367 protein-coding genes, 5 tRNA genes and 2 pseudogenes (1 of these 374 only partly in view) are annotated in these 461373 nt (G+C 46.6%); 224 read left to right on the forward strand and 150 right to left on the reverse strand.

Annotated elements, in window-relative coordinates:
- Positions 1 to 1240 precede the first annotated feature (1240 nt).
- Positions 1241 to 3814: a thiopeptide-type bacteriocin biosynthesis protein gene (locus J0A67_RS04745; protein WP_206568114.1), complete on the reverse strand. Its 2574-nt coding sequence runs from the start codon at positions 3812 to 3814 to the stop codon at positions 1241 to 1243.
- A gap of 225 nt (positions 3815 to 4039) precedes the next feature.
- On the opposite strand from J0A67_RS04745, the gene J0A67_RS04750 reads away from it, so the two are divergent.
- Positions 4040 to 4402: a hypothetical protein gene (locus tag J0A67_RS04750; RefSeq protein WP_206568115.1), complete on the forward strand. Its 363-nt coding sequence runs from the start codon at positions 4040 to 4042 to the stop codon at positions 4400 to 4402.
- Between the two features lie 77 nt (positions 4403 to 4479).
- Here the strand turns inward: J0A67_RS04750 and J0A67_RS04755 are convergent, their stop codons facing one another.
- Positions 4480 to 4713 (reverse strand): hypothetical protein, encoded by a 234-nt coding sequence (locus tag J0A67_RS04755; RefSeq protein WP_206568116.1) that lies wholly within the window; start codon positions 4711 to 4713, stop codon positions 4480 to 4482.
- A gap of 859 nt (positions 4714 to 5572) precedes the next feature.
- On the opposite strand from J0A67_RS04755, the gene J0A67_RS04760 reads away from it, so the two are divergent.
- From J0A67_RS04760 to J0A67_RS04825, 14 genes are all read left to right on the forward strand, one after another.
- Positions 5573 to 6319 carry a hypothetical protein gene (locus J0A67_RS04760; RefSeq protein WP_206568117.1) on the forward strand — a complete coding sequence of 249 codons (747 nt, stop codon included), beginning with the start codon at positions 5573 to 5575 and terminating at the stop codon, positions 6317 to 6319.
- 2 nt (positions 6320 to 6321) lie between these two features.
- A complete protein-coding gene (locus tag J0A67_RS04765; RefSeq protein ID WP_206568118.1) occupies positions 6322 to 6768 on the forward strand; it encodes a DUF5675 family protein in 447 nt (148 codons plus the stop codon).
- Positions 6768 to 6986, forward strand: a complete 219-nt coding sequence (locus J0A67_RS04770; RefSeq protein ID WP_241265065.1) for a hypothetical protein — start codon at positions 6768 to 6770, stop codon at positions 6984 to 6986. The genes J0A67_RS04765 and J0A67_RS04770 overlap by 1 nt, the downstream gene beginning before the upstream one ends.
- Positions 6987 to 7077: 91 nt before the next feature.
- Positions 7078 to 7329: a hypothetical protein gene (locus tag J0A67_RS04775; protein WP_206568120.1), complete on the forward strand. Its 252-nt coding sequence runs from the start codon at positions 7078 to 7080 to the stop codon at positions 7327 to 7329.
- 180 nt (positions 7330 to 7509) lie between these two features.
- Complete coding sequence (locus J0A67_RS04780; protein ID WP_206568121.1) at positions 7510 to 8319, forward strand: sensor histidine kinase; 810 nt, start codon at positions 7510 to 7512, stop codon at positions 8317 to 8319.
- 4 nt (positions 8320 to 8323) lie between these two features.
- Positions 8324 to 9058, forward strand: coding sequence for a LytR/AlgR family response regulator transcription factor (locus J0A67_RS04785; protein ID WP_206568122.1), 735 nt, complete (start codon positions 8324 to 8326; stop codon positions 9056 to 9058).
- Between the two features lie 100 nt (positions 9059 to 9158).
- Positions 9159 to 9422, forward strand: a complete 264-nt coding sequence (locus J0A67_RS04790; RefSeq protein WP_206568123.1) for a hypothetical protein — start codon at positions 9159 to 9161, stop codon at positions 9420 to 9422.
- A gap of 12 nt (positions 9423 to 9434) precedes the next feature.
- The gene (locus J0A67_RS04795) at positions 9435 to 10136 is read left to right on the forward strand and encodes a hypothetical protein (RefSeq protein WP_206568124.1); all 702 of its coding nucleotides are present in this window, start codon (positions 9435 to 9437) and stop codon (positions 10134 to 10136) included.
- 23 nt (positions 10137 to 10159) lie between these two features.
- Positions 10160 to 10786, forward strand: a complete 627-nt coding sequence (locus J0A67_RS04800) for a hypothetical protein (RefSeq protein ID WP_206568125.1) — start codon at positions 10160 to 10162, stop codon at positions 10784 to 10786.
- 176 nt (positions 10787 to 10962) lie between these two features.
- On the forward strand, positions 10963 to 11619 hold the full coding sequence (locus J0A67_RS04805; protein WP_206568126.1) for a hypothetical protein: 657 nt from the start codon (positions 10963 to 10965) through the stop codon (positions 11617 to 11619).
- A 149-nt stretch (positions 11620 to 11768) separates the two neighbouring features.
- A complete protein-coding gene (locus tag J0A67_RS04810) occupies positions 11769 to 12722 on the forward strand; it encodes a hypothetical protein (protein ID WP_206568127.1) in 954 nt (317 codons plus the stop codon).
- Positions 12723 to 12803: 81 nt separating this feature from the next.
- Positions 12804 to 13565: a matrixin family metalloprotease gene (locus tag J0A67_RS04815; protein WP_206568128.1), complete on the forward strand. Its 762-nt coding sequence runs from the start codon at positions 12804 to 12806 to the stop codon at positions 13563 to 13565.
- A 195-nt stretch (positions 13566 to 13760) separates the two neighbouring features.
- Complete coding sequence (locus J0A67_RS04820) at positions 13761 to 15812, forward strand: gluzincin family metallopeptidase (protein ID WP_206568129.1); 2052 nt, start codon at positions 13761 to 13763, stop codon at positions 15810 to 15812.
- A 47-nt stretch (positions 15813 to 15859) separates the two neighbouring features.
- Positions 15860 to 17296, forward strand: a complete 1437-nt coding sequence (locus tag J0A67_RS04825) for an MBL fold metallo-hydrolase (RefSeq protein ID WP_262897486.1) — start codon at positions 15860 to 15862, stop codon at positions 17294 to 17296.
- Positions 17297 to 17438: 142 nt separating this feature from the next.
- On the opposite strand, the pseudogene J0A67_RS04830 reads toward J0A67_RS04825, so the two are convergent.
- Positions 17439 to 17705: pseudogene (locus J0A67_RS04830) on the reverse strand (hypothetical protein); the annotation flags it as partial.
- Positions 17706 to 20555: 2850 nt separating this feature from the next.
- On the opposite strand from J0A67_RS04830, the gene J0A67_RS04835 reads away from it, so the two are divergent.
- From J0A67_RS04835 to J0A67_RS04970, 28 genes are all read left to right on the forward strand, one after another.
- Positions 20556 to 21989: a hypothetical protein gene (locus J0A67_RS04835; protein ID WP_206568131.1), complete on the forward strand. Its 1434-nt coding sequence runs from the start codon at positions 20556 to 20558 to the stop codon at positions 21987 to 21989.
- A gap of 441 nt (positions 21990 to 22430) precedes the next feature.
- On the forward strand, positions 22431 to 23372 hold the full coding sequence (locus tag J0A67_RS04840; RefSeq protein WP_206568132.1) for an FkbM family methyltransferase: 942 nt from the start codon (positions 22431 to 22433) through the stop codon (positions 23370 to 23372).
- Positions 23373 to 23560: 188 nt separating this feature from the next.
- Positions 23561 to 24214: a class I SAM-dependent methyltransferase gene (locus J0A67_RS04845; RefSeq protein WP_206568133.1), complete on the forward strand. Its 654-nt coding sequence runs from the start codon at positions 23561 to 23563 to the stop codon at positions 24212 to 24214.
- The gene (locus J0A67_RS04850; RefSeq protein WP_206568134.1) at positions 24214 to 25992 is read left to right on the forward strand and encodes an ABC transporter ATP-binding protein; all 1779 of its coding nucleotides are present in this window, start codon (positions 24214 to 24216) and stop codon (positions 25990 to 25992) included. Before J0A67_RS04845 ends, J0A67_RS04850 begins: the two co-directional genes overlap by 1 nt.
- A 23-nt stretch (positions 25993 to 26015) precedes the next feature.
- A complete protein-coding gene (locus J0A67_RS04855; protein WP_317195045.1) occupies positions 26016 to 26927 on the forward strand; it encodes an FkbM family methyltransferase in 912 nt (303 codons plus the stop codon).
- Positions 26924 to 28186 (forward strand): glycosyltransferase family 4 protein, encoded by a 1263-nt coding sequence (locus tag J0A67_RS04860; protein WP_206568135.1) that lies wholly within the window; start codon positions 26924 to 26926, stop codon positions 28184 to 28186. Before J0A67_RS04855 ends, J0A67_RS04860 begins: the two co-directional genes overlap by 4 nt.
- Positions 28183 to 29052 carry a glycosyltransferase family 2 protein gene (locus tag J0A67_RS04865; RefSeq protein WP_206568136.1) on the forward strand — a complete coding sequence of 290 codons (870 nt, stop codon included), beginning with the start codon at positions 28183 to 28185 and terminating at the stop codon, positions 29050 to 29052. Before J0A67_RS04860 ends, J0A67_RS04865 begins: the two co-directional genes overlap by 4 nt.
- Positions 29049 to 29762: an O-methyltransferase gene (locus tag J0A67_RS04870; protein WP_206568137.1), complete on the forward strand. Its 714-nt coding sequence runs from the start codon at positions 29049 to 29051 to the stop codon at positions 29760 to 29762. Before J0A67_RS04865 ends, J0A67_RS04870 begins: the two co-directional genes overlap by 4 nt.
- Positions 29752 to 30579 carry a glycosyltransferase gene (locus J0A67_RS04875; RefSeq protein WP_206568138.1) on the forward strand — a complete coding sequence of 276 codons (828 nt, stop codon included), beginning with the start codon at positions 29752 to 29754 and terminating at the stop codon, positions 30577 to 30579. The genes J0A67_RS04870 and J0A67_RS04875 overlap by 11 nt, the downstream gene beginning before the upstream one ends.
- A 467-nt stretch (positions 30580 to 31046) precedes the next feature.
- Positions 31047 to 31847 carry an O-methyltransferase gene (locus tag J0A67_RS04880; protein ID WP_206568139.1) on the forward strand — a complete coding sequence of 267 codons (801 nt, stop codon included), beginning with the start codon at positions 31047 to 31049 and terminating at the stop codon, positions 31845 to 31847.
- A gap of 6 nt (positions 31848 to 31853) precedes the next feature.
- Positions 31854 to 32798, forward strand: a complete 945-nt coding sequence (locus J0A67_RS04885; RefSeq protein ID WP_206568140.1) for a glycosyltransferase family 2 protein — start codon at positions 31854 to 31856, stop codon at positions 32796 to 32798.
- Positions 32799 to 32842: 44 nt separating this feature from the next.
- A complete protein-coding gene (locus J0A67_RS04890; protein ID WP_206568141.1) occupies positions 32843 to 33982 on the forward strand; it encodes a glycosyltransferase in 1140 nt (379 codons plus the stop codon).
- Positions 33982 to 34920 (forward strand): glycosyltransferase family 2 protein, encoded by a 939-nt coding sequence (locus tag J0A67_RS04895; RefSeq protein ID WP_206568142.1) that lies wholly within the window; start codon positions 33982 to 33984, stop codon positions 34918 to 34920. The genes J0A67_RS04890 and J0A67_RS04895 overlap by 1 nt, the downstream gene beginning before the upstream one ends.
- On the forward strand, positions 34921 to 35796 hold the full coding sequence (locus J0A67_RS04900; protein WP_206568143.1) for a glycosyltransferase family A protein: 876 nt from the start codon (positions 34921 to 34923) through the stop codon (positions 35794 to 35796).
- 90 nt (positions 35797 to 35886) lie between these two features.
- The gene (locus tag J0A67_RS04905) at positions 35887 to 36462 is read left to right on the forward strand and encodes a class I SAM-dependent methyltransferase (protein ID WP_206568144.1); all 576 of its coding nucleotides are present in this window, start codon (positions 35887 to 35889) and stop codon (positions 36460 to 36462) included.
- Positions 36459 to 37553: a glycosyltransferase gene (locus J0A67_RS04910; RefSeq protein ID WP_206568145.1), complete on the forward strand. Its 1095-nt coding sequence runs from the start codon at positions 36459 to 36461 to the stop codon at positions 37551 to 37553. Before J0A67_RS04905 ends, J0A67_RS04910 begins: the two co-directional genes overlap by 4 nt.
- Complete coding sequence (locus J0A67_RS04915) at positions 37550 to 38506, forward strand: glycosyltransferase family 2 protein (protein WP_206568146.1); 957 nt, start codon at positions 37550 to 37552, stop codon at positions 38504 to 38506. The genes J0A67_RS04910 and J0A67_RS04915 overlap by 4 nt, the downstream gene beginning before the upstream one ends.
- Positions 38507 to 38515: 9 nt before the next feature.
- The gene (locus J0A67_RS04920; protein ID WP_206568147.1) at positions 38516 to 39457 is read left to right on the forward strand and encodes a glycosyltransferase family 2 protein; all 942 of its coding nucleotides are present in this window, start codon (positions 38516 to 38518) and stop codon (positions 39455 to 39457) included.
- Positions 39458 to 39547: 90 nt separating this feature from the next.
- Positions 39548 to 40609: a glycosyltransferase gene (locus J0A67_RS04925; RefSeq protein ID WP_206568148.1), complete on the forward strand. Its 1062-nt coding sequence runs from the start codon at positions 39548 to 39550 to the stop codon at positions 40607 to 40609.
- 1 nt (position 40610) lies between these two features.
- Positions 40611 to 41744: a glycosyltransferase family 4 protein gene (locus tag J0A67_RS04930; protein ID WP_206568149.1), complete on the forward strand. Its 1134-nt coding sequence runs from the start codon at positions 40611 to 40613 to the stop codon at positions 41742 to 41744.
- Positions 41745 to 42007: 263 nt separating this feature from the next.
- Complete coding sequence (locus tag J0A67_RS04935) at positions 42008 to 43042, forward strand: hypothetical protein (protein ID WP_241265068.1); 1035 nt, start codon at positions 42008 to 42010, stop codon at positions 43040 to 43042.
- A gap of 231 nt (positions 43043 to 43273) precedes the next feature.
- On the forward strand, positions 43274 to 43666 hold the full coding sequence (locus J0A67_RS04940; RefSeq protein WP_206568150.1) for a four helix bundle protein: 393 nt from the start codon (positions 43274 to 43276) through the stop codon (positions 43664 to 43666).
- Positions 43667 to 43827: 161 nt separating this feature from the next.
- Positions 43828 to 45009: a glycosyltransferase family 4 protein gene (locus J0A67_RS04945; protein ID WP_241265069.1), complete on the forward strand. Its 1182-nt coding sequence runs from the start codon at positions 43828 to 43830 to the stop codon at positions 45007 to 45009.
- Between the two features lie 470 nt (positions 45010 to 45479).
- Complete coding sequence (locus J0A67_RS04950; RefSeq protein ID WP_206568151.1) at positions 45480 to 46628, forward strand: glycosyltransferase family protein; 1149 nt, start codon at positions 45480 to 45482, stop codon at positions 46626 to 46628.
- A gap of 125 nt (positions 46629 to 46753) precedes the next feature.
- A complete protein-coding gene (locus J0A67_RS04955; RefSeq protein ID WP_206568152.1) occupies positions 46754 to 47797 on the forward strand; it encodes a hypothetical protein in 1044 nt (347 codons plus the stop codon).
- A gap of 84 nt (positions 47798 to 47881) precedes the next feature.
- Positions 47882 to 48820 (forward strand): polysaccharide deacetylase family protein, encoded by a 939-nt coding sequence (locus J0A67_RS04960; protein WP_206568153.1) that lies wholly within the window; start codon positions 47882 to 47884, stop codon positions 48818 to 48820.
- Position 48821: 1 nt separating this feature from the next.
- Complete coding sequence (locus J0A67_RS04965; RefSeq protein WP_206568154.1) at positions 48822 to 49634, forward strand: polysaccharide biosynthesis/export family protein; 813 nt, start codon at positions 48822 to 48824, stop codon at positions 49632 to 49634.
- Positions 49631 to 52084: a GumC family protein gene (locus tag J0A67_RS04970; RefSeq protein WP_206568155.1), complete on the forward strand. Its 2454-nt coding sequence runs from the start codon at positions 49631 to 49633 to the stop codon at positions 52082 to 52084. Before J0A67_RS04965 ends, J0A67_RS04970 begins: the two co-directional genes overlap by 4 nt.
- A gap of 258 nt (positions 52085 to 52342) precedes the next feature.
- Here the strand turns inward: J0A67_RS04970 and J0A67_RS04975 are convergent, their stop codons facing one another.
- Positions 52343 to 53605 (reverse strand): serine hydrolase domain-containing protein, encoded by a 1263-nt coding sequence (locus tag J0A67_RS04975; RefSeq protein ID WP_206568156.1) that lies wholly within the window; start codon positions 53603 to 53605, stop codon positions 52343 to 52345.
- Between the two features lie 230 nt (positions 53606 to 53835).
- Complete coding sequence (locus J0A67_RS04980) at positions 53836 to 54216, reverse strand: winged helix-turn-helix transcriptional regulator (RefSeq protein WP_206568157.1); 381 nt, start codon at positions 54214 to 54216, stop codon at positions 53836 to 53838.
- Between the two features lie 107 nt (positions 54217 to 54323).
- Between J0A67_RS04980 and J0A67_RS04985 the strand changes: the two genes are divergently transcribed.
- A complete protein-coding gene (locus tag J0A67_RS04985; RefSeq protein WP_206568158.1) occupies positions 54324 to 54704 on the forward strand; it encodes a DoxX family protein in 381 nt (126 codons plus the stop codon).
- 1586 nt (positions 54705 to 56290) lie between these two features.
- On the opposite strand, the gene J0A67_RS04990 is transcribed toward J0A67_RS04985, so the two are convergent.
- The gene (locus J0A67_RS04990; RefSeq protein WP_206568159.1) at positions 56291 to 57166 is read right to left on the reverse strand and encodes an aldose 1-epimerase family protein; all 876 of its coding nucleotides are present in this window, start codon (positions 57164 to 57166) and stop codon (positions 56291 to 56293) included.
- Positions 57167 to 57437: 271 nt separating this feature from the next.
- Here J0A67_RS04990 and J0A67_RS04995 point away from each other — a divergent pair, with 271 nt between their 5' ends.
- From J0A67_RS04995 to J0A67_RS05005, 3 genes are all read left to right on the forward strand, one after another.
- Positions 57438 to 58094 carry a 3-keto-disaccharide hydrolase gene (locus J0A67_RS04995; protein WP_206568160.1) on the forward strand — a complete coding sequence of 219 codons (657 nt, stop codon included), beginning with the start codon at positions 57438 to 57440 and terminating at the stop codon, positions 58092 to 58094.
- 1830 nt (positions 58095 to 59924) lie between these two features.
- A complete protein-coding gene (tnpA, locus tag J0A67_RS05000) occupies positions 59925 to 60386 on the forward strand; it encodes an IS200/IS605 family transposase (protein WP_206568161.1) in 462 nt (153 codons plus the stop codon).
- A 339-nt stretch (positions 60387 to 60725) separates the two neighbouring features.
- Entirely contained in the window at positions 60726 to 63482 is a 2757-nt protein-coding gene (locus J0A67_RS05005; protein ID WP_206568162.1) for a PVC-type heme-binding CxxCH protein, read from the forward strand.
- Positions 63483 to 63562: 80 nt separating this feature from the next.
- Here J0A67_RS05005 and J0A67_RS05010 read toward each other — a convergent pair whose 3' ends face one another.
- Positions 63563 to 64078, reverse strand: coding sequence for a DinB family protein (locus tag J0A67_RS05010; RefSeq protein WP_206568163.1), 516 nt, complete (start codon positions 64076 to 64078; stop codon positions 63563 to 63565).
- 197 nt (positions 64079 to 64275) lie between these two features.
- Here J0A67_RS05010 and J0A67_RS05015 point away from each other — a divergent pair, with 197 nt between their 5' ends.
- Positions 64276 to 65532, forward strand: a complete 1257-nt coding sequence (locus J0A67_RS05015) for a hypothetical protein (RefSeq protein ID WP_206568164.1) — start codon at positions 64276 to 64278, stop codon at positions 65530 to 65532.
- Positions 65533 to 65685: 153 nt separating this feature from the next.
- Entirely contained in the window at positions 65686 to 66282 is a 597-nt protein-coding gene (locus tag J0A67_RS05020; RefSeq protein WP_206568165.1) for a uracil-DNA glycosylase family protein, read from the forward strand.
- A 214-nt stretch (positions 66283 to 66496) separates the two neighbouring features.
- On the opposite strand, the gene J0A67_RS05025 is transcribed toward J0A67_RS05020, so the two are convergent.
- Together J0A67_RS05025 and J0A67_RS05030 are read right to left on the reverse strand one after the other, a co-directional pair.
- Entirely contained in the window at positions 66497 to 66748 is a 252-nt protein-coding gene (locus J0A67_RS05025; RefSeq protein ID WP_206568166.1) for a hypothetical protein, read from the reverse strand.
- Positions 66749 to 66914: 166 nt separating this feature from the next.
- Positions 66915 to 67370, reverse strand: coding sequence for an Hsp20/alpha crystallin family protein (locus J0A67_RS05030; RefSeq protein WP_206568167.1), 456 nt, complete (start codon positions 67368 to 67370; stop codon positions 66915 to 66917).
- A 632-nt stretch (positions 67371 to 68002) separates the two neighbouring features.
- Here J0A67_RS05030 and J0A67_RS05035 point away from each other — a divergent pair.
- The gene (locus J0A67_RS05035; RefSeq protein WP_206568168.1) at positions 68003 to 68188 is read left to right on the forward strand and encodes a CsbD family protein; all 186 of its coding nucleotides are present in this window, start codon (positions 68003 to 68005) and stop codon (positions 68186 to 68188) included.
- 273 nt (positions 68189 to 68461) lie between these two features.
- Here the strand turns inward: J0A67_RS05035 and J0A67_RS05040 are convergent, their stop codons facing one another.
- The 6 genes from J0A67_RS05040 to J0A67_RS05065 all read right to left on the reverse strand — a co-directional run bounded on the left by J0A67_RS05040 (position 68462) and on the right by J0A67_RS05065 (position 77535).
- On the reverse strand, positions 68462 to 73030 hold the full coding sequence (locus J0A67_RS05040) for a molybdopterin cofactor-binding domain-containing protein (RefSeq protein WP_206568169.1): 4569 nt from the start codon (positions 73028 to 73030) through the stop codon (positions 68462 to 68464).
- 251 nt (positions 73031 to 73281) lie between these two features.
- Positions 73282 to 74715, reverse strand: coding sequence for a hypothetical protein (locus tag J0A67_RS05045; protein ID WP_206568170.1), 1434 nt, complete (start codon positions 74713 to 74715; stop codon positions 73282 to 73284).
- A 225-nt stretch (positions 74716 to 74940) separates the two neighbouring features.
- Positions 74941 to 75696: a hypothetical protein gene (locus J0A67_RS05050; RefSeq protein WP_206568171.1), complete on the reverse strand. Its 756-nt coding sequence runs from the start codon at positions 75694 to 75696 to the stop codon at positions 74941 to 74943.
- Between the two features lie 65 nt (positions 75697 to 75761).
- Entirely contained in the window at positions 75762 to 76352 is a 591-nt protein-coding gene (locus tag J0A67_RS05055; RefSeq protein WP_206568172.1) for a hypothetical protein, read from the reverse strand.
- On the reverse strand, positions 76349 to 76969 hold the full coding sequence (locus tag J0A67_RS05060) for a hypothetical protein (RefSeq protein ID WP_206568173.1): 621 nt from the start codon (positions 76967 to 76969) through the stop codon (positions 76349 to 76351). The genes J0A67_RS05055 and J0A67_RS05060 overlap by 4 nt, the downstream gene beginning before the upstream one ends.
- Positions 76966 to 77535 (reverse strand): hypothetical protein, encoded by a 570-nt coding sequence (locus J0A67_RS05065; RefSeq protein ID WP_206568174.1) that lies wholly within the window; start codon positions 77533 to 77535, stop codon positions 76966 to 76968. Before J0A67_RS05065 ends, J0A67_RS05060 begins: the two co-directional genes overlap by 4 nt.
- Positions 77536 to 77862: 327 nt before the next feature.
- Here J0A67_RS05065 and J0A67_RS05070 point away from each other — a divergent pair, with 327 nt between their 5' ends.
- Together J0A67_RS05070 and J0A67_RS05075 are read left to right on the forward strand one after the other, a co-directional pair.
- Positions 77863 to 78603 carry a YoaK family protein gene (locus J0A67_RS05070; protein ID WP_206568175.1) on the forward strand — a complete coding sequence of 247 codons (741 nt, stop codon included), beginning with the start codon at positions 77863 to 77865 and terminating at the stop codon, positions 78601 to 78603.
- A gap of 198 nt (positions 78604 to 78801) precedes the next feature.
- The gene (locus J0A67_RS05075; protein ID WP_206568176.1) at positions 78802 to 80187 is read left to right on the forward strand and encodes a Gfo/Idh/MocA family protein; all 1386 of its coding nucleotides are present in this window, start codon (positions 78802 to 78804) and stop codon (positions 80185 to 80187) included.
- Positions 80188 to 80414: 227 nt separating this feature from the next.
- On the opposite strand, the gene J0A67_RS05080 is transcribed toward J0A67_RS05075, so the two are convergent.
- Complete coding sequence (locus J0A67_RS05080; RefSeq protein WP_206568177.1) at positions 80415 to 81332, reverse strand: AEC family transporter; 918 nt, start codon at positions 81330 to 81332, stop codon at positions 80415 to 80417.
- Positions 81316 to 82839: an FAD/NAD(P)-binding protein gene (locus J0A67_RS05085; protein WP_206568178.1), complete on the reverse strand. Its 1524-nt coding sequence runs from the start codon at positions 82837 to 82839 to the stop codon at positions 81316 to 81318. The genes J0A67_RS05080 and J0A67_RS05085 overlap by 17 nt, the downstream gene beginning before the upstream one ends.
- 538 nt (positions 82840 to 83377) lie before the next feature.
- On the opposite strand from J0A67_RS05085, the gene J0A67_RS05090 reads away from it, so the two are divergent.
- A complete protein-coding gene (locus J0A67_RS05090) occupies positions 83378 to 85339 on the forward strand; it encodes a zinc dependent phospholipase C family protein (protein WP_206568179.1) in 1962 nt (653 codons plus the stop codon).
- Between the two features lie 43 nt (positions 85340 to 85382).
- A complete protein-coding gene (locus tag J0A67_RS05095; RefSeq protein ID WP_206568180.1) occupies positions 85383 to 86519 on the forward strand; it encodes a hypothetical protein in 1137 nt (378 codons plus the stop codon).
- A 164-nt stretch (positions 86520 to 86683) separates the two neighbouring features.
- On the opposite strand, the gene J0A67_RS05100 is transcribed toward J0A67_RS05095, so the two are convergent.
- On the reverse strand, positions 86684 to 87685 hold the full coding sequence (locus tag J0A67_RS05100; RefSeq protein ID WP_206568181.1) for a LacI family DNA-binding transcriptional regulator: 1002 nt from the start codon (positions 87683 to 87685) through the stop codon (positions 86684 to 86686).
- Between the two features lie 208 nt (positions 87686 to 87893).
- On the opposite strand from J0A67_RS05100, the gene J0A67_RS05105 reads away from it, so the two are divergent.
- The 8 genes and pseudogenes from J0A67_RS05105 (at position 87894) to J0A67_RS05140 (ending at position 98174) form a co-directional block, all read left to right on the forward strand.
- A complete protein-coding gene (locus J0A67_RS05105; RefSeq protein WP_206568182.1) occupies positions 87894 to 88940 on the forward strand; it encodes an aldo/keto reductase in 1047 nt (348 codons plus the stop codon).
- On the forward strand, positions 88937 to 89947 hold the full coding sequence (locus J0A67_RS05110; RefSeq protein WP_206568183.1) for a zinc-binding alcohol dehydrogenase family protein: 1011 nt from the start codon (positions 88937 to 88939) through the stop codon (positions 89945 to 89947). The genes J0A67_RS05105 and J0A67_RS05110 overlap by 4 nt, the downstream gene beginning before the upstream one ends.
- Positions 89948 to 90211: 264 nt before the next feature.
- Positions 90212 to 92695, forward strand: a complete 2484-nt coding sequence (locus tag J0A67_RS05115) for a glycoside hydrolase family 95 protein (RefSeq protein WP_206568184.1) — start codon at positions 90212 to 90214, stop codon at positions 92693 to 92695.
- An 82-nt stretch (positions 92696 to 92777) separates the two neighbouring features.
- Positions 92778 to 93746, forward strand: coding sequence for a ThuA domain-containing protein (locus J0A67_RS05120; RefSeq protein WP_206568185.1), 969 nt, complete (start codon positions 92778 to 92780; stop codon positions 93744 to 93746).
- 84 nt (positions 93747 to 93830) lie between these two features.
- Entirely contained in the window at positions 93831 to 94643 is an 813-nt protein-coding gene (locus tag J0A67_RS05125) for a sialate O-acetylesterase (protein ID WP_206568186.1), read from the forward strand.
- 57 nt (positions 94644 to 94700) lie between these two features.
- Positions 94701 to 95585, forward strand: a pseudogene (locus J0A67_RS05130) (alpha/beta hydrolase); the annotation flags it as partial.
- A gap of 570 nt (positions 95586 to 96155) precedes the next feature.
- Positions 96156 to 97244: a helix-turn-helix domain-containing protein gene (locus J0A67_RS05135; protein WP_206568188.1), complete on the forward strand. Its 1089-nt coding sequence runs from the start codon at positions 96156 to 96158 to the stop codon at positions 97242 to 97244.
- A gap of 567 nt (positions 97245 to 97811) precedes the next feature.
- Positions 97812 to 98174 (forward strand): carboxypeptidase-like regulatory domain-containing protein, encoded by a 363-nt coding sequence (locus J0A67_RS05140; RefSeq protein ID WP_206568189.1) that lies wholly within the window; start codon positions 97812 to 97814, stop codon positions 98172 to 98174.
- 85 nt (positions 98175 to 98259) lie between these two features.
- Here the strand turns inward: J0A67_RS05140 and istB are convergent, their stop codons facing one another.
- Positions 98260 to 99003 carry an IS21-like element helper ATPase IstB gene (istB, locus tag J0A67_RS05145; protein WP_206568190.1) on the reverse strand — a complete coding sequence of 248 codons (744 nt, stop codon included), beginning with the start codon at positions 99001 to 99003 and terminating at the stop codon, positions 98260 to 98262.
- Positions 99004 to 99014: 11 nt separating this feature from the next.
- Positions 99015 to 100550 (reverse strand): IS21 family transposase, encoded by a 1536-nt coding sequence (gene istA / locus J0A67_RS05150; protein ID WP_241265070.1) that lies wholly within the window; start codon positions 100548 to 100550, stop codon positions 99015 to 99017.
- A 189-nt stretch (positions 100551 to 100739) separates the two neighbouring features.
- Between istA and J0A67_RS05155 the strand changes: the two genes are divergently transcribed.
- Positions 100740 to 101069 (forward strand): DUF4113 domain-containing protein, encoded by a 330-nt coding sequence (locus J0A67_RS05155; RefSeq protein WP_369075092.1) that lies wholly within the window; start codon positions 100740 to 100742, stop codon positions 101067 to 101069.
- A gap of 6 nt (positions 101070 to 101075) precedes the next feature.
- Here J0A67_RS05155 and J0A67_RS05160 read toward each other — a convergent pair whose 3' ends face one another.
- Complete coding sequence (locus J0A67_RS05160; RefSeq protein WP_206568193.1) at positions 101076 to 101693, reverse strand: SOS response-associated peptidase; 618 nt, start codon at positions 101691 to 101693, stop codon at positions 101076 to 101078.
- Between the two features lie 637 nt (positions 101694 to 102330).
- Here J0A67_RS05160 and J0A67_RS05165 point away from each other — a divergent pair.
- Together J0A67_RS05165 and J0A67_RS05170 are read left to right on the forward strand one after the other, a co-directional pair.
- On the forward strand, positions 102331 to 102807 hold the full coding sequence (locus J0A67_RS05165; RefSeq protein ID WP_206568194.1) for a hypothetical protein: 477 nt from the start codon (positions 102331 to 102333) through the stop codon (positions 102805 to 102807).
- A gap of 285 nt (positions 102808 to 103092) precedes the next feature.
- Positions 103093 to 103650 (forward strand): hypothetical protein, encoded by a 558-nt coding sequence (locus J0A67_RS05170; protein ID WP_206568195.1) that lies wholly within the window; start codon positions 103093 to 103095, stop codon positions 103648 to 103650.
- 481 nt (positions 103651 to 104131) lie between these two features.
- On the opposite strand, the gene J0A67_RS05175 is transcribed toward J0A67_RS05170, so the two are convergent.
- From J0A67_RS05175 to J0A67_RS05210, 8 genes are all read right to left on the reverse strand, one after another.
- Positions 104132 to 104401 carry a hypothetical protein gene (locus J0A67_RS05175; RefSeq protein WP_206568196.1) on the reverse strand — a complete coding sequence of 90 codons (270 nt, stop codon included), beginning with the start codon at positions 104399 to 104401 and terminating at the stop codon, positions 104132 to 104134.
- Positions 104402 to 104484: 83 nt separating this feature from the next.
- A complete protein-coding gene (locus tag J0A67_RS05180; protein WP_206568197.1) occupies positions 104485 to 106167 on the reverse strand; it encodes an FAD-dependent oxidoreductase in 1683 nt (560 codons plus the stop codon).
- Positions 106168 to 106270: 103 nt separating this feature from the next.
- Positions 106271 to 107932, reverse strand: a complete 1662-nt coding sequence (locus J0A67_RS05185) for an FAD-dependent oxidoreductase (RefSeq protein WP_206568198.1) — start codon at positions 107930 to 107932, stop codon at positions 106271 to 106273.
- Positions 107933 to 108042: 110 nt separating this feature from the next.
- Positions 108043 to 109722 (reverse strand): RagB/SusD family nutrient uptake outer membrane protein, encoded by a 1680-nt coding sequence (locus tag J0A67_RS05190; protein ID WP_206568199.1) that lies wholly within the window; start codon positions 109720 to 109722, stop codon positions 108043 to 108045.
- A gap of 11 nt (positions 109723 to 109733) precedes the next feature.
- Positions 109734 to 113057, reverse strand: coding sequence for a SusC/RagA family TonB-linked outer membrane protein (locus tag J0A67_RS05195; RefSeq protein WP_206568200.1), 3324 nt, complete (start codon positions 113055 to 113057; stop codon positions 109734 to 109736).
- Between the two features lie 167 nt (positions 113058 to 113224).
- Positions 113225 to 114265, reverse strand: coding sequence for a FecR family protein (locus J0A67_RS05200; RefSeq protein WP_206568201.1), 1041 nt, complete (start codon positions 114263 to 114265; stop codon positions 113225 to 113227).
- A gap of 140 nt (positions 114266 to 114405) precedes the next feature.
- A complete protein-coding gene (locus J0A67_RS05205) occupies positions 114406 to 115047 on the reverse strand; it encodes an RNA polymerase sigma factor (protein ID WP_206568202.1) in 642 nt (213 codons plus the stop codon).
- Positions 115048 to 115358: 311 nt separating this feature from the next.
- A complete protein-coding gene (locus tag J0A67_RS05210; RefSeq protein WP_206568203.1) occupies positions 115359 to 115511 on the reverse strand; it encodes a hypothetical protein in 153 nt (50 codons plus the stop codon).
- Positions 115512 to 116045: 534 nt separating this feature from the next.
- Here J0A67_RS05210 and J0A67_RS05215 point away from each other — a divergent pair.
- Positions 116046 to 116951 carry an ArdC family protein gene (locus J0A67_RS05215; RefSeq protein ID WP_206568204.1) on the forward strand — a complete coding sequence of 302 codons (906 nt, stop codon included), beginning with the start codon at positions 116046 to 116048 and terminating at the stop codon, positions 116949 to 116951.
- A 252-nt stretch (positions 116952 to 117203) separates the two neighbouring features.
- Here the strand turns inward: J0A67_RS05215 and J0A67_RS05220 are convergent, their stop codons facing one another.
- Positions 117204 to 117404: a hypothetical protein gene (locus J0A67_RS05220; RefSeq protein ID WP_206568205.1), complete on the reverse strand. Its 201-nt coding sequence runs from the start codon at positions 117402 to 117404 to the stop codon at positions 117204 to 117206.
- A 384-nt stretch (positions 117405 to 117788) separates the two neighbouring features.
- On the reverse strand, positions 117789 to 118658 hold the full coding sequence (locus J0A67_RS05225; RefSeq protein WP_206568206.1) for a helix-turn-helix domain-containing protein: 870 nt from the start codon (positions 118656 to 118658) through the stop codon (positions 117789 to 117791).
- A gap of 78 nt (positions 118659 to 118736) precedes the next feature.
- Here J0A67_RS05225 and J0A67_RS05230 point away from each other — a divergent pair, with 78 nt between their 5' ends.
- The 7 genes from J0A67_RS05230 to J0A67_RS05260 all read left to right on the forward strand — a co-directional run bounded on the left by J0A67_RS05230 (position 118737) and on the right by J0A67_RS05260 (position 124527).
- The gene (locus J0A67_RS05230) at positions 118737 to 119297 is read left to right on the forward strand and encodes a sugar O-acetyltransferase (RefSeq protein ID WP_206568207.1); all 561 of its coding nucleotides are present in this window, start codon (positions 118737 to 118739) and stop codon (positions 119295 to 119297) included.
- Positions 119298 to 119307: 10 nt separating this feature from the next.
- The gene (locus J0A67_RS05235; protein ID WP_206568208.1) at positions 119308 to 119799 is read left to right on the forward strand and encodes a cupin domain-containing protein; all 492 of its coding nucleotides are present in this window, start codon (positions 119308 to 119310) and stop codon (positions 119797 to 119799) included.
- 68 nt (positions 119800 to 119867) lie between these two features.
- Positions 119868 to 120863, forward strand: a complete 996-nt coding sequence (locus J0A67_RS05240) for an alpha/beta hydrolase family protein (protein ID WP_206568209.1) — start codon at positions 119868 to 119870, stop codon at positions 120861 to 120863.
- A gap of 109 nt (positions 120864 to 120972) precedes the next feature.
- On the forward strand, positions 120973 to 121383 hold the full coding sequence (locus J0A67_RS23045) for a (R)-mandelonitrile lyase (protein WP_206568210.1): 411 nt from the start codon (positions 120973 to 120975) through the stop codon (positions 121381 to 121383).
- A 73-nt stretch (positions 121384 to 121456) separates the two neighbouring features.
- Positions 121457 to 122620: an aldo/keto reductase gene (locus J0A67_RS05250; RefSeq protein ID WP_206568211.1), complete on the forward strand. Its 1164-nt coding sequence runs from the start codon at positions 121457 to 121459 to the stop codon at positions 122618 to 122620.
- A 128-nt stretch (positions 122621 to 122748) separates the two neighbouring features.
- Positions 122749 to 123495 (forward strand): SDR family oxidoreductase, encoded by a 747-nt coding sequence (locus J0A67_RS05255; RefSeq protein ID WP_206568212.1) that lies wholly within the window; start codon positions 122749 to 122751, stop codon positions 123493 to 123495.
- A gap of 42 nt (positions 123496 to 123537) precedes the next feature.
- Positions 123538 to 124527 (forward strand): aldo/keto reductase, encoded by a 990-nt coding sequence (locus J0A67_RS05260; RefSeq protein WP_206568213.1) that lies wholly within the window; start codon positions 123538 to 123540, stop codon positions 124525 to 124527.
- Between the two features lie 151 nt (positions 124528 to 124678).
- On the opposite strand, the gene J0A67_RS05265 is transcribed toward J0A67_RS05260, so the two are convergent.
- From J0A67_RS05265 to J0A67_RS05295, 7 genes are all read right to left on the reverse strand, one after another.
- Positions 124679 to 125368, reverse strand: a complete 690-nt coding sequence (locus J0A67_RS05265) for a dioxygenase family protein (RefSeq protein ID WP_206568214.1) — start codon at positions 125366 to 125368, stop codon at positions 124679 to 124681.
- Between the two features lie 55 nt (positions 125369 to 125423).
- Positions 125424 to 126611 carry an NAD(P)-dependent alcohol dehydrogenase gene (locus J0A67_RS05270; protein ID WP_206568215.1) on the reverse strand — a complete coding sequence of 396 codons (1188 nt, stop codon included), beginning with the start codon at positions 126609 to 126611 and terminating at the stop codon, positions 125424 to 125426.
- Positions 126612 to 126710: 99 nt separating this feature from the next.
- Positions 126711 to 127928 carry a PQQ-dependent sugar dehydrogenase gene (locus J0A67_RS05275; RefSeq protein ID WP_438839584.1) on the reverse strand — a complete coding sequence of 406 codons (1218 nt, stop codon included), beginning with the start codon at positions 127926 to 127928 and terminating at the stop codon, positions 126711 to 126713.
- Between the two features lie 82 nt (positions 127929 to 128010).
- Positions 128011 to 128664, reverse strand: a complete 654-nt coding sequence (locus tag J0A67_RS05280) for an MFS transporter (RefSeq protein WP_206568216.1) — start codon at positions 128662 to 128664, stop codon at positions 128011 to 128013.
- A 51-nt stretch (positions 128665 to 128715) separates the two neighbouring features.
- A complete protein-coding gene (locus J0A67_RS05285; protein WP_206568217.1) occupies positions 128716 to 129201 on the reverse strand; it encodes a cyclophilin-like fold protein in 486 nt (161 codons plus the stop codon).
- 372 nt (positions 129202 to 129573) lie between these two features.
- A complete protein-coding gene (locus tag J0A67_RS05290; protein ID WP_206568218.1) occupies positions 129574 to 130452 on the reverse strand; it encodes a helix-turn-helix domain-containing protein in 879 nt (292 codons plus the stop codon).
- A 103-nt stretch (positions 130453 to 130555) separates the two neighbouring features.
- Positions 130556 to 132214, reverse strand: a complete 1659-nt coding sequence (locus J0A67_RS05295) for a carboxylesterase/lipase family protein (protein ID WP_206568219.1) — start codon at positions 132212 to 132214, stop codon at positions 130556 to 130558.
- Between the two features lie 315 nt (positions 132215 to 132529).
- On the opposite strand from J0A67_RS05295, the gene J0A67_RS05300 reads away from it, so the two are divergent.
- The 4 genes from J0A67_RS05300 (at position 132530) to J0A67_RS05315 (ending at position 137604) form a co-directional block, all read left to right on the forward strand.
- The gene (locus J0A67_RS05300) at positions 132530 to 132988 is read left to right on the forward strand and encodes a (2Fe-2S)-binding protein (protein ID WP_206568220.1); all 459 of its coding nucleotides are present in this window, start codon (positions 132530 to 132532) and stop codon (positions 132986 to 132988) included.
- Positions 132989 to 132990: 2 nt separating this feature from the next.
- On the forward strand, positions 132991 to 135093 hold the full coding sequence (locus J0A67_RS05305; protein WP_206568221.1) for a xanthine dehydrogenase family protein molybdopterin-binding subunit: 2103 nt from the start codon (positions 132991 to 132993) through the stop codon (positions 135091 to 135093).
- A gap of 446 nt (positions 135094 to 135539) precedes the next feature.
- The gene (locus tag J0A67_RS05310; protein WP_317195046.1) at positions 135540 to 136280 is read left to right on the forward strand and encodes a helix-turn-helix domain-containing protein; all 741 of its coding nucleotides are present in this window, start codon (positions 135540 to 135542) and stop codon (positions 136278 to 136280) included.
- A gap of 709 nt (positions 136281 to 136989) precedes the next feature.
- The gene (locus tag J0A67_RS05315; RefSeq protein ID WP_206568223.1) at positions 136990 to 137604 is read left to right on the forward strand and encodes a hypothetical protein; all 615 of its coding nucleotides are present in this window, start codon (positions 136990 to 136992) and stop codon (positions 137602 to 137604) included.
- A 291-nt stretch (positions 137605 to 137895) separates the two neighbouring features.
- Here the strand turns inward: J0A67_RS05315 and J0A67_RS05320 are convergent.
- Positions 137896 to 137984: transfer RNA gene (locus J0A67_RS05320), tRNA-Ser, on the reverse strand.
- A 949-nt stretch (positions 137985 to 138933) separates the two neighbouring features.
- Here J0A67_RS05320 and J0A67_RS05325 point away from each other — a divergent pair.
- Complete coding sequence (locus tag J0A67_RS05325; protein ID WP_206568224.1) at positions 138934 to 140235, forward strand: nitrogen regulation protein NR(II); 1302 nt, start codon at positions 138934 to 138936, stop codon at positions 140233 to 140235.
- Positions 140236 to 140246: 11 nt separating this feature from the next.
- Here the strand turns inward: J0A67_RS05325 and J0A67_RS05330 are convergent, their stop codons facing one another.
- The 4 genes from J0A67_RS05330 to recQ form a co-directional block, all read right to left on the reverse strand.
- Positions 140247 to 140702, reverse strand: coding sequence for a gliding motility lipoprotein GldH (locus tag J0A67_RS05330; protein WP_206568225.1), 456 nt, complete (start codon positions 140700 to 140702; stop codon positions 140247 to 140249).
- Positions 140695 to 142098 (reverse strand): PSP1 domain-containing protein, encoded by a 1404-nt coding sequence (locus J0A67_RS05335; protein WP_241265106.1) that lies wholly within the window; start codon positions 142096 to 142098, stop codon positions 140695 to 140697. The genes J0A67_RS05330 and J0A67_RS05335 overlap by 8 nt, the downstream gene beginning before the upstream one ends.
- Positions 142099 to 142229: 131 nt before the next feature.
- Positions 142230 to 143519 (reverse strand): phosphoribosylamine--glycine ligase, encoded by a 1290-nt coding sequence (purD, locus tag J0A67_RS05340; RefSeq protein ID WP_206568227.1) that lies wholly within the window; start codon positions 143517 to 143519, stop codon positions 142230 to 142232.
- 15 nt (positions 143520 to 143534) lie between these two features.
- Entirely contained in the window at positions 143535 to 145712 is a 2178-nt protein-coding gene (gene recQ, locus J0A67_RS05345; RefSeq protein ID WP_206568228.1) for a DNA helicase RecQ, read from the reverse strand.
- A gap of 97 nt (positions 145713 to 145809) precedes the next feature.
- On the opposite strand from recQ, the gene J0A67_RS05350 reads away from it, so the two are divergent.
- Complete coding sequence (locus J0A67_RS05350; protein WP_206568229.1) at positions 145810 to 146778, forward strand: KpsF/GutQ family sugar-phosphate isomerase; 969 nt, start codon at positions 145810 to 145812, stop codon at positions 146776 to 146778.
- A 5-nt stretch (positions 146779 to 146783) separates the two neighbouring features.
- Positions 146784 to 147860 carry a mannose-1-phosphate guanylyltransferase gene (locus J0A67_RS05355; protein ID WP_206568230.1) on the forward strand — a complete coding sequence of 359 codons (1077 nt, stop codon included), beginning with the start codon at positions 146784 to 146786 and terminating at the stop codon, positions 147858 to 147860.
- 64 nt (positions 147861 to 147924) lie between these two features.
- Here J0A67_RS05355 and rlmB read toward each other — a convergent pair whose 3' ends face one another.
- Complete coding sequence (gene rlmB, locus J0A67_RS05360) at positions 147925 to 148701, reverse strand: 23S rRNA (guanosine(2251)-2'-O)-methyltransferase RlmB (protein ID WP_206568231.1); 777 nt, start codon at positions 148699 to 148701, stop codon at positions 147925 to 147927.
- Positions 148674 to 149909: a GWxTD domain-containing protein gene (locus J0A67_RS05365; protein WP_206568232.1), complete on the reverse strand. Its 1236-nt coding sequence runs from the start codon at positions 149907 to 149909 to the stop codon at positions 148674 to 148676. Before J0A67_RS05365 ends, rlmB begins: the two co-directional genes overlap by 28 nt.
- Positions 149910 to 149970: 61 nt before the next feature.
- On the opposite strand from J0A67_RS05365, the gene J0A67_RS05370 reads away from it, so the two are divergent.
- Positions 149971 to 150747: a class I SAM-dependent methyltransferase gene (locus J0A67_RS05370; RefSeq protein ID WP_206568233.1), complete on the forward strand. Its 777-nt coding sequence runs from the start codon at positions 149971 to 149973 to the stop codon at positions 150745 to 150747.
- Positions 150748 to 150832: 85 nt separating this feature from the next.
- Here J0A67_RS05370 and J0A67_RS05375 read toward each other — a convergent pair whose 3' ends face one another.
- Together J0A67_RS05375 and J0A67_RS05380 are read right to left on the reverse strand one after the other, a co-directional pair.
- Positions 150833 to 151303: a hypothetical protein gene (locus J0A67_RS05375; RefSeq protein WP_206568234.1), complete on the reverse strand. Its 471-nt coding sequence runs from the start codon at positions 151301 to 151303 to the stop codon at positions 150833 to 150835.
- A 130-nt stretch (positions 151304 to 151433) separates the two neighbouring features.
- A complete protein-coding gene (locus tag J0A67_RS05380; protein WP_206568235.1) occupies positions 151434 to 154418 on the reverse strand; it encodes a glycosyltransferase family 117 protein in 2985 nt (994 codons plus the stop codon).
- Between the two features lie 166 nt (positions 154419 to 154584).
- Between J0A67_RS05380 and trxA the strand changes: the two genes are divergently transcribed.
- The 4 genes from trxA (at position 154585) to J0A67_RS05400 (ending at position 157688) form a co-directional block, all read left to right on the forward strand.
- Complete coding sequence (gene trxA, locus J0A67_RS05385) at positions 154585 to 154905, forward strand: thioredoxin (RefSeq protein ID WP_206568236.1); 321 nt, start codon at positions 154585 to 154587, stop codon at positions 154903 to 154905.
- An 87-nt stretch (positions 154906 to 154992) separates the two neighbouring features.
- Positions 154993 to 156414 (forward strand): MBL fold metallo-hydrolase, encoded by a 1422-nt coding sequence (locus J0A67_RS05390; RefSeq protein ID WP_206568237.1) that lies wholly within the window; start codon positions 154993 to 154995, stop codon positions 156412 to 156414.
- A 184-nt stretch (positions 156415 to 156598) separates the two neighbouring features.
- Positions 156599 to 157180: a YeeE/YedE family protein gene (locus J0A67_RS05395; RefSeq protein WP_206568238.1), complete on the forward strand. Its 582-nt coding sequence runs from the start codon at positions 156599 to 156601 to the stop codon at positions 157178 to 157180.
- 13 nt (positions 157181 to 157193) lie between these two features.
- Positions 157194 to 157688: a DUF6691 family protein gene (locus tag J0A67_RS05400; protein WP_206568239.1), complete on the forward strand. Its 495-nt coding sequence runs from the start codon at positions 157194 to 157196 to the stop codon at positions 157686 to 157688.
- 262 nt (positions 157689 to 157950) lie between these two features.
- Here J0A67_RS05400 and J0A67_RS05405 read toward each other — a convergent pair whose 3' ends face one another.
- On the reverse strand, positions 157951 to 158592 hold the full coding sequence (locus tag J0A67_RS05405; RefSeq protein ID WP_206568240.1) for a DNA alkylation repair protein: 642 nt from the start codon (positions 158590 to 158592) through the stop codon (positions 157951 to 157953).
- An 857-nt stretch (positions 158593 to 159449) separates the two neighbouring features.
- Between J0A67_RS05405 and J0A67_RS05410 the strand changes: the two genes are divergently transcribed.
- The 8 genes from J0A67_RS05410 to J0A67_RS05445 all read left to right on the forward strand — a co-directional run bounded on the left by J0A67_RS05410 (position 159450) and on the right by J0A67_RS05445 (position 166946).
- A complete protein-coding gene (locus J0A67_RS05410; protein WP_206568241.1) occupies positions 159450 to 160622 on the forward strand; it encodes an MFS transporter in 1173 nt (390 codons plus the stop codon).
- Positions 160619 to 161332 carry an acyl-[acyl-carrier-protein] thioesterase gene (locus J0A67_RS05415; protein ID WP_206568242.1) on the forward strand — a complete coding sequence of 238 codons (714 nt, stop codon included), beginning with the start codon at positions 160619 to 160621 and terminating at the stop codon, positions 161330 to 161332. The genes J0A67_RS05410 and J0A67_RS05415 overlap by 4 nt, the downstream gene beginning before the upstream one ends.
- 141 nt (positions 161333 to 161473) lie before the next feature.
- A complete protein-coding gene (locus tag J0A67_RS05420; protein ID WP_206568243.1) occupies positions 161474 to 162523 on the forward strand; it encodes a c-type cytochrome in 1050 nt (349 codons plus the stop codon).
- Complete coding sequence (locus tag J0A67_RS05425) at positions 162520 to 163875, forward strand: hypothetical protein (RefSeq protein WP_206568244.1); 1356 nt, start codon at positions 162520 to 162522, stop codon at positions 163873 to 163875. Before J0A67_RS05420 ends, J0A67_RS05425 begins: the two co-directional genes overlap by 4 nt.
- A 422-nt stretch (positions 163876 to 164297) precedes the next feature.
- On the forward strand, positions 164298 to 165284 hold the full coding sequence (locus J0A67_RS05430; RefSeq protein WP_206568245.1) for a fatty acid desaturase family protein: 987 nt from the start codon (positions 164298 to 164300) through the stop codon (positions 165282 to 165284).
- 10 nt (positions 165285 to 165294) lie between these two features.
- Positions 165295 to 166488 (forward strand): DEAD/DEAH box helicase, encoded by a 1194-nt coding sequence (locus J0A67_RS05435; protein ID WP_206568246.1) that lies wholly within the window; start codon positions 165295 to 165297, stop codon positions 166486 to 166488.
- Positions 166489 to 166498: 10 nt separating this feature from the next.
- A complete protein-coding gene (locus tag J0A67_RS05440) occupies positions 166499 to 166759 on the forward strand; it encodes a cold-shock protein (protein WP_206568247.1) in 261 nt (86 codons plus the stop codon).
- Complete coding sequence (locus tag J0A67_RS05445; protein ID WP_077348399.1) at positions 166752 to 166946, forward strand: cold-shock protein; 195 nt, start codon at positions 166752 to 166754, stop codon at positions 166944 to 166946. The genes J0A67_RS05440 and J0A67_RS05445 overlap by 8 nt, the downstream gene beginning before the upstream one ends.
- Positions 166947 to 167060: 114 nt before the next feature.
- Here the strand turns inward: J0A67_RS05445 and J0A67_RS05450 are convergent, their stop codons facing one another.
- The gene (locus tag J0A67_RS05450) at positions 167061 to 168053 is read right to left on the reverse strand and encodes a 2-hydroxyacid dehydrogenase (protein ID WP_206568248.1); all 993 of its coding nucleotides are present in this window, start codon (positions 168051 to 168053) and stop codon (positions 167061 to 167063) included.
- Positions 168054 to 168152: 99 nt separating this feature from the next.
- Between J0A67_RS05450 and J0A67_RS05455 the strand changes: the two genes are divergently transcribed.
- The gene (locus J0A67_RS05455) at positions 168153 to 168587 is read left to right on the forward strand and encodes a Dabb family protein (RefSeq protein ID WP_206568249.1); all 435 of its coding nucleotides are present in this window, start codon (positions 168153 to 168155) and stop codon (positions 168585 to 168587) included.
- Here J0A67_RS05455 and J0A67_RS05460 read toward each other — a convergent pair whose 3' ends face one another.
- From J0A67_RS05460 to J0A67_RS05480, 5 genes are all read right to left on the reverse strand, one after another.
- Positions 168588 to 168995 carry a hypothetical protein gene (locus J0A67_RS05460; protein WP_206568250.1) on the reverse strand — a complete coding sequence of 136 codons (408 nt, stop codon included), beginning with the start codon at positions 168993 to 168995 and terminating at the stop codon, positions 168588 to 168590.
- Between the two features lie 162 nt (positions 168996 to 169157).
- On the reverse strand, positions 169158 to 170234 hold the full coding sequence (gene msrA / locus J0A67_RS05465) for a peptide-methionine (S)-S-oxide reductase MsrA (protein WP_241265071.1): 1077 nt from the start codon (positions 170232 to 170234) through the stop codon (positions 169158 to 169160).
- A 241-nt stretch (positions 170235 to 170475) separates the two neighbouring features.
- Entirely contained in the window at positions 170476 to 170988 is a 513-nt protein-coding gene (locus J0A67_RS05470) for a hypothetical protein (protein ID WP_206568251.1), read from the reverse strand.
- A gap of 80 nt (positions 170989 to 171068) precedes the next feature.
- A complete protein-coding gene (locus tag J0A67_RS05475) occupies positions 171069 to 172421 on the reverse strand; it encodes a sensor histidine kinase (protein WP_206568252.1) in 1353 nt (450 codons plus the stop codon).
- Positions 172411 to 173799 carry a sigma-54-dependent transcriptional regulator gene (locus J0A67_RS05480; protein ID WP_206568253.1) on the reverse strand — a complete coding sequence of 463 codons (1389 nt, stop codon included), beginning with the start codon at positions 173797 to 173799 and terminating at the stop codon, positions 172411 to 172413. Before J0A67_RS05480 ends, J0A67_RS05475 begins: the two co-directional genes overlap by 11 nt.
- Before the next feature lie 421 nt (positions 173800 to 174220).
- Here J0A67_RS05480 and J0A67_RS05485 point away from each other — a divergent pair, with 421 nt between their 5' ends.
- The 5 genes from J0A67_RS05485 to J0A67_RS05505 all read left to right on the forward strand — a co-directional run bounded on the left by J0A67_RS05485 (position 174221) and on the right by J0A67_RS05505 (position 181805).
- On the forward strand, positions 174221 to 175474 hold the full coding sequence (locus J0A67_RS05485; protein WP_206568254.1) for an efflux RND transporter periplasmic adaptor subunit: 1254 nt from the start codon (positions 174221 to 174223) through the stop codon (positions 175472 to 175474).
- Positions 175475 to 175619: 145 nt separating this feature from the next.
- Positions 175620 to 175952, forward strand: a complete 333-nt coding sequence (locus J0A67_RS05490) for a four helix bundle protein (protein WP_262897477.1) — start codon at positions 175620 to 175622, stop codon at positions 175950 to 175952.
- Between the two features lie 74 nt (positions 175953 to 176026).
- A complete protein-coding gene (locus tag J0A67_RS05495) occupies positions 176027 to 176725 on the forward strand; it encodes an ABC transporter ATP-binding protein (protein ID WP_206568256.1) in 699 nt (232 codons plus the stop codon).
- A gap of 195 nt (positions 176726 to 176920) precedes the next feature.
- Positions 176921 to 179374, forward strand: a complete 2454-nt coding sequence (locus J0A67_RS05500; RefSeq protein ID WP_206568257.1) for an ABC transporter permease — start codon at positions 176921 to 176923, stop codon at positions 179372 to 179374.
- Between the two features lie 67 nt (positions 179375 to 179441).
- Positions 179442 to 181805, forward strand: coding sequence for an ABC transporter permease (locus J0A67_RS05505; RefSeq protein ID WP_206568258.1), 2364 nt, complete (start codon positions 179442 to 179444; stop codon positions 181803 to 181805).
- 110 nt (positions 181806 to 181915) lie between these two features.
- Here J0A67_RS05505 and J0A67_RS05510 read toward each other — a convergent pair whose 3' ends face one another.
- A complete protein-coding gene (locus J0A67_RS05510) occupies positions 181916 to 182728 on the reverse strand; it encodes a hypothetical protein (protein ID WP_206568259.1) in 813 nt (270 codons plus the stop codon).
- 809 nt (positions 182729 to 183537) lie between these two features.
- Here J0A67_RS05510 and J0A67_RS05515 point away from each other — a divergent pair.
- The 5 genes from J0A67_RS05515 (at position 183538) to J0A67_RS05535 (ending at position 192883) form a co-directional block, all read left to right on the forward strand.
- The gene (locus J0A67_RS05515) at positions 183538 to 185961 is read left to right on the forward strand and encodes an ABC transporter permease (protein WP_206568260.1); all 2424 of its coding nucleotides are present in this window, start codon (positions 183538 to 183540) and stop codon (positions 185959 to 185961) included.
- 159 nt (positions 185962 to 186120) lie between these two features.
- Positions 186121 to 186813, forward strand: coding sequence for a head GIN domain-containing protein (locus J0A67_RS05520; RefSeq protein WP_206568261.1), 693 nt, complete (start codon positions 186121 to 186123; stop codon positions 186811 to 186813).
- Between the two features lie 163 nt (positions 186814 to 186976).
- Complete coding sequence (locus J0A67_RS05525; RefSeq protein WP_206568262.1) at positions 186977 to 189400, forward strand: ABC transporter permease; 2424 nt, start codon at positions 186977 to 186979, stop codon at positions 189398 to 189400.
- Positions 189401 to 189651: 251 nt separating this feature from the next.
- Positions 189652 to 192078: an ABC transporter permease gene (locus J0A67_RS05530; protein ID WP_206568263.1), complete on the forward strand. Its 2427-nt coding sequence runs from the start codon at positions 189652 to 189654 to the stop codon at positions 192076 to 192078.
- A gap of 103 nt (positions 192079 to 192181) precedes the next feature.
- Entirely contained in the window at positions 192182 to 192883 is a 702-nt protein-coding gene (locus J0A67_RS05535; protein ID WP_206568264.1) for a head GIN domain-containing protein, read from the forward strand.
- Between the two features lie 223 nt (positions 192884 to 193106).
- Here J0A67_RS05535 and J0A67_RS05540 read toward each other — a convergent pair whose 3' ends face one another.
- Together J0A67_RS05540 and J0A67_RS05545 are read right to left on the reverse strand one after the other, a co-directional pair.
- A complete protein-coding gene (locus J0A67_RS05540; RefSeq protein ID WP_206568265.1) occupies positions 193107 to 194093 on the reverse strand; it encodes a bestrophin family protein in 987 nt (328 codons plus the stop codon).
- Between the two features lie 512 nt (positions 194094 to 194605).
- Entirely contained in the window at positions 194606 to 195106 is a 501-nt protein-coding gene (locus tag J0A67_RS05545; protein ID WP_206568266.1) for an SRPBCC family protein, read from the reverse strand.
- A 1489-nt stretch (positions 195107 to 196595) separates the two neighbouring features.
- Here J0A67_RS05545 and J0A67_RS05550 point away from each other — a divergent pair.
- The 8 genes from J0A67_RS05550 (at position 196596) to J0A67_RS05585 (ending at position 201827) form a co-directional block, all read left to right on the forward strand.
- The gene (locus J0A67_RS05550; protein ID WP_206568267.1) at positions 196596 to 197171 is read left to right on the forward strand and encodes a Crp/Fnr family transcriptional regulator; all 576 of its coding nucleotides are present in this window, start codon (positions 196596 to 196598) and stop codon (positions 197169 to 197171) included.
- A gap of 110 nt (positions 197172 to 197281) precedes the next feature.
- Positions 197282 to 197818, forward strand: a complete 537-nt coding sequence (locus tag J0A67_RS05555) for a YceI family protein (protein WP_206568268.1) — start codon at positions 197282 to 197284, stop codon at positions 197816 to 197818.
- Positions 197819 to 197822: 4 nt separating this feature from the next.
- Entirely contained in the window at positions 197823 to 198041 is a 219-nt protein-coding gene (locus J0A67_RS05560) for a tautomerase family protein (RefSeq protein WP_206568269.1), read from the forward strand.
- A gap of 4 nt (positions 198042 to 198045) precedes the next feature.
- Positions 198046 to 198780, forward strand: a complete 735-nt coding sequence (locus tag J0A67_RS05565; RefSeq protein ID WP_206568270.1) for an SDR family NAD(P)-dependent oxidoreductase — start codon at positions 198046 to 198048, stop codon at positions 198778 to 198780.
- Positions 198781 to 198847: 67 nt separating this feature from the next.
- Entirely contained in the window at positions 198848 to 199606 is a 759-nt protein-coding gene (locus tag J0A67_RS05570; RefSeq protein ID WP_206568271.1) for a type 1 glutamine amidotransferase domain-containing protein, read from the forward strand.
- 79 nt (positions 199607 to 199685) lie between these two features.
- Positions 199686 to 200165: a cupin domain-containing protein gene (locus J0A67_RS05575; protein ID WP_206568272.1), complete on the forward strand. Its 480-nt coding sequence runs from the start codon at positions 199686 to 199688 to the stop codon at positions 200163 to 200165.
- Between the two features lie 184 nt (positions 200166 to 200349).
- The gene (locus J0A67_RS05580; RefSeq protein WP_206568273.1) at positions 200350 to 200730 is read left to right on the forward strand and encodes a nuclear transport factor 2 family protein; all 381 of its coding nucleotides are present in this window, start codon (positions 200350 to 200352) and stop codon (positions 200728 to 200730) included.
- Positions 200731 to 200741: 11 nt separating this feature from the next.
- Positions 200742 to 201827, forward strand: a complete 1086-nt coding sequence (locus J0A67_RS05585) for an NAD(P)H-dependent flavin oxidoreductase (protein ID WP_206568274.1) — start codon at positions 200742 to 200744, stop codon at positions 201825 to 201827.
- A 71-nt stretch (positions 201828 to 201898) separates the two neighbouring features.
- Here the strand turns inward: J0A67_RS05585 and J0A67_RS05590 are convergent, their stop codons facing one another.
- On the reverse strand, positions 201899 to 202714 hold the full coding sequence (locus tag J0A67_RS05590; protein WP_206568275.1) for an SDR family NAD(P)-dependent oxidoreductase: 816 nt from the start codon (positions 202712 to 202714) through the stop codon (positions 201899 to 201901).
- 80 nt (positions 202715 to 202794) lie between these two features.
- Positions 202795 to 203382, reverse strand: a complete 588-nt coding sequence (locus J0A67_RS05595; protein WP_206568276.1) for a TetR/AcrR family transcriptional regulator — start codon at positions 203380 to 203382, stop codon at positions 202795 to 202797.
- Positions 203383 to 203730: 348 nt separating this feature from the next.
- Here J0A67_RS05595 and J0A67_RS05600 point away from each other — a divergent pair, with 348 nt between their 5' ends.
- The 15 genes from J0A67_RS05600 to J0A67_RS05670 all read left to right on the forward strand — a co-directional run bounded on the left by J0A67_RS05600 (position 203731) and on the right by J0A67_RS05670 (position 233646).
- Complete coding sequence (locus tag J0A67_RS05600; RefSeq protein WP_206568277.1) at positions 203731 to 204939, forward strand: MFS transporter; 1209 nt, start codon at positions 203731 to 203733, stop codon at positions 204937 to 204939.
- A gap of 321 nt (positions 204940 to 205260) precedes the next feature.
- Positions 205261 to 205713, forward strand: coding sequence for an organic hydroperoxide resistance protein (locus J0A67_RS05605; RefSeq protein ID WP_206568278.1), 453 nt, complete (start codon positions 205261 to 205263; stop codon positions 205711 to 205713).
- Positions 205714 to 206286: 573 nt separating this feature from the next.
- Complete coding sequence (locus J0A67_RS05610) at positions 206287 to 207633, forward strand: cytochrome ubiquinol oxidase subunit I (RefSeq protein ID WP_206568279.1); 1347 nt, start codon at positions 206287 to 206289, stop codon at positions 207631 to 207633.
- 6 nt (positions 207634 to 207639) lie between these two features.
- Positions 207640 to 208650: a cytochrome d ubiquinol oxidase subunit II gene (locus tag J0A67_RS05615; protein WP_206568280.1), complete on the forward strand. Its 1011-nt coding sequence runs from the start codon at positions 207640 to 207642 to the stop codon at positions 208648 to 208650.
- A gap of 195 nt (positions 208651 to 208845) precedes the next feature.
- Positions 208846 to 211272: an ABC transporter permease gene (locus J0A67_RS05620; RefSeq protein WP_206568281.1), complete on the forward strand. Its 2427-nt coding sequence runs from the start codon at positions 208846 to 208848 to the stop codon at positions 211270 to 211272.
- Positions 211273 to 211443: 171 nt separating this feature from the next.
- A complete protein-coding gene (locus J0A67_RS05625; protein ID WP_206568282.1) occupies positions 211444 to 212376 on the forward strand; it encodes a DUF4097 family beta strand repeat-containing protein in 933 nt (310 codons plus the stop codon).
- A 118-nt stretch (positions 212377 to 212494) separates the two neighbouring features.
- The gene (locus J0A67_RS05630; protein WP_206568283.1) at positions 212495 to 214930 is read left to right on the forward strand and encodes an ABC transporter permease; all 2436 of its coding nucleotides are present in this window, start codon (positions 212495 to 212497) and stop codon (positions 214928 to 214930) included.
- 160 nt (positions 214931 to 215090) lie between these two features.
- The gene (locus J0A67_RS05635) at positions 215091 to 217517 is read left to right on the forward strand and encodes an ABC transporter permease (RefSeq protein WP_206568284.1); all 2427 of its coding nucleotides are present in this window, start codon (positions 215091 to 215093) and stop codon (positions 217515 to 217517) included.
- Between the two features lie 56 nt (positions 217518 to 217573).
- Positions 217574 to 220030 carry an ABC transporter permease gene (locus tag J0A67_RS05640; RefSeq protein WP_206568285.1) on the forward strand — a complete coding sequence of 819 codons (2457 nt, stop codon included), beginning with the start codon at positions 217574 to 217576 and terminating at the stop codon, positions 220028 to 220030.
- Positions 220031 to 220163: 133 nt separating this feature from the next.
- Entirely contained in the window at positions 220164 to 222605 is a 2442-nt protein-coding gene (locus J0A67_RS05645) for an ABC transporter permease (RefSeq protein ID WP_241265072.1), read from the forward strand.
- Between the two features lie 162 nt (positions 222606 to 222767).
- Entirely contained in the window at positions 222768 to 223703 is a 936-nt protein-coding gene (locus J0A67_RS05650) for a DUF4097 family beta strand repeat-containing protein (RefSeq protein WP_206568286.1), read from the forward strand.
- Positions 223704 to 223753: 50 nt separating this feature from the next.
- Positions 223754 to 226132 carry an ABC transporter permease gene (locus J0A67_RS05655; protein WP_206568287.1) on the forward strand — a complete coding sequence of 793 codons (2379 nt, stop codon included), beginning with the start codon at positions 223754 to 223756 and terminating at the stop codon, positions 226130 to 226132.
- Positions 226133 to 226255: 123 nt separating this feature from the next.
- Positions 226256 to 228679, forward strand: a complete 2424-nt coding sequence (locus J0A67_RS05660; protein ID WP_206568288.1) for an ABC transporter permease — start codon at positions 226256 to 226258, stop codon at positions 228677 to 228679.
- 43 nt (positions 228680 to 228722) lie between these two features.
- The gene (locus J0A67_RS05665; protein ID WP_206568289.1) at positions 228723 to 231083 is read left to right on the forward strand and encodes an ABC transporter permease; all 2361 of its coding nucleotides are present in this window, start codon (positions 228723 to 228725) and stop codon (positions 231081 to 231083) included.
- Positions 231084 to 231291: 208 nt separating this feature from the next.
- Positions 231292 to 233646 (forward strand): ABC transporter permease, encoded by a 2355-nt coding sequence (locus tag J0A67_RS05670; RefSeq protein ID WP_206568290.1) that lies wholly within the window; start codon positions 231292 to 231294, stop codon positions 233644 to 233646.
- A 56-nt stretch (positions 233647 to 233702) separates the two neighbouring features.
- On the opposite strand, the gene J0A67_RS05675 is transcribed toward J0A67_RS05670, so the two are convergent.
- Entirely contained in the window at positions 233703 to 234713 is a 1011-nt protein-coding gene (locus J0A67_RS05675; protein WP_206568291.1) for an alpha/beta hydrolase family protein, read from the reverse strand.
- Between the two features lie 407 nt (positions 234714 to 235120).
- Here J0A67_RS05675 and J0A67_RS05680 point away from each other — a divergent pair, with 407 nt between their 5' ends.
- Together J0A67_RS05680 and J0A67_RS05685 are read left to right on the forward strand one after the other, a co-directional pair.
- Positions 235121 to 237535 carry an ABC transporter permease gene (locus J0A67_RS05680; protein ID WP_206568292.1) on the forward strand — a complete coding sequence of 805 codons (2415 nt, stop codon included), beginning with the start codon at positions 235121 to 235123 and terminating at the stop codon, positions 237533 to 237535.
- A gap of 230 nt (positions 237536 to 237765) precedes the next feature.
- On the forward strand, positions 237766 to 237996 hold the full coding sequence (locus tag J0A67_RS05685; RefSeq protein WP_206568293.1) for an acyl carrier protein: 231 nt from the start codon (positions 237766 to 237768) through the stop codon (positions 237994 to 237996).
- A 23-nt stretch (positions 237997 to 238019) separates the two neighbouring features.
- On the opposite strand, the gene J0A67_RS05690 is transcribed toward J0A67_RS05685, so the two are convergent.
- Positions 238020 to 238484, reverse strand: a complete 465-nt coding sequence (locus J0A67_RS05690; RefSeq protein WP_206568294.1) for a DUF6644 family protein — start codon at positions 238482 to 238484, stop codon at positions 238020 to 238022.
- A gap of 2 nt (positions 238485 to 238486) precedes the next feature.
- The gene (locus J0A67_RS05695) at positions 238487 to 238840 is read right to left on the reverse strand and encodes a DUF6152 family protein (RefSeq protein WP_206568295.1); all 354 of its coding nucleotides are present in this window, start codon (positions 238838 to 238840) and stop codon (positions 238487 to 238489) included.
- A gap of 390 nt (positions 238841 to 239230) precedes the next feature.
- Between J0A67_RS05695 and J0A67_RS05700 the strand changes: the two genes are divergently transcribed.
- Both J0A67_RS05700 and J0A67_RS05705 read left to right on the forward strand, forming a co-directional pair.
- The gene (locus tag J0A67_RS05700; protein ID WP_206568296.1) at positions 239231 to 241636 is read left to right on the forward strand and encodes an ABC transporter permease; all 2406 of its coding nucleotides are present in this window, start codon (positions 239231 to 239233) and stop codon (positions 241634 to 241636) included.
- A gap of 103 nt (positions 241637 to 241739) precedes the next feature.
- Positions 241740 to 244211 (forward strand): ABC transporter permease, encoded by a 2472-nt coding sequence (locus J0A67_RS05705; protein WP_206568297.1) that lies wholly within the window; start codon positions 241740 to 241742, stop codon positions 244209 to 244211.
- Positions 244212 to 244274: 63 nt separating this feature from the next.
- On the opposite strand, the gene J0A67_RS05710 is transcribed toward J0A67_RS05705, so the two are convergent.
- The 7 genes from J0A67_RS05710 to J0A67_RS05740 form a co-directional block, all read right to left on the reverse strand.
- On the reverse strand, positions 244275 to 244790 hold the full coding sequence (locus J0A67_RS05710) for a hypothetical protein (RefSeq protein ID WP_206568298.1): 516 nt from the start codon (positions 244788 to 244790) through the stop codon (positions 244275 to 244277).
- Between the two features lie 69 nt (positions 244791 to 244859).
- Entirely contained in the window at positions 244860 to 246446 is a 1587-nt protein-coding gene (locus J0A67_RS05715; protein WP_438839585.1) for a glucoamylase family protein, read from the reverse strand.
- 35 nt (positions 246447 to 246481) lie between these two features.
- Entirely contained in the window at positions 246482 to 248437 is a 1956-nt protein-coding gene (locus J0A67_RS05720) for a glucoamylase family protein (RefSeq protein ID WP_206568299.1), read from the reverse strand.
- Between the two features lie 83 nt (positions 248438 to 248520).
- On the reverse strand, positions 248521 to 249615 hold the full coding sequence (locus J0A67_RS05725) for a LamG-like jellyroll fold domain-containing protein (RefSeq protein WP_206568300.1): 1095 nt from the start codon (positions 249613 to 249615) through the stop codon (positions 248521 to 248523).
- Positions 249616 to 249733: 118 nt separating this feature from the next.
- Complete coding sequence (locus J0A67_RS05730; RefSeq protein WP_206568301.1) at positions 249734 to 251266, reverse strand: RagB/SusD family nutrient uptake outer membrane protein; 1533 nt, start codon at positions 251264 to 251266, stop codon at positions 249734 to 249736.
- Positions 251267 to 251287: 21 nt separating this feature from the next.
- Positions 251288 to 254383 carry a SusC/RagA family TonB-linked outer membrane protein gene (locus J0A67_RS05735; protein WP_206568302.1) on the reverse strand — a complete coding sequence of 1032 codons (3096 nt, stop codon included), beginning with the start codon at positions 254381 to 254383 and terminating at the stop codon, positions 251288 to 251290.
- 300 nt (positions 254384 to 254683) lie between these two features.
- Positions 254684 to 256564, reverse strand: coding sequence for a 7TM diverse intracellular signaling domain-containing protein (locus J0A67_RS05740; RefSeq protein ID WP_206568303.1), 1881 nt, complete (start codon positions 256562 to 256564; stop codon positions 254684 to 254686).
- Between the two features lie 263 nt (positions 256565 to 256827).
- Between J0A67_RS05740 and J0A67_RS05745 the strand changes: the two genes are divergently transcribed.
- Together J0A67_RS05745 and J0A67_RS05750 are read left to right on the forward strand one after the other, a co-directional pair.
- Positions 256828 to 259248: an ABC transporter permease gene (locus J0A67_RS05745; RefSeq protein WP_206568304.1), complete on the forward strand. Its 2421-nt coding sequence runs from the start codon at positions 256828 to 256830 to the stop codon at positions 259246 to 259248.
- Between the two features lie 223 nt (positions 259249 to 259471).
- Positions 259472 to 260116 carry a DUF2306 domain-containing protein gene (locus tag J0A67_RS05750; RefSeq protein WP_206568305.1) on the forward strand — a complete coding sequence of 215 codons (645 nt, stop codon included), beginning with the start codon at positions 259472 to 259474 and terminating at the stop codon, positions 260114 to 260116.
- 60 nt (positions 260117 to 260176) lie between these two features.
- Here the strand turns inward: J0A67_RS05750 and J0A67_RS05755 are convergent, their stop codons facing one another.
- The gene (locus tag J0A67_RS05755) at positions 260177 to 260764 is read right to left on the reverse strand and encodes a hypothetical protein (RefSeq protein ID WP_206568306.1); all 588 of its coding nucleotides are present in this window, start codon (positions 260762 to 260764) and stop codon (positions 260177 to 260179) included.
- Between the two features lie 372 nt (positions 260765 to 261136).
- Positions 261137 to 262294 carry an FG-GAP repeat protein gene (locus J0A67_RS05760; RefSeq protein ID WP_206568307.1) on the reverse strand — a complete coding sequence of 386 codons (1158 nt, stop codon included), beginning with the start codon at positions 262292 to 262294 and terminating at the stop codon, positions 261137 to 261139.
- Between the two features lie 395 nt (positions 262295 to 262689).
- Here J0A67_RS05760 and J0A67_RS05765 point away from each other — a divergent pair, with 395 nt between their 5' ends.
- The 7 genes from J0A67_RS05765 (at position 262690) to J0A67_RS05795 (ending at position 274873) form a co-directional block, all read left to right on the forward strand.
- Positions 262690 to 265134, forward strand: coding sequence for an ABC transporter permease (locus tag J0A67_RS05765; RefSeq protein WP_206568308.1), 2445 nt, complete (start codon positions 262690 to 262692; stop codon positions 265132 to 265134).
- A 178-nt stretch (positions 265135 to 265312) separates the two neighbouring features.
- Positions 265313 to 267721, forward strand: coding sequence for an FtsX-like permease family protein (locus tag J0A67_RS05770; RefSeq protein WP_206568309.1), 2409 nt, complete (start codon positions 265313 to 265315; stop codon positions 267719 to 267721).
- A gap of 340 nt (positions 267722 to 268061) precedes the next feature.
- On the forward strand, positions 268062 to 268715 hold the full coding sequence (locus J0A67_RS05775; RefSeq protein WP_206568310.1) for a 3-keto-disaccharide hydrolase: 654 nt from the start codon (positions 268062 to 268064) through the stop codon (positions 268713 to 268715).
- Positions 268716 to 268842: 127 nt separating this feature from the next.
- Positions 268843 to 270192, forward strand: a complete 1350-nt coding sequence (locus J0A67_RS05780) for a Gfo/Idh/MocA family protein (RefSeq protein ID WP_206568311.1) — start codon at positions 268843 to 268845, stop codon at positions 270190 to 270192.
- A 252-nt stretch (positions 270193 to 270444) separates the two neighbouring features.
- A complete protein-coding gene (locus tag J0A67_RS05785; protein ID WP_206568312.1) occupies positions 270445 to 272844 on the forward strand; it encodes an ABC transporter permease in 2400 nt (799 codons plus the stop codon).
- Positions 272845 to 272862: 18 nt separating this feature from the next.
- On the forward strand, positions 272863 to 273543 hold the full coding sequence (locus J0A67_RS05790; protein WP_206568313.1) for an ABC transporter ATP-binding protein: 681 nt from the start codon (positions 272863 to 272865) through the stop codon (positions 273541 to 273543).
- The gene (locus J0A67_RS05795; protein ID WP_206568314.1) at positions 273524 to 274873 is read left to right on the forward strand and encodes a TolC family protein; all 1350 of its coding nucleotides are present in this window, start codon (positions 273524 to 273526) and stop codon (positions 274871 to 274873) included. The genes J0A67_RS05790 and J0A67_RS05795 overlap by 20 nt, the downstream gene beginning before the upstream one ends.
- A gap of 57 nt (positions 274874 to 274930) precedes the next feature.
- On the opposite strand, the gene J0A67_RS05800 is transcribed toward J0A67_RS05795, so the two are convergent.
- From J0A67_RS05800 to J0A67_RS05825, 6 genes are all read right to left on the reverse strand, one after another.
- Complete coding sequence (locus J0A67_RS05800) at positions 274931 to 275227, reverse strand: rhodanese-like domain-containing protein (protein ID WP_206568315.1); 297 nt, start codon at positions 275225 to 275227, stop codon at positions 274931 to 274933.
- A 1-nt stretch (position 275228) separates the two neighbouring features.
- Positions 275229 to 277070, reverse strand: coding sequence for a T9SS type A sorting domain-containing protein (locus J0A67_RS05805; RefSeq protein ID WP_206568316.1), 1842 nt, complete (start codon positions 277068 to 277070; stop codon positions 275229 to 275231).
- A 4-nt stretch (positions 277071 to 277074) separates the two neighbouring features.
- Complete coding sequence (locus tag J0A67_RS05810) at positions 277075 to 277830, reverse strand: PASTA domain-containing protein (RefSeq protein WP_206568317.1); 756 nt, start codon at positions 277828 to 277830, stop codon at positions 277075 to 277077.
- A gap of 123 nt (positions 277831 to 277953) precedes the next feature.
- Positions 277954 to 281022 carry a T9SS-dependent choice-of-anchor J family protein gene (locus J0A67_RS05815; protein WP_206568318.1) on the reverse strand — a complete coding sequence of 1023 codons (3069 nt, stop codon included), beginning with the start codon at positions 281020 to 281022 and terminating at the stop codon, positions 277954 to 277956.
- Between the two features lie 11 nt (positions 281023 to 281033).
- A complete protein-coding gene (locus tag J0A67_RS05820) occupies positions 281034 to 281282 on the reverse strand; it encodes a NifU family protein (RefSeq protein WP_206568319.1) in 249 nt (82 codons plus the stop codon).
- A gap of 6 nt (positions 281283 to 281288) precedes the next feature.
- Complete coding sequence (locus J0A67_RS05825) at positions 281289 to 282383, reverse strand: Mrp/NBP35 family ATP-binding protein (protein WP_206568320.1); 1095 nt, start codon at positions 282381 to 282383, stop codon at positions 281289 to 281291.
- A 160-nt stretch (positions 282384 to 282543) separates the two neighbouring features.
- Between J0A67_RS05825 and dnaG the strand changes: the two genes are divergently transcribed.
- The 6 genes from dnaG to J0A67_RS05855 all read left to right on the forward strand — a co-directional run bounded on the left by dnaG (position 282544) and on the right by J0A67_RS05855 (position 290274).
- Complete coding sequence (gene dnaG, locus J0A67_RS05830) at positions 282544 to 284481, forward strand: DNA primase (RefSeq protein ID WP_206568321.1); 1938 nt, start codon at positions 282544 to 282546, stop codon at positions 284479 to 284481.
- A gap of 63 nt (positions 284482 to 284544) precedes the next feature.
- Complete coding sequence (locus J0A67_RS05835; RefSeq protein ID WP_206568322.1) at positions 284545 to 285777, forward strand: bifunctional 3,4-dihydroxy-2-butanone-4-phosphate synthase/GTP cyclohydrolase II; 1233 nt, start codon at positions 284545 to 284547, stop codon at positions 285775 to 285777.
- 94 nt (positions 285778 to 285871) lie between these two features.
- Entirely contained in the window at positions 285872 to 286513 is a 642-nt protein-coding gene (locus J0A67_RS05840; protein ID WP_206568323.1) for a hypothetical protein, read from the forward strand.
- Between the two features lie 255 nt (positions 286514 to 286768).
- The gene (locus J0A67_RS05845; protein ID WP_206568324.1) at positions 286769 to 287416 is read left to right on the forward strand and encodes a hypothetical protein; all 648 of its coding nucleotides are present in this window, start codon (positions 286769 to 286771) and stop codon (positions 287414 to 287416) included.
- A 5-nt stretch (positions 287417 to 287421) separates the two neighbouring features.
- Entirely contained in the window at positions 287422 to 288201 is a 780-nt protein-coding gene (surE, locus tag J0A67_RS05850) for a 5'/3'-nucleotidase SurE (protein ID WP_206568325.1), read from the forward strand.
- A gap of 42 nt (positions 288202 to 288243) precedes the next feature.
- A complete protein-coding gene (locus J0A67_RS05855; RefSeq protein WP_206568326.1) occupies positions 288244 to 290274 on the forward strand; it encodes an ATP-binding protein in 2031 nt (676 codons plus the stop codon).
- Here J0A67_RS05855 and J0A67_RS05860 read toward each other — a convergent pair.
- The 4 genes from J0A67_RS05860 to J0A67_RS05875 all read right to left on the reverse strand — a co-directional run bounded on the left by J0A67_RS05860 (position 290224) and on the right by J0A67_RS05875 (position 296177).
- A complete protein-coding gene (locus J0A67_RS05860) occupies positions 290224 to 291096 on the reverse strand; it encodes an ABC transporter substrate-binding protein (RefSeq protein ID WP_206568327.1) in 873 nt (290 codons plus the stop codon). The genes J0A67_RS05855 and J0A67_RS05860 overlap by 51 nt on opposite strands.
- 72 nt (positions 291097 to 291168) lie before the next feature.
- Complete coding sequence (locus J0A67_RS05865) at positions 291169 to 292494, reverse strand: MFS transporter (RefSeq protein ID WP_241265073.1); 1326 nt, start codon at positions 292492 to 292494, stop codon at positions 291169 to 291171.
- Positions 292495 to 292529: 35 nt separating this feature from the next.
- Positions 292530 to 294968, reverse strand: coding sequence for a glycoside hydrolase family 31 protein (locus J0A67_RS05870; protein WP_206568328.1), 2439 nt, complete (start codon positions 294966 to 294968; stop codon positions 292530 to 292532).
- A 180-nt stretch (positions 294969 to 295148) separates the two neighbouring features.
- Positions 295149 to 296177, reverse strand: a complete 1029-nt coding sequence (locus tag J0A67_RS05875) for a LacI family DNA-binding transcriptional regulator (RefSeq protein ID WP_206568329.1) — start codon at positions 296175 to 296177, stop codon at positions 295149 to 295151.
- A gap of 306 nt (positions 296178 to 296483) precedes the next feature.
- On the opposite strand from J0A67_RS05875, the gene J0A67_RS05880 reads away from it, so the two are divergent.
- A complete protein-coding gene (locus J0A67_RS05880; RefSeq protein WP_206568330.1) occupies positions 296484 to 297800 on the forward strand; it encodes a DUF5723 family protein in 1317 nt (438 codons plus the stop codon).
- Positions 297801 to 298142: 342 nt separating this feature from the next.
- On the opposite strand, the gene J0A67_RS05885 is transcribed toward J0A67_RS05880, so the two are convergent.
- Both J0A67_RS05885 and J0A67_RS05890 read right to left on the reverse strand, forming a co-directional pair.
- Complete coding sequence (locus tag J0A67_RS05885) at positions 298143 to 298646, reverse strand: SRPBCC family protein (RefSeq protein WP_206568331.1); 504 nt, start codon at positions 298644 to 298646, stop codon at positions 298143 to 298145.
- A 135-nt stretch (positions 298647 to 298781) separates the two neighbouring features.
- Positions 298782 to 299882, reverse strand: a complete 1101-nt coding sequence (locus tag J0A67_RS05890; protein WP_206568332.1) for an alanine racemase — start codon at positions 299880 to 299882, stop codon at positions 298782 to 298784.
- Between the two features lie 291 nt (positions 299883 to 300173).
- Between J0A67_RS05890 and alaS the strand changes: the two genes are divergently transcribed.
- Genes alaS through J0A67_RS05905 form a run of 3 tightly spaced genes read left to right on the forward strand, consistent with a single transcriptional unit; the run spans position 300174 to position 305393 of the window.
- On the forward strand, positions 300174 to 302798 hold the full coding sequence (alaS, locus tag J0A67_RS05895) for an alanine--tRNA ligase (protein ID WP_206568333.1): 2625 nt from the start codon (positions 300174 to 300176) through the stop codon (positions 302796 to 302798).
- A 17-nt stretch (positions 302799 to 302815) separates the two neighbouring features.
- Positions 302816 to 304276, forward strand: coding sequence for an Asp-tRNA(Asn)/Glu-tRNA(Gln) amidotransferase subunit GatB (gene gatB, locus J0A67_RS05900; RefSeq protein WP_206568334.1), 1461 nt, complete (start codon positions 302816 to 302818; stop codon positions 304274 to 304276).
- A gap of 4 nt (positions 304277 to 304280) precedes the next feature.
- A complete protein-coding gene (locus J0A67_RS05905) occupies positions 304281 to 305393 on the forward strand; it encodes a redoxin domain-containing protein (RefSeq protein WP_206568335.1) in 1113 nt (370 codons plus the stop codon).
- 393 nt (positions 305394 to 305786) lie between these two features.
- Here the strand turns inward: J0A67_RS05905 and proC are convergent, their stop codons facing one another.
- Positions 305787 to 306587: a pyrroline-5-carboxylate reductase gene (gene proC, locus J0A67_RS05910; RefSeq protein WP_206568336.1), complete on the reverse strand. Its 801-nt coding sequence runs from the start codon at positions 306585 to 306587 to the stop codon at positions 305787 to 305789.
- 184 nt (positions 306588 to 306771) lie between these two features.
- Here proC and J0A67_RS05915 point away from each other — a divergent pair, with 184 nt between their 5' ends.
- The 5 genes from J0A67_RS05915 (at position 306772) to rfbB (ending at position 311017) form a co-directional block, all read left to right on the forward strand.
- Positions 306772 to 307194 (forward strand): hypothetical protein, encoded by a 423-nt coding sequence (locus J0A67_RS05915; protein WP_206568337.1) that lies wholly within the window; start codon positions 306772 to 306774, stop codon positions 307192 to 307194.
- 121 nt (positions 307195 to 307315) lie between these two features.
- Complete coding sequence (locus J0A67_RS05920; RefSeq protein WP_206568338.1) at positions 307316 to 307516, forward strand: helix-turn-helix transcriptional regulator; 201 nt, start codon at positions 307316 to 307318, stop codon at positions 307514 to 307516.
- A gap of 184 nt (positions 307517 to 307700) precedes the next feature.
- A complete protein-coding gene (locus J0A67_RS05925; RefSeq protein ID WP_206568339.1) occupies positions 307701 to 308867 on the forward strand; it encodes a glycosyltransferase family 4 protein in 1167 nt (388 codons plus the stop codon).
- 39 nt (positions 308868 to 308906) lie between these two features.
- On the forward strand, positions 308907 to 309965 hold the full coding sequence (locus J0A67_RS05930) for an NAD-dependent epimerase (RefSeq protein WP_206568340.1): 1059 nt from the start codon (positions 308907 to 308909) through the stop codon (positions 309963 to 309965).
- Positions 309962 to 311017, forward strand: coding sequence for a dTDP-glucose 4,6-dehydratase (gene rfbB, locus J0A67_RS05935; RefSeq protein ID WP_206568341.1), 1056 nt, complete (start codon positions 309962 to 309964; stop codon positions 311015 to 311017). Before J0A67_RS05930 ends, rfbB begins: the two co-directional genes overlap by 4 nt.
- A gap of 78 nt (positions 311018 to 311095) precedes the next feature.
- Here rfbB and J0A67_RS05940 read toward each other — a convergent pair whose 3' ends face one another.
- The 3 genes from J0A67_RS05940 to serA all read right to left on the reverse strand — a co-directional run bounded on the left by J0A67_RS05940 (position 311096) and on the right by serA (position 314937).
- Positions 311096 to 311620 carry a hypothetical protein gene (locus tag J0A67_RS05940; protein WP_206568342.1) on the reverse strand — a complete coding sequence of 175 codons (525 nt, stop codon included), beginning with the start codon at positions 311618 to 311620 and terminating at the stop codon, positions 311096 to 311098.
- Positions 311617 to 312882, reverse strand: coding sequence for a sulfite oxidase (locus J0A67_RS05945; protein WP_206568343.1), 1266 nt, complete (start codon positions 312880 to 312882; stop codon positions 311617 to 311619). Before J0A67_RS05945 ends, J0A67_RS05940 begins: the two co-directional genes overlap by 4 nt.
- Before the next feature lie 162 nt (positions 312883 to 313044).
- Positions 313045 to 314937 (reverse strand): phosphoglycerate dehydrogenase, encoded by a 1893-nt coding sequence (serA, locus tag J0A67_RS05950; RefSeq protein WP_206568344.1) that lies wholly within the window; start codon positions 314935 to 314937, stop codon positions 313045 to 313047.
- Between the two features lie 303 nt (positions 314938 to 315240).
- On the opposite strand from serA, the gene J0A67_RS05955 reads away from it, so the two are divergent.
- Both J0A67_RS05955 and J0A67_RS05960 read left to right on the forward strand, forming a co-directional pair.
- The gene (locus tag J0A67_RS05955) at positions 315241 to 315756 is read left to right on the forward strand and encodes a DUF4920 domain-containing protein (RefSeq protein ID WP_206568345.1); all 516 of its coding nucleotides are present in this window, start codon (positions 315241 to 315243) and stop codon (positions 315754 to 315756) included.
- Positions 315756 to 315959, forward strand: coding sequence for a hypothetical protein (locus J0A67_RS05960; protein WP_206568346.1), 204 nt, complete (start codon positions 315756 to 315758; stop codon positions 315957 to 315959). The genes J0A67_RS05955 and J0A67_RS05960 overlap by 1 nt, the downstream gene beginning before the upstream one ends.
- 42 nt (positions 315960 to 316001) lie before the next feature.
- On the opposite strand, the gene J0A67_RS05965 is transcribed toward J0A67_RS05960, so the two are convergent.
- A complete protein-coding gene (locus J0A67_RS05965) occupies positions 316002 to 316886 on the reverse strand; it encodes an HAEPLYID family protein (protein WP_206568347.1) in 885 nt (294 codons plus the stop codon).
- A 40-nt stretch (positions 316887 to 316926) separates the two neighbouring features.
- On the reverse strand, positions 316927 to 317325 hold the full coding sequence (locus J0A67_RS05970; RefSeq protein ID WP_206568348.1) for a hypothetical protein: 399 nt from the start codon (positions 317323 to 317325) through the stop codon (positions 316927 to 316929).
- A gap of 121 nt (positions 317326 to 317446) precedes the next feature.
- Here J0A67_RS05970 and J0A67_RS05975 point away from each other — a divergent pair, with 121 nt between their 5' ends.
- From J0A67_RS05975 to J0A67_RS06000, 6 genes are all read left to right on the forward strand, one after another.
- Entirely contained in the window at positions 317447 to 317818 is a 372-nt protein-coding gene (locus tag J0A67_RS05975; RefSeq protein WP_206568349.1) for a DUF983 domain-containing protein, read from the forward strand.
- 26 nt (positions 317819 to 317844) lie between these two features.
- The gene (locus J0A67_RS05980) at positions 317845 to 318204 is read left to right on the forward strand and encodes a DUF2237 family protein (protein WP_206568350.1); all 360 of its coding nucleotides are present in this window, start codon (positions 317845 to 317847) and stop codon (positions 318202 to 318204) included.
- Positions 318205 to 318308: 104 nt separating this feature from the next.
- Entirely contained in the window at positions 318309 to 318989 is a 681-nt protein-coding gene (locus tag J0A67_RS05985) for a TetR/AcrR family transcriptional regulator (protein WP_206568351.1), read from the forward strand.
- Positions 318979 to 320676: a peptidase domain-containing ABC transporter gene (locus tag J0A67_RS05990; RefSeq protein ID WP_206568352.1), complete on the forward strand. Its 1698-nt coding sequence runs from the start codon at positions 318979 to 318981 to the stop codon at positions 320674 to 320676. Before J0A67_RS05985 ends, J0A67_RS05990 begins: the two co-directional genes overlap by 11 nt.
- Positions 320677 to 320680: 4 nt before the next feature.
- Complete coding sequence (locus J0A67_RS05995) at positions 320681 to 322033, forward strand: HlyD family secretion protein (RefSeq protein ID WP_206568353.1); 1353 nt, start codon at positions 320681 to 320683, stop codon at positions 322031 to 322033.
- Positions 322030 to 323418: a TolC family protein gene (locus tag J0A67_RS06000; RefSeq protein WP_206568354.1), complete on the forward strand. Its 1389-nt coding sequence runs from the start codon at positions 322030 to 322032 to the stop codon at positions 323416 to 323418. The genes J0A67_RS05995 and J0A67_RS06000 overlap by 4 nt, the downstream gene beginning before the upstream one ends.
- A gap of 6 nt (positions 323419 to 323424) precedes the next feature.
- Here the strand turns inward: J0A67_RS06000 and J0A67_RS06005 are convergent, their stop codons facing one another.
- The gene (locus tag J0A67_RS06005; RefSeq protein WP_206568355.1) at positions 323425 to 324735 is read right to left on the reverse strand and encodes a tagaturonate reductase; all 1311 of its coding nucleotides are present in this window, start codon (positions 324733 to 324735) and stop codon (positions 323425 to 323427) included.
- Positions 324736 to 324779: 44 nt separating this feature from the next.
- Between J0A67_RS06005 and J0A67_RS06010 the strand changes: the two genes are divergently transcribed.
- Positions 324780 to 325061 (forward strand): DUF1330 domain-containing protein, encoded by a 282-nt coding sequence (locus J0A67_RS06010; protein ID WP_206568356.1) that lies wholly within the window; start codon positions 324780 to 324782, stop codon positions 325059 to 325061.
- Positions 325062 to 325182: 121 nt separating this feature from the next.
- Here the strand turns inward: J0A67_RS06010 and J0A67_RS06015 are convergent, their stop codons facing one another.
- Entirely contained in the window at positions 325183 to 326817 is a 1635-nt protein-coding gene (locus tag J0A67_RS06015; RefSeq protein ID WP_206568357.1) for a UxaA family hydrolase, read from the reverse strand.
- 49 nt (positions 326818 to 326866) lie between these two features.
- Between J0A67_RS06015 and J0A67_RS06020 the strand changes: the two genes are divergently transcribed.
- Both J0A67_RS06020 and J0A67_RS06025 read left to right on the forward strand, forming a co-directional pair.
- A complete protein-coding gene (locus J0A67_RS06020) occupies positions 326867 to 327859 on the forward strand; it encodes a sugar kinase (RefSeq protein WP_206568358.1) in 993 nt (330 codons plus the stop codon).
- Positions 327859 to 328527, forward strand: a complete 669-nt coding sequence (locus J0A67_RS06025; RefSeq protein ID WP_206568359.1) for a beta/alpha barrel domain-containing protein — start codon at positions 327859 to 327861, stop codon at positions 328525 to 328527. Before J0A67_RS06020 ends, J0A67_RS06025 begins: the two co-directional genes overlap by 1 nt.
- A 56-nt stretch (positions 328528 to 328583) precedes the next feature.
- Here the strand turns inward: J0A67_RS06025 and J0A67_RS06030 are convergent, their stop codons facing one another.
- Entirely contained in the window at positions 328584 to 329222 is a 639-nt protein-coding gene (locus J0A67_RS06030) for a peroxiredoxin (protein WP_206568360.1), read from the reverse strand.
- Between the two features lie 193 nt (positions 329223 to 329415).
- Between J0A67_RS06030 and J0A67_RS06035 the strand changes: the two genes are divergently transcribed.
- The 5 genes from J0A67_RS06035 to J0A67_RS06055 all read left to right on the forward strand — a co-directional run bounded on the left by J0A67_RS06035 (position 329416) and on the right by J0A67_RS06055 (position 333592).
- Positions 329416 to 329748 (forward strand): arsenosugar biosynthesis-associated peroxidase-like protein, encoded by a 333-nt coding sequence (locus J0A67_RS06035; RefSeq protein ID WP_206568361.1) that lies wholly within the window; start codon positions 329416 to 329418, stop codon positions 329746 to 329748.
- Positions 329748 to 330803, forward strand: a complete 1056-nt coding sequence (arsS, locus tag J0A67_RS06040; RefSeq protein ID WP_206568362.1) for an arsenosugar biosynthesis radical SAM (seleno)protein ArsS — start codon at positions 329748 to 329750, stop codon at positions 330801 to 330803. Before J0A67_RS06035 ends, arsS begins: the two co-directional genes overlap by 1 nt.
- A 1-nt stretch (position 330804) precedes the next feature.
- Complete coding sequence (locus tag J0A67_RS06045) at positions 330805 to 331410, forward strand: TIGR04282 family arsenosugar biosynthesis glycosyltransferase (protein WP_241265109.1); 606 nt, start codon at positions 330805 to 330807, stop codon at positions 331408 to 331410.
- A 38-nt stretch (positions 331411 to 331448) separates the two neighbouring features.
- Positions 331449 to 332099 (forward strand): DUF6134 family protein, encoded by a 651-nt coding sequence (locus J0A67_RS06050; RefSeq protein ID WP_317195047.1) that lies wholly within the window; start codon positions 331449 to 331451, stop codon positions 332097 to 332099.
- A gap of 422 nt (positions 332100 to 332521) precedes the next feature.
- Complete coding sequence (locus tag J0A67_RS06055) at positions 332522 to 333592, forward strand: VOC family protein (protein WP_206568365.1); 1071 nt, start codon at positions 332522 to 332524, stop codon at positions 333590 to 333592.
- Here the strand turns inward: J0A67_RS06055 and gap are convergent.
- Positions 333589 to 334602 carry a type I glyceraldehyde-3-phosphate dehydrogenase gene (gene gap / locus J0A67_RS06060; protein WP_206568366.1) on the reverse strand — a complete coding sequence of 338 codons (1014 nt, stop codon included), beginning with the start codon at positions 334600 to 334602 and terminating at the stop codon, positions 333589 to 333591. The genes J0A67_RS06055 and gap overlap by 4 nt on opposite strands.
- 185 nt (positions 334603 to 334787) lie before the next feature.
- Here gap and J0A67_RS06065 point away from each other — a divergent pair.
- The 4 genes from J0A67_RS06065 to J0A67_RS06080 all read left to right on the forward strand — a co-directional run bounded on the left by J0A67_RS06065 (position 334788) and on the right by J0A67_RS06080 (position 339432).
- Positions 334788 to 334859: transfer RNA gene (locus J0A67_RS06065), tRNA-Glu, on the forward strand.
- Between the two features lie 58 nt (positions 334860 to 334917).
- Positions 334918 to 334989 (forward strand) — tRNA-Glu (locus J0A67_RS06070).
- 178 nt (positions 334990 to 335167) lie between these two features.
- Positions 335168 to 338581, forward strand: coding sequence for a HEAT repeat domain-containing protein (locus J0A67_RS06075; RefSeq protein WP_206568367.1), 3414 nt, complete (start codon positions 335168 to 335170; stop codon positions 338579 to 338581).
- Positions 338578 to 339432 (forward strand): PIG-L deacetylase family protein, encoded by an 855-nt coding sequence (locus tag J0A67_RS06080; protein WP_206568368.1) that lies wholly within the window; start codon positions 338578 to 338580, stop codon positions 339430 to 339432. Before J0A67_RS06075 ends, J0A67_RS06080 begins: the two co-directional genes overlap by 4 nt.
- 101 nt (positions 339433 to 339533) lie before the next feature.
- Here the strand turns inward: J0A67_RS06080 and J0A67_RS06085 are convergent, their stop codons facing one another.
- Both J0A67_RS06085 and trpS read right to left on the reverse strand, forming a co-directional pair.
- Positions 339534 to 340211 carry an NAD(P)-dependent oxidoreductase gene (locus J0A67_RS06085; protein WP_241265074.1) on the reverse strand — a complete coding sequence of 226 codons (678 nt, stop codon included), beginning with the start codon at positions 340209 to 340211 and terminating at the stop codon, positions 339534 to 339536.
- 316 nt (positions 340212 to 340527) lie between these two features.
- Positions 340528 to 341502, reverse strand: coding sequence for a tryptophan--tRNA ligase (trpS, locus tag J0A67_RS06090; RefSeq protein ID WP_206568369.1), 975 nt, complete (start codon positions 341500 to 341502; stop codon positions 340528 to 340530).
- A 70-nt stretch (positions 341503 to 341572) separates the two neighbouring features.
- Here trpS and J0A67_RS06095 point away from each other — a divergent pair, with 70 nt between their 5' ends.
- The 3 genes from J0A67_RS06095 to J0A67_RS06105 all read left to right on the forward strand — a co-directional run bounded on the left by J0A67_RS06095 (position 341573) and on the right by J0A67_RS06105 (position 347321).
- Complete coding sequence (locus tag J0A67_RS06095; protein ID WP_206568370.1) at positions 341573 to 342670, forward strand: DUF1573 domain-containing protein; 1098 nt, start codon at positions 341573 to 341575, stop codon at positions 342668 to 342670.
- 223 nt (positions 342671 to 342893) lie between these two features.
- On the forward strand, positions 342894 to 346442 hold the full coding sequence (locus tag J0A67_RS06100; protein ID WP_206568371.1) for a T9SS type A sorting domain-containing protein: 3549 nt from the start codon (positions 342894 to 342896) through the stop codon (positions 346440 to 346442).
- A 9-nt stretch (positions 346443 to 346451) separates the two neighbouring features.
- Positions 346452 to 347321: a hypothetical protein gene (locus J0A67_RS06105; RefSeq protein WP_206568372.1), complete on the forward strand. Its 870-nt coding sequence runs from the start codon at positions 346452 to 346454 to the stop codon at positions 347319 to 347321.
- A 107-nt stretch (positions 347322 to 347428) separates the two neighbouring features.
- On the opposite strand, the gene J0A67_RS06110 is transcribed toward J0A67_RS06105, so the two are convergent.
- A complete protein-coding gene (locus J0A67_RS06110) occupies positions 347429 to 348634 on the reverse strand; it encodes an acyl-CoA dehydrogenase family protein (protein ID WP_206568373.1) in 1206 nt (401 codons plus the stop codon).
- A gap of 117 nt (positions 348635 to 348751) precedes the next feature.
- Between J0A67_RS06110 and J0A67_RS06115 the strand changes: the two genes are divergently transcribed.
- The 5 genes from J0A67_RS06115 to J0A67_RS06135 all read left to right on the forward strand — a co-directional run bounded on the left by J0A67_RS06115 (position 348752) and on the right by J0A67_RS06135 (position 353711).
- The gene (locus tag J0A67_RS06115; protein WP_206568374.1) at positions 348752 to 349723 is read left to right on the forward strand and encodes a tryptophan 2,3-dioxygenase family protein; all 972 of its coding nucleotides are present in this window, start codon (positions 348752 to 348754) and stop codon (positions 349721 to 349723) included.
- A gap of 6 nt (positions 349724 to 349729) precedes the next feature.
- On the forward strand, positions 349730 to 350551 hold the full coding sequence (locus J0A67_RS06120; RefSeq protein ID WP_206568375.1) for a LytR/AlgR family response regulator transcription factor: 822 nt from the start codon (positions 349730 to 349732) through the stop codon (positions 350549 to 350551).
- 100 nt (positions 350552 to 350651) lie between these two features.
- Entirely contained in the window at positions 350652 to 351260 is a 609-nt protein-coding gene (locus J0A67_RS06125; RefSeq protein WP_206568376.1) for a hypothetical protein, read from the forward strand.
- A 1-nt stretch (position 351261) separates the two neighbouring features.
- Complete coding sequence (locus tag J0A67_RS06130) at positions 351262 to 352431, forward strand: serine hydrolase domain-containing protein (RefSeq protein ID WP_206568377.1); 1170 nt, start codon at positions 351262 to 351264, stop codon at positions 352429 to 352431.
- Between the two features lie 116 nt (positions 352432 to 352547).
- Entirely contained in the window at positions 352548 to 353711 is a 1164-nt protein-coding gene (locus tag J0A67_RS06135) for a THUMP domain-containing class I SAM-dependent RNA methyltransferase (RefSeq protein WP_206568378.1), read from the forward strand.
- Between the two features lie 54 nt (positions 353712 to 353765).
- Here J0A67_RS06135 and J0A67_RS06140 read toward each other — a convergent pair whose 3' ends face one another.
- The 6 genes from J0A67_RS06140 to J0A67_RS06165 all read right to left on the reverse strand — a co-directional run bounded on the left by J0A67_RS06140 (position 353766) and on the right by J0A67_RS06165 (position 361448).
- On the reverse strand, positions 353766 to 354329 hold the full coding sequence (locus J0A67_RS06140) for a dihydrofolate reductase family protein (RefSeq protein ID WP_206568379.1): 564 nt from the start codon (positions 354327 to 354329) through the stop codon (positions 353766 to 353768).
- Positions 354330 to 354384: 55 nt separating this feature from the next.
- On the reverse strand, positions 354385 to 355581 hold the full coding sequence (locus J0A67_RS06145) for a ChbG/HpnK family deacetylase (RefSeq protein ID WP_206568380.1): 1197 nt from the start codon (positions 355579 to 355581) through the stop codon (positions 354385 to 354387).
- The gene (locus tag J0A67_RS06150) at positions 355581 to 356741 is read right to left on the reverse strand and encodes a hypothetical protein (RefSeq protein ID WP_206568381.1); all 1161 of its coding nucleotides are present in this window, start codon (positions 356739 to 356741) and stop codon (positions 355581 to 355583) included. Before J0A67_RS06150 ends, J0A67_RS06145 begins: the two co-directional genes overlap by 1 nt.
- Positions 356742 to 357013: 272 nt before the next feature.
- On the reverse strand, positions 357014 to 359200 hold the full coding sequence (locus J0A67_RS06155; protein WP_206568382.1) for a hypothetical protein: 2187 nt from the start codon (positions 359198 to 359200) through the stop codon (positions 357014 to 357016).
- 10 nt (positions 359201 to 359210) lie between these two features.
- A complete protein-coding gene (locus tag J0A67_RS06160) occupies positions 359211 to 360605 on the reverse strand; it encodes an MBL fold metallo-hydrolase (protein ID WP_206568383.1) in 1395 nt (464 codons plus the stop codon).
- A gap of 12 nt (positions 360606 to 360617) precedes the next feature.
- The gene (locus J0A67_RS06165; protein ID WP_206568384.1) at positions 360618 to 361448 is read right to left on the reverse strand and encodes an LOG family protein; all 831 of its coding nucleotides are present in this window, start codon (positions 361446 to 361448) and stop codon (positions 360618 to 360620) included.
- Between the two features lie 199 nt (positions 361449 to 361647).
- Between J0A67_RS06165 and J0A67_RS06170 the strand changes: the two genes are divergently transcribed.
- Both J0A67_RS06170 and J0A67_RS06175 read left to right on the forward strand, forming a co-directional pair.
- A complete protein-coding gene (locus J0A67_RS06170; RefSeq protein WP_206568385.1) occupies positions 361648 to 363216 on the forward strand; it encodes a S8 family serine peptidase in 1569 nt (522 codons plus the stop codon).
- Between the two features lie 63 nt (positions 363217 to 363279).
- Positions 363280 to 364212: a DUF3667 domain-containing protein gene (locus J0A67_RS06175; RefSeq protein ID WP_206568386.1), complete on the forward strand. Its 933-nt coding sequence runs from the start codon at positions 363280 to 363282 to the stop codon at positions 364210 to 364212.
- A gap of 84 nt (positions 364213 to 364296) precedes the next feature.
- On the opposite strand, the gene J0A67_RS06180 is transcribed toward J0A67_RS06175, so the two are convergent.
- Positions 364297 to 364488 carry a hypothetical protein gene (locus J0A67_RS06180; protein ID WP_206568387.1) on the reverse strand — a complete coding sequence of 64 codons (192 nt, stop codon included), beginning with the start codon at positions 364486 to 364488 and terminating at the stop codon, positions 364297 to 364299.
- 251 nt (positions 364489 to 364739) lie between these two features.
- Here J0A67_RS06180 and J0A67_RS06185 point away from each other — a divergent pair, with 251 nt between their 5' ends.
- Positions 364740 to 367499, forward strand: a complete 2760-nt coding sequence (locus J0A67_RS06185) for a carboxypeptidase-like regulatory domain-containing protein (protein ID WP_206568388.1) — start codon at positions 364740 to 364742, stop codon at positions 367497 to 367499.
- 59 nt (positions 367500 to 367558) lie between these two features.
- Here the strand turns inward: J0A67_RS06185 and J0A67_RS06190 are convergent, their stop codons facing one another.
- From J0A67_RS06190 to J0A67_RS06205, 4 genes are all read right to left on the reverse strand, one after another.
- Positions 367559 to 369667, reverse strand: coding sequence for a M28 family peptidase (locus J0A67_RS06190; protein ID WP_206568389.1), 2109 nt, complete (start codon positions 369665 to 369667; stop codon positions 367559 to 367561).
- A 141-nt stretch (positions 369668 to 369808) separates the two neighbouring features.
- Complete coding sequence (locus J0A67_RS06195; protein WP_206568390.1) at positions 369809 to 371110, reverse strand: amidohydrolase family protein; 1302 nt, start codon at positions 371108 to 371110, stop codon at positions 369809 to 369811.
- 24 nt (positions 371111 to 371134) lie between these two features.
- A complete protein-coding gene (locus tag J0A67_RS06200; RefSeq protein WP_206568391.1) occupies positions 371135 to 372523 on the reverse strand; it encodes an amidohydrolase in 1389 nt (462 codons plus the stop codon).
- 4 nt (positions 372524 to 372527) lie between these two features.
- Positions 372528 to 374222: an amidohydrolase family protein gene (locus tag J0A67_RS06205; protein ID WP_206568392.1), complete on the reverse strand. Its 1695-nt coding sequence runs from the start codon at positions 374220 to 374222 to the stop codon at positions 372528 to 372530.
- A gap of 228 nt (positions 374223 to 374450) precedes the next feature.
- On the opposite strand from J0A67_RS06205, the gene J0A67_RS06210 reads away from it, so the two are divergent.
- The 5 genes from J0A67_RS06210 to J0A67_RS06230 are packed head-to-tail and all read left to right on the forward strand — an operon-like array spanning position 374451 to position 380234.
- Positions 374451 to 374810, forward strand: a complete 360-nt coding sequence (locus tag J0A67_RS06210) for a response regulator transcription factor (RefSeq protein ID WP_206568393.1) — start codon at positions 374451 to 374453, stop codon at positions 374808 to 374810.
- Between the two features lie 6 nt (positions 374811 to 374816).
- Entirely contained in the window at positions 374817 to 376382 is a 1566-nt protein-coding gene (locus J0A67_RS06215; protein ID WP_206568394.1) for a hypothetical protein, read from the forward strand.
- Entirely contained in the window at positions 376375 to 377838 is a 1464-nt protein-coding gene (locus tag J0A67_RS06220; RefSeq protein WP_206568395.1) for a glycosyltransferase family 2 protein, read from the forward strand. Before J0A67_RS06215 ends, J0A67_RS06220 begins: the two co-directional genes overlap by 8 nt.
- A complete protein-coding gene (locus J0A67_RS06225) occupies positions 377835 to 379058 on the forward strand; it encodes a YaiO family outer membrane beta-barrel protein (protein ID WP_206568396.1) in 1224 nt (407 codons plus the stop codon). Before J0A67_RS06220 ends, J0A67_RS06225 begins: the two co-directional genes overlap by 4 nt.
- Positions 379059 to 379070: 12 nt before the next feature.
- On the forward strand, positions 379071 to 380234 hold the full coding sequence (locus J0A67_RS06230) for a hypothetical protein (protein ID WP_206568397.1): 1164 nt from the start codon (positions 379071 to 379073) through the stop codon (positions 380232 to 380234).
- Between the two features lie 98 nt (positions 380235 to 380332).
- Here the strand turns inward: J0A67_RS06230 and J0A67_RS06235 are convergent, their stop codons facing one another.
- The 3 genes from J0A67_RS06235 to J0A67_RS06245 all read right to left on the reverse strand — a co-directional run bounded on the left by J0A67_RS06235 (position 380333) and on the right by J0A67_RS06245 (position 386423).
- Positions 380333 to 383344, reverse strand: a complete 3012-nt coding sequence (locus J0A67_RS06235) for a hypothetical protein (RefSeq protein WP_206568398.1) — start codon at positions 383342 to 383344, stop codon at positions 380333 to 380335.
- Positions 383345 to 383829: 485 nt separating this feature from the next.
- Positions 383830 to 384042 (reverse strand): hypothetical protein, encoded by a 213-nt coding sequence (locus J0A67_RS06240; RefSeq protein WP_206568399.1) that lies wholly within the window; start codon positions 384040 to 384042, stop codon positions 383830 to 383832.
- A 374-nt stretch (positions 384043 to 384416) separates the two neighbouring features.
- Positions 384417 to 386423 (reverse strand): LTA synthase family protein, encoded by a 2007-nt coding sequence (locus tag J0A67_RS06245; protein ID WP_206568400.1) that lies wholly within the window; start codon positions 386421 to 386423, stop codon positions 384417 to 384419.
- Between the two features lie 77 nt (positions 386424 to 386500).
- Between J0A67_RS06245 and J0A67_RS06250 the strand changes: the two genes are divergently transcribed.
- From J0A67_RS06250 to J0A67_RS06270, 5 genes are all read left to right on the forward strand, one after another.
- Entirely contained in the window at positions 386501 to 387043 is a 543-nt protein-coding gene (locus J0A67_RS06250; protein WP_206568401.1) for a class I SAM-dependent methyltransferase, read from the forward strand.
- A gap of 12 nt (positions 387044 to 387055) precedes the next feature.
- The gene (locus tag J0A67_RS06255; RefSeq protein ID WP_206568402.1) at positions 387056 to 387304 is read left to right on the forward strand and encodes a hypothetical protein; all 249 of its coding nucleotides are present in this window, start codon (positions 387056 to 387058) and stop codon (positions 387302 to 387304) included.
- A gap of 32 nt (positions 387305 to 387336) precedes the next feature.
- Positions 387337 to 387924 (forward strand): peptide-methionine (S)-S-oxide reductase MsrA, encoded by a 588-nt coding sequence (gene msrA, locus J0A67_RS06260; RefSeq protein WP_206568403.1) that lies wholly within the window; start codon positions 387337 to 387339, stop codon positions 387922 to 387924.
- Positions 387925 to 388003: 79 nt separating this feature from the next.
- Entirely contained in the window at positions 388004 to 388591 is a 588-nt protein-coding gene (locus tag J0A67_RS06265) for a hypothetical protein (RefSeq protein ID WP_206568404.1), read from the forward strand.
- 118 nt (positions 388592 to 388709) lie between these two features.
- Positions 388710 to 390377, forward strand: a complete 1668-nt coding sequence (locus J0A67_RS06270; RefSeq protein WP_206568405.1) for a DUF6909 family protein — start codon at positions 388710 to 388712, stop codon at positions 390375 to 390377.
- Positions 390378 to 390411: 34 nt separating this feature from the next.
- On the opposite strand, the gene J0A67_RS06275 is transcribed toward J0A67_RS06270, so the two are convergent.
- A complete protein-coding gene (locus tag J0A67_RS06275) occupies positions 390412 to 390711 on the reverse strand; it encodes a cupin domain-containing protein (RefSeq protein WP_206568406.1) in 300 nt (99 codons plus the stop codon).
- 289 nt (positions 390712 to 391000) lie between these two features.
- Here J0A67_RS06275 and J0A67_RS06280 point away from each other — a divergent pair, with 289 nt between their 5' ends.
- Positions 391001 to 393001 (forward strand): PAS domain-containing protein, encoded by a 2001-nt coding sequence (locus J0A67_RS06280; RefSeq protein WP_206568407.1) that lies wholly within the window; start codon positions 391001 to 391003, stop codon positions 392999 to 393001.
- Positions 393002 to 393087: 86 nt separating this feature from the next.
- Here J0A67_RS06280 and J0A67_RS06285 read toward each other — a convergent pair whose 3' ends face one another.
- Positions 393088 to 394539 carry an amidohydrolase gene (locus J0A67_RS06285; RefSeq protein WP_206568408.1) on the reverse strand — a complete coding sequence of 484 codons (1452 nt, stop codon included), beginning with the start codon at positions 394537 to 394539 and terminating at the stop codon, positions 393088 to 393090.
- Positions 394540 to 394724: 185 nt separating this feature from the next.
- Here J0A67_RS06285 and J0A67_RS06290 point away from each other — a divergent pair, with 185 nt between their 5' ends.
- Entirely contained in the window at positions 394725 to 395435 is a 711-nt protein-coding gene (locus tag J0A67_RS06290) for a 6-phosphogluconolactonase (RefSeq protein WP_206568409.1), read from the forward strand.
- A 34-nt stretch (positions 395436 to 395469) separates the two neighbouring features.
- Here the strand turns inward: J0A67_RS06290 and J0A67_RS06295 are convergent, their stop codons facing one another.
- From J0A67_RS06295 to J0A67_RS06305, 3 genes are all read right to left on the reverse strand, one after another.
- The gene (locus tag J0A67_RS06295) at positions 395470 to 398475 is read right to left on the reverse strand and encodes an AsmA family protein (RefSeq protein WP_206568410.1); all 3006 of its coding nucleotides are present in this window, start codon (positions 398473 to 398475) and stop codon (positions 395470 to 395472) included.
- A 200-nt stretch (positions 398476 to 398675) separates the two neighbouring features.
- Positions 398676 to 398749, reverse strand: a tRNA-Asp gene (locus J0A67_RS06300).
- Between the two features lie 27 nt (positions 398750 to 398776).
- Positions 398777 to 398850: transfer RNA gene (locus tag J0A67_RS06305), tRNA-Asp, on the reverse strand.
- Between the two features lie 207 nt (positions 398851 to 399057).
- Here J0A67_RS06305 and J0A67_RS06310 point away from each other — a divergent pair.
- The 4 genes from J0A67_RS06310 to J0A67_RS06325 all read left to right on the forward strand — a co-directional run bounded on the left by J0A67_RS06310 (position 399058) and on the right by J0A67_RS06325 (position 402273).
- Positions 399058 to 400005, forward strand: coding sequence for an acetyl-CoA carboxylase carboxyltransferase subunit alpha (locus J0A67_RS06310; protein ID WP_206568411.1), 948 nt, complete (start codon positions 399058 to 399060; stop codon positions 400003 to 400005).
- A gap of 78 nt (positions 400006 to 400083) precedes the next feature.
- Entirely contained in the window at positions 400084 to 400923 is an 840-nt protein-coding gene (locus J0A67_RS06315) for an MBL fold metallo-hydrolase (RefSeq protein WP_206568412.1), read from the forward strand.
- On the forward strand, positions 400913 to 401716 hold the full coding sequence (locus J0A67_RS06320; RefSeq protein WP_206568413.1) for a patatin-like phospholipase family protein: 804 nt from the start codon (positions 400913 to 400915) through the stop codon (positions 401714 to 401716). Before J0A67_RS06315 ends, J0A67_RS06320 begins: the two co-directional genes overlap by 11 nt.
- Positions 401713 to 402273, forward strand: coding sequence for a 1-acyl-sn-glycerol-3-phosphate acyltransferase (locus tag J0A67_RS06325; protein ID WP_206568414.1), 561 nt, complete (start codon positions 401713 to 401715; stop codon positions 402271 to 402273). The genes J0A67_RS06320 and J0A67_RS06325 overlap by 4 nt, the downstream gene beginning before the upstream one ends.
- A 110-nt stretch (positions 402274 to 402383) precedes the next feature.
- Here J0A67_RS06325 and msrB read toward each other — a convergent pair whose 3' ends face one another.
- The 3 genes from msrB to J0A67_RS06340 are packed head-to-tail and all read right to left on the reverse strand — an operon-like array spanning position 402384 to position 404951.
- The gene (gene msrB / locus J0A67_RS06330) at positions 402384 to 402800 is read right to left on the reverse strand and encodes a peptide-methionine (R)-S-oxide reductase MsrB (RefSeq protein ID WP_206568415.1); all 417 of its coding nucleotides are present in this window, start codon (positions 402798 to 402800) and stop codon (positions 402384 to 402386) included.
- 56 nt (positions 402801 to 402856) lie between these two features.
- Complete coding sequence (locus J0A67_RS06335; RefSeq protein ID WP_206568416.1) at positions 402857 to 404038, reverse strand: aspartate aminotransferase family protein; 1182 nt, start codon at positions 404036 to 404038, stop codon at positions 402857 to 402859.
- Positions 404039 to 404054: 16 nt separating this feature from the next.
- Entirely contained in the window at positions 404055 to 404951 is an 897-nt protein-coding gene (locus J0A67_RS06340) for a class I SAM-dependent methyltransferase (protein ID WP_206568417.1), read from the reverse strand.
- A 244-nt stretch (positions 404952 to 405195) separates the two neighbouring features.
- Between J0A67_RS06340 and glsA the strand changes: the two genes are divergently transcribed.
- From glsA to ppk1, 5 genes are all read left to right on the forward strand, one after another.
- Positions 405196 to 406017, forward strand: coding sequence for a lyso-glycine lipid O-acyltransferase GlsA (gene glsA / locus J0A67_RS06345; protein ID WP_206568418.1), 822 nt, complete (start codon positions 405196 to 405198; stop codon positions 406015 to 406017).
- Positions 406010 to 406981 carry a glycine N(alpha)-acyltransferase GlsB gene (gene glsB / locus J0A67_RS06350; protein ID WP_241265075.1) on the forward strand — a complete coding sequence of 324 codons (972 nt, stop codon included), beginning with the start codon at positions 406010 to 406012 and terminating at the stop codon, positions 406979 to 406981. Before glsA ends, glsB begins: the two co-directional genes overlap by 8 nt.
- Entirely contained in the window at positions 406978 to 407343 is a 366-nt protein-coding gene (locus J0A67_RS06355) for a CoA-binding protein (RefSeq protein WP_206568419.1), read from the forward strand. The genes glsB and J0A67_RS06355 overlap by 4 nt, the downstream gene beginning before the upstream one ends.
- 161 nt (positions 407344 to 407504) lie before the next feature.
- On the forward strand, positions 407505 to 409460 hold the full coding sequence (gene gyrB / locus J0A67_RS06360; RefSeq protein WP_206568420.1) for a DNA topoisomerase (ATP-hydrolyzing) subunit B: 1956 nt from the start codon (positions 407505 to 407507) through the stop codon (positions 409458 to 409460).
- An 83-nt stretch (positions 409461 to 409543) separates the two neighbouring features.
- Entirely contained in the window at positions 409544 to 411688 is a 2145-nt protein-coding gene (gene ppk1, locus J0A67_RS06365; protein WP_206568421.1) for a polyphosphate kinase 1, read from the forward strand.
- A 137-nt stretch (positions 411689 to 411825) separates the two neighbouring features.
- On the opposite strand, the gene J0A67_RS06370 is transcribed toward ppk1, so the two are convergent.
- Complete coding sequence (locus J0A67_RS06370; RefSeq protein ID WP_206568422.1) at positions 411826 to 412368, reverse strand: ferritin; 543 nt, start codon at positions 412366 to 412368, stop codon at positions 411826 to 411828.
- A gap of 107 nt (positions 412369 to 412475) precedes the next feature.
- Positions 412476 to 413822 carry a M20/M25/M40 family metallo-hydrolase gene (locus tag J0A67_RS06375; RefSeq protein ID WP_206568423.1) on the reverse strand — a complete coding sequence of 449 codons (1347 nt, stop codon included), beginning with the start codon at positions 413820 to 413822 and terminating at the stop codon, positions 412476 to 412478.
- A gap of 65 nt (positions 413823 to 413887) precedes the next feature.
- Between J0A67_RS06375 and J0A67_RS06380 the strand changes: the two genes are divergently transcribed.
- The 5 genes from J0A67_RS06380 (at position 413888) to J0A67_RS06400 (ending at position 419896) form a co-directional block, all read left to right on the forward strand.
- On the forward strand, positions 413888 to 414403 hold the full coding sequence (locus J0A67_RS06380) for a DinB family protein (protein WP_206568424.1): 516 nt from the start codon (positions 413888 to 413890) through the stop codon (positions 414401 to 414403).
- Between the two features lie 3 nt (positions 414404 to 414406).
- The gene (locus J0A67_RS06385; RefSeq protein WP_206568425.1) at positions 414407 to 415204 is read left to right on the forward strand and encodes a PhzF family phenazine biosynthesis protein; all 798 of its coding nucleotides are present in this window, start codon (positions 414407 to 414409) and stop codon (positions 415202 to 415204) included.
- Between the two features lie 38 nt (positions 415205 to 415242).
- Positions 415243 to 415938 carry a potassium channel family protein gene (locus J0A67_RS06390; protein ID WP_317195048.1) on the forward strand — a complete coding sequence of 232 codons (696 nt, stop codon included), beginning with the start codon at positions 415243 to 415245 and terminating at the stop codon, positions 415936 to 415938.
- Between the two features lie 80 nt (positions 415939 to 416018).
- Positions 416019 to 417500 carry a S10 family peptidase gene (locus tag J0A67_RS06395; RefSeq protein WP_206568427.1) on the forward strand — a complete coding sequence of 494 codons (1482 nt, stop codon included), beginning with the start codon at positions 416019 to 416021 and terminating at the stop codon, positions 417498 to 417500.
- 233 nt (positions 417501 to 417733) lie between these two features.
- Complete coding sequence (locus J0A67_RS06400) at positions 417734 to 419896, forward strand: S9 family peptidase (RefSeq protein ID WP_206568428.1); 2163 nt, start codon at positions 417734 to 417736, stop codon at positions 419894 to 419896.
- Between the two features lie 88 nt (positions 419897 to 419984).
- Here the strand turns inward: J0A67_RS06400 and J0A67_RS06405 are convergent, their stop codons facing one another.
- Positions 419985 to 420863: a glutamate--tRNA ligase family protein gene (locus J0A67_RS06405; RefSeq protein WP_206568429.1), complete on the reverse strand. Its 879-nt coding sequence runs from the start codon at positions 420861 to 420863 to the stop codon at positions 419985 to 419987.
- Positions 420864 to 420979: 116 nt separating this feature from the next.
- Between J0A67_RS06405 and J0A67_RS06410 the strand changes: the two genes are divergently transcribed.
- Positions 420980 to 421714 (forward strand): hypothetical protein, encoded by a 735-nt coding sequence (locus J0A67_RS06410; protein ID WP_206568430.1) that lies wholly within the window; start codon positions 420980 to 420982, stop codon positions 421712 to 421714.
- Here J0A67_RS06410 and J0A67_RS06415 read toward each other — a convergent pair.
- On the reverse strand, positions 421711 to 422217 hold the full coding sequence (locus tag J0A67_RS06415; protein ID WP_206568431.1) for a DUF4442 domain-containing protein: 507 nt from the start codon (positions 422215 to 422217) through the stop codon (positions 421711 to 421713). The two genes, J0A67_RS06410 and J0A67_RS06415, sit on opposite strands and share 4 nt — an antisense overlap.
- Before the next feature lie 91 nt (positions 422218 to 422308).
- On the opposite strand from J0A67_RS06415, the gene J0A67_RS06420 reads away from it, so the two are divergent.
- Entirely contained in the window at positions 422309 to 423097 is a 789-nt protein-coding gene (locus J0A67_RS06420; RefSeq protein ID WP_206568432.1) for a M48 family metallopeptidase, read from the forward strand.
- A 69-nt stretch (positions 423098 to 423166) separates the two neighbouring features.
- On the opposite strand, the gene J0A67_RS06425 is transcribed toward J0A67_RS06420, so the two are convergent.
- Both J0A67_RS06425 and J0A67_RS06430 read right to left on the reverse strand, forming a co-directional pair.
- Positions 423167 to 423973: a 3'-5' exonuclease gene (locus J0A67_RS06425; RefSeq protein WP_206568433.1), complete on the reverse strand. Its 807-nt coding sequence runs from the start codon at positions 423971 to 423973 to the stop codon at positions 423167 to 423169.
- The gene (locus J0A67_RS06430) at positions 423963 to 425330 is read right to left on the reverse strand and encodes a UDP-N-acetylmuramate--L-alanine ligase (RefSeq protein WP_206568434.1); all 1368 of its coding nucleotides are present in this window, start codon (positions 425328 to 425330) and stop codon (positions 423963 to 423965) included. The genes J0A67_RS06425 and J0A67_RS06430 overlap by 11 nt, the downstream gene beginning before the upstream one ends.
- Before the next feature lie 138 nt (positions 425331 to 425468).
- On the opposite strand from J0A67_RS06430, the gene J0A67_RS06435 reads away from it, so the two are divergent.
- The 3 genes from J0A67_RS06435 to J0A67_RS06445 all read left to right on the forward strand — a co-directional run bounded on the left by J0A67_RS06435 (position 425469) and on the right by J0A67_RS06445 (position 428921).
- A complete protein-coding gene (locus J0A67_RS06435; RefSeq protein WP_206568435.1) occupies positions 425469 to 426164 on the forward strand; it encodes a lycopene cyclase domain-containing protein in 696 nt (231 codons plus the stop codon).
- Between the two features lie 87 nt (positions 426165 to 426251).
- A complete protein-coding gene (gene dnaB, locus J0A67_RS06440; protein WP_206568436.1) occupies positions 426252 to 427835 on the forward strand; it encodes a replicative DNA helicase in 1584 nt (527 codons plus the stop codon).
- 87 nt (positions 427836 to 427922) lie between these two features.
- Positions 427923 to 428921, forward strand: coding sequence for a zinc-binding dehydrogenase (locus J0A67_RS06445; protein ID WP_206568437.1), 999 nt, complete (start codon positions 427923 to 427925; stop codon positions 428919 to 428921).
- Here the strand turns inward: J0A67_RS06445 and J0A67_RS06450 are convergent.
- Together J0A67_RS06450 and J0A67_RS06455 are read right to left on the reverse strand one after the other, a co-directional pair.
- Entirely contained in the window at positions 428911 to 429402 is a 492-nt protein-coding gene (locus J0A67_RS06450; protein WP_206568438.1) for a hypothetical protein, read from the reverse strand. The two genes, J0A67_RS06445 and J0A67_RS06450, sit on opposite strands and share 11 nt — an antisense overlap.
- A 95-nt stretch (positions 429403 to 429497) precedes the next feature.
- A complete protein-coding gene (locus J0A67_RS06455) occupies positions 429498 to 429830 on the reverse strand; it encodes a tetratricopeptide repeat protein (protein ID WP_206568439.1) in 333 nt (110 codons plus the stop codon).
- Between the two features lie 71 nt (positions 429831 to 429901).
- Between J0A67_RS06455 and J0A67_RS06460 the strand changes: the two genes are divergently transcribed.
- From J0A67_RS06460 to J0A67_RS06475, 4 genes are all read left to right on the forward strand, one after another.
- On the forward strand, positions 429902 to 430639 hold the full coding sequence (locus J0A67_RS06460; RefSeq protein WP_206568440.1) for an electron transfer flavoprotein subunit beta/FixA family protein: 738 nt from the start codon (positions 429902 to 429904) through the stop codon (positions 430637 to 430639).
- A gap of 35 nt (positions 430640 to 430674) precedes the next feature.
- Positions 430675 to 431643, forward strand: a complete 969-nt coding sequence (locus tag J0A67_RS06465) for an electron transfer flavoprotein subunit alpha/FixB family protein (protein WP_206568441.1) — start codon at positions 430675 to 430677, stop codon at positions 431641 to 431643.
- Positions 431644 to 431647: 4 nt separating this feature from the next.
- Positions 431648 to 432247, forward strand: coding sequence for a bifunctional nuclease domain-containing protein (locus J0A67_RS06470; RefSeq protein ID WP_206568442.1), 600 nt, complete (start codon positions 431648 to 431650; stop codon positions 432245 to 432247).
- A gap of 83 nt (positions 432248 to 432330) precedes the next feature.
- Positions 432331 to 433614 (forward strand): NupC/NupG family nucleoside CNT transporter, encoded by a 1284-nt coding sequence (locus J0A67_RS06475; RefSeq protein ID WP_206568443.1) that lies wholly within the window; start codon positions 432331 to 432333, stop codon positions 433612 to 433614.
- A 73-nt stretch (positions 433615 to 433687) separates the two neighbouring features.
- On the opposite strand, the gene J0A67_RS06480 is transcribed toward J0A67_RS06475, so the two are convergent.
- From J0A67_RS06480 to mnmA, 4 genes are all read right to left on the reverse strand, one after another.
- Positions 433688 to 433984, reverse strand: a complete 297-nt coding sequence (locus tag J0A67_RS06480) for a hypothetical protein (RefSeq protein WP_206568444.1) — start codon at positions 433982 to 433984, stop codon at positions 433688 to 433690.
- 194 nt (positions 433985 to 434178) lie between these two features.
- Positions 434179 to 435639, reverse strand: a complete 1461-nt coding sequence (locus tag J0A67_RS06485; protein WP_206568445.1) for a M28 family peptidase — start codon at positions 435637 to 435639, stop codon at positions 434179 to 434181.
- Positions 435640 to 435696: 57 nt separating this feature from the next.
- Positions 435697 to 436398: a pseudouridine synthase gene (locus J0A67_RS06490; protein WP_206568446.1), complete on the reverse strand. Its 702-nt coding sequence runs from the start codon at positions 436396 to 436398 to the stop codon at positions 435697 to 435699.
- Positions 436399 to 436401: 3 nt separating this feature from the next.
- Positions 436402 to 437613, reverse strand: a complete 1212-nt coding sequence (gene mnmA, locus J0A67_RS06495; RefSeq protein ID WP_206568447.1) for a tRNA 2-thiouridine(34) synthase MnmA — start codon at positions 437611 to 437613, stop codon at positions 436402 to 436404.
- A gap of 171 nt (positions 437614 to 437784) precedes the next feature.
- Between mnmA and arfB the strand changes: the two genes are divergently transcribed.
- Positions 437785 to 438204 (forward strand): alternative ribosome rescue aminoacyl-tRNA hydrolase ArfB, encoded by a 420-nt coding sequence (gene arfB / locus J0A67_RS06500; RefSeq protein WP_206568448.1) that lies wholly within the window; start codon positions 437785 to 437787, stop codon positions 438202 to 438204.
- Here the strand turns inward: arfB and J0A67_RS06505 are convergent.
- From J0A67_RS06505 to J0A67_RS06540, 8 genes are all read right to left on the reverse strand, one after another.
- Positions 438201 to 439082, reverse strand: coding sequence for a hypothetical protein (locus J0A67_RS06505; protein WP_206568449.1), 882 nt, complete (start codon positions 439080 to 439082; stop codon positions 438201 to 438203). The two genes, arfB and J0A67_RS06505, sit on opposite strands and share 4 nt — an antisense overlap.
- A gap of 50 nt (positions 439083 to 439132) precedes the next feature.
- On the reverse strand, positions 439133 to 439822 hold the full coding sequence (locus J0A67_RS06510) for a PepSY domain-containing protein (RefSeq protein ID WP_206568450.1): 690 nt from the start codon (positions 439820 to 439822) through the stop codon (positions 439133 to 439135).
- 82 nt (positions 439823 to 439904) lie between these two features.
- Positions 439905 to 440336, reverse strand: coding sequence for a CHY zinc finger protein (locus J0A67_RS06515; protein WP_206568451.1), 432 nt, complete (start codon positions 440334 to 440336; stop codon positions 439905 to 439907).
- Positions 440337 to 440391: 55 nt separating this feature from the next.
- Entirely contained in the window at positions 440392 to 440949 is a 558-nt protein-coding gene (locus tag J0A67_RS06520) for a DUF3347 domain-containing protein (RefSeq protein WP_206568452.1), read from the reverse strand.
- A gap of 77 nt (positions 440950 to 441026) precedes the next feature.
- Positions 441027 to 442796: an efflux RND transporter periplasmic adaptor subunit gene (locus J0A67_RS06525; protein WP_206568453.1), complete on the reverse strand. Its 1770-nt coding sequence runs from the start codon at positions 442794 to 442796 to the stop codon at positions 441027 to 441029.
- A 5-nt stretch (positions 442797 to 442801) separates the two neighbouring features.
- Positions 442802 to 444295, reverse strand: a complete 1494-nt coding sequence (locus J0A67_RS06530; protein ID WP_206568454.1) for a TolC family protein — start codon at positions 444293 to 444295, stop codon at positions 442802 to 442804.
- 4 nt (positions 444296 to 444299) lie between these two features.
- Positions 444300 to 448130 carry an efflux RND transporter permease subunit gene (locus J0A67_RS06535; RefSeq protein WP_206568455.1) on the reverse strand — a complete coding sequence of 1277 codons (3831 nt, stop codon included), beginning with the start codon at positions 448128 to 448130 and terminating at the stop codon, positions 444300 to 444302.
- A gap of 87 nt (positions 448131 to 448217) precedes the next feature.
- Positions 448218 to 448628 carry an HYC_CC_PP family protein gene (locus J0A67_RS06540; RefSeq protein WP_206568456.1) on the reverse strand — a complete coding sequence of 137 codons (411 nt, stop codon included), beginning with the start codon at positions 448626 to 448628 and terminating at the stop codon, positions 448218 to 448220.
- 104 nt (positions 448629 to 448732) lie between these two features.
- Here J0A67_RS06540 and tnpA (J0A67_RS06545) point away from each other — a divergent pair, with 104 nt between their 5' ends.
- On the forward strand, positions 448733 to 449194 hold the full coding sequence (gene tnpA, locus J0A67_RS06545) for an IS200/IS605 family transposase (RefSeq protein WP_206568457.1): 462 nt from the start codon (positions 448733 to 448735) through the stop codon (positions 449192 to 449194).
- Positions 449195 to 449422: 228 nt separating this feature from the next.
- On the opposite strand, the gene J0A67_RS06550 is transcribed toward tnpA (J0A67_RS06545), so the two are convergent.
- Positions 449423 to 449629, reverse strand: a complete 207-nt coding sequence (locus J0A67_RS06550) for a heavy-metal-associated domain-containing protein (protein WP_206568458.1) — start codon at positions 449627 to 449629, stop codon at positions 449423 to 449425.
- A 40-nt stretch (positions 449630 to 449669) separates the two neighbouring features.
- Positions 449670 to 451922: a heavy metal translocating P-type ATPase gene (locus J0A67_RS06555; RefSeq protein ID WP_206568459.1), complete on the reverse strand. Its 2253-nt coding sequence runs from the start codon at positions 451920 to 451922 to the stop codon at positions 449670 to 449672.
- Positions 451923 to 452069: 147 nt separating this feature from the next.
- Here J0A67_RS06555 and J0A67_RS06560 point away from each other — a divergent pair, with 147 nt between their 5' ends.
- The gene (locus J0A67_RS06560) at positions 452070 to 452516 is read left to right on the forward strand and encodes a DinB family protein (protein WP_206568460.1); all 447 of its coding nucleotides are present in this window, start codon (positions 452070 to 452072) and stop codon (positions 452514 to 452516) included.
- Between the two features lie 54 nt (positions 452517 to 452570).
- Here J0A67_RS06560 and J0A67_RS06565 read toward each other — a convergent pair whose 3' ends face one another.
- From J0A67_RS06565 to madM, 10 genes are all read right to left on the reverse strand, one after another.
- Positions 452571 to 452981, reverse strand: a complete 411-nt coding sequence (locus tag J0A67_RS06565) for a nuclear transport factor 2 family protein (protein WP_206568461.1) — start codon at positions 452979 to 452981, stop codon at positions 452571 to 452573.
- A gap of 241 nt (positions 452982 to 453222) precedes the next feature.
- The gene (locus J0A67_RS06570) at positions 453223 to 453498 is read right to left on the reverse strand and encodes an FUSC family protein (protein ID WP_206568462.1); all 276 of its coding nucleotides are present in this window, start codon (positions 453496 to 453498) and stop codon (positions 453223 to 453225) included.
- A gap of 240 nt (positions 453499 to 453738) precedes the next feature.
- Positions 453739 to 454512 carry a LamG domain-containing protein gene (locus J0A67_RS06575; protein ID WP_206568463.1) on the reverse strand — a complete coding sequence of 258 codons (774 nt, stop codon included), beginning with the start codon at positions 454510 to 454512 and terminating at the stop codon, positions 453739 to 453741.
- Between the two features lie 22 nt (positions 454513 to 454534).
- The gene (locus J0A67_RS06580) at positions 454535 to 455278 is read right to left on the reverse strand and encodes an NADPH-dependent F420 reductase (protein WP_317195052.1); all 744 of its coding nucleotides are present in this window, start codon (positions 455276 to 455278) and stop codon (positions 454535 to 454537) included.
- 9 nt (positions 455279 to 455287) lie between these two features.
- Positions 455288 to 455854, reverse strand: a complete 567-nt coding sequence (locus J0A67_RS06585; protein ID WP_241265077.1) for a Crp/Fnr family transcriptional regulator — start codon at positions 455852 to 455854, stop codon at positions 455288 to 455290.
- Positions 455855 to 456322: 468 nt separating this feature from the next.
- Positions 456323 to 456724: a hypothetical protein gene (locus J0A67_RS06590; RefSeq protein WP_206568466.1), complete on the reverse strand. Its 402-nt coding sequence runs from the start codon at positions 456722 to 456724 to the stop codon at positions 456323 to 456325.
- 76 nt (positions 456725 to 456800) lie between these two features.
- A complete protein-coding gene (locus tag J0A67_RS06595; RefSeq protein WP_206568467.1) occupies positions 456801 to 457364 on the reverse strand; it encodes an AraC family transcriptional regulator in 564 nt (187 codons plus the stop codon).
- A 28-nt stretch (positions 457365 to 457392) separates the two neighbouring features.
- On the reverse strand, positions 457393 to 458172 hold the full coding sequence (locus tag J0A67_RS06600) for a TMEM175 family protein (RefSeq protein ID WP_206568468.1): 780 nt from the start codon (positions 458170 to 458172) through the stop codon (positions 457393 to 457395).
- A 123-nt stretch (positions 458173 to 458295) separates the two neighbouring features.
- Complete coding sequence (locus tag J0A67_RS06605) at positions 458296 to 460758, reverse strand: TonB-dependent receptor domain-containing protein (RefSeq protein WP_206568469.1); 2463 nt, start codon at positions 460756 to 460758, stop codon at positions 458296 to 458298.
- A 51-nt stretch (positions 460759 to 460809) separates the two neighbouring features.
- Positions 460810 to 461373, reverse strand: partial view of a malonate transporter subunit MadM gene (gene madM / locus J0A67_RS06610; protein ID WP_206568470.1) — the 3' portion only. 198 nt of this gene lie beyond the right edge of the window; only the last 564 of its 762 coding nucleotides appear in the window; its start codon lies off the right edge, out of view; the stop codon is at positions 460810 to 460812.

A 461373-nucleotide genomic window follows, 5' to 3' on the forward strand; every position in this document is an offset into this window, starting at 1 on the left:
CAAAATCATTCCTCCGCAACTCCCCCTTTTATCTCAAATTAACGAAAAGAGCTAAAATTCTTGACAAAGGGGGTAGGGGGATTTTTCCTTACAGTGAATCGCTATTTCCCACTGCCTACTGAACACTGCCTACTGCACACAGAACACTGCATACTGCATACTGCACACTGAACACTGAACACTGCCGACTGCCCCGCTGGGGAGAATTTGCAATCCGACCCAATTATTTTTAGGGATTCGCAATCCCAATTCGTGCCCACTGGCACTGTATGTACCAAAAAGAGAGCGGTTACGAAATAAGGCATTATCCTCTATGCCTAATCGTGACGCAGTGGCCTTTGATACAGGCGGTTTTTTGAGCCGAAAGTGAGGCGTAAAAAATTCGGCTAGCTCGTGAGCCACGAGCGAGATCCGCCGAATTTTAGCCGAGATAAGGCTCAAAAAATCAAACTGAGACGAAAACATAGAATGTACCCCGCAATCCACCAGTTTGAAGCCTGGATCACGGCCACAAGTTTTTTGGTTACTTTTTGGCTTTCAAAAAGTGACAAAGGAAAAAATCTGCGAGTTCGGTCAATTGGGGAATCGAGGTTCACTTACCCTCAACCACCCCTCCCTCAAAAGTCTATTCAAGCCAAACCTACTCTAGGTTCGGAACACTTGATTCAGGTGCACCTCATAAAGCTATACAGTTCATCAATTAAACAATTAATCAATCACAATCCCTCTTCCCAAAAATCCTTCTCCCCAATTATTTTTAGGGATTCGCAATCCCAATTCGTGCCCACTGGCACTGTATGTACCAAAAAGAGAGCGGTTACGAAATAAGGCATTATCCTCTATGCCTAATCGTGACGCAGTGGCCTTTGATACAGGCGGTTTTTTGAGCCGAAAGTGAGGCGTAAAAAATTCGGCTAGCTCGTGAGCCACGAGCGAGATCCGCCGAATTTTAGCCGAGATAAGGCTCAAAAAATCAAACTGAGACGAAAACATAGAATGTACCCCGCAATCCACCAGTTTGAAGCCTGGATCACGGCCACAAGTTTTTTGGTTACTTTTTGGCTTTCAAAAAGTGACAAAGGAAAAAATCTGCGAGTTCGGTCAATTGGGGAATCGAGGTTCACTTACCCTCAACCACCCCTCCCTCAAAAGTCTATTCAAGCCAAACCTACTCTAGGTTCGGAAAACTTGATTCAGGTGCACCTCATAAAGCTATACAGTTCATCAATTAAACAATTAATCAATCACAATCCCTCTTCCCAAAAATCCTTCTCCCCATTTCCTTATACAACAAAAAATAAAGCCAGTCCTCCATGAATTTTCTGTCCAAAGAATAAAATCGGTTTACCTGCATATGGAGATGATTACTGATGATCTGCCATTTCATGCGCTCTTCCTTCCAATGATTTAAATGAGTCATCAACTTTTCCTTATAATCCTTTTTCCAGGCCAATGGCAGTCTTCTGCAACGGTTTTTTTCATTCGATTCTGCAGAAAATCGCCGCTTTGACTCATATGAAATTCTTTTAACCCGAATTCTAAGCATCTTAAATCCATGGGATTCCATTCCGGAGGAAAAGATCAAATCTGACCAGAACTGACTCAGACACTCGATGGAAATAGTACTCGACCCGCTTAGTCGAACCGTTTTTCGGATAATTTCACTGACCAAGGAGGACTCCATCCAAAACAATTTCTCGGAAATCAGATAGGTAATATTGCCGTATTTTTTTACCTCTGGGTAATAAGGACGTAGCTCAAATCGCAGTCGATGAAGGTTATTGACTAGGCGACAAAGTATCTCTTCTCTTTCTTCGGTTGAATTGGGACAAAACCTCAGTCTTACCTGTATCTGCTCCCGGTCCGGATAAACCAAAAAATACCAAAGAACCCGTTTCCTTTTAAGCAAATCGATCAGATAGAATGAGAAAAGTAAAAGCATGGAGTCCTCAAAATCCTCCTCAGAAACCCAAAATACCAAATAAAGCCACTTTGGATCTTCATGGTCGATCGAATTCAAAAATCCGATCCACGGCTTTTCTTCTATCGTTTTTCGATGACTTAGCACAAGTTGTGGATAGATTGATTTTCCATTACGAGAAGTATAAGGACTTTTGTCTTTCCAAATAACTTCGCTGAGTACACACTTGGAGTATTTCCTTAATTCAAGCCATAGAATCTCAAACCCTTCCTCACTTTCCCAGTTGACAAGCAATTCCCGGTCATAGATACCCACCAGAATTGTAAAAGGTAAGGCCTCCTCAATCAGCCATCGTTTTAACTCTTCTTGCAATTCAAATTGGTGGGAATTAATCATCCATCTCCTTGATTGCAGGACGATTTTACCCCAGCAAAGTCTTGGAGAATAGGTTTTTGATGAAAAAATTGGGGCTTGGTAGTGAACCAAATTGAATGACTTTTGATGATCAAGCTCCCAAAGAAGTCGGATCAAAGGATGGCTTATTTCTTTGCCATTCAATGGATGGGTAATTACTGGAATAATTCTTTTCCCTGACTTATTGTGAACAAGTAAAAATTCACTGTCACGTAATCCCATCTCAATCTCATCGAAAGGAATACAATCAGGGTCCCCTTGATTGAAGGGAGTAATATAATTTTCAAAAACCGGGCGGGTAGCACAAATCCCCTGGACTACATGCGTTTCAAAAACACGAACCTCAGTATAGAGTAGGTCATCATTTGGAAAGACTGATGACTTGATTTCTTTTTCAAATGCATAGATCTCTTCATTTCTGTTAAACCTGCCTATAAAAACAAAAGGCCGGTTACAAAGTGCATTGTCCACGACAATCCTGTCATCATCTAGGGCCTTAATTACCAGATCTATATGGTAAATCTGAGACGGCAGAGGAGCTTCCTTTATAACCCCTTTTAAATCCACCTCCTCACACCCCCAAAGAGAATCAGGAATTTCCAAGGATCCCAGTTGACTTACCCCATTTGGAGCTAACTCCAGAAAATCTGAATTGGTGAACTCCTGATAGTTCAGCAGTAAGGGTAAAGGGATAAATCGATCATCGAATTTAACGTGAAACCATTTTTTGAGTCCCTCTAGGTAGTCCGAAGATAGCTCCCCAAAAAGATTGCCTGCGGTTTGAAAAAAATCATCGACCATTTGCTCGATCTCATTTTTGATTCCCAATTGATCTTTGACAACAACGTCCGTATAGACAGAAGGAGTTATTTGGGTTTTTAGCCAGTCCTCGCTGTGATACAAAATCCCCATCTTGATTAATTGCCTCCAAATCTCTTCAATAGGATCTTGGCTCCCTTCCTTAAACCACGATCGAAACTCTGCAAATCGTATCCTCAAATGAGCTTTACAATGATTCTCCAATAGACTGATTACCTTGTTATATGGAATACTTAGTAGAGCCCAACGTTCTTCCTTGACTAGATAACTTAAAAATACCTTGCGGTGAAACTGGCTAAAACTACTGACACTCAGGTGCCAATCCGCGTAGTGGGATTCCGGATTTTCTATAGTGCAATCTGATATAAGCTCGTCTACTTGACTTAGATCAACCGAGAATTTTTGTTGCATATACGTGCCCAAACCAACGGCGGCAAATTTGCCAAAAGGAGTAGACCGGTATCGGCCTCTTAGAATGTACTTTTTTACCTTTAGCCTAACTGGCTTGGCTAAATCCTCATATCCCTTATTTCGGATTTCATGTGCAAGACTTGGGGAGGAAATTGAGATGGCTTCAAGGATTTTTACCCAGTTTTCTCGGATTTCAGATTCATTGTCGGGATCAAAATCAAACAGCGGCGTTCGAAACAAAAACTTCATGTCTTTTTGTTTCGATTCTAAATCACCGAGGGTTAAAGGTCAAAAAAAAGCCACATAAGTACCTTTTTAGGGTACGTACACCTGCTTTTGAGGTACAACCTCGGTTTCTTAATGGTGACGACGCAATAACCTGACAACCTCCGGCTGTTCGACATCCGCGACAACTGACGGGAGCGACTCCCGTGGCCTGTGCCTGCCTCGCCGCTAGGCGGGTCCTCACAGTCCATGGCTTTCAATCCCTTGGTCTGTGTCCTCACAGACCATGCTGTTTCTGCCGTCCTTTCACTGAACTGGGACATACCGTCTCCGTCCTTCGGCATTTTTTCTTCTGCTGTCACAATGTTTCCTGCGCCGGAGGCAATGGATTGGGTTTGTCTGATGCCAGGGGTTGCGCTACGCTGCACCCCTGCCCGCCCGCAGTGGCGGGGCTACAAAGATTCCGCTCCTACGGAGCTGCTTTCCTTCTGGGTCATGACTTCGAACCCCGGCCTTTGGCGGGCACAAATCCCAATTCGGATAGGCGCGTGGGCCGACGCAAACCTGTCCGCCGCAGGAGGAAGCGGGCCGGCGTTTGGCCCTGTGCGGTAGGAGCTTTTTTGCGTCTTGACCTTTTGGTCCTTTTGGGTCAAGCCAAAAGGACGAAGAGAAAGAAACCATTGAGGTTCCTAAGTTCTCACCCAAGCCTCGTCCTGCTTCTCCGCAAGCCGACCATCTCGGTACCTCGCCATTTTCCGTCTGCTTCTCAATTCCACTCCACCAGTCAGTGCCTGCCTCGCCGCTAGGCGGGTCCCCAATCCCTTGGTCTGTGTCCTCACAGACCATGTTGTTTCAGCCGTGCTATCACTTACCTGGGACATACCGTCTCCGTCCTCCGGCATTTTTTCTTCTGCTGTCACCATGTTTCCTGCGCCGGAGGCTATGGCCTTTATGCATTGTTACCCCGGATTCCGCTGCGCTTCACCCGGGGCTACAAAGATGTCGCTCCTACGGAGCTTTGACTTCGCTACGTTGTTCGGCATTTGCAATGGCCAACCAATGGGTATTTCTAATTTTTGAATTGCGATTTACGACCGCCTCGCCAGTACCGAGCTGACTTTGCAACCTTGCGACCTTCCCACTGCATGACTTCAGTTTCATCAAACATCCGACATCCGACATCCAACATCAACCCGTCTCCGTCCTCCGGCATTTTTTCTTCTGCTGCCACAATGCTTCCTGCGCTGAGGCAATGGATTGGTTTTGTCTGATGCCAGGGGTTCCGCTGCGCTGCACCCCTGCCTACTCGCCGTGGCGGGGCTACAAAGATTCCGCTCCTACGGAGCTGCTTTCCTTCCGCGTCAGGTCTGTCGAAGCACTAGTGCTAAGCTTGTCGAAGAATCCGAAATTTCCCATTCCCCAACACCCGTGGTGAGCGGAGCTGAACCATCCAACACCGGACATCCAACTTCCGGCATCCGACACTCGCACTGAGCTTGCCGAAGTGTCCGACATACAACAACCATCCTCCCTAGACAAAGGCAGGATAAAGGCATGATACCCCCTAGACTAAGGCATGATAAAGGCATGATACCCCGTAGATAAAGGCATCTTACTTGGGGTTTTGTCCTTATTTTCCATATAATCCACATATTCCACAAAGTCCACGGAATCCACAGTTTCTCTAGAATCCACAGAATCCATAGATTCCACTTTCGTTTTGATATCCAGATAGATACATCCAGATTTCTGCCATGTTTCACATTTAAAACAACTGAACATATGGCAAAACAAGCTGGTTATATCAAACTCGAGGGCACGATCGGAGATCTGTCCTTCTATAAAAACCGGGACGGGAATTTCATCGCCCGGCGCAAAGGCGGAGTCACCAAGAAAAGGCTCCTCACGGACCCCAAATTCCAGAGAACAAGGGAGAACATGCAGGAATTTTCGCGGGCGGCCACCGCTGCCAAATTCCTCAAAAACGCTTTCCGAGAAATCGAGATCAAATCCAATGGAGGCAGGCTCCACAACCGGCTCTATTCCCAGTCCATGAAGGTGATCAAGTCCGATCCCACCAGCGCAAGAGGGGAAAGAAAGTTCGAGCTGGGAGATATGTCAATCCTCAGGGGATTCCAGTTTTCCGAAAAAGCGGTATTCGACCAGGTCTTCAAAAAGCAGTTGACTATCGTCGATGATCCCGCGTCTGTGACAGTCACCGTTCCCGAGATGGTGCCTTCCAAGTACTTGGTCTATGCCCAGGGGACGACCCACTACCGCTTCTCACTGATCCGGGCGGCGGTGAATGCAGTCGACGGAACTTTCTACACCGAGATCAATGCCTCTGAAAATTTGGTGGTCAATTCCCAAACCCATCCGGAATTGGTCTTGACCCTGCCCAAACCGGCGATAGCTGGAGAAAACTACTTCTTCGCAGTGTCGCTGGAGTTTCTCATGGAGGTCAACGGAGGTCAATACGATTCCTTTGACGTCTCCATGAATCCGGCAGTCATCCTGGCTGTGGTCTGACGATGAACTTCCTGCTCACACGGGAATACTGGCCCGGTGGCACCAACGGATCCCTTGTCCATGAGGGCAACATCCTATGCGCCACCGTCGAACTGCCCTCAGCATGCTTCAAACCTCCCCTTTCCTGCCTGCCAGAAGGGAAGTACGAGCTTCGGGTGACATCAAGTTCTCAGGAACCTGTCATCGGGATATTTCGGCTCCCTTTTCCAGTCGTCGGGGAGCAGGAGGCTAAAGCGGAACTGGGAGCCAGGCAACTGCACCGAAACATCGTCCTGGTGTCTGAAATTACAGGGGAGGGGAGAGGCGTTCCCAGTAGGGAAACCGCCCAAAATCTCGCTTTCCTGATAGGTCAGGCATCCGAAAAAGGGGAAAGGGCATATCTGGAGATAAGGAGCTATCCAGAAGCCGCCCTGAACCTGACTTACCATCAAATCCGATGGATGGACTGATGTTTCAGGCAGTTACGGGAGGAGTCATAGCACTCCTCCTTTCTACCATCGCTTACTTCTTGAAGCTCCTCGTCCAGGATTTGAGACAGATGGGTAAAGAATTGGGAAAGTTGAAGGAAGTCGTGGTTCGGCTACAAACCGAACAAGCCCTGGTCAAATCGCTCTTGCAAAAAGCCGATCTGGTCAACAAAAGCCGAAAATCCCGGCCCTGTGCCTAACTCCTTCAAACTAGCAGATCATTGAACACTGGCCACTGCCAACTGCTCACTAACCATTTCCCAAATAATCCAGACACGTAAATTACTAACTATGAACCTACTAAATGAAGTAAAATTCCGGGCTACCGCCCCAACCCCGCCCTTCTTCCAGTTTCTGAAAAAGGCGGGATTGCTCATCGCCGCGATTGGCACAGCCATGCTGACCGCTCCGGGCGAGGTACCTGACATCCTCCTGGCCTATGCGGGCCATGCGGTCACCGCAGGCACCATCCTGGTAAGCATCTGCCAGCTAACGGTCGATGAATCCAAGCTGGAGGAAAAGCTGCTACAGGCGGTGAAGTAAATATCGAAATCAGTTCAATGTCAAAGCCGGGCGGGATTCCTGTCCGGATTTTTTGGCTTTTTAGGTTTGAACTATTTTTTTTGCTAAATGCATGGTCGTTGATTGGTAATCTCTTTTAAACCAACTACATTAAAGTGATTTTTGAGCTATGATTTTTGACTCTTGACCTTGCCCATTTTGTTGGAAACCCTACAAATCCAATCCTTGGAATTGGTGTCGCCCGGTACCGATGCACAGGTTAATAGGGCTTTACTCTTTTTCCTCCTTCCTGTCGTGATCGCATTCACCTTTATTGTGTTTGTGATTTATCGTTCGAAACGAGAGTCCCACTTCAAACAGAAAGAAATACAGCTAAGGCTAAGCATAGCTGAGGGAGAGCTAAAGGCCCTGAGGGCACAAATCAACCCCCATTTTATCTTCAATTGCCTCAACTCCATCCACCATTATATCCAAACTAACAATTCCCAGCTGGCCGGTACTTATTTGATCAAATTTTCACAGCTGGTGCGATATGTTTTGGAGAGCTCTGCCAAGGCAATCGTGGAGCTCCAGGATGAAATTATCCACAACAAGATTTATTTGGAGCTGGAGCAGATGAGGGTCAATTCCACTTTTCAATTTGTGTTTGAAATGGAGCCTGAATTGGATGGGAAACAAATAGGAATTCCTCCCATGTTTATTCAACCTTTTCTTGAAAACGCCGTCTGGCATGGACTATCCCAAGGAAGCATGCTGCATGTACATTTTTCATTTCATGATGCGGATCACCTGTGTTGTAGAATAAGGGATGGCGGAAAGGACAAAAAAGAGGCAGATGATTATGACTTGGGCAAGTTCGTCAAAAAAAACTCTATGGGCGTTCAGCTGATGAGGGAGCGCTTCGACTATTACAATCAGCTTCACCACACCGCAGCGTCCTTCACGTTCCACGAAAACCCAGAACAGCTTGGTGGGAGGGAAGTGCGCATTCTGATTCCTTTTGAAGAATAGGGCTATGGCTTACAAGACAATTGTCATCGAAGATGAAAAACATGCTCAGGAAAATCTGATCAGTCTGTTAAAACAATATCCTGAATTTGAGTTGGTAGGCCTGGCGGATTCCGTGGACTCAGCGGAGAAATTGGTAGAACAGACAAGTCCGGATTTGGCCATCTGCGATGTGATGCTGAAAGATGGCACTTCTTTCGATTGGCTTGGTCGAAGATCCAAGATCGATTTTGCCTTGATTTTCAGTACCTCTTTTGAGGAATACGCGGTCAGGGCCTTTCGGATGGCGGCGGTGGACTACCTGGTCAAACCCATAGACCCAATGGCCTTTGCCGAAGCCTTGGAAAGGTTTAAGTCCAAAAAAGGGACTGGGGTGGAACATATCCAACAGCTGCTAAGCAATCTCTCCAGAAATTCCGAACGGCCAAAAGTCGCGCTTCCGAGTTTTACGGGGTACACCTTCGTCCATGTGGCAGATATCGTCAGATGCGAGTCTGACAATACCTACACCACGTTTTTTCTAAAGGATAAAAGACAGATCATCGTTTCCCGCACGCTAAAAGACTGTGAGGATATGCTGGAAGGCTATCGATTCTATCGCATACACAATTCCCACTTGATCAATCTGGACTACCTAGCGGAATACATCAAAGGGGAAGGGGGGCAAGTCAAGCTGATCGATGGGACAGTATTGGATGTATCCCGCAGGAGAAAAGAAGGTTTTTTGAGTGCTTGTCGCTAAATGTAGAGCCTATACTCCAAAATCTAGAAGAGAGGCACCGAATTCTAGTGCTGACTAGGAATAGGATGATGATAAGTTGAGCTTGGTCAAAGATTTAAACATGGTCAAGCTAGTAGTATCCACATTTGCATTACATGGTAAGATTTGGCTTTTCTTGGACGAGGAGCTCATCTCTACCGGCAGCTCGACAAGAGAGCTGGAATTGAAGATCGGCGAAAGCTATGTTTTGCATTGGGTGATCAAAGGGAATCCTGGCAGCACCTATTCGATCAGTGTCTCTTCCCCCCGGGAAGCACAGTATTTATTGACCAGAGTAATAGGAGTGGGGGAAAAGGAATTTGGAGGATATAAATTTTCAACTTAACTATTTAATAATATGAGCTACACGATTTCATTAAATAAGGCAGCTAATCTAGTTTTGGCGTTTCTAAAAGAGCCGGCATTAAAAGAATTGGCAGTTACTGAGGCAATTGGAGGCACGGTTTCAAAAGATGCCATAAAGAAGTACGCACTTGTATTTAAAGGATCTATGGGTTGGTACTGCCGCAATCTTACGGGAGATACAGCCTTTCCCAAGTTATTTATGGCCTTTGAGGATGGTGAATACGAAGTGGCAAAAGTGCCCAGCTCGCCAAAGAAGGAAGAGTTGACTTGTCCGGAAAATACATTTGTCTTTGAACGTGGTCATGACTTAGCATCTGTAAAAGAAATGTTGCTAACAGATGTTCACGCTCCGGTTGTTGATAAAAGTATAACTCGAGCCGAAGTGAATCAATTTACGAATCTGATGCCACTGGATAGTGCAAAAAAGAAGTATAATGTTTTTCCCTGCAGCTTTTTTGAAAACAGGGTTAATCAAGATATGGACGCTTTTTTTGCCGACCCTAATGTCCATGGGGTGAGATATTATTTTGGGTATGATAATAGTCCCACTTACCAAGAGTCGAATAGAATTCGAGTTATATTCGTTGGTGTGGACGAAGCTGGTAGGAATATCCTATCTGTCGATGACCCTGATACGAAGACGGCTCAGCTTTTACAAAACTCTTGGCCGCCGCCGCCGCCGCCATATACATAAGTCACTACCTGGCCGTTTCGGATATGGTTACAATTCAAGAGATTTCATCCTTTGCGATTTTGATTCCATTGGCGATTGCAGGAGCGAAACTAAAAACAGGCGATTTAAAACTTCGCCTGTTTTTTCTGTTTCTGCTTTTTGGGGCCTTGGTGGATGGGATAGGTTTTGCAGCTTATAAGACAAATTCGGTATGGAGAATACACGGATATCTGCTGGTCGTTTACCTCGTCTATGAGGCATATTTTTTTCTTTGGCTCACTAGCTCCAACTTACAGTCGGGCATTAGAAGCAGTATTCGAATCCGCATTGGAGCTGCCTTTCTACTCTGCTTTCTCGTAAAGTTTTATTTTGATTTTATTGGGGTGGATTTGCTCTACTCCTCGGTAATACAAATGTTCATTCTTGTTACGATTGCATTTCTCTCGGGATTTTCACTCCTGCGCATGGCCGAGCAGCATGATGATCTTTTGTCTTATCCATGGTTTTGGATTGTGTCCGGAATATTTCTATATACTTTCGGTACCTTTTTTATCGACGCACTGCTCTATTCCCAAATCATCAACAAGATCTGGTACACGAGAAACCTGATCAACATCATCCAATACGGATTTTTTGTGGTTGGCTTGTTGTTGATTCCTTCGTCCAAGTAGAGCCTTTCCAGTTGCTGTCTGGAGCATGAATAATGGGTTTTCCGATTTTTGGGCATTTGCCTCCGGCTACTAGCCAGGCCCCTCCATCTTCTGATTTTGGATATTTTTCAGGCGTTAGCCTATCTACCTTTTCGCATAAATAAACAGAACGGGCTGTTTGTTAAATGCTTAAGGTTATGAGAGTTGTTTTGTTTATCCTGCTGATTTTATTGTCTTTCCAAGGTTTCGCACAAGAAGCAGATTCGCTGGAAGGGCAAAAGGCCGAGAAATCTGTTCAAATACCAGGCGAAACTGACAGTAAAGATGCAGAGACAGCAGAAGACCAAGAGCCTAAAAAAGAAGATGAGTCGGATCTGAATTTTGGTTTTTGGCTATACATATTGATGCCGGTAATCCTCACCTTCTCGTCTGCATTCTATTTTATCGGATGGCTGAAGAAAGAGGGTTTTAGAATCAGCAATGCCCTATCAGATGATGTACCTGAGGAGCGCCTTCAGCAAGCCCAGACCGTACAGGCTAGGCTAGTTCAGGCTAGGGCTAACATGATAGCAGCCAATGCCGCCGATCCGGGCCAGGCCCAACCAGTTCCTCCGATGCCTTCTCCTGAGCAGAGTACGATTCCGATGAACCGAAGCAGTAGTCGTCTGATCGCTTTTTTGAGTTCGATGAGTGCCTCCATCCTGGCGATCTGTATCTTTTCCTACTACATGTATTTCGCGATTAGGGGTATGACGGTTCCCGAGTTCGAAGATCTCTGGCCTATTTTGACCGCCCTGGGCTTAGGTATTGTGCCTTATGGTACTAAGGTGGTGAGTGGGAAGTCTGCTACTTAGGGTTATTCAAGACCAGCGCTTTGTGAAGGTGTCTGGTCTCTAAGTGGAGGATTAGTCCCTGATAGTTTATGAGTGATATTCTATTGCCTTCTGGACCAATAGTCTATTAATTATGAAATTATTTTAATGTATAGTTTAAAGACAACAACATGAAAAATATTTTAGCAGTTTTGTTGGTGGTAATCATAGTTTCTGGAGCATATGGCCAAAACGATGATGGTAAGAAAGTTGAATTGCAATTCAAGAAAAGAACCTCTTTCTTTTCCGTAACTGATAGATATGAGTTGATTGGAGACACTATATATCATGCAGATGATGGCTTTAGAGTGTTTTCAGGCTATGATACTGAAATAGCTCAAAACGGAATCGAATACGTAATATTTCGATATCCGAAATGGAGAGAAAATATGCAAGACCGTGAAGTGATAGAAGGCCAAGAGAATACATTTGATTTTCTGTATTTATCAGATAAAATAGGAGACCTATATCAGAACGACCCAGCGAAAGCTGAAATTTATAAGGAAATTTTAGATTCTCTAGATGTACTTGCAAAAGCCGAATTAGCTCAAAAGCCAATACATGTTGATATCATAGGGAGAAATGGAATAAAATTGGCTTTGCTCAAGTCGGATTTTGAAAAGATGACAGATAAAGATATGGTTGAAGACGTCTATTCACTCAAATGGAAACATTCTACAAGAATGGCTTCTGGGTTTATGACAGTTCCTTTCAAACTCAGGCCGACCCAAGATTCTGTAAATTTCAATATGACAACTGATATTACTTTGGGTGCTTATATAGGTGTAAAAAAGCGAATTTCAAGGCAAGGGAATAATTTTATTGTTATGCCTGTAACACTTGGTTTGTCTTATATAAATGTTGGAAATAGTGAAACGTCTAATGTAAATGTAGATAATAATTCTAGCGTTGTGCCAGGTTGGACTTGGAGTACTGGTTTAGTGTTTGATTTGAATGGTTTTAATGTTGGAATTGTATTAGGGCAAGACTTTGCAAGTGGAGTTGGGGATGACTGGCTCTATAACAAGAAGATATGGTACTCTTTTTCTATTGGTTACTCTTTCTTTAGTAATAAGGATAAATAGCGTTTTGGACTGAGCGAAAAAAGAACAGAAATTTAGCAATTATTAATGATTAATCAGTTGTAACAATTAAACATTGGCCCAATGGTACGAGGATATTTAGACAAAGATTTTTTTCTTTCAATTGACGGAGAAGATCTATTTGAAATGAAAGCTCCAGAGAAGATCAAACATCGATGTGTGACTGATGAGGCGGTAGTGATAGAGAATGGAAATGTTCCAAGCTCTTCTGATAAAGGAGGCAGGCCTTTTGAGCTTGTCGTTGGATTGGGAAATCATATTCCTTTGTGGGAACAGAATGTAACTTTAAAATGGAGGCTAAATTCTTTGTTTGACACCTATACTAACTCTGATAATGTAAAAGACTATATTAGAGAATTAGTGAAAGATGCATTGTCACAATGGGGAGATGCGTCACCGGTAAAATTTGAAGAGTCATCAGCTGATTGTGATTTTGAGGTCATTATGAGGCCTGATGACTGTGATATTAATGGTTGTACTTTAGCAAGTGCTTTCTTTCCTAATTCGAATCTAAATATATTGACATTATATCCTAAGATGTTTACTCAAAGTAAGTTTGAGCAAGTTGAGACTCTGATTCATGAGATCGGTCATATTTTTGGCCTTAGACACTATTTTGCAAAAGACAGAGAGAGTTCATGGCGAAGCGAAATTTTTGGACATCATTACCCGTTGACAATTATGAACTATGGGCATCAATCAACAATAACAGAACAAGATAGAATTGATCTTAAGAGACTCTATTCATCGGTTTGGAGTGGCAAATTAAGTGAGATTAATGGGCTGAAAATTGAGCTGTTTAAATCTTTGACGTTGAAAACCTGAATATTATATCAAAGACGCTGTTGAGAAGTCTTGAATAGCATTGCGAAACCATGCGTGCACCAATTATCTGATAGTGCCCAATTCATTTTATATACATTATTTCCTTCTGATTTTAATTAGTCTATATTTTCATCCATGGGTACCGTTCTTATAATTGTTAGTATAATGTATGTATAATACTTTAATTTAATTACAATGGAGAAAAGTGAGTTTCATTTTTACCCGAATCCTAAATTCAGAAGACTTAGAGGCTATGCTTTTGATCCCAGTATTTCTTTAAAATTAGATACGTCTTCGGTTAATTTGGTTGAGTACAAAATCAAATGGGAAAAAATTGAGGTGGGTCCGGTAGGAGAATATATAGAAGTCATTGATTTTGATCCTACGATAGGTCAATTTTACAAAGCTGTTGATTTGGACCACCCAAATGTTTTAAGTCAGCATGGGTTGGATCCAAGTGAAAGCAATCCGCTTTTTCATCAGCAAATGGTTTATGCGGTCTCCATGACAACTATTGAAAGATTTGAGAAAGCGTTGGGCAGAAAGATCCTCTGGTCGTCAAGACTTTTAAACAGGGATAAAGGTAATCCGGAGTATGCGCAGTACGTAAAATGTCTAAGGATATACCCGCACGCCATAAGGGATGCAAATGCCTACTATAGTCCTCAGAAAAAAGCCATCTTATTTGGATATTTTTTGGCAAATCCAATAGAAGATAGCATCATGATGCCTGGATCTATGGTCTTCACATGCCTAAGTCATGATATTATTGCACACGAAGTTACCCATGCGATTTTGGATGGAATGCACCGGTCTTATAGTGAAGCAACGAATCCCGATGTATTAGCCTTCCATGAAGCTTTTGCAGACATAGTTGCTTTATTCCAACACTTCACATTTCCTGATGTATTGGCACATCAGATTTCCAAAACAAGGGGGGATTTATTGAATGAAAATCTCTTGGCTCAATTAGCAAACCAATTTGGGGATGCAATTGGCTTTTATGGTAGTCTAAGGGATGCTATTGGTAAAGTCAATGTAAAAACAAAAAAATGGGAAGCCCATCAGCCTTCTCCCATGGACTATCTTACAGTCTTCGAACCGCACAAGAGGGGCAGTATTTTGGTAGCCGCGATTTTTGAAGCTTTCAATAATATTTACAGGCTTCGAGTCGCTGATTTATTGAGAATTGCATCAAATGGGTCGGGAATTCTTCCTCTGGGGGAGATTCATCCGGATTTGGTGAAAAGGCTTTCTATTGAGGCTTCTAAAACAGCTAGTCACATTATGAATATGTGCATCAGAGCCTTGGATTACTGTCCCCCAGTCGATATTACTTTTGGAGATTATTTAAGGGCGATTATAACGGCAGATCTCGAATTAGTTCCTGAGGATCCTTACAACTATAGACTGTCTTTTATTGATGCCTTTAGAAGACGAGGGATTTATCCCAATGGTATTAAGAATTTGAGTAATGAGAGTTTAAGACATCCAATTCATGAAAATTTAGGTAAATCCGGCCAGGGAATAGATAGTGATTCAGATGATTTGTTTAGAATTATCGCTGAATTTCTTACAGACTATGCCGATGCAATAAAATATACAAGTAATCGAAAAGAAATTTATGAGATCACTAAGGATTATATCTCAGGAAAATATGAAGATGAGGATGGAATAGATCTAGAAAGTAAGAAGAGAATTCTTGGCCTGCATAGAAGAATCGAAGTAAAGTTCAATAAGTCTCCGGAATTCTCAAAATTAACCGGTTTGGTATTTGGTTCTGACTATCATCTACTTGGAATCAAAACCTCGAAAAAAGGGAATTATAAAGGTGCTGCATTCCAAATCCAGAATTTGCGATTGGTCAGCAGAACGGGTCCAGATGGAAATCAACTTAATCAGGTTGTGTTTTCAATAATACAAACCTCCAGATACAAGATTGTTGACGGGAGTTTTTTGCCGATTCCGAGTGACGAGTCTGAAAGTAAAAATCATTCTCTTTTCAGAGGAGGATGTACGCTTATTTTTGATCTGGATTCTAAGAAATTAAAGTATGCTATCTCAAAACCGCTGATAGGTTTTGGTGAGATTTTTTCAGACAATTATAAAATTGATGAAAAAAGGCTAAAGGCCGAATATGATTTTCAGTCGGATATGGTCGAAAAGGTCGAGTCTGAATATTCTAGATATTTTGGTTCTAAAGAAGCAAAATTAAATGAGCCATTTTCATTTTTACATCAGCATTAAAAGTTATGTCTTCTCCAAAACAAAAAATAAGTCACGTCGAAGTTCGGATGTTTAAATTAGGCACCGGAGACTGTTTCGTTATCAAGTTCTTTTCAGGACAATCCACTAGTTTCAAACTGATGATCGACGCAGGATGTTGGAGTGGAGATTCTGACAAAATCAGTCCCTATATTATGGCATTGAAAGAGTATGTGCAAAACCAAATAGACCTTTTGGTGATTACCCATGAACACAAAGATCATGTTCATGCATTCGATGTTTGCCAAAAGTTGTTCACAAAAGATTTTACCATTAATGAAATCTGGATGGGATGGTCTGAAAATGATGATGACCCAAGAGTTAGCGATTGGAAACGTGAATTTGGGGAAAAGAAAAAGGCTTTATTTAAAATTACCAAAAAACTTAAATCGATAAATGAAGATCCCGAAACAAGAAGCCAACTTAGTTTTGAAAAAGGCGGTGATGAATTGTTCTCAATCAAGGAGAATTTCTTGGCGAGTCTTTCGGCATTTTCAAATTTACATTTTGATGATGATCCTGTTGGATACAAAGGGTTGCTGAAAGGAATGGAGGTTGTTAAAAAATTAGGTAAGAGCGGAGGGGTAATCAATTTTAGGACTCCTGGTGAGATTATCGAAAAAAAGGTGAATCTACCCGGTGTGAGATTCTATATTTTGGGTCCGCCATCTGTGTGGGAAGAAGTAAAAAAAGAAAAAGGAAAAAAAGGAGAAAGCTATGAACATAATAATGATCTTCCAATCAATGAAGGATTTTCAGCCGCCGCTTTGGCTTTAGACAGCCTTGATAAAAGTAATTTGTGTCCATTTAATCCAAAATATGCTGCTGATAATAAGGTAGAAAGCTATAAAAATCAAGATAATTACTGGAGAAATATCGATAATGATTGGTTGAATAGTTCTGGAATGTTGGCCTTGCGGATCAATAGTAAAACAAATAATTTGAGTCTTGCCATCGCCATTGAGTTTGAAGAAAGTGGAAAAGTACTTCTTTTCCCTGGAGATGCAGAATTTGGAAGTTGGGAAAGTTGGCATAAAATAAATTGGGGAGTGAAAAGTAGGACATGTAAGGGATATTTAACCACTGAAGAATTGCTTAACAGAACCGTTCTTTATAAAGTAGCGCATCACTTAAGTCATAATGGAACTGCGAAAAAAATTGGATTGGATATGATGACCAACAGTGAATTGGTGGCAATGGCGACTTTGGATTACCACAATATAAGTTCACATTGGAAATCAACTATGCCTAATATGGCGATCATTGATGATCTTTTGGGAAAAACTAAAGGACGGCTTTTAGTCTTGAATGAGAGAGATGTTCCGTATGATCGAAAGAAAAATATTCAATTGACAGATGAAATAATTAGACACAGATTAACAATGTCTGAGGATGAGAGGAATTCCTTTATTGAAAATTTAAACTCTGATAATCCTCTTTTTATTCAGTTTCGAATCGAGGTTTAATTTATTTTATACATTGCTCATTTTTGAGCTGAGGAGTATATTTGAATCGAGGTTTGATTCATTTGGAAGGATTAAAGAATTGTTCGTAGTTAGAAATCCTAACGAGAAATCATCTATTCTGCATTTACTCCTCGCAAGGCAGTCAAGCCAGCTCCCTCAGATCCACCGGCATCACCCTCGACTCCCCAGGTTCGATCATGGTAGTGCCATAGATGATATAGGTGCTGGCCATGGTGCGCTTGTTGTGCGTGATGATGACAAACTGTAACTTGACGCTGAACTTCTGGATGATCTGGTTGATCTTGTCGATGTTGGCGTCGTCCAGCGGGGCGTCCACTTCATCGAAGATACAGAAGGGGGCGGGCTTCAGCAGGTAGAAGGAGAAGGATTTGGCGGTCAGGGATTTTTGGGTTTTTTACCCACACTTTGGTTTGTCTCCCCACAGACCACGGGTTACCTGACCACGAATATGTTGACTTTTCTTAAAGATCACTGACCTGCAATTTGGCGTCTCCGTCCTCCGGCAGGTTTTTTTTTGTGCCCTCCCAACGGTTTCTACGCCGGAGGCCATGGCCTGTTGGTCTTGTCAACCCGGGGTTTCGTCCTATCGGACTTTACCCCGGGCTATTCACCTTTGACCCCTTCAGGGTCAGGTTTCGATATGCGTTACACCGTAGCCCCAAAGCCCAACCTGACATGACTTCGGTCTCCGGTCTTCCGTCTTCCGTCCCGCTGCTATTCGGCATTTGCAATGGCGAACCATTGGGTATTTCTGGTTTTTGAATTGCGATTTTCGGCCGCCCCGCCAGCACCGAGCTGACTTTGCAACCTTGCGACCTTCCCACTGCATTACTTCGGTTTCATCCAACATATAACATCCGACATCCGACAACCAACATCAACCCCTCTCCGTCCTCCGGCAGGTTTTTTTTGCCCTCACGATGGTTTCTGCGCCGGAGGCAATGGATTAGGTTTGTCTGATGCCAGGGGTTCCGCTGCGCTGCACCCCTGCCTGCCCGCCGTGGTGGGGCTACAAAGATTCCGCTCCTACGGAGCTGCTTACATTCTGGTTCATGACTTCAACCTCGGCCTTTGGCGGACACAAATCCCATTTCGGATAGGCGCGGGGGCCGACGTGGCAGCGGGCCAGCGTCCGGCCAAGTGCGGTTAGGACTGAGCGTGTAGGATTAGCCCGCCGCGGCGGGCTAATCTAGCGAGAGCCTGTCCCGATCGCGCAGCGTATCGGGAGGCCAGCTTGCAGGGCGGGCCACGTCTTGACCTTTTGGTCCTTTTGGGTCAAGCCAAAAGGACGTGAAAGAAAACAACCGTCGAGGTTCCTGAGGCTTCACCAAAGCTCTGTTGCTTGAATGCTGGATTGTTTACCAAATCAACCGCCTTTTCCAATCCATATCCCTGTGCTGAGGTTGAAACTTTTGATCCATTTTACCTAGTGTTAAAACCCCAGGCTACGGTACCGGCCGTACCTACGGCACGCATTCACCTATTCTGGGTCCTGACTTCGGATCCCGGCCTTTGGCGGACACAAATCCTCCTCGCACGGCCTGTGCCTGCCTCGCCGCTAGGCGGGTCCCCACGGACCACTGAACCATTTGGCGTCACCGCTCCGCCCTCCGGCATTTTTTCTTCTGCTGTTACAATGTTTCCTGCGCCGGAGGCAAAGGATTAGGTTTGTCTGATGCCAGAGGTTCCGCTACGCTTCACCCGGGGCTACAAAGATGGCGCTCCTACGGAGCTTTTGATGCATGACTTCGGCTTCATCAAACATCCAACATCCGACATCCAACATCAACCCCTCTCCGTCCTCCGGCAGTTTTTTTGTGCCCTCACGACGGTTTCTGTGCCGGAGGCAATGGCCTTTCCGCATTGTTACCCCGGATTCCGCTGCGCTTCACCCGGGGCTACAAAGATTCCGCTCCTACGGAGCTGCTTATATTCTGGTTCATGACTTCAACCTCGGCCTTTGGCGGACACAAATCCCATTTCGGATAGGCGCGGGGGCCGACGTGGCAGCGGGCCAGCGTCCGGCCAAGTGCGGTTGGAGCTTTGCCACGTCTTGATTTTTTCGTTCTTTTTTATCAAGAAAAAAGAACATAAAGAAATCAACGATGGAGGTTCCAGAGCGCCTGCCTCAACGGTTTTTTTACTTCTCCCACACGGCTTGTGCCTGCCTCGCCGATATGCGGGTTCCCACAGACCCCTGGACCACTTGGCGTCTCCGTCCTCCGGCAGGTTTTTTGTGCCCTCACGATGGTTTCTGCGCCGGAGGGAATGGCCTTTCTGCATTGCTACCCGGATTCCGCTACGCTTCACCCGGGGCTACAAAGATGTCGCTCCTACGGAGCTTTTGATGCATGACTTCGGTTTCATCCAACATCCGACATCAACCCGTCTCCGTCCTCCGGCAGGTTTTTTGTGCCCTCACGACGGTTTCTGCGCCGGAGGCCATGGCCTGTTGGTCTTGTCAACCCGGGGTTTCGTCCTATCGGACTTTACCCCGGGCTATTCACCTTTGACCCCTTCAGGGTCAGGTTTCGATATGCGTTACACCGTAGCCCCAAAGCCCAACCTGACATGACTTCGGTCTCCGGTCTTCCGTCTTCCGTCCCGCTGCTATTCGGCATTTGCAATGGCGAACCATTGGGTATTTCTGGTTTTTGAATTGCGATTTTCGGCCGCCCCGCCAGCACCGAGCTGACTTTGCAACCTTGCGACCTTCCCACTGCATGACTTCGGTTTCATCCAACATCCGGCATCCGACATCCGACATCCAACATCCACCCGTTTCCGTCGTCCTGTACGTTTCTCTGCCCGCACTAGGGGCCCTGAGCCTGTCGAAGGGTGGCTTTTTACCCTTGGCTCAAACACCTCAAAACAAAAGACTTAGGCATGTCCTGCCCAAATCTGATTGCTCCTCTCTTGCAAATCCCAAATGACCGAGTAATTTTATTACTCAGTCAACCGTAGGTTCCGATGGGACTCAAAGGGCGAAGCTGTGTGCGGTGATCAAATGGCCCAAACTTTCTTCAACTTTGCGGCTTTTGTTGCTTAGGCCTCGACTCCGCTCAGCCTGACACAAATGCCAACTACCCCCTGCAAACTGCCAACTGCCCACTGCCCACTGCAAACTGCGACTGCCAACTGCAAACTGCCCACTGTAAACTGCCCACTGCAAACTGCACACTGAAGACTGCAAACTGAAGACTAAAGACTGCCCAAACACTAAACCCCATCAACCTTTTTGAAACTAGTTGTACTCATCGCCCTTCTTGCCTTAATTGCTTACCTTCAAATCAACGGAGAGCGCATACCAGTCCATGAAGGTGCCTATGGTGACGGGGTATTCTACCGGGATGTAGGCAGGTTTTTCCTGGACGATATCGAAACCTCCAGTTATAATCTCGTACAGCTCACCCGCATACTTCCCTTTGCATTACTTAACCTGTCCTTCTCTGCCTTCCATATCGTCAAAGACGATGAGGGACTTGGTAACGGCATGCTGATCTGGCAGTTGATCTACCTGGCGCTTGCCGTTTATTGGTATGTGAAGATCACCAGAAAGCTAAGGTTAAAGGCCGCTCCGGCGACCTTGGGTTTTGTTCTCTTTTTCTTCAATTTCGCCTGGCTCAAGTCCGTGTGGTTTCATCCCTTCTCTCCGGATTTGTTGGCCTTTGCCTTGGGGATGGGCCAGATGAATTATTATCTCCGCTACGAAAAGTTTAAGCTGGGCATGGTCTCCATACTCGGAACATTTGTCTCTCCATTGCTTCTAGTATCGGGTTTGCTGATGCTTTTTTTGCCGGGAGACAAGCTGCCTGTATATGAGGAGGAGCGGCCAAAGTCCCTCCTTCCCGTGCAGGTATCTTTTTTTTCAGTGATCATCCTAGCGGTTTTAGGATGGGTGTTCTGGGGATGGAGTGAACTGCCCCTGCTGCAGCAAAGTGTCCATGCCCTAGCCCTGCTCGCCTTGCCCTGCTTGATCATTTATGTGGCGATCAACAACCCCATACATTGGGATCATGCCATTTCCCAGATAAGAAAGAAGACCCGATCGGCCCGACTCAGCCGGGGAATCATGGGCTTCACCGGAATTCTGCTTATTCTGGTCATGCTCTCCGGCAACAACCAGTCTTTAGGCATCCTGCGATTCCTCACCGATCTAGGCATAGGCGTGTTCCGCTTTCCCATGGATTTTGTGCTAAGTACCACCCTGCACTGGGGGATCATCTGTCTCTTAACACTGGTCTTCATCAAACGTTTCCTTCAGGAGTTGGGCAACCTAGGCGGGGCAATCGTGCTGGTTTTGCTGATGGGAGCTGTCTTCCTTCCTTTCTTTAAGGCGCCGGCCATGGCGGCATGGATCCCGATCTGGGGTGTAGTACTGCTCAAAGCCCTAAAGCGCTACCGCTGGACGGAGCGTGAACAATACGGCTATGCCGCCTTGGCGCTTCTGCTATCTCTCTGCTGGCTTCCGCTCAACTCAAATGCCTTGACCGAATTTCTAAACGGGGGCAGCTCCCAACTCTTGGATACCTGGGCGGTTCAAAAATGGGCCATACACCATCCCCAATACACCTCCCTGCCCAGCTACGCCCTTGTATTTATCCTCCTTGCGGCAACCACCTATTGGATCTACCGAAGAAGGAAAAAATACGTAAAAATGTTGACGAATTAAGAAAGCTTGTTTATCAGTGTGGATGTCAATTATTCTTTTGTTGAAAAAAGATGCAGAATATTATCTAATTAGAATTTTTGGCCTTGATAAATCAAATATTATCCAAGCCAATAGAGGTTAAAAGCTAGGTGATTTTCAACAACTTTGGAGATATAAGGATTTGCTTTGTTTCCTTACCGTTCGTCGCATTGGGCCGCTAATCCTCTTAGGAATAGGCTGTGCGATTGTTCAACCAGTCTTTACTACACTGTGGCCTTGGAATTATTTTTTCGGTACTACGAAAGAATCGACTAATAGATCATTGGGAAAGATTCCATTTTTCCCAAAATATGAATTAGAAATCAAATAATCTTATGTTCGGGTTCTCTGGTAACTTAGGGTATGTAGGATGGAGTGACGGTGATGGTATTGAAAGGAAATGAAAATGGATTTGTAAAATAAATGATGCGATTTTTTGAATTTGTTCTTAAACTTAATGGTAAGTTTCCTAGGATAAGAAAAATATCACAATCATATGTAAAAAAAACTATTTTGAATCCTGATAAGAGGAGAAAACTCAACAACCTTTATCACAAACTTTCCTATTACGAGAAATCAATTTTTCATGGACTATTTTCAAGAATATTTAGAGATGGTAAATCTCATGAAATTGATGGTGAGTGGATATTGAAATTTGCAGGTCAGGAAGTAAGAATTCCGCTAACAAAAGAATCTCTTGGACTGGATTGGGAAACAGCTGTTTCTGTGCTAGGTCATGACTACGAAATAAAATCATTTTATGAAGAACGAATATCTTCCAAATGTGCCCCCAAATGTTTTTTGGACATAGGAGCAAATTACGGAACTCATTCCCTGCTCTTTTTGATATCAGGGATTCGCACAGTTTCCATAGAACCAAATCCGGAATGTAAACCCTATTTTGAAAAATTAGCTATTCACAATAAAGTAAAAGACGAGTGGGTTGGGATTGCTTTGGGAGAGGAAGATGGGAAAGCTCAGATTCAATTTCCTGATGGAGAGACTTGGTTGGGATCGTTAGTGAAAACTGATTTCAGCAAACGAAAAGAGAGAATTAAATCCTATCCTATTGAGGTAAAAACATTAGATGGGTTCTTGAAAAAAAATCAGATAAAGCCTGATTTAATTAAAATTGATACAGAGGGGTTTGAGGAAGGGGTTATTAAAGGCGGTCAAAAATTTCTAATCTGTAATTTAACAAATGTTGTTTTTGAAGCCAACTCCCAAAATGAGCTTGTTTTGATGATGAAAATATTCCATGCTTTGAATTATCGAATTCTAAGCTTAAAAAAATTTCATGAAGTCAATGGAGATAACTTCTCAAGCTTCAAAAAGGAAAATAATTTTTTAGCTATGAGAAAATAAATAAAATAATCTATTTATCAGTTTTTTGATATAATAGATTATATAGGTTGAATTTAAATTTAATATTGATGCTATTCTAATAAATAAGTACTATGTCAATATTAACATATCTAGTTTATTATTTAAAATGTTTAATGTGATTCTTTTAAGTTTTTACAATTCTTTAAAAAATTCTGAATTAGAACGAGATGAAAGTGAATAGAAGATATGTGTATAGTTTGGTTCATCGAATTGTGTCAAAGGTACAATCTAAAGTTGATTCAACAATACCAAAGTTTGACCTTCAAAAGAAGCACTTAGCCAATGTTAAACTTCTTCCGAATAGAACAGTTTTGCTTGAGAGTTTACCCAAAAACGGATTTATTGCCGAATTGGGAGTAAATCGAGGTGAATTCAGTCAGCAGATCATGCAGATTTGCAATCCTTCAGAATTGCATTTGGTCGATGCCTGGAGTTCAGAACGCTACCATTCAGGTCTCAAAGATGGTGTAGAGTCAGTCTTTAGGAAAGAACTTGATCTGGGTAAAGTATTCATTCACCAAGGGTACTCTACTGTAATGGCAGTGGGATTCGAGGATAGATTTTTTGATTGGATTTACATCGATACTGATCATTCCTATTCAGTAACCAAAGCTGAGCTCTATGCCTATAGAAATAAAATCAAGCCCGGAGGAATTATAGCAGGTCATGATTACATCCAAGGCAATTGGCCAAAGTTACTCCGATACGGCGTAGTTGAAGCTGTGCATGAATTCTGTGTGGATGAAGATTGGGAGTTGCTGTATTTGACTACTGAACTAACCAATAGTCCCAGCTTTGCTATTAGGAAAATTATATCCTGATGTACAATAAGTACTTTAGACACTTTTCATTTTTCTACAATTACCTACACCACAGGATATTTGTTAATATGGGGCTTAATGTCGCTGTAGGTCTTTTGGATGGATTTGGGATAGTCATGTTTTTGCCATTGCTGAAGATGGTGGATGGAAGTAGCCAAGTCAGTAGTGAAGAGTTGAGTAGTCTTGGTTTTGTTATTCAGGGCATAGAAGGAATGGGGCTTAGTTTAAATTTGAAAACGGTTCTACTTTTCATGCTGTTTTTTTTCACCCTCAAGGGAATTGCTAGGTTTTTCGAGTCCTATTATCGAACAAGTGTACAATATTTTTTTGTTAAGAATCTTCGCATGGAGGGGATTTACAGTTTGAAGGATTACTCGTACAAGCATTTTGTCAATTCCGACTCTGGGAAGATACAAAACACCCTTTCTGGAGAAATTAATAGGGTAGCGGCTGCTTCTAGTTCATATTTTATGGCCTTACAGTGTGCTGTGATGGCAACAGTATACGGTATTTTGGCATTTATGGCTAATGCTCAGTTTGCGATAATGGTCATGGTGGGTGGACTTATTTCAAACCAATTGTTTAAAGTCATCAATCGAAAAACGCTAGAGGCTTCTCGAAAAATCACATGGGAAGGCCATGAATATCAGGGTCTTTTGATCCAAAAGGTTGGTTTTTTTAAATATTTAAAGGCCACGGCGCTTATCGATGCCTACACTGAAAAGATGACGAAGTTGGTCGAACGGATTGAGACCAATGGTAAAAAGATTGGGTTTTACGGAACTATCCTGTATGCCAGTAAGGAGCCGGTTATTATGGCGGTAGTTATTTCCGTGATTTTTATTCAGACTAGTGTGATGAGTCAAAGTCTTGGACTGATCATACTGAGTTTGTTGTTTTTTTATCGTGCATTGACTTACCTGATGAGCTTGCAGACCTTTTATAATGGTTTTTTGACAAATTCCGGTGCCTTGGAAAACATGCGTGAGTTTCTGGATGAACTGAAAGCGAATGCAGAACCTACCCAAAACGGTGAACAGGTACGGTTGAATAGAGAGATCCGTTTGACTGACCTATCTTTTGCTTATGGCGAGAGAACCATTCTGAAAAACATTAGTTTGGAAATCCCGAAAAACCAGTCGATTGCTTTTGTCGGAGAGAGTGGGAGTGGCAAGACAACCTTGGTAAATATTCTAAGCGGATTAATCCCCAAACAGAAAGGCAAATTTGAGATAGACAATATTTCTATAGATAGTATAGATCTTAAGTATTATCAATCCAAAATTGGATATATCACTCAAGAACCAGTGATTTTTTCTGACTCGGTATTCAATAACGTTACATTTTGGGCTGAAAAAAGCGAAGATATTATCAGGCGTTTTTGGGCGTCTTTGGAGCGAGCCCACATTGCGGATTTTATCAGGCAACTTCCAGAAGGTGAAAATACGCTTCTAGGAACCAATGGAATTCTAGTTAGTGGTGGGCAAAAGCAGCGGATATCAATAGCTCGTGAACTTTTTAAAGATATAGATATCTTAATAATGGATGAGGCGACTTCCGCACTTGATTCGGAGTCTGAGAAAAGCATTCAAGAAAATATTGACCAGTTGAGAGGAACCATTACCCTTATCATCGTCGCACACCGCCTGGCGACCATTAAAAACGTAGATCGAATTGTGCTTTTGTCCGAAGGTAAAATAATTGGTTCGGACGGATTCGGAGAGCTTTTGGAACATTCTGCCGTATTCAAGCGGATGGTTGACTTACAAACCTTTTAAATTTTTCAGTTAGATAAGTTATTGTGAGCTTTAGCCACCACCTTCATAAAATCAAATCCTACCTTATTGACCGGCGCCCGTTTGGTCATGGACGGATTCTGAAGTTGATAGATCGGGTATTTTTCGATAAAATCCCGAGCGGTGAAATTCTCACCAAAACCCTTTACGGATTTCCACTTTTTATTCAGCCATCCGTAGATAGAGGTTTAGAAAAGAAAATTTTCTTTACCGGGACTTATGAGAAGGGACTACTCCATGTTTTGGATTGTTTACTTACCCGAGGAGACACAGTTGTTGATGCGGGGGCGAATATTGGCCTGATATCAGTGTTTTGTGGTTTACGTGTTGGCAAGGATGGCATGGTCATGGCATTTGAGCCTCACCCGGAAACCATTCCAATTCTCAGGCGAAACATAGAAGTCAATGGATTAAGCCAAGTGGCGATTTATGAGTGTGCACTGGGTCGTTCTTCAGGCACTGCCAAGATTTACTCTAACCTCCAAATCAATCGAGGTGCAGCTTCAATGGTCGATTTTGTCAAAGGCGCTCCATCATTTGATATTCGAGTGGCTGTCTTGGATAATATTTTGTCAGAACTAGGACCGAAACGTGTCAGGCTGTTGAAAGTCGACGTAGAGGGTTTTGAGATGGAAGTGCTGAAGGGAGCCAAAATGCTTCTTTCTTGTGCTGACGGGCCAATTTTGGTGATAGAGTGTTCCTTGACGAGGCTAAATTTCCAGTACTCTATTGGAGACCTCTTTTGGTTTCTAACGGAAGTTCACCACTATAAAGTATTTAGATTTTCAATTTCAAAGGAACGCATATCGCGTCTGGTACCCGTTCATTCTGCTGACGATCTACCCCACCATGACAACATTTTCGCCTTCAAACAGGCCCATTTGTCCACCTTGCACAACAAAAACGCAATTTTTTGAAGCCGGAAAAGATTGCTTTTTTGCTCAATGAATTCCCAACTCTGACGGAAACATTCATCCTCAACCAGATTATTTTTCTAATCCGACAAGGAGTTGATGTAAGAATTTTTGCACTCTACCCTGGTGATTTCGATAGGCTGCACCATCAGTATCATGGATATGGACTCGAACATAGGCTCACGACGGTCGCTGTTTTACCAAAAAGTTACTCTGGAAGGCTCGCAGAAGCGTGGAGATTCTTTAGATCTAATGGATTTTTACGTACTCTCCCAGGCTTCCTTAAATCAATAAATCCCTTCAATTTTGGGTCTTCGGGTTTGAAATTGACTCATTTTTTGCATTTTACTCGCCTCAGTACGATTGAGTCTTGTGAGTTGATCCATGTACATTTTGGCCAGGTGGGCGTATTTTTGTCAGCATTTACTGAGATAGGTTTGCTTAATTCAATTCCAATTATTGTGAGTTTTCATGGATATGATTTGGTACCAAACCAATACCTAATTAATCGGAAGCTATATCGTCCAATGTTTAGGGTTGCCAAGGCGCTAACAGTCAACTCCCAATACACTGGAAATTTACTTAACCAAGTAAACCCCGAGGTAAAGTCCAAGGTTTGGCTCTTGCCCGAGAGCCTCGATACCAAGCTTTTTGACCGATCAAAGGATGAAGTTAGTAGGGTATCGGATCGAAATTTCCACTTAGTTTTTATTGGGAGGCTCGTGGACTGGAAAGGTCCTGACACTGCGGTTATGGTTATGCGACATATAGTCAAGGAGATTAGATTTTCGAATGTTAGATTGACTGTTATTGGAAAAGGTCCCATGGATTTCCAACTCAAAGCCATGGTTCAAAACTTGGGGCTTTCAGAGTATGTTAAATTATTGGGAGGCCAAGAGCAATCAGTAGTGAGGTCTGTTTTGGCTTCGGCTGATTTGTTTGTTTACACTGGGCGGGAGCAAAAAGATACCAAACGTGCAGAAAACCAAGGTTTAGTATTGATGGAGGCGCAGGCAATGGGAATACCCGTTGTTGCATTTGATGTGGGGGGGGTTGGCGAGGGAGTAAAAGATGGCGTTACAGGTTATTTGCTGCCTCCCGGAAGTGTTCATGAATTTGCCTATCAAATAGTAAATCTTCTCCGGAATGAAGAAAGGCTTAAGGAGATGGGGCATGCATCAAAATCATACGTTAAGAAAAATTATGACATAGATGTGCTAGGTGAAAGGCTACTCTCATTGTATAAACAGGTGGTAGTATGATCCTTATATCCGTTATTATTCCAGTGTTTAACAGTGTCACTACGCTTGAGCGGGCAGTGCGCTCGGTAATTGATTCTGCCTCTGTCTTGGAAGTAATAATCGTGGATGATGGGTCATCGGATGGCTCGATCGAACTGGCTCAGGACTTGTCGCGCAGATTTGAACAAGTAATGCTTGTGCAACATCCCAACGGTAGAAATCGAGGTGGGTGTGCTTCTAGAAACCTTGGATTGGCCTGTTCCAAAGGTTCTTGGATCCAATTTTTAGACGCTGATGACGAGATTTTGGTTGACAAAATTGCAGGTCAAATCGAGCTTGTTTCGGAGCATAGTCCGTTTGTGGTCGGCAACAGCATCCACGTTTTTCCGGATGGTCGCAGGCATTTTAGAAAAGCCGACCGAGACGTTTGGAAAGGGCTCATTCGCGGAAAGCTGGGAGACACATGCGCCAACCTCTGGAACAGGTGTAGCTTGGTCGAAGTCGGTGGTTGGGACGAAAGTCTTTCTAGCAGCCAAGAGTATGATTTAATGTTTCGTTTGGTCTGCATTAACCCAAATGTCATATTTGATAGTAGATTCATGACTTTGATACATAAGACTCTGAATTCAGTAAGTACAAACTTGGAAAATGCGAAATTTCGGAATTTCAATTGGTTGAGCCTGAGGGAGCGCATCAGACTTTACCTTGTGGACCAAGGAATTTTTGATTTGAGGAAAAAGTATTTTTGGTCTGGTGCGGTTGGAAACTTTTGTCGAGAACAGGGTGCTGTTCTTCCAGAAAAAGTCAATTTTTTCTTCTGTAAAATCTATTACATAGAATTGCAACTTCGGAGAAAAGCCTATCAAATTATCTCGTCAAGTCGGTGAAAAAAATATTCCAGCATTCCCTGCTTCATATACATTTATGGTTTTTCAAGGAAACTATCCGTGCGATTATCGCAGGTACATCAGTTCACAAGATTTTGCCCTTTTACAGTAAGTATATTGAATCGAATCGGGATCGTAGCAAAACACCTTTAGATCTTGGAATGCCCTGGATTACATACGGAGCAATTAAGAAACTGGAGAACATCCTGCATAAAAATATGAGGGTTTTTGAGTATGGCAGCGGTGGTTCAACAAGGTTTTTTGCTGAGCGTGCGTCGGAAGTTTATAGCGTGGAGCATTATCACTCCTGGTACTTGAAAGTAAAGGAGGAGTTGGCCGAGTTTTCCAACCTGCACCTTTCTTGGAAGCCTGGGGTCCAATTATCAGGTTCTTTTGAAAGAGCAGTATTGGATGAGGCAAAAGATGGCATCGATTATCATGAATATGTAAATAGTATTTTAGAGTTTCCCGCAAGCCATTTCGATCTTATCCTAATAGATGGGCGGGCGCGTAATGCTTGTATACAAAATGCTATCGGGAAACTAAAGCCTGGAGGTTTTCTCGTACTTGACAATTCGAATCGGAGGTCTTATACGCCTAGCTTGAATTTGTTGGAGCCATGGTTTTACGAATGTACACTGGGACCTTCTCATGGTTCCAAGAAATTCACCCAAACAAGCATCTATAAAAAACCAGATCATGGACTTTAAGCATATACTGTTCACCAGATTCAATATCTACTACAAAACAAAAATGGCCCAGAAGGGCTTTGATCCTGAGTTCTGGCTTCTAGAAAGGTTTGAAATATTTCGCAAATACTGTTTTCCGTCGGTCGTTAAGCAGTCCAATTTGAATTTCACTTGGATGATATATGTGGATAGTGAGACTACGCCAGCAGTTTATAACTCCTTAAAGGAATTGATTACCCCGTACCCATTTATTCTTCTTGTCAAGCGTAAGTTTTCCCACTTTAGCCTCAAATTGGTAATAAATGAGGACATTCATCAGTACTTCGGTCAGGAATTTGGCTATCTGATTTCCAGCAGAGTGGATACTGATGACATGCTCCACTGGGACTATATCCAAAGTGTGCAGCAGCGGTTCAATTTCCAGGATTATGAGGCCTTAAATTTCAATAAAGGATTGGTTTATGATATCGAAACTGGGGTATCTTCCACGAAATATCATTTTTACAACGCATTCATTTCGTTGGTTGAAAAACGTAAAACAGACGGGTTTTTGACTGTTTTTTACAAACTGCACATCAACTACAGCGATGACCCCAAAAAAACGGAGATCAAGAATCAAATCCCGATGTGGTGCGTAACCGTACATGGTCTAAATGTCAGCACAAGTTTTTACGGAGAGGTTTTCAAGTTTAGCCAACCTGATCTGAAGGCTTTATTTGGCTTTGAATTTCAAAAAAAACCGAAGCAGATTAATGTCCTGAAATTCACAATCAGGTCTTTTAGGCGAACATTTGAAAAGGTTAAAGTGAGGATTTTTGGTCCAAAATTGATTGAATGAGTTTAGGTTAACCTTAGGTGTTAATTAATCATTAGCCATGCCTAAATTACATGTAATAACAAACTGTGCTAGAGATTTTGTATAAGCATGCTGTACAATAAAACTTATGTAATTACAATTAAATTTAATAATTTAATCAATTTTGTACTCTATCATTTTTTCTTGGCATCTTAAATTTAAACTCCAGCCTTGCTAAAGTGCAGATAAGGAAAGAGATTTTCAAACTTGTCATTTTAGTCAACTTTGATAGAGCCTTTCTCTCAAACTTTCGGACATTTGATGTATTTAGGTTCCGTAGTCAAACACCTAGGCTACAAAAGATTATTGGTATGGCTTAGAAAAGATATAAATGTTATAGAGATAGACAGCAGGATTGCCTTTCATATTGGTAAATCAAGAAATTGTCGCATCCATCCAACGGATGTTTCGAAGTGTGTCTGCTGGTAAAAATCTACGTTTCTAAGATCATGGCGTATACATTCAAAGAAAGACTAAATTCCACATTTAATATCATTGATTCGATGATTCTTTATTCATTAAAAAAAATAAGAAATAAGATTTTTGGAATTAACGAACTAAATAGGGTTATTCGAGAAAGTAATGATAGTTTAGCCAGAGTTTTCGAGTTTCGACAGAGGGAAACCAAAGCAATATTGCTTTTGAAGGAATACTTCCCCGAAAAGTTTGTTCCTGACACATCTTTTTCGATGTCTTATCAGGCTATCCAGCATATTTTAAATGATATTTTGGTAAGTAAGCCAAAAAGAATTTTGGAATTTGGGACTGGTATTTCTACAGTCATCATAAGTAATTTTTTAAGAAAGAACTCTTTAGACACATCCTTTATTAGTGTAGATAATGATTTGAATTGGGTTAACCTCATAGAGAACCATATTTCTGATTCGAAAAAAGGGATAATTTTTCCTTTTGAATTAAAGATAAACAGTGAGTTTTCTCTGGGAAATTCCGGGACCTGGTATGATATTCCGGATGATCACTTGATTACCCAAGAAGGTTTCGATTTGATAATCGTTGATGGGCCATTCGGTGGTATTTGCAAGCATTCTAGATATGGCGCACTTAAGTTTTTGAAAAAGTTTGACCTAATTAACCAAAAAACAATTGTCTTCGTCGATGATACGAATCGGCCGGATGAGCTATTCTTGATTGATTCGCTTTTTAGTGAACTTGGATTTACGGAAAGAAAGGATTTTATGCGTTACTCAAGGTTGTCTTTTGGAGACCATTGTTTTACAAATCCTTCTTAATTATTAATGCACAAGGTCTCAATTCTTATTCCCAACTTTAATAAATCAAAATATTTAATTGAGACCTTGACTTCCATCCGATGTCAATCCTACATTGATTGGGAATGTATCATAGTTGATGATTGGAGTACAGATGATTCGTGGAACATTATTTCACTCTTTTCAAGGTTGGATTCTAGATTTAAGACTTTCAAAAGACCCGATAGCGTCCCAAAGGGTGGCAACTCTTGTAGAAATTTTGCACTGCAAATGTCCTCTGGGGACCTAGTCAACTGGTTTGATTCAGATGATTTGATGGATATAGATATGATTAAATACAAGGTTGAGGCTTTTTCCATAAATCAAAATGCTGATATCGTATTTGGGGATTGCCGTCTATTAAATACCAATAATAATGAATCATATATCGACTCATCCCACTACCTGGAACTTGATCTAAAAAAGTATATTTCCCTTATAGGGAAAATCTGGATTCCTACCCCTGTTCCGATGTTCAGAAGGGATTTCCTTAACGCCAATGATCTGGATTTTGACGAGACATTAAAAAAGGGACAGGAATCTGAGTTCTTTAACAGAGTTTTACTTTGTTCGCCAAAGGTTATATTCGAGAAAACATCTCTATTTTTCTGGAGGCTTGATGACAATGCTTCCTTAACAAATAGGTTCAAAGGTCTGAGCAAATCAACGAAGTATAAGGAAATGCTTCCATACTATTTTAAGATTTACTCAAACTTCAGAGGCCATGCTCTTTTGGTGGAGAGTGTCAAAACATATTTTCGGAACGAATTTTACAGGGCCCTAGTTTATATCGATATCCGTTCTTCAAGTTTTTGGTTGGTATTGGCTTTTGTCTTTCGGAATGGACTTTCCCCTGGTATTCTTTCACTTTTTAAGATAGTTCCTCTCAAAGTCCACTATTTGATTAAAAATAACCAATCAAAAAAGCACTGAAGATTCTAATTATACCGTCTTGGTACCCCACTCCAACCAGACCTTTGCATGGATCCTATTTCCAAGAGCAGGCACAATTTCTCAATGGGAAACCGGGATTAGAAATACAATTGCTTTATGGAGAGAAGAAATCCCAGCCCCTACTTGTTTGGATTTGGATTTATATCGAGTCATGGTTCAGGTCTACCTGGCCGTTATCTTCAGAGATAGTCGAGCAAAACCCTCCGGCTTTCGGATTTAGGTTTCCGGCCAATAGGCGTGTTCCAGATTTCTTGCAGATCGGTTTGGAACGGAGGTTATTTTGGAAAGCCTACCAAAGCCTGATTCGGATAGGATGGAAAACGGACCTGATCCATGCCCAAAGTGGGATGGATGCTGGGATATATGCATGTTATATCAGCGGACTCGCCAAGATACCTTTTGTTATCTTGGAGCACCAGGTTTTTGTGTTCCACTATTACTCCAAACTGCGCTCTACCCTTATCATGGATGCTTTTAAGGCAGCGAAAAAAACTGCCGCCGTCAGCTACGATGAGCGGAGACAGGTGATGATGAATCAGCCAGCATGCAATCCCGAAGTGATTTGGAATCTAGTGGATGAGGGTAACTACAGAATTGACCTCGAAAGAAGGAACAATACATTCACCGTTGCTACCATTCTCAATTCCCTGCCCATCAAAGGCGCTGTAGAATTCTTAGAATCAATGGCACTGGTGGTTCAACATAGTCCAAGTGTCAGGTTTATTATGATCGGAAAGGGTGCGGATGCAAAATCAACAAATGCGTCCGAAAACCTATTTGTGAAAAAAAGCCGAGAGTTAGGTATCTATGAAAATGGGGACTTTTTTCCTTTGATTACTCGAGAAAAGGTTTCAGATGTGCTTAATCAAGCCCATATATTTGTTTCACCTAGCATCCAAGAACCTCATGGTATCGCCCTGAGGGAGGCGATGATGTGTGGGCTTCCAGTAGTCAGCACAGCCAACGGAGGTGTAGAGGATACCATCAACTCCCAAACGGGTTTAGTCGTGCCGGTGCGGGATGCGGAGGCCATGGCTGAAGCAATTCTTCATTTGAAGGATAACTATCATAATTATGACCCAGGTGTCATTAGGGATATGGCGGTTGAACAATGTGGGCGGAAGGCTTTTCTCGATTCCATGTTCAAATTTTATCGAGTCTAATGGAGAATCAAACGATGGTCAAGCCTAAGTTAAGTGTTTGCATGATTGCTTATAATGTAGGAAGATTCATTGGCGATGCAATTGACGGGGTATTGAATCAAAAGGCTGATTTTAATATTGAATTGGTGATTTCCAACGATTGTTCGTCAGACAATACGGAGGAAGTTGTCTTGAAGTTTGCTCAAGACCATCCGCAAGGAAATTGGATCAAATACAAACGACAGGAAAAAAACCTAGGCTCAACGCTGAACTATTTGTGGGCTTTGGACAACTGTACGGGCGACTTTATTGCAATTTGTGACGGGGATGATTATTGGACGGATGCCTTTAAGGTTCAAAAACAAGTTGATTTTTTGGAATCCCATCCACAGTACATTGGTTCATTCCATAACCGCCACAAATGCGACATTAATGGCAAGATAATTTCTAGTTCTATCCAAAAACACGAAAAACGAAATTGGAGGTTAGATGATTTTATTTCTGAAAAACCTGAAATCCCATCAGCCTCAGTAATTTTTCGCAAACCTTTGATTTTTAAACTTCCTATGGAGTTTCAAAAAGTGGTAATCAATGGAGATACTTTCCTTTGGGTCTATACCTTAAAGTTTGGAGATTTTTATTTTGATGCAAACATTGGCCCGTCTGTATATCGAATCCACCCGCAGGGACTTTGGTCTTCTAAAAGCAGTTATAGGAAATCACAACTCTCGTTGAATACTTACCAACTGTTGGATGCTGCATTTCCAGGTAGAAACAGTGTCAAGTCACAGATTTTCAATATTCGTTTCCACCTGTTTTACTATGCGATGAAGGAAAAGGAATTGGCAGCTGGACTTAGCTATTATTTCTCGAATATTTTTGGCTTACTAGCCTATCCAAGGGGGTTTAAGGTTTTTTTGTCGTTCCATAAGTCAATCGTGTTCAAAGGCAGGAGATAAATGTTTATTTCGATTATTATTCCTCACTACAAAAATTTTGGCGGATTACTGCTCGTTCTTCGATCAATGGAATCCCAAACACTACCGTCGGATAATTGGGAGGTAATTGTAGTCAATAACGATCCCGATTTACCCTTGCTTTTGCCTGAAGGCCTGTCCCTCAGATATAGCTTGACGGTTTTTGAAGAACCCAACCCCGGTTCCTACGCAGCTAGAAATAAGGGAATTGCAGCAGCCAAAGGAAATATTGTTGCTTTTACCGATTCGGATTGTCTACCGGATATAGAATGGCTGAAGCACGCTTGGGAAGTTTTTTCCCTGGATTTCAAGAAGGAGATCGGGATTTTGACGGGCCCGGTTTCCATTTTTTTTAAGGATCCAACCAAGCTGAGCGATGCAGAGGTTTACGAGAAATATACTGGATTTACTACCAAGGTTTATGCTTCCGAGGGGCACGCAATTACCGCCAATTGGTTTTCCTATAAATCCGTTATGGATGAGTTTGGACGGTTCAACAGTACTCTTAAATCCAACGGAGATTCAGAACTCTCGGGAAAGATCAATACGAAGTATCCTATTGTTTACCGGGAAAATATATTGGTAAAGCATCCAGCGAGGTATCGTACAGAAGACTTGGTCAATAAATACCGTCGTTTGCTTGGGGGTACTTTTACTAGGAAATATCAAAGAACCCCCAAAAAGTTTAAATGGCATATTTTGGATTTTATCGTCAGGAGATATCGTTTTGCCGTCAAGAGATTTTTGTCCGTTTCTCCAAAGGAATCTTTGGCTATTTGGAGGGTTTGCCATTCCATTAATAAAGGGGCTGTTAAGGAGTATTTTGATTTGAGGAGCGGGGTTGAAACAAAAAGATAAAAGCAAACTATGTTAAACCGAATTAAACAGAAGTTTTTTCAATACTATACGAAGAGGCACCGGTTGATCCAAAAGCCTCGATTTGAATCCATGCCCATTCCAGAAATTGGATATCAGCATGTTCAGCATGCAAGCCTGTTGGCAACAAGAGAACAAATGCTGTCTTTACTCCCCAAAAATGGCGTTGTAGCCGAATTGGGGGTAGACTATGGTGACTTTAGCCAAAAGATTTTGAATATCAATAAGCCTTCCAAGCTGCATTTGGTGGATTTATGGCATAGCGATCGCTACCCGGAGAAACTTTTTCACGAGGTCAGTCAACGATTCCAGCCAGAGATCAAATCTGGAAAAGTCGAAATTAATCGAGGTCTATCAACAGAAGTGGTGAAGCAGTTTCCCGACAATTATTTTGACTGGATTTATATAGATACAGTGCATGATTTCAAGATCACGCGACGAGAACTTGATCTGTATTTACCTAAGGTGAAGCCGAGAGGTATTATTTCAGGGCATGACTTTATCGTGGGCGAGATCGAGGTGCCTTGGAAGTATGGAGTGATCGAGGCAGTGTATGAATTCTGTACTTTACATGATTGGGAAATCATCTATTTGACTATGGAAATGAGAATTTCTCCAAGTTTTGCTTTAAGAAAAATCGATTCTTGAAAATTGCGCGTGTCGTTTTTGAATTGGATTTTGGTGGGGTAGAGAAGGTAACTGAACTGATTTTGAAGGGTTTCCGATCTATTCCTACTATGAGTATTCAGACGATATCATTGGGAAAAGGGGGAAGAATATCTGAAAAATTGACAGGTGAAGGATATTTGGTTTTTGTGCTCAACCAAAAAGCCAAAATCCCGGATTTTTTTTTGATCTATCAGTTGGCTAAGCTTTTTCGCAAAGAGGGTTTCGATGTGGTACATACGGTCGGGGCAGAGGCTAATTTTCATGGACTTTTGGCCGCAGCGATTGCCGGAGTACCTCTGCGCATAGGAGAGGAGATAGGGTTCCCTAAACATCATTTTTTATACCGATGGATATTTAGTTTCACTTATCGCTTAGCACATCGGGTTATTTGCGTTTCTGAAGCAGTTAGGAGGCAACTTTTTCAAATAGGAGAACTACCCCTGCAAAGATCCCAAGTAGTCTATAATCCTATCGAACTGCCTGAAGTAAAACAAAAACTAGTTCAGGAGGGGGAGGCTATTGAATTTATTACTATTTCGAGATTAACGGAGATCAAAAATATTTCATCGGTGATTCAGGCTTTGGCAGCTATTGTTCATGAAACTGATTTCCGCCCGCACCTTAGGATTGTAGGAGATGGGGAGGAACGTAAAAGTTTGAAAAAATTGGTCCAAGAGCTTCAGGTTGACAGATATGTCACGTTTCATGGGTACCAGGCAGAAGTTTTTGATCTCCTCACAGAGGCGGATGTATTTGTTTTGCCCTCTTTCACGGAGGGGTCTTCTTTAGCCTTGGCAGAAGCCATGCATGCAGGTTTACCTTCCGTAGTGACAAGAGTTGGAGGGGCATCAGAGATCTTGGGGGATTCAGGTTCGGGGGTATTAATTGATCCAACTAGTTTAGATGAATTAAAAAAAGCAATGCTTTTCTTTAAGGATCTTGATCTTTCAGTTCGTCAGGAAATGGGAATGAAGGCCAAAAAGCAAGCGGCTAGATTTTCAGTTGATCATTACTGTCAAGAATTGTTTAAGCTGTATTCTGATGAACTTTCCTTAGAAAATAGGTCATGAATCATCCCTTGGTATCCATTATCATCCCTGTGTATAATAAAGCTGACATTGTCCGCGAAACCCTTGAATCGGCTTTGGCACAGACCTATTCCAATACAGAGATCGTGTTGGTGAATGATGGTTCTACAGATGGATCTTTAGATATTCTGAAAACCTATGCTAGAGACTTTCCCGAAAAAATTCAGTTAGTTACCCAAAAAAATTCAGGCGTTTCCCAAGCAACCAATAAAGGTATTCAAGTGGCCAAGGGCGAGTTTATTCAATTTTTGGACGCTGATGACTTATTGTTCCCAGAAAAGATTGAAAATCAAGTTGGGTTGTTGATAGGAAAAAGTTCGGGTGCAATTGCGACCTGTGAGTGGGTTACATTTTCAGATATGCCGGAACAGAGTCAAAGATGGAGTTTAAATGTTTTTAAAGATTATCCAGATTCAATTGATATGTGCCTAGATTTTTTCAACCATTCAGAAATGATGGCAGACTCTTCCTATTTGGTACCAAGAGATTTGATCGAAAAAGCTGGTCCATGGAATGAAGCTATTACGGTAAATCAAGATGGGGAATTTTTCTTACGTGTATTGGTTCACGCCAAAGCCGTACTTTTTGAACCTTCAGGAAGAGTGTTTTATAGAAAGCCTGGTCAATCCAATGTTTCCCAGCAAAAATCCTATCAGGCATCCCAATCACTCTTGGAGAGTTACCGTTGCTATGAGCGAGAGCTACTCAAAAGAGAAAATTCTAATCGGGTGATAGAAGCTCTTGCGAAAAATTACTTAAGGTTTATATACGTTACCCATCCTAAGTATCCGGATTTGATCCGGGAGGCAGAAAAGGAGATCGAAAAATTTGCCTTTTCCAATCCAGTTCTTATCGGCGGACCCAGATTTCAGCAAATCTCAAAATGGATAGGATTTAAGAATGCTGTGCGGTTAAAGAGAATTCTGAATTCATAATTAAAAAGTATGTTCTCCATCATCATCCCCCTATATAACAAGTCCAAATACATCAAGAGAGCGCTTGACTCGGTGATGGAGCAAACTTTTCAGAATTATGAAGTCATCGTGGTCAATGATGGTTCTACAGATGGCGGAGAGAAAATTGTATTCGAATACGGAGAAAGAGTCAAATTAATTTCTCAAGAAAATCGAGGGGTTTCTGAAGCCAGGAACCGGGGAATCCAAGAATCTAGGCATCCTTGGATTGCGTTTTTGGATGCAGATGACTTTTGGCGGACTGACTATCTGGAAAACATGCAACGCGGGATTGAGAAATTTCCCACATCAGGTATTTTCGGATGCAGCTATGCCCAAAAAATGGCAGAATTTGGCAAGCTGCATCCTGAAGCTTGGTTTCAAATGGATGATTATTTCAAACGCGCCATTATCAATACCTTATTTTTTACTTCTGCTACTGTAATCAGGAAATCTTTTTTTCTTCATAATCCTGGATTTGACAAAAGTTTGGCAAGAGGTGAAGATTTGGATGTTTGGTTTCGTGCGGTTTTGTTTTTTGAAAGACCTGTTTACAACTTTTCCAAATTGGTGTTCTATAGCCATGAGGATGCTGGACAGGCTACTAATAGGGTATTTCCATTGAGAAGATCTCTTTCTTACAAAATCCTTAGGAATAAACTCTATTCGGGATATGGGGACAACTTCCCGGCGGATTTTGAGGTGTTCCGGAATCGGTATGTTTATTTTAATCTTTTCCCATACCTTATAGATGCCCAAAATAATGATGATGCAAAAGAGCTCCTAAAGAACTTAAAAAGGGAGGATGGATTACTACGAATTCCTTACTGTCCACCTTTTGGCCTTTTACGAAACTTCATGAAATTTTCCGGGGGGAGGGATCTGATTAGGAATTACCTGAAATTTTGTCTTCGATATATTTATAAGGAATGAAATCGAGCATTTCGGCGGCAACAAACAGGGAAATAATTATTTGCCAAGCGAGATTCAATCTGGCCAATTAAATAAACAAAATATAAACAGATGAAAATCATCCGACTGTGCACTCTTCTGGATTTTGGAGGATTGGAACAAAGACTAGCGACTATTTCCAAAGTGGATGATTCCAATGAATGGGTTTTTTGTGCCTTGGGAACAGGAGGTGACGCTGCAAAGCAAATTGAGAAAAATGGGAAAAGAGTGGTATTACTGGAAACGAGTTACACAATCCCAAGTCTTCAGGCAATTTTTGAGTTGTTGCGATTTTTTAAAAATGAGCGGCCTGACATGGTACATACGTCTGGTGCTGAGGCTAATTTTCATGGCATAATTGCAGCCAAAATTACAGGAGTAAAGAAGCTGATCTCAGAAGAAATCGGAATTCCCAACCAAAAATTTTTCCATAGATTCGCATTCCGACTTCTTTATAAATTTCCATCCCACATTTTGGGCAATGCCTTTCCGGTCGGAAAGTATTTGAGTGAAGTTAACGGAGTCCCTTCCGATAAGCTTAAAATCATTCCCAATCCCGTAGATTTTTCTTCCATTAAAGACATTGAAAGATCAGAGTCCTCAGAATTTCATATCCTTACGGTGTCAAGACTGAAAGCCGTTAAAAATATTGAGGGAGTTTTGCGGGTAATCGCATGTTTGAAAAAAGATGGGAAGGCTGTGCGATTCACGGTTGTAGGGGAAGGGGATCATTTCCCTGTTTTGAGAAACTTGGTCAATGAATTGGACCTTAAAGAGCAGGTAGATTTTAAAGGGTATTTACCAAAGCCTTTTTCTGTAATTGAGTGCGCTGATATTTTTGTTCTCAATTCCTTTACGGAAGGGTTTTCAAATGCCTTGGCTGAAGCGATGGCTGCGGGGATACCATCCTTGGCTGCAGATGTAGGAGCGGCTAGAGACCTGATTACTGAAAGTGAAACTGGTTGGCTGGTGAGTGCGGGAGATGACGATGGCCTGTATGGGAAGTTGAATTTTATAATGTCTCTTGAAAAGAGTCGTCGGGAAAATGTTGGCAAAACTGGCAGGATATCCATAAGGGAGAAATTTTCACTGGAACGACACATGGATCAGTTGATGGAGCTCTATCATAACTGAAATGGATAAAATCAGAGTCCTTCAATGCATTGAAACCATTTCTTCCGGGGGAGTTGAACAGACTCGCTTAACCTTGGCGAAAAATCTGTCCAAGGTGCGCTTTGAAATCAAGATGACTTGTTCCTTTGCTTCTGGTCCTATTGCGGAGGCACTTCAAGCGGAAGGTGTGGAGTTGATTCCTTTGGGTTCAATGAAGCATCCTTTTGATTGGAATATTCATCGACAAGTGCAGGCGATCATCCGTGAATTCAATCCGCACATCATGCATGGAGGTGTATTTGAAGGTAATAGTTTGACAGCACTTTCGGGAACTAGGATGCGGGTTCCGATAAGGATTATGGAGGAAACCTCCGATCCACAAAATCGATCGCGCAAGGCAAACTGGTTGCTTCGACAGTACAGTAGGATGGTGGATAAAGTGACGGCAATCTCTCCGAATGTGGAACGCTACTTACTGGAGACTGCTTGCATAGCCAGAAAAAAAGTGCTGCTGATCAATAATGGAGTGCCTATCCCAGGATTTATTTCTGAGACGGAAAAAACCGCACTTCAACATGAACTGGGTATCGACACGGATACAGTTGTAGTAGGTTTTGTGGGTAGGTTTTTCAATGACCATAAGCGGATGACAGATTTGTTGGATGCGATCAGTTTTCTCAAAAAATACAGTTTCAAGGTGTTGATGGTGGGAGATGGAAGAGACCGCCTTTTAGTAGAGCGAAAAATAAAAGAATTAGGAATTTCTGACAGAGTAGCCTTGGTAGGATACCAACCTAATACTGACCGATTTTACTCCGTAATGGATATTTTTTGTGTACCATCAATTAGAGAAGGATTCGGACTGGTGGCTGCGGAAGCCATGCTTCAGGGGTTGCCGGTAATTGCATCAAGAGTGGGGGGCTTGCAGGATATTGTCTTGGACCGAGAAACCGGCTATTTGATACCTCCTATATCACCGGAATCTCTAGCAGAAAAAATTCGGATCTTAATTGAACAGCCCGAACTTCGTCAAGAGATGGGAGAAAAGGGAAGGGAGCGAGCTTTAGCCCATTTTAGTGCAGAGCGATATTGCATGGAAGTAGAGAATCTTTACCTGGAGTTATTGGAGAAGAAGGGAATAGGTAAAAGAGAGTAGGGATTAGGTAAATCTTGAATAACTAGGCTCGCCTTAAAAGGAATAATTGAATGCTTGATATACTAGTTATCCTATTGGTAATTCTCGCCCTTGTCAACTCTAATGCGAGTATGTCGAAGCGGTTTGGCTTGCCAAAGAAGTATGAGTTACAATTACAATACCTTTTGGCCTACCACCTGTTTTTTAGTCTCTTTTTTACCTGGTATATATTGAATTTTGGAGGAGATTCCCAAGGATACTGGAGATTTGGAATGGAACAGGTATTGATCAAAGGAGAGAAAACCTGGTTTTCCTATTTTGGCGAGGGGACAACCTTTATTTTATGGATCTGCTATATTCCAAGCCAATTGTTGGGTTTGTCATATGTGACAGGGAATATAATTTTTGGGGCTTTGGGCTTTATTGGGATTCGATACATTTTTATAATGACTGCCGACTTATTTCCTACCAATTATGAGGTCTTGGGTGTACCGCTTTTTCCTACGGTATTTTACTTTCTAAACCTTCACTTTTGGTCGGCTGGAGTGGGAAAGGATGCCATTTGCTTTTGGGGAATAGCTTGGTTTTTGTTTGCGATACAAAAATACAGTAGCCGATGGTGGCAAGCTGTAATCGCATTATTTTTTGTCTATTTGGCAAGACCACATATTGGACAGGCCTTGATTTCAGGGGCTGGTATTGCAATTTTATTAGGATCTGAAGTTAAGATCGGATATAAGATTGCATTGAGTGGTCTTGCTGTTGTAGGAGCAATTTTTCTTTTGCCAAGTACCCTAGAGGCTTTAAGGTTGGAAGATCTTTCATTGCAGTCTATGGAATCTTTAACCAATGCTACTGTAGGAAATTTAAGTTCTACACATGTAGGATCAAGGGTAGACATTAGTAGCTATTCTTGGCCTATAAAACTATTTACCTATATGTTCCGGCCTTTGTTTTTTGATGCGCACAATTTTGTGTCTTTTTTCAGTTCATTCGAAAACATACTATATCTCTACTTGAGCTTTTTTATCTATCGTAACTGGACTCCAGAAGCATTGAGGGACATGCCTTTGTTTTTAAAGGCAGGCATTATTACTTGGATTCCGGTGACCTTGGCCTTTATGAATGCCCTTAGTAATCTCGGCGTGGTGATGCGCATGAAAAATATGACCATGATCTATTTTCTGCTCTTTTGTTTTTTTCTGATTGCCTACAACAAAAAGCTAAGAATCCAGAAAGCGATGGAGCGAGTGAAAGACCTGAAGCTGAGAGAGGAGATTAGAAGGAGAAAAGGAGTTGTTGGGAGAGCTAGAGGGTAGGAGAATGGGAAATGGAGACTGGGAGAGCAAATAATATTAAAATAAATGGGTTTCGTCCTGAGCTCGCCGAAGCGAGACTGTTCAATTGGCTGTCTCAAAATTTAATGTTTTGAATTTTGAATATGAAAGAAGACAAAGAAGAGTATGAATTCAAGGCTTTTGCCAAGTAAACGGGTGGGACTGTCGAGTGTCTCAATCTCCCAATCACTCAATCACTCAATCCCATATCAAATGAAAACATCGGAAAGCTTTGAAGATTTGGTCTGCTGGCAGAAGGCGTATCAATTTAAACAACGGATAAGGCTGGAGGTGATGCCTCAACTACCTCCAAAAGAACAGTTTGAACTCAAATTCCAAATTATGCGGGCAGCACGTTCCGCTACTGCCAATGTTGCCGAAGGATGGGGTAGATTTCACTTTCTCGATTCCAGCAGATTCTACTATAATTCACGGGGTTCTCTTGCAGAGATCATTGACCATTTCATCGAGGCGAAGGATAAGGGATATAGTTCCGTTGATCTGTATGAAGGCCTCAAATCCCAAGTACTGGAATCGATCAAGGTGCTAAACGGCTTTATCTTCTACCTGAAAAGGGAACATCTTAAGACAAATGCCAAGAATTAATCCAGCTCCCAATCATTGATCCCCCCTGCATTCTGTCCCCAAGCTAAAAATGTCCACTGGACAAATTATTTACGCTCGGTCCTTCCCAATCTTCCAATGACCCAATCTCTTAATCACTTAATCACCCAATCACTCAATATCTAATATTTATTCCCCATTTTTTGAAAAGCAAGCAAGCGAAATCCAATATCCTCTTCCTGCCCAAGTACCCGCGTATGGGCGCTTCCAGCCGTCTACGCACCTACCAGTACTTGGATCTTTGGAAAGAGGCAGGCTTTGGGACAATGGTTTCTCCCTTTTTTAATGAGGCCTATCTCAAGCAAGTATATAGCCATCAAAAACCGGCTCTATGGAATGTATTGCAGTGCTACTTCCGAAGATTTTTCGTGCTTTTTTCTGCTTTCCGATACGACTTTATATGGGTGGAAAAGGAGCTCTTTCCCTTTCTTCCTGCCTGGGGAGAGCGCTTTCTCAGGGCAGCGGGACTGCGCCTGCTGCTGGATTATGACGATGCCGTCTTTCACAATTACGACCAAAGCCCCAGACCCTTGGTCCGGGCCCTGCTCTCTAACAAGATAGACCAGGCGATGAGGGCCGCAGCCTGCGTCTTCGTGGGCAACGAGTATTTGGCCGAACGTGCACGGAAAGCTGGGGCTCAACGAATCAGCTTCCTGAGAACAGTGGTAGACCAAGAAAAGTACAGCTGGAGTCCTCGGCAACAGGAGGCTCCAGTAGCAAAGGCTGGCATAGTCCGAGGAGCTGAAGACGACAGTCTTCCAAGGCAAAAGGATCTGCCGACTATCGGTTGGATAGGCTCTCCTAGCACCCTGAAGTATCTCTCATTGATGTCCAAAGCCTTGGCAGATGTATATCAAAAAGTACCCTTTCGTTTCGTTTTGGTCAATAGCGAAACTGCCAAATACAGAAATCTCCTGCACTTGCCTGAGGGAGTAGTCGAGCACCTAGTCTGGTCAGAGGATGAGGAGGTATCACAGCTTCACCGCATGGATATCGGGATAATGCCTCTGCCTGATGATCCCTGGGAACGTGGCAAATGTGCCTATAAACTTATCCAATACATGGCCTGCGGACTTCCGGTGGTGGCCTCTCCCGTGGGGATGAACAAGGAGCTCGTTTGTCATGGGCGGAATGGCTTTTTGGCACAGTCAGACAAAGACTGGGAGGAGAGCCTCCTACAACTTCTCGAAAATCCCGAAATTCGCCAAGCCATGGGAAAGGAGGGGAAGGGTCTGATAGCAAGGGATTATACCTTGACAGGGAATTTTCAGAGGATTAAAAAAGAGCTAGAGGAATTGGAGTTTTTGATTCCAGGTGATCAGTAAACAGCCGGAGTAGGTATTGGCGTTTTATAGTGGGCAGTTGCAGTAGGCAGTGACCAGTCACAGTCGCCCCGAGTCTTGAATATTCGGTTCCATACAATGGTATGACGAAATTCCTGTCACCTTGAGCGTCTCCGCAGTGAGTCGAAGGTATTGTCACCGGGAGCGAAGAGACGGGAGTCACGGATATCGAAGTGTCAGTATGACGCAAGCGACTCCAATCAGCCCGATACGAAATACCTTGTTCAGCTCGATACAGATAGCTATTTCTGGAGCAGCTTTCACTCGCACCTAATGCTTAGCCCTCGAAGTTGAAATATAATATACCGTCCTCCTTGACCAGCTCGCGGGCCTTAATCTCACCTCCAAACCTCCCAACTTCCAACCTACCAACTTCCAACCTACCAACCACCACAGTCATAGCAACTAAAAAACTACTCTTTATCACCTGGGATTCCGATAAAAGCAATTATTTGGAAACCCTGTTTTTCCCAATCCTGGCGGGTCTGCAGGCCCGGGGAGAGATCGTTGCCTACGTCTTTCAGTTTTCTTGGGCAGACCGGGAGGAGGTTCGAAGACTGGAGGCCCTTGCGGCAGGACAGGGAATCGCCTACCAGCACTTGCATATCCCTCGCAAGCCCCATCCGACTTTGGGTAGTCTATGGGCAGTCGGGAGGGCGCTGAAACCATTAGAAACCCTCATTGATGAACAGAAAATCGAGGTTCTTATGCCAAGGAGTACCATGCCTGCCTGGGTCGTACTCCGCATGGTCTCTCGGCTGCGGCATTTGCCGGAAATCATATTCGATGCAGACGGACTCCCCATACAGGAGAGGCTTGACTTTGCTGGAATGAAAGTGGGCGGACTGATGCACCGCCTTCTCAAGGGGATCGAAGACAGGATATTGGAAAAGGCCGATAAGGTCTTGGTCCGGAGCAATCGGGCCACAGCCATCCACTTAGAAGGAAATGCACGTCTCTGGGCCAGAAAGTTTTACAAAGTCATCAACGGAAGACCTGAATTGCTTTTTTTTTCATCGTCCTCCACCCGCTCGGCCACTCGGGTGCGGCTAGGGTTCGGCGAGGATGAACTACTCCTTGTCCATGCGGGATCTCTGGGCGGCGGCTATGAAACCGAGCGGATGTTTGAACTGCTGCAAAGTTTGGATGAATATGGACTTCCCGCTAGACTTCTGTTGATGAGCAGAAATGAAGAAAAGGCACATGCCATGGTACCGATGTCTCTCAAATCTATCGTATCAGTAATTTCCTGTGAGTTTGAAGCCGTGCCGGAGATTCTACGCGCGGCAGATATCGGGATCTGTCTCCGGAAAAAGGCCAAGTCCATCGCGGGCATTGCACCTATCAAACTCGGGGAATACCTGATGTGCGGTCTTCCTGTGGTTTTCAGCCAGGGAATTGGTGACCTGGACGAAATGCTGTCCGGTTTGCCCTTTGCGCTGAGAATAGATGGGGAATACAGTGCCCAGGGATTTCTGCGCTGGGCGCGTCGCATACCTCAAATGGAAAGGTCGGAAATTGCGGAGTTCGGTAGAAGATACTTTTCCTTAGAGTCGTCTTTAGAATCGTATACTAAGGCACTGAAGGAAGGATGGAACTAGGTGATGGAGCGATCGTCCTTGCCAGCTTACTTGGGGGGGGCACCTGGGTATACTGCAGAACTCGACGATTCCAGGGCCTGTTGCCAAGATTGGGCTACCTTGTCATTTACCTCTTACATCTCGGGATGGGACTTTATTTTTACAACTATATCTCCCGGCATGGCGGTGACTCCCTGTTTTATTGGCAACTACCCAGCTATTTCGACTCGGATTTGCCGACTTGGATATCCGCTTACCGATACGGCGACCACTTTCTCCAATCCCTCAATTCTCCATGGGTTTGGGGAGGAGTAGGGTACATGGGGGGGACTTTCCTGTACAACTTTCTTTCTATGCTTGGAATCGGGTTGATCTATGAGAAGGTGTATGATAGTTTTGGCGGCAGCGAAGTCCCTGGGTGGCTGTTAGCGCTATGTGCGCTTTTGGTATGCCTGTCTCCCGGTTTGCATTTTTGGACCGGAGGCGTGTCAAAGGAGTCTTTGTTGGTATTGGCGCTGGCCTTGGTGTTCAGGTATTTTGAAGCAGTGGATGCCAAGTCTTTACTGTTGGTTTTCTTGGGCTTTTTTCTCGCACTCCACACCCGATTGGTAGTTGGGATAATCTTGGCTATTCCCTGCTTTCTGCCGGTGTTTTCATGCACTTCCGTCTCACGAAGGCTGCGGCTTATTGTTTCTGGGATTGCAGGGTTGATGCTCTTGCAGGGATTTATATTCTTACGTTTTGCGCTTTTTGGGGAGGACGATGTAAGTATAGGTGCCATCAGGGAAGTCAGTGAGCAGCAGCTCGAGTTTTTGGGAGGTTTTGGCGCAGCATCGCAAATCGATTTTTCAGGAATGGGTTTTTTCGGACGTCTTTCCACCATCCTTTTTAGGCCCTTTCCTTGGGAAACCGCTGACATTCACAGCTTGGTCTATTCTTTGGAAAATACATTTCTGGTATTCGTACTTGTCGCTGGAGGAATTGTTTTGGTTTTGCTCGAAAGTAGGCCTCCAAGGACAGCCTTGGCCTTTTTTGCCATTTCCTTGGCGATGGTGATCATTTACACCTTCACTCTTAATAATTACGGGATCGTATATAGGATGAAGTCTATTTTTTCGCCTTTTTTGTCCTTGCCTTTCATTTGGGCGATCTGTCGTGAAATTGCTGATAGAGGTAAGTTTAGTGCATAGGATTTGACAGCAGCTAGAATTATTATTTCTCTGGATTTTGAACTTCATTGGGGGAGGTTTGACAAGTACGGTCTTACGCCAAACATGAAGTATTATCAAAACACCTTGAATACGATCCCAAGGATTCTTTCGACGTTTGCAAAAAATGGCATACACGCCACTTGGGCCACTGTAGGCAGCTTGATGGCCGAAAGTCGGGAAGAATGGGAGGAATATTGCCCCGGTCAGATTCCCGAATTCAAAAACAAAAAATACTCAGGCGTTCACTGGTACCGCAGTAGTGGGCAACAGGACCGAACTGGGCTTTTTGCCCCTCACTTGGTCAGTGAGATACTTGATTCTCCCAATCAAGAGTTGGGGTCCCATACCTTTACCCACTATTACACCGCTGTGGCGGGCGCTGATGTCGACAGTTTTGCCCATGAGCTTCTGTCTTCAAAAAGAATCGCCAAGGATAAGTTCGGTGTGGATTTGAAGTCCCTTGTGTTTCCAAGAAACCAGTACAGTCCGCGCTACCTGACCACTGCCTATGACGCTGGATTTGAAGTTGCAAGAATCAATCCTGTCGATTGGTTTTGGAAGGCCTCGGCTACAGATTCTTTTCTGAAGCGTATTTTTCGAACCGGCGACACGCTGATTCCCATCGGTCACAAAACGAGCTTTGGGCCTACCCAAGCCCGTGAGGGGGAAATTGTGGAGATCCCAGCATCGCGACTGCTCAGGCCATATCGGGAACATTCAGTGTTTAACGAGCAGAGAATTGCGAGGATCAAAACCGAGATTGACCACGCCTGTGCCCATGGGGAGGTGTACCACCTGTGGTGGCATCCGCATAATTTCGGGCATTTGCCGGAAGAAAATATAAAGGTATTGGGAAATTTGCTAAACTTCGTTCGGAACAAAATCGAATCAGGACGGCTAGTCAGTCAAACGATGTATGAATTTGCAAACTCATTGGACAAAATTTCATCTCAAAGCAGGGAGGGAGCCTATTTTGGCGAGACCAATAACAAAAGAGCCTAGGATGAAACCGGCGTTGTTAGTGGTAGTCTTGGTGGTGCTCTCTGCCAGTTCCTGTATCAGCAACAAGCGTATCACTTATCTCCAAAACCTACCTGGCAACCCCGAAATCGGCTTGAATGAATATATACCCTTTGCACAGGTCGATTACCAATATATCCTTCAGCCCTTTGACATCGTGGATATTGATTTTGCCTCCTCTGACGAGGAATTGACCCAGGCCTTCGAATTTCAAGGCTCGAGGTCCATGCGCCAAGGTGGCGGAGGAGGAGGGGTCAGCGACCTGTTCTACTTTACTGGATATTCTATTGATCAAATGGGATTTGTGGAGATCCCCAAATTGGGCAAGCTCAAGCTGGCCGGGCTGACGGAAGTGGAAGCCCAAAATGTGGTACAAGCGGAAATCAACAAGTTTTTCAAGGAGGAAGTATACGTCAAGCTAAGGATAGGAGGCATTAGGTTCACCGCACTCGGAGAATTTTCTAATACTGGCACCCAGATCATACTCAAGAACAGGGCGACAATTTTTGATGCGCTATCCGTTGCGGGGGAGTCCAACATCCTGGCCAAAAAAAACAAGTTGTTCATCATCCGGCAGTATGACAAGGGGACCAAAATACACCAAATCAACCTCAATGACCGTCAGCTGCTGGCTTCCCCCTACTATTTTATCCAACCCAACGATATCCTTTACCTCGAGCCTATGGCGATACGCCAGTTTGGAAATGCGGAAAATCTGACCTCATCTCTAGGCTTGATTATCTCGGTGACTACGTCCATTATCCTTATTGTAGCATTAGTGACAGACAACCTATGATAGACGGGAAGCAGGATTTTTCGAAGTTTCAGGATGAAGTCAAGCCGGTAGACATCAAGTACTACCTGATCAAGTATTCCAGGTATTGGCCTCTATATGTGACCAGCATATTCTTGGGACTCATCCTCACTTTCCTTTTTCACAGATATGCCGTGGAAAAGTATGAGGTTCAAGGCTCCATCTTGATCAAGCAAAACTCTAGTCCAGAAATGAAGATTTTGGACCGGTCAAATATTTTTTCCGGGATGTACAATTTAGAAAACGACATCCTCTTGCTGACGTCCAGAAACCTGGCGGAAGCTGCATTGAGCAAACTGCACTTCAACGTCACCTACTATGCATCCACCAATATCAAGGAGGTGGAGATGTACGACCAGTCGCCCATCTATGTCGAGGTAGACCCCGACTTCCCGCAGATGGAAATGGGGGAGGTGACCTTTACCATGCTTTCGGATACCGAATTTATCCTTACTCAGGAGGAGTCGGGATTTTTTGACTTTCTCAGCGCCAAGCCATCCGGCCCTGTTGATAGGGCTATTTTAAACCGGGCTTACAAATTTGACGAGCCAATCTCCTCCGAGAACAGTCGCTTTACCATACGGAAAACCAAGCATCTCAAGGCAGGAGACAAACTTTCCTTCGTCATCCACAATCCGGTACAGATCGCAGATAGTTACGCCGCGGCGCTTATGGTGAGACCGGTTACTTCCTACGGTACGGTATTACAAATATCCATGGTGACCACCGTAGTGGACAAGGGTAGGGACTACGTCAATGCCTTGATGGATTCCTACATCGAGTATAACCTGAAGGAAAAAAACCAGATGACCGAAAACACGATCGCTTTCTTGAAGAAGCAATTGTTTGTCGTGGAAGACTCGCTCAAGTCAGTGGAAAGGAAGATGCTCAACTTCAAGGTGAACAACAAACTCCTCGATATCAATTCGGAATTTGGTGGAGTCTTAGGCAATATTCAAAACCTGGAAGCCCAGATTCAGGTGGTGGACTTTCAGTTAAACTACTATCGGTCGCTGAAAAAATATCTGGAGGAGAAGGGCAGGGACTATTCGGATATTCTCGCTCCCTCTCTCGTAGGCATAGAGGATGGCACGCTCAATAGCCTCATCGGCTCGCTCATTGATATCTCCCTTCAGCGCAGAAGACTGCTTGCGGTGGTCAATGAAAACCATCCCAATGTGGCTGAGCTGGATGAGCAAATCGCAAAACTGAGGGAGAATATCTTTGAAAATATCAAAAATCTCGTAGAGAACACGGAAAATAGAAAGGCCCAGGCATTGGCCAAGCTGGAGGATGAGGGGCTGGAATTTTCCAAACTTCCTCAGGCGGAATCAGACTTTATGAGCCTGAACAGGGAGTTTAAGCTGCGGGAAAACCTCTACAATTATCTTTTGGAAAAGCAGGCAGAGGCCGAGATCGCCAAAGCGTCGAATATCTCGGACAATTCCATTCTTGACCGTGCAAGAAGGGGAAGCCAGATCTTTCCAAAAAAATCGCAGAACTATGGAATGGCCTTTGGCTTGGGGCTGGCCGTTCCCCTGGTCTTATTGCTGCTCTATCACTATTTGAACAACAAAATCGTTGACCAAGTCCAACTAAAAAACGTTCTCCGGATACCTTTGCTGGGTACAATAGGGTTCAGCACCAAAGACACCAACCTACTGGTGCAAGAGCATCCCAAGTCCATGGTTTCCGAATCCTTCAGATCGCTGAGATCGGCCCTCTATTATATTTCCAGTGAGAAGGCCTGCAAAAAGATCCTCGTGACGTCCTCGGTTTCGGGTGAGGGAAAGACATTTGTCAGTATCAACTTGGCTTCCGCGATAGCGATGAGTGGGAAAAAGACTGTGTTGATAGGCTTGGATTTGAGACGCCCAAAAATCTCGGAATATCTGGGTGTGGAAAACACCGTCGGACTTTCTAACTATTTGGTAGGTAAGGCCGAGCGTGAGGACATCGTTGTCAAAACTGGATTCGACCAATTGTATATCGTTCCCTCCGGTACCGTTCCCCCCAATCCAGCTGAGCTCCTGCTCAAAGATAAAATGGACGAATTCATCAAATCTCTCGAGTCGGAGTTTGAAGTAGTGATCATGGATACCCCGCCTATAGGCTTGGTATCCGAGACCATGGATTTGATGCGGTTTTCGGACGTTAACCTGTATATCATCCGTCAGGATTTTACACACAAGAGATACCTTTTGATGATCAACGACCTATTTGTCAACGATCAGGTGGACAATATCTATGCGGTATTCAACGGGATGAAGGCAGGTTTGGACGTTTACGATTTTGGCGGATACAACTATGGATACGGCTACAATTACTCCTATATGCGAAAGAGTGAGTACTCGGGCTCTTACTATAATACCGAAGAAGGCGAAAGACCGAGCGGATGGCTAAGCCGACTGCTATCACGCTTTCGGGTTTAGACTTTTTATTCAGTATTAGATCTTTATTTATGGGATCCGCCATCCTGTTTTGTTTTTGGCGAAGCTTTTAGAACTTTTTTTGAGTTGAAAATTGCTGTTACGAGGTAATTCCCACTTGATTCTCGAGGTACATCCTGGATCCTTAATAGTAAATTCTCAACAAAGTGCTAGACGAGCTCAGCATTGCCTTTCTGAGTTTGTGGAAAGAGCTTGAAGTTTAGGCTTGGTAATGGTTTGCTTGTAATGAAGTAATAGTATCTAGTCCTCCCGATACGACCCATATACCGCATCCCGGAATCTTTTATGTACTTGGCCGGCAAAGGGCATGACCTGGACAAATAACACAGCTGTCAGTTCATTCTCTGGGTCCACCCAAAAGAGGGTGCTGGCCGCTCCATCCCAGAAAAACTCACCCACGACACCCATATTTTCCTCAGGCGAAGCCGGCTCCCGAAGGCGTACCGCAAAGTCAATCCCAAACCCTACTTGGCCCTTGCTGGGGAGCCACATCCTTTCGGTGATGTTTTCATCGAGCTGACTGGTTGCCATCAGCTTCACCGTCTCTGGCTTGAGTATGGTCGTGCCCTTATACGTTCCCCCATTTACCAGCATTTGGGCAAACTTCATGTAATCATCCACGGTGGAGGTCAACCCAAATCCTCCAGGAGTAAGGGGCCACTCTTGGGTATTAAAGGAGTGGGCTAGTGAGTCTGGCACTTGGCTGAGGCTACCATCCTGCTCTTTTCTGTAGACCGCAGAAATCCTGTCCCGGTCTCCTTCAGGCACAAAATACCTACTCTCTTTCATACCCAGTGGATCCAACACATTTTCCCTCACATACTCCCCATAGGGTTTACCCGAGATCCTTTCCACCAAAAATGCCTGTACGTCAACGGACGGCCCATAGGCCCACTGAGTGCCCGGCTGAAACATGAGAGGTACTTTTCCCATTTTCTCAGCCATCTGGACTAGCGTATTATTTCTGTTGCCCGCATCCGCTGCCTTTACTAATTCTCCCAAACCCGGCTGATTGGGGTCAATGGCAAAGCCCGCGGTATGGCGGGTGATATCGCGGATAGTGATGGGCCGAGCCAGTGGTTCAAGCTTGATCTCTCCTGTAATTGAGTCCACGCCGGCAAAGACCTGCATGTCCGCAAATTCGGGGGCGTACTTTTCCAGGGGATCGTCCAGTTGGAAAGCCCCCTTTTCATACAGGGTCATCAAGGCTACTCCGGTTACCGGCTTGGTCATGGAATAGATGATGGCAATGGTATTGCGATCCATGGGGTTCTGTGCTTCACGGTCTGCGAATCCTTCGGCCTTGAAATAAACCTCCTCACCCTTTTCATAGATCAGGGCTGAGACTCCAGCCACCATGCCGCTTTCCACCATGTCTGTCAGCGCAGAGTCCAATCGGGATTTAGCGGCGTCTGTGACTATTCCGGTTTCTTGTTTTACCGGCGCGCTACACGCCAGGACACATGCCGATAGGAGGAAGATCAAGAAGTTTGGGGATTTCATAATGGAGCTGAGGTCAATGGGTTTGAAATAAGCGTATTGCTGTAGCTTAAATATAGAAAAGTCAAGGTCAACTATTCAAAAAAGGGCTCGGAGATTGAGTGGGAATTGCTTAGTAATCCATTGAAAATGAAAGCGTGTCGCGCCTGTAGATGATTGGCAATTTAGGTGGAAATGTATGGTTGGCAGGCTCCAAAATACCCGCTTTGCCTTAGCTGGATTCTTTTGTCTGCCTATTTTTCAACCAGCTCTTTTTCCGCTTTGAATATTCGCTCCCGATGCTGAATTCCCCATTCTGCGAGTGCTTTGAATACCGGATCCAGGGAATGGCCGTAGTCGGTCAGGGAATATTCCACAGTCACGGGGAAGGTGTCATGGATTGTGCGCTTGACTAGTTTGTTGGCTTCCAATTCCCGAAGTTCCTTGGAGAGCATGCGGTCGGTGATCTTCGGGATCTCCTTGGCTATCTGCCCGAACCGTTTGTTTCCAAATTGGAGGGAGATCAAAATGGGCAACTTCCACTTTCCATTCAGGACATAGAGGGCATCGGTGACCGGCTGTATCAAGCGCATACAGTTGGCGTGTGTCTTGGGTAGATCGAGTGGGTTTTCCATGGGATTGTGATTTACTATACTCAAGTATAGTACTATACAAGGGTATAGTACTTACAAATGTATAGCAAAAATACCGAGGTTTGAGCGGTAATCAAAACAAAAATCCCATGAATAAGAACAAGATTATTTTCTGGACCACCACTGCCATCGTATCGGGGATGATGCTATTTAGCGGATTCCTTTACCTGACAAGCCCTGATTTGAAGGCTGCATTTGTCCATCTGGGCTTTCCGGACTATTTCCGCATCGAATTGGGCTTGGCCAAACTCATTGGAGCCTTGACTCTCCTCATCCCCGTCACGCCCTACATCCTGAGGCTGTTTGCCTACTTCGGGTTTGGCTTGACATTTATCTCGGCTATAGTTGCCCACTTCGCATCTGGAGATCCGCTTAGTGTAGTAATTCCACCCTTTATTTTCTTGGCGCTACTGCTAGTCTCCTATACTTATTGGGGAAAAACTGAGGAAAAGAAAGCGGTGTTTGCTTAAGCAGTAAGAGCTTGTCTCGAAGGTCTAATTTCTGTCTGCTTGAGTCTTCAATATTAGGATAGATGAAAATTAGCTGTGAAAGGGTTCTGTTCGCTGGCAAACCATCAAATCGATAAATTACCTTGGAGGTTTGCCAGCGAAATACCAAATAAAATAAGTGCGGTTTGGGCCAGCGTCCAGCCCCGTGCGGTAGGAGCTTTGGCAAATCTTGATTTTTTGGTCCTTTTGGATCAAGCCAAAAGGACATAGAAAAAGAATCGACGAAGATTTCTCGACGGGTTAATAGATAAGGTTACAAGTCTGGCCTAATTTTCAATGATGCTGACATCAGGGATGAATCTCCACATCATGATTCTACGCCAGCGCTTAAATTCTTGTATTGTTTCTCCTACCAGGGGTTAAAACCCATGGCTGTCGACCTTCGATCCATACTGGTTCAGATACTGATTCAGACCTCAACAAGATCCCTAAATGCTAGCTTCCCACCGTCACGGTCAGAGCTCCAAAAGCCTACAAGGCCGATTACCGCGTTTAACCCAATTAAACGCCTCAGAAAGATCTGCAACAGAAGAGTTTCCAACTTGGCACAAAATTCAAAAGGGATAGGCGCGAGGGGAGGATTTGCCAGCGGGCCAGCGTCCAGCCCCGTGCGGTAGGAGCTTTGGCAAATCTTGATTTTTTGGTCCTTTTGGATCAAGCCAAAAGGACATAGAAAAAGAATCGACGAAGATTTCTCAGACGGGTTAATAGATAAGGTTACAAGTCTGGCCTAATTTTCAATGATGCTGACATCAGGGATGAATCTCCACATCATGATTCTACGCCAGCGCTTAAATTCTTGTATTGTTTCTCCTACCAGGGGTTAAAACCCATGGCTATCGACCTTCGATCCATACTGGTTCAGATACTGATTCAGACCTTAACAAGATCCCTAAATACTAGCTTCCCACCGTCACGGTCAGAGCTCCAAAAGCCTACAAGGCCGATTACCGCGTTTAACTCAAATAAACGCGTCAGAAAGATCTGCAACTGAAGAGTTGCCAACTTGGCACAAAATTCAAAAGGGAAAGGCGCGAGGGGAGGATTTGCCAGCGGGCCAGCGTCCAGCCCCGTGCGGTAGGAGCTTTGGCAAATCTTGATTTTTTGGTCCTTTTGGATCAAGCCAAAAGGACATAGTAAAAGAATCGAAGAAGATTTCTCAGACGGGTTAATAGATAAGGTTACAAGCCTGGCCTAATTTTCCATGGTGCTGGCATCAGGGATGAATCTCCACATCATGATTCTACGCCAGCGCTTAAATTCTTGAATTGTTTCTCCTACCAGGGGTTAAAACCCATGGCTGTCGACCTTCGATCCATACTGGTTCAGATACTGATTCAGACCTTAACAAGATCCCTAAATACTAGCTTCCCACCGTCACGGTCAGAGCTCCAAAAGCCTACAAGGCCGATTACCGCGTTTAACTCAAATAAACGCGTCAGAAAGATCTGCAAACTGAAGAGTTTCCAACTTGGCACAAAATTTAAAAGGGATAGGCGCGGTGGCAGGATTTGCCAGCAAAATAGTGAGAGAAACAAATGGCCTTGTTAGAGTATCTCTATGCTGTATTTTTTGACCTCTGATTTCCCCGGTTCAAGCACCCGAATACCTTCCTTTTCGGCAAGTATTCCCGAATGGTCTACCGAGTCGGCGATACCCAGCCAAGGCTCAAGACACACAAAAGGGGCACCTGGCTTGGCCCAGATGCCGAGGTAGTCGAAGTCCCCAAACTCCATTTTAAGTATTGGACCCTTGTCCCTGTGGCTCAGGGATACTTCCCTTGATTTCAGCTTTTTGAAAATCAAGGCATCTTGGTCAAAGATGTGCGCGTGCAGGCGGATTGTCCGTGTATTGTCCAGTAGCCTTTCGCCCATCTCCCCAATGAGCCCCTGCGGGCTAATCATCCAGGTATGGTCCGTTTCCTTTTCAGTAAACTCGATTTGGTAGTCTTCCCATTTTTCCCCCGGAAGAAGAGGACAGTTGAAGGCAGGATGGCCGCCTAGTGAATAATAAAGGTCTTTGTCTCCACTGTTGAAGACTTGATGAGAAACCTCCAACCTGTTGCCCTCGAGGAGAAAGGTAACCTCAAAGCTGAAATCGAAAGGGTACACTTCCAATGTCTCTGCACTGGAATCGATTTGGAACACCAAGAGGTTTTCTTCTTGTCTGGCCAGTTTGGGCAGATCGGAGTTTCGGACAAAGCCATGCTTGGGAAGGGCATAATCTTTTCCCTCGTAGCTGGTTTTTCCATCTTTCAATGCGCCAATAATGGGGAAGAGCACAGGGGCCTGGCCGGTCCAAAATTGAGGATCTCCCTGCCAAAGGTACTCTTGGCCGCTGGCCTTGGATTGTATGGAGCTGAGTTCCATTCCCTTTAAGTTGACCTGGACGCGGAGCGATGTGGATTCAATGGTGTAGTGCATGGTGTTTTCAAAAAAAGATGCCGAAAGATAGGGGGAACCGGGCAGATGGTCTCGGCCGAAGAGTTCAAAAATCTGGTGTCTCGGCAAGAAGTTCGGCAAATATGGATAACTGGTATTTAATAGAGGCTAACAAACTTCCTCCCACGGCACGTAATGGGAAGAATTTTACTCAACCTTCAGCTTTTAGCTTTCAGAATTCAAACTTTGCTCTCTACCTCCGACCTCCCGACTTCCCATTTTTTTCAGTATTTTAGACCAAAGCCCAATAACCATGCGACCCCTACTATCCAGATTTGCCTTCCTTCTCTTTCTACTGCCTTTTCTATCCTTCCAGGGTAGAATTCCTTTGGAAAAAAGGGCCCTTTTTGACGGAATGACATTTCAAGGTTGGGAAGGCGACACGACTAAGACCTGGCGCATCGTAGATGGGATGCTTGTTGGCGGATCGCTGGAGGAAACGGTACCACACAATGACTTTTTGGTGACGGACAGAGAATATGGAGACTTTATTCTGACCCTGAAGATTAGGCTTCGTGGTCAAGAGGGATTTATCAATTCCGGCATTCAGTTTCATTCCCAGCGCTTGGCAGATCCAGCCTACGAGATGACGGGCTACCAAGCGGACTGGGGTGAAGGGTACTGGGCTAGCCTCTACGACGAATCCCGAAGAAACAAAACCCTGATCGCTCCTGACTCTACACAGGTTCTAAAGTGGATCAAAAAAGGGGAGTGGAATGACTATAAAATCCACGCTGAAAAGGGAAGAATCCAGCTTTTCATCAATGGACACCAGACTGTGGACTACAAGGAACCCGACTCCATGATCCCTCAAAGCGGACTCATAAGCCTGCAAATCCATGGCGGAGGAAAAGCTGAAGTCGCGATCAAGGACATTTTTATTGAAGAATTGAATCAAAAAAATAGATAAACATGTCGATGCGAAAGGGCACCGGAGGTTTAAATGGCATGGCTTTAGAGCGATCATGACAACAGGTTCCGCCCCGGATGGGGCTCTATTGTGGTAGCTTATCACTTTTTCTACAAAGTTCCCGCTCCTACGGAGCTGTGTATACATGGAACCGTTCTAGGCGACAAGGCCCAGAGGGCCGAAAGCTTTGTAGCCAACAAAAGCGTATTCACCAGGAGCCCCAGCGGGGCGACACCTTATTTCTAAAAAGATCCCTCTCCTCAGGATCTGTATCTGTAATCCACCGTTTTTTTCCGACAAGGCCCAGCGGGCCGGAATCTTGGTGGCCTCAAATGCGAAAGGGCACCGATGGTTCAAACCGCATGGCTTTAGAGCAAATCAAGACAACAGGTTCCGCCCCGGATGGGGCTCTGTTTTGGTATCTTATCCTTTTTTCTACAAAGTTCCCGCTCCTACGGAGCTGTGTATACATGGAACCGTTCTAGGCGACAAGGCCCAGCGGGCCGAAATCTTTGTAGCCCCAACAAGCGTTTTTACCGGGAGCCCCAGCGGGGCGACACCAATTTTAGAATGTCAGCCCCAAATAGTGTCCCTGCGGGATATTTTTTCATTTCTTCTGCAAAGATCCCGCTCCTACGGAGCTGTATATACATGGAACCGTTCTAGGCGACAAGGCCCAGCGGGCCGAAATCTTTGTAGCCCGAAATGCGTTAGGGCGTCGATAATACAAAAAGCTTGGCTCTGGATCAAACCTGGACGTCGATGCGTTCCGCCCCGATGGGTTTGGGTGGGATGTTTTAATCTTTCTCTCTACTAAAGATGCCGCTCCTACGGAGCTGTGCCTGTAGTTCATCGTTTTTCCGACAAGGCCCAGCGGGCCGAAATCTTTGTAGCCAGGAAAAAGCGTGTTCACTAGGAGCCCCAGCGGGGCGGCACTAATTTTAAGGTTGCAGCCCCGAATAGTGTCCCGGCGGGTTGTTTTGTTATTTTTCTACAAAGATCCCGCTCATTAAGAGCTGCGTCTATTATCCATCGTTTTTTCCGACAAGGCCCAGTGGGCCGAAATCTTTGTAGCCCGAAATGCGTTAGGGCGTCGATAATACAAAAAGCTTGGCTCTGGATCAAACCTGGACGTCGATGCGTTCCGCCCCGATGGGGCTTGGGTGGGATGTTTTCATCTTTCTCTCTACAAAGATGACGCTCCTACGGAGCTGTGCCTGTAGTTCATCGTTTTTTTTCGACAAGGCCCAGCGGGCCGAAATCTTTGTAGCCCGAAAAAAGCGTATTCACCAGGAGCCCCAGCGGGGCGGCACTAATTTTAAGATTGCAGCCCCGAATAGTGTCCCGGCGGGTTGTTTTGTCATTTTTCTACAAAGATCCCGCTCATCAAGAGCTGCGTCTATTATCCACCGTTTTTTTCCGACAAGGCCCAGCGGGCCGGGATCATTGTAGCCCGAAATGCGGTAGGGCGTCGGTAACACAAAAAGCTTGGCTCTGGATCAAACCTGGACGTCGACGCGTTCCGCCCCGATGGGGCTTGGGTGGGATGTTTTAATCTTTCTCTCTACAAAGATGACGCTCCTACGGAGCTGTGCCTGTAGTTCATCGTTTTTTCCGACAAGGCCCAGCGGGCCGGAATCTTTGTAGCCAGGAAAAAGCGTATTCACCAGGAGCCCCAGCGGGGCGGCATTATTTAAAAACGATTTTTTTAAAATATCTCAATGATAATCAATAAATTATTCGTTCTATAGATTTCCCCAAATCACAAGACTTTTTCAATTTCAATCCAACTTTTTACCTCGTTTCGCTACTGCAATATCTCCGCAAACCATGGCAAATACCTACACCCAACTTTTGATTCATTTTGTTTTTGCGGTCAAGGGACGGCAGAACCTGATTTTGGAAAAAAACCGCAATGCTGTTGAAAGATACATTTGCGGTATTGTTTCGAACATGAATTCAAAACCCCTTGCTATCTACTGCAATCCGGATCATTGCCATGTACTGATTGGGCTTCACCCTACTATATCCGTATCCAAAATTGCGGGGGATATGAAAGCCAATTCCTCTCGGTGGATCAACGAAAACCGCATGATTCCCGGGAAATTTGAGTGGCAGGAGGGTTTCGGAGCTTTTAGCTACGGCAGATCTCAGTTGGATGCAGTTGTGAAATACATTCTAAGCCAGCCTGAGCACCATATGAGATATTCGTTTCGGGACGAATACCTTGAATTTCTTGAGAAATTTCAAATTGATCACCACGGTGAATATTTGTTTGACTTTTTGGAATGATCCTCTTTCTCTGCGTAGGATAACTACTAAGGGTCGGAATGTTGAAATGGAAGAAGCACGACCGGGTGTCTAATGCTTAGGGCATTGCTCAATTCTGATGAACTGATTGTATTATAAAGTGGGCTTGTGGCAAAGAAGCTGATAATAATTACATCAGTTTTTGATTAAGCGCACTTGCGTTATGCTTTAAATTTTAATTAACGCGCTCCCAATTTCTTGTAAGGAGACCAAGGGATTAATATCTTAAACCTAATTTAATCTGGAGGTTTGCGTTCATGGTGGAAGAACGGAATTGCGACCGATAGCCATTGATATTCAGTTTTCGATAACCCAAAATACATGAAACCACACCACCTACCGATCCTGATCGCCCTTTTATTTTTTGCCTTTACTGCGAAAGGCCAAGATGCCCAGGCCGACAAAGAATTTCACCTTAAGGCTACCATGCTGGGATACTTTGCAGAAGACGGAACCAGAAATCCCACGCTGAGGGCAATGAAAGGACAGACCGTCCGCATCACCATCACCAACGGGGAGACCATGACCCACGACGTGGCGATGGAAAAACTCGGGGTCAAAAGTGAAACTATCTTTGACAAGGGCATGAGCACCAGCCTCACCTTCGTGGCGGTGGAGGATGACGTCTACTATTGCACCATCCCGGGCCATAGGCTTGCGGGCATGGTCGGCGATTTTGAGATCTTGGAAGAGGGAGAGACAGAGGAAGTGCCGGGAGGAATGCTACCCATGAAAGACGGTGTGCCTCTGAACTTCAATTTTGAAAAAGGCAGCTTGGAGAATTGGACCGCGGAAGGGGAAGCCTTCCAGGATCCGCTTATTCATTCTGATCCCTCACCCTTACATGGGGAGGAAGGACCCATCTTCTTCGAAGGGGAGAGTTTTCTAAGCAGCGGAGGTTTGAAAAACTACCAGTTGACCGGAACGCTGGTTTCCGAGCCTTTTGAAGTTACCGCGCCTTTTGCGGCCTTTCGGGTCTCTGGCGGCGCCTTGGTGGATACCCGGGTGGAGCTGGTCTTGGCCGGAACCGATGAGGTGATCTTCAAATCCACCGGACAGGGGAGGGCAACCCTTCAGCCTGTAGTAGCTGACTTGACTCCTTTTTTGGGCAAAGAAATCCAAATCAGAATAATTGACAACGAAACTGGCATTTCTCAAATCCCCTATATCCAAGATGATCTCTGGGCCCATATCAATTTCGATGACTTCCGCTTTTACCCATCCAGGCCCAATTTCCCCAACGAACTCGACCAAGAGGATATCATTGTACTGCCACCCCTCGACCCAGTATTGAACGCGGGGCTTTCCGGAGTGGAAGCTGCAAAAGCTATGACTCCTCCTCCCGGATTTAAGGTTGCCCTAGCTGCCTCCGAACCTGAAATTATCCGGCCGATCAGTTTCACGATCGATGCCCGAAACAGACTTTGGGTTGTGGAAGGACATACCTACCCGGTTCCCGCTCCGGAAGGAGAGGGCAGGGACCGAGTGCTGATTTTTGAAGACACGGATGGGGATGGTACGCTGGACAGCAGAAAAGTTTTCGCGGAGGGCCTCAACCTAGTCAGCGGCATAGAAGTGGGAATGGGCGGAGTATGGCTGGGAGCAGCTCCCTATTTGCTCTTCATTCCGATAGACTATGAGACCGACAAACCTGCGGGCCCAGCCCAAAAACTTCTGGATGGCTGGGGAACCCAAGACACCCACGAGGTTTTGAACAACCTGCGTTGGGGACCTGATGGATGGCTGTATGGTACTCACGGGGTCTTCACCCATTCGAATGTAGGCAAACCCGGGGCGTTGGATTCCGAGCGGACCAAGATCAACGCCGGGGTGTGGAGATACCATCCCACCCGACACGAGTTTGAGGTTTTTGCCGAAGGCAGCAGCAATCCCTGGGGCATTGATTTCAATAGCTATGGCCATTCCTTTATTACTGTCTGCGTGATTCCCCACCTCTACTATGTGGTGCAGGGGGCGAGATATCAGCGTCAGGCCGGTAAGCATTTTAACCCCTATACCTTTGACGACATCAAGACGATTGGGGACCATGTGCATTGGCTCGGAGACCGCGGGCCACATGCGGGGAATTTCCGATCTGCCGCTGCAGGTGGTGGACATGCCCACGCCGGGGCGATGATTTACCTGGGTGGGGAAAATTGGCCGGAGGAGTACCGCAATGCCATTTTCATGAACAACATCAATGGAGCGAGACTCAATATCGACCTCTTGGAAAAATCGGGTTCGGGCTATATAGGCGGACACCACGAGGACTTTATGGCCATGAACGATTCCTGGTCCCAGTGGCTCAATTTCAAATACGACGCCAGCGGGTCGGTTTTTGCGATCGATTGGTATGACAAAAACCAATGCCACAGCCCCAACCCCGAGGTTCACGACAAATCCCTGGGCAGGATTTTCAAGATCAGCCACGAAAATGACCAGATCGTCCAAGCAAACCTTTACGACGCCTCTGACCTAGAGCTGGCCCACTACCAAACCCACGACAACGAATGGTATGCCCGCCAATCCCGTATGATCCTGCAGGAGCGGGGGGCAAGCCGCAAGTCCCGTAAAGCCCTAAAGGCCATTTTAGCCGATGATCCAGATATCACGCACCAACTGCGTGCGCTGTGGACGCTGCATGCCGTGGAAGGTTTGGATGAAGAGGAAATGGTGGAGCTACTTTCCAACTCCAACGAGTACATCAGCAGCTGGGCCATACAGCTATTGGCGGAGGAAAAGTCTGTTTCTTCGCAGACCTTGGCCAAGTTTGCCGAAATGGCAAAGGGAGACCAATCGGCTATGGTGAGGCTTTATCTGGTGTCTGCCATGCTTCGGCTGGAGCCAAGCCAACGCTGGGAGGTCTTGTCGGCATTGTCCCAGCGGGCTGAGGATGCGACTGACCACAACCTGCCGCTTATGCTTTGGTATGCTCTCGAACCGATGACCGACTTGGACGCGGCACGAGCCTTAGCATTGGCGGAAAATTCTAAGATCCCTATCCTCCTGCAATACACCATGGATAAGCTGGGGGAAAAGAATGTCTCAGCGGCGGAATCAGGCACGGTTCACCATTGATTCGCTTTCCCAAACATTTGTGCGACTGTGCTGCTTTTCCGAAAGCAGCACAGTCGCATTAGGAAGCCGCTATTCATTTGCTATGGTCTTTTATTCGCTCCGATCATTTTCACCGTCACCAGCAGTTGTCCCAAGTGGCGCTGGGCATGCTCTGCTGCGTGAAACAGCAAACCTCCTACCGTTGAGGGTAACTTTGCCCTCCCAACCGGGCGAAAATCCGCCAAAGTGCTGGGGTCGATCTGCGTCACGATGCGCACAAAGTGTTCAATCTGGCCATCCAGATTTTCGAGGAGGATGCTTGTAGTCAGGTGCTCCTGTCTGAGCCCTTCCCGCTTTAGCGCGTCAAATTGTTTTTCGCTTAGAATCTGGCTCTGCGCGTAGCTGGCCATGCGATCCATGACTCCGGCAATATGCTGGAGGTGGAAAGCTGGACAGGCAACACCGGCGGGCTTTTCCCACAGCATCTCTGAGGGAAAGTCTTTCATCAGTTCATGGATTTCTTCCTGCGCTTGCCTGATGGAATGTACCACCGGCTGCAAAAGGGGAGACAAGCCGGCAATCGGGCCTCGTAGCCATACTTCGGGTTGTTTGGTCATGGTAGAAAGTTAGGGGTTTGAAGAATTATAAAGCAATCGTTCTGTCGCCGCTGCCTAGCTGAAGCACAGATTAGATTTGCAACTGATCACCTTTCGTAGGATTCAAATTTGATTAAAGCCAATAGTTGATTTTTTATGCTAGACGGAGTTGGGAGTGATTGAATTAATTAGTTATTTATCGGCATAATAACTGACAAATGAAATCACTATTCCGATGCCTGGTTATGGGCATTTTGTTTTTTTCCTGTGTGGGAAATGAAAGTCCCGACAAACAAGTCGAACAAGACGGTAAACTCACGATCAGCCTTGTTCCCGGCTATCCTGCTTCTGCACTTGACTTTTGGGTAATCGTCCATGACTTGGATGGCAATCCCATTGCCCACCAGCAAATTTCGTCTGGCGGAGCTATGACCGTGGAACTAGATGACTCCAAGCGTTACCATCTTACTACCTACATGAAAACTGAAAACGTGGGTTATCAAACGGAATTGTTTGAAACCTACGCCGACCTTTCCGTTGTCGAGGACATTACGCTAGGATTGGTTCCTATACCAAGCCCAAATCCCACAGTAAACGGTACTTTTCAAGTAGATTTTTTAGAAAATGAACTTCCCTTTGGCGCTTATTTGACAAGCAGTTCTGGAGGCTATAATTCAGAGGCAAATCATTTGGGTACTCGCTTGGAAATGACGATGAACAGGTTTGAAGGAGTGAGTGATTATTTGCTGGTTGCCAAACTAAATACCGGGGAAACACGCTACAAAAAGCTAAAGATCACTGAGCAGGGAATGAAGCTTGCCTATAAGTTCTCTGATTTGGTCGACTTTGACCAAGTATTCAAGTTTAAGAAAAGCGATTTTAGCCAGTTCTATTTTACCTCGACAGCGCTAAACAAGGTCGACGGAGATTTTAGACCTAGCTATATCGTCAATAGCAATAAGATCGGAAATAGCTTTGATCCCCAGTCGGAGCACGAGATGGGGTTCCTCAATGGTATAGAGTATTTTGATATTCAAATTTCGGGGCGTCGATCCGCCAATTCCAAGACCTCTTTTTTCTATTGGAGGATCGGAACATTGCCGAATTCCATCACTCCGCCCGTAGAGACAAGCATTCAGGTTCAAAGTCAAACCATCGCTGATTTTCGATTTAATGCCCCAGTGGGTATAACGAATTGGTCAGCGGTTTGGGACCATTCAGACCCCTTTACTGGAGAGCCTTTTAAATCCCTGCGTTGGTTTGTCAATGGAAGTGAGACATCTCTAAAGCTCTCTTTGCCAGAGGAGATTGTCGCGCTCAATCCAAAACTGCAGAACCTGGACGACTTCAGGCTGGAATCTACCGAGATAATCACCCATAGTATGTCCTACGATGAGCAGATGAGGGTCAAGTTGGTAGAACCGGCTAAGCCCCAAGCCATGGAGCGTAGTTCAATCTGGCAGAGTTTTCGATAGGTTTGGAAAAATGGGGAATCTAAGGAGTTACCCTTCAGATTCTCCAATAATGTTTCGGTTGGATTTTCTCAGAAAGCTCGGAGGATCGTCCACTATTCGAGTTTTATCCTATCCGTTCTGGAGCAACAATGGCAAAATCCTGATATTGACACCATGTCGGAAACTTTGGAATCACTCATTCAACGGGTGCAGCAATGTAGGATCTGTGAAAAGCATCTTCCCCTAGGGCCAAGGCCGGTGCTTTCGGCCCATCCGGACAGCAAAGTCCTAATCATCGGTCAGGCTCCAGGCACGCGGGTGCATGCAACCGGCATTCCCTGGAACGATCCCAGCGGAGACGAGCTCAGGCGCTGGCTGGCGGTGGATAGGGATACCTTTTACGATCCGAAGATCTTTGGAATCATCCCCATGGGCTTTTGCTACCTGGGTAGGGGAAAGGGCGGGGATCTCCCGCCGAGGAAGGAATGTGCACCAGCTTGGCACGAGCCGCTCCGCCAGCACCTGCCCAAGCTTAAGCTGACCTTGCTTATCGGCAGCTATGCCCAAGCCTATTATTTGGGAGTTCAGCGGAAATCCACACTCACGGAGACGGTCCTGAATTTCGAAAGCTATCTGCCCCAGTTTCTCCCATTGGTTCATCCCTCGCCGAGAAACAGGCTGTGGATGCGTAGAAATCCATGGTTTGAGGAGACGGTAGTTCCTCGGCTCAGACAGCTCGTGTGGGAGTTGATTGGGAGAAAAGAAGAATGAGGCTCTTTTTACCTAGGCGGTAAATTGGTCCCTTGTTTTTCATTTCCGTCATGCCCTCAGGATTTACAGCAATGGAGTTCTAGTTGTGGAGAGTCTACAGTAGCAGTCTGGGAGCTAGCTTGCGGGGAATATTACCCTTTTCAAAAACGAAGACCCCAAGCTTTTGCCCTGGGGTCTCCTGATATTGAATGTACTGACTGCGATTCTGGTTTTGCTAAGCCGTAGCCAGAGTTTGTGAGATGGAAGGATTCTCCTTTCCGCGCAATTTAATCTGGTGTTCTTTTGGTCGAGCGTGCGACAGACAAGTTGCCAAGCCCGCGCGCTTCACCCAATCGTCTAGCTCCTTCCTTTCTGATTCTTGAAGCAGCTCCTTGGCCTTTCCATATTCTTTTGCAACAAGGCGGCTGTCGAAGCTCACCTTTTCGAGCACGGTTTTGTAGTAATCCAGAAATGAGTTTTTTGCCATCGTCAAAATATTTTTTGGTTTTATATCGCCATGCTTTCATGGCATAAGTGGCCTTCCTCATGAAAGGTGTTAAGGGGAGGTGGAGTTTTCCCTCGGCCCGATAGAACCCCTTGCGTTTGGAGGAAAAAGTAAACAGCCAGCCAATGGCTTGGCAGGCTGTGTTGATTTATGAAATTTCTATGGTTTTTGGAGGTTTTTGCCTCGCTTCCTCCCGCTTCGGTATCACGAGTTTCAAAATACCATCCACATAAGTGGCTTCGATTCTGTCACTGTCGACCGTGTTGGGGAGGTCAAAGGAGCGTCGGAATGCGGAATAGCTGAACTCCTTTCGGGTATACGTTCCGACTTCCCCGCTTTCAAACTCCTGGCGATCTTCCGTCTGGATGATCAGGGTTCCATTGTCGATTTCCACCCTGAAGTCGTCCTTCTTCATGCCGGGTACAGCCATCTCCACCCTGTAGTCGGCTCCCGTTTCCACAATGTTCACCCTTGGAAGAGTGACGCTTTCGGAGGATCTCCCGATCCTCATGTCGTCCAGCCAGTCAAAAATGTTTTTGCCGGGGAAATCGTCAAACAAGCTTGGATAGGCAGCTTTGCCATTCCTTTTCATCAGTGTGTTCATTGTTCTGTCAATTTAATGGTTAAACAACTAAACAATCTCGGTCTGGGGCAATGAAGGTCTACGCCACTGCACGCAAGACCAAGAAACCGAATGAATCGCGATTCTTCGCAAGGCCAAAAACAAGGAAAATGCCAAGCCCGTTGGGTGTTGTTTTTGGCAGATTTTTTCTGAAAAATTGTCAGCGTCAACTTTGTTGTCGATCTCTGTTCCCGTTTTTCTGACGCTATTGGGACTTCCGCTTGGCAGTCTTGGCAGAAAGTTATTCTGCGCACTCAAGGCCTCTCTTTTTTGACACTTCTAAACTAGACGAAAACCTAACTGAGCTCCTCCGAAGATATCGGACTTTCGCGGTGAAAAGGCAAGGATGCCGGAAACAGGAACGTACTATCCTGTCAGGGCGGCGTAGTCGGTAGGACTTTGCCTTGTTTCCAGAGAGGGATTTCCAGAGAGGGACCGTGCACAGGGCTGGTTTCTTGGAGAAACGGGAACACAATGGGGATTCTTTTTCCCTGCAAATTAGGGCGGAAAGCGGCAGCCATCGTAAAAAAACAGCGATTAACGCATAAGAATGGGGTTTTGGGGCATTGGTACGGGGTTTGGGTAAAGTTGGATGAACTAAACCAATTATAACCATGGAAAGTACAAAAAATAAGATCAAAGGAAACTGGAACATTATCAAAGGCAAGCTCAAGCAGGAGTATGCCGAATTGACCGATGATGATCTGACTTATGTAGAGGGACAGGAAGATGAACTCCTAGGACGAATCCAAAAGAAAACCGGGAAGACCCAGGCGGAACTTGAAAGATTCTTTGATTAAGGATGATCCATCTGAAAAAGGTAAGAGGTGCTTCGCGGCACCTCTTTTTTTTGCGATTGGGTTTGGAAAGTGTGTAGGGATCCATGCCAGTGTACAGGTTCCTTGCCCACAACTATCAGAGAGAAAGCCCAATGCCCTCTGAGCATTCAAACTTTGTTGATCGTCCATTGAGCTTTTTTTCCAATTTCAATCAAAGCTAAGCTAAGTCAACTTTGGGGGCGAGGGCTTTGTTTTGCAATAGCTTCCAACTCAAAGTCCCGCGCCACTGGCACTCTAGGTTTTACTCGCATAGTCCTTTGGGTTCACCTCCAAAACCCGGCTGACTTCCTGTACGGTGGCCGGAGCATCGAGCTTGAACAATCCCGGAAGCCCCCGTTCCAATCTGGAAGCCCGAATTGCGGACTTGATGGCAAAGAAAACAGAGCTGGCCAATACCAGCGGCGGCTCACCGACTTCCTTTGAGGAAAACAAGTCGTTGGGGTTTTCCGGCACTTCCGAGGAGTTGTTTCTGGGATATAGGTAGGTATTCATTTCCAAGGGAATGGTGGTTGTTGCCGGTGGTTTGTACCGCCAGGTATTCAGGGTGTTAAGTCTCCCTTTTTCTTCTCCCTCCGGTTCAAACACGAGTTTCTCAGTCAAGACGTAACCGATACCCTGCACAAATGCACCTTCGACCTGACCGATGTCTATGGCCGGATTCAGACTCCAGCCCATATCATAGACAATGTCCGACCGGAGAATCTTGACCTCGCCGGTGAGCACGTCTACTTCTACTTCCGAACAGGCAGCGGAAAATGTAAATCCGATAAAGGAGTCCACTGCGCCGGCCGTAGATACGTCATCGGCGATGGAAATACCGGGAATAGCCTTGTTCTCTTCCAGAGATTTGAAGGTCATGGCTGGTATCGGAGTGGTGCCGCCGGGGATGGGTGCGGTAAAAGACGCAATCAAATCCACCCGGTACTGATAGGCCAGGGCAACCAAATTTTGCCAGATAAGCTTGGGATGCACATCAATAGGCCTTTTGACGGCAGCTGACCAGCCTGCTTTGCCGTAGTTCCAAAAATCGATTCCCTGCTCTTTGCACCATTCTTCTCCATTGTCTTTCAGGAGTTTGTATCCAAACTCATTTATCCTGCTGCGCATTTTTTCGCAGGCTTGCTTGACCGCTTCCCCATTGTAGGCGGTGCCGGTCGAGCCTCCGGTGCTAGTTGGATTTGGGATCACGCGGGTGCTTGGCCCATGAATCTGGATCAGATCCATGGGAACATTGAGAACATAGGACGCAATTTGTTCCACCTTGGTCATCATTCCCTGCCCCATATCCACACCTCCCTGGTTGATGGAGATGCTGCCGTCTCCGGAATAGACCGAAACGATGGCTGCAGCCTGCTCGATCATGACCAGGTTGTAGCCGGATCCATACTTGACCGGGAGCATGTAAATACCTCTTTTCTTCCACTTATTGGCTCTGTTGAAGGCATCAACATCTTTGACCCGATTTCTATAGTTGCTCTTTTCCTCCACATAGTCCCAGACATCCCTCATGTAGCAATAAGAAAGGGCCTGACCGAAAGGCGTGACGTCTCCCCGTCGGTACATGTTTTTCATTCGCAATTCCGCGGGATCCATGCCGATGGAAAACGCCGCATCATCGATGGCATTTTCCAAGATCAATTTGCCCTGAATGTCTCCAAAGGCCCGCATAGCGGTATTGGGAGCTTTGTTGGTTCGGCAGACATCCAATTGGCTTTCAAAATTCTGGATCTTATAGGCATTGTCGATCCGCAGCTGTACGCAGTTGCTGACGATATAGGAGCAGTCATAGAAAGCACCTCCATCTGCCCACATTCTGACAAAAAAACCGCGTATGATTCCGCGGTCCTCGGGTCGGATATCTCCCTGGTCAACAGCGATTTGATATTGTCCATAGTAACCATGTCTTTTTCCGATCATTGCGGTATCATGTTCACGCTTCATTGCCAGGCGGATGGGAAGGTTTAGCTTCTGCACAGCTACCACCACAGGCGCGACCACAAATTTTGCCTGCTCGGTCTTGCCACCGTATCCACCCCCCAATTGCCGGATTTCAACGTTTATTTTGTTGTGCTCTGCGGCAAGCGTGCTGGCAACCGTCTGGTGCATCTCCAGCGGGCTTTGGGAGGACGGATGAACGAGAATCTGATTGTCATCCTGGGGAAAAGCCACACAGGCTTGTGTTTCCATATAAAAGTGAACCTGCTCTCCGGATATCTGGGTATTTTCAACAAGCAGGCAACTTGCCCCATCAATCTTGGATTTCCTGAGATTTGGCTTTTTGTCCAGCGGGTCTTTGGATTGATCCGCCCAGTACAATTCAGTGCCGGGACGTGTGATCTTCCAGATGTGGGTCACAAAAGGCGCGGTGCTGGGGCAATCCGGAAAGATGCTGCCTATGCGTATGGCATCGTCAATGCTGATGATCGGTTTCTGCCATTCCGAACTGAAGTTTTCTCCTCCCGTAGACCAGACGATGGGAGAGTAGGCCACGCAGAATTCGGAAGCATATTCTCCGATTTCGATGGCGTTTTTTTCCGTGTTAGCGATTACCATGGCGATCACCTGACCCGGATAAAGAACTTGGTCTTTCGCTAAAATCGGTTGATCCGAGCCCATTCCCTGGAGCTGAAGCCCGCCAGCCGGGATGTCTCTATAGGTGATGAGCTTGTAAAATGCTGGGAATTTTGTGGCTAAAACCCCTTCCAATTCGTCGATATCCAGTTGTTTTGCCGTATCGGGATGGATGAAATGGAAATTGGCCAGGGACCGCTTGGATTGGATGAACGCGCCGTTTTTTCCCATCGGGGGGATCTTGATCTCATGGGTGTAGTGAACCTGACCCATGGCTTGATGAAAGGCCATTAGTTTGATGTAAGGCTGAGATACCGGAGCTTTCCAGTCCTGATTGACATAGTGTTGGGTGCCGTTGCTGAGACCCCAGTTTCCCCAGTTGATTTCCGCCGCAGATTGCAATTCTTTCGGTACCATGCTTTTGTCCTTTTCGACCAGGGCCCTGATGACCGCCTTATACAAAAATGAGCAGGCCAAATTGATCCTATAAGCATCGGTAAATCCCTCAGAGGGGAGGGTTTTAGACCTTTCCCGTGCTAACCAATAGGCTAATTCTTTGCTGAGTTCCCGTCTGAGAATTCCGATTAGTCTGGGCAGCAGATCCAAACTCAGTTGCTTTCCAACAAGCCACTGCTCGCAGTTGGACGCATGCCAGGTAATCGGGGCGATACCGCCATAGACAATGCTCGCCTCGGTGATTTTCAGGTCCTTTTCGACTTTTATTCTGGTGCAGTTGTTTACAATGGAATGGGAGTTCACCTCGCGAAGCGCTACTTTTTGTGAAAGTACCACTTCGTCTTTTTCTCCAAACGGCAGAAAATACCCCAATACAATCAGATCTGACGCTATCTCCGGACGCTTAAGCAGTTGACTGACCAGTGTAGAGATCTTTACTTCGGAGGTTTTTCCGGACTTGATTCGGATGATTCGGATCATCGCGTCACTGCCGTCCAAGGCCGTGAAAAGATCGGATGGAAACGGTTCGCCTTGGATGATGTGCTTCAACACCAACATGGTATTTCCGCCCAGAGAGGCAGCGTTTCTGACGATCATGCCCGCGGTACGATGGCACATAAATTCCAGCGCGCCGATTCTGGAAACTGGTGACAAGCTTTTGGAGGCCATTAGACCGTCCAAAAAATCCAACAATTCGGAATAGGTGACTGACGCGCCGACTTCCAACCCTGACTCCGTAGCCTGGATTCCGTAAAGGTCTTGAACCAGCTTGATGTCGATAAATAACTCGACATCAGGAAACTCGTCTGCGTAAATGCCAAAAGAGGTGTTTCCAAATACCATCCTTGATTTGTCCCCCGGATTTTTCCGGAGAATGCTTTTCAGTTCTTCCAGACTTTGGGGTGTGACCCATTTTTGGCGGGTGTTAAGGACCCTCACTGGGGGAAGCGGAGCTTTGGCACCCTCAGGGAACGGGATGTGAATGGCATCGTGCACCATGACTTCATTGCATTTTTCCTCCGTGATGCACTTCATGCGGTTGGCTTCGTCCGCCTTGGTCCAGTCCGAGGCAAAAGTTTTCATGCCTGTCAGGATGGACCTGTAGCCAGTACATCTGCAGATATTGCCGTCGAAGATCTCCTCAATCTGGTTTTTGGTAGGCGAGGGGTTTTCTGCAAGAAAAGCGGTCATATTCATCACGAAGCCAACGGTACAATAGCCGCATTGTGTCCCATTGTTGATTGCCAGACGGTGTGCTACCGGGTTCATGCCCTCATGGGTATCGCGGTGCTCATCTTCAGAAAGGGATTTGACAGAAATACCATCCGAGAGATCGGCGTTAAGGCTTTTTAAGGCCGTTGAGATTTTTTTCTCCTGATGTCTCAGGAGCTTGCTTTTGGCTTCATTCCATGCGGGAGGTGGAGCGGAAAGCGCAGGAGCTCCTCCCCTCGATGCGGAGGGGGTGAAGGTCAGGTGTTTGTTTTCAGGCCGCTCTACTCCGCCAGTACCTTCAACTGTAGTTATGCTCATTCCTCCCAAGGCACAGACGGGGCGGAGGCAGGAGTTGATGGATTTGTGGTCTGCCTTCTGATTTTCTCCATCCCAAGTGGAGAGGATTACCGTACAGGCGCCGCAGCCGCCCTGTCCACATCCCTTTTTGGCACCGATCAAACCGACAGATTCGGATCTCAGATAATCCAGTAGATGAAGGTCAGGAGCAGGGTTTTTTAGGGTGACTTGTTTACCGTTTAGAAAAAATGAAACTGTATTTTCCATAATGTTTAGCTGAAAATTGGGCTTGTATGGCAGATCGTCTGCCGGGATTTATGTTCTAAAAACTCTTTTTGAACGACAATTGGGATTGTCCATCAAAAGCCTTTTTTGGTCACGTTTGCGACCCACATCAATTTTGGCAAGGTTCGGTGCATGTCAGTGTACTCGACTACCGCCAATCTGTGCAAAAGCATCAGATCTACAACTTTCTGATTTTCGGGTCAGTGATCTTCTTTGATCGGGAAGATGCCGCCTTATTGCTGTGGTGGAGAAGCTTGTATTTTTGGCGATCCGTCCCTGTTCATCGGGGTTGGCAATCGCTCATATTCCGAGTACCAATACCCGGCTACATTTTCGTCCTTCCATTCCGTGATATAGCCCAGTGCCAGAGAGACCTGAAGGGAAAAATCGCAGGACGTCGCATCCGCGGTATAGGGAGTGGCGCATTCGAGATTTTCAAAATACTTTTTGAATTCAGCGGCTTGGGTCTCAGTTAATTTGGTCAACTGGCCTAAGGCATTGGTGTCACCAATAAAGGCCTGCTTTGGAACCAAAGGGGCGATCTGGGGGAATTCAGCGGTTGCATGGCAGGACATACAGGAGGACGTATTCAGATCAACAGGACCATCCAGTCTTCCTCCCCAGCCCAAGTGCTGTGGAGGCAGGCGGGTTGAATCAGGGTTGATCTTGGTCTGCTTAAGGTTGGGATTAATGATGGTTCGTGAGACAGGATAGGGGTTGATGAAGTTGGTGGTGTCCTGGGGATCATTGCCAAACTGTATTCCAACCGGGACCAGATTTTCGGCGCGGTAGGCCCCCTCCTTCCCGTCATTCAGCTTTCCATTGTAGCAAAAGGTGCCAAACACCCAGCCGGTGCCGTATTTATCGGCTCTGGAGTCCCTCACCATCACGTCCATCTGGATGAGGTGCATGGGCTTCACCACTCTTCCAGTATCCAGGCCATTGTTCCAGGAAGGCGTAATGTACGCATTCCAAGTCATCGGGTTTACCAGATAGTCTGCGTCTGTTTCGTCTGCATCGGTAAACAAAAGCTTAAAGATCACGGTCCCCACGGGAAAACCATGGGGTTTTTGGGTTGCGTAAGGATCTGGGTTGTCCCCGTCTTTCCACATTTGCGCCAAGGTGTAGCCTGCAAACTCATTGTAAAAGCCCAGGGCATAGGTTTGATGTGGCTCTGTCTGTTTGGGTCCAAGTTGATAGGGGCCAATCTCCGCTTCCTTGGCCAAACCATGAAAGCCCTCAGAACCCTGGGGGCCCCAGTGCATCCAGGGCATGTGGTACCATTTCCGTGTTTTGGACTCCTGAGCGACAAAATTTACGTCGATCATGCCTTCGAAAGAATAGTCACGGACGGCGTTGATGTATTCCATCCAACGCTCATCTTCGTCAAAGGGGATGTTTAGAAATTCTGGGAGTTGGTCTTCACCGGGCATCTCCAGGGGATAGTCTTGGCTGAGTTGAAAGACTTTCTCTCCGGGATACATGCTGTGAAAATCGGCCGGACTGATCATCCTTCCGAAGTCTGGAAAATTGTTGTTGACCGTATTGCCGTGAGCAGTTTCTTTTCCATTTTCATCAGGTTCTGGACTGCCGCATGATGCAAACAGGGAAATCATTAGAATGGGGACGGCGAATTTCAGCCTCTTTTTGGATAGGGTAGGAGTCATGATAAAAAGGATTGGTGTTGGAAAAAATAATCTTAAAACGTATCCTTAATTTATCAATTTAATTACTTGAAAATTAGATATTTACTACTTTTTTATTAAATGCTTTTTTTAAGTGATCAACTGAAGATTTATATATTTTTTATCGGCTGGTGAGTACTGTGGTCGGTGAATTCCGGGCTGCACGGAAGTCACTTCACTAGTTCGACAAAAGGTCTATGGCAGGTGTTAGAATCTGATAATCATGGTAGGATTGTCGTCCTTGTAGATTCTGACGGTGCCGACATTGGCCAATTCATTTTGTGAGTCCCCTGTCTTTGCCAACATGACCATGCATTTGGTGACATTGGACAAAGAATTAGCTGCGTTCACTCCGTCGACCAATCGATAGGTTCCTGAGATGATCCACAACGCATCGTAGTTTGTTGTCCCATATTTTCCGTTTTCAACCTTTACAAACGACGTAAAATCATTTCCTGCTCCAGAGACATTGCCAACACCAAATCCGGTATCCAGACTATCCGGATATTGGGGGAAGGACTGATCCGCCAATGAGAAATACCCCAGAAAAGACCAGTAGGTGCCTTCTTCGTCTTTTTGTATCAAAAAATAATCTTCGTACCTGCCGAAAACGGAATCCCGGTAGCTGGGATAATTGCCGTCAAACACACAATCATGCTTGATATGGAATTTTTGGCCATCACGTAAACCAGTTTTGAAATCTATAATCCTGTAAATCTCAGGCGGACTATCGCCTTCATAGATCCTCATCCCGTTTTGTTGAATCAGATCCAGAAACGGCTCTAAACTTCCCGTTATCGCCAGAACTTCATTTGTGAAGATCTCTGAAGCGACCTCTTCAGGTAAATCATACTTGCCCAATGCGTTGGACGGTGGTTTGTCGTCCAGATCGCAGGAGATCAGGAAACATATCCTAGCAAAAAGGCCGATTGCTGTGTTCAAAGTTTGAAATGTCGTTTTCATAGCCGTTAATTTTTGATGGATGCTTGGCGAAGAGTTCCAATCATTCCCGGTCACTCGGCACCACGCTAAATTTCCTCGATCAGTTTCTTGGTGGACTTCCCATACTTGGTCATCAGGATTTCTATAAGGACAGAGATCAAGGCGACAAACAGAATGACGATCAGACAATACGAGGTGATCAATTTCATCCAGACCTTATTGATGGAATCTTGGGTCCATACTTTGTCTTTCTCATCTGGCGAGCCAAAACCTTCCCGGATCAGGTCCTCATCAGAATGGATATAGGGATTTTCCAGTTTAAAGGCTTTGGCTACGGGCGTATATTCAGTCCCCTTGATGTAGTAACTGACTTGGCCTTCAAAATCTTTGTAAGGAAACGTACCTTCCAGAAAATACCGGGTGTGGGTATATAAGATCAGAATCAGACCCGCAAACAGAAAGAGGCAAACGGCCTTTAAGGAGTATTTTACATGGGTGTTCCATCTGCCTTTTAACATGAAGGAAACCATCAGATTGACCACCAGCGCGATGATGCTGGCCAGCGCTGTATAGTAGAAGGTCAATTCTTCGATCTTTAAAAGGTGGGAAATCGCCCCGCCAAACAGTCCGAATATCACTGCGATCAAGGCTGCCCTATACTTGAGTAATGAAATCATGGGCTGATTCTCAAGGGTACTACGATCACTTGGTCTTCATTATAGAGCTGGGGCTTCGCAAATTCCTCCCTAAAATCAATCGTTGGATATTGGACATTCATGCGGTTCCCATTCATGTCTTCCACGACAAAGAACATCTTGGCTGGAGGAAATGCTGCCACAGCGTAAGTGGCTGGCGTTCTAATCGTGTGATAGGCATTTTCGAAATCCTTCAGGGCCGGCAATACATACCTTACGGTAAATTTCCCCTCTACTTTCGGCCCCTCGGTAATTAGTTCTCCGTTTTCTGAATACATATAGACTGCAAATGCAAAGTCCATGGTATTGCTCGGTGCCATAGTTTCAAACCGTAATAAAGAGAGTTCGACGGAGGGAAGATCAGTTTCATTCAGACGCGTAGACAGGTAGGTGGGATAGGGCTCTTCCAAGTCAGGAGCTGCCAAGGCCAACAAGCGATCTTTTTCCATCCTGAAAGTCAAGATTCCGGTTTCCGAAAGCAACTCCGAAAGGTTTGCTGCAATTCCCTCCAACAATGCGAGCTGCGTTGGTTCTATTCTCTTGGCAACGGTAATTTCCTGCAAAGTCTGATCGAATGCAGCAACAAGATCCTTTGTCAACAGCTTGGTAATCGTGTCTCAACTTTCGAAATGAGTGCCCGGATTTCTGCACTATTTGCCTCAGCTGCCAGATTTGGGTTTTGTGAGATCATCTGCTCAAAACCTCCTTTTGAGCGTTGAAACTGATCCATTTGAAGTTGTAGTTCGTCGGCAATACTTGATCCGCCTTCTGTCGCAAGATCTTTCGCAGCATCATGATCCAAGGAAGGGAAGCTCGGTAGGTTCAGCTTTTTACTACTTCGAATTACTTCGATGTTGTTTAGGGAGGGATTTAGCGCATACATCAGTTCAAGCGCATCCGGATTGGGCATGATCTGATGGGAGCGTAGGTAGTCAGGTAAATGACTGGCAACCGAGATTTTTGGGCTGCGGGACTTGATGTAAAAGTAGGATGCCGCCCCTATGGCCACCCCTCCGACGATGAACACTGCTGGACTGACACCATTGTCTTCCACAGGCGCTGCTCCTCCGGTAGGTGGGCGCTGGGCCAAAGCCTGATTCCCTTGGCACAAACAAAGATTTGTCACCATTACGATCAACAGCCCTCTCTTCACAAATCGGAACATTGTTTTTTTTGGGAGTCGTGACTAAAAAAATCTCCAAAAATACTGAATAGCTTTTCTGCCGCCAGGCTCCATGTTTTCTGGAAATTGGCGTTGGAGCCCTATCTATACTAAACATTAATGGTCTAAAATCCAATGATCTAGGGTTTTTTCTAGGTGCTGATACCCGATTTAAAAAAAGTTAAGTACAAAGCACTAATCTTGCGGATAGGCACACTTTCAATTCACGGGCGGCCAGCAAGATGTTTATGTAGGGTGGGCAAGATTAGGCTTGATAAATGCAAAAGCCATAGTTTCAGGTAGAATTTCTATAGCCAAACGAAAAATAGCATGTTTCGACATCAGGGCAAAAGTAGAACCCTCGTCCATAATCTCCGGATTGCAACGGTTCTGTCCTTTGTAGCCGGTTTGGTAAATGTGACCGGTTTTTTGGCTTTCCAACAGCTGACAACCAACGTGACAGGACATTTTGCGCTGTTTATCAATGATGTGGCCGATTTCGAGTTTTGGAGAGGCACGGTGTATTTCCTTTACATCTTTTCATTCTTATTCGGGTCATTTGTTGCCAGTTTCCTGATCGAGAAATTTAGGGAGAACAAGCGACTGAATGTATTTGTCTTGCCTACTCTGATCGAATGCCTAGTACTGTTGTCCATCGGAGTGCTGAGCAATATTGTCGAGCTAAAATCGCCTGATTTGATTGTTTGCCTGCTTCTTTTTGCAATGGGTCTCCAAAATTCTTTCGTCACGAAGATTTCAAATGCAGTGGTAAGGACTACTCACTTGACCGGTCTTTTTACGGATCTGGGGATTGAAATTTCTCAATTATTATTTCCGAAATCCCATCCAAACAGATCTAAACTGATGACCACGATTAAGCTCCGAACCAGCATCATACTTTTCTTTTTTATGGGCGGATTTGTCGGCGGATTCTTATATTCGAAAGTAGACCTCAAGTTAAACACGTTGATTTTCGGAGCTTTGACTTTGCTTGTTAGTTTATTCTACGATGATTTCAGGTATAATTTTATCAGAACCAAGAGAAGATACAAACAGCAGAAAGCGGCATAGGGTAAGGGGTAATGATCCTTGATGATGGTCATGTTGAGCAAATTCGAAATGTGGTTATGAATCTCTAGATATGGCCTTCGATATACGCTACACCCGTAGCCCAAGGGCGGGGGCATTTTGATCTATTGTCTAGGAGGCATATAATTAGTTTCAAGTAATCACAAATTCTATAGTTCTATTAACAACAACCCACAAGCTATGAAAAATCAACGCAGGGAATTTCTGAAAAAAGCGGGAAGCACGCTGGCTCTCGCCTCCGTGGGAACCGGGCTGGCGGGCTCGGCATCGGCCAATACCCTTCTTTTGAAACCCGGAATGAAATCCCAATCCAATGACAAAATCCGAATTGGACTAATCGGAGCGGGGATTATCGGACACTATGACACAGATGCTGCGTTGACCATCGATGGCGTAGAGTTGGCCGCTGCCTGTGACCTTTATACCGGAAGGCTGGAGTATGCGAAAGAAAAATGGGGCAAGGATCTCTTCACCACCAGGGACTACCGCGAGGTATTGGCCAAACCGGATATTGATGCAGTATTGATCTGTACACCTGATCACTGGCACCAACGGATAGCAATCGATGCGATGAAAGCAGGCAAACATGTCTATTGCGAGAAGCCCATGGTGCAGCGAATAGAAGATGGACAGGCGATCGTTGATACCCAAAAAGCAACCGGTAAAGTATTGCAGGTGGGTAGCCAAAGAGCCAGTTCCATTGCGGTGTTGGAAGCCAAGAAAGTGCTGCAATCCGGTGTGATTGGGGATTTGACCTTTGTGTCGGCCTATTGTGACCGAAGTGACACGATGGGAGCCTGGAATTATTCCATCCCGACAGATGCCAGTCCGGAAACAGTTGATTTTGACACGTTTTTGGGATATGCCCCCAAAGTACCCTTTGATGCAAAACGGTTTTTCAGATGGAGAAATTACAGCGACTACGGTACAGGCGCTGCGGGAGACTTGATTGTTCACCTCCTGACGACCGTTCACACGATCACTGACTCAAAGGGGCCAAATAAGATATTTGGAGCAGGAGATTTAAAATATTGGAAAGACGGACGCGATGCCTACGACGTCATCAATGCGCTCATGACTTATCCCAAGACCGAACAGCATGACTCATTTCAGGTGACTACCCGCGTCAATCTCTGTGACGGGGAAGGCAAAGGCGAATTCGGCTTGAAGCTGGTAGGCACCAACGGCGTAATTACCATTGGCTGGAATGACTTTACGGTTTCTACGCTGAAAAGGGGCAACGCGCCAGGATATGGCGGGTATGATTCCTACACCAGCTTTTCGGCGGAAGAAAAGAAGGACTTCCAAAAATGGTATACCGACACTTATGGGGCAGACATGGGCGGCATCGCCAAAGGCGAACCGATGAGATTTGAGGCACCTGAAGACTATGATGACCGAGTGGATCATCTGATGGTCTTCTTTAATGGGGTTCGAACTGGTTCTCCAATCCCCGAAGATGCCGAGTTTGGCTTCAGGGCCGCGGCTCCCTCTCTTGCTTGCAACTTAAGTATCGCCCAGGAAAAGCCGATTCTCTGGGATCCCGTAGGGATGAAGTTGCTATAGGCATTCCCGGAGGACAGCGAAGGGCTTTGAGGCATCCTTAGTTAGATTCAACCGATGCATCAGCGGCTAGGGTAATCGGGGGCATAAATCTCAAAAGAAAGTTGGTGTCCTCACTGGAGGTAGTTATGCCATTGGCTTGGAGATGGTGCAGGCCTCGTATTTGATCCCATGCGGTGACCGAACAAATTTTCCCCTGAGGAATATGAAAACCAACAGGATCCGAGATCTTAAGATGGGAAAAATTGTGCTACGGCTGGAACAAGGACAAAAGAAAGGATGATAGAAAGAAATACAAGCAATGAAAAGCGTTCCTCTTCCGTCTCCAGAAAAGAAGCGAATAGGGATATATTGGAAGCGACTGGCAAAAACGGAAGTAGAGCCAATATCAGATAATCGTCGGTTTGCAGATTTTCCCAAATCAAATACTCTCCTCCAATAATCAAAAGTGAAAGAAGGATTGCCGAAAGCGTCCTCAATCCCAGTAATTTTCCAAAATAGGGAACGGGGACTTTCTTGAGGTCAACGTCGCTCAGATGCACTCCGACGATCATCATTCCCAGGGAAGAAACCACCCAAGCCAACGCATCCATGATAGGGGCTGCCTCCTCCGGGATTTTTACTCCCCAAATCTTGATGATAATAGCAGCTATGAAAATATAGATAAAAGGCACCTTGAGGATTTCCTTCAGAGCATCCTTAGTGGAGAGCTTCGTCTTTGCCACTTGAAAATATCCAATGATATCACCATATACGGCCGTGCCCAGATACACACAAATCAGCACGCTGCTCGCTTCCCTTCCAAATAATGCCGACACAACTGGCAAACCAAAAAACAGGACATTAAAGAAGGTGAAGGAGCTCTTTAGCAGGTTGATGTCCTCCTGCTTGGCAATGGTTTTCTTCGCCAAAAGCGCAGGTAGGTTCATGGCTAAAGAAACCAAAAAAGCGAGGATAGGGATAAGAACTATTTTGGAAGTATCGGCCTCAGAGACATTGTAGACCACCAGCACAGGAATAAGCGCAAAAACCAGGGGAGTGGAAATGACGCTTGGATTTATTCTGAACCTTCTTTTAAAAAAATAGCCGACTCCAATAAAAGCCAATAAAGGCAACAGGTTTTTGGCTAGTTCAAGAAGAACCTCCATGTTGTATTTTTTTTGTGATGTGCTTGCAGAGCTTGGCAATGCACCTGACATTAAACCAAACGGCGTTTACGTCCAGCAAGATTCCATTGCAAATATGCCCCACAGCATAGAGATTCTTATGGGGATTTTTTTGGCTGATGACCTCCATCTGATCAGGGTCCACTAGGATTCCCCCAACCGGATAGTCTTCTACCACTCCGCTTTTCAACAGGTTTTGCATCAGGGTGGACCTCATTTTTTCGATTTTGGTCGCAGGACCTGTTGCGTTGATTAAGTAAGCACCTTCATGCCGCTGTCCATTGCCATATTCAAAAACGAATTTTTCCTTATCCCTGTCGTAGCGTACCTGATGCATGGGGGAGTTGACTTCCAGTCTTCCGCTTTTGAATAGCCCACTTAACCGTTCCGCATTGACCAAGGGCATGGCATGGCGCGTTACCGTCCAATAGGCGCCATGCCACTGTTTGAACCGTTGTTTCTCAGAAATAGAAAGCCAATCCCAAATCTGGGATGACTCGTAGCGAAGATCGTAAAGAATGTTGATGAAGGCATCGCCACCCGTTTTTGCAATTCGGATATCTTCCTCAAGAAGTCGATCGGCGGGAATTCCCTTTCTCCTCGTGTTCTTCCAATCTATGGAATGGCCAGCATAGTTTTCTACTTCCTGCTGAAACAAGCGGAACAATTCCTTGATTTTAGGCTGTCTCCATGCCGTGCGCCGAATTTGATGTATTCGGGATAGCGTCAAAAACTCCCTTTGATAGGAAGATTCATCTTTGGGCTGAACCCTCGGCAGCAATCCATCCAGCGAAAAAAGACGGATCTTACCGTGGTTGCCGCTATCCGTCAGCGTCATGATCGTGTCAATGGCGCTGAGACTCGAACCGAGCACACATACCTCCGCATCCTTGGGAATGCCGTTGATTATGGGCTCGCTTGGCCAAGGGAAGCCAAAATAGGAATTCAGTTCGTCAAATTCTGAAAAGTCTGTTGGCTTGGGCGTTCCGGGTGCCAAGATTACATGATCGACCTTTTTAGCTGGGCCACTTGTAAACTTAATCAGCCATCGGTCATTCTCAGAAATTAGATCAATTGCTTCGTCATGGACAATTGTCACCTCTAAGCCTATTTCTTTGGCTTCTTGTAGGTAGTGTTTGCCCTGTTCTTTTATGTAGTCCCCATAGAGACGACGTGTGGTGTAGGACTCATCGATAGGGTTTCCTCCTTTCACCTCGCTTTTGATCTCTTCCCCATGTTTTTTGAGCCATAGGGAAAAGTGGTTTGGCTCGAAGGAATGGATACCCATAAGATCAGCCTGCGTGTTTAGCAAGTGACCTGGTTGATCGGTACTGAAGGCCAATCCTTGCCCCAGCTCTTTCCTTTTCTCTATGAGTAGGATTTTTGTGGTTTTATGTTTGTCTGCGATTTTCAGCTGCACCATTAGCTCCGCCAGCACAGCAACGCCGCAAGCCCCTCCACCGATAATACCTACAGTGATGTCTCTCATTCTTCCGATTTAGTTATTCTTAACTGCCCATTTCGGCAATAAGTTTACCAAGCAAGTATTTTCATGGGGAATGCTCAGGCAGACCGGTATGAGCACGGCTTAGTATTAATTAGGTTGTGGCCAGATTGACCATTGAAGTCGTGGTTCAAATGGGATTCGTAAATCCCGCCTTTTTCTAAGGGGTTTGGGGATTCAAATATTCGAGCGGTTTTTTGCTTTTCTAAAAATAACCAAATAGCTTTCTATGGTAGTTATTCAGTTGGATACAGAATGTTTTGACTGAGGCTCGGAGTTTTTTTAAAAAAGGCGACAAGGATTTTAAGGTCGACTGGACCGAATCGGTCTTTTTTCTTCTGAATTGAGTTTCAGTTCCGTTTGGAGGTTTTTTTTAGTTAGCAAGCCTGTCCGGTTTAAAAGCAAGGTAAGTTGCTTTCCGTTTTCGGTAAATTGTAGTGAGTCAATCAAGACTTTTAAGTTTTTCGTCGTCCTATCGAGGATGTCAGTTGTTAATTTTTCGTCCATCAAAACCCAATTTATTATGCCAGGTCCAGCAATGCACCACATGATCGCCCAAGCGCTGAAACAAAAAATTCAGGCTGGAGGCGGATTAGGCAACAATGCCGACTATGCCAAGCTTCAGGCGCTATTGTCTGATAGCAAGAATTTCCCCTATCTGTTTTTAGGCTGCCAGGGGCCGGATTTTCTCTTTTTTAACACAAAGGATTGGAGTTCCCTGCCGATTGGGGACGCGGTAAAACTGTATTACGAAGTCTATGACTTCCTCGACGACTTCAAGGAATCCCTGAAGTCTCTAGTCCCCCAGCCCGTTATCGATGCCATTGAGGCCTTGGGAGCTGCAGCTGATGCGGTTGTGGAGAATTCTTCGACGCTGAGTGAACTTGAGGACTTGTTCAAGGATATGCAGGCGGTAGTTGATGCACTTTTGGCTAGCCTGATTGAGATGGTTAAGAAGTTCATTACCGACTTCAACGTTTTTGACGTCCTTGGGCATCCTTACCGGGATGGTCAGCCCAAGGGTGAGTGGTGGTGGTTTGATGCCATGCACTATCGAAAAACCGGACGGTTTGCAAAGGCATTACTCGAGAAGACAGATCCCGGCTCACCCCTTCACCTCTATGCGATCGGGTATCTAACCCATGTAAGTGCCGACACGGTAGGACATCCCTTTGTAAACATCAACGATGGAGGTGCATACCGCACTCAATCACAGCGGCATAAGACCGGGGAGAATTACCAGGATGTATTCAACCACAAGGCCCATGCCGCGGAGGACTGGAACCGATCCCAACTGCATGCCTTCTACAATTTCAACTTTGACGGAACTATTACCCCCATAGGGGAAGAGGATCCAGTACCGGATACCCACACGGTTCTTCCGGGTGACTTGGCCAACCTGATATCAAAGACCTTGAATGAGGTGTTCGAAACGGGAGCATCCAATGACAATGAGTACGGAAGGAAAATTTCGGCTGATGATGTAGACGCGGCTTACCGACTTTGGCACAGATGGCTGAGGAGCGCTACGGAAACGGGCACATTGCCTGATCCGGTTCCATACTCCCTGACTGCCGAGTTGGAGGAAGTCTGGGAAACCGCAATGGATAACTTGGGTGACATAGGGGACTTCCTCGAGGATGCGGCCGACATTGCGGGGGATTTTAACATTTTGGCAATCTTTATCATCCTGGCCGCCTTGGTCATCGCGGCTGTCGCTGCCGCGGCAGCCCTAATTGACGCCGTATTGGGTGCATTGACTACACTGACGACAGCTGGAATACGCTATGCCGCTAGCCTAATCTATGAACATTTGTATGGGGCATTCCAAAATTTCCGGTTGGGGGTTTCCCTGAACGGTTTGGCGTTTCCCATGGCCGAGCATCTGGATGAACCGCGATTCGAACAGTTTAAGAATACCTCATTTAACGATCCTTTTGGCTTCAATGCCGGTGACCTGAAAAATTCACTCCCGAAGCTGAAGGTGCTGTTGGATGGAGGAGGGCCTCTGGACCAATTGTTCCACAGGGAAAAACACCTGGCGTATCCCCCGGTGGATCCGGCCGCTTCCGAGCCGAATTTCGCGGTAGCGGGGCCTGATTCGTATTTTGCGCAGACCCCCTTGCATTATGCCTTTGACAATATTCCCCTTGATAAGGAGTTTTTGGAGTTTCTGGTCGATCTGGAAGGAGATGAATCCAAACTCAGCGACTACTTGGCGGAGGTTTTTAGGAAAAGGAAACAGATTCCAACTTTGGGGAATAGCCTCACACTGGCCGAGTGGCTTTATGCGAGAGTCCAGGAAAAGGGCAGGATACCCGATTTTAACCTGGATGCTGACCGGGGTTATGGATATGTTTGTTGGACCCAGAAGGATGCCGGGGGCTCAAATTCACTCGAGGAGCCCAAAGAGCTGATACAGCATAACCAGCAAAAGAACGGGTTGCCAATCACCCCGGTGCAGCTGGATTTTATAGGACACTAAAGGGGTCCGAAAGTATCATTTTTCAAATTTAAACCGCACGATAATGTCAAAGAATATAGAAGCAGCCCGAGAATTCATCCAAGGGCTCACAAAGGAAAAAACGGCATATCCCAAGGATATCGCCAAGCGCCTGATAAAAATTTATTCCGGCAAAAACGACAAAAGGCCACGGCCAGAAACCTTCAAGGAAAGCTCGTTTCTCTTTATCCGTTCCTATCACGGAGATATCGGCCTAAGGCCTTTTTCAAACATTGCCTTTTGGAATTCACCCGATATCAATATCAGTCCAATCAATAATATTGGGGCTTATACTACTTTGCTTGAAGGAGGGAAATCGTATAGTATCCGGTGTAATCTGCACAACCGGGGGGACTTGATGGTTCCCTATCCCAAGGTGGAGTTTTTCCTCACCGATCCAACACTTGGATTCAACACCTCCGTTGCCCAACAGCTGGGAGTTACCCAAATGACTGGCCTTTTGTTGCCTGCGAGCAATGGGGTTGCGGAATTTATATACCAAGTGCCAGCCAGCGAAGCGGGACACAAGTGCCTGTTTGCCCGAACATGGTCATTTAGTCCCCTTGATAAGCCTTTTGATCTTTTTGCCTTGGATCCACGCATTGACCGTCACATCGCACAAAAGAACTTGAATTTTGTTCCGCAAGCCAGCCCATATATGTTTAATGTGGTCCATCAGCCCAATGCCTTGGAAACCATCGAATTTAGGCCGATGACGGCAATGCAGGTAATGGCCTTGCAACATCCCGGGTTGTTGGATTTTAAGATTTTGGAACTTGGGAAGTCTGAAGCTTTGGCACAGATAAAATTGGAACTGGCCAATAAAGAGAGCGGGGAGTTTTCCCTGAAGGGAAGCAGGGGAATGTGGGAAATAAAGTCTGTTTCCAAAGAAGGGATGGATCTGGACAGGCAAGCAGGCATATTGAAGGAAATGGATGCCATTGTACACAGTGTCTATTCAGAAAAAAGCAGCTTTTCAGATCATAAAAAGTCACTGGAAATGTTTCGGTCAATGAACAAAACCGTAAAAAAGACAACACTTCAAATGACAATGCCTGGCTTTGGTCTTGAAAAAGGCCAGGCGGTTGGTTTTGAAATAGTAAACACCAATCAGGTAAATGGCCAAGTAAAAGGCGGAATTACGATTGTTGTAACCGGATAGTGGGAGCCGTTTTAATCAGTCTGTGTTGAAGCATCGAATTTATCCTATCATTCTACGGTACCGTAATGGAAGGGAAACACTTGATTTTTAAGTTTAGGGGGATGGTGTTTCTATCCCTCTTTGCTTTTTCGAAGCACGTTGGCACCTATTCTAGAACGACAAGTTCATCTTATCGATTTTCTAATTATCAATTCAGTCGGAAGACTGACGAATTCACGCGGTATTTCAGGATTCTCAATTTGATTTAGCAGAATCTGAGCAGCTTTCGCTCCCATTTCAAATGGTTGTTGGTTTACTGTACTCAACGTGGGTGTGATATACGTGGATATCGGTTCGTCTGCATAGCCGATCACAGCTAATTGGTCAGGAATATGGATTTTGAGTTGGCTTGCGACTTTGTAAATCTCAAAAGCCAGGTAATCACTGTATGCGAATGCTCCATCAACGAGGTTTGTCTCTAAACAGGATTTGATTTGTTCTTCCAAATCAGGATTACTTCCTTCAAGAACCAAATCTTCTTCCCATTCAATCTCATGTTTTCGAAGTGCCTCCTTGTAGCCCATAAGTCTATTAAATGTAGTGGAGAGGTTATCGGGGCCTTTGATGTGTACAATCTTTCTGCACCCAATCTGACATAAATGGTCTACCGCTGAAAATGCTCCCTGAAAATCATCGGAGATTACATAAGGAGCCTCGATTTCTTCCGAAAATCTATCAACCAAAACCAGTGGAGTATCGTTGTCCATCACTTCTTGCAGATGCCCAAACGTATCATTCACCTTGGAAATGGTGGCTATGACTCCATCTACCCGTGCGTCCAAGAGCGTATATATTGATTTGATTTCTTGACTTTGGTCCTCATTCGAGGTACATATCAGCAATTGGTATCCAGAATTTGAAGTGATGCTTTCTATTCCAGCCAACATGCGGCTATAAAAATGATGGGTGAATTCCGGAATGATAAGACCGATCGTATTGGTGCGGTTTTCCAAGAGACTTTTTGCTATCGGGTTGGGTCGGTACCCGAGTTTTTTAGCCAAAGAAATGATTTCCTGCTTTTTTTTCTCGCTGACTTTTCCGCCGCCATTCAGCGCTCGGGAAACCGTCGATGGAGTCACCTGTACCGCTTTGGCAATGTCTGAGATATTCGTTCTCTTCTTTTTCATTTTGGAAGCTAAGGCTAAACCTCAACTCTAATTTAGCAGAAAAGAATGTGCTCAGGATCTTGTTTGACGAGATCGGCTATCGTTAAGGTCAATCGTTTGACCAACATACTCTTCATCTTTTTCATAATATTGAATTATTGTTTTGAATTGGGTTTTTTATTCCAAATAATATTAGGTCTAATACGTGATAAAGTCCAAGAGTAGTAGCATGATATTAGGAAAAACGGGGATACAGTTAGGTTCCATGGTTGTTGGGACTAGTTCATTGGGAAATCTCTATGAAGCTAGATCTTATGTTCACAAGCTGGAATTAGTTCGAACAGCGACTGAATGTTTTCCAAATGGGGCAGTTTTCGATTCGGCGGGGAAATATGGTGCTGGATTGGCTCTGGAGACCTTGGGACAGGCGCTTTTCGATTTGCAAGTCCCAAAAGACAAGGTACTTATCAGCAACAAACTGGGATGGAAACGAGCTCCTTTAACTGGTCCTGAACCCACTTTTGAGCGGGATGTTTGGAAAGATTTGACTCATGACGCAGTTCAGGATATCAGTTACCAGGGGATCCTAACTTGTTTCGAGGAGGGAAATGAGCTGTTGAAAGGCTATGAAAGCCAGTTGGTTTCCATACATGATCCCGACGAGTATTTGGAGGGTGCGGATTCGCCAATAGAATATGACAAGAGATTTGCAGATATTCTGGAGGGCTATGAGGCTTTGGAGGAGTTGAAAACTGCGGGGAAAGTAAAGGCAATCGGAGTTGGGTCCAAAGATTGGAAGGTAATCCAGAAGATTTATCAGCATTTCCCACTCGACTGGGTGATGATAGCCAATAGTATGACGATTTACGATCATCCTGCGGAGCTGTTTGAATTTATGAGGTTACTGGAAAAGGATGGCGTGGGGATAGTCAACTCGGCGGTTTTTCATTCAGGATTCTTGGTGGGGGGAGATTACTTTGATTATCAAAAAATGAATTCCGATGCCGCCGCCTTCAATGAAAGATTGCTCTGGAGAAAGAGGTTCTATGCCATCTGCGAAGCCTATGCGGTAGATCCTGCCCACGCCTGTATCCAATTTGCCCTTCAGCTTCCAGGGGTCAATTCCCTGGCTCTTAACTCCACGTCAATGCATAGAATAAGGACTAATGCGGAGTTTTGTCAAACTACCATAAGGGATTCATTTTGGAATGCTTGTAAGGAAAAAGGCTTGATCGCCGGGTATTTGTCAGAATATAACTTGAACCAAACAAAATGAAACTATTAAGCTGCACCTCTCCAGGTCATTTTGAATATCAAGAAGGGGAAAAGCCACAGGTCTCCGAAGGACGAGCCATTGTCAAAATCAAGAGAGTAGGTATCTGCGGTACAGACTTGCATGCATTTGAGGGAACCCAACCCTTTTTCTCTTATCCAAGAATTCTGGGCCATGAGCTTGCGGGTGAAGTCTTGGAAATCGGGGAAAGTGAAGCCATTCGCAAAGGAGATCAGGTGACTGTGATTCCATACTTCAGTTGTGGAGACTGCGTGGCTTGTAGAAATGGAAAGCCCAATTGCTGCCAAAAAATCAGTGTATTTGGAGTTCATGAGGATGGCGGGATGCGGGAGTTTGTATCCTTGCCTGTTGCCTCCTTGGTGAAAAAAGAAGGTTTAAGCTTGGATCAACTTGCCTTGGCGGAACCATTTGCCATCGGGGCTCATGGGGTGCGCCGGGCAGGTGTGAAGCCGGGTCAATTTGTGTTGGTAGTCGGAGCTGGACCAATCGGGCTTGGTGTAATGGAATTTGCGAGGATCGCCGGAGCTACTGTGATCGCGATGGATATCTCTGAGAAGCGACTGGAGTTTTGCCGTGATGTTTGGAACATCCCACATGCAGTGAAAGCTGGAGCAAACGCTCAGAAAGAGATTCAAGAAATCACCAATGGGGACTATTGCGATGCAGTAATTGATGCTACGGGTAGCTTGGCAGCAATCAACCAGGGATTTCAATATATAGCCCACGGAGGATCTTATGTGTTGGTCGGCCTGCAAAAAGGAGAAATTGCTTTCACCCACCCCGAGTTTCATAAGAGGGAAGCGACGCTGATGAGTAGCAGAAATGCCACTAGGGAAGACTTCGATCAGGTGTTGGAAGCTATGGCAACTGGAAAATTGTCAGTGGAAAAGTATATCACTCATAAAGTGAAATTTGATCGGGTGAAGGATGATTTTCAGTCCTGGCTGGTTCCGGAAACCGGCGTGATCAAGGCTTTGGTGGAAATGTAGGGGAGGCGGTTTTCAGTGGTCAGTGGTCAGTTTTCAGTCGGGAGACAGGAGACGAGAGACGAGAGACAGGAGACAGGAGCAGCCTAAAATTCTGGGCGTCATCGGGATTATTTAAAAGCAAAATAAGATATGTTAAACTTAAGAATTGAGGCCACTTCGGTCTTCGGTCATCGGTCTTCCAACCTGAAAAGCAAAGAATCTAAGGTGACTGGCATCATTGCGGATAATCATAAAATAGAATTGAAAAATAGTAAAACACCCAAAATGCTTAATAGTAAAAATTGTTTAAAAAGCTTATTTGTAGTCCTCTTTGTGGCTTTTTCTCTAAATGTAAAAGCCCAGGAAAGCTCTCCTCTCACCCTGTGGTACAAACAGCCAGCAGCTGATGTATGGACAGATGCTTTACCGATCGGAAATGGCAGATTGGGAGCAATGATTTTTGGAAATGTGGAAAATGAGTTGATTCAGCTCAACGAGCATACCGTTTGGTCCGGTGGGCCAAATAGAAATGATAACCCAGATGCTTTGGCATCCTTGCCGGAAGTCAGACGATTGATTTTCGAAGGGAAGCAAAAAGAAGCGGAACAGTTGGCCGCCAAAACCATCCAAAGCAAGAAGTCCCATGGGCAAAAGTTTCAACCAGTTGGAGATCTGAAAATCGCATTTGAAGGGCATGGTACTTTTACAGATTATCGTCGGGAACTGGATATTTCGCAGGCAATTTCCAAAGTGAGTTATGTAGTCGACGGCGTGACCTATACCCGTGAAGCTATTGCTTCCTTCGCTGATAATGTCATTGCAATTCACCTGACAGCCAGCAAACCTGGTAAAATCTCCTTCATCGCTTCCATGGCTACTCCTCAGCCTAATGCTACAATTGCCCTCAATGCAGAAAAGGAATTGACTATCTCTGGTACTACGACTGATCATGAAGGCGTGAAAGGTCAAGTGAAATTCAAAAGTATTGCGAAAGTCAAAAACCAAGGTGGCGAGATCAGCTCATCAGAGAATTCAATAGAAGTAAAGAATGCTAACGAAGCTACGATCTATATTTCCATAGCCACCAATTTCAACAACTACCTTGATCTCACAGGTGATGAAAATGCAAGAGCCCAAGCTTTTATGGCAAAAGGTTCAACCAAATCTTTTGCTGACTTATTGAAGACAAATCGGGTAGATTATCAAAAATATTTCGACCGAGTGAGTTTGAATTTAGGAGAAACAGAAGCCTCCAAACTCCCAACAGATGAGCGCCTTAAAGGCTTTCGAGAAGGGGATGACCCCCAGTTGGTAACGCTCTATTACCAGTATGGACGATACTTGTTAATCTCATCTTCCCAGCCGGGAGGACAGCCGGCAAACCTACAAGGGATTTGGAATCAGCAGATGTCTCCGCCTTGGGATAGTAAATACACCATCAATATCAATGCTCAGATGAACTATTGGCCGGCTGAGAAAACCAACTTGGCTGAGCTTCATGAGCCTTTTCTGAAAATGGTGTCTGAAATGGCAGAGGCAGGGGAGGAAACAGCTAGGGTGATGTATGGAGCAAGAGGTTGGATGGCACATCATAACACAGATATCTGGAGAATTACCGGCCCAGTGGATGCGATTTTCTGGGGAATTTGGAGTGGAGGAGGAGCTTGGACTAGCCAGCATCTTTGGGATCATTTCCAATACAATGGAGATATGGATTATCTAAAATCTATCTATCCGATTTTGAAAGGCGCTGCGATGTTCTATGTTGATTTTTTGGTAGAGCATCCTGAGAATAAGTGGTTGGTAGTCAATCCAGGAACATCTCCTGAAAACGCTCCTGCTGCTCACGATGGTTCCTCCTTAGATGCAGGAACTACCATGGACAACCAATTGGTTTTTGATGCATTTAGTGCAGTGATTCAGGCATCTGAGATGCTGGATAAAGATCAAACTTTTGCGGATTCTCTTCGTGCGATGCGGGATAGACTTCCGCCAATGCAGATCGGAAGGCATGGGCAACTGCAGGAATGGCTGGATGATATTGATGATCCTAATGATCATCACCGTCATATTTCACATTTGTATGGCTTATTCCCATCCAACCAGATTTCCCCGTTGAGAACTCCAGAATTGTATTCTGCTTCCAAAAACACTTTGATTCAGCGTGGAGATGTATCCACTGGTTGGAGTATGGGTTGGAAAGTGAACTGGTGGGCAAGAATGCTCGATGGAAACCACGCTTATAAACTGATTCAAAACCAACTTTCTCCTGTAGGTTCCAACCGAGGAGGTGGTGGTTCTTATAACAACCTTTTTGACGCACATCCACCATTCCAGATTGATGGAAACTTTGGTTGTACTTCCGGGATTACCGAGATGCTTGTGCAAAGTGCTAATGGGGAGATCCATCTTTTACCGGCCTTGCCGGATGTTTGGAAAGAGGGAAGCATCACCGGAATACGTGCCAAAGGTGGCTTTGAAGTAGTGGAGCTGAAATGGAAAGACGGTAAGATTGAAAAAGCAGTAATTAAATCTACCATTGGAGGAAATCTGAGATTGAGAGTACCAAACACCTTGGATCTAGAAAAGGGTAAAGGACTGAAGGTAGCGAGTGGAGAAAATCCTAACCCATTCTATCAAGTGCCAGTCACTGCAGATCCAATCGTGTCGCCAGAGGCTGAGATTATTCCCGCGGATCTAAGTGATATGAAGTTGTTTGATATCAAAACGACTAAAGGAGAAGTAATTACATTGGTTGCAGGGAAATGATTTTGGCTGCAGATAGCATTTTATCTTGTAAAAGTTATTAATAGAATTGGGAAGGCAGTAGTATAGATATTATTGATCAAAAATGAATTTTAAGAAAAGATCTTATTCATCAAGACTTGGTTTGAGGCGGGTAGCTGTGCTGATCGCTTTTGGTTTGTGTCTTTTTATGAGCGAGAATCTTTCTGCCCAAACACAGCCAATTTACAGGGCTTTAATTGTGGATGGATTTAGTAACCACGATTGGAAGCAGACCACTGAAGTGATCAGATGGATTTTGGAGGGAAGTGGAAAGTTTAAAATTGATGTAAGCACGGTGCCTATTGACAGTGTTGAAAGGCAGAAATGGAATCCGGATTTTGATCCTTATGCTGTAGTCATTCAAAACACCAATAATATCCATGATTTGAAGTTAATGTGGCCTGAAGCTGCCCGGAAGAGTCTGGACGATTACGTGAGGCAAGGTGGCGGTCTGTACATTCTTCACTCAGCCAATAACGCATTTCCGGATTGGAAGGAATATGATGACATGATCGGGTTGGGTTGGCGCTCAGCTTATTCAGGTATAGCTCTAGAGGTGAGTGCTGAACGGCAATTGATCAAGCATCCCAAAGGTGAAGGAAAGGGAACGAGTCATGGTGATAGGTTTGATGCACTGATTCAAATTCTGAATCCTCACCCAATCAATGAAGGATATCCAACAACATGGAAGACAGTGAATACGGAAGTTTACAGCTATCCCCGTGGTGCCGCTGAGAATTTGACAGTGCTTTCCTATGCATTTGACAGTACAGACACCAAAAAAATGTGGCCAGTAGAGTGGGTGGTAAAGTATGGGAAGGGAAATGTTTATAATTCCAGTATGGGACATCTTTGGAGAGGAGAGACATACCCTCCAGCTTATAGATGTGCAGGATTTCAGACTACTGTGATCCGGGCGGCAGAGTGGTTGGCTAGTGGAAAGGTGACTTATCCTGTACCGGATGATTTTCCTACCCCTGAAAAATCCAGTTTGCGTCCAATGGAAGCAATGGGTTTGAATGAAAATGAATAAGGTCTTTTTAAGAATTATAAGATGATAAACCCTACAAATTCAGATAATACAAATTGTTGCAGAAGGCTCAAGTTTAAACTGTTAATGTTGAGTTTGTTGACTTGTATTTATTCAGCGAACAGCTTTGCCCAAGATCCCAATTTTTACATTTTCCTCAGTTTTGGCCAGTCCAATATGGAGGGGCATTCCAAACCTGAACCTCAGGACACGGTAGCAAATGAGCGGTTTAAAGTATTTCAGGCGGTGGATTGCCCGGATTTAAACCGGAAAAGAGGTAATTGGTATACAGCTGTTCCACCTCTTAGTAGATGTAATACCGGTATTACACCAGGAGATTATTTCGGAAAAACTTTGGCTGAAAGCCTACCTGATAGCATCAAAATCGGCATTATCAATGTGTCTGTAGGTGGTTGCAAAATCGAGCTTTTTCAAAAAGATAGTTACGAATCCTATGTGGAAACTGCTCCGGGATGGATGAAAGGAATGATCGCTCAGTACGATGGAAATCCATACGGGAATTTGGTGGAGCTCGCTAAGCTTGCCCAAAAAGACGGAGTAATCAAAGGGATATTACTTCACCAAGGTGAATCAAATACAGGAGACCAATCCTGGCCAAAGAAAGTGGAAGGAGTTTATGATAATCTATTAAGCGATTTAGGATTAGCTCCCGATTCCGTCCCGTTATTAGCTGGTGAATTGGTAAGCGCGGAGCAAGGAGGCAAGTGTGCCAGTATGAACCCGATCATTGCGACCCTTCCTGATGTGATCCCAAATTCATATGTGATTTCATCAGCAGATTGCGAGGCGATAGCCGATGGCTTGCATTTCTCCGCTGCAGGCTATCGATTACTTGGTTCACGCTACGGTGAGCAAATGGCTCAGTTACTAATGAAATAGTAAGCTTAAAGTCTCGTGCCCAATCAATTTATTTCAACCCAAAACAACCTATAACCTATGAACCGCTCAAAAAACCTATTACTCCTATTGTTCCTCTTTGTGGGGCAGCTTCAAGCACAGCAACTAGAAAAAGAAGCCCCAGCTGGTTTTGACCAAGCGAAAGATGGAATTTCCCATGGGAAAATTGATTCCATCAGCTATTCATCAAAGACAGTTGGCGCAACTCGGAAAGCTTTGGTTTATACACCTCCTGGCTATTCAAAAAGCAAGAAGTATCCAGTGCTTTACCTTCTGCATGGCATCGGAGGAGATGAAAAAGAATGGCTGAAAGGCGGTCATCCTGAGATCATTTTGGATAACCTCTATGCTCAAGGAAAGCTAGTGCCCATGATTGTGGTGATGCCAAATGGCAGAGCGATGAAAGATGATAGCGCAAGCGGAAATATCATGGCTCCTGATAAAGTGGCTGCTTTTGCCACCTTCGAACAGGATTTGTTGAATGACCTGATTCCCTATGTGGAAGAAAACTTCCCCGTGCTTACCGATAGAGAAAACCGTGCAATTGCGGGACTTTCCATGGGTGGAGGCCAATCTCTGAATTTTGGCTTGGGCAACTTGGATAAGTTTGCTTGGGTGGGAGGTTTTTCCTCAGCTCCAAATACCAAAGCACCTCAGGAGTTAATACCTGATCCTGCAAAAGCCAAGGAAATGTTAAAAGTACTTTGGATTTCCTGCGGAGATGCAGATGGATTGCTAAGATTCAGTTCTCGAACTCATGAGTATTTAGCAGAAAATGATGTGCCGCATATTTACTATTTGGAGAGTGGTGGACATGATTTCAAGGTTTGGAAAAATGGCTTGTACATGTTTTCCCAGTTGCTTTTCAAGCCTGTGGACGAATCCAAGTTTGGTTTATACAGTCCGCTAGATATCAATGCAGCCAAGTAAACTATAATCACCACGATTCCGTCCAATGGCGAGATACGCAATCAAATCATGAACTGAAGTTGGGAGATTACGTTCGGCAGAAACGTTCCATTTTGAGGATGGGTATAATCGTTTGGAAAGACAGCCCTTCGCCTACTCCATCGACCGGGATGCGAAGGTAGATGTATCTTTAGTCTGATTTGTTTCTTTGGATTGCTTCAAAAAGAAGAGCAAACCGAAGCTTTTTCCAGTATGAAGCGCTGGAAATACCGGTAATTGTGAAAATTTTTTGGGTTTAACCATAAAAAAGCCTGTACAACGTGAACGGTCTTGCAGTTCTTTTTGTCGAATTTTAATCTGTTTAGGCTATATCCGAATTGGGATGAATCGTTGGAACCCTGATTCGGCCTGAGTGTTTGGTTTCTGTCAAAAAAGCTTGGATAATATGCTTGGCTTTTTGCACGCAAACGGCAGACATTTAATTCCAAGGCTGGGTTAACACAATGCAAAAGTAACATTCTGGTAATTTTTGGATTCTAATTTTGTTGCAACTGGTCATTTGCCGGTCCTAACGGGATTTTGTTCATGGGGATTGTTCTTGCTGTCGTCACCCTTCAGGCGCTCACTACCGCTTTGTTGATATATTTCAACAAGCGATATAAGGGAGAAGATCTCTTTCTGAGCTTGCTATTTGGGGTGATTTTTATCCATCTGTCTTACAAAGGAGCCATCCTGTTGGTATTTGATAGTGAAGAGATTTTTGATCGCCTGCATGGCTCATTTTCATTGCTTTATGGGCCAATGCTGTTTTTTTACATTCAGTCGGTTTTAGGAAGAACTTTGACCTCCAGGGCATTTTTGTTGCATACCGCCCCATTTCTGATGGGATTGGGAGTCAATGTGTTGCTGACGATTTCTTTATTGATCGATGTCAATCTGGATTTATTTATGGATATGTACCATTATTTTATCCTGTATTCTCTGATGTTTTCTTCTTTTGGATATGGACTGTATCCGTTTTTTGCTTTTTCGGGAGAAAAGAAGGATCAGGTACTCAAATTGAAATCACTGATTGCCAAGTTTATCGGGGCGGCCTACCTGTTTCTTTTTGGCCTGATTATTTTCGGCTTTTTGATCGAAATTTTCCAACTGCCGATCAATCTCGGATCCAGATATACCTTTTATGGATTGATGCTGGTTTTGTTTTTTGCCGTCATCAATGTGAGGATGAGACTCCTGTCGATCAATCAGCAAGAGTCAGCTGGAAATACACTGAGTTTGGAGATTCACGAAAGGGAAAAGTATAAGACTTCCAGGTTGGAGACCGAGGAGATGAGATCGATCCTGGAGGCACTTGCCCTGTATTTCGCAAAGAAAAAGCCTTATTTAAATCCGGATTTTTCGCTGGATGATCTGGCTCAGGAATTGGAAGTGCCCCGCGTAAATATCACACAGGCTTTGAATCTGGAACTGGGGCAGAATTTTTACCAATATCTCAATACGGCGAGGGTGGAGGAGTCCAAAAAGCTGCTCCAACAAGTCGGTGAGGATAATCTCACGGTAGTGGGCTACGAGAGCGGATTCAAATCCAAATCGACTTTTTATAAGTATTTCAAGGACGCTACGGGCTGTAGTCCCAGCGACTATCGCAAAAACTGGGAGCTTTCCCACTAAAGTCCCGGCAGGATAGTTTTTCATTTTTTCTTTTTTCTGACTTTCTCTCCCGCATCCCGAAAAGCCATTCGGCTTTGTCGCTGGTATAGCCAAGATGATTTTTGCAGATTTCGGAGTGTTTTGTTTAGATCGCTTTTCTTGGAAAGCCCTTTTAAAAATCGATTTTGACTGCTTCTCTGTTATTCGAATCCTTGGGATGGTTTTTTAAAAAATGAAGATCCAGCTCATCGTCCTATCATTTAATTCAATGGATTTATTCTTTGGATCCTTCCGAATTGAATTTTAATTCAGGCCTGGAAAGAGAAAGAATGAAGCCCGATTTTTTTGATTTTCATTCAAGTCCAATTCCCTTCGCGTTTTGGGTTTTTTCCTTTTTCAACGATAGAAAACTCGACAAAAAGTACGGGATTATCGGCGGTTCATTTTTTGATAATTATTTGTTAATACGCTTTAATGTACTGTAAATCAGTGCAATGTATTTCATTCCGGCCTAAGAAGGTACGGATAAATTTATACGGACGACTGGAATAGGGGCCGGTAACTAGGTTTGTCGAAAATTTATTCGAAATGAAAAAACGGCTACATCTAATGTTAGTATTGATGCTCGGGTTTGTGACAGCATATGCACAAAACACCGCATCGATCACGGGAAAAGTATCGGACGCGACGGGATTTCTTCCCGGGGTGAATGTGTGGATTGATGAGTTGGGCAGAGGTGCCGCGACTGATTTGTACGGGAAATTTGAACTCTCTAATCTACCTCTTGGCAAAGCGACACTCCGCTTTAGCTATCTGGGTTACGAGACCATCTCTCAAGAGGTAAGCCTCGCAGCAGGCAGCAATTCTCTGGGGACAATTACACTTCAGGAGACTGCTGAAAACATGGAAGAATATGTGGTGCAAGGCACCATGATTGCATATGCCGATTAAATTGACCCCCTGTCGCCGCTGGAAATTGACCCCCTAGAGTTGTCTGGATTTTTGGGTCAGAAAAGTGGAATTCTGGAAGGCGAAGTTAGAGGTTGGCTTGGTTTATTTTTCGCTTTTTTCGTAGGGAGTCACCCTGTAGTTCCAGACGGTGTGCGTCATGGACAATCCTGTCGAGAATGGCATCTGCCAGCGTCTGATCTCCGATGACTTCATACCATGCGTTAACAGGAAGCTGTGAGGTGATGATGGTGGATTTTTTGCCGTGTCGGTCTTCGATGATTTCCATCAGCAGCATTCTGCCCTGTACGTCTAAAGGCTGGATTCCAAAGTCATCCAGAATAAGTACATCCTGCTTTTCGAGCTTGATCATTTCTTTGATCGAGGAGCCTTCTGCCTTTGCCATTTTCAGTTGGGTGAGCAATCGGTTGGTATTGGCGTAGAGGACTTTGTGTCCTTGGGCGCAGGCCTGATTTCCCAGTGCACAGGCGAGGTAACTTTTCCCGGTGCCCGTACTTCCCGTGAGCAGGATGTTTTCTCCCTTTTTGATGTAGCCGCCGTCTGCCAGACGAAGCAGCTGGTTTTTGTCCAGCATTCTATCAGGATGGAAGTCAAGTCCTTCCACAGTTGCTTTGTAGCGGAATCTGGCGTTTCTCAGGCTTCGCTCCATACTCCGGTTTTGGCGTTCGTCCCATTCGTTTTCCACCAGCAGGTGGATGAGCTCGTCGGCCGTGAGGCCGGCCATCGACTGGGTGTGGGTAGCATGTTTGAAGCTGCGGAGCATGCCGTAGAGCTTCATTTTTCTCATTTTCTCAAGCGTCTGTTCGATCATGTGTTTTGGTTTTAACTGTAATATTCCTTGCCCCGGATGTTATGGTGACGGGGTGTCAGTACGGTATCGTCCAGCTGCTCTTCAGATGGACTGAGTGTGTCAAGGTTCTTGGACAGAATATCCTCGATGATGGGATAAGTGTAGATTCCGTATTCAGAAGCCCGTTTGCAGGCTAATATCAGCCGTGAGTTCCCCACTTTCTTGGCCAGATGGAGGATCCCTGCACAGGACTTGTAGCCCTGTTCGGCATGGGGCTTGGTCTCCATCAGCGCAGCCAGGTAGTCACCGACTTCCCTGCTGATCTTGCTTCCTTCTCCCACAAAATAGTCATAGCTCCAACTGGACACATACCGCTGGCTTGCGGCCAGGTGATCGGCTGAAGTAGTGTACTTGTGTTTGCGGCGGTCTCTTTTGTGCTGGGCAATACGGTGGTATCGGTAAAAGATCTCCACCCGGTCGTCGTTGTAGAGCACTTTGACTTTCTTGCCGATGAACTGATGGGGAACGCTGTAGTAATGCTTGTCCACGGCCAGACAGATGTGTGTATTTTTCATTACCGTGGAGATCTTGACCTCCATCAGCTGGTAAGGCAGGGCGGGAAGGGGCTGCAGACTTTCCCGTTCGAGCTGTTCAAACTGTTCCCGACGGCTTTCTTCTCCCCTGAGAGTCCGGTCATTGTAGGATGCAAGAAGTGGCCTGATGGCCTCATTGAGTCCTTCCAGTGAAAAGAATACCTTGTTCTGAAGGTGAATATAGATCCGCTGGTAAACCAGTTTGACAGCTCCTTCCACCAGGGATTTTTCCCTGGGCTGGCGTGGCCGGGTGGGGAGAATGCTGGTGCCGTAATGCTCTGCAAAGGATTCAAAAGTCTCGTTGATTACCGGGGAATATTTGCTTCCCTTCTGTACCGCTGGCTTGAGATTGTCCGGTACAACAGCTCTTGGGACACCTCCATAGTACTCAAGCATTCTGCGGCAGCTTCCTGTAAAATCCTCCTGCTTTTGGGTCAGGGTTGCTTCCATGTAGGTGTATTGGCTGCAGCCCAGCACTCCCAAAAATACCTGTACGGGAATATGCTCGCCGGTCTCCGGATCGGTGATGTAAAGGGGCTTTCCGGCATAGTCAATGAATACTTTGTCGCCCGCTTTGTGCTCAAAATGCATGGTCAGACTCCTACGGTTCAGGTATTCGCTCAGGTAGGCTTTGAACTGGCTGCAGCGGTAACCCTGAGGGTGTTTGGCGATGTAATCTTCCCAGAGACGCTGCTGGGTCATGCCTTTGCGACGGAGTTCTTTGGAGATCGTAGGCAATAGCGCAGATAGGATTTCCTGTCGCTTATTCTGCTGTTGGGGGGCCGGAGGACCGAGAAACAGCTCAGAAAGCCCTTCATCGGACAACTGTTCTGCGTCCTGATAAGTAAGTCCAGTCTCTTTGAAACGCCTTAGATAGCCTTTGACTGTATTACGGGCTACCCCGGTAAGCTGGCTCAACTGTTTGGAGCCTCGGCCTTCAAAGTGGCCTCTCAAAATCTGTCGTATCTTATTCATGGTTAGGGGTCGGTTAGCCATCGGTTCAGGGTAGTTAATCCTGATCCAACAGCCTTCGAAAGCCCACTATTCCAATCCCAAAAAATATCCCCCCAAGGGGGTCAGTTTGCTCCGGCGGACGGGGGTCAATTTGCTCCGGCCGGAAGGGGTCAATTTACTTCGGCTAGCGGGGGTCAGTTTGACCGGTTTTTGCATTTTCCCACCAACTCTGGCATGGAACTGTCCAAGTTTGCCGTGGAAGCGCTGAAGCGGATTTTCCGTCCTGGATTCCACTATAAGAAAGCCGGTGTGATCGTGGAGAAGTTTACAGCGGAGAAAGAGCCACAACTGGATCTCTTCAAAAACCGGGATTCCCGGCAGATTCCCCTGATGAAAACGGTAGACCGATTGAATCTGCTCTATGGAAAAAAAGTCCGGCTGGCTTCCCAGGATCCGGGTAAGGTCTGGAAGATGAAGCAGGAGCGTCTGTCGCCTCGCTATTCCACCAATTTGGACGAGGTGATTCAGATTATTCTTTGAAAAAACCTACTCTGCTTTTTCAGCTTCCAGTTCAGGAGGCGTTGCTACGTCGATCTCACCCGCGAGCCACAGATCTCGCTCAGCCCGAGAGACGATCATCGGCATACGTAGCTTGGTATTATGGATTTCCCGCATGATTCCTTCTGCTTCACGGGTAACGATGGTGAAGGTCGGAATCAGTTCGCCCGTCTCCGGGTTTGCCCATTCGCTGTACAGTCCCGCGAATGTGAACCAGGGCTCTCCTTTTTCCCGGATGCGGTATTTCTGTTTCACTTTGCCCTTGGGGTCAAGCCACTGCCATTCCACAAAGCTCTCTGCGGGAATCAGGCAGCGATTGCCGGTGTAGGATCGGAAGCTGGGCTTTTCCTCCAAAGTCTCCAGGCGGGCATTTAGCGTATTTTTCTGGAAGGATTTGTCCTTGGCCCAGTGAGGCATAAGACCCCACTCCATCTGGATAATGGGATGTTCCGGATCGTTGGACAGGACATCCAGCTTGGGATGGGAGAAGCCAACCACATAGTGCTGCCCCTCGAAGGCGTCCATTTGCTTCACCCAAGGGGAATAAAGCTCATCTGTCGAAAGTTCAGCCAGCCATTGGCCATCGGAAAAGAAGTAGAAGCACATCTGCTTGGGGGCTTGTTGTGAAAGTTATCTTTTGGGAAAAGGTCAAAGAGGTTCGAGAGCACCTATCCATACTCCACTTGGATAAGTGCTTATTGCTAAAATCGCCCTAATCCGGAAGCTATGCAATTGGATTTTACAATAACTGACACCTGGATTTGGGATTTTTCCGAAAATACCCACTATAGGGTATTTTTTATTCAGATCTACTTTCGGAAATTTAAGTAACAATCTGACTTCCAATCCTTTTAGAGAACCTGATTTAGAAATTGTCGCTGTATTCCTTTTGTTTTAATCATTTTGATTTGTCGTGTTTAGTACAACAGGCAATTGTTTAGCTCAAAAGTGGAAAAAGCTATCACATTGTGTAGAATTGAGCGAAAGCAAGCGATATCCGACAACAAGTGCTTACAAATACTTAAAATCGGCAAAAGGCGATTGGAACAATTTCAGGCAGATTATATCGAACAAAGCATTGCATACATTGGAGAAATACACGCAACTATTGCGTATATATATTGTGCGTCATGCTTGACGACTTCACAATTTAAAAGTGACTTGCAAAATTTATCAAGAATGAAATACGGAGTAAGCCGAAAAATCCGACAAAGAGTAGGCATAAATTTTAGACTTAAATAAAATGAAAAAAGTAACAAAAATTTCTTGGCGTATCCAAACAGGTAATCAGTGGTGGAGTGGCACTGACACAGAAATTAAAATGGAAATCTATCGGGACGGAACTCTGCTGCAACGATTGAGATTAGAACCGGGTAGAACATCTAGATTAAACCGCAATGAAAATGCAACTTACTTTTGGGTATTCCAAAATAACTCAAACATTGGTGTAAGTTATTCTGGATTTACTCCTCCTTATTATGAAGAATTTCCCAATGGAATCTCTGGTCATCTTAAAGTAAAATTTATTGCAGTAGGTGATGATGCTTGGGAAAAGGTTTGGATATTTAGTGCTGTATTAAGCGGTGAAATGCGTCATGTGCCAGGAACTATTGACTCACTTTATTGGGAAGAATATAGGGATGAATTTGACTTTACTCGAGACATTGTTCTAAGTACTGATAGGAGCGAAGGCTTTACTTCTCTAACCTTAAATTACTAATCAAATGCTATAAATCCCAGTATTGATTTTGATGTCAGAACTGGCACGAACGCACAACACGTGGTTGACAAAAGTGGCGGTTCAGTGCTCCGCAGAAACATTTGTAATTCTATTGGGCATTTGTGCAAGTGTTGGGCTGACGTTTTTCAAATGCCCCACCATCGCCGATACGTGAACCGTTGTGCGTTATTCCGTCCAAAGAATACTAAGTTCCAATAAAGACTTTATGGAATACTTCTTATAGGTTATTGCAAATCTTTAATTTAATATTTAAACTTATAAAAAATGAAAGTGATTTCAACAAAAAGGGTCGTTCATTTAGCGCCTTTCTCAGTCATACTTTTCCTAGTCACATTCTGCAACGGCTGCAAAAATAAAATTGACTTCCCTCAGAGTGACGCAACTCCTCCAACGTATAAATGGGTTGTACAAGTTCAAAATAATAACAATGATCAATTCGAGTTTACCACGACAGGTCAACAGTTATCTTTAAATAAAAATTACAATTATAGAGTATTTTTTATAGCCTATGATTATAACGGAGGAGTAAAATCAGTTTCGCTTAAAGGAGAAGGACTTACCGCTTGTCCAAGAAGCAATGTCGCAAACATAGGATCAGTTTCTTATAATGACAATGCTGTTCTGTGGCCGGATGTAGACGGCCAAGTTCAAACTAGTGCTTTTCGGCTGGCTACTTTTGATATAAGTTGCCGTTACTTGCAAGGGTCTATTTTCCCTCAAGCTTTTACCGGACCTGGGGGTAAGGTCGTTCTAATGGGTAATGCTGAAAATTATCATGGTGGCCAAACGACGTCTATATTATCAATAATAAATATTCCGTGACTCAATTATGTTATTAAAGAAATTATTATGTGATTTTACATAGAACGAAAAATAGTCACAACGCAACAGGCGTTTGGCTCAATGGCGGGCGAAGTGGTTAATTGAACATTCTACCTCACATCAACTTTTGTGGTTAAATGAAAGTTTTGTACTCCGAATTCCGCTACTTAGCCAAGCGACAAACCGTTGGCCAGGAGGTAGTTGTCTGCCCGGACCTGCCAAATTTCCGCAAGCTTTTTCAACTGTTCTTCGAAGCTGTAATGCTTAGTCTTCTTGGTAAACTGTGAGTTACTGAATCTTTGGGCTTTCCTTCGGCCAGGCTATCCACTCCCAATCTTTCTTGATGTGAAAAGATTTCCGCTTCTATCCCTAAGCCTTTTTCCCCGCGCAAACCACTCTTCGACTTCCGCTCCGCTCGCACTATTTTTCAAATGACTGCTCGCTTTGCTTCCGTCTTGGATAGGTTTACTACTCCCCGCGATCACAGACTCACTTCATTTTCCTTTACCCATTCCCGACAGGTCTGGAAATGGGACGGTCGTTCAGATCGACAGTGATCCAATCCTACTATCTCCACCTCCAGCACTTTTCCTTTCCCTCCTAGCCTAGGTTCTTTCAAAGAGCTTTCGGCTCCCCAAGGCCACATGTTCAATTCGCTAAGATTTCTTTGAGCCAAAAAGGCGGCTTCCAAGAAATCCGCCCTTGGAATAAGTGGCTTTTCCTTTTTTGGGGGATGAATACTTTCCGACATTGGCTTTGGGCTTTGCATGGAAAAATGAAAACCCAATCTCCCGACTTATCGGGGATTGGGTTTTTGAACGAAACAGGATGGAGTTATTTGATCTGGTTTTCCATGGTCAAGACTTGGCCATCTGTCAGTAGCTGGCCTTTCAGCGTTTCGTAGGAAAGATCCTGCACAGGGATTCCTTTGTCCAAAGCCATCACCGCGGCGGTAGCGCCAGATTGCCCCAAGATCATAAATACGGGCTCCATCCGGATAGAACCGAACGCGATATGACTGGCTGACACCGCCACGGGAACGACCAGATTGGTGATTTCTTCCTTTTTCGGAATGATCGATCCGAAGGCAATTTCATAGGGTCCGGGCAGCCCGACGCCGATGTCACCTTCGTTTTGGACATGTCCATTTTCGTCGACATACCGTTGGATATTGTGGGAGTCGATGGTATAGGAACCCATGCCCACAGATTCCGGTGTGGGTCTTCTCCGGAGCAGTTCATTCTCTGTCATTACATAGTTGCCGACCATCCGTCGGGCTTCCCTGACATAGATCTGGTGTGGCCAGTTGCCGTTGTCTATGAATTCATCCTTGGCCAAGCCCCAGTTTTTGAACTCCTCCTGGGTCTTTTTTGGTACCCTCGGGTCGTTTGCCACGAAATACAAAAGGCCTTTTTGGTAATCCTCGTGCTCCTTGATGATTTCCTTTCTTCTTTCATAGCTCGCTTCGGGGTACTCGTAGTTCATCCCAATGTTGTCAGAGCTGAATGGCCCGTGGTTGTTGGTGTCGGTTTTCCTGTTCGGAATCATGTCAAATTTGTCGAACCATTCATCCCAACCCGCATCAAAGATTCGCACGAGTAGCTCGTATTGGGTAGAGTCGTAGTTGTCTGGTCTGGGGAAAGGGACGCGGTTGTCAGGATGGTTGGACATACAGGTACGAAAGCAATATGCCTGGATTTTACGGTCTCCTTCACCTTTTACCCCCGGGTCTTCTCCGCTGATTCTAGGCAAAAGTCCAGAGGATGGGTCACCGGGAATGACGTAGGGGTCGATCTGCTTGTCAAGTACCTGGAAATGGTGGCGGTGGTGAAATACACCTGTTTGGATGCCATTCCACTCTTCGTTGTACACGCTGGTGGCTTCCCTTCCCACATGGTAGCTGACTCCCGCAGCGGCCATCAAGTCCCCTTCATATGTAGCGTCAATGAACATTCTGCCCTTGAATTCCTTTCCGCCCAAGGTTCGGATAGCGGTGATTTTTCCGTCCTCGATGGTCACACCGCTTTCCCTGTCCAGCCACTCGTCCCGGTAGAGTTCGATTCCCAGTTCTTTGACCCATTCGTCAAACACTTCCTCTGCTATGTGTGGCTCGAAGATCCACATGGTGCGGAATGCCCCATCTATCGCCGGTGTCCCTTGGCCTTTGTTGCCAAAGTCCGCTTGATCTTCCCATTTCCAGGCTCCTTCCGCTTGGTATTTGTCGTAGACACGTTGGTAAAATTCCCTTGCGAGGCCGCCGATGACTTCTTTTTTGCCGGTGTCAGTCCATCCCAAGCCTCCTGCGGTCAATCCTCCCAAATGGACGTCGGGGGAAATGAGCACGACCGATTTTCCCATTTTTTTTGCCTGGATCGCGGCAGTGACCGCTCCGGATGTGCCACCGTAGACGACTACATCTATGCTATTGTCCTCTTCAGCGGCGGGTTTGCAGGAGCTGGAGAGATAGCCTATGGCCAAAGCCAATAGGCACAGTCTTATATGATTGCTGATTTTCATGAGCTGTTCGATTTTTGAAAGTAAAAATGGAAAGACGAAAGCACCCTCGCCGAAACCAGATGGGTTCGATGTGCATACTGGGGTGCTTTCGATAATTTTGTATCTATTCCAATCGTTGTTTGTTGGCTGTCAATTCTGACTTTAACCTTTCATAGGGTAAATCCTGCACAGAAACTCCCGCGTCAATAGCCAAAGAAGCCGCAATCGCAGAGGATTGACCCAATACCATGAAAACGGGCTCCATACGGATCGAGCCAAAGGCGATGTGGCTTGCGCTTAGGCATACCGGTACAAATAGATTCGTTGCTTCAGTCTTTTTAGGGATGATTGCGCGATAGCTGATCGGGTAGGGGCCATCGACATGTGCTTCTACATTTCCTTCGTTTTGGACATAGCCGTTATGATCGACATATCTCTGTATGTTGTGGGAGTCCATACCATAGGCCGCCAGACCGACGGCATCGTCGATGACTTCTATCCTTTCGCAGTGCTGTTGGGTCATCACCAGATCACTGACCATACGCCTTGCTTCACGGATGTAAAGCTGGTTTTGCCAGCCGTCGCCGCGCTCAAACTCGTCCTTGGAAGTTCCCCATTGGGAATAGACGTTTCGGACTTTCTCTGGAATCCGCGGATGGTTGGCAAGTGTCCACATCAAGCCCTGCTGGTAGGTACGGTGTGCCTCGACTATCTTTTCACGTTCCTCATAGCTGGCTTCCGGGTAGTCATGGTTTTGCCCCACAAAATCGGTCGAAAAACCCTGTCGGTTGTTTGTGTCCGTTTTTCGGTTCGGCATAGTTGAATTGATCCAGGGTAACACTGTTTCTCCGGCTTCAAAATTCCGGAAGAGCAGCTCGTAGTTTATCTCTTGGTATCCTTCCGGTTTTTGAAAAGGTATTCTGTTGTCAGGGTGATCGGTCAGGCACATACGAAATCCGTAGGCCTGGACTTTTTTGTCACCGGAACCGTCTATGCCCGGGCCGCCTTCGATGATGTAGGGGAGCAGGCCGCTTTCCGGGTTTCCCTTTTCTACGTAAGGGTCTACACCGGGTACAAAGTTGTGGTTTTTGGCGTTTCTAGAGGCTTTCCCTTTTAGGGTCACACTCCAATAGTTCGCTTGGACTCCGTTGAGTGATTCTTTGTACTGGGCATTGCTTTCTCTTCCCACGGTGTAGCTGACTCCGGCGGTCGCCATGAGGTCGCCTTCGTAAGTGGCATCCATGAACATCTTGCCTTTGAAGGTCTTTCCGCTCTCCATTGTAATGGATTGGATGGCTCCATTGGATTTTTTGACACCGGCTTCCGATCTCAGCAATCGCTCTCCATAGACGATGTCAATTTTCTCACCTTCGAGCATTTTGTGGTATACCTTCAGGGCGGCGGAGGGCTCAAAGGTCCACATGGCATCCTCTCCGGCTTGGGTTCGGGTCTGTCCACCATCCATATATTCGGACTTTTGCTGCCATTTCCAGTTTTCAGGCTGGTTGTAGTAGGCTTTGATTTCTTGATAGAACTCACGGGAAATGCCTCCTATGGCCTGCTTTTTGCCGATATCCGTTTGTCCGAGACCTCCAGTGGTTAGGCCGCCAAGCCTATGGGTAGGCTCGATCAGTACGACGGATTTATTCATTCGGGATGCTTGAATCGCCGCCGCAACTCCCGCTGAGGTGCCTCCATAGATCACGATGTCATAGGACTGGCCATGGCTGTGATGGGATAGAATGCCGGATATTAAAACACATAAAGTGACTAGTATTTTTTTCATTGTATCAGTGGTGAAATAGACGAAATAAAAATTGACAATTCTCCGCTTGCGAGGAACTCCTTAATATCATAGTAGGAGCTCCTTGCGCAAGGGAATGTCTATGTAGGAAATCAATAGCCAGGGTTTTGGGTTAGGGCCTTGTTAGTCTCGAGTTCGATCCGGGGGATTGGCCAGAGGTAGTCCCTGCTTGGGTTGAAAGCCCTGGTTTCGATGACTACCATTTCGGAGGCGTTGCTGATATGGTCATAGCTAGGCGTGCCCATAGGGTCAATGATAGGTGGCTCGTTTAGCCATCCTCCAGCGCCGTAGCGGTTAACCCTTCCCCTCACCGGGCCGGGGATCACATCTTCGGCGATTTTCCATCGCCGGATGTCAAAGTATCGGAACCCTTCCATGCCCAGTTCACTTCTTCGCTCTTTTCGGATGAGATTTCTGAGCTCATCTTGGGTTTTGCCTTCTGCTATCGGTGGCATATTCACGGATTCCCTGGTTCTGATGGAGTTAATTGCTTCATACACAGAAGCATCGATTTCGTTCATCTCTACCTTTGCCTCCGCATAGTTCAGCAAGACTTCCCCGAGCCTGAAAATCGTCAACGATTGTTCTGAAGCGCCGACATTGGTTGGATAGTCAGCCACATCCACATGTTTGCGAAAGAGGTAGCCGGTGAACGAGGCATAGGCATGTTGCGCCTCGATGTTGGGTACTCTTACTTTTTCATCTCCTCTAAACTCCCATGTAAGAGTACTGTCTCGATGGGTCTCAAAGATCCAGTTTACCAATCGGCTACCCGGAACTACCAGGGTATAGTTCATCCTCGGGTCTCTATTTTCGAAAGGATGTTGGGTATCATAGAGAGGGGACTTGTCAATTGGCAACCCGTCAATGCAGTCAAATGTGTCCACGAAGTCCTGTGGTGGCTTTTTGTTGGAGTGTCCCAGCGACATCCTGGACAGAAAATCCCTCGGAGTGTTGTGGGTGGTGACACCCCGGAGGTAGTTGATTCTCATGATCACCTCAGGGGATTGGTTTCCAGAAAAAGTGAACATTCCAGAGTAATTCGGGTCGATTTGGTAAGCACCGGAGTCCATGAGTTCCTTGGCGGCGTCAGCAGCCTCTTGCCACCTTTCATTCCAAAGTGCTACTCTTGAGATCAATGCCAGCACGGTGCCTTTGGTGACTTTTCCTTTGTCGTTCGCGTTCATCGGAAGATATTCCTTTACCTCATTCAATTCAGCAAGTACAAAGTCTATGACTTCGCTTTTTGGCGTACGGGGCGTCTGGGCTTCATCTAGACTGAGGGTCGTGATCACCAGCGGGACATCTCCGTACAGTTCTGCCAGATAGGCATAGAAATAGGCTCTAAGAAACCTCGCTTCGCCCACCAGCCGGTTGTATTTCTCGGGATCCATCTTTGCCTTTAGTTCCTCCGAGCCAGACGTGATGAAGTTTACCCGGTTGATCGCCCGGTAAAAGGCCGACCAGAATCCGTTGGTGTAGCCGTTGTCTGCGTTTTGTTCTCCTCTGCCCAAGGCCTGAAGCGCGCTGCCATTTCGATCCCAGCCATCATCTGAGGCAAAGTCAAACGATAGAAACCAGACCGCTCCCTGTGTGGAATACCAAAGACGGTTGTAAACCCCCGTGACGGCCATTTCGAGTTCTGTCTCGTTGGCAAAGAAGGTCTCGCTGGAGGGAGAGTCGAGCGGCAGTCGATCCAAATATTCATCGTTGCAAGCTTGGGTAAACAGCAACAATGAAACGGCACATATATATTTTATCAGCTTTTTCATCGGTTGGTTGTTTAGAAGTTGAGGTTTAATCCCATGGTATAGGTGGACATCTGAGGATACCATCCGCCATCACTGACAGGAGCCTCAGGGTCATACCCTTCATAAAAGTCGGTCACGGTAAACAGATTGCGACCACTGAGATAAACCCTCAAGTTTTGAACCTTGAGTTTTTTCAAAATAGGTTCTGGAAAAGCATAACCCAGCTGCACGCTTTGAAGGCGTAAGTAAGAAGCGTCGCTCATCCAGAAACTGGAGTTCTGCTGGTTGTTGGTCTGGTTCCAGGCCAGTCTGGGGTACCGGGCATTGGGAGTTTCTGGTGTCCAGCGGTCTTTGTGCTGCTCTTGGATCGTGCCTCCTAGGTAGAAGGGCATAATTCCCTGACCAAACAAATAGCCGTCTGCTTGTCCCACTCCCTGAAAGAATATAGAGAGGTCAAAACCCTTGTAGCCACCATTGAGTTTTAGACCATAGGTGTATCTGGGAATGGGACTCCCGATGATGGCCAGGTCTTGATCATTGATTTTTCCGTCTTCGTTGAGGTCTTTGTATTTGATGTCACCGGGCGCGATCATGCCGAATTGCGTAGCATGATTGTCCACTTCCTCCTGTGATTGGAAAAAGCCATCGGCAACGTAGCCAAAAAAAGATCCGATGGAGTGGCCTTCCCTGTTGACAGTCAATCCAGTGTTTTCTATACCCTTCAGATCGATGATCTCATTTTTCACATCGGAAAAATTGGCCATGATTCCGTAGCTGAACTCGCCTATTCTGTTCTGGTAGTTCAACATGATTTCGTAGCCCGTATTGAGTACTTCACCGGCATTTTGATAAGGCGCGGTCAGTCCCAGGGTGAGGGGAATGTTCAGTGTAAGCAAAATATCACTGGTTCGTCGCTGATAGTAGTCGAAGGTCACATCCAGCTTGCCCCACAGATTGGCATCTAACCCAAAATCGATGGTTTCCGAAGTCTCCCATTTGATGTCTTCGTTGGCCATATTGTTCAGCGCAGCCCCGGGCGATATCACCCCGTCGAAGGTGTAGTCCTGTGCAGTTCCCCCCAGCGAAATAAACGCTGCGTAGGGATACAGTCCGATGTTTTGGTTTCCGAGTCGCCCCCAGGAAGCCCTGAACTTCAGCTCATCGATCACATTGCTCGTTCCGGCCATAAAAGCCTCCTCGGACATTCTCCACCCGGCAGAGAAAGACGGAAATAAGCTGGCGCGATTGCCGTCCGCAAACCTCGAGGATGCATCTCTTCTGAGGTTTGCTTCAAACAGGTAGCGCTCGTCAAAATTGTAGGTAGCACGTCCAAAAACAGACTGAAGAGCCCAATGGGTTGCCGATCCACCTGTTTGTTCGTTGAGCCGGTTTCCGGCATTGATTTGCTGATAGTCCGGCAGAGGAAAGACTTCTCTGTAGGCTGAGATCCACTGGTTGGTTTGGTCTTCCTGCTGATAGCCACCGGTAAATCCTACCATGTGAACGTCATTGAAGGTCTTGTTGAAGTTGATAAGTGCTCGGAAGTTATTGTACCATTCTCGGGTGTATTGCTCGGTCAATGAATTGCGCTGAGGGACAAAGAATGTAGGGGTCTCACCGTCCCGGGCATAGGTCTGGGTGATATTCGAAAAGCTTTTGATGTGTGGGTTCCACAGTTTCGGAGCGTACATAACCTCTGCTGACAGCCAGTCAGTGAAGTTGTAGTTTGCCCGGAAGTTGAGGATAGCATCAAGATTTTCCTCGACCCGCAAACCGCCGTCCTGGGCTCTAGCTAGCGGATGGTCGCCATTCCACCCTTCTCCATAGCGGCCGTTTGATAGGACACCAACCTCATTTGCCGGGATTCTCCTCATCCAGTGAAAAACATAGGAAGTGCCGCTTGAGGGCTCTGTCTGGGTGGCTTTCCGCAAAAAGATGTCTGCAGACACCTTGAGCTTTTCTGTGACTTGAAGGTCAGAATTAAATCGTAAATTCAGTCGTTTAAAGCTGGTATTGGGGATGATACCATCTTGATCCAAATAGTTGAATGAACCCAGGATCTTGGCTTTTTCGCTTCCCGAATTGATACTGACATTGTGGCTTTGCATGAATGCGGAATTGGCCATAGTCAGCTCCTGCCAGTCGGTGTCCGGATATTGGTCGGAAGGCATCCCTGCTTGGTAGTCGGCCAGAAACTGCTCAGAATACTGCGGATCGTTGCCAATGTTTGTAAATGCCTCGTTAGCCAACAGCATGTGGTCCATTGCCCCGACGATTTCGGGCTGTCGGGTTGGCACTTGGACGCCTGCATACATGTTGTAGCTGACGCTTACTCCTTCTTTTGCTCTTTTTGTGGTAATTAGTACTACACCATTTGCAGCCCGAGAACCATAGATGGCTGCCGACGCTGCGTCCTTCAATACGGAGATGCTTTCGATTTCATTCGGGTCTACGTTGTTCATATTGGTTTCCACGCCATCGACCATAATGAGGGGATTCGAGTCTCCGAGCGTGCCGATTCCTCTGATTCGGATATTTCCGCCATCCTTTCCAGGTTGTCCGCTCCTCTGGGTGACGGTGACTCCCGGGGCTACCCCTTGGAGTACCATGGAGGACTGTCCGACAGGTTGGTTTACAATTTGGCCGGATGAAATAGCACTGACGGCGCCGGTCAGATTGACTTTCTTTTGGGTACCATATCCCACTACTACGACTTCTTCTAGCGCCGATAGATTCTCCAGCATCGTAACGTTGATCTCGCTTTGATTGCCGACTTCGATCACCTGTTGTTCGTAGCCTATAAAGGAGAAAACTAATACGCCGCCAACTGGCACATCCAGCGAATAGTTGCCGTCCACATCCGATACGGTCCCTTGGGTAGTGCCTTGGACGATAATCGTCACCCCTGGAATCGGAGCTCCAGATTGATCCTTGACCACCCCTGTTACTTGTATCCCGTCCTTCTGAGTAGAGACTGAAATAAAGGGTAGTTTCGGGTCTTCTTTTACATCTATGCCATTGTTTACCTGTCGGAATCTCAGGTTGGACTGGAGAGATACTTGTCGGAGAAAGTTTTCCACAGAGCCTGCCTTGCCCTGTAGATGGACTACTGTGGATGGATTGATGAGTGAGTTGTCGTACAAGAAACTGAAAGGAGTTTGCCTTTCGATGGATTTGAAGAACTGTCCTAAGGTGATGGACTCTTGTTCAATTTTCACTTGCACTTCCTCGATCGATCTGTACTGCCCGCTAGCACTTGTGGCTAACACGAAGTTTAGGGCCATCAGCTGTATTATGAAGCCATACAAGAAGTACTTGGACAACATGTATATTGTCTTTTGTAAGTTTAATTGCATAATTTTGAGTGGTTTATTGAAAATTTCATTAAACTAGGTCTGGTGGGTTTTTCCTATTCCCCAATAGATTATCCACCCCCAGACTGCAACTAAAGCCAACTGGTTTTCCAGTTGGCTTTTCTGTTAAGAATCATCTATGTAGCTAGAAGTCATGTGTAGATGGGTTATTAGTTGAAAATTAGTTTGACTGTCTTGTGGTCTATGCTATAGGTGAAGTTTTCGATATTGGACATGCTCTTCAATACATTGTCGAGCGTTTGGTTTTCAAACTTTCCGTTGAATTGCCACTCTCTGTCGGGACGACCCACCAGGGTGATCTCCACACCGTACCACCCTTCTAGGTCTTCCTTCACCTCGCCGAGGGTGGATCTGTTGAAAATCAATTTTCCAAACCGCCAACCCAATACCTGATCCTGAGAAAATGAAGTGACTTTGGATTCTCCGGTGGTTTTTTTATAAGTAAGCTCCTGCCCAGGATCGAGATACACGTACCTGCTATCCTGTGTGCCTATTACCGAGACTTTTCCGGTTACCAGTGCGACGTGGATTTCATTTCTGTGTGTGATGTTGATATTGAAAGTGGTGCCAAGAGCAGTGGTGATCAAATCGTCGGATAAAACCTGGAAGGGTTGCTCTGGATTTTCGCTGACCTCAAAAAATCCCTCTCCTTTTAGTTTTACCAATCGAACGGTAGAATCAAACGTCTCAGGGTATTCCAGACTGCTTCCTGAATTGAGCCAGACAATGGTCTGATCGGGAAGTCTGAAATTGAGCTTTTCGCCAGCGTTGGTGGATTTAGTCACCCAGCGAGCACTTGTCTGGGTGGGTTGTTCTTGATTTCTGGTGCCAACTTTTAGAAGAAGAGTGGAGAGCAGCGCTACGCCAACCAGTATTGCCGCAACGCGTGAAAACTGCCAAATACCTTTCGTGCCGGAGGATGACTCTGGCCGCAAACTGTGGGAAGCGATAAGCTTTTCGGCCTTTGTCTCCCGGAGAATGCTGTTTAGTACTTCTCTTTTGGTGGCCTCGGACGCAGATTTGGAGGGGAATTGCAAGCCTAGAATTGCCTCCCGAGCCAGCTTCACATCCCCAATCCGGCCTGGATTGGCTTCCATCCAGCTTTTCCAAAAGGTGGACAGTTCATGGTCGGGGTTTTTTACCCACCTGATGAATTCTAGATTTTCCAGCAGGTCGTTGATTTGACTCATTCAGACTAGTGTTAAAAATTGGCTACACTAGATAAAGGAGGAGAAGGTCAAAACAACGCCAAAAAATATTGACTATTTTTTATAAATGTCGAAATATTCAAGATGCTGGAGACTGGAAGGTGGCGGTAATTATGGTTAAGTCAATGAAAAGGCAGAATAAAAGCAGGTAGAAATCCCAAGGTGTCTCGAAGGCACTTTAGCCCTTTGTAGACCAAATCCCTCGCGGACTTGGCATCAGAGAGCTCCATCAACTCCGATACTTGCTGATAGGACATGCCCTCGTAAAAGACGTAGTAAATGGCTTCTCTTTTTCTTGGGGACAGCGTTCTGATCGCGGCGTTGATTTCTTCTGTTTTCTCCCGGTCAATCTGCTTGTCGATTAGCGTCTGCTCATGGGAAAATGTGATCTCAAAACTTTGCCGCATATCTAGGTTCTCCCTGAGATTTGCCCAGTTTTTAACCTCTCGAAAAATCCTTCTTTTTAGGCATTTGAATAGATAGAACTTAATGGAGTCGGTATCTCCCAGAGAACTACTGTTTTTTTTTAGATCCAAAAATATATCGTGAATGGCATCTTTGATCAGATCTTCGTCGCTGTTGATCCGCAGTCCATAGCTGTATAGACTGTCAAAGAATCTCTCATAGATGAGGATGAAAGCGGAGTTGTTGCCAGACTTGAATGCAGCCCACAAGTCTCTTTCCTCGGCAAGCGGTATTGCTTCCTGTTTTTCAACAATGTTAGTCTCCCGCGCTAGCGTGGGATTTGTCAGGTTATCAATCATTTGGGCCTCTTGTAGATTCAATAAAGGGATTTTTTTCCAATAAAATGCATGTTGAAAAGCTTTATGAAAATCAAACAGTATCCGTGAACTTGAATATTCAAATTTTCTTTAGACGTTTTCGCCAAGAGCTTTCAACTTCACACGGCCATACATTCAATCCGCTTTATTTTTCTGTTCTGCCGAGTCTAAAACAGTGCAAAACCACACCCGGATCGCGCTCCGTTCCTACCTTTTTCAAATGACAGCTTACTTTGCCGCAGTCTTGGATAGGTTTACTACTCCCCGCGATCACAGTCTCACTTTATTTTCCTTCACCCATTCCCGACAGATCTGGGAATGGGGCGGTCATTCAGCTCGACAGTGATCCAGTCCTCAATCCCCACCTCCAGCACTTTTCCCTTCCCTTCCCTTCTAGCGTTGGTGCGGTTAAAGAGCTTTCGGTTTCCCACGGCCACACATTCCATTCGCTAAAATTTCTTTAAGCCAAAACAGTGGCTCCAAAGAAATCCGCTCTTGGAAAAAGTGGCCCAATCCTCCTTTAGGGGGGCAAGCCATTTTTCGCTTTTCTGCTCCTTCCGTCTGGGAGCGTTTTTCTTCCAAGTGGGTTTTCTGATCCGTTCCGGTTTTTTTTTCTGGTGTCAATTCCGTCCAACCAAGCAAAGGTGAAAACCTGATGCTGGAATCGTCAAAAATCCGCTTCGCCCTTCCGCAAAATGACGGTTTCCTACGGACTGCCTCCGACATTTTTCTTCAGGTTTTTGCCATATCCATCTCCAGCTTTTCCAGAAAACGCTTGTCGGTCGGTACCTCAACACCAGTGGATTAAAAAAAATGTCACTACTCAGCCAAATATCCCCACTCTCCCAGAAAAACCAAGCTACCCTGACTCCAGGGAAAAGCTCTGGATTTGTCGGGTCGATGTTCCTTACATCCTTGGATATGATGGGGGATTCTTTGGCTCTAGCTGGCTCTTTTTCAACACTTAAAACACCATCAAAATGACAGCTTGGGAAAACTTTAACAAACTAGCGGAAACCGTCACCAACGAAATCATCGAAGGTATCCAAAATGAAAACCTCACATGGGAGCAAGTCTGGAATCCGAAAAATGTACCTAAGAACTTTGCATCAAACCGTCCTTATCTAGGCTTCAATGCGCTATGGCTTGCCTGGGTGACAATCTCCAAGAAATTCAGCCATCCCTACTTTCTTACCTTTAAACAAGCAAAACAGCTGGGAGGAAATGTCATCAAAGATCAAAAGGGGACAAAGGTAGTTTTCTGGAAGATCTCCAAATTCGTCAAAGGGCAAAATACCAACGAAGCCGGAGAAGACGAAGATGTCTACCGTCGGAAATTCACCCCTTTTATCTGGACGGTCTTCAATATCGACCAAATCGAAGGAATTGATTTTTCTTTCATAGAAACAGCAGAGCGGGTATTTTCACCCATCGAAAGCTGTGAACACATCATCTCAGGATTTAGCGATTGCCCAAAAATTGTCCACGAAGGTGACGATGCCTTTTACCATCCTGTCATGGACTATATCAATATGCCAAACAAAGAATCCTTCAAAGGAGACGAGCAGTACTATTCTGTTCTTTTTCATGAGGCAGTCCATTCAACTGGCCACACCAGCAGATTAGGTCGTTTTGCTGAAAGACCGGCTTTGGTAGGTTTTGGCTCAGTGGAATATTCAAAAGAAGAATTAATCGCGGAAATGGGAGCAAGTTTCCTAAATGCCTATACAGGAATCAAAGATACCAACTTCAAAAATTCTTTGGCCTACTTGAAAGGGTGGATGAAGCCATTAAAAGACGATCCAAAAATGCTGATCTATGCCGCCCAGAAAGCACATAAAGCAGCAAATTACATTCTAGGAATTGAATCAGAAGGGGAGGGGTAATTCCTCCTTTTTTTTGGCATCTAAGATTTCGTAAATTCAACATTGATAATCCTAAACCGTTAAGCCTAGAATGATAAACTCTTTGCTGACTGTAGCCTTTTTTCTTGGAGTTGGATTTTTACTTTCCCTGATCCAGGGTGCTCATTTGAAAAAGCCCTTCCTTTCGACAATGGGCTTTCGGCTGGTTAGTTTCGCTTCGTTCTGCTTTTTTCTGCTCGGATCTTTTGCTTCGTTGAAGTTCCTTTTCGGGTTCTAGAGTTTATCGAGGATTTCCCGAATCAGCCGCTCTTTGTCCAGTTCTTTTTTTCTTTTTGACCGCAAGCTTAGCACGTAAAGAATCCAAATCCCCCAAGCTACCGCAAAAAGAGGAAAAGGGTTTTCCGCACCCAACGCACCGATCATCGCAATGAAGCTTATGAACACGGTTCCCAAAAATTTGATTACTGACCACATATTCAGATGGTTTTGTGAATAACTAATATACTCATTAACGGGTAATAGCCGAAACCGTTGTCTTTTTAAAGAGTAAATAAGTAAAGATGTTTTTATATAAAAAATAGAATGTGTTTTAGATGAATGAAAAAGTTTGATGGTCTTAAAAATTTTGCTTTCTTAAGCTTCTATCAAAATCGAAAATCGTAATTCAATATCCAGAAACGTAAGAAGCTCAAATTAAAGCTGCAGTGTCATTTGGAAAAATTTGATTTGATTGAATTCATATTTGTTTATTAATATCTCATTCAAAATATACTTTTCCCATTTTTTCATGCTGCTTCTGTTCTATAAAGCTATAAGTTACAGTCAGTAGTTTGTTTTTCCTGCCTATAAAAATCTCTTCTACCCCAAACGATTTCGGTATTCAGTGGGAGTAAACCCCAATATTTTTTTTACATATCGAGTGAAAAAAGACCGGCTGGAAAATCCCATTTCATCAGAAATCTCTGCAATATTCAATTTTTCATTCTGCAGCATTCGGACAATTCGCTCTCGCGTAAACCTTTGAATCCATTCCGAAGCGGTGACACCAGAGTTTTGCTTGGAAATGGCATTCAGATATTTGGCGGTGATATTGAGCTGATTGGCATAAAACTGAACTTCTCGCTCTGTCATGCAATTATCCTCAATCAACTGCCTGAATCTTTCATAGAGCGTTCCGGTTTGTAAACTGCGTTTCCTGCGTTCATATTCATTGACGAATGTATGCCACATTTCGAAAATGAAAAGTCGCATTTGAAGTTTTAAAGCTTCTTCATAAAAGTGATGTCCCTTGTCCTGGAACTTAGCATTCAGCAATTGGAAATTGGTTAAAATGCGTTTCCGGTCCTTCTTATCATTCAGTGCTTTAACAGGGTATTGTCTGGAATGCAAGGCGGCATCAATCCCCCAGTTTTGGTCTGGGATATTAGAATTAAGAAAATGATTTTCTACGAGTAGAACCGTGGCATTGAACCTCTTTGAAAATTGTAAATCAGCCAAATTACTTCTTGCAAACCAAAATAAAAATTCACCTCCCTTGCAACTCTGATTTAAATCATTGAATTTAAAATCAACCCTACCCCGATGACAAAGTAAATGGGTATGGTAATTTAAGCCAAAGTCACTTGGAAGATCTTCTCTCTTATATACTTTTAGCATGATAATGCGCTGAGGTCTATCTACTTTTTGATTTCCCTGATTCATGGTCACAAGATAAGTGATATTTGACATTAGTCAGGTGATTCGTGTAACAAATGTATTTTGTAGACACTTTAAATTTGCAAGGTCAACCTAAAGCAACTCAAGAGCATGGAATCAAAAACTGTCTTTCAAAGATTAGTACACGGAGAAGCAATTTCACCCAACGATCCGGATGCCCCGAAATTGAGGGAAGCTTCATATAAAACAAAAGAGCTATTGCTCCAGATGAACAATACATCCGATCCTGCAGAAATCAGAAAATTTTTGAGCCGAATAACAAGTAGCGAAATTGATGAAAGTGTTACTGTCTTTACTCCGCTTTATATCAATTATGGGAAGAATATCAAAATAGGTAAAAACGTATTCATCAATTTTGATTGCACCTTTTTGGATTTGGGAGGGATAATCCTCGAAGACAATGTAATGCTAGCCCCTAAAGTATGTCTTCTTTCTGAAGCTCATCCTATCTCCCCAAAGGAGAGGCTAACACTCACATCTGGGAAAATCCATCTTAAGAAGAATGTTTGGATTGGCGCAAATGCTACGATTTTGCAAGGTGTGACCATTGGGGAAAATTCAGTTGTTGCAGCAGGTTCGGTTGTTTCCAAAGATGTACCGAACAATGTTGTAGTAGGTGGAATACCTGCAAAAGTTATCAAAGAAATTTAAAATGGATATAATGAAAACAATAAAAATACTCGCGGTTGCTGCCATACTTCTATTAAGTCATGCTTGCAATACACAAGTTGAGAAAAAAGAAAATACCAAATCATTAATTCCGGAAGAAGCAATTTTCCCAAAGGGTGAATTGGGACCTGCAACAAACTTTACAGGTAATGCTTACAACTTTGGCTTAGTAGAAAATGATTCTGTCTATAATACACTTGCAGGAAATGTCTATTTCGAAAAAGGTGCTAGATCTAATTGGCATGTACATCCAAGTGGGCAAATTCTAATTGTCCTTGATGGTGAAGGATATCACCAACTGGAAGGACAGCCAAAACAAACCATGAAAAAAGGAGATGTAGTTGAGTGTCCGCCTAATGTAAAGCACTGGCATGGAGCCACTGAGAATAACAGTCTTACTCAAATGTACATTTTACCGAAGACGGAAAATGGAATTGTAACCTGGTTAGAAGCTGTGACGGATGAACAATATATCTCCAACTAATTCATGTTTTCCTAAGTAATAATTCATTTCTGTCTATTAGGTGGAAAATATTTAAATCGTTTAAAAATATGTTTATAGAAATAACCAAAATTAGTAGGGCAACGGCAACGGTCTGTTTTGCTCTTATCTCCATGTTTTCTTCAGCACAAAACCTCAGAACAGTTGATGAGAAAAATGATGAATTTATTAATGGATTAGCAGAGTTGATGGCACATTCACTCCGCACACCAATTTTGCGGACGCCAGACCAATACGGAATGGAATACGAAGACATTTTTTTTCCCGCAATAGACGGAGTGGCTTTGGAAGGCTGGTTTATCCCTGCAAAAAATTCCAATAAGCTAATTATATGTAATCATCCAATGCCCGCCAACCGTTATGGTTATCCAGGTCATTTGGATCCTTGGAAAATGTTTGGAGGTTTTGAAGTTAATTTTTTACCCGAATATAAAATTCTCCACGATGCAGGTTACAATATTATTGCTTATGATTTTCGCAATCATGGACGCAGTGGAGAAGGTAATGGTGGTATTGTAGCACATGGTATCGTGGAATATCGTGACATAATCGGTTCATTGCAATATGCCAGGTCAAGACCAGATACAAAAGATATGCAAATAGCACTGTACAGCCGATGTGTGGGTGCGAATTCAACATTTGTAGCAATGGATAAATATCCGGAAGAATTTAAAAACATTACTTCAATGATTGCCTTGCAACCTTCGCCTCCTCGTGCCTTCGTAAAAACGGCAATGGACAATGCCAACATACCAAACGGATATGAATTGTTCGATGAGGCCTTAAAGAAGAAAACCGGCTATGTGTTGGATGATTTCAGACCGATGGAAAAATCCCAGGCTTCCACTATCCCTACAATGGTTGCCCAGGTAAAAGATGATTCTTCAATGCCATTTCATTACGTAGAGGAAATCTACAATAACATATCTGCAAAAGATAGAAAGCTCTTTTGGATTGAGGGAACTGACCAGCGTTTCCAAGGCTATAATTATTTTGGCCAAAATCCAAAGGTGATGTTGGAATGGTTCGATAAGCATTTTAAATAAAACTATTGTAAGTCACTGTAAATGAGTCTACTAAGTGACAGGAAACTGCTTTTTCAAAATGACTTGAATAGTTAGGAGATGAACAGTTCAATTGTAAATATTAATTCAAATGGAAATAAAAAGGTTAGGGTCTCAACCATCAGTAAAAGGTCCAGCAGATTGGTTCACTGGATCTGTTCGTATTAACCATTTATTTCAGCCAAATGGGTATAGACGCGCCGGTGCTGCCGAAGTAACATTTGAGGCAGGTTCACGAACGGCCTGGCACACTCATCCTCTTGGGCAAACCCTAATTGTGTTGTCGGGAATAGGGCTAGTTCAACGTGAGGGCGGACCAATTGAGGAAATCAGGCCTGGTGATGTCGTTTGGTTCGCTCCGGCTGAAAAACATTGGCATGGGGCATCGCCAACCATGGCAATGACACATATAGCCACGCAAGAGGAACTGAACGGAAAAGTCGTGGACTGGATGGAGAAAGTAACAGATGATGAATACGCGGTTCAGAAGCAGATGTCTTAGCATCACTTTGTTTAGAAGCTGTCGCAACAAGCCAAACCTACAAGTAATCAAACCTCTTAAGCGATAATCAACAATGGAAATAAATAGAAAGAACCAGCCAGAAAATAAAGCTGGAGATCCAACCGGAAGAAGAAGCTTTTTAACAACTGCCACCTTATTAGGGTTAGGAGCAATTGCGTCCGGGCCCGTTAAGGGCTCTGAAACATTTTCTCATCCAACTAGAAATATCAAAGCATTAGGTACAATCTTAACCAAAAAGCGCACTCTAGGGTCAAAGAAAAATCCGCTCAATGTTTCAGCCTTACAATTTGGATGCATGGGAATGACTACTGGACGTGGTCTGCATCCTGATTCCAATAGTATGATCAAATTAATCCGGGAGGCGGTAGATCGTGGTTGCGACTTTTTCGATACGGCAGAAGTTTATGGTCCATATGTAAATGAGGAATTGGTTGGAGAAGCACTTGATCCCATCAGAAATCAAGTGGCTATTTCTACTAAGTTTGGTTTTGATATTGGCGGTAAAAATGTATTCAACAGCAGACCTGAGCAGATTCGAAAAGTTGCGGATCAATCCCTAAAACGCCTAAAGACCGACCGTATTGACCTTTTCCTTCAGCATAGGGTTGATCCCAACGTGCCTATAGAGGATGTGGCAGGTACAGTAAAAGATCTTATTAAAGAAGGCAAGGTGCTCCATTTTGGACTATCAGAAGCAGGTGCTGAAACCATCAGAAAAGCACATGGGGTTTGTCCTATAACGGCTGTGCAAAGTGAATATTCCCTAATGACCAGGCTGCCGGAAGATTTTATCTTTTCCACCTTGGAGGAATTGGAGATAGGCTTTGTCGCATATAGCCCACTTTGCCGCGGTTTGTTAGGGGGGACTCTAACCGAATATTCCGATTTGAACACGAATGACATACGGGGCGCATGGCCACGTTTTCAACCGGCAGCAATCAAATCAAATATCCGGATAGTAGAAGTTTTGAATGAGTTTGGGAAGACAAGAGGCATGACTTCTTCTCAGATTTGCCTGAATTGGATGCTTTCAAAATATCCTTTCATCGTACCATTGTTTGGTACAACCAAGCTTTCGCATTTGGAAGAAGATTTACGAGCTGCTGACTTCGAATTATCCGTAGACGAAATTAATGAGATTGAAACCAAAATTGAGGAAATAGGTATTGTTGGTGATCGCTATGATGCGCTTCAACAATCAAGGGTTGAATACTAGACAGTCAGTAACAGCAATATTTATAAAAGATTAACTGAAATTCACCCCTTGACGGGGTGTTTTCTAATAAAGCCGCTATTGATATCTGATTAATATGGCGTAATACTAAACATATATAAAGACCAAAAATGGAAAGTAATATTGAAGGAAAAGTGATAGTAATTACAGGAGCAAGTAGTGGTATGGGCGAAGCTGCTGCAAAACACCTAGCAAATCTTGGAGCGGTAGTAGTATTGGGTGCCAGAAGATTCGAAAATATTGAGAAACTAGCGAAGGAGATTCGGGAAAATGGAGGCAAATCGCTTGCCATAGCTACAGACGTGACGCGGCGTGATCAAGTAAAAAAGCTCGTTGATTCAGCTGTTGAAACATTTGGTCGTGTGGATGTACTGCTCAATAATGCTGGTATTATGCCGCTGTCACCAATAGATCGTTTGAATATGGATGAGTGGGATCAAATGATAGATGTGAACATCAAAGGCGTGCTCAATGGAATCGCAGCCGTACTTCCCCATATGAAAAATCAGAAATCTGGTCATATTATCAACACTGCTTCTGTAGCTGGTCATAAAATATTCAGTGGCTCTGCGGTGTACTCAGCTACAAAATTTGCAGTAAGGGCATTGTCCGAAGGACTTCGAATGGAAGTAAAACCTTATAATATCCGTACTACCATAGTTTGTCCTGGGGCTGTGAAAACTGAATTGTTGGAGCACATTACTGAGGCGGATGTTCAAAAGGCCAACAAAGAATATGTAGGCGCTGTAGGGTTAAATCCAGAGAGTTTTGGTCGTGTGGTAGCCTTTGCAATAAGTCAACCTGAAGACATGGATATAAATGAAATCATCTTTCGTCCAACTGCTCAGGAGCTGTAAATAAGGATGAACTAAATCAACTATTTTTATCAAGATTTAAAAATGGAAAAACGTAAATTAGGAAACAGTGGGTTGGAAGTTTCAGCACTTGGATTGGGGTGTATGGGTATGAGCTTTGGCTATACCCCCATTCCAGATCGAAAGGAGATGATTGCTTTAATTCATAAAGCGGTTGAAATGGGGATTACCTTCTTTGACACGGCAGAAGTTTATGGACCGTTTACAAATGAAGAATTGGTAGGCGATTCACTGAAATCCTTCAGGGGGCAAGTAGCAATCGCGACAAAGTTTGGCTTTAAAGCTGCCCAAGACGGGAAGTGGTCTGAACTGGACAGTCGACCAGAAAATATCAGGCGGGTAGCGGAGTCGAGTCTCAAAAGATTAAAAACAGATGTAATTGATTTATTCTATCAGCATCGGGTAGATTTAAATGTGTCCATAGAAGATGTAGCAGGTACGGTAAAGGACTTGATTCAGGAAGGGAAGGTGAAGCACTTTGGCCTTTCGGAAGCAGGAGCTGAAACCATACGGAGGGCACATGCTGTCCATCCTGTAGCAGCATTGCAAAGCGAATATTCATTATGGCACAGAAAACCTGAACAGGAAATCATGACGACCCTTGAGGAATTAGGCATCGGATTCGTTCCATTTAGTCCATTAGGCAAAGGTTTCCTAACCGGCAAAATTGATGAAAGTACCCAGTTTGATAAAGCTGATTTTAGAAACACACTACCCCGGTTCCAGGAGGAAAATCGAAAGGCCAACCAAGCGATGGTAGATCTGGTTAAAGCAATTGCAATTCAGAAAAATGCGACGCCCGCGCAGGTAGCATTAGCCTGGCTTTTAGCGCAAAAGCCGTGGATCGTACCAATACCCGGCACGACTAAACTACATCGTTTGGAAGAAAACTTAGGAGGAGTGAATGTCGATTTGAATCTTCAAGATTTACACCAAATTAACGAGGCTTCATTACGAATCACAGTTCAAGGAGCCAGATATACTGAAGCTGGTGAAAACCTAACTGGTCGGTAATTGTAAAAAAAAAGGCCATTCTTTATTAAATGGAATGACCTTTTTAATGTTTCCAAAACACTACTTTTTATTTTTAGCACTTTTCCCAACAAAAAGGTAGCACATACATCATTTAATTTTTTTAAATAATAAGGTGAAGGATGGTTACTTTTTATTGAATCGAAATTGTTTTCAAAAGAGTATATCCATCAGTAGTATTTCCTGTAAGGCTGTCAGCCATATTGTGGTCTAAACTATCTGAAAATATTCCGTCTTGGGCATTTGACCTATCCGGAGGTCCATTGTATCCGGCGGTTTGGTAAATTGTTGTATAGTCAGAAACTGGGAAAGCGATTTGTGTTACCAAAAGTGAAATTCCTGTTTCAGATAATACCTCTACATGAACATGCGGTGCTCTACCTGGGTACCATCCCGGGAATATGCTAATGAAAGAAACATGCCCATTTGAATCGGTAGTTTGCCTTCCGCGAAGAAAATTCTGGGATCTGTAGTCTGTAGATTGAAGTTGATTTCCTCCATATTGAGAATAGTTACCTTCACGGTCACAATGCCAAATATCCACCAGAACTCCTTCTACAGGATTGCAATTATTACTTTGATCATTAATAATCAGGTTGATTAATAAAGGAATGCCAGTTCTGTTCCCAATGATATTCGCCTGCGCGAGTTGTGCCGGAGATTGAATAGGAAAAGGCCCTAAAGTTTCTGATGGAGAAACTTCACAGTTGGCCGAATCGAGGTTGTTTTCATCTTCATTTGAGCAGGAGAAAATTGCAGTAGGTAAAGCAACTATGGCTCCTAAACTCAGTGCCCCTGATTTAAGAAACTTCTTTCTTTTCATTAATACGAGATTGGATTCTGATTTTCAAATTGTGGATGGAAGCTAAACTATTAATTTAAATAGTAGCAGCATCGATAACGTATCTGTATCGAGCATCCTTATTTACAACTTTTTCCCACGCATCATTTATTTCTTCTGCTTTAATGATTTCTATTTGTGGATAAATTTTATTTTTAGCACAATAATCCATTACCTCCTGTGTCTCAGGTATTCCACCAATAAGTGAGCCGTTGAAATTTACACGATTGAAAATCATATTGAAATTGTTTATCGTCAATTCACCGTTCACCGGTTGGCCTACTTGTGTAAAAGAACCGTAAGGTTTTACACAATCAATATATGGGGACATTTCATAAGCATAAGGAACTGTAGAAATCATGTAATCAAGCATGCCTTTCATGGGCGTTAAATCTTTTGAGGAATTCACAACAATAACTTCTTTTGCCCCAAAACTTTTGATGTCTTCGATTTTTGATGGGGATGTAGTAAATGCATATACTTCAGCACCTTTTGAAACAGCTAATTTTATAGCCATATGACCTAATCCGCCAATGCCTACAACTCCTACCTTATCTCCCTTTTTGAAGTTAGCTTTCATCAATGGAGAATAGGTGGTAATCCCTGCACATAGCAATGGAGCTGCATATTTCAAGTCAATACTTTCGGGAATTTTTATTGCAAAATGCTCAGTTACCACAATATTGTTAGCATATCCACCCTGGGTAATGCCTGTAGGTGATGTTTCTTGAGGTACACCATAAGTGCCAACCATTCCTGTAGTTTCACAATGATGTTCTTCACCATTTTTACAGCTGTCACATTGCATGCAACTGTCTACCATACAGCCCACACCTGCTTTATCACCAACTTTAAACTTGGTTACATTTTTACCAACTGCGGATACAATACCTGCAATTTCATGTCCAGGAACCTGGGGATATTTCTGTGGTCCCCAATGCCCTTTGATGGTATGGATATCAGAATGACAAATTCCCGAAAATTTGATGTCGATTAAAATATCATTGTCACCTACTGATCTACGTTCGAAATTCCAGGAAACCATTGTTCCATTTACATCTTTTCCTGCGTATCCTTTGGAAGCTATTGTGTTGTCCATATTGGTTTTGGGTTGACTTGTTTGACCGAATAGAGATATGGAAGGGGCCATGAATAAACCTGCTCCTATTGCTGAAGATTGTTGAATAAACGTCCTACGTGCTGAAGTTTCGATTTTCTTTTTCATGTCTTTCTTTTTTGAAGTAGTTTAGCTAAGTATTTGAAAACACTTTTAGGTAAAATGAATAATTGAATTGTTGTTTTCACCAGATTAGTTTAGTTGGATTCAATCAATATCTATTTTGTAGAGTCTTCCTTGGTCAGTTATTGCGTATAAAGCAGCATCTGTTCCTTGGGTTATGTCCCTAAAGCGCTGGTTTTCTCCGCTGAGTAAGCGCTCTTCTCCTATTATTCTGTCATTTACGATAATCAGCCTTATGATATGCTGACCGGAAAGTGAACCGATAAACAAGTTGTTTTCCCATTCTGCAATTCGGTTTCCTTTGTAAAAAGTAATTCCACTTGGTGATACGACGGGATCCCAGTAATAAACAGGTTGCTCCATACCGTCTTGCTGCTGGATTCCTGCTCCTATTGTTTGTCCCCCGTATTCAATTCCGTAGGTGATAGTAGGCCAGCCATAATTCGCACCTGGCTTCACAAGATTAAGTTCATCTCCACCACGTGGGCCATGTTCAGTTTGCCATAACTCTTCGGTTACCGGATGAATTGCAAGTCCTTGCGGGTTTCTGTGCCCAATACTATACAATTCAGGGAGGGCGTCAGCATCACTAAACTGGGGATTGCCCGGAGCAGGCTGACCTTCAGTAGTAATGCGGATAATCTTACCTAAAGCAGCATCTACATCTTGGGACAAAGGACGAGTAGCTATTCCGGAACGTTCGCCAGTACTCACTAAAAGGTTTCCTGTTTGGTCAAAAAGGATTCGCCCTCCGTAATGCGCGGTGCTGTTAGCTGCTGGATTTGCGCGGTAAATAACTTCTGAATTTTCTATGGTTGTTTCTTCGGATGAAAGTCTACCCTTTGCGACTGTCGTTACAGTTCCCCCAGAAATATTTTCCGAGAATACCCAATAAACCATGCGGTTTGCAGAAAACTCGGGGTCAATACAAAGCCCCAAGAGACCGCCCTGTCCTCCGGAATTTACAACAGGAATGCCTGTAATTGGGCTTCCAGTTTCTCCTGTCTGGGAAACAATTCTCATAGTTCCAGCTTTTTCACTGATAAGAAGCCGTCCGTCAGGAAGGCTCGTTATTCCCCAAGGTGAATTTAAATTCGTAGTAAGGACAGTAGAGTTATAGGAAGCTGTAGTCCGAACGCCATTTGCGCGTGTTTGACCTGCAAATGCAGGTGAATAAGTTGTGTTTGGAGCATTAGTTTCCAAAGGAGAGACGGAGATTGGATTTATAGCTATTTGCCCATCACTGTCTCCACATGCAGTTAATGTCAAAATTAAACTTGCTATTATTATGAATTTCATCATTATGCTGATCAGTTGAATAGTTAGGTGCTTTGATTTTGTTGAAGATTTAAAAGAGAGCATACACTTAATAGTATACAAAAGATTAAGGCTGGTTATCTGATTTACTGTTATGTTTATCAAAAGCAATTAATCCCATGCCTCCCGTAATAAGAAAAACATATCGCCAACTCATATGAGCTCCTAAAAAACTCCCCATTGGTGCAGCTATTACTGTAGCAATGGACACTGCTCCAAAGATGATTGAAAGAGCTTTCGGTATTGACTCAGCAGGAACCAAGCGCATTGCCGTAGCTGCTGACATAGCCCAAAATCCTCCGATGCCTATGCCCAATAATACACGTCCAATTAACAAAAGGGGGAAGTTTGGAGAAAAATATACTATTAGGCATGAAACAATCTGAAGAACACAAAATGATAAAAGCACCCAACGTCTGTCCAGACGCCGGGTGATCGGGGTGATTAAGCAACTACTGATTAATGCAGCGTCGGCTGTGGCTGAAATGGTTTGCCCTGCTAGACCTTCAGTGATACCCAAATCATTGGCCAATGGTGTCAGTAGACTTACCGGAAGAAATTCTGCGATAATCAAACTAGCTACCCCCAAGGCAATTGCCCAAATAGCTTTCCAGAATGCTTTCATGGGTATTTCTTCCTCAATAGTATGGCTGATACCCGATATCATAATATTAATTTGATTAATTCTAAATCCGGATTTTAAAGGAAACTCTTGTTTCAACTCTTTTTATGAAGAGCATCTATGAGCTTTAATATTTCCAAGTATCCTATATTACTCCAATTCAAAAGTTACCAGTACGTTGCTTGAACCTAAAGCAGTCTCAAGTCCGGAGGGGTCATCTATACTGCCAAGTTTGGTGTAGCTGTAGGAAGTGGAAAAGGATTTGTAGAAAAGCACAAGCGTTCTTGATCCATAAAGCATCAGGTCTCCTGTCTTAATAGCTTCAGGACGTGATGCATCTGTGGGCAAACTGTCGGCAAAGTCAAAAAATTTTTCATTTCGATTCAACTCTGACATAGTTATGGTTAAAGGAAGCAGATCTAAAAATGCATGTACAGATTTATTATCAATTAAAGTTGCAGTGAATGTTTCCTGACCAATGATAATTTTTATCTGAGTAGAAATAGTATCTGCATCACTTGGATTTTGGACGTCAGTTCGATCTGTCATAGGTATAGTGTCTTCATTACAGCCGGCAAAAAGAGGTAAACTTATTAATGAAATGAGAATAATAATTAAATAGCTAGGTCTTTTCATTTTTCAATTGGTTGAATTTGAAAATTTATTACAGGGGAATCGCCTCCTTTATTTGGCAGGATTTAGTTTTTTATTTTCCAAAGTTTTGCTCCAATCCATGAAAGCTTTATTTAAAATGGAGCAAACCAAAACCTTGAGGATTAGATTTAACCCTAGTATTTAAGCCAATAAGTTTATTTTAGTGATCTCCCACTTAAAGCACATACAAATTGAAAAGCTGGATTTTTATTAAGCCCAACATGACATTTCCTTATTAGTTGTTGTAAGTATTTGCCTTAGAGGGATCCAATTATTTGACTTATTACCTTATTACAAAGGTCAATAAATCAAGTTGGGTCTAGCTAACGATAATCAAATCAAAAGATAAGAAATTCAAACTTCTAGGTTTCGAAATGCTTTTGGATTAGTTCCAGTTTGTTTTTTAAAAAAATTATTGAAATAAGTCGGATATTCAAAGCCTAGAGAGTAGGCAATTTCGCTGATGTTCCAGTTAGTGTGCTGTAGTAAAGCTCTTGATTCGCTTAAAATCCGCTCTGAAATATGAGTTGTGGTGGGTTTGCCAGTTACCTCCTTTATGGCTCTATTGAGATAATTCACATGGACTGATAGATGGTTTGCATAGTCCTGCGCAGTTCTCAATTGTAAGGGTTTGCCTGAAGTTTCGATTGGAAACTGACGTTCCAAGAGTTCCAAAAATACAGCGGTAAGTCTGGAAGCAGCATTTTTATGTTGATCATAATTTTCAGAAGGTTGCAACTTCATCGCTTCATGAAGTATCAACTGAATATAATTTCGTATCAAGTCATCTTTAAATGCATAATCAGATTGCTGTTCCTCAATCATCTTGGTAAAAATCCCATTTAAAAACTCCCTCTGGGTTTCATTGATTTTTAGGATAGGCGTTCCGCCAAGTTTAAATAGTGGTGACTGCTGCAGACTGTCAGATCTTTCCGATTGCTTTAAAAAATCTTCTGAAAAAAGGCAGGTATAACCTACATATTTGGTAGATAATGTTTCCCAAGAATAAGGTATATGCGGATTACCGAAGAATAGAATCGTGTCATGAGCCTCAAAACTTCGGTCAGCATAGTGAATGATGCTCTTCCCTGTAGTCAGACATATTTTATAGAAATCCTTACGGCTATAGATTTTCGTGGCATTTCCGTCTTTCTCAATTTGAAATACATTAAAGCCTTTCAGTTTTAATTCATTGTTGAATTCTGAAATGGGACGTTCTCTATTGTTAGTCATTATATGAAGTTAAGGTATTCAAACTTACTGTTTGTGATGTTTAGTAATCTTGGAAAAGTTTTCTATTGATTTTCCTTACACTTTTTTAGGCTATAAATTCCGATTATACTTTTCCAATTGCTCTCCAGGTAGCCAATTCCTCACTAAATCTATTTTCTATAACTTCGCAGGTAGCATCAATCCGCATTGTCGGTCTGGTTTGTAAATTATACGCCGGCCAGGAAGGAGCATTTGCTGAAGGTGTTCCGGTTTTGGCGAAATTTGTCCATAACTCAGCGAAATTACGGGATGCCTCAAAGCGGTCTACTTTGCTTCCCCCGAATCCCATCCGGGGAGTTTCACCATCCTTAGGTGGAACTTCATTGTTGAATTTGAATGAAATGTCCATCGCATGCGGAGTTCCCATCTCATAGTCCGTTCCTGGGATTTTCATGTTGGATTTATATCCGAAATTATATAGATATACTGGTGCAGCGCCTTCTTGAGCTTTCTTTTCTGCAATCTCAATCGAACCTAAGCCCATCATATTGATCGACGAAATAGCCACAAAAATATCAGGAGCGGTAGCTTCTGGTCGGGCATGTCTATAAGATTCGACCAGTTTCTTAGCATCTTCTCCGAATTGGCCAGAAAGCCTTTCAGTGATTTGGTCGAAATCCATACTGAATGGTGCTGTGTCTTTGCGCTCCCACGCAAAAAAGGTGTATTCATCCTCATTCCAGCCCACTAGCAAGGGTTTGTCTTTGGATATTTTGGCCGCAATTGGATCGAATGGATGAGTAGGTAGGATAACATCGTCCACAACCGGCCCAAATCCCAAAATAGGTGAATCAGACTGGTTTCCTTTTTCTTTGTTTTGAAAAGGAGGTACGAATGGAATTTTAGACTGGACTTCCAAAAGCTTACTTGCAGGTACTTCCAGAAGTTTTTTCCAGTCTTTTGGATCAATGTTCAATTCTTCCAGAACCAACGCTGTTGTTTTTGATGCTTGGGAGGTAGTCAGCATTCTTACCCCGGGTCCACTTTCAATAGAAGCTTTGTTAAAATAAGGAGCAGCTTCCGGCATAGCATATAATGCCGATGTTTTCCCGCCGCCACCAGACTCACCAAAAATCATGACATTGTTGGGATCTCCTCCGAAATTTGCAATGTTTTCATTTACCCATTTCAAACCTAAAGCAATATCGGCAACACCCATATTACCGGACCCTTCATATTCAGCTCCTGCGATTTCGTCCAAATAAAGAAATCCCATCAATCCCAAGCGATGATTGGTCTCTACTACAACCACATCAAAATTCCTTGCTAAGTTTGCTCCATCCTGCCCTCCGGATCCACCCGAACCGCCCACATATCCACCACCATGACTGTAAAACATAACAGCACGATTTGCGCTGTCATTTGCTGGAGTCCACACATTTAGGAACAAACAATCTTCCGAAGGTTCCGGCTCACCTCGTCTGGGGTTTTGGATTGCTGGTGCACCAAGTGTCAAGGTGTCTTTTACGCCATCCCAAGGTTGTAATGGAGCGGGTCTTTTAAATCTTCTGTCACCGGAAATTTTCCCACCATAAGGAACTCCCTTAAATGTGTTTACTCCATCTATGCGTTTTCCTCGGATTTTCCCGTAGACTGTATCTGTGTTGATGAACTCATCAGGCAAATTAATTTGGGAGAAGCTAAGCGTTGGGAAAGCACTTATGGCGGAGATCATACCGAGCCTTGCAATAAAATCTCTTCGGCTTTTGAGAGCGTGATTCATAATCGGGGAGGTTAGTTTTTGGGATGCAGATAAACAAGAATTTAAGATTGGAATTTAAAATCATTTATCATTTATGAAGTTTGATATTCTTAGGAATAAGTTTCAATTCATTAATAAATGCATCATTTTCTAGGAGAGATTTAATGTCCACATTATATCTCCTAACTAAGTAAGTTTCCATTCACGCTCAAAAAATTGAAAATTATAGCTTATGGTTTGAATATCTTAATTGGATTAATTAGTTAGATTCTAAATTTATTGTTTATCATCTTTTCCTGTTTCTAAAGTCAAGTTCCCACAAAAATCATATTCACAATGCCGAATTACTCTCTCTCTGTCAATGGCAAAACCATGTCAGTCGAAGCTGATGAAGATACCCCACTTCTGTGGGTGCTTCGCGACCATTTAAATCTTTTGGGAACAAAATTCGGCTGTGGTATAGCACAGTGTGGTGCCTGTACTGTGCATGTAAATGGCAGTGCGATGCGATCCTGTGTGTTTCCAGTATCGGCGGTTGCTGATAATGAGATCACCACGATAGAGGGTCTTAGTAATAAAGGGGATCATCCTCTTCAGGAGGCTTGGATCGAGCTTGATGTTTCACAATGTGGGTATTGTCAAGCGGGTCAAATAATGGCCGCATCATCCCTATTGAAAGATAATCCTAATCCCTCAGATGAAGAGATTGACGCTGTCATGACAAATATCTGTCGATGCGGAACGCATGTACGAATTCGAAAAGCCATTCATTTAGCCGCAGAAAAATCAGTCTAACTATGGAAACCACAATTTCAAGAAGAAACTTCCTAAAAGTATCTGCGCTTACAGGAGGCGGAATGCTACTTAGCTTTTCGATGTTTGCCGAGACTAAAGATCCAATGCGGGTGGTGGAGTCAATTTTCAATCCCAATGCTTACATCACCATTAACTCAGATGGGTCAATCATACTATTAGCTCCCAATCCAGAAATCGGACAGGGAGTAAAAACCTCTCTTCCAATGATAATAGCTGAGGAAATGGACGTTGACTGGAAGAAAGTAATCGTACAATTTGCTCCCACAGACAGCAAATTTGGCAGACAGACAGCGGGTGGTAGTGGGTCTATCCGAGGGAGATTTGAAGAACTGCGAAAGGTAGGTGCCACTGCTAGGGAAATGCTTGTCAATGCAGCTGCAGAGACTTGGAAAGTGTCTCCTTCAGAATGTTCAGTCTCCGATGGGATTGTGACTCATTCATCAACCGGCAAAAATCTTAGCTATGGTGAATTAGCTGCAAAAGCTGCTTTGCTGGACATTCCTTCAGAACCTATATTAAAAGATCCCAAGGATTTTAAGATTTTAGGCACGCGGGTAAAGGATGTAGATGCACTGAAAATAGTCACCGGAACCCCACTTTATGGCATCGACACTAGACGTGAAGGAATGCTCTTTGCCATGGTATCCCGTGCCCCTGCCTATGGAAAAACCCTGGAATCTGTGGATGATAGCGAAACACTCAAAGTAACAGGAGTTAGAAAAGTTGTGAAACTTTCCAATTCTGTGGCTGTATTGGCAACTTCTACCTGGGCTGCGAAAAAAGGTAGGGATGCCTTGAAGATTCAATGGAAAGCGACAGAGAAACTTGAGAATTCCTCCGAGCATTTTTCGACCTTTGAAGAGATGCTTGAGAAAGGAGCTACTTCCCCATCAAGAAATGACGGGGATGTTGACGCTGCTATCCAAAGATCCTCAAAATTGCTTGAAGCAAGTTACGAGATGCCAACTTTATCTCATGGACAAATGGAGCCGCTTAATTTCTTTGCGGATGTTCGGGCAGACAAGGCTGTACTTTTTGGTCCTACACAAGTTCCAGCGGCAGTACGGAAAGAGGTTTCCGAACAGCTAGGTATTCCAGAAGACAAAATTCAGATTGATTTACCACGTCAGGGAGGTGGATTTGGAAGAAAGCTGATGACAGATAATGGAGTCGAAGCCGCCTTGATTTCCGCTGCGGCACAGAGTCCAGTGCAGGTACAGTGGACACGTGAGGATGATATGCAAAATGATTTCTACAGACCTGCTGAAATGTACACCTATAAAGCGGCACTTTCAGAAGACAGTCTTCTTGCATGGCATCAATCTGCAGTAGGAATTGGTCGAGGGGTAAATGGGGACAGCTATGTAGCGGGTGCCTTGACAAATTACCGATCAGAAGGGCAAGGATTACACAGCAATACCCCTACAGGATGGTGGAGAGCCCCGGGAGCTTGTACAATGGCATTTGCGGCTGAAGCTTTTATGGATGAGGTTTGTACCGAACTAAAAAAAGACCCCGTACAGTTCCGTTTAGATATTTTTGAAAAAGCAAAACAACAGCCGGTTGGAAGGATTGGATACGATCCTGACAAATACAAAAGCGTGGTTGAGCTAGTTGCAAAGATGTGTGACTGGGGAAATACACCACTAGGTGTATTCAGAGGGATTTCAACTTGGTTCTCCTTCGGTTCTTATGCTGCTGAAGTGGTAGATGTCAAAATGGTGGATGGCAAACCACGCGTTATAAAAGTGTACTGTGCAGTTCATTGCGGTAGACTTATCAACCTAAGTGGAGCTGAAAACCAGGTTCAAGGCGCAATAGTAGATGGGATTTGCCATGCCATGTTCCCAAAAGTGACTTTCGTAGACGGAGCAGTTGTGGAGAAAAACTTTAACTCTTATAAGTTTCTCAAAATGGCTGACACTCCTTACGAAATAGAGGTAAAGTTTGTAGAATCAGGTGACGCACCGACTGGCTTGGGAGAGCCCGCCTTACCGCCTGTTGCAGCTGCACTAGCAAATGCAATCTTTGCAGCCACCGGAAAACGAATCCGAAAAATGCCTTTTGCAGAACAAATGGTTTAACATTTCATAAAAAGCTGAAAAAAATATTTTTATTTATTAAACTCCAATTTTAACTGACGCAAATCAGATATTTGATCGTTCTAGTTTGAAGTAATAATTGGAGATGTTTTTTTCAAACAAAACCTTACCCATTTGCGGCTGTTTTAGGTCTTCCCTTTTTTGAAATTTGGAATATTTGATTTTTATAAGGATTGGTTTGAATTGATAGCAGCGAAAGATTCTAAAATTTGATCTTTGTACATCATCATATTTCTACTAAAAGGAAACAACCCACAGATAGAGAGCGAATGGATAAGCCGGATACATTACGGGATTTCTATAAGAGGAAATTCATCTGGATCCCCAAGACCCTTAAAAATGACTTGGGGCATGTTCATGTTTTCCATCTAGAACCTCAAGTGGAAGGGAAAACAATTCCTTATAGGCGAAGGGATTTTTATAAAATTATGCTGGTCAGGGGTGCGAGTACTGTGCACTACGCTGATCGGATTTATGAGGTGAAAAAACAGGCTTTGATTTTTTCCAATCCATTGGTTCCGTATAAATGGGATCAGGCATGCGAGGAACTGAAGGGTGTCTATTGCATTTTCAATCCTAGCTTCATTTTGGACTTTGGGCAGATCCACGAGTATGAAGTATTTCAGCCCAATGGTACCCATATCTTTGAGCTGAGTGAAGAGGAGGCGGATGAGCTCCAAAAGTTATTCGACAAGATGGAGGCAGAATTCAATTCCGAATACAAATACAAGTATGATGTGCTGCGAAATCAGATTTTTGAACTGATTCACTTCGGTATGAAGCTACAGCCGACCTCACAGCAGCAGATCCAGCGTGGAAATGCCGCGCTACGGATCGCATCTATCTTTTTGGAACTGCTCGAAAGGCAGTTTCCCATCGACGAAAGCCATAGCTCAATCCAATTGCGGACTCCGACGCAGTTTGCAGATCAGCTGAATATGCATGTGAACCATCTGAATCGTGCGGTCAAAGAGATGACTGGAAAGACCACTTCCCAATTGATCTCCGAGCGGCTGTTACAAGAATCCAAGATTCTCTTGAAGCAGAGTGACTGGAATGTGTCAGAGATCGCCTATTCTTTGGCTTTTACTGAGGTGACGCATTTCAATAATTTTTTCAAAAAACATTCAACTATGAGCCCAACACAGTTTAGAAAATCAATGCATTAGACAGAACATAGATAGATTTGGTAACGAAAAATGCCAAGTCCTAGTGGGCTTGGTTTTTTTGTTCTTCGTACTGTATGAATTGTATGAGGTTAAAATTAGGATCTAAACCATTCAAATGGATACCAAAATGACTAAATACTTTCAATGGTAGTTTGCGCTAAATGGGTTTGAAGGGGAAAATTAAAGCCAGCAAAAGAAAAAAAGCATCTTCAAATCGTACCCCTCGTACGGCTCGTACCCCTCGTACCGTAGGAATGGTACGAGGCTGAAATGAGATTCGAAACCCTTCAAATGAATTCAATTCTGAAAAACGCGAAAACCTTCAAGTTTCCTGCAATGGTTCTGGGTCAATTTGGGTGTTAAGTTTATCATATAAAAATGGAACAGGTGAAATGTGACATCATTATAGAGAAAAGTGTAATAAATGGAGTTTAAGATATTCTAATTTTACATCGCGGTGAAAGTCAGTGGCTAATCACGTTTTTTAAGGGTCTGATGAAGTTTTGAAGGCGATTAGAGACCAAATGAAACTCTACCGAATCGGACAGTAAACCCTTTACTTTATGATCAAAAAGCTCTTCCTTTATTTTGCCCTGCATGTGTCAATTCTCAATGGGTTTTCCCAGGAAATGAAAAAAGACATAAGACAACGATCTCCGGGAAAGCATCTATAACCAACAATGGTATTTCTTTTATACCTAATTTTTCCTTGGAACAGCCAGCGGTAATCTTCAATCTTTCCTTGGAAAATGGACGATTCAGTTTTGAGCCTGAATTAACATTTTCTCTGGAAGAAGGCCGGGCTTGGTACCAGGTATATTGGTTTCGCTATAAAATTATCCAAGAAGGAAAATTCAACCTTCGAGCCGGGGGGCACTTGGGTTTGAACTTTGCAAAGACTTTGGACTCCAGAAACAATGAGGTAATACAAACCGAACGCTATTTGATCGGGGAAGTGGTCCCTACTTATCAAATTTCAGATAATGTGATGGTCGGAATGAACTATATGATTGGCAGGGGATATGATATCAATACAAATGAACTCCAGCACTTTATCTCATTTTTCGGTAATTTCCGAAACATTGAATTACACAAAGAGATTGGACTGGAGATCTCTCCGCAAGTATTTTATCTCTCCTCATTTAATTTCGGAGATGGTTACTATTTCGCTATTGAGTTCAAGATCTTAAGGAAAAATTTCCCTTTATCACTTTCCTCTGTTATGAACCAGAAGATTTCTAGTTCAATTCCTGGGAAAGACTTTCTGTGGAACATGACATTATCCTATTCCTTTGGAAAAGGGACAGTAAGTAATTCAAATTAATTAATAAAGCACTTTTGTTGAATCTAATTGAAGGCTGTGAAAGTAAGAGTATCAGTACCTAGGGAAAAATAAAATTGACAACAAAAGAAAAAGCAATCTCAAATTCGTACGCTTCGTACGGCTCGTAGCTATCGTACCGTACGAATTGTACGAGGCTAAAAAAACTTCGCCAGAAGTTGTAGGAGAAAGACCTCAATTCAAAAATCCGACGATTTCGCTACTATATTCGCTACTGATTTCAAAAAATAAACCCTAACTATCAATATTTCAGATAGTTAGGGTTTTGTCTTGCAGAGAGTGGGGGATTCGAACCCCCGGTACAGTTTAACCCGTACGACAGTTTAGCAAACTGTTGGTTTCAGCCACTCACCCAACTCTCTAATCCTGTTTAGCGTCTCCGCTAAAGTGTTGCAAATATAATCCAATTGGAAAGATTTAAACAAGTATCTGCAAACAATCGGCCTTAGTTTCCGATATTCTCAATTAAACCCTTGGAAATCAACTTGAATATTTCGGCGTATTCGATGCATTTCTGCATCATGGATTTGGATTATGAGCTAGAGTCTATTTTTGAGCAGATTCGAGAATATACAATTAGCCGAAAAGGCTTGTATGTTTCGGAAAAATCCATGTTGCAACTTGCAGCGTCGGTAGTTTTTGGATTAGATTCGCCAACTCTTGTGATATGAGCGTAAGTGTCGTGGGACTTTCCTCAAGGTTTGGCTTGATCATTTAAGGGATATATATTTGGTGGAGAAAATGGTCACATTTTTTGGCACCTAATTTGAAAAATACCCTGTACTGGGTATTTTTCAGTTCTTGCCGAAGCCTACTTTTATGGAAATTCTATCTCATTATGATTATTCAGACTTCTAAATGCGATTTTTTAATCGAAGAATGTGGCAGAAAGGATGGTTGTGTATTTATCTATTCCGAAAACTTGGAGGAAATACAGCGGCTGTTTGGTTCTTCTGAAACAGAGTACGCTTCAAAAGGGGATTGGAAATATAGGGTTTCAATTTGCAAACAGGACTTGGCTAATGCACTGATCTTGATGGTCAAGGAGGTAAACTATCAAGAATTTTGCCCCAAAAAATTTCAGCAGGCTTGATTTGAGCAGTTTAGCCCATATTAGGTTCAGAAATGCTTTTTAATCCATTTTGGGATGAAAAGCATTTTTTACTTTAGCTTCTTCTTTTTTGTGCTTGTTTTGAAATTTTATCCTGAATAAGACGAATTATTGGTATTAAATTTTATCATACGAATCTTTTTCGTGATAAAATTTTTCGTGATTTTTGAAGCCATCCCGCATAATACCTGAAATCAGTCTTGATTAGTACAAAGAATCTCGAAAATCTCATTCCGGATTTCCTAATGGAATCCGGTTTCTTTCACGTGGTGATCGTCGATGTCGAAGGGCGGGTACTGATGCATAATCGGGATTTTGCAAAAGTTGACGGATTGCCTGGTCAAACCCAATTTGCCGACATCTTGACACCAAATTCTGCGGCAGAATTCAATTATTCCTTAGAACTTTTGCTTTGCTCACCAAAGACTAAAAGAGATTTGATGCTGGAGCATTCTGTTGGAGGTGGGGGCAAGGCCTCCAGGGTGTGGTGGGAATTTTCGGTGATCACCAACCCGGAGATGGATTTGTCGGGAATTCTCGGCATCGGAGTTGGGATGCAGTTTTTGGAGCAGGAGATGCCGTGGGACAACCTTGTCGATGTCCTTGGGTTTGGCAAAATTGCGCTTGACAAAGACTTTCGGATTTTGAATTGGGATGATCGGATCCTGCAATGGTTTGATGCGGACGGAGAAAATTGGAAAGGAAACAAACTGATGGAAGCGCCCGCCTTCAAAGGATTGGCTCAACTCAATGAGATGCTTGGCCAAGTATCCAATGAGAAGAATCCAAAATGCTTGATGGTAGAATCTCACACTTCTCCCGTGCCGGCATTTGCAGCTCTTCTTACAGCGAGTACAGAAGGCTACCACTTGTTTTTAGTTCCAAAGGAAATCCAATCCCAAAAACAAACCGAAAAACCGGCTATCCCAACCAATGTTTTGGCTTGCCTGCCAGGAGCGGTTTTTGTTTTGAACAAAGCTGGCAAGCTTTCCCAAATAAACCAAGAAGGGAAGAACCTCGGCAGGATTTGGAAGGGCAGGGCCTATTCAGAGGGTTTTTCTCTCACTTTCCCATGCCAGCCCAATCGTTTTTCCAAGCTCCTAAGGGCGATAGATAGTGCGAACAACGGCTTGGCAACAGATTTGGAGTTGAAGATGCTGATGCCAGATCAGGAGTTTCAATTTTGGGATGCCTATGTCAGACCCATTCAGGGCGGAAGCGACTCGCCGGAGGGTGTATTGATACAGGTCTTCGATTCAAGCAAGATCAAAAAGCAGATATTCCAAGTAAACCGCGAAAATGACAGGCTGAGAGATTTGGCTTTAAGCCCCTCACATATATTAAGAGGCCCACTTTCCTCCATGATTGGTTTGTTGGAGCTGATCGATTCAAAACAGCTTGATAGGGAAAATCAAAAGCTTTTTAACTATCTGAAACCGCTATCCAAAGAACTGGATCAGGTCATCAGAGATCATGCAAAAAAAATGAGCACCTTTACCTGAGGTGCTCATTTTTACTTTAAGATTTTCAGTCCAACAGCTTCCAGTCCAGGGAGATTCTCTTGCCTCATGTATTGGATAAACCTAACTTCAGAGGTATTTCCCGATACCTCGAAAGGCAAGGTGTCATACATCGTAAACGTGTTTCCAAACCCTTTTCCCATCGGTTTTCCTGATTTTGAATCGAAAAGCGGGACGTTTATCAGTTTGTTATCCAGTTCCAGTCCGCTTGTATCACTGCTGATTACGCGGATGTAGCAATTGGAAAAGGGATATTCTTCGTTGTACCGGACTGCAATGAGCTTTTTGCCCGACATCGCCTTTACTTCTTTTAAATCAAAAGTCGCCGTATCCGCTTCGCTCCAAGAGTTTGATTCGAACGAGTAAAACTCCTCAAACACCCGATCGCCATCACAGGAAAAAAGAAAGGTCAGCAACAGGATTCCAAGCCAACTTTTCAAATTATTCATTGCCTCCATTGTTTGGGCCTTGATTTTTTCTTGGTGGAAACCGGCGTTTTCCATCTCCGGATTTGTTTCCCTGGTTTTCGGATTTTGGACTCGGGCCTTGGTTTTCCGTTTTGGGCCCTGCATTAGGATTTGGAGCTGGTTTGGGTCGGTTTCGGTTTTTGCTCTTTTTCCGTCTGGCCTCATTGCCTTCTTTTTGCTCCGCTCTGCCAGTCGCCTGGGTGTCTTGGGTCTTTGGCTGAAGAGGGGTGGTAGAGGGCTGATTCTGTCTGTTTTGAGGCTTTTGACCTTGGGGTTTTGCTCCTTGGGGTTTGGCAGCGGGAGTTCGTGGCTGTTGCGCTGGCTTGGCTGCAACTTCTGTGGTGGCTTGATCTCCCTGAGGTCTGTTTCTTGGTTTTTTCTTCTTTTTCTTTTTGGAAAACTTCTTGTCCAAAAGCTCAAGTTCACGTGTGGACTGCGCGGCTAAGTCTTCCAAATCAGTTGATTTGTCGACCTGAAGGTTGAATACCTTGATGCCTTTCTCGTTGAGTATCTGAATTTCCCGAACCCTGTCGCAGGTGATACTATGCCAGTCGTTGTCGTTATTGTAGCTGAACCACATCAGTCTTCGGAAGATGTCAGTCTTTTGGAGTTTAGCAGGCCCTGCTTCAGTTTGCAGCGGTTTGTCCACCTGGGGAATGTCTTTGATCGCATCCATATAGGTGTCCAATTCATAATTGAGGCAGCACTTCAGCCTCCCGCACTGCCCGCTGAGTTTGCCTGGGTTCAATGACAGATTTTGATAGCGAGCAGCAGAGGTTGTCACGTTTTTGAAATCTACCAACCATGTGGAACAGCATAGCTCCCGACCACACACGCCAATCCCGCCCAACCTACCTGCTTCCTGGCGGAGCGAGATCTGCCGCATTTCCACCCGGATCTTAAACTCTCCTGCCAAGGCTTTGATCAGTTCCCGGAAATCCACGCGGTCTTCGGCCGAGTAGTAGAAGGTTGCCTTTGAATTGTCTGCCTGATATTCTACATCCGACATTTTCATCTGAAGCTTGTATTCTTCCACGATCTGCTTGCAGCGGTAGAGAGTTGGGATTTCGCGGTTTCGGGCTTCTTCCCACTTTTCCAGATCCTTTTGATTTGCTACGCGGTAGATTCGGGTGATGTTGTCATCATCACGCACCTTGCGTTTTTGCATCTGAAGGCGCACCAGTTCGCCTTGGAGGGAGACATAGCCGATATGGTGGCCGTTTGGCACGTCTACGACTACCGGGTCTCCGGTATGAAGGGTCAAGTAGTCGACGTTTCGAAAGTATTCCTTTCGGCCTCCTTTAAACTTGACCTCTACAATATCAAAATTGTCGACCTGGGGAATCCCCATGTGGGAAAGCCAGTCGAAAGAGTTCATTTTATTGCAATCGCTCGTGCCGCAGCTGCCATTGTTTTGGCAGCCGCCGGTACCTCCTGAGGAGGTGGAGCAGGTAGTACATCCAGCCATAATATATTTACAGGGCTTTCGCCTCGGTTAGTTCTTTGGGTTTAATTCGTCAATTTCAGGATATCCTGACCGATATCCCTGCGATAATAAGCCTTGTTCCAACTTATTTTCCCAACGGTGTCAAAAGCGTTTTCCAGCGCTTCGTCGAGCCCTTTTCCAAAGCCCGTCACGGCGATTACCCTGCCCCCTTGGTTGACTATTTCTCCTTGGGAGTTTTTGGAGGTGCCTGCGTGGAAGATCACACTCTTTTCGATATTGTCGGGCAAAGAAATCGGGAAGCCTTTTTCATAGGATCCGGGATATCCCCCGCTTACCATGACCACCGTGGTGGCATATTCAGGTGAAATCTCCAGCTCGTATCGGTCCAGCGTACCAGTGGCGATTCCTTTGAGAAGGCCCACAAAATCGCTTTTGATTCGCGGCAGGACCGCTTCCGTCTCAGGGTCGCCCATGCGGACATTGTATTCGATGACCGATGGCTCGCCATCCTTGTTCATCAGGCCGATGAATAGGAAGCCTTTGTAGTCGATTTCTTCTTTCTCGAGTCCGGCAATGGTCGGCTTCACGATCTTTTCCTCGACTTTTTTGATGAAGTCCGCATTTGCGAAAACCACCGGGCTTACGGCACCCATTCCCCCGGTGTTCAATCCGGTATCGCCCTCGCCGATACGTTTGTAATCTTTTGCCTCCGGCAATATCTTGTAGCTCTTTCCATCGGTGGCAACGAATACGGAGAGTTCTATTCCAGAGAGAAATTCCTCGACCACGACTTTGGAGGAGGCATCACCAAACTTTGCCTCCAACAGCATTTCTTTCAGCGAGGTTTTAGCTTCTTCCAAGGTCTGGCAGATTAGCACGCCTTTTCCGGCAGCAAGCCCATCGGCTTTCAATACGATTGGAAGGTTTTGTCTTTCGAGATAAGCCAATCCCGCTTCTATCTCATTGGTGGAAAAGGTCTCATATGCCGCTGTAGGAACTCCGTTTCGCTGCATAAACCTCTTTGAAAAATCCTTGCTGCCTTCCAGTGTCGCTCCAAGCTGGGAAGGGCCAACAATAGGGAGTGTGGCGGTATCAGGCTGGGATTGAAGAAAGTCCACTAGTCCCTTGACAAGTGGTTCTTCAGGGCCGACCACGACTAGATCTACGGATTCGCTCATGACAAAGCCATGTATGGCCTCGAAGTCGTTAATCGAGAGAGGAACATTTTCGGCGATGTCGGCGGTACCGGCATTTCCCGGTGCCACGAAAAGCCTCGAGCATTCTGGGCTTTGTACGATCTTCCAAGCAAAGGCATGTTCTCTGCCTCCGCTTCCCAATAAGAGTATATTCATTGACTCGTTTCTTTTTTAGTTGGCATGTTCGGAGATGAACTTGATCCGGTAGACCCGCAGTTCGTCTTCTGCAAAGTCCTCGTCGCCAAGTTCTTCCAATGCCGATTTAATATGATCGCTTTCCGCATTCATGAAATAATCATGGAGAGTTTCTTCCCGCTCCTCGTCCATGATGTGCTGAATGTAGTAATCGATGTTTAGTTTGGTTCCGCTATAGATGATCTGCTCGATTTCCTGGAGCAGCTCACCCATTGAGATGTTGAGATTCTCGGCGATCTCATCCAGGTCGATCTTGCGGTCAATCTGCTGGATAATCGAAATCTTAACCTTGGATCGGGTTCCGGAGGTTTTTACGACTACTTCAGTGGCAGTCTCAATTTCGTTTTCCTCCACATAGGCAGTAATCAGCTTCAGGAACGGAGCCCCAAATTTGACAACTTTTCCCATACCTACACCATTTATCTGTGCAAGTTCTTCCCGGGTGGTCGGGTATACCGTTGCCATTTCTTCGAGGGACGGGTCCTGAAAGATGACATAAGGTGGGAGGTTCTTAGTTTTTGCGACGCGTTTTCGTTCAGCCTTTAGGAGCTCGAAGAGCTTCTCGTCATAGGCAGGGCCTGTGCTGACTTGGACCTCCACGGTTTCTGCATCCGTGAGTTTTTCATAGTCATGATCCTTATACAAATCCACGGAATACGGCGCATCCATAAACTCCAAGCCCTTTTTGGTGATCTTGAGAATGCCATAATTCTCGATGTCTTTTTCCAAAAGGGCCGTAATCATCGCCTGGCGTATGACCGAGGTCCAATGCTTTTCCGATTCGGCTTTTCCCTTCCCAAAGACTGGCAATTGGTCGTGCTGATAGCTCTTCACATAGTCGTCGGTCTCGCCACGGATTACCTTTACCAGATGCTCTAGGCTGAATCGCTCGTTGGTTTGTTTTACCGCTTCCAAGGCAATCAAAAGATCATCCATGCCTTCAAACGTCTCTCGGTTCCGCTTGCAGTTGTCACAAAAACCGCAGTCCTCGTCCAGTGTTTCCCCGAAGTAGTTCAGGATAAACTTGCGTCTGCAGACACCTGTCTCCGCATAGGCTGCCATCTCCTGTAAAAGGATTTTGGCATTTTCCCGCTCGGTGACCGCCTTGTCTTTGTTAAACTTGTCCAACTTGATGATGTCCTCGTATCGGTAAAACATCAAACAATGGCCTTCCAAGCCGTCCCGCCCGGCGCGGCCAGTCTCTTGGTAGTAGCCTTCCAGCGACTTTGGAACGTCGTAATGGATGACGTAGCGAACGTCCGGCTTGTCGATTCCCATTCCGAAAGCGATCGTGGCGACAATGACATCCAATTCTTCGTTTAGAAAGTCATCCTGGGTTTTGATGCGCACTGACGAATCCAGCCCCGCATGATAGGGGGCGGCATTGATCTGGTTGACTTTCAACAGCTCGGCGATCTCTTCGACCTTTTTTCTGCTGAGGCAATAGATGATTCCCGACTTTCCCTTGTGTTGCTTGATGAATTTGATGAGGGACTTTTTGGACTCATTTTTTACCTTCGGCCTTACCTCGTAGAAAAGGTTGGTTCTGTTGAAGGATGACTTGAACAAATCAGCCTCTTCCATCTGCAGGTTCCGCTGTATGTCCTGCTGGACTTTGGGCGTAGCTGTGGCGGTCAGTGCTATGATTGGTAGGTTTGGAGCGATTTGGCCGACTATGCTCTTGATTTTGCGGTATTCTGGACGGAAATCATGTCCCCATTCAGAGATACAGTGAGCTTCGTCTATCGCCACAAAGCTCAAGTGCGCCGACTTCAGAAAGGCGATATTGTCTTCCTTGGTGAGCGATTCAGGAGCAACGTAGAGCAGCTTGGTTTTTTTCTTCAGAACCTCGTTTTTCACCTTGGTCGCTTCTGACTTGGTGAGAGTTGAGTTGAGAAAATGGGCGTTGATCCCCACGGCGTTCAATTGGTCCACCTGGTTTTTCATCAGAGCGATCAGGGGCGAGATCACGATGGCAGTGCCCTCGGTCACTACAGCTGGCAGTTGGTAGCAGAGCGACTTGCCCGCACCGGTCGGCATGATCACGAAGGTGTTGCGATGGTTGAGCAGGTTGTCTACAATGAGCTCTTGGTTCCCACGGAACTGGCTAAATCCGAAGATTTTCTTAAGATCTGCTTTTACTTTTTCCTCCACGCGAAGAAGCGGCTTAGTGGGTGATAAATGCCTGTAAACAGGAATGAACGATTAGTTTTATACCTTTGTCCAAAATTAGTGATTAACGCAGGTAAAATTGAATTTAGCTAAAAATATTAGAAATACAGCCACCCGGGTTTTGCAAAATGAGGCAAACGCGGTCCTAAAATTGGTCGATTGTATAGATGGCGATTTTGAGGCTTGTGTGGAGAAAATATTGCGTTCCAAAGGCCGCGTCGTCATTACCGGTGTGGGCAAAAGCGCCATCGTCGCAAACAAGATTGTGGCTACCCTGAATTCCACGGGTACGCCGGCGCTTTTCATGCACGCTGCTGACGCCATCCACGGGGATCTGGGGATGATCCAGGAGGAGGATATCGTGATATGTATTTCAAAATCGGGAAATACTCCCGAAATCAAGGTGCTTGTGCCCTTGTTGAAAAAGCTGGGTTCTGTGTTGGTTGCCCTCGTTTCCAATAAAAATTCCTACCTCGCCGAGGAGGCGGATTTTGTCCTCGACGCGACTATAGGTGAGGAAGCCTGTCCGCACAACCTTGCGCCGACGACCAGCACCACTGCCCACATGGCTTTGGGGGATGCGCTCGCCGTCTGTCTCTTGGAGGCGAGGGGTTTTACTTCGGATGATTTCGCGAGATATCACCCTGGCGGATCGCTTGGAAAGCAGCTCTACCTAAAAGTCGGTGATGTGCTTTCAAAAGGGGTGGTGCCGGTCGTTTCGGAAGGCGCTGATGTCCGCGAGGTGATCATAGAGATCTCAGGAAAGAGACTCGGCGCTACCGCGGTAGAGGATGCTGAAGGCAGGCTCACCGGTATCATCACCGATGGGGATTTGCGGAGGATGTTGGAGAAAACCCTGGACATCCATAATCTCACCGCAAAGGACATCATGACGGTAAATCCCAAAACAATATCAAAAGACGAATTTGCCATTCGTGCCCTCAATCTGATGCGCAATCACAATATCACCCAATTAGTCGCTCTGGATGGGGGAAAAATCGGGGGTTTTGTCCATATTCATGACTTGATGAAAGAAGGCATAGTTTAACTCTCATGCAAGATAGACCCTATATCGTGATTATGGCTGGAGGAATCGGATCCAGATTTTGGCCATATAGCAGAAACAGCCGCCCCAAACAATTTTTGGATATCCTCGGGGTTGGCAGAAGTCTTCTGCAGATGACTTACGACAGATTTTTGGAGATTGCGCAGCCAGATCGTTTCTATGTGGTGACCAACCAGATGTACCACGATCTTGTAATGGAGCAATTGCCGGATCTGAAGCCGGAGCAGATTCTCACCGAACCACTACGACGAAATACTGCCGCCTGCGCAGCTTATGCGGCATATAAGATAAACGTCGTAGATCCGGAGGCGACGCTGATCGTTACGCCTGCGGACCAACTCATACTCCAGGAAAACAAGTTTATCGCCACCATCAAGAAAGCCGTGGAAGCCGCCAAGGTCAAGGGTCGATTGATCACCCTGGGCATCAGGCCCAACCGGCCGGATACAGGCTACGGATACATCCAATACCATGAAAATGAAGATGGCGACTGTGCGATGAAGGTCAAGACTTTCACCGAAAAGCCGAATATCAAGCTGGCAAAAACCTTTTTGGAAAGCGGTGATTTTGTGTGGAACTCGGGGATGTTTGTATGGAAGGTAGCCAGCCTTTTGGATGCCTTTCATGAGAACATGCCTGACGTGGCTGATGCTTTTGAGGAAGGCAGGCACCATTTTGGCCAGCCCACGGAGCAGGAGTTTATCTTCAGGGCCTATTCATTGGTGAAAAATGTGTCACTTGACCTCGGCATCATGGAGAAGTCCGACAACGTCTACGTGATTTTGGGAGACTATGGCTGGTCTGATGTAGGATCTTGGATTAGCCTCCACGGTTTGCGGGAAAAGGATGAAAACTCGAACGTCATCGAGGCAAATACCTTACTTTTTGATACAAAAAACTGTTTCATCAAAACCGACAGCGACAAGCTAGTGGTCGTAGAAGGCTTGGACAACTACCTGATCAACGAAACAGAAAATGTGCTTTTGATCTGTAAATTGGACGGCGAGAAAAAGTTTAGGGACTTCGTAGCAAACGCCAAGAAAAAAGGGGAGGACTTCATCTGAAATCCCCCCTTTGCTTTATGCAGCTAACAGTAAGCTTCGGCCTCCAACTTTGGGCCAAAACTTGCTATTTTTTTCGTTGTCTGATGGCTTCGTAGATTGCCACACCTGCTGACACTGAGACATTCAAACTTTCGATGTTTCCAGCCATAGGGATTTTGACTTTGTCGTCGACGATTCCCATGATTTCCTGTGAGATCCCATCTTCTTCAGATCCCATCACCATAGCTACGGGAGAGGAAAAGTCAGCTTCGTACATGGACTTTTCTGTTTTTTCGGTGATCGCCACCAGCGTAAGCCCCATTTTTTGCAAGTCCCTGCAGGCATAGAAAAGATTGCGAACGCGGGCTACAGGAAGGAAGTTCAGCGCTCCGGCTGAGGTTTTGACGGCATCGGAATTGATCTGCGCGCTGCCTTTCTCGGGGATCACTATGGCATCCACGCCAGCGCATTCCGCAGTACGGGCGATCGCACCAAAGTTTCTTACGTCCGTGATATGATCCAAAACAAGAACAAGAGGAGATTTCCCGATTGCAAAGCAGTTGTCGATCACGTTGTCCAAGGAAGCGTAGGCGATCGAGGACATCTGTGCGATCACACCTTGGTGATTCTTTCTGGTGATTCGGTTAAGCTTTGCGTCCGGTACACGGACGACTGGGATTTTCTCTGACTTGCATAGCTGCAGCAATTCCTTGATCAGGTCGTTGTTTAGTTCTTTTTGAACCAAAACCTTATCGATTTCTTTGCCAGCATGGATGGATTCCATCACCGCGCGGGTACCGAATATAAAATCTTTGTCAGTGGCTCCTTTTTCGATCAGAAAGCCATCCTTCCGCTTCTCCATTGGGAAATGTTTTTGAACCAAACGGGCTGATAGGCTCGGGATCGGTTCAGGGTGTAGAAATGTGGACTGAGTATGGTCTTAGCCCGCGCAAAGGTAAACCTAATTTTCGAGCTCGCGTCCATTCCGGCATAAGTCCACACTTCCCGGTCCAGGTAGAAGTTTACCTCCTGGGGAGGACCCATCACGATGTAGACCATTCCGCGGTCCGTTTTCCAGCCTTCCTTGAAGTCGGTGAAAAGGATGTTTGCAAATTCTACCATTCTAAAATAGTTGCGGATCAATTCTTTGGCAGTCTCCGGATTGCGCGTCAAGGAGATCCAATACTCATCCAGGGCCTTTTTTTTGTCCTCGGCCAAGATCAGTGCTTCATGCTCCTTTCTGGTCGATATATAGGTCACCATCTGAATCATTTCCTCCCAATCCTTGACTTTGGGAAAGGATTCATGGGTGGTCTTAAGGAGAATTCCTGATGAAGCTGCAGTATCGGTCTGGAAAAAATAGTATCCCTCCTCATTGAGTTGTTTTGGGATATTGGAAAGAAAGTCTCCCATTTTGATCACGTTCAGTTCCTTTGGAATGTCTGATGGGCGGGTTTCCATGGGGGGAAAGGGAACGTCGAAAGACATCGGATAAAAGAATGCGTGAATAGAGGGAGAACTCACAGTCTTGAACAGCAGGGATTCCTCTTTGTTCAGGTAGTTTTGGTCAAAAGGCACTTCGTTGGCATAGTAGGCACCGAAGTCCGGCTGGCCTAAGACATAGGCGCTCTTCAGATCGATATGGTAGACATATTCATCTCCTTGTCGTGTATCCACCACCGTCAGCATCGCAATGGCCGTCTCTTGGCTTGCAGGGATATCCACCTCTTGGTCAAAGATCCAATGCCTTTCGGTATCAGCCCTCAGATCGTCTTGGCCCAAAGTCTTGGTCTGCTCTGCTGTGATTTCCTTGTCGTAGGAGTCCAAGATGGCGTAACTGAAGGTGAAATCGGAGAAATTTGGATTTTCTTCGATTTTCTCGACTACAAATTGGACTTTGAACCGGTCAGGGGCGGTTTTTATTGGGATTACCTTTAGCCCCAAGCGGGAATAAAGGGAATACCTGAGTGCCTGGTCGGTTGAGGCAAGCGTTTTTTGAGCGTGTGAAGTTTGGTATATGGATAGAAAGCAAAGGAAAAAAAAGAGGTGTAGGGGGGTGATTCGATTCATTGGGTCTTAATCTCGGTTTTTAAAAATTAGACTTACTTTTGCCAAAATACTAAAATTCCGAATGGCTACCTACACTACGGAAATTGCTTCCGACAAGTTGATCAGCGACAATCCCATCCATCAAAGATTGCTCAAAGCCTACATCGCCGCGAAGCCATGGGTATCCGGCGACCTGCTCGAAGTCGGCTGCGGTGAGGGGCGCGGAGTTGAAGAACTCCTTCCCTTGGCAAAAAGCTATGTCGGTTTGGACAAGATCGGTGAAGTGATTTCCATGCTTCAGGCCAAGTTTCCCGGCGTGGATTTTCGCCAGGCCATCATTCCCCCGTTTGTAGGATTTGCGGATCGCTCGTTTGACACGATTGTCAGTTTTCAGGTAATCGAGCATATTGCCAATGACCGACTTTTTCTTCAGGAAATCTACCGTATGCTAAAGCCGGGCGGCAAAGCAATCATCTCTACCCCAAACATCAACCACACGCTTTCGAGAAATCCCTGGCATGAGAGGGAGTACACGCCACAGCAGCTGATCGATCTTGCTTCCTCGATCTTTGACCGAGTAGAGGCAATGGGAGTAGGCGGTAACCCAAAGGTATGGGACTACCACGAGGCAAACCGAAAGTCTGTCAATAAAATCATGCGCTTTGATATTTTTGATCTGCAACACAAGCTGCCCGCTTCAGTGTTGAGAATGCCCTATGAAATTCTTAACCGTTTCAATCGAAACAAGCTTCATAAACAGCAAGGCAACTCAGTGGTGGAGATCACACACGAGGACTTCCCGTTGGTAGATAATCCGGCTGAGGGATTGGATTTGTTTTATGTGCTTTGGAAGAAGTAAGGGGTCAAAAAATCTAGGGGCGAACACCTGAAGCTAAGTCACTGTGACAAATGGCTAGGCCAAAGTAGGAGGGCAAAGCTAGGTACTAGCGATTTTCTCTCCGGAATTTGCTTTCACCGATCAATGGTTGCGCCTTGTTGGAGACGTGGCTGAGAGATTCGGCCGGAACAGAAGTGGTCAGTGTGAGGACGGGTGAGCCATCATCATCCTTCAACAGGATCCTGATGCTGCTGAGATACCAAGTCCATTCCAAATCCGGACTTTTCCTCACTTGCTGATAAAATGAAACGACTTCATCGTCATTGTTCCTGGCCAACAGCCCAAATATTTTGGGGACATATTCAGCGGAGTCTTCCGAATTAAAAAACTTCGTATGGTATTCCTGTTTCATTGCGATCAATTCTTCCATGGTAACACCAAGGCCATCCAAAGCAAGCTGACTCATATAGCAAACGCTGGAATCTCGGATGTCATGGACCACCATCACTGTCGGAAAGTCTTTTTCCAAGGATTTGAGTTCAGCGATTTTCGAATCTATTCTTTCTTGTAGATTCATAGTTGACAAGTTAAGTGTCTGATAATTTAACATTTAAATCCTGTATAATAAGGAAGCTTTAGCCGGCTTACCAAACAAAAAAAGGCGAGAAAGTCAATTCTCGCCTTTCGGATACCCGCGGGTTTCAGAACTACCGCCTCTCTAGCATGCCAGGTGAAGCGCTCTCTGCGCCTATGAGGCTTTCCAGTCTTAGCTTGAGGTTTTGGGCTTCTTCCTGATAGCCCCTTTCCTCCAGAAGCGGTATGAAGTACTTTACCATTTCGATGGAAATCATCATCTCGCGATCGTATGCCCGGTCTTCCCGGGTGTAAAACTCTATCATGTCCAGAGATTTCTTGGAAATCTTGTCAATGATGTCCAGTGCTTTTTCATCTTCACCCACTTCGAAAAACAAAGGCACGGACTGTCCGCTGCTCAGGTCGTAAGGCACTGCTTCATTTGGAATGGTTTGCAGCCCATAGTTGAGTAGGGTGGCAGCCTGCTCCATTTTGTTTTCATCCAAAAGCGCCATCGCGATGCTGTTCAACGCGCTTCGGTGATTGGAGGTGAAGCGTCTGTATTCTTCGTCGTAGTAGGCATCGGGGTTGTCCATACCTCGGAAGGCAAATTTCTCCATGTAGTTTTTGTACGCGATGTCGGTATTGACCAACTCATCACGAACGTAGTCTGGCTTCCTGATCGGAAGAAGACGGTAGGTCATTCCCTCCATCACCACATGCTCTCCTATGTTTATCCCAATGGTAGACAAAGAAGTGTTGTTGAAATAGATCGGCCTGTCCCAGTTGTTGCTTACGATCAAGTCGATTAGCATCAGCGTTCCCTTGGTGACATATTGCCCTTTGATTTGCAGGTTCATTTGGGGAGCGAAGAACTCGCGGAACTGGGCTGGTACGATCTCCTCATTGGCAACGAAGCTGCTGTCCACCTCTAGGATCAGGTTGCGGGAAGGCACCATATTGACGACGCTTTTGCCACTGGTCTTCATCTTGAGGAGATCTGAGCCTGAATTGAGGAGTTTTAGGTATTCCCTGGCTGAAATGGCGTTGAGGTTTTCCTGCTCCATGACATAGAGAACATCATTGGTGCCCTTTTGGTAGCGCTCTTGGGGCAAGGAAAACGGAAGCGGATCGGATTCGTTGGCTTGGCTGGTCATCTGCTGCACATACCAGTCCGTGTCGAAGTAGCTAAGTACAATTACCCTCACATCGGTGCGGAAGCCCTCTACCTCCTGTACATACCAAAGCGGGAAGGTGTCGTTGTCCCCGCCGGTGAAGAGAATCGCGTTGGGTGCGCAGGAAGCCAGGAAGTTCCTTGCCGAATCTACGGAGAAGAACCTTCCTTTTCTGTTGTGGTCGTTCCAGTTTTGGGCGCCCATTAGTCCTGCTACAGGCAGCGTGAGAAGGGTGGCAATGATCCCGGCAGTCCCGAGGTTTTTTGTGACTTTGGTCAAGCCATGAGCGATGGCGAGTACGCCGAGTCCAGCCCAGATCGCAAAGGCATAGAAGCTACCGACATAGATGTAGTCCCTTTCCCTCGGCTCCACGGGGGGAGAGTTGAGATAGAGTACGAGCACCACGCCCATCATGAGGAAGAGCATCAGATTGACGTAGAAGTATCTGGGATCCTTTTTGGCTTGAAAGAAAATCCCAACGAGCCCGAGAATCAGGGGCAGCATCAGGTAGTTGTTGTGTCCCTTGTTTTCGGTGATGTACTCGGGATACTTGTCGCTGAAAGCGTCCGTAATCCCCATCCAAGGGGCATCGGTGAAGTCGCTTTCCCGGCCGGAAAAATTCCACATAAAGTACCTCCAATACATGTGCCCCAGCTGATGGGACAGCATGAAGTAGATGTTGTCTCCAAAGGTCGGCTCTTGTCCTTCGCGTAGCCCGAGCTTGGATCGGTAGATGCGCTTGTGGTTTTCCTGGGTGGAGTAGATTCGGGGTAGTATGGTGGTTTTGCTCGGATCGTAGGTGTTTTTCAGTTCGTAGTCCACGATCTCATACTTGTCTTTGCCCTTCATGTAGATCGGCGCACCTTCTTCCTGATCCACCAGCTGCGCAGTAAAATATTGCCCGTGAAGCAGTGGACGATAGCCATACTGCTCTCTCTTCAAGTAGGATACATAGCTGATGATGTCCTTTGGAGCGTTTTGGTTGATCACCGGATCCTGGTTGGCGCGCACGATGATCAGCGCGTAGCTCCCATAGCCGATCATGATAAAAGCAAGAGAAAGCAGAATGGTGTTGACCAGGGTTTTTTGCTGCTTGATGGAATAGCGGATTCCGTAGATCAGGGCACCCAGGAAAAGGATGAGGAATACGATAATCCCGGAGCCGAATGGCAGCCCGATGCTGTTGACGAAGAAGATTTCCATCGATCCGGCCAGGCTTGGCAGGCCGGGGATGATCAGGTTATTGATGATGACCAAGGCCACTCCTCCGAGAAACATCGCGTAGATGCCGCCTTTGAGACTTGGATTCGGGTACTTTTTGAAGTAGTAGACCAAGGCCAACGCGGGTAGTGTCACCAAGTTGAGCAAGTGGACCCCGATAGAAAGACCCACCAAATAGGCGATGAAGATCATCCATTGGTTTTCCAGCCTAGGGTCTTTGATCACGTCCCACTTCAGAAACGCCCAAATCACAATGGCGGTAAAGAAGGAAGACATGGAATACACCTCGGCTTCCACAGCCGAAAACCAAAAACTATCCGAGAAGGTATAGATCAGCGAGCCCACAATAGCAGACCCCATCAGCGCGATGGTTTGGCTTTTTGTCTCGTGGCCTTCTTGGATGGAGAAGATTCTCTTGCCAAAAAGCGTGATCGACCAAAACAGGAATAGGATCGTAAAGCCGGAGAACAAGGCACTGCCGATATTCATCCAATAAGCCACCTGCAGTCCGTCGCCCATCGCCAGAAACCCAAACATCCTATAGACCAAGAGAAAAAACGGAGCACCGGGAGGGTGGGGAACCTGAAGCTTATAGGAAGAAGCGATAAACTCACCCGGATCCCAAAAACTGGCGGTTTGTTCTACGGTCAGGATGTAGACCAGCGTGGCAACAGCAAAAATGACCCAGCCGGTGAGGTTGTTGATCTGCTTATAATTGAGCATTAAGAGGGTAAATTAGTCGGGGCGAAAATATGAAATTTTACTCCAAGTCCGGGTTTTTTAGCACTTTTTAAAAGCTTGGGGAGTTAGTCCCAATGCAGGTGTGACAAATATTACTGTGTCGGAGGGGAAGAGGTTTCTACCTTTGTATCATCCAAAACAAAAAACTATGAGTACGCAAGCCAAAACATTTCAAGAGTTGATCGATGGAGACACTCCCGTGTTGGTGGACTTCTTTGCGGTGTGGTGTGGGCCTTGCAAGATGATGCAGCCCATCCTCGAGGATACGAGCAAGCAATTGGGAGGACAAGTCAAAATCATCAAAGTCGATGTGGACAAAAACCCCCTGGCAGCGAGCAGATTTCAGGTAAGGGGAGTGCCCACCCTGATTTTATTCCACAAAGGAAAGCCTGTCTGGAGACAGTCAGGAGTAGTACCAGCCCACCAGTTGGTGCAGATCGTCAAATCCAATCTCGTAACTAACGCCTGAAGCCAATGTGACAAAAGTCGTTTTCAGCAATGAAGCGCTTGCCTAATTTTGACTTGAAATAGTGAAGAAACCTAAAAAGACAGCCATATGAAAATCGAACAAATCTATACCGGATGCCTCGCCCAAGGAGCCTACTACATCGAGTCCGATGGGGAGGCAGCAGTCATCGACCCTTTGAGAGAGGTGCAGCCCTACATCGAAAAAGCCGAGCGTAGAAATGCCAAAATCAAGTACGTTTTTGAGACGCACTTTCACGCGGACTTTGTGTCCGGGCATAAGGATCTGGCGGAAAAAACCGGTGCCAAAATCGTGTATGGTCCCACTGGAATGAAGATGGGTTTTGACGCCATCGTCGCCGAGGACAATCAAGAGTTTACATTGGGTAAAACCAAAATTCGCGTACTCCACACACCAGGCCATACCATGGAGTCGGTTTGTTACCTTTTGATCAACGAAGAAGGAAAAGAGGAAGCGATCTTTACCGGAGACACCTTGTTCATCGGTGATGTCGGTCGTCCCGATTTGGCCCAAAAGGTGGTGAAAGATCTGACCCAAGAAAAGTTGGCCGGGCACCTTTACGACTCCTTGCGTAACAAGATCATGTCCTTGTCAGATGATTTGATCGTCTATCCTGCCCATGGTGCGGGCTCTGCCTGCGGCAAAAACATGAGCAAAGAGACCTCGGATTCTTTGGGCAACCAGAAGAAAACCAACTACGCGCTCCAGCCCATGAGCAAGGAGGAATTCATCAAGCAGGTACTCACTGGCCTGACTCCACCGCCCGCTTACTTCCCCCAAAACGTCATGATGAATATCCAGGGATATGACAGCATCGACGAGGTGCTGGAAAGAGGGGAGAGACCCTTGTCACCGGAGGAATTCGAAGCCGCGGCCAACGAGACCGGTGCGCTGATCTTGGATACTCGGGATGCCCAGACCTTCGCGAAAGGCTTTGTCCCCAACTCCATCAACATCGGCATAGACGGAAGCTTTGCCGTGTGGGTAGGGGCGATGATTCCCGATCTAAAGCAGGAAATCCTCGTCGTAGCCGAAGAGGGAAGGGAAGAAGAAGTGATCACCCGACTGGCGCGAGTGGGTTATGACTACGCCATCGGATACCTGAAAGGTGGTTTCAAAGCTTGGGAGAAATCTGGAAAGGAAGTGGACTCCATTACTTCCATCACGGTGGAGGAACTTGCGAAAATCAAGGAAAACGATCCGGATATCCATATTCTGGACGTCAGAAAGAACTCTGAGTTTTTGTCCGAACACGTGGTCGATGCCGAAAATGCGGCTTTGGACTACATCAACGATAGCATGCTCCAAGTGGACAAGGACAAAACCTACTACGTGCACTGTGCGGGCGGATACAGATCCATGGTATTCAACTCCATCCTGAGGGCAAGAGGCTATGACAATCTGATCGACGTCTCAGGTGGATTCAAGGCCATCAAAGAATCCGGCAAGTTTGAGGTGTCAGACTATGTTTGTCCGACTACGCTGCTCTAAATCCAGCAGAAGTAGACCTGATAATTGGAAATGGTAGACCGGATGGTCTGCCATTTTTGGTTTTAGCCAATTCACTGTGACCAAAGTCACGGCTTTTGGGGAGGTTTTCTGACCAAATTTGTTGCTGAAAGTAGGCTGCACCTCTGGACGGCCAGAAAGTGATTCGAAAAACTTAAATTAAAATATGGAACAATTTATTGAATGGATTAAGCAGCCTTGGCCTTGGTATGTGGCCGGGCCAATGATCGGGCTTACCGTCCCGGCATTGCTGATTTTGGGAAATAAAACCTTTGGTATCTCCTCCTCCTTGAGGCACATCTGCGCGGCCTGTGTGCCAGCGGGAATTCCCTTTTTCACCTACAACTGGAAAAAGGAAGCGTGGAACCTGCTCTTCGTGCTGGGTGTGGGGATCGGCGGATTTCTGGCGACGAATTTCCTCGCCAACCCAGACACTATCGTGATCTCAGTCGATACCCAGAATGATTTGGCAACTTTGGGCATCACGGACTTTTCCGACCTGATGCCTGCTGAGATCTTCTCTTGGGAAAATCTATTCAGCGCCAAAGGATTGCTGTTTTTCGTCTTCGGAGGCTTTCTGGTTGGTTTCGGCACGCGCTACGCGGGAGGCTGTACTTCCGGGCATGCGATCATGGGGATCAGCTCCTTGCAGTGGCCTTCGGTCATCGCCACGATCTTCTTTATGATCGGTGGATTTCTGATGACTCATGTGCTGATGGAGCCATTGATGAAACTTGTAGGATTTTAAAAAACTGAACATCATGTCAAAAGTAGCAGTAAAAAATATAGTGGCTGAGGATCCGAATTGTGTGGCTCCCAATCTGCGGAAAGACCATGACAAAGGCCTGGAACTCTTAAAATACCTTGTTTTGGGAACGCTTTTCGGGATTGTATTCGTGAAGGCTGAGATCATTTCCTGGTTTAGGATTCAGGAGATGTTCCGCCTCCAATCCTTCCACATGTATGGGGTGATTGGTTCGGCGGTGGTGACGGGGATGATTTCCGTTCAGCTGATCAAGCGTCTGAACATCAAAACCATCCACGGCGAATCCATCGTCATTCCAGATAAAGTCTTCAAAAAAGGCCAAGTAATCGGAGGGTTTATCTTCGGATTGGGCTGGGCGATCACAGGCGCTTGTCCCGGACCACTCTTTGCCCAAATAGGCAGTGGTTACACGGTGATCTTGGTGACCCTGATCTCCGCTTTGGCTGGAACTTGGGTGTATGGCAAGTTTGCCGATAAATTGCCGAATTGATTAATCTATTGCGGTGAACTTTTCCAAAGTTTAGGTCTTTGGAAAAGGTTTGTCTAAGCGCCTGAGCGAGTGTCCCCACTCGCTTTTTTTGCTTTCAGTAGTCGCAAGTGAATTTACTTGCGGGGAGTAGACGAGGGGAGCTTTGGCCAAATGTATATTGGAAAGAGTAGGAGGGTGGATTTGCTCACGACGCTTGTCGAGGATTCCAGCCCGTACTAAACCAATATTTTACGCCTAGCAGTAGCCATTTTTGTTCTAAATATTATAAGTTCCTTTTGTTGCTCTCAATCGATATGAATTCCGGTAAATAATCGGGAGTACAGCCTTTTGAAACCATTTGTCCTTTATAAAGGCCCGTTTTTTCGCCAAGAGCTATGCAACGATTTCGGTATTTTTTCTCATACACGCCAATCCAACCTGTCGTAAAATTCATTGCCCATTGCACTTCTGGTTCTTCTTTTTCTATCCTATTTTCAATTTTAGAGAGTAGTATTTCGCTGTCGGGTGGCGTTTGTCCTATCCAGCGCAAACGTGCTTGATAATACCAAAAAGTTCGTCTTTTTAATGACGCTTGGTTGTCTTCCCAACTTTCTATCAAAGCAATTGTCTTTTTGTCTTTCATAAGTTGGTTTGCCATTAGCCAATCTATAAGCTGAAGTTTCTCATTATCAGTGTGTCGGTTAATGTCGCTTACTAAATCGTCAATCATTTCTTCCGAAAGGAGTTTTTTGTCCATTAGGAGAATTGACAACTGTCGGGCAAAAAAATGTTCAGTTTCCCAAAGTTCCATTGCCAAGTCGTGGTCCTTTTTAATGACCCTTGCTATGGCTCGTAAGTCCCCGAGTTTGGTTTTCGTTCCGCTGATTTGAGTCAATATTTTTTCGGCTTTTGTTGATATTTTCATTTTGTTCAGCGAGTTGTGTAACTGTTGCTTTTTCAGATATAGCTAACATCAATAAGCGCACTCTTGGGCCAATTTTCGTGTATTTCCATTTTAAAGGGATCTGATTTTCGGCTTGGGTCTAGTTCAAATGCCTTTGCCATCGCTTTCCAATCCGAGTCTTAATCTGCAGGAGTGGGGCTTCCACGCATCTCCCTAAAGATATTAGACTTCCTGAAAACGAAAACCTATTTTTTTTTCGAATAGATGAAGATTTTTGCTTGGCGATATAGCTTCGGAGGATACAGAGGTACCTTTTTTGGGTGGAGATATACCCCCGGAAGGTACTGCTGTACCTTCTTTGCCTACCGCTGTACCTTCTGAGGGTAGTCGGGTACCTTATTTTGGTACAGGTTGAGCTTATTTTGAGACAGCTGTACCTTTTTTTGGAACAGTTCGAGCCTTTTTGGGGACAGCTGTACCTTTATTGGGAACAAGTCGAGCTTATTTGCTGACAGTTCTACCTTTTTTGGGCACAGGACTAGCTTCTGAAGGTAGTTTTAGAGGCTCTAAATTTTTAAAATAGCCGAAGCCCACAACTTTCCCCTTTGGACCATTCTTCCGTCTTCTTTCTCACCCAATATCCAACATCCAACTTCCAAACCTCCCGACTTCCACTCCCTACCCAAAAACCTTCTTGATTATAAACCTGATCAGCAGAATGATGGTGATCAGAATGGTACCCACGATGACGAACTCCATTTCTTTTTTTGACAAAACTACAGTCTCTAGACAATAGTTTGGCCCGCTGCCGATTCTTTCCTGTTTTGCGGGTCAATTTGGCTATCTTCGCAGCGCCATCAAACCTACCCAGCTACCTCATGAATTATCTTTCCAAACGCCGTGTGGCCGTCGGAGCGATGTTTTTTTTCGTCGGCCTCTGCTTTTCCACTTGGGCTTCCCGTATTCCCGATATCCAGACCAAATTCGGCCTCTCTGAGGGACAACTGGGCACGCTGCTGCTCTTCCTGCCTATAGGATCCGTCATAGGTCTGCCCATTGCAGGCTGGGCGGTCCACAGATTTGGTAGCCGCGCGGTGATCCTGACCGGAGGTGTAGCCTATGCGCTCACCCTGCCACTGATCGGTTTGAGTCCCTCTACTTGGATACTGCTACCCGTACTGGTATGCTACGGCATGCTCGGCAATGTGATGAACATCTCCATGAACACTCAAGGGCTTGGGCTGGAAGACCAGATGGGAAAGAGCATCCTTGCTTCCTTCCATGGCCTCTGGAGTCTTGCGGGATTTACCGGAGCGGGACTGGGTGGGGCGCTTATCCTGCTTGGACTTAGCCCCGCGCAGCACTTTGGGGTGGTTTCGGTGATTTCCCTGCTGATCATTTTCTTTTCCAAAGGCCTCATCGTGAAGGAGGAAAAGTCCTCCGAGGGGAGTGGGCTGGTGCTGAAAAAGCCCGATGCTTTGTTGCTGCGTGTCAGCTTGATTGCCTTTCTCGGCATGATGAGCGAGGGCTGTATGTTTGACTGGAGCGGCGTGTATTTCAAGAAGGTCGTGCTGGCCGATCCCGAGCTCGTCGCGCTGGGCTATGTAGCCTTCATGGGCGCCATGGCCTCGGGTCGCTTTGTCACCGATAAGCTGGCAGCTCGCTATACCAAGGTGGCGGTCATCCAAGTGAGTGGCTTTCTGATCTTTGTGGGCTTGATGCTGTCGGTGATCTTCCCGACCGTGTGGGCTGCGACTGCGGGATTCCTGCTGGTGGGGCTGGGAGTGGCCTCGATCATACCGCTATCCTATGGCATTGCGGGCCGATCCAAACTCTACTCGCCGAGCGTGGCCCTGGCCTTGGTATCCACGATCTCCTTCTTTGGCTTTTTGCTGGGTCCTCCGCTGATCGGATTTGTCGCGGAATTATTTGACTTAAAAACTTCATTTGCCTTGGTGGCAATGTGTGGAATGGGTATTTTGGTGCTCTCAAGCTTTCGAAAGAAAGTGTTTTTGATCCCACCCAAGTTCCCAAAGAAAGCCGCCGTATGATCTTAACTGACAGCTTCCAGTTTACCAAATCATTTGAAGTAGGTTCATATCAAGTAAAACCCGAAGGAAATATCCGGCTAAGTTGCCTGGCCGATTTGTTTCAGGAGATCGCTTGGGCACATGCCGATTCGGCGGATTTTGGAAGAAATCTCAGCGAAATCAATTTGATGTGGGCCTTGGCGCGGTTGGAGATAGAGATTCTTGAGTTTCCCAAGTGGGGCGATTCGATCCGTTTGTTTACAGGTTCCAAGGGCGCTGACAAGCTTTTTGCTTTTCGGGACTTTATGGTGGCGGATCAAAATGACCGGATCCTGGTTCGTGGAATGTCCTCTTGGCTGCTGCTTGACACCTCGACCAAGCGCATCCAAAAAGCCGAATCCGTGCTGCCTGCGGCACTCTACGATCCCAATATGAAACCCGATCACCAACCCCAAAAGTTGGTCGCCAAGGGTGAAGTAGTGGCCAGGGAGCTGGTCAGGGTGCGCTTTTCCGACCTGGATCTCAACTACCATGTCAACAATACGAGCTACATCCGCTGGGTGGAGAACTTTCTGGCCGACCGGAAAATTTTCCCAAGTGAAATTGCAATCAATTACCAAGCGGAGTCCTTTGGGGGCGACCAGGTAGAACTGCGGCTCTATGAGGGTTCATCCAAAAGCTTCGTCGAAGGTAGAATAGGGGAAAGGCTGGTCTTCATCGTAGCTTTTTGAACAACAGCCTGCGATGATTACTTTTTTTATCTTCACCGATGTCTGATTTTTTGTTTTTGGACAAAGGGTGAGTGATCCTTGTCACAGTTTTCAACGGGGGTAAATCGGATTTTTGTACCTTAACTTGATGCTAGTATTGAGATGAAAGGTCCTTTTGTCAAACTGATTTCACTGTTGGCTGGATTGCTAGGGCTTACCGCAGTCATGACGGGAATAATCGGTGTCATAGTCTACCTGGCCTACTTCGGGATTGGGCTTCCAGAGAAAAACACAGAGCAGATAAAGGAGCCAATTCCCGTTCCCACCATTGTCTCAAAAGCCCTTTTGGATCCCCTGGGACTTTGGCATGCACCTGACTGGAACACCGTAGAGTCGGAGTCCAATGCTGCCGAGATCAAATACGGCAGAGAACTCGTGGCAAATACTTCGGAGTTTTTGGGCCCCAAGGGTAAGGTGAAGGCTATGTCAAACGGGATGAACTGCCAAAACTGCCACCTCAACGCGGGTACAGTCCCGCTCGGAAATAATTACGGATCTGTCTTTTCGACCTACCCCAAAATGCGGGCTCGTTCGGGGACCGAGGAAGATATCGAGAAGCGTATCAACGATTGCTTTGAGCGCAGCCTCAATGGCGAAGCTTTGGAACGGGACTCGAAGGAGATGAAAGCCATGGTCGCTTATATCAGCTGGGTAGGAAAGGAAGTTCCCAAAGGGCAATCGGCAAAGGGAGCTGGAATCTATGAGGTTCCCCTCTTGGACCGGGCGGCAGATCCCAAGAGAGGCAAGCTGGTGTATGACCAACATTGCATCAGCTGCCATCAGGCAGATGGGCAGGGAGTGGCCAAGCCGGACGAAACGGGCTACCTCTATCCACCGCTTTGGGGAGCGCGCAGCTATAATTCCGGGGCTGGTCTTTTCCGACTTTCTAGATTTGCTGGCTATGTCAAGGCAAATATGCCGCTTGGGGTAACTTTCGAAAATCCCATCTTGAGCGATGAGGAGGCGTGGGATGTGGCAGCTTTTGTGAACAGCCTGGATAGACCAAAGAAAGATTTGTCAAAAGACTGGCCGGACATTTCCAAGAAGCCCATGGATCATCCTTTTGGCCCATATTCAGACGGATTTACTGAAGAGCAGCACAAGTTTGGCCCGTTCAAATCAATTCAGGAAGCAAAAGCCAAGTCCAAATGAGTTTGAAGTGGCTTGGTTTCGTCGTTTTCCTTCTGGGGATTCAAATTCCTTTGTTTGCGCAGGAATCGGAGCCTAAACTGGAAGTTCGCCCCGATCTGCATTTCCGCAGTTTTTGGATGAGCACATCCTATCCAAGTGAGGATCTGAAGGACGACTATGCGCTGGGCATGAGCCTGAACTTGGGAATGAAGCTCACTTATCGACAGCATTGGAGATTTCACGTGGGCTACAGGACTTTCGCTAATGTCGCCAGCACCGATATTTGGAATCCCGACCCGACGACGGGCCAAGGCAACCGCTATGAGACGGGCTTGTTTGACTTGCGGAATCCGACAGATCGTCTTTTCGGAAAATTGGAGACCTTTTCCTTGGAGTACTTCGCCCAAAAAATCAGCATCAAAGCTGGAAGGATGGGGATCAATTCCGACTGGGTCAATGCACAGGATGGAAGGCTTTCACCTACGGCAATTGAAGGGTTCTATCTGAAATACCAGCCTGATTCCAAGTGGGACATCCAGACTTGGGTGATTGGGAAAATGAGCATTCGGGGAAGCAGCGAATGGCTTGGAATCGGAAATACGCTCGGCATTTTTCCCGTTGGAAGGAATGAATCGGGCACCGCATCAAAGTACTATGGAAATACGGATAGCGACTGGCTGGGAATTGTCGAGGTCGGTCGCTCCCTAGGCGATGAGGCTGGGCTCAGCTTTTCCCAGACGCTGGCGGACAATCTATTATCGACCACCAGTCTGGGATTTGAAACTACTCGCAGCCGTGGAGAGGAGAAATGGAATGTCGGTGTGACGGGAAGCCTGCAGGCGGGCGTAGGGGACGGCGGCAATTCAGATCCGCAATTGCGCTATAAGAATCCCGAAGACTTCAACTATGCCGTTTCCGGAAGGATTGGATGGGCAAATTCCCGCTGGACCACCCACTTTAACTATACCCATGTAGGCGGAGATGGCCGCTGGCTTAGTCCAAGAGAATGGGGTAAAGATGCTTGGTACACCTTCATCCCCCGAGAAAGAAACGAAGGATACGAGCAGGTAGATGCCTTGGTGTGGTATGGCGAATATAGGATGGACAAAGTAAACACGCTTGTCTATGCCCATTTTGGTTTGCATTGGCTTTCCGATGTTGCGGATGCTCCGGCCAACAAATACAATTTCCCCAGCTACCGTCAATTGAATCTAGGGATGAAATACCAGCCCAAGGTGATCAAGAGAGTGGACATCCATGTTTTGATGACGGCCAAGTGGCCGATTTCCTCTCAAGGCCTAGCGCCAATTCAGATCTACAATAAAGTTGACATGATGCATATCAACGGGATTTTGAACTGGAAATTGAACTAGACGATGCCGCGGCAATCGGCTAAATCCTCGGGGATTGAAAAAGCCAAGGTTTTAGCGGAATTAGGAATTGACGATTGAATTCGTCACCTTTGTCACGTCGAAGAAATGTTTTCGATACTTGACATCCAAGTTAGCATCGGTGATACGCCTGCCCAAGTAGCAAATCAAGAGTTCTCCAAAAAAAGGTTTTATTCTTCTTCTTCTACTTTTTTGATTCAGCAAATGGCCCGTCCATTTCAGGAATTGAAAACTGCAGTTAATAATCCTTTCGAGAATCCAAGATTTCCTTTTACTTAAAACAAGCCATTATCAAGACTATCCGGTTTTCGGAATCAGAACTTTCTGATTTCTCCCTCACTCTCAGAAGCAGAGTCAATTCTTATTTCAAATCTTCCCAAAAGTCAAAGTTTGCAAACCGCGAAATGTTCATCAAGACAGTCGTCATGATGAGCCTTTACCTCGTTCCCGTCATTATGGTGATCACCGGCGTGGTGGATCAGACCTGGCAGCTCTTTGCATGTTTTGTGCTTAGCGGTTTTGGCATGGCCGGGATCGGAATGGGAGTGATGCACGACGCGATTCACGGTACTTATTCCAAAAATCCTCTGGTCAACAAACTGCTGGGCTACACCTTGAACATGGTCGGCGCCAACGCGACGGTCTGGAGGATACAGCACAACGTCCTGCACCATTCCTACACCAACATCTCGGAAGCCGATGATGATATCAATGCGCCGTTCTTTCTGAGGTTTTCCCCCAATGCGGAGAAAAACGCGCTACATCCCTATCAGCATTGGTACACCTGGTTTTTCTATGGACTGTCGACCCTGTCGTGGGTTACTTCCAAGGATTTTATCCGCTTTAGACGCTATCACAAGATGGGCTTGTTTAAGGGGAAAAATATCTACAGAAACACGATTTTCAAGATATTGGCCTGGAAATTGGCGTATTATGCCTTTACCTTGGGAATGCCCATCGCATTTTCCCCATTTGGTCTGGGTGAGATTTTGCTGGCCTTTTTGGCGTTACACTTTGTCACAGGCTTGAGTATTTCCCTGGTTTTCCAGACTGCTCACATCATGCCTGAAGTCAATTTTCCGCAGGCAGATGAACACGGCATGGTGGAAGGCGAGCGCTTGCTGCACCAATTGGCCACCACATGCAACTATTCCGAGAAAAGCCGGGTTTTCTCCTGGATGATCGGCGGACTAAACTATCAAGTAGAGCACCACTTGTTTCCGGACATTTGCCACGTGCACTACCGGGAGATCGCCCCGATCGTAAAGGCTACGGCCGAAGAGTTCAATATTCCTTATCATTCAAAAAAGACATTTTTTAAAGCTTTACAGGCTCATTTCAAGATGCTGTATCTCCTGGGTAACGCAGAAATGGTCCCCGCTAAAGCCTAAACAACTTCCTATGAGTACACCTAGAAGAAATACCAAGCCTTCCAGTCCTGGCAGAAACGGGACTGTGGATAGAAGGCAAGTGAAAAAGAAAAAAGAATCCACCTTGGATCCGAGGCTTTTTGTGAAAAAGGCCAAGCCAAGTGGACAGGCGGGATTCCGCACAGAGAAGTCTTTTCAGGATATCAAGCTGGACGAGCGACTTCTTGCTAATATTCTGTCCAAAGGTTATCAGACGCTGACGACGATTCAAGATCAGTCCATTCTGCCCTTGTTGGACGGAAGGGACATGATGGCCATATCCAAGACTGGCTCCGGTAAGACTGCTGCTTTTTTGATTCCGATCATCGAGCATGCGCTGAAAGATCCCAGAAACTACACCGCTTTGGTGGTGACACCTACCCGCGAACTCGCCTTGCAGATCGAGGAAGAGTTCAAAAGCCTTACGGCTGGGTTGCATCTGTATTCTGCTACGTTCATCGGCGGCACCAATATCAATTCGGACTACAAGCAGCTGGAGCGAAAGCTTCAAGTAATCGTAGGTACTCCGGGAAGATTGCTCGATCTTTCGGATCGCAAGTTGTTGAAGCTGAACCAAGTGAATACGCTCGTCTTGGATGAGTTTGATCGTATGCTGGATATGGGATTTGTCAACGACGTGAAGAAGTTGGTCAACCTGATCGGAAGGCGTGAGCAGACGTTGCTGTTTTCGGCAACTCTTGAGCCAGGCCAAAAACAGTTGATCTCTTCGCTTTTGCACAATCCTATCGAAGTGATCGTGGAAAATGCTGGAGGTACCAATGAAAATATCGAACAGCAGACGGTCAAGGTGCCCGAAGGGGCCGAAAAGATCGATATGCTCGTGTCCATGCTGAAGAGCCCCGATATGGAAAAGGTCATACTCTTTACAGAAACAAAGCGGCTGGCCGACAGGCTGGCAAAAAAACTGAATCAGGCCGGCATCACCGCAGGGCAGATTCATGGTGATAAGTCCCAGAACTTCCGGGTCAAGATGATCGACGAGTTTAAGAAAGGGAATATTAGGGTGCTGGTAGCCACCGATGTTGCTGCCAGAGGAATCGACGTAGCTGATGTGACCCATGTGATCAACTATCAGCTACCGATGACCATGGATGCTTACATCCATCGTATCGGCAGGACTGGACGTGCCGGCAAAGTCGGCCACGCCATCACTTTTGTAAATTAAATCACGACAAATGTCTAAAAACCAAAACACGTTTATCAAAAAACAAAAGGCAGAACTGAAGAAGCGGAAGCAAAAAGAAAAACTCGAGAAAAAGCTGGAGCGCAAAGCCCAGCCGAAGGATGGAAGCCTCGACAATATGATCGCTTACATCGACGAGTTTGGAAATATCTCCGATACTCCTCCGGCGCCGCCGATTGAAAAAAAGACAAATTCAAATCAATCCAATCAAAACAGAGTAAAAACAAATCAAAATTTCAGAAATCATGAATGAAGGAACAGTAAAATTCTTTAACACCACCAAAGGTTTTGGATTCATCACTCCTGCTGACAACAGCGAAGACGTATTTGTACACCACAGCGGTCTAGTACACGAAATCCGTGAAAACGACAAAGTAAAGTACGACCTGGTACAAGGTAAGAAAGGCATCAATGCCGTGAACGTAAAGGTGGTTCGTTAATAGAAGCTCCTATAACATCAATCCCCGCGGGTTACCCGACGGGGATTTTTTTTTGATCTAGGATGAACAACGGATTCCTGCCTTTGGGCCATGTACTGAAACCTGTTGCGGGAACTATCCTTTTACCTCGTTCAGCAGCTCTTCGCCTTTTTCAAAGGCTGTGATATTGGCCAGGGTAGTTGCTGAGATCTGAGCCAAAGCTTCTTTCGTTAGAAAAGCCTGATGGCCGGTCACGAGCACGTTCGGGAAGGTCATCAATCTTGCGATCTGCTCGTCCTGCATGATTTCCTCAGAGAGGTTTTTGAAGAAAATATTCTCCTCCTGCTCATACACATCGATACCCAAAAAACCTATTTTCTTGGTTTTGAGCGCTTTGATTACTGCTTTGGTCTCCACCAAAGCACCTCGGCTGGTATTGATCAATGCTACGCCGTCTTGCATCTGTGCGATGGTCTCCGCGTTGATCAGGTGGTGGGTCTCCGGAGTCAGGGGACAGTGGAGCGAGATAATGTGGCTGTTGCCCAATACCTCGTCGATAGGCTGGTACGTGACTCCGAGCTTTTTCATTTCTTCGTTTTCTACCACATCATAGGCCAATACCTTACATCCGAAACCTTTCGCGATCCTGCAAAATGCCCGCCCGATCGCGCCTGTACCGATTACCCCGATAGTCTTGCCGTGGATGTTGACCCCAGTGAGCCCCTCGATGGAGAAATTGTTATCCCGCACGCGGTTGTAGGCTTTATGGGTTTTGCGCGCAAGGGTGAGGATTAGCGCAAAGGCATGTTCGGCGACTGCTTCGGGGCTGTAGGCGGGTACCCTCACAATCTTGATTCCGTTCTCGACGGCGGCTTTTAGGTCGATTTGGTTGTATCCAGCACAGCGCAGTGCAATCAAACCAATCCCCATTTTTGCCATCTTTTTCATCATGGCCGCGTCGATATGATCGTTGACAAAGGAGCAGATGGCTTGGTGCCCTTCTGCAAGCGACAGGGTATGGAAGTCGAGCTTGGCTTCGAAGTAGCTAAAACTATGGTCTGATTCGGGCAATAATCGGTCAAAACTACTCCTGTCGTATGATTTGGTGCTAAAGCAGGCGATTTTCATAGGCTTGAATTCAAATATATTGGGCTAAAATGAGGACCATCAATTAATAATTGGGGATTTAAAGTTGATTTCTTTTTAGTTTCAGGGAAAAATTTCTCTATGAAAAAGCTAATCTATCTCATTCCTATCGCGATTTTTTGGTCATGTAACGGACCAAAACCCGCCGAAGAAACCACTGAATCACTTTCTCAAACCCCACCAGCCCCAACCGAAGTCGCCATGCCAGATTCCGTACTCCGCCACGTAGTTTTATTCGGATTCAAAGAAACCACCTCACAAGAGGAGATTAACAAAATCGTAGACGCCTTCAAGGCACTTCCTTCGCAAATCACCGAAATCAAAAGCTTTGAATGGGGTACCAACAATAGCCCTGAAGGACTCAATCGGGGACTGACCCATGCCTTTACGTTGACCTTCCACTCAGAGGCTGACCGCGATGCTTACCTTCCCCATCCGGCGCACAAGGCATTCGGAGAGGTTTTGGGATCTAGCCTGGAAAACGTAACCGTGGTCGATTATTGGACTAAGCCCTGATCAGCGATCAATAGGAAGCGTTCCGCCGTCAGTTTCAGCGGATTCTTGAACGTTGATCACTTCGGTCACCACGAATTCGCTTGTCCCTCTCCAAGGCAGCATGCCGTTGAATTCCTGGTAGCGCAGCTCGAGGTGTTTGCCCGAATTGCGCTCCAGGACGGCGGCGACTTCCGGGTCGGTGACGCTGAATCGAAACTCGTTGCTTTGCAAGGCGCCGGATGTAGGGCTCTGGAAGCCCTCTTGGACCATCCTTCCTTCCCAGGTTTTGAACACCACGCCTTTTTTCACAAAATAGTTGAGGCTACCGGCTTTCACGCCTTCGCCAAAGACAAAATAGAATTTCCACCAAAAAAGGACTCCCAATACCAGGAATAAAATCAAACCGGCGATCCAAGCGAATTTTTTCATATTTCCACAAAATGTTTGATTAAATATAGGCAGTGGACAGCTTATAATTTATCTAGTGGATGAAAAAACAGACTGGAGACGATCCAAAAAAATAAGCGCCATCTGGCGCTTATTTTTTTGGATCGTTATTTCTTGATGTGTCAATTGCGAACAACTCCGCTTTTAATCCACAAGCCATAGATAGTCGCCATATCCGGCGGCTTCCATTTCGTTTTTGGGGATGAATTTCATTGCCGCTGAATTCATGCAATACCTCAAATTGGTGGGCTCTGGACCATCATAAAAGGAGTGTCCGAGGTGGCTTTTGCCATACTTGCTTCTGATCTCTACCCGAGTCATTCCCGCTGATCTATCAATTGGCTTTTCAAGTGCCCGGGCATCTATTGGCTTGGTAAAGCTAGGCCATCCGGAGCCCGACTCGTACTTGTCTTTGGAACTGAAAAGCGGTGCTCCTGAGACGATGCATACATAGATCCCTGATTCCTTATTGCCGTTGTATTCGTTTTGGAAGGCAAATTCAGTTGCGTCTTCCATGGTCACCTGGTACTGGAGGGGAGTGAGGGATTTTTTGAGCTCTCCCTTGGATTTTGCGGGATATACCCCTTCGCTAATCACCGGCCAGTTGGTCAGAATACATTCCTGGCGACCACTCCCAATTTTATAGGCCTTGTACTCGTCGGGATTCTTTTCGGAATAATCCTGATGATATTGTTCGGCGGGATAAAAATTGGAGTACTTGATAATCGGCGTGGCAATTGGCTTTTTGAACTTCCCTGACTTGTCGAGAAGGGATTTGCTTTCCTCCGCAACTTTACGTTGGGTATCGTTGTGGTAGAAAATCGCAGATTCATATTGTGTACCTCGGTCGAAGAAAGATCCACCTACATCTGTTGGATCAAAGGTTTGCCAAAAAATGTCTACCAACTCCGAGTACGAAATCACTTCAGGATCGAAGGTAATCTGCACCGACTCTCTATGGGATGTTTTACCCGAAGATACCTCTGCATAGGTAGGATCTTTTTCCTTGCCTCCCGAATAGCCTGAAACTACCGAGATCACCCCATCAATATCTTCAAATGGTGCCTCTACACACCAAAAACATCCTCCGGCAAAAGTCGCCTGCTGAGTTTTTGAGGAAAATGCTTCCTCGGTTTCAATCTCGCTTCCAAGATCTTTTGCTTCTTTTTCGGTGGGAGAACTGCTACAGGCCATCGCCAGGCCAACTATTAAACCGATCATAAGCGTGTGGATTTTTTTGGATAATTGCATGGTATTATAACTGCCGTGTAATAAAACTGTTTTTGTCTTTCTAATGGTACTTTGTGTTACGCCTTGCTTCTGTGTTGGTTGCAGGTACATTGTTAAATGCTGTTAGCACAATGTTGGCTAAAGTACGCAACAAGACGGAAATCGGATTGACTTTTGAAAAACGGAAAGGAAAAGACATTCGACTTAAGTTGGCCTATGAGAAAGGGGCAACTTAGACGAGGTGCTTTGAAAAGAACGCTTTCAGTTGTTTGGCTTCGTCGTCGTCTACCTTTTCGTCTTCCAGGACGCGATCTATCAGTTCGAATAGCTCATCAAACGGCGCTTGCGCTTTGAGTTCACTGTTCTTTTCCAGCCATTGTCTCAGCTTATAGATCTCGTAGGTATTAACGTCGCCACTGGCCAGCACTCCCTGGAAGAGGCCGTGTAGAAAGTGCAGGTTCGAACTGTCTGTCCGCCCACCAAACTGCTCCAGGAAGTTGCCCAGAATAAGGCGGATTTGCGTGAGTTCTTCGGAATTTACCTGTCCGTTATCAATGATGGGTTTGATCTCTGTGTAGAGCGTTTGGAAAGCTTCCATTTCGCAAAGCGGCTCGTAGTCACGGCACCAGTTTTTCAGGGCCTGAAACTCGTTGCGGTTGACTACTCCGTCGAGTGAGATGCCATAGATCAGTCCTGAAAGGTGATATGCCGCATTTTTTCCTTCGGTTATTGTTGGGGTTTTCATCTGGGTGTTTTTCCAGAATTTACGATCAATCTTTATAACATGCTCAAAATCAATGTATTTTTTTAATTCCTACCTGATGCCTATCGGAAGTTGAGTGAAAATACGGTCCGTTCGTTTGGTGTAGAAGTCACCTGAAGACTTCCCCGGTGCAGGTTCATGATTTGGCGCGAAATCGCCAAACCGATCCCGGATCCGGTCTTCTTGGTGGTATAGAAGGGCACAAAGATCCGCTCCAATGCTTCAGGAATGATACCCGCGCCATTGTCCTCTACCTGTATACTGGAGCCAAGGTCTCCCTGGCCAATTGCCCTGAGAATGATAATTCTGTCTGCCTGATTCTGCACAGACTCGCTGGCGTTCTTGACCAAGTTGATCAAGATCATGGTGATCTGGTCCTGATCACAAAGGATCTCCAGCTCGGGTGGTACGATATCGAGTTGAATGTCGATTTGATGGGATTTTAGGTCCTCCTTCATCAATCCGATCACGTTTTCAAAAAGAGATCTGACGGGAACGAGTTCCTTTTTCGGCTCGGGGATATTAGTGTAGTCCCGGTAGGCGTTCACAAAAGTCACCAAACCCTTGCTTCGGTTGGCGATAGTGTCGAGACCCTCTTGGATATCCTGAAAGCCGTCCTTTTTGATCAACATGCCTTCTTTTTGGACATAGCTGTCTTCATCCAAGATGGTACGAAGCGACTCCACCAGACTGGAAATCGGTGTGATCGAGTTCATGATTTCATGGCGTAGCACCTTGGTCAGGTTTTGCCAGGCCTCCAATTCATTGGATTGAAGTTCGGCGTTGATGTTTTGTAGGGAGAGCAGCGTCCAGCTTTGGCCTCCCATCTTGAGGTAGGCGGATTGGATGATGAGGTGAAGGCTGCTATTGACCCGAAAGGAAATCCGCTGTCCTGGCTTTAGCTCTACCACTTCTTTCAGCAGTTTGGGTGAGAGCCGTCCCAGATCGGTGATGTCGCGAAACTGCGGGATCTGGAGGAGATGTTTTGCCGCATTGTTGATGACTCCGATTTTGCCCTCTGAATTGAAGGAAATAATGCCGGTGGTGATATGCTGAATGATGACCTGAAGAAACAGCATCTGCTCTTCCTTTTCTGCTCTGGTTTGCTTGAAGACATCCATCACCTCATTGAAGGCTTTGTTCACCTCCCTAAAAGACCCGCCCATCTTGCTGTCAGAAGTGAAAGAAGAGGAAAAGTCCGTGAAACGGATGGAGTCCAAAAAGCGGGCGAGCTTATGGTTGATCGAGTTGACGTAGTAGACCATCTCGCCCGTGAGGGAGAAGACAATCAGCGCCAAAATACCGGGAGCAAGCCACAGTTCCTGGACGTAGTACAGCCAGATTCCCAAAAACATGCAAATGGCAATCAGGATGATGCGGATGGCTATTCCGACCGAAAACCTCCTATAGACCATATTTTTCCAGTCTTCGATAGAGCGAGGATCTAGTCAGTCCCAATTCATCCGCAGCTCTTGTAATGTGGCCATTGTGTTTTTGGAGTGCCTTCCTGATCAGGATGCGCTCGACATCTTCGATGTTGAGGTGCTCCAAGCTTACGGATTCTTCCTTTTGGTCTGGCTGGGCCATTTTTTGCAAAAAAAGATCCTCAGGCTGAAGCACGTTATGGTTGCTCATGATTACTGCGCGTTCGACGCTGTGCTGGAGTTCACGGATATTGCCGGGCCAGTGGTATTTCATCATCCGCTTGACGAGAGGCTCGGAGGCCTTCCGGATGTCCTTGTTGTATTTTTTGGAGTAGAAAGAAATGAAGTGATCCGCTAGGAGTGGAATGTCATCCACTCGTTCTCTTAAAGGAGGTAGTTGTATTTCTATCGTATTGATTCGGTAGAGAAGATCCTGGCGGAAGGTATTCTCATAGACCATGCTGTGGATGGGCATGTTGGTTGCTGAGATCAAGCGGATATTGACATCCACGGGGCGGTTGGCGCCGACGCGGGTGACCTGGCGATTTTGGAGGACGGCGAGAAGTTTTGCCTGTAGGGGAAGGGGAAGATTTCCGATTTCGTCCAGGAAAAGCGTACCCTTGTGAGCCTGTTCAAATCTTCCTGCCCGGTCGTCTTTTGCATCGGTAAAGGAGCCTTTTTTGTGGCCAAAGAGCTCTGATTCAAAAAGTGTTGTCGTGATCGATCCCAAGTCCACTCCGACAAATGCCTCTCGGCTTCGGCGGGAATGCCGGTGGATAGCTCTGGCTATGAGTTCTTTCCCCGTACCGTTTTCTCCCAGTATCAGGACGTTGGCATCGGTCGCCGCTACCCGTTCTATGGTTTCAAAAACTTTTTGCATCGTCGCGCTCTGTCCAATGATGTCTTTGAACTTGTTGTCGATGTCTTGCTGGAGCGTTTCTTTTTGGTCTTTGAGCAGATTGACCTCGAGTTTTTTCTGGCGGAGTTTCAGCGCCGAGTTAAGAGTCGCCAGGAGTCGCTCGTTTTCCCAAGGCTTCAAGACAAAGTCGGTGGCTCCCTCTTTGATTGCCTTGACGGCCAGGTTCACGTCTCCATAGGCGGTGATCAATACGACGACGGCGGAAGGGTCCAACTCCAGAATCCTGTCTAGCCAGTAAAAGCCCTCCTGACCGGAACTCACGTCTTTGGTAAAATTCATGTCGAGCATGATCACGTCATACTGCTCGTTGTGGGTGAGGATGGGAAGCAGGTCAGGGTTGGTTTCGGTATCAACCTGGGCAAAATGCCGCTTGAGAAAAATCTTGGCTGCCTTAAGAAGGTCCTCGTTGTCATCTACGATGAGAATCTTGCCGAATTTTTGATCGTTCATGGGTTTTTATTTTGAAGACGGGAGCCGGAAGACCTAAGACTGGGGAAACAAGTGCTTCTCACAAGACAGGGACGTAAGCTGTTGAAAGCTCGCTTCCCTCTTTGCTTTGAATCTGTCTACTGCCGGTGGTCTACTGCTTTACAGATGCTTTCCAAAAGTCTGCCGATTTTCGACTTTGGCCGAATTCGTTCCAAAAGGGCCGTTTTCGGACGAATTAGGCAGATTTTGACTTCAACTTTTTCTTGAAGAAGGTAATAAAAATAAGTCGCCTTTGATTCACTTTTGTTCGGTGGCGGACGAAAATGTTCGAGACTCGAAAAACGGATTCTCGGTAAATCGTGATTTGGAGTTCCCTGAGGCAATTTTTTGCATGGCACAGCCTTTGGCACAAGGAGGAAGCCAAGTAAGGCATTACCACACAATGGATAGAAAAATAGAAAAGAAAACCTGGACTCTCCGAAGGATCGCCGCAGTAGCCGGCGGAGTCATCCTGTTGGGGGGAATTGTCTACCAGATCGGTTTTGCAGACCACCGATCCACCATGAATGTCGAACAAGACCGACTTAGCATTGCGACGGTCAAAACCGGAGAGTTTACGGACTACATCCTTGTTTCGGGACAAATCGAACCTTCCCGTACCGTCTATCTAGACGCGATCGAGGGAGGCGTAGTCGATCAGGTCGTGCGTGAATCGGGTGCCTTGCTCAAGAAAGGTGACACCATTCTGGTACTTAGCAACTCCAATCTACAACTGGATGTGATGCAGCGCGAGACCATGCTATATGAACAGATCAACAATCTGCGCCAAACCAGACTATTGCTTGATCAAAACGACTTGAGCCAACAAGGTCAGCTCGCTGAGATCGACTACCAGATCAGCCTGCTGGAGCCCCAGTATGAAAGGTTCAAAGAACTCCACGAAAAGAAACTGGTGTCTGACCGGGAATTTGAGGAGGTCAAAGAACAATACGAGTATAATGTCAAGCGCAAGAAGCTTACTTACGCCTCTTACCGCAACGACTCCATCGCCCGCTCCATCCAACTGACCCAGCTAAGACTTTCTGAAAGTAGGATGAACGCTTCACTGACAGGTGTCGGAAACATTCTTGACAATTTGGTCATCACCGCACCAATCGGAGGGCAGTTGGCCACTCCAGAGCAGCTCGAAATTGGACAAGCGATCAATCCGGGCCAGCGTTATGGACAGATTGATATGCTGGACGAGTTTAAGGTACGCGTGCCAATCGACGAACTTTACCTTCCAAGGGTGAGCACCGGACTCAGAGGCAAGTTTACCCTGAGTGGCCAGGACCATGAACTGGAAATCATCAAAAGCTATCCCACAATCACCAACGGGCGGTTTGAGGTAGACATGGCCTTCACCGGTGATAGTCCCGAAGGTATTCGTAGAGGGCAGAGCGTGCGGATTCGTCTGGAACTTGGCCAAAGTGAGCAGAGCTTGCTGCTTCCAACGGGAGGCTTCTTCAAGGACACCGGCGGTAATTGGGTCTTTGTACTCAATCCAACCACCGGAGTAGCCGAAAAACGAAATATACGCTTGGGTAGAAAAAACCCAGAATACTATGAAGTCCTAGAAGGGCTGGTGGAAGGAGAAAAGGTCATCGTCAGCGGATATGAGAACTTCGGGACGAATGAAGTTCTTCAGCTCAAATAGTTAAAAGCAACCTTGTGAGTAGGATATGCATCTAATTAAGGGACAGAAGACGGGAGACAGAAGTTTTCGAAACAGACTCTAAAATTGAAATCAAGTTCTTGAGACTGAATATATGGAGTACGAATAAGGTTTCAAGTTTGAGACTTTGATCATTTGGCAAAAAGCAATGCTTCTCGGAGAAGAGGTGAATTTAAAGGTTCAACTATTTCCAAAAGAGGAATTGTATAATCTGTCTTCACAGATTCGTCGAGCGGTGGATTCTATCGCCTTGAATATTGCGGAGGGATCAATTGGTCAAAGCAACCCTGAACAAAGAAAATTTATTGGTTACGCACTAAGGTCCTTGGCAGAAGTAGTAACCTGCTTACACAAAGCAAAAAGGAGGAGTTATATCGACGAAGAAGCTTTTCAAAAGCTGTATTCGGATTCCTTCAACCTAATGAATATGATAGTCGCATTTCAGAAAAACATAAAATAATCACTGACACCGGTCATCGGGGAAAGAGGTCTTCGGTCTTCTGCCTTCGGTCTTCCGACTTAAAATTCAACTCTATGCAAAACGTCATCAAAACAGTAAACCTTCGCAAGCTCTACGCTACCGAAGAAGTGGAAACCACCGCATTGGATGGGATTCAGATCGAAATCAAAAAAGGTGAATTCGTCGCCATCATGGGGCCATCCGGCTGCGGCAAATCCACGCTGCTGAATATCCTCGGGCTGCTGGACAATCCGGATTCGGGCGAATACCACTTTTTGGACAAGGAGGTAGCCAAATTTTCGGAACGTCAGCGTTCTTCCCTGAGAAAAGGGAACATCGGGTTTGTATTCCAGAGCTTTAACTTGATCGATGAGTTGACTGTGTTTGAAAACGTGGAGCTGCCACTTTTGTATCTGAAGATCGCGTCAGACGAGCGCAAGAAAAGGGTAGAGGAAGTGCTCACCCGAATGAACATCATGCATAGAAGAAACCACTTTCCGCAACAGCTTTCCGGTGGTCAGCAGCAGCGTGTGGCCATTGCCCGTGCAATCGTCGCCAAGCCGTCCGTGATCCTCGCCGATGAACCTACAGGTAACTTGGACTCCACAAACGGGGAAGAAGTGATGAGGTTGCTGGAGGAACTCAACAACGAAGGAACCACCATCGTGATGGTGACCCACTCTCCTCATGATGCCAACTACGCCCACCGTGTGATCAACTTGTTTGACGGAAAAGTGGTGACCGAGAATATCCGGGAGCAGTTTCACGTCTGATAGTATCGCCCGCCAGCGAACAAAACGTCTAGCAGTCGTACAGTATATAAACCGTCGAAAAGGCCTGGGAGTCGTTCTCAGGCCATTTTTATGCTAAATGGCATATTGTATGCAACCAATGGATGAAAGCTTGCATCTAAAAATTGAAAGCTAAACCAACTCTTTACAGTTATCGGATCTCATTTTAACCTGATCATGCTAAAAAACCATCTACTCATCGCGATCAGAAATCTGAAAAAGCACAAGTTCTACTCGCTTATCAACATCCTTGGGCTGTCGGTGGGAGTGGCTGTTTGCATGATTATTTGCCTATTTGTGATCCACGAGCTCAGCTACGACAAGCATTTCAAGAATGCGGATCGGATCTACCGCGTCCATAGCGACATTGTCTTTGGGGGAAATCACTGGGATATGGTCTACGCTCCAGCTCCGATGGCGGCAGCCATGCCGGAGGAGTTTCCCGAGGTGGAATCTGCTGTACACTTCAGGCAACGGGGATCATATTTGGTCAAGAGAGAAGACCAAAACATCAAAGAGGATCATGTGATCTGGGCAGGAAAGGATTTTTTCAAAGTATTTGAGGTGCCACTGATTGCCGGAAACGCCGAAGGCGTACTCGCCGAGCCCAACACCATGGCGATCAGCCGTACCATTGCCGAGAAATACTTTCCTGGTGAAAATGCCATTGGGCAATCCCTGATTTTGGACAACCAGGACAATTTCCGGATCACGGGGATTTATGAGGATATTCCAGAAAACACCCATTTCCATTTCGATTTCCTGCTTTCGATGGAAGGACTGGAGGAAGCCAAAAGAACAACCTGGCTGAGCAATAATTTTCAAACATACATCAAGCTGAGAGAGGGGGCTGACCCCGAAGCCCTAAACGCGAAGTTTCCAGCTATGATCAAAACCCACATGGAGCCTGAACTCAGCCAGATATTTGGAGAAGGGGCCACGGTGGAGGCGATGACCAGCAATGGCGGCAAACTGGAGTTTGATGTTCAACCCCTGCTGGATATTCATTTGAAAAGTGACTACATGGGCGAGTTTGAGCCCAATTTCAACATTACCTACGTCTACCTTTTTGTCGCTATCGCACTGTTCATCCTGGTGATTGCCTGCATCAACTTCATGAATCTAAGCACTGCCCGGTCATCGAATCGGGCGAAGGAAGTGGGTATAAGAAAGGTGATGGGGTCGTATCGAGCGCACCTGATCCGTCAATTTTTGATGGAGTCGATTCTGCTCAGCTTGATTTCCTTTTTGATAGCCATTCCTCTGGTAGCATTGCTGTTGCCAATATTCAATGACTTGGCGGGAAGGTCTTTGGAAATTCCATTTTCCCAATGGGACTTCTATGGAATATTGATTTTAGGTGCCTTGGGCACTGGGATTTTGGCGGGGACTTATCCATCCTTCTTCCTGTCGGCATTTAAGCCTGTCAGTATCCTAAAAGGCCAAGTGGCATTGGGGATGAAGAGTGGCTTGATCAGAAGTTCACTGGTCGTCTTTCAGTTTGCCATTTCGATCATCCTGATCATTGCCACCATTGCCGTCTTCAATCAGCTCAACTATATCCAGTCCAAAAAAATTGGATTCAACAAGGAGCAAGTCATCACAGTTGAGGATATCTATGCCCTGGGTGAGCAGGCCGAGACCTTCAAAGCGGACGTCTTGGCAAACAGCATGATGGAAAGCGGAACCATTTCCGGCTACTTACCGGTGTCGGGCACTTGGAGAAGCGACACGCCTTGGTGGGCTGAGGGAAAAGACCCCAAGCAGACCGAAAACCTGGTCAGCATCCAAAACTGGCAGGTAGACTATGACTACATCAAGACGCTAGACATGAAGATCCTGCAGGGGAGGGATTTTTCCGTCGATTTCCCTTCGGACTCCAATGCGGTGATCCTCAACGAAACCGCCGTCAAAAACTTCAATTTCGTCGGAGATCCTATCGGACAGCGTATCCTGACCATGGCCGGAGATGGCGATGAACTCAATCTTGAAGACCAAATCGGAAGAACCGTGGTCGGTGTAGTCGAAAACTTCCATTTCGAATCCTTGAAGGAAAACATCGGTGCGGTCATGATCTTCTTGAGCGATAATCCTAGAGGGATTGCCTCCTTTCGATTCCATTCTGAAAACACGGACGAAGTAGTGGCTTTCATCGAGGCCAAGTGGAATCAGCTTGCCCCCGGGCAGCCTTTTACCTATTCCTTCTTGGATGACCGATTTGGGGAAATGTATGCGGCTGAAACCCGTCTAGGCAAGGTATTCGGGATCTTTGCCGGCTTTGCGATCCTAATCGCATGTTTGGGACTATTTGCGCTTACGGCATTTACCGCCGAGCAGCGAACCAAGGAGATAGGCATCAGAAAAGTGCTGGGATCCAGCATAGGCAGTATCATCGTACTGCTATCAAAGGAATTTGCCAAGTTGGTTTTGATTGCTTTTGCTATCGCCACCCCCGTTGCCTGGTGGGCGATGAACCGCTGGCTTGCCGACTATCAGTTCCGTCAGGATTTGGGCTGGCGGGTCTTCCTGGGAGCGGGAGCTTTCGCAGTACTCGTAGCACTGGTCACCACCAGTTATCAGTCCGTCAAAGCGGCAACCGCCAATCCTGTCAATTCCCTGAAAAGCGAGTAGGATAGAAATATTCACTACTCAGTATCCAGTCGCCGTAACAAGCTCCAACTAACCAACTTTCTGCTACATGATCAAAAACTATTTCAAAATCGCTCTTAGAGGCTTTGCCAAACATCGACTCACTTTTTTCATCAACCTTTTTGGACTGACCTTGGGGCTGTGGGCTGCCATCCTGATTGGTCTCTGGGTGGATTCAGAACTTAGGACGAACCGGGAATTTGCGGATTTGGATAGAATCTATCGGGTGATGGAGCATCAGAGCTATGGAGCGGATATTTTCACCACCAGCTCTACGCCGGGAGTCTTGGCTGAAAGCATGAAGGAAACGCTTTCAGAGGTCGAGTTTGCGTCTACTTACACCTGGAGCCAAACCCAGCTTTTCATCCAAGGAGACAAGAGGATTCGACTGGAAGGAATCTACGCCATGCCAGATCTTTTGAAAATCTATCAATATGAGGCAGTCCAGGGGAATTTGGACCACATGCTAACCGAAAACAACCACGTGGTTTTGACTGAAAAGGGAGCGTTTTCCCTGTTTGGAAGGACGGATGTGGTAGGAGAGGACGTGGAAATAAGACAAGGGACGGATTCCAAAAATTTCATCGTTCAAGGGGTCTTGAAGGATTTGCCTACCAGCTCTTCTCTTCAGTTGGACTACATCTTGCCCTATGCGCTCTTTTTCGCCGAAAATGACTGGCTCAGCGATTGGGGCAACAACGGTCCAAGCACGATTCTGAAACTCCGTGCTGGAACAAATGGAGAGGAGTTTTCCCAGAGTATCGTCAACTACATCGCGGATAGAAACGAGGAATCCAATGTGAAACTCTTCGCCTATCCTCTCGGAGATCTTTATTTGTATGGTCAGTGGAAAGACGGTCAGCTGATAGAAGGAAGGATCAAAAACGTCAAGCTCTTCGCCATGATCGGAATATTCGTATTGATCATCGCCTGCATCAACTTCATGAACCTCAGTACGGCAAAATCCCAGAAAAGAGCCAAGGAAGTTGGTGTGCGCAAAGTGGCTGGTGCCGACAAGCAATCGCTGATATTTCAGTTTTTGAGTGAATCAATATTGCTCAGCCTCTTTGCAGCTATTTTGGCTGTTTTGCTGGTCGCGCTGACATTACCGATCTTCAATAGCCTCACCGGCAAAGAAATGAGTGTACCGTTTTTATCCGGGATTTTCTGGCTTCAACTTGCTACGGTACTCCTGATTACAGGCCTTGTTGCTGGAAGCTATCCGGCTTTCTATCTGTCCGCAACCAAAGTAGTTTCAGTCTTCCGCTCTTTCACCAAAGCCGGAAAGGGAGTCGTAATGGCTAGGAAGACCTTGGTGCTTTTCCAGTTTATCTTGGCTACCATCCTGATCGTTTCCACGCTGGTGGTCTATCAGCAGATCAACTTTGCGATGAATCAGGATCTGGGTTATTCCAAAGACCAGTTGATTCAGGTGACACTTGAGGGAGAGCTCTTGGATCGCTTTGACATTTTCAAAGCAGAGCTGGAGAAAAACGAAGATATCCTAGCGGTAAGCCGATCCTCTTTTGGTTTTCTTGGCAGAAACTCCAACACAGGAGGGGTATCCTGGGAAGGGAAAGCACCGGACAATTCCGCTCTCTTCGAAATCATCCGAGTGGACTATGACTTTTTGGAAGCTTCGGGCTTGCAGTTGGTGAAAGGAAGAGGGTTTGACCGAGTGAACGGCGCGGATTCCGTTTCAGGAGCTATCCTCAACGAAACCGCCTACAAACTCATGGAGCAAGACCATGCCGGCAGCGAGTTTTTCAGGCTTTGGGACACGGAGCGGTCCATTACCGGCATAGTGAAAGACTTCCACTTCGAGAGCTTCCGACAAAACGTCGCTCCGGCAATCCTACTGTTGGACCCAAAAAACACCTGGCAGGGCTATGTGAAAGTCAACACCGGAAAGATCCGGGAAACCGTCGCCTTTCTGGAGTCCACTGCGCAAAGGCTAAACCCGGAATTCCCCTTTGACTACAGCTTCATGGATGAAAACTATGCAAGACTATATCAGGAGGACGTTCGCTTGAGGGACTTGGCGCAATACTTCAGCATCCTGACCATTTTGATTTCCTGTCTTGGACTCTTGGGATTATCCGCTCATATCGCGGAGCAGAAGACCAAGGAAATCGGCATACGAAAGGTCCTTGGCGCGTCCACGCTGTCCATACTTCAGGTGATCAACCGGGAGTTTATCCTGATTGTGATTTTGTCGGTGACGATAGGTTCGGGCATCGCCTTTTGGCTGATGCAGGATTGGCTGTCTGGCTACCAATACAAGATAGATTTTGAATGGTGGTTTATCCCAGCGGCGGCTATGCTTATCCTTGGCATCGCCTTGCTCACCGTCTGCCTACAATCCTTGGGCGCAGCTCGCTCCAATCCCGTTCAAGCGATCAAGTCGGAGTAGGACCTGCGTTTTCCTCGGGATTTGCAATCCCGAGAAACTATCGTAGGATTTCCAATCCGAAAAGTTGTTAGAGGTTGCAGGATTGCAAATCCCGAAGAGTGGAGAAATTCTTACTCTGCCATTTTCATGTAATCATTGAGCAACCCGACAGTCGCAGCCGCTACCAAAAATTCGGTGAAGGAATCAATCTCATCGGAAAGCCAAATAACAAGCTGCTTTTTGTTAGGCCCCAACTGAACGGCACCAATGGACTTGGCATTTTCAAATAATTCAAACCCTTTGTGCCAGGCATCGCCGCCCATCATCAGGTCGACCATGCTTTTTTTTCCTGGTTTCTGGTAGTTGTAAACTGCCTTAATGTCGATTCTTCGATTTCCATCAGTCATCCAGCCATAAAAATCAGCATCATTTTCAGCTCCATTTTTTTGGGTGACTACGAGACGCCATACACTTTCTGTCGGGCTGGTCTCTATCAATGCCACATAGTTGTCGTCTGTATCCAATACCTCTTGCTCCGATCCAATAGTCCAGTTGCCATGTGGGCCTTCGATCACAAAGCCCCGGGCCTCAAGTCCCTGATAGTCGAAGTTTCTGGTGAAATTTACCACTGCTGAGTCACCTGCTTGCGAGGCAATCACATAAGAGCCGTTCTGAGAAGTATTAATTGTTTCCAAACGGCTAAAAAGCTTGGAGTTGTACTTGGATTTGGTCCAGCCGGTCTTTCCGGATACTACTTGGAAAGTGTGGAATTGAAATTTGGGAAAAGTCGACATTCCTTTCCACGTCACCGGATAGGCAGTTCCATGACTTAAAAGGTTGTCGGAAACTGCCATCAGACCTTGTGCGAATCCGAAACTTGAAATAAAAAACAAATATATAATGGGCAGCAGATAGCCTAGGAAGATTTTGGGTTTTGTTTTCATGGCTTTGAAATTTGGGAAAGAATGCCTTATTGAACGATAACTACCTCGCTAAAAAGGTCATTTTTCAGCCGGATTTTCGCAATTGCCAATAATTGGTTGAATTGGTTTGGCAAAAAATAAGAAGGGAGATTGTGGAAATAAGGTAGGCCTGGACGGTTCCGTACAGGTTGGTCAAGTCAAACGATTTCCAACTTTTTTCACCGTTCCTCGGGATTTGTAATCCCCTGGATCTATCGTAGGATTTTCAATCCCGACTATGCGTTTGTCGGATTACAAATCCCAAAATACGGCTTCGGAATTGCAAGTTCCGAAGAGCGATTAAAAAAGGGTGACCCAGAATGGGTCAAATGTTTATAGCTGGAGCCGGTCGGGTGTAGGTACGACCCCATCGGGGTCGAATGTTCTTTGTCTTGATTTTTCTATTAACATCCAATCCCTTCGGGATTGTCCTAGGACAGTTCTTTTTTGCAGCTGCTAGAGGTTGAGCGCCGAAGCAGTACGGGATAGTCATCGGGAACAATATTCCCTAATATCCCGACCAATTTCTAGTTGTCTTTTGGTCTCACGAATTGCAAATTCGGATTAATAGAAAGACGTAGTTACGAACTACGCCTAGGTATACGGCAAATCATAAGAGTGGAGGAGCTCGCCATCCACCCTCAGGGTTTGGCTTAGCGTGACACTTCCCAACCTCCACTCTCCAACTTTTTCAAAAATCCCCTGCAACCTTTTTTCCTTGACTAGCATCTCATTTTCAGAAAGCTAAGCCAAATATTTTTCCTGAATCCTAAACCAACAACCCAGTAGCCATGTGGAAAAACTATCTGAAAATCGCCTGGCGCAATATTAAGCGCAACAAGGTCTATTCCTTCATCAACATCATCGGTCTTAGCCTTGGAATGGCGGCAAGCGTGATGATTTTTTTGTTTGTCTTGGATGAACTGAGCTACGATCGCTTTATCCCCAATTCGGATCGAATCTACCGCGTCAATGTATCTGGAAAACTCAACGGAAACGAGTTTACCTCGACCAACTCCGCCACTCCGGTTGGCCCCGCGATGAAGGCGGAAATTGCCCAAGTGGAAGATTTTGTGAGAATGGGCGTGATGCGCACCTATCCGCTGATAGAAGGGGAAAAGGCCTTTACCGAACCCATCGTCATGATTGCCGATTCGAATTTTTTGGACTTTTTCAGCTTTCAGTTACTCTTGGGAAAACCTGAAACTGCCCTGAGTGGCCCCGACAAGATCATTCTCACCGAGACCCTTGCCCAAAAGTATTTTGGAGACGATGACCCGATCGGAAAGACCATCTTCGGAGGTTCGGACAAGAAGCCGCTTGAGGTCACCGGGGTGATGGCAGATTTGCCCTCCAATACCCATTTGGATTTTGATGCGGTGATTTCTGGAGAGAATTGGTGGTATTTTGAGCAGGAAAACTGGACGAGCAATAATATCCTGACCTACTATCGCATCTCCGAAGGTGCTGATCCGGCAACGGTCCAAAATGCCCTGAACGGATTGGTTTTGAAGTATGTGGGTGCGGAAATTCTACAGTTTTTGGGGATTTCGATGGATACATTTTTGGAACAGGGCAATGCCTATGGGCTGATTTCTATCCCCATGCGGGATATTTATCTGGAGTCCCACAATTCGGATGAAATCAAGGCTCCAGGAAACGGGCAATACCTTTATCTCTTTTCCGGAATTGCCATTTTCATCCTATTAATCGCCTGCATCAACTTCATGAACCTGTCAACGGCTAGGTCTGCCAATCGCGCGAAAGAAGTAGGCGTGCGGAAATCCATTGGTGCGCAACGCCAGCGTCTGATGGGGCAGTTCCTTTCAGAATCCATGGTGTACGCCGGATTGGCCGGTATTCTCTCCTTTGTGCTTATTCTGATCTTTTTGGAGCCTTTCAACGTGCTTTCTGGAAAGACCTTGGAATTTGGGCTGCTGTTTCAGCCTCAGTTTTTGCTGGCATTTTTAGCCTTTCTAATAATAGTAGGCTTGCTTGCTGGTTCCTATCCTGCATTTTATCTGACTTCATTTTCTCCGGTGGCCGTGCTGAAAGGGGAAATACGCTCCGGAGTCAAGCGATCCACTTTGCGCAGCAGCTTGGTGATCTTCCAGTTTTTCATCTCCATTGCTTTGATGATCAGCAGCCTCGTGGTATACAAGCAGCTGAAGTTCATGCAGGAGAAAAACCTGGGCATCGACAAGGAAAATGTTCTGGCGCTGCTCCATGTTCGTTCTTTGGGCAACAACTCCCAAGCTTTCAAGCAGGAAGTTCTGGCCCAGTCGGGATTTACGGCGGCTGCTTTTAGCAATGTCCTGCCGCCGCGGATGGACTGGACTTCGGTGATGCGTACCAAGGACAAGCAACAGGACGTGCTTTGCTACCAAAACTATGTGGACGAGGACTATTTGGATGCCCTCGGATTCAAGCTTGCGGCTGGTCGCTTCTTTTCCAAGGAAATCCCCTCAGACACTGGAGCCTTATTGATCAATCAAACGGCTATGGCGCTGATGGGCTGGACCGAGCTCGACGGCACCCAAGAAGTCGGAGGCTTTTGGAACGAGGACGGAAGCGTCACCTATCGCAGGGTGATCGGGGTGATCGAGGATTTCAACTTCGAAAGCCTAAAGCAAAGTGTGAGGCCGCTCGTTGTCATGAATGGATCTGGAAACAACTTTTACGAAATGGCTATTCGGGTCAGCCCTGGGCAAGTCACGGAAAAAATCGGTCAGTTGGAAGCGATTTGGAAAAAGCACTCCGGTGGGGCTCCTTTTGAATTTTCTTTTTTGGATGAAGACTTTAACCTCCTTTTCCAAAAAGAGCAAAAAATGAGTCAAATCATTTTGATTTTCACAGTCTTGGCAATCGGAATTGCTTGCCTCGGACTGTTTGGCTTGGCGGCCTATACCACCGAGCAGCGATCCAAGGAAATCAGCATCCGCAAGGCCTTGGGAGCATCCATGGCCAATTTGGTTACCATCCTTTCCAAGGATTTTACCTTGCTGGTAGTGATCGCATTTGTGATTGCAGGCCCGCTGAGCTATTTCCTGTTGGAAAAATACTGGCTGCAAAACTTTGCCTATCGCACGGAGATCGACCTGATTTTAGTCTTTTTGGCTGGCCTATTCGCCATCGTGATCGCATGGCTAACAGTGAGCTATCAAAGCTTTAAGACGGCCGCATCCAATCCGGTAGATTATCTAAAAAACGAATAAAACAATATCACGCAGAATCGTCCGCCTTCGGTCAAAATGGACTTTTCTCGGACATTTATTACCAAGAAAAACCGCTTTTGAGGGTGTGAAGGTCTGTTTTAGCCTTGGCACAATCTCTGGCACTTAAATAAATCTGGAAACTATTACACACCAATTATCATGAAAACCATTAAAATTTTTGCCGCAGTTTTTGTCCTGTTTCTGAATGTATCTGTAGCAATGGCGCAGAGATCGGAAACTCGTACCCCAGGATCTTTCAACCAAATCGAAAACAGCGGAAGCTGGGATGTGGAGATCACCAAGGGTTCAAAAGATGAAATCAGGCTGGAGTCCAACGGCTTCGACCTCAGCAAAGTGATCACCGAGCTGGATGGAAAACGTCTGGAAATCAAGCTGGAAAAGGGGAATTACAGGAACGTCGATATCAAAGTATTCATTACCGTTCGCGAGCTGGAGTCTGTTGGCAACGGCGGCTCCGGGGATATGCGCATCAACTCCGATTTTGGTGCAGACTCCTTCAATATTGGCCTTTCCGGATCAGGAACCATCACTGCCAAAAACATCAACGCCGGCAAAATCAACATCGGTATGAGCGGCTCTGGTAAGATAGTCATCGAAGGTGGTAGAGCCGAGGATGCAAATATCGGGCAGTCTGGATCTGGCGACTTGGAAGCGATGAACTTCGTGGCGGAAAAAGTGAAAATCGGCAAATCCGGATCAGGAGACACCTCCATCACTGTGGTGGATTCCTTCACGGTCGGCTCCTCTGGATCGGGAAATGTGTACTACAAAGGAAATCCCGAAAAGCAGAGTATTGGAATCTCAGGCTCGTCGAAAGTGATCAAGCAGTAGCAAATGAATGGCGGTTGACTGCTAAAGTCGACCGCCATTTCTGGTTGTGGTGTCCTCTTGGTGGTGTTTCACCAAGCGAGTTTTCACCACTAACGATTTGAGTACTACATGGCAGTTTGGCGGGCCTGTAGCAGGTATTGATTTCTTATTTGACCTTACAGATATGTTTAAAAATTACCTCAAAATCGCCTATCGGAATCTGGTGAAAAACCGGATCTATACCGCCATTAATATATTTGGACTCACGCTCGGGCTGACGTGCTGCATACTTATTTTTTTGCAGGTCAAGGACGAACTGGGCTACGATAGATTTTGGAAAGATCATCAGCAGATCTATAGGGTGGCGCTGGAGCGCGTCTATCCAGATCATATCAACCTCTACGCGATCATTCCGGATGGCTTTGCGCAGGTTTTTAAAAATGAAATCCCTGAAGTGGAGGATGCGACGAGACTTTTTGGTGGGGGGAATTTTGCCAATACGGTTTTGGTCGGAGAGGATGTCTATGAGGAAAAACAAGTAGTATTCGCGGATTCCAATTTTTTCGAGCTCTTTCCGCTCCATCTTGTCGAGGGAGATGTCAATACTGCCTTGTATAAGACAAATGCCTTGGTTCTGAGTGAGAAAACGGCAAGAAAATACTTTGGGAATAACGAGGCTGTTGGAAAACAGATCAAGTTAAACGGTCAAGATGTGGAGGTGACTGGGGTGATGGATGACTTGCCGACCCATAGCCACATGAACTTCGAGATTCTCGCGACCACCGCGGGGCAGCCTTTCAACCGAAATCCCACCTATGCCTCTTTTTCGGCAATGACTTACTTGAAGCTTGGGTTGCAGGCCAAGCCTGAGGCGGTGGAAGCTGCTATTCCATCTTTGGTAAAGAAGTATGCCGCTGGGGAGATCGAGCGAAATACCGGAGTAAACTTTGACGACTATACCCAAGCTGGAAATGGTTACAAGTATTTCCTCCAGCCCTTGGCAGGCATTCACCTGAATTCCCAACTTCAGGCTGAAATGAAGACGAACGGCGACATCCGCTACGTCTATATTTTCATTTCCATCGCCTTCTTTATCCTGTTGATCGCTTCGGTGAATTTTATCAACCTAGCCACGGCGCGCTCGGCCGAACGGGCCAGAGAGGTGGGGGTGAGAAAGGCCATGGGCTCTGATCGTGGCCAGCTGATCGCCCAGTTCCTACTGGAGGCAATTGTGTTGGTGGTGATCAGCCTCGCACTTTCCTCAGTTTTAGTCGGATTGTCCTTGCCATATTTCAACGAAATGGCGCAAAAGAACCTAACGCTTTCTTTGGACAAGGCAATCGAACTTTTGCCATGGCTTTTGGGCATGGGAGTCTTCGTAGCTTTGGTCGCAGGCTACTATCCTGCCTTCCAGATTTCCAGCATGCGTTCGGTCGAAATCATGAAAGGCAAGCTCAATTCATCCAGAAAAGGGCAGATGCTAAGAAATGGTCTGGTAGTCTTCCAGTTTACCATTTCCATCATGTTGATCGCTGGGACCTTGATCATCGACCGCCAGATTGACTTCATCCATTCGAAAAATCTGGGTTTCCAGCGTGAGAATGTTTTGGTGGTGGAGCGTTTTGGACAGCTGGAGAACCCCAATACTTTCCGGGAAGAGGTGCTGAAGTTGCCAGGAGTACTAAATGCAGGTGCGGGTAGCCAGATGCCGGGGAATTCCTTTTTCGGAGTGCAGTTCACCGCCGAGGGCAACTCAGAAGTCATGACAGGCAAGGGGTTTTCCGCCGATGACTTTTTTCTGGAGGCTTTGAAAATCAAGATCACGGAGGGCCGGAGCTTCGGAGAGGAGTTTAACGACAGTACCTCTGTCATCCTCAATCAAGCCGCGGTACATGCTTTCGGTTTGGAGGACCCCGTAGGAAGCAAAATCTACAGCTCAGCCGATATTAATGGGGAGCGGGTCAACATTGCCTATACCGTCATAGGCTTGGCGGAGGATTTCCATTTTGAGAGCCTGCATCTACCGATCACTCCGTTGGCAATATTCAGCACGGAGTCCCCGGTTGGATTTCAGGCGTTTTTGGCTCTGAATATTTCAGGCGAAGACGCGCAAGCGACCGTCGCCGCAGTTGAGATCCTTTGGGATAAATTTGGTCAAAATCAGCCCTTTACCTTTTCGTTTTTGGAAAATGACTTGAATAGGCTCTACAAAAGCGAGCAGGTGTCGGGCAAGATCCTGACCTCCTTTTCCATCTTAGCTATCGTGATTGCCTGCATAGGTTTGTTTGGCTTGGCTGCCTATACGGCCTACCAAAAGACCAAGGAAATAGGCGTCAGGAAGGTCTTGGGCGCATCTACCTCCAACCTGGTCTGGATGCTGACGACCAACTTCAGTCTGCTGGTGATGTTGGCATTCCTGATCGGCGCGCCGATTTCCTATTGGGCGATGGGGCGCTGGCTTCAGTCCTTTGCCTACCAGACCGAGCTAAACCCCTTCTTGTTCCTGTTGGCCGGAGTGATTACCATGGTGATTGCCTTGCTGACGGTAAGCTACCAGGCGTTTTCGGCGGCTAGGGCAAACCCGGTGAAAAGTTTGAAAAGTGAATAAAGTATCAAGAAAAAAGACCTAAGTAAAAAGATGCCAGAAGCTAGAATAAAGAGCCAAGAATTTACACTTTACGATATCAGATTTACGAGGCTCAGTATGACATTGACTTCAAAACTGAATTTGATGGCTGGGGCGCCGGACCTTGCGACGTTGGCACTTAGCAATATTACAACTTAACGACACATCATTTCCAAACCTTCCCTTTGACAAGCTAAGGGGAAACAACTTCCCACTTCCAAACTTCCGACCCCATGTTCAAAAACTACTTCAAGATTGTCTTCCGGAATGCTAAAAAGCATCCGATGTATGTGCTGATCAACCTGGTTGGGCTCGCGATCGGGATGGCGGTGAGTATTGTGATTTTGCTTTATGTACAGTTTGAACTGAGCTATGACAAATACCATCCGGATGCGGATCGGATCTACCGGGTTTCCCGAGCATGGTACAATGCCGACGGGGAGGAAAGCCTGCACTTGGGGCATTTGGCGCCGCCTTTCGGGCCGCTGATGCAGTCTGATTTTCCCGAGGAAGTGGAGGTGATGGCCAGACTCTTCAACGTGAATGCCCTGATCAAAAACGGCAACAATGCCATGGAGGAAGAGCGCTTTTTCTTCGCGGATCCGGAAGCTTTTGATGTATTTTCATGGAAGATCATCGAGGGCGAAGCGCAGCAGGCACTCACCCAAGCGGATGGAGTCATCGTCACCGAGAGTACGGCCAAGCGCTATTTTGGCAACGAATCGGCCGTCGGCAAAGAGCTGCGAGCCAACCTTGCCGGGCAGGAGTTTACCTTCCAAGTGCGGGGCGTGATGGAAGACATGCCGGAAAACTCCCATTTCCATGTGGATTTTCTCGGCTCCATGATTCCCGTGGTCCAGTTTTACGGCGGACAGGAAGCCTTTATGTCCAACTTTGGCTCCAACAATTTCTCCACCTTCGTCAAGCTTGCCGAAGGCGTGGACTACAAGGCTTTCGAAGCCAAACTTCCCGCAATGATAGACCGCCGCATGGGCGAAAACCAAGCGGGTATTCCGATGTCCAAAGGAACCGCATTGACGCTTTGGCCGATTACCGACGTGCATCTTTATTCCAATCTGGCTTCGGAGATCGAGCCAAACGGCAACTTTGACTACGTGATCGTCTATTTGGCAGTAGCCCTGTTTATCCTTTTGATCGCCTGCATCAACTTCATGAACCTATCCACCGCTCGGTCTTCCCTGCGTTCCATGGAAGTGGGACTGCGCAAGGTGATGGGGGCAGACAAGTCGGTACTGGTTCGGCAGTTCATGGGCGAATCCTTCGTAATGACCTTTTTTGCCATGCTGCTGGCGATCGTGCTGGTTTATCTGTTTTTGCCGATCTTTTCTGATTTCACAGACAAGCCACTCAGCCTGAATTTCTTCCTTCATCCCGAGTATTTGTTGGCCATTTTTGGGCTGGCTGCATTCGTAGGCTTGATTTCGGGAAGTTATCCTGCTTTGTTTCTTTCCGGTTTCATGCCTGCGAAAGTGCTGAAGGGAGCATTTAAAGCTGGAAAAGGCCACGAGAATTTTCGGGCTTTTTTGGTCGTCGGCCAATTTGCGATCTCTGTGATGCTGATCGTTGCAGTCTTGGTAGTCGTCCGGCAGCTGGACTTTATGCAAAACAAGGATTTGGGCTTCCAAAAAGAAGATATTGTTGTCCTGCCAAACAGCGGACAGATCACGGAAAATTACCTGATTATCAAGGATCGTCTGGAAAACCATCCCGGAATCAAAGAGGTCAGCATATCAAGCCGGGTTCCTTCAGGCAGATTGCTGGACTCCCAAGGATCGACCGCTGAGGTTAATGGGGAATTGACCCAACTTAATGTGCGAATTGCCGACATTCACGTCGCGCACAACTTCCTGCACACCTACGGTATTCCTCTGAGTGCAGGAAGGGATTTTGACTTCCAGCGGGCAAGTGACTCCACGGAGGCCTTTATCCTCAACGAAGCCGCGATCCGTGCGGTGGGCTGGTCCAGTCCAGAGGAGGCTGTAGGCAAACAGTTTTTGTACGGGGGCAGGCGTGGATTTGTGACTGGTGTGATGAAGGACTTTCATTTCGAAAGTTTGCATCAGCCCATCGTTCCCATCGTCTTTATGATCTCCCAAGACAGAAATAACCAGGTTAGTATCAAGATCGATGCGGCACAGCGGGAGGAAGTGTTGGACTACCTGGAAGGAGAATGGAGCCAACTCAGACCCGATTATCCCTTTGAGCCGATCTTCGTAGACGAGGGCTTCAACCGACAGTATGAGGCAGAGGCTAAGGTCAAGACCATCTTTACCTTTTTCTCCGCACTAGCCATTCTGATTTCTATCCTCGGGTTGCTCGGATTGGTGACTTTCGCCACGGAGCAGCGTACCCGTGAAATCGGCATTCGAAAGGTGATGGGGGCGGAGACCGGCAATATTTTGCTGTTGCTTGGAAAAGATTTCCTGAAGCTTGTAGCCGTTGGTTTTGTCATCGCAGTTCCGATTTCCTGGTTTGGGATGAATAGCTGGCTGGAGGATTTCGCCTACAAAACCGGGATCACCTGGACGATATTCCTGTGGGCAGGACTGATCGCCGGGGTGATTGCTGCGGTCACTGTCACCTCCCAGACACTCAAGGCTGCTTGGGCTAATCCAGTGAAGAGCATCAAGAGTGAGTAGGAAGTTGGGAGGAGTCAGCCTGAGCGTAGTCGAAGGCTAGAAATTGCCACCTTCCAACCCAATTTTAGAATTCTAGAATATTCCAATATTTCAATAAAACACCATGAAAAACACGACAAAAATCTGGGCTTTCGGATTAGCCCTTTTCACCATGGTTTCTTGCTCCATCACGCAGGCACAGGAATCAGAAACGAGAACTCCCGGACCATTTACTAAGGTTCACTCAGGCGGAAGCTGGGACGTCATCTTGGTAGAGGGCAACAAGGAGGAAATCAGGATCGAAGCCAAAGGAGTGGAGCTGAGTAAAGTAAAGACGGAAATTGATGGCGACGTCTTGAAGCTTGGTCTGGAAAACGGAAATTACCGAAACGTGTCCCTGAAATTCTACGTGACCTATCGTAGCCTTGAAGGAATCAAATGTTCAGGTTCAGGCAAGATGACGGTGAAATCCGATGTCATTGCCGACGAGTTTTACATCGGCCTTTCGGGTTCGGGAGACATCATTATGCAGGATCTAAAAGCCGACGAATTGGAAGCTTCGATCTCTGGCTCTGCGAAGGTCACGATCGAATCGGGTGCTATTGGAGAAGCGGAAATCAACCAATCCGGCTCCGGAGACTTTGTGGCCGAAAACCTCGCTATCGAAGAGTTGGAAGTTTCTAAATCGGGTTCGGGAGGCACGTACGTAGGAGATTTGGGCGAAGTATCGCTTCATGCATCCGGATCAGGAGATGTCGTGTACTCCGGTTCTCCCCGAATGGGCGACATCAAAGTTTCGGGATCTGCCAGCATCAGGAAGAGATGATTTTATTGTCAACAGACGACGGACTACGGTCGACAGCATGGCATTAAGTGCTTGCTTCCAATGAATTAGCTTAGCCGACGAGCGTGTCTAAAATTTCAACTCTCCAAGGAAATAGAAAGCCTTGGAGAGTTTTTTTTGTTTCTAGGCCTTCGGTATCATCGAAGAAAATAGAGATTTGAAGGTCCTGTCGACTGATAACCGTAGACTGTTGACTAAATTTCTTCTACATCAAAAAGCCATTTTCCACTGGATAAGGCTTAGGAATATCCTTTTCCTCCAGCATTTCCAGCAGATCGATTTCTATAACTCTCGAAATGGAAGAAATAGGCACATCGTTGTAGGCAGCTTCGAAGGGGTTTTCGGAGTAGTCGCCTATGCGATCCACCAAAAAGAAAATCCAAATAATAATCGTGGAGAAAGGTACAGTTAGCCAATAGTGAAGGCTCTCGGATTGGGAAAATATATCCAACAAGCCAAAAGGAATCAGCGCGCAGAATATATAATTAATGAAAAGGCCGGTGGAGGCGTATTGACGGGGAAAGGGGAAGTTTTTAATCCGTTCGGACGCCCCTTGATTGTCTATCAATCTTGCCAGCAGTTGCTGTAGCCAAACATGCTTGTACTCGGTGATCCCGCCGCTTTCTTCAAGTTTTTGCAACGCCAAGCTTTGGTCTTTCAGGATTTGAATGGGAATGTTGTTATAAGACTTCAGCTTTTTGATCTCCTCCGAATTCAGATACTTTTCCAACTCCGCGTCCATGCCTTTTAGGCCTTCTTCTTTAAAATAAGGAGTAAAAACCAGTTTTTCGATCTGGGAGTTGTGTTCCCAGGATTTTCCCTTTCTCATGGTGTGCTTTAAGGCCATCACCCAGGCAATATGCCGGAAGACAAAATTCTTTTTCCATTCAAAGGGGACTTGGGCTGAAGGGAGGCTCAAAATTCCTACAGTCAGAGATCGGCTATCATTGACGATGGCGCCCCAGATCTTGCGAGCTTCCCAGCCGCGGTCGTAGGAGCTGTTGTTTTTGAAACCGAGGTAAAATGCCACCGCAATACCGATGACGGATATGGGTTGCCAAGGAAGGGAAAAGGGGATGTCCGTAATCTCATAAAGCACGATGATCGCCGCAGAGTAGAAAAGTGAATTTACGAGAGGTTTTCTGGACCAACGAACTGTGCTCCAGATGTGATAGTGCCGGTTTACGTACATGGTTGTTTGGTTTCCATTAAACTAAATAAATGCGCTGAAAAATAAAGGGTTTGTGGAAAAGAGATTTTGATTTTGGGGAAGTGGGATGCTTCGGCAAGCTCAGCAGGGAGGTAGGGAAGTTAGGGAGTTGGAAGACAGAGGAAGGAAGTAAGATGAGTGGAAGTTAGGAAGTTCGGAAGCTGGAAGACCGAAGCAAACTTACACTGTGAGGTATTACATCGAAGTTTTGCCAGCCTAGTTCCCGACATATTTCGGATGGGTGCGGGAGGGTCGACGCAGCAGCGAGCCTGCGTTCGGCCTCGTGCGGCCGAAGCTTTGCTGCGTCTTGATTTTTTCGTTCTTTTTTATCAAGAAAAAAGAACATAGAAAACAGGTGGCCGAAGCAAGCGTTGAAGCGGTGTTTTTTACACTGTATAAGTTTGACGTATATCCAGTTAGATTTCAAGGATTTCAAATCCTGCTATACCGCTTCGGAATTGCAAATTCCGAATAGCGAGAACAGAGCAAGAAATTCAATCCATATTCAACTCATTGTTTTTATTCCTAAGATCCAAACCTCCCAAAAGAATGGACTTTAAATTCAGCAGATAAAAAGTCCAACCGGTCTTGCAGCCTACATGGAAGTTTAGCTTTGCGTCTTCATCGATAGGAATTTGTTCCTGAGTGAGTTGTAGAATTGTTTCAGATCCTTTTTGGCTGGTTTTCACACTGACTATCCCGGCTTTTCCAAAAGTAAATCGAATGATCTCACCATTTTCAGGTTTCAGGATTTCCCCGTTTTCAACGATTTCATCAGACCATCCATGCCAGATCCATTTGTAATGATCGCCTATTTGAATAGACTCATTTCGATCACGAACCGTTCCCTCCGGAGAGCTGAATTCTGCCAATCTGAGAAACCAGCTTTCCAATCCATCCTGAGAGGTCCATGCATTGGAAATTGCATCACCAGGCATATTTATTGGCATGCTAACAATGAAGCTACTCCAGCTGTTTTTTTCTTCGATTTCCATAATAATTGAGGCTTTCAAGCAAGTCACTATTACTCATTTTCAAAACAAGTGTGACGAGAAAGGAATTGACTTTTATTTTCGCCTGTCCTCAATTTAAGCATTTTGGCTCGATCCGTTTCTTGGGATTTGCAATCCCAGATATCTATCCTCGGATTTCCAGTCTGTAACAATCAGGTTCTCGGATTTCAAATCCAGCTATACCCCTTCGGAATTCTAAATTCCGAAGAACAGAACCTACCTGTTTTCGATAAAATTCTGTTGCCCCAAATCCCCAATTCCATACCGCTTGAATTACCTGAAATGGTTCTGGGAAGTTTTGCCGTTTTTACGGTAGCCTTGCTGATGATCGGTTCTCAGGCGCTTAAAGTCGTCCGTACCAATCCTGCCAATGTTTTGAATCGGGAGTGAACGAAAAAGCTGACTTTCAGATAGCCTGTGGGTTTTTGGTTTGAAATATTAGGCGGCCGTGTCACCGGATTCAATGCTATTAGAAAAAATGCGTTTCTTGGCCAAGACGTCTGACGGAGCAAATCACCTCCGTTGGACGTATTTTTTTGGATTGGAATAGCGGCTTTTTTGAAGGCTGTTGGTTCAGGATTAACTCCCCTGAGCCGATGTTTAGCCGAATCCTAACCGTAATGAAAATACAAGTAATCTGAGAGACCATTTCGAAGGCCGAGACTCCAAACAATTGAGCCAACTCACCGGCGTAGCCCGTAAAACAGTAAAAATTTCCTGAGGCGTTTCAGAGTTACTAAACTTTCTTTTCAGGATGCGGAAAAGTTGTACCATGATAGCTTTATTTAGCCAATCCTTGGACGTCGTTTACCCTCCCTACAGATTGCTGTACGGGATTGGTGAGAATATCAGGGTGGAATTGCTAATTCCGCCCAGCATACAGCAAAACTTAGAAGGTGCTGAGACGGAACTACGCTGAGAGGGGATTCCGTCGCCTTTTAATCTGTCCTTATTTTGAGAAAGCTTACACCAGCTGTCCCTAGGGGCTTAGATAGTATTCAAAGAAGATAAATTTAAAATGAAGAAGACGGGTTATTTTCTAATTGACGGAATGAAATACTCTCAACTCAAAAGTGTGATGTTCGTTAAAAGGAAGGATTCCATGGTTTTCAGCTACACTCACAACTATCATAGATTTGAAAATGGGCCGCAAGGCAGGATAATGAAAAGGGGGTGAAAGGAGATTTGAAACGACTACAATTGACCATAGCTTTACTGTTGAAACTGTTAACTATGATAGATAAGAACTCCAGAAATCGCGAAAATTGTTATGAGAAGCTTAAGTAAGAGGCTTTAAAAGAAAATTTGTGTGTTTGTTTTAGTTGGGTGTCTACAACGTGATAATTGTAGAATTAGATGTTTTAAGCCAAATGTCGTGAAACCATTAGGAAAATGAAATAAGCACCTTTTTTTCTTCAGAAGTAATAAAAATGCCACTGATATTTGTTATTAATTACGTGTTATAAATAGTATGAATGCTAAAGAAGTTTTACTCCAACATATTATTAAAATTGTGCCATTATCCGATGAGCAGATTGATTATGTCTTTTCACATTTTAAACCGATGAATTTTAAGAAAGGTCAGGCTGTAATTAGTGAAGGAGATAAAGTTGATTATGAGTATTTTGTGGTTTCTGGATGCCTAAAAGCTTTTTATATTAATGATGAAATCAAAATGCACATACTTCAGTTTGCCATGCCTACTTGGTGGACTTCTGACTTTTGTGCTTTGTACAATAATACACGAGCTACAATTAATGTCGATTGTATAACTGATGCAGAGGTACTTTGTATTTCAAATGAGGATCGGGAGAAAATCTGTAGAGAAATTCATGAAGTAGAACACTTTTTTCGATGGCGGACCAATAGAGGATATATTGCTTCCCAAAAGAGACTACTCTCTTTAATGAATAATGACGCCAAAACACGTTATGAGGAACTTTTGGCTATGTATCCCCAGCTATACAACTTGGTTCCTAAACACTTAATTGCCGCCTACCTTGGAGTTACCCGCGAAACATTAAGCCGCCTCTACTCAGCACACTAGTCTACGTCATTTGCCCTAACTTCTGCAGTTCTGAAGAATGTGATGTACATCACGTAACGATCTTTGCATCCTGTTTTTTCTTTGTACCATCAATTTTAAACCAAAGAAAAATGGAAACTCAAAGATTTGAAATCGTACCTGCACAAAGTCAAATAGACTGGATTGGCAGAAAAGTGACTGGAGCTCATAACGGCACTATCAAAGTTAAACAAGGTTCAATAGTACTGACTGAAGGAAGCCTAACGGATGGAGAGGTCACCATTGACATGTCCACAATTAACATTTTAGATGTAACGGATTCTGCATTGAATGCACAATTTGCAGGGCATCTCGCATCTGATGATTTTTTCTCAATTGATAAATTTCCTACGGCTTCATTTGAAATAATTTCGGCACAAGAAGTAGGCAACAATCATTACCATATTGAGGGAAATCTGACTATTAAAGAGATTACTCATGCAGCTGGATTTGATGCTACTGTGAATTACTATGGAGATTCCTTGACCTTAGCCGGAAAACTAATTGTTGACCGTACTAAGTATGCTATCAGATTCCGTTCTGGCAACTTCTTTAAAAATTTGGGCGATAACTTAATCTACAATGATTTTGAAATTGGCATAAACGTAACCGCAAATCTTAAAAATTAAAGCCATGCCATTCGTAACCATTGAATTGACTCGTGAAGGGGTTACCCGCGAGCAAAAACAGGAATTGATCAAAGGTGTTACTGACCTTATTACAGAGGTTTTGAACAAGGATCCGCATCTCACTCATATTGCCATACATGAAATTGATACAGACAATTGGGGGTATGCAGGAGAACAGATATCTGTCTTACGTGAGAAAGGAATTACAGCCGATAAAAAATAAGACTATGAAAAAGCAAACGATAATTATCACAGGAGCAGCTTCTGGTATCGGAAAAGGGATTGCCAAATACTTTCTGGATAGAGGCGATAATGTGGTCATCAATTCATTGACAGCAACCGCATTGGAAAATGCTTATAACGAATTCGGTGGAGGAGATAACCTGGCTATGGTTTCTGGTGACGTTAGCAATAGGAAAGTCGGGGAGCAGTTGGTAGCTACAGCGATAGACAGATTCGGTACTGTGGATGTACTTGTAAACAATGCTGGCATCTTCGATAGTAAACCTTTCTTGGAAGTGGATGAAGCCTATCTTGATAAGTTTCTGACGACCAATCTCAAGGGGACTTACTTTACCACGCAAGCAGCCGTTTCTCAAATGCTTAAACAGAACAATGGTGTCATAATTAATATTGGAACACCATTAGTAAACCACGGTTTAGGAGGCTGGCCGGCATCAGCTCCTGTAGCTAGTAAGGGAGCTATACATGCCTTAACCATTCAGCTTGCCGCTGAATTTGGAAAACAAAACATCCGGGTCAATACGATTGCTCCGGGTGTTATCCGAACGCCAATGCACGGCGATAAAGTTGATTTGAATGCAGGCCTTCACCTTTTAAATAGAGTAGGTGAAATTGAAGACGTGGCCGAGATGGTTTATACCGTCGCTAAAAGCAATTTCATCACCGGTTCTATCATCAATGTGGATGGTGGAAAAGGATCCGGGCATAATCTAAATTAATTAAGCAGAAGTATTAATCGCTTTTTTACAGGGTAACCACAATGTAAAAAACATAAAACTAAACACAATGAAAAATACAGTTAAATCATTAATAGTTGTTCTAATTGCGATAGCAAGTTTTTCAACGTATGCACAAAAAGCACAAAAAGAAAAAGTGCTATTTGTTTTAACCTCGCACGACAAATTGGGGGACACAGGAGAGGCAACGGGTTCATGGATTGAAGAGTTTGCAACACCTTATTATTTCTTCATGGACAAAGGAATTGAAGTAGTCATTGCTACACCAAATGGCGGTCAGGCTCCTATTGATCCAAAGAGTAACGATCCATCATTTCAAACCCCTGCCACTAAGCGTTTTTATGCCGATAAAAATGCACAAGAGGCCTTGAGCACTACAGTGAAAATCACATCGGTTAATCAAAAGCATTTCAAAGCTGTATTCTATCCTGGAGGACACGGTCCAATGTGGGATTTAGCTAACGATACCAATTCAATCAGCCTTATTCAGGATTTTTACAATCATGGTAAACCAATTGCTTTCGTGTGTCATGCACCAGCGGCTTTGGTAAATGTTAAAGACAAAAAAGGGAACTATCTCATCGCTGGGAAAAAGGTAACTGGTTTCACTAATACTGAAGAAGCAGCGGTTGGATTAACCAAGGTGGTGCCTTTTTTATTGGAGGATAAGTTGAAAGAGCGCGGTGGGGAATATTCGCAAGGCTCAGATTGGAGTTCTCATGTGGTGGAAGATGGGCTATTGTTGACTGGCCAAAACCCGCAATCTTCAGAAGAAGTAGCCACTAAACTATTGTCAAAAATAAAATAAGCAATCTAAATTGTAATGAAAAGATTTGGTATGGTTTGAAAAACAGCTGTATCAAATCTTTTTTATTAAAGTAAACCTTATGAAAAAGAACGTTTTCTTAACACTGATCATGGTTTTCATTGGTCTACATCTAAGTGCTGCACAAGGATTATCTTCTAAAGAATTTAATTTTTTAAATTCTGAAAGTATTGTCTGGAGGTCATTTCCGGCTTTTCCTGAAAATGTGAAACTGGCAATTTTAGTAGGAGACCCAGCGAAATTCGAACCTTTTATTGTTCGGGTGAAAGTACCGTATGGAGAAAAAATTATGCCGCATATACATCCGGAAGACAGAATCTATACGGTGATCTCAGGCGTTTTTTATATCGGAATTGGGGACCAATATGATGAAACTGAATTACAAGCCTATCCCCCCGGTGCTGTAGTGGTATTGCCAGGAAACACACCGCATTTTCATTTTGCTAAATCAGGAGACTATATCACTCAAGTTTATGCCATTGGGCCTCTCGGATTAGAGTATGTAGACAAGCAGAATGACCCTAGGGTTAATTCCAAGTAAGAGTCTAATAAATGTGAGGTAGATCACATGGATGCTATATTGTTTTTTTTGAAATTTATTGTGTAAGCATAAGCTTCTAATAATAGAAACCACTAAGGTTAAGACCATTAGTGTCAAAAATATTTTTAACAACCGCTTTTATGCATTGGGATTTTTAGTGTATGAAAGCACAAATAGAACGATTATGAAAAATCAAAATTTAGACACAGCAGACATTACAAACGTATTGGAAAAGATATATTTTAAGGGGATCTATGAAGGCAATGTAGATTTGCTTGGAAGTGCTTTTCATTCCGGATCCTTGCTTTTTGGAGATGTCAAAGGTTTGCCCTATGCTAAGACATTAGAACTTTATCTTGAAGGTGTTAAAAACCGTCAAAGCCCTAAAGATTCAGGAAAGCCCTACAAAGGAGAAATACTATCTATTCATGCCGTTAACTCCATTGCTGTAGCCGAGGCCAAAGTGATCATGTATGATTTCATTTATCATGATATTTTATCATTGCACAAAATAAACGGCCAATGGCTAATTGTAAATAAAATGCTAACGGACACCAATTCTTAAACTGTAAAATTATGTGGTACGAAACAAAAGCATCAAAGATGATGGGGATTGATTTCCCAATACTGCAAGGACCTTTTGGTGGCAAACTGTCTTCCGTTGATTTAGTAGCTACAGTATCAAATTCTGGTGGGTTAGGGGGGTACGGTGCCTACACCTTAAGCCCGGAGGAAATTTTTGACGTGGATAAACAAATCAAAACAGCCACAGATAAACCGTATAATATCAACCTTTGGGTTTCAGATGGTGATGCTCCAAAAGAGGGAGTCACCGATGCCCTATATGAGCAAACTAAAGCCGTCTTTCAACCTTATTTTGATCGACTTGGAATTCCGGTTCCAGATAAACCGGCACCTTTTCAGTCACGTTTTGAAAACCAAGTGCAGGTAATATTGGACGTCAAGCCCAAAGTGTTCAGCTTTATGTTTGGTGTTCCATCTCGGGATATCCTGGAAGAATGCCGAAAGCGTGGTATAGTAACTGTTGGGGCAGCCACAACTTTGGATGAAGCCATTTTTTTGGATTCTGCAGGTGTAGATATGATCATAGCTTCGGGTTTTGAAGCAGGTGGACATCGTCCTTCCTTTTTAGACAAAGCAGAATCATCTACCACAGGTTCTTTTGTTTTACTCCAGCTAATTAAAGAGAAAGTAAAAGTGCCCATTATTGCTGCTGGAGGTATAGCCTCTGGGAAAGGTGTGGCTGCGGCATTGGCTTTGGGAGCTGACGCCGCACAGGTAGGTACCGCTTTTTTAGCAACCGACGAGTCAAATGCTTTGCCTATTCACCGACAAATTCTGTTTTCGGATGCCGCAAAATATACCACGCTTTCACGTGCATACACTGGAAGGTTGGGACGTGGGATTACCAGTACCATTGCAAAGGAAATGCTGGGACATGAAAGCGAGATTTTACCTTTTCCGTTGCAAACAACATTTATGTCATCTTTGCGAAAAGCAGCTATCGATCAAGAAAAATGGGATATGGTTTTGTTTTGGGGTGGGCAAATTGCTCCTGTCCTAAAACACACCAAAGCCAAAGAACTGATGACTTCCTTGATAGAAGAAGCAACTTCATATTTCGATAATTTAAAAGCTTGATTAAATTATAATCCATAAAAAAGCCTAATCAATGATTAGGCTTTTTTGTTTAGTACATTTTTACTTTTGTGTTAATTTCCGTGTGCAATTTCTGATACTTCTGCCCACTCTTCCCAAACCGACAATCGTTGAGCGTAATGATGTTTAACAAAAGGTAAACCTACTTTTCCTAAAAGTAGACGTAAGGGTGGATTTTCAGTCGCTACTAATTGCAAAATTGCATCGGCTGTAGCCTCTATATTGCCAAAGGAACCGCTGTTACCACTTTCAGAGTTGATTTTTTTAATCTCATCATAGGCAGCTATACCTTGGGAATGGGTTTCATTTTTCCAAATATCCGAAGCATAGCCATTAGGTTCCACTAGGGTGATATTGATTCCAAAGTCTTTAACTTCTGCGGCTAAAGTTTCGCTAAAACCTTCAAGCGCAAATTTAGAAGCATTGTATAGACCTAAGAAAGGCAAAGTAATTAAACCCAAAATACTTGAAGTCTGGATAATATGACCGCTTTTTTGAGCTCTCATAATAGGTAATACCGCTTGAGTCATCCATAATGCACCAAAGAAGTTAGTTTGGAATTGGTCCTTGGCTTCCTGCTCACTTGCCTCTTCAATAGCTCCAAATAGGGCATAACCGGCATTATTGATCAAGACGTCGATTTTTCCGAAATGATCATGCACTTTTTCTACCGCGGCAAACACGTCTTCACGGTTATTGACATTTAAAGGAAATGTCAGGAGAGAATCACCATATTTTGAAACCAATTCGGTTAATGGCTCGATGTTTCTTGCAGTAGCCGCTACCTGATAACCTTGCTGTAGAAATGCTTCTGTCCAAATTCTCCCGAATCCTTTTGAAGCACCTGTAATTAAAATTGTTTTTGACATTGCATTAGTGTTTAAATTAATAATTGGGACTGTTTTATATATTAATGTGACCGATCGGTCATTTATTGAAGAAAAAAAAACTACAGCATTTGTTCTGTAATCATTTTTTTCAGATTATCATTTATCACTTTCATTTTAGAATTGTCACCGGCCACTCTACAAATAAGTATACCGCCTTCCAGCATGGCAAACATTATGGTGGCAAATTCATTCGCATTCCAATCGGCCTTGAACTCACCATTGGTAATGCCTTGTTTGATGATATCGGACAATAATTTTTGACTTTTGTTGATTAAGTTATTGACTTTTAATTTTATTAATTCATTGGTGTCATCGGCTTCAGTGCCAAAATTTAACATCGGACAGCCTCCAATTACTATTGGTTTAGTAGTTTCAACAAAGAAATCCAAGTACCCAAAGAGTTTCTCCCTGGCTGTTTTGAACTGACTTAACTCGATTCTCAATTTGTTTGAAAGCTGTTCCATGTTGTAATCAACAGCACAGGAAGCTAGTAGGTCTTTGTTTTCGAAATGCACATATAGTGTGCCTTTTGAAAGCTTTGTGGCTTCCATAATATCGCTCATCGCTGTGGCCGCTATTCCCTTTGTATTGAATATAGGTGCCGCTTTCTCGATGATGTACTGCCTTGTTGCCTCTCCTTTTGACATGTGAATATATTACTGTGCAAATATATGACCGATCGGTCAAATAAAAAAAAAATGTCTGCAATTATTTTTTGGATTTTTTTTTCAGGCCTGATTTCACCCACTTTTCCTTCAGCTTAATAGGGGCTTGTTTTGTTGGCGACTTATAGAAATAGCTAGCGGTTCTATAAAATGTGATGTACATCACGCAATCCATTTTCGCTTCCTACTGAACTTTGATGTGTAATTTGAATATGAGGTTTAGAACACAAATCATATGAAGATATGATGAAAGAATCAATCATTTGGTTCGGCTACGATTCTTTAATCGATTGTAGATAATTCTTCTATTTTAATAATAAAGGAAAAGAAATGAGAACTTTGGAACAAAACCATCAAGGATTTAGTACACTGCTAGCCTTGGCATTTATCCCGCTTTCTGGCTTTGCTACGGACATCTATTTGCCATCACTGCCTTCTATGGCTAATGATTTACATGTTTCAGCAGGAGCCGTTCAGCTATCATTGGTGATATTTATGTTTAGTGTTGGTGTTAGCCAGTTTTTTATCGGGACCCTATTGGATAGTTTCGGGCGTTATAAAATTGGTCTTGGATCATTAGCCTTATTCACCATGACCAGTATTACTGTTGCAATAGTACCAAATATCCATGTAATTTATACTATGCGCATTATTCAGGGCATTACGATCGCTCTTATTGTAGTTGGAAAGAGGGCTTATTTTGTGGACCTTTTTTCTGGAGAACAACTTAGAAGTTATATTAGTTTGTTTTCTATTATTTGGGCTAGTGCACCTATTATCGCTCCGTTTTTAGGTGGCTATTTCCAGGACAGTTTTGGATGGAGGTCTAATTTTTATTTCTTGGGGGGATTATCTTTGGTTTTTCTAATTTTAGAGCTGTTTTATAGTGGTGAATCCTTAAAAGAATTCCATCCTTTTAAAGTAAAGCCAATTCTACAAAACTATACAGGAATGCTTAAAACTGCTGATTTTACTTTGGGACTGCTTATCATTGGAATTTGTTTTGGTATGGTTATCATTTATAGTTTGTCAAGTCCCTTTATCATTGAACGCGTTTTGGGCTATTCTGCTATCACTACTGGATATAGTTCTTTGCTTTCCGGTTTATCACTTATGACCGGTGGGATAATTGCTAAGAAATTGATTAGAAAACCGTTGGAGAGAAAGATATTTATAGCCTTTGGGATTCAATTTTTCCTGATAACACTTATGATTGTAACTTCCTATTTTGAAAATAGTATTTATACTTTAATCGGGTTTATAGTCGGAATTCATATTGCTGGAGGTTTTATATTTAATATTCTTTATGGCTATTGTCTCAGTCGTTTTTCAAATAATGCCGGAATAGCAAGTGGGCTTACCGGTGGAGTGATGTATATGGTCAGTTCCATTACTAGTTATGGATTCGCTAATTTGTTTAAAGTAAAAAGTCAATTGTTTCTTGGTGTTGCTGACCTTTCAATGCTTCTGATTGTCATTGTTCTTTTTGTGTTTTTTAATAAGTACAGAAGGATATATGTGACACTATCAAATTTATAAGAACTGCTGGAACGATGAACAGCATCTTCTTCCAATACTGCTCAATGGACCCATTCTTATTAGTGACATCTTTTGGAGGTCAGCCAATAATATAACACTGACTTTCATTCAGAAGTAAGACGATTCCAATAGAGTGCCGTATCCCGGTCCTTCAGCTCACACCGCTTAATTTTAAGGGAAATACACATGTAATACACACAACGCCCGCATTGGATACTATCAGCTTTAAGAAGAGGCAAAGGCCTTTGCAGTTGCCATTTTCGAAGCCATTTAATGAGCCTATAATGAATTTAATAGCATTAAACTTAAATTATTATTGTCATGCAAAAACAAATTGTATTAAAAACAGAAAATCAAATTAAAATCGGTAAGGTATTGTATACAGGAAACGTTAATACTATGGGTGGTCGGGAGGGATCTGCTAAAAGTGATGACGGAAAACTTAACCTCATTTTAACACCTCCTGGAAGTATTGGAAATGGGACGAATCCCGAACAATTGTTTGCAGCTGGTTGGTCTGCCTGTTTTATAGGAGCAATCCGACTTAATGCAGTACAGATGCGCGTGTCGCTACCAGAAGAATTATCGGTTGACACTGAAGTTGATTTAGCTTCAGGTCCGGATGGTTTTAATTTACAGGCACGTTTAACCATAAACCTTCCTGGGGTTTCCGTGGAGCATGCCACAGCGATTGTAAAGGCTGCGCACGAAACCTGTCCTTATTCCAAAGCTACACATGGAAATATCAATGTAACCCTTAGTATAACGGTATGATGATTCGCTATCCCGCAATTTGGTTTTATTGGTAAGCGAGCGGTAGCTATGAGTTTTAGTGCCGGTTTTCTAGCTTAGAGGAACGCACCTTTTGCCGAGAGATTTCGAGAAAAAGCTAGTTGTCCATTGAATAAGACTTGTAAATGTGACTAGGCTGCGTTGACAACCTTCTTATTTAAATACACCCAATACTGGCGGGCCGAGCGGAAATATTCTTTCCTGTAGGACTAAACTTGAAAGGTGCTGGGACGGAACTACGCTGAGAGGGGGTATGAGTGGAAGTAAGGGCGTCTTAATTCTGGAAGTTGGAGGCTTGGAAGCTGGAAGACAGCAGACCGCGGGCGGAAGTGGGATGCGTGGAAGTCTTAAGCCGGGAAGTTGGAAGAACGATATAGGATCTTGAAGACGTAAGATTCGTTCCTCTAGATTTCAAATCCAGCTATACCCCTTCGGAATTCCAAATTCCGAAGAACGGAATACTGGAGAAAAATAGTCTAAACTAGGGAACCAAGCAGCCTGCAAAAGCGTCAATGAAGTAGTCAGTTTTTTAGCACTTACCTTATTTTGCAATAAATGGAAGACCTACTCGCTGCCCGTTGGCAGATGGCCGTTTCACTTGGCTTTCATATCATTTTTGCCTGCATCGGGATGGTGATGCCTTTCTTTATGGCAACCTCCCATTACCAATACCTCAAGACAAAAAAGCAGCTGTACAAGGATTTGACCAAAGCCTGGAGTAAAGGAGTGGCAATTTTCTTCGTAACCGGCGCGGTCTCGGGCACGGTGCTTTCCTTTGAACTCGGCCTGCTTTGGCCCAAATTCATGCTTCACGCAGGGCCCATTTTCGGGATGCCTTTTTCACTAGAGGGCACAGCCTTCTTTATCGAAGCTATCGCTTTGGGCTTCTTCCTCTATGGCTGGAACAAATTCAATCCTTGGTTTCACTGGTTTACCGGAGTCATAGTTGGTATCAGCGGACTTGCATCTGGGATTCTGGTTGTCGCGGCCAATGGCTGGATGAACAGCCCCGCGGGATTTGACTTCGTAGATGGAGAATATCGGAACATCGATCCTATTGCAGCGATGTTTAATGACGCTTGGTTTACGCAGGCTTTGCATATGACCCTGGCGGCTTTTGTTTCCACGGGATTTGCTGTAGCAGGCATTCACGCGTACCTGATGCTCAAGGGAAAAAACATTGCCTTTCACCGCAGCGCTTTCACCATCGCCTTGGTGTTTGGGTCGGTAGCGGCACTCCTGCAGCCGATTTCCGGTGACCTTTCTGCCAAAGACATAGCCGTTCGTCAACCAGCCAAACTGGCTGCGATGGAAGCCCATTTCCAGACTGGCGAGTCCGTTCCCTTGATCATCGGGGGAATCCCGGATGTCGAGAAAAAAGAAGTGAACTATGCAATCGAGATTCCTGGAGCTTTGAGCTTTTTGGCCCATGGGGACTTCGAGGCTGAGGTGATTGGTTTGGATCAATTTCCAGAGGAAGACCATCCACCCGTGCTGATTACCCACATTGCTTTTCAGATCATGGTTGGCTTGGGCATGGCTTTGGTCGGTTTGAGTTTGCTGTTCCTTTTTTCTACTTGGAAAAAGAAGGTTTGGCTCGATGCACGTTGGTTCCTTTGGCTTTTTGTAATTGGGACGCCGCTGGGATTTATTGCTCTGGAGGCCGGTTGGACAGTGACAGAAGTAGGACGTCAACCCTGGATCATTTATGGGATCCTCCGTACCGAGGACGCCGTGAGTCCCATTCCCGGGATTCAGTATTCTTTTTACCTCTTTACAGCTGTTTATCTTTCCCTAGCGGTGGTGGTCACCTTCCTCTTGATGAGGCAGATCGGGGCAGTGCCAAGTTATCCTTCCCAAGACATCCCGTCTTCCGACACTTCCACCTCCTCAACCTTCTGATCAGCCATGCTCTACGTCGTCATCGTCTTTCTGATTCTTGCCGTCCTGATGTACATCCTTTTGGGAGGGGCGGATTTTGGTGCGGGAATCCTCGAATTGACCACCCCGAACCGGATGAAGTCTAAGATCCGCAAGCGTACCTACGAGACGATCGGTCCTATATGGGAAGCCAACCACATGTGGTTGATCATCACCATCGTCATCCTGTTTGTCGGGTTTCCTGCTATCTATTCCCTGCTGTCCATCCATTTGCACATTCCTCTTTTACTGATGCTGTTTGGGATCATCGGCCGTGGAACAGCCTTTGTCTTTCGGCACTACGATGCGGTGGAGGATGAGATGCAGAGGGTTTACAACTGGATTTTTGCCTATTCCAGCTTTGTGACCCCGTTTTTCTTGGGCTTGATTTTTGGCGCAGCTGTTGGTGGGAGCATAAATCCGGATGCCCCAGATTTCTTGGCTTCCTACATTTGGTCTTGGCTGAATGCATTCAGCGTAGCCGTAGGATTGTTTACGGTGATGATTTGTGGTTTTTTGACGGCGGTTTTTCTGGTAGGAGAGGCAAAGAATGATGCCGAGAGACGATTTTTTGTTACCCGCTCCCGGCTTTTTATCTTAGCGACCGTGTTGGCTGGTGGGATTGTGTTCCTCGCGGCAGAGCTCCAAAATGTCCCGCTCGTGGAGCTGCTGATCACCGAATGGGTTACCTTGGGGATACTCTTTTTGGCAACTCTCGCCATGATCTTGCTTTGGCTTAAACTGCCGACGGCCACCAAGTCATTTTCGCGTCTATTGGCTGGAGCGGTGGTGACGGCGATTCTATTGGCTTTTGGTTACCACTATTTTCCGGACATGGTGATTCTCCAGGGAGGAGAAAACTTGACGCTCTTCAACTCCGCTGCTTTAGGCAAACCCATTGAAACCCTTGCCTGGGCATTGCTAATCGGAAGTATTTTTATTTTGCCTTCGCTCGGGTACTTGCTGTATAGTTTTCAGAAGGAAAAGGCGGAGTATTGATTTAATATTGACCTAGGAAAAGGACCGCGGATTTTTGAAGGAGCAATGCGCGTGATTTTGCCCACAGACGGACAAAATTGTCCGAGGATTTAGCAAGTTTTATTTTGGAAATGCCGCTGAGCGCGCCATAGACGATGTTTTTGCTGGCACGGAAGTGGTTTTTTTTGCCTTGAAAAGATCCCAACCAAAAAGCCTATGCCACTCAGATTTCTCAAGATCGCATGGAGAAGTATTCTCCGCAACCGCTTTTTTTCCCTGATCAACGTCACCGGTCTCGCGCTGGGAACCGTCTGCTGTCTCTACATCATGATCTATGTCAACGACCAGTTTGGCTACGACCGCCATCATGCCCATGCTGACGAGCTATATCGGGTGACTACGCTCCTAAATGCACGCGGTAACGAGACATTCATGGCCTCCTGCTCGCCGCCGATCGGTCCGGCTCTGGAGCGGGACTTTGGTGAGGTAGTGTCCTTTGCCAGGGTGGTGAGAATGGAAAAGATGGGCATAGCCCAAAGCCTGATTTCCGCCGGCGAGACCAAGCTCTATGAAAAAGAGGCCGTACTGGCAGACTCTTCCTATTTCTCGCTTTTTGACTATCACTTTATAGAGGGAAATCCCCAAGAGGCACTCAAAAAGCCCTTTACGGTGGTTTTGGAGAAAGGCCTTGCCGACAAACTTTTTCCTCCCGGCGAGGCGAGGGGTCAAACGATCAAGATCGAAAACAACAACGGAATCAGCGAATATGAGGTGACTGGCGTGGTGGACAGAAGTCTCGGCAAATCGCATCTGGAAGCAAGTCTTTTCATCTCCATGAACAGCAATGGTCTCGGAGAATACGTCCTTCAAAACAATGTTTGGGCGGGAAACAATTTTACCTCGACCTATATCCAGCTTATGCCTGGGACAGATCCAACTGCTTTGGAAAGCAAATTGCCCGCTTTTCTGAATAAATATGGGGAGGAGGAATTGCGAAGCGTGGGGATGTCCAAGAATCTGATCTTACAGCGGGTAGATGCGATCCACACCTTCATGGGTTACGATGTGGAGATGGCCGAAGTGGTGAGTCCCACTTTCTTGTATGTCCTATTTTGCATTGCGGTGCTGATTCAGGTCGTCGCCTGCATCAACTTTATGAATTTGGCTACGGCCAAGGCTACGAAGCGCGGCAAAGAAGTTGGCGTGCGTAAGGTCATAGGAGCAAGCAAGGCCAATTTGGTCACACAATTTATGGCCGAATCCCTGCTTTTGGTATTGATCAGCTCCGCAGTGGCTGTGGTGCTTTTTGGTACCTTGTTGCCTTTTCTGAATAGACTCACTGATGCCACGATCAGCAACAGCATTTTTCTTGACTTCAGCAGCTGGCTCATCATAGCGGGGATCGTACTGGCTACGGGTTTGCTGGCAGGGCTTTATCCCGCCTTTTACCTGACCTCATTCAATACGGTGAAGATCATGAAAGGCGATTATTCCAATCGCATATCCGCCACTCGGATTCGCCAAGTGATGGTGGTGACCCAATTTGTTTTTTCTATCGTCCTCATATCGGGAGTCACAGTGATCCAACAGCAGATGAACTTCCTCAACGCAAAGGATCTTGGCTTTTCCAAAGATCAACGTTTGATATTCAGTTTCTATTCCACCGAATCCAAGGCTCAAATGGATGCTTTTGTCGATGCCGTGAGGCAGCTGCCGGAGGTGGAGCATGCGAGCAAGACCAATAATTATCCCAGCCAGTTTGTCTTCAACGATGTCGGAGTATATCTGGAAGGCGGAGATATGAACTCCGCCAAAAACGCTCAATTCATGGTCAGCGATCCATATTTTGTCCCGGTAAATGGGATCAGTTTACTCAGCGGCCGGGATTTGCGGGATGGGGACGAGGGTAAGGTGCTCATCAACGAAAGGCTGATGTCTGAACTCGGACTGGACGCGGAAAGCGCATTGGGAACCAAGCTGTACAGCAAGTATGGGGACGAAGCCACCTATGTGGAGGTCGCCGGAGTGATGAAGGATTTCCACTACAATTCCCTTCACCAGCAGATCCGACCCTTCATGATCCAATACACCGAAAATGCCGACCGCCTAAACCATCTAATCCTGTCCACCAACAGCGATGCGTACGGGGAGATTTTAGCCAAGCTGGAGTCGGCGTGGGACCGACTGATGCCGGAAACGCCATTTGACTATGCTTTTATGGACCAGGAAGTGGAGCGGCAATATGCTAAAGAACAACTGCTGTCAGGGGTGATTCGGACTTTTACACAGATGACGGTTTTCATTTCCTGCCTTGGGCTTCTGGGGCTGGCGGCATTCAGCGCTGAACAAAGAAGAAAGGAAATCGGTGTTCGGAAGGCTTTGGGAGCCTCTGTGGGAGACATCGTAGGACTACTATCGGGCGAGTTTGTCAAACTGGTATTGGTTGCCTTTGCGATTTCCATTCCCTTGGCCTGGTGGGCCATGGACCGTTGGCTGGATGACTTTGCCTACCAAATCACCGTGCAATGGTGGATGTTTGGGCTGGCTGGCTTGATCGCCCTAGTCGTTGCTTTGGTGACCGTGAGCTCACAAGCGTGGACGGCGGCTTTGGCAGATCCGGTAGAAAGCATCCGCAATGAGTGAAATAAGCTGGCCTTCACCTTAGTGTTAACGCTGACCGCTTGCGGACAAAATTGTTCGCGAGCGTCTCCGACATACTAATAGAATCCCCTTTCAGTGTGCAGAATCTAGCTTTTTACTGGCACAATAGTGGAAACAAGTGATTGCATCAACTCTCCAACAACGTGTTTAATCATGAAAAGCGTAAAAATATCCCTCGTCCTTGTGAGCTTGTCACTTTTGGTAACCCAGCTCCAGGTTTCTGCCGCGGAGTATAGAGCAGATCCCTATCTCACCAAGCAGTTTACACTCAGCGGTTCTGGCCAGCTCGAGGTGGAAACTTCCGGTTCCTCTGTCTCGGTGACCGGCGGCAGCAACAAGGAAGTCGTAGTCGATATGTTTGTGAAACTCAATGGACGTGAGATCTCTTCCGAAGACCCTGCGGTGGAGAAAGAACTCGAAAACTACGACCTCAACATCAGTCAAAGTGGAAATACCATTTCCCTGATCGTGAAAAGAAAGATGAACAGCGGCAGAAGCAAATTGAATCTTTCCTTCAAGATTAAAGCACCGAAAGAGATGTCCTCCAAATTTCAATCCAGTGGGGGTTCGATTGCCATAGATGGCCTGAACGGTACGCAAGAGGTTGCGACCAGTGGCGGAAGCATCCAAGTGCTTAACAGTAGCGGCATGGTGGATACTCGTAGTTCAGGAGGTTCATTCAGGCTGGAAAACTTCGAGGGTGATGTGGAGGTGCAGACCAGTGGCGGTTCTATCAAAGTAAACGGACTTACTGGAGATATCAGGGTAGGCTCTTCAGGAGGAAGTGTAAACCTCGAGGAAATCAACGGAAGGATAGATGTGAACACCAGTGGCGGATCGATCCGCGCTCAGCTTTCGGATTTGGAAAAGGAGCTGACCATGAAATCCAGCGGAGGAAGTATCACTGCTATCGTGCCCAAAGGTTTGGGCCTAGACCTGGATCTCAGCGGAGGACGGGTGAATTCCTCATTTTCCAATTTTGACGGAGAAATCAAGAAAGACCGAGTCTTGGGCAAGATCAACGGAGGAGGAATCCCTGTCACCATGCAGAGCTCGGGCGGCAGTATCAATCTGGAGTTTAATTAAAGTATCAAGTATCTAGTATCAAGATGCTAGACTTTGGAATCAAGAAAAAATAAGACGGAAGCAGGGAAGAAGCTCCTCTCTACCTCCAACCTCCTCTTCGACAAGCTCATAGACCGCTATGCTCAAAAACTACCTAAAAATCGCCTGGAGAAACCTCTTGAAGTCAAAGGGTTTTTCGCTGATCAATATCTCGGGTCTGAGTATCGGGATTGCCGCTTGTATTCTAATCGCCGTGTATATCCTCCACGAGACCAGCTATGACAAGTATGTCCCCAACTCGGAAAACATCTACCGGGTGGTGGGCCGCTTGGAGATGGATGGGACGACTGATTACACGACACATTTTTCAGCAAATCTTGCAAGGACGGTAGACGCTGATTTTGATGAAATAGAGCAGGCGGGCAGGATCATGGACAACGATCTTTTCTACGGAGCAGGCTCCAATGAAATCCAGATCGATGACGAGCCCATGCAGCATCATGAAGAAGGCTTTACGTATGCCGACCAGGCAATACTGGATATTTTCAGTATTCCCATGGTTTATGGCGATCGCCAAACCGCCTTGTCCGAACCGAAAACCATTGTGATTTCGGAGTCTGTTTCCAAGAAATTTTTCAAAGACCAAAACCCCATCGGGCATGTAATTTACCTCAATGGCAACCGGGAGGATCCCCGTAAGATCACTGGAGTGATGGAAGATTTTCCGACCAACTCACATCTGCACTATGACTATTTTTTGACCTTAACAGGGGTTGAGTTTGGTAAAGGCGAGCAGGATCGCTGGATCCAAAGCAACTATAAAAATTACGTATCTATCCGGCCTGGGACGAGCGTGGAGGTATTTGGCCAGACCCTCGGGTCGACTGTAGTCTCCAAATACCTGAAGCCAGCAATGGCAGCAGCTGGGCTGGCTATGGCTGAGACTATTGAGAAAAACGCCAAGATTTACCTGCAGCCCTTGGAGGAAATTCATCTGTATTCAGCGGCCATTGAGACTGAATCCCCATTTAGAAATGACATCAAAATCGTCTGGATCTTTGGCACAGTCGCTTTTTTCATCCTCCTGCTCGCCTCGATCAATTTCGTGAACCTGTCTACCGCCAAGTCTGCCAATCGGGCCAAGGAAGTCGGCTTGCGCAAAGTAGTGGGGTCGAGTCGTACGCATTTGGTATTTCAGTTTTTGTCTGAGTCAATGCTGATTACCGCGATTGCGTTTGTGATCGGACTTGTGCTGGCGCAGGTCTTTATGCCTGTATTTCAGGAGATGACCGGAATCGCCTTGGCCCTGCCTTGGGACTCTCCGATTTTTGTTCCCATCCTTTTACTCTCCGCTTTGGTGGTGGGAGGAATTGCCGGATTTTATCCCTCGGTTTACCTATCGGCTTTTTCTCCGATCAATGTGCTGAAAGGCAAACTTCGCCTAGGTAGCAGGTCAGGCGGTTTTCAAACCAGTTTGGTGGTCTTCCAATTCACCGTTTCGATCATCCTGATCATTGGCACACTCGTGATCAACGAGCAGTTGTCATTTATCCTCACTTCCAAAGTAGGATTTGAAAAGGATCAGGTGATTCAGCTCTATGGCACCAATATGCTGGGAGATAAAGACGAGATATTCAAAGCCGAACTTGAACGAATCAACGGGATCGAATCCGTCACGATCAGCGACTACCTGCCTTTGGAAAACACCAAACGAAACGGCAACTCCTTTGTCAACGAAGGACGAGAAAATATCGATCAAACCGTTTCCGGCCAGGTTTGGCAGATCGATGAAGACTATCTGGAGACATTGGGCATCGAGCTGATTGCCGGAAGGAACTTCGATAAGACCATCACCACCGATCGCGAGGGGATCATCGTGAATGAGAAGATGGTCAAGGAGCTGAATATTACAGATCCGATTGGCAAAAAAGTCTCCCGGTTTGGCCAACTGAATGAGATCATCGGAGTCGTGAAAGACTTCCGATTTGACAACATGAAAGAGCGTGTTGAGCCTCTTGCCATGTTCTTGGGAAAAAGTAACACCATCATTTCGGTCAAAACGAATACCGCAGATATGCCTGCATTGCTGGTAATCATAGAAGGCAAATGGGATCAATTTGCTCCAAACCTTGCCTTCAGATACGCTTTCATGGATGATACTTTCGCTCGGATGTATGACAATGTGCGAAGGATCAAAATCATCTTTACCAGCTTTGCCTTCCTTGCCATTTTGGTCGCTTGTCTGGGTTTGTTTGCGCTCTCGGCCTATATGGTAGAGCAGCGAAGCAAAGAAATGAGCATTCGAAAAGTCCTGGGAGCTTCCTTTAAGGGGATTTATGGAATGCTGACGCAAAAATTCATCTACATGATTCTGGGTTCTCTGATTTTGGCGAGCCCAATCGCTTACTATTTGCTAAATAATTGGCTCAAAGACTACGAATACAAAATCGATATAGGCTGGCAAAGCTTTGCATTGGCTGGAGTTCTTGCGGCCGTGATGGCAATCGGAACTGTCAGCTATCATGCGATCAAATCTGCGAGCATCAACCCCGCAAATACGCTGAAGGGGGAGTGAATTGGAGTACGATGTGCCTAGTAAAAAGTAGCAAGTCGCTAGATATAAGATATAATAAATAGTTGTCAGGAAGTATGGAAGTAGGAAGCAAGGAGGAAACGTCTTAAAACCTCCTGACCTTCCGAGTTCCAAACTTCCCGACCTCCTAACTTCCAATGCCATGCTCAGAAACTACCTCAAAATCGCCTGGAGAACGCTCAAAAAGAACAGGCTCTATACGCTGCTGAATGTCTTTGGATTGACTTTGGGGATTAGTGGATTCTTGATGATCCTGCTTTTCATCCAGGATGAGGTTAGTTATGATCGGCACTTCCAAGGTTCGGAATCTGTTTTTCGAGTTAGTTCACATTGGGGCAATTTCAGCTCGGCTGGATATGCTACAGCCCCTCCCGCTTTGGGGTCCAGAATGGAAGAGGATATCCCTGAGGTTGAAGCGGTCACCCGACTCCTCAAATGGAATGATTTTACCATTCAGCCAGCTTCAGGACCGAATCAGGATCAGGTTTTTCGCGAGTCAAAGGTCTTCTATGCAGAGCCCAACTTCTTCCAAGTTTTCAACCTAAACCTGAAAGCAGGAAGCAAGGAAGTGGCGCTCTCCAGTCCCAATCAGGTCGCGCTAACTGAATCCATGGCCAAAAAATACTTTGGAGATGTTCACGCTCAAGAGGTCATTGGAAAAGCCGTTCTGATCGGTAGTAATAATCCAACTCCGAGAGAAATCGCAGCCGTGATTGAGGATTTGCCAAGTCAAAGTCACTTGCATTTTGACATGCTCGTGTACGAGCCTGGAATGCATCAGGAGATTTTCCAGATGAATTCTTGGTCTTGGTCGATCTTATACACTTATGCAAAATTCCCTCAGGAAAAAGCATCCGTGGTCAAAGGGAAACTAGACCAAATCGTCGAGAATTACGCTGTTCCAAGCTTTACCACTGAAGAAGGAGGTTCTGATTACAACCTCCAGCTGATGCCGATTCGGGATATCCATCTGAATTCCCATTTGCTCCGAGAACTCGAAGCCAATAGCTACCAAAGTTATGTCTACATTTTCTCTCTGGTGGCGGTTTTTGTCCTGTTGCTTGCCTGCATCAATTTCATGAATTTGGCTACGGCCAAAGCCGGGCTCCGATCCATGGAAGTGGGGGTGAGAAAAGTGCTCGGTTCAGGAAAATCTCAGCTGGTAGCACAGTTTCTTACCGAAGCATTTTTGTTGGTTTTGCTGAGTCTCTTACTTTCTCTAGTGGTGGTTGAGCTTTGCAATGAGCCTTTCAATAAGATTTCCGGCAAAAACATTGACTTCAACCTGATCAAAAATCCACTGATTCTGGGGACAGTTCCAGCCTTACTGCTGATATTGACTTTGCTTTCTGGCTTTTATCCAGCATTCTATTTGTCATCTTTCCGTCCGATTCTGATTTTGAAAAAGCAGTTGAGCGTAGGAAAGAACTCCCATACTTTTAGAAATGGATTGGTGGTGTTTCAGTTTGCTACCTCGCTGACTTTGATTATTTGCACGCTCCTTGTACAGCGCCAGCTCAGCTTTATCCAAAATTCCAACCCGGGATTTGATCGGGACCAGCTCGTGATCATCCACAACGATGGGGAGATTCAAAACCATCAACGTGAGGACTTCAAATCCCGATTTGTGGGAAGCACCAAGGTTCAGTCAGCCAGCTTTTCCACGGGAATTCCCATGGCCGAGCAGTTTCAGATGCGCTCATTTGATTTACCTACTACCAATAACCAGCAGGGTATGAACTGGTACGAGGCGGATGCGGATTATTTGAACACTTATAAATTTGAACTTTTGGATGGAAGAAGCTTCTCTCCAGTGGCCGGAGCGGACAGTGCCAAAGTGATCCTCAATGAGGAAGCTGCGCGCCAGTTGGGGATTTTGGAAAATCCAGTCGGACAGTTGATTGTCAAAAACAAAGGAGCGAATGACGAAGCGACACTTGAAGTCGTCGGTTTGGTCAAGAACTTCAACTTCGAGACTTTTCGCCATGAGATCAAACCTCTTGTACTGGAGTACATGCATGAATATTATTTGCGAGATTATATCAGTGTGAGAATTCATGGCGGAGCCATAGAATCGACTATCGCTGAATTGGAAACTGCCTGGAAGGCCTATGAGCCTCGAGTCCCGATGAATTATACCTTCTTGGATGAGGATTTTGCTCGGGTTTATCGGGCGGATATGAAGATGGGCGATTTACTGAAAGTGCTGACGGTAATTTCCATTTTGATCGCTTGTTTGGGTTTGTTTGGGCTGACCTCCTACACTACCCATTTGCGAACCAAGGAGATTGGAATCCGAAAGGTTTTTGGAGCAAGCATGCCAGAGATTTTCCTAATGCTTTCCTCTTCCTACTTGAAACTATTGGGATTGTCGGCCTTGATTGCTATCCCGACGGCGATTTATTTTATGGATCAATGGCTCGAGGAATTTGCATTCAAAACAGGTATCGAATACTGGGTCATTGCCGTGTCCGCAGTGGTTTGTTTCGGTCTGGCGCTGGGCACTGTTTTCTTCCAGTCCTACAAAAGCATCAAAGCCAATCCGGTCAATAGCCTTCGAAGTGAGTAATGTCGAATGCGACAAAAAATGAAATAAGAACTAGCAACTTTCTACTACCTAACCTAATGTTTCAAACCTACTTGAAAATTGCCTGGAGAAATCTGAAAAAGAACAGACTGGTTTCTGGAATCAATATCCTCGGTTTAGCGATCGGAATAGGCACCTGTCTGGTGATTTCCTTGTATGTCTTTGATGAGCTGAGCTATGATCGTTACAGTGAACATTCGGATCGACTTTTTCGGGTAAATCTGGAAGCCAGTCTAGGAAAGGAATCGCTGAATGAAGCCAGTGTAATGGCTCCGGTGGCGAAGACTTTTGCCGACGAAGTGGCCGGAGTGGAAGATGCCACCCGCATCGGAAATGTCTTTTACAACACCAAACTCAAGGTCGCTGACCAGGAAATGAGGAAGGGGAAGACGGCTTTTGTCGATCCGAATTTCTTTGACCTTTTTACCCTAAATTTCCTTCAAGGCAATCCGAAGGCCGCCTTGGCCAAACCTAATTCTCTGGTGATTACTGTTGATCAGGCAAAGGCCCTTTTCGGAGAAAGAGACCCGATTAATCAAGTCATAGAGTTAAAGGAAATTGGTTACTATAACGAGGGTTACAAAAGCTTGGCGGGAGACTACACCATCACTGGCGTGATCGAAAACGTCCCATCCAATTCCCATTTTCACTTCGATATGTTTGCCTCTCTTCTGGGCAATCCCGACTCGGAAAATACAAGCTGGATGTCCGGAAGCTATTCGACTTATGTGCTGCTTGAAAAAGGTGTAAAAGCTGAGCAGGTTCAAGAAAACATTCCAGCGATTGTAAAGAAGTACATGGACGGGCAGATGAAAGAAAGCATGGGGATGAGCTACGATGAGTTTTTTGCAAAAGGCAATTTCGTCTACCTCAATCTACAGCCTGTGACCGAGATTCATCTCAGTACGCTTTTCAAAGGATCTGGACAGTTTGAGTCGGGAGGCGATCTCAATACCGTGATTATCTATTGCGTGATTGCGGTGTTTATGCTGCTGATCGCCTGCATCAATTTCATGAACCTGTCCACCGCTGGAGCATCTCAACGACTGAAGGAAATCGGAGTCAGAAAAGTAATGGGCTCTGACAAGCGGAATTTGATCTATCAGTTTTTGGCGGAATCCTTGGTTGCCATCGTAGTGGCAATGGCCCTCGGCTTGGTTTTTTGTGTCTTGGCTCTTCCATTTTTCAACGAGTTTTCCTTCAAATCACTTGAGGTTTCAAGTTTGTTTTCTCCTTTCTATTTGATTTCTCTTGGTGTGCTTTTGGGCTTGGTAACACTTTTGGCAGGAGGTTATCCGGCATTTTTCCTATCGGGATTTAAGCCCATTGATTCCCTGAAAAAGAAGGTGCTAGTTTCTAGGAAATCCGGTGTTAGAAGTGGGCTGGTAGTTTTTCAATTTGTGGTTTCCTCGGTCTTAATTGTGGGGACTATAGTGGTGGCCCAACAGATGAATTTTATCCAAAACAAGGAATTGGGCTACAAGCGGGATCAATTGATCGTGTTGAGGGATGCTGGCCGTGTGGGTGAGCATTTGGATGTTTTCAAAGAGAAAATCAAAAGTGATCCCCGCGTGGTGAGTGTGTCCACTTCAGCATATATTCCAGCTGGACCTACCGACACGAGTGTTCAGGCCTTATACCTGGATGACTCTCCGGCAAATTCCATCCGGCTGATGCGCTTTGGGATCGATGAAGAATATATTCCTACACTCGGAATGGAACTGGTCCAAGGGCGGAATTTCTCGCTGGAATTCGGAAATGAGACGAATAATATTATCATCAACGAGACCGCTGCCAAAGAAATGGGAATTGCCGATGATCCGATTGGCCAGACCTTCGATATGATGACGGACAATCAGGGCGGGAGGGAAGCTGTAAAAGTGATCGGAGTGGTGAAGGATTTCGTGGCGAGATCCCTTCGCGAGCCAGTCAGTCCGCTGATGATGGTCTATAATCCGTATTATAGCCTTATTGTAAAAGCACAGCCGGGCGATCTCAATGGTTTGCTTGCGGATATGGAAAAGACCTGGAACGAATTTGAGTCGGGTGAACCTTTTACCTATTCGTTTTTGGATGAATTGTACAACGAAACCTATGTTCAGGAATCTAGAATGGGTTCTTTCTTGAGCATTCTTGCCGTGCTCACCATCTTCGTCGCCTGTCTTGGATTGTTCGGTTTGGTGACTTATACCGCAGAGCAGCGCTTCAAAGAAATCGGCGTGAGAAAAGTTCTTGGATCGACCTCGGGACAAATCGTTGGCCTATTGACCAAGGACTTTGTGAAGCCTGTCGCGCTTTCATTTCTGTTGGCTTTTCCAATCGGTTATTTCGCCATGGATAAATGGCTCCAGCGTTTTGCCTACCGGGTCGATGTAGAATGGTGGGTTTTTGTAATTGCTGGTATCGTGACTTTGCTGATTGCCTTGGCGACAATTTGCTCCAGAAGTCTGAAAGCTGCCCTAATGAATCCAGTGGATAGTTTGAAAAGCGAATAAGAGTCGAAGAAATTGACAGTCAGCGGCTATGAAAGGCTCAGAGTAGATTCTGAGCCTTTCTTTTTTTTAAAAATATATACGTTTGGTTGTTAATTGTTTGTAACCTCTTGCTTCGATTATTCATCTAATCGATATGCTTAGAAATTATATCAAAATCGCTTGGAGAAATTTGATCCGGAATAAGTCATTTAGCCTGATCAATATTTTGGGTTTGGCCGTCAGCATGTCGGTCTGTTTACTGATTATCATGATTGGAGTGGATCAGTATAGTTTTGACTCCTATCATACCAAAGAGGATAGGGTCTATCGGATTCACACTACTCGATATCAGGAAAATAATGGTGAAGTGGCGAGTTCTGCTTTGCCCTTGGCAGAGAAGTTGAAGTCAGACTATCCGATTATCGAAGAGACCGCCGCTCTGAATAGTGAAATCGGAGGCGATGTGATTTATGAAGATCGCTTTGCGACCGGAGGCGGGTATTTCGCAGATGGGAATCTCTTTAAGATTCTGGATTTTTCTTTCAAGGAAGGAGATCCAAAAACTGCTTTGGAGAAGCCATTTTCTTTGGTGATCACGTCGGAGATGGCTGAGATTCTTTTTCATGGAGAGTCTGCTCTTGGGAAGACGGTGGCTTTTCATGACAAGGATATCCGCGCGGTAGACATTGAGGAGGGAAATTTCGAGACGGACTTTGGCTATTTTACGATTACGGGAGTCCTACACCCCAATCCGGGGAAAACCCACCTTCCCTTTAAGCTTTTGGCCTCCCTGAGCACCATGAAATCATTGCCAGAAGGAGCGGTACGATCCAGTATGGAAAATGACTGGGAAAATGTCTGGTCTAATTATACCTATGTGCTCCTGCAGGAGGGACGCGAGAAAGCTGAGCTGCAAGCGGCTTTGGATGAGGTGTCGGAAGGTATTTATTCTCAGAAATTTGAAAACAAGCATTCCTTCAAGGCGATGGCTTTGGGTGACATTACCCCCATGGAAATGATCGGCAATACCACTCACGTATCGATGCCGAAAGTGGTATTGATGATTTTGGCCGTCCTGTGTTTGATTGTGATGTTTTCGGCTTGTCTGAATTACACGAACATGTCAGTGGCTCGTGCCTTGACTCGGGTGAAAGAGGTAGGGATCCGAAAAGTCTCCGGAGCAGATAGGAAGCAGATTTTTGCACAATTTATCACCGAAGCGGTCGTGATTTCGCTGTGTTCGTTGGTGATAGCCTTTAGTCTCTTGCAGATTTTACAGAGTGGATTTGATCAGCTGACTTTCAATCAATATCTGAAAATTTCTTTCCGGCAAAGTTTGCCTGCCATGATTCTTTTTTTGGGCTTCAGTCTGATGGTTGGAGTCGTAGCGGGTTTGCTACCAGCTACCTATGTAGCCAAATTGAATCCCGTCAACCTATTCAACAAGCTTTCTGGGGTCAAGCTTTTCAAAAGCATGGGCATCCGAAATGTGTTGATGGTTCTACAGTTTACGATATCCTTGATCTTTATTATTTCGGTGGTTTTGATCCAGTCGCAGGCTAAGCATTTGCTAAATTTCAATTTTGGGTTTGACAAGGAAAATGTAGTGACGGTAAAGCTCCTCAAGACCGAAAATTACGATCGATTTGCTCAAGCGATTGCATCCAATCCGATGGTCTCCGAGGTGGGGGCAAGCTCCTTGATTCCCGCAGCAGGGTATAATTTCGGAACCGAAGTAGTCAATCCTGAAAACCCGCTGGATAGTATTTCTACCAACTATTTCGATATCAATTCAGGGACTCTTGGGGCATTGGGACTGGAATTAGTAGAAGGAAACAACTTCCCGGCTGAAGGCAGAGAGGACTTGGTGTTGATCAATGAAACCGCTGTGAGCAAGTTCAATCTTGGAACACCAGCAGATGCCATTGGTAAACCATTGGTGGTCTTGGATGGGGAAGAGTTTAGGAATGTTCAGGTGTCTGGGGTGGTGAAGGATTTTCATTTTCTCTCTCCTGATCAAGCGATTAGTAGTCTGGTTTTATTGAATCGAAAATCAACGTTTGGTTTTGCTTTGGTGAAAGTAAATGGTTCAAATTCCGCAGAGACCATTGCCTCTCTCGAAGCTGCCTGGAAAGAGGTAAATCCTATGTCCAAGTTTTCCTACAAATACTTGGATCAGGAGCTATTGTTTATCCATGAGGTGCTTGGCGATGTGTTTGCGGTGATCGGTCTTATTTCCTTTCTGGCAATTTTTGTTTCCTGTTTGGGTTTGTTGGGTATGGCCACCTATACTGCACAGACTCGAGTAAAGGAGATTGGGATTCGCAAGACTTTGGGGTCCAGCGTTCCCCAGATTATTTACTTGCTTTCGAGGGGATTTTTGAGATTGCTAGGAGTGGCCATTTTGGTGGCAGTTCCGGCAGCTTATTTTATCAATAACCTTTGGTTGGAATTCTTTGCATCCCGTGTCAGTATCGGAGTCATTCCTATCAGCATCGGAGTCGGATCGCTGATGCTGATCAGCTTGGGGATTATATTTTCCCAAGCCTATCGAGCGGCCATGGTCAATCCGATTGAGAGCCTAAAAAATGACTAAACTTCTGAAAAGGGAGTAGTAAGAGTACTATACTTTGACCGCGAGCGGACGAAAATGTCCGTAGCTCGAAGGTGTTGCTGAATGAAAAGCTCTAAATACGAGTGTATTAGGGTTTTATTTCATGGCACTATACTGGAATAAGGGATGGAAATCGACTCGACTATGAAATTCCATTCCTTATTCCTCATTGCTTTGGCTTTTTTTCAAGCAGGCTTGACAAATGCCTATGGCCAAGAAAACAAAACTCCGTATCAGACCAAAGAATTCAAGGTAAGTGGCCAAACCAACGTGAAGTCTGAGCTTTCGGGAGCTTCAGTTTCAATCAAAGGTGGGGCAGGAGATGCGCTGAAGGTTCAGATTTTTCTTAAAAAAGACGGGGTTTATCTAACCGAAACTTCCAAAGAAGCCCAAGACTTTCTGGAAGATTTTCAAGTAGAAGTCACTCAGACTGGCGAGACCGTGATGCTCATCGCCAAACAGAAATCTCCGGGTTCTATAAACTGGAAAAATCGACCTCAGGTGTCGTTTGAGATTTCCTCTCCCATGAATCTAAATACAGATATTCAAACCAGCGGCGGCTCTGTTTCCTTGGAAAGAATCGCAGGTACCCAAACTATACAAACCAGCGGTGGATCCATCCGGATTCAAGACAGCGAAGGTTTGGTGAACACCCAGTCTTCAGGAGGTAGCTTTAATCTCAATGGGTTTCAGGGAAATGTGGATGTACGAACTAGCGGTGGCTCGGTCAAAATCTATGGCCTGCAGGGTGATTTGGAAGCGCATACTTCGGGTGGAGGTATGACTTTGGAGAATATCAAAGGCAGTGTCGATGCTCAAAGCAGCGGAGGGTCGATTCGGGCCATCTTGTCTGAAGTAAATGAAGAGATGAATTTCAGCACCAGTGGGGGTAGCATCAGCGCAGTGATTCCCAAAGGACTGGGACTTGACCTTGAAATAAGCGGATCCAGAGTGAATTCGGCGCTGTCCAATTTTAGTGGAGAAATCAAGAAAGATCGTATTTCCGGTAAACTCAACGGGGGTGGAATTCCTTTGAAGATGCAAAGCTCCGGTGGTAGCATCAACCTTGAGTTTAATTGATTTTATCCTAGAATAATTTCTCCGAATAAATTCCTTTTGATTTTAATGGCATGTGGAAAAACTATCTAGTAATCGGCTGGAGAAACATAATCAGAAGTAAGGTTTTTTCTCTGATCAATATTGGTGGGCTGGCCTTGGGACTGACCTGCTGTATTTTGATCCTCCTATACGTCAAGGATGAGACAACCTTTGACCGCTTTCAGCAAAACGGAAATGAGCTGTATCGTATCAAGGTGACCATGACTTCATCCGAGGATGAGAAAGTCATCGCGAGTACCAATTCCATCCACGGGCCATCCTTTAAAGAAGGAATTCCCGAGATCAGGGATGTCATCCGAACCCAAAACCAACCTTTCGTAGTCAAAAAAGGAGAAGACTTTCTGAGTGCGAACGTGCTTTTTGCCGACCCTATTTTTTTCGAGGTTTTTTCCCTTCCATTGCTCCACGGTGATCCGAAGACAGTCCTTTCGGACATCGGTTCGATCGTGCTGACCGAGGAAATAGCGCAAAGCTATTTTGGAAGCACGGACGTTGTCGGCAAGGTCGTTGAGCTCAAAGTGAATGATCAATTCGTTCCGTTCACCGTTTCTGGAGTAGTCAAATCCATCCCGCAAAACTCCACCATTCAGTTTGATAGTATGATTTCTTTTGAATGGCAGGTGGCCAAGGGGTGGACCAATGACGAATGGCTGGGCTTTTACATGAACACGTTTGTCTTTCTGAACCCGGATGCAGATCCGGCCCAAGTTGGATCGAAAATGGATCAGATTTTTGAAATCAATGCAGCCAAAGAGCTTGCGAATTCACCCGGATTTAGGGAGAGGGTCAGTTTCAGCTTGCAGCCCTTCATGGACATCCACTTGGACAATGGGATGGATAACGACCGAAATGGAATCACCCGAACCAGCAATCCGGTTTATTCATACATCCTTGGAGGTATCGGGCTTTTCATTCTGATCATTGCATGCATCAATTTTGTTAATCTGGCAGTTGCCAGATCGTTGAACAGGGCCAAAGAAATCGGGATTCGCAAAGTCATCGGGGGGCAGAGAAAACAGCTGATTGTTCAGTTTTTGACGGAATCATTTCTACTCACTTTTTTCGCCTTTTTGCTGGCTTTCATGTTGGCACAGCTTGCACTTCCGCCTTTCAATGGGCTTGCAACCAAGAAATTGTCACTTTCTTATCTGCTGGACACAAACCTGATCCTCGTTTTCGCGGGCTTGTTTGTTTTGACTGGCTTGGTGGCGGGGTTGTATCCGGCGTTGGTGATTTCGGGTTTCAGCCCCACCAAAAGTCTCTACAAACGCGATAAGCTTGTGCAGCGAAACTTCCTGACCAAAGGCTTGGTCGTATTTCAGTTTACGCTTTCGATCTGTTTGGTCGTCGGTACGATACTGATTTTTTCCCAGTTCAACTTCCTGACTACGCTGAATTTGGGATACAATGACGAGCGGTTGATGAAATTGAATGGCATGCGGGGAAACCGTGCGGGAATGGAAGCCATCAAACAGGAACTTGCTAGCATGTCAGAGATAGCGGCTGTCGCAGGATATAATGGGAATTACAACGGAACTATCGCCAAGGTAAACGATGAAACAATTGAATTCGGGTACATCGGAGTAGATGACAATTTCTTGAATACGTTGGAAATCCAGCTGGTGGAAGGCCGAAACTTCTCTTCGGAATTTGCGACTGATCCGGAAGAATCCATCCTCGTCAATGAGGCTTTTCTCAAGGAAGTTGGCTGGACGGAAGGAGTGGGGAAGGAGGTCGACTTTGAGTGGAAAAACAAGAAAATGAAAGTGATTGGCGTCGTAAAAGACTACCATTTCGCTTCGCTGAAAGAGAAAATCGCCCCATTGGTATTGACCCAGGATCCCAAATACGGACTACAGACGCTCTTTATCAAACTCAATGAAGGCAACACGGCCGAGACGGTCAAGAAGATCGAAGCTGTATTTCGAAAACATGTACCCTTTATGCCATTTGATTACAGTTTCGAAGAGGAAAACAACCTGAAACGCTACGAAAGGGAAGCGCGCTGGAGGCAGATGATTACTGTCGGTGCCATGCTTTCCATCTTCGTATCCTGCATCGGCCTGTTTGGCTTGGCCGCCTTCAATGCGGAAAGCAGGGTAAAAGAGGTCGGCGTGCGAAAGGTAATGGGAGCTTCTGTGGGAAGCATTGTGACTTTGCTGTCTACAGACTTTGTGAAATTGATTCTGTTGGCAGTCCTGATAGCAGTTCCGATTTCCTACTATGGCGGCACGGTTTGGCTAAAGGAATTTGCCTATCAGATCAGAATCGAGTGGTGGTTTTTCGCCGTAGCTGGAGTATTTGGGATAGGCATCGCGATGCTTACAGTCGGCTTTGAGGCCTTCAAAGCAGCGATCAGAAATCCCGTAGAAACGCTGAAGAACGAGTAGAAAGTATCAAGTGCCAAGTATCAAGAGTCGGTAAGAGAGGAAGAAGAGCCTCGAAGCCTCCTGCTTCACGACCTGCGTGCTTACTATTTCAATTTTCCAATTTTACACTATTTCAATATCGCCATGTGGAAGAACTACTTTAAAATAGCCTACCGTAACCTTCTGAAAAAGAAGGTCTACTCCTTGATCAATGTTTTGGGGCTGGGCATTGGAATGGCTTGTTGCGTTTTGATTTTTTTGTTCGTACAGGACGAGCTCTCCTATGATAATTACCATGAAAAAGGCGACCGAATCTATCGTCTAATCCACGGTTCAAGATCCCCAGAAGGATTGACCGAGGGAGCTGAGGAAGCGCCGTTTTGGGTTTGGCACAATGCCCCGGTCGGGCCTGCATTAAAGGAGGAATTTCCCGAGATAGACAAAATCGTGCAGTTTTCCGGTAGGTCTGATTTGTTGCTGAGTTATGGGGAAACTACCCTGCAGGAAGATGGCGTGTTTTTCATGGACTCAACAGTTTTTGATGTGTTTTCATGGAAACTGCTTCGGGGAAATGCCAGAACTGCTTTGGTCGCACCCTTTAGCATCGTTTTGACTGAAAGCACGGCGAAGAAGTATTTCGGAGACGAGGATCCATTGGGCAAAACACTGAAGGGTAGCGAATCTGCCGGGAGGGCCGATGCGGGTGATTACACTGTCACAGGGGTGATGGCCGACGTGCCTTCCAACTCGCATTTTACGTTCAATGCCCTGCTTTCCCTGAGTACGTTTAAGCAGAGTCGCCCAGACGTCTTTGACGCTTGGGGATATGTGGATTTTTACACCTACTTCTTGGTCAACGAGGGCTTTGATCCTGTGGCTTTCGAAGCCAAACTCCCAGACTTTATTCAAAGAAGAAGGGGAGGAGGAGATGACAAATATGCCATCAAAGTAGAGGCGTTGAAGGACGTTTACCTTCGCACCACTGCTCAGCGTCTCCCCGGAGAGACAGGTTCATTGACCAATATCTATGTCTTCTCGATGATTGGAGTCTTTATCCTAGCCATCGCCATGATCAACTTTATGAACCTGTCCACGGCGCGATCCATGGAGCGAGCCAAGGAAGTGGGGATTAGGAAGTCGATTGGTGCGGATCGGGAGAGTTTGATCTATCAGTTTCTCGGGGAGTCACTGATCATCGTCATTCTGGCTGCGATGGTAGCTGTGGTTTTCGTGTCGGTGGCCTTGCCTTTGATGAATGACTTGACGGGAAAAGAGTTCTTGATCAATCAAGTCATCAACTGGCAGACAATACCATTTTTTGTGGGAATCATCTTGATTGTCGGCCTTTTGGCAGGCTCTTATCCGGCTTTCGTCCTTTCCAGTTTTCAACCGGTTTCTATCTTAAAAGGTCTTTCCAAGGCAAACCCAAAAGGCGCGCTTTTGAGAAAAGGCCTAGTCATATTCCAATTTAGCTTATCGATTGCGCTGATCGCTGGAACAATGATCGTCTACACCCAGATGGGACATTTGCTGGACAAAGACATGGGATTTGACAAGGAGCAGATGCTAGTCTTGGACTACAACTATGATGAGCAGGTTAACTTCATGTCTTCGGCTTTGAAAAGCGAGTTAGAGGCTTTGCCATCCGTGAATTCGGCAGCCTTCTCTCGTAGCGTACCGGGAAGCTATTTTCCAAATGCCTACACCACGATTGAAAATGCGGATGGGGAGATGTTTGGTCAAGCTCAGCCTGTTTTTCAAGTCGGGATTGATTTTGTAAACCATTACGGCCTGGAATTGGTGGCTGGCCGCTCGTATTCCCGTGACTACCCTTCAGATTCCAGTTCTGCTTTGGTGCTTAATGAAGCAGCGGCAAGACAATACGGATACGCCAACCCTGCGGATATTGTCGGGAAGAAGTTTGACCAATGGGGCAGGGCAGGGACTGTCATTGGAGTGGTGAAAGACTTCAACTACATCTCACTACACCGCACGATTGAGCCTTTGACTTTACCATTTGAAGCCTATGCTAGTAGGTATTTGTCCCTGAAGGTAAGCTCTGAGGACCTTCCAGCTACGATTGCCCAAGTGGAGCAGATTTGGGAAAAACTTGCGCCTCACCGGCCATTTCTGTACAGCTTTCTGGACGAGGATTTCAACAATCAATACCAGAGTGATTTCAGGTTTCGAAGAATATTTACCACGTTTTCGGTACTGGCAATTTTGATAGCCTGTCTTGGCTTGTTGGGCTTGGCTACCTATACCGCAGAGCAGCGCACCAAGGAAATTGGAGTGCGAAAAGTATTGGGCGCAAATGTGTCCAGCATCGTTGGATTGCTTTCCAAAGATTTTGTCAAGCTGGTTTTGGTTGCCATCGTAATTGCAACGCCGGTGTCTTGGTATGCGATGAACAAATGGCTGGAGGGCTTTGCCTACAAGGTCCCGGTACACTGGTGGACTTTCGCGATAGCGGGGATTTTGGCTGTCGTTGTGGCCTTGGTCACGATCAGTTTTCAATCCATCAAAGCCGCATTGATGAATCCAGTGAAGAGCCTGCGGAGTGAATAGTCCAAACTGATACCTAACAAACTGAATTTCAATCCTTCTGTATATGTTTAGAAATTACCTGAAAATCGCCCTAAGAAACCTGCTTAGAAACAAGGGATTTTCAATCACCAATATCCTCGGGCTTACGATTGGTTGCGCAAGTACCTTGTTTATTCTCCTTTGGGTTCATGATGAATTGACTTTCAATAAGTTTCATCAGAACTACGAGAATATCTATCAAGTAATGGCGAATCGCAATTACAACGAGGAGATCTTTACTGATCAAAATATGGTTCTTCCTTTGGCAAACGCCATCCAATCGGAGCTTCCCGAGGTCGAACAGGCGGTAACTGCCACTTTTTCTGAGTCCCATATTCTTGGTAATGGAGAAACTAAGGCGAGAAAAATTGGGATTACAGCCAGTGATAATTTTTTCAAAGTCCTCTCCTGGGAATTTCTGGAGGGAAATGAAGCAACTGCCCTGCCTGATGCAAGTTCCATTGTCTTAACTGAATCTACAGCAAAGTCGCTTTTTGGTACCGAAGATCCGATGCACAAAACAGTCAAACTTGATAATGCTACCGAATTGACTGTGACGGGTATTCTGAAGGATATCCCGTCCAACTCTACCTTCCAGTTTGACTACATCCACGCTTTCAACTATTCAGATGAAGGCTTGCTGCGTTCGCTGACCAACTGGACCAATTCGTCTTGGAATGTCTTCTTAAAAGTTCCGCCAGGGACAGACGAGAAGGAACTTTCTGAGAAAATCACCGCACTTAAGATCCGAAATAGTCCGAATGACAAAGGCATCAGTGAGTACTTCGCATTTCCGATGAGTAAGTGGAGACTCTATGCGGAGTTTAAGGAAGGCGTAAATACCGGAGGCATGATCCAATATGTGAAGATGTTTTCGATCATCGCAGTGATCATGTTGCTAGTCGCCTGCGTCAATTTCATGAATCTGTCCACCGCTAGGTCAGAGCGTAGAGCGAAGGAAGTCGGCATCCGAAAGACCTTGGGTTCAGACAAAAAGCAATTGATGTTGCAGTTCTTTTTTGAGTCTATGTTATTGACCCTGTCTGCATTTTTTCTTTCCCTCCTGGTAGTTCTTTTGTTAATGCCCTATTTCAATGAATTGGTAGTTAAAAAACTGACTCTTGATTTGAGCTCACCAATCTTCTGGATTATTTCCGGAGTCATCGTGGTATTCACAGGGATGGTGGCTGGAAGCTATCCAGCTTTATACCTTTCTTCTTTCAGTCCGGTGAAGGTTTTGAAAGGTACCTTTCTGGCCGGAGAAAAGGCTGTTTTGCCAAGAAATATCCTCGTGGTAGGCCAATTTGTCGCCTCGATACTACTAATATCCGGCACCCTGATCGTCTATCAACAGATCCAGTACATCAAAAACCGTGATATGGGCTACAACCCCAACAATCTCGTCATGGTATCAAGCTCAGATGATATCCAGAAAAACTTCTCGGTGATCAAGGATGAGCTACTCAAATCTGGGAAGATTCAAGGAGTGACGAGGACATTTTCCCCAATTACAAGCGTTTGGTGGAGAAGTCCGGCTCCAAGCTGGGAAGGAAAGCCAACAGACATGAATTTGCTGATGGCGGGACTTTACACCGACGTGGGTTTTTCGGAAACTATGGGCGTGAAGATGATTCAGGGAAACGATTTCACCGGGATGCCTTCAGATTCTACTTCATTAATTCTAAATCGTGCCGCGGTTGAGGCGATGGGATTGAAAGAGCCTGTTGGTACCCAAATGAGGTATAACGGAGAGACTTACAATGTCATTGGCGTAACGGAGAATGTGGTGATGGATTCTCCATTTAAGCCTGTTGAGCCCATGATGATATTCTTTTCCCCAGAAATCACCTATTCCATTAGCGTTCGATTTAAGGACGGTATACCGGTGCAAGACGGTCTGTTGGCGATGGAGGAAGTGTTCAAAACCTATAATCCTTCGGTTCCTTTTGAATACCAATTTGTGGATCAGGAATTTGGGAGAAAATTCGTGTCCGAGGAGCTCGTCAGTAAGCTCACCAATATTTTTGCCGCACTCACCATATTTGTTTGCTGCATTGGTTTGGCGGGGTTGGCTTCTTATACTATCGAAAAGAGATTCCGAGAAATCGGCATCCGGAAAGTACTGGGAGCATCTGTCCCCCAAGTGTTGTTGCTGATTTCTTCTGATTTCCTCAAGCTGGTTCTTATCGCATTTTGCATTGCAGCGCCCTTGGCTTACTGGAAAATGGGGGAATGGCTGGAAACCTATACCTATCATGTTACCATGAATTTTTGGCTATTTATCGGAGTGGGCGGGCTGGTTTTATTCTTAGCCTTAGCCGTAGTTACAGCCAATACCATGAAGGCTGCATTGGCTAATCCCGTGAAGAGTCTGAAAAGCGAGTAAAGTACCAAGTATCGAGTAACAATACGCTAGACATTAGACATAAGAATTTATGATTTGGGATTTTCGATTTAAGAGATCAAAGGATTGTTGATGTTGGAGTCTGAGGTTTGGCTTTTGTGGCCCTAAACCTTGCAACTTTTCCACCTGACAGCTTACCACCACTATCCCAAAATTTTCAAATCTTCCAATTTTCCAATCTTTCAATATCATGTGGAAAAACTACCTGAAAATCGCCTGGAGAAATATCCTTAGAAAAAAGGGCTTCGCAATGATCAACATCGGAGGACTTGCGGTCGGAATGGCTGCTTCTGTATTGATCGTCGTCTGGATCCAGTTTGAGCTTTCGGTAGACAGTACTTATGAAAAATCCGACCGGATTTACGCCGTATGGCGCACCAATGTAAATCAGGGTGAGGTGACGAGCTGGGATTATACTCCCACACCCTACGCCGAAGCTCTGAGGGAGCAATATCCCGAAGTGGAGGCGGTGACGCACGTGACGGAATGGGATCCAATGGTGCTTTCCGTAGGAGATTTGAGCTTCTATGAGCAGACCTCTTTTGTGGATCCAGGCTTCTTTGAGATGTTTAGCTTTAAAGTGCTGGAAGGAAACGCGATAGATGCCCTTGACTCACCGGACAACATTGTCCTCACCGAGTCGGTGGCTAAGAAACTGTTTGGAGAGGTATCGGCGATCGGCAAGTCTGTCAAGGTGGAGGCCGAACTGGACTTTGAAGTTAGGGCGGTGATCGAAGACCTGCCTGAGACCACTGCCTTCCGTTTTACGGCATTTTTGCCCTATAAAAAGCTCGAAGCAATGGGCTGGGTAGGTGATTACTGGGGAAACAATAACTGCCGGACTTTTGCGATGCTTGCCCCCGGAGTGGATCTGGGGACTTTCAATGAGAAACACAAAGATTTTTCCCTGCGAAACGCGGACATCAAAAATACCAGCGATTTCCTTTTTCCAATGTCCGATCTGCACTTGAGAAGCAAGTTTGAAAATGGAAAATCGGTAGGAGGAAGGATAGATTTGATTCGCATGTTTGGCTTGATAGGTATTGTGATTTTGCTGATCGCCTGTATCAACTTTGTCAATCTTTCAACCGCTCAAAGTGAAAAGAGAGCCAAAGAGGTTGGCATTCGAAAGGTTTCCGGAGCGAACCGCAGTATGCTGATCGGACAGTTTTTAGCTGAGTCGACATTGATCTCGCTAGCTGCCTATGGATTGGCGTTACTGCTGATTTCGATGACTTTTCCCAGCTTCAATGCCTTGATAGGAAAAGAGCTAATTTTGCCTTTTGACCAAAATTATTTCTGTTTTTTTTCCTTGGGGTATGTCTTGTTGACTGGGGTTTTGGCGGGTTTGTACCCAGCCTTTTTACTGAGTTCATTTAGACCTGTTCAGGTGTTGAAGGCCCGCGTGAACGTTGCCCGGAGCTGGTTTAAACCAAGGGAAGCGCTTGTTGTATTTCAGTTTGCGATAGTTGCGGTCTTGATTGCTAGCACTTGGATTATTCGTCAGCAGATGGATTTTGTACAAAACCGAGACATAGGCCTCCAGCCTGAAAACCTGATTTTCCACCCAATGGCAGGGCCACTCAAGGAGAACTTTTCCTCCCTTCGCTCTGAGGTGGAGGCGCTGCCAGGGGTCCTTTCCATATCAAGTACATTTTCTCCTTTCACTGAAGAGTACAGTGATACCAATTTGATCAATTGGCAAGGCAAAGACGAGGCATTCAAACCCAAGGTAAACCGGATGGGAGTGGATGCCCATGTGGTAAAGACGGCTGGACTGGAGTTGATTGCCGGTAGGGATATCGACGTATATACCTACCCAGCCGATAGCTCGGCCGTACTGATCAATGAGACAGCGAGGAATTTTATGGGCTTTCAGGATCCCTTGGGAGAAGTGGTGAAGGATGACGATCGGGAGTATCGAGTAGTTGGGGTTGTAAAGGATTTTATTATCGACTCTCCCTTCGAGAAGGCGGAAGGGATCATGATCTTTGGTCCAAAAATCCAGCAGAATTTCATCCATATCCGTCTTTCAGGCACGGATATGAGCGGGACCATGGCTCAGTTGGAAAAGATATTTGCAAAGTTTAATCCCGGGTCACCTTTTGAGTACCAGTTTGCGGACGAGGTTCACGCGCTCAAGTTTGCCAGTCAGCAGCAAACTGGAAGACTGACCGCAGTCTTTTCAGTCTTGGCGATCCTGATTTCCTGTCTGGGACTGTTTGGTTTGGCGGCTTACATTGCGGAGCAAAGAAGCAAGGAGATTTCAGTGAGAAAAGTGCTGGGAGCATCAGTTCAGGGTTTGGTAATGATGCTATCCGGGGAGTTTACCAAGTTGGTGTTAATTGCGATGCTAATCGCAGTGCCGGTTAGCTGGTATGCGATGGGGGAATGGCTCGCTGGATTCGACTATCGAATCGACATAGGCTGGAAGGTTTTCGCAGGCACGGCATTGATTGCTTTCCTGATCGCCTTTCTCACCGTTAGTTCCCAAGCGATCAAAGCTGCCCTGGTCAACCCCGCTAAGACGCTCAAGAGTGAGTAGGCTAGTTTATTAGGAATTTGACCAAGAGAATCGATTTTTACTGGCTGGACTATTTCCTAAAGCTTTGACAAAAGGCTGTCGATTCGTTCATTAAGCAGGGTGTTGCCGGAAGCTACGTTGCTGTGGTCTCTTTTTTCGTAGATGAAAAGCTCGAACGAATCCTGTTTACCCAGCCGTTGCATCTCTTCCTTCAGCAATTGCCCTTCTGAAACGGGCACTATGCGGTCATTTTCCGCCAAATGCATTTGGGTTTGGGGCAATTCATCGGCAAAGTATAGAGGAGAACTGGCGATCATTTTGCGTCTGGTTTCAGCGATGGTGCTTGTTCCATTGACTAATTCATTCAAAAACTGGCATTGGTAAGTAGGATCGTTTTCGTGTTTGGCAGTTAAGTTTAGAAGATCGACTGGGCCCGCAACAGCGAAAGCCATCTTCACACGCTTGTCTCGTTCAGCCACCAGCAAGGAAACCGTAGCACCCCGACTACCTCCTCGCACCGCCGTTCTGTTGATATTGACGCGATCTTCAGAGTTTTCTAGTAGGTTTAGAAGTCCGATGACGTCATCCGCGGCTCCGTCAAAAGCGTCGCAATGGACTCCATCAGAAACTGGCGTGACATAGGTTTTACCATCTAAAGTCACCCTCAAGGATTGTCCACGAAGTGCGGGAATTGCCAAAACCCCTTGAAAATCGGAGGCCGGAACAGCTGCGATAGCAACGGAATTTTCTGTTATGCCCAAACCAAATCCTCCAACATAAACCCTGACAGGAAGATTGTCGCCAGCCTTTGGAAGGATTAAAGCAGCATACTCACGAAGGCCGTCGATTCGGTAAGAGATGATTTTGAGGAGCATTTTTCCGTCCGAAAGCTCGACCGCTTCCTCCTCTTCATAGTCGGTTGGTGTGAGTTGTCGGGATTGCCAATCTGCCTTTATTACTTCCAGTTCTCTTTCGGTCGGGGCAGCAAAAAGTGTTTTCGAGTCATAATCTACCAAGAAATCATCCTCCTGCACACATGCTCCGCAAAAGACGAGGATTGCTGTAAGGAAGAAAAGGCCTGGCTTCATGGGGTCCTGAGTTGAGTTTAGCGGAAATGCCGATTTTTGATTTTCCGGGACAAAATTAGTTCGAAGGTCTTGTTTTTTGCTTAGCCGATAAGATGATTTAACTTTTGACCCGCATTTAAAGCGGTCCGTCTGATGGCCTAAGAGAGTTATCTCAAATAGAAAGTTGACAAGGACTTTCAGGTGAATACAGATGATTATGTAATATTTGTTCTTCTGCCGCTTTGCCCACCAGCGGACAATAATGTCCGTCCGATTTTTGTTCTTTTGCCTAAAATCCCCAAAACGGGCTGTTATTGGCGGATTTGCGTGGCATGAAAAATGGGATTGATTGGATAGCTGATAAAAGCCTAGCTTGATCTGTCGATCGAACAAGCCAACCGTCGTAAAAACCACTAATTACCCCTAAAATGTGGATCAACTTCCTCAAAATCTCGCTCAGAAACCTTCTCAAGTATAAGTCGCTGACCCTGATCAATGTCTCGGGAATGGCCGTAGCGCTTGCGGCCTGCATGCTGATCGGGTTGTATATCTACGATGAACTTCAAGTCGATCAGCGGATTCAGGATGGAGACCGGATTGTCCGCATTGCGACGAAAATGCCAGACATTACTTGGGTAGGAACTCCCGCTCCCGTATCCATGGCGATCAAACAGGATTTTGAAGAAGTAGAGGCTAGTGCCCGGCTGATGAAATTTCCCGAATTGGATCAGATGCTCCTTCGCTATGAGTCAGGTACTGAGGTGAGACAATTTTACGAATCCAAGGGCTACTACGCAGATTCGACGTTTTTCGACGTAGTATCTTTTCCGATGCTCAATGGCGATACTGACCGGGCATTGCGGACTCCCTCGGGAATTGTGCTTTCGGACAAACTGGCCAACAGGATTTTTGGAAGTGAGGAACCGTTAGGCAAAGTTGTTACAGTTGGCATGCCACTGGGGGATTTTGATTACACCGTCACGGGAGTGTTTGACGCCCAGGCCGCCAATTCCCATATAGATGCCAATTTCTTCCTGTCCATGGAAAACCAGGATTTTGGCAAAATAATACAGAACTGGACCAACTGGGCTTCCAACAATATTTTTTACACCTATGTGAAGTTGATGGATGGGGTGGTCCATGAGCTATTTGAGCAGAAAGTCAATCAATATTTTATTGAAAAGGCAGCCGAGGATATGAAAGCTATGGGGGTTCAGAAAGAGGTGGTTTTTCAACCTTTTCAGGACATCTATCTCAAATCTCATGGAGACTATGAACTCGGCAGAATTGGGAACCTGAGCAATCTCTACATTTTTGGAACGATTGCGCTTTTCATCCTTTTAATTGCTTGTATCAATTTCATGAATCTCACCACTGCTCGTTCAGAACGAAGGGCTAGGGAGGTCGGCATCCGTAAGCTTCTGGGAGCCAATCGACCTGCGTTGATGAGACAGTTTCTGGTTGAGTCGGTGATGGTAGCGCTAGTGGGATTTATAGTTGCGGCTGCTTTGGTGAGTTTCGTGTTGCCTTACTTTGGAGAGCTCATCGGCAGGAATATCACCGGGCACATCTCATGGGTGCCTTGGGTCGGGGCTTTGATGCTATGCTTCGCGGCGGGAATGTTGGCAGGGATTTACCCTGCATTTTTTCTATCCAACTTCAAGCCGATATCGGTATTGAAGGGCAGGTTTGTAGGACGGATTTCCGGTGTTTCGCTTCGCGAGGTTCTAGTGGTCGTTCAGTTTTGTATTTCTGCCTGTCTGATCCTGATGGTTTTTGTGATCAAAAGCCAGATGAATTTTGTGCAAACCAGAGACTTGGGCTTTGATAAAGACCAGCAGATCGTTGTTCCCTTGAGGAGCGAGAAGGCGATTGAAAGTTTTGATGCGATGAAAAATAGCCTCATGCAGGGATCCCAGTTCAAGTCCGTGACCATGGCTTCAACTTATCCTGGCGTGGAGTCTTTGGAGGATATGTTGTACTATACCGATGGCAAAAGCAGTGAAGAAGTCGTTCACATCCGACATTCGTATGTCGGAAATGATTTTATCGAAACACTGGGTTTTGAGCTGTTGGCTGGAAATACCTTTACGGAGGCTTTGACCACAGACCGTCCCCTGATCATCTTAAATGAATCAGCGGTTCGCGCGCTGGGATTTGAGGTTGACGACGCCGTGGGGAAAAATATCCATTATGATTGGCGTGGGGAAAAGATCACCTTGGAAATTTATGGCGTAGTGGGGGATTTTCACTTCGAGAGTTTACACAAGGAGATAGAGCCTTATGGTTTCCGAAATGGCGTAGGAGGGGGCTATCTGATCGCCAAGTTTTCCCCCGGGGCCACAAACGAAGTTTTGGCCACTGCCGAGAATGTATGGAAAGCCGCGGAAATCTCCGAACCTTTTACCTATTCTTTCCTCGACCAGGATTTCCAAAGAAACTATGAGCGCGAAGAGCGTACGGCCAAGATCATCATTTCCTTTGCGTTTTTGGCTCTCTTCATCGCCTGTTTGGGACTGTATGGGCTGACCGCGTTTATGACCGAATTGAAAACCAAGGAGATCGGTATCCGCAAGACGCTGGGAGCGAGTGACTGGAGTATCGTCAGTCTGCTGTCCAAAGACATCGGAAAAACTGTCCTGCTGGCAATCGCGATCTCCGTTCCTATCGGATTTTACCTATCCAAGAGCTGGCTTGCCAATTTCGCTTTTCAGATCGAAGTCGCTTGGTGGTATTACCTGCTGACTGGCTTGGCTGCACTGGGCATCGCAATGCTGACCGTCAGTTTTCAATCAGTGAAGGCTGCCATGATGAATCCGGTGGAGAGCCTAAAGAGTGAATAGCCTATTTAATAAATGGCATTCGTGATACTGAACCGCTGGGATTGCAAAAACAGATGGACCGGAAAAGCATCTCTAACAAGGAGATGCTTTTCTCGTTTTTGATAGATTTTTTGCGTCTTTTTTCACCTCAAATAGGGGTTCATTCTGTTTTGGTTGTCGTGAAGGTAGGTCCTGTTTCCCGGAATTTTGGAAAGGGACTGGCCAGAGAATAAGGAAAAAACTAAACCAACATGAACAAGTACGGCGAATTGAGAAAAATCTCCAGGGTCTTTAGGAATTATGGAATTGTACTCACTGGGGGCAGAAAGTATGACCATTTTGTTAGAGACCTACGCATGGATAGAATTTTTGTGTCCGGTTTGATCTTCGAGCTTGAGTATGAGCTCCAGAAGGAAATCGACGAAGAAAAACTCTTGGAAATCCAGGCTCCCGCCCAAGTGATTGCACTATTGGTGACCTAGGCTGTAGGAGATTTGGGATAGATCTAGTAGGCCAGTAAACGCCCGCAGGAAATCACTCCAGTCCAAAATAGGATGGAAATCAATGCGTGAATTTTGTACGTTGGAGGGAGACCTGAGCCGTTTTGCCGCAGAGATGAGAACTTGTGGAATAGGAACGCGTTCAGCCCGGCCAAAGTGAGTAATGCCATCTTTAGCCAAAAGATCGGATCAAATCCCAAGGCTCCCGCATTGGTGATAAACAGGAGCAGTCCCGAGGGAATTATCAGGATTAAACCGCGCCGGGACCAAGGCAAGAGGTAATGCGAAAGGGAGGCGATGGTTATTTTCTGGGAAAAGCCAAGGAGGCCTAGGTCAAACAGCCATGCCGAACCTACTAGAATGACGATTCCTAGAATATGTACTATCTCCAGCGCTGGATACAGCCAAAGGGATTGCCGTATTGAAGCTGCAAGTGTGCTTTGCTCAAGCCAGTCAAGGTATTCAGACACAGTTACCTAAGCTCGTACTTCTTGCCATCAACATAGATCCTTTCGGCCCTCATTTCTCCCTTTTCGGTCTTGTGCGGATAGGCGACCAGCCTCACCTTCGTGCCTTTTTTGATCATTTCGGCGGACAATCCACGATCTGTCATTCGGCTTGCCGGAGCCAGATAGACGGTCCAGGGCTCGTCCTGATAATTGACTTTGGCCATCGTATGGGGATTTCCAAAAGTTGATTCATCAATGGTGGTCTCAAAGTCCAGGACTTTGGTCTGGTCGTAGTTTGCCCAGCCATGGTGCAGTGGCCCAAAGGATACACAGAGCAGAAAAAGCAGGAGTAGGCAGGAGTTTTTCAGGTAAATCATAGCGGTTTTGTTTTTGGTACTAAGCCAATTTAAACAAATACTTTTAAAGCTGCTGGTATTCAGTTATTTAATAGTATGTATGGCGGGATTTGGATTTCGCGATGAAAAAAGAGCGAGATGCTCTCACTTAATTCTAGGTGTGCCTGAGCTGAATCAAAAAGCGCAGCTACTTTAAACTGACTAGCTATAGCCGTCCTGGAGGATTCAGACCATTCGACCGCCTACGGACAATGTTGTCCGCGGATGCTTTTGGCTAGAAGTGCGGATGCCTGTTTTTGAGACAATTGATGGCATTTTTAATGGCATAATAAGTGGAAAATCAAAATTGGGTGCCATCCGTCCCCACCAAACATTCTTTCTTTTTTGCAATTTGACTCTCCGCGCAGCACTATGTGGAAAAACTATCTGAAAACTGCACTTCGAAACCTGAGGAAAAACAAACTTTTCTCTGCATTGAACATCCTGGGTTTGGCTATAGGAATGGCCGTGTGTATCCTGATTCTACTCTTTGTGAACTACGAACGGGACTTTGATGCAATCCATACCAAAAATATTTATCGTCTGAACGAAGTCCAAAAGTGGGAGGGCATGGTCGCTCCTCAGAATGTGGCGCTGTCTATGTTTCCCATGGGGCCAACCTTGGAAGAAGAGTTTCCCGAAATCCTGAATTACGTTAGGGTGAGACCAAGCGGAGAGATGAAGTTTCGTATAAATGAATCCACCTATACTTTGGCGGAGACTGTCTGGGCAGATTCTTCTTTTTTTGAGATTTTCGACTTTAAGTTGGTGGAGGGAGATCCCAACACCGCCCTTGCCAAACCAAGAAGCCTAGTGCTAACCGAGTCTGGTGCTGCGCAACTCTTTGGTACCGAGTCGGCCATGGGAAAAGTACTCGAGGTGGCTGAGGAAGACAGCGCCTATTTTACCGTGACGGGCATCCTTGCCGATATCCCGGCAAATTCCCACTTGAAGTTTGAAGGCATCGCCTCTTTTAGCACCTTCGTGGGTCCAAGAAACATGGAAAACTGGGGAGGGAACTGGCTTACGACCTATCTCGAACTGGTGGATGGCACAGACATCTCCGCGCTGGAGGCCAAGTTTCCAGCCTACCTGCTTGGCCATATGCCCGAAGACCGCGCCAAAGGCTACGAGCTTTTTTTGCAGCCTCTGAACCAAGTCCATGCGGGCTCTACGGATATCACCCACGATTACCTCAACTATCAAAAGTTTGACGGAGCGTACACCAGGATATTTTTCTATATCGCCTTGATCGTGCTGTTTATCGCCGGGATCAATTTCGTGAACCTGTCTTCTGCCAAGTCCATCAGCCGGGCGATGGAGATAGGTGTGCGCAAGGCCTCCGGAGCGTCCCGAGGTCAGCTCTACTTCCAGTTTATCAGCGAATCGATCCTGATCAGCTTGATCGCCATGGCTCTTGCGGTGATGATCGTTTTCCTCACGCTTCCATTTCTCAACGAATTCAGTCAGCGGAAGCTGGAGTTTCCCTTGTTTTCCGATCCACTCTTTTTGGTTTCCATTGTTTTTGGAGCAATTGCTGTAGGGGTGGTTTCAGGGATCTATCCAGCGGTGTATTTATCAAGTTTTCAGCCGGTCAAAGTTCTTAAAGGTTCTGCCGAATCGGGAAAAAAGAAGTCCGATTTCAGGAATGTGCTGGTGGTTGTTCAGTTTAGCTGCGCCATATTCCTTATCATTTCCACCTTTTTTGCGACCCGGCAGGTGAAGTATATGCAGGAAAAAGACCTCGGTTTTTCGCATGAGCAGGTCGTCACCATTCCTATTGGCAGATATTCTGATCGATACGGGGTGCTCAAGGACAAGATGCTTGCCAGTACCTTGATCGAAAACGTCACGGCTTCGGGACAACGACTGGGCAACAACTTACACCAAACTTCGGTGACCTACCATGGGGAGGGCCCAGCGAGAAGCCTTGCTACTTCTCAGGTAGTGGTGGATGATGATTTTTTGGACGTCTATAAAATTGAATTGATAGCGGGGAGAAATTTTGAGGATACCGAGGCTGACTACGGTCGGGCCTATATCGTCAACGAATCGCTTGCCCATGAGCTGCTGAACGAGGAGGGAAGTGAGACGCCTTTGGAATCCCTAATTGGCCGCCAGTTTGGTTTCAGTGGGATGGATTCCGCCGCCCATATCGTGGGAGTAGTCCGGGACTTCAACTTCAATTCCCTGCATCACAAGATCGAGACGCTCACGCTTTTCAACCAAAAGGACTGGGGCTACGACGAGGTCTCCGTAAAAATCAGTGGAGAGCGGGTAAATGAGGCACTTGCCCATTTGGAGTCTGTCTGGAATGAAGTCGTGCCGGAGCGGGAGTTTGAATACGAGTTTTTGGATGACCACTTCACGGAACTCTACCGAGCCGACCGCACGGTAAACGCCATCGTAGGCATGTTGACGTTACTGTCCATCCTTGTTTCCTGCTTGGGGCTTTTTGGTTTGGCGACCTTCACGACCGAGCAGCGGGTCAAAGAAATAGGAATTCGAAAAGTGCTAGGCGCTTCGGTAGGCGGCGTAGTCGCCATTCTTTCCAGGGATTTCATCAAACTTGTTTTGGTGGCAATCGTGATCGCCGTCCCGGTATCTTGGTACGTGGTGGACAGGTGGATCGAGGATTTCGCCTATAGAATCGACATTGACTGGTGGGTGTTTGTCGTGTCCGGCTTCCTCGCGGTACTGATCGCTTTGGCGACCGTTAGTTCGCAGGCGGTAAAAGCAGCACTCATGAATCCGGTGAAAAGTCTGAAAAGCGAATAGCCAAACTGCGAAACACAAAACAAGAGAGTGCTGAGATATTTCGGCTTTTGATTTTGGAAACTTCACCAACTTAGGAACCCTATCATTTTTCATTTCTGAGATTATGCTGAAAAACTACCTGAAAATCGCCTGGAGAAACCTGATTCGCCAGAAGACCTTTTCTCTGATCAATGTCCTTGGGCTCTCGCTGGGCTTAGCGTGCTGCTTGATTCTGTTGGCTTTTGTAAAGTTTGAACAGTCCTTCGACAAGTTTCATCCAGAACCAGAACGCCTCTATCGCGTGGTTCAGCGAGTTAATTCCGACCAAAAATGGGCTTGGGCAGGTGGGGCGGTAGCACCCATGCTACGAAAGGAGTTCCCGGAGGAGCTTTCGGAAGTCGTAAGCGTCACGCAGATAAGCACGTACCTCCGTGCGCCTGAGGGAGCTGCGCCAGAGGAAAGCTACCGGGAAGACAGGTTTATTTTTTCAGACGCGGGCTTCGACAAAATTTTCGGATTTGAACTTAGCAAGGGCAGTTGGGCAGGCGTGCTGGAAAACACCTACCAAGTGATCATCACGGAGGAAATGGCCCAAAAGTATTTCGGCAATCAGGATCCTGTCGGGAAAACCTTGATTTCCACCGGTGACTTTGCTTTTGAAGTAAGAGGGGTGCTCAAACCACTCCCCAAAAACACCCACATGGCCTTCGATTTCATCGCGTCGATGAGCACCTTTAAGTCCTTCAATGACTTTCCCCTCACTGCGGATTTTGGAAGTTTTTGGTGGCCCCAGACCTACACTTATGTGAAGGTTGATCCGCAAACAGAGGCCGATAAGATTAGTAGCCAAATTCCGGAGGTCAACCCCAAGTACCGCAACGAACAAGAAGCAAAGTCCTATGTTCATTTCTTTCAGCCCATTGGCGATATTCATACGGACGCGGATTTCCAGGGAGATTGGACACCGCCTATGTCGCGACAGACGCTCTTTATTTTTCTTTCCATCGGAATTTTTGTGCTCGTACTTGCCTGTATCAACTTTATCAATCTTGCTACTGCCAGGGCGCTCAAGCGGATGAAGGAAATCGGGATCAGGAAGGTAAACGGAGCGAAGCGTGGACAGCTGCTTGGGCAATTTTTGTCTGAATCCTTCTTGATCAACGCGGTCTCGCTTGCCTTGGGGCTGCTCATCGTCTATCTCGTGACTCCGGTGATTTCGTCCCGCTTGGGATTTGTCATCCCACTGGATCTGACTGGGGATAGATCTTTGCAGACATTGCTACTTGTAGTTTGGGTGGGCTCGTCTTTGTTCGCGGGGATATTCCCAGCCTTCTATCTCTCCGGCTTACGTCCGGAGCTTATTCTGAAAAATGCTTCTTTGACCGGAGGCAAATCCATGCTTCGCAAAAGCCTAGTCGTTTTTCAATTTGTCCTGTCTGCATTGTTGGTGTTCTGCGCCTCTGTAGTTTATTACCAGCATGATTATCTGAGAAACACGTCCATGGGCTTTGATTCTGAAGGTCTAGTTTCGGTGAAAATGGGGAATCTCGCCAAAGAAAAAGGCGACATCCTCAAGCAGGAGTTGGTCAAAGTCCCCGGCGTCGTCTCGGTGAAATTCACTAGTGACAGACCCGGCATGGACACTGGCTGGAATCCTACGGTGGACTACCCTGGCATCAAGGAGGGAGAAACTAAGAACCTCAATGTCCAATACGTGGATGCTGGCTACTTCGAAAGTCTGGGTGTGTATATGGTGGCAGGTCGAGAATTTAGGGAGGAAAGTGCAGACAGAGGAGTTTCGAAGCTGATGAGAGGACGCTTTCCCGACTTGGAAAATGTTGCAATGATTGTCAATGAATCCGCGCTGGACTGGTTGGGAAAAAGTGCCCAGGAAGCAATTGGCTCTGATCTACGGGTGTTTACCGAAGAAAATGGCGAGCTTTTTTCCAATTATAAAGGGAACATTGTCGGGGTAGTGAAAGACTACCACACCCGTGACCTGCGCTATAGTCTTGCACCAACGGTGTATTTGCCTGCCAAGAATGCGGCTTTCGACGGGACTAGCTACACGCTTATTAAGGTGGATCAAGGTATCAGTCCTGAGCTCTTGACCCAGCTGAAAGAAACGTGGAAGTCGGTCAATCAGGGACTGCCTTTTGACTATAGGTTTTTGGACGAAGCGATTGCCATGCAATACGAGCAGCAAGCCAAAACAGGCTATCTGCTGGGCTTATTCGCGTTTTTGGCGCTGTTGATTTCCTGTTTGGGACTGTTGGGCCTATCGATTTTCACGGCCGAGTCCAAAAGGAAAGAGATCGGAATCCGAAGAGTGCTCGGAGCGTCTGCGATGGGAATTGTCCATAAGATAACCGCGGAGTTTATTGTAATGGTTTTCCTCTCTCTGCTGTTGGCGCTTCCGCTGGGCTATTGGCTGATGGATCAATGGCTGGAGCAATTTGCAAACAGAGTACCGATTTCGGTTGGATTTTTCCTGGTGACAATATTGGTCTCTGTGGTAGTGGCCTATGCGACCGTGTCTATACAATCTTTGAGATCTGCCCAGGCCAATCCGGTGGAGTCGATCAAAAGCGAGTAGCACTTCAACAAGCGCAATGACCGATAGCAGGCATGTAGTAATAGCAAAGTGATCTAGGAACTGCTACTTGAAGCAAAGCGAGTTGGGTAAGAGGGGTTGGCCGTTGATTACTAACTCGCATGCTGGTAAAAGTTTTCTCAATTGTGCCAGCTTTTCGACGATATTTTCGGGATCATCCTCTGAAAACATCAGCGTCTTGAGTTGAGCTTGGTCAGTGAGCTGAAGCAATCCATCTATCGTCACTCCACTGTATCGCAGATGGAGAAACTCCAGAGACTTAATTTGGTTGAGAAAAGGGACACAGCCGTCGTCAAGATTTTTGCAGCTTTTAGCCCGAATTTCCTTCACATATTCCATTCGGGGCAGCAAGGCTATGCTCTCGTTGCTGATGTCCGTTTCATTTAGGTCGAGCATGTTCACCCCTTTCACTTTTTCCATCAAATAGGCAAAAGCATCATCGTCGAAATCGTCGAAACGTCTAAAATCCAAGTGATGGTAATAGGGTTCCATACTCGCATACAGCTTTCCAAAGCGTTGCTGGAGTTTTTTCAGAAGTTTCGCTTGGGTTCGTTTGGCCATGTAGGCTAAAATAGAAATCCTCAAGACAAAAAAGGGTGGGAAGACGAGATTTTCAGCATTTAAGCCTCCTCACTTTTCGAATCCCAGTTTTTCCAGCCCAGCTTGGATTTCCGGAGCGCCCATGAAAAGCTTCCAGCCCAGTTCAGTTCGATGATTTTCGATCATTGCCACGATGGGGCCTTGGTCGATTGCCAGGTATCTTTGGGGGTAATAGTTTTCTTCAGGGCTCATCGCATCGTAGAATCCATAGCGTCCAAAGACTTTTTCCCCATAATTGTAATAGAGATTTTTGAGCACTTTCAGGCTTTCTTCGGGAGTGTAAGGCATGGAGGACAGGGCCGCGGTAGGAGAGATGACGCCCAAGTCTTCGCCCGGTCGGTGGGCTGCGTACCCCTTTACAGAGTAGCTGGCGGTCAGACCCCAAAGGTCTTCACCGTATCCCTTGTGGCCTTCTTTGTTTTCCACACACCAAGCCCGGTTGATGAGGGTATGGTTTCGGTTTTCTTCCCAGTAGTCCGCATAGCGATCTTTCAGGCCTTTGGGATTCAGTCCCAAATAGGAATAATGCGCCCAAAAAAGCGGGCCTCCCATCGCTTCAGATCCATTGTGCTTAAGTCTCAATTTGTGGCCAAAAGCTTCCACGTTAGTATTGATACCGCCGCTTCTTGCCCAGCCTTGGTGATACACTTCCGGTGAAATTGTATGGGTGGGCGATGCAGCCGCAAGGATGTAGGTGATCAGGCACTCGTTGTATCCCTCGAGGGCAAAGTTCATGACCCACTCCTTGTCCGGAGACCAATGCCAGTAGAGGACGTTTTTTCCCTGGGTATACCAATCCCACTCCATTTCTTTCCAAAGCTGATCGATCTTCGCGACGATCGCTTTTTCCTGTTCACTGCCATTTTTATAATATTCGCGCACGGCCAGCAATCCCTGCATCAAAAAGGCCGACTCTACCAGGTCACCTCCATTGTCATTTGGACTAAAGGCCTTCACCTTACCGCTGTCTCCATGCAGCCAATGTGGCCAAACCCCGTGGAATCGGTCTGCCTTTTCCAAAAAGTTGACCATCTTTTGGAAGTGGTCGGCCCCTTCCTGTCTTGTGATCCAGCCTCTTTCTATTCCCGCCAACAGGCCAAAGATTCCAAACCCGGTCCCTCCTGTAGTGACGACGCGCTGATCATTTTGCGGATAGTCTCCATCGATGTGGATGCGTTCCGGAGCCATGCCGGAATTGGGCTCAGCTCCTTGGTAGAAATAGCGGAAAGTATAGAATTCCACCATGTTGATGAGTTCCTCGTCACTAAAATCACGGGTAGTGGCCTGCACGACACCCAAGTCGGAAGAGCCTCCGGTAGGATCTATTCCGACGATTTTGTATTGGAGATTCAGATTTTTGCCCAAGTCATTCACAAAATCCATGTAAATCGTGTCTGCGACAGTGCCCCGTTTGGCAAACTTGTTGTTTTCTGTGCTGACCCAAACTTCGTAGGAGCTGATCCCTTTCTGCTTGGGCCATTGGAGTTCCACATGTCGGTCATAGCCTTTGGCTACGATGGGACTGGATTCCTGCTTTTTGGGAGCGCTGCAAGCCCAGATTAGGAGTATAAATATTCCGATTGGGAGTAGCGGCTTTTTCAGGTTTGTGTTCATCATTTGGTGGGGGGGTTAGCGTGGGTAACAAGGTGGGGCTATTGATAGGAAAAGCCTAGCCTATCCAAGCCAGCCTTTACCTCCGTATTTTTCATAAAGAGCTCCCAAAGCAAAGCGCTTCGGTGATTTTCGATCATCAGGATTATCGGACCTTGGTCGATGGCCAAATAAGAGTCCGCATACCAGCTATCGGTTAGGTTGTAGGCGTCATGAAAGCCATACTCACCCCAAATCCGATCACCCAGGGAATAATAGAAGAAGCGAAGGGCTGACAGAGATTCTACCGGCGTATAGGGGAAGGAAGATAAGGCAGCCGTTGGGGTGATAACTCCCAGGTCGTTGCTGGGCGAGTGGGCGCTGTAGCCCTGCTGATTATCACTGGCGGTAAATCCCCAATTAGCTTCCGAATACCCCACAAAGCTTTTTGGATTGGCGACAGCATGGGCTTGATTGATCAGGGAGTGCTGGACATTTTGCTCCCAATAATCGGCGTATTGGTCTCTGAGCTTGCGAGGATCAAGGCCGAGAAAAGAATAGTGGGAAAAGAACAAAGGGCCTCCATAGTCCACTCCTAGGGGTAGCGTCTTACCATAAAAGCTTTTTCCATTTTTGATTCCTCCGTTTTTCGCCCAGCCTTGATCATAGGTAGATTTTGCGATAGGATGGGTGGGTGAACTCGCGGCCAGGACGTACACGATCAGCGATTCGTTGTAGCCGCTGATGGGCAAATTCATTTCCCATCCAAAGTCAGGAGACCAGTGCCAATAGAGTACTCCGCTGTCGTTTTTGGTGTACCAATCCCACTCTACTTCTTGCCATAAAGTAGTGATTTTGTCGATCAGGGATTTTTCCGCTCCGACTGATGGGTCCAAATATGCTTGAACGGTAAGAAGTCCCTGAACCAAAAGTGCCGTTTCCACGAGGTCGCCTCCGTTGTCTTTGGCGCTGAAAGGAATGGTTTTGCCAGTTTCTCCATTTATCCAGTGGGGCCAGGCTCCGTGGAAGCGATCAGCCGTTTCCAAAAATCCGATGATCTGGGTCCATCGGGCTATGGCCTGCGCTCGGGTGATAAATCCCCGATCGACCCCGACAATCAAGGCCATCAGGCCGAAGCCACTACCGCCTGCCGTGACCGTATTTCCGGAGGTGATTCGCTCCCGAGCCATGCCACTGGCCGGGTGGGCAAAATCCCAGAAATACCGGAAGGTGTATTCCTGTACCTTGGTCAAAAGGGCTTCGTCGGAAAGAACAGGAAATTTCGGATCGGGATCCACAGCCGTGTAGAACTCCTGCTCCCAACCTGAAAACTTCTCTCCATTTGCTCCGGAAAGTGCCTCAGTAAGCTGCAGACGAAACTTGGAAAGGTCGAGAAGCGGAGTAGATGACCGGATGCGCAGTGTTTTTTGGTTTTCTAATAACTCAAAGGTGAGTACGGGGCTATCTGGTCCGGTTAGTTTGACGGCACTTTGTAGGTTGTTCGGATCAAGTGGGAAATTGAAATTCAGTTGGGCCTCAAAGGCCAAGTTGACGTTTTGAATTCTTCCGTTGGGAAGGGTTTCGCCTCCTGAAAAGGTCACGGATTCGACTGTCAGTGCGCCGCTTTGGGTGGAGAAGGAAAGTGTCTTGCCGACATAGCCAGTTCCGCGGGTGGATTTGAGGGAACTGAGTATTTCCAATTGATGTATTTGGCCGCTTTGCAGGCCGCCAAGTGCCTGCACGGCTATGGTTTGACCGGAGGCCAAGTTGGTGTTGATTTGGAGAGCCTGTCCTTCAGCCGACAGTCTAATCGAACCCGCCACGGTGGCTGGGTCGAGATTTTCGGAAAAACGAAGACTGATGGTCCGGTCTAGAGGGACTTGTTCGAGAACAGTTCCGTCCAAAGGGATTTCCAGATTGCCTACAGAGGCTTCCAGAAGCAATAGTTCTGGGTTTTCGTCCTCCCTACAAGCGGTAAAGAGGAACAAAAGTCCCAAACAAAAAAGTAATAGTTTCATTATGGGAAAGTCATGGAGCCGAAGCTGTCGGCAATGGTTTTCACGAGGAAAGCCAAAACCGGCAACTCCGGCTAATGAGGTGATTAAGGATTTTCTGCAAAAATGATAGCTTGAATTTCTTGCTCAGTTAAGGCTTTGTTGAATATCCTCAGCTCATCCATGAAGCCCGGATCTGAGACGTGGTCCCAACCTGTGAAACGAGGTGCTCCGGACATCACCGAGAGAATGTCGCAGCCTTCCCAGTCCACACCGGAGAACGATCCTTCTTTGACCACCTCACCATTGATGTACACGACTGCCTCGCTACCGGAGATTGTGAAAGCGATGTGGATCCAGTCTCCGTCAACACTAGGATTGATTGAGGCGGCCGCTCCGCCATCAAACCAGGAATCCGCTGTGCCGTTGCCGACGTTCAGCTTGAATGTCTGATTGGTCGCAGACCCTTCGCGGAATAGCCTAAAACCAGAGGTGCGGTTGTTAGGTGCGGATGGGGCTGCGGTATCCGGTGGGCCAATTACCAGGATGCCGGCACGAGTGGCGCTTACATTGATCTTGTACCAAAACACGGCACTGAATTCTTCGCTGAGCAGTCCTGCGGTCGGGAAAGTCAGATATGCCCCCGTTGCGCCGGAGTAGGCGTTGGTTCCGCCCACTCGGTCTTGGGTAAATCCAGGCGAGCCGACGACTTCGGCCTCGGTCAGGGTGACTAGTTCCAGATTTTCTCCATCAAAAGGAGCATAGAAAATCTCTCCGTCGTATTTAGGCTGGTAAGGTTCGGCTTTTTCGAAGTTGACCGTCTCCTCCGAGGTTTTTCCCGACAGATCCGTAGCGCTGACGGTGAGGATATGCGCTCCGTTGTCCAGCTGGTCGTAGGGCAGGGAGACCACCGCTCGGCGGTAATCTTTAAATTCGTCATAAGATCCTATCTCCGTACCGTCCATCTGAACTTTGATCGAGCCGATCTCGATGTCGTCCCTTACTTCAAATTTGATGTCGATCGAGGTGACATCCTCCGTCACCCGAATCATGGTTCCCTCTGAGGGAAAGGTCACCGTCACCTCAGGAGAGGCCTCGTCTGCGCCAGGCGCGACGGGGGTGATTTCGTCGATATAGTTATCCTTGCAGGCGAAACTCAGAAGCACCAGGGCTGCAAGTAGAAAATGTGAGTTGCGTTTCATCTGTTTGTAATTTTTATTAAGGGCAATTCGAATCGCGCAGGGCTGATTGCTTTCGCCAAGTGTGAAATTCTTCATCATGTGCGATTTCATTGCTTTTGGGTTTGACTGTTAGAGAAAATCATGGTTTAGAAACTTCCTTCAACTGTGGCAGGATGTCCACTTGCTCCAGCGGATACGGCAGGAAGCGATCCGCCTCGGTGTAGGTTCTTCCTTCATAGCTTAAAGGGGCGATTTTTCCATGACGGACTAAGTCGAAGAATCGAATACCCCACTCAGTGGCGAATTCGGCAAATTTTTCATCCAACACATCGTCCAAAGTCACGCCCGATAGCGCGTCCATACCCACTCGACTCCTCACCGCATTGACCGCCTCATCTGCACTCATCACGGAGCTGTTGGCTCCACTGGTCAGCGCTTCTGCGTGCATCAGGAGCACTTCCGAGTATCGGATGACGGAGAAGTTTTTGTTTTCTCCGTAGCTAAATCTTCCCGGAGTCAGCTGGGTGGAGGGGAGATAGAATTTCCCGCTCAGGAATTTGTACCTCGGGTGGTTGTTAAACACATCCCCGTCTTTGGACACGTTGGTAATCCAGGAAGGTAGGTTTGCATAAGCTGGATCGGATTTGATCTGAGCTATGCCGTCTGGGGTAAAGAGTACTGTAGCTTCCAATCTTTCACGCTCTCCGCGGTCCAACATGAATTTGACGTAGGTTGCGGATGGCTCCCAGAATCCCCATCCTCCTCCTGCACCCGCTACGCTAGGTGTCCAGCTGGCCGGGCCAAAGAAGTCCCAAAGGTATCTGTTCACCGTGCCGGTTGCAGTGCCGTAGTCGGAGTACTGGAGCTCCATCAGGCTTTCGCTGCTGAGCTTGCCCGGGATTTTGAACAGCTGATAGTAGTCGTCTTGCAGGGTAAAGTTCCCTTCCGCAATAATCTCTCCGGTGGCATCGGCGGCAGCTTGGTAGTTTCCGATTTCAAGATTTGCCATGGCTTTCACAGCCAACGCGGTAAACCGGGTGATCCCTCCAGGCACGTCGGTTCGTTGATTGGGACGAACCGCAGCCAGGTTTGGAATGGCCTCGTCCATCTGGGCCGAGATATGTTCCATGACTTCATTAAAGCTGGAAAGCTCGACGTTGTACAGATCTCTGGGCTGTGAGTTGGTGGGGATCAGAATGTCACTCCACAGCCTTGCGAGCTGAAGTAGTTCAAAAGCTCTCATCACTTTCATCTCGGCGATGTACTGATTAGTCAGAGCAGCGCTGGCGCCAGCTTCTTGGTACTTCATCAGCTCCTCCATCGCTCCATGCCAGTAGATGATGTCGGAGTAGAGATTGAGCCAGGTCGAATTATAAAGCCAGAAATTGCGATCGTAGACGAAAAGGTCGGTTTGGATAAGGGGCTGCTGATCTCCCGCGGGATTGACATCGTCTCCCCTCAATGCGATGGTAGGAAAGCTTTCCCACTGCAGGTCATTAAGCTGAGCGTAGGCCCCATAGACCAGCAGCATCATGTTTTCGGTCTGGGTATAATCCGTCTCTTCTACTTTCTGGACGTTTTCCAATGGATCGTCCAAGAGTCCGGTGCAGGCCATCGGCAGGAAAAATGCCGAAGACAGTGCCAGTATCGATAGTTTATTGAATAATCTCATGAGTTCTCGGTTGTTTTGGGATTAAAACTTGACGTTCAGGCCGAAGGTGTAGACAGCCGGGATAGGATAGGTCTGCCGATCGATGCCGTTAGCCACTTCTGGATTGAAGCCGTTGTAGTTGAAGACGGTCAGCGGACGTTCAGCGGTGAAAGTCAGCCTGGTAGCTGGAACTTTGCCTCCGAAGATATCCCGGATGGTATAGGCCAGCTGAACGTTTTGGATTCGGAAATAGGAACCGTCTTCGACAAAGTAATTGCTGAAGTTTTGGTTCCAGCCCTTTCTGAGCCCAGCTGCCGAAGGATACTTGTCAGATGTGCCTTCCCCTCTCCAGAGATTGGTAGCTAAGTCTGCATCGATGTTGGTATCGTTGGTAAAGATGATTTCTCCGCGCTTTCTGTTGAGAATCTTGTGGCCGTTTTGTCCTTGGATGAGGGTTGAAAACTCCAGGTCTTTCCAAGAGAATCCCAGATTGGCACCGTAGGTTAGCTTAGGCAGGAAAGAACCCAACACCACTCTGTCCTGGTCGTTGACCAAACCGTCACCGTTTTGATCCTTGAATATCAGGTCGCCTGGTACCAGGTTGTTCGTTTCGATAAATTCCTGGGTGTAGCCGCTGTTTTCGATCATGGCCTCGTTTTGGAAAACACCGAGGGTCTCATACCCAAAGAAGGCCTGGTACGGTTCTCCTATGATGGAGCGCTGTCTAAATTCTGCCGAGCCCGCATCCAGACTTGTGGGACCGCCGAGGCTTTGCACGGTGTTTTTCAGGGTGGCGAAGTTTGCCCCGATGAAATAGGAGAAGTCGTCGTTGATGTCATCAGCCCAGGATAGGTTTAGCTCAAAGCCTTGGTTTCTGATTTCTCCAACGCTCCTTCTTTCGGTAGAGCGGAATACCGGCGGAATGATGCTCACGGCCAGGTTTTTGGTGTCGCGGATGAAGTAGTCTGCGTCAATCGAAAGCCTGTTTTCCAAGAGCTTGGCATTTAGGCCAAAGTTTTTCTCCACGGTTGTTTCCCAGCGATCGATCAAGTCAAAGGTCGGATTGAGCCTTCTTCCGTTGTAGCGTACATCTCCAAGAGCGGTGTTTGTCTCCTGGAGCGTCGGCGCGCCGATTGAAGGACGGATACCGTCATTTCCTAGCTGGCCCCAAGAAGCTCTCAGCTTCAGGAAGTTGATGGATTCCATGCCAAAAAACTCCTCTTCAGTAATCACCCAACCAGCACCAATGGTGAAGAAGTCGCCCCATTTCTGCTGGAATTTGTTGTTGCCATCTCTTCGGTAAGTCCCGTAAAGAAGGTATCGCTCGTCATAGTTGTAAGCGACGCGCCCGAAGAAGGAGAGGTAGTTGAGCTGGGAATTGATGGTGTTGCCATTGGCGTCACCTATTCCGTCCAAGTCAAGGTTTTGTGCATTGGATAGGTACCAGAACTCCTCGTTTTCCCAGGTAGGACTGGGGCTTAGTCCCGTGCCGCGGGCAAACAGCACCTCAGCGTATTCGCTTCGGAAAGACTGCCCTGCCGTCACGGTCAGCATGTGGTCCCCCCAAATGTTGTTGTAGGTGAAGTAGTTATCGATGATCTGGTTGAATCCCGTTTCGTTTTGCCTTCTAAGGGCAGATTGGGATTCGGTGACTCCGTCGTTGTAAGCGAAGTTTACGTTCCTCGCATTAACCAAGGCAAGGCTGTAATTGTAGGAAGTCCTGAAGTCCAGGCGGTCGGGAATGATGTTCAGATCCGCATAGAGATTTCCTGTCACCTTGGCGACGTTATTTCGGTTGTCTGTGTAGAGTAGGGGATAAAATGGGTTTTGGCTTCCTCTATACCCGACTTGCTGGGCGTTGGAGAGCATCTCCGGCGTGGCGGCGGTATTAAGTGGATCATAAACCGGTATGGTAGGCACTGCAAAATAGGCTCTAAACCATGCTGCATCTTCTCCAACATATTGTCTTGCGACGGCAAAGTTGAAGTTTCCTCCCACGGTCAACCAATCCTTGACGTCCGTGTCCACTTTCGCGCGGAGGTTGATCCGCTTGTATTCGTTACGGATCTCATTCTGCAAGCCGTCTTGGGAAAAGTAGCTTCCGCCGATAGAATATCGCGTCTTGGCAGACCCCCCATTGAATGTCAGGCTGTGGTTTTGAATGGATGCTGGACTCATGATCTCCGAGTACCAGTCCGTATTCACGTCTGGGAGGCTGGGGTCGACACGGCTTCGGCCGTAGCGCTGGATGGCATTTTCCAAAAAGGCAATGTCAGGAGCTGATCCAGTCTCTCGGATATATTGGGCGAACTGCTGCGTGTTTGCCATCTTCAGCACGTTTTGGGGCACTTGCACGCCAAAGTAGCCATCGTACACAATCTCCGGAGCCTGCTCATAGGAGCCGGATTTGGTCGTGACCAAGATTACCCCGTTGGAAGCCCGAACTCCATAGATCGCTGATGCGGATGCATCTTTCAGCACGGAGATGTTTTCGATGTCGTTGGGGTTGAGGAAGTCGATGTTATCAAAAAACATCCCGTCCACGACATAGAGTGGAGCTGCATTGCCTTCAAAAGATCCCACCCCGCGAACGCGGACTGTAGGGGAAGCGCCGGGAGCTCCATTGCTGACGATCTGGACCCCGGCCACTCGGCCTTGTAGGGATTGCATGGCGTTTGTTGCTGGGGTTTTGGTGATGTCTTCCGGTTTGACCGTTACTATTGCGGACGTCAAGTCTTTTTCCTTTTGACTACCGTAACCGATGACCAATACCTCATCCAGTGCGCCTATAGCCTCTTGTAGGGTTAAGTCAATGGTGGTTTGATTGCCGACGAGGATCTCCTGCGTCTCGTAGCCGACGAATGAAAAGACCAATGTGGCTTGTGTCGAGCTGACGTTGATCGTGTAGTTACCGTCCACATCGCTGACGGTGCCGGTGTTAGTCCCTTTTTCAAGGACTGTGACTCCTGGAAGACCGAAACCGGTCGAGTCCAGGATTTTTCCGCTGACTTGCACGGATTGGGCAAATGCCGTAAGTGAAACGGCCAAAAACAACAGGGCCGTCATCATGGATAGTCTGGCCAGAGAACTAATCTCCGCCGTCCATGCCTCCTTACTCAAGGGTAAAGGCATCTTCATACGAAAGGGATTTTGGGTTATGACTAAAAGAGTTGTGGTAGTCGCCGGCGTTTCCGAAAACTATTTTCGAAAGCTAGAGAAGAGCGGAGAGTCCGGTATGAGTTGATGCGCTTTCTGCAACAAAAATCTTGGTTTCGCAGCAGTTTTTCTCCGGAAATTTCCCTATTCAGTTGCAGCCAAAATCACGCTGGATTGTAATAGAATGGGATTCGGGGAGCTTTTGTCCCGCGTGGATACTAAGTGCAAAAAAAGACTCCAAAGTCAGCTTATTTCGACGTTTCGAAGTACGGGCCTGAGTGTTTAATTGCTGGAGATTTCGTGGAGCGCAAGGAGATCGTTCCAGTTTGGATGTGAGATTTCTTCCTCTTTCAAACTGGCCAAGACTTTCTTGCGGAATGCCCAAATGGTATTTTTTCTGAGGTCCAGCAGCGTTGCCATCTGGTCCAGGGTCTGTTTTTCGTGCTTCGTAATCGAGTTGTAGGCGATGTAGAATGCTTTTTCTAAGGGGAACCTGACCCCGTGAAATATTGTGCCAGCCGTGACCGAGTCGATATGGCCGCAGCGGCTGCAACGTCTGGTGAAGAGTTTGGGCCCCTTGGAGCATTTGGCGTTGCCGCATTGACGACATTCAAAGCCTCGGCCCCACTTCACTTCCTCCAGATAGCGGAGGCAGGCTGACTGGTCTGGGAAGATTTTTCTAAACTCTTCGAAAGTCAGAAGCTTGTTGCTCAGCCTGGCTTGGAAAGATTCCCGTATGCTGCTTTTCAGCTTGTAGTTGTCGCGGTCGAGGAGTGAATTGATCCGCTTGATCTCCTCGTCTTTTTCGCTTACCTGTCGGGCAAACTCTTCGAGAAGACGGTTTTTCTGTTCCAGTTCGCTGGTCCGTTCTTTGACCTTTTGCTCGAGCTCGCGATTGACTTTCTCTTTGAGTTCTGCATTGGTTTCGATCTGTCGGATCGTACGCTTCATCGCCCGGTCGCGGTTGTCTTTAAGTATTCTCACCCGATCTGCCAAGGCGAATGTCAACAAGAGCATCTCCAAAAGGAAAGCGATGTGGAGGCTGTAGTAGAGCAGGGTCTGATGGGGAATGATCGCTGCGTTGACCAAGGTCTTGATGGTCACCCCAATAAACAGAACCCCGTAGGCGACCACAAAAAAACGGGCGACTTTATAGCCTTTGGTCCAGATATGGATGCTGGCGGCAAAGATGAAAAAGAAGGGGATCACATCGTAAAACCTGATTTCAAAGAGCTTTTGGTCCACCAGAAAACCACCTAGAAAAAGGGCCGTTTTCAAGACCAAAATTACCTGCAGGATCACATGGATCGTGTAGGATCGGTTTTTGGTATTTAGAAACTTGATGGAAAAGAGGATGGCCCAGAGGACGATGGAATAGCTGAAGATCCCGTTGGCAAACTGGTTTAGCCCAGGACTTCCGGGCCAAAGGTACTGAAAGGCGATTCCGTCCACGCACATGGCGTATATGCCGACGCTGGTGAGGTAGAAGGTATAAAAGAGGTATTTGACCTCACGGATAGCGGAGTAGATCAGCAGGTTGTACAGCCCGATGATCAGGATCATGCCATAGAAGATGCCATAGGCAAAATACTCGTTTAGCGCGTAGTACACGAAGCGGTTGACCGAGCGGACGGCGATGCGGATGTCCGCTTTTTGGGAAGACTGGATTTTGAAATAGTAGTTGGAAATCCCATCCGTTTCGTTGGCGATGACCAGTTCAAAGTTTTTGTGTTTGAAAGATCTATTGTCGAAGGGAAGAGCGTCCCCGAGCGGGATGGTGCGATATCCCCCCGTTTTCTCTGGCACAAAGGCCGTGAGCAGGTCTATGCTTTGGTCATAGAATTCGATCAGCCATTTCTTGGAGCTGTTGGGGTTGTTTTCTATGGAAAGCTTTACCCAATAGCTATGGTTGATGTCAAAGTTGCTCTTGTCAAAGTCGGGACGTATCCTGAAGTTATCCTGAAATCGCTGGAGGGCGATGTCCTGAAAATCCAAAAGATTACTGGTGTCTTCGAAAAATTCCAGTTGGTCGATGGCGAAAATTCTTTCTTCCAGATCATCCTCGATCCGAAAAGTAGAAGAACCGGAAATCCGCTGGGCCCGCGAGAACGTCGATGCGGAGAAAACAAAAAACAGGACAAGTGCCAAATATTTCCAGCTCATCGTTATTTGGGTTTGTTGGTTCAGTTGCCACTAAGTTACAAAAAGCGTCCTTAAGTAATTGACATTGCCACCGATTCCAAGTGGAGATTGAATAGTGGCAGTACCATTGGCGCCAGCTACCCTGATTTTGCCCACTGGCGGACGAAAGTGTCCGTTTGTTTTTTGGGTAATGGGAAGTAAGGGCCTTTTGACGCGTGTTCTAAGGCTATTTCATTGGCATATTTTTTAAGATTCAAGTCTCCCTAAATCCCAGATCCATTGCCATGTTGAAAAACTACTTTAAAATTGCCTGGAGAGGCCTAGTCCGACGCAAATCGGTAGGCATCATCAATATTTTTGGACTAACTGTCGGCATCACAGCGGCGCTTTTGCTTTTTGTCATCGTAGCCTATGAGCTGAGCTACGACAAGTTTCAATCCAACTATGACCTCGTCTACCGAATCTATACCCAGGACAAGATCGAAGATGGACTTGAATTCACACCGGGAGTTGCCAATCCTTTTCCCGACGCTTTGATGAGCGAAAAGCTGGCTTTTGACAAAGTGGTGCCGGTGATCGTCAACTCAGAAGTGCAAATCAATGTGCACGAAAACGGAGAAAGCGAAAGCCTGGAGAAATACAAAACAGAACACCTTTTCTACTCCAACTCGGAATACCCTAACCTTTTTGATTTGGAGTTTTTAAGCGGAAGTGCTGCAATTTTGGACGAACCCGGAAAGGTCGTGCTGACCAGGGCTGAGGGAGATAGGTTTTTTGGCAGCTGGGAAAATGCTTTGGGAAAAAGCATGGAACTGACTAATGGTGTCAAGTTGGAAGTGGGTGCAGTGGTGGAAAATACTCCGGACAACAGCAACTTTGACTTTAACATGATGATTGCCTATGAGACGGTTCGATCCCATCAAGAGGAGTTTGACTTTGATCTCAGCGAGTGGGGAAGCACCAGCAGCAATTTTCAGGTATATGTGCTGACCAATCCCAATACGGATATGGTTTCGGCCCAGGAGCAGCTGAATGCCTTTTCGAAAAAGCACTTCGAGGGAAGAGGCAACAGCGTCAAATCGCATCTGATGCAGCCCCTGGGCGACATCCACTTTGGTTCGGATCTCGAGCCGCTGAGTGGCAGGCTGGTTCGTAAGTCGACTATCCAGACGCTGATTCTAGTTGGGATTTTCATCCTGGTGATGGCCTCGATCAATTTTGTGAACCTCACCACATCCCAGGCAATCGGCAAAAGCAAGGAAATTGGAGTTCGGAAGGTCATGGGTAGCTCCAAGTGGCAGATCGTATTCCAGTCCCTTGGGGAGACCTTCCTGTCGGTGATCATTTCCTCCGCACTCGCTTTGCTGCTGGCCAACCTGCTTTTGCCTTATCTCGACAAGATTGCAAACGTACCTGCAGCAGTGAGCTTTTTTCAACCGTCGATCATCGGCTTCGTGTTGGCCTTGGTGATCGGACTTACCCTGCTTTCCGGTTTTTATCCAGCGCTGGTGGTCTCCAGATTTCGTCCTATCCAAGCGTTGAAAAATAAGTTTCAAGGCGCTGAAATCGGGGGAGTTCCAATCCGCAGAGGGCTAGTGGTTTTGCAATTTGCGATAGCGCAGATCCTGATGATCGGCACGCTGATCGCTGTTCGACAAATGAATTTGGTACAGGAGACTGACTTGGGATTTAACAAAGAAGCGATCTACTACATGGATGTGCCGTCCGATACCAGGGAGACCAACCGCATGGAAACCTTCAAGCAGGAACTGCTGCGCATCCCTGGAGTGATTGCTGCGACAAGGGCGTCCGATACCCCCTCCTCAGACAACAACTCAGCGACAAATTTTTACTTTGACCAAAACACCGAAGACATCCCGTTTCCGGCTTTTCTGAAGATCGCCGACGAGGATTATTTTGATCTCTATGAGATGGAATTTGTCGCGGGTACTGGCTATCCGGCCAGCGATACGCTAAGGTCTATGGTGATCAATGAGACGATGGCAAAAAAACTGCTGATTTCCAGTCCCGAAGAGGCTGTGGGCAAACTAATCCGAGTAGGAGGGAGAGGTAATTGGGTGCCGATCAGTGGCGTGGTCAAGGATTTTGCGGTAAATTCCCTGCGTGAGGAGATGAAGCAGTTGCTGATCTTTAGCGCCAAACCTATTTACCGACAGGTAGCTGTGAAGCTGGATCGGTCAGCCAACAAATCTACCCTCGGTGCTATCCAGGAGACCTTCGAAACGCATTATCCAGAACAGATCTTTACCGCCCAGTTTCTCGACGAATCCATCGCGGAATTTTACGAGTCTGAACAGAAGCTGGCCTTGGTTTATAAAATCTTTGCAGGCTTGGCTATCCTGATTTCCTGTATTGGTCTTTACGGGCTGGTCTCTTTCATGATAGGCCAGAAGATAAAGGAAATTGGCATCAGGAAGGTCTTGGGGGCCTCTGTTTCCCAGATCACGTTTATGCTTTCCCGCGAGTTTTTGATCATGGTGCTGCTGGCTTTTGGCTTTGCCATTCCTCTTGCCTATTACATGATGAAAGAGTGGTTGGCAACTTTTGCCTACCAGACGCAGATTTCTATCGGACTCTTCGTGCTGGTGATGCTGGCTTCCTTGGTACTGACCTTGCTAACCGTCGGATCCAAGGCCATCCGAGCAGCGCTGGCCAACCCGGTAGACAGTTTGAAGGACGAGTAGGTATTTTTATTAAAAGTGAATTATTAATGCCCGGACAGCTTCTGGTCCGGGCATTTCCTTTTTGCAGCGGAGAGAACATCGCTCGATGAAATAAGCTTTTTTTCGGTTTAGACTGATTTTTTCCACTCGTCGTACAGATTCAATCCAGGCTAGTTGCGGGATTAGATCGTGGGAAAAGCTTAAATTTCACTCTCGTTCATTTTATCACAAAAACCGATTTTCTGTGAGCGCAGCCACAAAAAAAATTGCATGGTGGATTTTTGCCATATCTGCCATTTTTATAGGGATTTATCCTGCCATTTACTTTAGGGCAGATCGTGTGATTGGGCTACTCCAATCCAAACCGGAGGCGCTGCTGCTCGATCCCATATGGAACATCGCCTTCTATATGCACATCCTGTGTGGAGGCGTGGCCTTGCTGATTGGCTGGGTTCAATTTGACAAAGGTCTGCGGGACAGGAGGCGAAAGCTTCACAAACGAATTGGGATGGCTTATGTAACTGCCGTCTTCTTCAGCAGTCTGGCCGGTATCTATCTTGGCCTGTTTGCGACCGGCGGGATGGCAACACTTTTGGGCTTTGTGAGCTTGGGAGTCATTTGGTTTTGCACGACGATGATGGGCTGGCTTACCGCCAAAAGGCACGATTACGGAGCCCACGAAGACTGGATGATTTTTAGCTACGCAGCTGCTTTTGCAGCGGTGACGCTTAGAATCTGGCTCCCGATTCTGATTGCATTGCATGGGGGAGAATTTTTGCCCGCCTACCAGATTGTGGCTTGGCTGTGCTGGGTTCCGAATATTCTGGTGGCTTTTTGGCTGGTGAATAGGAGGAGGAAATTGGATCCAGCACGAATCAAGACCGTCTAGCAACAAAAAAGCCCTGATCCGAGGAGCAGGGCTTGATGAGTGTTGGTTTAGTTTTGGGGATTAGAAAAACAGCGTCTTTGTTCTTCCTTTGACATCTGTCACTTTCATGTAAACTTCGTCTGACTGCACTCCAGCGAAGGAAAAGTTTTTGGTAAATCCTTCTGGCTGGTCGATCTGCTCTTCGTGGATCAATTTTCCTGTTTCAGAAGCGAAGATTTCTACCTGGACACCTGGCTCCAATAGGCCTACCACCGCCAGTCTCACGGTGTTGTCATCGAGACTTTTCCCGTAGGCCATCAGCGGCAATTCTGAAGCTGGAATCGGTTGATCCATAGTCTCTACGGTGTAGCGAATCTCCTCTTCATTGGTGACGATCCTTACCTGATACTCTCCGGCCGGCAGGTTGGTCAGGTTGTAAGGAACGACCAGATTTTCATCCTGCACGTTTACTTTTCGGCTGCTGAGCAGCTTGCCTTCTGGAGTGAGTACGGAGATTTTTGCTGCGCCAACGCCCTCTTTCAGCATGACGTTTACTTTTTTGTAGCTGGTGTTGACAGCGGAAAGTTCTTTTAAGTCGTCGCTTGCTTGAGCTGAGAATGCGCCAAAAGACAATGCGCTTGCTAGTGCTACCGTGAATAGGGATTTCATAATCGTTTGTTGGTTTAGAGTTATGCTTGTCTCATTGCGAAGCCCGTACCAATCGAAAAATGAGGAAGGGAAAGAATTTCGGGCTACGTGATATTTTTTAACTTTTTGAAAAGTCTGCGGAATTTCATTCTGAAAAGTTCATTTGATTTTAACGAAACCTGTATAATACTCGGTCATTGTGCCGTTCGATTGCTCTGATAGCGGACACTTTTCGAAGAATTTGCCGCAATCCTAGGTTGCGCCAAGTTTGGCTTGTTAAGAAAATTTAATCTTGAAAATTGCCAGAAAATTTGCGGAGCGATTTCAAGCCAAAACGATGGGCGTTCGGGAGCGTACACTTTTCGTCCGAAATAAATCAATTGGGTGTTTCGATTAGTTTTTGTTCCAGTACACCTTGATGTTTTTGGTAGCTCGGCCGGATGCAATGAGCTCTAGCTTGCCGTCTCCATTGAGGTCAGCGGCCTGGAGATCTTCGCAGGCTATGCCGCCTTTGTCTATCCAAAACTCCTCAAACACCGAAAATGACCCATCCTTTGGCACAAAAAGTTTCACTCCCAACTCTCCGGACTCATTGGGTAGTCTCCAACCGACGACAATCTGATCAAAACCAAGTCCGAGGAAATCTGCTACCGCAAGGGAATGCCCATCCTTGAGTTGGGAGTGAAGGATGATCCGCTTCGGACCGCGGGATTGGAGTTTTTGATCCAAAGATTCATAAACTGCCAATGTAGTACCATGCATGGGTTCGATGGTTGCCAAAAAATGCATTTCTCCACGGCTTTTGCCAAGGCGTAGCTCGCCAACTCCCATGTTTTCTGGCAAATAGACTTGCTCCTGCTGCCAAATTCCGCCAGCGTATTCTATTTTCCTCACTCCTTCTTTTCCGCCTAATAGGATGAATTCACCCTTGCCATCTCCAACTACGTCCAGATTGTGGGTTAGGTGCATGGATTCGTCGATGAGGGTGTAGGTCCATTCGGCTGCTGGATTTTTGGGGTACTCGTAGGCGATGACTTTCACTTCGGCGCCCGCTCCGTTGGCATTACCGCGGCCGTGGAGAGGTACGACGATAAGATGGGATGATTTATCGTTTTTCACCCATCGCATGCGGTGTGTAGTAGGCTCGTGGTGAAGTTGCTTTGGGATCCATTTTTGAGTAGGATCGACCGGTCGGATAAGGTAGAAAACAGCACCGGACTTGCTGGTGTCAGAAGTCTCTCCAGGGTTCCATTGGGCGCCGACGGCGATTTCGACTTTGCCGTCCCCATCGAGATCCCTCGCAGCGATGCATACATTGTCCGATATCGTAAGGTTTTCGACAATCAGGTGTTTTTTCCAATCGCCGTTTCGATACCAGACGATTTGTTTCTTGTCCGCGAGCAGGATGTCGTCCTTTCCGTCTCCGTCCACGTCGCCTATGGCGAGCCCATAGCCGATGGAGATGTCTGCGTCGATTTCTTGAGCTTCAAATGATGGGTTTGCGGCAAAAGCCCACATAAAAAAGAAAGGGAAAGAGATAAAAGTCAGCATGGCGGTCAAAATGGGTTATGCTTCAATATAGCCGTTTTCAACTGAAAAGGAATGCTGATCCCAGCCGATGCTGTAAAGCTACCTATAGCAAATTCAGCTGTTTTGATCCACTCGGCAAAATCATTTATCCGCTATCGCTCAAAGTGAGATTGTGCGCAGCCGAACAAAATTGTTCGCAAATACAAGTCAGTTTAGGAATAAGACCTCAATTTCTGCCGGAATGGCCATTTTTCATGGCATGAATCTGGAAAAACAAGGCTTGGCTAAAAGCCCCGGGCAACGGTGTTTTTGCCAGCCCTTTATTTGAATGCAATCAAACCAACTTAGCCCTCGGATTGGAATGGGGCTTTGTTTCCACCGAAGGATTTTACTCGACTTGTGAAAAAAGCTAGCGTATGATCAAAAACTATTTGAAAATAGCCTTTAGAAACCTCCTGAAGCACAAGCTTCATACGGGTATCAACTTGGTTGGCCTGTCACTTGGATTGGGAGTCAGCATCCTGATTTTCTTTTTTGTCCAGTTTGAGAGCAGCTTTGATGATTTTCATGAGAACAGCGATCTGATTTTTAGGGTAGAGCGTCACGAAAAGGGAGAGGAAGGCATGATTTCTAGTTTCTCCACTCCGATTATCACAGCCCCTACCTTTGCCGCGGAGTTTCCACAGGTGACCCATACGACCCGGTTGATCGGCAGCTCAGCACAGGCTTACCTGGATGAGTCGACTACTCAAACACAGCAGTTCTTGACAGTGAGTCCGGATTTTCTTGAGATTTTCAGCTTCAATCTTCTTGAGGGGAAGAAGGATCAAGCTTTGCAAGACAAGTTTGGCGTGGTGATCACAGAAGAGACCGCCAAAAAGTATTTTGGAAATGAAAATCCCATGGGAAAGTCCATCCGGATACAGATGGGAGATAATTATGAGGAGTACCAGGTCACTGGACTTCTGGAGGACCTGCCAGCGAATTCCAGTATTAAGTTTGAGATGCTGGTGAACGATGCAAACCTGGATTTCAGCGTGGCGAAGAGAAATCAGGAGTCTTGGTTTAATGTCTACGGAGATACCTACATCAAACTCAATGATGCTCAATCCAAAGCAACGATAGAAGCTGGGGTGGAGGCCATGATGAAGAAAGTGCTGGGCGAGGATTATAAAGAAGGTGAGTATTCGTTCACACTCCAGCCCATCTCTGAGATACATCTTACAGACAATCCCGACTCCGGCATGGCCGAGTCAACCCGCCCAACCTTGCTTTGGATATTAGCAGGGATTGCTTTTTTGATTTTGCTGATCGCCTGTATCAACTTCACAACGATGGCAATAGGGAGATCTACCACCCGGGCTAAGGAAGTGGGTGTCCGCAAAACCATGGGAGCGGAATTTGGTCAGCTGGTATTCCAGTTTCTGACCGAGGCATTTCTAATCACCATTGCTGCACTCGTGTTGGGAATGATCTTGTCTGAAGTGCTGCTTCCGACTTTCAACGAGCTGTTTGACAAAAAGCTGGACTTGGTGTATGGCTCCATGCAAATCCTGATTTTGTTTGGATTGGTTGTGGCTATCACCGCGATGGCAGGGGCTTATCCGGCATTTTTCATGTCCAGTCTGAGACCCATAAAGGTCCTGAAAGGCAACCTTTCGATCCGGTTTGGAAAGCAGGGACTTCGCAAAGGACTGGTAGCCTTTCAATTTTTCATTTCGTTCATGCTGATCGCATCGACCCTGATCATGGTCCATCAGATGAATGCGATCCGAAATTATGACCTTGGTTTTGATCAGGAGATGATTGTGTTGGTCGATGTGCCGGATGTTCCGGGCACCAATTTCAGGAAGACAATCAGTGCTAGTTTTGCACAGGCGGAGATTTACCGACAAGCACTGATGGGCAGGTCGGAAATTCTGTCTGCCGGCATCACCATTGCCACCTACGGAGATGACTCATTTTGGGACGGTGGGTTCCCGACGCCGGATGAAAAACAGTTTGATTTTCGTTTGAACTTTATCGGTGGAGAATATGTGAAAACGCTTGGGTTGGAACTTGCCCAAGGCCGTGATCTGAACCCGCAAGTAGGGGCTGACAGCAATGCGGTACTGATCAATGAGACCTTCGCCAAAGCGATGGGCTGGGATGATCCCTTGGGAGAAATGTTGCCCAGCAACAAAATCCAAAGCCATGAAATCGTGGGTGTGCTGAAGGACTTCAACCATAATTCGCTCTATAGAGAGATCGAACCCGTCATTCTGGCCAAAAGCCCCGATGTCATCTTCAGCGGAATCAATACGCTGATGATCCACTCCGCTACCAATCCCAAAGTGATGGTTAAAGGTGCAGGAACCGACTTTGAGGCTTTCAGGGCTTTGTTGGAAAGCGAATGGGAGCGGGTTTTTCCTATGGAAGCATTTAGCTACAATTTCCTAGATGAAACCGTCCAAAAGCAATACGTAGCCGACGAGCGTTTGGGTAAGATGGTTTTCTTGGCTGCTTGTATAGCCATTCTGATTGCTGCGATGGGCTTGTTTGCCATGGCGGCCTTAAGTATAGCCGGGAGAACCAAGGAGATCGGGATCAGAAAAGTATTGGGAGCCTCCAGCTGGAGCATCTCTTGGATGTTCAACAAGGAGTTTTTGGTTATCACGCTAGTCGGAGTAGTTGTCGCTTTGCCATTGAGTTTGTACTTTATGCAAGGTTGGCTGGAGCAGTTTGCGGTAAAAGAATGGCCATCGTGGGTCAATTTCCTGGTCTTGGCGACAGGAGGAGTTGCGTTTACCATTGCGGTGATCTCTGCCCAATCCTATCGCGCGACCCAAATGAATCCTGTAAAAACCCTGAAGGATGAGTAAGGCTGGGATCGGTACATCCGATTTAGGATAGAAATCCGCCAATAAATCAACCGGAGTGAGGGATGCTTTGAGCCGGCAAGCTACCGTTGAAATAGGTCAGATGTTGTATTTAAGGGGTGCATGTTGATTCTGCTTTCTTCGGAATTCGGATCATCAATTTTGAAACATTTCCAATCAAATGCTGAAAAACTACTTTAAAATCGCCTGGCGAAATCTTAGCCGCAACAAACTCAGAACTTTTATCCATGTGTTAGGGCTTTCGCTCGGGATTTCGATCTGCTTTTTGATCTTCAATCTGGTCTTTTACTCCTACAGCTTTGACCGCTTCCATCCTGATGGAGATCGGATCTTCAGGATAAATACATTGACCGAATGGGGAGACGGCAGTTTTCCCAACTCCGGAACTCCGGGACCCCTGGGCGAGGTGATCCAAGATGAGATCACCGCTGTGGAAGGCAAAGGAAGGCTTTATACTCTGAGCGAGACATTGGTGGCAAACCCAGCCGAAAACAAGGTCTATGGAAGGGTGAATACCGTCACTTTTGCCGATCCCGGATTTTTCAAGATTTTTCCAAGAACGTGGCTGGCGGGAAATCCAGAAACGGCGCTTGATGCACCCAACGCAGCGGTCATTTCGGTAGCCAGCCTGAACCGCTATTTTCCCGGAGTCGATGCCGGCACGGCACTGGGGAAGGAGCTCCTATGGGTTGATTCGGATACGATTATCGCCCAAGTGACTGGGGTGGTGGACGATTTTGGGGAGAAATCGGATTTTATCTTCACTGATTTTATCTCCTACCAAACCATCAAGCATAGCGAGATGGAGGAGTGGTACGGCCTGCATAGTTGGGATAACGTTAACTCTAGTTCCCAGCTGTTTGTCAAAGCTGGACTTGGTGTAGAAAAAGCCCAGTTGGATGAGTCGCTCAAGTCGATTGTGGACAAGAACTACAAAAAGGACGATGAAGGAAAGACGACTTTTTTTGTGGAGCCCCTGAGCGAAATGCATTTTAGCCAAAACTATTCGGATACCGCGGTTTCCAAAGTCTTTCTCCAAGGCCTGATCTACATTGGCTTGATTATTCTCTTCCTTGCGGCATTGAACTTCATCAATCTCGAAACCGCCCAAGCGATTGGAAGAGCCAAGGAGGTAGGGATACGCAAGACCCTAGGCGGAAGACGGGCTCAACTGATTCTTCAATTCCTGACCGAGACCTATCTGATTGTGCTCTTGGCTATGGCTATCGCAGTTGGTTTGGTCGAGGCGCTGAGGGCTTTGTTTTCGGATTATCTTCCTGCAGAGTTTAGAATCGACCAGCTCAGCGGGATCAACCTCGCTTTCTGTTTTGCCTTTCCCTTGATGATTACACTGGTTTCCGGCATTTATCCCTCATTGGTTTTGTCTGGCTACCAGCCGCAGCGGGCGCTCAAGGGGGAATCCTCCGGCTATAGGAGGTTTTCAATTGGGGTCTTCTTGAGAAAAAACCTGACAGTGTTGCAGTTTTCCGCCTCGATTGCCTTCGTTATCCTGGTTTTGGTCCTCAATCAGCAACTGCGGTATGTGTCTAGCCAACCCTTGGGCTTCGAAAAAGAGGAGGTCATGTACGCCTCTTTGCCTTTTCTTTCTCCTCCGGACAAGATGGTGCAGCTGCAAGACAGACTCAACCAAAAAAGCATGGTCAAGGGGGCAAGCCTCAGCGGCAACCTTGTGTCTTCCTCCAGTCTGTGGACCTCTGACGCTCACGTTCCTATGGATACCACAGAGAAGCAGCTGTATATCCAAGTAATGAACGTGGATTCGGCATTTGCCAAAGTAAACGGTGTGCCCATCCTGGCGGGAAGTCAAGGCAGTAATAGAGAAGACGAAATTCTGGTCAATGAAAATTTCCTCAAGGAAGCTGGTATTGATACAGCGGAGGAAGCGCTTGGGCTCAGCATCCGGTTTAATGGTGGTGAAAAGAAGATTGTTGGAGTGGTGGCAAATTTTCACTCCCGAACGCTAAGAGAGGAGATTCGCCCGCTGATTCTCACGGTCAATCCCCAATTTTTCCAATCAGTTACAGTAAAATTGGAAAAAGGCCAAAATCTTGCAATGGCAAAGCAGGAGCTTGAGGCGATTTACAAAGAAATCTATCCCTACGAGACAGCAGAATTTAAATTTTTGGATTTCCAGATTGAGCGCTTTTATCAAGAGGATATGCGAATCCGAAATGTACTTGGAGGTGCCTGTATCTTGGCCATTCTGATTTCTGCGATGGGACTGTTCGGACTTTCCTCCTATACCATTGCCCAAAGGACCAAGGAAATCAGTATCCGGAAGGTGCTCGGTGCATCGATTGTTCAGATTCTCGGCCTTATTTCTAAAGAATACGTGCTGCTTGTGCTGGTTTCTTTTGCGCTTGCCGTCTATCCAGCCTATTATTTTCTAAGTGATTGGCTGGACGGATTCACCTATAAAATCTCCATGCCTTATTCCCTCTTTGGGATTTCAGGCGTCGGAGTGCTGGCCATTTGCATGCTGATCGTGGGATTGCATTCCTATGTCGCTGCCCAAATTAACCCTGCAAAGGTGCTAAAGGACGAATAGAGGATTTCTGATTTAGGTTAGCCAACATCTGCAGGCGGGTACTGATCCGATCGTTTGACCTCAGGTAGAGGATGAAAGTCGGAGTTTTCGAGTCCATCACAACTCACAGCACGCAAAGAACAACGTTTCCAATATTTCCTCCTTAAAAGCAGACAGACGTTGGTAGATCGGCGCGCAACAATTCTTTCTGTCTCCGTAGAATAAGAGTTTTCTAAAAAAATGAATTAACGATCTGGAAGGTAAATAAAATTTTTTACGAAGTATTCTTAAGGAAATTTGCTGCGAAAGGTTAATTTGTCGGCTGAATACAGGGATTGCCCTTTTTTATTCTCCAGACGCCATGTTGAAATCTCTCTTTTTAGTCGCAACATTTTACACGTTTCTCGCCCTTTCGCCGTGCTTTGGGCAGGATAGCGAAGCAGGTTTTATTTTTTTGTTTGACGGCAAAAGCCTTGATGGCTGGGTAGGCAACAAAAACGCTTACCAAGCAAAAGACGGCATGATCGTAATTGATCCAAAGGGATCGGGCGGAGGGAATCTATTGACAGAAAGGGAATACGGAGATTTCGTCTTGAGATTTGAGTTTCAACTGACTCCTGGTGCAAACAACGGCCTCGGCATCCATACGCCGCTCTCTGGAGACGCAGCCTATGTAGGCAAGGAAATCCAGATTTTGGACAATACTGCCGACAAGTATAAGGACCTTCATGAGTATCAATTTCACGGATCGGTATATGGCGTGATCCCCGCAAAGCGTGGGTATCTCAAGCCCGTTGGCGAATGGAATGTAGAGGAAGTAATCGTGCAGCACCCCAAGATCAAGGTAATTCTCAACGGGGAGACCATCTTGGAAGGAGACTACTTGGAGGCAAGCAAAGATGGGACTCTGGATGGCAAGGAACATCCGGGTTTGCAGAGGAGCAGTGGGCACATCGGGTTTCTGGGACATGGCGACGTGGTCCGCTTTAGAAAAATCAGAATCAAGGAACTGTAAATCAAGAATCGAGTAGCTAGCCGCCGGTATTGAGACACCAAGGTGAAAACCTGAGCGCTACTGAATCTTCAATGACTCAATAATCAATAACCCATAATTAGTTAGCACCAATTAATAACTCATTTATATGAACAATAAGATCCAATTTATCGATCGTAGAGATTTCCTCAAGAAGACTGGCTTGGGAGTTTTGGGCCTATCTTTGGCGCCCACGCTTCTGGCTAAAGCCCAGGCAAATGGCAGATTGAGAACAGCGCACATCGGTCTTGGGGCTATGGGCATGGCGGACTTGGATGCGATCGCGTCTCACAATGCGGTCGATGTGGTGGCTCTTTGCGATGTAGACTCCACAATGCTCGAAAAGGCCAAAACACTTTTTCCCAACGCAAAAACCTATGCGGACTACCGTGAAATGCTAAAGGAGATGGAAGACGGTATCGATGCGGTAGTCGTGTCGACTCCAGACCATACCCATGCTCCAGCTTCCCTCATGGCGATGAAAATGGACAAGCCGGTTTATTGCCAAAAGCCACTTACCCACCATGTGTCTGAAGCGAGAGAGATGAAAAAAGTGGCGGAAAAGAAAGGCCTGGTCACCCAAATGGGTATCCAAGTTCACTCTTTCTACGACTACAAGCTTGCGACGCTTTTGATCCAAGATGGTATCATCGGCAAAGTACATACGGTACGCGCTTGGTCTCCAAAAAACTGGGGAACTGACAAGCCTGCACCAACTGGAAGCGATCCGGTGCCCGCCAATTTGGACTGGAATCTGTGGCTGGGTACGGCGCCAGAGCGCCCCTTTAAAGAGGGCGAGTACCACCCGGGCAACTGGAGAAAAGTGATGGACTTCGGCTGCGGCACCTTGGGAGATATGGGTGTGCATATCTTTGATACCCCATACAATGCCCTTCAACTTGATGTTCCCAGAACTATCGTCAATGAAACCCGCCAACCGACTGGTTTTGGCTTTCCGGAGCACAATGTCGTAACGTATGAGTTTCCGGCGACCCCCTATACTGCCGAGACTTTGAAGTGGGTATGGTATGACGGTCCTGGGGCGCCTGCCGATCATGAGGATCTGAAGTTGCCGAATGGGGATGAGTTGCCGGATCAGGGAGCGATGTTTATGGGAGAAAAAGGAAGACTTCTGCTTCCGCACTTCCAGCAACTTCCGCGATTGATCGTCGATGGAAAATATCAGGAAATGGATATCGAGAAGTTCAACCTAGGCAAGCCAGTGAAGGACTATGATGCCGAGAGTAAGAAGCATTACCACCAGTTTGTCGATGCATGCCTCGGCCAAGGTGAATGTACTGCGCCATTCTCCTATGCAGCAAGACTGACCGAAACCATTCTGCTGGGGGTGATCGCAGGTCGATTCCCAAATCAGACTTTGCACTGGGATAGCAAGAAAGCCAAGTTTGAGGAGAAAGAAGCTAACCAATACCTGAAGGGGAAGTATAGGAAATTCTAACGGACAAAGATGGACGGCTGAATTTTCAATTTGCTCATTTTATCCTTTTGAATTCAAAAGATTCGTCCGCTGGCGAACAAAAATGTTCGAGAAAACTATGTGGATAAATTCAAAAAAATGCCTCTGGAGTCAATTCAGGGGCTTTTTTTGTGGCATAATAGTAGGAAGTAGAGAGCCGAGGAGGAAGTATGCCTAAAGTTGGTAGGAAGCCTTACCACTTTTCAATTTTACGACCTCGCAACTTTTGTCGCCATGTGGAAAAATTACCTGAAAGTCTCATTTAGAAACCTGAAGAAACGCAAGCTCTACACTGGGATTAACCTGCTGGGGCTGACTATTGCACTAGTCAGTTTTTTTGTGATCTCTCTTTACATCTACCATGAGTGGAGCTATGACAGGATGTATACCGGGTCGGATCGTATTTATAAGTTCAACCAAGAGTTCGTGTCGGGTGGTGAGCGGCAGTTGGTCAGCACCACGCCGTCCCTTTTGGTGCCGACATTGATCGACGAGTACCCGGAAGTTGAGACAGGTACCCTGGTTTTTGACTTAAGTATTTTTTCGTCGGTCTTGGTCGATGCTGGCGAAGGGAATCAGGAGGAATCCCGATTCGCCTTTGTGGATGAGAACTTTTACAAGGTCTTTGATTTTGAGATCCTTGCTGGCCAAAAGGGAAGCCTCTTGAGTGAACCCAATCAGGTGGTCTTGACCGAGGAGACTGCCAATCGTTATTTTGGGTCAGCCCAGAATGCTGAGGGAAAAACACTCAAGATTGACAGCAAAGAATACCAAGTATCTGGTGTCATGGAAAATTTCCCCAGCAACAGTCATTTGGACTTTGACTTTTTGGCTTCGTTCAAGACCCATAGGCATGGAAAGAACCCCGAATGGTCCCCAAGCAACTACTACAGCTACGTCAAGCTGCGGGAGGATGCGGATCGAGCGGCGTTTGAAGCGAAATTGCCCCAGTTGGTGGAGAAATACTTGGGAGAGGAGCAAAAGGAGTATGGTTTCCAAACGGCCTTTTTTACACAGCCAGTGACCAATATCCACTTGGGCGATCAGACGCTTAGTTCGATCAAACCAGGGACGGACGTGAAATACCTCTACATCTTTGGCGTGGTGGCGATTTTGTTGATCGCAATCGGGATCATCAATTATGTAAATCTTGCCACGGCTGAAGCGACGGAGCGAAATCGGGAGGTGGGACTTCGAAAGGTGATGGGCGCAGACAGAATGCAGCTGTTTGGCCAGTTTGTTTCCGAGTCGTTGATTTTGACCTTTGGCGCAGCGATATTGAGTCTGCTGATTATTTATCTGATAGCGCCTCAATTTGTGAGGTTGGGAGGGGTGCCATTGGATTTAAGCCTACTTTTTTCGGCGAAGGGAATCCTGCTAATGGCCTTCTTGGTCGCTGCCGTAGGGCTCCTTGCGGGAATGTACCCTTCCGTAATCCTTTCCGGACTGAAGCCTATCAAAGCTTTGGGAAACCAAATCAAGATCGGCGGAGGGGCCTGGGTGAGAAAGTCCCTGGTGGTCTTCCAGTTTTTCGTCTCCATGGGATTGTTGATCTCAACCTTTATAGTCAAATCCCAACTCGACTACATGCAGGAAGTTAACCTAGGCTACCAGCGAGAGCAGGTGCTGGCTCTGCCGTACCATTACAATATGCGCAATTCGATAGAGTCGGTAAAGCAGGAGATGCTTCGATCCGGTTCAGCAGAATCCATCGCCCTGGCCGCGGACATGCCTATCCACATCAAGGCAGGCTATACCATCTTTCCCGGTGGAGACAACCAGAGGGAGTTTATGATTACCGGGTACTCTGTAGACAAAGATTTGGTGAATACAATCGGGCTGACCGTCCTAGCTGGGGAGAACTTCACGGACACCGACCTTTCAAGGAGTGTCGCCTATGACTCTGCGCTCGAGTTTCCGTTGATATTAAACGAGTCTGCGCTTAGCCAACTGGGCTGGACGCCGGAAGAGGCCATCGGCAGAAAACTCAACTATGGGGGATCTATGGCCTATGTCAAAGGCGTTGTTAACGATTTTTACTTCAATTCCCTGCATCACAAAATAGAACCTTTGGGAATATTCATCGATCCCGGCCAAGCAAATGTACTCTTGGTGAAAATGCCGGCTGGAAATCCAGCGACTCATCTCGCTACCCTTGAGGATACATGGAAGGCTTTGGTTCCGGACAGACCGTTCAACTACCGGTTTATAGACCAGGAATACGCCCAGCTCTATCGTTCTGAAGAGCGGGTTGGGGCTATCTTCGGCTTGTTTTCCGGGATTGCGATTTTCATTGCCTGCATGGGATTGTTTGGCTTGGTGTCTTATGTTGCCTTGAGGAGAACTCGTGAAATCAGTATCCGAAAGGTGCTGGGCGCTACGCAGGGGGATGTCTTGGCTGTGCTTTCTTCCGATTTTTTAAAGCTATTGGCACTGTCGGCGATCTTGGCGATAGGGTTTGGGATTTGGTTCTCAGGGACTTGGTTGGAGGCTTTTGCAAATAAAGCCCAGATCGGCATAGGGCCTTTCATAAGCTCTATCTTGGTGGTTTTGCTTTTAGCGCTGATAACCATAGGCTATCGAAGTTGGAAAGTCTACCGGGTCAATCCGTCCAAAACATTAAAGAGTGATTAATTATCTGATTTATATAAAATGATCCAACTTAAAGAAATTGATAAGTACATCGAATCGCGTTTTCAGCGTGTTTTCATTCTCAAGGGAATCAACCTCACCATCAACGAGGGAGAATTTATCACCCTGATGGGGCCTTCTGGCGCCGGTAAATCCACCTTGCTCAACATCCTCGGGCTACTCGACGAGGACTATGATGGGGATTACTTTTTCGGAGAAAGAAATATCCGACACATGAGGGACAAGGAGCGTTCAAACCTTCACAAGAGCGAGTTTGGCTACATCTTCCAAGCGTATCATCTGATCGATGAACTCACGGTCTATGAAAACATCGAGACACCGCTGCTTTACAGAAATGTGTCCTCGGGAGAACGCAAGAGTATCATTGCAGACTTGTTGGATAGATTTAACATGGTGGCGAAAAAGGACCTCTTTCCCGCCCAGTTGTCTGGCGGACAGCAGCAGCTCGTGGGTATTGCCAGGGCGATTGCCGGCAAGCCTAGGGTGTTGCTCGCAGATGAACCCACCGGAAACCTCCATTCGGCACAGGCCAAGGAAATCATGGAAATATTCAGGGAACTGCATGCGGAGGGAACGACCATCATCCAAGCCACCCATGCTCGGGAAAATGCCGACTACGGCACCCGATTGATCAATTTAGTAGACGGAAGAATAGAAACAGATGAAGCGATTGCCTCTTAATAAAAAACTGGTTGGAGTGTTGGGCGGATTGTTGCTTGCGGGCACTTTGCAGGCACAGGATACTATCCCGATGGATTTTCAAATGGCGGTGGATCTTGCACTGACCAAAAATTTGGAATACCGAATCCAAGAAAACAATTTGGCCATTCTTCAGAAAGAACGGCAGGTAGCGCTACTTTCCCATCTTCCCAACGTGGGTATTAGCTCCAACTTTAGCAGACAGTCGGGCCAACAGTTCCAGCAGATTGAAGGTGAAATCGTGGTAACGAACGTAACCAACGAGATCGTCAGCGGAAACTTAAATGTCAACATGCCCCTTTTCAATTCGGGTAGGAGGATACTCGATACCCAATCCGCCAAGCTGGCTCTGGAAGCTGGGGAGAAAGGGCTGAATCGCGCCAAACAACAAGTGATCTTCGACGTCTCAAGACGATATCTGCAGGTATTGTTGGATCAGGAACTTTACCGGATTGCTTCGGAAAACCTTGAAAACCAAAAACAGCAGTTGCTTCAGATTGAGGGTTTTGTGGATGCGGGTCTGCGGACTGTGTCCGATCTTTACAATCAGCAATCTGAGGTTGCAAGGCTTGAATCAGTCAAAGTTGATGCGGGAGTCCAGCTGGAAAATGATCTATGGCTACTCACGGAATATCTGCAGTTGGCACCTGGAGTCGTGCCCAAAATTGAACCTGTGGAGCCTATCCGCGAGAGCAGTTCGTTTGCAGGGATGAATGTGGCAGAGCTATATGAAATGGCAAAATCCAGTCGTGCGGATCTGGGTCAACAAAGCCTTCTTGCTACCTCATTTAAGAAGGACATGCAGGCCGTCAAGGCAATGTACTATCCCAGACTGAACGCGTTTTACAATTACAATACCTTCTTCACTTCTTTGGATGAGCGGACCTTGAGGGAGCAGTTTTTGAAAATTTACCCTCAAAATACGCTAGGAATCGGCTTGGCGATTCCCATCTTCACCAATTTTCAGACTCGATTGGATGTGACCAGAAGCAGGGCCGCATACGAAAATCAGTTGCTGCAAAAAGAGGCCACAGAGCGGAAGGTTTACCAAGAGGTGAAGCTTTCCTACCAAAATTACCTAGCCGCGCTACGGAAGGAGGAAAACTCGCAAGTTCAGGTATTGGCAGCAGAAGAGGCCGCCAAGGCTGTCAGTGAGAGATTCAGGCTGGGCCTATCCAGCTTTGTGGATATGTCTACTGCCAACCAGACCTTGGTACGAGCTCAGGCTGATCAGGCTCAAGCTGTATACACGTTGTATTTCCAGGAAGTCCTGATGAAGTTTGCTTTGGGAACTTTGGAAATCGAAGACTAAATAGCTGATGGGATTTTGTAGATAAAAAAAGCCGGAACTTAGATTCCGGCTAGTTTACTAAAGCGCTCTGTAGGCTAGTATCCCCCCGGGGACATTCCGCACTTGGCTAAAGCCCTTGCTTTCCAAAAACTTCTTGGCATTGCTGCTACGCGCGCCGGAGCGGCAGTGAACAACGATCTCTTCATCCTTGAACTTCTCCAGCTCGCTGATGCGGTGGGGCAGTTCACCCAGGGGGATGTTTTTGGCTCCAAGATTGTCCTCTTCAAATTCCCATTCTTCACGGACGTCTAGAAAGTGGAATTTCTCCCCCTTTTCCAAGCGCCCTTTCAATTCTGATACTGTGATATCTTCCATATTATCTGTTGACTAAAATTCGGAATGACTGCGGCCCGGATTCTGAAAATAGGTTGATAACGTAGATACCAGGCCGCTGTCCTTCAAAATTAATGATTTCTCCGGCACCGTTCTTTTCCCGCGGTAACAAAATCTGCCTTCCAAAGGAGTCGAAAACCAAGAGTTCGGCAAATTCCCCCTCAATATGTACGACGTCGACCGTAGGATTGGGGTAGATACGGAAGCTAGCTTTCGGAAGTTCGCTTTCTTCAAGTGGTGGTGCCAGAGAGACGTGTGGACGGATCATCAGCGAGCCTTTTACCTCCTCGTTTTGTATCCAGCCCCCACCCACATTGAAGAATATCTTTTCGCCATGGTCATTTACTTTGTCCAAGCCGACGTGGACAAAATCATTGGAAAACTGGGTAAAGCCCACATGGAATTGACCAGAAACCCGAAGGTTGGTATCCAGTTCATAATAGGAATAAGCCTGGCCCGGCTCCTTTACCGGAATCAGGGATTCTTTGACCAAGAGGGGGCTTTGCCCGAGCTCGTCCCAAACCACGATGTCCAGCGCCTGATTAGCCTGTGCAGCATTGGTAAAGTTGATGGAAATCCCTTTGAGGTAGACGGGCTGTGGGGTGTTAAACAGGACGGCTAATTGCCCGGAACGTTGGTTGATCCCCGCGGAATAGTCTGCTGATCCATTGTCGTAGGCAAAGAAATCACGAATGGGAAAGACGGTCTTTGCGGTATCGTTTTTCCGGAAATCCACCGACTCATATCGGATCGTGTCACCATTTTGTAGCTGGAACAAAAAACCATCCCCGGAAGTCAGTGCTGTGGTGATGACCAGATCGGTCTGTGAGGATGGAAGTGGGATATCTTCAAATTCTCGACTGAGAAAAGTCCGTCTCTCCAAGGCATTGGGCACGGGGTTGAATGGTGTGTCCTCATTGACGGATAGGATTGGACTACCTAGGCTATCCTTTAGGTCAATGGAGTATTCCATCGCCCGAAAGCGGTTTTCCAGGTTAAGAAATTCGTTTTGCACTTGGGTCCAAAGTCCGGTTTGCTCTTGTTGCAGCAATTCCAGTGGATAGGCACTATAATCTCCCAAGCTGAGCTGGTTGCGGCGGGTGAGCGCTCTGTCCCTGTGGAAAAGATCGGTTTCGCTTCGGTTATAGCCTAAATAGACATAGTCTATCAGCCAGCTGTCGAAGGGGCCGACTTGTCTTCCGTTGGAAAAGAAGCGGAATTGAAAGTCCGCATGCTGCCACTCCGGCTGGATTTTTACGATTTCTTGGGTGAAGTTTTCTCTGTCCAGGTCTTCACCTCCTGGCTGGACCCAAATGGTGTTCCAAGTGCCAGCGGCATCCAATATCTGCAGTGTCAGTCTGTCCCTAGTATCGGGGGCTTCAGCTTTTCCCCCAGCTTGCCAAAAAAAACTCAAATAAAGGCTTTCGCGCTGGGATGCTGTCAGCGCGCTGAGGTCAAACGCTTTGCTGCTCAGGAAGTCGCTCTCCCCTTGGTCGCGGATCTGCAGGGAATAGGGGCGGCCATTTTGATCTACGCCGTTGAATAGGATTTGGCCTAACGAAGGCGCATTCTGTCCGATAGTCTCGGTGTAAGATGCACCGGATACTGTCCACCGGAGCGTGTCGATGCCATCGGAAAAATCATCCCAAAAAGGCAATATATTATGCGACACAACTCGGGCTTTGGACTTGTTTCGGTTTTGATCCGAAAATCCATCCTGATGCACCGGGCCGAATTCCACAAACTGGGCTAAGCTTCTTTGACTTTGCAGCAGCAGCATCGCAAAGCAGAAAAAATATATCCAGCGTGCAAGCTTGTGTTTCAAATCCTTAATTTTTGGATATCCAGATATTGATCAAATCGCCAGTTCTGACTTCTGTTCCGGCTGGAGGAGCCTGTAAGAATATTTTTCCGGCAGCAACCGAGTCCGTCTCGCTAAAGTTCTTGTTCCCTAACCGCAAGCCATAGCCAAGGATGAGAAACTCGGCATCTTCCTCCTCCATACCCGTCAAATCCGGTACCAAGAGCAACTGATTGCCCATGCCATCTCCGACCGTCAGGTCGATTCTGGCTCCCTTTGGGATTTCAAATCCTTCTTTGACAGTCACTCCACGGTATCGCTGCTCCAATACTACATTGATGCCGATGTCGGGTACATAGACAATGTCGCCTCGTTCGAGCCCAATATTGGCCAAGATTTCTTGGACGTTCTTCAAAGGCATGTTGACCAAATTGGGCATCTTGATCAGGGGGGCATTGCGGGCATTCAGAGTGAGATAGATCTTTCTTCCGCTTTTCACTTGGGAGTTTGCCGCTGGGATCTGCTTGAGGATAGCCAAGGCAGGGAGCTCGGTGCTAAAGCCTGAATCAAGAGAGACCTCATATTGCAGTCCGGTGTTTTCGAGCAAGTTGCTCGCTTCTTGATACTCATAGCCTGACAAATCAGGTACGGAGACCGTTTCTCCGTGGTTGGTGTAGAGGGGCAGATATACTTTGAGAAAAAGAAATCCTAAGAGAATGCCGAGTGCGATGATGATCAGCAGGTTAATCAGGATTTTTTTGATCGAATAATTGAAGGAATTCATCGGGAAATAGTGTCAGTCTAAGATAGCTGGTTTTTTGGTCGGTTGAGGAACAAATTTGTCAAAAACAACCCAATCCCTCAGACAAAAAACAAGCCGAAGCGTGTTCCCTCGGCGTATTTTAGATTAATTAATAATCAGACGCTTCATTTCCACCAGAGAATTTCCGGAGATCCGAATTAGGTACACCCCAGTTCTGAAGAGTTCGGTGCTGAAGGTATAAGTCTGGTTTAGCGTGCCGGGATACACCACTTCATGGACAATGCTCCCATTGGACGAAATGATTTGTATGGTAACTTCATCTCTCGTGGGAAGGTTGAATGCGAGGCTGAAGCGATCTCTTGCGGGATTGGGATAAAGCGTGCTGCTACCTTCGGTCGGGATGACTGGCTCAGGATTAGCATTGAGGAAGAGCTCAATATTGTCCAAGTAGACGGGGGAGTTGGAACTGCCAGCTACTGTCAATACAAATGCAATTCGTGCCCTTTCGCTGCCAGATCCAGCGATGCTGCTGAGGTCAACATACTTTCGGGCATAGTCGCCTTCGGAGTTGGGATTGGCTTCACCTACGGTGACGGTTGATAGTTCCTGTCCCGCTGCAGACCAAACTTCGCTGTAAGTCATTCCACCGTCTCTGCTGGCTAGGAGTGAAAGCCTAGTGTCTGGATCTACCTGACCGGATGCAAGGTCAAAGAATACGCTGGCTTGGCTAGACAGGGTAAGATCAAAGGTAGGCGTACCGAGCCAATAGCTATTTCCGGCAATTCCGTTTTCCAGTACCGCAGCATTGTCAAAGCCGGTGTCAGAGCTTACCGATCTGGCCGTCCAAGCTGTCAAGTCATTTTCTGGGTTGATGGTAAGCCAAGTACCCAAGCCGTTGCTGTCGAATTTTTGTCTCCACGGTGCGGTGATGGAATCGACACTTTCCAGATGATACCTGCTGACTATAGCTGGTGAATCTCCATTTTGATCAAAGTTTGGCTCAGAAACCGAGAAACGCAGCCTGTTTTTTCCTTGCTGGGTCGAATTAGGCACTTCCACTTCTACTTCCTCCCCTGGAGCCATGTTCAATTCGGTAACTGCATAGGACTCTGGGACAGACACGTTGCTTGTCCTGTTGAAGACAAACTTGGATATGGTGAGATTTCCACTATTGCTAACCCGCACGATCTCGTCAGTGTGGCTTCCTGTATTGATTGGAGTAGGGATCAATACTTCTTCGATTGTCACGCCGTAGTTGAGCTCTTCGGTAGGTAGGATTCGGATATTTCGCAGGTAGATATTGTTGCCGTAGGCATTTTTGTTGACTATGGCAATGCGCACCTTACCCAAACCCTGAAAACTACTCAGGTTGAAGATTTCGGTTCGGAATTGATCTGTTGAGGTAGGGATGAATTCTTCAATGGTAGAAGGGGATGTCTCCAACCTGACTCCCGATTTTTGATACTTGACATCAACCAAATCAAAATTGGCGCTACAGTCCTCCGACACGGAAATCAGCAATTCGTCTTCGTAGCCGGCCTGGTCATAGGGGGCGTGGGCAACTTCGAAAACGAGTTGTGCATTGGGGTATCTGTCGAGATCGATGATGGGAGAGATGAAATAGTCGTATTGTCCCGGTGCCTCGTACTCGTAGTTGCGGAAGTACACCGCCTGTTGGTTTTGTCCATTCAGGGTAAGGCTTGTGTTCCGCCAAGTCATGCTTTGGTCGGGATTGGATACAACCCAGTCGCCGGGGAAGTTTTGTGGATCGAATGTATATGGAAGGCTGATTTCTCCCTGTAGAACAGGGCTGGAGCTCAGGGAGTTGTTTTCGGCGTTTTCGTCACCTTGGTCATTTACCTGGGTGATTTCAAACTGGACAAAATTATTGCTTGGCTGGAGTTGGTAGGAGCTGAAGGTAAGGATAGCTTGTTCGCCGGTTTCCAGGTTCACTGCAAAACGTCTGTTTTCGATCAACACTCCATTGTTTCTAAACTCCACTCTTGCTGAAGTTACTCGGCCTGTACCTGCATTTTGGACCACAACCTGCGGAACCACAGTGAGTTCACAGATGGCATCGACGGGCTGTAGGATCTGGGCCAAGGACAAGTCGCGTTCGGCCAAGACAGGCTCTTGGGTAGCCCGGTTATTGACTAGAGTAACTCTGCGGGGGCTGTTTTCCAAAACTACATTGAACCGTTCAATTTGGCCGTTGGTAAACAAATTCATGCAAGCGTCCGGTGTATAATCCATGAAGTTTTGGATCATGTTGCTTACTCCACAGGAAGTTTTGCTTGGATTGCTGTTGCACAGGTTGTTGGAAGCGTCTTGGATTGGCGTGTCAGTGACGAAATCGTCCACATCGCAGCCTCCATCGCCCCAAATGTGGCGTAGCCCAAAGTAATGGCCAACCTCGTGGGTGGCGGTTCTGCCTAGAGAAGCTGAAACCGCACTGCCTCCCGCTCCAAAGTACCGGTAGTCTATTGTGACGCCGTCGATGTTTGCTGGAGTGGGGGAGAAATTAAGCCCGGGGAGGTCGGATAGGGGAAAGGTAGCGTATCCTATGTAGGGGGAAACCAATGGGACCACCCAGATATTCATGTATTCGTCCGGATTCCACTGACTGGTTTGTCCGATCAGCGTGGCGTCTGAATTTGGGTCGTAAGTGCTTTTACTTCCTTGTACTCGCACGATTCCTGAGGTAGGAAGACCGTCCGGATCCTGCTTGGCAAGTACAAATTCTATGTTTGCGTCAGCTGCGACTGGAAGAAATTCAGCTGGGGTAAGGCTAGCATCTGCATTGAGTCGTCGGAAATCCTCATTCAAAATCCGGATTTGTTCCAAAATCTGTGAGTCTGGAATATTGGCTCCGGTGCCCACTGAGGTGCCATTGTGGATGACATGGACTACTACTGGTATGAGACGCGGGTCTTCCTGTAGGCGAGCAATCTGTGGAACCGTTTTCCGGATTTCGATTTTTTGGTCTATCCAATCTTCGAAGAATCCTTCCGAACCGAAGTACCCCATTTCTTTTTCAATTCTTGCTTGAATCAGCGTGTGGGCACATTTTTCGGAATGGGAATGGGCAATTGAAGTCCCGGGCACCGAAGAGGGATCCAGGGATGTGATCTTTTGTCCAAAGGAATCAGCCGACAGGAAAGTCAATCCCTTGATCAATAGGATTAAGCCAATAACCCGGAAACCTTTTTTCATTCAGAGGGAAATCAGGCTACAGTTAGATTGACGGCTTCCACCCGGGTGATTTCGGGGATTGCTCGTTTGATAGCCTCTTCCACTCCAGCTTTCAAGGTCATCGTTGACATGGGGCATGAACCACAATTACCCATCATTTCGATTTTCAAGACCAAATCGTCAGTGAGTTCAACGATGCGCACATTACCGCCGTCTGCCTCCAGATAGGGCCTGATCGTGTCTAGGGCGAATTCAATTTTTTCTCTCAGTCCAGCTTCCATTATTGCTTATGCTTTTACTTCTACAATTGACGTTTTTTCGATTGAAGCATTCCGAATTGCCACCTGGCGGGCAACAGACTCGGCCAACTCCATATACGCATCCTTGGTCTGGCCGTTTTTCAACACAGCAGGGTATCCTGTGTCGCCGCTTTCTCTGATGCTTTGCACGATGGGAATCTCACCTAGAAACGGTACCGCGTATTTCTCGGCCAGCTTTTTACCTCCCTCTTTGCCGAAGATGTAGTATTTGTTTTCGGGCAATTCCGCAGGCGTAAAGTAAGCCATATTTTCAACAACACCTAAGACAGGTACGTTAATTTGGGGCTGTCTGAACATAGAAAGGCCCTTGTTTGCGTCAGCTAAGGCTACTTTTTGGGGAGTGGTCACGATTACAGCACCGGTCACTGGGACAGTCTGAACCATCGTCAGGTGTATGTCCGAGGTACCCGGAGGTAGGTCAATCAGCAGATAGTCCAGTTCGCCCCATTCCACATCAGAGATAAATTGCCTCAAGGCGGAGCTTGCCATGGGGCCCCTCCAAACTACGGCACTGTCACTAGGGGTCAAAAATCCAATGGACATCAGTTTGACACCATATTGCGTGATGGGTACGATGATGTTTTTGTCTTTGACCTTTTTAACCGTAGGTTGTTCGCCTTCCACATTGAACATGGTCGGAATAGACGGACCCGAAATATCGGCATCGACAAGTCCCACTTTGGCGCCAAGCTCAGCTAGGGCAACGGCCAAATTTACGGCGGTGGTAGACTTTCCCACTCCGCCTTTCCCTGATGCGATCGCAATGATGTTTTTTACCTCGGGCAGTATAGGGGCGGCATCTCTGACCGTGGTGACTTGAGAAGTCATGGTAATGTCCCAATCCCACCCCTTGCCATGGTCCTCCTGAAGCGCTTCGATGCAATTGTTTTTGATTACTTCTTTTAAGGGGCAGGCAGGCGTGGTCAAGACAACCTTGAAGCTCACTTTTTTGTCCTCTATATGGATGCCCTGAATCATTCCCAACGTGACCAAATCCTTTTTAAGGTCTGGGTCCTGAACTCTGGAAAGCGATTTTCGGATGGATTCTGCAGTCAATTGCATTCGTAATTCTAAATTTTTGGCAAGTTACTCCAAGAATGTGGCTTTATGAAACCACTTTTGACTCCCGGTAAGGGACAACTCCAGCAAAGGGGAAATAGTTCTGCCGATTTCTCCCATTAATTCTACCTGCAGCCCTTAACTTTGTCTACTTTCGATTATCATGGGAATAAGTAAGCTGACAACAGACAAAGTAAAGGAACGGGCCGATATCGTCGAGGTGGTGGGTGACTATGTCCCTTTGAAAAAGAAAGGGCAGAACATGTGGGCTTGCTGTCCTTTCCATGGCGAAAAGTCGCCTTCATTCTCAGTTTCACCCTCCAAACAAATCTATAAATGCTTCGGCTGTAGCAAGGCTGGCGATCCAATCCAATTTATCATGGATATCGAGGGGGTTGGCTTTCAGGAAGCGATCCGGCATCTGGCAGGGAAATATGGGATAGAGGTCGAAGAAGACGAGACCCGTACTCCGGAACAAAACCAGGAGCAGAGTGAGCGGGAAAGCCTTTTTATTGCCCTGAATTTTGCAAAGGATTTTTTTGTAAAAAACCTTCAGACCGAAGAGGGACGATCCATTGGTTTGAGCTACTTCAAGGAGCGGGGTTTTACACCGCAGATCATCGAGAAGTTTGACCTTGGCTATGCGTTGGACGGTTGGGATCAATTGATGAAAGCCGCAAAAGCTGCCGGATTTCAGGAGGAAATTCTGCTCAAAGCAGGATTGATTCTCCAGCGGGAGGGAGATGCAAGCCGAACATACGACCGCTTCCGAGGTCGGGTGACCTTTACCATTCACAACATTAGTGGGAAGCCGATCGGGTTTGGCGCGCGGATTCTCACCAAGGACAAAAACCAACCCAAGTACATCAACTCTCCGGAGACACCGATCTATCACAAAAGTGACGTGCTCTATGGGATCTACCAGGCCAAAAAAGCCATCAGGGATCTGGACAACTGCTTCCTGGTAGAGGGCTACACTGACGTGATTTCAATGCATCTTTCTGGCATTGAAAACGTCGCGGCTTCCTCAGGTACTTCACTCACGGACGGGCAAATCAAGCTAATTAAGCGTTTTACCAATCAGGTTACCGTTTTGTACGATGGAGACCCGGCTGGGATTAAGGCTTCTATCCGTGGGATAGACTTGCTTCTGGAGGGAGGGCTCAATGTCAAGGCCGTGGTTTTCCCGGACGGGGAAGATCCCGACAGCTTTTCTCGGAAAGTCGGTTCCCAGGCTTTTCAGGATTACCTGAAAGAGAATAGCAGGGATTTCATTGGCTTCAAGATCGGCTTGTACAAGGATGAGTTTGCCAAGGATCCGATCCGAAAGGCTGAGGTGATCCGGGAGATTGTCCAAAGTATCGGGAAAATTCCCGATCCTATCGTCCGTTCGGTTTATGCAAAAGAAGCCTCCGGTTTGCTCCAAATTGAGGAAGAAATCATTCACGCAGAGCTGAATAAGTCTTTCATTAAGAATAGTAAGGAGAATTTTCAGAAGGCAAAGGAAGAAGCTGAAGCTGAGGAAATGCTCGAAGAGCTGATCCCGACCAATAGTCAAACCTCCGTTGAGGATACACTGAGACTTCAAGAGAAGGAAACGATCAGGCTGCTTCTCAATTATGGCTGGCAAAAGCTGGATCACGAGGAGCTGCACCTCTGCGAATATCTTCTTTCCGAGACTGGTGACATACAGTTTCATACTCCGATTTATCAGAAGATTTTGGATATCTATAGGGAATGTCTGGCCAAAGGCGAGATACCAAATACTGATTTTTTTGTGTCCCAGCGCGATTTGGAAGTCAGGCAGGTGACTATCGATTTGGTCACTCCACGGCATGAAGTATCGGTTCATTGGCATGAGCGCCACCAGATCTTCATCAATACTGAGTCGGACGACCTGGCGGGAACGGCTTTTAAGTCAATCCTGCGGCTGAAAAGAAGACTGGTCCACAAAATGATGGATGAAGCCAAGCAAAAAATCAAGACCGCCGAGCATGAGGCCGCTGAAGAGGGAAAAGTGTTGGAACTCCAGCAGGTTTATTTTGAGCTGAAGAAAGTTCAGCTCGAGATCGATAAGGAGCTCGGAATAGTGATTGGATAATACCAAACTTTCTTTGGCCATTCCCTGTTTTAAGATGAAAGCGACTAAATTGCGCCCCTATTCATGAATTCAAATCCTACCCAAGTGGAAACCTACCAGCTAGACCCGATAGAAGACGCCATCGAAGCCATCAAAAACGGCGAAGTAATCATTGTCGTGGATGACGAAGACCGCGAGAACGAAGGGGATTTTATCTGTGCCGCTGAGAAGATTACCCCAGAGATCATCAATTTCATGGCAACTCACGGCCGTGGCTTGATTTGTGCCCCATTGATTGAAGACCGTTGCGATCAGCTCGGTCTCGAGCTGATGGTTGGCAATAACACCGCAGCCTTTGAAACCCCCTTCACCGTGTCCGTAGACCTGATCGGCCACGGCTGCACGACGGGAATATCCGCCTCCGACCGCGCCAAGACGATCAAGGCTCTGATCGACGATTCTATCCACCCAAGTGAGCTGGGGAAGCCGGGTCATATTTTTCCCCTGAAAGCCAAGCGTGGTGGGGTCATCCGCAGAGCGGGGCATACCGAAGCGGCAATAGATTTTGCAAGGCTGGCAGGAATGGCTCCGGCTGGCGTTTTGGTGGAGATCATGAATGAAGACGGGAGCATGGCGCGACTTCCAGATCTGGTGAAAGTAGCCGAACGTTTCAATTTAAAGCTGGTGTCGATCAAAGACCTCATCGCCTACAGGTTGAGAAATGAGTCTCTGATCAAGCGTGAGATAGGAGTGGAGCTGCCCACAACTTGGGGAAACTTTGATCTTATTGCATTCAGACAGACCAATACCCAAGAGATACACATGGCCTTGATCAAAGGCACTTGGGAACCTAACGAGCCAATTTTGGTAAGAGTGCATTCTTCATGCGTGACTGGAGACATCTTTGGGAGCTGTCGATGTGATTGCGGGCCCCAGCTGCATTCCGCCATGGAAATGGTGGAAAAGGAAGGCAAAGGGGTCGTCCTCTATATGAACCAAGAAGGCCGTGGAATAGGACTCATCAATAAGCTGAAAGCCTACAAGCTCCAAGAGCAGGGCATGGATACCGTACAGGCAAATGTTGCCTTGGGACTTCCGATGGACGGCAGGGACTACGGAGTGGGTGCCCAGATCTTGCGTGATTTGGGAGTCAGCAAGATACGACTGATATCAAACAACCCCAAGAAGCGGGTAGGCCTCTTGGGATATGGATTGGAGATCGTCGAGCAGGTGCCCATAGAAATCGTGCCCAATCCCCACAATGAAAGATACCTAACCACCAAAAGGGACAAGATGGGCCACAACATTCTCAAATAGAAGAATGCCAGTGCCTCGTTTCCGAAAAACCCAAAAAAAACGAGCCTAAACCCCCGTTTGGTTTGGCACGTATTACCTAAGCAAGACGATTATCATGAAAAGGACTATTCTCACCCTAGGTTTCATGTTGCTGAGCTTGGTTTGTGTATTAGCTCAGAACAACCAATTTCCCTCCCAGATCTGGCACAAGGGGAATATTTATCTCAACGACGGCTCGACCGTTTCGGGCTTGATCAAGTACGACTTGGACAATAACCTGGTACAGCTCCAGACCGAGACAGTGGACACCTTCACTGCTTCCAATGTCTCGAATTTTGAGATTTATGATGAAATATTTGGAGGGGTACGGAAGTTTTACAGTCTTCCTTATGCGATCAACGGACAATACGAGACACCTACTTTTTTTGAAGTGCTGACGGAGGGAAATGACATTGCCTTACTGTGTAGGGAGTACATCGCCACAGATACCAGAGGGATGAACAATAGCTGGGGAGCATATGGAATGAACCCTTTTTGGGGACCGCAGACTTACTCGGGATACCGCTTGGCGTTCAATTATTATTTTTTCAAAAATGGGCGTTTGGAGCGCTATAGCCTTAAGCGCAAAGACCTCTTTGCCATGCTTCCGGGATATGATGATGAGATCAACCTCTACATGAAAAAAAACCGTTTGGAGCATGATAAGCGGGGTGATTTGCTTAGAATTACAGCGTATTACAATGATCTGCAGAATTAAATACCATTGAATGATAGTGGGATTACCGTTTGATATTCAATAATCCCCAAAAAAGAGTGGGCTCGATCGGATATCGATTGGAGCTTAGCGAACAAGTGCCGATCAAGATTCAGCCCAATCCTATCAATGAAGTTGCTTGAAAAAGAAAAGTGACAAAATGGGGTATAGCATGTTGAAATAGTTTCGTTTTAGAGATAATAAGAAAAATGAGCAGGGGAATTTTTACTCTACTTGTAAAAAAGAGCTAATTCAAGCATGAGAGAATCTTTGAAAAAAGCAGTATTTACCCTGAATTTGCTGTTTGTGGGTGCGCTCTCTTTGCTTGCGCAAAATCATTTTCCCTCCCAAATGTGGTACAAAGGCAATATCTATGGCACAGATGGGCAGACTTATGCAGGCTTGGTAAAATATGATCTGGAAAATAATTTGGTTCAGTTACAAACTGAGACCATTTCTACCTTTACAGCCTCCAATGTCAGTCATTTTGAAATTCATAACGAAACAAATGATGGGCTAAGAAGCTTTTATAGTCTTTCTTATAAACTAAATGGCGATAGTGAAACGCCGGTTTTCTTTGAGGTTCTCACTGAGGGCAGTGAAATCACGCTTTTGTGCAGGGAATATATTGAGACTAATTACAGAAATACGGGGACAAAGGGAGTGATTGGGATGAATCCTTCGAATGAGTCTAAGATTATTACAGGATATAGACTTACCTTCGATTATTACTTTTTCAAAGGCAATGAAATCCAATGGTATAGCCTCAATAAGAAAGATTTAATTGCCTTTTTTCCAGGCTACGAAGATGAGATCGACCTCTACATGAAAAAAAACAGATTGGATCATGATAAGCGGGGTGATTTGCTTAGAATTGCCGCCCATTACAACGAATTGCACAACTGATTTTTATGCCAAAGCCGCTTATCCTCGTCTCCAATGATGATGGAATCACCTCAAAAGGGATCCTCACTCTCGTTTCTGTAATGAAAAAACTCGGAGAAGTGGTCGTGGTAGCTCCAGATAGCCCACAATCAGGCATGGGGCATGCGATCACGATCGGAGAGACGCTGAGACTTTACGAAGAGGAGATTTTCGAAGACGTGACGGCTTACAAGTCCAGCGGTACTCCGGCGGATTGTGTGAAACTTGCCAAGCATTATGTGCTTAAAGACCGAACGCCAGACCTGGTCGTGAGCGGGATCAACCACGGGTCCAATACGTCCATTTCAGTGTTGTATTCGGGTACTATGTCAGCAGCAATAGAGGGAGCCTTGGAAGGCCTGCCATCCATCGGCTTTAGCCTGTGCGATTTCTCTTCCAAAGCGGATTTTTCCCACGTGGAAGAATGGGTCGAAAAGATTGCCCGTCAGGTCTTGGAAAGAGGTATCCCCAAGGGAGTCGCGCTGAATGTGAACTTTCCCCCAAAGCGCAACGAAGACATCAAGGGGATAAAAATCTGCCGCCAAGCAGATGCCAAATGGCAGGAGGAATTCGCGGAGCGTTACGACCCTACGGGCCGAAAGTATTTTTGGATGGCCGGCAATTTTGTCAATTTCGACAAAGGAGAGGACAACGACGAATGGGCAATTGCCAACAATTATGTGTCTATCGTGCCTTGCCAATACGACCTGACTGCCCACCATGCCATTACTCAGATCAACAAGGATTGGGATTGGGATAAACTTTAATATCGAGGCGTTTTTAGGCTGAAAAGTTCAGGACCGGTTTTTATGTTTCTGATTATCCTTATTTTGCAGCATAACCATATCAAATGCCGAATTGTGAGTCGTCCGATTCTACTCATTCTTGTTTTGCTGTTTGCCTTTCCAATCCTGGGCTCTACCCAAGGGGCAAATGTAGACAGCATCAAAGCGGTTTTGGCGACCAAGGAAGGGAAGGAGCGTCTTGACCTACTCAACCTGCTTGGGACTGAATTGAGAGAAATCTCCCAAAGTGAGGCTTTTTCCTATTCGATGGAGGCGGATTCACTAGCTGAAAAGATCGGTGATCCTTCAGGGCAAAGCCGTGCACTGGAAAATATCGGCTGGATCTACTACCGCAGGGGCCAATGGCGGCAATCCTTTGAGTTTTCTGAAAAGGCCTATGACATAGCCATTCAAAACAACGATAAGCTACAGGCTGCGCGACTGATGAACAACATGGGGGCGCTCTACTATGAGCAGCAGGACTACCAGATGGCCATCAATCAGTTTAAGAAAGGCTACGACTTGGCAACCCAAGTGCAGGATCTGTCTACCCGAATCAGAAGCCTAAACAACGTCGCGTTAAACTTTACCCAGATCGACCAACTTGACTCGGCACTGCTGTACGCTAGACGTTCAATCAAAATGAACGAAGAAGCTGGCTCGCCATATTTGACATCTTTTGCCCACCGGGTGATTGGCGACGTCTATTTGGCTAAGGGTAACTACGATTCTGCGCAGCTATTGTACGAGAACTCGCTGAAAATGGCTCGTGAGCAGAATGTGAAATCCTTCGAAGCGGGTGTGCTACATCGGCTCGGCAACGCCCTCCTCCTGGATGGGAAACTTAAAGAGGCAGAAGAGCTGCTGCTTTATTCGGTTGAGTTCTGCGAGAAAAACGTCTTTTTGGATGAGTTATCCAAAAGCCATCGCCATCTGACTAGCTTGTACGAGAAGCAAGGGGACATACAAAAGGCCTTCTTTCACCAGTCCCGTTACTTGGATCTCAACAATCAGCTGCAGAACCAGACTAACCGCGACCGGCTGGCTTTGCTGCAGAATATGTTTCAAAGCAATCTGAAGGAGTCGGAACTGGAATTGCTGAAGGCCCAAAACGAAAATCAGGCCTACCGACTTGAGACCTCCCGAAGGTATATTATCTTCTTCGCCATTACGGCGGCCTTGATTGGTGTTTTGGTGGTGCGCATGTACTTCCTAAACAAGAATGTACGCATGATCAATTCGGATCTTTTGGCTCAACAGCGTAGGATCGAAGAGCAAAATCTCGTTTTGGAAAACCAGTCCGTTCAGTTGAAGGAAATGAATAATACCAAAAACAAGCTCTTTTCGATCCTGGGACACGACATGCGGGGCCCCATAGCCCAAGTCAAGTCCGTGGTGGATATGTTTCTGGCTGGGCATTTGGAAAAGGAGGAATTCGAAGAACTGCTCCATGTGCTTAGTAGAGACATCGATTCCGTGAATTTCACCCTTAACAACACGTTGAAATGGTCCATGTCGCAGATGGAGGGGTTTCATGTCAATCCGGCTCTTTTTGACCTCAGGGAAGTAGTTGACAATGCGCTCCTGCTGCTGCAGGCATCTTTCAAAGAAAAAAAGCTTGCAGTTTTCAACCACATGGAGCAGAAAGTCGAGGTATACGCCGATCAGGATCTGATCGATGTCGTGGTTAGAAATATCCTGAACAACGCGGCGAAATTTTCAAATTTCGAAGACTCCGTGACAATTTTTTCCGAACGGGATCCGGAGTGGGTGTATTGGTGTGTGCAAGATCAAGGGCTGGGGATGACGGAGGAACAGATCAATCTGATCCTTTCGGACTCTTACTCCCTGACCCGATCCCGGCAGGGCACCAATAAGGAAAAAGGCTCGGGGCTTGGTCTTCAGCTCACCAAGGAGTTTATCAGAAAAAGCGGCGGTAAGATCTCCATCGAAAGCCATCCGGGCCATGGGACCAAGATCTGGGTCCAACTGCCGAGGACCGAGTCAAGCCTCGATTCTCAGGCCATCCGTGGCCAAGAAGAGGTCAATGCTTAGTGGTGTCTTCAGGATACCCAATTCCTGCATTGCCTCCATCGCGTTTTCCAGTTCGGATCTGGATACTTTGGCCGATGAACACCATCTGGTTTGATCCAGCCACTTTTCAACATCTGCTTGGTCGAGTTGATAAAATGAAGCCAGTGTATGGGACTTGTCCTTATTTTCCATCAATTCCGCGGAAAGTTCGTAGACACGATCCCTTAGTTGAAAAATCAGGCTTCCAAATTCCTCCAGCGCCTCGTCTGAAGCAACCATCACAAAGCAGGGCCAAGGGCTAGGGATTTCGCCTATCCGCTTCATCGTACCGTTCTTGACCATGGGTGCCGTGGTATATTTTTCCCACAGAAAAATTCCCTCGTGGCCGGCGTCCATCGCAGCTTTTGCTCCGTCCATGTTGCCGACGATTTCAAAAGAAAGCTCGTCAGGATTCCATCCTTCCCTTTTGGCTAGGGCCAAGCCCATCAGATGAGATCCAGAGCCTAATCGGCTGACTAGTAATTTTTTCTCACCAACATCAGCTAGCGTGTCTATAGAAGAGTTTGCTCGTACGTGGATTCCCCAAATCAGGGGGGTCGCGACGTGAAAGCCAATCATCTTGGAGGGATTTCCAGCCTCGAAATCTTTTAGGAAACTCTCCGTTAGAAGGATTGCGAGGTCGGATTCACCGTTTCTGAGCGCCAGGTTCATCTGCCCAGATCCCCTCGATTCGTCGGTCCATTCGATTTTTACACCTTGGTCAGCCAAGGGCTGTTCTTTTTCCAAAAGCCGAAAAGGGAAGTTAAAATGTTCTGGAACGCCTATGATGCGAAGAGTTTTCATTCTGTTGAGTTTGGGACAAAAATAGAAAAGCCGTACAAGATGTAGACGGCTTTTGTGGTTTCTTGGAGTTTATCAGTCGTGGGTGGCACGTCGATCTGTGATCAGGAGGTTGGAAAGCCCAGCCAGGATCAGTAGGGTTCCCGCAAGTAGCATCGTGTTGATCACTGCTTCGCCAAAGATTAGCTTGTAGAGGAAATTGACTCCGCCCAGCGCCGCCACGATTTGGGGCAGTACGATGAACATGTTGAATATTCCCATGTACACGCCCATTTTCTTCGGCTCGACCGAGCCCGAAAGCATGGCATAGGGCATCGATAATATACTCGCCCAAGCAATCCCAACGAGCCCAAAACAAAGGTGTAACATCCAAGTTTCCGTGATGAAATAGATCAAAATGAATCCGATTCCACCCGAAATTAAACTGACGAGATGAAGTAGTTTTCGGTTGATTTTGATCCTGGATGCCACAAAGGCAAGGATCAAGGCATAGAACATCGAGACCAGCCCGTAGGTGCCCAGGTAAGTGCCGACGCTGTCGGCGGCATCGTTATAGGCAGCGGAAGTGGTGTCTGTGGCGCCAAAGATGTGCGAGGTGATCGCCGGAGTGGCAAAACTCCACATGGTGAAAAAGGCGAACCAAGAAAAAAACTGTACCACTCCAAGCTGCTTCATCACCTTGGGCATTTCCGCGATATTCTTCAGGATTTCCCCAAATCCGGCTAGAAATCCCGTATTCAGTGATCTTTCTTTTTCAAATTCAGCCTGATCCTCCGGGGGATGTTCCTCGGTTGTCAATATGGTATAGAGTATGGAGGTGAAAAGGACAAACGCGCCGATTGCAAAGGCATACTTGACCGAATCTGGGACTACTCCGGGCTCCGCGGTGTTGGAAGCTCCAAGCCAGGTCATCAGCCAAGGGAGATTTGAGGCGACCCATGTTCCGATGCCGATGATCAGGGTCTGGACCACAAAGCCGTAGCTTCGCTGGGAATCGGGAAGTTTGTCAGCAACTAAAGCGCGGAAAGGCTCCATGGAGATATTGATCGAAGCATCCAAGATCCACAGGGCTCCGGCGGCCATCCAGAGCGCGGAGGAGTATGGAGCGAAAAAAAGCGCAATAGTACTCAGAACAGCACCAACAAAGAAGAATGGCTTCCGCCTGCCGAACCGCGGATGCCAAGTGCGATCGCTCAGATGTCCCACGATCGGCTGCACAAGAAGTCCCGTAAGTGGAGCGGCTATCCAGAGAAAGGGAATGGCGTCCTTGTCAGCTCCTAGCGTCTGAAAGATCCTTGACATGAACCCGCCTTGCAAAGCGAATCCGAACTGGATTCCGAGAAATCCGAAACTCATGTTCCAGATTTGCCAGAAACTCAGGTTTCTTTTAGGTTGTTTCATTTAGGTTTATTGGGTTGGAATTTTGGGAAAACGGCTTACTTGAGCCCCTTGACTTCAAATGACCCAGGCAAGTGGCCGAAGTCCAAGTAGGGTAGGTTCTTGATTTCGAAATAGGGGTGGTCCATTTCGGGAAGTGGGTCGAATTCGGTCAATTTTCCCAGAAAGGAGAAGTTTTCCTGCGAAAGCGCTACGCTTTTTCCTGCGAGTTCTACACTCCTGCATGCAAAACCATGGAGATAGAGTCGGATTTTTTTAAAGTCGCTGGGATAGCTTCCCTCTGAGGCTTCAAAATGTAGGGATTCGGTCGTAGGATTGTAGCTGATTTTTCTTCGAAAATATTTATCGGACTGATAGTCTAAGCCCTCACCCTCATCTTCGTAGTGGATATACGCGGAGGGAGAGCTTCCCTTGTAGAGGTGAATGCGAAGTGTGCCGTCGTGGGCCTGCCCGGTGTGTTCTACGTCGGACTGGGAGGTGAACAGCTGTCCGCCCTTGGCATAGACTGGCAGATAGTTGAGCGGGCAGTCTTGGTAGATGGTCTGGTTGCCAGAGTGAATTTCATCAGAATATAGGTAATACCATTCACCGTCTGGCAGGTACACTTTGGTGATGGATTTGGTGCTTTCCACTGGAGCTACCAGCAGGCAACCACAAAAGAGGTATTGGTTTTGGTAAGCCGAAAGGTAAACATTTGGGTCATTGGGATATCGCAGGGCCAGGCTTTCGCAAATCGGGAGACCGGAGATGCTGGCAAGGTAAAATTTGCTATAAAGTGTGGGGATTATCCTATATCTGATTTTCATATAGTTTCGGCTGATCTCCTCCACCTCCTCACCAAATGCCCAAGGCTCGGCATCGTTGCTGTTGATCATGGAATGCGCCCGATAGAAAGGGGCAAATGCGCCGATGCTCATCCATCTCGCAAAAAGCGATTTGCTCGCCTCCCCAGCAAAACCTCCCACGTCGTATCCAGCGAAAGCGACACCGCTCATACCTAAGCTATTGACTAGGCTGACTCCTGCGAGCATGTGTTCCTCGGAAGCTACGTTGTCTCCAGTCCAGGCTGCGGCATAGCGTTGGATTCCTGAAAAACCTGCTCGAGTAAGCACGAAAGGCCGTTTTTTGGGGTTTTGCAAATGAGCTCCCTCCTGTGCGCTGCGTGCCATCTGCATGCCGTAGATGTTTCGGGCTTTACGATGGGAGGATTTTTTACCGTCAAATTCAAACTCGATCAGGTTAGGCGTAAACTGCCCCCAAGAGGCGGGCTCGTTCATGTCGGTCCAAAACCCCTCCACGCCAGCATCGGTGTAAAACGCCATTTTTTCCGCCCACCAGCCTCTGGTTTCCGGTTTTGTAAAGTCAGGGAAGGCGCACCAGCCAGGCCAGACTTGAGCTTCATAAATCTCCCCGTCTGGATATTTTACAAAAAGATCGTTTTTTAATCCTTCCTCATAAGGGCCATATCCTTTTTGGGTTTTGATTCCAGGATCCATGATGACTACAACCTTGAACCCTTTTTCTTTCAGACGGGCGATCATTGCCTTTGGATCGCTGAATTTTTCCCCATCAAAGGTAAATACCTTGTAGCTTTCCATGTGATGGATGTCTAGATAGATCACATCCGCAGGCATATTTTTATCCCGAAAAGTCTGCGCAAGAGTAAATACCTCCGAGTCTGGATAGTAGGAATATCGACACTGTTGAAAGCCTAAGGCCCATTTGGGCGGAAGAGACATCCTTCCCGTCAACCACGTGTAAGACCCAATTATTTCTGGGACGGTTGGTTGGTGGATAAAATAATAATCCATGTCGCCATCCTCGGCGCTGAAATACACAAAGCGATTGGTAGAAGCGCCAAAGTTGAACACGGTCTTATGTGTGTTGTCAAAAAAGATCCCATACTGGCCTTTTTCGTGGATTCCCATGTAAAAAGGGATGCTCAGGTAGAGCGGATCATCGCCGACCCCGTAGGCAAAATAGTCCGTGTTCCAATTGGTAAAGGCTTTGCCAGATCGGTCCATATTGCCAGTTTTTTCGCCGAGCCCTATAAATTTCTCTTTGGGCTGAACCTGCTTGTAGGCAGTGACTTCGGTGCCTATCCAAGAGATACCCAGGGAATCGTCAGCATTGAGGAGATTGCCCGAAAGGTCAAAAAATGACATTGAAAGGGCCGTTAAGTCGATCTTCAGATGCAACTGTGCAGTGGTGAGTAGGATTTGGGATTCCTGCACTTCCAGCTTAAAGTCTGTATTCTCCGGCTGGGCAATGACCGAATAGGGGTTGGTTTCGAAGCCGTCGTGAAGTCCTGCTTGAACCCGGATTATCCCTGCATTATAGACCGTGATCCTGAAATGGGCGGAGCTGCCCTTGCCTGTGAGGCCATCTACGGTTTGGCTCCATTCGCTGACCGCTCCAAACCCACAATGTCGGGAAGAGTTGCGGGAAAATCTAGGGGAAGGGCTGGGTGGGGTCATTAGCGCGTAAAGTCAGAAGTTGCGATGGATCCGCACTAAATTAGAGAGGAAACTCGAAATAACGAGGGGCCGTAAATCCCCTTTCATCACCCCTTTTTCTTAGAAAATACCCTGTCTGCAGTATTTGGGCTATTCAAACGTTTGCAATGCCCAAGTGATTTTTTTGATTAAAAATGGATTTTAGCGTACAGAGGATTGCCGGGTGATTAACTCGGTGACTAATACAGAGGAAATTTCCGATTTTTCCGGATCAAACTTCTTTTCAATCCAGTCCAGCAATAGCTGTGTAGATTTTACCCCCATTTCAAAGCCGGGCTGATAAACAGAGGAGAGCGTAGGATCAACCATGGAACAGAACTGCCAATTGCTGAACCCGACGATGCCCACTTCTGACGGGACTTGTAGTCCCGCTTCCTTGCAAGCCATCATGGCCCCTACTGCGGACATGTCGTTGTGTGCGAAAAATGCATCCGGTTTCTTCTTTAGGGTATGTAGGAGCTTTGACACAACCTGCTGTGCCTCCGCATTCGTGCCCAAGGGACATGGAACGATCATGGCTGGGTCTGGGGTGATGCCAGATTCTCTAAGAGCAGCTTGGTAGCCCTCCGACCTTTCCCTGGAGATTTTCAAGTTTGGGGGACCGGCCAGGTGGACGATGTTGCGGTAGCCTTGTTCCACCAAATGCTTGGTGGCTTCGAAGGCTCCGCCAAAGTCGTCAACGGTGACGGTGATGGCTTTGGGGATTTCGGGAACGCGGTCAAAAAAAACGATGGGAAAGCCCTTGTCTATCAGATTGCTGAAATGTTCAAAATCGGTGGTTTCCTTGGAGTAGCTGATCAATACGCCGTCTATCTGGTTGGAAAGCATGGTATTGATGCTTGATTTTTCCCGGATGAGCTTTTCGTTGGTCTGGGTTAAGATCACATTGTACCCCCTCGAAAAGGCTTCTTCTTCGATTCCGCTAATGACTGTCGAGAAAAAAAAGTGGACGACCTCCGGGATGATCACTCCGATGGTAAAAGACCGACTATGGCGTAGTGAAAGCGCAATCGCATTTGGCCTATAGTTTAGCTTTTCGGCCATAGCCTTCACTTTGCGTTTGGTTTCACTGTTGATTCCCGGATAGTTTTTGAGTGCCCTGGATACAGTGGACGCAGAGAGGTTGAGCTCCCTGGCAATGTCTTTAATGGTAGCTTGCTCGAGCTTCATTTACGGCTAGTAGCTTATATGGCTTTGGGTTTAGAGGCTATAATTTCCGCGTTCGGATCATCGAACTAAGAAACTGAAGCTGAGAAAGATGGTCAAAGTTCGGCAAAGTAACAAGGCATAGAGGTGTCTCCGTAGATGGGAAATCCGACAAAACATCACTGGGGATGGGAAAACAAAGCGATTTTTTTGTCTCACTGACAGTGTATTTTCACGACTAATCCTTTGGCAATAGGTCGGGTTGGATTTATATTCCGAAGTTTAACCTACAATCGTCCAACCTTTAATCAATTTTCCTCCCTTTTGTTTATGAAAAAAACAATACTCCTCCTCTCAGGTGTGCTTTTTTCCTTGCCGGGCTTGGGCCAAAACTTCGTCGGAGCCCAGATTGACAGTCGGATGGGCGTGCAGTCCCTGACGCTTAATCCCGCACTGGGATCGCTATCCCGTACTAAACTGGACATCAATCTGATCTCTGCATCTTCCTTTGTAGGGAGTGACTATCTATCGATCGACTTGAGCGATCTAGGAAGCCTTGTAGAGGGTTTCGATGTGGACGAAGACCTAGATACAAATCCCCTCCCTGATAACAACTTTTTTGGAAACGTCGACGTGCTCGGTCCCTCTATGCTCATGAGACTTAACGAGATGAGTGTGGTTTCCCTTACCACCCGTGCCCGGGGTTTTTTCAACTTGAACAATGTAGATGGAGACTTTTATGAGCTGGTAACCAATCCGGAGACGGGATTGGTGGACTTCAATGCGGAGATGGAGGATCTGTCCGGAATTGGGCATGTCTGGGGGGAAATAGGCTTGGGCTATTCCCGCCTTTTGGTGGATAGAGCGACACACAGCTTCAGTGCCGGTGTAAATATGAAGCTCCTCTTGGGAGCTGGAGGAGTATTTGGCGACAGCCCTCTCCTTAGCGCGGACTTCAACTCTTCGAATGACATGGTGACTACTGGTGGTACCCTGGATTACGGCTACTCAGTAGGCTTTGACTCGGAGGACATCGGTTTTTCAGAGATTCAGCCGGGTTTTGCGGTAGACCTGGGATTCATCTACGAACTCAAGGGGAATACCGTAGGAGACGACTACAAGCTCAGGGCGGGAGTATCCGTTTTGGATATCGGCTCGGTGAAATATCATGACGGCTATCGTATCAACTATACTATGGACGCTACCATTACGGCCGATGAGTTTGAGGAAAAGGATTTTCAGGAGGTGCTGGAAGACAACTTCGCTGGGACTGAGAGGCCTTTCGAAGGGAAGCTGGGTTTGCCCACTTCTCTACAACTCTTTGTAGACTATGGGATAAACCATCGTTTATACCTAAGCGCACAGGCAGGGCTGGCCTTGAGTAAGGACGGCGGCATTCCTGTGAGCCGTGTGATCAACACCACCACCATCACTCCTCGATTGGAGATGCGCTGGCTGAGTATATACAGTCCGATCAGTTGGAGGCAGTATGACTCCACGCCTTCTTGGGGTCTGGGACTGAGAATGGGTCCAGTGCTCGTAGGTTCTGGCTCTATTTTAACCAATGCGATTTCCAAAAAATCCAGAACCACAGACGTCTATGCGGCAATCAAACTGCCTATCTACGGCAAGGACAAGGTTGACTAGGGAACATCCCAAAGCTGAACCTTGCAATGAAAAAAGCGAAAATGTGCTGTCTCGCAAGACAAGTTGATAGAGTTTTATTCCAAAGGCTTACTCCCTCCAATATGCTTCGAGAATACATATAAGATGCAAAATAACACCCGGAACAATCAGCAGAAAATAGCCGGCGATCACAACGACAAACCAGATCAATCCCTGTAGTTTATTGCCTCTGCGAAACTGACCCCAACCAGGAATCAGGAAACTTAAAAATGCAGCAGTACCCGGGTCGATTGTGGAGGCATGTGTCATCTGGCTCTTATCTATTGATGAGGATAACTTAAGTTAGGATTTTATGCGCAAATCTCAGCCTCCGAGTTCCAATAAATAGGCTTCAAGCTTCTCGAAGGTGCCTTTGAAGCCCTGTTTCATATTCCCATGATTTTGGAAAAAAAGTTCCTGGGAAGCCTCCGAAGCCTGATGTGGATAGGAGGTAAGCTTGAGTCGGCAGCCCTTTCCATCAGAGGTAAACGTATATTCGGTCCACATTTCCAGTGGCCAGTCGGCGCCAAAAGGAACTTCCGGTGCATTGATGGTCTCGCCTTCGGAATTGGAAAAGGCGTTCAACAAGACAATCCGATGCGGTTTTTCGATTTCGAGGTAAGTGAATTTGCCCCACATCTCGAAGCCATTGCCAGCCTTAAGCACATAATGGAATATTCCATCTGAACGGAAATCAAAGGTTTTGATCTCCATCTCCATGCCTTTGGGCCCCCACCAGTTGATCAGATGTTCTTTGGTGGAGAACATATCGAAAACCTGATCGGGTGATGAGTGAAGTGTTTGAGTGATTTCGAGGGCTGGATGCATGGGAGTTTTGGTTAAAGACTTTTCAAAAAACTAATGGTTTTGACCTGTTGTTAAACATCTCTTTAAAAGTTTCCGACTCTGCTCAGGGTGGCAGAGCGGTCGCCCTGAGCAGATTTCAAGGATGCATAAAACTGCTCATTGCCCCTCGCAGTGATCGATCTTTTTCCCATCCAAACTCAAATATTCCGCCATGCAGTCCGCCGTCATGCAGGAGTGGATGGGGAGAATGCCCAGCAGATCACCGACTTTCACACGTTCCAAAAGCGAATCGGAAGCCCTGATAATGCCATGTTCTTGGGAAATGCTTTTCAAGTAGGAGCGGTCGAAAGGGATGGTCCAGCCACTTTCATCCAAAAAAACCACTTCGCCAAAGTTCTTATTGCCCTCGCTGTCCACGAGTACGTCTTTGGCGAGATGAACGCCGCCTCCGTGAACGAGGATCTCTTTTCGTTCTCGGTTGATGTCCACGACCGGAACCGCTAGGCAGACCGAGATGTCGGCCTTTGTACAGCTTCCCAATTCTGCCTGCATGAGGTCAAAAAACACGAAGTTTCCTGGACCGATCTCATCCACATCACCAAAATCCTCCGTCACGGAACACCCAGGTGTATCCCCAACTCGCGTCACCAAATTCGGGAACTCAGACTGATATTTCATCTTCAGCATGTGGAGAGCCTGTCGGCTTTGTTCGTAGATCCCTGCTTTGTCCGGAGTGTAGTACGTATGTCCAGGATGGAGGTAGAAGCCTTTAAAGCGTAGCTTGTCAGACTGGGCAGCGATGCGAAGGATCTTCTCGATGGTGCCAAAGTCCGAGATATGCACGCCAGTCCTCCCATAGCCCGCATCGATTTCTATGAAAAAGCCTACCGGATTGCTGAGTCCGTCCACCAGTTTTTGCGTGGTGACCGGGTTGACAAGCTGTACAGAAAGAGACTGGGAAACGGCGAGGCGATTGAGCTTTGGAGTTTCGAGGGGATTGAAAGGGAAAGCGATATGTATATTGTCCCAGCCCTGTCCGCAGAGGTACTCTGCCATCTTGATCGAAGATGCGGTGACTTCCCGGATGCCGTACTCTTTAGCCCAGTTTCCGATTTCGCGGGATTGCGCCGTTTTCCAGTGTGGAACTAGTTTTTTGCCGTGGCGCTGGGCTTTGTCGGCCATTCGTTTGATGTTGGCTCGGGTGATGGGTTCGTTAATTAAAAGAGTAGGGGAAGTGATCTGATCAAGGTAGGACATGTCGGGTCTTTTTTTTTTTTCTAAAAGTAAAAAGTAAGTGTCAACTAGCAAGACGTAACTGTCAAGTGTCCTAAGCTACCTAGCTGCTTGATTTCAAAAAGTTCTTCTTTGTTTGAACAGGGAAGATTCTTCGGAAAAGCAATTCCGCAGCAGTCGGAATTTTCTTCAACTTTCCAAAATCCTGAAGCAGATGCGCGTAAGCCCGCCTTTTCTGTTAATTTTGTGACCCGATAAAAGCGCCTCTTTTGGCCAACAAACAACAATATTTCATTTCTGCCCCTCAGACCCTCCATGGAAGCAAAGAAAATCCGGAGTACCTTCATCGAGTTTTTCCAATCCAAACAGCACCAGTTTGTTCCCTCATCCCCAATAGTGGTCAAAAACGACCCTACGCTGATGTTTACCAATGCGGGGATGAACCAGTTCAAAGACGCATTTCTCGGAAATGAGATCGCGAAATACCCCAGAGTAGCCAACTCCCAAAAATGCCTTCGCGTCAGCGGTAAGCATAATGACTTGGAGGAAGTAGGTGTGGACACCTACCATCACACCATGTTTGAGATGTTGGGCAATTGGTCCTTTGGGGACTATTTCAAAAAGGAAGCGATAGCATGGGCTTGGGAGCTTTTGACGGAAGTGTATGGGCTGCCAAAAGATCGCCTTTATGTGTCAGTCTTCAAGGGCGATGCAGGAGACCAGCTCGCAATGGATCAGGAGGCCTATGACCTTTGGAAAAGTATCGTGCCGGAGGATAGGATCATCATGGGCTCCAAGAAGGACAACTTCTGGGAGATGGGCGATACGGGCCCCTGCGGACCTTGCTCGGAGATCCATATCGACCTCCGGCCAGACTCGGAGCGAAGTGAGATTCCGGGCCGGGAGCTCGTCAACAATGATCATCCCCAAGTAATCGAGATCTGGAACCTTGTTTTCATGCAGTTTAACCGCCTGGCGGATGGAAGCCTAAAAGAACTTCCAGCCAAGCACGTCGATACAGGGATGGGCTTTGAGCGATTAGTCCGTGCGATCCAAAACAAGTCCTCCAACTATGACACGGATTTGTTTAAGCCTTTTTTGGACGCCATCGCTGCCAAGTCAGGCAAGACCTATGGCCAAAATGAGCCGACCGATATCGCCTTTAGGGTGATCGTGGACCATATCCGTGCGATCGCCTTTACGATTGCTGACGGACAGATCCCTTCCAACAACAAGGCGGGCTACGTCATCCGCAGAATTCTCAGAAGAGCGGTGCGCTATGGCTATACCTTTCTGGGCCTGCAGCAGCCGTTTCTGTTTGAACTTGCTCCTTTGATTGCCGAGTATTTTGGGGATATTTTCCCCGAGGTGAGGCAGCAACAGGAGTTTATTGCCAAAGTGATCCAGGAGGAGGAAGCCTCTTTCCTCCGAACTTTGGACAACGGTCTAAAAATGCTGGAGTCGATCAAATCGGAATTGAACGCAAAGGGAGAGTCGTTGATTCCAGGCAAAACTGCCTTTGAACTTTACGATACTTTTGGGTTTCCCTTGGACCTGACTTCATTGATTTCCAGGGAGAATGGCTTCTCAGTAGATGAGGCTGGTTTTGCCGCTGAGATGGAAAAACAAAAGACCCGCTCAAGGGCTGTTTCCGAGCAGGAGACAGGAGATTGGGTACAGGTAAGCGAAGATGCTGGCGTGGAGTTCATCGGCTACGACTTTACCGAGGCCTATTCCCAAATCATCAAGTACAGGACGATTACGGACAAGAAGGGTGATAAATATCAGTTGGTGTTGGATAAAACACCTTTTTACGCCGAAAGTGGTGGCCAAGTCGGAGATACCGGATGGCTGGTTTCCGAGACCGAAAAAATCCGGGTGATCGATACCAAAAAGGAAAACGACCTAATTGTCCATTTCGTAGAAAAGCTCCCTGCCAGACCAGAAGCGAGGTTTTTCGCGGAGGTGGATCGTGAAAAGCGCGTGCTGACCATGAATAATCACACGGCGACCCACCTGCTGCAGTCTGCCTTGAAAGCCGTGCTGGGCGATCATATTCAGCAGCGGGGATCCTTGGTCAATGAACAGCTGCTTCGGTTTGATTTTTCCCACTTTGGGAAGATGACAGACGAAGAGATCGCACGTGTGGAAGACATCGTCAACGCAAAAGTGCGGGAAAATGTGCCCCTGCTGGAGCAACGAAATGTGCCGATCGAAGAGGCGAAGAAGATGGGGGCCACAGCGCTTTTCGGAGAGAAATACGGGGACTTTGTCCGCGTGATCACCTTTGGCAAAGACTTCTCCGTCGAACTTTGCGGAGGTACGCACGTTCCTTCTACTGGCCAGATCGGTTTGTTCAAGATTACTTCCGAAGGCTCGATATCTTCCGGAGTGCGTAGGATTGAGGCTATCACTTCCAAGGCTGCAGATGCCTACCTGCGCTTGCAGGAAGCTCTGGTAAAGGAAATCATGGATCTGTTGAAGAATCCAAAAGACGCGAAGAAGGCGATCGAATCCCTCATCCAGGAAAGGAACGAGCTGAGAAAAGAGGTTGAATCCCTTCAATTGGAGAAAGCCTCGGGATTGAAGGTGGAGCTGCTGAAAAAGTTTGAGGAAAAAGACGGAGCCAATATCCTGATTTCCCAAATCGAGCTTCCAAATGCCGATTCTCTGAAAAAATTGGCCTATGAATTGAAGAATGAGGTTTCTGATGCTTTGATCATATTGGCTGCACAGATTGAGGACAAACCCCAGCTTGCGGTAATATTGGATGAGTCGCTGATTTCCGCTAAAGGCCTCAATGCAGGCCAGATCGTGCGCGAGCTGGCTAAGGAAATCCAAGGCGGCGGGGGAGGCCAGCCTTTCTTTGCGACCGCGGGAGGAAAAGATCTATCCGGCCTGCAGAAAGCGGTTGCCAAGGCCAAGGAAATGTTTTTATAATCGCTGAAATACAAGAAATGCTAAGCGAAGAACTCAAGGAGAAATACCAGTTGGTGGTGGGGCTCGAAGTACACGCCCAGCTGCTGACTGAGAGTAAAATGTTTGCCGCAGATGCCAACCAGTACGGGCAGTCGCCCAACACCCTGATTTCGGCAATTACGCTGGGACACCCCGGCACCCTGCCCAAAGTGAATAAAAAGGCCGTGGAGTACGCTATCCGCATGGGCTTGGCCTGTGACTCCGAAATCACGAGGCACAATATTTTCTCCAGAAAAAACTATTTCTATCCCGACCTACCCAAGGGCTATCAGATCACCCAGGACAAGGGGCCGATCTGCGTTGGCGGGATAGTTCCGATCAAACTCTCTGACGGCACTGAGCGGGTCATCCGACTCAACCGCGTCCACATGGAAGAGGACGCGGGCAAGTCCATCCACTTGGCGGGCGAGCCGGACACCTTGGTGGACTTCAATCGTGCAGGTACTCCGCTCGTAGAGATCGTGACGGAGCCGGACATACGAAGTTCGGAGGAGGCCTATGTATTCCTGGGCGAAATCAAAAAACTCGTCAAATACCTGGATATCTGCGACGGCAATATGGAGGAAGGATCGCTTCGCTGTGATGCCAACGTCTCCGTGATGCTGAAAGGGGCAAAAGAATACGGCAAGAAAGTAGAGGTGAAGAACATGAACTCCTTCCGAAATGTCGCCAAAGCCATTGACCACGAGCATGAGCGGATTATTGGTCTTTTGGAAGCTGGGAAGGAAATCGTGTCCGAAACCAGGACCTTCGATGCCGATACCGGTACGACGGCTAGCATGCGGACCAAAGAAGACTTGAACGACTACCGTTATTTCCCAGAGCCGGATCTGAGTCCTGTGGTAATTTCGGAGGAGTGGCTACAATCGGTGAAAGGTTCCATGCCTGCCCTGCCCCGCGAGCTTTTCGCGAAATTTGTAGAGCAATATGGCTTACCTGAATACGATGCCGCATTTCTGACCGAAGTGAAAGGGGTTGCTTTGTGGTTTGACGCGCTTTGTTCCAAAACCGAAAATTATAAAGCCGCGTCCAATTGGATGATGGGACCGGTGAAGTCACACTTGAATGAGTCTGGCTTGGATATCGCCGAGTATCCGGTTAAGCCCGAGGCCTTGGCGGATCTGATTGCCTTGGTCGGTGGGGGCAAGGTGGCTTTTTCTACGGCATCCCAAAAAATCTATCCAGAGTTGGCCAAAGCCAGCGGTGAAAGTGCCCTCCAAATTGCCCAGCGCCTCAACCTGATCCAAGAGAGCGATGAAGACTCCCTAAAGCCAATTGTCCAAAGCGTTTTGGAGGAGAATGCGAAGAAGGTGGCAGAATACCGTTCTGGGAAAAAAGGATTGATGGGGATGTTTATGGGAGAGGTGATGAAAAAATCCAAGGGAAAGGCCGATCCAAAGGTCGCCACCCGACTGTTGACAGAACTGCTTGAAAACTAAAAATATGAAATATAAGATGGTAGGAGTTTGGATTGTGGTCGCCATGGCGTTGTTCTCCTGTGGAGGCAATGGCACGGGTACGGATGGTAAGGTACAATTGTCTGGAAAAGTGGAAAATGCACCCGATGGCGTGGTCGTTCTCTCCCAATTTACCGACAATCGTCCCAAGGTTCTCGACACCTTGGATTTGGGGAAGGACGGCAAGTTCTCCTATGAGCTTAGTGTCGATGCGCCGACATTTTATGAACTGAATTTCGACGGTGGGAAGGTAGTGCGATTGGCTTTGTTTAAGGAGGATGTTGACGTAACATATGACTTCTCGAACCCTGAGAGTCTGACGATAGAAGGCTCGAAAGACACCAAGGAACTCTTGAAGGTGGAGGAGCTAATGCAAACTTATCAGTCAGAGGTCAATAAACTGAATGAGGCTTATTACGAAGCGATGAGCAAGAACGACTCTGAGGGGATCAAAAAAATCCAGACCCAAGCCATGGAACTGGAGGCCATGCAAGCCGATCGGGTCAAGGAGATGATCAACAGCATGGGGGATTCATTTGCTTCCATGGCGGCAATAGGCCTTTTGAACCCCAAAACCGATTTTCAGTTTATCGACCAATTGGTTGCCAAGCTGAATGAAAATTATCCCGGAACAACATCTATTCTTCAGATGAAGCAGCAGTTGGATGAGATGCGTGTGCTTTCGGTAGGACAGCCTGCACCCGAAATCGAACTTCCCAATCCTGAGGGTGATTTGGTGAAGCTTTCCGATCTAAGGGGAAAATACGTTCTGATCGATTTTTGGGCGGCGTGGTGCAAACCCTGCCGTCAGGAAAACCCCAACGTCGTCAGGCTCTATAACCAATACAAAGACAAAGGATTTGAAGTATTCGGTGTGTCCTTGGATCGTTCGAAGGAAGACTGGGTCGAGGCGATCTCCAATGATGGCCTTACTTGGACCCAGGTTTCTGATCTGAAATATTTCAATTCTGCTGCAGCCGAGCTATATCAGATTGATGCTATCCCAGCGACCTACATGGTGGATCCCGAGGGTAAGATTATTGCAAAAGACCTTAGAGGGCCGAGCCTCGAAAACAAATTGGCAGAGTTGTTTGATTAGTGTCAGTCTCGTCAAACAAAATAGCCCCCGATCTGATTTAGATCGGGGGCTTTTTTTATGAGCAGTTTGGAATGAAAACAAAAAGGAAGGAGGAAAAAATTACCAAACAGTCCTTCCTTTAAAAATCGAGTCTCTTAAAAAGGAATAGCAAAAGTTGTTTATCACCCGAGACAAATCTAATGAAAACATTTAAAAGAAAAACAAACCAAAAATTATTCTTTTTTATGCTAGTATTAATATGTATGTAAAGAATGGTACTATTCTAAGTAAGTAAATCATGTATGCCGTTAAAATGCTGATTTAGTCAACCGAAATTTGAATATTCCAATCCAAAAAAAATCGAAAATAAAATCGCCCGATTTTTTCGATAGCTACGGTTCCGGGTAAATCAGTCTATTTTGCGATTTTGTCATAGCTGGCGATCACCCCTCTTACCATCGCAGAGCTAAATCCCCGATGTTCCATTTCGTTTAGTCCAACTATTGTGCAGCCCTTTGGAGTGGTGACTTTGTCGATGGCTGCTTCGGGGTGGATGTTTTTCTGAATCATCAGCTCCGCTGCACCCTTCACTGTCTGGTTCACGATTTTGCTTGCTGTAGCAGAGTCAAAGCCAATCTGGATTCCCCCCTGAATCATCGCGCGCATGAAGCGGAGCACATAGGCAATTCCGCAGGCTCCGAGCACGGTGGCGGCCTCCATAAGGCTTTCATCTATGGAAATGCTGAATCCTATGGAGTCAAACAGTTCTTTAACCTGCTCTACCTGGATCGGATTGGCTTGCTCGTGGCAGACACAGGTGATGGATTCCTGAATATCGGCAGCGATATTGGGCATCGCCCGGAAGGTGACCGTCGCAGGATCGAGCACGCCGTACATTTCCTTTAGGGTAATTCCCGTGGCTAGGGAAATCAGAATTTGTTTTTTTGGGTGCAAGACCGGTTTGATTTCCTCTAGGATGTTGGTGACGTTGAAAGGCTTCACGCCCAGGAGAATGAGGTCGGCGTATTTGGCCGCAGAGAGATTGTCTGAATGCACATGCACACCTTTGGCTTCAAACTCGGATAGGCTAGCGGTGTTTCTCTTGGTCAGGGTCAGGTTGTTTGGGTCGAAATCAGCTCTCATCAACAGTCCGTTTGCGATGGAGGTGCCTAGGTTGCCGCAACCTATGATGGCGATTTTCAGATTTGAAATCATGGAGATTCGGATTATTAACAGGTTTGAAGAGCCAAAGGTAAACAAAAGGAGGGCCTTATCGCCAGATACGAATAGCATCTATTGTCTTATCGAAGAAAAAAAGAATAAATTCTTAAATAAAAATGGAAAAATATTTTGACAAAATGTAAAGTATAATTTACATTTGGGAAAGATAACACGACATATGAAAAAGAACTCAATTCTGAACGTGCCACTGCTTCCGCCAGGATGGAAAAAGTTGGCGATGGTGTTTTTCCCGCTTCCAGTTTTGCTAGTGATAGGGTTAGCGGTGGTTTATCCCGATACCAACCCGGATGATGCTGCACAGATCATCTACGGGTTTTGGGCAATTGGCTTTGGTATCTTGAATCTTACCCGGGAAAAAGTGGAGGACGAGATGATCCGCGAATTTCGACAGCAGGCTTTCCAGACTGGTTTTTTTTGGCTGATATGGGGACTTGGTGCCTTGATGTTGATCAACTATATACGCTATCAGACCATCGCGTCAGAGATGTTTACTGCTTACCTTGTGCTCTTTTTGCTGAACGGCTATATCTACGCGGCTTTCCAATACCAGAAATACCTGGCATCCAAGGAAGACAATTAATCCTATGTTCTTATGTTAACCAATATCCTATTGCCCAATCGTTTCCAGGCGCTTGGCTGCCTGCTGCTTCTACCGTTTGCGCGGCAAAACAAATCCCTGCTGATCCTTTTACCCAAGTAAAATGAAAAACTCGATCAAAGTAGAGCGTGCCAAGAAAAACATGACCCAACAGGATTTGGCCGAGTTGGTACAGGTCTCGAGACAGACGATCAATTCAATAGAGGCGGGAAAATACGTGCCCTCGACGGTATTGGCTTTGAAAATTGCCCGGATTTTCGGGGTGGCGCTGGAGGAAATATTTGAGTTGGAAAATGAGGATTAACCTGCGATTTCGTGGCTTGCAGGTTTGGTATTGGAGATTGGAATCTAGGTCTTTATACACAAGCGAGAATCTAAGGAAGGATTAGAGAAATTATCTAGCTGCATTTTTTTGGCTTGGATTTCCAAATTTTAGAGCTCATGAAAGCGTTAAACTTTTACCTTTGCGCTTTTACAATCCCTTTTTGATGCCCAAGCTGATCCGAATTACCACAGTTCCACTTTCTCTCAAACTTTTGCTCACAGGGCAGATGAAATTCATGAAGGAGCAGGGCTGGGAGGTGATCATGGTCAGTGCCGAGGGTCGGGAAGTGGACCAAGTGGTCAAAAGCGAGGGAGTTCGTCACGAGGTAATTCCCTTCACCCGTAAAATCACCCCGTTTGCTGATCTTGTGTGCATCTGGCAGTTGGTGCAGCTTTTCAGGCGGGAGAAGCCGGACATTGTCCATACCCACACGCCTAAGGCAGGTCTCCTGGGAATGATCGCGGCCAACCTGGCTGGCGTAAAAATCCGCATCCATACACTTGCCGGCATACCTGCCATGGCCGCCGAGGGAAGTAAAAAAAGCCTATTGGAGAATGTGGAAAAATGGACTTATTCCAATGCTACCGAGATTTGGCCCAATTCCAATGGACTTAAAAAGTTTGTGGAGGAGAACGGACTTTGTCCCGGATCCAAACTCCGGATCGTCGGTAAAGGCTCATCCAATGGGGTTGATCTGGACAAGTTCAACAGGGAATCGCTAAAGGAAAACCACCTAGTGGCGGCGACCATGCGGATCCTGCCGGGAGAGGACGAGTTTATCATCCTGGCCGTGGGTCGATTGGTTAGGGACAAGGGGATTCAGGAGCTAGTGTCGGCCTTTTTGAATTCCAAAATCGTCAACCGATCTAAATTGGTGCTTTTGGGGGCGTTCGAGCAAGACTTGAATCCGCTTTCGCCAGAGACCATACAGACTATACAGGATCATCCTAAAATAATCCAGATCGACTGGACAGACCATGTTGCCCACTATTTGGCTTTGGCAGATGTGCTGGTACATCCCTCGCATAGGGAGGGATTTCCCAACGTCCTGCTGGAGGCTGGTGCGATGCATGTGCCAGTGATCTGTTCGGATATTATTGGCAATACCGACATCATCACCCAGCAGAAGACCGGCTTGATTTTTCCGGTAAAAGATGCCACTGTGCTGAAGGAAGCGCTGGAGTTTGCCTTTGTGAAGCGGGACAAAATGGCTGGCTATGCGGCAAAGCTCTACCAGGAGATAGCTGACAACTATGATCGAAAAATCGTCCAGCAGGAGATATATCGAAACTATCAGCGCCTCCTTAAAGCAGACGAGAATGCGAAATAGCTTATATTTGGGCTTGAATCACCAAGATTGTTTTTTCCTATGAAGTACCTCGTGACCGGCGCGGCTGGATTTATTGGATTTCATGTCGCACAAAAATTAATAGACCGGAGAGAGGAAGTAGTCGGGTTGGATGTCATCAATGACTACTATGATATCAGCCTGAAATATGCCCGGCTAGATCACCGGGGTATCAAAAAGGACTCCATCAAAAAAGGCAAACTGGCCCAGTCTGAGACTTTGGATAAGTATCGTTTTATCCAATTGGATTTGGTCGAAAAAGAAGCCTTGATGGCCCTATTCGAAAAGGAAAAATTCGATGTGGTGATCCATCTGGCTGCACAAGCTGGAGTGAGGTATTCTCTTTCCCACCCTGAGGTCTACATTCAGAGTAATATCACCGGTTTTTTGAATATCCTGGAGTGCTGCAGATTTCACCCCGTCAAGCATTTGGTGTACGCTTCGTCGAGTTCGGTCTATGGGGCTAACGAAAAAATGCCATTTTCCACCTCCGACTCGGTCGATCATCCCATTTCACTGTACGCAGCCTCCAAAAAATCCAACGAGCTCATGGCCCATACCTACAGCCATCTGTTTGGGATTCCGACGACTGGCTTGAGGTTTTTTACCGTTTATGGACCATGGGGAAGGCCCGACATGGCGCTGTTTCTGTTTACCGAAGCCATCCTCAAAGGAGAAAAGATCCAGGTGTTTAACTACGGGGAGATGAAGCGCGATTTTACCTACATCGATGATATCGTCGAGGGAGTGGTCAAAGTCGCCGACCGACCCGCTAGGGCAAACCCGGACTTTAACCCGCAAAATCCCGATCCCGGAAGCGGTCAGGCACCTTATAAGGTTTATAACATTGGTAATTCATCGCCCGTTTTGCTCATGGATTATATCCGGGCAGTAGAGAAAGGATTGGGAAAAGAAGCGGAAATGGAACTGCTTCCACTGCAGGCAGGAGATGTTCCGGCATCGCACGCCGATGTTCAGGATTTGGTGAGGGATACGGGCTACAAACCCAATACGTCCATAGAGACGGGGGTCAGGGCATTTACGGACTGGTATTTAGACTATTATAAAAATAAGATATGAGCAAAACTATCTTGATCACAGGAGGCGCGGGATTTATCGGCAGCCATGTCGTACAGCTTTTTGTGACGAAGTACCCAGAGTACAAAATCGTAAACTTGGACGCCCTGACCTATGCGGGCAATCTGGAAAACCTCAAAGCGGTAGAAGGTGCCGCAAATTATATTTTCGAAAAAGCGGACATCCAGGATGCTAATCTCATGGATACGATCTTTGCAAAGCACAAAATCACTGATGTAATCCATCTTGCGGCGGAGTCGCATGTGGATAGGTCGATCACAGATCCTTTGGCTTTTGTCAAGACCAATGTGTTTGGTACGGTAAACTTGCTCAATGCTGCAAAAAAAGCCTGGGAGGGAGAGCTGGACAAACACCTATTTTATCACGTGTCAACCGATGAGGTGTACGGGTCACTGCACGATGGTGGCTTCTTTTTGGAAACTACAGCCTATGATCCCCAGTCGCCTTATTCGGCGTCCAAGGCTGCATCAGACCACTTTGTACGCGCCTATTCCAACACTTACAAGATGCGTACAGTCGTGTCCAACTGCTCCAACAACTACGGACCTAACCATTTTCCCGAAAAGCTAATCCCGCTCTGCATCAACAACATCAAGAATATGCGTCCCTTACCAGTCTATGGAAAAGGCGAGAACGTTAGGGATTGGCTTTTTGTAAAAGACCATGCGCGGGCTATAGATACGGTTTTCCATAAAGGAAAAGCTGGGGAAACCTATAACATCGGGGGCTTCAACGAGTGGAAAAACATCGACATCGTACGACTGCTGTGCAAGAAAATGGATGAGAAGCTAGGTCGCGAAGCAGGCACTTCAGAGAAGCTGATCACTTTTGTCCAAGATCGGGCTGGTCATGATCTGCGCTATGCAATTGATGCGACCAAGATTCAGAGTGAATTGGGTTGGGAGCCAAGCCTCCAGTTTGAAGAAGGAATTGAGCTCACGATAGATTGGTATCTGGCTAACCAAGATTGGTTGGATCATGTGACCTCAGGTGCCTATCAGGAGTATTACTCCAATCTCTACGAAAACAGATAGCATTGGAAAGCCCCGAGTTGATCGGGGCTTTTTTCGTTTCGACATCGATTCTGGCTCCAGGCTGGCATCTGTGCTTTCTTAGTTCTTGAGTTCATACCATTGAATGTCTCTGAGCGGCACCCTTCTTCCTTTTGGAGGTTCCGGCGAATAGTGGGTGGCGAGGTAATCCAAGATCGCCGGTTCGTTTTCGCCTAAGTCCCAGAGGCCCTGGGTCTCCTGCATCCAGACGATCTTGGCCTTCCAGCCCTCTCTGGTAAAACGGTTTTGAAGGATGATGGCGCTGGAATGGCAGCCGGTGCAAGTGGTACGCACGAGTTCAAATCCATCGCCGACCACTAGACCGGTAGCGACATCCTTTCCATCTACCACTTCGCCATTGAAGGGTTCATTGTTCAGTTTTGATTCAATCGAAGAATCGCTAGCGACCGCTGTGCCTGGCTCCACTGAGCCGTCGTAAAAAGCGAAAAACATCACCGCAGCCAACAGGATCATTAGTACGGCCACGAGCCCGGCAACGCCGACTAGGAGCCCTTTGAAGAGCTGTTGCGTGTTCGGGTTGGAAAGAGGCTTATTCGTTTTTGGGTTTTTATCTTTCTCCTTCATCTTACTTTTACGGCGATTCGATGGCAGGCATTGTTGAGATAGCCCTTGGGATTCCAGCCGGGTATGACCATAGGTTGGGAGATTCCTTGGCTGTCGGTGGCTTTCGCCCAAATTTCATAATACCCAGGCTGGGAAAACATCAGGTCTGTACTCCACTGCTGCCAGGCAAGACGGTTTGCGGGTTTTTTCAACGCGCAGGTCTTCCAAGAAGCTCCAAAGTCCACCGATACCTGTACTTGTGCTACTTCGAATTCTCCAGCCCAGGCGTGGCCTCGGATAGCGAGTTTTTTTGACCTGTCAAACATCGCGCCCGATTTGGGAAAGGTAATGAGGGACTTCACGGGCATGGATTCGATGATAGCCATGTCTTCATCTGGGACCATGTCGCCTGGAGCTACGGGATATTTCGGCATTCGGTAGGAGTCCCCGGTCATTTTTTCCCCGTCGTGTTCCTTGTTGCGGACGACGAGCTTGTTGATCCACTTGCCTGAGGTAGAGGCCGGCCATCCCCCACAGACCATGCGTAGCGGAAAGCCATGGGCGAGCGGAATATCCTGTCCATTGAGCGACCAAGCTAGGAGTGTCTCATCCTGCATGGCCTTGGAGATGGGCACGCCTCTGGAAATAACCGGCTTGGAAGCATCGCCATTGAGATGTCTGTCTACTCCATAGTAGCCGATATATTCTGCATCCGGCTTGATTCCAACATCCTGCAGCAAATCCTTGAGACGGACTCCAGTCCATTCGGAGCAAAATACTGCCCCCTCTTCCCACTGATTGCCAGCAGTAGGAGGGTAGAAACCCGCGCGACCGTTTCCTCCACATTCCAGTACGAGGCGGTAAGTGTAGGGCTTAAAGTTGTTTTTGAGATCGGAAAGTCGGTAGGTTTTCTCCTGCTGCACGGATTCGCCGCTTATGGTTAGCGTCCAGTTGCTTGCATCAATGTCCTCTGGTATGAGCCCGTTGTTTCGGATGAAAATGTGTTCAAATGGTGTTACCGCATCATCGAGCTGGTGGGGCCTGGCCTCCACGTTCCATGGCCTGTCGCTGCGGATGATCATTTCCGGGTTTTTGCCCTTCATCGCATCAGGCTCTTGGGAAAGCACGACCGGTACATAGCCATCTGGCATGGTGGCGGCATGTACGATATCGGCACCCAACACTGCCGAAATAGTGGTCAGGATGCTTTTTCTCAGAAAATCTCGACGATTTTTCGGGCTTTGCTCGCGCTTGGTCAGCTGGTGTTTGCCAGGTTTTGCCATGGTTAGGATGGGGTTGTTCTAGGAATCTTTGCTTTCCAAAAATAGCCAAAACCCGCAAATCCAAGCCTGCTTTTCCCGTAATGGTTCTTCGGATTGAACCCAAAGAAAAATGCCAGCCTGATTTCCGGCTGGCATTTTATGTGTTTTTTCGATCCGATTAGATCAATAGAGCGTTCTGAAGCGAATCGTCCCTGGAATTTCCTTCAGTGCCTCGATGGCCGCCGTTTCGTAGGCTTTGTCGATGTCTGTGATCACATAGCCAATCTTTTCGTTGGTCTTAAGATATTGGCCTACGATGTTGATGTTGTAATTGGCCAAGACCTGGTTGATTTTCGCCAGCACGCCCGGCTCATTGAGATGGATGTGAATGAGACGATGGGCATCTTTCAGGAATGGCAACTGGATATTCGGGAAGTTGACGGAGTTGTAGGTGTTGCCGGTGTTGATGTATTCCATGATCTTGCCGGGTACAAATCGGGCAATGTTTTCCTGGGCTTCCAGGGTACTTCCGCCGATGTGAGGGGTAAGAATAGTGTTTGGCAGCCCTTTTAGCTCCGATTCAAAGGGTTCTTTGTTGTTTTTTGGCTCCTCGGGGAAAACATCCACCGCACATCCTGCCAATTGGCCGGAGAGGATAGCGTCTCTCAGCGCGGGGATTTCCACTACGTGGCCACGGCTGAGGTTGACGAGTATTGCGCCTTTTTTCATCTTGCCGATTTTCTCCCGGTCAATCAGGCACTTGTTGTCTTTTCTGCCGTCCACGTGCAGTGAAATCACATCACAAGTCGCCAGCAATTCGTCTAGGGAGTTGACTTTGGTGGCATTGCCGAGCGCGAGTTTTTCGATCACATCATAGTAGAAGACATTCATACCCATGTTTTCGGCTAGGACCGACAGTTGGGCGCCAATGTTGCCATAGCCTATGATACCGAGCTTTTTGCCCCGAATCTCAAAGGAGCCTGTGGCTGACTTGTCCCAGTTGCCCTGGTGCATTCCGACTGTCTTGTCCGCGAAGCGGCGCATCAGAAAGATGATCTCGGCAATCGCCATCTCAACGACAGAACGGGTATTCGAGAAAGGCGCGTTGAATACTGCGATGCCTTTTTCCTGGCAGGTTTCCAGGTCGATCTGGTTGGTGCCGATGCAGAAAGCACCCACGGCCAAAAGGCGGTTTGCGTTTTCCAGCACCTTTTTGGTCACGTTGGTCTTGGATCGGATACCTAGAATGGAGACGTTTTTGATTTTTTCGCAAAGCTCGTCCTCACTCATCGCCCCGGAAGCGACCTCGACTTGGTAGCCTTCGTCGGTGAGCAGCTGAACTGCGATCGGATGGACGTTTTCCAGCAGGAGTACCTTGATACGGCTTTTGGGATAGGAAAATTTCGTGTTCAACTTGTTGATATAAAGTATTTCGTCAAAACTAGGGGCAATGTGGTCGGCTTGGCTGACTACTCTAGGTCGGTGCACGTTTTCTACAAAAGCATAAAACTTGTTGGCCAGACCCGATGCCTTGATCTCGTAGTCGGTGTATCCATCCCCTATGACATAAATATCGCCGTCTAGGTTCACATTTTTGATCGTTTCGGCCTTGCCGTTGTTTTTGGAAAGCGGATTTTCCCGGTTGAAGTCTACGATTTCGCCGGACTCGTTGTACACAAAATCATTGGCGAAGACATTTTCCTTCAGAATGCCGTATTCGGACACGATGGGGATGATGAAGTCCTTGAAGCCATTGGAGATGATGTACACGTCCTGGGCATTGTCTTGGAACCACTCTTTGTTTCGCTCAAAGGACTTTGAGACTTTTTTGCGAAGGGCTGCGATAAGATCCGCGATTTGGGTTTTGCTGGCTTTGAGGATATCCAGGCGCTGTTCGAGACTTTCCCGAAAAGTAATGGATCCTTCCATTCCCTTGTCGGTAATGTCTTTGATAGCTTGGAGTTTTTGGGCCTTTTCAGGATCACTGGCCAGGCTGATCTCTCCGAGTATGTCAAGAGCTTCCACCTGGGTGAAGGTACTGTCGAAATCAATGATGAACTTCTTAGTTTTTGGCATGTGTACAGGGTCAATAGGTATAAGCGCAGGTAAAATTAAGGGATTGTTAAAAAAATCGAAGGTTTGTTGACAAAATTAATCGGAAAGTTTTTCATGTTTGAAAATTCACCAATCATTCGTTGGGAAATGTGGCTTTGCAATCGATTTAATGCCGAACACCTAATCAGATGGCTCAATGACAGGACTGGTAAAAAAAAATGGATACACATGTGGCTGGCGAGCTGTACGATAAATGCAATTGATTTGATGAGTGATTTTTCCAACTGGGCTTTTGGATTAATTTTGGAAAAAACTCAGCGCAGTATGAAAAAGTCGTTTTCAATTATCACACTGATGGCAGGGATGCTAGTTTTTTCCTGTCAGCAAAAGGCCGAAGTAGCAGAGACCACCACCTATGAGGTAGTGGGAGAGGTAGAGACTGTGCCCGGGAACTATGGGAATATCCTTCAGGGTGAAGAGATCTCAAGCACTGCGGAGATGATCTCCCAGGTGGAGTCCTCAGGAGAATTTTCCGGCAAGATCGCCGGTGAGATCAAGGAGGTCTGCACCAAAAAAGGCTGCTGGTTTTCCATGGACTTGCCCAATGGGGAGACTATGCGCGTGACCTTTAAAGACTACGGTTTTTTTCTTCCCACCAATTCCCAAGGCTTTCCCATCGTGATGGAGGGAGTCGCCACACTCACTGAGACTGACGTGGAGACGCTCCGGCACTACGCGGAAGACCAGGGCAAGAGCAAAGAGGAAGTGCAAGCGATCACCGAGCCTGAGCGGAAGATCAGTTTCGAGGCTACTGGCGTCAAGATCAAAGCAAAAGCCTGATGCCGATTGCATTGGATAACCTGCGGGTGGGCAGGAAATATCGCCTCGTCAACCAAGGGGAAATCCGGACCTTGGAGATCATCGCCCGACTCTCGGGAGACAACTTTAAGGTCAAAGACCTTGATACTTTGGAGTACTACACCATCCATGAGCTGCTGCAATGGGGCAGGGGCAAGGACTACGATTTGGAAGAGCATAATTAAAAAAAGGAGCCGAAAGGCTCCTTTTTCATTGGTCAGTTGTCCTTAATGGAGGGCCTTAAATCCGGGCTCATAGATGATTCTTAGAAAGGAGCCTAATCCTGCATCGGGTTGGGAAATCGGGATTGCTGACACGATACCGATCATCAGATTGTGCGCCAGCCCCACCCGCATTTGGGGTCGAAGGGTGGTGTTAGATCTTCCACCGTGGATCTCCTGATTGATCTCCATCCCGATAAAGTTGCGCGTACCACTGACCATGTAGTGGAGATTATAGTTGACTTCGAAACCAAAGTCTGCTTCTTCTCCGTAAGCCTTTTCGATTTTTGGGCCGGTATAGATCAACGTATGGTAGTTGCTGCCCCAGCGTTTGGCGACGACTAGAAAGGGATTGAAGATATTCCCTTTGAATACTCCATCCCCGCCCATCTTGTTGAGATCCACCAACTCAAACTCGTGAATGTAACCCAATGCCAGAGAGGTGCTTGTTTTCTCCGAAACCAAAAACGTGTACTGTGTGGCGACTTTTAGAGATTCCAGCCGGTTGGCTGGTGTGGTCGATTCCCGGCTTCCATCACGGAAAGAATAAAGACTTAGTGGCAGCTCTACTTCCATGCCGAGTCTGTCGACAGGAGCCCATTCGTATTCAATCAGGGCCTGAAACTCGTCGTACTTTCTCATGTCCTGCATTCCTACCGCAATATTCCATTCTTTTTCGCCTTTCCTTGCTCCCAAATCACGGATCAAGTCGATGTAGAGTGGTTCGGCGTGGAGCACTTTAGGCTTAAGGGAAACCTTGGGATTTTCAACTTCTTCGATAAAGAGGCTGTCAAGAACCTGTCTTTGGTTTCGAAGTGTATCGCTGTTTTCCTGAGCATACGCGCACAGGTGCGCCCAACCCGCGAGGGCCAGGAGTATCATTTTTTTCATGGTATGTTTGTTTGGATTCGTACTGATTTTTTATTGAAAATCAGGCGAAGTCCGGAGGCAGGCTTGGAGAGGAAAGATGTCCACAGCTGGTTTTTTGGGGGGTAGGTAGATCAGGCAGTGGCGTTTCCAAATGGAGAGTCATAAGCGTAAAGCCCGGAATATCCACGATTGCCAGTTTGATCTTTTCTCCCCCTTGGTCCTCCTGCTGGGTACCATTGTCCGGTATGAAATCCTCAGGCAAATCAAAAGCCCATTCCACCAAAAGCTCAGAAATGGTGTCCATTGGATCATCCAAGTCGATTTTATTCGAGACGAAAATGTCTCCCTCGTAAAAATTTGCTGAAAGGTTGATGAAATTGAGTGTCAGGATAAAAAGGAGCATCCTGCTCCATGTGCTGGATCTGAGCTGACTCGTCAATGTCTCTTTTTGTCTCTCCATTACCTCGATTCAAACGGTGTATAGCGGAGATGGGTTAGGGAAAAGCTTTAAATCCGACCAACGAAAGCGTAACTTTGGTCACCGATTGTGCAGATTTGCCAGGTTAAATTTCAACAAAAAAATGTCTAAGAGTTTGGGTATATCCATCGCAGGAGCCAGGTGTCCGCAGTGCCGAGAGGGGAATCTGTTTTCAGTCAGCTTGCTCAGCTACCAGAAACTGTCCGATGTAAATAAAACCTGTCCAGTATGCGGGGCCAACTTTCACCCGGAGCCGGATTTTTACTATGGTGCCATGTACATCAGCTACGCATTTTCGGTTGCCCTAGTGATTACCTCGCTTACAACGATCAACGTTCTCGTGTCAGCTCCCAAGCTTTGGATGTATTTGAGTATGGTGGTTTTCCTGAATGCCCTGCTGCTGCCTGCCATGCTTCGGTATTCCAAAGTGCTGTATCTCTACGGCCTGAGTAAACTGAAGTATCGGGGATATTGAAATCGTAAATTGAATTCCACAGGATCATGGCAAAAAATGTATTCGGAGAAGAGTTGACCCCCTGCAGCATGGTGCCGCTGACGGGTTTTTACAGAAATGGCTGCTGTGAAACCGGCGAGCAGGATGTCGGCGTGCATACAGTCTGCGCCGTGATGTCGGATGTTTTTTTGAGCTTCTCCGCAAGCCGGGGAAACGACCTGAGCACCCCACGTCCGGAGTTTGGGTTTCCTGGATTGCAGCCGGGTGATAAATGGTGTCTTTGCGCTTCCCGCTGGATGGAGGCCTATCGGGCCGGTTTCGCGCCATTGGTGTTTTTGGAAGCCACAGAGGAGGGGAGTTTGAACATTATCCCCATGGAGCTGTTGGTGTCTCATGCACTGAAGTAAGCAGGTTAAAAATCATCGCATTGTTAACATTACTAACAACAAGAAAAGTTTTACAAACTTTTTGGCGACTTGCGCGTTAGATCAGTTCGTATATCTTTTTGGTAATGGAATCGATCTTACGTAAAATCAAAGTGGAGGTCAGTCCGAAGCTTTACGCCAAGGAGCCCTTCAGTTCGGATTTGGGCATTTTGCTCGTCAAAGAAGGGGCGAAGTTACTCCGAGAGATGGGCTTGGAGCTGTTCACCTTCAAAAAACTGGCGCAAAAAATCGGCAGCACAGAAGCGGCGATCTACAGGTATTTTGAAAACAAGCATATGTTTTTGCTATACCTCTGCGCTTGGTATTGGGCTTGGATGGAGCACAACCTTGTTTTTTCCACCACCAATATCCCCGATCCTGCGGAGCGGCTGGAAATCGGCGTACGGCTGATGGTGGATGGGCCCTGCTTTTTGGAAAATGAGTTTCTCGATCCCAAGCTTCTCAGGGAGCTGATGATCAACGAATCGATTAAGGGCTACATGACCAAAACGGTAGACTCGGAGCACGAATCCGGGCTATTTGACCAAGTGTTAAAATTTGGAGACAGGCTTTCCCTCATCGTCAAGGAGCTGAATCCAGAATACGAGTTTCCAAAGACCTTAATTTCTACGGTGATGGAGGCCAGTATTCTGCAGTCATTCAATTCGATCCACTTACCCGAAATGACCGAAGCCACCAGTAAGGGCAGCGAACGCTATCGTTTTTTTCACCAACTCGTATTCAACGCAATTTCCAATGGCAAGTAATTCAGACTCTACCCCTTTGAAGCGGTTTTTCGGTCTGCTCAAGGAAGAGAAAAACCAAGTGTATGCGATCTACTTTTACGCCATCCTCAATGGCTTGATTGCCCTGTCGCTGCCCTTGGGGATACAAGCGATTCTCAACTTTATTTTAGGCGGTAGGATCAGCACTTCTTGGGTGGTGTTGGTGATCATCGTAGGTATTGGTGTCGGGTTTGGCGGATTTCTTCAGATCTCCCAGCTTCAGATCATGGAAAAGCTACAGCAAAGGATTTTTTCGAAGTCGGGCCTTTCCCTGGCGTATCGACTGCCCCGGATTAAGACTGAGATCATGCATGGCAGATACGGGCCAGAGATCGTCAACCGTTTTTTTGACACGGTCAACTTGCAAAAGGGTCTTTCGAAGATCCTGATCGATTTCTCCACTGCTATGCTTCAGGTGGTATTTGGCCTGCTTTTGCTCTCGATCTACCATCCAACGTTTATCTTCTTTTCATTGATCTTGGTTGCGATTCTCGGATTGATCTTTTATTTCTCCGGGCCACGCGGGATGGAGACGGCATTGAAGGAGTCTACTTATAAGTACGAAACCGCTTATTGGTTGGAGGAAGTGGGGCGCACGCTGAATTCCTTCAAATTGGCCGGAGGCACGAGACTGCCTATTCTGCGTGCGGACAAGCTGATCCAAAAATACGTGGAGTTTCGAACTCGCCATTTCTCCGTGCTGATTTTTCAGTTTAAAGTGATGGTCGCCTTCAAGGTCTTTACTGTGACAAGTTTGCTGATTGCGGGGAGTTTGCTGATGATCAATGATCAAATTTCGATTGGCCAGTTTGTAGCAGCGGAAGTGATTATCGTTATGGTTATCAACTCGGTCGAAAAGCTGATCCTCTCGCTCGAAACCGTCTACGACACTCTCGTGGCAACCGAAAAACTCGGCCAAGTGATGGACATGGAAATGGAACATCATAGTCCCGAGGAAAAAGTCATTGCCCCGAGCGCCGAGGGGCTAAAGTTTGCGATGGATAGGGTCGTTTTTCACCCAAAGGATACATTGGAACCGATCCTGAGGGATGTCAGTCTTGTTATCAAACCTGGAAAAAAGGTCGTCCTAACCGGAAAAAGCGGGAGCGGAAAAAGCGCGCTGATCGCACTTTTTTCAGGCTTATACGAGGAGTACGGAGGAACTATCTCCGTAAACGATCTGTCGTTAGAATACCTAAATCTGGAGAAATATAGAGCTATGGTGGGGGAGTTTTTGGAGTTGCAGGAGATCTTCCATGGCTCGATCAGAGAAAACATCCTGGTGGGAAGGGGATTTGACGAGGATCATTTGCAATACCTTTTGGAACTGGTAGATCTCAAGGACTACCTGTACCGCCTGCCAAATGGTCCGGATGCGATGCTGCAACCAAACGGGCGTGGACTTTCCAAGTCGATCGCAAACAAGATACTCCTTGCTCGGGGACTTGTGGGTCGGCCCAAGGCCTTGTTCATGGAAAATGATCTCGCCGAGCTTGAACCGGAGGTTCGTACCCGTGTGATTGACTACCTCTTCCAAGGGGATTGGACGCTGGTAATGGTGTCTTCCGATGAGTCTATCCTTAGCCGAGCCGATGAGGTGGTATGGATGAGCGCCGGCAAGCTCAACTACCAAGGAAGCTATTTGGGATATAAAGAACTAAACGCCTGAGCCCATGCTGAATATTTCATCAAACAAGATCAAAGAGTCGATTCCCTTCAGTGGCTCCAAAAGCCTGGTAATGACCCTGCCACTGAAGGAGAATCAGCGTCGCCTGAGGATACTTACAGCGATCGTGCTTTCAGCGTTTATCATACTTTTTGTGCCCTGGACGCAAAACGTGAGGTCAAAAGGATATGTCACCGCGCTCAGACCCGACCAGAGACCCCAGACAGTCCATTCCATCCTCGCAGGAAGGATAGAGGCCTGGTACGTGGCCGAGGGAGATTTTGTGTCCAAAGGGGACACCATCTTGAGGATTTCGGAAGTAAAAGACGAATATTTTGACTCCCTGCTTTTGCCTCGCACGCAGATGCAGGTAGACGCCAAGGCCCTCTCTGCAAAGTCCTATGCGGAAAAAGTGGCTGCTTTGGAAGCACAAATCGATGCTTTGCGAAAAAACAACGTGCTACGCCTACAGCAGGCGGAAAACAAACTTCGGATGGCCGAGCTAAAGGTTCAGTCTGACAGCATAGAGCTCGTTCAGGCCAAGGTCAACTTTGACATCGGAAAATACCAGCTGGAGCGTTCGGAAAACCTTTATGACGAGGGCTTGAGATCGCTTACCGATCTGGAAACCAGAAAGCTCAAATTTCAGGAGGTACAGGCCAAGTTGATTTCTTCTGAAAACAAGCTATTGAGTAGCAAGAATGAGCTAATCACCGCTAGGATAGACTTGGACGCGATTGACAATGATTTCAAAGACAAATTGGCAAAGGCTGAATCTGATATGTACACGGCGATGTCTTCGCAGTTTGATGCAGAAGCAAGTACGACCAAGCTGGAGAACCAATACTCTAACTATGCGCGCCGGTCCGACTACCGCCACATCTTAGCGCCTCAGGACGGATACATCGCCAAGGCTATCCAAGTCGGGATAGGCGAGACGATCAAGGAAGGGGACGAGATCGTGAACATTGTTCCGGCCGATGCGGATTTGGCAGTGGAAATGTTTGTCGCCCCGGTGGATTTGCCGCTGATAAAAGTGGGCAACAAGGTTCGGTTTATTTTTGACGGCTGGCCCGCCATCGTGTTTTCGGGCTGGCCGCAGATCTCAAACGGGACTTTCGGCGGCGTGGTCGTCGCCATCGATCAGTTTGCCGGTGCAAACAACCAATACCGGGTGTTGGTAGTCGAGGATCCCGAGGAAGAACCTTGGCCTGAACTGCTTCGCATGGGATCTGGTGCCGACGGCATCGCCATCCTTAACGATGTGCCAGTCTGGTATGAGATCTGGCGACAGCTCAACGGATTTCCTGCGGACTACTATACCCAAGAACAGAAGGACCAAGCTGCGGCAAAGAAATGAGAAGATTTACCCTACTTTTTCTGTTAGTTTCTTTTTGTTTGGCGGTCAGGGCCCAAGACTCGACTAGGCTTAGCTTCGAAGAATACATGGAATGGGTGCGCCTTTACCATCCCATTTCGGCTCAAGCCGACCTCAACCTCCGCATGGGACAGATGGAAGTAAGGCAGGCCCGTGGAGGCTTTGACCCACTGCTCTATGGAAATCTGGATAAGAAAGACTACAAAGAGACGACCTACTACGACAAGCGGGAGGCTGGGGTGAGCATACCGACATGGATGGGTGTGGAGTTGAATGGCTCCTTTGAGCAGAACACGGGCTATTACCTCAATCCCGAATCCACCGTGCCGTCAGGAGGACTGCTCTCCGCGGGTGCTTCGGTAAATCTGGGACAAGGTCTGATCTTGGACGAACGCCGTGCGGCACTGCGGAAAGCCCAGATCTACCAGCAATCCACCGAGGTGGAGCGTACCAAGCTTCTGAACGAACTCAAGCTCAGCGCGACTGAGATGTATTGGAAATGGGCCATGGCCTATGAAAATCTCAAGGTGCTGAGGGAGGGTGTCGAGCTGGCTGAATTTCGCTTTAGGGCGGTCAAAATCAGTTTTGAGCAGGGAGATGTCGCGGCGATTGACACCGTGGAGGCTTTCTCTCAGCTACTCAATCGGCAATACCGACTTCAAACTGCCGAAAACACCTATTTCGCGACGACCCAGGAACTGAATACCTATCTATGGGACGAATCGGGAAGTCCGATGCTGCTTGGGGATCAGATCGTTCCGGAGAGCTTGTTTGGACAGAGCCTTGGGAATCCCGATCCAGAAGAACTGAGGACTGCGGTGGCTTTCCATCCCGAGTTGAGGCTGACGGACTATGAGCTTGCCAGTTTGGACGTGGAAAAGAGACTCAAAAGCCAACAGATCATCCCAACGATAAAGCTGAAATACAACTTCCTAACGGAGTCTTTTTCCCAGTTTGAGGAGTCCCAGTTTTATGAAAACAATTACAAGTGGGGCCTTTCCGTCTACACGCCGCTACTCTGGCGCAAGTCGCGAGGTGCGGTCGGCCTGACCAAGGCGAAAATCGACTTTAAGCAAAACGCGAGGGATCTCAAGGAAATCCAACTTCGCAACAAGCTGGAAACCGAGCTGAACAACTGGCAGGTGCTCAACCAGCAACTGATCACTTTTTCGGCCAACGTGGAAAGTTTACAAGCCCTGCTCGCCGGAGAGGTTCGTAGGTTCGAAATAGGTGAGTCCAGCCTTTTCTTGGTCAATGCGCGCGAAGTCTCGGTATTTGACTCGCGGCTCACGCTCAACGAGCTGGCGTCCAAGCTGAGGATTTCCTATGCAAAGACCCGCTATGCGGCTGGACTCGGATTTGAATGATTGGCTTCAGTACTTGGAAACAGCAGAGTAGGCAGCATCCAAATCAGCGCTCCAATCCATCTGAAGCCACTCCGATACGGATAGCTTGAGATTTTCCGATTCACTTGCATTCGTTGACGCGTTCTCAAACCAGGCTTTCACCTCGGCTCCATCCCTTATTTTTCCTGGGTTTCTGATGTAAAACAGAATCATCGAAACAAGACATTCACTCAATTTGCAGGGGATTTCGCCTTTTTTCGATTGGTAGTCAAATATAATTGGGAGGAGGCGGCTTTTTAGCTTGGCGATGCTGTTGAGCGAAATGTCGCTCAGCTTGTGGGAAACGAAGTGATTTCTAAATCTGTCCAGCACTTCCTCGGCGTATTTTTCAAGAGAAGCAGGATCCAAGGCCATGGTCGGCGTGATTTCTTCGGCTATCATGGTTTTCAGATACTGTTCTCTCGCGGGATCGCCAATCCATTCGCCCACGGTCTCTATCCCGTGAAGCAGGCCATGGCCCGTCATGGCGGTATGGGAAGCGTTGAGGATGCGTACTTTGCGAAGCGCATAGCCCGTGATGTCCTCTGCCAAAATCACTTCAGAGCTGCTCTCTAGGAACGGCAGCTTGTCCGAAGCTGAGGAAGGCCCCTGGATAGCCCAAAGAGCATAGGGTTCGGCCTGGACAAGGAAAGGGTCTGTTTCTTTAAGCTTTAGATCAAGATGAGAAGGGAATCCAGGTACTATTCTGTCCACCAGTGAGTTAAAGAATGCTGTTTTTGCTTCAATCCATTCTGAAAAAGCTCCTTCCAGATTCCAAGCTTTAGCGTGCTCAAGCACGAATCCCTTGAGGAGATCTCCGTTGTTTGGCAGCAGTTCGCAGGGTAGGATTACGGTCTCCGCCTCGGGAAGGATTTGGAATCTTCTGTAGAGCCATTGGGTGAGTCGGGCCGGAAAGGATTCCGCAAATTTCTCGATTGGGCCTTCACTTTTCCAGACCATACCAGCCTCGGTGACGTTGGAAACGATCCATCGGACGCTTGCCGAGCTGGCGAAAGCAAAAAACTTTTCGGATTCATCGGGTAGCTTTAGGCCGTCTTTTACGCAGTCTATTTTTTGAATAGTTTCGACTTGCTGTCCGTCCTTGAAGCCCGCGACCAGCAGCTTGTACTCAAAGCCCTGTTTTGAGAGTCTGTCGATTCCACTTCCGTTGGTGGACTGTATGATACAGATATTCAGGTTTTTCTCAAGGTTTTTTAGATCTTGAACCATGGAGCCCAAAAAGGCCCGTAGAAAATTTCCGGTTCCAAATTGAAGAATTTGGATGTCAGAGTTTGCCATAGTTATTGTTTTGAGCAATTTGGTTTACTGTTAAAATCAACTCCATGTCCGCATACGTTTTGGTAGAAGTCGACATTCACGACGGCTCATTATACGAAGAATACAAGAAATTAACACCGGCCAGCATCGAGGCATACGGCGGCCGGTTCGTCGTCAGAGGCCTGTCCGTCCAAGTGATGGAGGGAGACTGGAAGCATGATCGCCTGGTCTTGCTGGAGTTCCCCAGCAAAGAGGTTGCCTTGTCATGGTACCATTCCGAGGCCTACCAACAGGCTAGGGCGATTCGAGAGAAGGCATCGAGCGCCAATTTTTTGATCATTGGTTGACAAATCGCTTTGGAATACAAGGCAACTACACCACCCGATAGGTTTTCGAAGAAATTGTAGTGGAAGCTTCCTTGGAACAAAAACGAAAAAGCGCCTCGGTTGTCCGAGACGCTTTGATGTTTTAAAGTGATACCCCTCGCTTCCAAGGGATGAAGTCGTAGTTCTTGTTTTTCTCGGCCTTAGTAGTGACTTCGCCGCTTGCTACTTGGATGACCAGATCCAGAAGCTTGTCGCCGGCCGATTCCAGATCGTCCTCACCCGAGATGATCGTACCAGCATTAAAGTCGATGATGTCAGGCATCCGGTTGGCCATTTTCGTGTTCGTTGACACCTTGATAACCGGACAGACGGGGTTGCCGGTAGGAGTACCTAGCCCTGTGGTAAAAAGGATGACGTTCGCCCCGCTTCCAGCCAATCCTGTCGTACTTTCTACGTCATTTCCAGGGGTGCAAAGTAGATTCAGTCCTGGATTTTTGAGGTATTCGGTGTAGTCGAGGATGTCGGCAATCGGCGCTGATCCGCCTTTTTTTGCCGCTCCGCAGGATTTGATCGCGTCAGTGAGAAGGCCGTCTTTGATATTTCCTGGGCTAGGGTTCATATCAAAACCGCTGCCTACACGCTTCGCAGCATCGTTGTAGGTTTCCATCAAATGGATAAACTTATCGGCCATTTGTTGGTCTGCACAGCGATTGATGAGGTTTTGTTCAGCTCCGCAAAGTTCAGGAAACTCAGAGAGAATCGCCGAACCTCCCAAAGCCACGACTAAGTCAGACACTCGGCCCAAGGTTGGATTGGCAGAGATCCCCGAAAAACCATCTGATCCACCGCATTCAAGTCCGATCACCAGTTTGCTCAGGGGCACGGGCTGGCGTTTGATTTTATTAGCTTCCACCAATCCTTCAAAGGTTTCGCGGATGGCTTTTTGGATCAGCACTTCGGTCGTTCCTTCTTGTTGTTGTTCGCAGATCACGAGTGGTTTTGCTTTGCCTTTTTGGATTTTGGCCAGCTTGTCGAGCATGATGCTGGTCTGGGCATTTTGGCACCCCAGGCTCAGCACGGTTGCGCCAGCTACGTTGGGATGGTTGATATACCCAGCGAGAAGGGCGCAGAGCGTCTCTGCATCATATCTGGTTCCACCACAACCCAGGTCGTGTGTCAAAAATCGAATTCCGTCAAGATTTTCAAAAATGCGATTCTCTTCTGCTACCGCAGTATCCGCAACCGTTTCCGTAATTTTTTTGCCCTGAACGCCAGAAATGAGGTTTTTGATCTGAACCTCGTATGGATTTGGGGTGGCAAAACCGAGCGCGTTTTCGAAAGCTTCTTTGAGTAAAAGCACGTTGGTGTTTTCACAAAAAACCATAGGAAGAACCAACCAATAATTGGCTGTACCTGCTTGATTATCAGATCTTAAATAACCGTTGAATGTCCTGTTTCTCCACTTGGAAACATCCGGTGCAGACCAGGCAAATTTGCCTGGGTCGGCGGTATATTCCCGTACCTTGTGGTGGATGTTTTGGAGCGTAATGGCGTGGCCAACTGGGATGGGCTGAGTGGCTTCTCCGACGATGGTTCCATACATCAGGATGTCTTCGCCAAGCTGAAAATCACGCATGGCGAATTTGTGTTTTGCGGCGACAAATTCCTGAATTTCAATCTCTACGCCGTTTAAAGATACTTTTTGGCCTGGTTCGAGGTCAGTGAGTGCGACTCCTACATTGTCCGATGGGTCGAGAAGGAGGGAGGTATTGTTCATGATTATTATTCCTTAACTTGGTCAAAACTAGAGAAAATTTCATTCTTCGATGAAGAAAATAATCACACTGGGCGAAGTCATGCTCAGACTTTCGCCTCCGGGAAACCAGCGTTTTTTCCAAACCCATTCCTATGATGTTGAATTTGGCGGCTCTGAGGCAAACGTCGGAGCGGCGATGGCTTATTGGGGCATGCATGTTGCACATTTGACGGCTTTCCCCGACAATGAAATCGGGTGGGCGGCATCCGGTCAGCTTCGCAAAAATGGCATCGACACGCAGTTTATCGCTCACATTCCTGGAAGAATGGGGATTTATTTTCTGGAGAATGGTGCCATGCAGCGCAGCTCCCAAGTCATCTACGATCGAGCGGGTTCTGCTTTTGCAGGATTTGATGGGAAAGAACTGAACTGGGACGCGATTTTTGACGGCGCAAGTTGGTTCCATTGGTCAGGAATCACTCCGGCTTTGTCCAAGGAATGTGCCGAGTTAACCCTAACCTGTCTGAAGCAAGCGAAGAAAAGGGGCATCATGGTCAGCGGGGATCTCAACTATCGCAGCAACCTTTGGAAGTTTGGGAAGGAACCCCACGAAATCATGACGAAGCTGATGGAGTATACAAACGTATTCATCGCAGGCACTCGGGACTTCAAGCAATGTCTCAATGAAGATTTCAAAAATTTCGAGCAGGCCAGGGAAATGGCTTTTGACCGATTCGAGAACTTGAAATATATTGTAAAGACGGATCGTGTATCCCATAGTTCGTCTCACAACTCGATTTCGGCTGTGCTCTATGAGAAAAAGAAATCACATTCATCTAAAACCTACGAATTGACGCACATTGTCGACCGTGTCGGCACTGGAGACGCATTTGCTGGTGGTTTGATCTACGGGTTGCTGCACTTGAAGCCAAAAGAGGCGATTGAATTTGCAATGGCCGCAGGTGCGATCAAACACTCCGTTCCAGGTGATATCCTGCTTTGTTCTCTTCAAGAAGTCCAAGAATTAGCCAGCGGCGAAGCTGTCGGAAAAATCAAACGATAATGAGAAATCCAACCCCATTTATCCAGCGCATGCATGCCGGTGGTATGATGCCAATTTTCTTTCATCCCGATGAACAGGTCTGCCTTGCCCTTTTGCACGCTGCCTACGAAGGTGGGGTGCGCGTGATCGAAATGGTCAATCGCGGCAAAGAGGCCAAGACTATTTTTCCCAAGATCCGTGAGGCGGCGGACAAGCTTCCCGGCATTTATCTCGGAGCGGGGACCATCTATCATTCGTTTGAAGCGGAGGAGTTCATCGACATGGGGGCGGAGTTTATCGTGGCTCCGGTGATGAATTCCAAGCTAGGCGAATACTGCGCAAAGGTAGAAGTGCCTTGGATCCCCGGTTGTGGCTCGGTGACAGAAGTTTTTCAGGCTCAAGAACTCGGCTCTGAACTGGTGAAAATCTATCCTGCAAATGTGCTGACGCCGGATTTTATCCCAGCGGTGCATGCTGTTTTGCCAAAAATCGAGCTTATTCCGACTGGTGGGGTGGAGCCGACCGCTGAGAATTTGAAAAAATGGTTTGATGCTGGAGTATTGTGCGTGGGAATGGGATCCCAACTTTTCCGAAAGGACCTTATCGCAAAACGTGCATTTGTAGAAATCCAGGAATCCGTAAGAAGAGCGATGGACATCATCAAATCCTTGCAAGAGGCCAAAGCCTAAACTGCTCGCACTCAAAAAACCGGAAGCCCCAAATTTTTAAATTTGGGGCTTTTCCATTAGTCGATATTCGGCTGTGGAGTTGTGCGGAGGTAAGGTTTAATGACCTTGTGTCCTTTTGGAAATTTTGCCGGGATGTCTTCCGTTTTGATGGAAGGTACGACGACCACATCTTCTCCATGCTTCCAATTGGCTGGTGTGGCTACCGAATGATAAGCGGTAAGCTGAAGAGAGTCGATCACACGAAGCAATTCGTCGAAATTTCTGCCAGTACTAGCCGGATAGGTGAATATCAGCTTGATCTTCTTGTCGGGTCCGATGACAAAGACCGAACGAACAGTTGCCTTTTCGCTCGAATTTGGATGGATCATGTCATAAAGATTAGACACTTTGAAGTCCTCATCCGCGATCAGAGGAAAATTGACCATCGTGTTTTGGGTTTCATTGATGTCACCGATCCAGTCCTTGTGGCTCTCTAGGCCGTCCACACTCAGTGCAATCACCTTGGTGTTTCTCTTGTTAAATTCATCTCTAAGTTTTGCTACTGCGCCAAGTTCGGTGGTGCAGACCGGCGTGTAATCGGCCGGATGGGAAAATAGGACACCCCATCCATCCCCAAGGTACTCGTGAAAGTGGATTGGTCCTTCGGTAGTTTCTGCGGTAAAGTCGGGAGCAATATCCCCTAGTCGTAATGTCATAATGTTTGGTTATTTAAAGTCTATAGATTTAATAGATTAAATTTAAGGCTAAAAATCGAAACAATCGGCTCGTTTGTTGTCCTATCTGGAGGGATTGGGAAAGAAATAAAGAAATTGGCGTAAAGCTTGTGACCGATCAATCCTTTTCCAGACATTCATACGTAGATATTCCCGTTAAATTTTAGCCACTTTTATGAAAACCTACTACAATCCTGAAGACCTTAAAAAATTTGGTACCATCGGTGAACTCCAAAAATCCATGGCGGACAAGTTTTTCGCTTACTACAGTGAAGTTTTCGCAGAAGGAGCCCTGACTGCGAGAGAAAAGTCCCTGATTGCACTTGCGGTGGCCCATGCGCTGCAGTGTCCCTATTGCATCGACGCATACACGACCGATACCTTAGAAAAAGGTTGCGATGAAGAACAGATGATGGAGGCGGTACATGTCGCAGCGGCAATCCGAGGTGGTGCATCACTGGTACACAGCACCCAGATGATGAGTAAAATCAAGGAAATATCCATGTAATGAAGTCACTCAAGGCGCAGCTACATAGTCTCTCCGATCCGAAGGTAGAGATCGATGTCTTGGAACAAAGGCATCCGGGAGGCTCCGAAAACGACTTTCAAAGCTACTTGGAGCGAATTGGATTGTTTCCCCTTCGGCCTACTTCACTGGAGATATTCCAGGTGAATGTGGGAAAAATGTGCAACCAAACCTGCAAGCATTGCCACGTGGATGCTGGCCCGGACCGGAAGGAAATCATGGATCGAGACACGATGGCTCTTTGCCTGGAGGTGATCCGCCGGGAGCAAACACTAAATTGCGTGGACATAACCGGTGGAGCACCTGAGATGAATCCTGATTTTCGGTGGTTTGTGACAGAGATCAGAACAATCAGGCCCGAGATCAAGCTGATAGTCCGGTGCAACCTGACCATCATCCTTGCCAATCCCAAATTTTATGATTTACCACAATTCTTCAAGGAGAATGGCGTAGAAGTGGTTTCATCCTTGCCTTATTTCACCGCTATCCGAACCGACTCCCAGCGAGGAGACGGGGTTTTTGGCAAATCCTTGGAAGCGCTCAAGATGCTGAATGCGGTGGGATATGGAGTTGAGGGTTCTGGTCTGATTTTGAATTTGGTCTACAATCCCTCAGGGGCGTTTTTGCCCGCTTCCCAGACGGGACTGGAAAATGAATTCAAAAAGAAGCTTTGGGAAAGGTTTAGGGTGATGTTTAATTCGCTTTTCACCATTACCAACATTCCCATTTCCAGATTCTTGGACTACCTGATCAACTCAGGCAACTACGAAAACTACATGGAAAAACTCCTCGCGAGCTTCAATCCAGCCGCGGCGGCAGGAGTCATGTGCCGCAATACCATCTCCGTCGGTTGGGACGGCTTCCTGTACGACTGTGATTTCAACCAGATGCTGGAACTGAAAGTAGCTGCCCCCAGTACCACCCATCTGAGGGTCTGGGATACTGATGGACTATCCAGTCGCCCTATCGTGATCAATAACCATTGCTTTGGCTGTACCGCCGGAGCAGGATCCAGCTGTGGAGGGGCTACTCTCTAGGATGGCTTGTTTGATTATTTTTCAAAAAAACGACATTCGGGGAAAGGTGAAAACCCGAATTGCCGCTACCGAGGGTGAAGAGACGGCCCTGGAGATTTACCGGTGGCTTACCGAATATACGCATCGTGTAGTCAGCGAAGTGAAGGTGGATAGGTTTCTGTTCTTTTCTGATTTTATTCCCGAGGAAGCAGAGCATGACTACCCCGGCTATCAGCTTGCGGTGCAAGAGGGAAGCGATCTAGGAGCCCGCATGAGCAATGCCTTTCAGTTGGTCTATTCCAAGGGCTACTCCAAGTCAGTGATTATCGGTACGGATTGTCCAGACTTGCTTACCTCTGACCTAAACAGCGCCTTCATGGCTCTAAGCCACAATGATTTGGTGATCGGCCCGGCGAGTGACGGAGGCTACTATCTTTTGGGAATGAAAAAGTTTTGTCCACAGCTTTTTGAAGGAGTGCCTTGGAGCAGCCCCAAGGTCCTTGAAAGAACCTTGGATATTGCAGACCACGAGGGGCTCGACTATGAGTTTTTGAAAATCCATTCCGACATCGATACTTACGAAGACTGGAGGAAATTTTCTTCGAGGAAGAAAGCCTCGCGGGCGTAAACTTTCCCCGTATTTTATATATTGGAGGAAAAGCACCCATGTATTCCATTCCATCGAGTCAGCTTACAAAGAGAAAAATCGAGACCTACTTTCCTCGGATTTTGGTGTTTTGTGTTTTTTTGTGCCTTTGCAGCCCTTCATTTTCCCAAGACAAAAGGGAGACCATTCAGTTTGAAATCCAAGTTTTGGGTTTGAAAATTGGCGATCTCAATGTGCAGAAATACCAGGCGGGGGATACCGTACACTACTTGGCGGAAAGCACGGTTCGGTTTTGGTTTTTTGGCAATGTGCAAGTAGAAATCTCCACCCATTCCAAATATGTTGACGGTTATTTTGTGAAGAGCTTCTCCGCTTCCAAAACCAATCGGGGCGACTTTACTTCCAAGATCTATTGGGATGGAAAAAAGTACGTGGTGGACGCTGAATCCTACAAATTTGAAAATCAACAACCGGTTATGGGTATGGTTCAATGGTGCTCCGCAAAGACCTTTTTTGAAGAGATGGAAAGCGAAAAAACCTTCATTTCGGAGGTTTATGGGCTTACCACCAAAATAGAGAAGGTAGAAATGGGAGTATATAGGACGATCATTTCCGGCAACGAGAACGAATATTCCTATGAGGCGGGCAAGCTTCGGAAAGTTCTGCTTGAAAACCCGATCAAGAACTTTCAATACAAGCGGGTAGACTAAGAAGTGGGCCATTTTCCATAATAAGCCGAGCCTTAGTTCAAGTTTTATTTTTTGCTCTAGGCGATATCTCTTGGCTTGTCAGGCCATCTGACTTTTTCCAAAGCCAATATTCTGGTTTACAGGATTCCGTGTTTTTTTTCCGCTCTGACAGACAGCCTTTGTTTATATCCCGTGATTTTTTCAATACATTGTAGGGAAGGAAATCCTTTTTTATTCATAATTGGGGCGATCTGATCCCAAAAATCGAAGGAAAGGTTTTTATTGCCATTTATCCGAATATCATACGAAGTTCAATGCAAGTTTCTGCGAAGTGTACCATTGCCAACCTCAGGATAGGGTGCAATTGGTGAATCCGTAGATGATTTCTTTGATTCTATGCTGCTACGGAAATGCTGACCACAACGTACTCAACAAAATATCTCATGGGGCAATTGCTTGAAAAGTCTTACCAAATAAACGGAATCCAACAAATAGGCATAGGTGTCAAAGACGTCCACAAATCCTGGTCTTGGTACCGAAGCGCGTTTTCGATGGATGTGCCAGTTTTTGAAGATGAGGCGACTGCAAATCTCATGACTCGATACACGAACGGAAAGGCAGAGTCCCGGCATGCCGTGTTAGCCATGAACATGCAGGGTGGGGGCGGATTTGAGATCTGGCAATTTACCAGCAGGACGCCAGACTCGACTGATTTTGAGATTCAGCCTGGAGACTTGGGGATCTATGCAGTCAAGATTAGGGTGAGAAATCTGGGCCGGGCGTTTGAGCACTTGAAGGCCTGCGGTGCGGTGATGCTCACCTCACCGACCAAATCACCCAATGGCATGGGGACTTTCTTCATTAAAGATCCTTTCGACAATGTCTTTCAGATCGTCGAGGATTCAAACTGGTTTTCTGACAATACCTCTCCGACCGGTGGCGTGCTTGGAGTAGTCATCGGGGTTTCCGATTTGGACAAATCCATTTCGCTCTATCAAGATATCTTGGGTTTTTCAGTTCTCCATTACAATGAAACCTCAGTGTTTAATGACATCCCCGGAGAAGAGTTGGTCTATAAAAGGGCATTGCTGTCTATGCCTTGTGAGGGAAATCCTGGCGCATTTGGCGCCTTGCTCTGTCCAGCACAGATCGAGTTGATTGAGGTGCAGGGACGAGAAGCCAAGCATATCTTCAAGGATAGGCTCTGGGGTGACTTGGGTTTTATACATTGTTGCCTGGACGTGAATGGAATGCGGAATCTGAAGAAAAAAGCAGGCGAGGCAGGTTTCCCCTTCACAGTGGATAGCGAAGACAGTTTTGATATGGGGAGTGCTTCCGGCCATTTTGGGTATTTGGAAGACAATGACCAAACGCTGATTGAATTTGTGGAAACCCACCGGGTACCGATTCTCCAAAAATGGAACCTTTATCTAAATCTGAAGAACCGGGACCACAAAAAGAACCTCCCCAAATTTTTGGTGAAGCTTTTGGCGCTAAACCGGGTGAAATCCTAGATGGAGGAAATTTTTTCTACCAGGTTGACCAGCCTATTTGCATAGCCAGACTCATTGTCATACCAGCCCACAACCTTGACCATGTTTCCTTTGGCGGAGGTCAATTCTTGGTCAATGATGCATGAATGTGTATTTCCCAAGATATCCATCGACACGATGGGATCTTTCTCCACGTGAAGAAAGCCCTTTAGTTTTCCTGATTCCGCTTCTTTATAAGCTAGGTTGACCTGCTCGGCAGTTACTTCCCGCTTTAGCTCGACGATCAAGTCGGTCAAAGACCCGTCTGGAACCGGCACTCGCATGGCAGATGCCTCAATTGCCCCTCTAAGTTCAGGCAAGATTCGATCAAGTGCCTTTCCTGCGTTGGTAGTTGTTGGAATGATGGAGTAGGCTGCTGCCCGGGCTCTGCGCAAATCGCGGTGAGGAGCGTCATGCAGGTTTTGATCGTTGGTGTAGGAATGAACCGTCGAGGCGTATCCTTTGACCACGCCAAAGTTTTCCTCCAGTACTTGAATCATCGGTGCAAGGCAGTTTGTCGTACAGGATGCATTGGACACGATGGTTTCTGATCCGTCCAATATATCATCATTTACTCCCATGACGACCATGGCGATAGTTTCATCCTGTACAGGCGCTGAGATGATTACTTTTTTCGCTCCTGCTTCCTGATGTTTTTCGGCCCCTTCCCTATGGGTAAATCTACCAGTGCATTCGATTACTACATCAATTCCCAGTTCTCTCCAAGGAAGATTTCCGGGATTGGCTTCCGAGTAAAGCCGGACGCTTTGTTCATTGACTCTTAGCACATCGCCGAGCAGCTCAACATTGCCATCAAATTTTCCATGGACGGAATCGTATTTTAGCAAATGGGCGATTGCGTTGGGGTCAGCCAAATCGTTTATCGCGACCAATTGCATCGAAGGGTGGGCGACGAGAAGCTTTGCAGTGTATCGGCCAATCCGGCCAAAACCGTTGATGGCAATTTTAATAATCGGAAGCTGTGGACTCATTGTGGTTTTTTCTATCCGCGAAATTAGATAAAGCCAGCGACTATTTTCCAATCAAAACTTTGCTCCTTTGGATCAGCTTTTTACCATTTTCCCAAAGAAATTTTTGCGCCGATTTTGGCTTTGTAAATCTAGCCAGCTATATTTGCACAACCTTTCGGAAAAGGACGTTTTTCAGGGGTTTTAATGGTCGGTTCGTCTAGGGGTTAGGACGTATCCCTTTCACGGATAAAACACGGGTTCGATTCCCGTACCGACTACTTAATGACTGGTTTTCAGTGACTTAAGACCAGTTTGTTGAAATTTTTAATTCTCTATGGTCGGTTCGTCTAGGGGTTAGGACGTATCCCTTTCACGGATAAAACACGGGTTCGATTCCCGTACCGACTACAAGACCCGAGGCTCAATCACCGAGTGTCTTAAATTATTTTTGTTTTATGGTTGTTAGTGGTTAAAGTGAACAAAATCCCGATCTGTGATCGGGATTTTTGTTTTTCGCGCCATTTATATCAGCGGCTATCAGTTTGTCTCCATTTTTCATACTTTGGGCGTCCAATTAGCCAAACCTATGCGCATTGCCCAAAACCAACCTATTCATCTTAGTATACTTCTTCTTGTAGGTCTTATTGTTTTTTCATCCTGCAAAAAAGAGGAACCTGTAGACCTCCGTATCAAGACTTTGTCCAAAGAGGAAATCTCTGTACAAGCCGAAGCCGCCAGAAAGTCCATCAGTCCCCAACTAGCCGAGGGCCTAAAGCTGGAGGTCTGGGCGGTGGATTCTCTGGTCCAAGACCCGATCGGAATACATGTCAATGACAAGGGCGAAGTATTTTATACCCGCTCTCCACGACGATCCAACTCGGAATTTGATATTCGTGGGCATCAGTCCTGGGAAATACGCTCGATCGCAATCCAAACCATCGAGGAGAAAAGTGCATTTCTCCGCTCAGAACTTTCGCCGGAGCGCTCTTCGGAAAATACCTGGCTTGCCGACCTGAATGGAGATGGTTCCCACGACTGGCGGGACATGACCGTGGAAGACAATGAGGTCATCAAACTCAAAGACACGGACGGTGATGGCCTTGCCGACTGGTCCCAGGTACAGGTAAAAGACTTCAAAGACGATGTCACGGACGTGGCCGGTAGTGTTTTGACTACCGAGGAGGCGATGTTTGTGGCTTCGGGTCCGGATATGTGGAGACTCGTCGACAAAAACGGCGATGGCATCATGGACGAAAAGACCTCCATGTCCCACGGCTATGGTGTCCATATCGGCTTTGGAGGCCACGGCATGTCAGGGGTAGAAATGGGGCCTGACGGTAGGATCTATTGGGGAATCGGTGATATCGGTTTCAACGGAAAGAGCGCCGATGGTACGGAATGGAAATATCCAAACCGTGGCGTGATCGCCCGAGCCAATCCAGACGGGAGTGATTTTGAAGTCTTCGCTATGGGAGTGCGTAATACCCATGAGTTTGTTTTTGACAACTATAATAACCTGATCTCCGAAGACAATGACGGAGACCACGCAGGGGAAAAAGAACGCCTAGTATACCTAACCAACGGTTCCGATTCGGGCTGGAGGATCAACTGGCAGTTTGGCAAGTACCGCGACCCTGACAATAATACCTATAAAGTTTGGATGGACGAGAAGCTGTACTTGCCGCGTTGGGAAGGTCAGGCCGCATTCATCACACCTTGTATCCAAAACTACGTGAGCGGTCCAACCGGAATGGTATTCAATCCGGGTGCAGGTCTCGGTGAACGGTGGAAAGACCATTTTCTTCTTGTGGAGTTTGTAGGGAGTGCAGCGAGCTCCGGGCTTCACGCCTTCCAGCTACAGCCCAAGGGAGCGACTTTTGAGATGACCAAGACCGAAAAAATCATCGGGGGCTTCCTGCCAACAGGGATAGACTTCGCTCCAGACGGTTCACTCTTCATGGGAGACTTTGTGAACGGCTGGGATGACAAATATTATGGCCGCATTTGGAGACTGACTGACGAGACTGCCGCCGGGTGGGATTTGCAAAAGCAGACCGAATCGGAGATCAAGGCGGACTACAAGAAGCTTTCGGAAGAGGAGCTGAAGCCAAAACTCGCCTTCGAAGACCAGCGCGTTAGAAGAAAAGCACAATTTGAATTGGCCAAAAGGGGCGAGGATGGAGCTGAAATATTCCAGGCTGTAATTGGTGACAAAACAAATCAGCTGGCGAGAATCCACGCAATCGTCGGATTGAGCCAATTGGCAAGACTCGAAGACATGAAATACGCGGATGAGCTTGTGCCATTGCTGAAGGATTCTGATCCCGAGATCAGGGCACAGGCGGCCAAGTGGTTGGGAGATATCCGGTATTCAAAAGCCGGAAACGACCTGATAGCCGGTTTGAAGGATGAAAATGCAAGGGTGCGCTTTTTTAGCGCGGAGGCTTTGGGACGAAGCAAAAATGCCGATGCCGTCCAGCCTCTGATTGCACTTTTGGAAGCCAATAACGATGAAGATGCCTACATCCGCCATGCCGCGACGCTTGCTTTGTCACGTATCGGCCAGGTACAGCCCATCGTCGCACTTTCGACCCATCAATCCAAGGCCGTGAGAATAGGAGCAGTCATTGCCCTGAGAAGACTGGAATCTCCCGAGTTAGCCAAGTTCCTCGCCGATTCCGATGAACTGATCGTGACCGAAACAGCCCGCGCAATTCATGATGATTTCTCGGTTCCTGCTGCGCTTCCTGCGCTTGGGGCGATTCTGAACAGCACGTCTTTCCAAAATGAAGCGCTTATCCGTAGAGTCATCAGCGCCAACCAGCGTGTTGGCAAGGATGAAAACTTGGAGCAATTGATTGCTTATTTGGAAAAAAGTGGCACTCCGGAAGCACTGAGACAAGAGGCAATCGCCACCATTGGGACTTGGGCTAAGCCTTCACTAGTGGATCGTGTTGACGGAAGGTATAGGGGGGAAGTCATTAGAGATGCCGCATCTATTAGCGGGAAAGTGAAGCCTGTTTTGGTGGCTCAGGCCAATGCAAAGGAAGAAATCATTCGCTTGGAGTCTCTGAAGGCGATCGGGAAACTAAGAATGACCGATACTGCGGATTTGCTCATGGCCAAGCTAAAATCTGATCCTTCGGAAATGGTAAAGGTTCAAGCGTTGAACTCCATTGTGGCAATGAACGCTCCCAATCTCGGGGACGCGATCACCGAAGCCATGAACAGCAATGCCCAGCAACTTAGAGTCGCCGGACTGGGGCTGCTGGCTGAGACATCGCTTGGAAGCGACCAGAAAGTAGCGTTGCTCACCGATATCATTCAGAAGCGCACCAATCCCGAAAAGCAGACTGCATTGTTGACCTTGGGGGCCCTGGAAGGAAGCAAGGATCTGCCGGTTTGGAAAACCATACTGGCGGATTTCGAAGCGGGAAAACTGCCCGATGCAACCTGGGTCGAGCTCGAAGAAGCCATCACTGCGACGGGTTCGCCCGATCTCAAAACTCAATTTGACGCGCTTTTGGAGAGCAAATCAGGAGGCGAGCGTTGGAAGAAGTTTGCCGGAGCTCTAGCAGAGGGAAGCGTAAGGCAGGGCAGGAGGATTTTCTTCGAAAACCAAACTGCCCAGTGTATCCGCTGTCATGCTTATGACGATATGGGGGGAAATGCCGGACCAGCCTTGGATAGGATAGGTACGACGCTTTCTAGAGAGGAGCTCCTGATAGCCTTGGTTGATCCGAGTAAGAGACTCTCTCCAGGATTTGGATTTGTTACAGTTGAACTCAACTCTGGCGACAAAATATCCGGCACCATGATGTCAGAAGATAGCAGCTCAATGATCGTGAAGGTAGGAACCGGAGACCAGGTCATCGCCAAGAAAGACGTCAAGTCTTCCCAAATGTCGCCATCCAGTATGCCAAACATGGGCGATCTTCTGAGCAAGCGGGAGATCAGGGACTTGGTGAGCTATTTGAGTACTTTGAGAAGATCGGAATGAAAAAGTTGTTGATTGTTTCGCTGGGTATCATCGGGTTTATCCTGTTGCTTTCTCCCTGGATCTTGATCCTTTTTGGGAAAAATCAACTCCATGACCATGATATACCCCAGCAGGAACAATTGGTGGAAGGACAGCCAAAACATCGTGTCTTGGTAGTCTTTCCACATCCCGACGACGAAGTGACGGTCGCCGGAACCTTGATGAAGTTAAAAGGGCAAGGGCACGAGATCCAAATGGTCTGCCTGACTCGTGGAGAAAAGGGGAATTCATCGGGAATAGCTGATGAAGTCCAATTGGCTAGACTCCGCACAGATGAGATGGAGAAAGCGGCGTCGCTGATTGGCGCAGACCAACTCCACATGAAAGACTATCCGGACAGCGGTTTGGAAGAGGTCGGATTGGATTCACTCAAGAAAACAGTCAGCGAACTTATCGAGGAAATCAGGCCAGATGTGCTGATTTCCTATGATTCCAAAGTTGGCCTGTATGGCCATCCCGACCATCGCCTGACCGGTCAGGCAGTGGAGGAGGTTTTTTTGGAGAACAAAGGAAAAGAGGGGTTTACTCCTGACGAGATGTATCAGGTGACGCTTTGCAAAAAGCAGGTCAAGCTAGCCTTGAAGCTTTCCTCAGGCTTTCAGAAGAATTATCCCGAGGATCCCAACCTCGGCTTACCTGAACCGGACTTTTCGGTGCGGACTCGGGAGTTTTTCCCTCGAACACTCGATGTAATGCAGGCCCACGCCACCCAGCAGGCGGTGCTAAGGGACCTGATGCCCTTCCATGAAAATGTACCGATATGGATCTATTCGAGGATCTTTGACCGGGAATATTTCAGACAGGTGAAATGAGCAGCTCGATGGTAGACTCCTGGGATAATTAAAGGGTAATCGAATGGGATGGTCGTAAAAAAGAACAGTGAATCAAATGTGACTCACTGTTTTTTCATTTTTTAAAGGTTCGCAATGAACGGCGACATCTTTATATAATTGTTGTCAGTCAACAGTTTGACGACAAAACTTGCTATACACCCAGCGCTTATCTTGCTTCCAAGACAATCATCCAGACTAATGACCGTTTCACCTTCTGTTTCTGTAAATTCTATGAAAGGAACCCTGACCAAGGTCCAATCCACATCGCTATTTGAGAGGATGGAATAGGTTTTTTGCCGATCCGCATGAATTGCAGGGTAGGTCATTTTCATCCATTCCGTGGCAGCTACCGTCTCCGGACCTTTGTTGTCAAAAGGAGTATCGACGTTTAACCCTGCCAACAAGACGTAGCGTTTGATTTTGAGTTCAGCCATGGCTTCGAGGATATTCAAGGTTGCCTGACTGGCGACAAGGGGTTCATCCTTGCGCTGGCCAACAGTACTGATAACCGATTGACATCCTTGAATTAGTGTTTTAACGGCTACTGGGTTAAGTGCGTCGCCCTCAACCACCTCAATTAAGGGGCTTTCGATTTGGTACTTTTGAGGATTTCTGAGGAGGCACTTAACTTGGTATCCTTGATTTATTAAATGGTATAGGACAAGCTTCCCGGTTCTTCCTCCTCCGCCCAATAATGCGATTCTATGGTTTTTCATTGAAATCATCTTTATAAAATATAAAATAGTTGAATTGAGCATGGCCATTTGGCAATGCTGTGGGGATTTTCAATATTTTTTATAAAGAGATTTTGATCGGGCTAAAATAGAAAATTCACTGTGACTGTCAGCTACTTTTCCAGTAGGTTGAAAAAAATTGTTTCGACGACAGACACCAAGAGACGATTGGCGTTGGCCAGTATTACCAAGATGAAGTGGGGTAAAAAGTCAAGAAGTATAAATGGGAAGCGGCCGGCTTGGAGTCCCAACCAGCCGCTTTGTTTGAAATGAATTTTGGTGTGTTTTAAGGTTTGTGGTTCACGTGTAATGGCCGGCTTCTTCGACTGAAAAACAATTTCTATCTAAATCCCAATTTTTTCCTTACCCGATTCAAGACATCCATCGCAATCGTTCTGGCTTTTTGTTCACCTTCGGCTAAACGTTTTTCGATTTCCTCCGGATTGGTCATGAAATAGCTAAAGGTTTCCCTTTCCTTGGAATACTTGTTCAAGATCAACTCGAGAAGTTCCTTTTTTGCATGACCGTAGCCATAGTTTCCCCCAAGATAGTTGCCTCTCATTTTCTCCGTTTGGTCCGCGCTTGCCAGCAAGCTATAAAGCTTAAAAACATGACAAGTGTCTGGATCCTTGGGCTCTTCCAGCGGGGTACTATCGGTGACGATGGAGTTGACGTTTTTCTTCAATTCCTTTTCCGGCAGGAAAATATCGATGTAGTTGTTGTAGGACTTGCTCATCTTTTGACCGTCAGTCCCGGGGATGATCATCACCTCTTCACTGATTCTCGCCTCAGGTATCACTAAGACTTCTTCCTCCATGATTCGGTTGAAGGTGGTAGCGATGTCTCGAGTCATCTCCAGATGTTGGAGCTGGTCTTTTCCGACGGGAACCAAATCGGCAGAGTAAAGCAATATGTCCGAAGCCATTAACACCGGATAGGTGAACAGCCCGGCATTTACGTCGGCGAGTCTTGCGGATTTGTCCTTGAAGCTGTGGGCGTTGGCCAGCATGGGGAAGGGCGTGAAGCAATTCAGGTACCAGGTAAGTTCTGCTACTTCGGGGATTCGAGACTGGCGATAGAACGTGGTTTTTTGAATGTCAAGACCAAAGGCAAGCCAAGCGGCCGCGACTGCAAGAGTATTTTGCTTTCGCAATTCTCCGTCCTTGCTAGACGTAAGGGAATGAAAGTCTGCTATAAAAATAAACGCCTCTTCCTGGTTTTGTCCGATCAGCTTGATTGCCGGTACGATAGCGCCAAGGATGTTGCCCAAGTGGGGGCGGCCGGAGCTTTGAATGCCCGTGAGTACTCTTGCCATTTGCTTAAATTTGGGGCAAATTACGTAAATCAACCTAAAATGAAGGTGAAATTATGCGTTAATTGCGGCCATGAATCGTATTGCTTTTGCCCTTTACCTAGTCGTTTGTACCGCACTTTCTCCGCTTCTTCTTCAAGCCCAGCAGAGTGAGGTGCCTAAGTTGATATGGAAAGTCAACCGGATCAATATTGGTACCGTGTTGGAGGAGCAGGGCTTACAGCAGACGGAATTTGAGTTTACCCACACACAGGACTCGCTTTTTTATATCGAAGATGTATGGCTGGAATGCGGATGTACGTCAGTCGAATACACCGAAGACACGCTAAACGTCGGAGAGTCGGGAACGATCAAGGTGTCCTTTGACCCGACGTCTTCGGCCGGTTTTTTTTCCAAACTGATTGTAGTCAAGGGCAACCTGGCCGGAATCCAAGACTCACTTTTTTTGGAGGGGATCTCTATCCCTTATCCCTCGGATATCGAGCGGGCTTACCCCATACTTCGGGGGCCGCTTGGGTTTCGACTTCGAAAGGTGAACATGGGCGATGTCTTTGACAATGAACCCAAGGTCAAATATGTCGAGTTTTTCAACCGAGGCGAAGAGCTTCTAGACAAAGGTGCGCTGCGGGCGGAAACGCCTCCATATATCCAAGTTTCTCAGGTTCAGCAGTTTGTCAGGCCGGAGGAAAGAGGTTTGCTGATGGTAAAATATGATGGGGCTTTGAAAAACGACCTGGGCTTTTTCGAGGATATAGTTCCGATGAGGTGGGAAAATGTGGATGGATCGGACTTGGAGCTGGAGATCATTGCCGACCTTTTCGAATACTTTGCACCCATACAAAAGAGCGACCTCAATCAAGTGCCGCAGCTAGTGATCGCCCAAAAGGAGGTTGACCTTCGAGAGATCAGCGCGAATGCTGTGGTAAGAAGGACGGTCACATTGACCAACCAGGGTCGGCAAACGCTCGAGATTAGAAAAGTGGAAGGCAACTGTGAATGCTTGGTAGTCGAGGCTCCAAAAGACAATCTACTGCCGGGAGAGAGCATGGAACTGAGTCTTACCTTTGACCCGAAAGGAAGGAAAGGAATTGATCAACGAAATATTTATATCTTTTCCAATGATCCTGTGAATCCTGTTCAACTGATCGTATTAAAAAGTAGAATAGAGTGAACGAAAAGTTGAATATTTGATCGAAAACATTTTCATTCAGGCTAATTTTCAAACAATGAGGTCGGCGATAAAATTAGTCTTTTTAGTGTTTTGCCTAACGTTTTGTCATGGCGCTAGGATCCAGGCCCAAAGCAACTTTCGTATTTTTCCTTATCTCCAAATAGCCGACCAAAATCTGGTTCAGATCAGGTGGTTTTCCGGTCAAGCACATCCATCTAGCATTTTGATAAGCGACTCGGAAGGAAAAACCCTTTTCTCTGCTGAGGTCCAAGGCAAAGAAATACCGGACCTTTATTACACCAATAGGGAACGAAACCAAACTATTGCGGGACTTGAGGGGGAAAGCTGGATCGGCCCGGACTCGTATTTCCGCTATGATTTTGCTTTCAGGGCGCCATTTGAAGAAGAAATCACCTACCAAGTGACGCTTGGAGGACAGCAATACAGGCGGAAATACAAGACAGCGCCTGCCATTGCGGAATGGAAAAGTATTCGTTTCATTGCCCTGTCTGATTCCGAGACTGAGCCAGCCGGAAGGATTATCCGCAGAGCTTGGTATCCGGGCCAGCCGCTTTTTCGGTCTTTTGCGATACCCGCTGCATGGGAGCAAAAATTTGGAACTACACTGGAGCAGGGTTTCGAACTTCCGAATTATTTTATGACAGAGACGGAGGGCTATTCGGCCAACTTGGAAATCATCAACGGACGGGAGCCGGATTTCATGTTGATGCCTGGTGATCTGGTGCAGGGTGGCGCTTATATGCCGGCTTGGGATGAGTTTTGGAGGCATAATTCGGGAGTGTACGCTGCGGGATTTTCCTCTTATCCCATCATCGCCGCGATTGGTAACTGGGAATCATACGGAGCCTACAATGGCGGATATGGAAGTAATGAAAAAGGGGAGTTCAACCCGCTCGTGGGGAGAAGCCGCTTTCATGCTTTTTTTGAAATCGACTTTAATGACCCGCTTCAAAAACACCGACAAAGCTACTACCGAACGGATTATGGCCCAATCACCATTCTGACGCTTGACTCATCCAACGGAACTCCTGATCAAAACAGATCTGATACTCCCGAGGACCAAAAGTTGAAAAACAAGGTGTACAATGGCCCTGGAACCGACACCCAGGAAAACTTTACCCAAGCCCAATATGAGGCCGCTGGAGGATCAGATCTTTCAGGCTTTGGACCGGGAACTCCTCAATATGCATGGCTCGAAGCCAATCTTAAACAGGCCAAAGCCGGTAAGCGTTTGATTTTCGTTCAGTTTCATCATATTCCTTTTAGTTCTGGCGAACATGGAACAACCATAAACCATGAATTGGCTACTGGGCAGGAGGGTACACCTATGCGGGTTCTACATCCGCTCTTTGAAGAATATGGAGTGATCGCCGTATTGGCGGGTCATGATGAGCTGTTTGAGCGAAGCTTTGTGGACCTGAACAATGACGGGAAAGGCGTACACTACTATGATGTTGGGGTCGCAGGTGACGGGATGAGAGGAGTGAAAAGGAACTGGATATCAAATCCCTTGACAACACTCAACTACAACGAGTTTTCACGGTGGACAGCAGACCAGAAATCTGTTGAACATTGGAATACTACAGGAGCCAACCCCGTGCTCGTCGATGGCGGAAAGCACTACGGTCACTTGGAAGTCAATCTCAAGAAAGTAAAAGACGGCGATAGGACTTTTGCCCAGATTGATTTTGAGCCCGTGTATGCGTTTCCTGTTTTGGATCAAAACTACAATCTACAGCGGGTGGAGCGGCGCGTGTACGATGACAAGATGAGGATCATGGTGGAGCTGGAGGCGATGCCTATCAATCCAGATTTTAAACCTGAGATTAACCTTCAGCTTGATCAAGAAGGAAAAGTTGGAACTACGCTGAAAGATTACCTCAAAAACGAAGTTCAGGCTGATTGGAAGGTGACTTTCTCGAGAAGTCCCGAGTATAGCTGCTCTGATCTGGGAGGCACCGAAAACGAGCTCAAGATCAGCGACTCCAAAGGCAACTCCTGGACAAAGCTGGTTCTGGTCAAAGTCGTAGATGCAAACCCGCCGACAGTCATACTCAAGCCTTTTGAACGTAAGTTTGACTTGTCCCGAGGTTTTTTGGAAATCAAAGCGGAAGATTTTGTGTCCTCAGTGACAGATAATTGCGCGGTGAAATCTCTAGCTATCAACAAAACCCGGATCTCTTGCACGGAGTATCAGCTGCCTGTGGAGGTGGTGCTGGAAGCGGTGGATCAATCCGGTAATCAAACCCGCGAAGTGGTCTTCCTCAATCTTACGGCTTTCGAATCCGAAAAAATTTCCATATTCCCCGAATCAGGAAAACAGTACACTGTCGGCCAAGCTGCCGAGATTCGATTGGGCAGCGAATTTGAATTTACCCTGGAGGGCTGGTATCGAAATGGCCAACGTCTGGAAGTCGAAAAGGGCAACGCGATTCTCACGAAGGAGCCGGGAACCTACTGGGCAAAGCTGTATCCGAAAGGTTCTGATTGCGCCGTGGAATCCATGAAGACAGAGATCAGCTTTTCGAATTTGCCTTTTGGCGGGATCAGGGAATTTATCCAGCTGGTCTTGGGTCCTGAGGGCAAAGCCGAGTTGCGGCCCCAGGATGTTTTTGGGGTTTGGCCTTTGTCTGACCCGAGTCTAGAAGTCACCTTGGACAAAACGCTTTTTTCCTGTGAAAACATCGGAGAAAACCTGGTGGTCATTTTGATCAAAAAGCCGGGTGGAGAGACTTGGGAAAGAAAAGCCACTGTGAAGGTGGTGGATCAGACCAAACCTACTTTGGTGCCAAAGAATAGCTTGATTGAGCTTGATGTGTACAAGGGAGTCGCCGAAATCACCACGCAAATGCTGTTGTCGGAGTATGGAGACAATTGCGGGATCAAGTCGCTTATGATCAGCAAGAATCGGTTTACCTGTGAGGATGCAGGGAAAGAGTTTTCAATAGCAATTCGAGCGGAAGACTACTCGGGAAATGTGTCCGAAGCCCTCGCGACGGTCTCCGTGGTAAGAACCGAGCCGGAAAAAATATTGATTTCGGGCAGAAAGGAGTTGTGTGAGGGAGAAAAGGGAGTTTTGGAATTGAGTTCATCTAAAGCATTCGAGGTCGTCAGATGGAGGAGAAATGGAATTGAAATCCAAGGCCAGACTGGAAAGTCCTTGGAGGTCTCGGAATCAGGAAGCTATCATGCAGTCATTCGCTACGCTGGAGACTGCCTCTCCGAAACTGAGTTTGTCGAGGTGAAAGTAAGCTCCAAGCCCAGTGGAGAGGTCACCGTTGATGGCAATATCCTTCGAGCACCTGAAGGGAATTTTACCTACCAATGGTTCCGAAATGGCGAGAAAATCAACGGGGCAACTACTCGGGCTTTTACTGCCGAAGAGACTGGAGAATATACGGTAGAATTAACGAATACGGCAGGCTGCTCGGCTAAACTAAAAGCTTTTAATCTGACCATTTCCGGTATTTTGGGAAGGCCGGTAAGCCAAGCCACAGCGCTGAAAATTTACCCTAATCCGGCCTTGGATCGTACCGTTGCAGAGTTTTCGGAAGGGGTTTTGGCAGGCGTCTTTGAGCTTCATGTCTATTCATCCGAAGGAAAAGAGGTAAGTTCGGCAGTTGCCGTGACAATTTTGGACGATTCAAAAATCGAAATTTCCCTAAACCGAATCGCAAAAGGATCGTACCTGATCTGGGTTGTAGGTGAAGACCAAAAGACCTATTTTGGAAAACTACTTGTTGCTAACTAACTCTGAAGAATGAAATTCCCTGTTTTTTTTCTGCTTCCTTTTATTTTATTCCCCGCAATCTCTTTCGCGCAAACCATCCCATACTCCAAGGGTCGGATCGTGATCAGTTCCGATGGCAATGAACACGATGAGGATGATTGGGCCGCCACGCCCATGAGCCTTGCTTTGCTGAGAGCTCGAGAACTCCAGGATCAGCTGGTGGTTTATGTATTCAGCGACCATACTTGGGGATCCAACAAGGAAAAGCCAGGGGCAGATGCCCAGATGCGGGAAAGTGCATTTATCGGAGCAAAGACCTTTGGGTATAAAAAAACCAAATTTATTGAGGCCGCCGCCGCGCCTAATTATGCGGTCATAGAAATCACCCTGCAGATCAACAAGAGCTCGGCAAAGGACCCCTTGACGATTGTTGCCGCCGGACCCATGGAGGTAGTTGGAAATGCGATCAATGAGGCCGATTCGACTAAGCTTAAGTATGTACGATTGATTTCGCATTCCACTTGGAACGATGAACATGCCGACAAGCCCTACGAGTGGGAAAAGCATTCAGGCTGGACGTGGGCAAAAATCCAGCAGGAATTTGCACCTCTAGGTTTACAAATGGATCATATCGCGGACCAAAACGGTGGCGATGACTACGAAGGGCTAAAGACAGATTTGGCCAGTTATGATTGGTTGAAAACTTCCGAGAAAAAGGATGGGAAACCATTCGAAAAAGGCTCATGGGAATGGCTCTATGGTAGACTCCAGTCTGCGCAAAAAGGCGAGGAGTTTGACCCTTCGGATGCGGGAATGGTGCTCTATCTCTTGACGGGTAAGCAAAAAAACAGTCCGCAGGATCTTAAGGAGGTATTGGAGAATCCTGGGAAGATGAAGTAAGCTGGAAGACCGAGGCCGCCAAAGGCTAAAATTGTCCCTCTTTTCTTACAATTGCGTCTTCCAGAATTTTTCCAGAGATCCAGCCAATTTCCAATCTATCGAATCCATCACTTAAACGCTGCAATCCCCGTAATCTCTTGGCCAAGGATGAGCAGGTGGATGTCCTGAGTTCCCTCGTAGGTTACTACCGACTCCAGATTCATCATGTGGCGCATGATGGGATACTCTCCCGTGATGCCCATGCCTCCGTGTATCTGACGGGCTTCGCGGGCGATGTTGAGCGCCATTTCGACATTGTTGCGCTTGGCCATGGAGATGTGGACTGTTTTTGCGGTGCCTTCATTCATCATCTTGCCGACCTTCCAGGCCAGAAGCTGGGCCTTAGTGATCTCGGTGAGCATCTCTGCGAGTTTTTTCTGAGTCAACTGAAATCCTCCGATGGGCTTACCAAACTGGATACGCTCGGCCGCATACTTGCGGGCGGATTCGTAGCAGTCCATAGCGGCACCAATCGCACCCCAGGCAATCCCAAAACGGGCAGAATCCAGACACATCATCGGTGCGCCGAGTCCTGACTTGCCGGGCAAGAGATTTTCCTTCGGCACTTTCACGTTGTCAAACACCAGCTCTCCGGTGCAGGAAGCGCGAAGCGACCACTTGCCGTGAGTCTCGGGGGTGGTGAAGCCCTCCATTCCCCGCTCTACTATCAGGCCGTGGATGCGGCCTTCTTCGCTCTTTGCCCAGACTACCGCGATATCCGCCTTGGGTGAGTTGGAGATCCACATCTTGGCACCGTTGAGGAGGTAGTGGTCGCCCATGTCCTTGAAGTTGGTCACCATCCCGCTGGGATTGGAGCCATGGTCGGGTTCGGTGAGGCCAAAGCATCCCAGGTACTCGCCCGAACCTAGCTTGGGAAGGTATTTCATGCGCTGCTCCTCTGTACCAAATTTGTAAATGGGATACATGACCAAAGAACCCTGGACGGATGCGGTCGAGCGCATACCAGAGTCTCCACGCTCAATCTCCTGCATGATCAACCCGTAGGAGATGTAATCCAAACCGCCGCCCCCATGCTGCATGGGAAGCTGTGGGCCAAATGCGCCGACATCGCCAAACTTTTTCACTATTTCGTAGGGAAAGTACGCCCTCTGTGTCCAGTCTTCGATATATGGGGAGATCTCTTTTTTTACAAAATCCCGCATCGAGGCCCGGATCAGCTTCTGCTCTTCGGTCAGCAGATCATCCAGATCCAGAAAATCAACTCCTTCAAAATTGTCCTGCTTGAGGGATTTTCGGATTTCGGTAGCCTCCATGATATATTTGGTTTATTTTTGGGAATCTTTCATTTTTGCCGCAGTAAAGTGCCGCTATTGCCCCGAAATTAAGGAGAAAGCCTTCGAAATTACTACCTTTTTGACTAAAAAATCCCCATGCGCCAGTCTCAGTTTGATCCGAAAGTCTTAGAGAAAATCTACCAGCTCGAGGAGAAATTCAAGTCATCGGGCCAAGATCTGCTATCCTATCTGGAGGGCTTGCTGCATGCGGATTATTTGACCTATTGGGACTATATCAATTTGGACGTATTGCTTTCCCTGCAGCAGCCTAAGACCAGCTTCAAGGACGAAAAGATCTTCATCATCTACCATCAGATTACGGAGTTGTATTTTAAGTTGATCATCTCCGAAATGGAGCAGATCGCAGACCAGCAGAAGCTGACTGAGACTTTTTTTAGAACTCGCCTGGAGCGGATACTGATGTATTTCGACCACTTGATCAGTTCCTTTGCGATGATGTGGAAAGGAATGGAGCGCGAGCAGTTTCTTAAGTTCAGAATGTCCCTTCTGCCTTCCTCAGGTTTCCAAAGCGCACAGTTTCGCGAGATCGAGCTGATGGCTACGGATGCATTCCACCTGATCGCATTGGAAAAGCGGGAGGAGTATGACTACCACAGCCCCGGCGATGATTTATTCGAAAATCTCTACTGGCAGCAAGGCGCCATTGAGCTGGCGACCGGGGAGAAGACCCTTACGCTGAAGAATTTTGAGGAGAAATACGGCAAAAACCTGATCGATCTCATCGAAGCTTATCGTCGCAAAAATCTGTGGCAAAAGTATATGGAACTGGAGTTTCCGACTGAAGTGCTTAGAGAGATGATGCGTCAGTTTGATTTGAAAGCCAACGTGTTCTGGCCTTTGGCCCACTACAAATCTGCTGTGCGATACCTTCAACGTGACCCTGTGGACATCGCCGCGACGGGAGGAACCAATTGGCAAAAGTACCTTCCTCCGCGTTTTCAGAAGGTGGTCTTTTTCCCGGAACTTTGGTCTGAGAAAGAAATAGAGGAATGGGGCAAAGGCTGGGTGGTGAAGGAGATTTTCGGGGAAGAAGTCCAAAAAGCCTAGGGCCTTATGGCACAGGATGCTGATCGCTCCATCGCAAAAAAATACAGGCCGGATATACTGATTTTTCTGGTGCTGATCCCTCTCATCAGTGCTTTCAACTACTACCTGACCTATTCCAACATCCGGTGGAATAGCTTTCTGCTGCTCACCTTCACCATCGATACCACGCAGGGATATCTGGCCTGGCTGATCGTCAGAAGAATCATCTTTCGCCTGGATCGCAGGATTCCTTTTGGGCCAAAACCCGTCACGAGGATTTTGATCCAATTGGCGCTGACGACTTTTTTTGGACTGGGATTCATCATCCTCACCACCGAGTTGGTCAGCTGGATAGCAAAAGGAAAACCAGCCATCCCAGAATTTTACACCATGGACGTGTTTATCATTGGCGTTTGGTTTTTGGTGATCAACGGCATTTACATCGGGCTTTATTATTACCACAGCCTGCAAGAGATGCAGGCTAAAAAGGCAATGTTTCAATCTGATTTTCGGGGAGTTCCAGTCAAGACGGGAAGTCAAAATCTTTTGATTGCCGGTTCTGAGATTGCCGCGATGAAAATAGACGAAGAGTACGTTCAGCTTATCACATTGATTGGAAAAAAATACCTCTTGGATGAAAGTCTGGATTATTGGGAAAAGGAGCTTCCTGAGATGGATTTTTTTAGGCTAAACCGACAAACCATTGTCCATCGCCAAATTGTCAAGGGCTTCACCAAGCTGGAACATGGGAAGCTCGAAGCGCAACTTGGAGCAGACTTGACGCTAGAATTGGGCATCAGCCGAGCCAAGGCACCTGCATTTCGCGCCTGGTTCATGCCAAATCTCTGACACTTCCCCGGGAATTTTGGTGCGCTTCGGCAAATCCAAGGCTTTTTTCGAGATCTAGGTCGGGGTTTGTGGGTAAAATTGTCCCATCAATTCGATAAACATGAAAACACGGATTTATCTCTTTTTTTCACTCCTTTCGCTTTTCTGCACGGGGTTGCAAGCACAAGATGTGACGCCCAGGGACTACCGGAATTTCCCGATCACCCTCACGTTACAGTTTCAGTCTTTTTCCCTTCCATTCAGGAATATGGGCTCCAATTTCAAAAACCTGGGAGTTGGATTGGGAACGGAAGTCAGTCATGGTGGAGACAGCCATGATTGGGTGCAGGAGTTTTCTGTTTTCTGGATCAGAAACAAGAACATGGGCAACGGCCTCTACCTGATGACCCAAACAGCTTGGAGACCTTATCTGGGCAAGCCTTTTTTCGGCGAAATAAAAGCCGGGATTGGCTATAAAATGGCCTTTAGGCCGAGTGAATCCTATGTCCAGCGAAATGGGGAGTGGATTTCCATCGGGAAGAAAGGGAAGGGAATGCTTGCCATTCCGTTGGGAATAGGCTTGGGAGTCCACGACTATTCCGAGGGTACTTACACCAGTCCTTTCGTCAATTATCAGGCTGTTTTTCTCAAAGGCTACAATCAAGATATCCCACTTGTTCCGGAGACCATTTTCCAATTCGGAATGCGCACTCACTTAAAGGACAACTGACATGAAACGGAATCTGACAGAAAAACTTCTCTTGCTGGTTTTCGTTTTTTTTGCTTTGAGTCTAGCCGGAAACGCCCAACAGGAAAACTGTGCGCCTGCAAATTCAGATGCGGCAAACCGGCGTTTTGAAAGCGTCAGGCGAAAAATGGATGAAGTGGTCAGCTTGGGGATCCCGGGTATGGTCGCCGGAGTCAAGACCCAAGATTTGGAATGGTATTTCGCTTCTGGTTTTTCCCGCTTGGAAAGCCAGACTCGAATGAATACTTGCAACCTCCAATACCTTCAGAGTATCTCCAAGACGTATTTGGCCACCAGCATCCTAATACTTAGTGAAAGAGACAAAGTAGACTTGGACCTACCGGTTTCGAATTATTTGCCTGATGACGTTGCCTCCTGGATCAGCAGATCCGACGAGATGACGGTTCGAATGCTCCTGAACCACAGCTCGGGAATCCCAGAGTACAATTACCTACCACAATACATCACAGTGCTACTTCAGGATCCCGATCATGATTTTCAGCCACGGGACTATATGAAGCTGATCCAAGGGAAAGACCTTGATTTTGAACCTGGGTCGAGATATTCTTACCGCAATTCCGGGTACGTGCTATTGGCTTTGATGATGGATCATTTGACAGGAGATCATGCGGCCTATATCCGGGAGAATATTTTCGAAAGGCTGGGGCTAAAGCATACCTTTTACCGAGATACGCCCAGCTACCTTGACAGACCAGAGTTGGTGAATGGGTACTGGGATAGGTACAGCAATGGCATTTTGGAAAACTCAAGCTTCCTGCAAGTCCAAAATGTGAAAAAGATGGTCGGTGATGACGGGATCATAACAAACCCTGCGGATGCGATACGTTTTTTGGAGGCTTTGATCGAAGGCAAGTTGGTAAGCAAAGCGTCCCTAGCTGAGATGAGAACCTGGATTAACGACTCCAATGGGGTGCCGCAGTATGGATTGGGTTTGGATCTGACTACTTTGGGAGGGAAAGAGGCGATCGGCCACAGTGGGGGAGGCTTGGGAGCCGGGAGCCAGCTCTATTATTTTCCGGAGAAAAATACCTTTGTCTTTTTGGCCATCAACTTAGCCACGGTTACCGGCAGCCCCATCCACTCCGAGGCGGAGAAAGTACTCAATGAGCTTTACTTTGAAATTCTGAGATAGCTTGTTAAGCTCCATTTCGCGATTGAGTCCAAGAATCTTTGGAATACAATTCATAGGTCGGCCAAATATTCTTCCTTTTCGCCCCCAAGTGACCTGCCGCTTGCTTACTTTTGCGCATGCTTGATTTTAACCAAAAAGGGAAAGTTTTCATCACTTGCAAGGATCGCTCGGTCAGCTATCTGGAACAGGAGGTCAGGGAATTGGGCTTTGTGCCGACTATTGTCATGCGGACCGGTCTGGAACTCCGCGCCAGCATGGAGGAGTGCATGGATCTAAACCTTCACCTGCGGACGGCCTCCCACGTGCTCTATGAGATCAAATCCTTCTACCTCCGCAACACCGAGGACATCTACCGCAAGTTCAAATCCATCCCATGGGAAGAATATTTAGACGTTGATGGCTACTTTTCGGTCAATTCGGTTGCGGAAAACGAGACTGTGACTACTCCGCTCATCGTCAACGTGAAGGTGAAGGACGCTATCGTCGATCGCTTCCGTGAGCAAAAGGGTCGAAGGCCGGACTCTGGTTCGGATTTTTCTGGACTGGTGATCCAAGTTTACTGGAAAGAAACCCAAGCGACCGTCTATTTCAATACTTCCGGCGAAACTCTAGCCAAGCATGGCTACCGTAAAATTCCGGGAAAGGCTCCGATGATGGAGGCCTTGGCGGCAGCGACTATCTACGCGACCGAATGGAATACGCGGGTACCTTTCATCAATCCCATGTGTGGTTCGGGGACGCTTGCCATCGAAGCAGCTTTGATGGCTACGAAGCGCTATCCGGGACTTTATCGAGATCATTATTCTTTCCAGCATATCTTGGGCTACAGCGAGGCAGCTTTTTTGGCTAAAAAGAAAAAGCTTGAAAATAAAATCGTCGAGGCAACGGAAGTAAAGATCATCGCCTCAGACATCTCCTTGCAGGCAATATCTTTTGCCAGGGAAAATGCCGCCTATGCTGGCGTGGATCACATGATCGATTTTCAGACTTGTGACTTTGCCGAGACAGAGATTCCCGAGCGGCCCAGAGGTGTGATCATGTTCAATCCAGAATATGGAGAACGCTTGGGGGAAAACGATGAGCTGGAAGTTACTTATAGACGGATGGGGGACTTCATGAAGCAGAAGTGCGCGGGCTATCGCGGATATATTTTTACAGGGAACTTGGAGTTGGCAAAAAAAGTTGGCTTAAAAGCCAGTCGAAGAATTGAGTTTTGGAATGGAACCATCGATTGCCGCTTGCTGAAGTATGAGCTGTTTGAGGGTTCGGGGAGAGGATGAGAAGTAGTCAGTCTCAGTGCTCAGTCGCAGAAGGCAGTGCAGGCAGCACCGGATCTATTTTTCAGTGCTTGGCTCGTAGTAATGCAGGACAGCTCCGGATGAGAAGATTTTTGTTTTTAAGAGCTTGAATTCTTTTCGGTCGTCGATTTGGTCAAAGAGTGGCAATCCCTTTCCCACCACCACGGGATGTATGCAGAGCTGAAGCTCATCGATCAGGTTTAGATTCAGCAGCTGGATGATCAGGCTTCGGCAGCCAACAAGGATGTCTTTTTCCCCATAGGTTTGGGCACGTTTTAGTTCTAGGACCGATTCTTTGAGGGATTTGTTTGCCAGGATGGCACTGTGCCAGTCGAGTTTTTTGAGGGTGTTTGAGAAGACCAATTTCGGTACCTTGTCCATGGCCAGAGCAAATTCGTCCATGGACTTTTCACCGGAGGGGTTCTCGACGAGCGTCCTCCAAAATTCCATCAGCTCATAGGTCGTTCTTCCGTAAAGAATAATTCCAGCTTGCCCAAGCAACACTCTGTAGTGCTCATGGATTTCTTTATCAGGGTTAATGGCTGTGTGGTCACAAAACCCGTCGACGGTCAAGTTGAATGCGGCGATGATGTTGGGCATGGTTTGTTTATTGTGATTAGAAAAACTTGCGGCTTTTTACTTCGAAACTAAAAGTCTAAACTCTCGGAAGCAAGCCCAAGCATCGATCACTATTCCAATGGCATCTTTTCTGGAGTGAAAGATATTCGGCTACACGCCCATCGAAGTATTTGATCTCTATCCCGGGATAAGAGCTCCGCAGCCAACGATACTGGCGAACGAAGTCCGATTGGTTTCGCAGTCCCGACTTCATCAAATGGATCACGATTTCCCTGCGCTTGTCCGTACTGACCAGAAAATCCCGCATCCATTTGTCCAGTGCCAATTGTTTGTTTGCGATGATGGTATCGTAGCAATTGATGCCAAAGGGAGGTATAGGGCCGTAGTGGTCGACAATTGTCCGCTGGGATCCGTCAAAGTCGAATGGCCCCTGACGCTCCTCCCAATCGTTCATTTTTTCAATGGACGGAAGGTCAACGTTCATCAGCGCAAGCGTGTCGTACCAAAAACGTTTGGAGCCAGGCAGGTAGCGGTGGTTTCGAAGTGGAATCCTGTGCTCGCGGGACCAGGCTTGTACAAATTCAAACAAATGCCGGTTGAAAGTCAGCACATCGTGGTGGGAGGTCAAGTGATCCGGTTCCCGCTCAAATATCTCCTTAAACAGCTGATACTGTGCAAAGAATTCAGTCTTGACTTGGGCTACATAGTCCTCCTTTTCGAAGTTCCGATTGAACTTGCGGAAATCCAAGAACTTGTTGTCACCGTCAACTAGGCTCCCTACAGCTTCGTGGCTGGAAATTGGACCGCCTGAGGTGATGGTAAAGTGCAGACCGATATGGGTGTTGTCGTAGAGAGACTGCTGGGGGTTGACTTGATGATTTTTTAGTTTTTGGCAAAAGGCTTTCAGATAACTCGAATCTGGATCATTCGGGCGGTTCACCAAGACAGCAATGGAATTGATCCATCCTTCGCGAAGCGCGATCAAAGCTCCGACGTCGATTTCGTCCACGATCCCGATGTCGTCGGCGGTAACCAACAGTTCTTTTTTCACAAAAGGAACCTCTGAAGTGGTGGTAATCGCTTTGCTCCAAACAAAGGCTTGGTTGCGTAGGACATACCAAATGTTGCTGTCCAAGTACTGCTCACCGACAATGGCATGGGAAATCTCCACCTCGGTGTTTGGATTGAGTGTCTTGAAAATTGGGGAATTGACTTCTGGTCGATCCCTCCTCAGATTGACTGGTAGAGTTGTGATTCCTGGGTAGCTGGCCATTATCCTACAGCTTTGACGTTGACAGATTCGGAAGAGGAATCGTCCGTGGAGGATTTTCCTTTCACCGGAATTTTGACCGAGTTGCGTACCTGCATGAGTTTGTTCAGCAGATCAAACCAAAATGGCGCTCCAAGCGAAATGGCATAGGCGGTGATCAGCCAGCCGAGGAATGTCCAAAATGTATAACCCTTGTCTTTGTTCGCTCCCAAGACATAGTTGTATTTGGCCATTCTTGCGTTCAGTGTGTCCAAGTAAACCCTTTGTTCTTTGAGCGAAATCGAATCGGGTTTTAAGGGATTTTCTGCCAGATAAGCGCTTGCGCTTTCGACGAGCATAGTGCGCATCTCGTCGTTGTTGACCAGCTCCGTGGTAAGGCTGATCGAGTCCACATTGAATAGGCCGGCGATTAGAAGACCGACTATGAAAGTCAGGAAAGTAAGTTTTCGCTTGTACCAGCCGGCGATTCTATCCATTTGGTCTTCATACCAGTTTTCGATCAGGACTCTGAACTTTTCCTTGTCATTGACTGCCTGCTCCCAGAGGTTCTTGAGCTGGTATTTGGTCTCGGAACCAATGGACAGACCTTCAATATCCCAGGGATTCTCCTTGTTGGTTCTTTGAAAAAGTTCCTTTTTCAGGTTGTCGAGTTTTTCTTGTGCTGCATCGATCTCGTTTTGATCAGGCTCATTCGATTGGCTCAGTTCATTGAGTTCGTTTTCTGCATCACGGACTTTGGATGCCAAAAGGCTGGAGTCGTACTCCGGTATGATCCCGAGGGTGGCGGATATGTTGGCCACGTCGTCGAGATAGGCACCTTTTCTCAGCAGGTCGATTAATGTACTTCCAAACCTGTTTTTGGCGATGTAGGAAGGTTTTGAATTGATGCCTTTTTGCCCAAGGTATTTGATAGAAGGGTGGGAGTAAAAGGCTTTTGTCAGCGGATTGGTGGTTTTTACCCAAAATAGGTTGACAACGGTATGGTTAAACCAATCGGACAGCTGGTCATCAGCCAGCAAGCGGTCTATGCCGGTGATCAGGTTTTTGGAGCGAGAGCTAAAGGCTGAAGTGATCGATTCGATGACCGTCATCGCCAATAGGCTATAGAGAAGATAGATGAATACAAGGCTGATAAAAACATCCAAGACAGCTAAGCCAGTCATAAGCAAGCAGGTTAAAAATGGGGGATGAGTCGGATAAACTCTAGATAAACAAATTAATCATTTTTCGGGGCTATTCAAGCTAAGTCGATAGAAGTAGGTTGGTGGGAAAGAGGACGTCTGCAGTGATGCGTTGGGAGATGTGTACAGAGACGCGAAAATGAATTTGGGCAAACAAGCCGAAGGTTGATCTTGTCCCCAGTCAGGGGCTTTAAACCAAAAATCCCAAAACATTGATTTCGGGATTTTTGAATACTAATGAGGTGAGAGTGGCATTACCTCCTTCGGCCTCCTCCCATGCGTGCCGCGCCACCATGATAGGATCCTCCGAGATTTCCAGCTCTATTGGATTGCTGAAATCCATGGTTTTGAGTGGCGCTTCGCTGTCGGTTTTGGTAGTCACGATTCATCTGTGCGGGTTGGTTGGTCGTGTTTTGCCAAGAATTGCCTTGGCGTTGACTCCAGTTTCCGTTGGCGTCGCGATTATAGACATTGCCGTTTCGGTCGGAATAGACGTCCCGAGTACCCGCACCGGCCATTGCACCACGGTTGGCAGGCTGCTGTCCAGTCGAAGGACGAGCGCTTGGGGTTCGGTTTCTATCGTTCGTAGAGACCCCGGGCTCGTTACTAGGTCGTTGGCCCGCCGTCGGTCTAGTGGAGGCATTTCCACGGTCGCCCCTTTGCACATCGCGGGTGGTGACGTCGTTTCGTTTGTTGTAGATGTTGTTGGACCGGTCAATATTGATGTCACCATTGTTGATGAAAACATTGTTCCCTCCACCGTAATACGGAGGCCTGTAGGCTCCGGGCCCCCAATATCCTCCTCCTCCGTAAAACCCAAAAGTGAAAAACCCATAGCTCATGCTGAAGCCCATACTCCAACCCGTCCAAGGGTTATAGTGCATGCTAAACCCAAAGGTCACTGGCCTAGGATAATAGTAGGGGCCATACCAAGGATTATAATAGTAGCCCGTGCCATACACGACGGTGGGACCATACACATAGCTGCCCATATAGCCGGGCGTGTAGCCCACGTAAACGACTTCGGGGGTGCTTTCATAGATGTAGACGTATTTTACATTGTAGGCCGGAGAGTTCGCGGGGATGTCTTCCACATCTTTGGGTCGTTCGTCGCTTACCTTCCAAGGTCCTGTTGCGTTGTCGGCTACAAACCAGACCCCGTTGTCCACCGCGTAATATTTTTTGCCTGATCTGAGTACGGTCGTTTTCGTGTTCATCGCCAAGTCAAGCTTAGTGCCTTCGATGGGTTCGAACTTAGGTTCCCCGTCATAGGTAACCTCCAATTTTGCCTTGGCTCGATCCACTTTTGCCGTTTGGGGGACTTGCGCATCGTGTATCGCGTCAAGGCTTGCTTTCGTCCCGGGTACGCTGGCGAGCACACCTCCTTTTGGCGATGATTCGGGGATTTTTGCAAATTCCGCAGGAAGATTGTCCGCAGGAAGGTAAGTCCACGGTCCTTCGAGTTTCGTGGAATTATACCATCTTCCCGAAAGAAGTAGATAGTATTTCTGATCGTCGATGTATCGAAATATGTTGTCCTCAGAATTGGACATGTACAAGAGGTCGGTGCCATCGATGTTTGCAAAATCCGCCTTGCCATCCGATTGGATAATCTCCGCGGGTGTGATGCTGGATATGACCTTTTTGGGAGCTTTGGCTTTGGTGTTCGGCTTCTCGGTTTGTTGGTCTTTGATCTGCTTGTCTACTTCACTGATGGATTTTGGGAGTTTTGAGGTAAGTACATAGCCTTCTTTTACCTGAGAAGAAATATACCAGCCCTGACCGGCAAAGAGATAGAATTTTTTGTCTTCCGCTTGTAGGATTAGGTAAGGTGTGTTGATCACCCGGTCCATCTTCAGGTCTTTGTCTTGCTCCAATTTGGGTTCCCCGTCAAAAAGCAAGAGCAAGGTAGGTTCCTCGGAATAGAAGATTTCCGGCGCATCATTGTTCAATCCTTCACTCGCATTGATCTGTTGCTCGCTATCGATGGTAGCATTAATCTCGTCGATGGTTGACGCTATTCCCCAAAGCGGAATTTCGGTTTCTAGTAAGGTTTTTAGATTGTTGATTTTTTCCCCGTCATCGACACCTGGAAGTTTGACATCGGTAATCTTTACGCTCTCCAAGCTCAGGGCGCGCGTATCCCTATCGGTGTTCATCATTGCCTCGTACCAAAATACCCCGAATATCAGTTCGCTATTTGGAGCCTCTTCGACGGAGAATGCAGAACGTCCCAGGATCTCGTTTCCATTGAGTGTCTCAGGCTGAGGTTGATAGACTGTGATCTTTGCTCCGTTTTTGGCGAATACATCCTTTGGCCAGTTATTTTGTCCAGGACTGAGCGAAGTGGAGAAGATGAGAACTGCTGCTGTGAGAGCCGCGCCGAGATAGCGCTTGGCGGGAGTAGGGAATGGATGGGTAGAATAGTTTTGGTTGTCCATTTTAGTGGGGTTAGATTTCGATTACATCTCCAATTTCCGGGAGTTCAGGGCGAATACCGAATTTTTCCTCAATCAGTTTTGCCAGTGCACTCCTCGCCTTGTCTTCGCCGTGTACCAGGGCCACACGTGGCTTGGCTTGGGCAAGGAAGGAAAACCACTCGAGTAGCTCGGACTGCCCAGCATGGGCGCTAAACCCATTTAGGGTGTGTACTTTGGCAACTACAGGAATCTCCTCGCCGAAAATCCGGACGATGGGATGCTTATCCACTAGCTTGCGACCTAAAGAACCCTGGGCCTGAAAGCCGACGATTACGACATGCGTGTCGGGGTCACGGAGGTTGTGTCGGAGGTGGTGGAGGATTCGGCCTCCGTTGCACATGCCGGCTCCGGCCAAGATCATGCACGGACCCTTCAATTCGTTGAGACTTTTTGAATTCTCCGGGGATTGGCTGGATATGAAATATCTTTCATCGACCGGAAATGCACCCTTTTGTTTCAAAAGCTGAAATTCCTCATCGAGTAGGTCTTGGTGATTTCGGTAAATATCAGTAGCCCGAATGGCCATAGGGCTATCCAAATAGATAGGGAAAGGCTTGATCGTAGTCGTGTTGTATAGCTCCGCCATGTGGTACATGAGCTGTTGGGCTCTGCCAATGGCAAAAGTGGGGATGAGGATTTTTCCTCCGATTTCACTTACCTCTCTGACTATTTTGAAAAAATCCTCAACCGTCTCTTCATAGGACTTGTGGTCCCTGTCCCCATAAGTAGATTCCATGAAGACCATATCCGCACTTTGGAAATGTTCAAACGGGCGTAGAAGTGGCAGGCTTAGCGGACCCAGGTCGCCCGAAAATGCGATGACTTTCTTCTTTCCTTCCTCTGTCACGGTCACTTCTATACTTCCCGAACCTAGCATGTGACCCGCTTCGACCCATCTCGCGGTGATGTCCACTGTAATTGGAACTATCTCCTCAAATTCTATGGGCCTGTTAAGCTCTCTCATCGCCTCCACATGCTCTGGCTCGTAGAGTGGTTCAAAAAGTGGTTCTCCCGGTTCCCAATATTTTCGGTTATGGCGTTCCGCATCTGCGTCTTGAAGGCGGGCGGAGTCTTCTAGAATTATTTGGGTGAGTTCCAGCGTAGGGCCTGTGCTGTATATCGGGCCGGAAAATCCATGCTTGATCAACAGGGGAATACGACCACTGTGGTCCAAGTGACCGTGGGTCAATAAAACAGCATCTATCTCCCCGGGCCTCGCACCTTGGGGAAGGAGGTTTTTCGCTTCGGAATCTTTTCCTCCCTGAAACATCCCGCAGTCTACCAAAATGGCTGATTTTTCGGTTTTGACGAGATAGCAAGATCCGGTCACCTCTCCTCCGGCCGCTCCAAACAATTTGATTTTCATTGAAAGTGGGGTCTAGGTTAGTCTGGGTTTCAGAAGGGTTTTCTCACGCTCGAGTATGTGCTTCATGTCTTGGGGGAGGCTTTTGAGAACCAGCTCCACCGCCTCTTGGGGACTGTCGACAATCTTGGAAAAGCCAATCTCCTCAGGGGTAAAGACACCATTATGGGCCAAATAGCTGATGTAGTTTCGCAGCCCTTTCCAAAATTCCTTTCCGACGAGTATCAGCGGAAAGGGACCGATTTTTCCGCATTGGATCAGGGTGGCTGCTTCGAATAGCTCATCCAAGGTGCCCAGACCACCAGGCAAGACGACAAAGGCGCAACTGTACTTCACCAGCATAGTCTTTCTTACGAAAAAGTAATCGAAGTTAATCGTGTCGTCCACGTAGGGATTGGGGGCTTGCTCATGTGGGAGAATGATGTTGAGCCCGTAGGATTTCCCTCCTGCTTCGAACGCACCCCGGTTGGCAGCTTCCATCGCGCCAGGCCCGCCTCCGGTGAGTACCGAGAAGCCTGCTCTGGCAAAAGCATTTCCCGTCTTTCTAGACAACTCGTAAAACGGCTCCCCTGGCTTGAATCTTGCCGAACCGAAGATGGTCACGGCAGGGCCGATGTGCTGCATTTTTTTGATTGCTTCACGGAATTCGGAATGAACCTTTTCCAGCCGCTCCATTTCCTTTTCGAAGGTTCTGGAGTGTTGCAAAAAGTCCCGCTCCTCCGGAACTGCCGCTTCAATTTCAGTAGGGAGCTCATAGTTCATCTGTGATTTCTTCCAGTGCTCCTGCCATGATTTTTCCCAGGCTTCGGGGCTGATTGAGTTTGTTTCTTCAAGCTTGATTTTCATGTCTTTGGAGAGAAAATGCAAAAAGGTCTTCTGCAATCTATTTAATGTGGTGGGGAGAATCCATGACTTTTATCAGTCGCGATGTGAGGAAAGCCTCGCTGGTGATGCGAACCTCTATTTTTAATTTAGAATAGCCTGGATAATACGTTATTCTATATTGTAACTTACAGATGTTCAACTTTTAACATTCTTTTTAGCTATGTTTTTGAGATCCAAAATCAACCTTCCCCAACTTATTGGGGCTCTTCTGGTTTTTTCCTGTGGGCAGGAAGAAACGCCATCGGTCTCCCTTTTGGAGCAAAATCCTACAAACTTGGACTTGATCACTTCAAATGAAATTGACCAGCTTATCCTCAACTCAATCCAAGAAACTGGCGACTTTGTCTGGATGGAGCAAAGCGACCAGCTTTTGTTTAGTGCATTGATGCTTGGAGATTCTATCTTGACAATCGGCTATAAGCCTGTCGATCTCGCACAGCCAAACAGCCGAATCGGTCTGGAAGATTTGCAGGGAGAAAAATGGAAAGCATCAGCTGCGAAGATTGTCAACATGATCACCGAAACGGTCGCCGATGGAGGAGGCCCAGCCTATCGATTGAGGGATAAGACGGCGGTAATCCATGAGAAGTTACCCTACTTGGAGGTGAAAATCTCCACTATAGAAGTCCTACATAACCTGAGGAAAATGGAGGAAGTAAGGTATTTCGAACCGCTTGGCTATCAATTCAACTACGAATTGCTCAATGGTGACAATCCGTATGCCCGGCTCACAAGTGATTCGGGATGCTCTAATGACCCACAGTCAAATCTTGCTCCTTCCGACTACTCTGTCCTCAGTCCTGGTGCCAAAGCTTCATGGAACTATCCGCAAATGGGAATCACGCAAGCTTGGGCGCTAAGCACCGGATCGGGGATCACCGTGGGAGTAATCGACACTGGCTTGTCACAAGATCAAATGTTACTTGGCTCTGGGTTCAACTCTGGAGAATCTTCAGGAAGGACGGTGCAAAAATTTGGGACTTACAAGACTGGATTTTTTATCTGGAAGAATTATGATGGGCCGAACGACCAATGCGGACATGGTACAGCAATGGCCGGCGTCGTTGCATCCCCTCGCAATACAACCGGTGCGGCAGTCGGTGTTGCCTACAACTCCAACTTGGTGTCGGTCAGAGGAACTAGTGACGTGATATTTAACTCCAGTGATGAAAAAAACGGCGTGGCAGAGGCCCTGGTCTTGTTGGGGAATAGGACTGATGTGAAGATCATCAGCATGTCGATAGGTGATGTGTTTTCCAATTCAAAAGTCGCGGATGCGATCCGATATGCCTATAACCGCGGTAAATTGATTTTTGCAGCTGCAGGTACCTCAACGACTTTCACCAATTGGTATGGAGTAATATTTCCTGCAACCATGTCGGAGACAGTCGCTGTCACTGGGGTGAAGGAGGGCAGCGGCTACCAGCGCTGCGGCACCTGTCATTCGGGCTCGAAGGTTGAATTTACTGTAGTAATGGAAAGAGCAGGCTCGAATACCAAACCAATAACCCTTGCCAGCAGTGGGGACAGCCCTTCAACTGTCGGGGGATCTTCGGTGGCAACTTCCACAGCGTCCGGTATTGCCGCGCTAGTCTGGGCCAAAAATCCAAGCTGGACTCGAACACAGGTTTTGAACCAATTGAGGACTACTGCGGACCTCTATCCCAACAGAAATTCCCAATATGGTTATGGCAACATGGATGCAGCAGCTGCAGTTGGCGTGTACTGAAAAAAATGAATGGATCGAACCCGGGAGAAATTCCGGGTTTTCTTATTTGCCCTTTTGAAAAAGATGACTAAGTCCTTGAGCTGTCCAAACTGCGAAACATCCCTTGGAAAAGACGACCTATTTTGCCCGCACTGTGGCCAGTCGCTGAAGCCTACCAAGCTTCCGTTTTTGGTGTACTTGCGAGAGCTGCTGGAGAGCTTTTCGAATTTTGACAGCAAGTTTTTGACTACGTTGCGCAAGCTTGCCTTTGCTCCCGGCCTGGTGGTCAAAGAATACAACGAAAGCAAACGGGCGCGATATGTCCCGCCTTTGAGACTCTATCTTTTCCTCAGCTTTTTCTTTTTTATTCTGGTTTCTGGCGGGGTAAATGAAGATGTGGAATCGGTCAGAGGTACGATCATCGACTTGGACCAGTCTGAGGTCAAAGCATTGAGGGTGACCTTGTTTTCCGATACGCAGATTCCTTTGGCGTTGGCGCAAAGGCTCTTTGAAACCGAAAATATATCCGAGCAGGAGGTCAGGGAGATATTTGAAAAAGAAGATATCGCCAGTGATGCGATCAATGACAAAATCGTGGTGAGGATGGTCCGACTTCAAAGGGGGGAAATCAGCTCTGAACAGATCGCTACCGAATTCCTCTCTGCTACCTCGTTTCTGGTGTTTGTTCTGATGCCACTATTTGCTCTGATACTTAAGGTTTGCCTGGGATTTAGCACAACCTACTACTCCGAAACCTTGGTTTTTTCGCTCTATTTCCACTCTTTGGGAGCCTTGGTGTACTTGCTTGGGCTGGGCTTATCGAGGCTGTTTGATTCATCCCTTATCTCAGTTTTCACTGCGACGGTGACATTCGTCTACCTGATTGGCTATGTGCAAAAAGCGTTTAGCAGATCTTTAGGGAAAGCCATTCTGATTTCTTTTGTCACAGCGATTCTCTATGCTATAGTTTTTTTGACGGCATTTTTATTGGCGACAGTCTACAGCATCGTGCTCTGAGTCTCTCCACCAAGTTGAAAAAGACTGCCTGAATACAAGGAAAGGTTTGGAAAAAAGATTTGCCAGGTCTCTACCCGTTTCGACTCATCTCACTCCCAAGATCCTAAACGGAAGCATGAAAATATTGCGAACCAAGTCAAAGCTCAACTCCACAGCGAAGCCCAACAATCGAAATGGAAGCAACAGTAGCCACACAATGGGATAGAGGAATAAGGCCAAGATGGCAATGGGCCAGCAAAGGATAAAAAGGATGCACCAAAGGATAAAGGTCAGCATGGAGTAGCGGTTTTCATGGAGAAACTCAAAAGCCGTTCCAAGCGAAAAAATGCGCCTTTATGGTTTGAGCGGGCATACGGGAAGAAAAGATTGTTACGATAACGAACAGCGTTTTTGAAAAACTGTTCACCTTTTGGCTGAAAGGGAGGAAGCACTTTCTGTCCTTCTTACTGAAGATAGTGGAATGAAAGTTTTGGAAAAAAATCGTTAGTTTCCAGACAATTAAGATACTAAACCCAATTTTGACCTTCATGCGCAAACTGCTTTTTGCGGTTTTTTTCTTTTTGATTCATGCCGTTGCGTCTCAGACCATCAGTGGAGTGGTAAAGGAAAAAGGCTCCGGCCTTCCTTTGCCATTTGCAAACGTATTCATCAACAACACCACACTGGGTGCCGCGACGGACGCCGATGGGAAGTTTGTCATACAGGGGAAAATCCCAGAAGAGTTTGAGTTGGTCGCTTCCTTTGTTGGCTTCAAGACCGTCTCCCAGACTGTCATCAGAAAGGGCCGCCAAGCTATTTTCCAGAGTTTTGAGTTGGAGTTGCTGGAGGACAACCTCTCCGAGGTGGAGTTGAAAGCGAGGAGGGACAAGAGCTGGGAGAGGAACTATAAAAGGTTTCGCGAAGTGTTTTTGGCGGTGCCCGACGATCCCTATGGCAGGGATATAGAGATCGAAAATCCCTGGGTGCTAGACTTCGAAAACGTCAGGAATGAAAAAGGCTTCAACTACACGAAGGCCAGCGCCGATCTTCCTCTTAAGGTGGTCAATAGGGCTTTGGGCTATGAGATTGACTACTATCTGCAGGATTTTCGCATGCTCAGAAATGCCTCGCGTTTCTATGGTCAGGCCTTTTATAGGGAGTTGCAGTCTGAGGATTCCCTCACCCAAAAACAATGGGAAGATGGACGGCAGTTGAACTATCAAAACTCGGTTCGGCACCTTGCTTTATCCCTTTTACTCAGAAATTCCGGTGTTCAAGGATTTGATTTGTATCACAATCAACCCGAATCGGCACTGAGAAACCGTACGAACGATGTGGTGGAGGAGATGAATAAATCCATCGTTCCGCTTTCTGTTAATGCATTGTACAATAAGCCTTTGGGTAATGGTATCTATAGGATTTTCGTGCCAGGCAGGGTGGAAATACATCATCGTACCAAACCTTGGCCAAACGATTACTACACCAACTACTACAATGCCATCTCCTGGATGGATGCGCCTTCTGGATATTTCGATGTAGATCGTAATGGTACCTTGATCAATCCGACGCAGCTAGTCTTATCGGGCTACATCGGCCGGCAGCGGGTCGCGAGGTCGCTGCCATTGGATTTTGTGCCTGATGAAGGCTTTTCTGGCCTTGCGGAGGAATTGCAGATCTTTCAATCCCGATACATCAAGCTAAACACGCTGCGGGAAAAAGCCTGGCTAAGTACCAACAAGCCTTATTTCCATCCCGGAGAGACACTTTGGCTTGGCGGCAGGATGCTCTATCAGAACCCCATCAACTCCGATAGTTTGAGCCGGGTGCTCTATGTGGATTTGGTAGACACTGATTTGAAAAAAGTGAGGGAGGAATCCTTCAGAATCGAGGAAGGAAGAATATCCGGAGGCTTGGTTTTGGACGGCAACATCCCACCGGGAGATTACCTATTGCGCGCCTACACTCGTTGGAATATAAACTTTCCAGAAACGGATATTTTTCAGATGCCTGTTCCCATCCTGACTGAGGGGACCATTCCGGTCGTACCGGAACTCGACCGAGAGACTTTTTTTGGAGACATTGCACTACATCATAAAATCGAAGTCAGTGATTCCGTGAACTACCGAGTGATGGATTTGGAGCTTGAATTTTTCGATGGGTTTCAAAATCCGGTCGCAACCAACTTTATCCTGACTCTTCTAGACTCCTCTGTCCCTGTGGAAATTTCGGACAAGAGTCGCTTGGAAAATGAATTGGGCTGGGTGGATGTGAGTCTACCAGAGTCCTTCGATAGCGAGATGCTGCATCCGATCGAATACGGTATTTCCGTGGAGGGACGTTTCTTCCCAGACAGGAAAAAAGCTTCCGCAGCCAACGAAATCACGCTCGTAGAAGGAGATTTGGAGGACTACGGGACGGTCGTTTCAGACTCTTTGGGTAGATTCTGGGCGACGGGTTTGAACTTTCAAGACACGGCGCAGGTGGCCGTGGCTGCCTTGGACGACAAGCTCAAACCCTTTGGCAGGGTTGAGTTAAGCCAATTTCAGAAACCCGCATTTCGGGGATCTTTCCCCAAGCTGATCTATAAAGTCAAGTCTTTGACCGTCCAAAGTGAGTCTTTTTTGGATACTTCGGGAGATTATATACTACTGGAAGAGTTTGTGAAGGAGGCAGATGAAGAAAGAGAAACCATGGCGGACCGTAACTATGGCTACGGTGAACCGACACAGCAGGTGGGGCCGGAGGACTTGGAGCAAATGACCATGGCGGAGATTTGGGGTAAGCTCAGATTTACCGGAAGAAAATTTGGAAACTATACCTACGGGGAACAGACCGGGATGCCCTTGTTAATCATCGATGGGCAAAGTAGGCCGTTTTTGGCAAAGGGGGAGTTTGATGAAATTCTCGGCTCCTATGAACCCTCCCAACTCAGATCCATCAAAGTCTATTCGGACAACATCAGCAAAAGTGTTTTTGGAATGGCTGGCTATGCTGGTGTGATCATGATTGAGACCAAAAATGGGTTTAGAACTGGGCCGGAGAGCGAGAAGAAGTTCAACTCGGAGGGATTCCAAGTCTTTGAGATTAGAGGATTCACGACCTACCCGGAGTTTCCAAAAAAATCTCCCACGGATCAATTTCTGAAGAAAAAGCCCACGGTCTACTGGGATCCTCCAGCGAAGACCGAGAGCGGCATTTTCAAAGCCAGAATCCAAGTACCCTATGGCATGACCAAACTCAGTCTGAGAGTTGAAGGTTGGACCTTGGAGGGGGATGTGTTTTGGCGATTGGTCGAGCTGGAGCTTTGACTTTTCTGCCAAAAAACAAAAAAACCGCGACTGGTTCGAGCCGCGGTTCTGCTGTTCTGTCAATACTTTTTTGGTTGAGCCAGCTTGGTGAGCGTGTCGATCTTTTTGCTCAGGTCTAGGATCGCTTTTGCATAGCGTGTGTCCCACTCTTCGAGGCGCTCTGAATTCCGGATGGCAACTTCATATTGTATGCCCGGTAAAATCCAAGATGCATAACCTGAAAAGGGATCGTTGCACACGTACAGGGACTTGTACCATGCTCCATAGTACATCCCTTTCGGGTCCAGCCAGCTTTTTTCCAAACTGATCAGCCCTTTGTTGATTGCATCCAGCTTGGAGGTATGGATGGTCTCCTCGGAGAGCGACTTGTGGAGTGCCTCATGGTACGCGTCTGAACTAGCCTCCAGCTTTGACAAAGCTGCGTCCACTTGGTCAAATCCCGCGAAATCCGGAGCGATGGTCTTGACGTTTTTCACCGCTTGCTCAAAGTGCCCCTTAAGGTCCCTTGCATAGCGGCTGACATCGTACGGAATCACCGCGGCGTTGGCCTGGCGGATAGCTACGAGTCCAAAAAGCTGCGCTACTGCTCCGCCCATCTTGAAGCTGGGGTCTGAAAACTTGGAGTAGTAGTGGAAGTTGTCATAGTTGGAGTGGTAGGCGCTGGTACCACCCGAGCCGCCGCTGAGCGAAGGAATGCCCGCGTGCATATAGAAGGCGATATGGTCTGATCCTCCCCCTAGATTGCCGATTCCAGGTTCGGGGTTTTTACCTGCCCAAACTTGAAAGACTGTTTTGGCCGAATCCGGGTAGACCACTTCTTTGGATGCGTCTATGATCAACTTTTTCAAAGTAGGGGCTGCTGATGCGCCAAAGTTTCTTCCGGACACTCCTCCGTCAAAGTTCATATAAGAGATGGCTTTTGCGCCAAGTTCCTTTTTTAGGTGCTCCACCCATTCTGTAGATCCGATCACGCCTTGTTCTTCTGCATCCCAATGGCCTATCAGGATGGATCGAGCTGGTTTTTGTCCGTTTTTGTAAAGCTTACCCAATCCCTCAGCAAAGGTTAAAAGCATCGCGGTGCCGGAATTGGGGTCGGTGGCGCCAAAGCTCCACGCATCGTAATGGCTGCCCATGATGATCCATTCGTCGGGAGACTCACTCCCTTCGAAAGTTCCCACCACATTGTTTGCCCGGATATAGTCAGGCTTCTGGTCCACCATCACGCGGACTTTCAGTTCTGGGCCACCGGTGATCCGGTAGGTGAATGGCAAGCCACCCTTCCAGGCTTCAGGTACTTCAGACCCAGTCATGCGGCTGAGGATTTCCTTTGCCGCCCCGTAGCCAATGGGAGTGACGGGAATGGTATGGAAAGGGACATCAGCAGGGTCAAGTCGCTTTACTTTTTTGTTTCCGTCCAGTGGAAGGGCAGGGACGTTTGGTGTCAAAGGGTCACCGGTATAGTCCAAAGTCAGCATGGATCCACGCTGAATGGTCGTTTCGTTAAAGTAGGGGCCGTTTGGATAGACCTCGCCGCGTGTAAAGCCAGAGTCTTTGGGATCGGTATAGACCACCAACCCGATCATTCCATATTGTTCGGCAAACTTGGCCTTGTAGCCGCGAAAATTTCCGCCATAACGAGCGATGGCGATTTTCCCCTCCAATGGAACGCCCATTTCTGCCAGCTTCTCAAAATCCTCCCGGGTGCCATAGTTCACGTAGACGACTTCGGCAGTCACATCCCCACTACCGGAAAAGGCATTGAAGCCCAGATGGAGCCTGGGATCCTTGGAAAATGGGTCTTCCGCGATCTCGCCTTCCTTTTGGGACAATGTCAACTGAACAGGGGAGGTGATTTGCAACTCTGATTTTCCAGGATGATTCGGCAAATAGACATCATAAGGCCAGACCTTCACACTCATACCCGCGTCGGACATTATTTTGACCAAATAGTCTTTGACAAGCTCATTTTCCGGGGTTCCGGCGATGTGCGGGTTTTTTGTCAATTCCTGCAGGTGGACTTTGAATCTGGAAAAGTCGACCGCATCGAGAAAGTCCGTCTCAAATTTCTTTTGCTCCGCAAATTGGGACGGCAAAAATCCGTCTTGCTGCGCAAAAGCACCGACGGAGAGGAGGGAGGCGGCGGTAAGGCTGAGTAGGTGTTTTTTCATGTTTAAGATTGAAACATTGTAAAATTGAAAAATTAAGTTCTGGATCAAATGTTGAAAATCAATTTTTCAATTTTCAAATCTTCCAATTTTTAAATGAGTACCAAAAAAGGCCATAGAATCTTTTCCATGGCCTTTTTTCGCTTAGTTGGCTTTCAAGCCGGGAGATCTTTCCAGAAACTCCTGATAAAGCCTGATGTGCCTATTGGACATTGGGATTCTGTACCCGTCGATGAATACGTGCATGATCTGGGACTTGGTCTCGAGCGGATCGCCAGTGGAAACCACCAAGTTGGCGCGCTTTCCAGCTTCCACCGAACCGTACTGGTCCTGGATGCCAAAAATCTCTGCGGGATTGATGGTGATAGCTTTCAGCGCTTCCTCTTTTCCCAATCCATATGCCGCGGCAAAAGCTGCATGGAAGGGCAGATTCCTCACGTTTTCCTCTTCGTCGGTGCGAATTGCGACTTTCACGCCAGCTTTGGCCATTTTGCCTGCATTGGCGTAGGCGGCATCGTAGCGGTCCGACTGGCGGCTGGGAAGCTCCTGAACGGGCCCGGTGATGACCGGAATACCAGCCTTTGCAATTTCATCCGCAACTCGCCAACCCTCAGCGACACCTGAGAAGATCACTTTGATGTCTTTGCCTTCGACCCACTTGATGGCATTTTGAATGTCGGAAGCGGCATCGACTACGATCAACAGGGGAAGCTCGCCGGAAACAGCCTTCGACAACTGATCCATTTCAGGATAATACTGGAGCTCGGCTCCAGCCTCTTTTAAAGACAGGTAGTTTTTGGCGTTTTCCCAGATGTCATTGGCTTCTTTGAGAGCCTTTTCCGAATCTTTTTTGATGTCCTCGTCTGATCTGCGATCAAATCGTCCCCTGCGTCCCGAGCTAGGGAAGTTCATGACGATGGCCTTGAAGCCGCCGTACATTTGGTCCGGTGTATAGCCATTGAGATTGATCAATGCCGCTGTGCCTGGAAAAAGCCCTCCGGTGGGAACTGTCAAAACTGTGGTCACTCCGGAAACTCGCGTTACGCCGATCGCTTCTGCATTTGGGTTGACGGTTGTAAGCGCCTGCATATTTGGAGTTACATTTCCGAGTTCGGCATAGTCGACCGTCTCCGGTACTGAGCTGACCTCCACCAGTCCCAAGCGGGTGCCGCCGTCGATCATTCCCGGATAGATGAACATCCCGGTACAGTCGATCACCTCAGCGTCGGAAGCATTGATACCCGTGCCCACTTGGGCGATTTTTCCGTTTTCAACCAATACGGAAGTATTTTCTAGCGTCCCCTTGGTGACGGTCACCACGGTGGCATTTTGGAGGAGAAACTTTCCGGTACGAGGTTTTACAAATTCCCCGTCGATCTGAGCCATAGCAGCCACAGGAATAAGGGCTAGCAAAGAGGCACAAAAGGTTTTTAAAATTCTGTTCATGATAAGCTTGAATTTTCGGGGTGATTAATGTTTTTCGTCAAGGAAAGCTCCCTGAAAAGCTTCAAAGTAGGCATCAACGTCCTGAAGACACTGATGATCTTCCTCTGTGTGCAGGTATACGGGTTCGACCATCTCAGTCGCGCTTACGAACTGGCGTTGATCGTCCTTGTCGGCTTTGATGTCAAAATATTTGACACCATCGACGAAAGTCATCTGCGGAACGGCATAGGATGAAAGTGGATGACCTTCGAAAATCACCAAATCTGCCTGTTTTCCGACTTCGATCGAACCCACTTTGTCGTCGATGCCCAACTGTTTTGCAGGATTGATGGTGATCATCGAAAGCGCTTCTTCGTCGGTCAATCCTCCATAACGCTGCGTTTTGGCAGCTTCATGGTAGAGGTGGCGGATCAATTCTGCGGAATCTGAATTGATGGAAGTGATCACGCCATTTTTCTGAAGAATGGCGGCATTGAATGCAGTAGAGTAGTAAACTTCCATCTTGTAAGCCCACCAGTCAGCAAAGACGGACGCTCCCATGGTATATTCAGCGATTTCAGGAGCTACTTTGAAACCTTCGTTGGTGTGCTGGAATACCAGCTTGGTGATGCCGAAGTCCTTGGCTACGTTGATCAGCATATAGATCTCATCCGCGCGGTAGGAATGGCAGTGGATGATGATCTTGCCGTCGAGGATCTCGGCTAGAGTCTGAAGTCTCTCGTTGAAGACCGGCGGGGCAACGGTATTGCCTTTTTGGCCTTTTGCTGCATTGTAGCTTTCCCAGGACTTCTTGTATTGCAGGGCTTCATTGAATCCGTTTCTGAGGACAGCTTCCACACCCATTCTAGTTCTGGGCTGGATGTTGTTACCCCTGCCGTGGACTCGTGTTGGGTTTTCGCCCAGCGCAAACTTGATTGTGCGGGGAGCATCCTGCATGATGATATCGGCGGGATCCGTGGAGCCCCAGCGGTGCTTCAGGGTTGCGTTTTGCCCGCCGACTACATTAGCCGATCCGTGCATGGCGTGGGAAATAGTCACGCCGCCAGCAAGTGCGCGGTAGATTCCTATTTCGTATGGATTGACCATATCTTTCATCCGAACCTCGGCGACGATGGGGGCAGAGGCTTCATTGACGACGTCCAGCGCGACATGCGAATGGGCATCGATGATGCCTGGCATGAGGTATTTACCACTTGCGTCAATGGTCTGAACGCCAGACGGAGCCGAGAGATTCTGTCCAACTTGCTTGATGATACCGTCCTGAACCAAAACATCCGCATTTTCCAGATTGCCCTTGGTGACGGTGAGAACAGTTGCGTTTTTTATCAGTACGCTACCTTTTGGGGTTTGCGCTTGGGAATAATTCAACCCCATTCCCAACAAAGCAGCAAATATAAAATTGAGCTTTTTCATGTTTTTAGAAGGTTAGGCCAGGAGTGGTGAGTTTTGCAGAAAGCGGAAAAGAACCAAATTGAGCTACCGACATGGTTCCTTCCATACTGGTTCCGGATATTTCTCCGGTGATGGTCACCGTGAGGTTGTTTCCTCCTGCGTTGACGTCAAATTCGAAAGTTATAGTTTTTCCGGTGACTGCTACGTTTTTAATGGGTGCGCTTACTTTGCCGCCACCGGATGGATCGTCGTAGGTAATGGTGCCGGAGTAGTCATCCCCTTCTTTGGCGATGGTTAGCTCACCGCCAGAGGAACCTGCTGGAGTTTCTGAAGTGTATTCCCATAGGCCTTCGACTTTGACGGTACCGTTGTCGGATTTGCCGTTGTCCTTAGGAGTCTTTTTCTTTACTTCATAGTCAAATACATAGCCGTCTGCAACGACATGCTTGATCTGCGCGGATTCTTTGAAAAGTGAATCATTGCTGATGACGAAATTGGCCATCTTTCCTTTTTCGATGGTTCCAGCCACCCGATTGATTCCAAGAATTTGCGCCGGGTTGACAGTAAGCGCTGCGAGCGCTGCTTTTTCGCTCAGGCCGTTTTTGACCATGGTTTGGATTGCCTTTAGCGCGTCGCCCGGCTTGGTGTCCATTGTGGAGAAGCCAAATGGAACTCCCGCTTTTTCCAAAAGTGAAGCTTGCTTGAGAGCCTTGTCGTATGCTTCCTTGACACGATCATATTGCGCTTTGGTGGCAGTGGAGGCACTGTCTGCTTTTTGGCTTTTTATGGCTTTGTCGTCTGGGATTTCCAGTTTTATCAAAACCGGGGTCCCTGTGCTTTTGATCAGATCGATGACGGATTCATAGTTTTCCAAGCCTGCAAGGATCAACCTGAAGCCCAATTCTTTTTGTAGTGCCAAAGCCCTTCGAACTTCCAAGTCGCTTGCCGCGGTGAAGACGACGGGAATTTGTTTTTGGACTACCGCTGACATGGCCGTCTGCGTTGGGGTAACTTCCGGCCTTGATACACCAGCGGCTGAAGCATATAATTTGGAATGATCCAAAGCCAAAGTGGTGTTTTGGTACACATTCCTGAATTTTGCCATGACGCCTACGGCCGTGGCTGGGTACATGCCGCGAGAGCCCCTGAAGTTTGTCGCCAGGGCGCTGTTTTCACTAAGGACATTGACAGTGCCGGGATTGCCCAAAACCAAAATGGAGGCTTTGCCGGGGATCATTCCGCCATCCGGCAGGATTTGGCTGATGGTAAATCCAGCTTTTCTCCAATCGTCTACCTGACTCGCTGAGATGGAAAACTGATCCGTGATAGACCTCCATGGTGTAATGCCAGCGATCTCATCTGGCGGTGCGGAGGATACGAAATCTTTGGGACGCTCAGGATCCTTGGGTTTGGTGATACCGGCCATTCCAGCTCCATCGATGAATCCAGGATAGATGAAGAGCGAGTCTCCGGGAATTACCTGCGCTTCTTTGGGGAGCTGCAAATTGGCCCCGACACCCAAGATCACGCCATCCCGAAAGAGCACAGTGCCTTTGGTTCCCTCTTGCCCGGGCGATGCAAAAATCGTGGCATTAGTGATGGCATAGGTTTCAGTTACTCTCCGCTTGCCTGTTGGGTCGCTTTGGGACCATGCAGTGTGCGAGAGAATACCCGTCAACAGTAAGCCAGCCATTCCTGCTTTCAGAAATTGTCTTTTCATTCGTTTGGTGGTTATTCTTCAATGAGCAAGCTAGCAAAAGGTCTTTCATCAGAAGGGGGGAATTATTTTTCGGAAACTATTTTTTTGACCAGTGGTATGGAACTGGTTCCAAAATGCGTTAATGTGCATTTTATCTACATTGGAGAAAATGGGTGCCTATTACGAGCGGTGCAGCCCCTTTGCATTTTGTTGCTACATGCTATCTTTAAGTCCGCATCACCCCCTGATATGAAAAAAATTCTGATTATCGAAGACGATAAGCTGATATCCAGTTTGGTACAATTCCGATTGAAAAAGGATGGGTACGAGACGCATCACGTCGCTGACGGCAATGAGGGGATCCTGGCAATCGATGCGCTTGATCCCGATTTGATCATTACGGACGTGATGATGCCCTTTCGAAGTGGGATAGAAATCATCCACCATGCCAAAAAATACCGGCCCGATACTCCCATTATTGTACTGAGCTCTTTGGGAGAGGAGGAGCAGGTGGTATTGGAGGCATTCAATTTGGGCGTTTCGGATTTTGTGCCTAAGCCATTTAACCCCAATGAACTGGCGATTCGAGTGAAGCGCGTACTTAGGTAAAATCGCATGAGGAGACTTCTACCCCTACTTCTTATTGGAGTTTTTAGTTTGGTAGGAAAAGTATCCTCTCAGGAAATGGCTGTTCCTACCCAAAAGCCTGTGCTCATCGAACTCCTCAGAATCCAGCATGAAATTCCAGGGCTTGGCTATTTTTTGCTATTGGAGGATCCCCTTGATTCTACTCTGGTTCAAAACAGCGGGTTCAAGTGGACTCGCTATGATTCGGGATGGGTCAGCGGGATAAAGGAAGACTTCACGCTCTTGGGAGCTGTGGATTCAGACACTGTTTCGTCCCGATTGAATTTCACGATACTTTCGGAGCCCGTCGCGGATTCCGTGGCAGTGCAATACATTTCCCAGTTGGTCAGCAGAGGGGATATAGATCTACCGCTCGCTCAAGATGGGCCTCAGGAAGATTTGGTGTCCTATGCCCTGAAAAGTCCCTACGCCCCGGTGTATGGCAATCGGTTTAGTTTTACTGCTGACCTTAAGATTTTTATTGTCACGGGGATCATTTTGACCTTCTTTGTTTTCTCGATTTCGATGTTCATTGTCATGTTGGTCGTCAAGTCAAGGAAGAGCAAGAAGGAGGCTTTGGAAAAAGAGTACGACCAAATGGTGGTGGATCCTTTGACCAATTTGCTCTTTGAAAAAGACCTCGATGAGATTAGGAAAATGACTGAGGCGGACTTTGAATCCTTTTTCCCAAAGCATTTATTGCAGGATTTGGTCTACCGTGAGGTATTGATTGACCGGATCATCGGTCTCAACAAGAAAATGAAGGGGGAGTTTAAGGAAAAACTGAAAACTCTCTACAACCGCCTGGGACTAGCCAAGGTATCGGTTGGAAAAATTAAACTCTCTCAATGGCATATCGTGGCGGAGGGACTGGTCGAAATCAACGAGATGGACCTCTTCGAATATCTTCCGGAGGTTAAAAATCTCACAAATTCCAGCAATTTCCAGGTTAGGTCCTTGGCGGTCTCTGCAATGTTGAACCTTTCGGAAAAATCGGATTTGTCCTTTTTGCGGGATCAGACCTACCCGCTTTCCCAGTGGCAGCAGATGAAATATCTCCGGATCATCAAGTTTGTGAGCCAACAGCGATCTTTGAAGATCGAGATGCTCTTTGAATCCAAAAACAAGAGTATCAGGATTTTCGGATACAAATTGGTGAGGATATTGGGGCGGATTGACCTTTTGGAAATGCTCTCGTCCATGGCGCCAAATCTGGAGGATGAGGAAAAAGCCGAACTGTTAAAAACCTATCTAGAACTGGGGGCACATATGGAAGTTGACTTTGTAAATTCCTGCTTGGAATCCAAAAACCCAAGGTTATTGATGCAGGCCGTCAAAGCGGCAAAGGTTTTGGGAGACGAGAGCACCTTGGAAATTTTGCTTGGAAAGGTAGCCGAAGAGAGGGAGTTTACGACCAAGCTACAGATAATGAGAAGTATCCATGAACTGGACAAGTCCCGATTTGAGCAGTTCATTTCGGAATATGGGAATTCAGATTCAGACTTGCTTAGAGTACGAGACCACATCCTAGACCCCCGCTTGGCCAATGTATAGCTTCTTGTTCTTCTTGATTCTCGAGGTAGTTGGGTGGATATTTCTGGCCTTGAGTTTTGGGGTCATTTTGGTTTACATGACCATGATGATCCTCAGTTCGCTGGAATTGCGGGATTACCTTCGAAAAAATCAGTTTACGGACTACGGAGACATTATCACGTCTCCGATAGCACCGGGAGTGTCGATGCTGGCGCCTGCTTTCAACGAAGGGCAAACCATCGTCCAAAACGTGAAGAGCCTACTCTCGCTTCACTACGGAAAGTTTGAGGTCGTCATCATCAACGACGGTTCCAAGGACGATACCCTAGAAAAACTGATCGAATCTTTTGAGCTTGAAAAAACATCATTTGCCTACAACTCGGACATAGAAACCAAGCCGGTGAGGGGAGTGTATAAGTCCCGGAATATGTCCTACCGAAGACTGGTCGTAATAGACAAAGAAAATGGAGGGAAGGCCGATGCGCTTAATACGGGGATCAATGTGGCTTCAATGGAATTGTTGGCTTGTATAGACGTGGATTGCATTCTATCAAGTGACTCGATTTCGCGGATGGTTCGACCATTTATGGAGGAGACCAATCGGAAAGTGATCGCAGTGGGCGGAGTGATCGGTATAGCCAACAATTGTGATGTGCAAGACGGAACGGTCACGCGCTATCGCGTGCCTGAGTCAATACTGGGGAAATTTCAGGTTGTGGAATATTTCCGGGCGTTTTTGATGGGAAGGATGGCGTGGTCAAGGATCAACGCATTGATGCTGATTTCTGGGGCTTTCGGTTTTTTCAGAGCGGACATAGTCCGAAAAGTCGGGGGCTACTTTCCCAAAACAGTCGGGGAGGATATGGAGCTCGTGGTGAGGATGAGGCGGTATATGCATGAGCAGGGGATTCCTTTCAAGATAGGCTTTGTCCCGGATTTGCTTTGCTGGACCGAGGTGCCGGAGAGTGAGGAAATTTTGTCCCGGCAACGTAACCGCTGGATGCGAGGGACGATAGAGACCCTGCAGCTGCACAAACAAATCAATCTCAATCCCAAGTTTGGCGCCGTCGGGATGTTGACATTTCCATATTGGACTGTTCTGGAAAAAAATGGTCCCATTTTGGAAGTCTTGGGATTGGTCTATACGCTGGTACTACTGCTTGTTGGTGATTTTAGTGCGCTTTACTTTTTCGCACTGTTGGTCATGATGTATTTGTTGTCCCTGTTGGTTTCCTCATTCAGCGTGCTTTATGAGCAGCTCGCCTTTAACTACTACAAGGACAAAAAAGACCTTAAAAAGCTAATTTGGACCATTCTGTCTGAGCCATTCGTCATCCATCCAAAGGTTGTTTGGTGGGGGATCAAAGGGCATTGGGACTTTGTCAAAGGAAAGGGCGGGTGGGGATCCATGATTCGCCAAGGCTTCAAATCGGCCGAGGAAAAAAAGGCATTAGAAACCGAATCCAATACCCAATGAGAAAGTTATTGATCGCAACAGGCTTATTTTTTAGTTTTTTGGGGCTCAGAGCTCAGGATTCTTTCGATCCGGATGAGCTATTGGCGCAGGCACGAACACTCATCCTTGACGATAAATACCAAGAAGGAAGAAAGATTGCATTCAGAGCCTTGGAACGCTATCCCAATTATGCAGACATATTGATCCTAGTGGGCCGAAGCTATGCTTGGGAAGGAAAGAATGACTCTGCGAATATCTATTTGGAACGTGCTATTGTGGCCTCTCCGGACTATGCCGATGGATACGTAGCCTATTTGGACAACTTGTTTTGGTCAGAAAACCTATCCAAAGCGGATGAAGTATTGGCTCGCGCGAAGTCCAATCTGGGGACGCCAATCCAAGATGAAATCATCTATAGAGAATCCCGGCTGCTATACTATCGCGAGCAGTACAATGAAGCCTACGATCTGGTTGAACCGATTTTTGATAAGGGGTTCAACCAAGAAGGGCTGCTTGGCTACATGAGAAACTTGGAGCGGATGAAGATGGTCAACGCGGTGGGAGCGACCTACGACTACGATTCGTTTGAGGGGCAGATAGATCCCTGGCATACCTGGTCTGTCTATGGCAGGACTAGGACTAAACTGACCGGAGCATTGATTGCGAGGGTGACCCAGTCGCTCAGATATGAAGATTTCGGGACACTGGTCGAGTTGGATGCCTATCCTTCTATAGGTAAAAATGGCTACGCCTATTTGAATGTTGGGGGATCAGGCGCTGGTTTTTTTCCGAAATTCAGGTTTGGGGCGTCCTACTACCACAATTTGGAGAAGGCTTGGGAAGTAGAGGGAGGCTACCGATATCTGGGATTTTCTTCGGCAACACATATTATTACCGGTTCGGTGGGGAAGTATCTTGGAAACTGGTGGCTGAACGTGCGCCTGAATGTGATTCCGGATGATGCGGGTACCAGTACATCCAGCCAATTTACGGCACGGTATTACTTTAAGACGGCGGAGGATTTTTTCAGCTTACAGCTGGGCACGGGTGTGTCGCCTGATGAAGAGACCCGGGATCAGTCACAATTGTTGAACTCGTACCGGGCAAGATTGGGCTATCAGCAGCTGATTTCCCCCAAATTCATGATCTATGGGTACACAGGCTACAGTCGCGATGAACTGAGTACGGACAATTTCAGAAACAACATCAACCTTTCTCTGGGATTCGAATACAGATTCTAGACTGAACAATCCATGAAAGAGGAATCGAAAATCTACGTCTATCGGCTTTGGCCACTATTCCTTCTTATCGTTGGATTGCCTTTGCTGAGTTTTTTGGTTTGGCTGCTGATGCCAGTTACCGAGTTGGGTATTGTAGTTATCGACAAGACGGTGAGGGATGGCAGCTATCAGGAGCATGCAGGGCTATTCTGGACTTTGGAACATCAGAAATACAAAAAGCCCTCTGGGGACAGCTATACTGCGGCGATGGACTATTTTGGATTTTTTCCGAGCGGAAAATCCGATTTTGGCCAAAGCAGGGATCTGAAAGACAAGTCAGCCGAGGAGATCAGGAAGATGGCCACAGAGGCGGATCTGGTCTATGTGGCGGATACCTATGGCGTGTACGAAGGCGACTTTGACAAATCAGCGTCTGTCGAACGAAGTGCGAAGATCTATGGGGGAATGGATGCATCGGACCTTTTGCTCATCAAGACGACCGTTGAGGAAGGGAGGTCCGTTGTGGTGGAGTTTAACTCAATGGCATCGCCTACGACCAAACAGATCCGGAACGAGTTCGAAAATCTAATGGGATTGAAGTGGACCGGGTGGATAGGCAGATATTTCGATGAACTGGATACGGCTCTCAATTCCGATATACCAACCTGGATGGTTCGTCAATACCAGCGCCAGCACGTGTCCTGGAATCTCAGCGGCCCAGGTCTGATATTCATCAAGGAAAGCGGAGAAATCGAAGCTTTCGTCTACGAGACCGACTATGACAATAAAGTGCCCTTGATACGTACCCAAAAGGTGAACAAGCATGGATTCAGGCTTCCGGAGGTGGTTCCCTATCCCGACTGGTTTGATGTGGTGATGATCGAGCGCGACTATGAGGTGATATCCTACTACGATATCAACCCTACAAGTGAGGGGCTGAAGCGGCTCAGAAGTCTGGGCTTGCCCAGATTCTTTCCGGCAGCTGTTGTAAGAAAATCGGAAAAGGGACGCCACTATTACTTTTCGGGAGATTTCTCGGATATGGATGGCTCTTTTGGATCACCCCGGTTTTTTGGGTTGCCTACCTTGTGGCGGGGGCTGTATGTGGCCTCTGATTACTCTGATAGACAGAGTTTTTATTGGAACTATTATTACCCTTTGATCAGTCAGGTGTTGGAGAAGGTGGGGGAGGAATGAAATACTAACCGTTGCCGACGAAGTGGTTGGACAAAAAAAGGTCGTATTTCTACAAAATCAGTTTGCTGCCCGGTTTTGTTTTTACAATTCTCGATTGCTTATTGGGTTTTAGGAGCGAAAAACTTTCTGAATTCACCAATGAGAAATGCGATGAATCCTGATATTCCTGTGACTACAGCTTGGATTTCTGTGAAAAACGATCTTTCGAAATAGCCGATCAGAGCTACTGCCACTATCAAGAAGGAAATAATTGCCCACTGTATATTTCCGGAATTACTGAATTTCTTTCTGAACGTTTTTATTTCAGCCAGTTGGTCTCTAGAGACGTTTGCCAAAATGAAATAGCGAAACGTCTTACTGAACAGTTGCAGATTGCCCCCCAATTCATTTTTCGTGACGACGCCTTTTTGAAAGAGTTCAACAACCTCTTCGTAATTTTTGAAACTGAAAAAACCTTCCTTGGCGTAAGAGTAGCAGACGTTTTTTTCTTCCAGGCTTAACTCCGCCCAGATGTTATAGAAAAATGCCTTTCCATAGCGCTGTATTAGTAGACGGGCGTTCGGGTCTTCTTTATTTTTTTCGAGCATGCCCTGCTTTATAAAATATTGTTCCACTTCCACTTCGTCAAATCTGTCGCTAGGTTGTGATGGGGCTAAAATGGTCTTGGGCCTTAGGGGTACGAATTCAAAATAAAATCCACTCATTAGCTCGGAGAATCGAACCTTCGCTGATTCACTGGGCATTTTTAAAACCAGGGTTTTCCAACTGCAGCCAGAACTAAAAATAAGGTGTATGGAATTTGTGCGTTGTAGAAGAGCCGGAATCTTGTCCATAAAGTCAGTCAAATCATCCAAAATGTGCACGTCCTCTATTAGTAAAGCCTTCTTATCAGCTAATTTGGATTTGGCAGGCACGATTAATCCGGAATTTGCACAGTCAATGATTTCAACTTCTTCCTTTTTGAGACAGAATTGCGCGTAAACCCAATGCCGGCTGACATGGCTATCGCAACCGCAGAGAAAAAGTCTGAGAGTATTGTTAGGGCCTAGTTCCGATTGGATGATACTTCCTAGGGAGTTGGTTTCCCGAAGGTTGAAATCTATCCAAAAAAGTTGTCTCGTCAGCAAACGGATAGCTCTCCATAGTATGCTTAAGCCCAGTACTAGCATTATGCCAAAAAACATGGCCAGATTGGCTGGAAGTTGGTCCAACTCTTTCCAAAATCCCAAGTTTATATTCTTCAAGGGACCGTTTATCATGGCAGCCCTTGGATAAAGATATCTTTCGAACTGATGGTCAGGGGAATCAACAGTCCCTCCAAAGAGGAGTGATCGACTTCGCTGGAATTGTGGGAATTCTTGTTTTTCAGAACTGTTGATGCTGGTTTCCAAGGTGTTTTCCCATATTCTATCCTCCATTCTGAAGACCGCATTGCTGATAAAAAAACCTGGAAAAAAGCCTAAACACAGAAACCAGATTAGTATAAATAGCTGAAAGCGATGAGAGTTTCTCTTTTGGGTTGACTTCGCTCTGTACCGCAAAAAATATAGCGCAAAGGTAATAGCCACTAGCATCGCCAAGCCATTATATACTATGATTTGCCCTAGGCTAGCCGTATTGAGAAGCATGAATGGTATCCAAAGTATCAATAGCACGGACAAGGCAACTAACACCCCATCAAAATTTCGTGACTTATGCTCCCTGAAAAGAAGCCACCAAAAGGAGTATTTTTTCCAATTGTATTTTCTTTTCAAGAAGAGGGAGGGTAGATATAGACAGAAAGATACGATGATCAAATATAAGCTGACAAGGATCAAGCTTTCCCAGGAACTGAGGCCAGATTTTAAATGGTACACGTTTGGATCCATCAAATATATAAACCAATAAGTCTGGTCTGGTATTCCTATTTCTTTTTCAAAATTCACGGAGCTTATCAACGCCCTGTAGTGTTGGCCGTTGATTCTAAGTGGGAAATCCCAAATCTCTTTGGTATCATTCTCCGCGGTGTCTTTATTATAATCGACCAAAGTCTCAAAGATTTCCCAATCATCGAAATTCAAGACTGATTCAAGTTGAGTAAACGGGATTTCAAACTTTTTGCTCGTATGAATCACTTCCCCATCTTCCTTGACCAATAGATAGCTTCGATCGGAATCTAAGGGAAGGCCGTCCAAGGTAAAGGAAATCGCCCTGATTACTTTGTCTTCGGAATGCCATTTACTCATTATATTTTGAGGTATTCCAGTTAGTTGCGAAAATATCCGTTCGACAAAAAAATCGGAAAGATTGTCACTGTTTTGAAAATGTTTAAAATAGTTTCGATGTCGGACCGATATGTAGGAATAGTCCAGATCTTCGTTGCTGCAGTCGATGCAAGCTCCTATTCTATAGTGGCCTAGTGTTCCATCTTTTGATTTTTCACTAGATGAACCACGAGAATAGTCTGTAAAAGTGGCGAAGTTATGAGCTGTGAAAATCTCATTTACGGACGAGGGGACTCCATATTTGCTTTGTGTGTTATTAAATTGATCACTCTCTAGATAACGAAGCATTTCAATCAATTTCGTCCTTAATTCTTGCCTTGTATTTTGTTCGTAAGTACGTTCCTTGTTTAACGGACTACCCAAGTGGATAAAATAGGCGCAGCTCCAGCCAGCAATGACCATTAAGATCAGCATCGAAAATCCGATTTTGGTCACTCTACTTTGGGTTAACACGTCTCCTTTTCCCATACTAATAAAGGACAAGGCTGGAGTTAGGATGAGCAGGAGAATTAGCGCCAAGCCTGAAACGGTCAAGATCGTGAAGTCGATTTTGTATGCTGCCTTCTCCAAGTCCTCCCGATCCTTAAGACCGAGAACCCAAATTTCTTGGTTTTCCTCCACAAGTGGAGTAAGGTAGACTATATAGGGAGTGGAATTGAGGCGGATCTCAAACTTGTCACTATTGCCATTGGAAAATCGGGCACTCATGGAATCTAAACTTGATTTGAAGTTGATACCCTTCAAGTCTTCAGGATAGAGCACCTCACCACTTGTGTCAGCGAGTACCAGCTTGTCAAAAAACGTATTGTGACCAACAAATTCTCTTACAACGGATTCGTAAGGCACCCTACATGAAAGGTTTGCCTTTTCGCTCTTAGAACTGTAGTCTTTACTAACTATTACCAGTTTGGAGAGCGCATTTTTTAAATATTGCTTCTCAATTAAACCTTCACATATCTCGTCGAAGAGAAATCCACTCAACGTAATGGACTCCGAAAACGCGATAGCGGGGCTGGATTTTGATTCGATTGCGAACTCAAATTTATTTTTATCTCTTTTTTGGCTCTCGGCAGCTTTGGAAAGTTTCGACCATTCGACATTTGAGGAGGTGTTTAAATCTAAAGCAACCCGGTATCTTATGAAGCTCCTGATTTCCCAGCGCTTATCGCTGATTGATTTTTTGAGAGCATCCCGCATCATGAGAAGATTGCGAGATGCCTGTCGATCCAGTTCTTCCCGGTTTCTATTGGCTTGAGCAAAAAGGTAAGCGGCCATAGATCCCAGAAGCAACATCCCAATTATCCATATGACTAATCCCTTGCGATCCATGGCTAGCTGACTAGTTGATAGTGGTGTTTCAGTGAATCTTTACAGGCAGCCATTAGCATTTCGATCTCTTTGCGATTGATAAACAGCTTTCTGCCAAACGAAAATGAAATTCGTTCTTTTATTGGCATAGACTTAAAATCCTTTGCTGTGCCGACTCCAGTAGAAATAGTACCCGCCAAACAAATCCCAAAATGAAATTCTTCTTCTTTTTCCATTTCTGTCTTTTAAAAAAATCAGTATAAAAAAATACATCAAAATCACTATAATGTAATATATAAATAAATATATGTATTTGAAATAAATTATTTTTAAAATTTAATTAGCAGTAGAATTTTTGACTGGATAAAATCGGAATCAAATACGTTGCTATTTTTTGATGTCTGATGTTTGTTGACTTGAAGTTTTTCCAATACAATTTTCTAGTTCGAGGTGCGGAGGGAAAATTTTGGAATGTTGACATCGAAAGCCATTAATGAGGCAGCCCGAAATAAACTTCTTGGGGAATATTTTTCTTTAGTCTGTCCGGGAGACTTTAAATATCAGCTTAAAAATGAAGGTATCTAGAGAGATGAGCTTTTTATCCGAAACACTATTTGCTAGCAGGTAACAGCTTTCCAGTCTGCACCATGTAACTGTTTTTGTTTTTGAACTCCTCAAACTCACCATTAAGTCGGTTGAATTCGTTCACATCCTCGACCGGATCGATGTTCAGACCCTCCGAGATGAGGAAAACCTGTCCGTCCGAAAGGAAATATTGTCCGTGGATGTATTCCAGCAACTGGTTTTTATTTCGCATCAAAGGCATGGCGAGCAGTGAGCGGAAGTTTCTTGCCGTATCCAAAACCTGTCCCTGCCAGATGACTTCCTCAGGAAGTGTAATGAGCTCTTGTTTTTCCAGCATGGAAAGAAGTGATGGGGTGATTTCATAGTGGCTCGTCACAGCCTGGAAGTAATCCCTGCGCTTCAGCATTGGGGAGTAGATCATCAAGGGAACATGAAAGCGATCCAAGCGAGATGCCATTGGGATCTCCGGAAGTCTATGGTCGCCCGTGATCACGAAGATCGTATTGGCGAATTCTGGACGCTTTTTGTATTCTTCAAAAAACAGCTTGAGCGCATCATCGGCATATAGGATGGTCATGTAGATGTCTCCGTAGGCCAAGTATTCCTCAATTTTTTCCGAACTCAGCCGAAGCTTATTCCGGAGATGGTCTTGCAGTTTTTGCTCGTAGATGCCTCGTTCCGGTACCAGGTAGGGATCATGGGACGTAAGGGTCTGGAAAATTCTAAGCTCAGGGGAAGTCTTTTCCGAAGGAAGGGTCTCTATCCCAAAAGAGAAAAGCGTTTTGTCGGGATAACCCCAGGAAAATCCGCTATTGGTAGGCGCTTTTTCAAACGTGGTCGGAAACATGGATTCCTCCACGATCTGGTCTATTCCGTGATATTTCAGAAAAGGAGCTTCATTATCGAAGTCAGCATCACTCCCCAAAAAGAATCTGGTTTTGTAGCCATTTTCGCTGAGAATGCTCAATAGAGAATTGTGGTAGGGGAAATCTTGGGAAAGTTCCAAGAAGCCTTTTTCACCGAAAGGAAGTCCGCCCAAGATACCAGGCAGCAATCCGAAAGTCCTGCCAGTGGTCGAAAGGGCATTTGTCCAGACCAAACTGTGCTGCTCCAACGAGTCCAGAAAAGGGGTGAAGCTTCCAAGATAGGCATCCTTCCCAGAATAAGCCTTTCCAAAGCTTTCCATCAAAAGGAAAACGATGTCCGGTGCTTGCGTCAAGCTATCGAAATAGGGGCTCAATACATCAGGATACTCGTTTTTGTGAAGAAAAGGATACTCCGTGTTGGTGTATTCCTTTTTGACCAAGAGATCGTCGTCGCTGGCCCGGAGGTAGAAGTCAAAATAAAACTCTCCCCCATGCATCAGTTGTTCGAAGGTTTGCTCGGCAAGAAATCGTGACTTGTTGAGCTCGATGTTTTGTTTGGTTTCGTTGATGTTTTGTTCGCTGTTCAAAGGCCAGAAAGTGACAACCAAAAGCAAGATCAAATGACCCGTAGTGATCGCCATCAGAGTCTTCAGGTTAAAATCAAAAATTCTGATTCCGGCGTAAAGCAACGAAAAAACGAAGATCGCTAGCACAACCGCAAGTGCAATGCTGCTTGCATTCAACTGTCCAGAAGCGGAGACCGTCCTGGCCAAATCGTCGTAGCTGTACGCAAAAAGATCCTTGCCAAGAGGCACCAACGTTGTCAAAAAATAGAATATTAGGCCTAGGTGAACTAGGATCAGCAAGGTAAATGTCACCTGCAAGAGAATCCGTGCGATTTTAGCAGAGAGGAGGCTTATGCAGATATAAAGTATCAACAACAATCCGAGTAGATACAATATCCAACCCAAGTCGTGGAACAAACTGAGACTGATGGCTTCCCAAGGAGAAAAATCCAATACATGGGTTCGAAATACAAGAATGGTCTCGGAGATTCTCAACAGAAACATCAAGCCGATAAAAATCAGGGACATACCCCAAAAATTCCGAAAGACAGTCTGTATGCGAAGTGGTAGTGTGGAGCGGATTTCAGCCTTTTGGGCCATAGTAAGCGAGCAAGTTTTTCGAGTAAGCTCGAAAATATAAGTCAAAATCGGGTATCTTCAACGGTCATCATCACATTATGGGCAAATCAGATCTACTGTTGGAGCTCTATTCCAATTTAAGTACCACCGGAGCACTGGCATTCAGTTCCAAGGCGCTGGTCAATAAGATGCTATCTTTCACTGACATGGAGCACGCCAAACTCGTAGTAGAGCTAGGCGGAGGAGACGGAAGTATAACCCAGGGTATTATAGAAAGGCTCTCCCCTGAAGGCATCTTGCTCGTATTTGAGATCAACAGCTCATTTTGCGAGTCGATGCGGAAGCAGTTTCCCCAGCCTAATGTCAGGATCATCTGCGATTCGGCTGAAAATATGGACCGGTATCTTGCTGGCAAAAAGGCTGACTACATTGTCTCCTCCCTGCCCTTTATTATCCTGCCAAAAGAAACGACCGATGAAATCCTTTCGAAAAGCAGGGATGCGCTCTCTCAAAAAGGGAAAATGGTGATCATGACCTATTCTTTCCATCTCAAAAGATTGTTTCGCAGGTTTTTCACCCACCTAGAAGTCAAGTTTACATTTAGGAATTTGCCGCCGGCATTTGTGATGATTTGCCATTGAGGTTTCTGACCAATGAACGTACTCCGGACAGCGGTTTTGGTTTGGTGTAGGAGGAGTGGAGGAACCTCTTTTTCGGCTGGGGATGTCTTGCGGTCTATGTTTCCAGAAGATTGGGAGCTTTTTGTGGAGGACTTAGTTGAAGAACTGATGCAAATGCACAAAGAAGGTATTTTGGTATTTTATCGAGATGGGGTGGGCCTTAAACCAGGTGAAGTCATAGACGCCAAGGTGAAGATCGTCTGTCTTCGTAAACCAAAGTAGCCTCCCGCATGTTAGCTCAATAAACAATCGACATGAGCAAAGAATTGAATTTACCCCTGACTACTACCAAAGTTCCCAAAGGACTGGAACTGATCACCTTGGGCGCTGGCTGTTTCTGGTGCACAGAAGCGGTGTTCCAACGCTTAGACGGGGTGGAAAAAGTGACATCGGGGTATGCAGGGGGGATAGTGGAGTCGCCGACCTATAAAGAAATATGCACCGGTACGACCGGCCATGCGGAAGTCATCAATGTTTTGTTTGACCCTGCAAAGGTGAGCCTGGAATCCTTGCTCGAGGTCTTTTGGGCGACCCACGATCCGACTACGCTGAATAGACAAGGGGCTGACATCGGTCCTCAGTACCGATCCGCCATCTTTTTCCATACGGAGGAGCAGCGTGAGATCGCATCCCGATTGAAAGAGGAGCTGAATGCCAGAAAAGTGTTTGATCTTCCAATTGTCACCGAGATCACGGCATTCACCAATTTCTATCCCGCGGAAAACTACCATCAAGAATACTTCAATCTCAACAGTATGCAGCCCTATTGCCAGTTTGTGGTCAGGCCAAAGGTGGACAAGCTCAAGAGGTACTTTGGAGAAAGATTGAAGATAAACGGCTAGCGAAATATTTTTCTAGTTTGTTACTAAGGCGTTTTTTTTTCTACGTGATTGTCATAGTTTGGATGAAAAATAAATCTATATGATTCGTCTGTATCCGAAATTTTTATTGTTGGCGATTTTCGCCTGTTTTTCACAGTTTGTCTTCGCCCAAGAAGTCAAAAGCAGCTTAGTCGGAGTATCCGCTCTGGCCGATTATGAACCGGATAACGGGGTTAAACCTTCCATTGGTCTTTTATTTGAGCACCGGCTTACCAAAAGAAGCGGAGTTGAAGCGGGGATTTTTTACAAGACCAAAAAAAATGAACTGGCTTATTACTACATAGACCCGATTGGGACCGGAGATTTTCCTCCAGTGAACGTAGGTATCAGAGAAAGTTTTCTGACTTTTCCGATTCTTTATCGCTACTATACCCAAGCCATGACGGTCTCGATCGGGCCGGTATTTGAAGGATTTGTTGGCTGGAATCAGATTTCAGGAGATGAAGTGGAAGTCACTGGTTATGAACTCAGCCCTTCTTTCAGATATGGCCCCCTTCTAAAAGTAAGCAAGCCATTTCCACTCGGGGATAAACTAAGTCTGGAACCGGAACTCAGGTTTGGGATTATGGTCAATGGTATTTCCACCGCTTACTACGGCCTTGGAGTGCAGCTGAAGCAGCGACTGTAGAAAAAGTCCTTCTGCATCCCATTTCCTTCAAGGCTTTTTTGCATTTTTGAAAACGGCAGCCCCGGACGGTTTTTTCCTTTAATCCGATTTTTGCTGAATTTAACCTTTTCAAAAGCGTATGAAACGAACCCGAGCACAGGAGTCCCGAGGCGCCATCGAGCGGTTGTATATAACGATGCGCCATCTTTTCAACCGGGGAAACTACAAGCCCATGGGCATTTCAGGAGAAGGCTTGGTCAGCGCACTGATGACGCTGAGTCCGGAGATCTACGGATCGGTCACCGATCCTGAGCGACTGGAATTGGACGGCTTGCTCTACGTGATGGAGAGACTCCCGAAAGGGATAGAAGAATGCCGCTACGTGAGACTGGTGAGCCGGGAGGGCTTCGAAACTTCCCACCTCAAGCCACTTGTGCCCTCGAAACGAAAACGAAATTGCTATCGCCTTGACGATCAGATCATGTACGTCGAGATGACGAGGGGAAGGTCTGACATCTACGATATACTTACCCACCTGACGTTTCTCTACATTGAGTCCCGCAAAATCCTTAGGAACAGCACGGACCCCAAGGGAAGGATTTCCTCCAATTGGACCATGCTCGAAGAATTTGCAAAAAAGGAGTTGGCCGGTGAGGACTTTGACAAGGAGACTGCAAGTGCCTACCTGAGCCATATCATCGGGAGGACTTTCGAGGAAACCATGGTTGCGGTGGACAAATTTTCCAAAAGCTCCAATTCCAACAGTCTAGTCTCTGTAGTCTATCACTTGGGAAAACTCGCTCTGGACGAAGCCAATCACGGTCTGGACAGGGAAATCAGCTTCTCGGCGACGCTTCGTGAGCGGGTCGGGCATCACGTTTACGGGGAACTTTGGGCCAACCGCATCAAAGAGACGCTCATGGGATTGGATTTACTCAAGAGGCCCATACACATCATTTCCGCCAATCTCCATTCCGTAGTCAACACCATCTATGGGTATCAGGCGCTGGGATTGAAGTCCTTTGAAGAGATCGAGTCTGTGGCGATGGATATTTCGGTCAAGGCGAAAAGCAACAAAGGGAAGACGATTCGGGACTACGCACTCCAACATGGCTTCGTCGACCTTCCCGATGAGTCTGGCACCAATATCGGCGCGCAGATTATCGACACCGCATGGCTGGAGAAAAGCACGCTTCTGCCTGGTATCGAACTGCCGGAGGAAAAGGAGAAAAGGCCGGTGTTCGTGGTGATGGATTACGCGTTTGGAGAGCAGGCCTACGAGTGTTTTGACGAGCTGTTGAAACCTTACACTATCGGCAAGAAAAAGATTCCACTTAATGTGGTGTCAACTTCCATCATGGGCAAAGCAGGGATTTTGCATGGCGGGAAGGGCGATCTTATGGTACCGCATTCCCACGTTTTTGAAGGCACCGCAGACAATTACCCTTTTCGGAATGAATTGAAAAAATCCGATTTCGAAGGCTATGGTCTTGGGGTATATGAGGGATCCATGATCACAGTGTTGGGAACTTCTCTGCAAAACCGCGATATCCTAACATATTTTATGGAATCCTCCTGGAATGCAGTGGGGTTGGAGATGGAGGGCGCTCACTACCAAAAAGCAATACAATCCGCTTCAAAAATACGAGGTAGTATACGCTCTAGCGTGAAGGTACTCTATGCGTACTACGCATCAGACAATCCCCTGGAAACGGGCAGTACCTTGGCTTCCGGGGCATTGGGCATGGAAGGAGTGAGGCCAACTTACCTGATTACTTACAAAATTTTAGAAGCTTTGTTTAAGTAAGGCGGCTGGATTGCAAGAATAAACAAACGACTTTTTACCCTTGGGTGAGGATGCAGAGGCTATCTTCGATTGCTTCCACAGCGTGAGTTATTTCCAGCGGGATATCCACTTCGTCATATTGGGAAAGTGAAAAGATCTTTTCCCCCTGTCGATACATGACAGCTCCTTGTAATACCGTGAGTTTAGACGGTATGTGTGCTTTGTGATCCGTCAGGACCATACCTGCCTTGAACCCTATTAAGAGAACCTTGAAATTCTCCCCTTTATGCAGTGCCCTGGCAACCGGGTGGGTTGAGGACTCTAGCGCTGACAAAATATCCTGGATAGTAGTCATATTCAGAGATTTTGGAGTAATATGGGATAACCTGAAATCATCCTTGCTCAAAATAGCAATTTCAAAACTATTCATCACTCCAAAACCACAAAATCAAGGTAAGCTCTCAGGGATTTCTTTATTAAGATTTGCCAAAAATATAAGTGCTGCCTTTGATCTTTGGCCAAAACAAAAATTGCGCTTGCCGATTTGGATAATGTCAAGCTAGTCTACTCGTCTGAGTGGACTATTTTGTCTTTCCTATCATTTCTATAGTCTCATGTTATAGGATAAATTCTAATTCATTAGCATGTCAATGTTCTTTTCTGTTCCCGACAAAGAAGCCCAGTCCCAGAGCTACATGGTCTACATGTTGACCTTGATTTGGTCTTCGACCATCGCTATCATCGTTTCCGCAGGATTCTATTTCTTTCCTGAGATATGGCAGCGCTGGACTGCCTTTCTTGGGATTTCCCTTTCGATTGCCTTCATCAACCTTCAGGTCAACCGGCTGGGAAAACCTCGGATGGCAGCTTGGACCTTGACAGCCATGATTTGGCTGTTTATCACGATACCCTGTTATTCCGCGGGAGGGATGGCGGCCCCAGGGATCATCTCGCAGATGGCTGTGATTCTCACGGCAGGCTTTCTTTTGGGCTGGAGAGGAGGCTTGTTGATAGGTGTTCTGACTATGGTAGCCGATTTGGGCTTAGTATATCTTGAGATGAGCGGCAATTTGCCAGAGCCGTCAGTGGTACATACACCGCTTACGCGATGGATCGGGGCCGCCATTCCATTTGCCACTATTATTGCCTTGCAATACTATTCTACCAATCACCTGCAAGATGGACTGAATGCACTGAGGCGAGAGGTAGAGAGGCGAGAGGCTGCAGAGCTGGAAAAAGACCTGAGTCTCAAAAATCTTGGAGAACGGGTCAAGGAGCTCCGGACGCTCTATGCAGTGAGCCAAATCCTACAGGATGGGCATTTGCTGCCCGCAGAGATTTTCCAGAAAATAGCCGGTCAGATCCCCTCTGGTTTTCAATTTCCGGACATGACCGCTGCGAGAGTCTACCAAGGGGACCGAAACTTCGTATCCGAGAGGTATCATCCTAGCAAGCATTGCATCAAACAGGAGACATCCACTGCTCAGGGCACTGTTGTGGGTGTCGAGGTCGTGTTTTTGGGGCAGAATAAGGGGATGAGCCCTTTTCTGGAGGAGGAATACAGCTTAATGACCATGCTGATGGAGATGGTCAAAACCGATTTGGAGCGAAGAGAGCGTAAGGTGGAGTTGGAGGATTTCAAATATGCTCTGGATTTGGCAGCAATGCTGAGCATTTCCAAAGCCGATGGCACATTCCAGTTTGTCAATAAAAACTTTTGCAAAGCAAGCCAGTATAGCCAAGCGGAGCTCTTGGGAAGCCCCCATGAAATTCTCTGGTCTGGCGAACATTCTCCAAAAGAACTGGAGGAAGTTAGAATGGCGTTGCAAAGTGGAAAACCCATTAGAAGGGAGTTTTGTAGCCGGGCAAAAGACGGCAGTCTATACTGGGTGGATGCCACCGTTGTGCCGTTTTTGGATCAAGAGGGAAAGGTGTATCAATACCTATCGATCAACTACGATATCACCGCCCAAAAGACTGCTACAGAAAAAATCAGGGAGAGCGAGGAGCTGATCAAAAGGATTACTAGCCAGGTTCCAGGCAACTCGTATATGTTTGAGATAGAGGAAAGTGGCGGGACCTCCATTCTCTTCATGAACCGTGGGACTGAGCCCTACAATTATTCTTTTGGAATGGAGGTGGCTGAAGAAAGCCCGGAAAAACTAAGGGAACTCATCCATGAAGAGGATAGGGACATATTCAACCAAGCTATGAAAGAGGCCTACCTAAATCCAAAGCTGATCAGCCTCCAGTACCGCGTGGTTTTCGACGGGATACTGCGCTGGCGATGGCTACAGGCGGTGCCGGAAAAAAACAAGGAGGGCAAGATCATCTGGTATGGGGCATCCAGTGACATTACGCCCTTAGTCGAGTACATTGTGTCCATCGAGCAGATGATTTTTGACGTGGGCCACGTGATCCGCCGCCCGCTATCCACCATGCTGGGATTGACCAGCCTGATTCAGGAAAAGGAGTTGGAAGTTCAAGAGATAAAAAGCATTTCCAAGCATCTGTTTCAAATCTCCGGAGAGATGGACAAATTCATCCGGGAGCTCAACGAAGCCTATCACCAAAAGCGGCAGGATACCCAGCTCAAAATAGACACTTCCAGACTGATCAATACGAGAGATTCTCTTTTTAGCTGAGGTTTATTGTTCGTCCAGAAAAATAGGGGCTCCAAGGGATTTTACGTGTCCTCGGAGCCCGCGCTCATTCGAAACTTCTTTGGTAATCAATACCCCGCATCCAAGGGAGGGGGGCCATCCGGAACGATCCCCTTGTACACATAGTCTCCTTTTTTCTCCTTGAATTCGGCTTGAATCTCGGTTCTCAGGGATTCGTTTTGGAAGAGATCGACCATGGTCATGGCGAGCGCTTTGGCGGCATAGCCCATGCCTTTGTGTCCGATGGACATCCCGCCGGAAGCTACGACTGCCCAAGAATGCCAAGGAGTGCCATTAGGTGCCGTGGTGGCACTGAGGCGGATTGTCGGCACCACCCAACTGACATCACCCACATCGGTACTCCCGCCCATGCTGTGTTCTTCGGTTTCTTCCATTGGGGTGATTTCGGACAAGATGCCGATCTGGGGTTTCCCGGTGGCTTCCTGGATCTTTTTGGCAAAGGTTTGTTCCTCTTCGGTATAGATGATCGCGCCGAGAGTTTCCAGGTTTTTTTGAAGTACTGCCGAACCAGTTCGGTTGACCAAGATCTCATGGATGCCTGACACCAAAGTGACTTTGTAGTCTACATTGGCCATAATGGCGGCACCTTGGGCCATCTTTTCCACCTGTTTCCAAACCGGTTCCAATCCTTCCCGACTGGTATCACGCACCCGTACCCAAAGACGGCTATAGTCAGGCACCACATTGACTACCTGGCCGCCATCCTGGATGTGGTAGTGGATTCTTACCGTTGGCTTGATATGCTCTCGATAATAGTTGATTCCGCTGGTGTAGAGTTCGAGAGCATCGGATGCGGATCGGCCATTCCAAGGATCGGCAGAGGCATGAGCCGCCTGCCCGTTGAATTCCACGATGAAATCCACCAAAGCAAGTCCTTTCTGCACGGCGGTCTTGGTTTCAGCAGCGGGATGCCAATCCATCATTACATCCACATCGTCCATCAATCCGGCGCGGATCATCCATAGTTTGCCAAAATATTTTTCCTCGGCCGGGGTTCCGTAGAACCTTACTGTTCCTTGGAGTTTTCCCTCGGCAATCAAGTCCTTGATCGCAGCCGCAGCACTCAGTGAGGCCACGCCAAAGAGATTGTGGCCGCAGCCATGGCCTGGGGCGTCCTCATGCAGCGGAGACTTGAAGGGTACTTTGTTTTGAGAGAGGCCTGGCAGCGCATCAAACTCTCCCAGGATTCCGATGATTGGAGCACCAGAGCCATACTCCGCGACAAAGGCAGTTGGGATCTCGCCCACGCCTCGGGTGACTTTAAACCCCAGTTCCTCGGCATAGCCCGAAAGTGCCGCGGCAGACTGTGTTTCCTGAAAGGCGATCTCTTCAAAAGACCAGATTTTGTCACTCAGCTCAGTCATGTCAGCAAATCGGGCATCGATCGTCTGCTGTACGGATTGTTTGAGCGGGTCGGGTTTGGTGGCTTTCTTTTGCGCAAAAAGCGGCGAGGCAGTAAGGACTGTCGCCGTGGCTATCGCCAAGTAGCATTTTTTCATAGGCTTGTGATCTTGTAAGGTTTAGCTGGCAAAAAGATAAGCAATGTGTAGAAAAACAAACTACTATTGGCTTTGAATGGCGGAAAGGAGTTAAGGTTGGATAGGTGGTAGCCCGTACGGACTCAAAGCACAATTTGCCTTGTGCTGAGTACTGGTTTTTTCGTAATCTTGAAAAAAGCAATCCCATGAAATTCCACTATTACCCCGATTTCGAAACGATGAGCCGCCAAGGCTTTGAACTGGTCAAAGATGAGATTGAAGCCAAACCGGATCTGCTCTTCTGTGTGGCTAGTGGTGGCTCGCCTTCCGGTCTGTATGCAGAGATGGTAAAGCATCGGAAATCCAATCCGGATTTTTGTTCGAGTTTGCGGGTGGTAAAGCTGGACGAGTGGGGAGGGTTGGAGCCGGGCTCCACCTTCACTTCTGAGCATGACGTACAAACCAAGTTTGTACAGCCGCTGGAGATTGCATCTGAGCGCTATACGACCATAGACCCTTTCACCAAAGATCCTATCGGAGACTGTTCGCGGATGAAAGAATTTCTGGAAATGTCCGGCCCTGTGGATATCTGCATCCTGGGCATCGGAGTCAACAGCCATATCGCCCTAAACGAACCCTGTGCTACGTTAACCCCAAGCTTCCATGTCTGCGACTTGGCGGAGTCCACGCTCAACAACGGAATGATCAAATCATTAAAGCAGCCGCCCACTTTTGGCATGACCATGGGAGTGGGGGAGATTCTCAGCTCCAGAAAAATTCTGTTGTTTATCTCCGGTTCCGGTAAAAAGGAAGCATTCGACCAACTCTTAAAGGCAGAGGTTTCCACTCAATTTCCAGCGTCGCTACTTTGGCTCCATCCCAATGTGGATGTGCTGATAGATCAGCGTATGGTTTGATAGCGACCAAAAGCAAACAACCCAGACCTGATTCCTAGTTGTTGTTGACTGTGCTGGTATCCGGTTTGGTGGCGGGCGTTTTGGGAAGGAATCCCTTGAGAAGCTTTTTGGCTTCTTCGACTGCCTTGTCTTTTGAGGCATCGGTCTGCCTGCCCAGTTCCTTTTTCACACTGTCCTGCAGGGCCGTAGCTTTGAGCTGGAGTTGCTGTTTGATGCTGTCTTGAGCCGCATTAAACTGTTTGGTCGCTTCTGCTTGCAGCTTTTCCGTCTCGTCACTTATTCGCGATTTCAAGGCGTCAGCGAGTAGGGTCTCCAAGCTGTTTCCACCAGCCAGAGACACCTTGGGAGCATTGTATGTGCCAGTGAGGGTAAGAGCCAGTGGAATGCTGGAATTCTCAGTGACCTCTGTTCCGGCGATACCTGCGAGTAGGGCATTGGCTTGCGCCCCAAATTTTCCTGCGGGCACGTCCATGTTGATCAGGTAGTTCATCGTGCCGTCAAATCCCGCTGAGCCCTGCACCTTGGCTTGATAATCCCAAAGCTTGAGCTCGAATGGTCTCACATCCATCACTCCATTGTTGATGGAGATGGGGATAGCAATGTTTTTTAGCTGCAAGGTATTCCCATCTTTGAGGTTGGTAAGGCTGGTGATGCCTGTGAGGATCTTGCTGTCTTTCAGCGCTGCTTCGGCCACTTTCAGAAGCCCGTTTCCGTCAAGGCTAGAGAGCAGGGGCAACATATCTTGCCCCAAATTCCCAGAAAAGGAAAGCGTCGAATTGAACGTGCCGGTCAGGTGCTGTGCGATTGGAGCGAAGGCTTTGACGGAGTTGAAGGAACGAAAGGCTTCTGCAATGCTGAGGTCGGCCAGATTCAAGCTAAAGTCAAACTTGGGGACGTTTAGGTCCCTGGGGTCATAGCTGCCGCTCAGGCCGATTTGTCCACCGAGGGTATTCATCGAGGCGTCCGAGAATCGTAATACCCCGTCTTTTAATCTCATATTTCCCTTTACGGCCTTCAGGTTGAGGTTGTCGTAGATTACCTCGTTGGCGGCTACGGTCATGTTGAAGTCTATGTTTTTTGGCAACTCGACTACGGACAAAGGCACGTCGGTAGTGTCTTTAGAGCTTTCCTCGCTCATCCACTCGTTAACGTTAAAGCGAGCGCTGTTCAAGGTGAGTTCGCCAGTGAGCGTGCCCGTTTCGCTGAGGAAATAATCCATATAGTTGGATAGAAAGCCAGTTGCCCGCACAGGACTTTGTCCTACCTGTGAGTCGAATTCAGTCAAAGTGATACGTTCCGGACTAAATTGTGCGGAGGCTTTTGCAATTTGTATTCCCTGGGGTATATCGACTGAGGAGTACCGGAAACTGGTGACGTCCATTGTGCCTCGGGTCTCTAGCTGTTGGTATTTTCCGGCCTCGACCGCAGCATAGGAACCCTTAGTAGCTAGGTCAAGCTTGATTTTTCCCGCCATGCTCATGTCTTCCAAGGGGAAAATGGCCAGGATTTTTTCCAAATCCACCGCGCCGACTACCTTTCCTTCCCAGAAGAGCTTGTCCAGATCGCGGAGTTTCATATTACCTTGGATAGATTCTCCCTCCAGTACAAAGCCGAAGCGGGAGAGATCCACCAAGAAGTCATCCATTTTTCCGCTGGGGTTTTGGACAATGGCGTTAACATTGAGGTTTTCGATGGGGGCGGGATAGTCGGCACTCTTTGCGTAGCCATTGGCTAAACTAAGTTTGGCGTCTATCGTGGGGATGATACCAGCGACTGAATCATACCTGCCTTTGGCAATGGCGTTAACGTCGAGATTGCCTTTGAGCGTCATGCCGTCGATAGGGAAGATTGAGGTAAGTTCCTCCAAATTCAGTTTGCCGTCGAGAGCCCCATCCACGGTATAGGTTACCAAATCGTCGAGGCGTAGTCTACCAGAGATGGGATTACTCCCAAATTCCAGCTTGAACACAGGAATATCCAGAGTAGTTTGTTCTAAGATGCCTGATTCGTTTTTGGCGTGGAGATCCAGATTGACGTTTTTTACCGGCCTAGGCAGATCGGGGTATTTAAACATGCCATCCGCAATCTTAAGGGAGATATCAAATGCCGGAATGCTTTTATCATTGTAGACGCCTTTTACTTCTCCATGAAAATCCATCGTCCCGGAAGTCTCCAGGCTGGAGAAGCTTTCCGTATAGATACCCGGCACCAGCGAAAGGATGCTTTTGAACTCATTGTCTTTTCCAGCGAAGGCAATATCCATCTCTATATCATCACCAGGCAGCGCCAGGAAGCCCGATAGGTCGAAAAGAAAATCGTTTAGCCTAAAATCCCCGCCTTCAAGCGAAAACTTCATTTTGTCCATGTCGACGGTCAGGTCCGTTTCTCCCGAGAATTCCTTGCCGGAGAGATAGTTGACGCCGCCATAGCTGATATCGGCGATCAAAGCTTCTAGTTTTATCGGAAGCTCGTATACATCCGTCGTAAATTCGCCTTTGCCGATGGCATTGATCCCGCCTAGGGCCATGAAGTAATCGAGTTGACGATCATCATATACGAGGTTCACGTTGTTCAGCTCGATTTGGTCGATGCCGATTTTCATCGCACTTTGGGAGTTGTCAGCGGCGGCTGCGTCGGAGTCTAGTGCGATATCGTAGTTGGCAGTGCCGTCTTGGAGGACCTTGACATAGACACTCCCCCCATCGAGATGAACTCCGGTTAGGGTCGGATAGTCGTCAAAAAGTATTGATTTCAGGTTGAAATCGACTGCGAGCTCCCGAATGGAAAGTAACGTATCGTTTTGAAAAGGCGCGTTGCCGACAATTCCAAAGTCCTCGATCGTGGCTGAAACATTGGGAAATCGACGGAAGATACTTAGGCTGACCTTGTCCAGATCGAGGATTACTTGAGCATCCACAGATTGGGCAATCTCCTGGTCAATTCGCGCGGCTATTTTGTCCTTGAAGAGAAAAGGAAGCGCAATAGACGCGGCTACCAGCAGGAAGAATATCCCCAAAAAAATCAACAGTATCTTTTTCATAAACGCGCTTGGTTAATCTATCGACTGATTTTTTGCCCAATGAGCCTTTGACTGACGTCCGTTTCAAGAAAGGTCTTTTGGGCCTTGGGCAGCTGAACTGATTGCAATATCTAAGCCGAACGTGAAAAGCGTCCAATTTGGTTTCTGGTACCCAATGCGCCAAAAAACAAAAAAGTCCCGGATTTCTCCAGGACTTTAAGCGGAATGGACGGGACTCGAACCCGCGACCTCCTGCGTGACAGGCAGGCATTCTAACCAGCTGAACTACCACTCCTAATGGTTTAGCTTTACTCAAATTATGCGGAATGGACGGGACTCGAACCCGCGACCTCCTGCGTGACAGGCAGGCATTCTAACCAGCTGAACTACCACTCCGTTTGTTTACTTCTCGTTAGAAGTGGTGCAAAGGTAAGATTTTGATCTTTCTCCGCAACACCTGTTTTTAATAATTTTAAACCTTTGTTCTATCTGTTTCTATTTCAGCCGGATAATTTTTCCGGCCTGACATCGGGTTTCTGCCCGCTGCTGGGGTTTGTCACTAGCGTTTAATCCTTATCTTTGTTACTTCCAAAAATCACCGAAATGGTATTAGAATTCGAAAAACCCATTGCTGATTTAGAGCAAAAACTTCAGGAGATGAAAGACTTGGCCAAAGGCCGAAATATCGATCTAAGCAGCGATATCGAGTCTTTAGAAGAAAAAATCCTTGCGTTGAAAAAAGAGACTTTTGAGAATCTGACGCGCTGGCAGCGGGTGCAGCTTTCCCGCCACGCAGACAGACCCTATGCGCTGGACTACATCTACGAAATTACAAACGACTTCATCGAGATCTTTGGCGACCGCAATGTCGCAGACGACAAAGCTATGGTCGGAGGTCTTGGCGATGTGGATGGCCGCACGGTCATGTTCATCGGCCAGCAAAAAGGCAGAAATACCAAGCAGCGCCAAATGCGCAACTTCGGCATGGCAAACCCCGAAGGCTACCGAAAAGCGCTTCGACTGATGAAGATGGCCGAGAAGTTTGGTAAGCCTATTGTCACGTTGATTGACACGCCCGGGGCATTTCCTGGATTGGAAGCGGAGGAAAGAGGCCAAGGCGAAGCGATCGCCAGAAACCTCAAGGAGATGTTTATGCTAAAAGTGCCCGTGATCTGCATCATCATTGGCGAGGGTGCTTCCGGTGGTGCGCTGGGTATTGCTATCGGAGATCGGGTTCTGATGCTAGAAAACTCCTGGTACTCCGTCATTTCCCCGGAAAACTGCTCCACCATTCTCTGGAGATCGTGGGACTACAAAGAGCAGGCCGCCGAATCGCTGAAGCTTACAGCCAAGGATATGAAAGGCAACGGTTTGGTGGATGACATCATCCCAGAGCCACTGGGAGGTGCACACAGGGACATCAAGTGGATGGCAAACCAAGTCAAGCAGGCTATCTTGAGTTCTCTCAAAGAATTGGACAAGATCAAACCGGAAAAACGCATCGAGCAGCGCATAGAGAAATTCTGCTCTATGGGCGTAGTTGTCGAATAGACTCTTTTCAAATGAAAAATAAGACGAAGCAATCTCTGGTGATTTAGAGGTTGCTTCGGTCTTTTTAACTAATCCCAGATGGAATTATACACGGTAAATACGGGCTTTTTCAAGTTGGATGGAGGTGCCATGTTTGGGGTAGTGCCCAAGGTGATTTGGTCGCGCAGTCATCCTGCGGACGAAAATAACCTTTGCAACTGGGCCATGCGCAGCCTGTTGGCGGTAGATGGCAATCGCGTCGTATTGATTGACAATGGCATCGGCGATAAGCAGGATGCTAAATTTTTCTCTTTCTACTACCTCCATGGCGATGACTCCCTTCAGGAAAGCCTTCATAGCCTCGGGGTCAATTTCCATCAGGTAACGGATAATTTCCTGACTCATTTGCATTTTGACCATTGCGGGGGAGGTATACGATACGGTTCGCATGGGCAATACGAGGCTAGTTTTCCCAGAGCTACCTACTGGTCCAATTCCGATCATTGGCAATGGGCGACTGCTCCGAATCCCAGGGAAAAAGCTTCCTTCCTGACCGAAAACATTCTTCCCATGCAGGATCTGGGACAGTTGAAGTTTTTGGACTTGGGTCAAAAAAGTCTTTTCCCCGGCTTTGACTTCATCACGGTGGATGGACATACCGACAAGCAGATGCTGCCCAAGATCCAGTATAAAGGCAAAACGGTCGTGTTTGTCGCTGACTTGATTCCTTCTGTCGGGCACATTCCCCTTCCGTATGTGATGGGGTATGACACCCGTCCATTGATTACAATGAGCGAGAAAGAGGCATTTTTGGAGGAAGCTGCGCGGGAGGGTTATGTGCTTTTTCTGGAGCATGATCCGATCCATGAATGCTGCACCGTCAAGAAGACCGACCGAGGGGTACGTTTGGATCAAACCTTCCGACTGGATGAGCTCTAAGCTTAGGATAGGCATTGCGCTTTCAGGCGGGGGTGTCCGGGGCGTGTCTCACTTGGGTGTTTTGAAAGCACTCAATGAAGTGGGCATTTACCCGACCAAGGTCTCGGGGACTTCAGCGGGAGCAATTGCGGGAGCGATGTACTGCAATGGCTATAAGCCCGAGGAGGTGGTGAAGATCATTGTGGAGACCAATTTTTTCCGCTTTATGCGTCCTGCCGTTTCGCTCAGGGGCATCTTGAGGATGCAGAGCGTGGGAGATCTTTTTCGACTGTACCTTGCCCACGACGACTTTGCCAAGCTCAAGATTCCGCTCTCGGTAGCTGCCACTAATATTAAAAAGGGCAAGGTGGTCTATTTTGACGAGGGCGAGCTGATTGCTCCTTTGATGGCTTCCAGCTGTATACCGGGGATGTTTGAACCGATAGTGATTGGAAAAAAATACCTCGTGGACGGTGGCGTGCTCAACAACCTGCCGGTGGAGCCCTTGGACGGGATCTGTGATTTTGTGATCGGAGTCAATTGCAACCATTTGCCAGAGGAAAGCAACATCAAGAACATGAAAAGCCTGATCGAGCGGGCAGTAATCATGTCGATGAACTACAACGTGCATAGCAGGAAATCAAAATGCGACTACTTCCTTGAAGCGCCTGGTTTGGGGAAATATGGAGTTTTTGACATAAAAAGGGCACCTGATCTCTTTCGAGCAGGATACGAGCATACCCTGAGCGTAATTGAACAAAACCCGAGTATCTTAGAATTGGCAAACCCAAGCTCAAAACATTTAAGAATATGATGAAGCTAATTTCCAGATTTGTGTTTTGGATTTCAGACTGGACCCTCAATGACCAATGGCCCAAAGGCCTCAAAAAGGCGGTTCTGATCGCCATTCCGCACACCTCCAATTGGGATATCCTATACGCTCGGGCAGCGTTTTTTTTGATGGATATTCCGGTGCGGTTTACGATCAAAAAGGAAGTCATGGTTGGTCCTTTGGGTTGGCTTTTGAGTGGGCTGGGCGCGATTGCCATCGATCGCAAGCGGATACCGGGAGGAAGAAAACAAACCTACACCGAGGCAATGGTGAGGATGCTCAATGAGCGAGACGAACTAGTCATTATGGTCACTCCAGAGGGTACTCGGAGTGCTGTAAAAAAATGGAAATCAGGATTTTATCATATCGCGCTGGAAGCTAACGTTCCGATTGTCGTTGGCTATCTAGACTATAAGAAAAAAGAAGCGGGTATTGGTCCCTGCATCTACCCAGACGGCAATATGGACGCCCAAATCGAAGAGATGAAAGTCTTTGGCCGGACTGTGACCGGCAGGCATCCTGAAAAGGGTATTGTGTGAATTGGGAAATGAAACCAGACGTTTCGGAATTGAGGGCGAGAGTCAAGCTTCTGAAACAAGAAGGGAAATGGGAGCATTTACTTGTCCCCGTTTCCCGAATTTGCATTTACCTATTCTTTTTTGAAATCCATGCTTAGCGAATTGATGCAGTAGCGGATGCCGCCTTGGTCTTTTGGACCGTCAGGGAAGCGATGGCCTAAGTGTCCGCCACACTTGCCGCAGAGGATTTCCTCCCGCACCATAAAGTGGCTATAGTCCATCTTCACGTCGATTGCCTCAGGGCTGACGGGCTCGGTGAAGCTTGGCCATCCGCAACCGCTATCGTACTTTTTGGATGAGTGGAAAATCTCGTTTCCGCAAGCTTTGCATTCATATATTCCCGTCGCTTTGTTGAGATAATATTGACCTGTGAAGGGACGCTCGGTTCCTTTTTCGCGGAGCACATGAAAGGATTGGGGATCAAGCTGCTCCTTCCATTCGGCTTCCGATTTGGAGACTTGGTAGTTTTTTGGCTCTTGTTTTTTCATGCTTACTAAACCGTTTTGATGGAACTATAGTTTGGTATCCGTAGGATTACAGTGGGCTAGGCTTCTTCAATTGCCTGTAGGATAATGCTACACGCTTCCTGTATTTGGGCCTCAGAGATGATCAATGGCGGTGCGATCCGCATGGAATCATCGCAAAACAAGAACCAGTCCGTGATGACTCCTAACTTGATAGCCCGGTCAATGATGGGCTTTAGTACGTCGAAAGACTCAAATTCCACCGCCATCATCAGGCCTTTGTTTCGAATGCCTTTGATCTTGGGATTGACCAACAAGCTTTTGAAAAGCTCCGCTTTTGACTCTACCTGTTGGATAAGTTTTTCCTCTTGCAAAATTTGAACAGTAGCCAAAGAAGCTGCTGCACTCACCGGATGCCCTCCAAATGTCGTGATATGGCCGAGAAGGGGATTGTTTTTGAAAACGCCCATGACTTCCTTGTTAGCGATAAAAGCTCCTATAGGCATTCCTCCTCCCATTCCCTTGGCGCAAACAACCACATCGGGCACGATGTCAAAATGCTCAAACGCCCAAAACCTGCCCGTTCGGCCAAAGCCCGCCTGAATCTCATCCAGGATAAGCAAAGTCCCCGTTTCGTCGCAGTTTTTTCGCAAGGCTTTAAAATAGTCCCGGTCTGCGACACGGATCCCGGCCTCGCCTTGGATGGTTTCCATGATGACTGCGGCGGTTTGTTCCGTGATTTTCTCCAAATCGTTTGGATTGCCGTAGTGGATATGGCTGATTCCCGGTAGCAGAGGACGATAGGCACGCTTGAAAATCTCGTTGCCTCCCACGCTCAGCGATCCATGGCTACTTCCATGATAGGCATTGACGCAGGAAATGATTTCCCTGCGTCCGGTGAATCGCTTGGCTAGCTTGAGGGCACCCTCCACCGCTTCAGAACCGCTGTTGACTAGGTATACATTGTCGAGCTGGGGTGGAAGCGTGTCGCAAAGCGCCCTAGCAAGATGTGTCTGCGGTGTCTGCACATATTCCCCATACACCATCAGGTGCAGGTATTTGTCCAATTGGGATTGGATAGCATCTATGACTTTCGGATGCCGATGGCCCACATTGCTCACCCCAATTCCCGAGATCAAGTCAATGTATTTCTCTCCATTAGGCCCATGAAGATGGATTCCTTCGGCTTTTTCCACCTCGATCAGCAGCGGAAAATCCGTTGTTTGCGCAAGGTTGGACAGGAAGATCTGGCGATTGTTCATGATTGTTTAATCAAGGTCAAAAACTCGAGAACCGGAAGAAAATGCCCAAGGGAAGCTTTTTTCCCTGCTTTTCCTCGAGGTAAAGTTCCCCTTGTTCGGCGTTTTCCACCCTACGAAAGTTGGAACGGATAAGGTTGGCGGCGATCAGGGAAGAAAAGCTCAGTGAATACATATTGAGAAGTAGAAAATGATCTTTGGGATCTAGGATTTCCGCGCAGGTTTTGAGCATTTCATTGATCTGCTCCTCTAGAATCCACTTTTCACCCTCAGGGCCACGGCCGTAAGCGGGAGGGTCGAGGATGATGCCCTGGTAGACATTTCCTCGGCGTGCCTCTCTTTTGATGAATTTCATCGCATCGTCCACGATCCATCGTATGCCGTCCAGATTGGACGACTCCATGTTATGTTTGGACCAGGAAACAACTTGTTTCACTGAGTCGAGATGGGTGACTTCCGCTCCTGCGGCGCGACAGGCTACCGAAGCGGCCCCGGTGTAGGCAAACAGGTTTAGCACCTTTGGTTTCTGGCCGGGAAAAGCCTTGATTTTTCGATATAGATAATCCCAATTGACCGCCTGCTCTGGAAACAAGCCAATATGTTTAAAGGAAGTCTGGGCGAGATTCAATGTCAGCTTCAGCCCGTCGGCATTTTGATAGCCAATGGACCAGTTGTGAGGCATAGCTTTGAGCTGTTGCCATTGTCCTTTTTCCGGGTTGTTTTTTTCCTTGGCAAAATGCGCGTGCGCGAGTTTTCTCCATTCTGAGTCCGCGAGGCTCTTGTCCCAGATAGCCTGTGGCTCTGGGCGGCTGAGGATGAATTTTCCGAAGCGCTCAAGTTTTTCGAAGCCGCCAGTGTCGATCAGTTCATAGTCGCTCCAAGGGCCGGGGCAGAGGGAGAGGATAGTTTCTTTCATTGCGGCAAAAATAGATATAATCGGCGAGCAAGCTACCCTACGACTAGTTAAAGGCGGTATTGGCCGTTATTCTCAGCTTTGTAGGTAAGCCAAAAATCTACGTTGTTGGTTTTCAGGAAACTAATTCCCATATCCTACCCAGACGGTAGGCAAAGGCTTATTTTTTGTACTTTTGAAGCAAGCCGTTGTGAAAATTTCCGTTTTTCCTTCGATTTTAAATTGTGCTCCACGATTTTTTGACCCTATGTCAAAGAAATTTATCGATATCGAAAAAGCCATCCATTCCAAGAATCCCAAAATCCTCAAATGGATGCCAGGATTTTTGCTGGGTTACATCAAGCGCGTGACCCATGAGGAGTGGCTTAATTCGGTTTTGAACAAGCATCTGGACAAAAAAGGACTGGATTTCGCCGAAGCCTTGATCGCCGAGTTCGGAATGGACGTAAAGCTAATCGGGGCGGAAAACATCCCCGCATCGGGTGGTATAATCTTGGCTTCAAACCATCCCTTGGGCGGAATGGACGGAATAGCATTCATGCATGCGGTGGGCAAGATCAGGCCGGACGTCCGTTTCCTGGTCAACGACCTCCTGATGAGCTTTGACAATTTTGAGCCGATCTTCGTACCGGTCAACAAGCATGGGGCAAATTCCAAGACCGCCAACCTGAGGATCGAGGAAGCCTATGCCAACGGACACGCGGTGTTGATTTTTCCGGCCGGACTCGTGTCCAGAAAGCAGGAGGGGGTGATCAGGGATTTGCAATGGAGGAAGAGCTTTATCTCGAAAGCGAAAAAATACAGGCTGGATGTTTTGCCCTGCCATATAGAAGGGAGGAATTCTGGGTTTTTTTACAATCTTGCCAACTTGCGAAAGAAGATTGGCATCAAAGCCAATATCGAAATGTTTTGGCTAGTCGACGAAATGTACAAGCAGAGAGGAAAAAAAGTCGAAATTCGGGTGGGAAAACCTCTGTCGCCCGATACGTTTACCTCGGAAAAGACAGAGATGCAATGGGCCGAATATATAAAGGGCTTGGTATATAAACTGGGAGAAGGACATGTATAGTGAAATGCCGATTATATCAGCAGTAGATCGCAGTCTATTGAAAAGAGAACTGACTCCTGAGCGTTTTCTCCGGTATACCAACAATGGAGACAACTTGGTATACCTGGTAAACCATCATAATGCGCCTAATGTCGTGCAGGAAATCGGCCGATTGCGGGAATTGACCTTCCGTGCAGCTGGCGGCGGCACGGGAATGGAGCTGGATCTGGACGAAAATGACACCTGCGAAAAGTGCTACGATCAATTGATCACTTGGAACCCTGAAGACGAGGAGATCGTGGCTGGATATCGGGTGATCATGTGCAAAAACGCCATCAATCCCGACGGATCTCTTCATCTTTCCACTACCCATCTCTTCGACTTTTCGGAGACATTCGTTCGAGATTACATACCTTACACCTTGGAACTGGGCAGGTCATTCGTACAGCCCAAGTACCAACCTAGCCTCGACAACCGGAAAGGACTCTTCAGCCTGGATAATCTTTGGGACGGACTGGGGGCAGTCGTGCTGCTCAATCCAGACGTTAAGTATCTTTTTGGAAAGGTGACGATGTATCCCCACTACAATCGGGAAGGAAGGGATTTATTGCTCTACTTCATGAATCATTACTTTCCTGATCATGAGGGTCTCGTGAAGCCAAAGGAAAATATAAGGTTGACGTATGAAACCGATATCTTTTCCCGACCAAATCCATTTGAAAACCTAGACTACAAAGAGGGCTATAAATTCCTTAATAGCAGGATCAGATCTCTTGGTGAGAATATTCCCCCGCTGATCAATACCTATATGAACCTGTCTCCAACGATGAGAACCTTCGGCACCGCGCTCAACGACGAGTTTGGCGATGTGGAAGAAACCGGAATCATGATCACGCTGGCGGACATTTACGAAAGCAAGAAACACCGACATATGGATACATTTGTCCGAGATAGGACGTTCGGGAAAAGAAACCATCAAGGATGAAAAAGACCCTTCTTGTCGGCGCTACGCCTGATCCTTCCCGATATGCCTATCTCGCTGCAAAAATGTTTTCGGAGAGGGGAGTAGACTTCGTACCAATCGGCATCAAGCAGGGGGAAGTTTTTGGGCGTGAAATTGTAGATCTGAGATCCAAGCCCGAAATAGAGGGCATCGACACCATCACGCTCTACATCGGTCCTGCTCATCAGGAGGAGTGGATAGACTATTTGGTGGGCCTACAGCCCAAGCGGATTATTTTCAATCCCGGAACGGAAAATCCCACTTTTTTCGCCCAGGCCAAGGAAGCTGGCATCGAAGTTCTACCCGCGTGTACCCTTGTGATGTTGAGTACCCGGCAATATTGATTGCAGTCATCCGCTACGTCCGATTTTTTTCAGGGGAAACGTGCCAAACCTACTTTGCTGCGAAGCTGGGATAAGTGACTTTTTTTGCCTAACTTGCGGAATCTAAAATTGAAGACAAAATCACCATTCTAAGCCCGTTTTGAGGGTTTTTTCCAAAAAATATGAGTGAAGAAAAAGATAAGAAATCCGCGGATTACTCAGCGGATAACATCCAGATATTAGAAGGTCTGGAAGCGGTAAGAAAGCGTCCCGCGATGTACATCGGTGATATCGGCATCAAGGGTCTCCACCATCTCATTTGGGAGGTAGTCGACAACTCGATTGACGAAGCGCTCGCCGGGCACTGCGACACTATTCACGTCACTGTCCACGAAGACAATTCCATCACAGTTGAAGACAATGGCCGGGGCATCCCAACCGACATGCACCCAAAGGAAAAAAAATCAGCTTTGGAGGTTGTATTGACGGTACTCCACGCCGGCGGTAAATTCGACAAGGACACCTACAAAGTGTCGGGAGGTCTGCATGGTGTGGGCGTTTCCTGCGTGAACGCACTTTCCACTGACTTGAAAGCGACCGTGCACCGCAATGGGGTTATTTTCGAGCAGGAATTCAAGATCGGCGTGCCCCAATATCCCGCACGACAGATCGGAACTACAGATAAACGCGGAACGATCATCCATTTCAAGCCGGACGCGAGCATCTTTATCGCGACGGAGTACAAATATGAAACCATCGCCAACCGTCTAAGAGAAATGTCTTTCCTCAACGCCGGCATCAAGATCACGCTGACGGACCTGAGGGAAGTAGAGGACGGGAAGCCAAAGGAGGACGTGTTTTATTCCGAGGGTGGTCTGGTAGAATTTGTACAGTATCTGGACGAGACCCGGGAAAAAATCATCGACTATCCAATCTATATCGAGTCGGAGCAAAATGGAGTGCCGGTGCAAGTAGCGATGAACTACAACAGTTCCTATGCGGAAAATGTGGTTTCCTACGTGAATACCATTAATACCTACGAGGGTGGAACGCACGTGACAGGCTTCAGAAGGGCCCTCACAAGGACGTTGAAATCCTACGCGGACAAATCAGGGATGCTGGACAAGTTGAAGTTGGAGGTTTCCGGGGACGATTTCCGGGAGGGTTTGACAGCCGTTATTTCCGTCAAGGTCGCAGAGCCGCAGTTTGAAGGCCAAACCAAGACCAAACTGGGTAACTCTGATGTCGTTGGTGCGGTAGACAGTGCAGTTTCAGATACCCTGCAAAGCTGGTTGGAAGAGCATCCGAAGGAAGCCAAGACTATTGTGGGCAAGGTGATCCTTGCGGCACAGGCGCGTCATGCGGCAAGAAAAGCCCGTGAGATGGTCCAGCGAAAAAGCGTCTTGGGAGGCGGAGGCCTTCCTGGTAAACTTGCCGACTGTGCTAACTCCGATCCGACTATCTGTGAGCTTTACCTAGTGGAAGGGGACTCGGCGGGGGGATCTGCAAAGCAGGGACGAGACCGGGATTTTCAGGCCATTCTGCCGCTCAAAGGTAAAATCCTCAACGTGGAGAAAGCCCATGAGCACAAAATCTACGACAACGAGGAAATCAAGAATATTCTGACTGCACTTGGAGTGAAGTTTGGCACTGCCAACGATGACAAGGAACTTGACCTTTCCGGACTCAGATATCACAAGATCATCATCATGACGGATGCCGACATTGACGGATCCCACATCCGCACGCTGATCTTGACCTTGTTTTTCCGATACATGAGACCGCTGATCGAGCATGGCTATGTGTACATTGCTTTGCCGCCTTTGTATCTCTTGAAGCGGGGTAAGGATGAGCGTTATTGCTGGACAGAGGAAGAAAGAAAGGCCTTGACGGCCGAAATGGCGAAGGATGGCCGAGAGGATAGTGTGGGCATACAGCGATACAAGGGTCTCGGGGAGATGAACCCAGAGCAATTGTGGACGACGACGATGGATCCAAATGTGAGGTCAATCAAACAAGTAAACATCGAGTCCGCTGCCGAAGCTGACCACCTGTTCAGCATGCTGATGGGCGACGAGGTAGCTCCACGCCGGGATTTTATAGAGAAAAACGCAAAGTACGCGAAGATCGACACCTAACGAAAAAGGGGCTTTTTAGGCCCCTTTTTTTGAGTAATTTTGATTTTCCCGAAATATCTATGCGAGTTTTATTTTGATTTTGTATGAACAAGTTGACTGTTGGGGACAAATACGAATCCGTAATTCAAAAGAGTGATCTGGTCAGCCGAGATCTGAGCTGGGTGAAATTCAACGTGCGTGTACTGGACCAGTCCAAGAAAGCACACCGCTCAATTTTCGAAAAACTTAAATTTCTGGCAATTACAGCGTCCAACTTGGATGAATTTTTTATGATCCGGGTTGGCTCACTGTACAATTACCTGGACTATGACAAGGAGCGAATAGACTATTCCGGACTCAGGGAAGATCCTTTCAAGGCAAAACTGATGAAGGATTGCCAGCAATTTCACCAAGATCAGCACGAGCATTTTACCAAAGTGATTCTTCCCGGACTTCACGAGGAAGGCATCACCGTCTGCAATGTATCGAAGCTGACCGCTGAGGAGCAGGAAAAAGTGCGGCAGTATTTTCACAAAGCCATCTATCCTATGCTGACACCGATGGTCTATGACGGCTATCGTACCTTTCCCATTCTGATGAACAAGCTCCTCGTGTTCGGTGTGGTCACGACCAGTCCGGGGGAGCGAAAGGATATGCGCAAGATGAGTTTTGTGCAGATTCCCGCCAACATCCCACGGTTTTTTGAACTGGAGCGGGAGAATTCCCTGACGCTCGTGCCCATAGAAGAGGTGATTCGGGAAAATATTGTCTCTCTCTTCAGAAACGTGGAAATCGAATCCATCACCTTGTTCAGGATTACCCGAAACGGGGATTTTTCCCTTGAGGAAAGTGAAGACATGGACGCGAATTTTCTCGAAGAGGTGAAGCGTAAGCTCATGGAGCGAAAAACCGGGCGGGTGGTCCGTATCGAAATCGAGGAGGGCTATTCCAAATGGATGCTGAATTCACTTTTGGAAAGATGGAACCTCCGGCCAGACTCGGTCTATTTGGTCAAAAGATCCAGCATGATTGACTTCACCGGGCTTTGGCAGATCGTCGGCAACAAGCGCTTTCGCGAGCGGCTTCCCCAAAATCCCGAGCCCGTCAAACCGGTGTCCTATCCCGAGGAAGGCACGGCGGATATCTTTGAGATACTGAAGGAGAAGGATATCCTGCTCCACCATCCATACAACAACATCGATTCCATCCTCGATTTGATCGAGAAGGCAGCGGACGATCCGGATGTGATGGCGATCAAAATGACTATCTACCGTTTGGCAAAGGAGAGCCGGATTACCAAAACGCTTCTCCGCGCAGCGGAAAACGGAAAACACGTTTCGGTGCTTTTTGAGGTCAAAGCGCGATTTGACGAGGAAAACAACATCCGAGAGGCCAAGAGGCTCCAAAAGGCGGGTTGCTTTGTGATTTATGGGATTTCGAACGTGAAAACCCACACCAAGCTGCTGCTGATCGTGAAGAAGGACGACTCGGAAATCACCCGCTACGTCCATCTCGGCTCCGGAAACTACAACGAGGACACAGCTCGACTCTATACGGATATTGGCCTCCTGACGACCAATGAGACCTTGGCCAACGATGTCTCCGAATTCTTTAATGTCATCACCGGGCATTCTGTACCCAGTACCTATCGCAACCTGATCACTGCTCCGCGCGACATGCGAAAACAGCTGATTCAGTACATCGAGGAAGAGGCGGAGAATGCGAGAAACGGACAACCCGCGGGAATCTTTATCAAGGTAAATTCACTGGAAGACTCCGAGACCATCTATGCGCTGTATCGCGCATCCCAGTCCGGCGTCACCATCAAACTCATTGTGCGGGGCATTTGCTGCCTGAGGCCTGGAAGGCCTGGTTTAAGTGAAAACATACAGGTCCTTTCCATAGTAGGCGACTTCCTGGAACACAGCAGAATCTACCATTTCTACAACAATGGCAATACAAGGACCTACTCGGGAAGTGCGGACATGATGGTAAGAAGCTTTGACAAAAGACTGGAATCCCTCTTCAAGGTGGAGTCGCCTCTACTCGAAAAGCAGCTGATGAATATCCTATCCTACAACCTTAAGGACAATGTCAACTCCTACGTGATGCAGGAGGACGGCACCTACGTCGCCAAGCATCCATTGGGCGATGAACCTGAATTCAATGTCCACCGGGAATTTTTCAATGTGACTGAGGAGGAAGTGATGGCCGTGAAACTGGTGGAGGATGCTAAAATCGATAGTTGAGATATATCTATCTAAAGTATTGAAAATTAGCAATATGTGAGTATGGTCAAGTAGTGATGAATCTTTCATTCAAATGTTTAAAGCCCCAAGAGCTATAAAGTCTTGGGGCTTTTTAGTCCACTGATGTCCCGGATGTTCTAGGCGCCTGTATCAGCTGCGGCGTGCAGCTTGCCCAGTTCTTGGTCGATGGTCCAGAGTCCGACGCCTTCCTCGCCGATGATTTCAAATAGTTCAAGTGCTCTGCGGGACATGGTCTCTTCCTCCCTTTGCTCAGTCACATACCATTGCATAAAGCTGAAGGTAGCGAAATCCTTTACAGAAAAGGCATGGTCCACTATGTTGTTGATGGATTTGGTCACCTTGATTTCGTGCTCCAAGATCAATTCAAACACTTCCCGTAGTGAGTTGAAATTGTGGCGGATGCCCGTGATCTCCGGCTGTATGGCGTGCCCTCCGGCTTCGTTTACGTATTGGAAGATCTTCATCATGTGCATGCGCTCTTCGTCCGCATGGGTGTACAGGTACTTGGCAGCATTGGCATAGCCCATCATGTGGCACCAAGAAGCCATCGAGAGGTAGTATGCGGAGGATTTGCCTTCCATTTCCACCTGTTTATTGAGCAAAGCCTCGGTATCCGGCAGCAGGGAACGCTGAAGCGTTACGATTTCTTTCTGTTTCATAGTTGATAAAATTAGATACTTAAACTTAACGAAATCGGGGCTTTTTCCATTCCCGGCCGTAGCTTTTCGAATAGAATTTGAAATTGGTTTAATTTAACCCAGCTGCCTTATCTGGAAGCTGGCAGGGGAAACACCGCTAAACTTTCCGCGCCTGCGTCGGTGACTGATTGTACGGCAAAGAAATAGTTGTCCTTGGAGTAGGGCAGGGTCAGTGTGGTCTCCGTGGTGAAAAACTTTTTCTCCCACATAGGCGCGGAAGTCTCGCGCATTAAGACATAGTATCCTTTTACTTTTCCGATAGTTGGGGCTTTCCAAAATAAGGTGGATTTGTTGCTCAATCCCTGCACGCTGATCCGGACGTCTTCGGGTGCTCCGGCAGAGTTTGCAAGCGAAGCCGCTGCGGCGAGGTTGATAGCTGATACTTTCCTCAAGTATTCGAAATCCATGAATTCCGGGAGGTCGCCGTATTGAATGCCGTTTTCCACCCTTACATTTTCATGCTGGTGGAGGAAGTTTTCGTTCATTTCGGATACGCGGATGGCTGCAAATCCATTCCTCAAAAAGGGAGTTTGATCGCCGCCTCTGAGAAAACGGTCCATTCGGTAGATCAGCTTGACCTCCATTTGATCCACGTAGCGCTCGCCGACTTCCTTGATGTAGCGAGCAAGCTGCCGAGATTTGCTGTCGTTTTCGGCACCAGAAGACCTGCGGGCAGCAGCTTCCTGTTCTGTCTCCGCAAGGGGGATGGTTTCTGAGAAAATCCTCACCTTCGTATTGTCGCTGATGAGGGTTTCCGAGGAGTTGCTATTTCCAATAATGTCGTTGTTGAGGACGCCGGCGATGTTCCATCCTTCAGCCTTGGCTTTGTCAGCGAGGTAGCTAGCGCCTTTTAGTCCCTGCTCTTCCCCTGTAAATGCGACAAACATCACAGTTGCGGAAAATTCCGACTTTGCCATCACCCTCGCCAATTCCATAACGGCGGCAACTCCACTGCCATCGTCGTTCGCACCCGGGGCGCCGCCGGTAGCATCCATCACATCTTTGTTCCTGGAATCCAAGTGGCCGGAGACAATGAAAATACGGTCATCCGCAGTGTTGACGCCCTTTAGCGTAGCGATCACATTGGCGACTTCCGAGTCTGCCGTGATCCGGCGTCCGTCTGCCGGGATAGTGAAGTTTTCAATTTTTGCCGTCATGCGACCGCCTGAAGCATTCACAAAGGAATTGAACTTGGACAAAACATAGCGCTGTGCTGCAGGCATCCCGTTTTTTTCGTCTTTGCTTAGTGTATGTCTGGTGTTGAAAGCAGCCAAGTCATGGATGTATTTTTTGAGAGAATCCGAGGACACCTCTGCGACCAGTTTTTCGATTTCTGGATTTCTATGGACAACGGTCTGGGCATCTGCCGTCCAGAGGATGGGCACTAGAAAAAGGGTGAATAAAATTTTGTGCATAGTAGTTTGGTTTTAACCTTAACCCTAAATTTATCCGAATAGCCCTAAACCCAAGCATATTTTATATGAACAGCTTTGCACTGCCCCAAACCGGGACTTATCCTTCTTTTTATCACACCTATATTTCCAAAGTTTCCGAAGAGAACTATTTGGAGCTGATACTTCGCCAGGTCAATGAAATACGTGAACTGTTCCAGTCCAAAGAAAAGGGTTGGGATACCTTGGCCTACGAACTTGGGAAATGGACGCCGAAGGAAATTCTAGGCCATATCATCGACACGGATCGAATTATGACCTTCCGGGCGCTCTGTTTTTCTCGGGGAGACCAAAATTCTCTTCCAGGTTTTGACCAAGATCCCTACGTGGTCAATGCAGGATATGCCAAGGTTCCGACCGAATTGCTTCTTGCCGATTTCGAAGCCGAAAGAAAGGCCTTGACCACCTTGCTTATGACGATGGATGAATCGGTGCTGGACAATGTGGGCAACGCCAACGGAAACCCAATTTCCCCAAGATCCTTGCTTTGGATCATACCAGGCCATTTCATCCATCACATCAATATCCTCAAAGAAAGGTACTGAGCCATGCAGATTCCGATAGCAATTATTGACGCGTTTACCGAAAGGGCTTTTTCCGGAAACCCTGCGGCTGTTTGCCTCCTGTATGACGATCTTTCCGAACAACAAATGCAGGCAATCGCTATGGAGATGAACCTCAGCGAGACAGCATTTGTCAAGGGAACCGGAGAGCAAGGGCTGTTTTCCTTAAGATGGTTTACTCCCACGGTCGAGATTGACCTTTGCGGCCATGCCACCTTGGCTTCGGCTTTTTGGATGATACAGACAGGCTGGGCGGACGGCCTGGAGGTGATCCGTTTCCAAACTCGAAGCGGAGAGTTGCGGGTGAGAAATACGGAAGGAAGGCTCACAATGGATTTTCCCCTGATTCCGACTTTTGTCGATACCCATCCTCGATTCAGCTCGGAGCTGTTTGGCAATAAGATAGTCCATGCTGCCCAGCTGAAGAGAACTTGGATTTTTGAACTGGAAAGCGAAACGGTCGTTCGCGAGTTTATTCCGGATTTTGGGGAAATCGCCGAAAACAGCGAGCTCGGATTCGTGATCACAGCAAAGGGTGACGGAGAATACGATATGGTGAGCCGCTTCTTTGGACCAAACGTGGGTATCAACGAGGATCCAGTTACTGGTTTCGTCCATTGCGCTCTGGTTGATTACTGGAACCAAAAAACGGGTAAGACCCAATTCAAGGCTTTTCAGGCGAGCACTCGTGGTGGGGAACTTCTGCTGGAAAAGCATGACGATAGGGTGCTGATCAGTGGTAGTGCGGTGAAAGTTTTGGTTGGAACCCTGGAATTTTCCTGAATTCTATGCAGTCAAGGCCGGTTTCGAGAACCCAACGCGTGAGAAAAGTTATCAAGCGGATTACGGACTACTGGTTGAATGACGCCAGTTTCGTGGTCTTGCTCGTTGCATTGGTCTTTACCGTTTTTGTACTTCCCATCCTAATAGACTATGAGCACGTCAGTATGCTCTTTGTCAACGTGGTGTTTATGTTCCTCTTTTTTACCGGGATCTGGTCGTCGGACAACAGGTTTTTGGTCATGCTCACCACCCTTCTTTTCTTCGCCCAACTCGTGCTAAGGATCCTTAGGTTTAGTGAGCTTCCGGTCGAATTCTATTTCCTGGAGAGGCTCGTGGGATTGTTTAATATGATCGTATTCATATTTCTGAACATCAGGCTTTTATTTCGAGACTATGAAATCAATCTTTACCGAATCATTGGGGCGATCAACGTCTATCTTCTGGTTGCAATTTTGGGGGCTTTTGCCTTGGAGCTGATTCAGATCGGCATTGGTTCATCTATATCCGGTGTGGGAGGACAGGTCGCCGCCAAAGAACTACGCGGTGTGGATCAGGACTTCTCTGCCTACATCTACTTCAGTCTGGTGTCGCTTACAACGGTAGGATTCGGGGACTATACACCGGTGAACATCATGTCCAAGATGCTGGCGGTAATGCTTTCAACGACCGGGATTCTCTATCCTGCGGTGGTAATCGCCAAATTGATCGGGTCAAGCAACGGAGAAAAGCGGTGAGAATGCCCGCTCCTGTAAAAAGCGCTGTGACTAGTCGGCATTCCTGCTTAATTTTTGAATAAACTTAGAAACCACACCTTATGAAGAAAATCTACCTGAGCATGTTGTTGCTCTTGTGCTACGGATTCGCCTGGTCGCAGACAGAGCGAAAAATAGAAGTTGAAACCAAGGTTGAAACCACCGCAGAGGTCACCATTAAGGGAAAGCGCGTTCCCTATAAAGCTACCGCCGGCACCCAGCCAGTCTGGGATGAGAAGGGAGAGCCAATCGCATCGCTTTTCTACACCTATTACGAAAGGACAGACGTAAGCGACAAGGCCAAGCGCCCATTAGTCATCAGCTTCAACGGTGGTCCGGGATCGGCATCGATCTGGATGCACTTGGCCTATACAGGCCCAGTTATCCTCAATATCGACGATGAGGGCTATCCTGTACAGCCCTATGGCACCAAGTCCAACCCACATTCTATCCTGGACGTGGCAGACATCGTCTATGTGGATCCGGTCAACACAGGCTATTCCCGAATGATCAAAGAAGATACACCCAAGGCGACTTTTTTTGGTATCAATGCCGACATCAAATATTTGGCTGATTGGGTAAACACGTTCGTGACAAGAGCGAATCGCTGGGCCTCTCCAAAATACCTGATCGGGGAGAGCTATGGTACGACGCGGGTCGCTGGCTTAGTTTCCCAGCTGCAAAATGCCCATTGGATGTATTTCAATGGAGTGATCTTGGTATCCCCGACTGATATGGGAATCGAACGCGAGGGCCCAGTGAAAATGGCAAATTATTGGCCTTACTACGCGGCGACGGCTTGGTATCACAAGGCTTTACCAGCCGATCTACAAAGCAAAGATCTCGACGAACTCCTTGGGATCGTGGAGCCTTTTGCAATTAACGAGGTTCTCCCTGCGATGACCAAGGGCGGGATGCTTTCCGATACCGAAAGGGATGCCATTGCCACCAAAATGGCCTACTATTCTGGATTGAGCAAGGAAGCCATATTGCAATATAACCTGATGGTACCGACCAGCTTTTTTTGGAAAGAGCTGCTGAGGGAGCGGGATGGCATGACAGTGGGCCGACTCGACAGCCGCTACAAGGGATTTGACCGCATGGAAGGCGGAGATCGGTATGATTTTGATCCAGCGCTTACTAGCTGGAACCATGCTTTTGCTCCGGCATTCCAAATATATGCGAAGAATACGCTCAAATTCAACACCGATCTGACCTACAACCTCTTTGGTCCCGTCCATCCTTGGGATCGAAGCAACGAAACCACTGGCTATGATTTGGGTACCGCGATGCGTCAAAATCCATATCTCCACCTCATGGTTCAATCGGGATACTATGACGGGGGAACAGACTACTTCAATGCCAAATACAGCACCTGGCACATCGATCCAAACGGGAAGATGAAGGACAGGATCGATTTCAAAGGCTATCGTTCCGGCCATATGATGTACTTACGTGCGGAAGATTTGGCGACATCCAATGAAGACATTCGCCAGTTTATCCAGAAGTCGGCGGTGGCGCCTGACCAACCAGCTAAATACTGATAGAGATTATTCGGTTGTCAAGTGGTTCAGGTGCTCGCGCTTGAACCATTTTTGGTTTGAGTGGTAAATGGTGGAAAACACCTTTGCCAGGTAATCCTGGTTTCACTTCCGTTAGAACTGGATTATACACCTGTATTGGAAGAATTTTCCGGTCCCACACGAAATGTTTTTCCCATCCACCACTTTGGCTTAGATTCAATAGATCATATAGACCATCAACTAGACCTATATTTATGATACACCAAAGAATTTTACTTTTGCCGGTCTTCCTGTTTTGCTTCACTTATGCGGTAGCACAGGAGAAAAAGCCGGTTCAGCTAAGTGATTTGACCAAAATCGTGACGGTCAGTGATCCGGAGATCACGCCCGACGGCCAGGTGATTTTTGTGAAAAGCTACATGGAGGCCGGAAAAGAAGGAGAGTTTGACTATAAAAGCCAAGTCGTAAGACTCAAGCTCTCTGATCCCGCACAGCTGCAGGTGCTCAACAGTCCCAGCTATGACCTCTCGGGGTTTGCTCTTTCACCCGACGGCAAAAGTCTGGCTTTTACAAAAGCTTGGGAAGGCAAGCCTCAAATCTGGATTTTACCGTTGGATGGGGGCGAGGCACAGGTCCTGACTTCCGAGAAAAACGGCGCTTCCTCGCCGGTCTGGTCTCCTGACGGAAAGAAAATACTTTTCTCCTTTTCGACACCGCTGTGGGCCATGGAAGAAGAGCCGGCTTGGCCCAATCCCAGGCCGGGTCGTAGCTATGGGGATGAACCCAACTATGCTGCGATCAAGGAAGGCTTGGCAAAAGAAGAGACTAAGCCCAACATGGATGGAAGCGTAGCTGAGCTTCGCGCTTGGCTGGCGAAAAATGCCTCCAAAAACAATCCCAGAGTCATCGACCGTCTGAATTTTCTAGGAGAGCGTGGTTTGTCTACCGAAATCAGTTTCCGCCATCTTGGAATGGTTGATGTGGCTACAAAAAAAAGCACCCCGCTGACTTCAGGCTACCAGAATTTTGGCAGCGGCTCTTGGTCACCGGATGGGACTTTTATCCTGGCCTCAAGTGTCAAAACGGAAGAACATCCCGACATGACTTTTGAGCTGGACTCGGATATCTATAAAATCACGCTTGCAGATAAGTCTATCTCGGTGTTTCTCACGCTGGATAAACACCGGTTTTCAGAAGCCACTTTTTCCCCTGATGGCAAGTTGGTCATGGTGTCGGGTCAAAATACCGAGGACCGATCCTTCAACCAGAGTTTGATTGGCGTGGTAAACCCTGATGGGAGTGGTCTCAAGTGGTTTACCGAGAAGTTGGACAGAAGAGTCGGAGGGGCGAAGTGGTCTGACGACAGCAAAGCCATCTATTTTGCTGGACCAAACCAAGGCGGCGTGACGCTATACAAAAGCGAGGTCGGCAGTGGGAAGACCACCGAGGTGATTTCTGGACCGGTCGGAGTCAGCGGTTTTGACATTCATGGAGACCAGCTTGTGTACGCTTTGACGAAAGTGGCCGATCCCAGTGAGCTTTATGTGTCTGATTTGAGTGGAAAAGGGGAGAAAATGCTCACCCAGTTCAATACACCCTGGCTCGCTGAGCGCTGGGTATCCGAGCCGGAAGCCCACCAGTTTCAGCAGGATGGCTTCACAATCGACTATTGGGTGATGCCGCCTTTTGGCATGGAGAGTGGGAGCGAATATCCGACCGTTCTGGAGATGCACGGTGGACCTACTGCCATGTGGGGGCCTGGCGAATCCAGCATGTGGCACGAGTTTCAGGTGTTGGCAGGCCGGGGCTATGGAATTGTTTACGCCAATCCGCGTGGTAGCGGAGGCTATGGCAAAGACTTTCAGCGCGGCAACTACCGGGATTGGGGCGATGGTCCCGCAAAAGACGTATTGAAGGCATTGGACAAAGCAGTGGAGGAATACGAATGGATAGATAAAGATCAACTGGTCCTCACTGGAGGATCTTACGCAGGCTATCTGACGGCATGGATCGTCGGCCATGACCATCGCTTCAAGGCTGCGCTTACCCAGAGGGGAGTTTATGATCTGACCTTCTTCATGGGGGAGGGGAATGCCTGGAGACTGGTGCCTAACTACTTTGGCTATCCCTGGGAAGAGGGGGTAAAAGAAATTCTGGACTACAATAGCCCGCAGACCTACGTGCAAAACATCCAAACGCCCTTGATGATTTTCCATGGAGATGTGGATCTCCGAACGGGTGTAAGGCAGTCGGAACTGCTTTACAAAAGCTTAAAGATTCTCGGAAAGCCTGTAGAATACGTGCGCTATCCAGATGAAGGACACGAACTTTCCCGCTCGGGAAATATTCTACGAAGAATGGATAGGATTGGAAGGATTGTCGAATTCTTCGAGCGCTATGTAGAGCATCCGAATTAAGTGTACTCTTCTAATACAAAGAATTAAAAAGGTCCAAGCTTACCGGCTTGGACCTTTTCTTTTTGGGGAAAAAATCTTCCAGCATTTTCTAAATGCTTAATGCGGTTCTGAAACTTGCGAAGTCCGACACTGGTATTTTTGCTCCCATCAACTGACCTAAGAGTTCGAAGACCTCAGGCAGTTTTTTGCCTTCTTTTCTCAAGTATTGGATAGAGGTCGCTCCCTCTGATTTGGAAAGCTTTTCTCGTTGTGGTCCTTTGATCAGTCCATGATGGTGAAAAACGGCCGAAGAAAATTCATTGGCGCCGATTGTTCTCGCGAGATCAAGCTGGGCCACAGTGGAGCTATATAAGTCGCTTCCCCTTACAATTAGATCCACCCCAAAATGGACATCGTCCACGACCGAGGTCAGATGATAGGCAGGAAGCCGGTCTTTTTTTCTCACGATATAGAACGCCGTATCCTTGGGGATCAACTCGCTTGTCTTTTTTTGGGGATACTCAGTAAACTTCACAAAATCGGATTCGTGGGTGTCCACTCTCCAGGCTGTCTCTGGTCTATCCAAAGCGTATTTTCTATCTAGACACTGGCCCAGGTAGTAGCCGGAGGAATCCAGCTGTTGGATTTTTTTTCGGGAGCAGTCGCAAGCGAAGACTTTTCCGCTTGCTCGCAGGGTTTGTAAAGCGGCTTCGTATTTCCCCATCCTGTGGATTTGGGACCATTCAGTTTCGAACTCCGTCAGGCTTTTTGGTCCCAAGTCAATTTTGATTTCCAGAAAATCCAAGCTCTCGAGGATGTCCTCAACGTACTCGGGGCGGTATCTTTCCCTGTCCAAGTCGTCGATTCGCAGCAGGATTTTAGCCCCATGTTTTTCCGCCAAAGCCTTGGTGACTAGAAAGGAAAAGGCATTTCCCAAATGCAGAAATCCGCTAGGGGTAGGAGCGATACGGGTCAGGCTGAATTTCATCCTGCGAAAATAGGGAAAGCAAGCGGTGATTTCATTGCCACTTCACGATAGTGTTTAAGTTACTTTAACGGCTTTGGTTTCCGGTCCATCTGGCAATGAGGTATTTTGCATTCGAAATGAGAGCCCTTGTTTTTCTTTTGATTTTCTTCAGCGTCGTCTTTTGTGCGAATGGCCAATCCAGCTTTTCGGGCAATGTGCTGGATGCTTTTGACAAAAAATACTTAGAGGGCGTCACCGTCGGGATTACTGGAAAGGGCACCACCACCACCAATTCCAGGGGGTACTTTTCCTTGGATGGAGCGGAAGGAGACACACTTCGACTCAGTTTTCCGGGCTTTATTGATCATCAGGTTGTTTTGGGAGAGGATCGTTTCCTCTTACTCCAGATTCAGGACCAAGCTCGTCTGCTTCCGACTTTTCAGGTAGATGCAGAGCCGTATCGATTTCGATTCAAAGACGGCAAACTATACCTGGCTGAAGATGAGCCAGAGCAGTCCCGCCGTTTGAGTAGCGGCGTGAGTGCAGGAATCGCGCAAAATGCTGACCTTACCCCTGGTTTTGCGGTGTATGGGGTTTTGAGTTCTTTGACCAAAAGAAACAGAGAGCTGAGGAAATATGAGGAGAAGCTGGAGTGGGTCAGGCGTCGACAGGGATACCTGGAAGTCATTGATTCGGAAGCTATCCGAAAAGCGCTAATGGACTCCTACAGTATGGATCGGGAGGATTGGGACCAAATGATTGTCCGCTTCAACGAATTTCATCTGGAACACGAGTTTCTGGATTGGCCAAAAGAGCGCGTGGAGGCGAGTTTACAGGAATTTGTCCGCCTTGAATCCTATCTGGGTAATTAGGCTTTGCGCTTGAAAGACCAGGTGACGTAGAATTTTGCCACTGTTTCCCCAGAGGGATTTTTTCCGGTCGAGACTATCGTCAGTTTTCCTGTTTGGCCGGGTTCTAAGCTCTCGATCAAATCAAAGAGTTCTACCCCCTGATTGCAAGAAAACGTAATTTTGGCGTTGGCTTTTTTGAAATATTCAGCCCGAAAGTCTACCACCAACATACTGAAAGCACCCCGGCCTGCCAAGGACAACTGCCCCAGCGCACCAGTACTCAGCTCCGCGGCACCCGCTAGCGCCGCAAAGTAGATAGACCTGAATGGATTTTGGGTCCTCCAAGAATAGGGTATACTTACCTCGCAGCTTTCCGAGTCGAGTTTTTCAATCTTTAGTCTCCAAAAAATCGCCGAGGGAAGTTTGAGAAGCATGGCAAACCAAAAGACCAAGGGCTTGGTCATCTTGCGTTGGTAGGCTTGGGCGGCTTCAGAAAGGCGCGGGGCGGCTAGTTGACTTTCCATTGCGGGAGATTTTACTCGAAAATACTAAAATTAGCCTTGCTCCGGAACCTTGGTATCGTTTTTGAAATTCTGAGCCTAAAAACAATCCACCATGAAAAAGATAATTTCAATTTTTGCGATGGGACTATTGGTCTACTCTTGTGCCAAAGTACCCCTCACCGGCCGGAGCGCACTTGCTGTGGTCTCCAATGAAGAGATCCAGCCGCTAGTCAACGAAGAGTATAAAAAGGCATTATCCGCCGATAAAACGCTGACGGCAACGGCGGACGGCCAAAAGGTTGTCCGGGTAGGCAAGAAAATGGCGGCCGCGGTCGAATCTTTTTTGATCTCTGAAGGATATCAGGACTTGGTCGATGACTTCGCGTGGGAATTTAACCTTTTGGAAAGCGAGCAAGTGAACGCTTGGTGTATGCCTGGCGGGAAAGTGGCTTTCTACACCGGAATCATGCCGATCACCAAAGACGAAACCGGAATTGCCGTGGTCATGGGTCATGAGATTGCCCACGCGGTCGCATCGCATGCCAGAGAGCGAATGTCAAACGCCATGGCTATCAACTTGGGTTTGACGGCTTTTTCAACCGCCTTGGGCCAAAATCCGACAATGATGGAGCAGATTTTACTTCAGTCTGTGGGTATGGGAAGTGAATTGGGGATGCTGAGCTTCTCCAGAAAACACGAGCTGGAAGCCGATGAAATGGGCCTGATCTTCATGGCCATGGCCGGTTATGACCCGCGTCAGGCGCCGGTATTTTGGGAGAGGATGTCCGCTGCAGGAGGAGAGGCTCCACCTGAGTTTTTGTCCACGCACCCCGGGCCCAACAGACGTATTGAGCGCCTCAATGCCAACATGCCCAAAGCGCTGGAGTACTATAAGCAGTAGGCAGTTTCCAGTAGGCAGTAGGCAGAATTCTGTATACTGCCCACTGCCTACTGAAAGCTGTTCACTGGCCTACTTCATACCAAATCCTCTTAGTTTAACCTGGGTAAGCTTACGCTTGGTGTCTAGCGGGAAGTCACCTTTCATCATCCATTCATAATAGCCAGGCTCTTCTTTCAAGGCCTGTTCGATGGTTTTTCCCTTGTGTTTTCCGAAGTTGAAGATTTCCTGACCTTGGGAGTTAAAGACAAATCGGCCAGCCAAATCCACCATTTTTTCATTGACCATTTCGTGGATTTTCCTCATGTCGTTGGTGAAAATACCCACCTTTTTTCCCTGTAGGTCTTCGATTTCCTCTCCCTGATACCGCTCGACTTGGGCTTGGAATACATCCAGCGTAGCCAAGGTGTCGGCCTCCGCACTGTGGGCATTTTCCAGCGTACGGTTGCAGTAGAATTTGTAGGCTGAACTGAGGTTTCTTTTTTCCATCAGGAAAAAGATCTTTTGCGCATCGAGCAGATTTCTGTGGTCCAGATCGAAGTCGATGCCCACACGGAGAAACTCCTCCACCAATAGCGGTATGTCATACTTCAATACATTAAATCCGCCCAAATCGGCAGTCCCTATAAACTGCTGTACCTCGCGCGCGATATCCTTGAAGGCAGGTTCGTTTTTTACATCCTTATCATAGATGCCGTGAATAAGTGACGCTTCCAAGGGTATTGGAATGCCGGGATTGACGCGTTTGGTGTAGATTTCCCTTCCCTCGTCGGGATGGAGTTTTACTATGGAGATTTCTACGATTCTGTCTGTGCCGACATTGGTACCGGTAGCTTCCAGATCAAAAAATGCAATGGGGTTTCTCAGATTAAGCTTCATTAGAGTTGAATTTTGCCTTCAAAGGTTCGAGATCCAGGTTATCATAGTTTCCCGAACTCATTAACAGCAGGTTCGTATTGGCGTAATTTTGTGTTTCAAGATACTCTTTTAACGCGGTACTGTCGGTAAAGAGCATCAAATCGGGTCTTTTAAATCCTTCCCGGAGCGTGGCCTCGTCCATGATTTCCAGCTTTTTCATCGCTACAGCATGAGGATTCAGGTAAATGAGCGCTAGGTCAGCTTCCTCCATGGAATTGGCATAATTGGGAAGAAAATCCTTATTGAGCGACGAGTAGGTGTGAAGTTCCTGAATGGCGATGAGACGACGCTCAGGAAATTGGTTTTTTACCGCGTTGACGGTTGCCTTCAGCTTGGAGGGTGCATGCGCAAAATCCCTAAAGAGGATGCCGTTCCTGCCTTTGACTAATATCTCCTGACGCTTTGCCGCACCCTTAAAGCTGGGGATGGACTGGTAAAACTGCGTATTGGATAGTCCTAAGGCTCTGCATATTTCCAGTGCACCTTGAAGGTTTTGTAGGTTATGGTCGCCAAATATCCCGATTTCCACCGAGCCTGATGGAGTTTTGAGAAAGGTTTTACCGTTTCGGATTTCGGCAGGGTGGGCGCTGTAGGGCGTCTTTTGACCGAGGGTCGAAGTCTGCTCTGCTGCCTTTTTTACCAAAGGATCTGCCACGCAATAGATCAGCTGACCGGTCTCGGGAGTATTGTCCATGAGCTTTGAAAACTGAACTTTGTAATCCTCAAAATCCGGGAAGACATTAAAGTGATCCCAAGCGATCCCACTAACCAACACGATGTCATGCTGGTAGTGGAAAAACTTAGGGGTTCGGTCGATTGGAGAGGTGAGGTATTCGTCGCCTTCAATGATGATCACCGGGGCATCGGACAGTCGCACCATCAGTTCGAAGCCTTCTATCTGAGCGCCTACCAAATAATCAAAATCCACCTTTTGGTCTTTTAGGACATGGAGGATCATGGAGGTGATGGATGTCTTTCCGTGAGAGCCTGCGATTACGATGCGCTTTTTATCCTTGCTCTGGTTGTAGATAAACTCTGGGAAGGAAAAAATCGGAACGCCCAATTCCTGGGCTCGGATCAATTCGGGATTGTCGATTCTGGCATGCATTCCCAGGATGATACCATCCAAGTCTCCCGCGATTTTTTCTGGAAACCATCCATAAGCCGAGGGGAGGATACCCGCTTTTTCTAGGCGAGTACGGGAGGGTTCGTAGATTTCATCATCCGAGCCGCTTACTTGATAGCCTTTTTTGACCAAGGCAAGGGCCAGATTGTGCATGACTGCTCCACCGACGGCGATGAAGTGGTATTTTTTCATAGTTGAAAAGTGGGGTATTTGCTTTACCCGCCAAACTTAAAAATAAAAAGCGGCTGCCCAGGGACTAATCTTTTTTCATTTTGGAGTTTTTTTGAGGGCTTGGCTTTTTGGCTATTTTCGGGCAGAATTTGCCAAAAAATGCTCGAAGACAAGTACGCCTACCTGACCCTTTCCCTGCTATATATGCTAGCCTGGCTAGTAGTGTATGTGAAAAACCCCTGGAAAAAAGGGATGGTCAAAGTGTGTGCGATAGGCGGGCTGATGGGAGTAGTGGCCGAGGTTTGGTATTTCTACGACTACTGGCGGCCGCCGACTTTGTTTGGTGTGGGGATTGTCGGAATAGAGGATTTTATCATTGGTTTTGCCATGTTTGGCGTAGGGGGCTATATACATTCTTCCTTTACCAAAAGGGAAATTGATTTTGATTACCAGACTCCCGCCAAGAACCGGGATTTCTTCTATCTCTGGCTGATAGGATGCCTAAGTTTGACCTTCTTTACCTTCGTGGTCAAGATCCATTCTGGATATACCACCTTCTTGACCTTTCTGGCTTTGTCCATCTACATATGGATACAGCGACCCGATCTGATCGGGATTTCCCTGATCTCGGGAGGAGCCGTGATGCTGATCACGCTTGTGATCTATTACATCACTTTCCAGATCCTCTTTCCGCATTTTTGGGACACCTATGGGATGCTGGACGATACTTACATGGGGGCGACGGTAGTCGGAATCCCGCTCTCAGAGATTCTGTGGCACTCCAGCTGGGGTATGCTCTGCTCCATGTTTAGAGGCTACCGCAATGGTGTTTATTTCAAAGACAGTCCCCGATAGGGGCTTGATTATTGCTGAGGAGTACATGTTGATAAGTTTTGTAAAACTTGTTCAAAACTCTTGCTTTTCAGCCGATACATTTGTTCCATGACCGAAAATCCCAACCAACCCCGAATTATCCGAAAAAAGCCCACTTTTGACAATCCCACGAGTTTTATGGGGAAAATTCCGCCTCAGGCGGTGGAACTGGAGGAGGCGGTGCTGGGGGCATTGATGCTGGAAAAGGATGCGCTGACCAACGTGATCGATATCCTGAAGGTGGAAAGCTTTTACAAGGATTCGCACAAAGTGATTTTCCAGGCTATCCTGGATCTTTTCACTGAAAGCCAGCCCATAGACTTGCTCACGGTCACTACCCAGTTGCGTAAAAGTGGAACCTTGGAGATCGCTGGAGGCGCTTTTTATGTCACCGAATTGACTTCCAAGGTTGCCTCAGCCGCCAATATCGAATACCACGCCAGGATCATCACCGAACAATCCATCAAACGTGAGTTGATCCGTATTTCTGGCGAAATCCAAAAAGACGCCTTTGAAGATACCACTGACGTTTTTGAGCTTCTGGACAAGATGGAGCAGTCGCTGTTTGAGATTTCGGAAAAAAACATCCGGAAAAACTACTCCGACATGCGCTCGATCATGCGGGATGCAATCAAGGAGTTGGAGGAAAAAAAGCACCAAAAAGACGGTCTTACGGGTGTGCCGTCAGGTTTCACGGCGCTGGATCGCGTGACCTCCGGCTGGCAAAAATCCGATTTGGTCATCATTGCGGCACGTCCCGCGATGGGGAAGACGGCTTTTGTACTCTCTACCCTGAGAAACGCCGCGGTCGATCACAACAGGCCAGTGGCAATATTTTCCTTGGAAATGTCCTCCGTGCAGCTGGTCAACCGTCTGATCTCCTCGGAGGCAGAATTGGACTCGGAAAAAATCAAGAAGGGCTCCCTCGCCGACCACGAATGGGCGCAGCTGGTGCACAAGACGGCCAAGTTGTCCAAAGCACCGCTTTTCGTGGATGACACGCCGGCTTTGTCCATCTTGGAGCTTCGTGCTAAATGCCGAAAACTGAAAGCCCAGCACGACATCCAAATGGTAGTAATCGACTACCTTCAGCTGATGTCAGGAGATACCAAAGGCGGAGGGGGAGGAAACCGAGAACAGGAGATTGCGAGTATTTCCCGTGCTCTGAAGAAGATTGCCAAGGAGCTCAGTATCCCGGTTATTGCTCTTTCACAGCTTTCCCGAGCGGTAGAAACACGGGGTGGAGACAAGCGCCCCCAACTGTCCGACTTGAGAGAATCCGGGGCTATTGAGCAGGATGCGGATATGGTAATGTTCCTTTATCGTCCTGAATACTATGGGATCACCCAAGATGAAGACAATAATTCTACAGCTGGAGTAGGAGAAGTAATCATCGCCAAACACCGAAATGGCTCACTGGAGAACGTGAAACTCCGATTTATCGGCAAGTACACCAAGTTTTCAGATTTGGATTCGGGCATCAGCTATGGAGGAAGCCAGTCCCCTGAGGTCGCCTATTCACACAAGTTTACCTCTGGCGCTTCTGGCGTTTCCGCTTTTGACAGTGGGCAAACCATCAAGCTGAGCAGCCGGGCAAACGAGGATGATATCGATGATGTATTCAAAAGCGACAGTGGCCCTGCACCCTTTTGATTAGCTAGAACTTAGACATGGAATCGGGTTTTAAGATTGCTAATGGAATCTTTATCCGTATAAATAAATCCACTTGACTTAGCCGCTATGAGAGGAATTATCCTAAACCGGGAACTCGAACCGAAAATTGAATTAGCCGCTATGCCCGATCCGCAATTGAATGCTGGCGAGGCATTGGTTCGAATCAAAGCAGCCGCGCTCAATCACCGGGATGAGTGGTGTCGCCAGGGACTTTATCCCAACCTTTCGGATGGGATAGTCCTTGGCTCCGATGGTGCCGGCATTGTGGAGAAGGTGGCGGATCCGGCAAATTCCAGTTGGATCGGGAAGGAAGTGATCATCAATCCCGCGATGTTTTGGGGGAGTGACCAGCGTGCGCAATCCAGGGACTTTAAGATTCTGGGTATGCCCAGAAACGGGACTTTGGCAGAATTTATCTCCATACCGGTGGATCGACTCCATGAAAAACCCGCACATCTTTCTTGGGAGGAAGCGGCAGCCTTGCCATTGGCTGGCCTCACCGCTTATCGTGCCTTAGTATATCAGGGACAAGCGACTGCGGGAGATCAAGTGTTGGTGACCGGCATCGGAGGAGGGGTAGCGCAGTTTGCCGCACAATATGCAGTAGCCTTAGGAGCAAAACTTTCAGTCAGCAGCAGCAGTAATGCTAAACTTGAAAAAGGAAGGAGCCTAGGAGCGGAGCAGGTCTACAACTACCTCGATCTTAGCTGGGTCGATCTGGCGGTGGATGCTACTGGGGGATTTGACGTAATCATCGACGGCGCAGCGGGGGATTCGCTCAACCAGCTGATCCACGCCTGTAAACCCGGGGGCAGAATCGTACTTTACGGAGCGACTACGGGATTGCCGGGAAAGCTGGAGGCGAGAAAGGTCTATTGGAACCAACTGAAAATCATGGGTTCAACGATGGGTTCAGATCGCGATTTCCAGGAAATGCTCGGCTTTGTGAAGTCCAAGAACATTCGCCCCGAGATCGATCGAGTTTTTAAATTTGATGAAGCGGCCCAAGCTTTTGACCGGATGAAAGCAGGCGACCAGTTTGGAAAAATCGTCCTTACCCCTTGATCTCCTCATAGGTTTCTGAGAACTCTTTCCTCGCGACGCGATAGATCTCGCTTTTGTCGGTCGGAGCAACCAAAAAATCCCCGGGCTTGACGACAATGGACTCTTTCCATGGCGCCTGAAACTCCATAATGTCAGTGGCCCCAAATTTCCCCAAGTCTTTTTCCGAGACGTTGTAGGCATAGATTTCCCCGACTGGTCGGTAGCAGCCCCAACCATCGCCCAGAGAGTGGAGCAGGATGTATTTTTTCTGGAACGTTTCCGCTTTGATCAAATAGCTTTCCTTGGCGGAAGTCTGGTTTTCCACCAGCCAATCACCCTTTTGGGCCGTGTTTTTCGTTTCTACTCCATCGCTGGTGAGGGTGACGACATGCAGGCCGGCCTCGGCTTTTTTGGCGCGGATGAGGCTTTTTTTTCTGAAACGTTTTCCCCGCGCTTCCATCAGGGGCAAAAAGTGGGCAAGCATCTCTGTCTGGGTGATCATGGGCAGAATGTTGGTTTTGGTTTTGAGAATTTCAATTTAGGAAAATGACGGTCAATTCAACAAAGGGCAGTCCAAATTCACCATTTTGGTATTCTTCAATCCAGGTCGTTCTCGAACAGAAAGTTTTGGTAAGCGTTTTTGAGTTCCTTTTGGGCTTTTTGTTCATTCTGTTCGATAGCCAGATCGATCCCTATTTCGAATGTTTCTTTCGCTTTCTCCAATTGACCCAGCTCGGCATAGAAATGGGCGGATGGGAAGTAGACCGGGAGATAGTCGGAGTGTTTTTCGAGGAGAAAATCGAACAGCTTTTGTGCCTCCTGGACATCCTTTTCCCGAAGCTCCAGAGCCAAAGCGTAATAGTTGAAGGGGTTTTCTGGCTCTTCGTCTATAAAGTCCCTCAGTATGCGAAGTCTGTCCAAATAGCCCATGAATAGTTTTTTTAATTAGCTGTAGCCTGTTATTTTCACGCGAAATAAATCTAAAATCTAACTCTAAACCAATGAAGATTCTTGTTTGTATCACACACGTCCCGGATACTACTTCCAAGATTCAGTTCACTGCCGACAATACCAAGTTTGATACTACAGGAGTCCAGTTTATTATCGGTCCGTACGACGATTATGCATTGGCTCGTGCCGTGGAGCTCAGAGATCAAACCGGGGGCACGCTGACCGCGCTCAATGTGGGCGAAGCCGAGACTGAGCCAACCCTGAGAAAGTCCCTCGCCATCGGCGCAGATGATGCAATCCGGATAAATTCATTTCCTAAAGACTCTTTTTTTGTAGCAAAACAGATTGCCCATTACGCTAAGGAAGGCGGGTACGACCTGATCTTGATGGGAAGAGAGTCAATTGACTTCAACGGCGGCATGGTACACGGAATGGTAGGCGAGTTGTTGGGAATGCCATCCTTTTCGCCGGTCATGAAGCTGGAAGTAGAAGGCTCGACCGTAAAGATGGCCCGGGAGATCGAAGGTGGCAAAGAATATTTGGAAGCCCAATTGCCATTGATCGCAGGATGCCAGGAGCCGATTGCCGAATGGAAAATCCCCAATATGAGGGGAATCATGTCCGCCCGTACCAAGCCATTGAAAGTGGTAGAGCCGGTCAGTCAGGAAACCCAAGCAGAAGCTACCCGATTCCAACTACCACCTGCCAAAGGCGCAGTGAAACTCGTGGATAAAGACAATGTATCCGAGCTGGTGAAATTGCTGAAAAACGAGGCTAAAGTACTTTAATTAATTTTTGATAAATTTCTATAATTCAAGATATTATGTCAGTTTTAGTATATATAGAGCATGCGGATGGAAAGGTGAAAAAGACCAGCTTGGAAGCGGTCTCTTTTGCAAGCGCATTGGCGGCTCAGACAGGTGAGGGAGAGGTAGTGGCGATTGCTTTGGGGACGGTGGATTCCCCCGAGCTAGCGTCAGTTGGAAAAGCCGGAGCTTCCAAGGTTCTGCATGCCGATGATGTGAGACTCAATGACGGAGTGATACAAGCTCATGCTTCCGCGGTGGCGCAGGCCTTTGCATCTGTAGGGGCTAAGACCCTGGTGTTGGCCAAGTCATCTCTCGGCGACGCAGTTGCAGCCAGGCTTGCTATTAAATTGAGTGCGGGAATGGTGTCCAACGTGGTGGAACTTCCAAAAACTTCTGGCGGCTACCTGGTGAAACGCAGCATTTACACAGGTAAAGCTTTTGCCGAATCGGAGATCACTACCGAAAACAAAATTCTGGCAGTAAAGAAAAATGCAGTGGATCTGAAAACTGACGGCGCTGGTGCTTCGGTGGAGAAACTTTCTGTAGCGCTTTCCGATTCGGATTTTGCCTCAAAAATCACTTCGACCGAAAGAGCCACGGGAGAAGTCCTACTTCCAGAGGCCGATATCGTAGTGTCTGGAGGAAGAGGAATGAAAGGCCCCGAAAACTGGGGGATGATCGAGGATCTTGCGAGAGTCCTCGGCGCGGCGACAGGTTGCTCCAAGCCCGTGTCGGACATCGGATGGAGGCCCCATCATGAACACGTAGGTCAAACAGGGGTAAAAGTTGCTCCCAGTTTATATATTGCCATAGGAATTTCAGGAGCTATTCAACATCTTGCGGGAGTCAATTCTTCAAAATGTATCGTTGTGATTAACAAGGATCCCGAGGCGCCATTTTTCAAAGCGGCTGATTATGGGATAGTTGGAGATGCTTTTGAAGTGGTACCCAAGCTAACTGAGGCGCTTAAAGCTGAACTTTAATTTTGTGGAAAAACTCGTAGAACTGGAGATATTGGGACTTTCCTCCAACCACTCCCAATCAGGGTCATTTACGCTGGTGATGGGTGAAGTGGAAGGAAGTAGAAGATTACCTATAGTCATTGGAATGTTTGAAGCTCAGGCGATCGCCATAGAGATCGAAAAGATCATCCCTAACAGGCCGATGACCCATGATTTATTCAAGTCATTTTCCGACAGCTTTAAGTTTGAGATTGAGAAGATCGTGATCTCGGATATGAAAGAAGGTGTCTTCTATGCCAAGATTCACTGCAAAAACAGCGCGGTCTTGGTGGAGATTGACAGTAGGCCGTCAGATGCGATAGCAATCGCTGTACGTTTCTCGGCGCCGATATTCTGTGCCGAGAAGGTGATGTCAGAGGCTGCAATTGAATTCACCGAGGAGGAAAAGAAGCTGGAAAGCAGTAAGGAGATCCAGTCTCCGCCACAAAAGGCAAACCCCAAAAAAGAGGCATCTTTGAAGGATTTTAGTCTGGACAAGCTAAATCAGCTTCTGGAAAAAGCCATCACCAACGAAGATTACGAGAGAGCTGCCCGAATCAGGGATGAAATAAACAAGAGGAACTGAGAATCTAGGGCCCCGATAGTTTCGGGGCTTTTTTCTTGTTAGCCTTTCGGCTATTTTTAGCGCTTCGTTCCAAATTCCCCCACATGGATTATTTAAGAGGTGTCCTCGGTCTGGCGATCATCATTTTAGTTGCCTTTATTTTTTCCAATAACCGAAAGAAGATAGACTGGAGACTCGTTGTCATTGGAATTTCACTGCAGCTGGTTTTTGGATTCCTGATTACCCAAGTTGAGTTTGTCAAAGACGGATTCCAGTTGCTTTCCCAAGGATTTGTAAAGTTCCTAAGCTTTAGCGAAGCCGGCGCCCGATTCATTTTCGGAGACTTGGCTGGGGATAGTTTTGGTTTCATTTTCGCCTTTAAGGTTTTGCCCACAATCATCTTTTTTTCAACCGTTTCTGCTGGTCTTTATTACTTGGGAGTATTGCAGAAAATCGTCTATGGAATAGCTTGGGTGATGGCACGCACGATGAGACTGTCGGGACCGGAGTCGCTTTCCGCAGCGGGAAACATTTTCCTGGGACAAACCGAAGCCCCGCTGTTGGTTCGGCCATTCATCCCCCAGATGAGCAAGTCGGAATTGATGTGCCTGATGACTGGCGGAATGGCAACGATAGCGGGTGGTGTGTTGGCTGGCTATGTTGCCTTTCTGGGAGGAGACAGCTTGGAAGAGCAGAGTAAATTTGCCGCGTATCTCCTCGGGGCAAGTATCATGAATGCACCTGCTGCGATCGTACTGTCAAAGATTTTCATTCCTGAAACTGAAAAGGAAATTAAGCAGGATAAGCTGGAGGTAAATGCGGAAGCAATGGGTGTGAACTTGATCGACGCGATGTCCATTGGCGCCGCTGAGGGATTGAAGCTTGCGCTCAACGTCGGGGGGATGCTGTTGGCATTTATCGCCGTGATCGCAGCGATCAACTACGGGTTGAGCGGACTGATCGGTGAATATACAGGCTTAAATGCCTGGGTTGTCTCTTCAACTGGAGGTCAATTTGAAGGATTTTCTTTGGAATATATTTTTGGGCAGATTTTCCGCGTATTTGCCTGGGTTATCGGCGTCGAGTGGGCGGATACGCTACAAGTAGGAAGTCTCTTGGGGCAAAAGACCGTAATCAATGAATTTGTGGCCTATCTGAGCTTGTCCGAAATGAAGGAGGCGGGAACGTTAAGCGCGAAGTCGATCGTGGTGGCGACGTATGCGCTCTGCGGCTTTTCCAATTTCAGTTCAATAGCGATTCAGCTAGGTGGAATATCTATCATCGCTCCAAACCAACAGGCCAACCTAAGCCGACTGGGAATGCGGTCCCTGATGGCAGCTTCTCTGGCCTGCCTGATGACAGCTACAATTGCGGGGATGCTTTTTTGAGAATAAAGGGTAGAGAAAGAAAATCAAAGCAGTTAAATAATCTTATAGAATAGCGGTAATGGCGGGTTTTGGGTCAATTTCTCTTGATTTTGGAGATCTTGATATTTTGGAACTTTGGACTGCTGGGACTTGGAAAACCACAGGTATAGCTGGAGGCTAGCACTTTGAAAGATACGCTGACTTCCAGGCCATCTACTTTGAATTTTTCATCCAAATCTTCCGGCTTGTAGGTTAAGTCTTCTGATACTTGTATCAGCCAACCGCAGCCATCGGCTGCCTCGGACCCCGTAAATACAACCTGTGCTCTAAGGTCGCTTTCGCTGATGGACTCTGAGCAGGAAGTGAAAAGTAAGCCAATTAATAATAACAATTGGATAGGTTTGGGGGGCATAGACTCACACATTTTGGCTATCTGTCAAACGAAGAAAGGATCTGATGTGCGACATGATTTGCAATATTCACAAATAAAATGCCCGATTTCAGAACGAAATCGGGCTTTCTCATTGGTAACAGAGGTTTATTCACTGTCCGGATTCTTGATACTAAAATCTAGATACTCAAGCGTCAATTTCCATACAGCGTCTTGCCGACTTCCTCGTACTTGTCTCCGGCAACCCAAGTTGGTTTTTGGTCCCAATTGGCAATTTTTTCCGCGGAAAGTATGTAGGATTTCCAATAGAGCTTGGCATAGTCGAGATCAAAACTTTCCACCTCGTCAGCTGCCTTATGGTAGTACTGCTGAATAGTATCGTCAAACGCTGTGAAGCCAAGCGTGAAAGAAGGCGCTGGGATGCCCTTTCGAGCAAAGTTGACGTTGTCTGAACGGTCGTACAGGCCCTGCTCCGGAGATGGGTCGGCCTTGGCAGTTAGGCCGAAATCAGAAACTGCTTCCTCGATCAGGAAATCGGCGCTGGTACGGCCCAGTCCAATAACCGTGATGATAGAGGTGTCATTATATCCAGCATTGTCGATGTTCAGGTTGTAGATGATTTTGTCCAAGGGCACCAAGGGATTGTTTGCAAAATAGGCGCTGCCCAAGAGTCCTTTTTCTTCCGCTGTCCAAAGCGCGAAAAGGACAGATCGCTTGGGCGGATTTTCTGTGAAATATTTTGCCGCATTGATGACAGCGACGGTGCCTACCGCATTGTCTCTCGCTCCGTTAAAGATCGAGTCGCCCTCCGCATCCGGTGTTCCCACACCGACATGGTCATAGTGGGCAGATAGGAGGATATACTCGTTTTTCAGTTGGGGATCGGTCCCTTCAATCCAGGCTACTACATTCTTGCCTTCTACCGGAGTGTTAACCTTTCCTTCGACACTGACTACAGCGGATTTTAGATTTTCGCCAGTCATCTGGTTTTTGACATCTTCGATCCAGATATAAGGAAGGTCACTCGCGGCACCTTGTTCCACGCTCATTTGTGCACGGTTGAGAAAGCCGGAAATCATTTGCCAAGGAACAGAGGGGACGTTGAATCGCTCGATCAACGCAACTGCACCAGCTGCTTCCGCTCTTTTGGATTTATCTCTACCCTCGGAAAAGAGTTGGTTTGGATTTAGCTTGTTTGGCGCGCCGACGTTGGTGATCGCGATCTTTCCCTTCAAGTCTTTTCCCGCAAAGTCTTCTTCGGATCCAAATCCCAAATCGACGATTTCATAGGTACCAGAGAAAGACTTTCCGTCCAGTACTAGCAAGTTTTTCCCCTGGGAAAATTCGGTTCCCCCAATGGAAATGGTTCCGGATTTTGGCGGGGATGAAAGGCGGAAGGGAATATTTTGGTAATAACCATCCGCTCCTTCGAGCGTTTTTGCACCGGCCTTTTTGAGTTGCTCGGCGATAAAGGTATACGCCAGCTTCATTTCTGGACGGGCTGGGTCGCGACCTTTCAGTTCGTCCGACGCCAAATAGGTGAATTCAGAGATTGCGTCTTTTTCGTCAAAGAGTCTTTCGACTTCGTTTTTTTGGGAAAATGCCAAGGTGCCCGAGAAGAGCACTAGACCCAAAGGCAAAACCAATTTTTTCATAGGGTAACTGTTAGAAGGTGAAAATTAGCCGAAATTCTGGATTTAGGCTTTCCACTGTTATAATTTGATGTGCGCCCATCCCAATTCTTGCATTATTGTTCGGAAATGGGCAGGAATCGGGCAGGAAAGCGATATTTCCTGGCCATCCAAGGGATGACGAAAGCTGAGCTTCCAAGCATGAAGCAGAAGATTTTGGAGTCCAAACTGGCACTCAAAAAAGATATTTTGTTTGTTGTCCCCATGCTTTTTGTCGCCAATGATGTAGTGTCGAATGTGCGCCAAATGCCTCCGGATTTGATGGGTTCGGCCGGTGAGCAAATCCACTTCCAGCAAACTATAACGGCTTGTCGGATAGCGTCCGGTAGAATTATAGGGAATCTCGGTTTCGGCCAAGACTCGATAGCGGGTTTGGGCTTCCTGAGCTTTGTTTGATCGCTCACTTGTCAGGGGATGATCGATGAGGGACTCTTTTTCCTGAGGAATTCCCCTGGAAATGGTCAGGTAGGTTTTCTGAACTTCCCGGTCCATGAATTTGGCCTTCAGCGCTGGAAGGATTTCTTCATTTTTTGCGAACAGCAATACCCCGCTAGTCGCACGGTCCAGACGGTGCACTGGTGCAACCCATGAACCGATCTGATCACGAAGCTGGATCAGTGCGTTTTCTTCTTCGCCGTAAGCCTGCCGGGTTTTGTGTACCAACAGCCCAGCAGGCTTGTCGATCAGGATGAGGTTTTCGTCTTCGAATAGGATTTCAAGCATGGTTCAGAAAATTGTACCTGAGCCCATGCACTCGTCTTTCTTGTACCAAGCGACAAACTGACCGGAAGCAACTCCTTTTTGCGCGTTTTCGAAGATCACGTAAAGGCCGTTTTCCTTCATGACCAAAGTGGCTTTGGACAAGGGTTGACGGTATCTAATTCGGGCGATGTATTCCGCAGATTCTCCTGGTTGTAAAGCCAAATCTTCCCGAATCCAATGGATTTGGTCTTTTTTTACAAACAAACCAAATCTATTCAAACCTGGATGATCTTCACCTAAGCCTGTGTAGATTACATTTTCTCGTGTATCGGTCCCGATTACAAACAAGGGCTTACCTGTTCCTCCGACCTGCAGGCCTTTTCTCTGACCAACCGTGAAATAATGCGCGCCATTGTGTTCTCCGATGGTTTTTCCTTGATTGGGTTCAAAATGAACTGGTAAACAAATGGCATCCAAGATGTCCTGATCCCAATCTTGAGCACCGGTCAAAACTGGCACTTTCAGGCGTTCAAAAACAGGCAAATCTTCTGAAATTTGGATGATATTGCCTTTTTTCGGCTTCAACTGCTGTTGAAGGAATTCCGGTAGTCGCACCTTTCCGATAAAGCAAAGCCCTTGAGAATCTTTCTTTTCGGCAGTGATCAAATCGGCCTCTTTGGCGATTTTCCGCACATCTGGCTTTTGCAAGTGGCCAATGGGAAACAGCGCTTTGGAAAGCTGCTCTTGAGAAAGCTGGCAAAGAAAATAGCTCTGGTCCTTGTTGGGGTCGGCTCCCGCAATCAACTGATAGACTGGTTCGCCATCAACCGCGATTTCTTTTTTCTGGCAATAATGTCCAGTTGCTACAAAGTCGGCTTTGAGCTTTTGCGCAGCTTTAAGAAAAATATCGAATTTGATTTCCCGGTTGCAAAGGATATCAGGATTGGGAGTTCGGCCGGCTTCGTATTCCGAAAACATATAATCCACGATTCGTTCGCGATATTCTTCACTGAGATCGATGGCTTGGAAGGGGATCCCCAACTTTTCCGCCACCAACATGGCATCGGTGGAATCTTCCATCCAAGGACATTCATTGGAGATGGTAACGGACTCATCGTGCCAGTTTTTCATAAACATGCCGATGACTTCGTAGCCCTGCTCGATGAGCAGGTGTGCAGCAACGCTGCTGTCGACTCCTCCGGAGAGGCCGACGACGACTCTTGGTCTTGTCTTCATAGGTAATAGTTAATGGATTCAAGGTCCATTAGTTTACGCTTGGTAGAACGGTATTCCTGCGGGAATTAGTTCGTAAAGGTAGCTTAAAAGTGTCGTAAGCTTGCAAGGTGGAAAGCTTGCAATGGTTCGGAAAAACTTCACATCTTTACCGCATTCTAACTTTTGAACGTAATGAATTCCCTCGACCAACGAATCAATGATGGTGCTTTTTTACCTGAATTTCAGTTTCAGACTTCCAGAAGTGGGGGACCTGGAGGTCAGAATGTAAACAAGGTAGAAACCAAAGTACAGCTACGTTTTGACGTAAACAATTCCCAAGTTTTGACGGAAGAGGAAAAATTGACTTTGCTTCAAAAAGCTTCTAATAAGATCGACCAAGAAGGGTTTTTGATGATTTCGTCTCAGGAAAAAAGATCCCAGATCCAAAACAAAGAGTTGGTCATCCGGAAGTTTTATGACCTGCTAAAGTCGGCTTTTGCGAAGCGGAAAGTGAGAAAAGCAACGAAACCCTCGAAAGGGGCAGTTGAGGATAGGCTCAAGAAAAAGAAAGTCCTCTCCGAAAAGAAGGCCAATAGAAACTGGAAGCTTTAATTGCAGATCGGGCCGTCGCTTCCATCTGAATTTCGAAAGTATCTTTCGCCGTTTAGATAGAGCTTTTGGTCGATATATTCCAATCGATAGTATCGAATCTCTCCAGCATGGTCTTTCAGTTCCAAATGAAGCATGCCGTCTGTTCCCAAAACAATATCCCAAGTTCCCTGGCCTTTTTGGTTTGAGTTGTTCATTCCGAGACCATCCATCTGTATGGAACTCGAATTTCCGCTGTTGAAGTAGCCTTGGGGGCAAAGATCAATAGTTCTCTTGATATTGTAGCCTCCCGAAATTCCTCCAACCGAAGTGCTGGGTGAATTGTAGGATTCCATGTAAGTAAGGCGCATCCCCGATAGAAAGCTTCTCCATTCTTGGATTTCTGCGCTTTTTTCAATCTTCTGAAATTGGAAGGATGAAGCAAACTCGATAGCAGCCTCTCGAAGTTGCTCAGAGAAGAGATCGGGCTGGCTGGCCGCGATGATGGTCACTCCCAAGCCTCCCGTGGGGTTTTCAATTCCGATGATGTAGCATTTGGCTGGACTGCCTTCCAGCAAGCCTTGGTAGTAGCCAGCGATCGAATGGGCACCGAGGTCTTGGAGGTTATCTATAAGTTTAAGATTTGTGCCCTGTTCATCTTGAAGTGGCTTGAGTGCATCGGCTTTCAGTTCCTCCAAGTTTTGATCGTGGGTGGAAGCAAAGATAAAACCGGCCAATCCCGGTTTCTGGAGCAGGATCCCTTGGTTGATCTCCTGGGGCTGCCATCCAAGGGGAATTACAAAAGAAAGTCCCAACTGATCGTAAGTTACCCGCTTGCTTTCTTGTGCAATAGTGAAAAGCGAAGTAAAAAACACTAGAAAAAGTAAAAAAACGACTTTCATTGTTTTGGTGTCCACTAGGAAAAGTTAAAAAATGGCAGGCGCATTTGTGTCTAATTTTTCCTCTTTTTCTTGGTCGTCATGAAGAAAAGGGTAAATCCAGATATGATGGTCAGCATTCCAAAAAGGGAAAATGCTCGCAAAAGCAGGTTGTTGAAATTGTCCCGACCAGCGTAGTCCATGGTATGGAACATCCATAGGAAATCAAACACTCTCCAACTGCTATGTCTTACCCGCTCAAAGCTTCCACTTTTTGCATCAATGTAGGCGGTTAGGTTTTCGGGATGATCAAAGTGAACAGCCCAGGCCGGGAGAGGTCGTCCACGATATTCGTGATGCGATCCGGTTTCCGTCAAGTATTCGGCCTCCTTGATCCCAAAGTCGCCCTTGATGTATATTTTGGCGATTTCTTTAGCTTGCTCTTCCGTGATTTCTCCCTGAAGCGCTCCGGTTTGGGCATTGTAGAGCTTCTCTCCATTTACCCAGTAGTGGGGCTGGTGACGGACAAATCGAAGCTCCAAAGAGGAAATCTCCAAAGTTGAATCCAAAGAACTCGGTTCGACCAGATTGGACGCTGTCATGTGCATCATGTGCTCATTGTGAAAATGGTCTCCATGAATCTCATCGATGTCGGTCCAGGAAAAATAAAGCCCCGAAAGTGTCCAAAAGAAGAATTGGATCCCGATGAAAACACCCAGGAATCGGTGGATTCTTCTTGCGAAATATTGTTTGTTTTTGCGCATGGTAAACTTGGGCAAAGTGGTTGAGCTATTTCAAATTGGAGATCCTTTCACTTCTCCCCAACTCTCTACCTGGTGATTTTTACTATTTCGGGTCTGTTTCGAAATACAAATGGTAATGTTTGCTACAACCTGGGTTGAAGCTGGATTTGCAATGCGGGCAGGTATTGTTGGAATCCATGTATTCCTGTATGCCCAACTCATTTCCGCAAACTCCACAGAGAATGGCCTTTTGGTCAAATTCTATCTTTGGCCAAACCTTATGCTCATGATCGGCTTCTTCTTCATGGCAGGAAAAGCAAGGATAATACTTGTCGCAGCATTTGAATTTGATGGCGATAATATCTAGGCCCGAATGCCAATGGACGCAGCGAGTCTGGTTATCGACTGGTTTGCCAAAGACATTGATTCCGCGGATTTGGGAGACTTTGAGCGGCTCCAATACCTTTTCTTGGGCAAAGGAAGATCCTAAAATCAGGAATAGGAGGACAGCCAAAAGGGAAATTCTAAGTTTCATTGCGTAAGAAATTAGGAAAGCGAAACCAAAAATAGGCTTCGCTTTCCAGTTCCAATCAATTCATTGCGATGGTTTCTTCCACTTTTCCGCAAGTCAACATGGAGCTTCCGAAAAGTGGGTTTTTGATGTCCTCAGACGCGCTTAGCCACATGCCACCGGTGTTGTTTTTGTACATCGGACAATATTGTTGGTAAAGGGTACGGTCAGATCCAGCTACTTTTAGCAAGTCTTTCATGGCTATACTCAATGCCTGGAAGCTTTCTCTTTGCGCAGCGATATCACCAGAGGCCAATTTTTGAGCCTCTGCAAGCGCTTTTCCTTTAAGTTCTTCCACAGAAGCTGCCGCTTCAAATCCTTGAATAGCCGTTACCAATGCTTGGCTTTTAGAAGCAGCTGCTACTTGATCGTCCGCCACCAAGGCATCTTTTACCGCCAAATAGGCATCAATCATGGCAGTTGTAGGATTGTTGACTGAAGAAGCGGTTGGAGTTGCTTCTGTCTCATGGCCAGAAGAATGCTCCATGTCATGACCTTCGTGATTTTCCTCCGTTTTTCCTCCACAGGAGATCAAGGCAAAGGACAAGGCGAGGGCGAATAAAAGGGGCTTTTTCATTTTGTTGTATTTAGGTTTTGTTGATTTTTTGATTTGGATTCAGTCTGTGGGGACACAGACTGAGGCGGTTTTTCGACTTAATGGTTGTGAACGGGTGCTGCGGCAGGAGTAGAGCCGGAAAGATTCATAACAGGTTGGCCTTTGAGGTAAGTCTGTTTCACTTCTCCACAGGTAAGCATGGATGCACCGAAATAGGGATTGGTGATCTCTTTTTCCTCTGAAAGCCAATAGGCTCCTTGGTCTCCAAAAGCCATCGGACAATAGTCTTTGTAAACGACATCTTTGTTTATTCCAAAGGTCTCAGTCATTTCCAGAATGTGAAAGGAGAGCATTGAAAAATGCTTTCTTGCTTCCTCCAGATTGGATGCAGAATTGATTTTTTGCGAAGCATCTTTCAGGCCAGCTAGTTGGGCCATCCAAGAATCGTGAGCTTTATCCTTGACCAGAGATATATTGACCTGTCCAAGGTTTTGAGAGATGGAAGCTACCTTTTTCTTGGTGCCTTCTAGGTCATCCTTTACTAAAGCATTTTTTACTTCGAAATAAGCATCCGCCACTTTGGTAATCTGGGATTTGAATTCTGGTGAAACCTCCAAGGATTTCGCTTTAGGCCGGTTCATCATGCTGTATTGACCGGAAAGTTGGGATGCCGCATCAATGGCAAAGACCCCATTGGTGACAATCTCCTCACCAGCTAGAATTCCGGATTCGATCTGGTAGTTGTCGCCCATTCTGCCTCCCAAAGTAACTTCTCTCATTTCGAAAGAAGGCATTTCTCCGGCTACTTTCACATATACAACAGAGCGCTTACCTGACCAAAGAACAGCCGTACGCGGAACTGAAAGCCCATTTCCAGTTCCTTTTGACTGGGTTTTGATCTTAGCTGTGACAAACATCTCTGGTTTAAGCTTTTGACCAGCATTGCTGATTTCTGCTCTGATGGAAGCTGCACGGGTATTGGGATCCAAAAGGGGATCGATAAAGGAAACCTTGGCGGTGAAGTTTTCACCCGGAATTCCAGAAACAGAGAAATTGATCGGATCACCCATTTTGATGGAACTCAAATCAGATTCATAGGCATCCAAAAGCACCCAAAGTTTATTCAGATTGACCACATTGAATAGCACTTGTCCGGTGTTTACATAGTCACCGACTGCGATATTCCGCTGGGTTACCACTCCGCTTTGGTCCGCCAAAATGTCGATTTGATCCTTGACTCCGCCACTTTGCTCAATGGCCTGAATTTGACCTTCGGTAAGTTTCCAAAGGCGAAGCTTTTCTTTGGCTGCTTGATAGAGTTCAGGAAAATCAGCTTTGCTTTTGGAAGCTTCCAGCAATTCCCGCTGTGCGGAAAGCAATTCCGGAGAATAAAGGGTAGCCAATTTCTGACCTGCTTGCACTTTCTCACCGGTAAAGGTCACAAACAGCTTTTCAATTCTTCCCGGGAATTTGGCGGTAACGGAAGCATTTTCACGCTCGTCGGCTTGGATTTTACCAGTCAAGAAAAGTTCACCTCCGGCATCGGAGCCACCAACCTTAGTTGTATGGATTTGTGCCAAAGCCACCGCTTCGGGGGTCATTTCATAAACTAGTGGATTGCCTGAACCAGAACTGGCCTGATTGGCTGGAATCAAATCCATTCCGCAAATCGGGCAGGAGCCAGGCTCCTCCAATCGGATTTGTGGGTGCATGGAACAAGTCCAAATCGAGTTTTCGGCGGATTCTGCACCATGGTCATGGAGTGCCTCAGCGGTTTCAGCTCCTGGCTTGAGGATCCATCCGATCAATCCTCCGAGGATTAGTGTACAAACAACCAGGATCGTTTTATTTTCAAATAGCTTCTTCATGAGATTTAGTCATTAAGTGGAATGGAGGAGGAGGAAAGCATTTCAAGCTTTGCCAAACTTTGGTGCTGCAGGTTGATCGCATTGATTTCCTGCAATTGATAATCCAGCAGTTGCTGCTGGGCCCGGAGAATGTCTTCGAAATCTCCACCATCTCCAGAATAGGAGGTAGTCAACAGACTCATGTTCTGTTGGGTTAGCTCGCGCTGCTCACCATAGAGCTGGATTTTTCGCTCAGCATTTTCCCAATCCCGATAAGCATTGGCCCACTCCATAGCCAATAGATTTTTGGTTTTTTCCTTTTCCAAAACTGTCGCTTCCTTGAGTAATTCAGCCTCTTTGACTCTGGAATTGATTTTTTTGCGGTAGATCGGAAGGGAAAGGCTGACCATCGGCATGACCATATCCCTGCCACCCATCATCATTCCGCTCTCTTCCCTAGCCGTAAATGGCATGTAATTCACACCTGCTCCAAACATCGGTCTGCCATCCAATTTGGCCATTCGGGCTTGCTGATCATAAGCCGCCAATTCAGAATCGTACATGGCAAGCATGGGATTGTTTGACTGAATGCTGTCCAAAACCGCCAATTTTCCAGCTTCTAGTTGAATGGCTTCAAATCCAGTTGGGAGAGAGATTTCTGATCTAATTTCCCGGTTGAGTAGCTGATTGAATTTAATCTGAAACGGTTCCAAATCAGCTTTTTGCTGGGCAATCGTATTTTCCAGTTCCTTCATGGAGATCCGAATCTGAAGGATATCACTCATCGAAGATCCTGAAGTGGCCATTCCACCAGAACTCATCGAACTACTTGGAGAGCTAGTTTGAGACATTGCCGAGCTTGAAGTATTTCCTCCACCCATTGAAGCCATGCCAGAGGCTCCTGAAGAGGTCGAAGACATCGATGCATTGCTTCCGCTTGCCATTGGGGTCGAGGAACTGGAAGTTGAGCCACCTGCGGCAGCCTGATACTTGATCAAGGCAAGGCGCTCATACTTCTTCAGGAATTCCAGATTTTCCTGGGAAATTCTGATTTCTTCCTTCAACCTGATCAGGTCAAACCAAGTGGATTTTACGAGAAACATCAACTGGTTTTTCTCTTCCAAAAAGAGCTGGTATTGAGCTTGCGCCATGAAGTTGGCTTCTTCTTTTTGTGTTGAGATCATCCCAAACCAAGGGAACATCTGCATCAATTGCAGATCTGCTTGCTGGTTGCCCATAAAACGCTCCATGGGTTCGAGGAAAAATCCAACTTGAAGCTCTGGATCAGGCAAACCTGGCTGGTTGATCCGTTCCTGAGCCGCTTGGTAGCGAGCGTATGAGGCTTTCAATCCTGGATTGTTCTCTGCTGCCATGATCAAGTACTCATCAAGCGATTGAGCTTTTACTTTTTCTAATCCCAGAAAAAGAAAAGCTATCAACACCGGAAGAATCAAATGGGAAATCGGAAGTCTGAAGTCTGAAGTCTGAAATCCAATAGGGAATAAGGTCTGATTTTTCATGACTTTATGCATTTTCTTCCTCAGTGAATACTTTGGAATTGTTTTTCAATTTTCTTTCTGCCCACCAGCAATAAAGGGTAGGTACGATAAATACTGTGGTAGTTTCCAACACCATTCCTCCCAAGGATGGAATAGCCATCGGGATCATGATATCGGAGCCACGTCCTGTAGAAGTGAGCACAGGAACCAAAGCCAAAAGCGTAGTCGCTGTAGTCATCATACATGGAAGCACTCTTCGCTTTCCAGCTTCCAAAACTGCATCCCGGATTTCCTGAATCGTTCGAGGTTGATTTTCCTTGAAGCTTTGATCCAAATATGAAGCGACGACTACGCCGTCATCCGTTGCGATGCCGAATAGGGCAATAAACCCAACCCAAACCGCCACGCTGAGATTGTAGACTTTCATCTGGAAAAGATCCCGGATATTGGTGCCAAAAAAGGAAAAGTCCATAAACCAATCCTGTCCATACAGCCAAAGCATCAGGAATGCTCCGGAGAAAGCCATTCCTATCCCCATAAAAACAAAGAGGGAAGTGGAGACCGCCCGGAATTGGAAGTAGAGAATCAAGAAGATTAGGATCAAACAAAGTGGTACGACAATTCCCAATCTCTTTTCGGCTCGTACTTGGTTTTCATAGGAGCCAGAAAACACATAACGGACTCCATTCGGTACTTTTAGCTCACCCGAATCGATCTTTTCCTGCAGGTATTTTTGGGCTTGCTCCACCACAGTCACTTCTGCAAATCCATCCATTTTGTCCAAGAGGACATAGCCCACCAAGAAGCTGTTTTCTCCTCGGATCATATCTGGACCCGGTCTGTAGGAAATATCCGCCACTTGGCTCAATGGAATATAATTTCCAAGAGGAGTTGGGATTTGGAGATTTTCGATGGCATAAGGATCATCCCGGAATTCCCGCGCATAGCGAACACGGATTGGGAAACGTTCTCGGCCTTCCACCGTGGTGCTCAGTTTCATTCCGCCGATTGCTGTCTCGATAAAGTCCTGGACATCCACCACATTCATTCCGTAGCGGGAGATTTCATCCCGATTGATGTCCAATTCGAGGTATGGTTTGCCTACGATTCGGTCTGCGAAGACAGCTTCCTTTTTCACAGAAGGAACTTCCTTCAGGTACTTTTCTAACTCTAAGCCAAAGCTCTCAATGGTCTGTAGGTCTGGCCCATATACTTTGATGCCCATCGGAGCTCGCATGCCTGTCTGAAGCATCACTAATCGGGTTTCGATCGGCTGAAGCTTCGGAGAGGAGGTTACTCCAGGAATTTGGATTACACCTACGATTTCTTCCCAGATGTCATCAGGGGAAAGGATATGCTTTCTCCATTGACGGAAGTATTCTCCGTCCTCATCTTCCACCAGATCCTGAACTCGAATCTGATTAGGAGTCATGGTTTCAGGATCGAAGAGGGAGCCGTCCTTCAATTCGTATTTTCCATCAGTTACCTTGAAGCGAAGGCGATTTCCATTAAGGTCGGTCGCGTATTCGCTTTTGTAATTGATGGTATTTTCAAACATGTTGATCGGAGCAGGGTCGATGGCGGTTTCTGCACGACCGGCTTTGCCAACTACAATTTCCACTTCAGGAATGGCTGTAACCAGCATATCCAGTTGCTGCAGGACTTCCTTGTTTTCCTGAATCCCAGCATGAGGCATGGTCGTCGGCATCAACAGGAAGGAGCCTTCATTTAGCGAAGGCATAAATTCCTTACCCATTCCCGGGAAAGAGTGACTCATGCTTGACCATAGGGATGTGGTTCGGATATTGACCCCGATGAGATCAAAAGTCCTAGGCATGATTCCAAAAACCTTGTTGAAACCCAACCAAACGCTGGCTCCCAACAAAATCACGATCAAAGGAAATAGCAGGAATTTGCCCTTGTTGGCTAGACACCACATCAGGATTCGTGGATAGATGCGAATAAATCCGGAAAATCCTCCCAAGACCAAAGCCAACAGGATGGCGATGAACCCAAAGTTGACCAGCTTGCTGACAGAAACGCCCAATGGCATCCAAAGCCCTGTCAAAAGCCAAGTCACAAACAAGAGTGTGATGGCGATGGTCGCCAAATTCTTATGGGGTTCGACTTTTTCAGGAAATTGGAATGCGGCTACATTGAGCGCACCAAAGGCAAATAGTAGCCAGCCACCCCAAGACCAAACGGTAAAGGCGATGATTGGCCCAAGTATTAGTAAAGAAAGGTTAAGAGCTTTACCTAGTTTTCCTTTGACTTCCTTGATTGAAAAGGCCCAATGGGAAAAGGCCGGCATAATCAGCAAGGTGAATATCACCGCTGAAACCAAGGCAAAGGTTTTGGTATAGGCCAAAGGCCCGAAGAGTTTGCCTTCCGCAGCCTGAAGTGTGAATACCGGGAAGAAACTGATAATCGTCGTACTGACAGCAGTGATAATCGCACCTGAAACTTCCGCTGTCGCCAAATAAACTGTTTTCAGTTTGGATTGGCCTGCGGGGGCTGTTTCCAAATGTCGCAGGACATTTTCATTCAGAATAATCCCCAGATCGACCATGGTCCCAATTGCAATCGCGATCCCTGAGAGCGCCACAATATTGGCATCTACGCTAAAGTATTTCATAAAGATGAAACACATCAGCACCGCGAGCGGAAGCAAGGCAGAGATTAGGAGGGAAGCCCGGAGGTTGTACACCATCACGATGATCACCAAGATGGTCACCAAAATCTGGAGATTGATCGCTTCGTAAAGCGTCCCCAAAGTCTCGTAAATCAATCCGGTACGATCGTAGAAAGGCACCAGGGTAACTTTGGAAACGGTTCCGTCTGCCAAAGTTTTGGTAGGAAGGCCTTGGGAAAGCTTTTCGATTTCAGATTTGACTCCTTCGATGACCTTCAGGGGATTGTCACCATAGCGTGCGATGACCACACCACCAACAGCTTCAGCGCCGCTTTTGTCCAAAATCCCGCCCATATTTCGAGGCTGAGGGCCGATATTCACACGGGCCACATCCTGGATTCGTATAGGGACGTTGTTAGTGACCTTGACGACAGCTTTGTCCAAGTCTTCCAATTCCTCTACATAGCCCAAGCCTCGGATAAAGTAATCTACCTTATTGACTTCGATGGTATTGGCAGAGACGTCCAAATTGGATTTTCTCACGGCTTCCATCACGTCCATCAGGGTGACTCCATTGGCTTTAAGTGCTCCTGGATCCACGTCGACCTGATATTCTTTGACATAGCCACCTACCGAAGCTACTTCGGCTACGCCTTCGACCGCGGTCAAAGCATAGCGAACGTAGTAGTCTTGTACGGTTCGAAGCTCGTGGAGATCCCAGCCTCCGGTTGGATTTCCGTTTTCATCCCGACCTTCCAAGGTGTACCAATATACTTGTCCCAAAGCTGTGGCATCTGGACCTAGTTTAGGCTGGACGCCATCTGGCAATAGACCAGCTGGGAGGGAATTGAGTTTCTCTAGAACCCGGGAGCGACTCCAATAGAATTCTATGTCTTCATTGAAGATGATGTAGATACTGGAAAAGCCAAAAGCTGAACTGGAACGCACACTTTTCACACCGGGAAGACCCAAGAGGGAAGTGGTCAGGGGATAGGTGATTTGGTCCTCGACATCCTGTGGAGAGCGTCCCATCCATTCGGTAAAGACGATCTGTTGGTTTTCACCGATGTCAGGGATGGCATCCACGGGCACAGGATCTCTGGGTAAGAAATCCACCTGCCAGTTGAATGGAGCGGTGACGATTCCCCAGCCGATAATCAGCAGGAGAAAGAGAACGGTCACCAGTTTGTTCTCTAAGAAGTACTTTACGATGCGATTGAGCATAAATCTTTGGTTTGGATGCAAAAGGAGCCTGCCAAGGGATTTTGGCAAAAGAAATGCATGCAGGAGATTGTTCCCGCGACCAAAGATTTAGATTAAGAAAGATTGATGCAGCACCTGTAGGTCTTGCTCAATTGGGGGAGGGGAATAGGTGGGAAATTGGCTTTTTTCAGTTGAAAGAGGCTCAATACCGAAAACAAAAACCTGTACTAGAGCTAGGGCGAAGTCAAGTGAAAGGTTGATTTCCACCTTTTTCAGTTGGACTTCATCATCGACTTGTACCTGTGTGGTGACATTTTCGCAGCAGGACTGAGGGTCTTGCTGATCCGATTCGTTTTCGCTGTGATCCATGGGCATGTTCATGCCGCAGTCCACATGTTTTTCTCCGAATCCAAGCTCAGATTTCATTTCCATGCCCATGCAAAAATGGGTCGTCTTCGCCATCCCAACGGAAGCGAAGAAAACCAGCAGGGCTAATACTATGGAAACTGAGGCCTTCATCGTGTCAAAAATACGGAATAAAATTTTGGAAGTTCAAATTTTGAGTTCTATCACTAATGAAAACTGATGGAACCTAGCTAAATTTAGAAAATGATTTTTTCGTAATGGCCAATACTTTTACCCAAATTCATATCCATGTAGTGTTTGCTACTAAGTTTAGGAATGCTCAAATAAATGCTCAATGGGAGTCTAGACTTTATGATTATATCATCAGTATTTTCAGTCACTATAATCATAAAGTTTTAGCTATTGGAGGCATGCCTGATCATATTCATATTCTTTTTGGCCAAAGGCCAGACCAATCATTAAGTGAATTGATTCAAAAGGTAAAGGCTTCGAGTTCTAAATGGATCAATGAAACTGGACTGACTTCATCAAAATTTTCATGGCAAGAAGGATTTGGAGCATTTTCTTATACTAAATCTGATCTTCCGAAAGTTGTTGAATACATCCTGAATCAAAAGAATCATCACCAAAAGAGGCCATTTTTGGAAGAGTATAAGAAGATCTTATCTGACCAAGGAATTGAATTTGATTCTAAATATATTTTTAAAGACCAGATTTAGGTATCGTCCTTACAGGACTATTGATTACCGATGCACACGTTTCTACCAAGCTTCCGTCCCCATGGGACGATTGATGAATGTATTATTTCATTTTGACCCTCTTGTGATTTTCTCTGAAGGGATTTCTAATTTGTTTTCATCAAGGATGCCTTTTTTAAAGTCCCGACGGGACGTAAGCTAGGTAGGAAAGGAATTGTTATATAGACAAAATGCCGTAGGCATGATACTCTATACTGGCTGAGCAATAAAACCGGCTTTCAGGACGGCCTTTTTGATGTCCTCGGGCTCCAGATTTTCGGTTTTCACGGTCAATGTTCTGTCCGGATCTTGAAGATCCACCTCCCAGGAATCAAGTTCACATTCGTTGAGTTTGGGAGTGACTTTGGCTAGGCAGTTGCCACAATTGATGTTGGTTTTGAATTTTAGCGTTTTCATTCGATAGGTATTTATTAATTGGTTTAGGAAAATTTCGATTTTAAAGTTTACGAGTTTTTAATCTAAGGCTGTTCAATACTACCGAAACTGAGCTAAAGGCCATCGCAGCTCCGGCGATCATAGGATCCAGCAAGAAGCCATTGAGCGGATAAAGGACACCTGCTGCAATAGGAATCCCGATCAAATTGTAGATAAAGGCCCAGAAGAGGTTTTGCTTGATGCCATTTACCGTCAAGTGGGACAATCGAAATGCTTGCGGAATTTTCTCTAAATCCGAAGTGATCAGGGTAATCTTGGCCACATCCATCGCGATATCCGATCCATGTCCCATGGCAATACTTACATCTGCTTGTGCCAAAGCTTCCGAGTCATTGATTCCGTCTCCGACCATCGCGACTGTCTTGCCTTGGTTTTGAAGTTTTTTGACAAATTCTGATTTATCAGAAGGCATCACTTCAGCTTGGTATTCTTTGATTCCAACTTCCTTGGCTACTGCCGAAGCGGTTTGTTGATTGTCTCCAGTCAGCATGTAGACTTCCACACCGGATTTTTGGAGTTTGGCAATGGCCGACTTTGAACTCGGTTTAATCTGATCCTGAATTCCAAGAATCGCCAAGGCTTGTTCCTGATCGGCAAACCAAATCACAGTTTGGGCTTGTTCACTCCAGGTTTTTGCCTGCACTTTTAAATCTGAAGGGATGGAGATTCCATTTTCCTCAAGGAGCTTCAAATTACCTGCGAAATAGGTTTTTCCGTCTTTAGTTCCTTTCACACCTCGGGCAGTAATGCTTTCGAAATGCTCCAAGGAAGTTGCTTCGACATGCTGTTCTTTCAAATGCTTCACCACCGCTTCTGCCAAAGGATGCTCGGATTTGGATTCGAGAGAATGTAGAATTGAATTATAATCCACTTTGGACTGACCACTGCCTCCCGCAAACTGCACACTGCCTACAGTTGGTTTTCCTTCGGTAATGGTTCCGGTTTTATCCAAAATGATGGCATTAACCTGATGCCCCAATTCCAAACTTTCTGCTTCTCTAATAAGGATATTGTTTTCTGCACCTTTGCCCACACCGACCATGATGGCCGTTGGTGTGGCCAATCCCAAGGCACAAGGACAGGCAATGACTAAGACCGAAACTGCTGCCAACAAGGCATGGGAAACCGCATTTTCTCCTCCCCAAATCATCCAAACTCCAAAGGTTACCAAGGCAATCACAATCACCACAGGCACAAAGATTCCGGCGATTTTGTCCACCAGTTTCTGCACAGGAGCCTTGCTGCCTTGCGCCTCTTGCACCCGCTGGATGATCTGGGAAAGTAGGGTAGAAGCTCCCACTTTTTCTGCTTCGATCTCCAAACTTCCCTTTTGGTTGATGGTACCGGCAAAGACCGCATCCCCGGTTTTCTTTTCCACCGGAACAGGCTCGCCGCTGATCATGCTTTCGTCCAGATAGGAGCTTCCTTCCAAGACTTTTCCGTCCACGGGGATCTTTTCTCCGGGTTTGATCAGGATGCGATCACCCACCTGTACTTCTTCGATTTTGATTTCCTGGGGCTTACCGTCTTGGATTCGGGTCAAAGTTTTGGGTTGAAGGCCCATGAGCTTTTTCAAAGCGGATCCAGTTTGGGATTTGGCTTTTTCCTCCAGCATTTTCCCCAAGGAAATAAACACGATGATTACCGTCGCCGCCTCGAAATACACGTGGGGATGGATGCCCCGCTGATGCCAAAACTCTGGAAATACCGTGTTGAAGACCGAGAAGATAAAGGCAATCCCGGTACTCAGGGCCACGAGCGTGTCCATATTGGCTTTGCCATGTTTGGCTTGCTTGTAGGCATTGGCATAGAAATGTCTTCCAAAAAAGAACAGAACCGGAATGGAAAGTGCCATACTGATCCATTTTCCAGGTTCCCACTCCATAAAAAACATTCCCAAAATGAAAACAGGCAAGGTCAGCAAAGCAGCACCGATCGTTTGCTTCTTGACAGCTTGGTATTTCTTCTCCTGTTCTTCCTGCACCGTTTCCTGCACGTCTTTGGAACCGACCACCAAGCCATAGCCGATATCGACTAGGGCGGCATTCAGCCTTTCAGGGGTAGTGCTGTCATCGTACTCGACTTGGACCGTATTGGTAGCAAAGTTTACTGCGGCTGATTTGACTCCATCGGTGTATTGCAAAATAGTCTCCACGCTGGAGGCACAGGCCGCACAGGTCATGCCGGTGACTGGAAAAATCTCCTTGTGGAGTTTTCCGGTCGTTTGTGGGGTATTTGTGGTTGCTGTTTCCATAGCTAAGAATTGATGATACAAATTTGTCCTCTTACTTGCGGAAAAGTGTTACAGGATTTTGGGAGAGTTTTATAAGATTTTGCTGGATATCGGAAATACTCGTTGATTTGGCCTACAGATGTACTTATCCCATTTATTCCCTAAGCCATGAAGGAGTTTTTACAACGCTTTTTTGAATACAATTACCAGATCAGTCAATCGCTGGATACCCGATTTCAATCGTATCATTACCAACTGGATGGTGAAATCATCCGCTTAGCCAATCACCTGATCAATGCCCATCAGATCTGGATCGAGCGGATTGAAGGAAATATCACCTTAAGAAATCCCTGGGAAGATTTTCCGATTGAAAGTTTTCCTTCCAGAAATGAGGCCTTATACACCAAGACCTTGGAGATTTTGAAGCTGGTAGATCTGGATGCTAAGATTTCTTTCCACAGCTTTTCCGGAGCGGCCTTTGAAAAAAGGGTTTCGGATATGCTGATTCATATTATCAACCACGCTACTTACCACCGAGGACAATTGGCTTCGATGATGCGAAAAAGTGGATTGGAACCTGTGCCTTCCGATTACATTCACTGGGCTCAGGCATAAACACAGGTTCCTGTTGTTACCTAGTTTGGATAGGCGAATGGAGTGCTATTCATCCTATGCCATTTCAGCCTCTGCCAGTTTTTTAGTGTCCACATATTGCTGAAAGGCGGTGATTTTCCCGTTGTCATCTAGAGTCCAGAGATGCGCCACTTGTGCATTATAGGTCTTACCCGTGGCCTTCACTTTGGCATCGTATCGAAGAGTTGCCAACACCATGCTTTCATCCATTCCATGAAGTTTGATATTCATCAGGTTGAAGTAGTCATGGTTGGCACCCAGACGCGCAAATACTCCCGTCAATACGGCATCGGTACCGATGTAAGGATTGCCATCGGCAAGTGAATTGCCTTCGGCTTCGTTCCATTTGATTTTGGGATGCATTTTACCAAGAACGGTCGGCATATCGCCAACAGCAAATGCTTGGTAAATGGTGTCAATGACTTGGATGTTTTGGGCGGATGTCATAGCTGAGAAATTTGGTGAGTGATAAATCTTAATCAGGGTCCCTCAAGCATTCGCTTGCGATTTCTCTGGTTTCCATCAAGTTACGAAAATTTTAGACGCTATCCTTCTGAAACTTTGAAGGAGCTGTCCTAGAAAATGGGAAAGTAGAGGAAGACTCGAGAAAAAATGGTTGGAAAGTGATGAGGCAAAAATTTCCGCCTTAAGAAATGACTTGATCCTATCTGCCTTTTAGGGACAGGATTTATTTCAAATTTCTTTCTTGGAGTACCTTATCCAGAATTTTGGCTCGTAGGTTTTTGGGGTCATTTACCAGCTTGTAAATGAAAAATAGGGGGATCAAGGTGAAAAGCCCCCAAGTACTTTTCGCGATGCTGTAAAAAATAATGCCTGCCAGGAATCCTATAAATACCGCATTGGTCAGGGAAAAAGATTTCAATTTTTTGGCTTCCGCTTGGAGCTCTTGGTCGGATAGGGCATCAAGTTCTTTTTCTATGGACTCAGCTGATCCAGATTTCATTAATCCCTTTGATTCGTTTGCCATAAAAATCTGTTTAATGAAGTTCTAACCCTGAATTTGGTGAAAAGTTAATCTATTCTGGTTCAATTTCTTCTCAAGACTTTTGAAGCAATCATGAGGCAGAAAGGTCAAAAGGCTGGGGAAAAGTGCAGCTCAGTTTTCTTATAAATCAAAAAAAGCGTAGAGCTTGTCTACGCTTTGAACCAAAAGCTATTTTTCTGAAAATCTAGTTTTCCTTCCTTAAATGTCATTCACTTTTTCTCCTGAATTCTTTTTAGGAATGAAGGCCCGCTTAGTCACTTTCAAATCCCGAAAGTAGCCGATGGTGGCGATATCCACATACAGGCCTACTGAGCCCTGTTGGTTTTTTCCCAACATCTTGGCCACGATAAAGGAGGAATACTTCAGGTCATTGATGAACATTTCAGCTGTTTCACCATTGACTTCGATTCGCATTGTGATCCATTCATTTAAGGCTACTGGGGCAGATCCCTCATACGATCCTGCTGGGAATTTGTCCCGCAGGGTTTGAAACTTGTAGTCAGGGTAAGAGAAATACTGCACGGCGTGGTTTCTGGCAAACTGATTATCAACTCTTCCGACTTTGGGACGGAGGTAGATGGATTCAAAAGCTGAATCATCTTCTTTGATTCTAAAATACACCCCAATGAATCCTGCTGCTGGGGGATAGGGAGAAGGGTCCTGAATCTGGCTGAGCATTTTTACTTCAATGGTTCCATTTTCAAAATCCTCCAAATCCACAAGTCTTGCATAATGTCTTTCATCGACCGTCTCTTCCAGGCGATTTTCGTCAAAGGGCAAGGCTTTTAAATCCCGCTCTATTTTCAAAGTCTTTTTGCCATTAAATTTGACCACCTCTCCGGTCACATTGTGAAGTTCAAAGGTTTGCTTGCCAAATTGGATTTTCTGCCAATTGCCTGAAGTTTGAGCATTCAGACCGAAGGTGATTTCCAAAAGGAAAAACAGGATAGATACTGATTGGATGAGTTTCATAAGCTTTTGGAAATAGAGGTTTTTACAATTTTTCGATTGCTTCAGCTTTGGAGACTACTTTTCCCAAAGCACCAAATTCATGCAAATCTCCAAACACTTCAATTCGGATGGATTGATCCAAGCCACCTACTTTTACAGCCTCGAAGCCTGCATCCTGGATCAGTTCCTTTACTTCGGCATCCACAGATTCCTCATCGGCCGCATAGAATAAAACTCCTTTTTCAGGAGATTGGAAAGCAGCAGAAGCTAAGGAAGCTACGCCCAATGTTCCGAAAGCTTTGACCAATTTGGCACCAGAGGGTAAGATTTCAGCGTTTAATTGTCCAGAGGATTCTTTTTCTCCGATGATTTTCTTGAAGCCTCCATTTTCATCCGGAGCGATTGGATTGGTCGTGTCGATAATGATTTTGCCGGAAAGGGCTTCTCCATATTGTCCAATCAATTCCTGAAGGGTATTAAACCAAACAGAAAATATCAGGATATCGGCATTTTTGATGGCTTCACTAGTTTCGGAAGCAGTGGCAAGACTCCCTAATTCTTCGGCTAGGGCTTCGGCGTCTTCCAATTTTTTACTGGCAAGGATTACGGGTCTGTTGCCTTTTACCAGGATTTGAGCAACTGCTTTTCCGATGTTTCCAAGGCCGATTACGGCTACTTTTGAGGATGTTTTCATGCTATTTCGTGTTTGTTTTTGCTGATGTTTTGATAAAACAAAGTTGCATCCGAGGGCTGGTTCCCACCGATGAACTGAATCAAGAAATAGTATTGATCTAGATCAAGCCTTTTTGGCTTGCTTGTTTCTCAAGCGGCTTAAAAACTCCGGGGAAATGCCCAAAAATGAGGCAATTTGGGTTTGTGGGAGTCGATTGTTGAGATGGGAATAGCTTGCCAAAAAGGAATTATACCTTTCCTCAGCTGTAGAACTGATGGTCTGTAAAAGTCGCTTCTGTGTGGAAACGAAGCTTTTTTCGATCAAAACCCGAAAAATACGATCGAACTTGGGAGCATTGATATAGAGAGAAAGCAGGTTTTCGTGGTTGATCTGAAGTACCACCGTATCCTCGATGGCGTCGATTTCAAGTTCGGAGGGAGTTCGGTCATGGAAACTACCAATATTGGTCAACCACCAATTTTCTGAGGCGAATTGCAGAATGTGCGTGTTTCCTTTCTCATCGATCTTGTACATCCGCAAGCAACCTCGGACTATGAAGTTGAATTGGTTGCAGACATCGCCTTCCTGGAGGACAAATTGCCTTCTTCGATACAGTCGGGGTTTGAATAGTTCCAATACTAATTGCTTCTCCTTGGAATCAAGTGGGATAAGCTGTTGAAAATAATCCAATAGGGGTTGGATTTGAGATTGTTCAAATTGATCTGAATTCATTATTTGTAAATCTATTGGAATTTACTAATTCCTAAAGAATAGCAAAGGGTAAAGGCTGATGGCAGTAGGCAAAGTGTAGGATAATGGGTATCCACTAAAAACATCCGAGGTCGGACTTCTGGGCTGCGTGATCCCGTCTAAAAGCCTCGGTGTCGGAGTAAAAACATGCGGTGCCGGAGTAAAAACATGGGATTTCGGACCAAAAAGCTGCGGCATCGTGGTTCTAAGATCCGACACCGCAGCTAAAAGGTCCGGTATCGCATATAAAAGGTGCGACATCGCATCTAAAAGGTCCGGCATCGGATATTTGAGGTGGGGAGGGGTACCTTGGAGGTGGGTCCAAGGATAGGTTTGGATGAGTTATGAATTTCATAAAAGATTAACAATAAAGAAGAATAATTCGAAGTGTTTCTTGTAAAATTAATTTTAGAACCAGTTTCTAATTTTAAAACAGACTTGTGTAATTATTATAGGCACCATAAAAATTAATCCGGAATAAAAAGACCAATTAAGTGATTTATATCCCCATAAAAAGAAAATTATTGATGAAAGTCCGGTAATTAAAAATAATAATAGAAGCAGTTTGTTTCTCCTAAAATCCTTTTCTCTTATTGCTAAAACGAATTGTGTTAATAGTGAAGCAATTAAAAAACCATTTGCCATTATAATAAACACTTTAACTGCAATGGGAATCCCATCTCGGCTCCAAAGTAATCCAAATGTGATTGTCAAAAGCCCAAGAAAGAGATAATTTTCAAATTTTTTAAAGTAATTGATAAATAGGTTTTTTAAGTAATAAATAAATCCACCATCATTTATATCCTCCATAAATAGAATGAATCAAAGTTTTAAATCTCAGTTTTAATAAAATATTCAGATGTTATTACCAAACTAGTTCTTTTTTTTATATCCCATCTAAACTTCTCCTTTTCACTTGCCCATTTTTCTTGAATTCACTGGGCGTCATGCCGGTTTCTTTTTTGAATTGGGAACTGAGATAGGCCACGGAGCTATAGCCCATCTGGAAGGCGATTTCGGAGAGGCTGAGTTCGTCGTAGAAGAGGTATTCCTTGACTTTTTCGATCTTTTGGAGGGTATAAAACCGCTCGATGGTGATCCCCTCTACGGAAGAAAACAACTTGCTCAGTCCGGTATATTCCTGGTTTAGTTTTTCGGAGAGATAGGAAGAAAGATTTTCATGCAAGCTGTTATCCTTTTGGTGGACCAGTTCCACGATCAAGGTTTTGATCTGGGAGATTTGGGCGGATTTTCCCGGTTCCAAAAGCTCAAAGCCCCGGCTATGAAGCAATCGAGCAAGCTTTTCTTTTTGGGAATCAGAAATAGCATAGCTGAGATTCACTTTTCCCAATTCCACTTTGGCATCCAGCTTTTCTCCTGAAAAAATCTCCGACACCGCCTCGATGCAGCGCGGGCAAACCATATTTTTGATCAACAGGGTGGATTCCATGAAATTCTATTTTGGAATTGGATAACGTTTACTCCGAGTTTAAAGGTTCTTCAATGTCGGGACTATTCAACAAGTCGGCCTTTTCGATTCTTTTGCCTCCCCAGTAGCCCATCAGCGGCATCACTACCATATAGGAAACATAAATAAAGCCGGAGATCATGAAGGTGTAAATTCCTCCCAGTTCGAAACCCGCAAAAATTGCCGAACACAGCGGGATAAGTCCCGCTGCTATGTTCATTCGGATACTGTTTCGGGTAAGGAGAATTTCTTTGGGCGAAAGATCAAGAAGTTTGGATTTTTTGAGGGCTCGGGCATTTAGCCAGACAAAAACCCAAAATATCCCCGAGGCGCCGATTCCGTAGATTACCATCAGTTGGGGAGTGTCTTCCATCAAGATGGTTTCAGAGAAAATCACCTGGATAGCCTTCTCATTTCCGGTGAAAAGGGCTGTATAAATGTCGATCAACAGGCGAAAGAGGAATTTGAGAGGATAGGTATAGAAAAGCACCAAAAACAACAGGATGGTGTTGATCGCTGCCGTGCCGGCATCGCGAAGTCCGAAGCGGATGAAAAACAGGTAATGCTGATACCAGATCATCATTAGGATGGAGATCGTTCCGGCAAAGGGAATGAAGTCCTTGATAAATTCTCTCAATTCCTCAAAAGTCTGGGGCGGAGAGCTGGACAGCAAAAGCAAACCGATCGCAATGGCGAATACCCCGTCGCTCAGGGATTCGATTCGGGTATTTTCTAGGCCTCTCAGTCTAAATCCCAGTTTTTCCTGGGCGGATTTGATGGTTGATTTCAAAAGATCAAAGCTTGGCTAATCCAATATAAAAGATAATTGCTTTGATTTTAAGTGATTGAGGGCGACTAGTTTGGTATTAAGCGCATCAGAGGTCGGTTTAGCCTCATTTGTCTAAACACAGAATCAAAACTCTTTCTCGCCAAACTCGCTTTTCACAAACTTCGCGCGGTTCTTAGATCGGTTGATCGTGTAGGATAGGTTCAGCAGGATCATGTCTACTTCCTGTATATAATTGGTCGTCGTGTAAAACTCCCCATCCCGCCAAGTGGTAATCCGCTGCTCGTTGGTCTTTAGTGCGCCTAAATCGATGTTTTGCCAGAGAAGATTGACGGCCAACTGACCATCCATGAAGGTCTTTTTGATGTTCAAAGAAGGAAGATAAAAGCGGCTGTCTTCTCCCTGGGCTGTCACACGCCTGGAGAGATAGTTTAGGGTAAACTGGGAACTGATGGTTTTAGAGAAGTTGAAGGTTGTATTGAAGTTATATGAATAGGTCCATGCCGCCTGATCTACGGAACTATTGTCAAACTCTCCCCGGATGGAATAGTGGTAGACATTTCCACCCAAATAGGCCTTCCATTTTTCCGTGAAAAAGAGTTCCGTTCCCAATTCCAGTCCAATGGATTTGGCAGTTCCCACATTGGAATAGATTCGGTTGAGAATGGTGTCATTGTAAACCGTATTCACCCGGTTGACGAGATTTTCGATTCGGGTATAATAGGCCGTCACAAAGAAGCTGTTGTCTTTCCAGTTTTTGATCATTCCAGCTTCGAGCGTATTGATAAATTCCGGCAATACGTTTGGATCACCTTGTTCGAGCGTTTCGCTATGTTCCCGCTCTGGGAAAGGATTCATTTTGAAGGTGGTTTCCCTCTCCACTCGCTGGGTAAAGTTCAGTTTCCAAGCAAGGTCTTCCTTGGCCTGGTAGCTTAGGCTTCCGCTGAAAAAAGGTCGGATGTAGTCATATAGGTAAGTCGTATCCAAGCTTCCGGTCTTGTCCTGCAGCTGGAATTTCCGGTCCATCAATTCTGTTCTTACCCCCGCACTGTAGGACCATTTTTCTTTCTTTTTTTCCCATTGGATATAGCCTGTATGGATGATCCGCTTGAGATCAACTTCCGAAGAAAACTCCGGTACTATTTCCCAAATTCCGGTTTCATTGTTTTTTCTCTCGTACAAAAAGTCCCCAAAATGATCCAAAAAGCGGTATTGGTAGCCTATCTGCACATTGCCGAACGAGCTTGGCTTGAAGGTATAGTCCAGATTGTATCGAATGCCGTTGAGGGGATTATCATTGGTATTGTATTCATCTTGATAGACGATAGAGAGGTCTGGATAGCCGAGGTTTCTGTTGATCGTGGGCCCGCCGAGCATGCTGTATTCGTAGAGGATGGAGGTACTGAGCTTTGAGGAATTGGAAAAGGTGTGGGAATAATCCAGACTTCCCAAAGCAAAATCACCTCGACGGTTTTGGCCGTTGGCATTGAAGTACTGAAAAGGAGCTGATTCACCACCAGGATATTCTTGGTGGTTATCGTAATAGAGAATATCCGCCGTTCTCAACTTATCTCTGACTCCTGCATAAAATCCCAAGCTGAAGGAATTGGAAGTACTTGGATTATATCCCAGCGTGAATCTTCCGGAGTAATTGGTTTCGTCGATACTTCGTTCACCTTCGGATGGGAAATAAGTGGTGGTATCACCCTCGATGGTGTATACATTTCCTACCCGTTTGCCAGCAATGTCGTTTCGCTGGTAGCTTGCTCCGAGGGAAAGATCCCATTTCCCCTTTTGATAATTTAGGTTAAAATCTCCGCCGTACCGATTCTGGGGAGCTTTGTTGTCGTAGTTTTCGATGGATGGAAAGCCCAATTTCCCGTTGAATTGCAGGTAGAGTCCGTCAGTAGCGCCTTTTTTGGTAGTGATATTGATGATCCCGGCTTTTCCCTCTGAGTCAAACTGCGCCCCGGGTGAGGAGAGCCATTCCACCTTTTCTATGCTGTTGGCGGGCAGCTGTCCCAAGAGCATCATGGGATCTCCCTGAGTAGGACGGCCGTTGATCATCACGACAAAGCCCGTGTTCCCGCGGATCGCGAGAGTTCCTTCGGAATTGATGCTGACGCCTGGTAGGTTTTTGAGGACGTCGGTCGCGGCGCCGCCTTGGGCTGCTTCGAAGTTGTCAGCGGAAAAGCTCTGTTTTTCGGGTCGGAATTCCGTCGTGATTCGTTGTCCTTGGACTTCTATTGCTTGGAGATCCTGAGCGGAACTGGAAAGGGAAATTACTCCCAGATCAAGTTTTTGATTTCTGCTCAACTCAAACCCCCCAGAGCTTGCCGGGCCAAAACCCATAAAGCTGGCAATAATATAGTATCGGCCCGGAGAAGAGTTTTCGAACGAGAATTTCCCCTCCTGATCTGAGATAGTGCCGTCAATAAAGACGCTGTCCTTTTGAGAAAAAAGCACAATGGAGGCATATTCGATGCCTTTCTGAGTGCTTTGATCCTGAATTCTCCCACTAATTTGACTTTGGGTAAATGCCAATCGGGCCCAGCCTACGAAAAAGAATAGAAAAAGAGTTGATTTCATTTGCTCCAAAGATACCTAGCCTTAGTCCTTGTTGGATTTCCATTTATCAAACTAGCCAACCAAGATTTTAATAAACAGATAGAAAACAGAAGGACAAACCAAGCAGCCCAGCCCTGTATAAAAGGTAGCCGTGACAGCACCATAAGGCACCAATCTGGGATCGGTGGCTGCCAGACCTGCGGCCACGCCACTGGAAGTTCCCATGATTCCACCGAAAGCCATGGCTGAGCCAGCAGTTTTCAATCCGATTTTCTTAGCTAAAATGGGAGTAAAGATGGTCACAGCAATGGTTTTCACGACTCCTGTTCCGATGCTCAAGGCGATCACCTCCGAGCTGGCCCCCAAAGCTCCACCCGTCACTGGACCGACGATATACGTGCAGGCTCCGGCTCCGATGGTGCAAAGACTTACTGCATCTCGATAGCCAAATGCCCAAGCCAAGCCAACTCCCGCAATAAAAAACACTCCTATTCCCAATACCAAGGAAATTAAGCCAAGAATTCCGCTTTTCTTGATCAACACAAAACTGGCCCCGATCGCTGTGGCAACAATTGCAAAGTCCCGAAACATGGATCCTCCGAGTACCGAAAGTCCTTTGAACAATTGTAAATCAGC

This window comes from Algoriphagus aestuariicola (assembly GCF_017254835.1).
Taxonomy (GTDB): Bacteria; Bacteroidota; Bacteroidia; order Cytophagales; family Cyclobacteriaceae; genus Algoriphagus; species Algoriphagus aestuariicola.

Coding starts and splice junctions, on each gene's coding strand:
- J0A67_RS05030 (WP_206568167.1), bottom strand. CDS start 67,370: ATGAACACACTGATGAAAAGGAATGGCAAAGCTGCCTATCCAAGCTTG.
- rfbB (WP_206568341.1), top strand. CDS start 309,962: ATGAGCAAAACTATCTTGATCACAGGAGGCGCGGGATTTATCGGCAGC.
- J0A67_RS05820 (WP_206568319.1), bottom strand. CDS start 281,282: ATGGAAGCTGGACTGAGAGAAAAAATTGAATTCGCCCTAGACACGATC.
- J0A67_RS06425 (WP_206568433.1), bottom strand. CDS start 423,973: ATGAAGCTTAATCTGAGAAACCCCATTGCATTTTTTGATCTGGAAGCT.
- J0A67_RS05290 (WP_206568218.1), bottom strand. CDS start 130,452: ATGACTAACAATAGAGAACGTCCCATTTCAGAATTCAACAATGAATTA.
- J0A67_RS05670 (WP_206568290.1), top strand. CDS start 231,292: ATGTGGAAAAACTACCTGAAAATCGCCTGGAGAAATATCCTTAGAAAA.
- J0A67_RS04795 (WP_206568124.1), top strand. CDS start 9,435: ATGAGCTACACGATTTCATTAAATAAGGCAGCTAATCTAGTTTTGGCG.
- J0A67_RS04775 (WP_206568120.1), top strand. CDS start 7,078: ATGAACCTACTAAATGAAGTAAAATTCCGGGCTACCGCCCCAACCCCG.
- J0A67_RS04785 (WP_206568122.1), top strand. CDS start 8,324: ATGGCTTACAAGACAATTGTCATCGAAGATGAAAAACATGCTCAGGAA.
- J0A67_RS04765 (WP_206568118.1), top strand. CDS start 6,322: ATGAACTTCCTGCTCACACGGGAATACTGGCCCGGTGGCACCAACGGA.
- J0A67_RS05260 (WP_206568213.1), top strand. CDS start 123,538: ATGGAAAAACGTAAATTAGGAAACAGTGGGTTGGAAGTTTCAGCACTT.
- J0A67_RS05705 (WP_206568297.1), top strand. CDS start 241,740: ATGCTGAAAAACTACCTGAAAATCGCCTGGAGAAACCTGATTCGCCAG.
- rlmB (WP_206568231.1), bottom strand. CDS start 148,701: ATGGAGAAGCGGAAGGATGGCTTTCTGATCGAAAAAGGAGCCACTGAC.
- J0A67_RS05330 (WP_206568225.1), bottom strand. CDS start 140,702: ATGAATAATTTGAAAAGTTGGCTTGGAATCCTGTTGCTGACCTTTCTT.
- J0A67_RS05825 (WP_206568320.1), bottom strand. CDS start 282,383: ATGCAATTGACTGCAGAATCCATCCGAAAATCGCTTTCCAGAGTTCAG.
- J0A67_RS05020 (WP_206568165.1), top strand. CDS start 65,686: ATGTCGGAAACTTTGGAATCACTCATTCAACGGGTGCAGCAATGTAGG.
- J0A67_RS05410 (WP_206568241.1), top strand. CDS start 159,450: ATGAATTATCTTTCCAAACGCCGTGTGGCCGTCGGAGCGATGTTTTTT.
- J0A67_RS05220 (WP_206568205.1), bottom strand. CDS start 117,404: ATGTGGTCAGTAATCAAATTTTTGGGAACCGTGTTCATAAGCTTCATT.
- J0A67_RS06320 (WP_206568413.1), top strand. CDS start 400,913: ATGAGCTCTAAGCTTAGGATAGGCATTGCGCTTTCAGGCGGGGGTGTC.
- trpS (WP_206568369.1), bottom strand. CDS start 341,502: ATGGCAAGAGTACTCACGGGCATTCAAAGCTCCGGCCGCCCCCACTTG.
- J0A67_RS05480 (WP_206568253.1), bottom strand. CDS start 173,799: ATGAACGATCAAAAATTCGGCAAGATTCTCATCGTAGATGACAACGAG.
- J0A67_RS05475 (WP_206568252.1), bottom strand. CDS start 172,421: ATGGTCTATAGGAGGTTTTCGGTCGGAATAGCCATCCGCATCATCCTG.
- J0A67_RS06325 (WP_206568414.1), top strand. CDS start 401,713: ATGATGAAGCTAATTTCCAGATTTGTGTTTTGGATTTCAGACTGGACC.
- J0A67_RS04760 (WP_206568117.1), top strand. CDS start 5,573: ATGGCAAAACAAGCTGGTTATATCAAACTCGAGGGCACGATCGGAGAT.
- J0A67_RS05630 (WP_206568283.1), top strand. CDS start 212,495: ATGCTCAAAAACTACCTAAAAATCGCCTGGAGAAACCTCTTGAAGTCA.
- J0A67_RS05470 (WP_206568251.1), bottom strand. CDS start 170,988: ATGAAAACCCCAACAATAACCGAAGGAAAAAATGCGGCATATCACCTT.
- J0A67_RS05185 (WP_206568198.1), bottom strand. CDS start 107,932: ATGAAAAAAATACTAGTCACTTTATGTGTTTTAATATCCGGCATTCTA.
- J0A67_RS06485 (WP_206568445.1), bottom strand. CDS start 435,639: ATGAAAAAATTGGTTTTGCCTTTGGGTCTAGTGCTCTTCTCGGGCACC.
- J0A67_RS05525 (WP_206568262.1), top strand. CDS start 186,977: ATGTTTAAAAATTACCTCAAAATCGCCTATCGGAATCTGGTGAAAAAC.
- J0A67_RS05250 (WP_206568211.1), top strand. CDS start 121,457: ATGGAAATAAATAGAAAGAACCAGCCAGAAAATAAAGCTGGAGATCCA.
- J0A67_RS06510 (WP_206568450.1), bottom strand. CDS start 439,822: ATGCGCAAAAACAAACAATATTTCGCAAGAAGAATCCACCGATTCCTG.
- mnmA (WP_206568447.1), bottom strand. CDS start 437,613: ATGAAGACAAGACCAAGAGTCGTCGTCGGCCTCTCCGGAGGAGTCGAC.
- J0A67_RS05585 (WP_206568274.1), top strand. CDS start 200,742: ATGTGGTACGAAACAAAAGCATCAAAGATGATGGGGATTGATTTCCCA.
- J0A67_RS05190 (WP_206568199.1), bottom strand. CDS start 109,722: ATGAAAAAGCTGATAAAATATATATGTGCCGTTTCATTGTTGCTGTTT.
- J0A67_RS05370 (WP_206568233.1), top strand. CDS start 149,971: ATGGCTACCTACACTACGGAAATTGCTTCCGACAAGTTGATCAGCGAC.
- J0A67_RS06370 (WP_206568422.1), bottom strand. CDS start 412,368: ATGAAACAGAAAGAAATCGTAACGCTTCAGCGTTCCCTGCTGCCGGAT.
- J0A67_RS05955 (WP_206568345.1), top strand. CDS start 315,241: ATGAAAAAGTCGTTTTCAATTATCACACTGATGGCAGGGATGCTAGTT.
- J0A67_RS06050 (WP_317195047.1), top strand. CDS start 331,449: ATGTATTCCATTCCATCGAGTCAGCTTACAAAGAGAAAAATCGAGACC.
- J0A67_RS04840 (WP_206568132.1), top strand. CDS start 22,431: ATGATGCGATTTTTTGAATTTGTTCTTAAACTTAATGGTAAGTTTCCT.
- J0A67_RS05415 (WP_206568242.1), top strand. CDS start 160,619: ATGATCTTAACTGACAGCTTCCAGTTTACCAAATCATTTGAAGTAGGT.
- J0A67_RS06420 (WP_206568432.1), top strand. CDS start 422,309: ATGAAAAAGATAATTTCAATTTTTGCGATGGGACTATTGGTCTACTCT.
- J0A67_RS05300 (WP_206568220.1), top strand. CDS start 132,530: ATGCCGAATTACTCTCTCTCTGTCAATGGCAAAACCATGTCAGTCGAA.
- J0A67_RS05080 (WP_206568177.1), bottom strand. CDS start 81,332: ATGGAGGTTCTTCTTGAACTAGCCAAAAACCTGTTGCCTTTATTGGCT.
- J0A67_RS05505 (WP_206568258.1), top strand. CDS start 179,442: ATGATCAAAAACTATTTCAAAATCGCTCTTAGAGGCTTTGCCAAACAT.
- J0A67_RS05745 (WP_206568304.1), top strand. CDS start 256,828: ATGTTGAAAAACTACTTTAAAATTGCCTGGAGAGGCCTAGTCCGACGC.
- J0A67_RS06375 (WP_206568423.1), bottom strand. CDS start 413,822: ATGCACAAAATTTTATTCACCCTTTTTCTAGTGCCCATCCTCTGGACG.
- J0A67_RS06445 (WP_206568437.1), top strand. CDS start 427,923: ATGAGAGGAATTATCCTAAACCGGGAACTCGAACCGAAAATTGAATTA.
- J0A67_RS05940 (WP_206568342.1), bottom strand. CDS start 311,620: ATGAAGGAGAAAGATAAAAACCCAAAAACGAATAAGCCTCTTTCCAAC.
- proC (WP_206568336.1), bottom strand. CDS start 306,587: ATGATTTCAAATCTGAAAATCGCCATCATAGGTTGCGGCAACCTAGGC.
- J0A67_RS05975 (WP_206568349.1), top strand. CDS start 317,447: ATGTCTAAGAGTTTGGGTATATCCATCGCAGGAGCCAGGTGTCCGCAG.
- surE (WP_206568325.1), top strand. CDS start 287,422: ATGCCAAAGCCGCTTATCCTCGTCTCCAATGATGATGGAATCACCTCA.
- J0A67_RS06385 (WP_206568425.1), top strand. CDS start 414,407: ATGCAGATTCCGATAGCAATTATTGACGCGTTTACCGAAAGGGCTTTT.
- J0A67_RS06315 (WP_206568412.1), top strand. CDS start 400,084: ATGGAATTATACACGGTAAATACGGGCTTTTTCAAGTTGGATGGAGGT.
- J0A67_RS05045 (WP_206568170.1), bottom strand. CDS start 74,715: ATGACTCCTACCCTATCCAAAAAGAGGCTGAAATTCGCCGTCCCCATT.
- J0A67_RS06185 (WP_206568388.1), top strand. CDS start 364,740: ATGCGCAAACTGCTTTTTGCGGTTTTTTTCTTTTTGATTCATGCCGTT.
- J0A67_RS05700 (WP_206568296.1), top strand. CDS start 239,231: ATGTGGAAAAACTATCTGAAAACTGCACTTCGAAACCTGAGGAAAAAC.
- J0A67_RS05605 (WP_206568278.1), top strand. CDS start 205,261: ATGCAAAAACAAATTGTATTAAAAACAGAAAATCAAATTAAAATCGGT.
- J0A67_RS05515 (WP_206568260.1), top strand. CDS start 183,538: ATGTGGAAAAACTATCTGAAAATCGCCTGGCGCAATATTAAGCGCAAC.
- J0A67_RS04810 (WP_206568127.1), top strand. CDS start 11,769: ATGAAAAATATTTTAGCAGTTTTGTTGGTGGTAATCATAGTTTCTGGA.
- J0A67_RS05965 (WP_206568347.1), bottom strand. CDS start 316,886: ATGAAAAAAATGATACTCCTGGCCCTCGCGGGTTGGGCGCACCTGTGC.
- J0A67_RS05780 (WP_206568311.1), top strand. CDS start 268,843: ATGAACAATAAGATCCAATTTATCGATCGTAGAGATTTCCTCAAGAAG.
- purD (WP_206568227.1), bottom strand. CDS start 143,519: ATGAATATACTCTTATTGGGAAGCGGAGGCAGAGAACATGCCTTTGCT.
- J0A67_RS05005 (WP_206568162.1), top strand. CDS start 60,726: ATGAAACCACACCACCTACCGATCCTGATCGCCCTTTTATTTTTTGCC.
- J0A67_RS06230 (WP_206568397.1), top strand. CDS start 379,071: ATGAAAGAGGAATCGAAAATCTACGTCTATCGGCTTTGGCCACTATTC.
- J0A67_RS06195 (WP_206568390.1), bottom strand. CDS start 371,110: ATGAACAGAATTTTAAAAACCTTTTGTGCCTCTTTGCTAGCCCTTATT.
- J0A67_RS04850 (WP_206568134.1), top strand. CDS start 24,214: ATGTACAATAAGTACTTTAGACACTTTTCATTTTTCTACAATTACCTA.
- J0A67_RS05140 (WP_206568189.1), top strand. CDS start 97,812: ATGAAAAAACGGCTACATCTAATGTTAGTATTGATGCTCGGGTTTGTG.
- J0A67_RS05625 (WP_206568282.1), top strand. CDS start 211,444: ATGAAAAGCGTAAAAATATCCCTCGTCCTTGTGAGCTTGTCACTTTTG.
- J0A67_RS06225 (WP_206568396.1), top strand. CDS start 377,835: ATGAGAAAGTTATTGATCGCAACAGGCTTATTTTTTAGTTTTTTGGGG.
- J0A67_RS05445 (WP_077348399.1), top strand. CDS start 166,752: ATGAATGAAGGAACAGTAAAATTCTTTAACACCACCAAAGGTTTTGGA.
- J0A67_RS06020 (WP_206568358.1), top strand. CDS start 326,867: ATGAAGAAAATAATCACACTGGGCGAAGTCATGCTCAGACTTTCGCCT.
- J0A67_RS05070 (WP_206568175.1), top strand. CDS start 77,863: ATGTTTCGACATCAGGGCAAAAGTAGAACCCTCGTCCATAATCTCCGG.
- J0A67_RS06560 (WP_206568460.1), top strand. CDS start 452,070: ATGAAGGAGTTTTTACAACGCTTTTTTGAATACAATTACCAGATCAGT.
- J0A67_RS05600 (WP_206568277.1), top strand. CDS start 203,731: ATGAGAACTTTGGAACAAAACCATCAAGGATTTAGTACACTGCTAGCC.
- J0A67_RS06490 (WP_206568446.1), bottom strand. CDS start 436,398: ATGCTTGAAATCCTATTCGAAGACGAAAACCTCATCCTGATCGACAAG.
- J0A67_RS05235 (WP_206568208.1), top strand. CDS start 119,308: ATGAAAACAATAAAAATACTCGCGGTTGCTGCCATACTTCTATTAAGT.
- J0A67_RS06435 (WP_206568435.1), top strand. CDS start 425,469: ATGCTCGAAGACAAGTACGCCTACCTGACCCTTTCCCTGCTATATATG.
- J0A67_RS05040 (WP_206568169.1), bottom strand. CDS start 73,030: ATGGAAAATACAGTTTCATTTTTTCTAAACGGTAAACAAGTCACCCTA.
- J0A67_RS06525 (WP_206568453.1), bottom strand. CDS start 442,796: ATGAAGAAGCTATTTGAAAATAAAACGATCCTGGTTGTTTGTACACTA.
- J0A67_RS05685 (WP_206568293.1), top strand. CDS start 237,766: ATGAACAAGTACGGCGAATTGAGAAAAATCTCCAGGGTCTTTAGGAAT.
- J0A67_RS04900 (WP_206568143.1), top strand. CDS start 34,921: ATGTTTATTTCGATTATTATTCCTCACTACAAAAATTTTGGCGGATTA.
- J0A67_RS05925 (WP_206568339.1), top strand. CDS start 307,701: ATGCCCAAGCTGATCCGAATTACCACAGTTCCACTTTCTCTCAAACTT.
- J0A67_RS06175 (WP_206568386.1), top strand. CDS start 363,280: ATGACTAAGTCCTTGAGCTGTCCAAACTGCGAAACATCCCTTGGAAAA.
- J0A67_RS04770 (WP_241265065.1), top strand. CDS start 6,768: ATGTTTCAGGCAGTTACGGGAGGAGTCATAGCACTCCTCCTTTCTACC.
- J0A67_RS05540 (WP_206568265.1), bottom strand. CDS start 194,093: ATGTACGTAAACCGGCACTATCACATCTGGAGCACAGTTCGTTGGTCC.
- arsS (WP_206568362.1), top strand. CDS start 329,748: ATGAAGTCACTCAAGGCGCAGCTACATAGTCTCTCCGATCCGAAGGTA.
- J0A67_RS04955 (WP_206568152.1), top strand. CDS start 46,754: ATGGGACTTTATTTTTACAACTATATCTCCCGGCATGGCGGTGACTCC.
- J0A67_RS06250 (WP_206568401.1), top strand. CDS start 386,501: ATGGGCAAATCAGATCTACTGTTGGAGCTCTATTCCAATTTAAGTACC.
- J0A67_RS05865 (WP_241265073.1), bottom strand. CDS start 292,494: ATGAAACAACCTAAAAGAAACCTGAGTTTCTGGCAAATCTGGAACATG.
- J0A67_RS05530 (WP_206568263.1), top strand. CDS start 189,652: ATGTTCAAAAACTACTTCAAGATTGTCTTCCGGAATGCTAAAAAGCAT.
- tnpA (WP_206568161.1), top strand. CDS start 59,925: ATGGCAAATACCTACACCCAACTTTTGATTCATTTTGTTTTTGCGGTC.
- J0A67_RS23045 (WP_206568210.1), top strand. CDS start 120,973: ATGGAAATAAAAAGGTTAGGGTCTCAACCATCAGTAAAAGGTCCAGCA.
- J0A67_RS06520 (WP_206568452.1), bottom strand. CDS start 440,949: ATGAAAAAGCCCCTTTTATTCGCCCTCGCCTTGTCCTTTGCCTTGATC.
- J0A67_RS05180 (WP_206568197.1), bottom strand. CDS start 106,167: ATGAAAATCAGCAATCATATAAGACTGTGCCTATTGGCTTTGGCCATA.
- J0A67_RS06210 (WP_206568393.1), top strand. CDS start 374,451: ATGAAAAAAATTCTGATTATCGAAGACGATAAGCTGATATCCAGTTTG.
- J0A67_RS04845 (WP_206568133.1), top strand. CDS start 23,561: ATGAAAGTGAATAGAAGATATGTGTATAGTTTGGTTCATCGAATTGTG.
- J0A67_RS05860 (WP_206568327.1), bottom strand. CDS start 291,096: ATGAAAACTCTTCGCATCATAGGCGTTCCAGAACATTTTAACTTCCCT.
- J0A67_RS05590 (WP_206568275.1), bottom strand. CDS start 202,714: ATGTCAAAAACAATTTTAATTACAGGTGCTTCAAAAGGATTCGGGAGA.
- J0A67_RS06045 (WP_241265109.1), top strand. CDS start 330,805: ATGGCTTGTTTGATTATTTTTCAAAAAAACGACATTCGGGGAAAGGTG.
- msrA (WP_206568403.1), top strand. CDS start 387,337: ATGAGCAAAGAATTGAATTTACCCCTGACTACTACCAAAGTTCCCAAA.
- J0A67_RS05170 (WP_206568195.1), top strand. CDS start 103,093: ATGAAAGTGATTTCAACAAAAAGGGTCGTTCATTTAGCGCCTTTCTCA.
- J0A67_RS06355 (WP_206568419.1), top strand. CDS start 406,978: ATGAAAAAGACCCTTCTTGTCGGCGCTACGCCTGATCCTTCCCGATAT.
- J0A67_RS04915 (WP_206568146.1), top strand. CDS start 37,550: ATGAATCATCCCTTGGTATCCATTATCATCCCTGTGTATAATAAAGCT.
- J0A67_RS05740 (WP_206568303.1), bottom strand. CDS start 256,564: ATGAGCTGGAAATATTTGGCACTTGTCCTGTTTTTTGTTTTCTCCGCA.
- J0A67_RS05840 (WP_206568323.1), top strand. CDS start 285,872: ATGAAAAGGACTATTCTCACCCTAGGTTTCATGTTGCTGAGCTTGGTT.
- J0A67_RS05050 (WP_206568171.1), bottom strand. CDS start 75,696: ATGAAAACGACATTTCAAACTTTGAACACAGCAATCGGCCTTTTTGCT.
- J0A67_RS05990 (WP_206568352.1), top strand. CDS start 318,979: ATGGCAAGTAATTCAGACTCTACCCCTTTGAAGCGGTTTTTCGGTCTG.
- J0A67_RS06465 (WP_206568441.1), top strand. CDS start 430,675: ATGTCAGTTTTAGTATATATAGAGCATGCGGATGGAAAGGTGAAAAAG.
- J0A67_RS04920 (WP_206568147.1), top strand. CDS start 38,516: ATGTTCTCCATCATCATCCCCCTATATAACAAGTCCAAATACATCAAG.
- J0A67_RS05960 (WP_206568346.1), top strand. CDS start 315,756: ATGCCGATTGCATTGGATAACCTGCGGGTGGGCAGGAAATATCGCCTC.
- J0A67_RS05640 (WP_206568285.1), top strand. CDS start 217,574: ATGTTTCAAACCTACTTGAAAATTGCCTGGAGAAATCTGAAAAAGAAC.
- glsB (WP_241265075.1), top strand. CDS start 406,010: ATGTATAGTGAAATGCCGATTATATCAGCAGTAGATCGCAGTCTATTG.
- J0A67_RS06460 (WP_206568440.1), top strand. CDS start 429,902: ATGAAGATTCTTGTTTGTATCACACACGTCCCGGATACTACTTCCAAG.
- J0A67_RS04820 (WP_206568129.1), top strand. CDS start 13,761: ATGGAGAAAAGTGAGTTTCATTTTTACCCGAATCCTAAATTCAGAAGA.
- J0A67_RS05115 (WP_206568184.1), top strand. CDS start 90,212: ATGCTTAATAGTAAAAATTGTTTAAAAAGCTTATTTGTAGTCCTCTTT.
- J0A67_RS05025 (WP_206568166.1), bottom strand. CDS start 66,748: ATGGCAAAAAACTCATTTCTGGATTACTACAAAACCGTGCTCGAAAAG.
- J0A67_RS06180 (WP_206568387.1), bottom strand. CDS start 364,488: ATGCTGACCTTTATCCTTTGGTGCATCCTTTTTATCCTTTGCTGGCCC.
- J0A67_RS06160 (WP_206568383.1), bottom strand. CDS start 360,605: ATGAAAATCAAATTGTTTGGAGCGGCCGGAGGAGAGGTGACCGGATCT.
- J0A67_RS05650 (WP_206568286.1), top strand. CDS start 222,768: ATGAAATTCCATTCCTTATTCCTCATTGCTTTGGCTTTTTTTCAAGCA.
- J0A67_RS05645 (WP_241265072.1), top strand. CDS start 220,164: ATGCTTAGAAATTATATCAAAATCGCTTGGAGAAATTTGATCCGGAAT.
- J0A67_RS05255 (WP_206568212.1), top strand. CDS start 122,749: ATGGAAAGTAATATTGAAGGAAAAGTGATAGTAATTACAGGAGCAAGT.
- J0A67_RS04960 (WP_206568153.1), top strand. CDS start 47,882: ATGAAGTATTATCAAAACACCTTGAATACGATCCCAAGGATTCTTTCG.
- J0A67_RS05305 (WP_206568221.1), top strand. CDS start 132,991: ATGGAAACCACAATTTCAAGAAGAAACTTCCTAAAAGTATCTGCGCTT.
- msrA (WP_241265071.1), bottom strand. CDS start 170,234: ATGATCGGTTTAATAGTTGGCCTGGCGATGGCCTGTAGCAGTTCTCCC.
- istA (WP_241265070.1), bottom strand. CDS start 100,550: ATGAATAAGATACGACAGATTTTGAGAGGCCACTTTGAAGGCCGAGGC.
- J0A67_RS06120 (WP_206568375.1), top strand. CDS start 349,730: ATGGCACAGGATGCTGATCGCTCCATCGCAAAAAAATACAGGCCGGAT.
- J0A67_RS04750 (WP_206568115.1), top strand. CDS start 4,040: ATGGCTTTCAATCCCTTGGTCTGTGTCCTCACAGACCATGCTGTTTCT.
- J0A67_RS06135 (WP_206568378.1), top strand. CDS start 352,548: ATGCTTGATTTTAACCAAAAAGGGAAAGTTTTCATCACTTGCAAGGAT.
- J0A67_RS05195 (WP_206568200.1), bottom strand. CDS start 113,057: ATGCAATTAAACTTACAAAAGACAATATACATGTTGTCCAAGTACTTC.
- J0A67_RS05970 (WP_206568348.1), bottom strand. CDS start 317,325: ATGGAGAGACAAAAAGAGACATTGACGAGTCAGCTCAGATCCAGCACA.
- J0A67_RS06190 (WP_206568389.1), bottom strand. CDS start 369,667: ATGAAAAAACACCTACTCAGCCTTACCGCCGCCTCCCTCCTCTCCGTC.
- J0A67_RS06590 (WP_206568466.1), bottom strand. CDS start 456,724: ATGGAGGATATAAATGATGGTGGATTTATTTATTACTTAAAAAACCTA.
- J0A67_RS05635 (WP_206568284.1), top strand. CDS start 215,091: ATGCTCAGAAACTACCTCAAAATCGCCTGGAGAACGCTCAAAAAGAAC.
- J0A67_RS06105 (WP_206568372.1), top strand. CDS start 346,452: ATGAAATTCCCTGTTTTTTTTCTGCTTCCTTTTATTTTATTCCCCGCA.
- J0A67_RS05210 (WP_206568203.1), bottom strand. CDS start 115,511: ATGGAATGTGTGGCCGTGGGAAACCGAAAGCTCTTTAACCGCACCAAC.
- J0A67_RS05405 (WP_206568240.1), bottom strand. CDS start 158,592: ATGAAAATATCAACAAAAGCCGAAAAAATATTGACTCAAATCAGCGGA.
- J0A67_RS05275 (WP_438839584.1), bottom strand. CDS start 127,928: ATGATGAAATTCATAATAATAGCAAGTTTAATTTTGACATTAACTGCA.
- J0A67_RS06575 (WP_206568463.1), bottom strand. CDS start 454,512: ATGAAACTCATCCAATCAGTATCTATCCTGTTTTTCCTTTTGGAAATC.
- J0A67_RS06035 (WP_206568361.1), top strand. CDS start 329,416: ATGAAAACCTACTACAATCCTGAAGACCTTAAAAAATTTGGTACCATC.
- J0A67_RS05120 (WP_206568185.1), top strand. CDS start 92,778: ATGAATTTTAAGAAAAGATCTTATTCATCAAGACTTGGTTTGAGGCGG.
- J0A67_RS05675 (WP_206568291.1), bottom strand. CDS start 234,713: ATGAAGCCAGGCCTTTTCTTCCTTACAGCAATCCTCGTCTTTTGCGGA.
- J0A67_RS05560 (WP_206568269.1), top strand. CDS start 197,823: ATGCCATTCGTAACCATTGAATTGACTCGTGAAGGGGTTACCCGCGAG.
- J0A67_RS04925 (WP_206568148.1), top strand. CDS start 39,548: ATGAAAATCATCCGACTGTGCACTCTTCTGGATTTTGGAGGATTGGAA.
- J0A67_RS04800 (WP_206568125.1), top strand. CDS start 10,160: ATGGTTACAATTCAAGAGATTTCATCCTTTGCGATTTTGATTCCATTG.
- J0A67_RS04905 (WP_206568144.1), top strand. CDS start 35,887: ATGCCCATTCCAGAAATTGGATATCAGCATGTTCAGCATGCAAGCCTG.
- J0A67_RS06030 (WP_206568360.1), bottom strand. CDS start 329,222: ATGACATTACGACTAGGGGATATTGCTCCCGACTTTACCGCAGAAACT.
- J0A67_RS05880 (WP_206568330.1), top strand. CDS start 296,484: ATGAAAAAAACAATACTCCTCCTCTCAGGTGTGCTTTTTTCCTTGCCG.
- J0A67_RS06205 (WP_206568392.1), bottom strand. CDS start 374,222: ATGAAAAGACAATTTCTGAAAGCAGGAATGGCTGGCTTACTGTTGACG.
- J0A67_RS05100 (WP_206568181.1), bottom strand. CDS start 87,685: ATGAAAAAGAAGAGAACGAATATCTCAGACATTGCCAAAGCGGTACAG.
- J0A67_RS06310 (WP_206568411.1), top strand. CDS start 399,058: ATGGTATTAGAATTCGAAAAACCCATTGCTGATTTAGAGCAAAAACTT.
- J0A67_RS05710 (WP_206568298.1), bottom strand. CDS start 244,790: ATGGCCAAACGAACCCAAGCGAAACTTCTGAAAAAACTCCAGCAACGC.
- J0A67_RS06565 (WP_206568461.1), bottom strand. CDS start 452,981: ATGACATCCGCCCAAAACATCCAAGTCATTGACACCATTTACCAAGCA.
- J0A67_RS05790 (WP_206568313.1), top strand. CDS start 272,863: ATGATCCAACTTAAAGAAATTGATAAGTACATCGAATCGCGTTTTCAG.
- J0A67_RS05285 (WP_206568217.1), bottom strand. CDS start 129,201: ATGAAAAGACCTAGCTATTTAATTATTATTCTCATTTCATTAATAAGT.
- J0A67_RS05890 (WP_206568332.1), bottom strand. CDS start 299,882: ATGTCCTACCTTGATCAGATCACTTCCCCTACTCTTTTAATTAACGAA.
- J0A67_RS05225 (WP_206568206.1), bottom strand. CDS start 118,658: ATGTCAAATATCACTTATCTTGTGACCATGAATCAGGGAAATCAAAAA.
- glsA (WP_206568418.1), top strand. CDS start 405,196: ATGTCAAAGAAATTTATCGATATCGAAAAAGCCATCCATTCCAAGAAT.
- J0A67_RS05165 (WP_206568194.1), top strand. CDS start 102,331: ATGAAAAAAGTAACAAAAATTTCTTGGCGTATCCAAACAGGTAATCAG.
- J0A67_RS05765 (WP_206568308.1), top strand. CDS start 262,690: ATGATCAAAAACTATTTGAAAATAGCCTTTAGAAACCTCCTGAAGCAC.
- J0A67_RS04970 (WP_206568155.1), top strand. CDS start 49,631: ATGATAGACGGGAAGCAGGATTTTTCGAAGTTTCAGGATGAAGTCAAG.
- J0A67_RS05455 (WP_206568249.1), top strand. CDS start 168,153: ATGAAAAAGCTAATCTATCTCATTCCTATCGCGATTTTTTGGTCATGT.
- J0A67_RS06215 (WP_206568394.1), top strand. CDS start 374,817: ATGAGGAGACTTCTACCCCTACTTCTTATTGGAGTTTTTAGTTTGGTA.
- J0A67_RS05365 (WP_206568232.1), bottom strand. CDS start 149,909: ATGAATCGAATCACCCCCCTACACCTCTTTTTTTTCCTTTGCTTTCTA.
- J0A67_RS05495 (WP_206568256.1), top strand. CDS start 176,027: ATGCAAAACGTCATCAAAACAGTAAACCTTCGCAAGCTCTACGCTACC.
- J0A67_RS06095 (WP_206568370.1), top strand. CDS start 341,573: ATGAATCGTATTGCTTTTGCCCTTTACCTAGTCGTTTGTACCGCACTT.
- J0A67_RS04895 (WP_206568142.1), top strand. CDS start 33,982: ATGGAGAATCAAACGATGGTCAAGCCTAAGTTAAGTGTTTGCATGATT.
- J0A67_RS04940 (WP_206568150.1), top strand. CDS start 43,274: ATGAAAACATCGGAAAGCTTTGAAGATTTGGTCTGCTGGCAGAAGGCG.
- dnaB (WP_206568436.1), top strand. CDS start 426,252: ATGACCGAAAATCCCAACCAACCCCGAATTATCCGAAAAAAGCCCACT.
- J0A67_RS06240 (WP_206568399.1), bottom strand. CDS start 384,042: ATGGAAAAAGAAGAAGAATTTCATTTTGGGATTTGTTTGGCGGGTACT.
- J0A67_RS05105 (WP_206568182.1), top strand. CDS start 87,894: ATGATATTAGGAAAAACGGGGATACAGTTAGGTTCCATGGTTGTTGGG.
- istB (WP_206568190.1), bottom strand. CDS start 99,003: ATGATCGAACAGACGCTTGAGAAAATGAGAAAAATGAAGCTCTACGGC.
- J0A67_RS05460 (WP_206568250.1), bottom strand. CDS start 168,995: ATGAAAAAATTCGCTTGGATCGCCGGTTTGATTTTATTCCTGGTATTG.
- J0A67_RS05355 (WP_206568230.1), top strand. CDS start 146,784: ATGCAAGATAGACCCTATATCGTGATTATGGCTGGAGGAATCGGATCC.
- J0A67_RS05855 (WP_206568326.1), top strand. CDS start 288,244: ATGTTTCTGATTATCCTTATTTTGCAGCATAACCATATCAAATGCCGA.
- J0A67_RS04965 (WP_206568154.1), top strand. CDS start 48,822: ATGAAACCGGCGTTGTTAGTGGTAGTCTTGGTGGTGCTCTCTGCCAGT.
- J0A67_RS05055 (WP_206568172.1), bottom strand. CDS start 76,352: ATGATTTCATTACTCAAGTATAGGGCAGCCTTGATCGCAGTGATATTC.
- J0A67_RS05015 (WP_206568164.1), top strand. CDS start 64,276: ATGAAATCACTATTCCGATGCCTGGTTATGGGCATTTTGTTTTTTTCC.
- J0A67_RS05090 (WP_206568179.1), top strand. CDS start 83,378: ATGCCAGGTCCAGCAATGCACCACATGATCGCCCAAGCGCTGAAACAA.
- J0A67_RS05110 (WP_206568183.1), top strand. CDS start 88,937: ATGAAACTATTAAGCTGCACCTCTCCAGGTCATTTTGAATATCAAGAA.
- J0A67_RS04745 (WP_206568114.1), bottom strand. CDS start 3,814: ATGAAGTTTTTGTTTCGAACGCCGCTGTTTGATTTTGATCCCGACAAT.
- J0A67_RS06550 (WP_206568458.1), bottom strand. CDS start 449,629: ATGAAAACGCTAAAATTCAAAACCAACATCAATTGTGGCAACTGCCTA.
- J0A67_RS06535 (WP_206568455.1), bottom strand. CDS start 448,130: ATGCTCAATCGCATCGTAAAGTACTTCTTAGAGAACAAACTGGTGACC.
- J0A67_RS05905 (WP_206568335.1), top strand. CDS start 304,281: ATGAAATATAAGATGGTAGGAGTTTGGATTGTGGTCGCCATGGCGTTG.
- J0A67_RS05430 (WP_206568245.1), top strand. CDS start 164,298: ATGTTCATCAAGACAGTCGTCATGATGAGCCTTTACCTCGTTCCCGTC.
- J0A67_RS04885 (WP_206568140.1), top strand. CDS start 31,854: ATGCACAAGGTCTCAATTCTTATTCCCAACTTTAATAAATCAAAATAT.
- serA (WP_206568344.1), bottom strand. CDS start 314,937: ATGCCAAAAACTAAGAAGTTCATCATTGATTTCGACAGTACCTTCACC.
- J0A67_RS05785 (WP_206568312.1), top strand. CDS start 270,445: ATGTGGAAAAATTACCTGAAAGTCTCATTTAGAAACCTGAAGAAACGC.
- J0A67_RS06265 (WP_206568404.1), top strand. CDS start 388,004: ATGATTCGTCTGTATCCGAAATTTTTATTGTTGGCGATTTTCGCCTGT.
- gyrB (WP_206568420.1), top strand. CDS start 407,505: ATGAGTGAAGAAAAAGATAAGAAATCCGCGGATTACTCAGCGGATAAC.
- J0A67_RS05085 (WP_206568178.1), bottom strand. CDS start 82,839: ATGAGAGACATCACTGTAGGTATTATCGGTGGAGGGGCTTGCGGCGTT.
- J0A67_RS05695 (WP_206568295.1), bottom strand. CDS start 238,840: ATGATTTACCTGAAAAACTCCTGCCTACTCCTGCTTTTTCTGCTCTGT.
- J0A67_RS06080 (WP_206568368.1), top strand. CDS start 338,578: ATGAAAAAGTTGTTGATTGTTTCGCTGGGTATCATCGGGTTTATCCTG.
- J0A67_RS05620 (WP_206568281.1), top strand. CDS start 208,846: ATGCCACTCAGATTTCTCAAGATCGCATGGAGAAGTATTCTCCGCAAC.
- J0A67_RS06530 (WP_206568454.1), bottom strand. CDS start 444,295: ATGAAAAATCAGACCTTATTCCCTATTGGATTTCAGACTTCAGACTTC.
- J0A67_RS05800 (WP_206568315.1), bottom strand. CDS start 275,227: ATGGAAGATATCACAGTATCAGAATTGAAAGGGCGCTTGGAAAAGGGG.
- J0A67_RS05680 (WP_206568292.1), top strand. CDS start 235,121: ATGTGGATCAACTTCCTCAAAATCTCGCTCAGAAACCTTCTCAAGTAT.
- J0A67_RS05310 (WP_317195046.1), top strand. CDS start 135,540: ATGCTGGTCAGGGGTGCGAGTACTGTGCACTACGCTGATCGGATTTAT.
- J0A67_RS05265 (WP_206568214.1), bottom strand. CDS start 125,368: ATGAAAAGAAAGAAGTTTCTTAAATCAGGGGCACTGAGTTTAGGAGCC.
- J0A67_RS06025 (WP_206568359.1), top strand. CDS start 327,859: ATGAGAAATCCAACCCCATTTATCCAGCGCATGCATGCCGGTGGTATG.
- J0A67_RS05845 (WP_206568324.1), top strand. CDS start 286,769: ATGAGAGAATCTTTGAAAAAAGCAGTATTTACCCTGAATTTGCTGTTT.
- J0A67_RS05035 (WP_206568168.1), top strand. CDS start 68,003: ATGGAAAGTACAAAAAATAAGATCAAAGGAAACTGGAACATTATCAAA.
- J0A67_RS05575 (WP_206568272.1), top strand. CDS start 199,686: ATGAAAAAGAACGTTTTCTTAACACTGATCATGGTTTTCATTGGTCTA.
- gatB (WP_206568334.1), top strand. CDS start 302,816: ATGCTAAGCGAAGAACTCAAGGAGAAATACCAGTTGGTGGTGGGGCTC.
- J0A67_RS05395 (WP_206568238.1), top strand. CDS start 156,599: ATGGAACAATTTATTGAATGGATTAAGCAGCCTTGGCCTTGGTATGTG.
- J0A67_RS04825 (WP_262897486.1), top strand. CDS start 15,860: ATGTTTAAATTAGGCACCGGAGACTGTTTCGTTATCAAGTTCTTTTCA.
- J0A67_RS05200 (WP_206568201.1), bottom strand. CDS start 114,265: ATGAGTCAAATCAACGACCTGCTGGAAAATCTAGAATTCATCAGGTGG.
- J0A67_RS06200 (WP_206568391.1), bottom strand. CDS start 372,523: ATGAAAAAGCTCAATTTTATATTTGCTGCTTTGTTGGGAATGGGGTTG.
- J0A67_RS06395 (WP_206568427.1), top strand. CDS start 416,019: ATGAAGAAAATCTACCTGAGCATGTTGTTGCTCTTGTGCTACGGATTC.
- J0A67_RS06150 (WP_206568381.1), bottom strand. CDS start 356,741: ATGACTGGCTTAGCTGTCTTGGATGTTTTTATCAGCCTTGTATTCATC.
- J0A67_RS06145 (WP_206568380.1), bottom strand. CDS start 355,581: ATGGCCAGCTACCCAGGAATCACAACTCTACCAGTCAATCTGAGGAGG.
- J0A67_RS06605 (WP_206568469.1), bottom strand. CDS start 460,758: ATGAAATCAACTCTTTTTCTATTCTTTTTCGTAGGCTGGGCCCGATTG.
- J0A67_RS05555 (WP_206568268.1), top strand. CDS start 197,282: ATGGAAACTCAAAGATTTGAAATCGTACCTGCACAAAGTCAAATAGAC.
- tnpA (WP_206568457.1), top strand. CDS start 448,733: ATGGCCAATACTTTTACCCAAATTCATATCCATGTAGTGTTTGCTACT.
- J0A67_RS05380 (WP_206568235.1), bottom strand. CDS start 154,418: ATGCTCAATTATAAGCAGATCAACAACCTCACCGGCTGGGTCATTTTT.
- J0A67_RS06290 (WP_206568409.1), top strand. CDS start 394,725: ATGAAATTCCACTATTACCCCGATTTCGAAACGATGAGCCGCCAAGGC.
- J0A67_RS04980 (WP_206568157.1), bottom strand. CDS start 54,216: ATGGAAAACCCACTCGATCTACCCAAGACACACGCCAACTGTATGCGC.
- msrB (WP_206568415.1), bottom strand. CDS start 402,800: ATGAAAAAACAAGAGCCAAAAAACTACCAAGTCTCCAAATCGGAAGCC.
- ppk1 (WP_206568421.1), top strand. CDS start 409,544: ATGAACAAGTTGACTGTTGGGGACAAATACGAATCCGTAATTCAAAAG.
- J0A67_RS04930 (WP_206568149.1), top strand. CDS start 40,611: ATGGATAAAATCAGAGTCCTTCAATGCATTGAAACCATTTCTTCCGGG.
- J0A67_RS05240 (WP_206568209.1), top strand. CDS start 119,868: ATGTTTATAGAAATAACCAAAATTAGTAGGGCAACGGCAACGGTCTGT.
- J0A67_RS06285 (WP_206568408.1), bottom strand. CDS start 394,539: ATGAAAAAATGCTACTTGGCGATAGCCACGGCGACAGTCCTTACTGCC.
- J0A67_RS04875 (WP_206568138.1), top strand. CDS start 29,752: ATGGACTTTAAGCATATACTGTTCACCAGATTCAATATCTACTACAAA.
- J0A67_RS05735 (WP_206568302.1), bottom strand. CDS start 254,383: ATGAAGATGCCTTTACCCTTGAGTAAGGAGGCATGGACGGCGGAGATT.
- J0A67_RS04790 (WP_206568123.1), top strand. CDS start 9,159: ATGGTCAAGCTAGTAGTATCCACATTTGCATTACATGGTAAGATTTGG.
- J0A67_RS06450 (WP_206568438.1), bottom strand. CDS start 429,402: ATGATCACCCAGACAGAGATGCTTGCCCACTTTTTGCCCCTGATGGAA.
- J0A67_RS05730 (WP_206568301.1), bottom strand. CDS start 251,266: ATGAGATTATTCAATAAACTATCGATACTGGCACTGTCTTCGGCATTT.
- J0A67_RS05550 (WP_206568267.1), top strand. CDS start 196,596: ATGAATGCTAAAGAAGTTTTACTCCAACATATTATTAAAATTGTGCCA.
- arfB (WP_206568448.1), top strand. CDS start 437,785: ATGAATTCCCTCGACCAACGAATCAATGATGGTGCTTTTTTACCTGAA.
- J0A67_RS05095 (WP_206568180.1), top strand. CDS start 85,383: ATGTCAAAGAATATAGAAGCAGCCCGAGAATTCATCCAAGGGCTCACA.
- J0A67_RS05870 (WP_206568328.1), bottom strand. CDS start 294,968: ATGACCCCACCCAGCCCTTCCCCTAGATTTTCCCGCAACTCTTCCCGA.
- J0A67_RS06505 (WP_206568449.1), bottom strand. CDS start 439,082: ATGAAAGTCGTTTTTTTACTTTTTCTAGTGTTTTTTACTTCGCTTTTC.
- J0A67_RS06110 (WP_206568373.1), bottom strand. CDS start 348,634: ATGGAGGCTACCGAAATCCGAAAATCCCTCAAGCAGGACAATTTTGAA.
- J0A67_RS05915 (WP_206568337.1), top strand. CDS start 306,772: ATGAAAAAGAACTCAATTCTGAACGTGCCACTGCTTCCGCCAGGATGG.
- gap (WP_206568366.1), bottom strand. CDS start 334,602: ATGAGTCCACAGCTTCCGATTATTAAAATTGCCATCAACGGTTTTGGC.
- J0A67_RS04985 (WP_206568158.1), top strand. CDS start 54,324: ATGAATAAGAACAAGATTATTTTCTGGACCACCACTGCCATCGTATCG.
- J0A67_RS05535 (WP_206568264.1), top strand. CDS start 192,182: ATGAAAAACACGACAAAAATCTGGGCTTTCGGATTAGCCCTTTTCACC.
- J0A67_RS04755 (WP_206568116.1), bottom strand. CDS start 4,713: ATGGTGACAGCAGAAGAAAAAATGCCGGAGGACGGAGACGGTATGTCC.
- J0A67_RS06005 (WP_206568355.1), bottom strand. CDS start 324,735: ATGGCAAACTCTGACATCCAAATTCTTCAATTTGGAACCGGAAATTTT.
- J0A67_RS06595 (WP_206568467.1), bottom strand. CDS start 457,364: ATGGAATCCACCCTGTTGATCAAAAATATGGTTTGCCCGCGCTGCATC.
- J0A67_RS06165 (WP_206568384.1), bottom strand. CDS start 361,448: ATGAAAATCAAGCTTGAAGAAACAAACTCAATCAGCCCCGAAGCCTGG.
- J0A67_RS04880 (WP_206568139.1), top strand. CDS start 31,047: ATGGCGTATACATTCAAAGAAAGACTAAATTCCACATTTAATATCATT.
- J0A67_RS04805 (WP_206568126.1), top strand. CDS start 10,963: ATGAGAGTTGTTTTGTTTATCCTGCTGATTTTATTGTCTTTCCAAGGT.
- J0A67_RS04865 (WP_206568136.1), top strand. CDS start 28,183: ATGATCCTTATATCCGTTATTATTCCAGTGTTTAACAGTGTCACTACG.
- J0A67_RS06000 (WP_206568354.1), top strand. CDS start 322,030: ATGAGAAGATTTACCCTACTTTTTCTGTTAGTTTCTTTTTGTTTGGCG.
- J0A67_RS05570 (WP_206568271.1), top strand. CDS start 198,848: ATGAAAAATACAGTTAAATCATTAATAGTTGTTCTAATTGCGATAGCA.
- J0A67_RS05835 (WP_206568322.1), top strand. CDS start 284,545: ATGAATTCAAATCCTACCCAAGTGGAAACCTACCAGCTAGACCCGATA.
- alaS (WP_206568333.1), top strand. CDS start 300,174: ATGGAAGCAAAGAAAATCCGGAGTACCTTCATCGAGTTTTTCCAATCC.
- J0A67_RS06055 (WP_206568365.1), top strand. CDS start 332,522: ATGGGGCAATTGCTTGAAAAGTCTTACCAAATAAACGGAATCCAACAA.
- J0A67_RS05775 (WP_206568310.1), top strand. CDS start 268,062: ATGTTGAAATCTCTCTTTTTAGTCGCAACATTTTACACGTTTCTCGCC.
- J0A67_RS05510 (WP_206568259.1), bottom strand. CDS start 182,728: ATGAAAACAAAACCCAAAATCTTCCTAGGCTATCTGCTGCCCATTATA.
- J0A67_RS05995 (WP_206568353.1), top strand. CDS start 320,681: ATGCTGAATATTTCATCAAACAAGATCAAAGAGTCGATTCCCTTCAGT.
- J0A67_RS06380 (WP_206568424.1), top strand. CDS start 413,888: ATGAACAGCTTTGCACTGCCCCAAACCGGGACTTATCCTTCTTTTTAT.
- J0A67_RS05125 (WP_206568186.1), top strand. CDS start 93,831: ATGTTGAGTTTGTTGACTTGTATTTATTCAGCGAACAGCTTTGCCCAA.
- J0A67_RS06335 (WP_206568416.1), bottom strand. CDS start 404,038: ATGAACAATCGCCAGATCTTCCTGTCCAACCTTGCGCAAACAACGGAT.
- J0A67_RS05610 (WP_206568279.1), top strand. CDS start 206,287: ATGGAAGACCTACTCGCTGCCCGTTGGCAGATGGCCGTTTCACTTGGC.
- J0A67_RS05485 (WP_206568254.1), top strand. CDS start 174,221: ATGGATAGAAAAATAGAAAAGAAAACCTGGACTCTCCGAAGGATCGCC.
- J0A67_RS05375 (WP_206568234.1), bottom strand. CDS start 151,303: ATGAATCTACAAGAAAGAATAGATTCGAAAATCGCTGAACTCAAATCC.
- J0A67_RS05390 (WP_206568237.1), top strand. CDS start 154,993: ATGAAAATCGAACAAATCTATACCGGATGCCTCGCCCAAGGAGCCTAC.
- J0A67_RS05985 (WP_206568351.1), top strand. CDS start 318,309: ATGGAATCGATCTTACGTAAAATCAAAGTGGAGGTCAGTCCGAAGCTT.
- J0A67_RS06270 (WP_206568405.1), top strand. CDS start 388,710: ATGAAACGAACCCGAGCACAGGAGTCCCGAGGCGCCATCGAGCGGTTG.
- J0A67_RS06010 (WP_206568356.1), top strand. CDS start 324,780: ATGTCCGCATACGTTTTGGTAGAAGTCGACATTCACGACGGCTCATTA.
- J0A67_RS05500 (WP_206568257.1), top strand. CDS start 176,921: ATGCTAAAAAACCATCTACTCATCGCGATCAGAAATCTGAAAAAGCAC.
- J0A67_RS05160 (WP_206568193.1), bottom strand. CDS start 101,693: ATGTGCTTCTACTTCTTTTCCGATGGCCAATGGCTGGCTGAACTTTCG.
- J0A67_RS06415 (WP_206568431.1), bottom strand. CDS start 422,217: ATGGAAAGTCAACTAGCCGCCCCGCGCCTTTCTGAAGCCGCCCAAGCC.
- J0A67_RS05335 (WP_241265106.1), bottom strand. CDS start 142,098: ATGAACTCTTTCGACTGGCTTTCCCACATGGGGATTCCCCAGGTCGAC.
- J0A67_RS06130 (WP_206568377.1), top strand. CDS start 351,262: ATGAAACGGAATCTGACAGAAAAACTTCTCTTGCTGGTTTTCGTTTTT.
- J0A67_RS06430 (WP_206568434.1), bottom strand. CDS start 425,330: ATGAAAAAATACCACTTCATCGCCGTCGGTGGAGCAGTCATGCACAAT.
- J0A67_RS06570 (WP_206568462.1), bottom strand. CDS start 453,498: ATGAAATCTGGATCAGCTGAGTCCATAGAAAAAGAACTTGATGCCCTA.
- J0A67_RS05885 (WP_206568331.1), bottom strand. CDS start 298,646: ATGCATCCAGCCCTCGAAATCACTCAAACACTTCACTCATCACCCGAT.
- J0A67_RS06540 (WP_206568456.1), bottom strand. CDS start 448,628: ATGAAGGCCTCAGTTTCCATAGTATTAGCCCTGCTGGTTTTCTTCGCT.
- J0A67_RS06220 (WP_206568395.1), top strand. CDS start 376,375: ATGTATAGCTTCTTGTTCTTCTTGATTCTCGAGGTAGTTGGGTGGATA.
- J0A67_RS05760 (WP_206568307.1), bottom strand. CDS start 262,294: ATGCTGACTTTTATCTCTTTCCCTTTCTTTTTTATGTGGGCTTTTGCC.
- J0A67_RS06280 (WP_206568407.1), top strand. CDS start 391,001: ATGTCAATGTTCTTTTCTGTTCCCGACAAAGAAGCCCAGTCCCAGAGC.
- J0A67_RS05815 (WP_206568318.1), bottom strand. CDS start 281,022: ATGAAAAAAGGTTTCCGGGTTATTGGCTTAATCCTATTGATCAAGGGA.
- J0A67_RS06125 (WP_206568376.1), top strand. CDS start 350,652: ATGAAAACACGGATTTATCTCTTTTTTTCACTCCTTTCGCTTTTCTGC.
- J0A67_RS06155 (WP_206568382.1), bottom strand. CDS start 359,200: ATGGACAACCAAAACTATTCTACCCATCCATTCCCTACTCCCGCCAAG.
- J0A67_RS04995 (WP_206568160.1), top strand. CDS start 57,438: ATGCGACCCCTACTATCCAGATTTGCCTTCCTTCTCTTTCTACTGCCT.
- J0A67_RS05010 (WP_206568163.1), bottom strand. CDS start 64,078: ATGACCAAACAACCCGAAGTATGGCTACGAGGCCCGATTGCCGGCTTG.
- dnaG (WP_206568321.1), top strand. CDS start 282,544: ATGGGAATAAGTAAGCTGACAACAGACAAAGTAAAGGAACGGGCCGAT.
- J0A67_RS06275 (WP_206568406.1), bottom strand. CDS start 390,711: ATGACTACTATCCAGGATATTTTGTCAGCGCTAGAGTCCTCAACCCAC.
- J0A67_RS04990 (WP_206568159.1), bottom strand. CDS start 57,166: ATGCACTACACCATTGAATCCACATCGCTCCGCGTCCAGGTCAACTTA.
- J0A67_RS05595 (WP_206568276.1), bottom strand. CDS start 203,382: ATGTCAAAAGGAGAGGCAACAAGGCAGTACATCATCGAGAAAGCGGCA.
- J0A67_RS05795 (WP_206568314.1), top strand. CDS start 273,524: ATGAAGCGATTGCCTCTTAATAAAAAACTGGTTGGAGTGTTGGGCGGA.
- J0A67_RS05450 (WP_206568248.1), bottom strand. CDS start 168,053: ATGAAAATCGCCTGCTTTAGCACCAAATCATACGACAGGAGTAGTTTT.
- J0A67_RS05440 (WP_206568247.1), top strand. CDS start 166,499: ATGTCTAAAAACCAAAACACGTTTATCAAAAAACAAAAGGCAGAACTG.
- J0A67_RS06455 (WP_206568439.1), bottom strand. CDS start 429,830: ATGGGCTATTTGGACAGACTTCGCATACTGAGGGACTTTATAGACGAA.
- J0A67_RS05270 (WP_206568215.1), bottom strand. CDS start 126,611: ATGAAAAAGAAAATCGAAACTTCAGCACGTAGGACGTTTATTCAACAA.
- J0A67_RS05725 (WP_206568300.1), bottom strand. CDS start 249,615: ATGAAACGCAACTCACATTTTCTACTTGCAGCCCTGGTGCTTCTGAGT.
- J0A67_RS05980 (WP_206568350.1), top strand. CDS start 317,845: ATGGCAAAAAATGTATTCGGAGAAGAGTTGACCCCCTGCAGCATGGTG.
- J0A67_RS05665 (WP_206568289.1), top strand. CDS start 228,723: ATGTTTAGAAATTACCTGAAAATCGCCCTAAGAAACCTGCTTAGAAAC.
- J0A67_RS04815 (WP_206568128.1), top strand. CDS start 12,804: ATGGTACGAGGATATTTAGACAAAGATTTTTTTCTTTCAATTGACGGA.
- J0A67_RS06140 (WP_206568379.1), bottom strand. CDS start 354,329: ATGCCCAACATCATCGCCGCATTCAACTTGACCGTCGACGGGTTTTGT.
- J0A67_RS06410 (WP_206568430.1), top strand. CDS start 420,980: ATGAGAGCCCTTGTTTTTCTTTTGATTTTCTTCAGCGTCGTCTTTTGT.
- J0A67_RS05075 (WP_206568176.1), top strand. CDS start 78,802: ATGAAAAATCAACGCAGGGAATTTCTGAAAAAAGCGGGAAGCACGCTG.
- J0A67_RS05135 (WP_206568188.1), top strand. CDS start 96,156: ATGGGGATTGTTCTTGCTGTCGTCACCCTTCAGGCGCTCACTACCGCT.
- J0A67_RS06255 (WP_206568402.1), top strand. CDS start 387,056: ATGAACGTACTCCGGACAGCGGTTTTGGTTTGGTGTAGGAGGAGTGGA.
- J0A67_RS06400 (WP_206568428.1), top strand. CDS start 417,734: ATGATACACCAAAGAATTTTACTTTTGCCGGTCTTCCTGTTTTGCTTC.
- J0A67_RS05945 (WP_206568343.1), bottom strand. CDS start 312,882: ATGGCAAAACCTGGCAAACACCAGCTGACCAAGCGCGAGCAAAGCCCG.
- J0A67_RS05230 (WP_206568207.1), top strand. CDS start 118,737: ATGGAATCAAAAACTGTCTTTCAAAGATTAGTACACGGAGAAGCAATT.
- J0A67_RS05425 (WP_206568244.1), top strand. CDS start 162,520: ATGAGTTTGAAGTGGCTTGGTTTCGTCGTTTTCCTTCTGGGGATTCAA.
- J0A67_RS06405 (WP_206568429.1), bottom strand. CDS start 420,863: ATGAAATTCAGCCTGACCCGTATCGCTCCTACCCCTAGCGGATTTCTG.
- J0A67_RS05875 (WP_206568329.1), bottom strand. CDS start 296,177: ATGAAGCTCGAGCAAGCTACCATTAAAGACATTGCCAGGGAGCTCAAC.
- J0A67_RS05615 (WP_206568280.1), top strand. CDS start 207,640: ATGCTCTACGTCGTCATCGTCTTTCTGATTCTTGCCGTCCTGATGTAC.
- J0A67_RS06475 (WP_206568443.1), top strand. CDS start 432,331: ATGGATTATTTAAGAGGTGTCCTCGGTCTGGCGATCATCATTTTAGTT.
- J0A67_RS05175 (WP_206568196.1), bottom strand. CDS start 104,401: ATGTCGGAAAGTATTCATCCCCCAAAAAAGGAAAAGCCACTTATTCCA.
- J0A67_RS05420 (WP_206568243.1), top strand. CDS start 161,474: ATGAAAGGTCCTTTTGTCAAACTGATTTCACTGTTGGCTGGATTGCTA.
- J0A67_RS06075 (WP_206568367.1), top strand. CDS start 335,168: ATGCGCATTGCCCAAAACCAACCTATTCATCTTAGTATACTTCTTCTT.
- J0A67_RS06245 (WP_206568400.1), bottom strand. CDS start 386,423: ATGGCCCAAAAGGCTGAAATCCGCTCCACACTACCACTTCGCATACAG.
- J0A67_RS05810 (WP_206568317.1), bottom strand. CDS start 277,830: ATGAATTCCTTCAATTATTCGATCAAAAAAATCCTGATTAACCTGCTG.
- J0A67_RS05205 (WP_206568202.1), bottom strand. CDS start 115,047: ATGATTGATAACCTGACAAATCCCACGCTAGCGCGGGAGACTAACATT.
- J0A67_RS06170 (WP_206568385.1), top strand. CDS start 361,648: ATGTTTTTGAGATCCAAAATCAACCTTCCCCAACTTATTGGGGCTCTT.
- J0A67_RS05520 (WP_206568261.1), top strand. CDS start 186,121: ATGAAAACCATTAAAATTTTTGCCGCAGTTTTTGTCCTGTTTCTGAAT.
- J0A67_RS05400 (WP_206568239.1), top strand. CDS start 157,194: ATGTCAAAAGTAGCAGTAAAAAATATAGTGGCTGAGGATCCGAATTGT.
- J0A67_RS05435 (WP_206568246.1), top strand. CDS start 165,295: ATGAGTACACCTAGAAGAAATACCAAGCCTTCCAGTCCTGGCAGAAAC.
- J0A67_RS06115 (WP_206568374.1), top strand. CDS start 348,752: ATGCGCCAGTCTCAGTTTGATCCGAAAGTCTTAGAGAAAATCTACCAG.
- J0A67_RS05770 (WP_206568309.1), top strand. CDS start 265,313: ATGCTGAAAAACTACTTTAAAATCGCCTGGCGAAATCTTAGCCGCAAC.
- J0A67_RS06295 (WP_206568410.1), bottom strand. CDS start 398,475: ATGAAAAAGATACTGTTGATTTTTTTGGGGATATTCTTCCTGCTGGTA.
- J0A67_RS05565 (WP_206568270.1), top strand. CDS start 198,046: ATGAAAAAGCAAACGATAATTATCACAGGAGCAGCTTCTGGTATCGGA.
- J0A67_RS06340 (WP_206568417.1), bottom strand. CDS start 404,951: ATGAAAGAAACTATCCTCTCCCTCTGCCCCGGCCCTTGGAGCGACTAT.
- J0A67_RS05660 (WP_206568288.1), top strand. CDS start 226,256: ATGTGGAAGAACTACTTTAAAATAGCCTACCGTAACCTTCTGAAAAAG.
- J0A67_RS06085 (WP_241265074.1), bottom strand. CDS start 340,211: ATGCTCAATTCAACTATTTTATATTTTATAAAGATGATTTCAATGAAA.
- J0A67_RS05295 (WP_206568219.1), bottom strand. CDS start 132,214: ATGAATCACGCTCTCAAAAGCCGAAGAGATTTTATTGCAAGGCTCGGT.
- J0A67_RS05920 (WP_206568338.1), top strand. CDS start 307,316: ATGAAAAACTCGATCAAAGTAGAGCGTGCCAAGAAAAACATGACCCAA.
- J0A67_RS05755 (WP_206568306.1), bottom strand. CDS start 260,764: ATGAAATCCCTATTCACGGTAGCACTAGCAAGCGCATTGTCTTTTGGC.
- J0A67_RS05930 (WP_206568340.1), top strand. CDS start 308,907: ATGAAGTACCTCGTGACCGGCGCGGCTGGATTTATTGGATTTCATGTC.
- J0A67_RS05720 (WP_206568299.1), bottom strand. CDS start 248,437: ATGAAACTATTACTTTTTTGTTTGGGACTTTTGTTCCTCTTTACCGCT.
- J0A67_RS04975 (WP_206568156.1), bottom strand. CDS start 53,605: ATGAAATCCCCAAACTTCTTGATCTTCCTCCTATCGGCATGTGTCCTG.
- J0A67_RS06015 (WP_206568357.1), bottom strand. CDS start 326,817: ATGAACAATACCTCCCTCCTTCTCGACCCATCGGACAATGTAGGAGTC.
- J0A67_RS05215 (WP_206568204.1), top strand. CDS start 116,046: ATGACAGCTTGGGAAAACTTTAACAAACTAGCGGAAACCGTCACCAAC.
- J0A67_RS06555 (WP_206568459.1), bottom strand. CDS start 451,922: ATGGAAACAGCAACCACAAATACCCCACAAACGACCGGAAAACTCCAC.
- J0A67_RS05655 (WP_206568287.1), top strand. CDS start 223,754: ATGTGGAAAAACTATCTAGTAATCGGCTGGAGAAACATAATCAGAAGT.
- J0A67_RS05545 (WP_206568266.1), bottom strand. CDS start 195,106: ATGGAAATCGAAGAAAAAAACAGCTGGAGTAGCTTCATTGTTAGCATG.
- J0A67_RS05065 (WP_206568174.1), bottom strand. CDS start 77,535: ATGTTCCGATTTGTGAAGAGAGGGCTGTTGATCGTAATGGTGACAAAT.
- J0A67_RS05580 (WP_206568273.1), top strand. CDS start 200,350: ATGAAAAATCAAAATTTAGACACAGCAGACATTACAAACGTATTGGAA.
- J0A67_RS06515 (WP_206568451.1), bottom strand. CDS start 440,336: ATGAAACTTAGAATTTCCCTTTTGGCTGTCCTCCTATTCCTGATTTTA.
- J0A67_RS05715 (WP_438839585.1), bottom strand. CDS start 246,446: ATGATGAACACAAACCTGAAAAAGCCGCTACTCCCAATCGGAATATTT.
- trxA (WP_206568236.1), top strand. CDS start 154,585: ATGAGTACGCAAGCCAAAACATTTCAAGAGTTGATCGATGGAGACACT.